Below are 461,373 nucleotides of genomic sequence, written 5' to 3' on the forward strand. Positions count from 1 at the left end.
GCGAGGGGAAAGCTGCATCATTGGAGACGGTTGAGGCAATCGCTGCGCGCACCTCCGCCTCTGCTTTGGTCGCACTCCATCCGCGAGGAAAACCAATTCGGACACTGAACAGCGCGGTCGACGGTGCGGTCGATGTCCAGTCGCCCGCGCGCACTTTGCCGACGTTGATGTTGTATGGGTTTTCCTCGTCCGGCATGCTCGGTTCTGGCTCCGCCTGCCAGACGTCAGCCGCCCATTCACGCAAACCCTCCATGAGGCGAACGCCGAGGTCGATGGCGTTGACATGATTGCCTGCCTGCTGCGCGTGGCCTGACGATGCAATCACGGCAACATCAACCCAAAGCACGCCGACGCCGCCGACCATAATTCCGAGATTGGTCGGCTCGAGCAGAACAACTTCTGGCGCGAGCGCTCCGTGTTCAGAAGCGGCTGTCAGGGCGCCGTTACCGGAACATTCTTCCTCGATTACAGCGAGGAATCCAAGGCGCTGAGTGGCGAAGAGTTCTGGTGCGACATCCTTCAACGCCCGCAATGCGAGCCATCCGATGGCGAAACCACACTTCATATCTCCGGCACCTCGGCCATACAGTCGGCCGTTCCGGCGTGTCGGCTCGAAAGGTGGTGTGGTCCAAAGCTCAGGTGATTCGGCAGGAACTACGTCCATGTGGCCGTTGAGCATCACACGAAGCCCACCGGTACCCGGCGTGCGGGCGAGCACCTGATAACGGCCATCGCTCTGCACCTCGGGCGACGGAGTCACGCCGGCCCGCGGGTCAGTGTTTACATCATTCGAAAAAGGTAAGCGTTCGGTCTCAAACCCAAGCGCGGTGAGCTTCTGATCGAATACTTTCAGCGCAGGCTGTTCAGCGCCCACGGTGCTTTTCGCGCGTACCAGCGCCTCAAGGAATGTGAACGCCTCTTCTGCGTGGGCGTCGATAGCTCGGTCTAGTTCGATGTTCATACTCACCTTTGGGTCTATAGTCCAGACCATAAACCATTAATGAGTGTTCAGGCAAGAGTTATTTAGCCAGCGATGACTCTGAACTCAGACGGTGAACCAGTGAATGCGAATGCACCCGTCCGTAGTGCCGTGATGGTCAGGTTCACCCATCCGATGAGAGTTCCGTCCGTCGCCGTCACAACTCGGCAGTGTGCATCCGGGGCGATCGTCGAGGAAATCCTCGCCAACCTGTTCCTGCCTCGCGTACTGTCGGCGGTCGAATCAGCGTCGGTGTCGAGTAGGTCGACACGGTGACAACGTCACCAGCGAACTTTTCGCCGACCGTGATCGTGACCGTGTCACCGGAACGCACACTGCTCTGGTCATAGAGCGGAATAGCACTCTCACCCACGAAACCCTCGGCAACAAGGTAACTGTGGGAACCGAGCTAAGACGCCAACACCGACGTTGGCAGCAACTGTGTGAAGGTCAGCAGCAAGGTTCCACTCGTGGATTGCCGTCCACCTGGATGGCGGCCAGATTTGTTTCGAAGGCAGCTTCGACGAACTGCGCACGAGCGACACCGTTACCGGCCACCACATCGATAACCGCGTCGACGTCAAAGCCACCGTGCGCACCCCCACCGGCGCAATGGAAATCCGTAGCGCAGACTTGCACAACCTCAAAAATGTGGATGTCGACATCCCCCTCGGCACGCTCGTCGTCGTGACCGGAGTCGCCGGCTCCGGCAAGAGTTCACTCATTCACGGTTCAGTTGTGCCACGCGACGGCGTGGTTTCGGTCGAGCAGAGCGCCATCAAAGGCTCCCGCCGCAGCAACCCTGCCACCTACACCGGGCTGCTCGAACCTATTCGCAAAGCGTTCGCGAAAGCCAACGGGGTCAAACCCGCGCTCTTCAGCGCAAACTCTGAAGGCGCCTGCCCCAACTGCAACGGAGCCGGTGTAATCTACACCGACCTCGGCGTCATGGCCAGTGTCTCCACCCTCTGCGAAGTCTGCGAAGGCAAACGCTTTCTGGGCTCCGTGCTCGAGTACAAGCTCGGCGGGCGCGACATCAGCGAAGTTCTCGCCATGTCGGTGGCCGAGGCCGAAACCTTCTTCAGCGAAGGCGACGCACGCACACCCGCGGCTCACACCATCCTGAACCGTCTCGTGGATGTCGGACTCGGCTACCTGCGCCTTGGCCAACCACTACCCACGCTCTCAGGGGGCGAGCGTCAGCGTCTCAAACTCGCCACGCAGATGGCTGACAAAGGCGACGTGTACGTGCTGGATGAACCAACCACCGGCCTCCATATGGCTGATGTTGAACGGCTTCTGGGCCTTCTCGATCGACTCGTAGACTCCGGAAAGTCGGTGATCGTGGTCGAGCATCATCAGGCAGTGATGGCTCATGCCGACTGGATCATCGATCTTGGTCCCGGCGCCGGTCACCACGGCGGAAGCGTGGTGTTTGAAGGAAAACCTGCAGACCTCATCGCCGCGAAATCGACCCTCACGGGCGAGCACCTCGCTGCGTACGTGACATCCACCTCTTAGACGACCGCTAGGGTCGCAAACAGTAGACGTCGCAGCACACTACGCTAAACCACACCAAGCCATCAGGGAGCCACCGTGACATTCTTCGAATCCATCTCGACTGTGTTTCGCAAGTACGCGGACTTCACCGGGCATGCGAGCCGGCCCGAGTATTGGTGGTTCGTTCTCTTCTCCTTCATCACCACCGCGATTCTCGGTTCACTCAACCTGACGTCCTCAGACGGAACACTCGCCCTGGGTACGAGCCTCAGCAGTGCGTGGTCGCTGGCCCTGCTACTCCCCCAACTCGCTGTCACCGTGCGACGACTCCGCGACACCGGGCGAGACTGGACCAACATCTTTTGGATTCTCGTTCCTATCGCCGGGGTTATCGTGCTGGTGATCTACCTCAGCCAGCCCGGGCTAATGCACCCACTGGGAACCCAGCCATCCACGCCAAGTAACGGCGATCACCCGAGCGGCACCTAGCTTTCCTTGTGCGAAGCTGATGGCACCACAACAACAGGGCGATGGGCGCGTGCCACACATTCGCTGCTTACCGAGCCCAGAATCAGTCCGGCGAAACCCCCACGTCCGCGAGAGCCGACGACGACCATCAGGGCATGTTTCGAGCTGCTAATCAACTCTGCTGCTGGTTGCGACAGGGCCGCGCGGAGAGTGACCTCGACGGTGGGGTACTTGTCGATGAGACTACGAGTTTCTGCCACCAGATCGCGATGAACCCGTGCCGTCACTTCGTCGAACGACGGCACGTAGCCGTGTTCCTCGGTGAATTGGGGAGGAATGCGGTCGAGGTTCCACGTGCGCACGACCTCGACGGATGCGCCCAGCCTCGCTGCGGTGTTTAGCGCCCACTCGAGTGCGTCATCTGCGTTAGCTGATCCATCGTGTCCGACCACGAGAGGGCGGTCGCGCGCCGACTCGAGGAGCGGGGTCTGACCAGCTTCATCCGACCCCGTCGGGTTGTTGTCGGCAGAGTGGATAACTATGACGGGGCAGCGTGAATGCGCAGCGCACTGCGAACTCACGGAGCCCAAGAGGAGTCCCGTGAAACCGCCATGGCCTCGACTCCCGACAATAAGCACGTCCGCCTCGCGACTCTCATCGAGGAGATTGTTGGCAGCAGACCCTTCCCGAACCGCCGATTCGTACCAGGTGGGGAGAGTATCTCCGAAAACGTCTTTAGACGCTTGTCTGAGTTGAGATTCCGCCTCCTCTTCTGGCGACCATGACACAGGGAGCGGGTTGTAGGTGATGGGGTAGGTCCACGCGGAAACAGCGCGAAGGCGGCCGTGCAGCCCGTGTGCGTATTCCTTTGCGAACTCAAAGGCCGCCAACGAGGAATTCGATCCGTCGACGCCGACAACGATGAGTGGGGTCGTGCGAGCAATACCGTCCATACCCTCAGCATAGAGCGACTGGTGAACGTCGACTAGACCCAAGGTTCCCCCCCCTGACTCGCGCGATTTGGTCCGACAGCATCTGATGCGTTGGTGCGGCTCCAATTACAGGAGGAACCCTGCCAACCCCATTTACGGCGATCACCCACGCAACTAGCTACGCTGAGTACATGCGTGTGTGCCCCTGCCAGTCCGAAGAAAGTTACGACGAATGCTGTGGGCGATTTCACCGTGGCGATGCACTCGCTCCCACCGCTGAACGTCTCATGCGTTCGCGGTACAGCGCCTACTCCGTCGGTGACACGGCATACCTGCTGCAGACGTGGCATCCGTCGACTCGCCCTAGAACGCTCGAACTCGACCCAGAAATGCACTGGTACCGGCTCGACATGGTCGCTCGCACCGGGGGAAGCATGCTCGATACTCGCGGCACAGTCGAATTCCGTGCGCACTATCGCAGTCGCGGCATCGCCGGGCAGCAACACGAAAACAGCAGTTTCATTCGCGAGAATGGCGCGTGGCTCTACGTCGACGCGGTCTAGTAACAAAGCGGTGGCCTAAGAATGAGAACTGAGGAGAACCGGTGAACTACATACTCTCAATCGACCAGGGAACCACAAGCACCCGCGCGATCATCTTCGACCACGACGGAAAAGTTGTTACCTCTGGTCAACTCGAGCACGACCAGATTTTTCCGAAAGCAGGGTGGGTCGAGCACGATGCCACACAAATTTGGAACAATACGCGCGAAGTAATCGGCCAAGCTCTTTCTAAAGCGAACGTTACCCGCCACAGCATCGCCGCCGTAGGAATCACCAACCAGCGCGAAACGGCCATCCTGTGGGATCGGGCTACCGGCGAACCGGTGTACAACGCCATCGTCTGGCAAGACACTCGCACGCAGCCCATCGTCGATCGCTTGGCGCAGGGCGACACAGACCGATTCAAACGCACCACCGGGCTCCCGCTTGCGACCTATTTCTCGGCGTCGAAGATTGTGTGGATGCTCGACAACGTCGCCGGAGTTCGCGAACGTGCCGAAGCGGGTGAACTCGCTTTCGGAACCCCCGACACCTGGGTGTTATGGAACCTCACTGGTGGCTCCGACGGTGGCGTGCATGCCACCGACGTCACGAACGCAAGCCGAACACTCCTCATGGATCTCGAAACCCTCACGTGGAGCGATGAGATCCTCTCTGAACTCAACATTCCGGCGTCGCTCATGCCCGAAATACGCAGTTCGTCGGAGGTTTACGGCACGGTCTCAAGTTCGAGTCTGCTGCGAGAGGTTCCCGTCGCCGGCATTCTCGGCGATCAGCAAGCCGCAACTTTCGGGCAAACCGCGTTCGAGGCTGGCGAATCGAAGAACACGTATGGCACCGGCAATTTCTTGCTCACAAATACGGGTACCGAAATTGTGCACTCCACCAACGGGCTGATCACCACGCTCGCCTATCAACTTGGCGATGACGCGCCGCGCTACGCGATCGAAGGCTCAATCGCGGTCACAGGCTCGCTTGTTCAGTGGTTGCGCGACAATCTGGGCATCATTTCTCGCTCAGAAGAGGTCGAAACCCTCGCAGCATCCGTCGATGACAACGGTGGTGTCTACTTTGTGCCCGCGTTCTCGGGGCTTTTTGCGCCCCATTGGCGACCGGATGCCCGGGGAGCGATTCTTGGACTCACCCGTTTCGCGAACAAAGGCCACATCGCTCGCGCCGCGCTCGAAGCAACCGCATTCCAGACTAGCGACGTCATCGATGCGGCCAATGCGGATGCCGATGTCGCGATGACCGAACTGCGAGTCGATGGTGGCATGGTCGAAAATTCGGCGCTCATGCAATTTCAAGCGGACATCCTGAACTTGCCGGTTGTGCGTCCCGTTGTAGCCGAGACTACAGCTCTCGGTGCCGCCTATGCTGCTGGTCTTGCTGTCGACTACTGGAGTGGACTCGACGAGCTTCGTTCTAACTGGCAGGAGGGCGAACGGTGGGAGCCGAGCATGCCAGATGAGGAACGCCAACGACTATTGCGCAATTGGAAAAAAGCGATCTCGAAGACCCTTGATTGGGTTGATGAAGACACCGAGTAGGGCTGCAGCACCACACCACCAGCGGGCACACGTCGACCGCCGCAGGCGGCACCGGCCATCAGCGGTTAGTTGCTGCGACCCACTCATCTAGCTTGGCACTCGCGCGCCCTGAATCAACAAGGTCCTCTGCACGCTCAAGTTGCTCACGAAGCCGCACCAATAGCGGTCGCTGGCTCTGCTCGGGGTCGTGCGCGAGGCTGAACGAAGCGAGGCCCGCTGCAGCGTTGAGAAGCACAATGTCGCGCGCCGGCGTTTTTTCTCCGGCAAGCACCGACCGAATCACATTCGCGTTGTACTCCGGGTCATGACCCAGCAGTGCCTCAATTGGCGCGCGCGGGATGCCGAGCTCAAGCGGATCAAGGTCGTGCTCTGTCACAAAACCTCGCGACACTTCCCAGACATGGCTGTGACCGGTGGTGGTGAGTTTGTCGATACCGTCGTCTCCGCGGTAGACCAGTGCCGTCGCGCCGCGAGTCTGGAACACTCCAACAAGAAGGCTGACACGCTCACGGCTTCCCACACCGACCGCTGAGGCCTGAGGTCGGGCCGGATTGCAGAGCGGCCCAAGAATATTGAAGAGAGTCGGAATTGCGAGCTCCCGACGAGTGGGGCCCGCATGCGCAAAGCCGGGGTGAAACAGTGCCGCGTACACAAAGGTGATGCCTACTTCACTCAGTACTTCGGCGACACGCTCAGGGGTGAGGTCAAGGTTCAGCCCTAATGCACTGAGAACATCGGATGCTCCGCTCTTGCTGCTCGCAGCACGGTTCCCGTGCTTGATCACCGGCACATCTCCCGCTGCGGCAATTATGGACGCCACAGAGGAGATGTTCAGCACCGCCCCATATGGGTCTCCCCCGGTTCCCACGATGTCGAGAGCCATGGGATCTACCGGTAACGGTAAGGCACTGGCGAGTGCAGCATCCCGAAATCCGACGATCTCATCGACCGTCTCCCCCTTGATTCGGAGTGCAATAAGCATGGCAGCGAGTTGTGCCGAAGTAGCTTGGCCGTTCATCACAGATTTCATTGCCCATTCGGCCTGACTAATCGACAAATCGCTTCCGGAAACGAGCGAACTGAGAATTTGCTGCCAAGTTGGGGTAGATGCCATAAGTGAAATCCTACCGATGCTTGGCGACTGGCCGGAGATTGAAAAACGAACCCCCAGATATCAGCCATAATAGATAAGTGACCACAGCTGCCCTCAATCGCTCGCTCGGAGCCCAGTCTGTCCAACGACCGAACACTGTTGCGGTCGGTACCATCGTCTGGCTCGGAAGCGAGGTGATGTTCTTTGCTGGCCTCTTTGCGATTTACTTCACTCTGAGGTCTACTTCGCCTGCGCTGTGGGCTGAGCAAACCGAAAAACTCAACGTTCCGTTTGCCACGACGATCACGATCATCCTCGTGCTCTCCTCGGTGACCTGCCAGTTTGGTGTCTTTGCTGCTGAGCGGATGCAGGTGCACCGCACAGGCAAGCTCCTCCAGTTTTGGAAGTGGGGCATGACCGAATGGTTCTTCCTCACCTTCGCCATGGGCGCCACCTTCGTCACCGGACAGGTATACGAGTACGCCACGCTGGTCTCGGAGTACGTCAGCCTCTCGAGCGACTCCTACGGTTCGGCGTTCTACATCACCACCGGCTTCCACGGTCTTCACGTTGCGGGTGGACTCATCGCCTTCCTCCTGGTGATCGGGCGTGGATTCGCCGTCAAGAATTTCCGCCATAAAGAAGCGACGACCGCCATCGTCGTTTCTTACTACTGGCACTTCGTCGACGTGGTCTGGATCGGCCTCTTCGTAATCATTTACTTGCTCAAATGAGAAATGGAAAAGCAGCAATGGCAACATCGGCAGTCCGCGCGTCTCGCAGGTCACGATCTGTCGGGCGACGTCATCCTCTTGCGACCGTAGCCCTCCTTCTGGTGGGTCTCGTTGGTACGGGTGGCGCTTACGCGCTCTTCACCTCTAGTGCAACGGCAGAGACCAGCGCCTCAGCGGATGCGCTGGTCGAGGAGGGCGGAAAGCTATTCGCGGCAAACTGTGCCACGTGCCACGGACTCAATCTTGAAGGCACCACACAGGGTCCGACCCTCATCGGTGTTGGAGCAGCGTCTGTCGACTTCCAGGTAGGCACTGGCCGCATGCCTCTGGCCTACTCGGGTCCGCAGGGCGAGAAGAAGCCCGTGCAGTTCACAGAAGAGCAGATTCAGGCGCTGTCCGTCTTCGTCGCATCCAAGGGTCCTGGCCCAGCGATTCCGGCTGACATGTACCTCACGGGCAACGGCGACGTGTCCAATGGCGCTGAGTTGTTCCGCGTCAATTGCGCCATGTGTCACAACGTTGCGGGTGCGGGTGGCGCGCTCACGGAAGGTAAGTACGCTCCCGCTCTTGCTGGAGTGACCCCGAAGCACGCCTATGAGGCAATGCTTACTGGTCCGCAGAACATGCCAGTGTTCAACGACCAAAACCTCTCCCCTGAAGAGAAGGCCGACATCATCACGTACCTCAAGTACCTTGACGAAACGCCGTCTGTGGGTGGATTCACCCTCGGATCGCTCGGCCCCGTTTCTGAGGGATTGTTCATCTGGATCTTCGGCCTCGGTGCGATCGTGGCAATCACGGTCTGGCTCACGGCTAAATCAAACTAGTTAGCGGCCGCTACACAGCGGACGGTTGAAGGGATAAGAATGGCAGACGACCACGGCGATACCGCCAGCAGCACCGCTGCGGGCACGGACGTCGCGCAGAACAGCGCACCTGCACACAGTGCAGGCACCGCTGTCGTCGCAACCGACGAAGTACCCAACCCTGGGTTCCCGCCGTACCGCCCACGCGTGACGGATCTCGATCCCAAGGTTGACAAGCAACAAGAACGTCGCATTTCGGCGCTATTTTTCGTTTCCATCGTCGGAAGCGTGCTTGCCGTTGCCGCCTACATCGCGTTCCCGATTGAACCGGGAAACATGGCCTCCGTGCGCAACAACACGCTGTTCCTCGGCCTCGGGATTACCCTCGGACTCCTCGGTATCGGAATCGGCGCTGTGCACTGGGCCAAGGCCCTTATGGAGGGTCACGACCTTGTTGAGCAGCGCCACGGTACCCGAGGTAGCGAAGAAACTCGCTCCAAGGCGATCGAAGTGTTCACGCTCGGTAATAAAGAGTCCGGCTTCGGCCGTCGCACGCTGCTGCGCAACACGCTCATTGGTGCTCTGGTAGTCACACCTCTTCCTGCAATCGCACTATTCCGCGACCTTGCTCCAGAGGAAGACCCCGTTCCACTTCTCCGGAACACTTTTTGGGAGAAAGGGATGCGCCTCACGCAAGACCCCAGCGGCACCCCGATCAAGGCGTCAGACCTCACAATAGGGTCCGCATTCCAGGTCATCCCTGAGGGACTCAATGACGATGAGCACCGGATCGAAGAAAAGGCAAAGGCAGCCGTAATCCTTGTTCGGCTCAAGCCCGGAGACATGGAAATTTCTGAGGGTCGTGAAGGCTGGAGCTACGACGGAATCGTTGCGTACTCCAAAATCTGCACACACGTTGGATGCCCGGTCGCACTTTACGAGCAGCAGACCCACCACTTGCTGTGCCCGTGCCACCAATCGCAGTTTGACATCACTCGCGAAGCCGCAGTGATCTTCGGACCGGCAGCACGTCCACTTCCCCAATTGCCGATCACGGTCGACTCAGAGGGATACCTCATCGCACAGAGCGACTTTAACGAGCCCGTCGGACCAAGCTTCTGGGAGCGCCCGCTATGACAACCACACCTACACAGGAAGTTCAGCAGAAGTCGCGCGGACAGCGCTTCACTTCAGCTGCAGCGAACTACATCGATGAGCGCACCAGCATCTCTGGCCTCGTCAAAGAGGTAGGCCGCAAAATCTTCCCCGACCACTGGTCGTTTATGCTCGGAGAGGTCGCTCTCTACAGCTTTATCGTGATCCTGCTCTCGGGAACCTTCCTGACGTTCTTCTTCCAGGCATCCATGGTTGAGGTCGAATACGACGGTTCATACGCACCCCTGAAGGGTATTGAGATGTCTGCCGCTATGGCTTCGACACTCGATATCTCCTTCGACATTCGCGGTGGCCTCCTCATGCGACAGGTACACCACTGGGCAGCGCTGCTGTTCGTGGCCGCCATTGGACTTCACATGCTTCGTGTGTACTTTACCGGTGCATTCCGCAAGCCACGAGAAATCAACTGGTTCATCGGATTCGTTCTCTTCATCCTCGCAATGGCCGAAGGTTTCACCGGTTACTCGCTCCCCGATGACCTGCTTTCCGGAAACGGTCTGCGCATCATCGACGGAATGGTCAAGGGAATTCCGGTTATCGGAACCTGGATCTCCTACCTTCTGTTTGGTGGAGAGTTCCCCGGCGTCGACATCGTCAGCCGCTTGTATATTCTGCACATCATGTTGTTGCCGGCGATCATCATCGCGGCAATTGGTGTACACATGCTATTACTCGTAATCAACAAGCACACGCAGTTCGCTGGCCCCGGTCGTACCAACGACAACGTCGTTGGATCCCCCGTGATGCCTGGCTTCGCGGCCAAGGCTGGTGGATTCTTCTTTATCGTGTTCGGGGTAATCACGCTGATCGCGTCAACGTTCTCGATCAACCCGGTCTGGGTTTATGGACCGTACGACCCCTCCCCTGTTTCTGCAGGTACGCAGCCTGACTGGTACATCGGTTTCGCCGACGGAGCACTCCGGCTTGTGCCACCAGGTTGGGAATTCGTATGGCTCGGTCACTTGTGGTCGTTCAACATCATCGCGCCACTAGTCATCCTGGGATTGTTTATCGCGATCGTGGCCTTCTACCCGTTCATTGAAGCGTGGGTTACCGGCGACAAGCGTGAACACCACATTGCCGACCGCCCTCGCAACGCCCCGACGCGTACCGCTATCGGTGCTGCTGGTGTCACCTTCTACGCAGTCCTTTGGGCCGCGGCCAGTTCCGACCTGATAGCAACGCACTTCAAGCTGACTATTGAGGGTGTCATCCACGCCTGCCAGGCGTTACTCATCTTCGGACCGATCATCGCCTACTTCCTCACGAAGCGCATATGTCTGGGTCTGCAGAAGAAGGATCGGGAGATCGCACTGCACGGTTACGAGTCAGGACGAATCGTGCGCCTTCCGCACGGTGAGTACATCGAAGTTCACGAACAGCTCAGCGAGTACGAGCGCTGGAAGCTAGTCAACTACACCGATTACAAGCCGTTGATGATTCGCCCGAATGCTGAGGGAAAAATCTCGACGGGTCAGCGCATCCGAGCATCCGCTTCACGCTGGTTCTTCGAAGACCGCATCGCGCCCGTATCACGGCGTGAAATCGAACAATCACAGGACGAGCACCACTAGCTCTCCCCCGCCTAAACCACAGTGGGCCTTGACAGATAACTTCTGTCAAGGCCCACAGTTGTCTAACAGCGTCTCAACCCTAGAGAGCGACACCCCTTTGGCACCTGAGGGGCGGATGTACAGAACTTCCGGCACCGATGTGAAGGGACTTAGCAGTACCCCTTGCTCGCGTCAGAACGATAAGCGCACGTAAGAGAAGCTGCTAGGAAACAGGGCCTAGAATTCGAACCTGCAGGGCGATGTGAGCGCCTTGGCCGAGTAAGCGGCGTCAGTCGTTAGTCGAAAACGCGCTTGAGAAAATCGGCGGTTGAGCGGTAGCCGATTCGCTCAAAGAAGTCAGCCGATCCGCGGCTCGGAACCGTGAGCTGTCTAACGCCGCGCTCGAGGCACACTGCCTCGACAGCCTCAACAAGTCGTGTTCCGATACCCGAGCTCTGAACTGAACTGTCTACAACGAGCTCTTGTAGCTGCGCAGAGCTTCCATTGGTGTGGAGCAGGTGCGCGATGGTCGCAAAAGCATAGCCAACAACGCCAAAACTAGGCTTCTCGGCGACCAGCAGGAGCGTGGCGGCCTGATCCTCCACAGCGTGCGCAAAACTCGCGTCAAACGCCGCACGGTCCGGCGCATATTCGGTACCTAGCTGCTTGAGGAGTTCGAAGACTGCGCCAGCATCGGCGGCGGTCGCAGACCGTATCTGCATAGATTTAGCGTGCGAAGTATCCGCGGTAGTACTCATACGTCCACCCTACGAGGCTTACGATGAGAATTCCGCCACCAATAAACGCGATCCACGCTCCAACCGCAACACCTAAGAATACGAGTGAGACGGCTGCGGCGAGCACAATGGGCCACCAGCTCCACGGGCTGTAATGTCCTTGCTCAGCATCGCCGTCTTCAATGTTTGCGTCGAGACGGTCCTCTGCGAGTTCACCACCTTGCGCGTCATGAACTTTGCCGAGGTAGAAGGCGATGAGAGCCCACAGCAGTCCGCTGAGAGCAAGTGCAATCGTGCCCGCCCACTCGACACGCTGGTGTGCCTGGTCAATGAGCGACCAACCTGTGTAGAGGGCCGCAACGACGAAGAAGAATACGGTCAGAATCCAGTAGAGCTTTACATTCGCCTTCATGGGCTATTTCACCTTCTCGTCTGCGAGATCATAAACTGGCGCCTCCGGCGCATCTTTGCCTGGACCGATACCAACCGCGATACCTGCCTCGGGATGATTCAGATCGAATGCCGGGGACTCTGAACGAATTCGCGGAATGGAGGTGAAGTTGTGGCGCGGCGGCGGGCAGCTGGTTGCCCACTCGAGTGAGCGACCGTAGCCCCACGGGTCGTCGACGGTAACCTTCGGTGCCCTGCGTGCGGTGATATACACGTTATAGAGGAACGGAATCATCGACACAGCGAGCAAGAATGCTCCGATCGTGGAAACCTGGTTCATCCACGTCACGCCATCCTCTTCGAGGTAGGTGCGGTATCGACGAGGCAGAGCGACAACTCCGGCCCAGTGCTGGATGAGGAACGTGGTGTGGAAACCAATGAACAGCAACCAGAAGTGGATCTTTCCGAGACGCTCGTTGAGCATCTTTCCGGTCCACTTGGGCCACCAGAAGTAGAAGCCACTGAACATCGCAAAGACGACCGTTCCGAAAACTACGTAGTGGAAGTGCGCGACGACAAAGTAGGTGTCAGACACGTGGAAGTCGAGCGGTGGGCTCGCGAGGATTACGCCGGTAAGTCCACCGAAAGTGAAGGTCACGAGGAAGCCGAGTGCCCACAACATGGGTGTCTCAAAGGTAATTGAGCCTCGCCACAGTGTGCCGACCCAGTTGAATATCTTGACGCCGGTGGGCACCGCGATAAGCATCGTCATGAGCGAGAAGAACGGCAGCAATACCGATCCGGTGACATACATGTGGTGAGCCCAGACCGTGACTGAAAGCGCCGCAATCGAGATCGTCGCATAAATCAGGGTCGAGTAACCGAAGATCGGTTTACGGCTGAATACCGGGAAGACTTCTGAGACGATTCCAAAGAACGGAAGGGCAATGATGTATACCTCGGGGTGACCAAAGAACCAGAACAAGTGCTGCCAGAGGATCACCCCACCATTTGCCGGATCGTAAATATGGGCACCAACGACTCGATCTGCACCGAGACCGAAGAGGGCAGCAGCAAGAACCGGGAATGCCATAAGAATGAGCAGCGAAGTAACGAGAGTGTTCCACGTGAAGATTGGCATGCGGAACATCGTCATTCCGGGTGCACGCATTGTAATGATGGTCGTGATGAAGTTCACGGCACCGAGGATCGTTCCGAATCCACTCATCGTCAGGCCGAATACCCACAGGTTTCCGCCGAGCCCGGGAGAGAATGTGGTGCTTGAAAGCGGAGCGTAGGCAAACCAACCGAAAGATGCTGCACCCTGAGGGGTAAGGAACCCGGCGACCGCAATCAGCGAGCCGAAACTGTAAAGCCAGTAGGCGAATGCGTTGAGTCGCGGGAAGGCAACATCAGGCGCTCCGATTTGGAGTGGCATAAGCACGTTCGCGAAGCCAGCGAATAGCGGGGTTGCGAACATCAGCAGCATGATCGTGCCATGCATCGTGAACAACTGGTTGTACTGCTCACCGGTAGCAACAACTGACAAACCCGGTTCAAAAAGCTGAGCGCGAATGACAAGTGCCATCACGCCACCGAGAAGGAAGTAGAAGAAGGAGGTGATCAGGTACATGTACCCGATCGTTTTGTGGTCTGTCGAGGTGACCCAGTTCACCAAGACATTGCCCTTATGTTCGACGCTCATGAGCCCTATTCCTCGTTGCTGCTGCCGTTGCCGGGCAAATTCTGGTTGACGTTGTAGTCAATGCCGAGTTGACCTTCGTAGCCAGCCGCACGCTGACCTTCGATGTAGTCCTCGTACTCGGTTTCGGAGACGACCTTTACAGTGAAGAGCATGAGCGAGTGGTTCTCACCACACAACTCCGCACACTTGCCCTGATAGGTACCTTCCTTCGTCGGAATGAAGTACATGTAGTTGGTCTTGCCGGGGATCATGTCCTTCTTGTACAAGAAGTCAACCACCCAGAAAGAGTGAATCACGTCGCGTGATTCGATCTTGATCTCGACCTTCTTGTCGACAGGGAGGACCAACTGCGGCAAGTCATCAACATTAATTGTGCCATCGGGGTTGAAGTCTGCTTGGACTCCGGGGCTGTAAACATTTTCGTCAATGTAGTTGAAGTCCCACGCCCAACGCTTTCCAATGACCTCGATCGAAACATCGGGGTTTACCTCGACCTTTTCGATCTGCGCTTGGTCTCGAGCGGTGAAGGCGAAGAAGCCGATTACCAGAATCAGAGGCACGATCGTGTAGAAAATCTCGATCGGCATGTTGTAGCGCAATTGAACGGGAAGCCCGGTCTGGCCGCGACGGCGGCGGTAGACAACAGCGGCCCAAATGATGAGGCCCCAGGTGATAGCGCCCACGATCAGAAGCACGATCCACGACGTAACCCACAACCCTATGATGCTGCTCGTGTGGTTGGTCGTGTCAGGACTTCCTGGCAGATAACCCTGAAGCTGATCCTGAGAACAACCGGCCAAGACCAGCATCGTAACCAGAGCGATGGGAATCGCAGCCAATCGAATTCGGCGGTTAGAGCGCACCTGTGACCTCTCGAAGAACACGGACTAATACCTTTCCAGTCTATAGGGAGCCAGACGGTCTCATGATTACCGGCTCGCCCCGTACAAGTGAAAAGGTGCGCCAAATCGGCGCACCCTCTCAAAAAATTACTGTGAAATTAGTTGAAACTGTCACCACAGGCACAACTGCCCTCAGCGTTCGGGTTGTCGATAGTGAAACCCTGCTTCTGGATCGTGTCTTCAAAATCGATGCTCGCACCGTCAAGGTACGGAACACTCATCTTGTCGACAACAACTTCTACGCCATCGCCGAAATCAACACTTACATCGCCGTCAAGAACGCGCTCGTCGAAGTAAAGCTGATAGATCAGCCCCGAGCATCCGCCCGGTTGAACGGCCAGACGTAAGCGCAGGTCATCGCGACCCTCTTGCGACATCAGGCTACGGACCTTGTCCGTGGCAGCCTGAGTCAGTGCAACTCCGTGGGCAGCAGTTTCAACAGCGGTTTCAGTCATGACCCAATTCTACGCCCGACGTTCCAACTTTGCGAGCAGCAGAGCCTCGGTGAGGATGGCACGTTTGAAAACACCGAGATGCAAGGACTCATTCGGGCTATGAGCGCGCGACTCAGGGTCTTCCACTCCCGTCACTAAAATCTGGGCTTCAGGAAAAACCTCGACGAGGTCAGAGATAAAAGGGATCGAACCGCCAATTCCGGTCTCGAGGGGTTCGTTGCCCCACGCCTCATGCATCGCGGTCTTGACAACCTCAACCGCCCAACCGCTGGTATCAACAAGAAATGGGCTGCCGCGGTCAATATCCGAGATTTCGAGGTGCGCCCCAAAAGGAGCATTGGCTTCAAGGTGAGCCTGCAGCGCCGTGAACGCATCGTTAGGGTCCTGACCTGGCGCAATACGCGCGCTGAGCTTGACCGTGATGCTCGGAGCCAGAGTGTTGGATGCGTTCATCACTGTCGGCGCATCGATGCCGGTTATCGTAATGGACGGTTTGTCCCACAGCCTGCCGAGGATGCTGCCGGTGCCCACCGAGGAAACGCCCCCAAGTAAACCTGCTTCATGTCGCAGTTTCTCTTCGCTGTACTCGGGTCTCTGTCCATCGCGACCAGTAAGACCGTCAACGGCAACAGCACCGGTCTCATCGTGCAAAGTCGCAAGGAGCTTGATAGTAGCGAGCATCGCATCCGGCACCGCTCCCCCAAACATGCCTGAATGTGATGCGTGCGCGAGCGTCGACACCGTGAGCTTGAAAGTGACGTTCCCGCGCAGTCCTACAGTCAGTGACGGCGTGTTGATGTCCCAGTTGTCGGAATCCGCAACGACGATCACATCGGCGGCAAGTTTTTCGCGGTTCTCCGTGATGAAGTTGGCAAACGAACGCGAGCCGAATTCTTCTTCGCCCTCAAAGAAGGCCACGAGGCCAAGATCAAAATCGTCGCCGACAATGGCGACGAACGCGCGGATCGCCGCAACGTGAGCCATGATTCCTGCCTTGTCATCAGCGGCACCTCGGCCATACAACCGGTCGCCGCGCACGGTCGGCTCAAAGGGGGGCGAATCCCAATCCGCATCCTGACCGGGAGGCTGCACATCATGATGGGCGTACAGAAGAATCGTTGGCTTGCCATTCTTCGCCTTGCGCGTAGCAAGAAGAGCCGGATGGCCGAGCGTCGTCTCATCAATGGGCGCACGCGCAAGCTCGACAGCGTCAAAAACGCCGATGCTCTCGATCAGGGCCTTAGCTGCCTCTGCGCTGCGCTGCACCTGCCCAGGATCGAAACCATCCCAGGACACCGACGGAATCCGCACCAGGGCCGATAGCTCCGCAATCGTTGCCGGCATTGCCGCGATAATGGCCTCAGAGAGGGAATCGAGTAAAGGATCTGGAGTGTTCGATGCGGACGTCGGCTGCGGCGTGTGAGTCATACGAGTAATCTTAGATTGACATCAACGCAAGGAACTCAGTGGCAACAGCATCTTCGAACAACAGCAACTCGACTCCCGACTCTCCGGGTGACAACGAAAGTGTCACGGGCAAGGGCCGCCCCACCCCCACTCGCAAAGAACGCGAAGCCGCCAATTTGCGCCCACTCGTCTCTGACGACCGCAAGGAAGCCCGTCGTCAAGCCCGTACGAAAATGCAGGCAGAACGAGAACGTGCCCGCGTTGGCATGGCGAACGGTGAAGAGAAGTACTTGCCAGCTAGGGATCGTGGCCCGCAGAAACGATTTGTTCGTGACTACGTAGACGCGCGCTTCAGCGTTGGTGAACTTCTGGTCCCCGCCATGTTCGTAGTTATCATCTTGACTCTTTTCCCTCAGCCAGAGGTGCAGGTCTTTGGACTATTTGCACTGTGGGGCTTCTTCATAGTGGCGACCATCGACGCAGTCCTGCTTGGACTGCGTCTGCGCCGCAAAATTACCGAGAAGTTTGGCGAATCACGCGCTGAGAAGGTGCGCTGGTACGCTGCGATGCGATCGCTTCAGTTACGCATCATGCGACTGCCGAAGCCGCAGGTCAAGCGCAGACAGTACCCCAGCTAGCTCGCGCGCTCGACACACAGTCGTGCGGGTTCCGCTCAGTTACTCAGCCGCCCGCTCGGAGCGAAGAATCGTTGCGAGCCGCCGATTGATCGTCCGTGCCCACAACGGACCGCGGTAGATGAAACCGGTGTATCCCTGAACTAGGGTTGCTCCCTCGCGCAAACGCTCAGCGACATCCTCTGCCGTTTCAACGCCACCGACTGAGATCACACAGAACTCGGCGGGCACAACGGCTCGGATCACTCGCAATAGTTCCAGCGACCGCGCGGCGACCGGTTTTCCCGAGACTCCACCAGCACCCGCAGCCTCGACGATGCCAGGGGCCGTCTTCAATCCCTTTCGCGAGACCGTCGTGTTCGTTGCAATGATGCCGTCAAGCTCCTCGACTGCAAGCCGCGCGATTGACGCAGCCTCGTCATCCGTAACGTCCGGCGCAATTTTGACGAGCACCGGTGTCTCCCCGGCGGCAGATTTCACGGCCATAAGCAGCGGCTTCAGCTTGTCTATCTCCTGAAGCCCGCGAAGCCCCGGCGTATTCGGGGAACTCACGTTGACGACGAGGTAATCAGCGAGCGGCGCAAGCGCGCGAGCGCTCGTGAGGTAGTCGGCGACAGCGTTCTCGACAGCCACAACTCGAGACTTACCAATATTGACGCCAATGACCGGTCGCTGTGCTCGCCGTCGTGCACGCTCAATCACGCTAGACGCTGCGGCAGCACCCGCGTTATTGAACCCCATCCGGTTGATGGCACCGCGATCCGCGACAAGACGAAAGAGTCGCGGTTTGGGGTTTCCTGGCTGCGGGAGGGCGGTAATCGTTCCCACCTCAATATGACTGAAGCCCAGCTGACCCAATCCTTGGATGCCAACGCCAGATTTGTCGAAACCGGCCGCCACTCCAAATGGGGAGTCAAAGCTCAAACCTAGGGTGTCTACTCGAAGCACTGGGTCTGGAGTGCGCTGCAGCAGGCGCCCAATCCCTACTACCGGAAGCACTCGGATCACGGCAAACGCGAGTGAATGAGCAAACTCGGGGTCAAGTCGCTTGAGAACGGTGCGGAAGAAGAAGTCATACATGGGCAGCGGTGCTCTCAGCGGTAGAAGACGGTGTTCAACAACAGGACCTGACTAACTAGTGGTGTCGTGATCCAAACGGAGCTGGCTTATTGCAGCATCAAAGTCGTCGAGTGAATCGAAGGCTTGGTAGACGCTCGCGAAGCGCAAATAGGCAACCTCGTCGAGGTCACGCAATGGCGAAAGAATGGCCAAGCCGATTTCATTTGCGTCAACCTGGGCGGCGCCCGTCGCGCGAATCGCTTCTTCGACCTTCTGTGCGAGCACTGCAAGATCAGTATCGGTGACTGGTCGCCCCTGGCACGCCTTACGCACACCGCTGACGATTTTCTCACGGCTAAACGACTCAACGACGCCGTTGCGCTTGATTACGTTGAGCGAGGCCGTCTCAGTCGTCGAGAATCGTCGCCCACACTCGGGGCACTGACGGCGGCGGCGAATCGAAAGGCCGTCATCGCTTGTGCGGGAATCAACAACCCTGCTATCGGGATGCCTACAAAAAGGGCAATACATAGTGTGTCAAGCGTACCCGGTTAGTTATTGCGGAACCGCGCACTCACCGCCGCGCCATGAGCAGGCAGATCTTCCGCAGAACTGAGGGCAACAATGTGTGGCTCAAGTGCGCGAAGCGCCTCGTGTCCGTAACGGATTACCTGCTGTGGGCGCAAGAACGTGTACGCGCCGAGTCCCGAGGAGAATCGCGACTGACCTCCCGTTGGAAGCACATGGTTCGATCCAGCAAGATAGTCACCAAGGCTAACGGGCGATTGCGCACCGAGGAAAATTGCCCCAGCATTGTCAATCATGTCCATGACGGTGCCGGACTCTTCGGTCTGAATCTCCAGGTGCTCAGGGCCGTAGGCGTTACTCAGCGCCGCAGCGGCCACCATGTCGCTCACCAAGACTATGGCGGACTGTTGGCCGTCGAGGGCGATGCCTGCGCGCTCGGAGTGCAGGGTCAGCGCGAGCTGCGCGGCAAGCTCGATGCGCACGGCATCCGCAAGTTCTTCGGAGTCGGTGACTAAGACCGCAGCAGCAAGTTCATCGTGCTCTGCCTGACTCAGCAAGTCCGCAGCCACCAGTTGAGGATCAGCGTTCGCATCCGCAATAATCAAGATTTCGGTTGGCCCAGCTTCGGAATCTATACCGACCATGCCACGCACCGCACGCTTGGCAGCCGCAACGTAGACGTTTCCCGGGCCCGTAATAATATCAACGGGATCGAGACCCAAATCGGGGATTCCGTAGGCGAAAGCAGCAATGGCGCCTGCACCACCCATCGCGTAAACCTCATCGACCCCCAATAGTCCTGCCGCGCCAAGGATTGTCGGATGCACCGCTCCCCCAAAGTTGCGCTGAGGGGGTGAGGCGAGAGCCACCGAAGAAACGCCAGCGACCTGCGCAGGCACAACGTTCATAATCACGCTCGACGGGTAGACCGCCTTGCCACCCGGAACATAGAGTCCGACTCGGTTGACGGGTTGCCATCGCTGCACGATTTCGGCACCATCGCCGAGTTCAGTCATGATCGGTGGCGGAACTTGGGCCTTGCTCGCGGTGCGAACGCGATCGATGGCAAGTTCGAGCGCGTCGCGCACAGCGGGCTCGAGAGCGCGGGTCGCGCGAGTGATCTCATCAGCGTGGATACGCACTCGATCAGGGCGCACCCGATCTAGCCGCTCAGCTTGGTCGAGCAGAGCCTGCTCTCCGCGCTCGCGGACGTCCTCAATGAGGTTAAACGCCGTAGCAGAAGCGGCGGAAACATCCATTTGAGCACGAGGGATGACACGGGAAAGTTCGGCGCGGCTCAGAGTGGCGGCACGAAGGTCAATTGTATTCAGCGACATAGCTCAACCATGCTAGTTCGTTCTGTGCTCGGAATTCCTGTGCGCCGATTAGGCTTGAGAGAAGACATATGGATAATTCAGCAGCAACAGAAGGAATCGACGCTTTCAGGGGCGCATTCAGGCGCCACGCGGCTGGCGTAGCCGTAGTGACGTCGCTCGCACCCGACGGTCATCCCGTGGGATTCACCGCCACGTCACTCGCGTCGCTCGCGGCCGATCCCCCACTCGCAACTTTCAATATGGCTCAAGTCTCGAGCTCGTGGCCAGCGATTACGGTCGGAAACCGAGTCGCGATCCACATGCTCGGGCCGCGAAGCCGCCATCTCGCCGAACGCATGGCGGCCGATCATAGCCTTCGATTTGTCGGAGACCATTGGCACCCCGATGACACTGGACTGCCCCTGCTCGATGGTGCAACCGCAATCGCAATCGGGCGCATCGTTGAGGTGTATCCGGTGCACAATAACGCGGTCGTTGTAGTGGAAATCGATCACGGCGTTCTGGGCGACGAAGATGAAGCCCTGCTCTACCACGAGCGCACCTACATGCGTCCTCACTCCCTCGATAACTAATCCCTGCGGTCGAATAGCCGGAACCCGGGCTCGCTCATGCCCTGATTGGCCCACCCGGGGATTAGCCCAACCGGGGATCAACCCAGGCAGCCTGGCCCGAGTAGCGTCTTTAGTTCGCCGTAGAGGTCTGCCGACACCTTGACGCGGTAAGGCACTTCGAAAACGCGTGCGACGTCGCCGCGCACGAGACGCAATCGCACCTCGACATCACCGGAGTGACGAATGAGTACATCGCCGAGACCGGTAACCACGTCGGTGGTTGCCCGATGTTCATTGATCGAGACCACAATCGGTCCCGACCCCAAACTGGGCCCCAATTCCGGAGAGAACATGCTGACCGCATGCAAGTTCATGCCGTCATCTCGCGCACTTGCCCGCCCGCGCACCACGACAATAGAGTCATTAATTAGGCCCGGCGCGAACTCTTGATATGTCTTTCCGAGGAACATGACGCTGATTTCGCCGCCAAAATCTTCGACCGTAACAATGCCGTATTGGTTGCCACTGTTGCGGGCTACCCGGTGCTGAACACTGGTGACGAGGCCCGCGATTGAGACGTGTTCACCATCGGAGACCACATCGCCAGACAAAACTTCGGTGATCGTCGCATCCTGATGCTTGGCGAGCTGCAGTTCAAGCCCCGACAGCGGATGGTCGGAAACGTAGAGCCCCAACATCTCGCGCTCGAAGGCGAGCTTGTCGCGCTTCGACCACTCCGGCCGATCGGGAACGCCGTCATCGTCGTCATCAAAGTCGAAGATGCCACCAAACAGGTCGACCTGACCGTTCGCTTCGTTGCGCTTGAGGCTCACGGCCGAGTCGCACGCATCTTCGTGGATTTCGAGAAGCCCGCGACGAGTAGCGCCCAGAGAGTCGAACGCCCCAGATTTGATGAGAGATTCCACAGTGCGCTTATTAGCAACCTGAATGGAGACCTTGCGGAGGTAGTCGTGGAATGACTCGAAGCGGCCCTTTTCGGCGCGAGCACGAACAATTTGCTCCACGACTGAAGCACCAACATTGCGGACGGCGCCGAGGCCAAACCTGATGTCGCCGGCGACAGCCGTAAAGTTCACGGTCGATTCGTTGACATCGGGCGCCAACACCTTGATGCCCATGCGGCGGCACTCGCTCAAGTACATCCCGAGCTTGTCTTTTGAGTCGCCGACACTTGTGAGAAGCGCGGCCATGTACTCGGCCGGGTAATTGGCTTTGAGGTATGCGGTCCAGTAGCTGAGCACGCCGTAACCAGCGCTGTGCGCCTTGTTGAAGGCGTAATCAGCAAACGGCATGAGCGTTTCCCACAGCACCTTGACGGCTTCTTTACTGAAGCCGTTGTCGAGCATGCCCGTTTCGAACCCGATGAACTGCTTGTCGAGCTCTTCTTTCTTCTTCTTGCCCATTGCCCGACGCAAGACGTCGGCTTGACCAAGAGTGAAGCCTGCGACCTTCTGAGCCACTGACATGACTTGCTCTTGATACACAATCAGACCAAAAGTGGTGCCGAGAATTTCTTTTAACGGCTCTTCAAGCTCGGGATGGATCGCATCAATCTCCTCCAAGCCGTTTTTTCGTAGCGCGTACTTAGTGTGGGAGTTCATTCCCATCGGGCCCGGGCGATACAGGGCAATAACGGCAGAGATGTCTTCAAAGTTCGTGGGCTTGAGCTGCTTAAGCAGGGCTCGCATTGGCCCGCCATCGAGCTGGAAAACGCCCAGGGTGTCACCGCGGGCGAGTAAATCGTAGGTCTTCTGGTCGGCATCCAGATCAAGGTCTTCGATGACGAGCGGAGAGCCAGTGTTCGCCTTGATCATCGTCAACGCATCTTCAATGACCGTGAGGTTGCGAAGCCCCAAGAAGTCCATCTTGATCAGACCGAGGCTTTCGAGCGGTGGCTGATCGAACTGAGTGATGATGGCGCCATCGTCTTCACGGCGCATAATGGGCAGCACATCAAGCAATGGCTCGGCGGAAAGCACAACACCGGCCGCGTGCACGCCCCACTGTCGCTTCAGCCCTTCAAGCCCAACTGCGGTTTCGAAGACTTTCGCTGCTTCAGCGTCGGTGTCGAGAATTCCCCGGATATCTGCGGCCTCTTTATACCGCGGCGCATCTTTATTGCGCACATCATTAAGGGAGATATCCTTGCCCATGATGGCTGCGGGCATTGCCTTGGTGAGTTTCTCCCCCACCGAGTAGGGCATGCCAAGCACCCGAGCAGAGTCTTTGAGCGCCTGCTTTGCCTTAATCGTGCCGTACGTGACGATCTGAGCGACGCGGTCGTCGCCGTATTTTTCGGTGACGTAGCGAATAACTTCGCCACGTCGTCGATCGTCAAAGTCGACATCGACGTCGGGCATCGAAACACGTTCGGGGTTCAAAAATCTCTCAAAGATGAGTCCGTGCGCGAGTGGATCGAGCTCGGTGATTCCGACCGCATAGGAGGCCATCGAGCCCGCAGCAGAACCTCGACCAGGACCAACGCGGATGCCCTGCGCCTTCGCCCACTGAATGAAGTCGGCAACAACGAGGAAGTAACCAGGAAACCCCATCTGCTGGATAACGTCGACCTCGTACTTTGCCTGCGCAAGATGCGCTTCAGATGGCGCGTTGTTGAACCGCTTGTTCATTCCACGCGCTACCTCCTTCTCAAACCAGGTCGCCTCCGTCTCCCCTTCGGGAACCGGGAATCGTGGCATGAGGTCGCGGCCCTCAAAACTAACCTCACAACGTTCGGCGATCAGCAGCGTGTTGTCGCATGCTTCAGGATGTTCGCGGAACAAGGAACGCATCTCGGCAGCCGACTTGAGGTAAAACTCGTTCGAGTCGAACTTGAAGCGGTTGGGATCGTCGAGAGTCGAGGCAGATTGCACACACAACAACGCTGCGTGTGCGGTCGCATCGTGGGAGTGCGTGTAGTGCAGGTCATTTGTCGCGAGCAGTGGCATGTCCAGCTCTTTGGCGAGCCTGATGAGATCGAGTAGCGTGCGGCGCTCGATATCGATGCCGTGGTCCATGATTTCGGCAAAGAAGTTCTCTTTGCCGAAGATGTCTTGGAAGTCCGCTGCGGCCTGGCGAGCTTCGTCATACTGACCAAGTCGGAGCTTTGTTTGGACCTCGCCACCCACACACCCGGTCGTGGCGATAATTCCCTTCGAATATTGGCTAAGGAGCTCACGATCCATTCGCGGCTTGAAATAGAAACCCTCGATCGAGGCCTTAGATGACAGGCGAAACAGGTTGTGCATTCCTTCGTTGTCTTGGGACAACAAAGTCATGTGGGTGTACGCACCGCTGCCACCGACATCATCTCGAGTCTGATGACTCCCCCCCCAACGCACACGAGTCTTGTCACCGCGCGCCGTGCCAGGAGTGATGTATGCCTCAGTGCCGATAATTGGCTTGATACCTCGGGCAGTGGCCGACTTCCAGAAGTCATAGGCACCGAACATGTTGCCGTGGTCGGTGATCGCGATCGCCGGCATTCCCTGTTCGACGGCGGCATCGAGCAATGGCCCTACGCGCGCTGCACCATCGAGCATCGAGTACTCGCTGTGAACGTGCAAGTGCACAAACGAGTCGTTATTAGCAGCCACAGTCACTCCGAATTCTTTCGAAATCCAGCCTAAGCCAGCACGCCAAACAGACTCTAACTGACGCGCCCTAGTTGGCGCGAAGCACCTCAAGTGCCGCCTGAAGGTCAGCTGGATATGGTGACTCGAACAGCACATTTTCCCCGGTCGCCGGATGCGCAAACCCTAGCTTGTGGGCGTGCAACCACTGGCGGGTTAGGCCAAGCCTGGCGGAAATCGTCGGGTCGGCGCCGTACATGGTGTCGCCGACACAGGGATGACGCTGTGCCGCCATGTGCACACGGATCTGGTGTGTGCGTCCGGTCTCAAGTTGAACTTCAACAAGCGCAGCAGACGGGAATGCTTCGAGCGTCTCGTAGTGGGTAATGGAGTCTTTGCCCCCGGCGACGACAGCAAACTTCCAGCTTGAGCCCGGATGCCGACCGATCGGAGCGTCGATTGTTCCCGCGAGTGGGTCGGGGTGTCCTTGCACGACCGAGTGGTAGATCTTGTTCACTTCGCGATCGTGGAAAGCACGCTTGAGCTCTCTGTAGGCGAGTTCAGACTTTGCAACCATCATAAGACCGCTCGTGCCCGCATCGAGGCGGTGCACGATTCCTGCGCGCTCGGCGGCGCCAGACGTCGAGATACGGTATCCAGCGCCAGCGAGTGCACCAAGAACAGTCACACCGTCCCAGCCAATCGATGGGTGTGCTGCGACTCCGGCGGGCTTGTCGACGACAACAATGTGATCATCGTCGTAAATAATGCCGAGGCTATCGAGCACGACGGGCACTATCTGCGGTTCAGTCTTGGAAATCCAGGACACCTCAATCCATGTACCAGCGGTGAGGCGATCTGACTTGCCGACTTCGGCACCGTCCATCATTACTCCGCCCGATTCGGCTACCTCTGCGGCAAATGTTCGCGAAAAGCCAAGAAGCTTGGCGAGGGCTGCGTCTACGCGCTGCCCCACAAGCCCTTCCGGAACCGGCAAACTACGGGTTTCCACTACTGCTCCTCGGATGCGTGCTCAATGACGATGTGTTCGTGTTCAACAAAAATTTGGATACCCGGCTGCGGTCAGTTATCTGACTCGAGCGCCAACATAGCAAAAGCCGCCAGCACCGGCGGAGCCGAAGCTCTCACCGACGTGCTGGCGGCCTGCGCAAATAACTATCTGTGCTAATAACTAGCTGCCGGAGAAACCAGTGAAGCTTGCCGGAGGCTGCTGGGCCGATTGGGGCGCAGCAAAATCTTCGGGTGACAAGTGGCCGGTCGGCTGTGCGACAGGAGCGGCGTCCTTTTGCCCTGACTCTTTCGCAGGAGCTCCAGCGGAGACAAGGCTGTCAGAATCTAGTTCATGAAGCTGGCCTTCGATGTAGCTCTTTAGCTTCTCGCGGTATTCGCGTTCGAAGTTCTGCAGCGACTCGATGCGGCTTTCGATCACCTCACGTTCCTGCTCGAGTGAACCGAGCTGAGCACGCTGCTGCGCTTCTGCCTCGGCGACAATCTCAGCGGCGGAAGCCTGACCTTCGGCAATGAGTGCATCGCGTTTCGCGACACCGTCGCGTACGTGCTCTTCATGCAGCCGGCGCGCAAGCTGAAGCAAGTTGTTGGTGCTGCTGCTGGCATCGTCGAGGGCCGACGAGGATGGCTCAGGTGCCGGAGCACTCTCAATCGCCGCAGGGGCGGATGCCGATACTGGCGCGGGCACAGCGGGTTCGCTGCTCGCCGATTGCTGCGATTCGTTCGAACGTGACTCGGCAGCAGTCAAACGCTGGCGAAGCTCGTCGTTCTCCTGATTGAGTCGTCGCAATTCAACAACAACCTCGTCGAGAAAATCATCGACGTCATCTTGGTCGTATCCCTCTCGGAACTTGGTTGATTCGAACCTCTTGTTGACCACATCTTCTGGAGTCAAAGCCATTGCCGCCACCTCTAAAACTTTCTTTCAACGTATACACAACGTTCAACGTTCGTTTCACATCGTAATGACGAAACCTGATTAGTTGCCACATGCTCTCTGATAAGAGTACATCCGCTTCTGCCAGTTCTAAAAGCCCCGCAAAATGGAGGTCAAGATAATGCACGCCAGCATGACGAGCATCCATGACAAATCCAGCGCACCGCTGCCGATGCGAATCATCGGTACAACTTTGCGTACCGCTTTGATCGGGGGGTCCGTGATAGTGAAAGCAATCTCAGACAACACAAGACCGACGCCGCTCGGACGCCACCCTCTAGCAAAGACGACAACGAGATCGAGAATAAACCGAGCCCACATCGCAAGCATAAAAAGATTAATGGCGAATATAGCCACCGTAGCGATAATTGAAACCGGATTCACTCTTCTAGGGTACCGGTCTAAATCACACGCGTTGCGCAGCGTAGTTACTGAGCAACAGGTTTACTGAGCGAAAAACGAAGCGTCGACGTCAGACTCAACCTCGGCCTGGTCCCCACTCACGGCAACGTGTGCTGGTGAAAGCAAGAAGACTTTGCTGGTAACTCGTTCGATCTTGCCGTAGAGACCCTGCGAAAGTCCGCTGGCGAAATCGACCAGTCGACGTGCATCCGGTTCACTCATCTGCGAGAGGTTGATGATCACGGGGATGCCCTCGCGGAAGTTCTCCGCGATGAGCTGGGCGTCCTTGTACTGGCGCGGGTGCACCGTCAAAATCTCGTTCATCTCTGCCTCCGCAGTGCTGGGCGCAGCGCGGCGCAAAGGAGTGACTGGCGCGCGATTTGAGTTCGCTGGTGCGTGTGCTGCCGCAACAGGGGCAACCGGCGCAACCGGCGCCTGATCGTATTCGTAGTCTTCGTCGGCGAGGCCGAGATAGACCATTGTCTTGCGCAGTGGGTTGGCCATGATAATCCTCCGAATGGTGAAGCTTCTGCTTCGAGATTAACCATGGTCAGGTCGTTTTCCCGTGATTGCCGTGCCAATTCGAAGGTGTGTCGCGCCTTCGGCAATCGCTTCGGCGAAGTCGCCTGACATTCCCATCGAGAGTGCACGGGCGTTGGGATGCTGCGCCCCCATGCGCTCAGAAAGCGACCGTAGAGCGACGAACGAAGGCCGCGGGTCTTCGCCCAGTGGCGCAACGCCCATGAGCCCCCTCAGCTCGATTCCGGCAGCACCAGCCACACGATCGACGAAAGCATCAAGTTCGCTGGGAAGCACTCCGCCTCGGCCCGGATCGTCAGTGAGATTCACTTGCACAAAAACGTCGAGTGGAATGGCTACATCATCGTTCGTGAGAGCAGTAATCAGAGAATCGCGGTCAACCGAATGGATCGCTTGGCAGTAGGCGCGAACTTGTCGCGCTTTTTTACTCTGCAACTGCCCGACAAAGTTCCACCGTGCGTCAAGATCAGAAAGCTCAGCAACTTTCGGCTGCGCCTCCTGATGCCGACTTTCACCAAAGTCGCGCACGCCGAGGTCGTACAACTCGCGCACAAGGCTTGCGGGGTGGAACTTAGTGATGACGATCCTCGTGATCGACGACAGGTCGCGCGATGCCGAGCGTGCGGAATCCGCGATCTGTTCATCGACGTCGGCGAGTCGTTGGCCTAACGGTGTCAGGTCAGTCATGACTGCTACTTTAAGAAGTCTGGAACGTCGAGATCGTTGTCGTTCTCGGCGTCATCATCAAAGCTGCGATCGATGGTCGCTGCAGGTACAACACTCGGCTGCGACTTCCAGTCAGTTTCTTTCTCCGTCGGCTTCTGGGCTGCAGCGATGTGCTCTGCAGGGGCCTCGGGCACGACGTAATTAGTACGGCGCCCTTCGGCAGGCTTGGCCGATGGCTCTCCACCATCAAACCCTGCGGCAATTACCGTCACGCGAACTTCGTCTCCGAGAGTGTCGTCGATGACGGCACCGAAGATGATGTTCGCTTCAGGATGCACCGCCTCTTGAACGAGTCGCGCAGCATCGTTGATCTCGAAAATTCCGAGGTTCGATCCGCCCTGGATCGAAAGCAGAACACCGTGTGCGCCATCAATGCTGGCTTCCAGCAGTGGGGATGCCACAGCGAGTTCAGCCGCTTTTATGGCCCGGTCGGCCCCGCGCGAAGAACCGATTCCCATCAGCGCAGAGCCTGCGCCCTGCATCACTGACTTAACATCGGCGAAGTCGAGGTTGATGAGGCCCGGAGTCGTGATGAGGTCGGTAATGCCCTGAACGCCGGCCAACAGCACCTGGTCAGCCGTTGCGAAGGCTTCGAGCATGCTGATGCCGCGATCACTGATCTCGAGAAGGCGGTCGTTCGGAACGACGATGAGGGTATCGACCTCATTCTTGAGGGTGTCGACACCGATCTCCGCCTGCGACGAGCGGCGCTTGCCTTCAAAGCCGAATGGCTTGGTGACAACACCGATCGTGAGCGCACCAATCGACTTAGCAATGCGGGCAACTACTGGGGCGCCACCGGTGCCGGTTCCGCCACCCTCGCCAGCAGTAACGAACACCATGTCGGCGCCCGCAAGTGCTTCTTCAATCTCTTCTGCGTGGTCCTCTGCCGCACGGCGGCCAACCTCAGGGTCAGCGCCTGCACCGAGGCCTCTGGTCAGTTCGCGACCGACGTCAAGCTTGACGTCTGCGTCGCTCATTAGCAGTGCCTGGGCGTCGGTATTGATCGCAATGAACTCGACGCCTCGCAGGCCGAGCTCGATCATTCGGTTGACGGCGTTTACTCCGCCACCACCGATGCCGACTACCTTGATGACTGCGAGGTAGTTCTGGTTTGATGTCACGTTCGGCCTCCACTGGAAACTATCAACCTCGACTTGAGGTTTAAAGTTATGCTCAGTATGTATTTCTTAGTTTGAGAGTATGCGGACAGCGAGCTACACCGATGCACCGCCGACCGCGTGTCGGAAAGTGTTGGGGCAATTAGCGGGAATTGCTGTCTCTAGCCCTGCCCGCTCGACCCCGGGCAGACCACTGCAGACCAACGCAGACCGACGCAGACCGACGCAGACACGCATCGTTCTAACTGGGCCGGAAAATTCCATTGCTGGGCGCCGACACGTCGAATTCGCCCGCTCTGCCAGCATCGGTAATCGAAATCAATGAGGCCAAGAGCACAGCCTTTCGAGCGGAGTCGCTCGCACTCCCCCACACCACTCGCTGGCCGACACCAGACAAGACGAGCGAGACATCATCTTTAGTTGTCGCCGAGGCACTTTGCACTTGAGTCCGCAAATCAGCCGGCAGCGAAAGCAGTACCTCCGTGACAGCGGAGAATGCTGGACTTGAGGTGTCCGCACCCCCGGCGTCGATAACGGGAACGCCCTCAATGCGCTCCGCCGACTCCTGAATCGTGATGCCCGCCGGATCAACCAGTCGAAACACTCCATCAACCTTCACGGAGCCGATCGGTTCACGTTCAACAATATGAACCAACAGGGTGTCTGGCGGAACGATCTCCGTGACGTAGCTGCGGATCAGGGGGAATACCGAAAGGTCCTCGGTGATGGCGTCGAAGTTGAGAAGTGCGAGCGGCGTTCCCTGCTGCGTCTCAACTACCGCCTGAATCTCCGCAGGGTCGATACGGTTCGTGCCATCAACCACGACAGTGCGCAGCGCCAAAATCGGCGAGAAGACAGCGACCGCAATGAGAGCAAGGAGAGATGCCACCACACCGGTCACCGAGAGAAGAGTGAGCTTGCGATTGCGTGCTCGCCGGGTGAAGCGACGCAGCTCAGCCCGTTCCGCGCGCTTTCTCGCTCGCGCAGCCTGACGAAGCTGCTTCTTGGCCAAAGAATCGGGAGTGGGTTCACTCCCACGTAATCGTGATCGCGGCGTGCGTTCACGTTGCGGCTTGTCAACTACTGCCGTCGACTTGACGGGCTTGGTGCCGCCACCGGATGACGTGTCGGCAACAACACCGGAGCGGTGTGATTTCGGTGCAGCACCTCTCGAATTCGCCTGCGGTTGTTCTCCTGCTCCGTGTTTACGTCGCGATTTAGCGCTCAGACCGGTTGACTCGGCAACCGGCTTATCAAAACCCTCAGGCCTCTTCACTCGGCACCTGATCTGCAGCAGCCGGATCAGAAGCACCCAATGATCTGCGGCTTTCCATTGCTGCAATGAGCTGCGGGATGATGCGGTAGACGTCGCCACAACTGAGCGTCATCACAATGTCACCCTCGTTCGCGAGCTCAGCAACACGGTCTGCAGCCAGTTGCCAGTCGGGAACGAAATCGACGCGGGAAGCGTCGGAAAATTGCGACGAAACAAGTTCACCAGTAACGCCAGGAATCGGATCTTCACGGGCACCAAAAACATCGAGCACCACCGTGTGGTCGGCGAGCCGCTCATACACTTCGGCAAACTCGGTGGCCATATCACGGGTACGGCTGAAGAGATGCGGCTGATGCACCGCAATCAGCTTTCCGCTACCGAGCACGCTGCGCGCGCCGCTCAAGGCCGCCTCCACCTCGGTGGGATGGTGAGCGTAATCGTCATAGACGCTTACGCCATCCACAACCGCATGAAGTTCAAAACGCCGCTGGGTTCCGGCGAAAGTTGATACGGCGTCGATCGCAGCGCCAAGCTCAAAGCCGAGCCCGACAAGAACCGCAATTGCTCCTGTGGCATTGACCGCGTTGTGGCGGCCAGGAACCGACAACTGCACGCGCTCTTCGCGGCCATCAATGACAATCGAGAAAGCAACCGGGCCCTCAGAAGTCAACGAATGCATCCGCACCGTAGCATCCTCAGCTTCACCGAACGTGACGATGTTCGTGTGTGTCAACCGGTTCGTGACCCGAATCGCACCAGCGTCATCGCTCGACACCACAACCGCCTCCGAGGCGCCAGACGCGAACGCAACAAAAGCATCATCAAATGCTTCGTGCGAGCCGTAGTGATCCAGATGATCGGCATCGACATTCGTAATCACTGCAATCGCCGTCGAATAGAGCAAGAACGAGCCGTCGGACTCATCAGCCTCAACAACAAAAAGATCGTCAGTCCCCGAACCTGAACTCGTGCCAAGACCCTGGATGACACCGCCGTTAACGAAACTTGGCGATGCACCCAGCTCGCGCAAAGCAGTAATGATCATGCCTGTCGACGTTGTCTTTCCGTGAGCTCCCGCGACAGCCACGAGTCGAGCATCACCGATCAGCCATGCCAGCGCCTGCGAACGGTGCAGCACAGGGATGCCCCTCTGAACGGCTGCAAGATACTCCGGGTTATCGGGCCAGAGAGCTCCCGTGTACACCAATGCATCGGCATCGCCAAGATGGGCAGCATCGTGTCCGATACTGATCGTCGCACCTGCCGCGCGCAGCGAATCGATGTTGGTGTTTGTCGCACGGTCAGATCCTGTGACTGTGATTCCGGCATCGAGGAACAACTGAGCGATTCCGCTCATGCCTGCGCCGCCGATACCCACGAAATGGGCCGACGTCAGCGGTCCAGGTAGCGGCATGGTCAGGTCGGGAAAGATCATGATGTCAATGGTAGATCGCGGCCGAGAGCCCGATCGACGAGCTCGAGCATCCGATCGGTTCCGTCAAGCGAGCCAATGGTCGATGCGCGCGCTGCCATGTCGGCGATAACCGCACGTTTGCGCAGCATCGGCACAAGCTCGCTGCTCACCCATTGACCGGTGAACTGCGCGTCAGAAACCACCACCGCTGCACCAGCATCAACGGCGGTGCGCGTGTTAAATTTTTGCTCACCATTGCCGACGGGATAGGGAACATAAATGGCGGGGATACCGAGCCCAGTGAGTTCAGCAACCGTTGATGTTCCTGCACGAGCGATCGCCAAGTCTGCCGCCGCCAAAGCAAGCTCCATGCGGTTGCAATACTTCACGACGACGTAGCCCGATAGTTGAGGATCCTCGACCACCTCGCGGTACTCGCCCGTGATGTGAAGAACCTGCCAGCCTGCGCCCAAAATACGTGTCACCGAACCCGCAACAGTGTCATTGATGCGCTTTGCTCCCGACGACCCACCGGTCACGAGAAGGGTGGGCTTCTTGGGGTCGAGCCCAAAAAAACCGTCCGCCTCGACGCGAGCGGCAAACCGGTCCAGAGTTTCGATCTCGGCCCGGAGAGGCATCCCGACAACGACGCCACCACGAATGGGCGTGCGGTCAAAGGCTGTACCAACAAATGACGTAAAGAACGACCCCAGACGATTGGCAATTCCTGGACGACTGTTCGCCTCGTGAATCACGAAAGGCACACGTGCCTTGCGCGCGCCAAGATACGCCGGAGCCGCAACATAACCGCCGAAACCGACTACGACATCCACACCGCGGTCGGTGATGAGCTCAGCTACATGGTCGATAGTGTCACGGAGGCGACGCGGAAACTTCAGCGCCGCACGATTGGGGCGCCTCGGAAACGGGAGTTTGTCGATCGTCAGCAGTTCGAAACCACGCTCCGGAACAAGTCGCGCCTCGAGACCTTCTTCAGTGCCGAGCACAAGCACGTGCGACTCTGGCTCTCGCACGCGAATTCGCTCGGCAACAGCAAGCAGGGGGTTCACATGACCGGCTGTTCCGCCGCCAGCAAGCAAATACGTTGTCATTGACGCCCTCGTGCTCGGTTAGCTGCAAGCATGCGCGAGCGATCGGCAGCAGACTGCGTTGGTGGTGCCGCTGGTGTCGTGGTTCGACGCTCAGGCCTGTTTCCCGCTCTCGCAAACGACAACACGATACCGATGGCGAGAAGCGTCGCGATTAGTGCGGAGCCACCCGTCGAGATCAGCGGCAACGGAACCCCGAGAACGGGAAGCACTCCCAACACCACAGCGAAGTTTACGAAGGCTTGGCCGACAGTCCAAACCATAACGCCAGCAGTGGCGATCCGCACAAAGCCGTCGTTCGTTGAGCGGATGATGCGAATGAAGGCGATCGCTAAGACTACGAACAGCAAGAGGACGACGATCGCGCCGATGAGCCCAAGTTCTTCGCCAATAATGGCGAAAATGTAGTCATTGTCAGCGTGGGGAAGCCACCCGCGCTTTGCTACCGAGTTGCCAAGGCCTTTTCCAAAAATGCCGCCTCCAGCCAAAGCCCAATACGCATGGTCGATTTGCCAGCACGAATCTTGATAGTCGAGCTCGGTGCATCCATTGATCCAGACGCCGATGCGAGAACTCCGAGAACTGCTAGTACCCGCAAACAGCAGCGCACCCACTGCCACAGCCAGAACGCCAACCGCGAGAAAACGCAGTCGCACCCCCGCGAAGTACAAGCACGCGAAAACGATGAGGAGCATGATGGATGCTGTGCCCAAGTCGTTTCCAATGAGCACGAAGCCAATGGCAGCGCCGGCTACCGGAGCGACAGGCAGCAGTACATGCCGCCAGTCGGAAAGCAGATCCTGTTTCGTTGACAGGACCACAGCTACCCAGACGATCACTGCGACCTTGACAAACTCAGACGGCTGAGCGGTAAAGGAACCGAAATGGATCCAGTTCTGGTTTCCGCCGTAGCCGTAGCCGATGCCAGGAATGAAAACGAGTAGTTGAAGAACTCCACCTAAGAGCAGTCCTGGCCACGCCCATTTCTTCCAAAAGCCCACGGGCGCGCGCGAAGCAATGAGCATGAGCGGGACACCAATTACGGCAAACATACCCTGTCGCAAGAACCGTCCGAAGAACCCTTGGTCTTCAGCGAAAGATTCCACCGATGACGATGAGAGCACCATTACGAGCCCAAAGATAACCAGGAAAAGTGTGGTGCCTAACAGCAGAAAGAAGTTGCTCGATTGTGCCGAGAATATCCGTTTTACGGGCACGCGCGCAGACACCGGTCCATCAGGCTGAGGAGCGGTAGTTGCGTCGGATTGTGCCTGTGTACCGCCTGCTGCAGAGGGGCGAGCGTAGGCGGCGGCAGCTGCTAGTGCTCGAGCAGCGCGCGAAGGCGCCGTGGGCGAGCTAGGCGCAGACGCCGAACGCTGTGTTCGAGAGGCGGTTGGCGCTTGACGTGCCTGCGACTTGTGCTGTTGCGGAATCGGCGCCGAGCTATTAGGCCGTTGGGGTCGCTGTGGGGACGTCGGAGGTGTCATCGCCGCTCCCTCCTACTCGCTCACGCACGGCGGTCGCGAATTTCTCTCCGCGATCGGCATAACTCTCAAACTGGTCCATGGATGCCGCAGCTGGCGCCAATAAGACCGTGTCGCCTTCGGTCGCGATTCCGTGCGCCATCTCAACGACGCGCGGCATCACATGTTCAGTGTCAGTCGAGTCCACCTCGAAGACCGGAATCTGGGGGGCGTGTCGCTCGAATGCCGAAAGGATTGCCAGTCTGTCGGTGCCGATAACAATGGCGGCTTTGAGTCGTTTGGCGTGCTGTTGGATGAGCGGTGCGACATCCACTCCTTTCAGGAGCCCACCAACGATCCAAACAACCGGGTCTACCGCGGAGAGCGATGCGCTGGCGGCATGGGAGTTTGTGGCCTTGGAGTCGTTGATCCACGACACTCCCCCACGGTGAAGCACGAGCTGGTTGCGGTGCGGATCAACCTCAAAGCTGGCGACGCCGGCACGGAGCGCGTCGACGCTGACTCCAGCTGCTCGAGTGAGGGCGCTCGCGGCAAGAATATTGGCGAGCATGTGCGGCGCTGCAAGGTTTCGCTGGCGAAGCTCATCGAGAGTGAAGAGTTCGACGGCTTCATTGTGGCGATCGTCGTGAAATGCACGCTCGACGAGTAGGTCGCTCACGATACCAAAATCACTGGGTCCCGGAGTGTCGAGCCCAAAACCAATCGCACGACACCCGTCGATAACGTCGGCTTCCTCGACCATCGATTGCGTTGCTAGGACTGCTCGGTTGTAGACCGCGGCAATCTTGGTGTTCGCGTACACGGTCGCTTTGGCCTGGGCGTAGGCGCCTCGAGAGCCATGCCAGTCGAGGTGATCGTCGGCGAGATTGAGGCAGACACTTGCTAGGGGCGAGATCGCACCGGCACCATGTCGCGGCATCCCGTGAAGTTGAAAGCTGGAGAGTTCCACAACAAGAAAATCGAAACCGTCGGGGTAGCGGATTGCATCAAGCACCGGGATGCCGATATTGCCGACGGCACCAGCGCGAAAGCCTGCGGTCGAAAGGATGTGCGCAGTCAGTTGAGCTGTCGTTGTCTTTCCATTGGTGCCGGTGATCGCAATCCATTCGGCAGGTGTGCCTGTCTTGTCGCGCAACCGCCACGCGAGCTCAATCTCTGTCCACATCGCTATACCGGCAGTGCGACACCACTCGAGCAGTAGATGATCGCGGGGATACCCGGGTGAGACGAGCACGACGTCGGGCATATGGGCGCTGAGGGCAGAAACCTGTTCCGGGGCGCTGCCTCCGAGTGCGAGGGTTGCTCCGATGACCTGCGTCATTTCGATGCGGTTGTCGGATGCGGCATCCGCCACGATAAGTACGTCGGCCGTGAGCTCGGTGAGGGTGTCAGCCGCAGAGAATCCGCTTGCGCCCAGCCCAAGCACAGCGACCTTGAGGCCGCCCCATTCGGAGTTCCAACTGGTGAGAGTGTCGAGGTCGCGCACAGCTATTGGTTGATCCATTCGAGGTAGAAGAGCCCGACACCGGCAGCAACAAACATCGCCGCGATCAACCAGAAACGCACGACGACCGTGACTTCTGCCCACCCTTTGAGTTCGAAGTGGTGGTGCAGCGGACTCATCAGGAAGATGCGTTTACCGCCCGTTATTTTGAAGTAGGCGCGCTGCAGGATCACGGATCCGGTAACGATGAGGAACAGACCGCCAATGAGGACGAGCAGAAGTTCGGTGCGGCTCATGATGGCAAGAGCTGCAAGTGCGCCGCCGAGGCCAAGCGAACCAGTGTCTCCCATGAATACGTGGGCGGGCGAGGTGTTCCACCAGAGGAATCCGATAAGCGCTCCGGCTATTGCCGCGGCGATGATCGCAAGATCGAGAGGGTCGCGCACTTCGTAGCACTTGTAGAGCACTTCCCTGTCGATGCTGACGTTGCTGCACGACTGGTTGTTCTGCCAGAAACCGATGACGATGTAGGAGGAAATTGCGAAGATGGCGGATCCTGTGGCGAGACCATCAAGACCATCAGCGACGTTAACACCATTCGACGTGCTCACGATGATGAGTGTCACCCAAATGGCAAACAGGATCGCACCGCTGATGACGCCGAAGGTCGCCAGATCGAGCCAACTGATGTCGCGGACGGCCGAAATCATGGTTGACGCCGGGGTAAGCCCGCCCGGGTCAGGGAAATTGAGTGCAAGCGCCGCGAAACCAGCGGCCACGATGACCTGGCCCGCGATTTTGGACCACCCACCTAGCCCTAAACTGCGCTGCTTACGAGTCTTCAAAAAGTCGTCGAGGAAACCGATCAGGCCCAGCCCGACCATGAGGTAGATGACGAGAAGTCCTGAAAGTGTGACGGTCTCTCCGGCAACCCAATGACCGACGAAGTATCCAGCGGTCGCGCCGATGATGAAGACGATTCCACCCATTGTGGGTGTTCCGCGTTTGGTGTGATGGCTCTCTGGCCCATCATCCCGTATGAACTGTCCCCACTTCAATCGCACAAACAGGCGAATGAAAAGTGGCGTCAACAGAAGAGTGAAAATGAGCGAGAAGCCCGCTGAAATGAGAAGTGCGATCATGCGGTTACCCCCGCAATCCGGTCGCCGAGGTGTCGGAGGCCGGCAGAGTTCGACGATTTCACCAACACAACATCGCCCTCTCGCAGTTCCTCACGCAGCAAAGCGTATGCCTCTTCGACGTTATCTACGAGCACCGACTCTCCATCCCACGAACCCTCAAGTCCGGCTGCATTGTGGATGTGACGGGCTGCATGACCAACAACAATCAGTTTTTGCACGTTCAGTCGCACTATGAGTCGGCCAATGCGATCGTGCTCTTCGTTGGCGTAGTCGCCCAGTTCCGCGATCTCGCCAAGCACAGCAACCGAACGGTTTTCGGGGCCAACAACCTGCACAAGCGTCTTCAGCGCAGCAGCCATCGAGTCAGGGCTCGCGTTGTAGGCGTCGTTAATGACCGTCACACCGCCGGGGCCCGCGAGCAGTTCCATACGCCATCGTTCGGCTCTTTCGACGGACTCCAGGGCAGCGACTGACCGGTGCGGGTCGATCCCCAGAGCGCGCGCAGCGGTGATCGCGGCGAGGGCATTTGTCACGTGATGTTCGCCCAAGATCCGCAATTGCACCGGGATCACTTCGCCGCCGACATGCAGGCTGAACGCGGTTCCCCGCGCGGTCGCTTCAACCTCGTCGGCCCACACATCCGCGCTGGAATCAAGGCCGAAGGAGCTGACAGCGGCGGCGGTCTGCTGCCCCATTGCCTTCACTCGGCTGTCGTCATAGTTGAGTACGGCGGTCGCCTGAGACGGCAAAGCGGTCACCATTTCAGATTTCGCGCGCGCAGTCGCCGCAGCGTCGCCAAATTTGCCAATGTGAGCGAGGCCAACCATGAGCACAATGCCGACGTCGGGCATCACAATCGACTGCAATCGGGTGATGTCACCGACACCGTCAGCACCCATTTCTACGACAAGATACCTAGTCTCCTCTGTCACGCCGAGCATCGTGATGGGTGCCCCGACGTCGTTGTTGAATGACCCCTGTGGAGCGACCGTCTCGCCGTCGAGTTCGAGGATGCTCCGCAACATATTTTTCGTCGTTGTTTTGCCATTCGAGCCCGTGACGGCAACAACTTTGAGGTCTCCGCGGTCCCTTACTTTGGCGACGACAGCGCGAGCGAGTGCCTGGAGCGCGTGCACTCCATCGCCCACGATGATCTGCGCAACATCGATATCGAGAGGGTGTTCAGCAATCACCAGAGCGGCGCCATTTTCCACAGCACTGTGCGCGAAAAGGTGGCCATCGGTCAGTTCACCCCGAAGAGCGAAGAAAATTGATCCGGCTGTATTTAGCCGGGAATCAGTCTGCACAGCAACCCCCGGTAAACGACGTTGACCCATCGTCTCGTCAATAAGTGTCCCGCCGACGGCGGTGGCAATCTCGGCGATACTCAGTTCGATCACGTGGTGTGCTCCAGGTTGGGTGAACGCAGCGAAAAATCACCAGCGCAGTGGCAGATCCGGTCCCGACGATCCTGACGGAGAAACACGGTAGGTGGTAAGCGTCTGGGCCATGATGTCTCGGAAAGTCGAGGCAATCGCGCCCGAATAAATGCTATCGGGGATACCTGCGGTTGCGATCACCACGTACTCAGGATTATCTGCTGGTGCGATGCCTGCGTAAGAAATAACTACTTTACGGCCATACCCGCCGTCCTCGGCCACTTGTGCAGTTCCGCTCTTGACGGCAACGCGATATCCAGGGATTTGAAGATTGGGTGCCGAGCCGCTTGAACTGTAAACCATCTCCATCATCTGCAGCGTCTGCTCGGATGCTTCTTTCGAAACAACTCGGGTGCCTTCGGTGGATGGAGTGTCAGTGACGCTGCCGTCAGGCCAATAACAGCCCTCAACGAGCGTCGCCGGCAGCCGAACGCCGTCGTTTCCCAGCGCCTGATATGCACTGGCCATCTGGATCGACGTCGTGCTGAGGCCCTGACCGAACTGCACCGCATAGTTGGTGCGTGCATCCCACTCGCTGGCTTCGTAGAGCTTGCCACTTGACTCACCGTTAAAGTCGATGCCGGTCTTTTCGCCGAGCCCAAAGGCCTGCAAATAGTCGTGTCGAGCGGATGCTTTCAGGAGGTCGGTGTACTGGGCGATTGCAGTGTTGGATGACTCCACGAGGGCACCTGCGAGGGTCAGTCGCTGGTCTTCGTGGTAGAACGAATCGCTGATCACACCGCCACCGTTAGCAAGCTCGAGCGCGTATGGCGACACGACCTGCGTGCGCTGGTTGGCGCTGCCTGAATCGATCAGTGATGCCGCGGTCAGCGCTTTCACGGTCGAGCCGGGCTCGTATGGGGTGCTAAAGGCCCGGGAACCAAGGTCGCTGACGTCAGAAAGATTGACATTGTTCGGGTCGACTGTTGGCCAGTCACTGACGGCAAGGAGGTGTCCGTCACTCACGCGCATGACTACCCCGGTCGCCCACGTGGCTCCCAGCGCCTCCGCAGTCTGCGCCATGCGCTGCTGCACATAGAACTGAAGGTCGCGGTCAATCGTGAGCTTGAGAGTACCGCCGTCCTTTTGCTGAAGAATGTCAACGGAACTACCTGGCAGAGCAACACCATCTTCACCGCGGGCATAACTCGCTTCGCCGTCCTGACTTGCCAAGCACTCGTCGTGAGTCAGTTCGAGGCCTGCCTGTGGGCCGTCGGTGCCGATGAAGCCCACAAGGTTGCCGGCGATTTCCCCATTGGGGTAGCTGCGCTCTGGCCGCAATTCGTAGTAAAGCCACGCAATGTCGAGCTTGGCAACGGCTTGATACTGCTCAAGGGTGATGCCCTGTGCTAAGTATTCGAAGTCTGACTCGGGATTCTCCAGAATCATGGTCAGAAGCGCCGTGGGGTCACCCCCGATGACAGCGGTGATCTTCGTGAGGTCTTCCAACACGACGACGGATGCATCCTTACGGAGCAGAGTTACGCGCGGCGATATGATGATATCGAAACGCTCAACGCTATCGGCGAGGACCGCTCCCCTCGTGTCAACGATGTCACCGCGAGTGCCATGCGTCACGCGAGTCAGAGTGCGCTTCGTGTCGGCTTCCGCCGTGAGGGCGTCAGCTTGAACAACTTGCAAGTCAATAAGTCGCACGACGAATACCGCGGTCAACGCCAGAACCGTAAACACAACGAAGGCGACCCTGGCACGTGTTGAGCGCGGCGTCATCAGTTCTCCCCTAGGTCAATCAGTACAATCATCGCGTCACTGGTGCGGGAATTGCGTTATTCGCTGCCTCTGGCGCGGCGGTCAACGGCGCGGCGCTCGATGGGGTTTCTGCGGAGGCCACGGTCGTGGCTGCGGCTGCGGCAGCCGTCGCTTTCGCGGCCTTTGCCGCTGCAGCGGTCTCTGCGCTGACCAACGGCATACCGGTCAGAAGCGTGTTTCCCACAAGCCCACACGTTCCGCCACAGCCGGTCGGATCCGCGCTGCCCGGAAGGCGAAAGACAGCGCCGTCAGCTAGGTTGAGCGAAAAGGGGGTGGCGTTGGGAACCATTCCGAAGCCAGCCGCCTGAGCCGCAAGATTCTGCGACGACGACTGGAGCGCCAGTGACTCAAGCAGGTTCTGCTCCGTGCGGTTCAAGAGCTTCTGCTGATCCTGCAGCGAATCGATCTGGTACGCGCCCTGCGTCACCACGATGCTGAGCAAGAGTTGCGCGGCGAGGATCACAAACATGCTGGCGACTGTGACTACCGCGTAGAGCGCCCGAGGGCGGGCCTTGCGCTGTGCGCGCGTCGTGACGATCTCGATGTGAGATGGGCGCTGTCGAGGGCTCTGCGGTGGCTGTGGCTGCGCATAAGCGAGGTTAGTGCTCATGAGATGACTCGCATTCGTTCAATTGCTCGCAGACGCACGGGCTTGGCTCGGGGATTGGTTCGCTGTTCTTCATCACTGGCCTGCTCGGAACCACGAACAAGTAGTTTGAGTTCCGGCCTGTGCTCGGGAAGCTCTACAGGCAGGCCGGCAGGTGCAGTGGAACGCGACCGACGCTGAAGTTCGCGCTTGACGATGCGATCTTCAAGCGATTGGTAGGCCAAAACGACCATTCGTCCGCCGAGGGCGAGCGAATTGATCGCCGCAGGAATTGCGCGCTCCAGCGCTGAAAGCTCTTGGTTGACCTCAATACGCAGGGCTTGGAACACTCGCTTTGCAGGATGCCCGGCCCGTTGCGCCGCCGCGGGGGTCGCCGCGATGATCAGCTCCACCAGTTGCGCCGAAGTAGTCAGAGGCTGTTGCTCACGAAACTGCACAATTCGACTGGCAAATCGCGGAGCCAACTTCTCGTCGCCGTAGGCATAAAAGATGCGACGAAGTTCGAGTTCGCTGTAGGTGGCGAGGATGTGCTCGGCAGTGACCGGAGTCGAGGCATCCATTCGCATGTCTAGCGGAGCGTCTTGTGAATAGGAGAAGCCGCGCTCAACACGGTCGAGTTGGAGCGATGAGACGCCAAGGTCGAAAAAGACCCCTTGGACGGCCTTGAATCCCAGCGAAGCGAGTGCCTTCGGAATCTCGTCGTAGACAGCATGAACAAAGTGCGTGCGGCTAGCGAAAGGCTCAAGCCGACGTCGAGCGATAGCAAGAGCGTCCTCGTCTCTATCAATCCCCACCAGTATGAGGTGAGGGAATCGCTGGAGGAATGCCTCCGCGTGGCCGGCCATACCGAGCGTGCCGTCAACGAGCACGGCTCCGGGAGCGTCGAGTGCTGGCGCAAGCAGTTCAATTGAACGCTCAAGGAGCACTGGGGTGTGGATGGTGTTGTCAGCCATGGTGTTGTGGGCTAGTTCTCGGATGCTGATCCCCATCCGATGCGACCTGATATCGGGGAAGAAAATCAGGGCGTTCGGCTGGGAGTCAGCGTCTAAGAGCTAGAAGAGTCCCGGAATCACCTCCTCAGTGGTGTTGACGAAGTCGGCCTCGGTGGCCTCGTAGTAGTTGTTCCAGGCCTCGGTGTCCCAGATTTCAGCACGGTTGCCCGCACCGATGACGGTGAGGTCGCGACCCAAGCCGGCGTACTCGCGTAACCCGGCAGGAATCGTGACCCGGTGTTGCTTGTCGGGCGTCTCTTGGTTTGCGCCAGAAAGAAACAGACGCAAAAAGTCGCGGCCCTGCTTGCTGGTTACGGGCGCTTTACGGATTGCTTCGTGCATCACCTCAAACTCGCGTTGGCTGAAGACATAAAGGCAACGCTCTTGGCCACGAGTAACGACGACGCCGGAAGCGAGTTCTTCACGGAACTTCGCGGGAAGGATGATGCGGCCCTTGTCGTCGAGCTTGGGGGCATAGGTGCCTAGAAACACGGCGCCCTCCCCTCATTCTCCGGCCCGGATTTAGGTAGTCTCCACTTTACTCCACTTTCAACCACATACCTAAGGTTATAGGGCAACAATATCGAAAAATGTCAGACAAAGCCGCTAAACATAAGGGCAGAATAGGTGGAGGGAAATCGAGCAGTTTCCCTACATCATCGCCAGTTGACCCCATTCAGGACACAAAAAAAGGACCAGCCCGAAGGCTGGTCCTTGAAAGTGGAGGGTGTGGGTCTTATTCGCGGCCGCCCTGGCGGCGATCCCAGCGGTCATTAATGGTGTCCATAAATGATGCTCCGCGCTTAGACGAGCGACGCGAAGATGTAGAAGGCACAGCTGTCTCGGCGTCAGAAGCCGAAAGTCGCGACGGTGCTACGAACAACAACACGCCCACGAACATCACGACGAAGCCAAGCACGCCAATGAGAGGCTGCTGGATGATGACGCCGGTGAGCAACGCGATTATTCCGGCGACTCCAACGAGAACGCCGATCACCATCATTCGATAATTGGGCTTGCCTCTGCGCGGGCTGACAGCGCTGACGAAATCAGCATCGTTTTGATAGAGACTGCGCTCCATCTCATCGAGGGCCCGCTGCTCTTGCTCCGAAAGCGGCATTCCGTTCCCCTCTCTTTGGGATCCACGGCTAGGCCTCCATAGTACGCCCCGTTTCAGTCGCTAGGCTAGACGAGTGCCTGAGAGTAACCAGTTAGTTGACCTTGTCCAGCTGAGAATAGATGAGTTCCTCGCCGAAAAGCGTGCGGAGCTCAACAGGATCGCGCCGGAACTAACGGCTCTCACCGACGTAGGCAGCTCACTTCTCTCGGGAGGTAAGCGTTTCCGTGCGCTGTTCTGCTACTGGGGCTGGCAGTCCGTGGCGGGCATTCCCTCCGACGAGAACCCCTTAGATGACGAAGCGGTGTCGCAAGAACTCCCCGGTGTGCTCATGTCCGCATCCGCCCTTGAGCTCTTCCACGCGGCAGCGCTCGTGCACGACGACATCATGGATCGATCGGACACGCGCCGAGGTGCGCCTGCAGCACATCGCCGTTTTGAACAGATGCACGCTGATGGCGGATGGGCCGGTAGCGCGGAAGCCTATGGTCAATCGTCGGCCCTGCTACTCGGCGATCTCCTTCTTGGCTGGAGCGATGAACTCCTGGGGCGTGGGCTTGCGCTGCTTCCCCGCCCCTCGGCTCTCGCCGCGCGTAAAGAATTTATGACAATGCGTACCGAAGTCATGGCGGGCCAGTTTCTCGACATTCACGACGAGAGCGCTTGGGCCAGCTACCCAGAATCTGAAGCATTAGAGCGCGCGCAGCGCGTCCTTATCTACAAGTCTGCGAAGTACAGCGTCGAAGCACCTCTTGCCGTCGGAGCTAGCTTGGGCGCCGGCAGTGGCGAACAGATCGCCTCGTTGCGTGCCTTTGGGCTCCCCCTCGGCGTCGCTTTTCAGCTTCGCGACGACGTTCTGGGAGTGTTTGGAGATCCCGTGGTAACCGGCAAGCCTGCCGGTGATGATCTGCGGGAGGGTAAGCGCACGGCAATAATTGCGATCGCCCGCCAAAAACTTTCAACTAGTGCAAATGCAATCTTGGATGAGCTCCTCGGAGACCCCGATCTCACTACGGACCAAGTGAACATGATCCGCTCTACCCTGCAAGATTCGGGAGCTGTCGATCAGATTGAGAAAGCCATCGAACGTAATCTTGATCGTGCGTGCGAAGCTATCGAACATGCCAACCTAGCGCCTACGGCTCGAGCACAATTGCTCGCACTGGCTACCGCAGCAACAACTCGAACGTCATAGCCGAATGCGCAGCTTAAAAGCCGAGCGCCTGAGCTACGCGGCGAACTTCTGCTTTTCTTCCCGCCCGTAGGGCTTCGACAGGTGATACGCCCAAACTTGGCTCGTTGTGAAGAAGCCAATTCATGGATTCTTCTGAGCTGAAGCCTGCGTCACCCAGAACGATCACTGTTCCTTTAAGCTCGCGCAGGGGTGCATCGTCGACGATGAACACATCTGGGACGTGCCACACTCCGTCGATTTTGCGCGCGAGTAACGCGCCCTCTTCGATAAGACGGCGAACTTGGCTGACCTTCAGTCCGAGCTGCTCGGTGAGATCAGGAATTGTGAGCCAGTTAATGGTGGGTGATTCAGTCACCCCTTAAGAGTGCCACGCCCGACGGGCAAAACCTGACAGTTCGCATGGCATACGCAGAATATTCACGAGTGAACTCAAGTAACACCAGTCACATTAGTAACACCTGCCACAATGGTTGACACTAGATCGCTTCTGTGACAAGTTTGAGCCGTGATCTAGGTGATCGCACACACCTTCTCGGGGCCGGGAGCAGGAAAAAAACTATGACACATTTCACTTTGAATGACAGCGACAGTGTCGCTAACTCAGTTTTCGCTGGGCTCGTTCCAGCAGCTGTTGACAATGGCGAGCGCACACGTCGCCTCGCCCAACAACGAGCACGAGTCAACCGCAGCCTCATGAACACGGTTCCCGTGATCCTTGTTGGTTCACTCGCAGCCGCAACCTTCACCCTCACAGGGCCCGTCGAGCCAGTCAATGCCAAGACGCCGAACGACCCTCGCCTCTCAACCGAACGCGCGAACAAGCCAACGACAGCGACCAAAGCGGCCATGAGCGAGGCCGCCGCCACAGTGATCAGTCCCGCACCGACGGCGTATACCGTGGTGGAGGGGGACACTGTCAGCGACATTTCATCTCGCTACGGACTGTCAACGGCATCCGTACTGGCACTCAACGGCCTGAGCTGGTCATCAATGATTTTTCCGGGCCAAGAGCTCACGCTGACTAAGGGCTCAGTTGCGCCCCTTCCGAGTGTGAGCCAGATCAGGACCACTAACGGCCAGTACACAATTGTCGCGGGCGACACCATCAGCGGAATCGCAGCAAAGTTCGGTATCTCGACGATTTCGGTGATGTCCGCAAACGGCCTCGGCTGGTCAAGCATCATCTACCCGGGTCAATCGATTCTCATTCCCGGGAACCTCAGCGCGCCGGGTGAAGAAACCCAGGAATACGACTTCACAACAGACGACGAATATAGCGATGCTCCGGATGTTGCCACCGGCGCTGAGGACAACTCAGGCGATAGCATCTCCGGGTCCGAAACTGAGAGTTCATCCCCGGCACCAGAAGCGCCAGAAGCAGAAGTCGAGCCGGAAAAAGTTGCACCGGCACCGGTTACGCCTGCACCAGCTCCGGCACCAGCACCAGTGCCCGTTTCGGGGAGCAGCTATCTCGTAGTTTCAGGCGACACGATCTCGGCGATCGCAAAGCGCCTCGGAATCTCCACTCAGGCCCTGCTCGACGCTAATGGCCTGAGCCAGTCAAGCGTCATCTACATCGGAGACAAGCTCACGATTCCCTCGTCGAGCTCCGCCCCCGCGAGCACCGGTGGAAGTGTCACCTACCTGACAGCAGAAATGCGCGCCAACGCCCAAGTCATCATCCAAGTCGGCCGCGACCTTGGTGTATCTGATTACGGAATCACGATCGCGCTTGCGACCGCCATGCAGGAATCGAGCTTGCGCAACCTCAATTGGGGCGACCTCGACTCGGTTGGACTCTTCCAGCAGCGTCCGAGTTCCGGCTGGGGCACGGTGGCTCAGCTCACAACACCATCGCATGCAGCGCTCCTCTTCTATGGCGGCCCAAGCAACCCCAACAAGGGCGTCACTCGCGGACTGCTCGACATTTCAGGTTGGAAGAATATGAGCCTGACCCGCGCTGCCCAAGCGGTGCAAATTTCCGCCTACCCGGATGCGTACGCAAAGTGGGAGACATCCGCGCGTTCATGGCTGCAAGAACTCAGCTAACCCGTCGATTAGCCGTGTCTAGCGGCACTCTCCACGCCGAAAACTTTAGACTCTCAGGGTGAGTGCGAACATTACAGATCCGATGATTGGCCGTCTTCTCGACGGTCGATATCAGATCCGTTCTCGGATCGCGCGTGGCGGTATGGCCACCGTGTACCTTGCAACCGATCTTCGGCTTGAGCGCAAGGTCGCTATCAAGGTCATGCACGGTCATCTTGCCGACGACAGCAAGTTCAAAGAACGCTTCGTTCAAGAAGCCCGCTCGTCCGCACGCTTGGCACATCCCAACGTCGTCAATGTCTTTGACCAGGGACAAGACAGCGACATGGCATACCTCGTCATGGAGTACCTGCCCGGGATTACCCTGCGCGACCTCCTTCTTGAGCACCGCATCCTCACCACCGAACAAACGCTCGACATTATGGAGGCAGTACTCGCCGGGCTCGCTGCAGCTCACAAAGCAGGAATCGTTCACCGCGACCTGAAGCCAGAGAATGTGCTGCTCGCAGACGACGGACGCATCAAAATCGGCGACTTTGGACTGGCACGCGCCGCCAGTGCAAACACCGCGACTGGGGCAGCACTACTGGGCACAATCGCCTACCTCTCCCCCGAACTCGTCACTCGAGGTGTCGCCGACACCCGAAGCGATATCTACGCCGTCGGAATCATGATGTACGAAATGCTCGTCGGCGAGCAACCCTTCAAGGGTGAACAGCCCATGCAAATCGCCTACCAACACGCGAACGATGCTGTTCCGAGCCCCAGCTCCGCCAACCATCTCGTGCCGGCAGAACTCGACGACCTCGTGCTGTGGGCAACGGCCCGCGAACCGGATGATCGTCCGAACGATGCGCGAGTGCTGCTCGACCAGCTCTACCAAACGCATAGCTCGCTCATGACCGCGCTGCCACCAACGGCATCCACTGCGGTGCAACGAACGATGGTGTTGCCCAGTGCGCCAGCCGCCGAATCACTGGGTTCCACCGCTGAAACTCAAATTTTTGGTGCCGAACTGCAGCAAGTAGCACCGCCGGCTCCTACGCAAGTGTCAGAGAACACAACAACCTTGTCGACACGGGCGACCAAACGGAAGTCACGTGGCTGGTGGCTGCTCGTGCTGATTGTGTTGCTGGTAGGAGGGGCGGCCGGTGCCGGTTGGTACTTCGGCGCCGGTCCAGGGGCACAAGTAACGATTCCCGAGAGCATCCAGAGCGCAACGCCAGAGGACGCTAAGGCAATTCTTGAGGACTTAGGCCTCGTAGTTAGCGATGAGTTGGGGGAAACGTTCGACCCGGTAGTCGCCACCGATTTGGTCGCGAACTCGACACCCGAAGTCGGTTCGGCAGTTCCGAACGGCTCGCCAGTCACACTTCTCATCTCCAAAGGGCCGCAACCGCTCGCCGTACCCGCGTTCTCCGGGATGACGGAGCAAGAAGCGCGCGACGCCATCGAAGCTGCGCCCTTCACGCTAATGGAACCCATCATCAAACAATTCAACGGAGAGATCGCCGCTGGACTCGTCATCGACGTGCTCGGCGCCGACGAGACCTCGATCATTGGCGCAGAGACCTACGGTGAGCTGCAAAACGTCTTCCTTATCATCTCCGCGGGTCCCCTGCCCAACGTTGCATGCGTGACAGTCGACGAAGCATCACAAATCCTTGCCGGTGTTGGACTCGAGTCACAGCGCGGCGTAGAAGTCTTCAATGATTGCGAAGAAGGCACGGTAGTGGGAATCGACCCCGAACCTGATGCCGACGGAAATGCGCGTATTTTTCGCGAAGGCGACACCGCGACGCTGATTATCTCCCGCGGCCCCGACCTAGTTCAGATGCCAGACGTGATCGGCGACAACATTGCGGCCGCAAAGCGTGAACTCGAAGACGCAGGGTTCGTTGTTACCGTCGACACAGCGATTCAGCAGATCTTTTGGAGCTTCCCACCCGCGCAGGTCACCGATCAAGACCCCGCCGGCGGCGAGATGATCAAGCGCGGCTCCGACGTCACAATTTACGGTTAGCTCACGAGACTCACGCATTGCTGAGCGTCACACTGCGAGAAACACAAACGCTCGCTAGCGGGACTCCACTCCCCATCCGGAGAAAGGCCTGCTAGCGAGCGTTGTTACTACTAGAAGCTGTATCGCCTAGAACGCGCGAAGTTCCTCGGCAACGAGGAACGCCAGTTCGAGCGACTGCATGTGGTTGAGTCTCGGGTCACACAGCGACTCATAACGAGTTGCCAGGGTGGCCTCATCAATCTGCTCTGAACCACCCAAGCACTCCGTGACATCGTCGCCGGTGAGTTCGATGTGGATTCCACCAGGGTACGTTCCCGCAGCGCTGTGCGCCTCGAAGAAGCCCTTTACTTCGTCGACAACGTCATCAAAACGACGAGTCTTGTAGCCGGTAGGCGTGGTGAGGCCGTTGCCGTGCATCGGGTCGGTAACCCACAGCGGCGTAGCATCCATTTCCTTGATGGCCTCAAGCAGCGGGGGCAGCGCATCGCGCACCTTGCCAGCACCCATGCGGGTGATGAACGTCAGGCGACCGGGTTCACGCTCAGGATCAAGCTTGTCGATAAGTTGCTTCATCGTCTCGGGAGTCGTCGACGGCCCAAGCTTCACACCAAGGGGATTGCGCACACGAGAGAAGTAATCAATGTGGGCACCGTCTAAGTCGCGCGTGCGTTCGCCAATCCACAAGAAGTGCGCGCTCGTGTTGTACGGCGTTCCCGTGCGTGAATCGATGCGCGTCATCGGGCGCTCATAGTCCATCAGCAAGCCTTCATGGCTCGAGTAGAACTCGGTGCGCTTGAGCTCATCAAAGTCCGCTCCGGCAGCCTCCATGAAGCGCACCGCCTTATCGATCTCCTTGGCGAGACTCTCGTATTGGCGGTTGGCGGGATTCGCTGCAAAGCCCTTGTTCCACGAGTGCACTTGACGGAGATCCGCGAAACCACCCTGAGTAAACGCACGAATAAGATTCAGCGTGGATGCCGCGGTGTGGTAACCCTCAACGAGACGAGCAGGGTCAGCCGTGCGCGATTCGGGTGTGAAATCAAAACCGTTGACAATGTCACCGCGGTACGCCGGAAGAGTCACATCTCCTCGGGTTTCGAAATCGCTTGAGCGAGGCTTCGCAAACTGGCCGGCCATGCGTCCCATCTTGACGATCGGCTTCGAAGCACCATAGGTAAGGACGACCGCCATCTGCAGAATCGTCTTGACACGGTCGCTAATCTTCTGGGCAGTCGCTCCCGCAAACGTCTCCGCACAGTCCCCGCCCTGAAGTAAGAATGCTTCGCCCTGAGCAGCACGCGCCAAACGTTCACGCAGGCGATCAACTTCACCCGCGAATACAAGCGGAGGCAACGACGCGATCTTGCTCGACGCTTCGCCGACAGCATCGGCATCCGGCCACGAAGGCTGCTGCTTAATAGGGAGAGTGCGCCAGTTGTCTAGACCAGCAATCACGGCTGGATCAGCGAGCACGACTTTTTCTGACGGGTCGACCACAGAGAGATTCCTTTATACATTTACTGCGAAAATGGCTGGGCTTGTGACCCACTATGAGCCTACCGGCACAACAGTGCCGCTCATGTCGTAGCTAGCGACGGGCAGGAGTCGCGCGTTCCTTGACCGACGTTGCATAGACATCCACGTATTCCTGACCACTGATGCGGTTCAGTTCGTACATGATTTCGTCGGTGATCGACCGCAAAATGAAGCGGTCGCCCTCCATGCCCTCAAAACGACTGAAGTCGAGAGGTTCGCCGAAGACAATTCCGATGCGGCCCATACGAGGAATCTTGGTGCCAATTGGCATGACCTTTTCGGTATCAATCATCGCAACCGGAACTACGGGAACGTGCCCCTCTAAGATCATGCGAGCGACACCCGTGCGGCCGCGATACATCTTTCCGTCGGGGCTTCTCGTTCCCTCGGGGTAGATTCCGAGCACCTCACCCCGAGCAAGAACCGCGAGCCCGGTGTTTAGCGATGCTTCGGAGGCCTTGCCGCCGGAGCGGTCGATCGGCAGCATCCCCGTGCCATTGAAGAAGGCCCGCGACAGCCAACCGCGGATGCCGCGACCGGTAAAATAGTCGCTCTTAGCGAGGAAGAAAATGCGGCGATCCATCACGAGGGGTAAGAACACAGAATCAATGAACGACAGATGATTGCTGGCGAGAATTACGCCACCTTTGCGTGGCAGGTTCTCAAGGCCTGATACCCAGGGGCGGAAAACAGTTTTGAGAATAGGGCCGGCGACCAGATTCTTCATAAACCAATAGAACATGGTGCCTCTTTCTCCTGCTCGCGGAAGCTTCTACTCTACCGCGCACCAAAACGTACCCCACAAACGGGTGCAAACTTTCCCCCACGCCAATGCGCAGATGGCTAGGTGTGAGAGACCTAGCTAGAGTGGAGTTGCCCACCTTACCGGTGCCAAAGGAGTTGCCGTGAAACAGTTTGATGTACCAGCCCTCGTTGAGGCTGACCCGGAAGCGAACGTAACCGATCTCCTGATAGATCGCGTCGCGGCTACGCCAAATAATGCTTTGTTCTCACTCCCTACAGCCGATGGCGGCTGGAGCGATGTCACCTCATCCGAGTTCCTAGCCCGGGTGAAGGCCGTCGCCAAAGGGCTTGTCGCTGCAGGTATTCAGCCTGGCGACAAGATCGGACTCATGTGCAAGACGCGCTATGAGTGGACTCTTATCGACTTTGCGACGTGGTTTGCTGGCGCGGTGCTCGTTCCCATCTATGAGACCAGCTCGCCATCACAGATCCAATGGAATCTTGCCGACTCTGGGGCGGTCGCCATCATCACTGAAACGCCCGATCACTTCGCGCGCTTCGATGAAATTCGCGCTGATGTTCCCCACGTGACCCAGGTGTGGCAAATTGATCTCGGTGATGTAGACAAGCTCGCAGCTTCTGGCTCCGATGTCACCGATGAAGAAATTGAGCGGCGCCGCAACCTGGCGAAAGGTGCCGATCTTGCCACTCTGATTTATACGTCAGGAACTACCGGCAGGCCGAAGGGGTGCGTCCTCACGCACTCCAATTTTGTGGAGCTCTGCCGCAACTCGCAGAAGGCTATTCCCGAGGTGGTCAACCCGGATTCGAGCACGCTGCTGTTCATCACAACCGCGCACGTTTTCGCACGCTTCATCTCGGTGCTGTGCGTCCACGGTGGAGTCAAAGTTGGACATCAGCCCGATACGAAGCTGTTGCTGCCGTCGATGGCGTCATTCAAACCAACGTTCCTCTTGGCTGTGCCGCGTGTGTTTGAGAAGGTGTACAACTCCTCTGAGCAGAAGGCTGAAGCTGGCGGAAAGGGCAAGATTTTCCGTAAGGCAGCTGCTGTCGCAATCGCACATTCGAAGGCCCTGGATGCCGGACACGTGCCCCTCGGCCTCAAGGTTCAGTTCGCAATCTTCGACCGACTCGTGCTCTCGAAGATTCGCACCGCTCTGGGCGGCCGCGTTAAGTACGCCGTCTCAGGTTCGGCGCCGCTCGGACTCCGCCTAGGACATTTCTACCGCAGTCTGGGGCTCACCATTCTCGAAGGCTACGGCCTCACAGAAACCACCGCCCCAATCTCGGTGAACAGGCCATCCAACTTCAAAATTGGTAAGGTCGGTCCCCCACTGCCCGGCGTCTCTGTTCGCATTGCTGAAGACGGCGAAATTCAGGCCAAGGGCGTCTGCGTATTCGATGGCTATTGGAACAACCAAGACGCTACCGACGATGTGTTCGACGGCGAATGGTTCAAGACCGGAGACATCGGCAAGTTTGATGAAGACGGCTACCTCGAAATCACGGGCCGAAAGAAGGAGATCATCGTTACTGCCGGCGGCAAGAATGTTGCCCCCGCTGCTCTCGAAGATCCCATTCGCGCTAACCCGATCATTGGTCAGGTTGTTGTCGTCGGCGAACAGCGTCCGTTCATTTCGGCGCTCATCACCCTCGACGAAGAGATGCTGCCTGTCTGGCTCAACAATAACGGCCTCGATGCAACCTGGAGCTTGGATCAGGCTGCCAAGCACCCGGCGGTGCTCGCCGAAGTGCAGCGTGCGATTGACGTCGGGAATGCAAAAGTTTCGCGAGCAGAATCGATCCGCAAGTTCCACATTCTCGATGCGGATCTCACTGAAGCCAGCGGTCACCTGACACCAAAGTTGACCATCAAACGAAATGTGATTCTGGTGGACTTCGCCGACGTCATCGAGTCGCTGTACTCAAACTCTCCGTCGACGGAGGGTATTTCGCTCAAGTAGTAGACGCTGAGGAGCGATCCTCCGATACAAGGAACCCCCGCAACGTGCGAACACGGCGGGGGTTCCTTGACTCGACAGAAGTAGCGCGGTCTAGTACCAGGTCGCTTTGCGAATGGCGCGCATCGCTTCGCGCTTAGTTTCTGGGTCAAGGCCCTCAATGTAGAGATGCCCATCGAGGTGGTCGGTTTCATGCTGAAGCGCCTGCGCCATTACCCCTTCGCCACTGAGCTCCACGGGACTTCCGTCAAGATCGACACCCGTGACGCGCGCGAAAGGGTACCGCCGACGCAGGAAGTAGAAGCCAGGAACTGAGAGGCAGCCCTCATCCACCAATTCTGGTTCGCCTGAGACCTCAGCAAGTACGGGGTTGATGATGTAGCCGATTTCGCCGTCTATGTTGTAGCTGAATGCCCGCAGGCCCACGCCAATCTGGTTGGCGGCTAAGCCGGCGCGGCCAGGGATTTGAACATTCTCGATCAAGTCACCGATGAGCAGCGCGGCATGCGGGTCACCAACAACAATGGGATCGCATGCGGAACGAAGGACCGGATCGCCAAAGAGGCGAATCTCACGGACAGCCATAGGTTCAGTTAGTCCGAACCTCAGGAAGACCATCCATGACAACGGCAGCGAGCTCAAGCGCAGCATTCTTGGTGAGCTTATTCAGGTCGCGGTAGTGCACCACCGAGCCTGTCGCGAGGCTGGGGTCATACGGCACACGAACGATCTCTCGCACGCGCGACTTGAAGTGCGCCTCGATTTCCTCGAGCTTGACCAAGTTAGTTCCCTGAGTCGCAGTGTTAAGCGCGACCACGGCGTTCTTGACGAGGTCAGCGTGACCATTCGACTCAAGCCACGTGAGCGTTTCGGATGCCAAACGCGCTTCGTCGACGCTGCCACCCGAAACGATGACAATCGAATCGGCTCGCTGAAGTGTCGCCCGCATCACCGAGTGCACAATGCCCGTGCCGCAGTCGGTAATCGCAACTGAATAGAAGCGCTCAGCCATGTCGGCGACGACGTTGTAGTCGCCCTCATCGAATGCTTCTGAGACATGAGGATCCGTGTCTGAGGCGAGAACATCCAGTCGAGTCTCGTCACGGGACACAACAGTCTGGAACTCGCTGAACGTGTGAAGCGATTCTGAGCGCATCACGACATCCCGCACCGTCGCACGGGTTTGCTTGTCGATACGTTCAGCCAACGTTCCGCGGTCGGGGTTGGCGTCAATAGCAATGATTCGGTCTTCGCGAGTGTCAGCCAACGCCATTCCCAACAGGGCAGTGATCGTCGTCTTGCCAACACCACCTTTGCGCGTGAGCACGGGAACGAATCGCGTGCCTCCCGTGAAGGTCTTTGTGATGCGGGTTTCAAGAGCCTTGCGCTCGCGAACGTAGTACGAGTCGCCCAAGTTGACTAGGTGGAACGTCACCGCATAAACAAGCTCCTGCAAGAAACCTTCTGGTGCTGGGCGACGACTCTTCTTGCTCTGGTTGATGAGCCGTTCAGCGGTGAGCATCGTTGCGCTCTCTGGCGCAGGGCGAACTTCGGTGCGCTGACGGCCACGACGGGTCGTTGCATGATCTACCGGGGGAAGATCGGGGATAACCGCGGGCTCATGGGCGGCTTCGGCGGGCATCGTCGCCACCGACGAGGGAACGAAAGAGATCGAGGTGGTCGCCATTGACGCTGGGTCGACATGATGTGCGTTCACCGCAACATCATCAATCGCGACAGCGGCCTCATGCTCGGGAGTCTCCCGAACCTGTGTTGGCAACGACAGCGTAAAGGTCAGACTCTCCGTGCTCGGTGTCTCTTCGACAGTCGAGTCTTTCGAGTCGTAATCGGCCGACGAACTTTTGTCGTCAGCGGACGACTGCACGTCGGGTTCATTGCGCTTAGTAGCCACTTGTTGATCCCTTTCAGAAAGCAAACACACCACTTTACCGCGTAAAGGAGCTAAACATGACAGCCCGATTAAGGACGGTCACGTTCACAGCGTACAAAACTAGCGCTAGCTAGGCTCGATTTCGATCAGAAGATCACCGGCATCCACCTGCTGGGTCTTCGGGATAGCGAGTCGCTTAACGGTGCCAGCAACTGATGCAGTGATTGCTGCTTCCATCTTCATCGCCTCGATCGATGCCACCGGTTGGCCCGCTTCGACCTTCGCGCCTTGCTCGACCTGCAGCGTCACAACACCAGAGAACGGTGCCGCCACGTGACCCGGTTTCGTCGAATCGGCCTTTTCGGCAGACGTCGAATCAACCTTGATGCTGAGGTCACGCACAAAAACGGGCCGCAATTGGCCATTGAGAGTGGCCATGACCGTGCGCATGCCTTTCTCATCAGCTTCACCGATCGCTTCGAGCCCGACGAAGAGTTGAACGCCCTTATCGATCTCCACGACGTGCTCGTTGCCCTGCTGCAAACCATAAAGATAGTCGGTGGTGGCTAACGTCGACAGGTCACCGTAGGCCTCGCGAGCCTTCTCAAAGATTTGCGTCGGACCAGCAAAGAGAAGCCTGTTGAGTGCAGAACGGCGTTCGTTTGGTTCACCGTCGAGAGCAGCCTGATCGTCTTCGCTGACCTCCTCAACGCCAATCTTGACATTACGGCCCTTGAGAACCTTCGAGCGGAATGGTTCCGGCCAGCCCCCCGGCAGTTCGCCCAACTCCCCCGCCATGAAACCAATTACCGAATCCGGGATGTCGTATTTGTCTGGATTCTCTTCAAAGTCAGCGGGGTCGGCGTTCGCTGCAGCCAGAGAGAGTGCGAGATCCCCAACGACCTTGGATGACGGAGTGACCTTGGGCGGACGACCGAGCATCTTGTTGGCCGCAGCGTAGAGGTTCTCGATGGTTTCGAAGTGATCCGCGAGACCCAAAGCGATCGCCTGCTGCCGAAGGTTCGACAACTGGCCGCCCGGGATCTCGTGGTGGTACACCCGGCCTGTCGGCCCGGTCAACCCAGACTCGAAGGGTGCGTACGCGTGGCGGACGGCCTCCCAATAGGGTTCGAGATCGGAAACCGCGTCGAGCGAGATTCCGGTGTCACGTGCAGTGTGGGCAAGCGACGCGATGAGAGCCGACATGGATGGTTGGCTTGTCGTTCCTGCCATTGGAGCGCTGGCGACATCCACAGCGTCTGCACCGGCACGCGAGGCGGCGAGCAGTGTCGCCAATTGTCCACCCGCAGTGTCGTGCGTATGCACGTGCACAGGGGCATCAAATCGCTCACGGAGAGCCGAAACCAGGGTTTCTGCTGCCTCAGCACGCAAGAGCCCCGCCATATCCTTGATGGCCAGCACATGGGCGCCGCTCTCCATGATTTGGTCGGCAAGCTTGAGGTAGTAGTCGAGCGTGTACAGATCTTCGCTTGGATCGAGCAAATCACCCGTGTAGCAGAGCCCAACTTCGGCAATGGCAGTCCCCGTGTTGAGAACAGCGTCAATGGCCGGGCGCATCTGCGAAACATCATTGAGCGCATCGAAAATGCGGAAGATATCGACGCCCGTATTCACAGCCTCACGTACGAAGGCATCCGTGACCTCAGTCGGGTACGGCGTGTAGCCGACCGTGTTGCGCCCACGAAGAAGCATCTGGATGGCGACATTGGGCAGAGCCTCCCGCATTGATGCGAGTCGTTCCCAGGGGTCTTCAGCCAAGAAGCGCAATGCAACGTCATATGTCGCCCCACCCCACGCCTCGACCGATAGCAACTGAGGCGTCAACCGTGCGACGTGGGGCATCACGGCAACGAGATCTCGCGTGCGCACGCGAGTGGCGAGGAGCGACTGATGGGCGTCGCGGAACGTCGTCTCGGTAACCGCAAGGGCCTTCTGCTCACGCAGAGCCGAGGCGAAACCGGCAGGGCCGAGCTCGAGCAGTCGCTGTCGCGAACCCGCCGGTGCCTCAATCGTCAAGTCGACCGCGGGAAGCTTGAGCTGTGGGTTAATGATGCCTGCGCCGTCACCGTTCGGCTGGTTGACCGTAACCTCAGCCAGCCAGGTGAGGATCTTCGTGCCGCGATCCTTAGACCGGTGCGAGTTCACCAGCCACGGTCGTTCATCGATGAATGAGGTACTTAAGTCACCGGCGATGAACTCGGGGTCGTCGAGCACGCCCTGAAGGAACGGGATGTTCGTGGTGACGCCACGGAGGCGGAACTCCGCGAGTCCACGGCGTGCGCGACGCACAGCCGACGCAAAGTCACGGCCGCGGCAGGTCATCTTCACGAGCATGGAGTCGAAGTGCGGAGAAATCTGTGAACCAGCAGAAACCGTTCCACCATCCAAACGGATGCCAGCGCCGCCAGGCGAGCGGTAGGTCGTGATTTTTCCGGTGTCAGGCCGGAACCCACTAGCGGGGTCTTCGGTCGTGATGCGGCACTGCAGGGCTGCTCCGCGCAGCGTGAGCTCGTCTTGACGCAAGCCCAACTCTTCGAGTGATTCACCGAAAGCGATTCGCATTTGCGACTGCACGAGGTCGACGTCGGTGACCTCTTCCGTGACCGTGTGCTCAACCTGGATACGCGGGTTCATCTCGATGAAGACGTGCTCGCCCTTGCGCTCCCCTACGGTATCAAGCAAGAACTCGACTGTGCCCGCGTTGACGTAGTCGATGGACTTAGCAAACGCGATAGCGTCCCGGTACATCGCCTGGCGGGTGCCTTCATCGAGGTTCGGCGCTGGAGCAATCTCGACAACCTTTTGATGCCGGCGCTGAACGGAACAGTCACGCTCAAACAAGTGAATGGTGTTGCCCTGCGAGTCAGCAAGAATCTGCACCTCGATGTGCCGCGGGCGCACAACGGCCTGCTCAAGGAACATCGTCGGGTCGCCGAAAGCACTTTCCGCCTCACGCATGGCAGCTACGAGAGCGTCACGGAGGTCTTCTTTCTTCTCGACGCGACGCATTCCACGACCACCACCGCCGGCAACGGCCTTGGCAAAGATCGGGAAACCGATGTCGTCGGCACCAGCGAGAAGCTCATCGAGGTCTGTGCTTGCCGGTGTCGACTTGAGAACGGGAACTCCCGCAGCAATCGCATGTTCTTTCGCGGTGACCTTATTGCCGGCCATCTCGAGCACCTTCGTGGGAGGACCGATGAAGGCGATTCCGGCAGCCGCCGCCGCGTGAGCAAGCTCGGGATTCTCAGATAGGAAACCGTAGCCGGGGTAAATTGCGTCCGCGCCCGACTCCTTAGCTACCCGAATAATTTCCGAAACATCGAGGTAGGCGCGAACAGGATGCCCTTCCTCCCCAATCTGGTACGCCTCGTCGGCTTTGAGCCGATGAACCGAGTTTCGATCCTCGTACGGAAAAACGGCAACAGTTCGTGCTCCAAGCTCCACCGCGGCACGCATTGCGCGGATCGCGATCTCACCTCGGTTAGCAACGAGAATCTTCTTGAACATTCGGTCCTTCCTGACAAAAAAGAAGCCTAGAGTCATTGAACTCTGGCAGTTTCCTCAAGGGTGCGCAAAAGTTGGTGCAGTTTTAGGTTTCTTAACAGTAGTGAAGGTATCGTCGTTACTCGTGCACGTACTTAGCGTTAGCTCTCTCAAGGGGGGCGTAGGAAAGACGACTGTGACGCTTGGGCTCGCTTCGGCAGCTTTTGCTCGCGGTCTTCGAACCCTCGTTGTCGACCTTGATCCCCAGTCCGATGTGTCGACCGGCATGGACATCGATGTCACCGGTCACCTTAATGTTGCCGACGTGCTTGCTTCTCCCAAGGAGAAGATCGTGCGCGCAGCAATCGCCCCCAGCGGGTGGACCAAGGGGCGCCCCGGAAAGATAGACGTGCTGATCGGCTCACCATCGGCCATCAACTTTGATGGTCCGCACCCCAGCATCCGCGATATTTGGAAGCTCGAAGAAGCTCTCGCAAACGTCGAAGCTGACTACGACCTCGTACTTATCGACTGCGCACCATCGCTCAACGCGCTCACGCGCACTGCTTGGGCTGCGAGCGATCGGGTGTCTATCGTTACCGAGCCTGGACTCTTTTCTGTGGCAGCAGCGGATCGTGCACTTCGGGCCATCGAAGAAATTCGCCGCGGGCTCTCCCCTCGCCTTCAGCCTCTCGGCATCATTGTGAACCGTTTGCGTTCGCAGTCGCTCGAGCACCAGTTCCGCATTAAGGAACTGCGCGACATGTTCGGACCGCTCGTGCTTTCACCGCAACTGCCCGAGCGCACATCTCTGCAGCAAGCACAGGGAGCAGCGAAGCCGCTCCACGTGTGGCCTGGCGAGAGTGCTCAGGAAATGGCGCGCTATTTCGACCAGCTTCTCGACCGCGTAATGCGCGCGGCGAGAATGGGCGAATACAACAACTAGAGCGGTCGCCACGAGAAAATAACCCCAAGCGCCCGGCGGTCGTCGTTGGCGCGTTGGTCGTCGTTGAAGCGTGCCTGCGTGCGAGTCGTATTCGCGCTTAGGAAGCATGGGATGCGCGGCGCTTGGCCAGCTCATCCATGGGGTCTTCACCCTTAACCGTGTCGAGTTCGATGAGGCTTGTTTCGACCTCACGAAGCACTTTGCCTACGGCGATGCCAAATACGCCTTGGCCGCGGCTGACGAGGTCGATGACTTCATCGTTTGAGGTGCACAGGTAAACGCTGGCACCATCGCTCATGAGGGTGGTCTGTGCAAGATCGTGGATGCCGGATTCACGCAGCTGATTCACTGCAACACGAATCTGCTGCAGGGAAATACCGGTGTCGAGGAGTCGCTTGACGAGTTTGAGCACGAGGATGTCGCGGAACCCGTACAGGCGTTGCGAGCCGGACCCTGCGGCGCCCCGAACCGTGGGTTCTACTAGCTCGGTGCGGGCCCAATAGTCGAGTTGTCGGTAGCTGATTCCTGCGGCGCGAGCGGCGACGGCCCCACGGTAGCCTGCGGAGTCATCGAGGTCTGGCATCCCGTCAGTAAAGAGGAGGCCAAGATCGTAGCGTGATGTTTCGCTACGGTTCAATTCACTCATGGCATTGCCCCTCTAGGTTCTGATTCGGCTGGCACGATAAGCAAGCAACCTTCATGTTGAAGTTGACGCTTAGTGTTTCGTGTTACCCCACGGTAGTCACGCCCACCACGTCGATCAACGACATTCGCAAAAACTCGGCGGCGTGTCGTAGTCAGTCGGGAAAAACTGTGCCAACTTCACCCAATCGTAGTCAGCCGAGGCCAAAAAACGATCAACAGATTGACCGTACTACGAATCGAGTCGGCTGAGGGCAGATCGGATAATACTGCTGCGAACAATCTCTAACTGACCAGCAATCTCGCGTGCCATCTCCGCAGCTCGGGCACGACTCGACGCATCCTTGCGACGCGCAACCGGCATCAGTGCACTCTCAATCAGCCCAAGCTCCCGCTCAGCGGCCGCACGAAAACCACGCAAGTGCCGAGGCTCGATACCGCTGCGCTGAAGCTCCACGAGCGATTTGAGTACCGCTAGAGAATCTTCACCAAAAACATCGGATGCCACAATTAGCGACGACGAAATAGCATCGCTCAACAGCATGGGGCTAGCGCCTGCTTCTCGAATCACATCGTCACGCGTGAGTTTGCGCTCCGCAGACAACATGGAGGCAGCCGCGATGGCGCCACCAGGCAGCTCAGGGGTGCGCCCGGCATCCATTTCTTCAAGATAACCACGGATTACCTTGAGCGGCAGATAGTGGTCGCGCTGCATCGAGAGTACAAAGCGCAGTCTCTCCATATCTGCGGAGGAAAACTTGCGATACCCCGACGCTGTTCTCTCGGGCGCTACAAGCTTGCGCTCTTCAAGAAACCGAAGCTTAGATGGCGTGAGGTCGGGAAACTCAGGACTGAGTTTGGCGAGAACTTGCCCAATGCTCAAGAGCACCGGTGCTGGAGTTTGACGCGCTTGACGCGCAACCCCAGCCACTAATTACCAGCCGCCGAGGGAAGATCGCGACGTGACGCATAGAAGGTGAGCTTGTACTTGCCCACTTGGACCTCGGCACGGTCACGAAGGACCGCCGTCGACTCAATGCGGTCGCCAGCGAGATAGGTTCCGTTGAGCGAACCCAAGTCCTTAACCTCGAACGCGGTGCCCTGACGCAAAAACTCAACATGGCGACGCGACACAGTCACGTCATCGAGAAAGATATCCGCCTCAGGGTGACGACCCACCGTGGTGATGTCAGCATCCAAAAGAAAGCGCGCTCCAACATTTGGCCCGCGGCGCACAATTAACAACGCAGAACCTGACGGCAGCGCGGTAATCGCAGACTGCTCGTCGGCCGATACATCCACACCCATCGCTGCAACCTGAGCCGCAAACTCGTGGCTATAGGTTGCCGTGGTGTCGGTGCGCTCGACAGCAGGCTGCGCGGACGTCTCGTTAGCCGACTGTACGTCGGCGCCGTGACCATTATTCATTGACTCAACCATCGCAAACCTCCCTGACTGACCAGCGTATCGGATCGGAGCACTCCTCAACCCCTCGCGATACGAGAAATTCGGACGGATTGTGCGACGTAAATGAAGCCAGCCCACCAATACAAGAACGCACCCCACAGTGCGAAGGCCCAACCGATCGGATCAGTGACCCACTCGATGTCGGGGAACGCCTGCCCGAGCATCAAAATCGGAAGCGCATAGAAGAGCGCCGCTGTGGCCACTTTGCCCAGATGATGTACCGGGAGCGGCCCGAAACCATAATTGGCCGAAATGATTCCCAAGACCACGAGCATGATGTCGCGCGCAACAATCGCAAAGAACAGCCACCACGGAATAACGTCTCGTGCCGCCAACCCAATCAGCGCAGCAAAGATGAAAAGACGATCGGCGGCGGGATCAAGCAACTGCCCCAACCTAGTGATCTGATTGAAACGACGTGCGATGACTCCGTCAAGAAAGTCGCTAAGGCTGGAGACTACAAGCACGATGAGGGCAAGGGCATCCTGTGCCGTCAGAATGAAATAGAGAAACAGGGGCACGAGGGCGAGTCTGATGAAACTCAGCACATTGGGCACAGTCCACACACGATTACTGACGTCGGGTGAACCGCTGAATGCCACCCTCCGAGTGTAGCGAGAGTTTGGGCGAAATGCCGCTATCGCAGTGCGAAGTTGACGGGCATCAGGCGTAGCCTTAAGCGCATGTCCTGCATCCGCTTTAACACTCCGGCGCAGCGGTCCCAACTTCGGGCAATGGCCCCCTCGATGATCACCGCCGAGGAGGCAGCTGAGTCGCACCCCGCGCCAGAAGTTACCGCAACGAAGATCGCGCGGCTTCGGCTTCTCGCCAGCGACGTAAATCCCAAGATTCGCGAGAGCGCGGCCAGCAATCACAACACGCCAGTTGACGTATTTGAGGTCTTGGCGAAAGACTCCGACGACGGCGTACGAGCCTGTGTCGCTCGCAACGAGCACGCACCATGCGATGTGCTGCGGATGCTCGCGCACGATCCCTCGGAGACAGTGCGCGGTTTTTTAGCCACCAACTTCTTTGTTCCAGACAATGCCATGAGTACACTCGCTGCCGACGAAAGCGCCACCGTGCAACGTCTTGTGCGTTGGAAGCACGAACTCGCTAGCGCCTGATGGCCGCCGGGACGGTTCGCGTAGATAGTTGGCTGTGGGCGGTGCGCGTTTTCAAGACACGGTCGCAGGCCACTGCGGCGTGCCGAGCCGGACACGTCAAGATCGGTGGCGCAAGCGTGAAGGCAGCACAGGCAGTTAAAATCGGCGATCAGGTGCGGGTTCGCATCTCAGGTTTCGATCGCATCCTCGTCGTGAAGCAAACCATCGTGAAGCGCGTCTCTGCGATAACCGCAGCAGAGAGTTTCATCGATGAGACTCCCCCACCGCCCTCGAAGGAAGAGATAGCGTTGGCACCCCGGCGCGACCGTGGTGCCGGCCGCCCCACAAAACGCGAACGACGCGAACTTGAGAAACTCCGTGGCCGCGATGAACTGGACTCGCGACCACGCGACGACTAACTCGGTTTGCTAGCTGCCCCCTCGAGCCAGAGAATGTCTGAGTCGTCACGGTGAACACCTGTCGTGCCGACACGCTTTGCATCGGCCGTCTCTCCCCTCTACGACTCGTCCAGGATCTGCTGCATCTGGCCCAGAGCCAAACGCATTCCGTCTTCCATACCCATCTTGGCCATTTCTTCGAGCTGCTCGGCTGACTCGAATCCAGAAACGATCGTTACGCGGGTGCCCGCCGCAATAGGCTCAAAGATGATGTTGGCAGTCGTAACTCCGAGGTCACCTGACGGCTCACCCTGATCGTCGGCAAAGCCGTCTTCGATTATGAGCTCACGCGGGGCTGTGATTGAGACGAAGCGCCACCAGCCGTGCATCCGCTCACCATCAGGACCTTGCATGTAATAGTGGGCCCGACCTTCAGGTTCAAACCCAAATCGCACGAAGGTCGCCGGCCATTCCGGAGGCCCCCACCAACGCTCGAGTTTCCTGGGATCGCTGACGAGTTGCCAGGCTCGCTCAATGGAGGCTGACAGCTCGGCCGTTGTCGTGAGAGTTAGTGCCTTGACATCGGTTTGGGTCGTGACGTTCATTACTTCACCGCTCCTTTACTCATCGTTGAGCACATCACCCATGCGTAGTGCTCGTTGCTTCCACACCTCTTCAAAGTGCGAAAGAAGTTCTTGGATGCGATGGATTGATCTCGGGTCGCCGCTCACAATTTGCTCGCGACCGCTGCGTTCCTTGGAGACAAGACCCGAAGACTGAAGCACAGCAACATGCTTTTGCACAGCAGCGAAGCTCATGTCATAGCGTTCGGCCAAGCGCGAAACCGAAATGCCTTCGTGCATCACTCGAGTAATGATGTCGCGACGCGTGGCATCAGCGAGGGCACGAAACATCGCGTCCACATCCGCATCCGCATCCGCATCCGCATCCGTCAACTCATATACAACCATTTGGTTGTATATTATTCCCGTTGGAATGAGAAGACAAGGGCCAACCGAGAAAAATTCGACCTACGCGGCTAAAGCTTTCGAATGGTGAGAATCTGTTCTGCCCGCCCGAACGGGCCATCGGTGTCGTGCAGAACCGTCGAAGTAAGGCCAACACCATCCGTACCGAAGTTGACGGCGTTTTCTAAGCCAAGCCATTCCCCGGTCGGAACGCGATACAGGTGGATCTGGAGGTCGACATTCGGGAACGCGTAGCCGCCCTCACCAGGCTTGACCCGCGTAGCTATTCCATTGCTCGTATCGACCAAGCCTGCTAGCCGCGCAAAGTCACTTACCGGTTCGCTCGTGAGCAATGGATAGGGGGTGCGCAACCAGGCCCGGCCGCTACCCGCAGCATGGTCAGGTAGCGGACATACTTCGATCGAACGAATGTACCCACCGGGCCACTCGGCAAGACTCAGCGGCTCAGCGGCATGGCCACGGTCGGGCATCCGTGAGTCAACAATGCCGTGGACTTCGGTCGTATCGGATGTTTGCAGTCGCCACGCGGTGGCCCGCACTGCTACACGGCCCCCCGCGATCAACTCGGCTTGCACCAACTCAATCGTGCGACCGGGTCGAACCATCGAAGGGACGATCTCAAACTCACCGTCTGGGATCAACCCAAGAATCTCGTAGCTGATCCGAGCGATACGCAGTCCGGACCGCGCTTCGAATGACTCCAAGACATGAGCCATGATGCCGGCGACCGGCGCCATATGTTGCTCGTGCGGATTCCATGCACCCTGTGCGTGGATCGTCGACTCAAAGTGGCTGTCATCGTGCCGCACGTAATACGACTGCGCTATAGGTGTCACAGCACCAGCCTAGCCAGCTAGTGCGAGCGCAGCTTATCGATCAAGTCACCCTTGTTGAGAGGCGAGTAGCCGTGGAGATCGAGTTCACGCGCGCGAGCTTTCAACTCCTTCACTGTCCACTCTTCGTACGGCCCTGATTCGCCACCTCGTTTGCCTATTTCCGAGCGCCCCTCATTGGCAGCAGCGTTTGAGATGCGCGCCGCTTTTTCTTTCGAGGCACCGTCGTCGCGCAACTCTTCATAGAGTTCGGGATCCTTGAGTCGTGAATTCTTGTCGCCAGGCATAGCTCAAAACTCCTTAATGGCCGCGCTGACCACACGGCCTTTTCGTGCGCCCAGACTAATCTGGAGTGAAGCGTTTGCGAAACAGCGCTCATTAGAACAGCATCGGCTGGGGCATCGCCCGCGCGGCCAGTTCGGGCGGCAACTCTTCGGCGATCAATGAGCGCTCACCGTTAGTGTCACCGGTACGAAGCTGCGCTCGCGAACCTACGATGCCCGTCGCTGGGTCGAGCACCGTTCGCTCTAAACCGTATCGACGGATGATCGGCCGCAGTTTTGCCGCAAGCCACTGCCTGTACTCCTTAGGCGCGTACGTTCCCCGCGCGTACATGGAGTGATATCGCTGAACTAATTCTGGATGAGCAGTCTCTAGCCACTGGAAATACCACTCCTTGGTGCCGGGCTTCAAGTGCAACGCTGAGTAGGTAATCGAAGTGCCACCAGCAGCCTTCACCCGGGCAACAGCACGTTCAAGATGATCCCGGGTGTCGGTGAGAAACGGCAAAATGGGCATCAGGAACACCGCGCAATCGAGACCAGCCTCGCGCACCGCCGTGACCGTCGCCAACCGCGCTTTCGCCGTTAGCGTGCCTGGCTCGACCGACTGCTGCAGCTCGTCATCGTAGATCGCGATCGACAGGCCTATATCGACCGGCACGTGTTCGCTCGCCTCGGCAAGCAGCGCAAGATCTCGCCGCAGCAGCGTTCCCTTGGTGAGGATGGAGAGCGGCGTGCCGGAGCCTGCAAGTGCGGCGATGATCCCGGGCATCAACCGATAGCGACCCTCTGCACGTTGATAGGGATCGGTATTGGTGCCCAAAGCGACCGGATGCCGGCCCCAGCCCGGTTTGCTGAGCTCCTTTGCAAGCACCTCAGCCACGTTGACTTTGACGATGATCTGAGTATCGAAGTCTTTGCCTGCGTCAAGATCAAGAAACTCGTGCGTTGGGCGGGCGAAACAATACGTGCACTGGTGGAGGCATCCGCGCATCGGGTTGATGGTCCACCCGAATGGCATATCGCTGGCGGTCGGAACCCTATTGAGAGCACTCTTTGCGAGCACTTCGTAGAAGGTTACGCCCTCGAAGTCTGGGGTGCGTACGGTGCGGACAAGATTATTGAGGCGTGCGAGCCCCGGCAGCGCGTTGGGCACTTCGCTACTGACCTGCTGTCCACTCCACCGCATAACCGAATTCGAACATATCTTCGAATGTTGCGCAAGCGGGCACGCTGGTCAGACGCTATCTCGTGAAAGCGCGCGCGAGCCTTCGGTGGCGAGAAAGGAATTGTGGGTCGCCAAACCCACGGCTGTACCGCGATGCGCCTCCGGCATCGCTGTCGACGCTGATATCGTCATAGTCGTGTTTTCTAAAGTGACTGTCCCGACAACTCTCCAGACGCGTGATGGGGAGATGATTCTTCGGTATTCAGAACTGGGCGACATCGACACCATCCTCCAACTATTGGCGGATGACCCTGTCAGCGCCCTTCGCGGTGACACCGCGCGCCCCGAAGACCGTCCCGCTTATGAGAAGGCTTTTCACGCCATCGCGACTACCCCGGCAAACGCTCTGCTCGTTGTGGTTGCCCCATCGGGTGATGTCGTCGCAACTATGCAGCTGACCGCCATCCCGGGAATGGCCCGACGCGGTTCGCACCGACTTCAAGTCGAAGCCGTACGTGTTGCCGCAAGCCAACGCTCCGCGGGCATCGGCGGCGCCATGATGCGCTGGGTCATCGAAACCGCAGCGCCCGCGCTTGGTGCCTCCCTCATCCAGCTCACCTCTGATGAAGCGCGCACCGACGCCCATCGCTTCTACAAAAAGCTCGGCTTCGAGGCTTCGCACATCGGGTTCAAATACACCATCAAGCTATGACAGGCGTCCCGCTCGTCGAGGCGGGTCGGCGGTATCGTGCGCCCGCGTGCTCGGCAGGCAATCGATCTCCCCTCCCGTGCAACTTATTGCGCAACGTGCCTTCCACATATTCCTGTGGGTAGAGCCCCCGCTTACGCAGCACGGGGATGACATGGTCAACAACGTCTTCGAAGGTGCCGGGAGTAATCGCGTAGGCAAGGTTGAACCCATCAACATCGGTTTCTTCGACCCAGTCTTGCAATTCATCCGCGATTTCTTCGCCCGATCCGATAATGAAGGGGCCTAATCCCCCAATTGCGCCGAGCCGGGCGATGTCGCGAACCTTCCACTCACTCCCGTCGTCGTTTGCCTGCTGAAAATTGGCGACAGTCGACTGGATGGCATTGCTCTTGACGTTGCCGATGGGTTCATCGAGGTCGTACTGCGAGAGATCGATTCCCATCCAGCCAGACATAAACACGAGCGCACCTTCCTCACTGGCGTAGCTCAGGTAGTCGGCATATTTCGCGTGAGCCTTCTCTGACGTCGCGTCGGTGATGATTGTCAGCAGGGTGTAAATGCGCGCGGAGTAGCGGTCGCGGCCTGCCGCTTCGAGGGCGTCCCGAATCTGCGCCACCGTCGCTTTAAGGCCCGCTTTCGTTGGCGAGGCAACAAAGATCGCTTCGGCGTTTCCGGCGGCGAACTGGATGCCGCGGGGTGAAGCACCCGCTTGGTAAATCACAGGAGTTCGCTGCGTCGACGGTTCTGACAAATGGATGCCGGGAACCGTGAAGTGTGTGCCCCGATGGTCGATGTCATGAACTTTGCTTGGATCAGTGAACACGCCCGATTCGCGGTCACGAATCACCGCGTCGTCTTCCCAGGACCCCTCCCACAGTTTGTAGAGCACTTCGAGGTACTCGTCGGCGTGATCGTAGCGGTCATCGTGCTCCCGTTGGTCGTCGTTTCCCATGTTTCGGGCCGCGGACGGGAGATATCCGGTGACCACATTCCACCCGACTCGACCCTTTGTGAGGTGATCGAGCGTCGACATACGACGGGCAAAGGGGTACGGATGCTCGTACGCCGTGCCGGCGGTAATTCCGAAGCCCAAGTGCTCGGTCACGTGAGCCATGGCGGAGACCAGCAGCAGTGGATCGTTGACGGGAACTTGCGCTCCGTGACGGATGGCCGCCTCGTTCGACCCCGCATAGACGTCGTACGTGCCGAGCACATCGGCGATGAAGATGCCGTCGAAAGTGCCACGCTCGAGCAGTTGGGCGAGTTCGGTCCAGTAGTCGAGGTCTTTGTAGCGCCACGATTGGTCGTCGGGGTGGCGCCACATTCCGGAGGACTGATGAGCGACGCAGTTCATGTCGAAGGCGTTGAAACGGATTTGTCTAGGCATGCCACCATCGTGGGCCGGAAGGTCAACTGGCGCACACTTCAGCGAAACAATTGACGAAATACAGAGACATAAATCGACACATTCTCGCTGCATCTGGCATTGCCGCGCACGCTTGACTGCATCCCCCTATCTATCGGATGGACGAATGCAGACAACAGAGCAACAACATGCACCCGCACGCAACGACGAGGAAAACTCGCCGGGACCCATCGCGCTGTCAGGCGAAGTTAGCGTCGATGATTTTGCGCGGGTATTTCGCCAACACCCCGGAGGTGTTTCCGTGATAACAGCGGACTCCCCCGCTGGACCTGTTGCGCTCACCGCTACCTCAGTTGTTTCCGTGAGCGCCGTGCCACCATTACTTGCCTTTTCGATTAGTCATCGCGCGTCAACGGCAGAAAGCATCCGAAGTGCACGCTCGTACGTTGTGCACTTTCTCGGCAGAGATCAACTCGAAATCGCCCAGCTGTGCGCGACCAGCGGAGTTGATCGCTTTGCCGACAGACAATTGTGGGCGAGACTTCCCACCGGAGAGCCGTACTTTCCGAGCGCACCAGCATGGGTCGTGGGAACCCGGATCAATCAGCTCGACGCTGAGGCTGCCTCACTCATTCTGGTGCGGGCGACTGAATCGCATGTCGATTCCGACCCAGATAGCGTCCAACCCCTCGTCTACCACAATCGCGGTTGGCACCATTTAGGTCGGCACTCTCGTGTGGAATAGGCTGCGGTCGCCAGCGATTGCTGGGCATCAGTGGCAACTCCGATTCAGCGAGACTGTCCCTGTTGCTGCCTCGGTGAAGTCTCCCCGCTGGGGCGTGGACTAATGCGGAGGATACGGCTCAGGTGGAGCTATTGCGGCGTCCGCTGATAAAGCGCAACAGCCACACAATGACCGCGACGACCAGCAAAACGATGCCAACCCAGAGCAGCCATTGAACCGCCTGCACGAAACCCCCAAAGAAGATAAGGATGATCGCGATGATACCGATAACGACAACTAATCCTGTCATGTCAATCACATTCCGTTCGTTTAGTGCAACCTAAGGAACAGCGCCAAGGTTGCCCGTGATGGTTGATTTTGTCCCAGCAAGAGTTAGTTGGTATTCGCTAAATTGGGCCGTTACCTCTCCGGCGACCTAGCGACGGCGCTGGCAACTGACGCAACCAGTCGTGAAGCGTCGCAGTCATCTCAGCGGCAATGCGGCGCTCGATCGGGTCATTGACAGCGGAGACCGGCTTTGCTCTCGAATCGCCGTCGTCAAGCACGAGCAGTTCGGTCGGGAACGTCCGGGTCATAGTCATGACGACTCGCCCGAGACGCCAATCAACGAGGCCATGTCAATTGGCTGAGTGTCCCCAAATTCGCCGCTGTCGCGCGTCTCGGAATCGAGACCCTCTCGTGGAACATCGCCGTTGGCGTTGGCGAGAAAGTCGACTGATTGATCGCGCATTTTGTCCCCTTCGCTGTGAATAAATCACTGCCGGGGACTGGGGCAGAAACATTGACTACCGCTCCATTCGGCCACAGAATGGCGGTTCTGTCAAATAGGGAGCGGACAGACGAACTCTCACTCGCTTACGAGCGGGCATGCCGGTTGTGATCGCTCGCACAGTACAGTGGTGGTTAGCTTTATGAATTTCTTGGTGGCCTGCGATCTAGAACCTCGTTGCTCGTCAGGGTTTTTCCGACAATTTGGGCGGTGCGATCGTGAGAGTTCTTGTCAGCGTTTCGGCCTCCGCAGTCGCTGTCCGGGTCGCCTCGTGTGGATGAGCTACAGGGTTCTGAGCCTGGACGGCCATTAGCGCCGGGAGCAGGTGGCGCTAATAGCGATCTATGTTCCCGATTTGTCGATTTGCTTCCCATCACTGGCGCGTCGATTTCCGTTTTAGACGAGGCAGGTAACCAGTCGACGATCTGCGCCAGCGATGACACTGCTGCGCAGCTGGAAGCGATGCAATTTGAGTTGGGCGAAGGGCCTCATTGGGAAGCTCTCCGCACTCGGCGTCCCGTCTTGGTGCCAGATCTGCGCTCAGCGGGGCATTCTGAGTGGCCGATTTTTAGTGAGGCCGTACTGGAGACAGGAGCCGGTGCACTGTTTTCGTTGCCATTGTCGTTGGGAGCTGTCACGATCGGCCTAGTCGATTTGTATTGCTCGGTTCCGGGCAATTTAAGTACGAGCGACCTATCGGCCGCGCTGAACCTTGCCGGTAGCGTCACGCTTCCGGCCGCACGAATGGCAGTCCAGTCAGCAGGCCACGAAAAGACTTCTGAGTCAACAGGTGAGGCTCCTGAACTTCGGCGGGACGTACATCAGGCCACCGGAATGATCCTTGTGCAAATGAACGTGAGTGCAACGGAAGCATTCCTTCTCCTGAAAGCACACGCGTTCTCTAGCGGCCGCACTGTGCTGGAGGTTGCTCAGGACGTGGTTGCCCGCCGACTTGATTTCGGTACGGCGGCAGAATGATGCCGATATCATCATTTACAACATGTGGGAGGCAGCAATGAGTGAAACGTCAAGGGAAGGCAGGATCAGTGCGGCGTTCGTCAAACTTGCCGACACGTTGATAGCTGATTACGACGTCGTTGATTTGTTGGATACTCTGCTGCTGGAGTGCACCGAGATCCTCGACACCGACGCTGGCGGGCTAATGCTTGTCGACGCGGTGGGTAGCCTGCAAGTTGTCGCCTCCACCAGTGAGCGGGCCGACTTCGTAGAATTGATGCAGCTGAATGCCGGAGCTGGCCCGTGCATTCAATGTTTCACGACCGGTAAAGCGGTCGTTGTTGCGGACATCGATGAGTCCGGTACTCAGTGGCCCAAATTTCGCACTGCAGCATTGCAGCGAGGGTTTCGTTCCGTGCTCGCAACGCCCATGAGGTTACGTGGAGAAGTGCTCGGCACTATGAATCTCTTCAGCACGCACAGTGGCGCGATGAATCCACGCGACGCGGCAGTCGCGCAGGCACTGACAGATGTTGCCACGATAGGTATTCTGCAAGAGCGACACATTCGAGAAACCGGCATAGTCTCTCAACAACTTCAGCGTGCATTGAACAGCCGAATATTGATCGAGCAAGCCAAAGGCGTTCTCTCGCAGACTGCCTCGATTGATATGGATGAGGCGTTTGCCTTGCTGCGCACTTATGCGCGAAGCCGCAACCTCAGCCTGCACGCGGTCGCCGAAGGAGTTACCGACCGCAGCCTCAACATCGGGACCAACGAGCACCCCGGCGGCGTTACCCTCATCATGGCGGACTCCCCGAAAGCCCCATAGTGCGCTACTAGCAGCGTCAATTAGCTCTACATCGGATCAGTGTCGCTCGTTCACAAGTGAGTCATGCGCGGTCGGCCGCTTCAGCGGTTTCCTCGCCGCCCCAACTTTCAACGAGTGTGATTCGACCGCGCGAGTCACGAATCGCGAGCACGAGCGCAATGATCGCGGTGGCGATTCCGATTACTCCTAGGGGATTCGCGATCCCGATAGCGATGCCCAGCGCGGGCTCTGTGGGACCACTGATGATTGTCTGCAACCCACGCGGTGTTGAATCGGGGATTGTGAGTCCCAACAAGAATCCACAGACCCCTGATGCGATGAGAAGTGCCTGCGTCATGGCGCGAGTTTCGAACCCACGACGTGCTGTGTGTCGAACCGCTAGCCCCGTGAGCACCAGCAAAACGGCAAAGATTATCCCCAGGGTTGCTGCGTAAGCGATCGTGAGTTCGCCACCAATGCCAAAGAGATGTCGGCCGAACGAGATCCACCCAGCCACTGCGATGCCAGCAACGATCACCACAACACCGGTACGACCTGACCGCGAGACCCCAGGCGTTGCGCGAACTCGAATTGCGCTGTACGTCATCATGCTCCCCCGTCACCGTGCTCGCCACAATCGTAGCGATGCGAGGGCGCATATGGTTTCTCAATCGCGCGGCGTGTACTGCTAGCGTGAGCCAAAGAAGCCTCATACGCGAACTCGATGGGTCTGTGGGGTAGCAAAATCATGCACAAAGGAGAGCACGTGACGGGGTCAACAGAGGGTCGTGTGGCGGTCTACATCGACTTCGACAACATTGTCATTTCGCGGTACAACCAGAAGCATGGCCACGGTCAGTTTCAGAAGGACAAAGCCCGTACGCACAGCGCAGGTCGGGCCGTCACAAGTTCGGTGAGCGCCAAACTGATCGAAGCTGAGGTGGATGTCGAAGCGATCCTCGACTTCGCATCATCCTTTGGAACGGTGGCACTCAGTCGCGCCTACGCCGACTGGTCGGTGCCCGTTAACTCGGGTTACCAGAAGCAACTCATCAACCGCGCGGTGGAACTGGTTCAACTCTTTCCGTTAACCGCCCAAATGAAGAATGGCGCCGACATCCGGCTCGCGGTGGACGTGATGGAAGACCTGTTTCGGTTGCCCGAGCTCACCCACGTCGTTATTGTCGCCGGGGACTCCGATTACGTGGCACTCGCACAGCGCGCGAAAACGCTTGGCCGTTTTGTGGTCGGTGTAGGAGTCGCTGGCGGAACGAGCCAGGCGCTCACCTCGTCATGCGACAAATTTGCCGACTATGACTCCTTGCCGGGGGTTGAGTTTGGCAGCAACACGATCCCGAGCTTTGGTGCTGATGCTGCGGGTGTAGTCACCCCTGCCGAAAAACAATCCGCAGCGATAGCCACGACCGAGGCCGTTGGGACCGCGACAGGGGCCCGGGTTACCTCATCGAACAAGCTGAATCTGACGACCAAAGTGACCAAAAAGATGGTCGCTACCCCAGCCAAATCTCCGGTTTCCGAACCACCATCCGTGAAGATCAGCCCACTCAAGCTTCTGGTACGAGCGCTGCGACTCGTGCAACAAAAGGAAGACTCTGACTGGCTGAACAGTTCAGCTGTCAAGACTCAGATGCTCAGAATTGATCCATCATTCGATGAGTCGTCACTGAAGTTCAAGACCTTTAGCGACTTCGTTAGGTCGCTAAATTCGAACGTCGAAATGCGCGAGGAGGAGGGCATCCGGCAGCTGAGGCTCCGGCCGAACGCCTCAAACCCGAAATAGGGAGCGCTGCAGCCGCAACAAGATACTCGGAACACCAAACCGAGACTGGACCGGCGAGTGGCAGAGCTACGGGAGCAACTGCTCCGCCAAGAGTTCGAGTGCCCGCACGCGCGCTGGCGAAGTGTTTGACGCATCCGCATCGTGTGCCGAGAGGCCTGGCGTGACCATGACCTCGTCAACACCGAATCGGGATGCCAGCGAGCGAATGCGCGCCGCGGCCGCAACTGGCTCATCGATCACCCAACGCTCGGCCATGGCATCCACCATGTCTTGTTGTGCGGGGGCGATTTCGGCTGCCGCGGCCTGCTCGATGGTCGCGAGTGGCCCCAGCGGCATTCCGCTGCGAAGACGCGCCATTTGCTGCAACTGTGGCAATGCGGCTGCGTAGGCCTCGTCGGCTGTCGCCGCAACGGAAACGTTGAGGGTGAGGAAGGTGCGGGGTTCTTTGAGAAGGTCTGAGGCCACAAAGTTGTCGCGGTACAGCCCCAAGATGCGTTCTGTTCCTTCACCCGAGAAATGGTGGGCAAACACGTAGGGCATGCCTTGTGCCGCAGCAAGACGCGCCGAATAGTCACTAGAACCGAGCAACCAGAGCTCTGCAACCGAGGCGGCGTTGGGGGTCGCCGTAAGTTCGTAGATCTGCCCTGATTGCAGCTGAAGCGCTGCACCCTCCGGATGCATGAGGCTGCGAATGTCGGCCACATTGCGCGGGAAGGCATCGACATCACTTGTCGTCCCCGTCATCCGCAAGTAGGAAGTAATCACGGGGTCGCTGCCCGGAGCGCGCCCAATGCCCAAGTCGATTCGCCCCGGGAACGCAGCCTCGAGAATCGCAAACTGTTCTGCAACCACTAGGGGCGCGTGGTTGGGGAGCATCACTCCCCCAGAGCCGACACGGATGCGCGGGGTTTGGGCCGCCAAGATTCCGATGAGTACAGCGGGGTTGGTGGAGGCCACCGCCTTCATGTTGTGGTGCTCGGCAACCCAATAGCGTGAGAATCCGAGTTCATCGGCACGCTGTGCGAGGGCCGTGGTTGCCGCAATCGCATCGGCGGAGGTCTGGTTGCTGCGAACAGGAATCAGGTCGAGAACAGAAAGGCGAAGTGGTGTAGTCATCACTCATATTCAACCGCCGTGCCATCAGGATATTCCTGAATGGCTGCGTCATACCGGTCAGTCGCGCGCACAACTACCTGCGGATAGCTAGGGTGTCCATTATGAGGATTTCCGAGCTGAGCCGCGAGACTGGTGCACCTGTGGCCACGATCAAGTACTACCTGCGCGAAGGTCTTCTGTCTGCCGGTGAGCGCTCGGCCCCTAATCAGGCAACCTACGGCGAGGAACATGTGCGCCGCGTCCACATGATCCGTGCTCTAACGGATGTCGGCGGCCTTTCGGTGGCAGATACCAAGAGTGTCATCGACGCGATTGAATCTGATCTGCCCGTGACCCGTGCATTTGAGATTGCGCAGAGCACTGTATCTGAGCACGTCAACCCCGAGACACTGGATGCTGACGCTCTCGAAACGGTCGACTCGGCAATCTCGGGCTGGGGTTGCGAAGCCGACGACCCCGGTCGGCTCGCAGCAGCTCGCGTTGTGATGAATTTTCGCAAGGCTGGCCAAGGAACCCACCCAGGATGGCTAGCGCGGTATGCCGAAGCAGCCCAGCTTGTTGCCGAAGCTGACCTTGACCTCGTAGAGAGTCGCACGGGTCTCGCGGCCCAAGCGGAGACCATCGTGGTGGGAACAGTGCTGGGTGATGCCCTCTTCGCCGCTCTTCGACGGAGCGCTCAAGCTGCGTCGACGATACGACGATATGGGGATCCCTCCCGCGAATAGGCGGTCGCAGGGTAGGTGTGTCCCGGCTGGCTGCTCGCCGTTGAGCCGTTGGCTCCGGGCCGCTGGCCGCTCAATCTTGCACAAAAGGTTTACGGATAGCCCAACTATCCGATAGTGTTGCTATCGACCAAGGGAGCAGCCATGACCACCACTCGAAACACTGAATCGCAGCCACGATCGACTCCTAGCGCAGCCGCTGACTTTCCTTGCCCACCCACGCTCGACCGCATCGGTCTGGGCCTCGAGCGCGCAATACTCCATCGCCCGCTGCTCTGGCTCGCGATTGCCATGAGCGTGCTCGGGGTTGGGGCAATAATCGGGCTGATCGTTGATCCTCAAGAGACTCTGGGCGCGCCCCTCTGGGCAAAACCGCTGAAGTTCGCACTCTCCATCGCCCTGTACTCCCTGACGCTCTCCTGGCTCATCGGAATGCTCACTCGGCATGCCCGGCTCGCATGGTGGCTTGGCACCGTCAGCGCCGTATTTCTCGCAGTGGAGATGGTGATCATCACTGGCGCCGCAGCCCTCGGCACAACAAGCCACTTCAACGTCGCCACACCAGCAACAACAACCCTGTGGTCGGTGATGGCAATCTCAATCGTCATCGTGTGGTCGGCTGCAATGGTGGTCGCCGGGCTGGTCTGGCGCTATCGAATCCCTGACCCCGGCCGGGCCCTCGCCATCAAGTCTGGGCTGATCGTGGGCGTCATCGGTATGGGGCTCGCATTTCTCATGACTTCTCCCACCGCCCAGCAACTCAGCAACTTTCAGGGCATCGCTGGAGCGCACACCGTCGGGATGCCTGATGGCGGCGAAGGCCTGCCGCTGCTCGGGTGGAGCACGGTCGCCGGCGACCTCCGAATTCCCCACTTCGTTGGAATGCACGCTCTGCAATTGCTGCCGCTAGCCGCGCTCACGCTTGAGCTTTGTGCACGCTGGGTGCGCCCCCTTCGGCTTCCCCCAGTGCGACGTCGGGTTGTCGCCGTGCTCGTGAGCTTGTATATCGCAATCACCGCGCTGCTGACGGTGCAAGCGCTGCTGGGTCAGTCAATTGTGAAACCGGATGTCCCCATTGCGGTAACCGCTGGCGGCCTCTTTCTCGCGGCGACGGCGGCTATTGCTGTGATTCTCAATCGCCGACCGAGATCACTCACACCATCGTCTGAAGTGCAGGCTGAAATGCCCGCTGACGAGACCGCTCCGACTCACTAGCCCGTGCCCGTTCATTAGGGCCTGTGCCCGTTCAATAGACTGGGGCAATGCGCGCTACTGAGCGGTCTTCAACCGGCCCCAACGAGATTCACGGGCCATCACCACGCCCCCACAAAGCTGTGCGCAAGCGTCGAATTCTGCGCTTTTCGGTTATCTCATTGGCTTCGCTGATCGTATTGGCGGCCGTGGGCATTCTTGTGTGGGCCAACGTTGGGGTCATGCAAGCCGAGACTGGCCCGCTCGATAAGGTGCGCACCAACCCCGCGGTGTCGCTGCATGAGACCCCTGAATCGTTCATCCTCTCCCCCACCGCTGGGGCTTCAGGCGTGGGATTGGTGTTCATTCCGGGCGCGAAGGTCAGTGCAGATGCCTACCTCTACAAGCTTTCCGGAGCCGTGGTTGAGTCGGGGCTCACCGTGGTGGTGACCAAACCAGTCCTCAATTTGGCGTTCTTCGATCAACGCCCGCTGACGACGTTCACGAATGCTGCCCTGGATGTCGACAGCTGGTTCGTCGGCGGTCATTCGCTCGGTGGGGTGCGTGCCTGCCAGTACGCGGCCCAACCCGACGTGAGCGGCCTAATTCTGTTTGGAAGCTATTGCGCGAACGATCTTGCGGATGTCGACACTCGCGTCTTGAGTTTGAGCGGCAGCACAGACCAGCTCAGCACCCCCGAAAAGATCATGGATGCCGCCCATCTGTTGCCGACATCCACCACCTTCTTTCCCATCGACGGCGCCAATCACGCTCGTTTCGGCGACTACGGTCTGCAGGCCGGCGATGGGGTTGCGACTCTTGACAGTTCTGTCGTCCGTGATGTGATCACGGCAGAAGTGGACAGTTTTCTTCGCAACAGTTAGCGCTGCGGCGAGACGGAGCGGCGACTACGCGAGAATCGGGATGGTGCCTGTCGCTGCATAGCCAGCGGACTGCGGCAGTGGCTCTCCGAGGACCTCTGACGATGATTGCGCATCGCTCGACTCCGCATCGGATGCTTCGGAGTGCATCGAGATGATCGGGATCGACTCGGTGAGCGCAATCAGGCCATCAGTGATGGTGGCAATAGGGTCAGCATCCGTGCTCGAGAAAATGGAAAACGATCGGCCCTCGTCGGGAAGTCTGCGCCCGCGCCGAATAACCACGATGGTGGCTGCGGCTAGCGGAACAGCGATGATGCTGGGGGCTCCGACCCACAATGATTCGCTCAGCAGCCCGTAGGTGCCCCACACGGAATAGCCGAAGACGAGCAACCACTGGGTGGTTTCTGAAATTCCCGCAAGACGCACGGCGTCATTGCGGCTTTGCCAGGTGATTCTTGCCTGTGGAACCCACATCAAGAAAGAGAATGCGGTGCCCACGAATCCAAGTGCGTTGATAGCAATATCGGTGATGTCCATGCCGAGTGATCTGTTCTTTCTGACGGCCCAAGGAAGAACTCCTGATTGGGCGCAAATTGCTGGGCATCCACGCGATGTCTCGGCAATTCTAAGCATAAAAGGTGTTGCGCGCCAGAGACACTTTTACCCCCATTTCAGGCAACAGTCATAGTCGTCCGATAGCGTGCGGAGTACCTCGTTTTTCGAACTTGCGAGCGCGGCGATGCGCGGCCTAAGTGCACGTTGCCAACCATCGATACGGAGGAATGTATGCGTGCAATTATGTTCACAGATTGGAAGACTTTTCCCACACTTGAGGAGGCTGAGAAGCCGACGCCAGGCCCCGGAGAGGTGCTTCTCAAGGTAGCCGGTGCCGGAGCTTGTCACTCTGATGTTGCTGTCTTCCACGACATGGATGGATCCACGGCTCCGCCCCAGCTCGTACCCCCATTCATCCTCGGGCACGAGAACTCTGGATGGGTCGAAGAAGTAGGCCCAGGAGTCACCGGCATCAAGACCGGCGCTGCCTACTTGGTTTATGGCCCCATCGGCTGCGGCCACTGCCCCGCGTGTTCGCGCGGCCAAGACACCTACTGCCAGAATGTCGCAGAGATGCCATACCTCGCTTCAGGGCTGGGACGCAATGGCGGAATGGCCGAGTACATGACGGTTCCTGCCCGCAATCTGGTACCCCTAGAGGATGCCGATCCGATCGCGGCCGCGCCACTGTCAGACGCCGGTCTCACGCCGTACCACGCCATCAAGCTGGCGCTGCCGAAGCTTCAGGGGGGCGGCAAAACGGCACTCGTGATTGGGCTGGGTGGTCTCGGACAGCTTGCCGTGCAAATCTTGACGGCGATCACCGGTGCAACCGTCATCGCCACCGACATGAAACCTGAGGCAATGAAACGTGCTTCAGAATTCGGCGCGGTCACGGTCCCCTCGGGAGACGATCAAGTCGCTGCCATTCGGGAATTAACGGCGGGGCGTGGTGTGGATGCCGTCTTCGACTTTGTCGGGATCACCAACACCATCGAACTCGCCATGAAAACAGCAGCGGTTCGCGGTCGAGTGACCGTCGTCGGAATCGCGGGCGGAGCCTACGAATGGGGCTTCTACACTGCGCCCTACGAAGCCGAACTCTTGAGCACGTACTGGGGAACTCTCGAAGAACTCCACGAAGTGGTCGCGCTGTATCGGGCAGGAAAAATCACGCCTGACATTGAAATCTTCGACATCGACGACGCTCTGAGCGCCTATAAGAAGCTGGAGGCTGGAGAAATCGCCGGTCGTGCAGTCGTGGCACCCAACGGCCGCGGCTAATTCACCGTCACGCTGATCTCCACGCCCAGTCAGCCACTTCGGGCATGTCTTCCCCATGTTCGCGAGTGTATTGCTTGGCGTGTAGTCGGGTGTCTTGCATCTCTTGCCACAATGCGGCGTGCCGCGACGTCAGTCCAGGAACGCGCTCCAGCACGTCGATGACGAGGTGATACCGGTCGAGGTCGTTCATCATCACCATGTCGAATGGCGTGGTGGTGGTTCCCTCGTCTTTGTAGCCGCGCACGTGCAAATTGGCGTGCCCCGCGCGCTTGTAGGTGAGGCGATGGATCAGCCACGGGTACCCGTGATGCGCAAAGATCACTGGCTTATCGGTTGTGAAGAGTGCATCGTATTCGGCGTCACTGAGGCCGTGCGGATGCTCAGATTCGCTGTGCAGCCGCATCAGGTCGATGACGTTGACCACTCGCACCCGCAGCTCAGGGATCCGTTCCCGCAAGATCTGCGCGGCGGCGAGAGTTTCTAGGGTCGGAACGTCGCCGGCACAGGCGAGTACGACATCCGGTTCTTGGCCAATAACTTCGGTGCCTGCCCAGTCGAATAGTCCAATTCCTCGCGTGCAGTGTTCAATAGCAGCGGGCATGTCGAGCCAGTTATTTTCGGGGTGCTTGCCGGCGACGACGACGTTTATTTTGTTCACCGAGCGGAGGCAGTGATCATAGGTCGAGAGCAGCGTATTGGCGTCACACGGCAGGTACACCCGAACGACATCGGGTTTCTTGTTTATGACGAGATCAAGAAATCCGGGGTCTTGGTGAGACGCACCGTTGTGGTCTTGACGCCACACATGCGAGCTGAGGAGGTAGTTCAGCGACGAGACTTGCCGACGCCACGGGATTGAGTTCGCGCCTTCCAGCCATTTGGCGTGCTGGTTGAACATCGAGTCGACGATGTGGATGAAGGCTTCGTAGGAGTTGAATACGCCGTGTCGACCGGTGAGCAAATAGCCCTCTAACCAGCCTTGGCACTGGTGTTCGCTCAGCATTTCCATCACGCGCCCCGCACGAGCAAGGTGATTGTCTGCATCGATGGGAAGATACTCGGCATCCCACTGCTTGTTCGTCACATCGAATACGGCGCTCAGTCGATTGGATGCCGTCACATCGGCACCAAAAATTCTGAAATTGTCAGGGTTGTCACGGATCACGTCGCGCAACCATTCGCCGAGTATGTCGGTTGCGGAGCTCGTGGTTTCGCCGGGGCGGGGAACATCGACGGCGTAGTCACGAAAGTCGGGCAGCCGGAGTGGCGCACGCAGCAGTCCCCCGTTGGTGACAGGGTTGGCGCTCATCCTACGGTCGCCTTCGGGCGCAAGAGCTGTCGCGATTTCGCGCGGTGCACCGTTCTCGTCGAAGAGTTCTTCTGGACGGTAGGAGGCCATCCAGTCATTGAGCTGCTGCAGGTGCTCCTCGGTGTCGCGCACACTGGCCAGCGGCACTTGGTGAGAGCGCCAATTGTTTTCGACCGGGTGGCCGTCGACCACTTGGGGGCCCGTCCACCCCTTGGGCGTGCGCAAGATCAGCATCGGCCAGGCAGGTCGACCCTTGAGGGTGCCGTCGGCGGCTGCAGCCTTGATCTGCGCAATGTGGTCGATGATGTCGTCAAGGGTTGACGCCATCCGCTCGTGTACGTCACGAGGGTCCTCACTATCGAACCCACCAGATACGACATAGGGCGTGTGCCCGTAGCCGCGCATGAGGTCGCAGAGTTCCTCTTCGGGGATGCGTGCCAGCACGGTCGGGTTCGCGATCTTGTACCCATTGAGATGCAGGATCGGCAGAACCACGCCGTCGCGTTCGGGGTCGATGAACTTATTCGAGTGCCAACTTGTGGCTAAGGGACCGGTCTCCGCTTCGCCGTCACCTACTACTGCTGCGACAAGAAGGTTGGGATTATCGAACGCCGCGCCATAGGCGTGCGAGAGGGCATACCCGAGCTCGCCGCCCTCATGGATTGAGCCGGGTGTTTCTGGCGCTGCGTGGCTAGGGATGCCACCGGGGAACGAGAATTGCCGAAACAGTTTGCGGATGCCATTCGCACTCTTGTCGATGTCTGCATACGTTTCGCTGTAGGTGCCGTCAAGGTACGCGCTCGCGACAACAGCCGGTCCACCGTGACCAGGGCCCGCTACGAAGATCGTGTCAGTGTCGCGTTCGCGAATGATCCGATTGAGGTGTGCCCACACAAAGTTCAGTCCCGGAGCTGTGCCCCAGTGCCCCAGAAGCCGGGGCTTGGTGTGCTCTCGTCGTAGTGGTTCCCGCAGTAGAGGATTATCGAGCAGATAGATCTGGCCAACGGCAAGATAGTTGGCGGCCCGCCACCACGCATCCAACTGATCGAGAGTTTCGGGCAAAATTTCGGTCGTTCGGGGGCCGCACCACGGTGAACGCTGTGAAGGTTTCGGAAAGGTCACGAAATTTCTCTTCTCTGATTGCGATGAATTGTGCTGGGTAAACCGTTCAATTGAGTCGCGCCCATCACGGAGCTTGTTCGCACAGTGTATGAGCATTCTTCCTCGAGCGGCTGAACGCGGTGAATCACCGGGTATGCCGTTGCCACCGCTGACCGATGCGCGGGATACCCTCGGACTATGGGTTCGCGAAGCACACGAAGTGAGGGCGCTTTAGCTTCGTGGAACGACGAACGCGGTTTCGGTTTTGTGACTCTCGAGAATGGCGAACGAATCTTCGCGCACATCTCGGCGTTCCCTCCGCGCGATGCTCGACCCACGCTAGGCGAGCGTGTCAGTTTCGCTGTGGAACACACGAGTGACGGCAAGGTACGAGCCCGTAGCATCCGCTATTTATCGCCGTCTGGACGCGCTGTGAGCGCCAGCCCGGGCAAACCCGGCACCATGAGTTACGTCGTATTAGGGACGTTCGTTGTGGCCATTGTCGTCGTTACTGCGATGAGTGCGGTGCCTCTCTGGGTTGCCGTCGTCTATCTTGTGGCGAGCATCGTCAGCTATATCGCCTACGCGATTGATAAAAATGCTGCCCAAACACGTCAGTGGCGGGTCAGCGAAAGTGCCCTCCTTGGTCTCGGGTTGCTCGGCGGATGGCCGGGTTCCATTGTTGCCCAACAGCGCCTTCGCCATAAAACGCAGAAGGCCAGTTTTCGCCAAGCATTCTGGGGCACTGTGGTGCTTAACGTCTTGGTACTCGCGATCATGACAACCCCTTTGGGGGCACGAGTGCTCGAGCTTGCGCGACTGCTCTTGTCGACGAACACCACCTAGAAGCAGAACCTTTGCTCGGCTCGCTGACCTTTGACGCCTCGCACGATCGTGCGAAAGTCTTCGTTCGTGCTCACGACAGAGAGAGAAAGAGCTTCTCGATCTCGTCGGGCTGGGGTGATCCTTCGGCGCCCGGGTTCGCAAGGCACTCTTTCATCGCCCCGGAGATGACGAGGAATCCGGCGCGGTCGAGCGCTTTTGATACAGCGGAGAGCTGATGGATGACGTCCGCGCACCCTGCACCGCTTTCTACAGTGGTGATGAGCGCCCCGAGTTGCCCTTGCGCGCGACGCAACCGGTTGACTATCTTCTTGTGCGCTTCGGTGTCGTTGGTCGGCAACGTCAGTGGAACCTCGGAGGCCATTGGTGTCTCTTTTCTCTGGCGTAAGTTGACAGTCGGGATACCCCATGGGGTATAGTATTGAGCATACCCCCTAGGGTATTGATTCGTACAGCCCACCGAGAGAAAGTAGAACTATGTGCAGAGCAACCACGTGCCGCGTGTGCAACAAAACAACGTGGACTGGATGTGGTGACCACATCCAAACCGTCAAGCGCACGGTCCCCGCTTCTCAGTGGTGCAACGGCAAACACTCTCAAGCAGAAATTGATGCTTCTCGCGGAGCACAGAGCGGCTTCTTCGCTCGCCTATTCGGTCGTTAGGAGACCAGCATGTGTGCACAAGTCACTTGCCAGAACTGCGGTAAGCCCACCTGGGCTGGCTGCGGAGAACATATCGAGGATGCCCTCGCAAACGTCGCCGAAAGCGACCGTTGCCACTGCTAACTCGCTACCACCACTAATCCACCGCCCAGGCGCAGCCCCCAACCAACGGAGTAATAATGCTTCTCGAACGTATCTATGATACCGATCTTGCCCAGGCCAGCTATTTCATTGGGTGCCAGGCCAAAGGCGAAGCGATTGTCGTTGACCCCCGTCGCGACCTCGACGTCTACCTCGACATTGCCGCCAAGAATGGAATGACCATTACCGCGGTAACCGAAACGCACATTCATGCCGACTATCTTTCGGGTACTCGCGAGCTTGCCGCGCGCACAGGTGCGACGATTCTCGTATCCGACGAAGGCGGCCCAGATTGGACGTACGGAAGTGCGTTCGACGGTGCAGTGCGAATGAAAGACAAGCACACCATCACCCTCGGGAACATTACGCTCCAAGCCATCCACACTCCGGGGCACACTCCCGAACACCTCTCCTTTCTCGTTACTGACGGCGCACAAGCAGACGCCCCTGGCTTCATGCTTTCGGGAGACTTCGTGTTCGTGGGCGATCTCGGGCGCCCCGACCTCCTTGACGAAGCAGCCGGGGGAATCGATACCCGCTTCGGTGGAGCGAAAGATATCTTTGCGAGCCTGCGTGATCGGTTCCTTACCCTGCCTGACTATGTACAGGTACTTCCCGCTCACGGTGCAGGAAGCGCCTGCGGAAAAGCACTCGGCGCCATCCCCACGACAACGGTGGGCTATGAACGCGCGTTTGCGTGGTGGAGCCACTATCTTGCCGACAACGATGAGCAGGGGTTTATCGATGAACTGCTCAACGGCCAACCGGATGCGCATGCCTACTTTGCTCGGATGAAGATCCAGAACCGACAGGGCCCTCACGTGATGGGCACCGTCACTGGACTGCGCGAATATACGACCGCGGAAGTAGCGTCGGTCCTTGACGATGACAGCGCCATCCTCATCGACACCCGTCACAACAGCGAAGTGCACCTCGGCACCGTCGCACGGTCACTCAACGTTCCCGGTCCCGAGAAAGCGGCCAGCTACGGCGCCTGGGTTTACAACCCTGAAACTGAGACGCGACCCATCATCCTCTTGGCAGCGACCATTACCGAAGCTGAGGAGTTGCGTGACCACCTCGTGCGAGTCGGAATCGACTCGGTGACAGGTTTCGTCTCCACACTTGACGGTCTCGACCTTGTCACGCCCATGCTGGTATCCCCCACCGAGTTGGAATCGGTCGACCGGGCTCTACTCTTGGACGTTCGCAATAGGACTGAGTTTGCTGAAGGTCACATTCCCGGGGCTAAACAGCTCAGCGGTGGTCGCGTGATGTGGGCACTCGACCAACTTCCCCATGAGGGAACCATCGTGACTTACTGCCAAAGTGGAGTACGTAACAGCGTCGCAGCAAGTGCCCTCCGACGCGAAGGATATGACGTCGCCGAACTCGATGGCTCCTACCTCGGCTGGGTCGCAATGCCCGGCGCCGTACCCGAGGTGTAGCAACCACCAATGGAACCTAACCTGGTGATCGCGCTGCTTCTTGCAGTCCTCGTGGGCGTGTCCCTAGGACTGCTCGGCGGGGGCGGATCCATTCTGACCGTGCCAATTTTGACCTACCTAGTAGGAATGGATCCGCAACAGGCGATCGCCGCCTCCCTCTTTGTTGTCGGTGTCACCAGTGCAGTGAGCGTCTTCACGCACTCGCGTGCAGGCCGCGTTCGTTGGAAGACGGGTCTGATCTTTGGTGCCGCAGGAATGGCCGGCGCGTTCGCTGGCGGAACAGTGGGTGGCTTCATTCCTGGCACCATCTTGATGGTTCTCTTCGCTGCCATGATGATTGCCACCGCGACAGCCATGATCCGTGGTCGCAAGAAAGTTGCGGCAGGGCATGACTCCGAACCCACAGCACTCCCCGTCGCTCGCATCGTCCTTGACGGTTTCCTAGTGGGCATCGCGGCAGGACTCGTCGGCGCCGGAGGCGGGTTCCTCATCGTTCCCGCGCTCACCCTACTCGGCGGCCTTCCTGTGGCCGTCGCGGTGGGCACCTCACTTCTGGTAATCGCGATGCAATCGTCTGCAGGTTTGGTCGCACACCTGTTCACGGTGGCACTACCGTGGCCGACAATTCTTGCCTTCACCGGGATCGCGGTCGCTGGCTCCTTCGTTGGGGTTGCACTGGCTGGCCGCATTCCAGAAACCGCGCTCCGCCGGGGGTTCGGAATCTTTGTACTGGCAGTCGGCGCATTAGTACTCACGCTAGAGCTCCCGCAGCTGATACCCCTCGTGACCGGTGCCTGACAGTTGTCGTCCACCACCACCACCACCACCATTCAGCGGCCACGTGTCCAGAGGATAGAGGATTCACTCATGACACACCCCGCACCAAACCACACCGTGGGAACCATCGTCGAGGGCTATGCCATTCCGGTTGTAAACGAGCGCGCTGTTCGAGTCGCTGCGGGCATCCTGTTTGTTGGCGGAGCAATCTCCTTCGCGTTCGCAATCGCTGAAGGTTCGACGGCGCCGCTTCGCCCATTCGGGATCCTGTTCATCATCGATATGCTGCTCCGCGTCACGGCTGGTGACCGCTGGTCGCCGACCCTCGCGCTGGGTCGCTTGATTGTCAGTAAGCAGCAGCCCACGTGGGTCGGTGCCCCTCAGAAGGTTTTCGCGTGGTGGCTCGGATATGGGCTCGCCCTCGTGTCCTGTGCCGGAATGGGCGCCCTCGGAGCACCCCTAGGGGTCACCCTCGCGCTCTGCGGTCTGTGCCTCACCCTGCTCTTCTTGGAGTCCGCTTTCGGCATTTGCGTCGGTTGTGCACTTCAACGCCTTCTCGCTAAAACCCCACCACAGTACTGCCCCGGCGACACCTGCCGGGTTTCCGAATAACCCCACACCTCACAAGGAGAAAAATGTTCCGACCTCTCACCGCTCTCGCAGCCTCCCTCATCATCTTGGCTTCGGTCGCCGGATGCTCAGCTCCCACTGAGACCGTCGAGCTGAGCGCCGACACCATCATCATTGACGTGCGCACGCCAGGTGAATTCGCGGCTGGTCACCTTGATGGTGCCAACCTTCTCGACCTCAACGGCGGCCAGTTTGCCCAGACGCTCCCCACGCTCGATCCCGAAGCTGAGTACGCCGTCTACTGCAAATCGGGCAACCGCTCAGGACAAGCTGTCGCGATGATGAATGATGCAGGTTTTACCAGCGTCATCGATCTTGGCTCGATTGACAACGCCACCCAGGTCACTCAGATCGAGGTTGTGCGCTAGCAGAACCCGTTCATTCGCCACAGCCAACGGGACTTTGTGCCGAGGGGAGCAATCGTCGTGTGCCTTGGCTACGAACTACCCGTGTGAACACGACACCGGACTCCAGCACGTTCTACAGCGCAGGAAACCCCCACGACCCTGCGACCAGAGGGTTCTCGCGCATCGTCGTTCCCACACGCTTGGGCGATGTCGTCGTGCACGTGAACCCCAACGGCGCCGCTCACTTCGAGACTGCGACCCTGCTGCTCCACGGAGCGGCAGGGTCGTGGACTACCTGGCTGCCACTCATCCGCGCCGCCCACACCGCCGACGAACCGCTGCAGAATGTGGTTGCCCTGGACCTCCCCGGCTGGGGTGAGAGCGGAAGCCTCGCCAAGAGCGCCACCGTCGAAGACATGGTGGATACCGTCGCACACGTCGCCAGAACGCTCGGCTTTGCCGACTGGCACACCATCGGCCACTCGTTGGGCGCACACCTCGCACTCACGCTTGCGGCGAGGTATCCCGAACGCACGCTCAGCGTGACCGCCATCTCTGCTACCGGGCCTACCGCGCTGGCTGTACTGCGGCATCCGATTCGCAACTTCGGAGCCCTGCCGCTGCTGGCGGGAATGTTGGGTGCCATGCGGCTCCTGGCAGCGCTTGGGCGTGCTGGCGACACACTGATTCGCACGCTTCACCGCCTGCGCCTTCTCGGCCACCTCAGCTCTCCCCTGTTCACCAGCCGAAGCACGCTTGACGATTCCGTCATTGACTCACTAGCCGCAGAGATCCGTCCGCTCGCTTTTGTTCGTGCATCCGCGGCCGCCGCCCGCTACGACGAACAAGCATGGTCGAGCATCCGCTGCCCGGTCACGCTGATTCGTGGTGAGCGTGACGTATTCGTGAGTGTGCGCGATGATCTCTGGTTCGCCAACGAGCTCCCGCACGCCAGACAACAATCGACTGAACACGCTGGGCATTTTGCGCACATCGAAACTGCTGGCCTTCAGCCTCCCAGCGCGCATCCCTTGCCCAGATCTTCCGAGAGGTCATCTAATTAATACCACTACTGCTCGCCGCCATTCCCCCAGCTTCGCCCAGTCTGTCTCGCTCGTCGCTGAACGCGAGATCACGGCGCGACTCCGCTCTAAAAGCTTCCTCATCACTACCGGCATCCTTCTGCTGCTTGTGCTCGGTGGGGTCATTGCGGGCGGCATCATGTCGAATACCTCCTCGACCACACCGGTGGCTGTCGTCAGTTCGGTGTCATCAGAACTGTCGAATGCCACCGGGCTGTCGGTCACCGGCCAAGCCGAGCTCCTCTCTCTGCTTGGTGCACCGCTGCTCTGGTTCGTGGGGTTCTACATCATCGGCTTCATCCTGCTCGCTGCACTCTTCGCGGCGGTGGGCGCGATGGTTTCCCGCCAAGAAGATCTGGGATCAGCGATGACCCCGGTGACGATGCTCATCATGTTGCCGTACTTCGCCATCATCTTCCTTAATGACAACCCTGTCGCACTCGCGGTGATGTCCTACATCCCGTTCTCGGCTCCCGTCGGGATGCCGATGCGGCTGTTCCTCGGTACCGCTGCCTGGTGGGAGCCACTCATCTCGCTCGTACTGCTGGTCGTGACCGCGGGGCTGGCCGTTCTGTTGGGCGCACGCATCTACAACAACTCGCGGCTCAAAGTCGGCACCCGAGTGAGTTGGGCTCAGGCCATCAAGGGCTAGTACATCGCTGAGTCGCTCAGCGGCGTTGACACTGCACCGGCGGTGTCAACGCCGCTTTGGCGCCTAGTCTTCTGTCGTGGGCTGCGGTGGCAGCTTGCGCACCTTTGAGCGGCGACGACGCCGCGCGGGAATCATGGAGCGCATCTCTTCAAGCTTGCCAAAACAGAGCAGTCGGTCGTTGGCTTCGAGCACGGTACGCCGGCCAGGATTGGGCACAACGCTAGAGCCACGGTGCAAGGTGAGCACGGTGATGTCTTTCTCACCGAGACCCGATTCGCCAAGTTGCTTGCCCACAAATTCCGCATCGCTGTGAACAACAATTTCGGCGACGCCATACCCGGTCGACACGCTGAGGCGCTGGCGAACATCGATCTCGGGAAATGCGACCTGGTTGGCGATGTAGTCAATGATCGCGCCCGCAACATCCAGTCCCGTCGCCCGCTCAATGCCTTCAAGACCTGGTGAGGAGTTGACCTCCATCACGAGGGGGCCATCTTTGCCCTCAAGCATGTCAACCCCCGCGACGCGCAGGCCCATGATTTGGGCGGCACGCACCGCGGCCCGGGTGTATTCAGGCGTGAGCTCGACCGCTTCGACATTCCCCCCGCGGTGCACGTTCGATCGGAACTCGTCCCCCACTGCCACTCGTCGCATCGCAGCGACCACACGGTCGCCAACAACGAGGGCGCGGATGTCACGACCCTTACTCTCCGAGATGAAACTCTGGATGAGCACATTCTGTTTTGTCGAATGCAATGTCTCAATGATTGCCTTGGCAACCTGTGTATCCGGAGCCAGAATCACACCGATGCCTTGGGTACCCTCGAGCAGCTTGATTACGACGGGTGCACCGCCGACGCGCTCGATGGCCATCTCGACATCCGCCCGGTTGTGCACAAACGTCGTCGCGGGCATGGCAATGTCGTGACGAGAAAGAATTTGCGTGGCACGCAACTTGTCGCGCGAATTCGTGATGCCGCTTGAGGTGTTCGGCGTGTAGACATCCATTTGTTCAAACTGGCGAACAACAGCCGTGCCGAAGTAGGTGATGGAGTTGCCGACACGGGGCAGGATGGCATCGTAATCTGAGAGCAACTTGCCGCGATATTGCAGGTCGGGTTCGTCCCCGGTCAGGTCAATCGCGAAGCGCAAAGTGTTCAACACTTTCACGTCGTGCCCCCGCTGCTGCGCGGCCGCTCGCAGCCGTTGAGTGGAGTAGGCCTGCGGGGCACGCGAGAGGATAGCGAGTTTCATCAGACGACCTGCCAAGATAAGGGGGTGATAGAACCTACCCATTCAAACACTATTGTCGGCTGGCGTGAGTGGGTTTCCCTCCCCGGTATTGGTGTGCCGTGGATCAAGGCCAAGATCGACAGCGGCGCGCACAGTTCTGCTCTTCATGCGGATCACATCGAAGAGTTTGTGGGCGACGACGGCAACGAGTGGGTTCGTTTTCATCTAAAACCGTGGCAGAATTCCGATGCAGATGCGGCAATTGTCGAGTGCGCGATACACGATCGTCGTGCCGTGCGAAGTTCGTCAGGTCATCGCGAAGACCGCATCGCCGTGCTCATTGACGTTGAGCTGGGTGGTCACACCGTCGCCGCCGAAACCACTCTCACTAACCGCGATGAGATGGGGTTTCGGATGCTCGTCGGCCGCGAAGTTCTCAGCCAAGGGTTCCTGGTGGATTCCGACAAGTCGTTCCTCGGCGGGCGCGCACCGCGCGACATTCGGCGGCGCAATCAGGGGCGCGGCTGACGATCCTCGGTTGATCCTGAAACTCTACTGGTTGCGCTCTCAGAAGCACTGGTTATTGTGAAGATATGAGCATCGATATTCCGTCTTCAGAAGACTTCACCGAGCTGTCTCAGCAACGTAACGCGGGCAGCGTTTCCCTCTATGTGGCATCCGGAGCTGCAGGCGATCGTCCCCCTATCGCCCGCGATACGGAGGCCGCACGCTTGGCGCTACGTTCCGCCGCCACCGAAGCACTTGCCGAACTCGACACGATCGGCCTCGACAAGGCGGAACGTGACGCCATCAGTGAATCGCTGGACTCGCTTGATGGCGATCGCAACTTGTGGAGCACTCCTGCCCGCACAATCGCAGTTTTTGCCTCCCCGAAGTTCACCCGCGCTTTTGGGCTGAGAAATGAACTTCCCTCACACAGCGCCGTGGGTGGCCGGTTTGACCTCGGGCCGCTCCTGCGGGCAACCACGTTCGGGCACAGCGGCTACGTGTTGGCAATCACTGAAGGAGACGTGCGGCTGCTCTTCCTCAGCTCGGATGCGTCGAGCGAGCTGATCGAGCTTCCTACCCTTCCTGATGATGTCGCTCTGACGCTTGAAACGACAGAAACCGATGGCAGGTTTGACCGCCGCCGCGCAGACGGTGCCCTCGGGCCCAAGATCGAACAGCGCCGGTACTGTTCTGTTGTGCAAGAGGCCGTTCTCGACGTCATTGGCAAGTCTGGCCTACCCCTTATTCTGTCGGCCGCTTCAGACTTGGAGCCCGCCTACCGGGAGGCGAACAGTTATCGAGGTCTGCTAGAGCACGGCATCGATGCGAACCCCAGCTCACTGTCATTGGCGGAGTTGGAGAAGCGTGGCCGCGCCGTTCTGGAGCAACACTCAGAGGGCGAACTTGCGTCCTGGCGGGAAAGCTTCGGCACCAAACGGGCCAATGGTCTTGCTAGTTCCCAGTTGAGTGATGTCGCCCACGCGGCAACCGCCGGACTCGTTGATACGCTACTGTTCGATCTCGCCTCCACTGAAGAGGGAAGCATTGACGAGGGCGGTGTGCTCACCATTGCGCATGAACCTGGCCCCACCACGTATGGGCTTGTCGACGAGGTTGCGGTTCGTGTTCTGCGCGCCGGCGGCACTGTGAAGGCGGTGCGTCGGGAGGATCTCCCTGATGACAAGCCGGTAGCCGCTACGTTCCGCGGTAAGCCTTAGTCGGTTCCAGCTGTTCGTGATTGCGGGATGCGGGGTGCCGGGTGCCGGGCATCCGCTTAGGGAGCTTTCGGGTTTGCAGCCCTGCCCTCGGTACTCAGCAACACGACGACCGCATCGTCGGTGATGCCGAGTTCTGCCCGGCGATCGGGGTCGATGAGCACTGCTCGGGCACCCGCCAGAGTTGAGGCTCCGCACGGCCCAGAGTCGACACCGTGGCTCGCGAGATCGTGTACCGCTGCGAGTGCCTCCGAATCGGTAACAGTAACGGATGCGTCGAGCCCCGCCAGCAGGATCGGCCACGCAAGTTCTGAGACGGTGCCGCAGTTCAGGCCTGTCATCACGGTGTCGGCGGTAGAGACGGGCGTGATTCGACCGGCACGCAGCGAGGTCGTTACGGAGGACGCTGTGTCGGGTTCAACGGAGAGCACTGATGGCGTGTGTTCTGTGGAGCGGTAGTGCCTGAGAGCTGCTTGAGCGAACGATCCGACCCCGGAGGGGACGACGATAAGGTCGAGACGCTCGATCCCAGCACTGCGCAGTTGTTCGTCAATTTCGGCGAACAAGGTGTCATAGCCATCGACGACCCACTGAGGGATCTCCTCATACCCCCTCCACGAGGAGTCTTGGATCAGCACCGCGTCGCCAACGGTGGCGTTTCTGGCGTACTTAACAACATCGTCGTAGGGCACACTAAGTTCAATCAGCGTCGCGCCTTCCGAACGAATCGCATCCATCGCGGCCCGAGATACCTCTGCGGGCACATAGATAGTGGCGGGCAGCCCAAGCAAGTTCGCGACGTGGGCCACGGCCCGGCCATGATTACCGTCTGTCGCCGCAGCAAGCGACAGCGCAGAGTCAGCGCCGAGGCGTTTGCGAAGCTCGTCGAGCGAGTAGGCAACGCCAGGAGCACCCAACCGGGCTGACAGCGCGCGGGAGATCGCGTAGGAGGCACCCAGAATCTTAAACGCCGGCAAACCGAGACGCTGCGATTCGTCCTTAACGAAAACTGCCCCGACCTTCAGTATTGCTGCCGCTTCCGGCAGCGGAGTAAGGGGCGTCGGAGCGTAGCCGGGCAGGGAGTTGTGAAACTCGCGCATGTCTAAACGCACGGGCTCGGTGCGCCATGAGCGCGCGGCCGGGTTCGAGTACCAGCCTGCTGTGCTGTCAGATGTTGAGGTGACCATGGGGCGAGCCTAGATCCTCTGGCCGCGCGGAGATAGTGTCACCCTCTCCTGTTGCCGGGTGGGCTATGCCGGGTGGGCTATGCCGCGGTACGGCTCACCTTCACCACGACATCGTGAACAATCTCAACGCCCTCTGCGCTCGTCACGTGTCGCGAGCGTGGCTCGGCGATCTCAATCCGCAGCATCTCGTCCTTGATCACATCGAGCACATCATCTGCGCTGTACATCAACTCAGCCAGGTGCGCCCGGTTGTGGGAACCTTCATCGGTATCGGAGGCGTCATGGCCGACGATGAGCAGAGTCCCCCGGGGTGCGACAGCGGCCGCAAGAGACCGAAACAGGGTAGCGATGATCGGTTTAGAGAGATGCATAAACTGCACCGAAACTAGGTCGAAAGACCGAGGCTCTGGGGCCCACATGGTCACGTCGTGCTGCTGCCAGTCGATTCGGGCCGCCGCGGCCGGATCGACGCATTCTGCATGAGCGCGCGCTTTGTCGAGAGCGTTCGTAGCGATATCGACACCAGTGACCTGCCATCCCTGTTGTGCAAGCCACAAGGCATCCGCCCCTTCGCCACACCCAATGTCGAGGGCGCGACCCGGCGTCAGCCCGGTGGCCTCAGTGACAAGCACGGGATTCGGGTTGCCGCTCCACGAGAGACTCTTGGCCGCGTAACGATCTTCCCAAAACTCTCGGTCGGCGCGATTCTCATCGTTGCCCATCAGCGCTTCTTCCCGTATTTGCGACGGCCGTCAACGCGCGCTATGACCGTGTTCCCTCTGCTGTCGATGACCGAGTTCACCAGCCGCTGGTACCCGGGCCACCCTTAAACGGCCCGACGAGCTGAGATGTCATCCATCCACCGTAGAAGTCCCCTGCTTGGGAGGTCACGAGTTCCCCGTCGACTTCGCACGAGTCCATCTGGCCGGGGTAGAGCGCAACGCGCGTGCCCAACTCTTCAAAGCCACGGGTCGGCGCCGGGTAGGTCCACCCGGCACGAGCAGCGACCACTCCCCCGGCGACAACATCAAAATAGTGCGCCTGTCCCTTGAACTCGCAGAAGCTGGTGCCCGACACAGGCACAAGCACACCGGCCGGGAACGCAGCTATCGGTAGGTAATAGACGGGCGGATGGCTCGTCTCCAGAACACGCACGGCATCCGTGGTGTCGGCGATCACCTGCCCCCCGAGCTTCACGACTACGCGTTCGTTCCGCGGCTCTACCCGGGGCGGACGTGGGTAGTCCCACACCGATTCTTGCCCTGCCTTCGGTGTGATCGGGGTGGGGCGTCGCAGGGAACGAGGAAAACCGGGTTCGGGAGTCATGCTCCCATAGTGCAACGACCCGCTGGGATGCCGCTGCAAATACTGGCTCAAGGATTTGTTCTCGCAGCCCAATTTTGATGCCAGCGTGACGGCGAAGCGCGCTCATCACCCTGCCCTGTGACGACGCAACCGCTATATGTGCGCGTTGAAGGTATGCTTCGGTCAACTCCCTACGTCAAAGTTCGAAGTAGGGTGCCCAGAGCAGTCATGCTCTCAACCGAACATTGTTCAGAGGCGGGGGCTTCGTGCGTGTAAGCGGGAATCTCGCAAAGCGTGTTGTGCCGGGTGCGTTTCTCCTAACCACGGTTCTCGTCGCTGGGATAGTGATTGCCCCTGTCTCGTCACCCCAGGCCGCGGCAGCGCCCCCTCCCACTTCCGGTTCGCTGATCGTCAACGAAAGCTTCACCGGAGCGACGCTGACAGACACCGCTTGGACCGGTCTCGAGGCTGCCTGCCTCACGGGTGCCCCCTCAGGGTCGCCTCCGAGCACAACAGTCAACGACTGCAGCTCTTCACAGAGCGGTCCTATACCAACCCTCGGCGCAACCCCCGGATATCTGCAGCTAACCGACACCACGACAAGGACAAACGGGACGCTTCTGTACAACCGCTCGATTCCAGCATCAGCGGGGATCTCGGTGGTGTTCGAGCAATACCAGTACGGCGGCGGCGGTGCGGACGGCATCGGTTTCTTCATCGTCGATGGGGCAACCAACCTGACCCAGGGAGGCGGTACCGGCGGCAGCCTTGGCTACTCGCAGCGCTACACCACAGCGGGCATCCGCGGAGGCTATATCGGCGTTGGTTTAGATACTTTTGGCAACTTTTACGCCGACGGAGAGGGGAAAGGCGCAAACTGTCCGGTCGGGCAACGCTCACCCAGCACCGCCTCCGGTTCGGTAGGCGCCAATGTCGTGACTCTGCGTGGCCCCGGCAACGGCACGAACGGGTACTGCTACCAAGCATCAACAACCGACCCTGCGAGCGACCCAAACAAACCGACCTCGACGTTGCCCGGGAACCTGCGCGCGCCAACTGGTACAACCGATCCAGCGCTCGCCAAACGGCTCATCAATGTTCAAATCACACCGGCGCCGAGCCCTCGCGTGATCGTGCAGATTGATTTTGGAACCGGTAATGGCTGGCAGGAAGTGCTAAATCATCCGGCGCCCGCGAATACCCCCAACACCTACAAGTTCGGTTTTGCTGGTGCTACCGGTGGGGTAACTGACGTGCACTTGCTGCGCAATGTGGTTGTCCGAACCATCCAGCCACTGGCCAACCTGAACATCACGAAGCAGATTGACCGTAGAGGAGCGTCACTGCCCGCTGTCATCACCGCGGGCACCCAGATCCCGTACCAATATGTCGTTACCAATGTTGGGCTCGTGCCAGTGGACACTCTGACAGTGGCCGACAACAAGATTGCTACCGTGAGCTGCGATGCCACGACCCTGCCTCCAGCGCCCGCTCCCACTGCATCAACAGTGTGCCATGGCACCTATACCGTGACTCCGTCAGATGTCGTCGCTGGATTGGTCACTAATACCGTACAAGCGACAGGTTTGGACCCAAGCAACGCAACGATCACCTCTAACGTCGACACGATAACTGTGCAGTTGGTATCACGACTCACACTCACCAAGGCAGTCACAACTGCAGCCCCGTATGTCGTAGGACAACAGGTCGATTACAGCTACACGGTGACAAACACTGGCGGATCCACCGTGTCCAATATCGCGGTCACAGACAATCGCGCTGCCGGCGGCAAAGTGACCTGCGACGCAACGAATCTTGACCCGGGTCAGACCGCAAACTGTGCGCTGACGACAACGGTACTGGCCAGCTTCCTCTCGGCTGCCGGAAGTCTGCTCAACACAGCGTCAGCCGCAGGGGTAACAACGCTCGGCCAGTCGGTCACCTCCAACCAAGCACAGGCAAGTATCCAAGTCGGAACCGACGTTAGGGTGACCAAGACCGTTACCAACGCCTCCCCGCAGGTTGGCCAACAGGTGACCTTCACGGTCACCGGAACCAATATTGGGCCCGCTGTTGCGACCAGCGTTGTGATCAACGATTTGCTTCCCACCGGGCTCGGGTTGGTGTCCGCGACCGCATCCACAGGCGCCTACGACTCCGCGACCGGCAACTGGACAATCCCTAGCCTGGCGGTCGCCTCGCCGCCGGCCACCCTTACCGTGGTAGCAACTGTGGACACCGCCAGAGTACTCACTAATGCGGCGACACTCGTCACACTGCAACAGCCCGATACAAATCCGGCCAACAACACCGCATCAGTGAGCCTCAACCCCGTAGTTGCTACGACGGATATCGCCGTGAACATCTTCGTCGACTCGCCATCAATTCGCGTCGGGAAAACAGCCAACTTCACCATTTCGGCCACCAACAATGGCCCCCAACCAGCGACCAACGTGACGATCGCGAACACGCTGCCGAGCCGACTCCAACTCATTTCAACTTCTGGGGCCTACAACGCAACCAGCGGAATCTGGACTGTGGGCAACCTCGCTGTGGGACAAACGGTTTCAGTGAACTTAGAGGTGCGAGCTACCGACGTGGGCTCGTTCCAGAACACTGCCGGGCTGGCCACCGTTTCACCGCAGGATGTCAACCAGTCCAACGACGTTGATCGTGCAATCCTCACCGTCACTGCGTCGATCGCCGACCTGCAGATCGTAAAATCTATTCTGTCTGGCACCGAGGGCGTGGTCGTTGGAGACTTCGTAACGTACGTCGCCACGGTCACGAACGCGGGTCCGGACGTCGTACCCGACGCTTTTGCCTCGGAAACTCAAATCGATGGTCTCGCGTTCCAGACCCAAGACATAACATCGACTAACCCATCGCAGGGCACAGTAGATTCGACCGGTCTGACGTGGAATATTGGCTCCTTGGCACCCGGAGAATCCGCAACCTTCACAGTGCGCGCTCAGGTGCTGACTGTCGGAACTAAGCTCAGCGTATCGACCGTCAGCTCAGCCACTGTTGACGACCCTGATCAGAGTAACAATACCGACATCGCCTCCTTCAGCACCGGACCGGCTGTGCTTGACCTCAGCCTCACGAAGACTCGGCTTGGGCCTGCAGAGGTGAATGTGGGGCAGTCGGTGAGCTTCACCATCGACGTGACGAACGATGGTCCCGCCGCCGCGACCGACGTAGCGATCATCGATCAGCTGCCCGCGGGCCTCACCTACGACTCGTCGGTACCGAGCGCTGGAAGCTTTGATTCGCAAACGGGCATCTGGTCGCTCGCCAATCTACCGAGCGGCGGCACCGAGACACTCACAGTGACAGCGACGGCAGTGCAACCGGGCACGATCACCAACACCGCATCGATTCAGTCGCTCAACGAATCCGACACCGATCAGGAGAATAATTCCGCTAGCGCCTCGGTCGACGTAGTAGTTCGTGCAGACCTTGCCATAGGCAAGTCGGTGTCACCAGCGCTCGCCCAGCCCGGCGAGACTGTGACGTACACCGTCACCGTCAGCAACAATGGGCCCAACACAGCCGAAAATGTGCAAGCAGTCGATCCGATCAAGATCGAGGCGACGGTCACGGGCAGCACAATTACCCAAGGCTCTTTCGACGCGGCAGCCCGCGTCTGGGACATAGGAACGCTGACATCCGGACAGACCGCAACACTGACCCTGAGCGTGCAGATCACCCGCACTGGAACGTTCCTGAATACTGTTGTGATCTCGCAGAGCAGCATCCCCGACCCCAATCTCGCCAATAATCAAGCCCAAGCGACGATCGAGATACCCGCCGCCGACCTGAGTGTCGATGCCTCTGTTGACGATAATTCTCCTCGCGTTGGTCAACAGGTAACTCTCACGATTTCGGCTAGCAATCTCGGCCCAGAGTCAACGACATCAGCCGTCGTGACGAGTCTTCTCCCGGCAGGTCTTAACTACATCACCAGCATCACATCAACGGGTAGCTACGACGAGGCGACAGGCATTTGGACTATCGGCACCCTCGACGTCAACGCCCCAGCCGAGACTTTGACTATCACCGCCACGTTCACTGCGACTGTTTCGCTAGTGAACCTGGCTCGGATAAGCTCCACGTTCCCCTTCGACCCTGACCAGACCAACAACAGCGCTTCAGTCATTTTTGCGGCAGCGGGTGATGGCAATCTGCCAGGCGGTATGCTCTCCTCAACCGGATTCTCGGCACTCCCACCGTTGATCGCCGCCACATTCCTGCTTGCGCTCGGTGGTGTGACGCTACTAATCAGCCGTCGCCGCCGCCGCTGATGAATCTGGATTGACAGCACACGTTTAGACGGTCGCACTGAACCAGTGCGGGCTCGATGCTCCCCTCCTGCAACTACCCGCTGTGATGCCGCTGCAAATTCACGCGGGAATCGGCTCAGCGGGCACGTCGGTCAGGTACTTACGCGGGTACGCTCCGGTGCGCACCGGGGATGACACGCGTTGTGCGATAGGTGTCGACGGCAATCACACTGCCAAGGATGACAAGTGAAAGGGCCATGGAGGCGAGCACGTCGCTGGTCCAGTGGTAGCCGAGATAGAGGCGGCTCAGGGCTGTGGCGACTACCAGCAACGTGGCCACTGTGTACGAAACCGCAGCCATGCGGGGGTTGTTGCGCCGCGAGAACACCAAGAAAGTCACGATGAGGAAGAAATCGGCCACACCAAGAACATGACCGGACGGGAATGAGAATGTCATATCGGGGCCATACAGCATGAGGTCCACGGGTGGCCGACTTCGACCAACAACACGGGTGATGATCTGCACGATGATCACCCCGGTGAGAATTCCTGTTGCCAAGAGAAACGGCCGCCATGAATGCTCAGCCCGGACGCCCCAGGTCACGGTCACCGCCAACACGATGATGGGAAGTGCAATGGGTCCGAAAATCTCCGTAACGACCACCATGATCACAGTCAGGGTCTCCGTCTGACCATCCTCAAGCCACGCTTGGATCGCGGTATCCATTGTGGTCAGGAGCTCGGGTTGAAGCACCGACCACCACAGGGTCAGCAGGCTCACAAGCCCGAGGAAGATGAGCGAGCCCGCGACCACATACAGCTTCATTTGTGTCGCGGCTGGCACAATTCGTTCGTCTACAAAGAGTCTCGTATAGAGCCGGGAATGCCGCGAGGTGCTCGATGGTGATGTAGGACTGTTCACGCTCATGTTTAGGCTCCGGCGACCCGCTTGCGTTCCTTCTTCAGGTCATACTCTGGTCGCGGCCAGTCCAACTCCATCTCGCGCAGTTTCGTGATCACAATCTGCTGCACCGCCAGTCGGGCATACCACTTATGGTCGGCAGGAATGACGTACCAGGGCGCGTGATTTGTGGATGTTCGTTCGAGCGCGATTTGGTAGGCCTCCTGCAGCGCCCGCCACCGTTCGCGGTCGTCGACGTCGCTCGGGTTGTACTTCCATAACTTCGAGTTGCGGTGGAGCCGGGCAACCAATCGTTTCTTTTGTTGTTTCTCGCTGATCTGAAGCATCACTTTGATGACGACGATTCCGTTATCGATTGCCGTCTGCTCAAAGGTGTTGATTCTGCCGTACCGTCCTTCGATCGTCTTGGGGTCGGCGAGGTTTTGTACCCGGGCGGCGAGAACGTCCTCATAGTGGGATCGATCGAAGACGCTGACCATTCCTGGTTCCGGGAGGCGTTTGCGCACTCGCCACAGGAACCCGTGACGCTTCTCTTCGTCCGTGGGGGCTGCGAAGCCGTGCACTACTACGCCGGAAGCATTCATACCGGCGAGGGCATGCTTAACGATCCCTCCTTTGCCAGAGCTATCCATCCCCTGCAACACGATCAGCAACGACGCTGTTCCTCCGACCGTGCTGTCGGCAAACAATTTGCCCTGCAACTTACCGAGTGTGCGGCGGTTCTTGCGCAGCATTGCCGTGCCCGACTTTTTCGAGGCCGTGATTCCGGGCGTCGCCGTCGGGTCGACGTCGGCGAGCTGGAACACCGAATCCACCCGAAGAATCTCGCTTGGTTCTTCTGACCACACAGTTTTCGACATAGGTGATGGTATCTCGTAGGGCTGCTCGCATACACTGAGCCTCATGAATGATGCCTCAGTGTCGGGCGCGGCCCGCAGCGCTAAGAACAGCACGCCACTTCGTGGTCTGGCCCGTCTGGGCTTTGCCGTCAACGGCCTCGTACATATTCTCATCGGTTCGTTGGCGATCAGCATCACGATCGGTGCTGGAGGGGGCTCGGCAGATCAGTCCGGCGCGTTTGGTCAGCTGGCGTCAACCCCGGGCGGTGTTTTCCTGCTGTGGACTGTAGTCGTCGGCATGTTCGCTCTCGGTTTATGGCTACTCATTTCGGCTTTTCTTATGCACGGCGGCGATTCCAAAAACAAGTGGAAGCGACGCGCCGCTGAACTCGCGAAGGCGGTGACCTATATTGCGGTCGGAGCCTCGGCGGTGCCCTTCGCGCTCGGCAGCGGATCGAATTCGTCGAGCAGCGCCAGCAGTGCCAGTGCGACGCTATTGTCGTCCCCTGGCGGTGTCTTCGTGTTGATTCTCGCCGGTGTTGTCGTTCTCGGCGTCGGAGCGTATTTCGTGTACAAAGGCGTGACCCAGAAGTTTACCGAAGATATTTCGCTGCCCGCCGAGCCGATGCGGAAGTTCGTGCTCGCCCTCGGCGTTGCGGGGTATGTCGCGAAAGGAATCGCGATCGGTGTTGTAGGAATTCTTCTTATTGCCGCCGCGGTCACTCACGACTCAAGCAAGTCCACCGGCCTTGATGGGGCGCTGAAGAATCTTGCGAGCCTGCCCTACGGCATGGTCATCCTGACTGTGATCGGAGTCGGCTTCATCGCCTACGGACTATATTGCTTCGTCCGGGCCTGGCGCGCGCGACTCTGATTCTCGCTGGCCTCGCGCGATCCGCCCACCCCGGATGCGACGCTCTCCGTCAATTTTTGCGGCTAACGGTGCCGCCACAACAACGGCGACACCGACTCCGAGTAGCAACGCACCGACAGTGTCACTCAACCAGTGCGCTCCCAAGTAGGTGCGGCTGAGCATCATCATCACGGTATAGACGGCACCGGCAATCCATACCCATAGCCGCGGGAACAGTATCGACAGAATGAGGGCCATAGCTGCCGCGTTAGCGACATGGCCCGAGGGGAAAGAGCCGAAGTCCACGTTCACGAGGATGGTGTCGGGCCGCGCCCGACTGAAGAGGTGTTTGAGAAGCTGGACGGTGCCGCCAGTGAGCGCGGTGGCGATCAGAAAGTAGAGCGCGGCCCACGGTCGCTTTATCAGCAGCAACGCAATGATGATTGCGCCGGGAATGATAAAGCTGGCGACCGCTCCTGCGCCCAGATAGTTCAGCACGAGCGCCAAGTTTTGCCAGATCGGCGAACGATTCTCGCCCAGTACTGCCATCCACAACGTATCGATGGTGAGTGGCATGCCCTTATCGCGCACAACGATCAGTGCGCCCAATGCGAACACCAGCCCCAACGCGACGAATCCGCTCACCAGCGGCCACACTCGACGGACGCGTTGGGCACGGTCGGTGGCGGCAATTTCTGGATGCTTGTTCACCATGACGCAATGCTAGAACTTTCTGAGGGCGAAGCGTAAACACACAGAGCCCCTGCCTTCTTCACCCGCTAGAGTCAATTCACCGTCGGAACCGGTCGACTGAACTCGATGGCATACGCACTGACAGATGACGGATGATGGATGATGTCGAGAAAGAGTCGGGTGGACTGATGACTGCAAAGACCGGAGAGAAGACCTTGCCTGAGCTGACCGCGGCCGTGATCTACAACCCCATCAAGGTTGACCTTGAAGCGATCAAATCGGTGGTCGCGGCAGAAGAAGCCGCCGCCGGCTGGAAACTAACCCAGTACTTTCCCACCAGCAAGGAAGACCCCGGGCAGGGTGCGGCGCGCAAAGCTTTGGATTCGGGTGCAGATCTGGTCATCGTCGCTGGCGGCGACGGAACAGTGCGGGCGGTAGCCGAAATCGTGCACGACAGTGATGCGGCCCTGGCCCTGATGCCGTCCGGAACGGGCAATCTCTTCGCCCGTAACCTCGACCTTGCTTTGGATGATATCGAGAGTTCCGCCCATACCGCGTTCACCGGCGTAGACAAGCTCCTCGACATTGGACTCATCGAGATTCGCGACGAAAAGGAAAAACTGACGAAGCACGCTTTTGTGGTGATGGCGGGTCTTGGACTTGACGCGAAAATGTTGGTCAATACTGACGACGAGCTCAAGAAGAAGATTGGGTGGTTGGCCTATGTTGGTGCCATTGCGAAGTCGCTCGCCGATAAGAGCGAGCTTCGGGTGAGATACCGACTTGACTCCGGTCGTGCTCGTGCCGCTCGCCCGCACACGATCATCATCGGAAACTGTGGCTCCCTCACGGCCAACGTTCTTCTCCTTCCCGACGCTTCCCCTGATGATGGATTATTTGATGTCGCGGTCATGCGCCCTAAAGGTGTTATCGGCTGGCTGCAAATCATGGGGAAAGTCTTCTGGGAAAATGGCGTTCTTCGCCGCATCAAGGGAGGCGAAGCGCTCACTACCAAAAACGTTCGCGCTTTGAACTATGTGAAAGCGAAGCAGATAACTATGCGTCTGAATACGGCTGAAGAGATTGAGCTCGACGGTGACAGTTTCGGGAAGGCCATCGCACTCAAAGCCCGCATCAAGCCAGACGGACTGCGGATACGTGTGCCCCCGCCCAATCCGCAGTCGGAGTCCGAGTATCCCGGCAACTCAAACGGAAGTTAGCCAGGGTCTTCGATCGCTTCAGGCTGTTCGACTCGGAAGCTCAGCGCAGCAAGAATGCGGGCGAGATCCATTGCGATGGCGTCCGCTCCGCCGATCGACGTCGCCGGAGCGGAGTCTCTTCTTTCGGCCAGTTCTTTCATCAGGGACGCCACAGCTGCCGTCGCTGACGAGTGAGTCGCGCGTTGCGCCGCGTCGGAGTCCCAATCCCGGAGTAGTGCCGACACCGCGTCAATGGCCACGCTCAGCGATGGACGCAACTCCGGTCTGAGCTCGATGTCGATCGACGTGCCCCACACTGCCCCAGCAAGGACATCAGTGAGATCTCGAACGTGAAAGGTGACCGCTTCGAGGGCAGCCAAATCGTCGTAATCTGCTCCTAGGTCTCTGCGATGGAGGCGAGCTCGAGGATTGGCTTTGCGGCTGTCATCGGCGTCGAGCACCGCTGCGCGCACTTCGCGGGAGACGCTGACCAGCGCATCTTTGCGGGATGCCCATCCATCTAGTTCCGGCGGCCAGCTCTCGGCGAGGGCTTTAGCCACCTCAGAGAGATGATCGGCTAGCACGACGCGATAGTTCGACAGCTGCCGTCCTACGGCGTCTAGGCTGAGCGCAGGAAAAATTAGTATATTGACCAGCAGCCCGACCACAATTCCTAGGCTGACTTGTTCGAGATATCCGATAGAATACGCGTCTGCGTCGGGGCCACCGATGATGAGTACGAAAAGCACCGTAACCGGGATGTACTCGCGGTTACCGCCAAACCATCCGGTGGAAGCGATCAGAGCGCCAACGCCAACAGCGATCGACATTGTTGCCACATTTGGCTGGCTGAAGACAATCACCGCCCCGGCGAGCACAATGGCGACGACGAGACTGCCCAGGGTTTGCAGCGCATTCTTCATCGACCCCATGAGTGTCGGGTACATGCTGACGATGGCGCCAAGCGGAGCGTAGTAGGGGTAGTTGTCGGCCACCCCCGGCAGGTACGGTGCGATAGTCCAAGCGAGACCAACGGCGATGGCCGCTTTGGTCGCATGCAAGATGCGTGCCCGGGTAATTTGCGACTTTATCCGCCACGCCCTCTTATTGACTGGCTCGAACGTGATGTCCCTCAGTGGTTTTCTATTCACGCTCGCGCCATGACCTGTTCCCCACCGGGCGCAGGTTCTGGATGTTCGATTCTTACCCGGTCGGGACGAAAACCGTGTTCGATACCCCAGAGCACGGCATTGGTTCTGCTGTTAGCGCCGATGCTTCGATAACAGTTTCGGATGTAAGTCTTGATCGAATTGATAGAGAGGTGGGTTCGCTCGGCAATCTCTGCATTAGAGAATCCTTGCGTGATCAGCGCCAAAACCTCTGCTTCGCGCTCGGTGAGCCCCTCTTCGCGGCCCGGCCAGTCGCCTGCGCTCACCGTCAGTTTGCCTGTGCCGCCAATGTGGATCCGCTCGCCGCCAGCGTGAATTGACTCCAAGGCGGCTACAAGCTTCGACGCCGAGAGCCCTTTAGAGAGGTACCCTCCGGCCCCGTCAGCAAGCGCCGCTTGTACGTGTGCGGGATCGAGGTTCCACGAATAGACAACCACCGTCTCGACCAGCGTGTTAGCGGCAAGTTCCTGAACCGCAGCGCGATCACCTCGAGTGGCAGCGAAGGTATCATACAGGGCGATATCCACGTGCTCGCCGACCCGCTTATTCAGGTCGAGCTCGACTACGTTCATCCGGCTCTGATAGGAGCGCAACATTCCTACCACCCCGCGAGCGACGACCTCGTAATCATTAACCAGCGCGATTCGAAGTGAGTTCATTTCTCCATAATATTGTGCCCTTCCGCCCCTTTTCCTCAAATTTCACCCCTAAGGGTGAGGCACGCAAAGAAAGTTCACAATAATCTCGGCTTGTGAGCATGGTTACTGGGCTCTGCACATTGAGAACTAGCACCAGTCGATAACCCTCCCTCAGAAGAAAAGGAGCTCACTTATGAGTGCATCAGACAAGATCGAAAACTCGGCGGAAGACCTGCAGGGCAAAGCCAAAGAGGCCGCAGGAAAAGCCACCGGCAACGAGGAACTCGAAGCCGAAGGTAAAACCGATCAAGCCAAGGCCGACCTGAAGAAGGCCGCCGAAAACGTTAAAGACGCGGTCAAGGAATAGTCCTTTACCCCATTAGCAACAACCCCCACAAACTCATCTCGAAAGGCATATCCCTATGAACACTCTATTAATCGTCGTTGCGGTCATCGCAGTTATCCTTCTGATCACCGGCGGACTCATCCAGTCGCTCAACTTCCTCCTCTGGGTTGGCGTTGTGTTGGCCATCCTCGCCGTCATCGCCTTCTTGATTCGCAAGCTGACCGGCAACCGCGCGTAACTGCCGTACCACCGGAATAGCAACAGTTCGCTAGCAATTCACCACATGCTGGCGCTGGAAGCGGGGGTTATCCAAGGACCAGGAACCCTCGCTTCTCACCCGTACCCACACCTCCGAATCACAACAACTCCCCCAACCCGGTCACCCGGTCAGGAGAAATGAGCTGAGATGACTGTCGACCAAAACGGCGGCAACGCACTTGGGGTGAGACCCGGCAACGTTGACCTCCCCCCAAGCGACCGGATGCCGGTTCCTGTTGCAGCGCGCACCCACACCAACCGCGCCTCCGGTGACACCCCCATCGCAGAATGGCTTGAGAGCGTGTCCGCGCAGCCCGATAATCAGCAGCCCGACAGGCCTCACCGCCAATACCGCCGAGCAACTCACAACTGATCCTGACGATCGCTCTGACGCGGTAAACCCTCGCCGCGACGAGGAGTTCTCGCAGACTATGTCTGCATCGATTGAAGCTACACTTCCCGAGTCGCGACGTACACCGTGTTGGATGACACCCCACCGGTGAGAGCATTGTCGAAGTCGACAGTGTGTGCGACAGCGTTCGCGAAGACGTGCCCCAGGCGTTCCATAAATTCGTCGTCGGTGGGGTCATCCGACCACAGCGCGAATACTCCTCCCTCTGAGAGGTGAGCACGCACCCGCCCCAATCCGGCAACGGTATAGAGGTCGGCATGGCTGGGGTCGAGTTGGTGTCGCGGCGAGTGGTCGACATCCAGCAGAATCGCGTCGGACTGTTTCGTCGGTTCGGCGCGCATGACAGCAAAGAAATCGGCGTGCGTGAGCGTGGTGCGGCCATCTCCGGTCAGCCCAGCAGATACCGGCAACAATCCACGTTGGTGCCAGTCGATCACGGCAGGCAGCGCGTCGATTACTTCGAGCGAGGCGACACGGGGATCGGCAAGGGCGGCAACGGCGGTGTATCCGAGCCCGAGGCCTCCGACAACAACTCGCAGATTGTCACCGCTGACCGCGGCCAGTCCGAGATCGGAAAGCGCAATCTCTGCAACGGTGAATAGGCTCGACATGAGGTACTCGTCGCCCAACTTCACCTCGTACACGTCAACGCCGAGCGTCGGTTCGAGGCGTCGGCGCAGGTTCAGCTCCCCCATCGGAGTCTCTTGCCAATCGAGCTCTTCAAACCGGGAATTGATCATAAGTTGAGCCTAACGGAGGCGTTGCCAACGAAAAGGGCACTGGTTTCTTCGCGGTGGTGCACTAGTCATCTGCGGTTATCGCACCGAACTGTGTGGTGACCGCGTAACGGTGTCCGCGAATCCGGCTTTGACGCAATTCGATCGGCGCGCCAGCATGAATCCCGAGACGGTTGACGCTCAGAATCGGTTCACCCGGATCGCACGCGAGGTAGTGAATATCCAATGCGCTAGCAACATCCGCTCGCAGTTCCTCTCGCCCACCGTCGAGGGTGATGCCGCAGCGCTCACGAAGTTCTTTGTAGAGCGCGGTATTGGAGAAATCGACCTCGGCAAGCGGTTCGACGAGTTCGTTCGGTAACCACAGCTCGTCCCATCCGAGTGGCGCAGTATTGGCGTACCGGATTCTGACCAAATGGAAGAGCGGGGTTGTTGGGGAGCGATCGAGGAGCGCAGACACACGGGGGTTTGTGGTGACGATCTGCTTCAGGACAGTGCTCCGTTGGATCATCCCGGCGGCGTGAACGGAAGCGAACAGACTGTGCAGCGGACCAAAGAGGAGCCCGTCTCCTGACTCCACAACGCGCTGGCGGCGCCCGCGTTCTGCTGTGATCGCACCCTTGTCTCTCAACGGCCGCAGCGCATTGCGCACCGTTCCCCGGCTCACTCCATAGGTCTGAGCCAGTTCCAATTCCCCCGGAAAACCGTGGCTGAATTCGCCTCTAGCTAACCGCTCCCCCAGATCCACAGAAATCGTTTTCCACAACGGTGCGGCTCCGTTGTTGCTGCGGGTCGAGGACTCGTTCATGTTCACTCTCCGTCTCCCCACAGCAAATGTATGTACATTTTAACTTGTATTGTTACCTTCCACGAGACGAGCCAATGTCATCGCAACGCAGAACAAGCACATCGACCCTTCGATCTTGGAAAGGATATGCCCTTGCGGCGGCTGGCTTGTTAATAGTCGCGGTAGTCGTTGGGGTCGGAGTCACAGCTCAACAGAATGGGGACGCAACTCCGGGTGGGCCCGCAGACGCTAACGAGAACCCGGCTGACGCCAGCGAAGGGTCCGAGCTTGATATGTCTCGGCGGATTGACGGAGATCCGCTGGCCCTCGGGGCGGTCGACGCACCGGTCGTTCTTGTTGAGTACGCCGATTTTAGGTGCCCATTTTGCGGAGTTTACGCTCGCGATACTATGCCGCAACTCATCCAAGAATACGTGGATGCCGGAGTAGTGCGAATGGAGTGGCGCGACCTACCAGTCTTCGGTGACGAGTCGGTCGCCGCCGCAGTCGCTGCGCGTGCGGCCGGAGAACAAGGTCTGTTCTGGGAGTTCGGCGAAGTTGTATTCGCTGACGCCCCCGAGCGCGGCCACGTCGCATTGCCGCGAGAACGCTTGATCGAAATTGCCAAGCAAATTGGGGTGCCCGACATGGCCGTATTCGAAGCGGATCTGACGGATCCCGAACTACTGAGGCGTGTGGAGGCAGATCTTGCGGAGGCACGTTCCCTCGGAGCCACGGGCACACCAACGTTTCTTGTCAACGACACTCCCCTGAGTGGAGCGCAACCCATCTCAGCATTCCGTGAGGCGATTGACACCGAGCTCGAACAAGCTAGGAACTGATGGATATCGGCTACGCCGGAGCATTTTTCGGCGGCATCCTCTCCCTACTGAGCCCGTGTTCGATCATGCTTCTCCCGGCGTTCTTCGCCTACGCGTTCAGCTCCCCCACGCGGTTGCTGGCCCGTACGGGCATCTTCTACCTCGGCTTGATCGCGACTCTGGTTCCGATTGGGGCCTTAGCCGGGTCCTTCGGGGCACTATTCACACAGGATCGTGAAGCGTTCGTGGCTGTCGCATCCTCCGCGATCATTGCCCTCGGTCTGGTTCAGCTTTCCGGAATCCGGTTGCCCAGCTTTTCTCGCGGCAGCAGCGCGGAAGGAACATCGAAGGTCTCAGTGTTTCTCCTCGGTGCCGTTTACGGTGTGGCGGGAGTGTGCGCTGGTCCCATTCTCGGGTCGGTCCTCACAATCGCTGCTATCGGCGGTGACGCCCTCTACGGCGGGATCATGCTCGCCATCTATGCTCTGGGCATGGTCGTTCCGCTGGTAGTGCTCGCTCTCGTGTGGGATCGCGCCAAAGTCGGTCAGCGTAAGTGGATGCGGCCACGTTCCTTGCACATCGGGCGGTGGCAGAACTCGTGGCTGATGATCATCTCTGGTGCACTTTCTGTGGGCATTGGGGTTCTCCTGTTGGTGACGGAGGGAACCGCGGGGCTCGGCGGGGTTCTTACTATTTCGGACCAGTTCGCTGCTGAGAGCTGGGCGCTCAACATATCGTCAGGCGTCTCCAACGTGGTTTTCAGCGTTATCGCTGTGCTCGCGATTGTGGTCGTCGTTACGGTTTTCGCCATCCGATCCAGACAGGGGCGGCGACCTACTCTTGCGCCGGAGAAGGAACGGATCCTGTGAGGACGTTTCAGCTCTGGCACAAACCCTCGGCATCTGGATGCTCGACGAAAGGAAATCGATGAACCGTCGTATAGCAACACTGAGCAACAATTTGCGCGGGTGGCCGGTGCGGCGGTGGTTGGTCGCGGCGGGCACCGCGTTGTTGACCTATCTGGTTGTCGCGGTCCCGACCGATCTCATCGACACCCCGGTGTTCTCGCGGGAGGTTCCTCCAACATGGTGGGCGCAGCCCGCACTCATCATCACTGCAGTGCTCGCCGGGTTGCTCACGGCCACCTACGTGTCACGGCCCGAAAACGGCCAGAGCAGACAGAGCACCGTGCGGCTTGGAGGGGCAGGGGCGATCGTGTCCTTCTTCGCCGTCGGTTGCCCTGTATGCAACAAACTTGTCCTGATCGCTCTGGGCACCAGTGGCGCCCTGCAATTCTTCGAACCCATCCAACCGTATCTGGCTGCCGCATCCATCGCTCTCTTGGTCTGGGCGCTCACCCGTCGACTGACCAGCGAAGAGGCCTGTCCCGTCACCAGTGTGAATGTCACGGAAGGCGCCGATCTCGCTCTCCCCAGATAGCGGGAACCTAGCTAGCGGAACCTGACCCCCTACTGAACTTGACCATCTAAGCGGCCATCTGTGGAGCAGGGATGTGAGCGCTGGTCTCGTGTCAACAAGGACGCCAGGCACTGCGTTTTTGGCTACTCATGGTAGAAAATGTGCTGCCCAGGGGTAGGCGGTGGCTGAAATTTCTATTATGCTTCCACGCAATCTGCATCATTCTGAAACATTCATTTCAAGGAGATCATCGTGGATCATCGCTATTTGCCACCCCTAGTGGGCTTAGTCACCGTCATGCTTGTCGCATCAAGCGTCCCTGCTGCAGCATCGCCCACCACCACAACATGGAAGAACAAAATCCGCCCTACCGCTGTCCTCATTGGCGGAAATCTGGCCGAGAACGCGGATATCCTCTCCGCCATTGTGGCGAAGGCTGATCCAGATGGCTCTGGCCCGGCCAAGGCCAGAATCGCGATCGTGACAGCAGCATCCACGGGTGCAAGCACCCCAGAGGATGCAGCTAATGACGAACTCAACAATGCAGCCGCGAATGGAATCTACTATTCGTCACTGTTCCAACGCTTCGGTGCCGAGACCTACGCGGTGCCGATCGATGGAGCCGTCGACTACCCCGGGGATGAGTACACGCCCGACCGGGCGAATGATCCAGCAGTAGCTGCGGCGGTGCGCGAGAGCACTGGTGTCTTCTTCGGCGGTGGCGACCAGATGCGGTATGTGCGCACTCTCCAAAACTGCGAGGATGCCGCGCGAGAGGCATTCACCAACTGCACCGACACGCCCGTTCTCAGCGCACTCCGCGAGGTAGCCGATCGAGGGGTGGTCTCCGGAGTCAGTGCGGGACTCACGATCCTGCAGGGGGCAGACATGATCACGGGCGGTGAACCCTACGAGGGATGGCGGGACGGCGCTACCGCGGGGTACCTCGACGATGCCTCCGAGCTCGGCTACCTTCCATCTGGGGGCTTCGGCTTCATTAACTCCGTGATGCTGGACAGCCATTTCGCGACGTGGGGGCGGCAGGGGCGTGCGGTGAAGCTCGCCCTCGAGACGGGACACAGGCTCGTACTCGGTGTCGACGAGACAACCGCCGTCGTCGTGGACCGTCGTACTCAGCACGCGACGGTGATCGGCGTCAATGGGGCATCTCTGCTCGACCTCCGGTTCGCCCGAGCGAATGACGCAGGTGTCTCTGGCGTGCGGTGGAGCTACCTGACAGCGGGAGATACTCTCAATCTCCGCGCCGGCCTCACTCGGCGCGCGCCAGGATCGACGGCCGTTTCGACGACTGCGGCCGCTGTGGCACCCGTCGAGGATGTTTGGGATTCAATCGAGGGCGATGGTAGCGAGTACACGCTTCGCGATCTCGGTCGCTCGGTCGTGAGCGCAACGAGCCGCGAAGGCACCGGGAACAGTCTGGAGACCGAACCGCAGTTCACCACGTCTCTGCGCGGCGATCGGTTCACCCAGGCGTGGACCACCCCAGCGGGAGTGATCTCGTTCTCGAACGTGAAGCTCGCAATCCAGTCGAGCGAGTAGCTCGGTCCGGAACAACGGCCGCATCTATTCGGGTGCGGCCGTTGTCGTTACAATTTGTTGAAATACTGGCAATTAAGAAACGTTTGTTACATACTGATCGTGACGAGTCGCTCAACGAAGAGCGGCCAAAGGAAGGGCATCCCATGGCACTACATTCCCAGCACACTCGCCGCGCTCTCGTGGGCGCGGCCATCCTTGCAACCACCGCACTCTTCACTACAGGGTGCAGTCCGGCCTCCGAACCCGGAGATTCAGCAGCCAAGCCCGTCGAGGTAGCGGGTGTCACAATCAGCGTCGACGATGCTGCACGCGCGGCTCTACCGCAGAAATACATTGACGCTGGTTCCCTGAAGGTAGCCACCGATGTGCCGTACGCACCCTTCGAAATGTTCGAAAGCGAAGGATCTGACGTCATCACCGGCGTGGACTACGACCTCGGTCAGGCAATCGGCGCAAAGCTCGGCATCAACTTCGATTTCGAACAGCAGAAGTTCGACGGCATCATCCCGGCGCTGCAAGCCGGCAAAGTCCAGGTCGCGATCTCGGCAATGACCTCGAGCGTCGACCGGATGGACGTACTCACTTTCGTCGACTACTCCGCATCCGGAACCGGAATCCTCGTAGAAAAAGGTAATCCCGCCAGCATAGAAACCTACCTAGATCTGTGCGGGCAGAAGCTCGCAGTCCAGTCCGGAGCCAGTCAGATTGACCTCGTCGCCGTGTGGCAAGACGAATGCGCTGCCGCAGGAAAGGGTGCGATCGCACTGTCGGAGTACCCCAAAGACTCCGACGCGCAGCTCGCGATCACCAGCGGCAAAGTCATTGCGAGCGTACTGACGAAGCCATCGGCCGGCTTCGTCGCAAAGACGGCCAATGACGGCAACACCTTTGAGGTCATCGAAGACCCGAAGGCACCGACCGGCTACGACTCGACACTCAACGGAATTGGTGTGCTGAACGCCGACGCGGATCTCGCCGATGCCATCCAGCTGGCCCTTCAGTCCCTGATGGATGACGGCACTTACATGACCATCCTCGAGGCATACGGTGTTGAAGGCATCGCAATCGACGCGGCAACCATCAATGCCGCCAAGTCCTAGGAACTCGATCCACTCTCATTGGAAGTGACCATGACTGCAACGCAGCAGCCCGTCGCAACACCGCCCGCGGGATCACATCCCGCGGGCGGGTCGCGCCCAACTCCCACCCAAGCCGTTCCCCTGCGGCATCCGGGCCGCTGGGTGGCGGCCATCATCGTCGCGCTCTTCACCACGAGTCTGCTCGTCTCGATCGCGCAAAACCCGAACCTCGACTGGCCGACCGTCGGAGAGTACCTCTTCGCTCCGCTCACCCTCAGCGGCCTCGCCACCACCCTCTACCTCACCGTGGCAGCCATGGTGATCGGCCTGAGCGGCGGCATCGTCGTTGCTGTGATGAGGCTCTCGCCGAACCCTGTGCTGCAGGTCGTCAGCGGCCTTTTCGTCTGGGTTTTCCGTGGAACACCCGTGCTTCTGCAGCTAATCTTCTGGGGCTTTATCGGAGCCTTCGTGCCCAAGCTCGTGATCGGCATCCCCTTCACGAGTATCGAATTCTGGTCGGTGTCCACTTCGGACATCATCCCCGCAACGGTGGCCGCGCTGCTTGCCCTCGGACTCAATGAGATGGCATACGCCTCGGAAATCGTGCGCGCCGGCATCCAGTCGGTCGACCTGGGACAAACCGAAGCCGCACACTCCCTAGGCATGTCGCCGGCCAAAACACTGCGGCGAATTGTGCTCCCGCAGGCGATGCGAGTCATCGTGCCCCCGATGGGCAACGAGGTCATCACCATGCTGAAGACCACCGCGCTCGTGTCAGTAATCGCCGGTCACGACCTCATGTCCAACCTGCAAGCCGCCTATGCCCAGAACTACAAAATCATCCCACTGCTGGTCGTCGCTGCCATCTGGTACCTCGTGCTCACCAGCGTTCTCAACGTGCCGCAAATGTGGCTCGAACGCCGCTACGGCCGCGGAGTCGCGGGGCGCCGTGTCGGCGTGGCGGGATGGTTCCTACGCCTTCGGAAGAACGGAACGAAATGACAAACCCCATGGTCGAAGCGATCGACGTGCACAAGCGCTTCGGATCACTCGAAGTACTGAAAGGCATCAACCTCACGGTTGAACAGGGCCAAGTTGCGTGCCTTCTCGGGCCGAGTGGGTCGGGCAAGTCCACCTTCCTTCGGTGCATCAATCACCTAGAGAAAATCGACGCCGGAACGATCCGGGTTGCTGGCGACACCGTCGGCTACGCCGAGCGCGGTGGCCGCCTGCACGAGCTCCGCGAAACCGAGGTCGCTGCGCAGCGACGACGTGTCGGGATGGTGTTCCAACGCTTCAACCTGTTTCCTCATATGACCGCTCTGGAAAATGTCGCTGAGGCCCCGGTGCAGGTGCTCGGCCGATCGAAGTCCGACACCCGCCGTCGCGCGCTTGAGCTGCTCGATGAAGTCGGTCTCTCGGATAAGGCCGACGTGTATCCATCTGCTCTGTCTGGCGGTCAGCAGCAACGCGTCGCGATAGCTCGCGCGCTGGCGATGGAACCCGAACTGATGCTGTTCGATGAACCGACGTCAGCATTGGATCCGGAACTTGTCGGCGAAGTTCTCGATGTGATGCGTAGGCTGGCCGAATCCGGGATGACGATGATCGTGGTCACCCACGAGATCGGCTTCGCCCGCGAAGTGGGAGATGTCGCCGTGTTTATGGACGAAGGTGTCATCGTCGAAACTGGTGACCCTCAAACGGTCCTTGTCGATCCTAGTGAAGAGCGCACCCGATCCTTCCTCTCCAAGGTGCTCTAACGATGACGGAATCCATCATCGCTGTGCCGACCGCCGAGATTCTTCTCAGTTCTGCACGCTCACTCGACCACGCCTTCCGCCACGACCTCGCCGCGCTTGTCGCGATCGATTCTGGCTCCCAGCACGCTGCTGGCGTCGAAGCAGTCGCCGTCTGGTGCACCGAACGTCTCGCTCAGGAGGGCTTCTCCGTGTCGGCTCACGAGACGGAGCCGGTCGGCGGACAAGCCTACGGCCCCGTGATCATCGCCCGACGAACAGGCACGGGCACGAACCGCGTCCTTCTCTTTGCCCACATGGACACAGTCTTCGACCAGGGAGAATCGGCGAAACGCCCCTATAGCGAGCATGCCGGACGCGCGTATGGTCCCGGTGTCAGCGATGACAAGGGTGGCATCGCGGCCGCGTTCGCCGCTGCGAGGGTGTTAGCCGACTCGGGTTGGGATGGTTTTGGGGAACTCGTCATCGCTCTAACCCCCGACGAAGAGGTGGGCTCACCCGCAAGTCGGGCCATTCTGGCGCAACTTGCCTCGACGAGCGATGTCGCTTTCTGCATGGAATGCGCGCGCGAGAATGGGGACATTGTGGGGTCGCGCAAGGGAGTCGCCGATGTGCACATCGACGTGCGGGGCCGCACTGCGCATTCGGGAGTGGAACCAGAGCGAGGGGTCAATGCGGCTGTGGAAGCGGCGCACCTTCTCCTCGAATTGCAGGCGCTGTCGGGATCAGCCCCAGGCCTTTCAGTTAACGTTGGCACCATTGCCGCCGGGAGCAGGGTGAACATTGTCCCTGGTTCAGCGCAATTGACCGTTGAGGTGCGCGCCGAGCGCATTACTGATCTGGTCGGGGTCCTCGATGCCATTGACGAGCGCGCACGAACGCCACACGTCTCGGGCGCGGTAATCACCGCGAAACGGCTGGATGTCTGCCCTCCCTTAGAAATCGATTCGACACGCGATCTCGCACGCATCGCAACCAGACTTGCCGCCGACCTGGGCGTGAACCTTCAGGTTGCGGCGACCGGTGGAGTATCCGACGCGAACTTTGTCGCGGCGACCGGAGTCTCAACCCTCGACGGTTTGGGCCCCATCGGAGGAGGAGACCACACCGACGACGAGTGGATTGACCTGACCACGGTCCCCCAGCGCGTCGCCCTGCTTTCAGCGCTCATCGTCGAGGTCTCGCGCTACGATGATGAGAGTTCGAGAGGGGCACGATGACGTCAGAAGAACACGTGTCTGTCACTGAGAGGATCCGCCGCGGAATGGGTGATTGCACCCCCGCTGAACGTAAAGTTGCCCGGGTTCTGCTCGCCTCTTCTCCGTCGGCAGGGTTCGAGACTGTTGCCAAACTCGCCGCTCGTGCTGGCGTAAGTGGTCCGACGGTGGTGCGGTTCGCCGTTCGATTCGGCTTCACCGGTTTTCCGGAATTCCAGCAGGCGCTGCGGGATGACCTCGACCAACGTTCCGCGTCACCCATGGCGATCTACGACCGCGACCTGTCGGCGTCCGGCGCGAGAAGTGCGGAGGAAACGAGCGTTCTCGACCGAGCAGCCGAGACAACCACTCGTGCCATCGCCGGGACCTTCGCTGAGGTCGCTCCTCACGATTTCGAAGCCGGTGTCGCCGCTATCGCTGGCGCTCGTGGTCAGGTGTGGCTGGCCGGTGGCCGCTTCGGTGGCCTCTTCGCACGGTATCTGGCGCAGCATCTTCAAATGCTGCGGGCGGGCGTCACCCTCCTTCCGGAGGAACCCAGCGCGCGCGCCGCGGCCATGACCGGCATCGGTCGCGCCGACGTCCTTGTCCTGTTTGACTACCGCCGCTATGAGGAGGGAACGCGTGCACTGGCGACTCGGGCCGCGAAGCGTCACACGCCCGTCGTACTTTTCACCGATTCGTGGCTCTCGCCGATAGCGTTAGATGCGACGGTGGTGCTCGCCAGCCAAACCGATTCGCCTTCCCCGTTTGACGCAATGAGCCCCGTTTTGGCTCTCGTCGAAGCGGTGATTGCCGGATGCCTCGAATCGTTGGGCGACCCCGCGACCGAACGAATGCGCCGGACGGAAGCGACTGCCGACGAACTGGGTCTCTACTAGGAGCACGATTCTGGGGAGAACCTGCCGTCTGCGGCGACGGCGGGAATCCGAGCACCGTCGAGGGTATTGGCATAGATTGGAGCAGCGGATGTCCCTTGGCTGCCCTCGTACCTTCACCCGTTCTCACCGACAGGATCCCACTGTGAACGATACGTCTAACTCAGTCGACTTCTCCCTGGTGCAAGACCCACCTCCGGAGATCTCCGAGGAGGATGCCGCGGCTTTCGCCGACACACTCTTTGGCATTGACGCCACGGCTCGTTCGCTCGGCAGCCATCAGGACCGTAATTTCCTTCTGAACGGCTCGCATGAGCGCGCTCTCCTGAAAATCTCCAACCCCGCCACCACAAAGATCGAGCTCGAGGCACAATCGCTCGCCGCCGCCCACCTCGCCGCACGGGAGCCCAGCATCCGGGTGCCGCTCACTCGCACCGGGCGCGATGGCGCACGCGTGCAGGAGTTCACGGCCAACGGCCAGAAACTCCACGCCCGTGTGCTCGATTTCCTCAACGGCGCACCGCTATCTGGCGGGCGCTACCTGTCCCCCCGCGCTGTGCGCGCGATCGGTGCTCTTGCAGCTCGCGTCGCCGTCGCTTTCGCGGACTTCGATGCTCCCAATATTGAGCGCTCAAATCAGTGGGATCTTCGGCAAGCTCCGGGAGTGTTAGACGCGCTCCTTCCTCACGTCGGCGACGAAGTACTTCGTGCGCGCCTGCGCGAGGCGGGCGACAACGCTTGGGCACAGGTGTCTTCCTTGTCCGCTGACCTTCCGGTGCAAACAATCCATGGTGACCTCACCGACGACAATGTTGTTTCCAACGACAGCCTGACGAGCATCCCCGACGGAATAATTGACTTCGGTGATGTCAACCGCAGCTGGGCTGTCGGCGAGATCGCCATCACGGTCTCCTCGCTTTTGCACCATGACGGGGCCACGTTGCCATCCGTGCTCCGCGCCGTTGCGGCCTACCACTCGGTCCGCCCGCTATCGCTGGCCGAAGCCGAAGCGCTCTGGCCCCTCGTCGTGCTCCGCGGCGCGATACTCGTCGCGAGCGGCCACCACGTGCAAACTACAGACCCCGACAATGAGTACGCAAGCGAGAATTTGCTGCACGAGCTGCGCATCTTTGAGCAGGCCACCTCGGTGCCGCTGGACGTCGCAAACGAACTCGTTCGCATTTCGCTTGGATTCGAGGCCCGTCACGCCAGCCTGCCGTCGGGGGGAATGCTGATCCCAACGCTGAATACGAGCGATGTGACCGTGCTCGATTTCTCCGCGACGAGTGCTGCGCTCGACAGCGGGCGCTGGCTCGACAATGACGCTGAAGCGGAGATCGCCGCTGAGGCCCTCAACGCTGGTGTGTCCGCCGCGCTTACCCGCTTCGCCGAGCCCCGGCTCACGCGCGCGCGTATTCCGATCGATCCAGATCCCTTGAACACTCCGCTCGGCATCGAGCTCACGCTGGCGAAGCCGCACGAAGTGACCGCTCCCTGGCAGGGCCTCGTCACGCACAGTGCTGACGGTATTGAGTTTCGCGGCAACGGCGTGCTTCTCAGGCTCGAGGGTGCCGAAGCTCTTGTCCCGACCGACTCAGAGGTGCACGCTGGCGCACCAATCGCCCGCGCCCAGCACCAGCTCTGTGTGCGAGCATCGCTCGGCGATGACAAGGTGCCCTGGATGGTCAGCCCCGAACTCACGGCCGCTTGGCGCGCTCTCGCCTGCGATCCAACATCCCTCGTGCTTGGCCACACACTTCCGAGTACGGACCGCGATTCGGCGGCTCTTATTGTTCGCCGACGCGGCACCGTCGCCGACGCACAGGAGTTCTACTACGACGAGCCTCCGATGATGGTGCGTGGGTGGAAGGAGTACCTCGTCGACGCCGATGCCCGGGTGTACCTAGACGTGCTCAATAACGTCACTTCGATCGGACACGCCCACCCGCGCCTCGTCGACGCCATCACCCGGCAGTGGAGCCTGCTGAACACCAATTCCCGCTTCAACTATCCAGCGGTCGTCGACTTCTCCGAGCGGTTGAGCGCGCTGCTCCCCGAGCCTCTCAGCTCAGTCTTTCTCGTCAATAGTGGCTCGGAGGCTGTCGACCTCGCGTTACGCATTGCCCAGGCATGGAAAAGTCGCAGCGACGTGCTCGCTGTGCGCGAGGCGTACCACGGCTGGACGTACCTTTCGGATGCCGTATCCACCTCGATCGCTGATAACCCCGGCGCCCTCAGTACGCGGCCAGACTGGGTGCATACCGTCGACGCACCAAACACCTACCGAGGCAAGCACCGCGGCACGGAGTCCACCCGTTACGCCGACGAAGCTGTGGCCGAGGTCGAGCGTCTGGCCGCCGCTGGAACCCCCGTCGGCGCCTTCATTGCGGAGACTTTCTACGGCAACGCCGGTGGCATCGCCTTGCCCGACGGGTACCTCAATGCCGTCTATAGCGCGGTGCGCAAATATGGCGGTCTCGCGGTCGCCGACGAGGTGCAAGTCGGCTACGGCCGCTTGGGCGAGTGGTTCTGGGGCTTCGAACAGCAGGGGGTCGTGCCTGATATCGTCGCGGTCGCCAAGGCGATGGGCAATGGGCATCCGCTCGGCGCGGTGATCACAACACCGGAAATAGCGGCTCACTACCGCTCGCAGGGCTACTTCTTCTCCTCAGCAGGCGGCAGCCCAGTGTCGAGTGTTGTTGGCCTCACCGTGCTCGATGTCATTCGCGACGAAAAGTTGCAGGAAAATGCGGTTGAAACCGGGAGCTATCTCAAGGAACGACTCGCCTCGCTTGGCGAGCGTCACACGATTGTCGGAACGGTGCACGGCAGCGGCTTCTATCTCGGTCTCGAATTCGTGCGAGACCGAGTAACACTAGAACCAGCTACCGAGGAAACTAACGCTATTTGCGAACGCCTGCGTGAGGTGGGTGTCATCGTTCAACCCACGTCGGACTATCAGTGCGTGCTCAAGATCAAACCGCCGATGTGTCTCACCCGGGCGAGTGCCGACGCTTTCGTCGACGCTCTCGATCGGGTGCTGACGACCGGGTGGTGACCCCGGCCAACGAGAGCGAGACATCACCGATTCGCGCAAACGGCTAGATTGAGGAATCGTCCGGTTGTGCAGGATCGGCCGTCGCTGTAGCGGCTCCCGTTGACTGCGCCGTCTGCGGCGAGTTCTGGCTGCGGCGGTTGGGTTGTGGTTTTTGGCGCGCGTACTCGCCACCCCGTCGACCGCCGTGGGGTCGCCCGTGGTCGGCATATTCTTCACGGAAGAACCCGATTCGCCACTGCCCCATCTCCATCCGCGCACCTGTACGAAGCACTCTCGAGCCGGGTTCTTGGCCTGGCAGCGGCTGCGACCCTCCCCCGACCTCACCCAGCGAGTGCAGCACATATTCGTCGTCGGAATCGTGGCGAATTTCGGCGTGAAAAGGTTCCAATCCGGGGAGTTGCAGATCTGCCGATGGTGACGAACCAATGGTGGTTATCCCCGGCAGTAGTGCAAACTCGCGCGGCATTTGACCGTTCCAGTTCTCGGAACCCACCACGAAGATGAGCCGAGGCCGACCTGCCCCAGATTCATAGTGCGTTGTGGTGATCTTCCGGCGAATCAGACGGTCAAAGGTGGGCACGAGGGGAAACAGGGTTCCGGGCGGTAGCCTAACCGCAGAACTTTTCGTGGTTGCGGCGCTGCGGCGTCGAAGCAGCGGAGCCAACGCGTTCCGGCTGCCGAGCCCAATATGAGAGGAACCGGTGAGGAGACGCTGGGCGACGGATGCCCGCACAGCACCAAGCCGCACAATCACACCGTCGGGGCCAGAGAGGGAAACGCTGAGACCACGCTCCGCTAATGCTGCGGCGATACCGCGAAGATCTTTGAGCTTCACCGTTCTCGACTGCACGAACAGTTCGGGCTTACTGGAATACACGTCAATGTCGAGGCCGCTGGCGGATATGGTGCCCGCCATCTGCTCCGACTCGACTGCCGCACTGTCAGATGACGCGTGCGAGCTATCGATCGGTTCTTCGAGGGAGAATGCCAGATCGATGTCAAGCCGCGTGGTGGCGCTCATCGCTACGGGGCGAGCGGCTCGGTGCCGGAACCCTCGCTGGTGGTGATTTTCAGGGTTCCGTTCAACTTCCACGTGGCGCGAGGGGCATCCGGGCCAACATCACGAGGAACTTCGACCATCATGTCGATGAAGCTGTAGTTGATAACAGCACTCTTGCCGGTGAGATATGACCACATCTCCTTACCGAGATCGGTCCAGTCCTTGATGTTGTGTGCGTCGGGGCCAGCTGCATTCGAAGCGGCCGTGGGGTTCTCAACGTCAGACATGATTGCTTCCTTTTCGCTTGCTTTCAGGAATCCGGCAGCCATCATCTTTGAGTCCGCCCACTGTATGGCAACGATATCTGAGGCCGTCTCTTCGCGGTAGCAACTTTCGAGAGATGTAGGGGATTCTCAGCGGGCCTTCGGCACGGATCGTCCACACCCCGCTGATGTCATACGTCCCTACGATGATGGAGTGGGAGGGCGAAATGAGCAACAACCCTGATCGAAGCTAACATCGAAACCATGGCAAGAAGCGGGGAACGGACCTGGCTCAAGTCGATTGGTATCGACCCCGGCTTTTGGAGCTATCCCTGACCGAGAGCCGGCCTCATGGTGTTGTGGAAAGAGCTACTCAATTCGGGTTTCAGTAATTCGCTCACGCTTCGGCACCGTCACAGGAATCAGCTGGCGGGCCGTCACAACAACAAAAATGATCAGCAGCACGAACGAGGTTCCGTCGGCCGCGATATAGAAGTAGTGCCAGAGCGAGCCTGCAGTCTCCTGCCCGGCAAGTAGGGCATCCGTTCGCGCATTAAGCGGTGGGCGAATGACCAGCACCTGGGTCAACAGCACCACCCACAGCCCGCTCAGGAGCCCCCACTGCAGTCTCGACGCCCACGGACGGATCATCGCCGCCGTCAGAATGGCGAGCAGCACCAGCGCAGTCGTATTCATCGCAAAGAACACCAGGCGACCGATGCCGAGCCCCAATTCGAGCGTGATCCCCGGTGCCTGAAATTTCAGCGGGGTCTCCAAAAAGGAAATACCGATGATCAATCCCAACCAGATTGCCGGGACCACAAGGCGGAGTGTGAGGCTCGTGCGTTGCATACTTCCAACCTATCGGAGTCACCTCCGCCTGCCATCCGCGGTGTTCTTGGGTGAGCGCTAGATGGTCGCGTGAAACCTCAGCGATACGATGGGGGTGAAGTTTTGCTTGGAGCGCAGCTTCGTTAACCGAGTTGGGACGCGTGGGAAGGAAAACCGGATGTGGTCTAGCGCGACGCGACATATCGTGAGCGTTGTCAAGCATCCGAGAGACGCGACAAATGACTGAGCCTCCGACACCCACCACTAAACGTCAGGCCAACGCAACCCAGAAGCTGGGGACTGCTGAGCTCCTCGCACGGCGACTTGATACACCGATGGGTTTGCTGGGCGTCATCTTCCTCTTTGTGGTGCTCGGTCAGGTTCTGACCACCGAGCCCAGCTTGGCGCTTGTCCTCTCAATCCTCGGGTGGATTTTTTGGGCAATCTTCGTCGGGGAGTTCCTTCTGCGCGCCTACATCGCCGACTTCGGCCGCGAATTTTGGAAGAAGAATTGGTGGCAGATCGTTTTCCTCCTTGTTCCCTTCCTACGGTTTTTCCGCGCATTGCAGTCACTTCGTCTGGTTCGCGTGGCCCGGTTTGCCCGTTTCGGAGGCATAGTCTCCGCTGGCGTGCGGGGCTCAAGGTCTGCGGGGCGACTTCTCACGAACCGTATCGGTGTGCTGATTGCCGTGACGGCAGTTGTCATTCTCGCATCCAGCCAACTGCTGTACGTCACAGGCTCACACGAAAGCTACGCCGATGCGCTGTTCGAGGCGGCCATGGCCACCATCACCGGCACCGGACTCACCCCAACGGATACGTTCTCGAAGATCGTGCAAGTACTACTTGCTGTGTACTCGGTGGCGGTTTTCGCCACCCTCGCCGGATCACTCGGCGCTTTCTTTCTTCGCAAGGAGGAGCCCACTGCAGGGAACGCCGAAAAAACGCCGGATGCGGATACCGGAGTACCTGTTCGCTAGAGACGGCGACCCCGGCGTTCCGAAAGAAGCTCCCACCGGCAATGTTTCCCCATGCGGAATCACCCCCTCGTTGGCGGGACATCCGCCGGAAAGTCGCTGCACCTTGCTTGACTGAAGTCAACGAGACGAGCCTGCATCTCCCAGTACGGGGTCGCGCCCGGCACCTGTGTGCCGTCGCGCAGGGCGGTGACGCTGTTGACGGCCGCATCCACTGCTGCTCGATAGGGCAGCGAGCCAGAGGTTGTCGATCCGAGCGTTGACGAACACGTTGGGGCTGCGTCGCTTGACGGCCATCACCTTCGCAGCGAAAGCCGTTGAATCAATAAGGCGACCATCCTCAATGTCCGCCGTGACGTGCACCGGCAGTCGACACAGCTGCGCGAGCAACGCAACGGTTGCCGCCTTAGTAGCACCGCCACCATCGGGAATACCCGCACTGCCCGCAACGCCAAAGCTGGTGGTTCCGATAGCAGGCAAGCCCGCGGTCGCGAAGGCCAAGGCTGAACCAACATCCCACGCATTCGGCAGCAAGAGGGGCGCATCGCCGTAGTGCAGATCCCGAAAAGTCGCCATCGTCGTTCCCATCCCGCGCTAACCGAATGTGTGGATGCCGCCCAGCGTACTCCCGTGCCGTACACGGGCAAATACCCCTAAAACTAGGCGCGATTGCGGAACGTAGCGCAAGGAACGACACTCTGGGATAACGAGCACCCTCTTTCTTGCCGCCGGTCTTGAACCGTGCCACCTCGCACTGGGGCCATTTCGTAACGGCCCCCCGGGATTCTCGATGTTACGTTCGGGAAGCACTCAGATAAGCACGATGATCACATTAGGGATTTCACATGGCACGTACGGGAAGCTTCACATTCGATGGAGGTGCTGGTTCCTATTTCGGCACCGCAATCCTTGGCGCCCTCATCACAATATTTACGCTAGGAATCTGCTATCCATTCAGCTTGGTGCTCACGGAGCGTTGGCGAGCCAAGCATTCCTTTATCGAGGGCAAGCAGATGGTATTTACGGGAACCGGGCTCGGCCTTTTCGGCCTCTGGATCAAGTGGTTCTTTCTCACCATAATCACGATCGGCATCTACGGCTTCTGGGTAGCACCCCGAATCACTAAATGGAAGTGGGAGCACACCAGCTTCGTCGTCTAGACGGGGTTCCTACTTGAGAGAGTTCGCACCCACGTGGCAGTCCGCAGCGCCCTCGGGTGGCTGCTGTTCTGACCTAAGGTCGAGTCATGATCGATGCGAACCCGTGGATCGCGACCGGTGTAGCACTTGTGCTACTTGCCGCGATCGCGACCATAGGCCTCAGTGCTGCCCGAGTCCGTCAGCCGCGCTCAGCACTTCTGGCGCTGGGCCGGGCAGTGCTGCAACTGGCAGCGCTGAGTCTCATCCTGACGGGAATTCTTCAAGACCCGCTCTGGGTCGGGATCGGGCTCACCGTCATGTTCGTCGCGGCTGTCATTACCGCAACGCGGCGCAGTACGGGTGGACTTCGCAATGGCAAAGCGCTCGCGGTGGCGATGGTGGTGGGGCCGATCACAGTCATGGCGATCGTTTTCGCCACTGGCGCTGTCGAGTTCTCTCCGCGCTACGTCCTCGCTATCGGCGGAATCGTGATCGGCAACACGATGACCATCGCAATCCTCATTCAGCGGGTCTTCACCACCTCGGTTCGGGATCATTGGGATGAGGTCGAAGGGTGGTTGGCTCTCGGCGCCACGCCGCGCCAGTCCACTCGTGAGCTGGGCCGATCGGCAATCTACACGGCACTACTCCCGTCAATCGATCAAACAAAAACGACAGGTATCGTCGTGCTGCCTGGCGCCTTCGTAGGGGCCATCTTCGGCGGTGCCTCGCCACTGGAGGCTGGACGATTCCAGATCGTCGTGCTGGCTTGTATCCTCGCTGCGGGGGTGCTCACCGCCGTGATTCTGGTCAGGATCACGAGCGCAATCTCAGTACGGCCAACCGAGCAGTGAGGCGGGTGCGTTGCTTGTCGCGCCGCAGCCATTCGCCACTAGCGCCGAAGTTCGGACTCCGCGGTGCTGACGCGCGCGCTGCTACCGCGGCGTCCGTGAGCGCTTCAGCGCGAGCATTGCTGAGCGGTCGAACCCGAAGGTGCGTCGTGCAACGAATCCTCCGATGGTTGTTCCGGCAGCGAGGCCTAAGCCGGTTGCTAGTGCCATAACCATTGCGGGCAGAGCTTCGTTGACGCCGAATTCGGAATCCATGAGGGCGTAGATGCCTCGATACAGTGCGAGTCCGGGGAGGAGGGCGATGATGCCGACCATGTTTGTGGCGCCTTCTGGCACTTTCAGCCAGCGGTAAAGAAGGTAGCTGATGACGCCGGCAGCCGTGCCGGCAATAGCGGGGGCTAGCCCTGGCGAGTCCGCCGATGGCAGCACTACCCAGTACACGGCGAACACGAGGCTTGCCCCGATTGCCATGATCGGTAGCAGACGCAGCCGCACGTAGGAGGCGAGGGCGAAGCCGACGGCGATGATCGCCGACCCGACCATCCCAGAAATAAGGCTTCGGCTTTCACCGAGAGAGTCGCCCACTGCTACCGGGATTCCGAGGCGCAGGGAAATGCTCAGCACGATCGAGATGCCGACCGCAAGCCCGAGGGTCATCATGATGACCTCCAATCCGCGGGCAGTTGCCGTGACGTAGTAGCCGCCGATCGCGTCACTGGCTGCGGCGGTGAGCCCGACACCGGAAAGAAGCATGATGATGCCGGAGATCACAATGACGGTCGGACTATTCGATCCGGGGATCTCGATGCCGACTGAGCGAAGCCAGAACATGAAAACAGCGATCGCAGTGGTCACCGCTGCGGCAGCCATCTGAGCAAAGAACGCGGGAACCGACCAGCGCTCTAGGCGACGAGTCATGATGTCGGAAATGGCCGCGGATGCTGCCGCGACGAGCACCAGCACAAAGCTCGCGCCGAAGATCACCACGACACCTGCCGCGAGAATAGCTTTGCCCGCGGTCACCACCCAGCGGCGGTACGGGTGGGGCGTTGTCAGAATTACGCCAAGCTGCTCGCGTGTCTCATCGACATCTCCGGGACCATCCGGGCCCGTGATTTTGTCGATGAGCCAGTACACATTCTGGAGCCGCGTGTAGTCGATGGTGCGCACTTTCACGATACGCATGATTGACATGGGGTCTTCGTTCATCCCCCGATGCACCGAGACGGTGAGCGAGGTGAAGGTGATGTCGACGTGCATTCCGCTGACGCCATATGCCGTACTGATGCGAAGCACTGTGGCAACAACATCCGCTGCGGATGCTCCTGTAGCCAGCATGGCTTCGCCGGCCCGCAAGCACAGATCGATGACCGAGCGCGCGTGTCGCTGGGATAGCTGCTGCTCACTTCCCGGGATTGACAGGAGCTGAGTGGGAGCATTGGTTGAACGCAGGGCTCCCCCAGCCATAGTGATGAGGGATCGACCCATCCGTTGTCCCAAAGCCCGTACACGGTAGTTGATGCCTTTACTCACCCCTATAGGTTACGGGCACGAGGGCGGCCGTCTAAACTACTACCCACGACGGCACGCATGACAAGACAACGACATGAAAATGAGTACGTAATGACCCGACTGCACCCCGTCATACGCAGCGTCGCTGACGCCTTCCGCGGCACACTTATCGGCTTCGCCGAGATTGTGCCCGGAGTCAGTGGCGGCACTATCGCACTACTAGTCGGCGTCTACGACACACTGATCGATGGTGCCGGGCACCTCGCGCGCGGAGTCGCCCTCACAATCGGCGACGGCATCCGGGGCCGCGGGCTCTCACGCGCAGCCGCCCACTTTCGTTCGGTGCGCTGGAACGTCGTATTACCCATCGGCATCGGCATGCTTCTGGCGATCGTCGTGGGAGCTGCTGTGCTCGCTCCACTGCTCGAGGAATACCCGACGGGCACCCGCGCAGTCTCCGCAGGCCTCATTGCCGCCTCGCTCATCGTGCCAGCGCGCATGGTGGGCGGCCGGTGGACGCTGCGAGAAATACTGGTCGGGCTCCTTGCGGCCGCCCTTACTTTTGCTCTCACTGGCTTGCCGCGCGCAGGCGAGGCCGAACCGACGCTGCTCCTTGTGGCGGTCGCGGCAGCCTTCGCGATCTGCGCGCTCGTGCTGCCCGGAGTTTCGGGGTCGTACGTCTTACTGATCGTCGGCATGTACGCACCGACCCTCGCGGCCGTCAACGACCGCAACTTCGCATACCTCGGCACCTTCATCCTCGGCGCTATCGTCGGCTTGGGTCTCTTCGTCTCGGCGCTGCAATGGCTGCTGAAGAACCGCCGCCGCATCACCCTCGTCATCATGACGGGTCTCATGCTCGGCTCACTTCGCGCGTTGTGGCCTTGGCAGACCGAGTCGGGCGCAATACTGTCGCCTGACGACGACCTAGGGCTTGTGCTTTTGCTCGTTATCGTGGGCGCCGGCGTCGTGCTGGGCATTATGGTCGCAGAGGCTGCCCTAATGAAGCGACGGATGCTTTCCCCCGAGATTGTTGCCGACCCAGACCCGCACGACCCTGAGCCTGCGCCTGACGCGCCTGCGTCTGGTGTTTCCGCATCTGACGGTTCTGCGCCGTCAGATGCGGGTTCGATCGATTCCCGGGAGTAAATCCTGACGCGTGCCGAGCGTCTGCCGGGTTTACTCCGAATTAGCGAAATACCCCGCATCGCGGCGGCCGCCGGCCTCCGTCGACGGGGCCGCGCGGACTGGCGTAAACTAAGTCTCTTGATTAACGAGCCAGTCTGGCTCTCTCGACGGAGGTTCCGTGGCCGGAAATGCCAACACCCGCTTCGATAACGTTTCACTGCTTTCTGTGGCGAGTACATTACCCAGCCGGGTGACGACGTCAGCCGACATCGAAACGCGCCTCGCGGCGGCATTCTCGCGTCTTGATCTGCCCACTGGGCTCCTTCAGCGGGTAGCTGGTGTGCTGGAACGTCGCAATTGGGGTCCCGGGGAATCATCCGATGACGCCACCGTGTCGGCAGGACAACGCGCCTTGGCTGAGGCGGGAGTCGATTCGTCCGAGGTGGGGCTTCTCATTAACACCTCCGTCAGCCGAAAGCACTTGGAGCCATCCGTAGCCGTGCGCTTGCATCATGGGCTCGGCCTGCCCAGTTCTGCCGTCAACTTCGATGTCGCGAATGCGTGTCTCGGCTTCGTGAGTGGCATGAACCTTGCGGCGAGCATGATCGAATCGGGCCAAATCAGGTACGCGATCGTCGTCAATGGCGAAGACGCCGACGAGCTGCAGGTCAATACGATTGACCGATTGCTGAAGCAGGACTCCGATCGTGACGGGTTCATGAGTGAATTCGCGTCGCTCACGCTCGGCTCCGGGTCGGCCGCTGCAGTCCTTGGGCGCACCGACGAACATCCCACCGGGCATCCGATCCTCGGTGGGGTCAGCCGGGCTGCGACACAGTTCCATGACCTCTGCGTCGGCAGCGTCGACGGCATGTTCACCGACGCGAAGGCACTCTTGAAGGGTGGCCTCGATCTCGTCGTCTCGGCGTGGAAAGAGGCATCCACGGAATGGGATTGGTCGTCGATGGATATGTATGTCACCCACCAGGTCTCGTCCGTGCACACGAACGCCATCATCAAGGCGGCGAAACTAGACCGCCGGCGCGTGCCGACGACGTACCCCCAATTCGGCAATGTCGGGCCCGCATCGATTCCGATCACCCTCGTCGAAGCACAGGAGACGCTCAACAAGGGCGACCGGGTTCTGCTCATGGGCGTGGGCTCCGGTCTCAACACCGCGATGATGGAACTCGCGTGGTGACGATCATGAGAGTGGTCGTGTCGTGACGGGACGGGCCTCTCGTCCCCCGCTCGACCTGCCCGGACTCGATCAGCGCTTCAGTCGCATCACCGCTGTTCCCGGTGGCGGTGCGGATGAGGGTCTGCTCCGCGAATGGCACTACCTCGACACAGGCGACGAACTGGATCGCCTCGGCGTACCCATCTTGGGCACGATCCTTGCCGTCCACGGCAACCCGACGTGGTCGTACCACTGGCGAAAGCTGATTGCGCAATCGGTGCAGGCCGCCGAATCCGGGTCGCCAGCCTGGCGTATCGTCGCAGTTGACCAGCTCGATATGGGCTACTCGGCGCGCACCGCTATGCATCGTCCACTCGCGCAGCGCGTCGCCGACCTCGCGGCGTTCACCGACGCACTCCCCCTTACTGGTCCCGTTATCTCGCTCGGTCACGACTGGGGCGGCGTCGTGTCGCTCGGCTGGGCTGTCGATCACCCGTCGCAGCTCGCCGGAGTCATGCTGTTGAACACGGCCGTGCATCATGAGACGGGCAAGCCGATCCCCGCACCGCTGCGGCTGGCCAGAGCTCGAGGGATGCTTGCAGCATCCACCGTTCGCACCACCGCGTTCCTCGAGACAACGCTGGCGCTCACATCGGCCCCGCTCGACGCGGCAGTCAAGGATGCTTACCGCGCGCCCTACCGCACAGCGTCCCGTCGCCAAGGAATCGGCGGCTTCGTTGCCGACATTCCCGTCGACGCAAACCACGAAAGCTTCAGCGAACTCGAGCGCATCGCCACGGGTGTTGCCCAGCTCGACCTTCCAGCGCTTATGTTGTGGGGTCCGCGCGATCCGATCTTCGGCGACCGTTACCTCGACGACCTCATCGACCGGCTTCCCCAAGCCGATGTGCACCGGTTCGAAGGCGCAGGACACCTCGTTGCCGAGGACGCCCCCTATGCCGATGCGGTGCTGGCATGGCTCGGTGACAACGTCGATCACCTTTCGACTTCTGCCTCGACCTTGCCACGCACATCGGGCGTGAAGGCCTCCTCAGAGCCGGAAGATCCGCCCTTCCGGCCGCTCTGGCACCGGCTCGACGAGCGCCGCGATGACACCGCAACCGCCGTCATCGACATGTCGACGCGGGGACGAAGCGGCCCCCAACAGGTGAGCTGGCGACAACTCGCCGACCGAGTGAGCCAGATCGCCGCCGGCCTCTCCCACATTGGCGTACGAAAAGGTCAGCGGGTTTCCTTGCTGATCCCGCCCGGGCCGACCCTGACCGCCGTGGTCTATGCCTGCCTGCGAATCGGCGCTGTCATCGTCGTCGCGGATGCCGGCTTGGGAGTTAAGGGGCTCACCCGTGCGGTGCGCGGATCGTGGCCCGACTTCGTCATCGGTGAAGCGCCCGGCCTCATCGCCGCGCGCACGCTGGGCTGGCCCGGAGTGCGCATCTCCACCGCACGACTACCGAAGGTCTCCGCCGCAGCTCTCGGGGTCTCCTGCAGCCTCAAAGACCTCATCGCGATCGGCGCTGGCACGCTCGTCCCGACGCCACCACGGTCAGAGGATGAGGCCGCCATCCTCTTCACCTCGGGGTCGACCGGTCCTGCCAAGGGTGTCGTGTACCGGCACGGTCAACTCTCCGCCCTCCGCGACGTACTCGCGAGTCACTTCGAAGTGACCGCCGACACCGGACTCGTAACAGGGTTCGCGCCCTTCGCACTGCTGGGTCCTGCGCTCGGCACGCGATCAGTGACACCCGAGATGGATGTTTCCTCTCCCCGCACTCTCACTGCCCATGCTGTCGCGGCCGCGGTGGAGGCATCCGGAGCCAGCATGGTGTTCCTCTCACCCGCCGCAATTCTCAACGTCGTCGCAACCGCGGGCGATCTCACGCCACACGACCGCACCGAGCTCGAGCGCGTGCGCACTTTCCTCTCCACCGGTGCACCCATCGGTGCGGAACTGCTCGCATCCGCCGCCACGATCATGCCCAACGCGACCCCGCACTCGCCCTACGGCATGACCGAATGCCTCCTCGTGACTGACATCACGCTCGACGGGATTCGCTCCGCCGCCGGTGACGCCAATACGGGCGTTTGCGTGGGAATGCCGATCGGCTCGAACCTTCTGCGCATCAGCGCGCTCGATGCGGAGGGTTCCGCGACCGGTGCCCCGAGTTCTGAGCCCGGCGTTCTCGGCGAGATCATCGTCTCGTCGCCACACCTGAAAGACCACTACGACCGGTTGTGGCTCACCGATCGTGCCGCTGTTCGTGAGACCGAGATCGACACGGATGCAGCGGCTGCAAGCGACACAAGGGATGCGACGCAAGCGCGCTGGCATCGCACCGGCGACGTCGGCCACCTCGACCACCTCGGCCGCTTATGGGTCGAAGGCCGACTGCCACACGTCATTGTGACGGCGACGGGTCCGATCGCGCCTGTCGGTGCGGAGCAGGAGGTGGAGGGTGTCTCGGCCGTGCGCCGTGCCGCCGTCGTCGGCGTCGGCCCGCACCGGCTGCGGCAGGCCGTCGCGATCGTCGAAACGATCCCGCCGACCAGCCGACCCGGGCTCGCAAGTCCGGAGCTAACGACGGCCGTGCGGGCGAGCACAACGCTGCCGCTCGTCGCCGTGCTCGCCGTGCCCGAGCTTCCGACCGACATCCGCCACAACTCCAAGATCGACCGATCACGGTTATCCGAATGGGCCGAGCGTCTCCTCGCCGGCGGGAAGCCGACCGCACCGTGATCGTGCTCGTCACCGGAGCTTCCGGTTTCCTCGGTGGTGCCGTCGCCGCCGAGCTGATCGTCGCCGGGCATGAGGTGCGCACTCTGCAACGACGACCGTCCGGAGTGGATGGCGCCACCGACATCCTCGGCTCGATCACCGATCCGGATCACATCGCGCGCGCGATTGATGGCGTGGAGGGCGTCATCCACCTCGCGGCGAAGGTGTCACTCGCCGGCGACGCGCGTGATTTCCACACTGTCAACGTGGAAGGGACGCGGTCAGTGCTCTCCGCAGCCGAGACTGCGGGCGTATCCCGCCTGGTGCATGTATCGTCGCCGTCGGTCGCACACGCCGGCTCCGCGCTGGCAGGGGTCGGCGCCGAACCGGCATCGCCTGAGCAGGCACGCGGCGAATATGCGCGTACCAAGGCGCAGGCGGAGTTGCTTGCGCTCGCCCGCGATTCCGCCGCGATGCGCGTCATCGCCATCCGTCCACACATCGTCTGGGGTCCGGGTGACACCCAGCTCGTTGGCCGAATCGTCGACCGAGCTCGCCGCGGACGTCTCCCCCTGCTCAATGGTGGCACCGCACTCATCGATACGACCTACATCGACAACGCAGCATCCGGAATCGTCGCAGCGCTGCACCGCGCCGACGTCGCGCACGGCAAAGCCTACGTTCTGACAAATGGTGAGCCGCGCCCGGTCGGCGACATACTGGCGGCCATCTGCCTCGCTGCCGGTGTGCGGCCTCCGCGATGGAGCATCCCCGCCGCACTCGGGCGCACCGTGGGCACGGTGATCGAGCGGATATGGGCCGTGCGTCCTGGGGCCGACGAGCCTCCCATGACGCGCTTTCTTGCCGAGCAGCTCTCCACGGCGCACTGGTTCGATCAACGTGACATACGCCTAGCGTTGGATTGGTCGCCCGCGGTGAGCCTCGACGAGGGGCTACGCCGACTCGGGGCAAGCTACTGGGCACAACCATGACTCGGATCTGATGCGCGAACAGTGACACTCGCAGCGGCCTACCACTAATGAATCCTTCACCAGCGGTGGTGGTGATTGCTGGCTCCGGTCATCCCGCGCCAGCAGCCAAGGCCGCGGCGGTCATTCTCGCCTGGCCCATACACCGGCTGCCGAGGCGGCCATGCTCGGAGTGTTGAGGCGGTACGCGTTGGAGGTCGACACGCTGGCGAGCTGTGCAACGACCCTCACACTCATCGCGGTGCCCACTCACGAGCGCGGCTTCGAGATATCGCGACGCACTCGCAAGGCAGTGCTGGTATCCAACCTCAGTGGCACCGGATCGACCGTCGGATCCGCCTCGATTACGGCCACAGTCCAGCTGCGGGCGACCACTGCCGACATCCCTCCCCAACTCGTTCTCAGAACATGCTTTCGGGATCCCTCATAACTACCCTAGACGCCATCAAAAACACCTCAATCGAAAAGTGTGGTTGCGACCCCTTGAAACCATGACCGCCCAACTGAAGAAGCCACAACCGACGTCATCCTAGCTGCGTAAATTCCCGCTAGGCTCAAGCACTTTGGTATTCCGTCGCCCGGCTCAGGCGTTAATGATGACCTTGAGCGCCTTCGTCTCCGCAGCCCGCCCGAACACGTCGTAGGCCTCAAGGATGTCCTCGAGCGCGAAGGTGTGGCTGATGAAGTTCTCGGCCACGATTTTCTTCTGCGCAACGAGCTTGAGCAGGATTCCGAGGGTGTTCGTGTTGACCAGGCCCATGCTGATGTTAATGTTCGAGATCCAGAGGTCCTGCAGCGGGAGATCGACGCTCTTGCCGTGCACCCCCATATTGGCGACATGTCCGGCGGGTCGAACGATGTCGAGGCACATCGCGAAGGTCTGCGGTATTCCGACTGCCTCAATTGCGACGTCGACTCCGAGCCCGTCCGTGAGTGCGATCACCTGCTCCTTCCAGTCCGCGTCGCTGGAAACGATGGTGTCGGTCGCGCCGAATTTTCTGGCCTGCTCGACGCGGTTGGCGTCTAAGTCGATGGCGATAACGCGGGAAGGGCCGTAAAGTCCGGCGGTTGCGATGGCTGCGAGGCCGACGGGGCCGACCCCGACAACCGCGACGACGTCGCCGGCCTTGACGTGGCCGTACTGGATGCCGATCTCGTGGCCCGTCGGAAGGATGTCCGAGAGCACGGTTCCCTGCTGCGGGGTCACCCCGGGCGGCAGCAGATACAGCGAGGTTTCGGCGAACGGCACCCGCACGAACTCTGCCTGGGTTCCGTCGATGAGGTGTCCGAAGATCCAGCCGATGCCGGATGCGCCCTCGTCGGCGAGGCAGTGCGAGTAGACCCCCTTCTTGCAGAAGTCGCAATGCCCACAGGCCGAGACACAGGAGATGATCACCTGGTCGCCCACTTTGAGGCTCGAAACGGCACTGCCGACCTCGGTGATGGTGCCGACTCCCTCGTGTCCGAGGATGCGCCCCACCTCGACGGCCGGAACATCCCCCTTGAGAATGTGCAGATCGGTGCCACAAATGGTGGTTGTGTCGATCTTCACGATGACGTCGGTCGCAGTGATAATAGTGGGCTCTGGAACCTCTTTCCACTCCTTGAGCCCCGGGCCCTGATAGACGAGTGCCTTCATGATCTTCCTCTCCTGAGTGTGACGCATCCTCGAAATTTCGAAGATACCCTTCTTCCATGGTAACGCGGACTCGTTCTTAGCTACTGGCTGAGTTGTGGTCGCGAGAGGTCCGTGGTCGCTCAGGCTCGTGACACTGGCCTGCTGCGGGGAGCCGCTAAACCCCAGGATGTCCTGTGGTGGCAGGTGCTCGGATGGCATGACGATGGGGTGACTCCGATCCCGGCTTGGTTTCCTGAAGAGATGGACCTTGCTGGTCGGGAGAATCTCGACGATGACCGTGTTGCGCGCTACGACGCCAAAATAGATGCGCATGCGGCGGCGGAGGTCGAGGTGCTCATCGCTTACGGCTTGATGAGCAGTTCGGTCATCGCAGAGTTCGGTGCGGGTACGGGTACGGGCCAGTTCACGCTTGAAGCTGCGCATGTCTGCGCTCGAGTGATCGCGGTGGACGTGTCGCCGCCGATACTGCGGCACCTCCAGCGGAAGGTGACCGACCGTGGACTCGCCAACGTTGATCTTGTTCGAGCTGGCTTCCTGAGTTATGTGCACGCCGGTAATCCGATCGGTTTCGTCGGCTACTTCGCCCGGGCGGTGTGCTGCGTGTGTGGGATGTTGTTTACGACTTCCTGCCGTCAGAGGCGGAGATGCGCATTGAGGAGCGGTGCGCTCTGGGCTGCGACAGTGTTGATGGACAGTGGAGCCGCGCGGAGTTCGAGGAACATATACGAGATGAGCACTTGCCCCCCTCCCCTCTTTGCCAGTCTCGTTGTGAGTCGGTTCACGATCAGGGAGGGCGAGGCGACGATGTCGATTAGCGTAGGGTGCTCTCGACCGGGGACTGATCCCGCGCGAGGGTAGTGCTGTGACTATTCCTCCGGCCTATCGCCCCAACCCGTCGCGGCAGCAGCCGTGCCCCGCGAGCGGCTGCCGAAGGTCGTGCGCGCCGACTCCGGGCTCGTGAAATGGAGGATGGATGTCGCAGCCGTCTAACCCGAGTCTCGCCAGGCCGGACACGTTCAGCAGCCGACGATGACTGCCATCACAGCGCGCGTCGACAGCTGGTTATGGGCCGTCAGGGTGTTCAAAACCAGCTCTGCCGCAACTGCAGCCACGCGTTCCGGCCACATCCGCGTTAACGGTGACCGCGCGAAAGCCGCCCAGCAGGTGAAAGCTGGAGAGGCGGTGAGGGTGAGAATCGCGGGCTTTGATCGCATCCTGATGGTGCGCGAGATCATCTCGAAACGGGTCGGAGCTGTGGTCCGCTGTTGAGGCCTACACCGATACCAGCCCTCCCCTGCCAGCGCCCGAAGCGGTGGCCATGCTCCCCCGCCGCGACCGGGGTGCAGGTCAACCCACTGAGCGCGGGCGTCGCGATATGGAGAAGCTACGGGGCCGGATACCTGACGAGCTCAACTGACCTCCCAGCAATCCGGGTTATCGTCGGATAATGGGTAGAATTTCAGACTCCTGGCGATCGCACCTTCTGACGACATTCTCCGGCGATAGTTCTGGGCGCCCTCAATGGGTCAGTCGTATCGAACAGGGTGACGACGTCGGTTTCTTCGGCCCGGATTCTGCGTCCTGGGCGGTGCACGGTGGTATGGGAACGCTCGTTGCCGGAATCAGGGCACTGCTCATGCAGACGCTTCATCCAGGAGCGATGGCTGGCGTTCACGACTGGTCGAGGTATAAGGAAGATCCGCTTGGGCGGCTCTCCGGCACCATCCAGTGGCTTATCACGGTCACGTTCGCCGGCACCGAGCAGGCGAGACTCGAGTCATCCCGCGTCGGCAAGTACCACAACAGAGTCGCGGGAACCTACATAGACGCGCAGGGTGTCGATCGCCCGTACACCGCAGGCGACCAGGAGCTGCTTTCTTGGGTGCACGCCGTCTTCACCGACGCTTTCCTCGGCTGCCACGAGCTGTGGGGGCCGCCTATTCCGGGCGGTGCCGACCAGTACGTGAGTGAGTGGGCGGTGGCCGGCGAACTCGTTGGGGTGCAACATCCGCCACGGTCCCGCGCTGAGTTGAAAGCACAGATCGACGGGTTCCGACCCGTGCTCAAAAGCGACGATCGCGTTCTCGAAGCCGTGCGATTCATTCGGAATCCTCCCCTTCGCCGCTCGATGCTGCCCGCGTACAGGGTGCTGTTCGCGGGAGCTGTCGCGTCGTTGCCCGAAGAACACCGCAAACTGCTCGGCCTTCGTCGATCGCGACTTCCCGTGATCTGGGCGACGGGCGTCGTGCTGCGTTCTGTCGGACGAATTCTTGGCAGGTCATCCACGAGCGAAGATGCGGCCCGCGCGCGACTCGCCCGCATCGAGCGTGAAACGGCATTCGGTCTGAACCACGGGGCACAGGCATGACCGGACACCGCTGGCGGGGTACTCTCGGGGAACGAGCCATTCGGCTCACAGGAGGATAACGTCATGGCCGATAAATCACCGAAGAAAGCCACAGCCAAGACTGTAGCCAGCAAGTCTCTCAAAGAGAAGCGGGCTGACAAGAAAGATAAGGCCGCTAACAAGCGCAAGGACTAACCTCGGTCAGTGGCGCGGGGCATGCTCGAATCATTGTTCACACGATCATTCCCCGTACCTACTGAGGCGCATCTAGCGATTCGATGATGCGTACGACGGTCTGGGATCTGCGTTCGCGCTCTACTCCGAGGTGGACGTAGAACCAAATCTACGCTGTTCAGCCGCGACGCCGACTGGACGAATGCCTATACGATGATTTCGCCGAACCGGCAAATCCCAATCATTCTTCCCATCACACAGGCACCGCTGCGAACCTGGCGGGGCACCGACTCGCTCCCACACACCTGCCCATGAATGAGGAAAACCCTCCCGGATTGCCCGGGAGGGTTTTTTGTCCTTAGGTTCTTAGAACAGTATCTAGAAGAACCCCTCTGTCGGGCTGACGGTGTTCTGGTGCAGGACATAGGAATAGGGTGTCGCAAGACATCGGAATACCCTGTCGCAGGTCATAGGCATACGCTCAGGCTGAGGCATGAGCAAACAGCGCCTCGTCGATCACCGCCGTTCTTGCCGGTCAATCCCAGTCCAATGTCGCCCGCCGCTACGGCGTTTCGCAAGGGTGGATCTCGAAACTGATGACCCGCTGGCGCCTCGAGGGAGAGGCGGCATTCGAGCCGCGATCCCGCCGCCCTCAGACCAGCCCCACTGCAACACCAGCGGCAGTGATCGAGCTCGTGATCGCCCTGCGACAACGGCTCGACAACGCTGGTTTGGATGCCGGTGCTGACACCATCGGCTGGCACCTTTTTCACACCCACCAGATCACCCTGAACCGTGCCACCATCCACCGCATCCTGACCCGGCACGGACTCGTCGAGGCAGAACCGAAGAAGCGTCCGAAGAGTTCCTACCTCCACTTCGCGGCCGATCAACCCAACGAGTGTTGGCAGTCAGACTTCACCCACTACCGCCTCAGCACCCCTTATGGGCAACCTGGCGCAGATACCGAGATCATCACCTGGCTCGACGACCACTCCCGCTACGCACTACACCTCTCAGCACACGCCCGCATCACTGCCGTGATCGTGCTGCGGAGCTTCACCCAGACCGCTCATCGGCACGGTTATCCGGCGTCAACGCTGACCGACAACGGAATGGTTTACACCGTGCGCCTCGCCGGCGGCAAGAACAGTGGCGGCCGCACGAGCCTAGAAACCGAACTCTTCCGCCTCGGGATCACGCAAAAGAATGGTTCACCCCATCACCCGCAAACTCAGGGCAAAGTCGAACGCTTCCAACAAACACTCAAGAAATGGCTTCGAGCGCAACCGTGCCAACCCACCACGATCACCGAGTTGCAACTGCTGCTGGACGAGTTCGCAGACGAATACAACCAGCGTTGCCCACACCGCTCGCTAGAGCACCGAGCAACACCATTCACGGCCTACACAACCAGCATCAAAGCCACACCCAGCAGCACCCCACGCGATGATTCCCACAACCGCGTCCGCCACGACCGCATCGACAAATCTGGCACCGTCAGCCTTCGCGTTGCCGGCCACCTGCGTCACATCGGCATCGGCCGAACCCACGCCGGAACCCACGTCACACTGCTCATCCAAGAACTCGACGTCACCGTCATCAACGCCGCCACCGGAGAGATCCTGCGGGAGCTCACAATCGACCTCAACCGCGACTACCAAGCCGCCGGCACAAAAAAATAGTCCGAACCCACAAACCGTGGGTTCGAACTATTCCGATGTCTTGCGACATCACATTGTCGGGCTGACAGTGTTCTGGTGCAGGACATAGGAATAGGGTGTCGCAAGACATCGGAATACCCTGTCGCAGGTCATAGGCATACGCTCAGGCTGAGGCATGAGCAAACAGCGCCTCGTCGATCACCGCCGTTCTTGCCGGTCAATCCCAGTCCAATGTCGCCCGCCGCTACGGCGTTTCGCAAGGGTGGATCTCGAAACTGATGACCCGCTGGCGCCTCGAGGGAGAGGCGGCATTCGAGCCGCGATCCCGCCGCCCTCAGACCAGCCCCACTGCAACACCAGCGGCAGTGATCGAGCTCGTGATCGCCCTGCGACAACGGCTCGACAACGCTGGTTTGGATGCCGGTGCTGACACCATCGGCTGGCACCTTTTTCACACCCACCAGATCACCCTGAACCGTGCCACCATCCACCGCATCCTGACCCGGCACGGACTCGTCGAGGCAGAACCGAAGAAGCGTCCGAAGAGTTCCTACCTCCACTTCGCGGCCGATCAACCCAACGAGTGTTGGCAGTCAGACTTCACCCACTACCGCCTCAGCACCCCTTATGGGCAACCTGGCGCAGATACCGAGATCATCACCTGGCTCGACGACCACTCCCGCTACGCACTACACCTCTCAGCACACGCCCGCATCACTGCCGTGATCGTGCTGCGGAGCTTCACCCAGACCGCTCATCGGCACGGTTATCCGGCGTCAACGCTGACCGACAACGGAATGGTTTACACCGTGCGCCTCGCCGGCGGCAAGAACAGTGGCGGCCGCACGAGCCTAGAAACCGAACTCTTCCGCCTCGGGATCACGCAAAAGAATGGTTCACCCCATCACCCGCAAACTCAGGGCAAAGTCGAACGCTTCCAACAAACACTCAAGAAATGGCTTCGAGCGCAACCGTGCCAACCCACCACGATCACCGAGTTGCAACTGCTGCTGGACGAGTTCGCAGACGAATACAACCAGCGTTGCCCACACCGCTCGCTAGAGCACCGAGCAACACCATTCACGGCCTACACAACCAGCATCAAAGCCACACCCAGCAGCACCCCACGCGATGATTCCCACAACCGCGTCCGCCACGACCGCATCGACAAATCTGGCACCGTCAGCCTTCGCGTTGCCGGCCACCTGCGTCACATCGGCATCGGCCGAACCCACGCCGGAACCCACGTCACACTGCTCATCCAAGAACTCGACGTCACCGTCATCAACGCCGCCACCGGAGAGATCCTGCGGGAGCTCACAATCGACCTCAACCGCGACTACCAAGCCGCCGGCACAAAAAAATAGTCCGAACCCACAAACCGTGGGTTCGAACTATTCCGATGTCTTGCGACATCACATTGTCGGGCTGACAGGATTTGAACCTGCGACCCCCTGACCCCCAGTCAGGTGCGCTACCAAGCTGCGCTACAGCCCGCGACATTGATTTTCAGTTATTTGGGCCGACCGGAGAGTGGTAAACCCACTTGACCCCCAGTCAAGTGCACTACCAAGCTGCGCCACAGCCCGTGACAACTCAAATAGCTTACCGTGGAATCTGAGTACTCGCGTTCACATTGAGACCCCGAATGGAAGCGGACGCCAGTTCAGGTCAAAGCGACACCAAACGCAGCAGCGAAGAACTCGCGTTCATGCTCCGTCGACGCCACGAAACCCGTTATCATCGCCTCCCGAACCTGCGGAGTAGCGTCTGCCGCGAGCGCCCCCTCAATCGTGATGGCCTGCTCCCTAGCATCCGTGAACTCCTGATCGGCATAAGCCGTCAACTGATTCGCGTCGGGGTGCTCGGCTTGCACCAATGCGCGCAGGCGCGAACCTACGTCATGGTACGCCCAGAAGCACGGCAGCAGGGCCGCCACAAGCACCGCATAGTCACCACGCGCTGGTGTGGCGGGCAAGCGATTGAGGTGCGACGTCGTTGTCGCACTGGGTTGTGCTCCAAAGAGTTCACCGTCGGCCGTGCGGGACGTTAGAGGGTGAGGTCCGCGTGGGTTCAGCGATCCCGAGACTTCTGAGTGTTTGGAGATCTAGGAGTCCTACTCGATCGCGTGGGGTTGCGGATTCAAACAGGTAGGTGTCGCGTATCTGTCAACCGCGCATGGCTTCCCACGCCTGGTAGGCGATCCAAAATGCGGATAGATCAGATGATTTCGTGACCGTGGAGCCGGTTTCCGCCTCGATGCGGTTCAGTCGGTAGGACAAGGTTTGCCGATGGATGCCCAGCTCATTGGCGGTATCGTTCCACCTCCGGTCGTTCCGTAGATAGGCGAAGAGGGTCTCGCGGAGACGATTCGCTCCGCTAGCGGTCTCGGCTAGCGGCCCGAGTACCCCCGTGATGATCTCGGCGGCTTCCCGGTTCGACCTCGCGAGCACGGAGATGGTGGTGCCCTCGAATTCGGTCCAAGCACGGTCACTATGCTGTGCCGCAGCAAGGACCTTCGCCGCTTCCTCGGCGGCGATGCGGACGTCATGAAGGTCGGTAAACACCGATGACGCTCCGAACCGCACATTGCTTCCCTCAATCAGTTTCCGAATCTCCGGTACGAGGTCGATCGGGATCAGGGCGAGGTTGCTCGTCCGACCTGCTCCCACAACGATTGGAAGCTCGCGCAGTGCTACAGCACGGGCAACGCGATCACCGTCCGCGACGGCGAACGCGGCGATCTGAAACCCGGTGGACACGCTGTGCGGGGCGAGCAACTCATCGAATTCGGGCGGCTGCGCACCGTTGAGAAGAGACAGCATGACGCGCGCGGCGATCTCAGCGCGGCGATCGGCGGCGTTGAGGATGTGCTCGATCGTCACTTCGAGCACTTTCATGACGTGCACGAGCAAGAAGCTATCCAGCTCCTCACCTGGGTGCTCGGAGATGATGAGTGTCGCCGCGTGGGCACCGCGTAGTGGGTAATCCCGGTTTATCAGATCCACGTGAGCACGACTGAGGTCGGCAGCAAGAATGGGCAGGCCGGTGATCGGATCCTCCACTCGGATTCCGATTCCGAGCAGCGCCACGAGATCGTGGACGAGGCCCTCAGCATCCTCATTGGCGTTTGCTGCAAGATGGTAGAGCTTGCTCAGCTTGAGTACCTGGAGGGTCTGCGATGAGGTGTTCGCCGCCGCGACATGTCGCGCAACGACGGCGTAGGGCGTCTGCGCACCAGCGAGCAGGACCGGGAAGCCGCGGAGGTTCGCCTCTCGTAACATTTCATCCGAGATCGGAGGTGCGGTTTCTTCGTGATCCCCGATCATCAGGCCCGCAAGGCCCGCCTCATCGAGTCGTCTCAGAAAGGCGACTTGATCCGCGGGCGCCGCAGGAACGCAGAGCCCCACCGTCATGAGCAATTCGTGTGGACCTAGCCACTGATCGGGGTTTTTCATTTCGCAACTGTGCGCCCAGAGCACATCCCGGGCCAACCCGGAGCCTCCAGCGAGTACCCGTACATCAAGGCTCGTCGTTGACACGATGTCATCGACCCTCAATGTCTTCGACTGTGCGGCCATGGCCTGCATCATAGTATGAGATCCGTTTACAAATCGGACTGTCGAACGATTCAGTTCAAATTACGAGTGAGCGAACCTAGCCGGAACGGCACGTGCGAGCGTGGACGATTCAATGAACGCTGGTGACGTCATTGAAAAGCAGGCTAGGCCACCAACTGCTGTGATCAGAATCAAGTTCTTCGGCATTGACTGGCCAGCCGGTGTCGATGCTCCATCAGACTGGGTTTTGCGCGAAGATCGGCTCGGCGCAGCCGTGGCTGCATCCATTCTGCCGGGCCCGGCGCCTCTCACGGGCGATCATTTGATTCTCAATTCATGTACTCAAGTATCAAGATAGAGACGAAAACTAAACTATCGTCCAGTTCCTCTTAGCGTGCCGCTCGCCCATACTGGGCTGTCAGAGAGTCCGCCGGACTCGGTTTACACAAGGAGGTGCGAACCCGTGAGCACAAATAACTCACCCACGCAGACTGGCATTCTCGCCAGCGTTGAAACCCGATCCATCGACTACGTGCCCCAAGGCGAGCGCAGAGGCCGCCTGTTCGACCAATCGACCGTCTGGTTTGCCGGAAGCGCGCAGCTACTCACCATAGCGACGGGCGCAATAGGAATCGGGCTCGGGCTCAACCTCGCTTGGACTCTCATTGGGCTCGCTCTCGGCACGATCCTCGGGACGATCCCGGTGTCGGCCCATGCAACGCAGGGGCCGCACCTCGGACTCCCACAGATGGTCCAGTCGCGCCCGCAGTTCGGACGATACGGAGCGCTCTTCATCTGGGCGATGGCGATTGTCGTCTACTGGGGCTACGTCGTGCTCGGTGGCAACCTGGTAGGCGTAACAGCCGAGGGACTTGGCTGGGGAAGCGCGCCCCTGTGGGCCATTGTGGTCTGCCTTGTGGCTATCATCCTCGCGATCTTCGGCTACCACTGGCTGCACGCCGCGCAGCGCTACATCAGCTACGCGCTCGTGGCGGTAATCCTCATATACGTAATCGGACTGAGTGTCCTCGGACAGATCCCGGCGGAGTTTTTCAACCTCATGGGCACTTTCCAGGTGGGACCGTTTCTCGCCGTGGTTACCGCTGCCGCAGCATACCAACTGACCTGGGCGTTCTTCGTGTCGGATTACTCGCGCTACATGCCGTACGACACTAAGCGGAGCACGATCGTTGCCACCACCTCAGGGGGACTTTTCCTAGGGCTCTTCTCATTCATGGCCATCGGTGCCGTAGCCGCGTCGCTGTTGCCGTCGCTGTTGGAATCGTCGCCGGAACTGTCGGGACGCCTTGAAGGAGACGCGACAGGCTTCGCTGTGGGCCTTGTGGAGACGGGCAAGCTGGTATTCCCCGGCCTTGGTGAGCTCGTCCTCATCGCCGGTGGGCTCGGCCTGATCGGACTCATGGCGATGTGCGTCTACGGCGGCTCGCTCACGCTCATAACCGCGCTTGACAGCATTCGCCCGGTGCGCCCCACACGCCGGATTCGGGTAATCACGATCCTCATTGTGGGTCTGACAGGCGCTGTCGCCGCGGCGCTCGTACCAACCGACTACCTCTATAACAACCTGTACACCGTGCTCATCGTACTCGCCTACCTTATGGGCCCATGGACCGCTGTGAATCTGACGGATTTTTTCTTCGTGCGGCGCGGACACTACTCGGTGACGGAGATGTTTCGGCGCGGCGGTATGTACGGTTTGTGGAGCTGGAGGGGGATCGTCGCCTATGTTGCGGCGGTCATCGCTATGAGCCCGTTCATGTACATCCCTGGGCTGTACGAGGGTCCGATTGCAGAGGCACTCGGCGGGGTCGACATCGCGTTCTTCGTCGGAATCCCGGTCGGCGGCGTACTTTACTGGCTGTTCTGCCGGAATCTCGACCTCGCCGCGGAGCTCGACACGATCGCTGAGGCTGACAAAGGCATCGACGCGATCGCGCGTCCTGTCGAGTAAGGAACGACATGTCTACTGGCACCGATACTCCCGTTTCGTTCGGACCGTCTTCCGAGGCGGCTGAGCTCCTTGCACGGGTATCCGATTGTCTGCTCGGCCCGCGAGGGCTCGGTCCGGCGGCGGGCGCCCACCGGCAGCTTGTCCTCGATCCGGCGACGCTTCGGGAACTTGGCAGCTTCACCGATCCGACCGAGGAACAGGTCGAGGAGGTGGTCGCCGCGGCCGAGGTCGCGCAGCGTGTGTGGAATGCGTGCACTCCGCTCGTGCGAGCGGAAATGTTGCACGAGGTTGCCTCTAAGATTCGCACGCACACCCGTCTCGTCGCTGAGATCCTCACGCTCGAGACAGGCAAGCCGTTCAAGGAGTCGGCAGATGAAATGAGCTGGTCTGCGTCAGCGATCGATTACTACGCCGAAGTCGGGCGACACTCGATCGGCACCATCCATGGAACGGCAACCCCTGGCCAGACCCATTTCACGATTAAGGAGGCAATGGGCACGGTGGTCATCATCCTGCCCGCAAATTTTCCTTTCCTATTGCTGGTCTGGTCTGCTGCTGCGGCACTTGCCGCAGGCAACTCGGTCATCGTGAAGCCATCGGAGAATGCAAGCCTCTGCACGCTCGCCTTCGTCGAGCTCTTCCAGGAGCTCGGCGAAGGCCTTGTGCAGTGCGTGCCGGGAGGCGCCGAAGCCGCCAAGCAGCTCGTTGGTCATCCGAACTCACATATGGTGGCGTTCACGGGTAGCGTCCCTACCGGGCGGGCAGTAGCCCGCACCTGTGCCGACATGTTCAAGCCGCACCTCATCGAGGCGTCCGGAAGCGATGCGTTCATCGTGATGCCTTCGGCGCCGGTTGAAGTCGCCGCTCGTGCCGCAACGTTCGCCGCGTTCCTCAATGCCGGGCAGGTGTGCACCTCGGCGGAGAAGATTCTCGTGCACGAGGACGTCTACGACGATTTCCTCACCGCGTTCGTTCGAAACGTCGAACAGCTGAGGCTTGGCCACGGACTTGACCGTGTGGACATCGGAGCGATGGAGAATGCCCGCGAACGCGAACGCGTCGAGGGTCTTCTTGAGCGCGCCGTCGAGCAGGGTGCGCGTATCGTGACCGGCGGGTCGCGCCCCGCGCTTGATGGTGAACTCGCCGACGGCTACTTCTTCACACCGACCGTCATCGAGGGCTGCACTCCGGAGTTCGATCTGTACTCGCAAGAGGTGTTCGGCCCAGTGGCGCCGGTCTACAAGGTGTCGAGCTTCGACGAGGCGCTGACGATTGCCAATGGAACGCAGTTCGGACTCGGGGCGACACTGTATTCGCGAGACATAGTTGAGATTGACCGCGCTCAGCGCGAGATCGTTTCCGGCATGGTGTGGGTTAACGCGCCGTTGCTCGACAACGATGCGGGGCCGTTTGGTGGACGGAAGCTTTCCGGCATCGGCCGTCAGCTGGGTGCTGAAGGTCTTGACGCCTTCCGCCACACCAAGCTCGTCATGATAGACCCGAATATGTCAGAGCAGGACTTCTGGTGGTTTCCGTACTCTGACGAGGAAGCATGGTAGATCACGTCACTGCTCATATTAGAGAACAAAGTCAGAACTCGATTTCTATTTCAATAGCAACGTCCTGCGGGGTCCGCGCGCGCACTCTCGACAGATCGTTCGACAATTCGTTCCGCAAACGGAACAGTGAGGACATGAACTGATGACGACGCTGGGTGCGGGCTTCCGCAATGGAGGTGTGTCTTACTGGGTGGAGAGCGAGGGCCGTCCCGAGCGGCGACTCCCGCTCTCCGGATCCCGGGAGGCGGATGTCGCGATCGTCGGCGCAGGGCTCACCGGGTTGTGGACCGCGTACTACCTGAAGCGCGCGCGTCCCGAACTCGAGATCGTGATCGTCGAGAAGGATTTCGCAGGGTTCGGTGCATCCGGCCGTAACGGCGGATGGATGAGCGCTAAACCGGCCGGTCTGTTTCGGCACTACGCGCGTGCAGCAGGAGCACCCGCGGCGATTGCACTGCAACAGGAGATGTTCAGCGCCGTCGAAGAGTCGGTGCGCGTTGCGACCGCGGAAGGCTTCGGCGACGGCATCGTCCACGACGGACTGCTGCATGTCGCTACGAGCAACGCCCAATTGACTAGGATGCGCTCCTCGCTCGCAGTCCTGCGCCAGGAGGGCTGGGCCGGCGATCACCTGGTCGAGCTAGGGCCCGCGGAATTCGCCGAGCGGATCACTGTGGCTGGCGCGCGCGGGGGATATTGGACACCGCATTGCGCGCGCGTTCATCCGGCCCGCTACACCTTCGCCCTTGCGCAAGTCGTCGAAGAATCTGGAGTGACGATCTACGAGGACACCGCTGCGACAGCAATCGGGCCACACACCGTTCGGACGACCCGTGGAGACATCCGTGCGAAGCACATCGTCCAAGCCATGGAAGGGTACACCTGTGGGCTCGACGGGCAGCGTCGCCGCCTGCTGCCGATGAACAGCAGCATGGTTGTGACCGAGCCACTCACCGACTCCGAACTCGAGTCGATCGGATGGCGCGGGGGCGAACTTCTCGGCGATATGGCTCATAACTTCTCCTACCTCCAGCGCACCGCCGACGGACGGATCGCACTCGGTGGCCGCGGCGTTCCCTACAACTTCGGGTCGAGCTTCGACCGAGACGGCCGAACTTCACAGAAGGCGGTTGGACAACTCGGAGTACGCCTCCTCGAACTCTTCCCTGGCCTCACCGAGACGAAACTGCACCACACTTGGTCGGGCGTGCTCGGCGTGCCCCGCGACTGGACCGCGGGCGTGACCTACGATCCCAGCACCGGCATTGCGTTCGCCGGCGGCTATGTCGGTCACGGACTCGCGGGCACGAACCTCGCGGCGCGTACGGTGCGTGATCTGCTGCTCGGAGAGAGCACCCCGCTTACTAGTCTGCCGTGGGTAGGTCATCGCTCTCGAAACTGGGAGTTCGAACCGCTCCGCTGGTTAGGGGCAGCGACCCTATACACCGCCTACCGCTTCGCGGACCGGCGAGAATATGCGTCAGGGCGAGCGACGACCCATCCGGCAGCCCGTTTCGCAACCGTCATCAGCGGGCGTCGTTGAGAGCATCGATCACGAGCACTTCCTCGCGTGCGGCATTCGTGCCCACTACACCACTCGAGGCTACCAGCCCGAGTAGCGGGTTGCAGCTAAACGCACGCTGGCGGCATCCCAAAACCACAGCGAATCTATAGGGCAGTGACCCGCAGCCACCAGCGAAGGGAGCAGTTCGCCTGCGAGATGTGAACAAATTGGAAGGGGCGCTTGGCGCATCAGGTATGCTGCCGAACCACCGTTTGCATGGGGCCGGAACTGGTGAGGCCACGGAGAGGAGACGAACGCAAATGGATCGCGCGGGGCATGTCGTGACACTACAGTGGCCGACGAAATGGTTGCCGAGTTGCCGGTAGCCCTCCGGGCGCATAGGACTCGCGACATCGCGCCAAATCGTTAACATCACCGATGAAAAGACTCGACGGGGCTCGAAGATCCGACCCGGTGAACTGCGACGACGGAGTGCCCTGTCGCCGTTCTGAACGGTTAATGACCGGTTACGGCCGCAAAGTGTTCAAAATTAAACCGTTGCTAGCGGATTGCCCCCACATAATATCCGTACTCACCCACATACCCCCATACGAACGTCAGCAGATTCGAAATCAAAGGGATGGCGAGAGACCGAAGGGACCCACAAACACGGCGATGCAAAAACTGAGTCTCTAGAAGGGGTCTGGGCTTCCGCACTCAGCCCGATAATCGCCTCCGGGCCAATGAACGCTCGCACCGAGGCAGACGGCAGGTCACCCTACCCGACCTGGTCTTCACGATAGCGGGATGGCTCGGCCACGTGTTCGCCTCCAGCGGAAGCGATTGTGGACTATTTCACCGCCGGATGTCGTTGGCTTCGGTAACAATAAAGATGACGCAAGATCTGTGCGCCCTTCTCAAACCCGGCTGCTGCTTCGTCCTACCGCTTTAGACACGACAGGATTCTCATGACCAGTACGGCGCCGATTACCGGCAGCATCCCGCTTCTCGCGGGGCGAGCAGGCGGGTCCGAGACTGCAGTCGACAACAGCGGTCGCAACCGCCTCGTCATTTCGCTCATGCTCGCGGCTACGTTTGTGGTGTTCCTCAACGAAACCTCCCTCGTGGTCGCCATCCCCCGCATCATGGCCGACCTGCGGATAGAGCCGAGCACCGCCCAATGGCTGTCGACCTCCTTCATGCTGACGATGGCGGTGGTGATTCCGATCACCGGATTCCTCATCCAACGCTTCTCAACCCGCAGCATCTACATCGCCGCAATGTCCCTCTTCACCACCGGTACCCTGCTGGGCGCTGTAGCTCCCACCTTCTTCGTACTAATTGTTGGACGTGTGATCCAAGCCTCCGGCACCGCCATGATGCTTCCCCTCCTCATGACAACAGTGATGACACTCGTGCCGCCGGCAACTCGGGGCAAGACGATGGGCAATGTATCCATCGTCATGTCGATGGCACCCGCCGTTGGGCCCACCGTTGCCGGACTAGTCCTAGCGGTCTTCGACTGGCGCTGGGTCTTCATCGTCATGATACCCATCTCCGTCATCGCACTCGTGCTCGGAATCACCAAAGTCACCAACGTCACTGACCCCCGCAAAGTCTCGATCGACGTGCTCTCCGTCATCCTCTCCGCCATCGCATTCTCCGGCCTCATCTACGGGCTCTCCAGCCTCGGAGAATCCGCCAGCGGCGAAGTGCTCATCGCCCCCGCCATCCCCATCACGGCCGGCGCCATCAGCCTTGCACTGTTCATCATTCGTCAGCTCAAACTCCAGAAGACTGACCGTGCACTACTCGACCTGCGCACCTTCGCTGCCCCCGGCTTCGCCATCTCCATTAGCCTCATGATGGTCATGATGGCGGCACTCTTCGGCACCATCATCCTGCTGCCCATGTTCACGCAAAATGTTCTCGGACTCGAACCCATCCAGAGCGGACGCCTCGTACTCCCCGGCAGCCTCATCATGGGGCTCCTCGGGCCCATCGTCGGGCGCCTCTACGACAAAGTCGGACCACGCCCCCTCATGATCCCGGGCGCAATTCTCGTGAGCGCAGCGCTCTGGAGCTTCACCATGCTCACCGAAAGCAGCCCACCCTTCATGGTCGTCGCCATCCACATCCCCATGAGCATCGGCCTCGCGTTCATGTTCACCCCCCTCTTCACCTCCGCCTTGGGATCCCTCAAACCCCACCTGTACTCCCACGGCAGCGCCACCATCGGCACCGTGCAACAACTCGCCGGAGCCGCCGGAACAGCACTGTTCATCGCCCTCCTGACCGTTCAGTCAGTCGCACTAGCCTCAGATGGCGCCACCGACACCGTCGCCCTCGCCGGAGGAGTACGCCTCGCCTTCATGGCCGGCGGAATCATCTCCCTCTTCGCCGTCGTCGCAACCTTCTTCGTCAAGCGCCCTGACTCCGAACTGACACCCGCGAACGCACCCGCAGGCCACTAGCCCACAAACAACCTGCAACCCGCCTAACCCACGCAACGCAAAAAGGCGAGTCACCCTCGAAAGAGGGTGACTCGCCGTTGGCCATTTCACAAACTACTTGCGCTTACGCTTCTCACGCACCCGCATGTTGACCTGAATCGGCGTGCCATCGAAGCCGAAAATCTCACGCAACCGACGCGTAATAAAACGGCGGTACTGCGGGTCCAAGAACCCGGTCGTGAACAGCACAAACGTGGGCGGACGGCTTGACGCCTGAGTACCAAACAGGATGCGCGGCTGCTTGCCACCACGCAGCGGGTGAGGGTGCTCCTGCGTGAGTTCCGCCAGAAGCGCGTTGAACTTACCCGTCGGAACGCGGGTATCCCACGATTCCAACGCCAACTCCAACGCCGGAACCAGCTTCTCCATGTGGCGGCCAGTCTTGGCCGAAATATTCACGCGAGGAGCCCACGCAACATGCGACAGATCCTTATCGATTTCACGTTCAAGCAGGTCACGACGTTCGTCATCGAGAAGATCCCACTTATTGAAAGCCAGAACGAGCGCACGGCCCGATTCCAACACGAGGTCAACAATCTTCAAGTCCTGAACGCTCAGCGGCTGACTCACATCGAAGATGACAACAGCGACTTCAGCCTTCTCCAACGCTGCACTCGTGCGCAGGGTTGCGTAGAAGTCTGCACCCTGAGCCAAAGCGACACGACGACGGATACCCGCAGTGTCAACGAAGCGCCAAAACTTTCCGCCAAGCTCAATCTGCTCATCAACCGGGTCACGAGTCGTGCCCGCAAGCTCGTTGACAACAACACGCTCTTCACCAGCAGTCTTGTTGAGCAGGCTTGACTTGCCGACGTTCGGGCGGCCAAGAATAGCAACGCGCCGAGGCCCGCCCACTTCTTCTTTCGCAACAGTCGAAATCTCCGGAAGAACCGTGAGCACATGGTCAAGCAGATCAGCAACACCACGGCCGTGCACGGCGGAGGCAGGCCAGGGCTGACCGAGTCCGAGGCTCCAGAGTGCTGCCGCATCCGACTCCTGGTGAACATCGTCAACCTTGTTGGCCACCAGAATCACAGGCTTCTTGGTGGCACGCAACATGCGCACGACATGCTCATCGGTTGAAGTGGGGCCGACCGTGGCATCCACCACAAACAGCACAGCGTCGGCAAGATCGATAGCGATCTCCGCTTGAGCGGCAACCGATGCGTCAATGCCCTTAGCGTCGGGCTCCCAACCGCCAGTGTCAACGATTGTGAAGTGGCGGTTGTTCCACTCGGCCTTGTAGTTCACACGGTCGCGAGTGACACCGGGAGTGTCCTCAACAACAGCCTCACGACGCCCGATGATTCGGTTAACAAGTGCAGACTTGCCCACGTTCGGGCGGCCAACAATCGCCAGCACCGGCAGGGCGGGAAGGTAGTAGATCGCATCAGGGTCTTCGCTCGCCGAGTCGAGAACATCGAGGTCCTCATCGTCGAGCTCGTAGTCACTGAGGCCGGCGCGCAAAGCAGAAGTGCGCTGCGCGGCTTCGTCCTCGTTCATGCCAGAAAGTCGTTCGACGAGCGCCGGATTCAGTTCGGGAAAGTCGTCTTCGGCGGGCGAATGATCGGCCATGGGTAGTCCTTTGGTTACATGCTGGAGCGAACGAAACTCGCGACGGCCGTCACGGTTTGATCGAAGTCAAGATTGGTGGAGTCAATTGTGATGACTCCTTCTGCGGCGTTCATGAAGTCCACGACTTTGGAGTCCTGCGCATCTCGATAACTGAGTTGTTGCGCCGTTGTCGCGCTCGACTCTCCGGAGAGTTCGGCCGCACGTCTTCCCATTCTAGCTTCTTCACTGGCTGTAAGCAGAATTCGCGACTGAGCGTCCGGGGCAACCACCGTGGTGATGTCTCGCCCTTCGACCACAATGCCCGGTTTTTGGCTGCCAGCAATGATGCTGCGGAAGAGCTCAACCATGAATTCGCGCACCTCAGGAATGCGCGCAATATTCGACACAACACCCGTGATGCGAGGTTCGCGGATGTCGTCGGTCACGATCTCCGAACCAACCTTCACAAAGTAGTTGTCGGGATCAATCCCGATCGTGTACTCGAAGCGTGGGAGGGTCTCGATCACATCGACGGGGCCGAGAGTGTCAACACCGCGGTCGAGGCAGTGCAGGGCCAACCCGCGGTAGGCGGCACCCGTATCGAGGTAGTCAAAGCCGAGCTCACGAGCGGTCGCTTTCGACACACTCGATTTTCCGCTGCCGGCCGGGCCATCAACGGCCACAACAACAAACGACGGGTTCTTGTTCACGCGAAAGTCTCCGCAATCTTCCAACCACGAGCCTCAAGCTCGCTAATAAGTAGGGCCTCTTTTTCGGGCAACACCGAGATTTCGGCCAAACCGAATTGGGCACCCGGTGAGTGCTCAAGCCTCAAGTCTTCCATGTTCACCTGCGCTTCGCCGATTTCGGTAAGCAGTCGTGCCAACTCCCCCGGCTTGTCATCCACCATCACAACGAGCTGGCTGAAGTGCTTACTCGTGCCATGCTTACCGGGGATGCGAGCGACGCCCGTGTTGCCTCCGGCCAGCAGCTCGGCGATCGCGCGGCGTGCACCGGGAGCATCCGGTGTCTCAAGCGCATCGATCGCAACTCCAAGCTCGGCCTGAAGCTCACGCAAAATGTGGGCAACCGGCCCCGAGTTTGCCCCCAAAATCTGCACCCACAGTTCAGGCGCGCTCGACGCGATACGGGTGGTGTCACGCAGTCCTTGACCGGCAAGGGCAACAGCGGCTTCGGATGCTCCCGCCAACCGGTGCGCGAGCAAACTCGCCACCACCTGCGGAACGTGCGAAATCAGAGCCACCGCGTTGTCGTGCTCTGAGGCGGACATCGCAACCGGAATCGCGCCCAACTCGATCACGACATCCTCAACCGCACGGCGGCGGAACGGTTCTCCCCGGCCCACGACCCACGGCCGACCAATGAACAAATCAGCGCGAGCGGCGCTAGCGCCACCACGTTCGCGTCCGGCAAGAGGATGTGACCCGACGTAGCGATCGAGATCGACGCCCGCCGCGATCAGCTCATCGAGCACTCCCACCTTCACACTCGCGACATCCGTCACCGTTGCTCGGGGCCAGGCCGCCAGTTCGCGCGCAACAACCTCTGCCGTCACATCGGGCGGGACCGCAACGATCACCAGCGTTGGTGCATCATCGGGCTGCGGTGCACGACCGGCACCGTAATCAATGGCGAGATTCAGCGTGCTGCGCGAAGCATCATGCACAATCACATCGACGCCCTTAGCACGCAGGCCCAGACCGATGCTCGCACCGAGCAAGCCGGCGCCAACGATGCGCACCTGCCCGGTTATACGGCCCAGATTCACGACTGCACTTCCGCGTTGCGGGCGATTGTCAAAACAGCACCGAGCTCCGCCTTCGTGAGGTCACGCGTGCGGCCCACCGGCAGGCTTCCGAGATTGAGGGGGCCAAACTGGCGACGCACGAGGTCGATCACCGGGTGACCTACGGCATCCAACATCCGACGCACAATGTGGTTGCGGCCCGAATGCAGGGTGACCTCCACCATTGTTTCGTTGCCGGATGCTCGGCCCAACGCCCGCGCTTTGTCGGCGACAATCGGCCCATCGTCGAGCTCGATGCCCTTCGTGAGCTTCGCAATCGTTTGGGCGCTCACAACGCCCTCAACTTTGGCAATGTACGTCTTCGAAACGCCGAAGGAGGGATGAGCGAGAATGTGCGCCAGCTCGCCGTCATTCGTCAAAATGAGGAGGCCCGAGGTGTTGGCGTCGAGACGGCCCACGTTGAAGAGGCGCTCGTCATACTCGCGAGTGAACTCACGCAGATCGGGGCGACCACTCTCATCGGCCATAGAACTCACCACGCCGACGGGCTTGTTGAGCATCACATACTGTTTGGTGGTGTCGAGCTGAATTGCGGTGCCATCAACGGTCACACGATCCGTCGGCAGCACGCGGCGGCCCGCCGCGTCCACCACCTCACCGTTGACCGAAACGCGGCCCTGGTAGATCAAGTCCTCACACACTCGCCGCGAGGCGACGCCAGCGGCGGCCATCACTTTCTGCAGGCGTTCACCTTCGGGATTGCTGGGGCTCTCGCCATTAGCGTTGTTCATCAAAACCGTCCGAACCATCAGATAATAGCGGCGAGATTAGGGGTAGCTCGGCGATGGAGTTGATCCCCAATTGCACGAGCATGAGCTCCGTCGTTTCGTAATGGATGGCGCCCGTCTCGTTATCGGTAAACGCCTCCGTAATAAGTCCCCGACCCAGCAGCGTGCGCACAACAGAATCAACGTTCACGGCGCGCACCGCAGCAACGGCTCCCCTGCTAATCGGTTGCTTGTACGCAATCACGGCCAAAGTTTCGAGCGCAGCCTGACTCAAGCGTGACGGGTTTTGCGTGTACACAAAGTCGCGCACGGCAGCGTCATAGTCGGCGCGCACGTAAATGCGCCAGCCACCTCCCACTTCGCGCAGCTCAAAACCACGACGCGGGCCGTCGCGTTCGCCATCAAAGTCGGCTCGCAATGCGCTGATCGTCTTGCGAATCTCCGCAACGGGCGCACTGAGCGCGGTCGCGAGACTCACTAGGCTTTGGGGCTCGTCGGCCACCATGAAGATCGCTTCGAGCCCGCGGGCGAGATCGACTGCGGGGCCGGCCTCAAGGTCTTCACGGTGAGCGTTGTCGATCGCAGTGTCGTCAATGTGAACGTCGTCGATTGCCGTGTCGGTCATTGCAGTGTCAGTTTCCATAATCAGCTCCCAGATTAGCGAGGCTATCGTCTGACCAGTGGTGCGCGGTCCAGCGCACGGTCAGTTCGCCGAGCGGCTCGATCTGTTCGAATGCCACATTGGAGCCGCGATACAGCTCCAGCACGGCCAAGAATCGCGCAACGATCACGCCCTTCAGTTCCGCGCCAGCAATCAGCTGCCGGAACGTGTGCGGCTCCCCCGAGCGCAACAGTGCAACAACATATGCTGCCTGCTCGCGGATGCTGATGAGCGGTGCGTGCAAATGGTCGAGACCCACGCTCGGAATTTCTCGCGGTGTGAACGCGAGTGTTGCGAGGGCCGCAAAATCGTCGAGGCTGAGCGTCCACACGAGTTCGGGAGTTTGCGTGCGGAACTTCTCCTCAAGCCGAACGGATCGCACCGTGCGCGTTGATTCCGTATCGAAGTGGCCCGAGAACCAGTCACTTGCCTGCTTAAACGCGCGGTACTGCAACAAACGGGCGAAGAGCAGGTCGCGTGCTTCGAGCAGGGCCACATCTTCGGCATCCACGAGTTCGCCCTGAGGCAAGAGTCCCGCAACTTTGAGGTCGAGGAGGGTCGCGGCAACCACCAGAAACTCGCTGGCCTGGTCGAGCTCATCGATTCCGTCGCCGCTAGCGTCGCCGCTCGATTCGAAGTCGCGCAGGTAGGCGATGAACTCATCGGTTATTCGCGAGAGTGACACTTCGGTGATGTCGAGTTCGTGCTTCGAGATCAGCGAAAGCAACAGGTCGAATGGCCCGTTGAAGTTGCTGAGTGAGACCGAGAAACCCGGGGCGGGCGACGCGGACTCTTCCACGTCGCTAGGCGACGGCGCCACGGGCGATCAGCTCTCGCGCCACTTGGCGGTAGGAGTGCGCCGCAGAGTGGTCGGGGGCAAACGTCGTGATGGGGGCCCCGGCAACGCTCGCGTCGGGGAATTTCACGGTGCGACCGATCACGGTCTCCAAGACGTCGTCACCAAAGTTTTCGACAACGCGCTCAAGAACCTCGCGCGAGTGCAACGTGCGCGCATCAAACATGGTGGCCAGGATGCCGTCGAGCTTGATGGCGGGGTTCAGTCGATCCTGAACTTTCTCGATGGTCTCAACGAGCAGTGCAACACCGCGCAGCGCAAAGAATTCGCACTCCAGCGGAATCAGCACACCATGAGCCGCCGTCAACGCGTTCACCGTCAAGAGGCCCAATGAGGGCTGGCAGTCGATCAAGATCACGTCGTACTGGTCGCTGACCTTGCGCAGTACGCGCGCCAGAATTGTTTCGCGCGCAACCTCATTGACGAGGTGCACTTCCGCGGCCGACAGGTCAATGTTGGCCGGGATTACATCGAGCCCGGGAATGTTCGTGTGCACGATCGCTTCTGCCGGATTCTTAATGGTGCCGAGAAGCAGGTCATAGATTGTGGGCACGTCGTGAGTGGGCACACCCAAACCGGCAGAAAGGGCTCCCTGAGGGTCAAAATCGATAGCGAGCACACGACGGCCATACTCGGCAAACGATGCGCCCAGATTGATCGTAGTGGTGGTCTTACCGACGCCACCCTTTTGGTTGCACAGCGAAATGATGCGTGCAGGCCCGTGGCCCGTGAGCGGAGGTGGCTCGGGAAATATGGTGAGCGGCCGGCCGGTTGGGCCCATTGCCGGAACATCCAACCCTGCCAGCGTCGATTCGCTCTCACGCTGTTTCGTCATGGCAAAAGTTTACTTCGCGCATCCGCCCCAGCTTGCGCTCCCACGCGCGGACACAGCAGGGTCACCTCTACCAAAGGTTGAGGGTTTGGATGCACGACACGCGGGCTCGCGAGCATCCGCGCCGCACGGCATACTCCCGGTGCTGCCGGCTTACCGGGCTCGCGGATGCGCTGTCGTGTACATATCGCGCAGAGTATCGGCCGTCACCATTGTGTAAATCTGCGTTGTTGCCACCGAAGAGTGGCCCAGTAGCTCTTGCACGACTCGAACGTCGGCCCCGCCCGACAGCAGGTGGGTGGCAAACGAGTGCCGAAAGGTGTGCGGAGAAATATCGACCCCCAAGTGCACCCTGTCAGCGGCGGCTTGGATGATCAGCCACACGTTTTGGCGCGACAACCGAGCTCCGCGCGCCCCCATGAACAGCGCCGGCGTAGAAGGCCCCTTCACCGAGAGCGCCGGACGAGCCCGCACCAGATACTTCTGAATCGCATCTTGCGCGAAACTGCCCACCGGAACGATGCGCTGCTTATTACCCTTGCCCAGCAAACGCACGATGTCCCCATCAATCATGTCGTCGACGTTGAGGGACACCACCTCAGAGACGCGTGCACCCGTCGCGTAAAGCAGTTCGAGCAACGCGGTATTCCGCAGGGAGAGCACGTCATCTCCGTCAAAAGCGGAGAGCACCGTCGTCATCTGCTCAATCGTGATCGCTTTCGGCAACCGCATCGATTGTTTCGGAATCGCCACCGCATGCGCAACATCAACGGTCGCCAGCGATTCATCCACAAAGAACGTGTGCAGACCGCGCACGGTCGACAGCATTCGAGCGACCGACGATGCCGCGAGTGGACGCCCCACATCAGCACGCAAGCGGTGCGCAAAAGCTGTCACATCATCCGCGGTAATCGCGTCGGGCGTCGAAATATTGTGTTCGCCCAGAAACCCGAGATAGGACTCGAGATCTCGGCGGTAGGCCGCCAACGTGTTCGCAGACAGCCCACGTTCAATAGCCAAATGACGGAGGTAACGCTCAGAGGCGACCGCGATCGCATTGCCCGCCCCGGCTCGTGTCGACTCACTCATCTGGCTCGGCTGCTCGCGCTGGTTACTGGTCGTAGTTTCGTGGATGCCGCGGCCACGGCTCATCGGCATCGCCGAGCGTGTTCCAGCCTCGGTCGCGCCCGAGATGGGCCGCAAGCAGTCCCACACACAGGATCGAGTTTTGGACACGACGGTCCAGTACTGCTTCGACGGCGTCTTCCAGCGGAACCCACCGCATTTCGATGCCAGCTTCTTCCGCAGAGCGGTCGAAAGTGTCGCCTGTGATGCTCACGCCGCGTGCCAAGTAGATGCGCACCGCTTCGTTGCTTCCCCCTGGCGAGGTCAACATTTCGCTGAGCACATTCCACGACTCGGCCTGCAAATCGGTCTCTTCGGCGAATTCTCGCTGCGCAGCACGCAGCGGTGACTCGTTAACGACGTCGAGCAGGCCGGCAGGCAATTCCCAGTCACGCAGGCGCACCGGATGCCGGTATTGCTTGATGAGGAGAACCCGGTCACGCTCATCGATCGCCAGCACCGCAACGGCACCCGTGTGATTCACGAACTCCCGGGTGATCGCTGAGCCATCGAGGTCAAAACTTTCACGGTCAACATTCCACACGTGACCGGCGAACACCGTTTCCGTGTTCAGCAGTCGTGGCGTGACACGATCGTCACTGAGTTCGTTATGCATCGTCCTGCTCAGTCACCTCAAAGAGGCGACTGGACTTCTGACGTTCGAGCGCTGCCGCAACAAGCCCACGGAACAGCGGGTGTGCACGGTTCGGGCGCGACAGCAATTCGGGGTGCGCCTGAGTTCCCACGTAGAACGGGTGAACGTCGCGGGGCAGCTCAACGAATTCGACGAGGGTGCGGTCGGGTGAGATTCCCGAGAACGTGAGTCCGGCATCCGCAATCTTCTGGCGGTATTCGTTGTTCACTTCGTAACGGTGACGGTGACGCTCGGCGGCGGTCGGGGCGCCGTAGATTTCTTCGACAATCGATCCGGGTTCGAGGTTGGCATTGTAGAGACCGAGGCGCATGGTTCCGCCGAGGTCTCCCCCGGCAAGGATGTCGACCTGCTCAGCCATTGTCGCGATGACGGGGAACTTGCTGTCGGGATCGAACTCGGTGGAGGATGCGCCCTCGAGGCCCGCCATGTCGCGAGCGTATTCGATGACCATGCACTGCAAACCGAGGCAGATACCGAGGGCCGGGATGCCGTTCTCGCGCACGAACTTGAGGGCGCCGAGCTTGCCCTCAATGCCGCGCACGCCGAATCCACCCGGAACAATGATGCCGTCGAGATCAGAGAGATGCTTGGCAGCACCTTCAGGCGTTTCGCATTCGTCGGAGGCAACCCAGCGGATGTTGACCTTCGCGTTGTTGGCGAATCCACCGGCCCGAAGGGCTTCGGTGACCGAAAGGTAGGCGTCAGGAAGGTCGATGTATTTGCCGACGAGACCGATCGTCGTTTCGTGCTTAGGGTTGTGCACTGCTTCGAGAACTTCGCTCCAGCCATCCCAATTCACCGACTTAGCTTCGAGGCCGAGCTGGTTGATGATGTAGGCGTCGAGTCCCTGGCTGTGCAGCATTTCGGGGATGTCGTAGATGCTCGACGCGTCGGTGGCGTTAACGACGGCATCCTCTTCGACGTCACACATCAGCGCGATTTTGCGCTTGTTGGATTCGGAGACGGGGCGGTCGCTGCGCAGCACCAGCGCGTCGGGCTGGATGCCGATCGAGCGCAGTGCAGCAACGGAGTGCTGGGTGGGCTTGGTCTTTTGTTCCCCGGATGCTGCCATGAAGGGCACGAGCGAGACGTGCACGAAGAACACATTTTTGCGGCCTAGTTCGTGGCGAACCTGGCGAGCCGATTCGATGAAGGGCAGGCTTTCGATGTCGCCGACGGTTCCCCCGATTTCGGTGATGATCACGTCGGGCTGCGGGTTGTCATCGTTGAAAGGCCCTGCGGCCTGCAGGCGCATACGGCGCTTAATCTCATCGGTGATGTGCGGGATGACTTGCACGGTGTCGCCGAGGTATTCGCCGCGGCGTTCTTTGGCGATCACTTCAGAGTAGATCTGGCCGGTGGTGACGTTGGCCGCCTGGTTGAGCTTGATGTCGAGGAAGCGCTCGTAGTGTCCGATATCGAGGTCGGTTTCGGCACCATCGTCGGTGACGAAGACTTCACCGTGTTGGAAGGGGTTCATGGTTCCGGGATCCACATTCAGATAGGGATCCAGCTTCTGCATGACGACGCGGAGCCCGCGTGCTGTCAGCAGGTTTCCGAGACTCGCCGCCGTGAGGCCTTTGCCGAGAGAAGAGACGACTCCTCCGGTGACGAAGATGTGCTTTGTTACGACCGCGTTTTTATTGTCCACCACGGGGTTCTATCGTATCCGACGACAGACGTTTATGTCGCGGGGTCGGGGCGTTTCGTTATCGGCTTAACAGCATCATGCCGCCGTGCGGCGAGAACCTGCCGCCGTATTTATCGGTTGGCGTGCTCGAGTTCGTGCGCGGTGTGGATGAGTTCACGCGCGTGGGCAAGTCCCGATTCGGAGTCGGGAAGGCCCGAGAGCAGTCGCGCCATTTCGGCGATGCGCGCTTCCCCTTCAAGCTTGTGGACGCTGGATGCCGTCACTGAGCCGTCGTCGCCTTTGATGACACTGAGATGGTTGTCGGCAAACGCGGCAACCTGGGCCAGGTGAGTGACCACGATCACTTGGGCGGTGCGGCTGAGCTGAGCTAACCGTTTGCCAATTTCGATGGCGGCGGCTCCCCCAACTCCGGCATCAACTTCATCGAAGATGAAGGTGGGCACGGGGTCATTGCCGGCAATGACAACTTCGATGGCAAGCATGACCCGCGAGAGCTCGCCACCGGATGCACCCTTTCCGAGTGGGCGCGGCGGTGCTCCGGGGTGTGGACGCAGCAGAATTGACACTTCGTCTTTGCCATTGAATGAGTAGTCGCTGCGGTCTTCGACGGTCACGACGATTTCGGCGTTAGCCATGGCCAGTTGGGCGAGCTCGCTGGTCACGTCGGCGGAGAGCCGTTGGGCACTGCTCGTGCGCACATCGCTCACCTGGGCTGCGAGGGCGATGAGCTCGGCCTGATCTGCTTCTACCTGTGCGCGCAGGGTATCGATGCGCGTGGAGTCGTTGTCGAGCTCGAGCAAACGTTGGCTGCCGGTGTCGAGCAGGTCAATAACATCGTCGAGGCTGTGACCGTGTTTGCGCACGAGGGCCGCAAGTTGGCTGCGGCGTTCTTCTACTTGTTCAAGTTCGCGGCTGCCATCACTGTCGAGGCTGGCGAGGTAGCCAGAGAGGTCGGTGGCGATTTCGCCGAGGGTGATGGATGCTGCCGCCAACGCTTCGGCAATGGAAGCGAGTTGAGCGTCGTGCTCAGCAACCCGCTCAAGCCCGCGGTGGGCCGAGGCAAGCTGGGCAACCACATCGGAGCTGTCGTCTGCCGCATCCGCCGATAACACCGCGTGGGCACCTTCTGCCGCGAGGCGCAGCCCTTCAAGGTTCGCGAGTCGATCGGCGCGTTCCATCAGCTCAACGTCTTCGCCACGGCGAACGTCAGCCGCCTCGATCTCTTCGATAGCGACGCGGAGCTCTTCGGCTTCACGACTGCGCAGATCACCTTCGGCGACGAGAACGTCAAGTTCACCCTGGGCCGACTGCCACCGGCGGAAGACAGTGTGGTACTGCCCGAGCACGGTGGCGAGTTCGATTCCCGCGAAGCGGTCAAGTGCGTTGCGTTGTGCTGTCGACGATTTGAGTCGTATTTGGTCGGATTGCCCGTGTACGACAACCAGTTGATCGCCGAGTTCGGTGAGCACGCCGACTGGTGCGCTTCGACCACCGACAACGGCGCGACTGCGGCCTTCACGCGACACGGTGCGCACGAGCAGGAGTTCGCCGTCATCAAGATCGCCACCGGCATCTCGCACGCGTTCGGCAACGGCTGACTGCGGGTCGATTACCCAGCGACCTTCGACGGATGCTTGATCACTGTCTGCGCGGATCGCGGCAGCATCGGCGCGCTCCCCCAGCAGTAGTCCGAGGGCGGTAACCACCATTGTTTTGCCGGCACCGGTTTCGCCAGTGAGCGCCGTAAAGCCGGGTCCAAGCGGAAGGCGTGCCGACGCGATCACTCCGAGATCGCGAATGGAGATCTCTTCGATCACGAGCGGGGTCCCTCTTCCGAAGTTGGTCCACGCCATCCGTACACAGGCAGGTTGAACTTCTTGACGAGTCGATCAGTGAATGGCCCCTGCGCAAGCCGGGCGAGGCGCACGGGCACCGGTGATCGCCGCACGATCACTCGGGCACCGCGGGGCAAATCGTGTGCGCGTCGTCCGTCGCACCACAGCACACCGATTCCCATATTGCGGTCCATCACTTCAACGGCAAGCGCGGAGTCTGGTCCGACGACGATGGGGCGGGCGAATAGTGCGTGGGCGCTGAGAGGAACAAGCAAGATGGCGTCTAGGCTCGGCCACACGATGGGGCCACCCGCCGAGAACGCGTAGGCGGTAGAGCCGGTGGGGGTTGACATGACGACACCATCGCACCCAAAGGATGAGAGGGGGCGGCCGTCGACCTCAATCACCACTTCGAGCATCCGCTCACGGCTCGCTTTTTCGACTGTGGCTTCGTTGAGCGCCCACGTTTCGTAGACGACCTCGGAGTTGACTTTCACTCGCACGGACAGCGTCATGCGCTCTTCAACGAGATAATCGCGGGCTAGTGCGCGTTCGACGGTAGAGGTGAGTTCTTCGCGTTCGCTCTCGGCCAGAAACCCGACGTGGCCGAGGTTCACCCCCAACAGAGGCGCACTGCATCCACGAGTCAGTTCTGCCGCGCGAAGGATCGTTCCATCCCCACCCAGCACTATGACGAGTTCGAGCTCCCCCGTCTCAACCTCATTCCCGAGGCGAGAAACGGGAGCCAAATCTGGCTCAGCCTGAAGAATTGTGTCGTAGCTGTCGGGCGCCAGTACGGGAGTGAGCCCATCACGGATGAGCTGTCGGCACACCGCAATGGCTGCCGTCAACGACTCAGCGCGACCAGTGTGCGCAATAACGAGGATGTGACGATCAGAAGCGTGAGAGTTCTCGGACTGCACCGTGCCCCTCTCATTCGCAGTGATGGTTAGTAGTGATGATAGAAACCTGCGTTAACCATTCTGTCGGATTCCCGCCGCCAAGTACGCCCTGCAAGTGATTCTGGGGATTTTATGGTGGAAGTCGTGAGGTCGCACTCAGCGCCCCTGATACCTCTAGGGGTATCGTGGGGCCAAACGTGACTACATGCGTGACTACATGCGTGATTACATGAAAGGAACGAGATCTGATGATGTGGGGCTACGGAAATATGGGATGGGCCTGGGGATACGGGCTGCTGGCACTAGCAGGCGTCGCCTTGCTCATCTATGTCATTGTTCGTTTAGCGTCGAACAGGTCCGGGAGCGACAACACACGATCTGCTTCGCGGCCCGCCGGCTCCTCCACTGCGAAACGAATCCTCGAGGAGCGTTTCGCGCGTGGGGAGCTCACCGCGGAACAGTACCGTGAACAGTTGCGGGTCCTCGACGAATCCCCATAATGCCCACGTTCAGTCGCCGTAACGCCCTGATCCTCGGAGGTGTCGGAATTACGGGTACGGCTGTGGGCGCAACCGGATTCTTCGTCAATCAACGCCTTTCGTCCCGCTCGTCGCAGGCAACAACATCCGGAAATTCCCTCATCGAGCCCACCGAGCTACAAAGCGTCGATGGCGCCCTCGCCGTTTCCCTCGAGTCATCTCCCCAGCAGGTGAGTATCGCCGGCCGTAACGTGCAAGCGCTGAGTTACAACGGCGGCGTGCCCGGCCCTACGTTGCGCGTTCGACCGGGAGACACCCTCAGCGTGAGCCTTCGAAATGGCCTGAAAGACCCCAGCAACCTCCATGTCCACGGCCTCCACGTGTCGCCCGAGGGCACAAGCGACAACGTGTTCGTCACCGTCGAAGCGGGCGACTCCTTCGATTACCAGTACGAACTGCCCGCCGATCACCCTCCGGGCGTTTATTGGTATCACCCACACCACCACGGATTCGTCGCCGACCAAGTGTTCAGCGGCCTGTATGGCGCCATCATCGTCGAAGACCCCGATGCCATCCCTGTAGAGCGGGAGCGCGTGCTCGTCATCTCCGACATCACTTTCGATTCCGCCGGAAATATTCCCCCGGCGACGCCAATGGACACGATGTCTGGACGTGAGGGAGAGCTCGTCCTCGTCAACGGACAACTCACCCCCGGAATGGATGCCCGCCCCGGCGAACGAGAACGATGGCGCATCGTCAATGCGTGCGTATCCCGCTACCTGCGACTGCGCCTCGATGGTCAGCAGTTGACCCTCCTCGGTATCGACTCCGGGCGTTTCGAATCCGCGCATGAGATTGACGAGGTCGTACTAGCGCCAGGCAACCGAGCAGATCTCGTCGTCACCGGAAGTGCTGGTAACGCCACGCTGAGCGCCCTCCCCTACGACCGCGGATCAGCCGGCGGAATGATGATGGGAAGCCGCAACTCTCGTAGCGCCGACGAAATCGTGCTGGCCACATTCACCGTGGCGGGTGACACCGTTGCCCCAGTCGCCGCGATACCCATGCAAGCGGTTCAACGCGACCTCCGCAGCGCTACCGTAACCGCCCGGCGCGAACTGGTCTTCGCAATGGGAATGGGAATGGGCGGTGGCATGATGTCCCCCACAATCAACGGTCGCGCATTCGATGCCAGCCGAATCGATACGACCGTGCAATTCGGCAGCGTGGAGGAATGGCTGCTGACAAATACCAGCACCCTCGATCATCCGCTCCACCTCCACGTGTGGCCGATGCAGATCGTCGAACAGGATGGGCGCCCCGTCGACACCATGATGTGGCAGGACGTCGTGAACATTCCTGCCCGCAGCACCACGCGCGTGCGGATCGCGTTTGACGACTTCAGCGGAAAAACCGTGTACCACTGCCACATTCTCGACCACGAAGACAACGGGATGATGGGAATCATCAACGCAAACTGACAATAAGGAGAAACGCATGAACTATGCACACACAATCACCATTTCATTGCCCCACGAGGAAGCAGTCTCTAGGGTGAAGCAAGAACTCGCAAATCAAGGGTTTGGCGTTCTTTCGGAAATCGACATCCATGCCACTTTCGAAGCGAAGCTTGGCGTCGAAAGCGCACAGACGCTCGGCGACTACGTGATCTTGGGCGCGTGCAACCCGCTCCTCGCTGAACAGGCACTCGCTGCGGACCCCGACATGGGATTGCTGCTGCCGTGCAACGTGGTCATCCGACGAAGCCCGTCGGCACACACCACCACGGTTCAAGCCATCAACCCGCAAACGATGGTGCAGCTGAGCGAAGCACCGGAAATCCAGAACGTTGCAGACCACGCCGATGAACGTCTTCTCGCCGCGCTGGCCGCTCTCGAAGGAGAGAAAGCTGCAAATAGCTAGAGGTTCTCAGGATCTGGGGCTTCTCAGCAGCTAAGGGTTCTCAGGAACTAAGCGATAGCGGAGACGCGGCCTCGCCACTCTGTCGGGTTGCTACCCGATCGTGCGCTCAACCAGACCAGATACTCACGGTTTCCGGCATTCCCGGCGATTGGTGAGGAGATGACGCCTGCCGTGCCGAGCCCCACATCCCACGCCGCCCAAAGCACACCCATAATTGCTTCGTCCCGCAGCGCCGCTCCGTGCACGATTCCTTCGCGAATATTGGTGCGGCCCACCTCAAACTGTGGCTTCACGAGCACAACGTAGTCTGCGGCATCCCCGACCGACGCGTGAAGGGCCGGCAGTACGGTGCGCAGCGAGATGAACGACAGATCAGAAACCACGAGCGTGGGAGTCTCGGATGTCCCACTCAGCTCAGCAAGCGACGCGGCGGTGAGATAACGAGCGTTCTCGCGCTCAACCACGCGCACTCGATCATCTGAGCGGATCAGGTCAACGAGTTGACCGTGCCCCACATCAAGCGCGATTACTTCACGGGCGCCGCGTTCGAGCAACACTTGCGTGAAGCCTCCCGTGGACGCGCCTACATCGAGGGCGAGCCTCCCGCTGGCGTCAATACCAAAGGAATCGAGAGCGGCGACGAGTTTGTGGGCGGCCCGACTCACATAGTGATCGGTCTCGGCAACCATGATCGCCTGCGTTTCCGTCACTGGCGTCGACGCTTTCGGCACCGCAACCCCCTCGACCGTCACAAGGTTGTCAGCGATGAGCTTCGCGGCGTGCGTGCGTGATCGTGCAAGACCACGTGCCGCCAACGCAGCATCGAGGCGCATGTTAGCCATGGCGCGGGAACGAGTCCCTACCCTCAAGCTGCTGCTGCAGTTCGTCATGAATCTGCGTGAAGGCGGCCGCTCTCGACTCAAGCGGCTGATCCTCGATCAGGCTTAGTCGTGACATCAGTCCGTCGACGGGTGATTCATCGCTCATACTCACGAATATAGCTCCGCGGGCACCTCAAGGGCGTAGATGGTGCTCCCTGAGTTCCAAATTGCTGCGGATCCTGCCCGCAATCGGTCGATGGATGTTCCGGCCGACGTTACCGTTAATCGCTGCGCTTCGAGGCGCACTGTCGCCGTTCCCACTGTCGTCACCACGGCGGCGCCGTCTCGCGTGACCACGGTCTCGGGATATGGCTCATGCAGCCCCCGCAGGTCGTCGACGATCATCGTCGGACGCTGTTCCGGGACTGCTGCGAGCACTTGCTTTGCTTGGTCGATGCCCGTGAGCACGAGCAGTGAGGGAATGCCGGCTTTGTTCGCGCCCAGAATATCGGTGTCGAGGCGGTCGCCAATCATCAACGCTTCGCGCGACGCATAGCGGGTGAATGCTTCTTCGAAGATGGCGACTTCTGGCTTTCCGGCCACGATCGGCAGTCGACCAATCGCAGTGTGCACCGCAGAGACGAGTGTGCCGTTTCCGGGCGCTGTTCCGCGTGCTTGGGGAATTGTCCAGTCAGTGTTTGTTGCGATCCACGGGATGCCGGCGTCGCCACCTTTGAGGGCAAACGCAGCTTCGGCAAGGTGCACCCACGCCACGTCAGGGGCAAAGCCCTGCACGACTGCGGCCGGTGAATCTTCTGCCGAGCGTGTGACGACGAATCCGGACTTCTCGATTTCGCTCGTGAGCCCATCTCCCCCAACGACCATCACCGTCGATCCTGCAGGAACAAGCTCGCGAAGCAACGCCATGGCTGCCTGTGGCGACGTCACAACATCGTTCGGTTCCACGTGCAGCCCGAGCTCGCTCAGATGAGTGGCGACGGATGCGTCGGTGCGCGAAGCATTATTGGTGATGTAGGCAACCTGTGCACCCTCAATCGCGTTGATGCTGTCGACGGCATACTCGATCGCATCCTGCCCCCGATAGACAACGCCATCGAGGTCTGCCAGAACCAGCGTGATGCCAGTCAGGGGTGTCCTAATCGACACGCTCCCCGCTTTCGCCTTCGTTCCCGTCCGCTTCGTCAGTGCTGCCCACAGGCCCATCGGCATTCTCAATTTCTGTTGTGCCTACCGCATCAGCATCAGCATCATTCTCAATCGACACTGCCGCGCCATCGAACGATGACTCATCGAACTCAAGCTCTTCTTCAATGATCTCTATGGTGGCGTCGCCATCATCGTCAAGCGCATCGGCTGCGATATCGGCGCGCTCAAACCAGGTCGCTGCTTCTTCTGCGCGGCCGAGTTCTTCGAGCACGGTGCCATAGGCGCCAAAGAGTGCGGGGCTGTAGCTGAACGCTTTCGTGGGGTCGAGCTGCGGAATCTGCAGCTCAACGAGTGCTTCTTCGGCCTGACCAAGGTCAAGTCGTGCACCAGACATGGCGATCGCAAGTTCGACCTGCACGGGAGTTGACAGGGTGCTGCGGCGCACAGAGCGACCTAGTTCAAGCGCACGCTCGGGGCGCTCGAGGCCACGTTCGCTATCAACCATCATGGGCAGTTGGTCGTCGCGACCAGAGATGCGTCGGTAGGTGCGCAGTTCGCGCAGTGCAAGTGCGTAGTCCTCAGTGGCATAGGCGGTGATAGCGAGTGTTTCGCGCACAACACCGATACGACCGGCACGACGTGCGGCCGAGATCGCATGTTGGTGGGCAAGCTCTGGATCGCTTTCGATCAGCTGCGAGACCATCACGAGGTGCAGTGCGACGCCGTCAGCATTTTCTTTGCTCAGAGTTTTGAGCTCATTGAGTGCAATACGGTCAAGCATCTTCGGAGTGATGCCCTCGGGGATCTCCGGTGCCTGATGAAAGGCACGGACTGAGCGGATGCCGAAGGGGTCGCGATCTTCTTCTGGCTCGCGTTCGCTGGCGTTGAAGTCTCCGCGTGCGGGCGCACCGCCTTTGGTCCACAAGCGTTTCTCGGGGGGCCCGTCGCTGCGACCGGCCCCGCGATCGGGTCGTCCTCCGCGTTCCGGGCGACCGGAGCCGTCGTTGCGCTGGGCACGAGCTGGGCGATCGCTGCCCTCGGGGCGCCCTGATCGGTCGCTGCGGTCAGGTCGAGCTGAGCGGTCTGGGCGGCCATCGTTCGAACGCTGCGGCCGGCTATCGCGGTCACCTGAGCGCTGCGGCCGGCTATCGCGGTCACCTGAAGAGTCCCGTCGAGGAGCTCGGTCGTCACGACCGGCGTTATCGCGACGGGGTGCACGGTCGTCACGACCGGCGTTATCGCGACGGGGTGCACGGTCGTCACGACCGGCGTTATCGCGACGGGGTGCACGGTCGTCACGACCGGCGTTATCGCGACGCGGTGCACGGTCGTCTCCGCCGTTGGACCCGTATCTAGGCTTGCGGTCGTCGCCGGATGGCGCGCCATCGCGGGGTGGTCGGCGGTCGTCGCTGTCGGGCTTGGCCCGCCAGGGTCGGTCGGAGCCGGATGCTGGCTTGCCGCGAGCTGGGCCACCCGCAGCGTTGTCGCGGCGTGGCCTTCCATCGCTTGGCCGTCCCTCACCTGGGCGCCCACCGGTGGGTCGACCACCAGATCGTGGCGCGCCAGAGCGGTTTCCGTGGGGTCGGCTATCGCGACGTCCATCATTACCTGACGAATCACTCACTCGTTGCTCCTGAATTTTTGTGGGGACTTAACGCAAAATGGCCACCCGCTGTGTCTATTAAACACAGTGGTGGCCATTTCACAATTGAAGTCCGGCGGTGTCCTACTCTCCCACAAGGTCCCCCTTGCAGTACCATCGGCGCAGAGAGTCTTAGCTTCCGGGTTCGGAATGTAACCGGGCGTTTCCCTCTCGCTATGGCCGCCGAAACACTATTGATTTATGTATCAGTCTGGGCCAGAAACATACCCGGACACTCATCGTGAGGATGGGTGCCTGGCTGTGTTAGCTGGGCGCAGTTCCCGACCGTAAATCGGGAACCACAAAGTGGACGCGAGAATTCTTCTCATTCACCATTCGAAGTCCTAAGACTTCCAGTGAGGTGGGGTGTTATCAATTTATCGACTTATTAGTACTGGTCAGCTTCACAGGTCGTTAGTCCCTGCTTCCACATCCAGCCTATCAACGCAGTAGTCTAGCTGCGAGTCTCTCGGCCTAAGCCATGGAAATCTCATCTTGAAGCTGGCTTCCCGCTTAGATGCTTTCAGCGGTTATCCATTCCGAACGTAGCTAATCAGCGGTGCTCCTGGCGGAACAACTGACACACCAGAGGTTCGTCCATCCCGGTCCTCTCGTACTAGGGATAGATCTTCTCAAATTTCCTGCGCGCGCAGAGGATAGGGACCGAACTGTCTCACGACGTTCTAAACCCAGCTCGCGTACCGCTTTAATGGGCGAACAGCCCAACCCTTGGGACCTACTCCAGCCCCAGGATGCGACGAGCCGACATCGAGGTGCCAAACCATGCCGTCGATATGGACTCTTGGGCAAGATCAGCCTGTTATCCCCGAGGTACCTTTTATCCGTTGAGCGACAGCGCTTCCACAAGCCACTGCCGGATCACTAGTCCCGACTTTCGTCCCTGCTCGACTTGTCAGTCTCACAGTCAAGCTCCCTTGTGCACTTACACTCGACACCTGATTACCAACCAGGTTGAGGGAACCTTTGGGCGCCTCCGTTACTTTTTGGGAGGCAACCGCCCCAGTTAAACTACCCACCATGCACTGTCCCTGAACCGGATCACGGTTCGAAGTTAGATATCCAATTTGACCAGAGTGGTATTTCAACAATGACTCCACCTGAACTAGCGTCCAAGCTTCACAGTCTCCCACCTATCCTACACAGGCCAAACCGAACACCAATACAAAGCTATAGTAAAGGTCACGGGGTCTTTCCGTCCTTCTGCGCGTAACGAGCATCTTTACTCGTAGTGCAATTTCGCCGAGTTCGCGGTTGAGACAGCTGGGAAGTCGTTACGCCATTCGTGCAGGTCGGAACTTACCCGACAAGGAATTTCGCTACCTTAGGATGGTTATAGTTACCACCGCCGTTTACTGGGGCTTAAATTCACAGCTTCGCCTTACAGCTAACCGTTCCTCTTAACCTTCCAGCACCGGGCAGGCGTCAGTCCGTATACATCGTCTTGCGACTTAGCACGGACCTGTGTTTTTAGTAAACAGTCGCTTCCCACTGGTCTCTGCGGCCCTGCAGCGCTCCCGGAGCAAGTCCGTTCACGCCTTAGGCCCCCCTTCTCCCGAAGTTACGGGGGCATTTTGCCGAGTTCCTTAACCACGATTCTCTCGATCTCCTTGGTATTCTCTACCTGATCACCTGAGTCGGTTTGGGGTACGGGTAACTTGAACCTCGCGTCGATGCTTTTCTTGGCAGCATAGGATCACTGATTTCGTCTTGACGACTACCCATCGGGTCTCAGGCTTAATGAACGACGGATTTGCCTATCGTTCGCCCTACATCCTTAGACCGGGACAACCATCGCCCGGCTCAGCTACCTTCCTGCGTCACACCTGTTAATACGCTAACCGCACCAGAATAGGGTCGTACGCTAGGCCCCACGCCTCACCCCGAAGGGATCGGTCTAGGGGATTCAGATACTTAGCATTACTGGATTAGTTTGGGCGGTTCTTCGTCAGTACGGGAATATCAACCCGTTGTCCATCGACTACGCCTGTCGGCCTCGCCTTAGGTCCCGACTTACCCAGGGCGGATTAGCCTGGCCCTGGAACCCTTGATCATTCGGAGGACGGGTTTCTCGCCCGTCTTTCGCTACTCATGCCTGCATTCTCACTCGTGTGGCGTCCACGGCTGGTTTACACCGCCGCTTCACTCGCCACACGACGCTCTCCTACCACTCCGTACGGCTGAACCACGAAGGCTTACCTAAAATACGAAATCTACAACTTCGGTGGTGTGCTTGAGCCCCGTTACATTGTCGGCGCGGAATCACTTGACCAGTGAGCTATTACGCACTCTTTCAAGGGTGGCTGCTTCTAAGCCAACCTCCTGGTTGTCTGTGCAACTCCACATCCTTTCCCACTTAGCACACGCTTGGGGACCTTAGTTGGTAGTCTGGGCTGTTACCCTCTCGACGATGAAGCTTATCCCCCACCGTCTCACTGCTGCGCTCTCACTTACCGGCATTCGGAGTTTGGCTAACGTCAGTAACCTTTTAGGGCCCATCAGCTATCCAGTAGCTCTACCTCCGGCAAGAAACACGCAACGCTGCACCTAAATGCATTTCGGAGAGAACCAGCTATCACGAAGTTTGATTGGCCTTTCACCCCTATCCACAGCTCATCCCCTCCATTTTCAACTGAAGTGGGTTCGGTCCTCCACGCGCTCTTACACGCGCTTCAACCTGGCCATGGATAGATCACTTCGCTTCGGGTCTAGAACCAGCGACTAAAACGCCCTATTAAGACTCGCTTTCGCTACGGCTGCCCCACACGGGTTAACCTCGCCACTGATCACTAACTCGCAGGCTCATTCTTCAAAAGGCACGCTGTCACCCCTACTAAGGAGGCTCCAACGGTTTGTAAGCAAACGGTTTCAGGTACTATTTCACTCCCCTCCCGGGGTACTTTTCACCTTTCCCTCACGGTACTTGTCCGCTATCGGTCATCTGGAAGTATTTAGGCTTATCAGGTGGTCCTGACAGATTCACACGGGATTTCTCGGGCCCCGTGCTACTTGGGATACTCTTCGAACCATTGACACATTTCGACTACGGGGCTGGCACCCGCTATGGCGTGGCTTTCAATCCACTTCGTCTATATATCGTTGTAATTCTTGCTGTACGGCAGTAACAGCCAAAAAGTCCCACTACCCCGACCATGCAACGCCTGCCGGCTATCACACATGATCGGTTTGGCCTCTTCCGGTTTCGCTCGCCACTACTAACGGAATCACGGTTGTTTTCTCTTCCTGTGGGTACTGAGATGTTTCACTTCCCCACGTTCCCTCTACCCGCCCTATATATTCAGGCGGGAGTCACTGAGTCGTCTTACAACGCCCAGCGGGGTTTCCCCATTCGGAAATCCTCGGATCACAGCTCTATTATCAGCTCCCCGAGGCTTATCGCAGATTTATACGTCCTTCTTCGGCTCCAGATGCCAAGGCATCCACCGTTTGCTCTTAGAAAATTGATTATCACATGAGTATAAGAATCGATCGCAACACCAAAGTGTTGAGATTGACCAATGAACTCCCACAACCGAAGTTGCGAAAAGTTATTGTTATTTATGTGATCCGACCTTTCGGTCGAATCTAAGATGCTCGCGTCCACTGTGTAGTTCTCAAAATACGGGCGGTATCCTCCACCACCCCCGACACGTCGGAGATGACACCAGGATCCATCAGACCCAGACACCCTTTCGAGTGTCTCAAGTCCTAAGGTACGAAACCGAATCTTTCAATCCGGGCCCGGTCCCTCAGGACCCAACAACGTGCACAGACCAGCACCACCATCTCCCCTCGTTCCTACCAACAACGTTGGTGTACTGAAGAGAAAACAGATCCTCTGATCACAATGTCAATGTTCCACCCATGAGCGCCGTCCATCCCGAACAGGATGGTACGACTTGGCAAGTAACTCCATGGACTCGCGAACTGTAAACAGGAACGCTCCCCCACGGCTTGCACATGCTCCTTAGAAAGGAGGTGATCCAGCCGCACCTTCCGGTACGGCTACCTTGTTACGACTTAGTCCTAATCACCAATCCCACCTTCGACAGCTCCTCCCCTTGCGGGTTAGGCCACTGGCTTCGGGTGTTACCGACTTTCATGACTTGACGGGCGGTGTGTACAAGGCCCGGGAACGTATTCACCGCAGCGTTGCTGATCTGCGATTACTAGCGACTCCGACTTCATGAGGTCGAGTTGCAGACCTCAATCCGAACTGAGACCGACTTTTTGGGATTCGCTCCACCTTGCGGTATTGCAGCCCTTTGTATCGGCCATTGTAGCATGCGTGAAGCCCAAGACATAAGGGGCATGATGATTTGACGTCATCCCCACCTTCCTCCGAGTTGACCCCGGCAGTCTCCTTTGAGTTCCCACCATTACGTGCTGGCAACAAAGAACGAGGGTTGCGCTCGTTGCGGGACTTAACCCAACATCTCACGACACGAGCTGACGACAACCATGCACCACCTGTTTACGAGTGTCCAAAGAGTGAACTATTTCTAGCCCGTTCTCGTATATGTCAAGTCTTGGTAAGGTTCTTCGCGTTGCATCGAATTAATCCGCATGCTCCGCCGCTTGTGCGGGCCCCCGTCAATTCCTTTGAGTTTTAGCCTTGCGGCCGTACTCCCCAGGCGGGGAACTTAATGCGTTAGCTGCGACACAGAAACCGTGGAATGGTCCCTACATCTAGTTCCCAACGTTTACGGCATGGACTACCAGGGTATCTAATCCTGTTCGCTCCCCATGCTTTCGCTCCTCAGCGTCAGTTACGGCCCAGAGATCTGCCTTCGCCATCGGTGTTCCTCCTGATATCTGCGCATTCCACCGCTACACCAGGAATTCCAATCTCCCCTACCGCACTCTAGTCTGCCCGTACCCACTGCAGGCTGGAGGTTGAGCCTCCAGTTTTCACAGCAGACGCGACAAACCGCCTACGAGCTCTTTACGCCCAATAATTCCGGATAACGCTTGCACCCTACGTATTACCGCGGCTGCTGGCACGTAGTTAGCCGGTGCTTTTTCTGCAGGTACCGTCACTTTCGCTTCTTCCCTACTAAAAGAGGTTTACAACCCGAAGGCCGTCGTCCCTCACGCGGCGTTGCTGCATCAGGCTTTCGCCCATTGTGCAATATTCCCCACTGCTGCCTCCCGTAGGAGTCTGGACCGTGTCTCAGTTCCAGTGTGGCCGGTCACCCTCTCAGGCCGGCTACCCGTCGTAGGCTTGGTGAGCTATTACCTCACCAACTACCTGATAGGCCGCGAGTCCATCCTTGACCGAAATTCTTTCCAACTCCTAGCCATGCGGCTGAAGCTCGTATCCAGTATTAGACGTCGTTTCCAACGCTTATTCCAGAGTCAAGGGCAGGTTACTCACGTGTTACTCACCCGTTCGCCACTAATCCACCAGAGCAAGCTCCAGCTTCATCGTTCGACTTGCATGTGTTAAGCACGCCGCCAGCGTTCATCCTGAGCCAGGATCAAACTCTCCATAAATGTTTGATAGCAACCACAGACCAAAGCCTGCAGAAGCACATCTTGTGCAAAGACTGACCGGAATAGGTCAGAACCTTGCAAGTTTGAAACTGACAGAACAAATCAATACTGACTTGCTTTGTTGTTTATATCTTTTCCAAAGGAATCCGCTGCACCCTCACAACCAACCCGAAATAGGTTGATCACAAAAAGCACAGTCGGGTTTTTGGCATTTGACATTGTGCACGCTGTTGAGTTCTCAAGGATCGGACGCTCCTGACCTCCACCGAAAACGGCTTCACCCCAGGGCAACAAAACCTGTGTAAGCGCCCCCCGCAAAACTGCAGAAGGCAACCTGTCTAACTTACCAGCTTCACCATACTTGTCAAATCCGCCACCGTGAACCACACGGCACACAACAACAGACCAACACACGCATGAAGCGGGATGTCATCCAAAGGCCCGACACCGAAACTCACAAGAGGAATTCCGCTACCCGACCGGACTAAAACTATAACAGATTTAGAGGATGCTGGCCCCCACTTGAGGCCGGAAACCTAGCAGCAGAACTGCCCGGGTTATCCGCACCTTTGGGGTGACAAGAAAGAACTTTACGTGCACAATCCCCCACCCACCAAACCCTCCCCCATCCCGGGCGTGTCGCACCCCAACACCCACCAAAAGACAGGAGAGTAGCCCAACGTTGAGGTGAAAGTTGAGACTCGAAACAGCGAAGCGCCACTAGTCAGCGTCGCAGGCTCTAGCGACACCGAAACCTCATCACGAGCATCGGCATCGAAGAACTACGCTGCGAGATCACCACCGCCCACGATCCAGTTGTCGCCGTCACCAGCTGCCTCGCGAACCGCTGGCAGAGCATCCGCCACACGCCCCGGAAGGAGCAAAAGGTGGCTGATCATCGCTGGCTACCGCGAACAACCAGTCGAGTGGCTCGGCTTCATCAGCAATCCAACTACGAGGTGACGAAGATTCCCGCGAGAGTCTTTTTGCCCCGACGGAGCACCGCCACGTTTCCTGGCAAGAGGTCACTGCCAACGGTCGCCTTGTCATCCGCTACCGCAACGTTGTTGAGGTACACGCCACCCTGCGAGATCGCCCGACGGGCTTCGCTGGCGCTAGCAACCAACCCGGTGTCGACCAGCAGCTGCACTATCGTCGAATCGGTCGGCACCTCAACGTGCGAAAGCTCACGCAACGCGGCGGCAAGCGTGAGCTCATCGAGCGCGCTCAACTCCCCCTGACCAAAGAGCGCCGCCGACGCAGCAATAGCGGCCTCGGTCGCTACACGCCCATGCACTAGCGAGGTCACCTCGAACGCGAGAGTCTTCTGAGCTTCACGCTTGAACGGCGCATCGGCTACGGCAGTCTCGAGTTCGGTAATGCGCTCCCGCGAGAAGAACGTGAAGATCTTCAAGCGCTGCACAACATCGGCATCGTCGGTATTGAGCCAAAACTGGTAGAACGCGTACGGGCTCGTCATCGCGTCATCCAGCCAGACCGCGTTGCCCTCGCTCTTGCCGAACTTTGTGCCATCCGAGTTCGTGATCAGCGGAGTGCCGATCGCGTGAACGCTCACCCCTTCAGCCTTATGAATGAGATCCGTGCCGCTCGTCAGGTTGCCCCACTGGTCGCTGCCACCGGTCTGCAACACACAGTCGTAGCTGCGGTAGAGCTCGAGGTAATCCATTCCCTGCATCACCTGGTAACTGAACTCGGTGTAGCTAATGCCGGCGTCGCTGTTGAGACGCGCGCTGACGGCATCCTTTTTCAGCATCGTGCCGACACGGAAGTATTTGCCGACATCCCTCAAGAAATCGATGGCGCTCATCGGCGAGGTCCAGTCGAGGTTATTGACCATGCGCACAGCATTGTCACCCTCGGTGCTCAAAAACTTAGACACTTGGGCTTGCAGGTAACTGACCCACTCGGCAACAGTCTCGTTGTCATTGAGGGTGCGCTCCGCTGTGGGCCGGGGATCTCCGATGAGTCCGGTTGCTCCCCCAACAAGCCCTAACGGTTTGTGGCCGGCAAGTTGGAGGCGACGCAGCAACAGGAGTTGCACGAGGTTTCCGAGATGCAGACTCGGTGCCGTGGGGTCGAATCCGCAATAGTAGGTGATCGGTTCACCAGCGAGAAGTTCTGTGAGAGCATCCGCGTCGGTGGAAACGTGCACAAGTCCGCGCCAGGTGAGTTCATCCCACAAGCTCTCGAAGGAGCTGTCGTTACTTTGGCTGCTGAGTGATTCTGATGCTGTCGCTGACACGTCTTCAACCGTAGTGGAGGTTATGAGTGTTGATGACGAGCAGCCGCAGCAACGCTGGGAGACTGATTCTGTGAAATCAGTGGTGTGGGCCTGATATTCCGGAATCAATGCTGTAGCCTTTAGCCATGTTTGTGATTACCGCCGACCAACGAAACAGCAGACGCAGCACGGATGCCGTGGCCGAAGCTTTGACCCTGCTCAACGAGGAGAGGCGCGATGACCTCGCCCTTGCCGCCGAACGCACCGCCGGCGACGAAGTGCAAATGCTCCTGAACTCAGCACACGCCGCCCTTGAGATTGCTCTCGAACTAACCCGAACAGGCCAGTGGAGTGTTGGCATCGGAATCGGCAACGTACCCACCCCGTACGGCGCAACCGTACGGGCGACCAGTGGCCCAGCATTCATCGCCGCCCGCACCGCTATCGAGAGGGCAAAGAAAAGCCCAGCCAAGTGCTCTGTCGAATCGGACCCGTCGAGCGAACTCGCCCGCGACATCGACCCGCTTCTGGAACTGCTCATCCTGATGCGAAACCGTCGAACCGACAACGGCTGGCAACTCTACGACCTACTCGACACCGGAATCACCCAAGCAGACGCCGCCGAAAAGTTGGGCATCTCGCCCCAATCAGCAAGCCAACGCGCGCTCGTCGCCGGGCTCCGCACAGAAGAAGACGCAGTGGTGGCACTTGCCAACCTTCTCGACAGAGCACACAGTGACATAAACAACAGCAGCGCAGACAACGCTGCTGTCGACAAAGAAACTTCGCGCGACGCAGAGGAAGGTAGATCATGATCGGTTGGTGGATCGCGGTACTAGTTCTCACGATCGGTGCGATCGGTGCCGCCATGATCGCGGCGCGCACAGAAAAATACTGGCTCGCAACGGTCTCATTGGTGCCCGTTGCCGTTGCGCTCATCCTCGGCTCGACAGGAAACCCCCTCCCCGGAAACATGTCAGGCCTCGTCGTGCTGATGAGCGCTGCGCTCGTCGCGCTAGCCACAATCGCCGGCAGCCCACTCGTGGCACTCGCGCTCTCACTCGCTTCCTATCCGGCCCCGCGCGGAGAACACGGCGGAATCCTCGTGGCCGACGGTGACTCCCCCCTGCCCAAGCGTGAAGTACTGCGCGGCGGAACAACAATCGGCTACCTCGAGCGGTTCGCATTCATTGGATCGCTCATGGTCGGGCAACCCGGCGCTATCGCCGTCATCGTTGCGATCAAAGGCCTTGGCCGTTTCTCCGAACTCGAAAACGCTGCCGCCCGCGAACGATTCATCATCGGCACCCTCGTGAGTTTGGTGTGGGCCGGGCTCTGCACCGCCGCACTCCTCGTCGGGCGCTAGAACTCCACTTCGGGTGCTAAAGCTGTTCGTTGCGCGCCAGTTACTCGACTTCGGGTGGGCGCGGCTTCTCCACCCATGTCACTAGCACCACCGACACGATGATGAGCAACAGCCAAGAACCGAGCTTGGCGATAGACACCAGCTCCCAACCATCTGATTGGTTGGGATAAACCCACGCGTTCGACCAGGTCGCCACATTCTCGGCAACCCAAATGAACAAGGCCACCAACACAAACGACACCAGGATGGGCATCCGGAACCTTGCCCTCGACACCCGCACATGCATCACGGTGCGCCAATAAATCACAGCGACCGCGGCAAACAGGAACCAGCGTGCATCCACGATGAAGTGGTGGCTGAAAAAGTTGACGTAGATGAGGGCCGCCAAGATTGCCGTGATCCAGCGCCGCGGATAGCGGTCGAAACGCAACTCGAACAAACGGAAAACCCGCACCATGTACGAACCCACCGCGGCATACATGAACCCGCTATACAGCGGCACTCCGAAGACATGAAGAATGCCCTCGCCCTCATAGGTCCACGAGCCCACGTCGGTCTTGAAAATCTCCATCACCGTACCCACAACGTGGAACAGAATGATCACCCGCAACTCGCGCAGAGTCTCCAGCTTGAAGACCACCATGAGCACCTGGATCGTCAGCGCCGCCAGCACCAAAAAATCGTTGCGCGCCAGCGTCGCCGAATCCGGATACCAGAGCCTAGTAAGTACGAGCACCGCCAACAGCGCCCCACCGAACACGCACGCCCACGCCTGCTTGAGCACAAACACCGTGAACTCGATTGCCCACGCGCGCGCTCGACTTTGGTTCGGACTGGTTTGCCGATCGAGCGTGCGATGAGCCCACTCATCAATTCGCTGCTCCAGCGAAGTAAACCGGGCCATCAGCGGCGCTTGCGCTTCACGGCCGGCCGGTACGGGGACACGCTCGGCTCCCCCGGAATCCAAAAACGCCACGGATACGAATTGCTGCCACCATCGCCAGAAACACCCGTGCGTGGCCCAGCGCTGAACAGCGCCCGCGAGTGAGACAGTTCCAGGCGCACGCGACCCGACTCCAGGTTGTCGCCGGCGTCATCCAGTCGAATACCAAGAGCGACCGCCAGCCGTGCCGGACCCTGCGCAAGATCGGCCGGCTTTCGCGAGGTCGTGCGACGTTCGCGGGCAAGATCGGCTCCTTCGACAACCTCCCCCGCGCGCAACAGAATTCCCGATGCAACGCCCTCGGGCATGCACACCACGTTGGCGCAGGTGTGCATGCCATAGGTGAAGTAGGTGTACAGACGACCGGGCGGGCCGTACATTACCGCGTTCCGTTTTCCCAGTCCACGAAAGGCATGCGAGCCAGGATCACCGTCGCCCATATAGGCCTCAACCTCGGTAAGCCGAACAGCAACATCACCCACGCGCACAACCGCACCCAGCAGTAACGGGGCAACCTCAGTTGCCGGGCGACTGAGCAACTCGAACACGTCTAGTTAAGAACCTGAGGGTCGATTGCTGCTGCGAGCACGCGCACACGCTCAGTCAACTCGGCACGCTGCTCAGCAACACGCACCGGTGCTGTTCCGCCAACGCCCGCGCGGCTGGAGACCGAGCCCGCGACAGTGAGCACGGCACGCACATCACCGGTGAGCTGTGGTGAAATCGCTGCGTAGTCGGCATCGCTTGGTTCGTGAAGCTCCAGCGAGTTCTCTTCGCAGAAACGCACCAGAGAACCACTGATCTCGTGAGCCTCACGGAATGGCACGTGCTGACGCACAAGCCAATCAGCAACATCCGTGGCCAGCGAGAACCCCTGCGGGGCAAGTTCAGCCATCCGCTCGGTATTGAAGCGCAGGGTGGCAATCATTCCGGTAAACGCCGGCAACAACACTTCGAGCGTCTCAACAGAATCGAACACCGGCTCTTTGTCTTCCTGCAGGTCACGGTTGTAGGCGAGGGGAAGCGCCTTGAGCGTGGCGAGGAGGCCCGTCAGGTTGCCGATCAGTCGCCCTGCCTTACCGCGGGCAAGCTCAGCAATGTCGGGGTTCTTCTTCTGCGGCATGATAGATGAACCCGTGGAGTATGCGTCATCCAACTGCACAAAATCGAACTCACGCGTGTTCCACAGAATGATCTCTTCGCTCAACCGCGAGATGTCGATGCCGAGCTGGGCCGTGATGAATGCGAACTCAGCGACAACATCCCGGCTTGCGGTGGCATCAATCGAATTCTCGGTTGGCCGAGCAAGCCCCAACTCTCGAGCGACCAGTGCGGGGTCCAGCCCCAGGGTGCTGCCAGCGAGAGCACCCGAACCATACGGCGACGTGGATGCTCGGACCTTCCAGTCTCGCAACCGCTCCAACGTGCGCACCAGAGGCCACGCGTGGGCGAGCAAGTGATGCGCGAGCAGTACCGGCTGAGCATGCTGGAGGTGGGTGCGCCCCGGCATAATTGCCGTTTCGTGCTTCTCCGCCTGCGCGACAAGAGCATCGATCAAGTCGACGACCATCTTCGCAATGGCGCCTGCATGGTCAAGCAGATAGAGCCGAACAAGAGTGGCGATCTGATCGTTGCGGCTGCGGCCGGCACGGAGTTTGCCTCCGACGTCGGCGCCAGCGCGCTCGATCAGTCCACGCTCAAGAGCGGCATGAACGTCTTCCTCGGACTCGAGGGAGGTGAAGGTACCATCGGCGACCGCTTCGCTCAGCGACTGCAGAGCATCCACCATCGTGTCAAGCTCAGTATCGTTGAGATACCCCGCGGCCGCGAGCGCCTTGGCGTGCGCTCGCGAACCGGCGAGATCGTACTGCGCAAGCTGCCAATCGAAGTGGGTTGATTTGCTCAACCGGGCAAGCTCTGGCGAGGGGCCGCTTGCGAAGCGGGCTCCCCAGAGTTGTCCGGCACCTGTTTCGGCAGCGTGCGCCATGATTAGCCCTGCTTCGCGTCGCGGCGTGCCGAGATCTTGCTTGGCAGTGACCAGAGTTCGATGAAGCCCTTGGCGAGTGACTGGTCGAAAGTGTCGCCGGTGTCGTAGGTGGCGAGGCTGAAGTCGTAGAGGCTGTGCTCTGACTTGCGACCGGTGGGCACTGCACGTCCACCGTGGAGCGTCATGCGAATCTCTCCGCTGACGTAGCGCTGGGTGTCGTCAACGAAGGCGTCGAGGGAGCGTTTGAGGCCTGAGTACCAGAGTCCGTCGTAAACTAGGTTCGACCATTCTGATTCGACACCACGCTTGTAACGACCAAGATCGCGCTCAAGCGTGAGCGATTCGAGCTCTTCGTGGGCCGCAATTAGAGCGATCGCACCGGGAGCTTCATAAACTTCACGGCTCTTGATGCCAATGAGTCTGTCTTCGACCATGTCGATACGACCAACGCCGTGTTTACCGGCGACGGAATTCATGTGCTCGACGATCGCGAGCGCCGACATCGACACACCATCGATTGCGACGGGGATGCCGGCTTCGAAGGTGATCGTCACTTCGTCAGCGGGAAGGCCAGCCTCAGGGTCGGAGGTGTACTCATAGAGGTCCTCGATCGGCGCATTCCACGGGTCCTCGAGGAATCCCGTCTCCACTGCACGGCCCCACACGTTCTTGTCGATCGAGTACGGGCTCGCCGCCGACTGGCGGATCGGAAGGTTGTGCTCTTCCGCATAGATAATCGCCTTGTCACGAGTGAGGGCGAGGTCACGCACGGGCGCAATGCTCGTGAGCTCCGGGGCGAGTGCTGCAACAGCGGCCTCGAAACGCACCTGGTCATTTCCCTTACCCGTGCAACCGTGGGCAACGCTGTCAGCGCCTAGCGCCTTTGCGGTAAGCGCAAGGTGGCGCGAGATCAGCGGTCGGCTGAGTGCCGACACGAGAGGGTAACGCTTCTGGTAGAGCGCGTTGGTCTTGAGCGCTGGCATCAGGAAGTCATCAGCGAACTCGTCTTTAGCATCAACGACGATCGATTCGACAGCACCGCAATCGAGAGCGCGCTGGCGGATGTCATCCATGTTTTCGCCACCCTGGCCGACGTCAATCGCCAAAGCGACAACCTCTTTGCCCGTGGCATCCTTCAGCCAACCAATACCTACGGAGGTATCGAGTCCGCCTGAGTAGGCGAGTACAACGCGTTCTGACATATGAATTACTCCTTGACGTCGTGAATCAGTTTAGGGAACTACACCGGCGGCCTGACACCGCCGAAAACTATGCGGCCTGGTCGAGCAACCAGACCATGAGAGCCTTCTGCGCATGCAGACGGTTTTCCGCCTCATCCCAGATGACACTCTGCGGACCATCGATCACCTCAGCCTCAACCTCATAACCTCGGTCGGCGGGCAAGCAGTGCATGAAGATCGCATCTGGCTTGGCGAGTGCCATCATTGCGGCATCCACCTTGTAGGCGCCGAGGGATTCAACACGCGCAGCCTTCTCACCCTCTTTGCCCATTGACACCCACGTGTCAGTAACAACAACGTCGGCGCCGGTTGCCGCTTCGGCAGGGTCAGTGAGAATCGAAATCGAACCACCCGTGGATGCTGCAATCTTTTCGGCATCGGCCACGACATCCGCCAGCGGCAGATAATCTGCGGGGCAGGCAATGCGCACGTGCATTCCTGCAGTGGCTCCCGCCAAGAGGTATGAGTGCACCATGTTGTCGGCGCCATCGCCAAGGAACGCGACCGTGAGCCCGGAGAGCTCACCCTTGTGTTCACGAATCGTCAACAGATCGGCGAGTAACTGGCAGGGGTGGAACTCATCACTCAGAGCATTAATCACAGGAACCTGGGTTCCGTGCGCCATTTCGATGAGACCCTCCTGGCCGTAGGTGCGCCAGACAATCGCGGCAACCTGTCGCTCTAGCACCCGTGCGGTGTCTGAGGCAGTCTCTTTTCCCCCCAGCTGGCTGTTGGCCGTCGAGATGATGAGGGGAGTGCCGCCCAAATCTGCGATCCCCACCGCGAACGACACGCGAGTGCGGGTCGACGACTTATCGAAAATCACGGCAACAGTCTGGGGCCCAGCAAGAGGCTTACGGCCCCAACGGTCGCTCTTGATCTGCTCAGCGAGATCCAAGATCTCCCTCTGCTCAAGCGGGCTGAGGTCATCATCGCGAAGAAAATGCCGGGTCATGATGCCTCCGTAGGTGCTGGGCTAGCGACAGCAGTGAGCACTGCGCTAAACGTTTCGATGAATTCGGCGATCTCTTCGTCGCCGATGATAAGTGGTGGTGCAAGTCGAATCGTCGACTCGTTGGGTGCGTTCACAATGAGCCCATGCTCGAGCGCCAACTCCACAATCTGGGCCGCTACCGGCTCCGCTAGACCGATACCGATCAGCAGGCCACGCCCACGCAATTCGGTGATGAGCGGCGAATCGATTCGCGCCAATTCGCTGCGGATTTCAGCCCCACGCTGTGCTGCGTTTGCCACCAAGCTATCGGCTTCGATCTGCGAGAGCACCGCGTTCGAGACGGCGCAGACGAGCGGGTTTCCGCCAAACGTGGTTCCGTGTTGGCCGGGCTGCAGAAGAGTGGATGCCGCACCAAAAGTTACGAGAGCACCGATGGGTACTCCCCCGCCCATGCCCTTCGCGAGGGTGATCGCATCAGGGACAATGCCGCTCTCCTGGAACGCGAACCAGTTGCCCGTGCGTCCAGCCCCAGTCTGAATTTCGTCAAGGATCAACAGGGTGCCGTGCTGAGTGGTGAGTTCACGGGCAGCCTCGAGATACCCGGCAGGCAGCTCGCGCACCCCCGCCTCCCCCTTGATGGGTTCAACAATGAGAGCTGCGACATCCGGTCCAATCGCTGCGGTAAGCGCCTCGATCGTTGAGTCAATGTGTTCGACATTGGGAAGCAGAGGCTCGAACGGTTCGCGAAGCGCAGGCTTTCCCGTAATCGAGAGCGCTCCGAGCGAACGGCCGTGGAAGGAATCCTGGAGCGAGAGGATGCGCGGACGCCCCGTGCGGCGAGCCAGTTTTATGGCGGCTTCTATCGCTTCAGTGCCGGAGTTCGCAAAGAACACGCGCCCCGCATCGCCGGCGCCCGTGATGCGGAGCAGGCGTTCGGCAAGCGCGAGTTGCGGTTCGGTGGCAAAGAAGTTGGAGACGTGCAACAGATGTGCCTGACTCGTGAGCGCGCCAACCACTGCAGGGTGATTGTGCCCGAGCGAATTGACCGCGATACCGGCCAAGAAGTCGAGGTAACGCTTGCCGTCAGAATCGAACACCGTGCAGCCTTCACCGCGCACAAGTTCAACCTTGGGCACACCAAAGGTGTTCATCATGCGGTGGGCGTAGTCGTCTTTCCACGTCATGCGGGTACCACCTCGGTGCCGATTCCATCTTTCGTAAATACTTCGAGCAGGATCGAGTGCGGCGCACGGCCATCAATGATCGCTGCCTTCGGAACCCCAGCATCCACCGCAGCGAGACAGGCTGTCATTTTAGGGATCATCCCCGACTCAAGGCGTGGCAGAAGTTCACGCAGTTCAGCGGTGTTAATGATCGAGACCAAAGATTCCCGGTTCGGCCAATCGCTGTACAGACCAGAAACATCCGTCAGAATCACGAGCTTTGCGGCATCGAGCGCAATCGCCAGCGCCGCAGCAGCAGAATCCGCATTGACGTTAAGCAAACCAGAGCCGTCATCTTTGATATCTCCGCCATCTTGGGCAAGCGTCGAGACCACAGGGATGCGGTCAGCCGCCAACACGTGGAGCACACGCTGAGGATCAACCTCTGTCACATTGCCAACAAGACCGAGGTCGATACGCTCGCCCTCGATCTCCTTGATCATGCGCTCACCGGTAAACAGCGAATGCTCGTGCCCGGCAATTCCATTGGCCAGATCGCCGTGCTCGTTAATGAGATCAACCAGTTCGGCGCCGACCTGATCGGTGAGCACATCACGCACAACATCGATCGACTCTTCAGTGGTTACGCGGTAGCCGGCACGGAACTCCGACTCAATACCGCGAATCATCAATTCCTTCGTGATCTGAGGCCCGCCACCGTGAACAATCACCGGGCGGACACCAGCAAGACGTAGATAAACCATGTCCTGCACGAAAGCACGCTTGAGCTCGTCGTTGATCATGGCGTTGCCACCAAATTTGACCACGATGATGCGGTTACGGAAACGCTTTAGCCACGGCAGCGCCTCGATCAGCACCCCCGCCTTCGTCATTGCCTGCTCGTGAGCGGGGCCGTGTGTATACGCCGGCATCAGCTTGAGTACGCGCTATTCTCATGCACATACTCGTGCGTGAGATCGTTGGTCAAAATAGTGGCCTCGGCATCGCCGGTCGCAAGATCGATGAGAACGTGAACAGAGCGTCCGGTGAGATCTACCTCCTCGCGCGAACGGTCGGGGGCTCCCGCGTGGCAGACGCGCACACCGTTCATCGACACATCAACCGCGTAAGGGTCGAAAGCGGCATCCGTGGTTCCGATCGCGGCCAGCACGCGGCCCCAATTGGGATCATTGCCAAAGATGGCAGCCTTGAAGAGGTTGTTGCGGGCAACAGAACGACCAACCACAACAGCCTCGTCTTCGCTGAGCGCCCCAACAACCTCGATATGGATCTCATGGCTCGACCCCTCAGCATCAGCCTGCAGCTGCTCAGCGAGATCTGAGCACACCTTCGTGAGAAGTGCGGCGAACTCTTCGCTTTCGGGAGTCACGCCCGAAGCACCCGACGCCATCAGGCTTACCTGATCGTTCGTCGACATACAGCCATCGGAATCGAGACGGTCGAAGCTCACTCGAGTCGCTTCGCGCAATGCGCGGTCGAGCTCGGCGGAGGCGACAGCGGCGTCAGTGGTGATGACCACGAGCATTGTCGCAAGGCCGGGCGCGAGCATCCCTGCACCCTTTGCCATGCCGCCAATGGTGTAGCCGGTGCCGGAAACGACGGTGGTCTTGGGCTTACTGTCGGTCGTCATGATCGCGCGAGAAGCGTCTTCGCCGCCGTCCGCGGTGAGAGCCGCAGCTGCTGCAGTCATTCCGGCGAGCACCCTGGCTTGCGGCAACGGCTCGCCGATGAGTCCGGTCGAGCAGACGAGGATGTCGCCGGCCGACGTGCCCAGCAACTCAGCGACCTGCTCCGCGGTGGCATGCGTCACCTGGAAACCTTGGGGCCCAGTGAAACAGTTGGCACCGCCAGAGTTCAACGCGACTGCAGAAACAATGCCATCGGCGATGACCTGCTTCGACCAGATGATCGGATGGGCCTGCGCGCGGTTGCTCGTAAACACGGCAGCGGCATCGAAACGCGGCCCGCGATTGACGACCAGAGCAACATCGAGACCACCACTCGCCTTGAGCCCGGCCTCAACTCCTGAAGCCTCGAATCCTGCGGCTGCTGTGACACTCATGGTGCAACTCCGTCCAGCGCGAGGCCGAGGGTTTCGTCGAGCCCCAACGCAATATTTGTCGATTGAATGGCGGCCCCTGCGGTGCCCTTAACAAGATTGTCGATCGCGCTAATCACGACTACGCGGCGCGCTGCTTCATCAATAGCGAGCCCAATAAGTGCCGTGTTCGCGCCAAGGGTGTCAGCGGTGCGCGGGAAAGCGCCCTCCGGAAGCACATGAACGAATGGTTCATCGGCGTAGGCAGACTCCCATGCGTCCCGTACCTGAGCAGCGGTGACACCCTCCGCAAGCTTCGCCGTTGACGTAGCCAGGATGCCACGCGACATCGGAACAAGCACCGGAGTGAATGAAACACTCACAGCGCCAGCACCGGCGACCTTCAAATTCTGAACTATCTCCGGCGTGTGGCGGTGGGTACCACCAACAGCATATGCCGAAGCGGAACCCAACATTTCACTCGCGAGCAGATTCGTTTTCAGGCTCTTACCGGCGCCAGACGGGCCAACAGCAAGCACCGCCACAATGTCTTCGGCGCCAATCAGCGAAGAACGGATGCCCGGAGCAAGCGCCAGGGTGATCGCCGTGACATTACAACCAGGCACGGCAATACGCTTCGAACTGGCGAGCACTTGCCTTTGAGTGCCACCAGTGGAGTGCAGAAGTTCGGGCATCCCATAATCCCAGGCACCGAAGTAGTCGCCGCCGTAAAAGGCGGCCCAATCCTCTTCAGACGTGAGTCGGTGATCGGCCCCGCAATCAACCACGAGAGTGTCGGGACTGAGCTCGGCCGTGAGCGCCCCCGACTTGCCATGCGGAAGCGCAAAGAAAACAACGTCGTGGCCAGCAAGAACCGAAGGCTCGGTTGGCTGGAGTTCAAGGTGCGCGAGTGAGCGCAAGTGCGGCTGCACATCAACGAGGCGCTGACCAGCATTGCTAAACGCAGTCACCGTAGTGACATCGAACTCGGGGTGGGTGGAAAGCAGGCGGAGAAGCTCGCCACCGGCATAACCGCTGGCACCGGCCACTGCGACCGAAATTGACATGGAATTACCTTCGAGGTGGGTTCGGAAACGAAAACACTTGCGGCGGCGATTCAGACACAACCTGGTGGGTCATGGCGAAACTCCGCCTATCGTCGCTCGTCAGCCCCGCGGAGAACCGGCGAAGACGGCGCAACAAAGCTCAGCGAAAGTCGCTGGCTGCAAGCGCGGAAGTCGGTCACATTCCTAGAATAGTCCCCACACACCGTGGCAGGCTAATCGCCCCCCACGACTTGGCGTAACTACTCGCGCAGTTCAGCACCAACACGTTCAGCGGCAAGGGTAACAGCAGCATTCTTTGCCTCAGTCGCTTCAGCCTGGGTGAGCGTGCGGTCGACCGCTCGGAAGCGCAGCGCGAAGGTCAGTGATTTGCGCGCCTCAGGGATTCCAGCGCCGCGATAGTCATCAACCAGTCGAACACTCTCCAAGAGGTCGCCGGCACCCTCCGTGATGATCGCAAGAAGCTCTCCGGCCTGAACGGAAGCGGAAACAACCAGCGACACATCCTGGGTCGCTACGGGAAACGACACGATGGGTATTGCGGCCACGTCCTCAACGGCGCTCTGAATGAGCACGCTCAGATCGAGTTCCACCACAGCCACGACGCGAGGCAGATCGAGCTCAAGCGCCAGCGCTGGCAACAGCTCCCCGGCATAACCAACAACCTGGTCGCCAACGCGGAGCTCAGCGGTGCGCCCCGGGTGAAACGCCTGGTGGCTCCCCGTCACAACATCGATTTCGACCAACATGGTAGCCGCTAACTGCTGCACAGTTGCCAGAGCGTCACCCAAACCACGAGCCACTGCCTGTTGCCCTGGCTGGCGGGTGACCGAGTCTCCAACGAACAGCGCAGCAACATGCCACGGCTGCGCAGGCACGCTCAAATGCAATTCAGTTAGCGCAGCCTCGCTAGGTAGCTCATCGCCCACGGGGAGATCGCCACTGCCGTAGGCGCGACCTGCCTCCGGCAAGAACACGGTTCCGACTTCGAAGAGTGCGAGATCCGTTAGTCCGCGCGACACGTTGCGGTGAGCGATCGCGGCAAGACCCGGCAGCAACGAACGACGCATGGATGCCGCATCCGGGTCCAAAGCGTTCGCGAGCGCAATTGCGGCCACTCCTCCCGCCTGAGGAGAACCGAAAAGATCATTCGATGCTTTCGAGATGAAGGGGTAGGCCAGCACTTCAGTGAGACCTGAGGAGGCCAAACTGCTCGATACCGTGCGGCGCAAGCGTTGAGCCCGAGTCAACCCACGGCCCGGAGGGGCAACGGGGAGCACTGACGGGATACGGTCGTAGCCCACGATTCGGGCGACTTCTTCGGCGAGCGTAGTTTTCTCGTCGAGGTCGGGACGCCAGCTCGGCGGAGTGACTCGCCATCCGGTTTTGGTAACCTCAACGGTCGTGCCGATCGCCGTCAGCGAATCGGTGATCTCGTCAGACGAGTAGTGCACCCCGATGAGACCTTCAACATACGTTTCGGGAAGCTCGATCGGCTCCGGGCTATGCGCGGCAGGGACATCGCTGCCGAGTGAATCGATGGTTCCGTTCCCCAGCTCTACAAGCAGTTCGACAACGCGCGCCGCCGCCGCCGGAGCCACGAGTGGGTCTACTCCGCGTTCGTAGCGCCGCGATGCCTCGCTGCCGAGTTTGTGGCGACGGGCACTTCGCGCCACCGAAATCGGCTCAAAGTTTGCAGCCTCAATGAGAACGTTTGTTGACGCCTTAGTGATCTCGGTGCTCGCACCGCCCATCACTCCGGCCAACCCAATCGGACCAGAGTCATCCGTGATCAGCAGGTCTTCGGGGTTCAGCGTGCGCGACTTGTCATCGAGCGTGGTGAGGGTCTCCCCCGCCTGCGCACGACGCACTGTGAGCCCACCAGCTACACGATCGAGATCGTAGGCGTGAATGGGCTGCCCGAGTTCGAGCATGACGTAGTTGGTGATGTCGACCGTCAGCGAGATTGTGCGGATGCCGGCAAGCGCCAACCGACTGATCATCCACGATGGCGTCGGCTTGGTGACATCCACGTTCCGAACGACGCGCGTAGTGAAAGCTCGCACTCCGGCGCGGCCACGAATGGGCGCATCGTCGTTGATGACGACGGAGTAACCACTGGCCTCGGTGATCGTCGGTGCGTCGGCGGGGTCGGTAAACCTCGCACCGGTCGAGAGGGCGAACTCGCGAGCGATTCCCCGAATAGACATCGCGTAGCCGCGGTCTGGTGTGACGTTAATTTCTACCGCGAAGTCGTCAAGACCGAGAAGTTCGATCGCGTTGGTGCCGATCTCGGGGTCGAGACCGAGGGTTGCGAGCACCAAAATACCGTCATGTTCGTCGCCAAGACCCAGTTCGCGGGTCGACGCAATCATTCCGTCAGAGACGTGGCCGTAAGTCTTGCGTGCGGCAATAGGGAAGGGACCGGGGAGCACAGAACCGGGCAGCGTGACAACGACCTTGTCACCGACAGCGAAGTTGTGGGCTCCACAGACGATGCCTCGCGGCTCGGCTTCGCCGACATCCACCTGGCACCAGTTAATGGTCTTGCCATTGGTCTGCGGCTCACCAACAAATTCGACAACCTGACCGACGACTACCGGGCCTGAAACCTCGAAATTGTGAACATCTTCTTCTTCGAAGCCGACCTTTACGAGGGCCGCGTGAACCTGTTCGTGCGTAATGTCTGCCGGGATCTCTACGAATTCCCGCAACCAACTCATGGGAACTTTCATCAGACCACCATTCCGAACTGCTGGGAGAAGCGAATATCGCCCTCGACCATGTCTCGCATGTCATTCATGTCATTGCGGAACTGAAGCGTGCGCTCAATTCCCATGCCGAAGGCGAAGCCTTGGTACTCTTCCGGATCGATTCCGGCGGCACGCAGCACGTTCGGGTTGACCATTCCGCAGCCTCCCCACTCAACCCAGCGTGCGCCGCCCTTGGCGTTGGGCTGCCACACATCCATTTCGGCGCTGGGTTCGGTGAAGGGAAAGTAGTTGGGGCGCAGACGGATCTGAGCGCCCTCGCCGAACATTGCGCGCGCGAGGTGCTCAAGCGTGCCACGCAGATGAGCCATCGTGAGGCCCTTGTCAATCGCGATGCCTTCGAGCTGGTGGAACACGGGAGTGTGGGTCGCATCGAGCTCATCGGTGCGAAAAACGCGACCGGGCGCCACTACGTAGACGGGCAACGGACGCTCAAGCAGTGAACGAATTTGCACCGGGCTCGTGTGAGTGCGCAGCAGCAAGTGCGACTCAACCGGATCGATGAAGAACGTATCTTGCATTGCGCGGGCCGGGTGATCTTCATCGAAATTGAGTGCGTCGAAGTTGAACCACTCATTCTCGAGCTCTGGCCCTTCAGCGACTTCCCACCCCATACCGACGAAAAGGTCACTCATGTGCTCCATGAGCAAGCTGAGCGGATGGCGCGCACCCTTCACGAAGCGAGTCGCGACGGCCGTGACATCCACAGCTTCGGCCGCAAGTTTGGCCTCTTCTTCAGCGACAGCCAGCTCAGCTTCGCGTGCACCAAATGCACCGTTGACGCGACCGCGAGCACCGCCGATGAGTTTGCCTGAGGCAGCTCGGTCGGCAGGGGGAACGTTCTTCATCTCGGCGTTGAGCGCAGCCAATGGCGATGCTTCGCCAAGGTGGGCGGCACGCACCGCTCTAAGGTCGGCCATAGTCGCAGCCGAGTCGATAGCAGCTAGCGCTGCTTCGACGGCTGCGGTTACCGCTGGTTCTGTGATCGGGGTTGGTTCAGACACAAGACCCGAGTTTAGCTGAACCCGCCACCGCTATTAGCGCCGTAGCCGGATCGCCCACGCGGCATCGTGATAGCGCGGGTGCCCTCAGCTCCGGGCACCTTGGGGTTGTCAGGAGTGACCTTGCCGAGCTTCGGTCCGCTGCGTTTCGCCGCGTAGCGAGCGATGTACGACAATGTCACGTTCATCACCAAGTAGATGACGAAGCCAACGGCAAACAGAGTGAACAGGTAGCGGCTACCGTAGAAATTCTGAAGGTTCTTGATTGTTCGCGCCAGCTCTGGGTACGCCACAACGTAGGCCAACGACGTGTCTTTGAGGAGCACGACGAGCTGCGCGAGGATAATCGGCAGCATTTGGCGGAATGCCTGAGGAAACTCGATGATGAAGCGGGTTTGTAGTGAGGTGAGGCCGACGGAGAGCCCTCCTTCACGTTGCCCTTTGGGAAGCGAGTTGATGCCTGCTCGCAACGCTTCGCCAATTATCGCGCCGTTATAGACAGCGAGTCCGAGCACGCCAGCCCAGTAGCTACCTGTTGAAAAGAGTAGGAAGACGAACAGGATCATCAGCAGCAGTGGCATTCCGCGGAAGAACTCTAGGAGCACTGAGGTCGGAATTCTCACCCACTTGGATGCTGCAGTGCGGCCGAAAGAGAACAGGATTCCCACCAGGATCGCCAGTACCGCTGCGACGCCTGCCATTCGCAGCGTCTCCACAACTGCTCCACCAAAGGCACCCCACACTTGTGGGTCACTGAGAATGTCGGTGCGAGATGGGTCAAACATACCGGGCTGCTCAGCGCCGTTCGCGTTCACGCGAGGCGCAGCGAGTATGAAGAATACCCACGTCAGCCCGGCCAGAATTGCGACTGCACCAATAACCGAGGCGATAGCCGAGTTGCGCCGGGTCTTGGGACCGGGGGCATCGTATAGAACGCTCATGCTCATCGCAGCACCATGACTCTCTTCTCGATCGCTCCAGCTATCAGGCCGAGCGGGACAGTAATGGCAAGGTAAAGAGCAGCCGCGTATACCAGCGTCAATACCACGACGTCGCCATTATCGCGTGCTGCCGCATACGTCGCCTTGAAGAGCTCGTCGACAAAGAAGATGCCCGCGACCGAAGTGTTCTTCGTAAGAGCGATAAAAACGTTGATGAGTGGGGGAACAACCATTCGGCTTGCCTGGGGCATAATCACGAGACCAACGGTCTGGGTGAAACCCATCCCGATACTGCGCGCGGCTTCAGCCTGTCCGACTGGAACACCGTTGAACCCTGAACGCACTGCCTCAGCGACGAAAGGCGAAGTGTAGAGAGTGAGACCCAGTACCGCGAGCAGGAAATAGTCGAGGTTGACTCCCAAAATCGGAAGCACATAAGCGCAGAAAAATAGCACTAAAAGAAGTGGAATGTTACGCAGGATCTCGGTATATACGGTCGCGAAAACCCGCAGCGAAGGAACGGGCGAAATTCTCATAGCCGCGATGAGCACGCCCAAAATGAATGCACCAACACCAGAAATAGCCAGAAGGGCAAGCGTCAGAAGGAAGCCCTGCATGTAAAGCGGCGTGATGCTAACAAGGGCATCAATCGCGTTAGAGATCGCATCCATACAGAGTCTCCTGAAAAGTTATGGGTGATGACGTGGCAGGTGCTCGCTCGCGCATCGAGCGCGAGCGAGCACCAAGCACACTAACTACTCTTAGTAACGGTCCACAGCGGGCGGAGCTGGGAGCTTCAGGACGGCGCCTGCCGTTGCTTCCCAAGCCGCGTCCCACGAGCCGTCTTCATACGAGGCTTCGAGCACGTCGTTGATGTGGCTGCGGAATGCGTCATCACCCTTTTCGAGACCAATACCATAAGGCTCTTCGGTGAACGGGTTGCTGAGAACCTCGAACTCACCAGCATTCTGGTCGGCGAGTCCAGCCAAGATCACGTTGTCTGTGGTGACAGCGATCACGTTGCCGCTGCGCAGCGGCTCGAGGCAGTTGGAGTAGGTGTCGGTGGTGATGAGGTCGACGTTGTACTCAGCGATGTTCGCCTCTGACGTTGAACCAGCAACACTGCAGACTGCCTTGCCTTCGAGATCCTCGGGGCCAGTGATGCCCTCTGGATTGCCTGCGAGTACCAAGATGTCCTGGCCAGCGTTATAGTACGGACCAGCGAACGAGATTACTTCTTTGCGCTTGTCGTTGATTGTGTACGTAGCGATAACGATATCAACGGTGCCGTTCTCGATGAACGTCTCACGGTTGGCGGAGACCGTTTCTACCCACTCGATGTTGTCTTCGCTGATGCCGAGCGATGCCGCAATTATCTTGCCGATCTCAACATCAAAGCCGACGGGCTCGCCCGACGGTCCTTGGAGGCCGAACAGGGGCTGGTCGAACTTCGTGCCAATAGTGATAGTGCCTGCATCAGCAAGGTCAGCCATCGTGGTTCCGGCTTCGAACTCAGGAACTACAACATCAACGTCTGGTTCCGCGGTGCCATTGTCTGCTGCACACGCGCTGAGACCGAGAAGGCCGACAAGCGCGATAGCAGAGATCGATAGGCCTTTTTTGAGCCTCATATTGTTCTCCTTATGCTGTGGGGAAATTACCCGCTGCTTTAGTGGGTAAGAATTTTTGAGAGGAAGTCTTGTGCTCTCGGAGACTGGGGATTTGTGAAGAACTGCTCAGGCTCAGCCTCTTCAACTATTTCGCCATCCGCCATGAAAAGAACGCGGTCGGCAGCCTTGCGTGCGAAGCCCATTTCGTGACTGACAACCAGCATGGTCATGCCGTCTTTTGCCAACTGAACCATGACATCCAGAACCTCATTGATCATCTCGGGGTCAAGCGCCGACGTGGGCTCGTCAAGGAGAATAATCTTGGGGTCCATCGCGAGCGACCGCGCAATAGCGACACGCTGCTGCTGACCGCCAGAAAGCTGAGCCGGCATCTTGGATGCCTGATTGCCGATACCTACCCGATCGAGAAGCTCCATCGCGTGCTTGTCGGCTTCGGCTTTGGAGACCTTGCGTACGCGGCGAGGACCCAGCGTGACGTTCTCAAGGATCGTCTTGTGCGCGAAGAGGTTAAACGACTGGAAGACCATGCCGACGTCTGCGCGGAGTTTGGCAAGTCCAGCGCCCTCCTCGGGCAGAACCTTGCCATCGATCGTGATGGTGCCATTATCAATCGTTTCTAGGCGATTAATTGCACGACACAGCGTGGACTTTCCCGACCCACTTGGCCCGATCACCACCACCACCTCACCACGACCAATCGTGGTTGAAATGTCTTTGAGCACGTGCAGCTCACCGAAATGTTTGTTGACATGGTCAATTACGACCAGAGGTTCACCGCTCTGTGCTGGCATCTTTCAAGACAACCACACCCGCGCAAGTAGGGTCAAACGGCACGCCTAGATGTGACCCGCTCGTGACCCAGATCAGCTACTGCGTTGCGCGAATGCACTCTCATAGAGGCATACGGAGGCAGCGGTCGCCAAGTTCATCGACTCCGCATGACCATAAATCGGCACCGAGATGACCCAGTCGGCAAGCGCATAGTGCTCGTCGGTGAGTCCCCGAGCCTCATTGCCAAACAACCAGGCGGTCGGATGATCGAGCACTCCCTCATTGCGGGCAGCTAACAGATCACCGCCCTTGATGTCTGCAGCGATCACACGAAGGTCGGCGCCCTTAACTCGTTCAAGAACAGCCTCGAGCTCAACGCCGACGGCGACAGGCAGGTGAAAAAGCGAACCCGTTGTGGCGCGAACAACCTTGGGGTTATAGAGATCGACGCTTCGACCGGTGAGAATCACACCGTCAGCACCAGCAGCATCCGCCGCACGAATGATTGTTCCCGCGTTACCAGGATCTCGGACCTCTTCAAGGATCGCGATGAGCTTAGGGCCGCCCGATAGTAAATCCTTTACCGATGTCGGGAACTGTCGGCAGACCGCGATAACACCCTGCGGCGTGACAGTGTCGGCCATCGTCTCGATCACTTGCTCGGTGACGAACTCGACCTCTATCCCTGCCTCCTCAGCCGCGCGGGCGAGGTCGGTGTGGCGCTCAAGCGCGGTCGGAGTCGCGTAAAGCTCAACAAGGAGCTCCGGCCGAAAAGTAAGGGCTTCGGAGACTGATTGGGGGCCTTCCAACAGGAAAAGCCCAGTCTCCGACCGGGCGCTCTTCTTCTCAAGTTTGGCCACTGCTCGTACACGTGGTGAGCGCGGGTTATCAATCACATTATTAACCCTAAACTCAGCCGGCACACATACGAGAAACGGCACGCTGTGCTGACCAAATTGGACAGTACAGCGTGCCGTTGCACGAGGTGTGGTGCGACTACTTATGCAGCCGAACGAGGTGCTGACGTGTCAGCAGGAAGTGCACCCTTAGCGGTTGCAACCAGCGAGGCGAACGTTGCGGGCTCGGTGACGGCGAGGTCAGCGAGGATACGACGGTCAACCTGCACACCAGCCAAGTTCAAGCCCTGGATGAGACGGTTATACGTGAGGCCATTTGCCCGCGATGCAGCGTTGATGCGCTGGATCCACAGACGACGGAATTCACCCTTGCGGGCACGACGGTCGCGGTACGCGTAGACGAGCGAGTGAGTTACCTGCTCTTTGGCCTTGCGGTAGAGACGCGAACGCTGTCCGCGGTAACCCTTGGCGCGCTCGAGAATAACCCGACGCTTCTTGTGAGCGTTTACCGCTCTCTTAACTCTTGCCATGATGTATTTCCTAAACCCTTTACTTACCGAGAAGCTTCTTGATGACCTTGGCGTCCTGCGGTGCAAGAACCTGATCCTGGTTGAGCGAGCGCTTGCGCTTTCCGCTCTTAACCTCGAGGTTGTGTCGCATACCCGCCTGCTGCTTCATGACCTTGCCGCTGCCGGTGATCTTGAAACGCTTCTTGGTGCCTGAGTGCGTCTTCTGCTTAGGCATCTTTCTCCTCTTTCTCTGGAACTTCTGCCTCACGAGGCTTCTTGTTAGCAACCTTGCGGGCCTCGGCTTCAGCCTTCGCTGTTGCCTTGGTCTTGTGTGGGCCAATAATCATGACCATGTTTCGACCGTCAATGGTCGGCGTGGATTCAATCGAACCAAACTCCGACACATCTTCGGCAAACTTTTGCAACAAACGCACGCCCTGATCGGGGCGAGACTGCTCGCGGCCACGGAACAAGATCATCGCTTTGACCTTGTCGCCGCTGGCGAGGAAACCCTCGGCACGCTTGCGCTTGGTTTCGTAATCGTGTGTGTCGATCTTCAGACGGAAACGAACCTCTTTGAGGATCGTGTTCGTCTGGTTTCGACGAGCTTCTTTCGCCTTCTGCGCCTCTTCGTACTTGAACTTGCCGTAATCCATGATCTTGGCAACGGGAGGCTTGGAGCTGGGAGCAACCTCGACCAAATCTAGATCTGCCTCTTGGGCGAGCTTGAGGGCGACGTCAATAGAGACGACACCGACTTGTTCACCGCCGGGTCCGACAAGACGGACCTCAGGAACTCGGATTCGGTCGTTGGTACGGGGATCGCTGATGCGTGTTCTCCTTACAGTTCGTGGTGCATTTTGGCACGCGGAGCGTTTCACAAAATACAGATCGGCGGATGCCGTGGCACGAAAGAGGATCGTCATGCAGCAGAACACTGCAACACCCTTTAAAGCTGTAGAGCGAGCATCCGGAACAATTAGCACGACCAGACGACTGATCACACGCACTGAACCGCAAACGAACTCTGCGGGGTGCAACTACCCGGTAACCTTGTATGCGGTTGACAGGTGGGAGAATCTCCACTTTCGTATCCGGGGCAAGCCCCGGGCCTGCATAAGGATAGCAGAGCGAACCCCAATTAGCGAAGGACATCATGAGCGAGCCCACCAACGACGACTTTTCCGAACTTCGCGACATCTCCGAAGTTCCTGCAGTGGAGGTCATCAACACGGTTGCCGTGCACATGTTGAGCGCCACCGCCGTAAAACTTGGACTCTCCGAAGGCCCGCACGCCGAGTCAGAGAAAGACCTCGATGAAGCACGCAAACTCATCAACGTCTTGGCGGGTTTTGTGACCGCGGCCGCTCCAGAGATCGGCAATCACCACGCTCGACCGCTGAGAGACGGACTGCGCTCACTTCAACTCGCGTTCCGGGAAGCGTCGACGTTCCCCGACGCGCCCGGACAAGGCCCGGGCGAGAAATGGACCGGTCCGGTCAACTAGCGGCGAAGTATTCAGGAGAGCCAGTGCTTTCGGGCGTACTGGCGACAGTGCTGAAGTCAACCCTTCTGTCCACCCAGACAAGCGAGTCGAGGTTAGTTGGCGCCGGCCGCTGGGGCACGAACCACTTGCACTGCCAGCGAATCGACTGACTGCGCGATAAGTTCGGATGTCGCCCAACGTTCGCGCATCCGGTCCATTGTCGAGTCGAGAGCTTCGCGATCGAGTCCGGGCCGCATGGCAATCTGAACGACTAGCTCGGGGCCCTGCAATCTTGCCCCGGGATCTCCCGGCAGAAGTTGCACCTCGGCGACGTCGTTCTCGTCTGCAGCCGAGGCGGCGAATTCGTCACGCACGTCCACCCGCAAATAGCTGGGCGTCCAGTCAATCGATTGAGCGATAGACCACAATGCCGGTCGCCGGATGACGAACTCACTGTCGCTGAGCGGGTCAATAATCACTAGGTCAGTTTTTTCGCTCGCAGCGGCAAGGGCAACGCGGGTTCCCGCTGCAGGCACTGGCCGGGCTTGGGGGTTCCAGTTGCTCATCGCGTCGACGGAACTGAACACCGGCAGAACGGCGCGACCATCGGGGCCGGTAACGGTCACGATCGACAGTTCTTGGGTCTTATCGGAGGTAAGACCCGCGTCGGTGGTTGTGGTCTCCCCCGCTTTCGCGAGCAGTGGGATGAGGAGGCGAGACTCCCGAACGATATCGACGACATCGGCCTCTGTTGCCTCACTCTGATGAAACCGAATAATAACGTCTAAGAGCTTGGGCGGGGCACTGCCGTCGTCATCGGACGCCGAATTCGGTTCAAACGAGCGGCCCTCCCATGGAGTGCCGGCAGAGTCTGTCAGATTCTTCTCAGTTGCCACTGCAGAATCCTCCAATTCAGAAATCTAATTACTGTGACGAAACGTCGAGCGCCTCAGCGAGTGTGAATGCTTTTGCGTAGAGAGCCTTGCCGACAATGGCGCCTTCCAATCCCAAAGGAACGAGCTCGCGCAGCTCGATGAGGTCATCGAGACTCGCAACTCCGCCCGAAGCAATAACGGGGCGTTGGGTGCGATCCATCACCTGGCGAAGCAATTCGACGTTGGGTCCCTGAAGCGTGCCGTCTTTCGTGACGTCCGTGACGACGTAGCGGCAGCATCCAGCAGCCTCAAGTCGCTCGAGAACAGTCCAGAGGTCGCCACCCTCTTGGGTCCAACCGCGAGCCGCTAACGTAGTGCCGCGCACATCGAGGCCAACAGCGATCGCCTCACCATATTCAGCGATAACGTGTGCTGCCCACTCGGGGTTTTCGAGTGCGGCGGTGCCCAGGTTGATGCGCTTGGCGCCCGTGGCGAGGGCAGCTTTAAGCGATTCGTCGTCGCGGATGCCGCCAGAAAGTTCGATGTTTACACGCTTGGGCGTCGACTTGATGACCTTTTTGATCATCGCTTGATTGTTGCCGCGCCCGAAGGCTGCATCGAGGTCCACAAGATGGATCCACTCGGCACCCTGATCGACCCAATCATGGGCCGCAGCACATGGGTCACCGTAGCTCTTTTCGGTTCCGGCTTCACCCTGCGTGAGTCGCACGGCCTTGCCGTCAGCAACATCAACGGCAGGCAAAAGTGTGAGGCTGGGGGTTTTATTGAACTCGCTCATAGATTTACTCTCTGAAGACCTGATCGCGGAACGCCGCGCACAAGCATCCGATACTAGTGCACGTAGAAGCGCCGCAAAATCACAACGACGTCAACCAGTTACGGAGTAGGTGAATTCCCGCTTCACCCGACTTCTCGGGATGAAACTGAGTAGCCGTCAACGGCCCGTTTTCGATGGCGGCAAGGAAGCGCCCACCGTGCTCGGACCACGTCAGTTTCGGCTGCGGAAATGGGGGCTGAACGTCAAGCGTCCACTGCTGTGCAGCATACGAGTGCACGAAGTAAAACCGCTCATCGCGGATCGAATCAAACAGCGACGTGTCATCGGGAGTTTCGACAGTATTCCAGCCCATGTGAGGCAAAACTGGCGCCGGTAACTTTTCTACAACACCGGGCCACTCATTGAGACCCCGCGTCTGAACGCCATGCTCATCGCCTGAAGAAAACAACACCTGCATACCAACACAGATCCCCATCACCGGGCGGCTGCCCGTGAGCCGTTTTTCGATGATCGCACCGCCGCGAACAGACTCGAGCGCCGACATGACAGCAGCGAACGCACCCACACCGGGAACAAGGAGACCGTCTGCGGCTTCAGCAACAGAACGATCGGCACTGAGCCGAACATTTGCTCCCGCAGCCTCTAAAGCCTTAGCAGCCGAATGGACGTTGCCGGAACCGTAGTCGAGGATCACGACCGAGGGAGCTACCACTACAGCGCACCCTTGGTCGAAGGTATTCCTGTGACCCGAGCGTCAGGCTCGACTGCACTCCGCATTGCTCTAGCAAAGGCTTTAAACTCCGCCTCAGCAATGTGGTGCGGGTCGCGACCGCCCAAAACAGTGATGTGCACGGTGATGCCCGCGTTGAAACTGATTGCCTCAAAGACGTGGCGAACCATAGACCCCGTGAAGTGTCCACCAATCAGGTGCAACTCAAACCCGGAAGGCTCGCCGGAGTGCACGAGGTACGGACGACCAGAAACATCAACAACGGCACGAACGAGTGCCTCGTCGAGGGGGACGAGTGCGTCGCCGTAGCGCGAGATGCCAGCTTTGTCGCCCAGCGCTTGCTTAATAGCGAGGCCCAAAGCGATGCCAATGTCTTCTACCGTGTGGTGCACATCAATGTGAGTGTCCCCCGTCGCCTTCACCGTGAGGTCAATTAGGGAGTGCTTCGAGAACGCCGTCAGCATGTGGTCGTAGAAGGGCACGCTCGTCTCGATGGATGACGTGCCAGTGCCGTCGAGATTGATCGAAAGCTCGATAGTCGACTCGCTGGTCTCGCGAGTAATCGTCGCGGTGCGGTGTGAAGTCATTACTCAACTCTACCGAGCGCTTGGAGATCAGCCATCGCATCCAAGAAGGCGCTGGTTTCTGCTTCAGTGCCGGCAGTGACCCGTAGGTGGTTCGGGATGCCAACGTCGCGGATCAGAATATCTTGGATGAGGAGCTTGTGAAAGAGCGCCTGAGGGTCAGCAACGTTGCCAAACAGCACAAAATTCGACTCGCTCGGCACCGGGGTGAACCCCAAAGCGGCGAGCCCGACACTCATGCGATCACGCTGGGTTTTTATTTCGTCAACCATGGCAAGCATTTCGGGCGCGTGCGAGAGGGCGGCGACCGCGGCGGCCTGGGTCAGAGCAGAGAGGTGGTACGGGAGGCGAACGAGGCGGAGAGCATCGGCGATTGCCGGATCAGCGGCGAGATAACCAACTCGCGCACCGGCAAAGGCGAACGCTTTACTCATGGTGCGCGAGATGATCAGTCGCGGCCGGCCCTCGAGCAGAGTGAGCGCAGATTCGCGGTCGGAGAATTCTGCATACGCTTCGTCGACCAACACGATGCCAACAGTGGCGTCATAAGCAGCAGCTACCGTCGCGTTGCTTACCGGGGTGCCCGTGGGGTTGTTCGGCGAACAGAGGAATACGACGTCAGGATTGTGCGCGGCAATTGCCGCGACTACGGTCTCGGGTGTGATGTCGTAGTCGACATCCCTAGCGGCAGTAACCCATTCCGTTCCCGTGCCGGACGCGATGATGGAGTGCATTGAATAGGTCGGTGGGAAGCCAAGCACACGTCGACCTGGCCCGCCAAAGGCTTGGAGCGTTTGTTGGAGGACTTCGTTCGAACCGTTGGCGGCCCAAATGTTCTCAGCGGTGAGTCCGTGGCCGAGGTAGCTAGCAAGTGCCTCGCGAAGCTCGGTGAACTCACGGTCGGGGTAGCGATTCGCGGTCATCACGGCCTTAGCCAACGCCATCACGATGTCGGTTGCGACAGCTTCAGGAATGGGATGCGTGTTCTCGTTGACATTGAGCTGGATGCTCACCGGGTCGGTTGGCGCACCGTAGGGCTTGAGCCCCCGAAGGTCATCACGGATGGGGAGATCTGAAAGCGAAGTCACTCCACAATGCTAGAGGCAGACGGCGTGATCGATGCACGGGAGTCGGGAGATGCCGCGTGCCCGCTCGCGTCTCGACTCTTATGGGTGGCCCGTGCTGTTACTGCGAAAAGCGTGAGGGAATCGCGAGCTCTTGGCCGGCATACACGTCTGCCGAGGGCAACTGGTTGAGTTCAATCAACTGAGCGACAACCTCGCGGGGATCGTGACCCGGCGCATTCTGCTCAGCAATGGCCCAGAGTGACTGCCCCGCAGCGACATCAACATAGTCGAACGCGGTGCCGTTCGACTCCAGCGTTGCAGCCGCATCTCCACCGTTGAGCGAAAACACGAGCGCGGCGATAACCAGCGGCGTGGCCGCGAGCGTCATAAGAACAACGCGGCCACGCGTGGTGAGGCGAAGACGCGGTGCGGACTGCCGAGCACGGTTTACCGCGTTGGGTGCAATCACTGCAGTTGACATCATTCTCTCCTCTAGGGGTTCTCGCACCCGACTCTCGGCCGGGAGGGCCGGGTGCGAAGCTGTGTTCCGAACATACATTCGAATTGTTCGAATTTCAAGTACATCTTCGAACGAGCCACCGACATTGCTTCGCGACACTCGAACAAATGTTTGTTTTTAGCCTGTCCTGAGGATACAGTTTCGAATGAGCCACTGACATTGGAATGGTTCGTGGCAGAAATCGAGGAATCGTGACTGACTTAACTGCACCCAACGGCGACCCTGCAGAGCGTGGAACCCGGCGGCGCACCAGCCTGAGCGCGAAACAACTCGCGATCCTCGAAATGATTCAACGTGCCGTTGCTACTCAGGGGTACCCGCCGAGCATGCGGGAGATTGGGGATGCGGTCGGCCTCTCCTCTCTCTCGAGCGTCACCCACCAGCTGAACCAGCTTGAGCTCAGCGGCTACGTGCGCCGTGACCCCAACCGTCCGCGAGCGATCGAGGTTCTTATCGACGTGCCGAGCGCCATCGACGAATCCAGCACGATCGGCCCATCAATGGGCGATGCTGCGATGGTTCCGCTCGTCGGGCGCATCGCTGCTGGTATCCCCATCACTGCCGAACAGCACGTCGAAGAAGTTTTTCCCCTGCCTCGACAGCTCGTCGGCAAGGGTGACCTCTTCATGCTTAAAGTCGTCGGAGATTCGATGATTGATGCGGCCATCTGTGACGGCGACTGGGTGGTGGTTCGTCAACAGCAGACCGCCGAGAACGGCGACATTGTTGCAGCCATGCTCGACGACGAAGCAACCGTCAAGGTGTTCCGCCAACGAGACGGCCACACCTGGCTGCTCCCCCGCAACTCCAACTTTGAACCGATTCTCGGCGACTACGCCCAAGTGCTCGGCAAAGTTGTAACGGTTCTGCGCGCTCTCTAAACCGCGTCTGTCACGAACTCGGTAAGTTCCGGCAACCTCGCCGGATGAACGAGCGCGCTGACCAGAGTGCCATCCTCGCGATAGTCAGTCGAGAGCACACGTCCCTGCACGTGCAGTCGCGAAATAATTTCACCGCGGTCATAGGGAACGAGCAAGGTGACCTCGACCTCAGGCGCTGGCAAGAGCTCCGCAATACGCACGTTGAGTTCGTCAATGCCCTCACCCGAGCGGGCAGAAACAAAAATTCCCGTCGGCTCGAGACCACGAATCAACAAGCGCTGGTCGTCATCCGCAAGATCGCTTTTATTGAACACAACAATCTCAGGGATATCCCGGGCGCCCAGTTCGCCAATCACATCGCGCACCGTAGCAAGCTGAGCGCCCGGATCTGGATGCGACGCATCAACAACGTGCACAATGACATCCGACTGCCCAATCTCCTCAAGAGTTGAACGGAAAGCCTCAACAAGTTGGTGCGGCAGATTGCGCACAAAACCAACAGTGTCGCTGAGCGTAAACAGTCGACCGTCTGCTGTCTCGGAACGCCGCACAGTGGCATCGAGGGTCGCGAACAGCGCGTTTTCGACGAGCACACCAGCACGGGTCAACCGGTTCAACAGACTCGACTTGCCCGCGTTCGTATAGCCGGCAATGGCCACGCTTGGCACCTCGAAACGATCACGGTTCGCACGCTTCGCCTCACGGGCGGGGGCGAATCCCTTGATCTGCTTGCGGAGGCGCGCCATGCGCGTATGAATACGGCGACGATCGAGTTCAATCTTGGTCTCACCGGGGCCACGACTACCCATTCCGGCACCCGCACCACCCACCTGACCACCAGCTTGGCGAGACATCGACTCACCCCAACCACGCAAGCGAGGAAGCAAGTATTCAAGCTGCGCGAGCTCAACCTGGGCTTTGCCCTCGCGACTTGTTGCGTGCTGACTGAAGATGTCGAGGATTACCGCGGTGCGGTCAATCACCTTTACTCCCACGACGTCTTCAAGTGCGCGTCGCTGGCTAGGAGCGAGCTCCGTATCGGCAATCACCGTGTCAGCACCCGTTGCCGCCACCACGTCACGCAGTTCGATCGCTTTTCCCTTACCGAAGTATGTGCTCGGGTCTGGGTGTGAACGGCTCTGCAAGAGGCCATCAAGCACCACTGCGCCTGCAGTCTCCGCGAGAGCGGACAGCTCACGAAGTGAATTCTCCGCATCGCGCAGGGTGCCCTGACCATAAATTCCGATGAGAACAACGTTCTCAATCCGCAACTGGCGGTATTCGACCTCGGTGACGTCATCAAGCTCCGTCGAGAGCCCTCGAACACGCTTGAGCGCGTGGCGATCGTCGCGATCAAACTGGTCGCCATCGCGATCTGACTCATAGTGAGCATCCGATTGCAGCGCTTGCGCGCCGGATGCACCCGAACCGAAACGCGTTACCGCGGCATGGTCGGAGCCTTCGCTGGCGAGCACGCGGTCGACGGAACGATCGGCGTCGTTGCCGTCGGAGGCCTCGATACTGGAATCTGTTGTAATTCGCGTCATTGGGTTAACCCTACTTCTCTAGTATTCGGTAAGTTCTGTGCATGGCTAACGAGCATTACTTCTCGTCAACACCCGAGAGTGATCTCAAGTTGCGGACGATTCACGCGACCATTGCTGGGGTCGAGCGCGAACTTGTCACGTCAAATGGGATCTTCAGCCCTATGCGCATCGACGCGGGAACCCAAGTTCTTTTGTCGAACGTGCCAGCGCCTCCTCCGGGAGGAAACTTGCTTGATCTCGGGTGCGGTTGGGGTCCGATGGCGCTCACCCTTGCCCTCGAATCACCTCATGCAACGGTGTGGGCGGTGGACGTCAACGAGCGCGCACTGGATCTGGTGCGCGCAAACGCCAAGAAATTGTCCATACCCAACATTAACGCGGTTCTGCCCGCAGATGTTCCCGACGACATAACATTTATGTCTATTTGGTCGAATCCGCCGATCCGCGTCGGCAAGGACGAACTCCACAACATTCTGGAAACGTGGCTTCCCCGACTCGAACTGGATGCGGATGCGTGGCTCGTTGTGCAACGCAATCTAGGATCTGATTCATTGCACAGGTGGATGGAATCGACGTTCCCCAAAGAATTCACCTTTACGCGCGCCGCTACCCACAAGGGCTACCGTGTGCTGAGAGCGCGCCACCGTGCTCTCAGCGAGAGAGCTAGCAGGGAACTAGACAAAGGGTCTTAGGCGAGTTCGAGGCTGCCGGTGTAGACGAGCTCGGCTGGCCCGCTGAGCGAGACGTGTTCGCCATCTTCGGTCGGGAACATGCGCACCACGACGGTTCCTCCCGGCACCGTAACTCGCCACTGGTGGGGCGCTTGGGGGCCTGCGTAGTGACGAATAGCGAGCGCTGCCGCGACCGCTCCGGTGCCACACGACTGAGTTTCGCCGCTTCCGCGCTCGTGAACTCGCATACGGATTGAGCCAACACCATCTTTGATCAACGGCTCGGCGGGGACGACGAACTCCACGTTCGCACCGTTTTCTGGTGGCGGATCGATGATGGGAATGTAGTTGAGGTCTACCTGGTCAAGTTCAGCTTCTTCGGCGAGAGCCACGACCACGTGCGGGTTGCCCACGTTGATACCGAGACCTGGACGAGGGACGTCAAGCTCTTTCGCGCGCACCAGCGGCTCGCCCCCGTCGAGCGACCAACGGCCCATGTCTGCCTGATAGCCGGCCAGGTTTCGCTGCACGTCACGCACCCCGCTGCGCGTGCCAATCGGCAGCGTATCGCCCGGCTCAAAGTCAACAAGGCCGTTCTCGGCAAGATAGTGAGCAAACACGCGGATGCCGTTGCCACACATTTCTGCGAAGCTGCCGTCGGCATTGCGGTAGTCCATGTACCACTCGGCATCAGCGTCTTCGGCAAGTGCCGCCGCTCCCACGTCAATATTGGTGGAGCGGACTGCGCGAATGATTCCATCCGCTCCCACACCAAATCGGCGATCGCAGATAGCCGCAACCTGTTGCGGCGTGAGGTCTAGCTCGCCGTCGGGATCAGCGAACAGCACGAAATCGTTGCCGGTTCCTTGACCTTTAGTGAAGTTGAGTGTCGCCATGCTGACCATTCTCCCTTATCGCTATTGCCAGAGCGTGCCGCACGCGATTTGGGTCGTCGTACTGAAGCCAATGACACTGTTCGTAGCGCTTGAACCAGCCCACCTGCCGACGCGCGTAACGGCGAGTGAGAGCTGCTGTTTGTTCGATTGCTTCCGCCTGAGTGAGCGCGCCATCCAACTGTTTGATTGCTTGGGCGTATCCGATTGCTCGGGCGGCGGTGACGCCGAGGCCTTGCGGTCGCAGCCCACGAACCTCATCGAGCAGCCCAGAATCCCACATCTGTTGCACACGTGTGTTCAGCCGAGGTACGAGCTCATCGCGCGGCGCTGCAACTCCCACGATGTGTGCTGGAGTCCACAGCTTCTTCTCTGCCGAAAGGCCTGCCCCAAAGGGCTTGCCGGTAATTTCAATGACCTCAAGCGCGCGCACAATTCGTCGCCCGTTGCTGGCCCCGATCGACTGCGCTGCCTCGGCATCCAACTCGCGTAGTCGGTGAAACAAGATGCCAACGCCCAGGGCATCGAGCTCTGATTCGAGTCGCGCTCTTACCTGCGGATCGCGCGCCGGGAACTGAAAGTCGTGGATGACGCTCGACACGTAGAGGCCAGAGCCGCCGACCAAAATCGGGACCTTCCCGGCGCGCTGAATCTCGCGGATGATCTGCCGCGCATCCGCTTGATACTGGGCGACGCTAGCCTCATCGGTGGGGTCAAGAGCATCGAGCAGGTGGTGCGGGATGCCACGGCGCTCGTTGAGGGGAAGCTTGGCTGTGCCGATATCCATTCCACGGTAAAGCTGCATAGCATCAGCGTTGATGATCTCTGCTGGGGTTCCCTGCTGGGCTAGCGCATCGGCGAGGTCGAGGGAGAGCTCAGACTTGCCTGTGCCTGTTGCGCCGACGATGACAAAGGGTTGGTGCGCGGCAGCGCTGTTCTCGCCTGCTGCGGTGAACTCGGCCGCGCCGTCAGGCTCAGCGGAGGGAGTCTGTGGGGTCATAGATCGGCGTCGTAGAGACTCGGACTGTCGGAAGCCCCAGAGAGACGCGCGGGCCAGCATCGCCCGTGGCTACCCCAGTGGGAACACCACAGGATTCGGCGTCGGCGCGATCCCACGCATCTCCTGCGCTGGTTCGGCGGATGTCGAGAGTGCCGCCGGTAGGGGTATCGGCAATGAGGTGGAATGCCGCAGCTTCCGTGACCGTGAGCGTCACAACATCACCGGGGCGTGGCGTGGCGCTACCGTCGGGAACGTTGAAGTGCACGAGGCGGGAGTCTTCGGCACGACCCGAGAGCCTGGCAGTTTCTGCCTGTTTGCGGCCCTCGCTGGCGGTAACCATTACGTGAACAGTGCGCCCAATTTGTTTATCGTTCTCTTCGCGTGAAATGCGGTCTTGGAGCGCTGCCAGTCGTTCGTAACGCTCTTGAACGATCGCTTTGGGGATCTGGTCTGCCATTGTCGCGGCTGGCGTGCCTTCGCGGATGGAGTACTGGAACGTGTAGGCCGACGCGAAGCGCGCTTCTTCGACTACTCGCAAGGTTTCGGCGAAGTCTTCTTCGGTCTCCCCTGGGAAGCCGACAATGATGTCGGTGGTGATTGCGGCGTGTGGCATTTGTGCTCGAACGCGCTCGAGAATGCCGAGGAACTTTGTTGACCGGTAGCTGCGTCGCATCGCTTTGAGGATTCGGTCAGAACCCGACTGTAGGGGCATGTGCAGTTGGGGCATCACGTTGGGTGTCTCTGCCATGGCATCGATGACGTCATCGGTGAAGGCGGCGGGATGTGGGCTGGTAAAGCGCACTCGTTCGAGTCCGTCGATTGTTCCTGTCGCGCGGAGAAGTTTGCTGAAGGCTTGGCGATCGCCGAACTCAACGCCGTAGGAGTTGACGTTTTGCCCCAGCAGGGTCACTTCGATGGCACCGTCGTCGACAATCGCCTGCACTTCAGCGAGGATGTCGCCGGGGCGTCGGTCTTTCTCTTTGCCTCGAAGGGCAGGCACGATGCAGAACGTGCAGGTGTTGTTGCAGCCCACTGAGATCGATACCCACGCACTGTGGGTTGATTCTCGTCTGGTGGGCAATGTCGACGGGAATACGTCGAGGGATTCAAGAATCTCTAGTTGGGCTTCTTCGTTGTGGCGTGCACGTTCGAGAAGTGCCGGCAGAGACCCCATGTTGTGGGTTCCAAAGACAACGTCGACCCAGGGTGCTTTTTCGAGGATGACGTTTTTGTCTTTTTGCGCAAGGCACCCGCCGACGGCAATTTGCATGCCGTCGTGTTCCTTTTTGACGCTGGCGAGCATGCCGAGATTGCCGTAGAGCTTGTTGTCGGCGTTTTCACGGACTGCGCAGGTATTGATCACGACGACGTCGGCGGGACCTGCGGTCGCTCGGATATAGCCGGCGGCCTCGAGGGAGCCGCTGAGCCGTTCGGAGTCGTGAACATTCATCTGACACCCATAGGTGCGCACTTCGTAGCTGCGCGGGGTGGCCAGTTTTTCGTCAATCATGTCTTCCACCTTAAGCCTCCGTGGCGACTCAGTTTGACGCTCTGCTAACGAAAGATGGGGCCACCGGAAGATTCGCCCGAGCGTGGAGCGAGAGCTGCGGTCACTGCTGCTGAGACGATGGAGCCTGAGTAGCCCTTGCGCATGAGGAAGCCGCTGAGTCGGCGCTTCGCAGTGACGCTATCGAGCGAGCGGAGCTGAGGCGCACGTTTGAGTGCGATTTCGTTGGCTCGCTCCTGCTCTTCGTCACGCTCAACGTCTAAGACAGCCGAGATGTGCTCTTGGTCGATCTTACGGCGTCTCAACTCGGCGCTGATAGCCGAAGCTCCCAGCCCTTTTCGCTCGCGCAGGGTCCGCGTGAGAGTTTCGGCGAGAGCCGCATCGTCGAGTAGACCGGAGCCTTCGAGCCGCTCTACTTCGCCCTCGATTTCATCTGCTTCGAACTCGCGCGTGCCCAGAAACTGCGTCATCTCATAAGACGACATGCCGCGTCGGGCGAGCGCCCGCATACTGACCCGGCTAACCTCCGAAAATCCATCGCGCGCTTGTCGTCTCGCCGCCTTCGACTGGCCTTGTGCCGGCTTCGTTTGCGCCGGCTTCGCCTGCAGAGGCAACTCTTCGACAGAGTCGGCTCGGTCAGGCTGCTCGTGATCGGGCCGTTGGCTGAAACCAGCCAGAGTCGGGAGTGCACGAACGGGTGCGAGCACCTCAGGATCAGCGGGCGCCTCGGTTGCGTCTGCAGCGCTGAAGCCGCGGGGGCCAGCCGCAGTTGATTCCTCCGACGACGTCGCGGTCGTCTCGGTGTGTTTGGTACCAGAGCGGTCACCGAACAGGTTGATGACCGGTGCGATGTGTTCGCCGTCGGAGGATGTCATGGCTGAACCTACTGGCCTACGGCCGTTTTGAGCGGCTCACTTGCTTTATCAACTACCGGTAGCACGGGCCCGTCGGCCTTGGCACTAGCTTTAGCGGCCTTTTCAGCTTTCTCGGCCTTCACCGCGGCATCGGCAATCGCCTTTGCCTCGCTAGCATTGGCTGCTTTGGCTTCTGCACCCACGCCAAGCTTGCGCATGATTTTTTGCTCAATCTCTAATGCGATCGCTGGGTTTTGGATCAGGAATGCACGAGACTTTTCCTTACCCTGGCCGAGCTGATCACCGTCATAGGTGTACCACGCGCCCGATTTGCGCACGATTTCGTGATCCACACCGAAGTCGATGAGGCTGCCTTCGCGAGAGATTCCAATTCCATAGAGGATGTCGAACTCTGCCTGCTTGAATGGCGGGGCCATCTTGTTTTTGACGACCTTGACTCGCGTGCGGTTACCCACGGCGTCCGTGCCATCTTTCAGCGTTTCAATACGGCGAATATCGAGTCGAACGGAGGCGTAGAACTTGAGCGCCTTACCGCCGGCGGTGGTCTCAGGGCTTCCGAAAAAGACACCGATCTTTTCACGCAACTGGTTGACGAAGATCATGGTTGTGTTGGTCTGGCTGAGGCCACCGGTGAGCTTGCGCAGCGCCTGCGACATAAGTCGAGCTTGGAGACCGACGTGGGAGTCACCCATCTCACCTTCGATTTCTGCACGAGGAACAAGGGCCGCAACCGAGTCGATCACGATGAGGTCAATGGACCCGCTTCGTACCAACATGTCGGCAATTTCAAGCGCTTGCTCGCCAGTGTCGGGCTGAGAGACCAAGAGCGCATCGATGTCAACGCCCAGCTTTGCCGCGTATTCAGGATCGAGCGCGTGCTCTGCATCGATGAACGCGGCGATTCCACCATTGCGTTGCGCATTTGCGATTGCATGCAACGTAAGCGTTGTCTTACCAGAAGACTCCGGACCGTAGATCTCTACGATTCGGCCCCGGGGAAGCCCGCCTATACCCAGCGCGACATCGAGAGCGATCGAGCCGGTGGGGATTACCTCGACCGGAGCGCGTTCGTCGCTGCCAAGGCGCATGACTGAGCCTTTACCGAACTGGCGGTCGATTTGAGCGAGAGCGGTCTCGAGGGACTTCTCGCGGTCTGCTGCTGATGGCATTACATCTTCTCCATTGGTCGTAGGTTGCTGCCCATAGGCTGTCGCGATTCGTGTGGACCGATGATGCAAGGTCCGCAACCTCCCGACAAAGGCTGTGTTGCTGAATGCCACGTTACGTCGCCGCTCTGACATTTCAGAAAAGTGACGTGCCGTGTGCGTCCAAAAGTTGTATTCGATTGGGTGTTAGGGAGGAGACTAACAATGTCGAACAGATGTTCGAACACGCCACGCGGGCAGAACTACGATTTCTTAGGTTCGCGTTGCCCGACGCCGTAGCGGCGGTCCGACGGGACATCCATCGCGTCACACAGCGCCGTCCAGACTTGGCGCGCGGGAACCCCGCGAGAAAGCGCCTGAGCGGCAGTGATACCACCAACCGAGCCCAACACTTGATCATTGACGAGCACTCGACCATACGGTTCACCAAACTCATCGGCGACCGCCGTCCAAAACTCGCTCACTCTCATGCAACCACCCTATGCTCGCCCACCTTAAGCAGCGAATGCCCCGCTCCCAACGGAGCGAGGCATTCGACGTGCACTATTTAGCGCGAAATCAAGTTCGAATCGAACTCAGCAACGAGCTCATCGGGCAGAGTATCGGGGATCGTCGTTGCGCCTTCGATGATGGCGAGACGATCGCCAACCTCACGCATGATTACGGAGATCGGTGTATCGAGAGCTTCAGCAACCGAAGCAAGAATTTCTGAGCTGGCCTCTTTTTGGCCACGCTCTACCTCACTGAGGTATCCGAGGGCAACACTCGCTTTGCTTGCGACCTGACGAAGGGTGCGTCCCTTTTGCAGGCGCACGTCGCGGAGAACGTCACCGATTTCCTGACGGACTAGAACCATTGGACACTCCCTCTCTGACTGTGTAGCGCGACCAGATCATTCTGGATAGTCAAGTCTACAGTCACTATCTGTTCAGAACTCTAACCCTTCCAAACTGGAGAGGTCTTGTGAGTTCGCTAACTGTAACCCAGCCGAAACGTGCATTATTCCCGCCGCACCCTGCAATCTGGCACCAGTTCTGGACATAGACCGAACGGGTAGTTAGTTATCGGCGGTGAGGTGCCCATAAAGGCACTCCAGCGCAGCCTGAACGGTCTGCTGGCGCACCGCATCGCGATTCCCCGTGAACTCGAAATCGCGAGTCTCTACAAAGTTGTTTGCAGCAAAGCCGATGAACACGGTGCCCGGCGTTTTGCCCTCGTGAGACTCAGGGCCAGCAACTCCCGTAGTGGCCAAACCGTAGGTTGCCTGCTGGTCACCGACCCCGAGCACCTCACGCACACCTGTCGCCATGTGAGCTGCGACATCCGGATGCACGGTGCCATGGATCGCCAACAAGCTTGCATCAACACCAAGAACTTGATTTTTGATGGCCGCGTTGTAGGCGACGACCGCGCCGTTGAGCACAGCTGATGCTCCAGGAACGTGAACGATAGACGCCGAAAGCAGACCACCGGTCAGTGACTCTGCCAGGGCGAGGGTTTGTCGTTGTTCGGTGAGAATCGCCACGATCTTTGTGGCGAGTTCTTCAGTAGTCACTAGTGAGGGGTCACGCTCCTGAATTGGTTTTGCGGGTGTGGCGCCATGCCTGCCACAGGTATTCGATGCCCGTGTACACGGTCAGAACGACAGCGATCGCCATGACAGACCAGTTGAGCCACAAGACCCACGGACCGAGAACGGTAAACAACGGAACCAAGAAAAGAGAGATCGCGACCGCTTGTAGGACCGTCTTAAGCTTGCCGCCGCGCGAGGCAGGGACAACGACGCGAGAAAGCACGGCGAAACGGTAGATCGTTATCCCGAACTCGCGCACCAAGATCACAATCGTGATCCACCAGGGGAGCTCACCGAGGACCGAGAGAGCGACGAGCGCTCCGCCCGTCAGAACTTTGTCAGCGATCGGATCCAAGATGATTCCGACGTTTGTGATGAGGTTACGGCCACGAGCCAAGTGACCATCGACAGTGTCAGTCACGATTGCGAAAATGAAGAGCGCTGCAGCGAGATAGCGGATGAGGCTCATCTGGCCGTCATCGAGCAGCAAGAGCCAGATGAAGAGAGGTGCGAGAAAGATTCGCACCACCGTGATGATATTGGCGACGTTTGCATTCGATGCCGGAGTTTCTCCGTCGCGAATCATTCGTCCGCGCATCGAACTAGTCCGTTCAGGCGGACCAGACTGCGAAACTGGTTGGTCGCTCACGCGATTACTCCCGATCGGTCAGGTTCCAAGCGTCCTCATCTGAGCCGCCTTCTACTTCATCGTATCCGCTGAGCGACTCTTTCACAGCGTCGATTGGTCCCGGCTCGTCTTCGCCGCGCAATCGGGCTAGAACGGCGGGTAGCTGTTCGGCGGTCACGAGCACGTCGCGGGCCTTAGAGCCTTCGGACGGCCCGACGATCTCGCGCGACTCCAGAAGGTCCATGAGTCGGCCTGCTTTAGCGAACCCGACGCGAAGTTTGCGCTGCAGCATGGAGGTCGACCCAAACTGGGTGCTGACAATAAGTTCAGCAGCCGCCAGCAGCACCTCAAGGTCATCCCCGATGTCGGCGTCGATGTGCTTCTTTTCGGCGACAACCGCAACATCGTTGCGGTATTCGGGCCGCGCTTGAGCAATTACATGTTGCACGATCTCGGCAACTTCGCTCTCTGGGACCCACGCACCCTGCACGCGGATCGCCTTCGAGGCACCCATCGGCAAGAAGAGCGCATCGCCCTGACCAATAAGCTTGTCAGCGCCGGGCTGATCGAGAATCACTCGAGAGTCGGTCATGCTCGACACCGCAAATGCCAGTCGGGAAGGCACGTTGGCCTTGATCAAACCGGTCACCACGTCAACGCTGGGGCGTTGGGTTGCCAACACCAGATGGATACCGGATGCTCGTGCCAACTGAGTAATTCGAACGATGGAGTCTTCGACATCTCGGGGTGCAACCATCATCAGGTCTGCCAACTCGTCAACGACGATGAGCAGATACGGATACGGCTTCAGCGTGCGCTGGCTACCTTCAGGCAGCTTAATCTCGTCGGCAACTACCGCGCGGTTGAAGTCGTCAATGTGGCGGTAGCCGAAACTTGCCAAATCGTCGTACCTCATGTCCATCTCTTTCACGACCCAGGCCAGTGCTTCGGCCGCTTTCTTGGGGTTGGTGATGATGGGGGTGATGAGGTGGGGAACTCCCGCATAAATCGAGAGCTCAACGCGCTTGGGGTCAATGAGCACCATGCGAACTTCCGCTGGCTTAGCGCGCATCAGAATTGAAGTGATCATCGAGTTGACGAAACTCGACTTTCCCGAACCGGTGGAACCGGCCACCAGCAAGTGGGGCATCTTGGCCAGATTCGCAACGACGAACCCTCCCTCGACGTCTTTTCCTAAGCCGATCGTCATGGGGTGTTCGCTTTTAGTGCTGGCGCTTGAGCGCAGAACATCGCCAAGCGACACGATCTCGCGATCCTTATTCGGAATCTCGACACCGATGGCACTCTTGCCCGGGATAGGAGACAGAATGTTGACTTCGTTGCTGGCAACCGCGTAGCTGATGTTCCGGGCAAGCGCGGTGACGCGCTCAACCTTCACGCCCGGGCCGAGCTCGAGTTCATAACGTGTGACTGACGGACCGCGGCTGAAGCCGGTGACGGTTGCGTCAACACTGAACTGTTTGAGAACTTCAGTGATCGACGCGACAACCTCATCGTTGGCGGCGGAACGCGACTTGGGTGGTGTTCCTGCAGACAACAGTGATGCGGTGGGCAGTTGGTAGACAGCCTGCGAAGCTTGGGGGCTGGTTTCGTGGGGCCCATCGAATTCGCCAGCGGTACCCTTCTCACTTGCTTTGGTGGTGAAGCCGGGGAGCACTCGGGGGCCGTCGTCGCGCATCTCTGTCGCGGGGGCATCCACTTCGCCGGTGTTGTAGTTCTTGACCGCTTCTTCGGCCTTGAGAAGATCTTCGAGTAGCTCGACGCCGAATTGCTCTTCTTTTTTGGTGAGGTCTTTCGCCGCGGGAGGCGGGGTGGGATTGACGACCTCAGTGGCCTGATCGCGGGAGATAACCGGGCTGTCGAATGCTTTGTCTTCGCTGTTCTCAGACTTATTGCGTCGCCACCAGGGTAGCGAGGATGTGTCGTTATCGCCCCCAAGGCCGATATCTGTCAATGATCCGAACTGAACAGAGTCGTTCTTGCCTGCACTTGCCTGAGCCTTGGTCGCAGCGCGCTCCTCATCGCTCTGCAGCTGCGCACCAAAGAGATATGCGTAAAGCTCGCGGAGACGCGATGGGAGGCGATTCGGCGGCGTCTTGGTAATGATGAATAGTGAGAGCACCAGAAGCAGCACGATCACCGGCACCGCAAGCAGAGTAGTGCCTAGCCAAATGAGTGGATTGGCCATGAGCCACCCGAACACTCCCCCAGCACGCGCAATTGTTTCTGCGCCCTCTGACGGGTGCGGTTGACCGCTGAACACGTGACACAGGGCAGCAACGGTGACAATGAGAATGCTGAGGCCGATGCCAATGCGACCGTTGTCGTGAACGCTAGACGGATGCCGGAACATCCAAATCGCCAACAGCAGCAGAATCACGGGCAGCGCGAAGGCGACTCGACCGACGAGCCCACCAAAGGTGTACGCATCGAGCGCGATGGCGACGGAATCGGTGGGGTTGAACCACTCGACTACCGCACCAATGATCGCAAGAACAAAAAAGAGAAACGGTACGCCGTCGCGACGTTCATCTTTCGTGAGCTCTTCGCGACCAAAAACGCGGAACGCACCGCCAACCATGTGCGCGAGACCCAGCCACATCTTGGTGAGGGGTCCGTCTGGTTCGACCGGAGCTTGCTTGCCTCGCGGCAGTCTTTTGGTTGCTTGAGTCTTATTCGGAGTGTTTCTGGCGCGCGGTTTCGACGCACCCGAGCGCGAGGTCGACGATGTACGCGTAGCCATAATTCAAAGCTACCTGTGGCCTCCGTCAGAGTGCCGCAGCGACACTCAGCGCCGACCGCTGTGGTTGAAACGAGCGGAGTTCAGATCGCCGGCGCTAATAGCGGATCGCATCGATGACCTTAACCTTGACAGCCACGAGAGCAGGCATGAGTCCGGCGAGCACCCCCACCGCTGCAGATGCCCCGAGCGCAATCAGTGCTGCCTCAAGCGGGAACGGAGGCAGGTCCTGCACTCCCGGGGCGATGAGATCCTGAACTGCGGGGTTCTGAACGATCACGATGGCGAGGGCGACGCCGATTACGCCGGCAGCAATTGTCGCGACAACGCTCTCCATCATCACCGCGAAGAACACGCGACCCGCGGTGGCCCCAAAGGCGCGACGAACACCTATTTCCCTGACCCGATACTTCACGGTCACCAGCGAAATGTTGACGAGCCCTAACGCTCCTAGCAGGAGGATTAGTGCGGCGATTCCGCCAATCACCCACTGCAACGGTTCGATCGGGTTCACTCCACCCCATGCCAGATAGTCGTTGCGGTTGATGTTCGTCTCCACGCCGTCGCCAAAATGTGCCCGCATATCGCGATCAATCAGTTCGAGCAGTTGATCAGACTGCTCTTCCGGCACCCAGAGCTCGTAGCTCACATCGCCCTCATTGGCCGTCAACTCGCCCACGAGATCTCGATACGGTTGGTCAAGCATGGACATCGTCAGTCCAGACTCGTAGGCCTCAGGTGCGAGGACCCCAACGACCACGGCGGTCGTTACATTCGCCGCGCTGAGTTCAATCGTCGGGTGGGTACGCAGATCGGGTCGCCCAAGCTGGTCGTAAAAGCCGTCGTTAATCACTACCGCCGGAGCAAGCCGCCGCCCATCGGCTTCGGTCAGCCAGCGACCAACGGCCACATCCACGCGGTGCATGACACCGAATTTGGGATCGACTCCCAGGACCGCCGTGAACTGGGTGCCGTTCGACAGCTGAGCTGTTACGCTGCCGCGACGGATCGCAGTGGAGTGGCTTACCTGGTAGCGCTCGACGAGCGTATCCATGAGTTCAACGAACTGGGCCGGCTCAATTTGTTCCTGGGTCGTGGCGGAGAAGGGTGGATATGCCATCAGCGTGGCCGGGCGACCACTGGACTTCTCATATTGTTCAGTCTGAGCTTGGCCGAACACCGCTCCCGCCCCGACAACAGTCGCGAGCGCACACACGGCAACTCCAATGCCGATAAGGCTGAGGAGCACCCGCGTGCGATTGATACGAACTTCATCCCAGGCCTCGACAACTGAACCAACGACACTGCTCAGTAGAGAACCACGCGGCTCACGAGCAGGGTTGGCGAGTTCAGCGGTGGGGCGTACGACGAGACTGCCGGCACCCGAAGGCGGTTCGGGGTCGGGAGCCTCAGCGTCATTCGAGGCTGGCCCAGCGTCCGTTGACTCGACAGGTTTCGTGCGACGCCACCTCACAGTGCAGCCTCCGGTAGCGAAGTCGCAAGCATCCGACGCACGTCGATAGTCGACAGCACACCGTTGTCGAGACGGTAATGCCTGCGAGCAAGAGCCGCGACATTCGGATCGTGGGTGATCGTGATGAGAGCTGCACCCGACTGCTCAGCCACATCATCCAACAACGCCATTACGGTCGCGCCGGTCTCCACATCCAGCGCACCCGTGGGCTCGTCAGCAAGAATCAATCGCGGACTGCGCACGAGTGCACGTGCGATCGCCACCCTCTGCTGCTCTCCACCGGAGAGCTTGTCGGGCAGTGATGCCATCCGCTCACCGAGTCCCACACGTTCGAGCATCTCGGTTGCCAGTGCGCGGCGGCGCCAAAACTGATGGCCCGAAGCATAGAGCAGCGGTGTCATCACGTTTTCGAGCGCGGTGCGCCCCGCTAGCAGATTGAACTGCTGAAAAATGAAGCCAACATCCCGGCCACGCTTACGGTCGCGTTTGCCACCAGAAAGCTTCTCTAGCGGCGCCCCATCAAAGATGATCCGCCCGGTCGTAGGATTGTCGATCAGACCGAGCAAATTGAGCAGTGTCGACTTTCCCGAACCAGACCGCCCCACAATGCTGATGTGGTCACCCACCTCCACATCGAGGTCAATCCCTTTGAGGATGTCGAGCCGGCTAAAATCGGGAAGCTCCACCGATCGGGTCACTGCTTCGAGCGACAGCAGTGGCATCAGTAGCACACCACTTCGTCGCCATCTTTGTAACAGTTTTCGGGCAGGTTCTCGTCATCGACGGCCCCGGCCCCCGGAACGAACTGCAAGATGGTGTCACCAACTTCGAGCCCAGATATCACTTCTACGGTGATTCCGTCGTTGAGGCCAAGCACAACTTCGCGAAGCTCTGTCGTGCCATCAGGGAGCACTAAATAAACGTTTCCCGTTACCGCACTGCCCTCGACCGCGGTGATCGGCACGACCATGACATCCTCCGCGATTCCTCCCGCAATCGTGATCTGGGCTGTCAGCCCGGGAAAGACCACAACATCACTAGGGACAACACACGAAACGGTCGGACCAGCTCCCGCCTCCGCGCCGGACTCCCCTGTCGTCGCGAACGTGATGCTCAGTCCCGTGCACGTGAACGGCGCTGGCCCGCCATTGATGGCGACGCTCGCTTCTTTCGGCCGGTCAACAAGCCGATAGAGCTGCTCAGAAGGGACCGTTCCGCTCACGGTGTACGACGGCGGCGAGACAGTGCCTACGGGCGATCCGACCTGAAAGGACTCGCCAACAAGCGTCGTGAAGCCACTCAGCGTTCCAGCGGCAGGCGCAACGACAACTTTCCACTGTGTGCCCTGCGTGCCGTCCGGATTGATCACTTCAGCACGAAGCTTCAGGATCTCTTGGCCCTTTGCTACTGACTGGCCTGCCGAGACAGCGACTTCTCGCACTTCCCCAGAGAGAGTTGCCGGAATCGGGATGCTCGCGGCGGCCGCAACGCTGCCACTCAGCTCAACATCGTTTGTGATCGTTCCCGTCACTACCTCGTAGTGCTGCTCTTCGATCGCGACCGTGGGAAACTCCAGATCATCAGCCCTGAGCGCATCACCAAAGAACGCGAACTTCACGAGCGCCACCGCAATGACTGCGAAGATGATCATCCAGATGATGGGAAAGACCCACCTGCGCGCAACGCCCACTCGACACCTCGAATTCAGAAAACGGCACGGCAGATGCAGCCGAGTAATATTCACATCAGATCACCGAAAAGGGCAAAACACAAGCCCAACGTTTCCCGATTCCGAAGCGTCAGCAGAAACTAAACCTCGATAACGACAGGAACGATCATGGGACGGCGACGGTGCTGGGTGTTGACCCACCGACCGACCGTGCGACGAACGACCTGAGCGAAAGCATGACTATCGCGGGTGCCATTCTCCGCAGCATCCATGAGCGCTTTCACCACCTGAGGCAGAACGGCGTCGAAGACGTCCTCATCTTCAGCAAAACCACGCGACTGAATCTCAGGGCCAACAATGACCTTGCCCGTTTGAGCATCCACCGCAACGAAAATGGAGATGAAGCCCTCCTCGGCGAGGATTCGACGATCCTTGAGGTCGGCATCCGTAATTTCACCCACGCTCGAACCATCAACATAGACGAAGCCCAAATCAAGCTGACCAACCACTGACGCCTGACCATCCTTGAGGTCGATCACGGTCCCGTCTTCCGCAATGATCGTGTTTTCGGCCGGAACGCCCGACTGAATAGCAAGATTCGCGTTCGCCACCAAATGGCGGTACTCACCGTGAACCGGGAGCACATTCTTGGGGCGCAAAATGTTGTAACAGTAGAGCAGCTCTCCCGCGGCAGCGTGGCCAGAAACGTGCACCTTGGCATTCGCCTTGTGCACAACATTGGCACCCAGCTTCGTGAGGCCATTAATCACGCGGTACACAGCGTTCTCGTTGCCCGGGATCAAACTCGACGCGAGAATAACCGTGTCACCCTTGCCGACCTCGATCTGGTGTTCCATATTGGCCATGCGTGCCAGAACAGCCATCGGCTCACCCTGGCTACCGGTCGACATGTACACGAGTTGATTGTCCGGGTAGTTGACGGCCTTCTTCGCATCAAGCAGAACACCATCGGGCACCTTGAGGAATCCGAGATCGGCCGCGATGCCCATGTTGCGGACCATCGACCTCCCCATCAAAACAACTTTGCGGTTGTTGGCGACTGCGGCATCCAGAACTTGCTGAACCCGATGCACGTGGCTCGAGAAGCTAGCAACAATGACACGGCGCGGAGCCTTAGCGATTACCGCCTCGAGCACCGGCCCGATATCACGTTCGTTCGGCGTGAAACCCGGAACATCGGCGTTAGTGGAGTCTGCTAAAAACAGATCAACGCCCGCCTCCCCCAACCGTGCGAATGCGCGAAGATCAGTGATGCGATCGTCAAGCGGGAGCTGGTCCATCTTGAAATCGCCAGTATGGAGCACTACACCAGCGCTCGTCGTAATCGCCACGGCGAGCGCATCCGGAATCGAATGGTTCACAGCCACAAACTCAAGGTCAAAGGGACCGATTTTTTCTTTCTGGCCCTCCGTCACATTGAGCGTGTACGGCTTGATGCGGTGCTCTTTGAGCTTCGCCTCGATGAGTGCGAGCGTGAGAGTCGAACCAATCAGCGGAATATCTTGACGCAAACGCAGCAGATACGGAACAGCACCGATGTGGTCCTCGTGGCCGTGCGTGAGGACAATGCCGAGGATGTCGTCAAGCCGATCACGAATCGAGCTGAAATCCGGAAGGATGAGGTCAACACCGGGCTGGTGTTCCTCAGGGAACAGCACACCACAGTCGACAATCAAGATCTTGCCGTCGATCTCAAACGTGGTCATGTTTCGGCCGATTTCGCCGAGCCCGCCAACCGGCGTTACACGAAGAGTTCCCTGCTCAAGAGCGGGAGGGTCATATACGGAAACTGGCATTGAAGCACCTTGCAGTTAGATGTGTGGGGCCGTTAGCCCCCGTGCGAAAAATGTGGGCCTTGCCCCAGCCAGAGCCTACCCCTCATGGGCGAAGCTAGCGGGTTGCTCCAGCAATCTTAGGAAGTGCGCCTCCAGCTGCCGCGTTGCGGTCTGGGCGAAAATTCTTGAGATCGAGACCCTCGATGCCGGTGACCAAAGCCAACTCGTCTTCGATCTGGGCTGCCTCTGACTCTTCAGGGCCGACAAGAGGTAAACGCACCCGCGGGCTCGAAATGCGACCGAGGCCGTGAAGGATGTACTTGGCTGCCACAGTGCCAGGCACGTGCGTCATCGCTGCACGCACGAGCGGCTCAAGCGCTTGATGTGCTGCAGTAGCAGTCGCCAAATCGCCAGCGTTAACCGCATCGACAATCACGCGGTACGGGCCAGGGGCGATATTGGCTGTGACACCGATGAGCCCCGTGGCGCCAATCGACAAATGCGGCAAAACGTTGGCGTCATCGCCAGAGAAGTACATCAAGTCAGTCTGATTGAGCACGCGGCTCACCTCACTGAAATCGCCCTTGGCATCTTTGACCGCAAGGATGTTGGGGTGCTTCGCCGCACGAAGAATCGTTTCGTACTGGATCGGTACCCCAGTGCGCCCGGGAATGTCATAAAGGATTACCGGGAGGTCGGTAGCATCCGCAATCATGCGGAAGTGCGTGAGTACGCCGGCCTGAGTGGGCTTGTTGTAGTACGGCGTGACGATCATCACACCGTCAGCACCCGCTTTCTCGCTTGCCTTATACAGCTCGATTGCGTGAGCGGTCTCGTTGGAGCCGCCACCGGTGATGACCTTGGCGCGTCCCGCAGAAACCGACTTGGCGACCTCAACGAGTTTGATCTTCTCCGGGTCAGTGAGCGTGCTGGTCTCGCCGGTGGTGCCGGTAACGACGACACCATCGGCGCCGGCGCTGATCACATCATCAATGTGCTTCTCGACATCACCCCAATTGACTTCACCGTCAGCGGTGAACGGTGTGATGAGCGCGACGAGTACTTGACCGAAAGGATTATCTGTAGACACCCCTCTAGGTTAGCGCTGCTGAGACGCGTCGGTCTCGTAGCGCAAAAAACGGTAATGAAGTCCGCTGGATGAGGTGTGCCAGCCCTCGAGGGGATCGCTCGCTGCGAGCATCCATTGTTCGCCTCGCTCCGGCGCGTGAGTATCTCCATCAAAGTGCTCACGGATCTCGGTGACCTCGAGGCGCTGAGCACAAACGAGTGCCTGTGAATAGATTTCTGCACCGCCAATGACCCAGATAGTCTCGTCGGGTTTGTCGGATGCCGTAGCCAGCTGAATTGCGGCATCAACGCTGTGTGCGACTTGGGCCCCCTCGGCGCCCCACTTCGTTTGGCGGGTCACAACGATATTGCGGCGCCCCGGCAATGGCCGGAATCGTTGAGGGAGCGATTCCCACGTTTTGCGCCCCATGATGACGGGGTTGCCGCGCGTGAGAGCGGCGAAGTGGGAAAGATCTTCCGGCAGATGCCACGGCATCGTGCCCTCGTTGCCAATGATGCCGCCCTCCGATTGAGCCCAGATCACGCCAACAGGCGCGATCACACGGCAACCGGCGCTTTAATCGCGGGGTGGTGTTCGTAGCCAATGATCTCGAAATCTTCGAATGCGTAGTCGAAGATGCTGGCCGGTTTCGTCGAGATCGCAAGGTGCGGCGGGGCGAAGGGCTCCCGGGTGAGCTGTTCGGTGACCTGCTCAACGTGGTTGTCGTAGATGTGACAGTCGCCACCGGTCCATACAAAGTCTCCGACCTCTAGCCCGGTCTGCTCGGCAACCAGGTGAGTGAGCAGGGCATAACTCGCAATGTTGAACGGAACACCAAGAAAGAGGTCGGCGCTGCGCTGATAAAGCTGGCACGAGAGTTTGCCATCAGCAACATAGAACTGGAAGAACGCGTGGCAGGGAGCGAGCGCCATCTTCGGGATGTCGGCCGGATTCCATGCCGAAACAATCAGTCGACGCGAGTCGGGGTTGGTCTTGATCTGCTCGATGACTTCAGCAACTTGGTCGATCTGCTCACCAGACGGCGTGGGCCATGTACGCCACTGCACACCGTAGACCGGGCCCAGCTCTCCCGCTTCGTCGGCCCACTCATTCCAAATCGTGACGCCGTTGTCGCGCAACCAGGAAACATTGCTTTCCCCGCGCAAGAACCACAACAGTTCATAGGCGATCGACTTGAAGTGCACGCGCTTCGTCGTGATGAGAGGGAACCCCTCGGCTAGGTTAAATCGCAATTGGCGACCAAACACACTGCGTGTTCCGGTGCCCGTGCGGTCACTCTTGTGCACACCGTTCGCGAGCGTGTCGCGCAACAGGTCTTCGTAAGGGGTTGCGATCGTAGAAGCCATCGAGTCGATAGTACTTGCTGCGCGCAGGTTCACACGGGTTTCTCATGCACGTCGCTCAGCCACCGCATAGTGTTGAACACGACGAAAGGAACGGCTATGCCTGTTACGAGCGAAGCAACAACCCTCTGGTTTGGTGACCTGTTCAGCGGCAACGGAACGACATCGCTTGACTCCTCTGATGCCGCAGAATTCCCAGTGAACTGGGCAGCGCGATCAGAGGGCCAAAAATCAACGACCAACCCCGAAGAACTACTCGGCGCGGCTCACTCGGCATGTTTCGCCATGGCGTTCTCGAACGGTCTCGCCAGCAACGGAACACCGGCCGAAAGCCTGCAAGTTACCGCAGCAGTCACCTTTGACCCTGCCGAAGGAATCACGGGAAGTCACCTGCTCGTCAGCGCCAAAGTCGCCGACCTGAGCGATGAGGTATTTCAGCGACTGGCACAGGAAGCCAAAGAAGGCTGCCCCGTTTCACGTGCCCTCACCGGTATCCCCATCACCCTTGAAGCAAGCTTGGCCTAGTAGTGACTGGGTCATCAGCCACCCGGGTGCTTGTCGCCGGCGCGTCCGGCTATATTGGCACCGAACTCGTCTCCCAGCTCGAGACAGCAGGTTTCGATGTCCTGCGCCTCGTGCGCCGCTCACCACAGACCGACACCGAGTTTCAGTGGGACCCGCAGTCGGGGACTATCGATGATCGAGCCATCGAGCGTGCGGATGCTGTCATCAATCTGGCCGGCGCTAGCACAGGGAAATTGCCGTGGACGCCCGGGTACAAGCGGGAGATTCTGCGTTCACGAGTGGATGGCACCCGCACTATCGCCGAGGCAATTCGGCGCGCCAGCACTCCCCCCGATGTCTTTCTCAATGGTTCAGCGGTCGGCTACTTCGGCAGCCGCCCTGGTGAGGTGCTGACGGACGAGTCCGCGAAAGGGACAGGCTTCCTCAGCGACGTTGTTGAGGCGTGGGAGAAGGCTGCCCGCCTCACTCCGTCGCACACCCGCCTCGTCATGTTTCGCACAGGAATCGTCGTGGGCAAAGGCGGCGCATTCACTCCGCTCAACCTGCTCACCCGCTTCGGGCTGGGCAGTCGACTCGGCAGCGGCGACCAATACTGGCCCTGGATTAGCCTCCACGACGAAGCTGCCGCCATCATTCACCTAATGCGCAGCGACTTCTCTGGTGTCGTCTCCCTCGTTGGGCCGGCCCCGGCGACGGCAAAGACGGTGACGACGACCCTCGCGCGGACAATGCAGAAACCACACTGGCTGGTGGTGCCGAGCTTTGCCATAAGGATGCTTGGCGACGCAGGCGAAGACCTCATCCTGGTTGATGAGAATGTTCAGCCTCGCACTCTGCTCAACACGGGCTTTAGTTTCACGCACACCACAATCGAGCAGGCAATCAAAGAGTTCATCGACTAGCTGTTCCCCCTCGAGAGATCAGTCGCGACAGCGAGAACTCGCCTAAGCAGCCTTCTTGTCAGCGCTACGCGAGAGCGCGATGGCGTGACGAGTAGCCCAACGGGCCCGACGTCGATCGCCACTCGTGTCATAAGCGAGCCCGAGGCGCAACCACGCCCGCCAGGAATCGGGGCTGGCTTCGGCCTCGTCCCGGTAACGCCCAAATGCGCGGTCTGCCGCTTCTGGCTCGGCTCGCCCGCTCGGCCGACGTTCAGTGATTTCCTCGGGCAAAGCGCCCTCCTCCCGGAGGGTGTTGAGCAACCGCTCTGCCCGGAAGATGAAAGCCAGCTCGGCTGCGAGCGCCCAGAAACCAATCAATGGGAGTATGAGCAACGCCCACCCCATCACCTGCGCGACAATTTCCCCAGTTCCGATCAAAATGAACGAATAATTGATCACAAACACCAGGTAGAGTCCCAGAAGGCCCACCATGACAAGAGCCGCTATGCGTGTTTTCATTGTGACTCCTCGCTGCCGCTGGGTGAGAGGTTGATGAGCTGGTCGAGCCCGACCGTCACGCCCCGTGCGCCAACGACCGCGCGCAGACCGAGCAGGATTCCGGCCTCATAGGAATCCTGCGACATCGTGCGATGGTCGATCGTGAGCACCTCGCCTGGCCCGCCGAAAATGACCTGTTGGTGCGCCACGACTCCCGACATTCGCAGACTATGCACGGGGATACCCGCAACTTGCTCGCCGCGGGCACGCTGGTCATGGTGAGGCGCTGCTACTGGACCGCGGTCGGTGCGGGCATCGGCCATGAGCTCAGCCGTGCGAACTGCGGTTCCCGACGGCGAATCAACCTTGCCTGCGTGGTGGCTTTCGATAATTTCGATCGAGTCAAAATACCGGGCAGCAGTAGCCGCGAATGAGGTGGCTAGGGCCGAGCCGAGCGAAAAGTTGGGGATGAAGATGACACCGACGTCGGGGTGCTCGGTGAGCGAAGAATTCACCGCCTGAACACGATCTTCGCTCCAGCCAGAGGTACCAACCAGCACGCTCTTGCCATGAGAAATGGCGAACTCGACAACAGACGGCGAGACGCTTGGTTCGGTGACATCCACGACTACATCTGCCTCAAGCATTTCACTGAGGTCTGACCGCGAATTGAGCGTGGCCACGAGTGAAAAGTCGTCTGAGGCATCGACCACGCCACGGATGAACGTTCCCATGCGACCGGTTGCGCCGACTACCGCTACTTTCGTTGTCATTACCCAAATCTACCAATGCTGAGCGACTCCGCTGACTACTCCAACTCACAGCCGCGAGTACTGTGGTGCTGTGCCACAGTTTCGCCCCGTCCCCGTCACGGATGCTCTCGCCCACGAACTTCTCACTGAGTACTTCAGCTACCGAGCCGAGACATTCCCCACACCCTCGGGCTACGTCACAACGTTTCCGACGGCAGAACAATTCGAACCGCCCCGCGGAGTGTTCGTTCTTGTCGAAGAGTCAGGCAGCGCGCTCGGGTGTGGTGGAATCCGCCAGCGTGATGCTGGTCAGTTCGAGGTGAAGCACCTCTGGGTGCGACCCGCAGGTCGTGGTGCCGGGCTCGGACGACAGCTGCTCACGGAACTCGAGCGTCGTGCCCGCCAGTGGCATGCTACAGAACTGGTGCTCGACACTAACGAAAGCTTGGCCGCGGCTGGAGGCCTCTACCGGTCGAGCGGGTTCGAATCAGTGGAGCCCTATAACGACAACCCGAACGCGACAACTTGGTATCGCAAAGAACTCCGCTAATCGCGCTCTGCTGTGCTGTCGGCAGCATCAATTCGCGTGGAGAGTTCGCGCGGTGAATTCGCGCTGCTCTAGTACGGCTGTTCTTCGGGCAGACCCGTACGGAGTTCTGCCGGCAGGTGCCCAAGATCGTTGTGAGCGACAAGCACTGGAGGCTTGGCGCTGCGCACCCGGATGATTGAGAGGCCGCAATTGGCTTGATTGAGCCCAAGCCAGCGCCACTGATCGCCACCGAGCACCTCGCGAACAAACCACGCAATCACAAAATTGTGAGTGATGAGCAGGTCGTGGCGATCCTCACGCACCGGCCGGAGAAACTCGGTGACGGCGTCTTCCATTTGTGCTTGACCCGCATCGATCTCTTCGGGAGTCACCGACCCAAAAAAGTGGTCGAACGCTGAAGGCATGTCGGGAGTTGGGCCGCTCGGGATGCAGTCCATGAGCAACGTTGTGGGCTGCGACTCAAGAGCAGGCATTCGTTCAGTCATGATCGCTGCGGTTTCGGCGGCGCGCTGAAGTGGAGAGTGAAAGGCGCGAGTGAACGGAACACCACCGAGGCGTTCAGAGATTGCCATCGCCTGACGTGTTCCCTTGCCCGAGAGCGGGCCGTCGGGCAGTCCATGTTCTGCGTCTTGCTGTTCGCCGTGACGAACGAGGTACAGGTAGTGAGCCATCACCATTCCTTTGTTGATCTAACTCTGGGCAACGCTGCCGAGAGTAAGTCCGGAGAACATCTCTTCAGTTACCGCACCCACTGCCGCAATCGACAGGGGGCGTGAGGAGAGTTCGTGAGCAAGTTCTTGGATGCCGTCGGCCGTGACCGCTGAGATCCGTGCGATCGATGTGTCGAGGTCGACAAACTCGCCAAGCGTGAGTTCGCTGCGACCGAGTCGCGACATGCGCGAATCGGAGTCTTCGAGCGCAAGAGCTGAGGCCCCTCGCAGTTGCCCGATCGCCCGGCTGATTTCTTCGTCCGTGACAGCAGCATGGCCGAGTTTCGTGAACTCTTCGAGCATGAGTTCGGCAACCTGCGCAGACTTCGCGGGCGAGCATCCGGCATAAATGCCAAAGATTCCTGCATCGGAGTAGCTGGGCGCGAAGGAGTACACCGAGTAGGCCAGCCCACGCTTTTCGCGCACTTCTTGAAACAGCCGCGATGACATACCACTGCCCAAGATCGAGTTGAGCACGGTAAGGGTTGCGCGACGCTCATCGGTAGCGGAAAGCCCTTCGACGCCAGCAATGATATTCGCCTGCTCGATGGGTCGAGGAGTCACCTGAAGTCGCTGACCCGGCTCGGAGGCTTGCGCTGCAGCGCTATCTCGACGCGCAACCGGTGTCGCCTCATGCGACAGGTCCCATCCCGCAGCGATAAGACACGAGGAAACTAAGGCGACGACCATATTGTGGTCGACAGCGCCAGCCACTGTAATCACGAGATCTTGAGGCCGGTAGTTTCCACGGTAGTGCTTCACTACGGAATCTCGCGAAATTGCGTTGATCGTTTCAGGGCTACCGCCAATCGGCCGGCCAAGCGGATGCTCGCCAAAGACGGCCTCGAAGAAGCGCTCACTCGCGACATCGGTCGGGTCGTCATCGGCCATGGCGAGTTCTTCGAGAATCACTCCACGCTCATTCGCGAACTCTGTGGCATCGATCAGGCTCGAGGCGAGCATGTCGCCGATCACTTCGATCGCCATGGGCAGGTCGATGTCTTGCACCTTGGCGTAATAGCAGGTGTATTCCTTGGCGGTCATCGCGTTGTGCTCGCCACCCACCGCATCGAAACTGACCGCGATGTCTAGCGCAGTGCGCGACGGAGTTCCCTTGAACAGCAGGTGCTCCAAGAAATGAGTGGCACCGAAGGTTCCTGGCAGCTCGTCTCGCGAGCCAGCCGCAACCCAGTAGCCCACCGTTGCGCTGCGCGCACCCGGAACTTGTTCGCTAAGAATGCGCACACCGCTCGGCAAAACGGTTCTGCGAACGAGACTGTCGCCGGTTGCGGTGAACGACAGTTCGGGAAGGTCAAGAGGAAGATTCACTGCGTCGATCATCCCTATCAGCCTACGTCATTCTGACCGTTCACCCCGTCTCGCAGAAACTTAGTTAAAGCCATGCCCCCCATACTGGGGGAAATTAAAGAGGACAGACAGACTTGTCTGTATGTCCTCTTGTGCTACTGTTTTTTCAGGCACCCGAAGCCGACAACCGGTCACTTGGATTCGAATCAAGTGACGTTCATAACCACACAACCCGGACCCGAACCGGGTTGTGTCCTAAAACCGCATCGCGCGAACCCGAATCGAACGATGCACTAAGCGGGGAACGTTCCTGATCCGAATCTCCCCCGGACGGAGTGCGCTGTGATGGTATTTGAGACACCAGAGACCGCACAGCGCGCTCCGGCCAAGGGCCGCATTCTAGAAACGGCTAACGAACTTTTCTACCAAAACGGCATCCTGAACGTCGGAGTAGACCGCATCATTGCGCAGTCGAGCGTGACGAAGGCAACCTTCTACAAGCACTACCGCTCAAAAGACAACTTGATTATTGAGTACGTCAAGAGCCGCAGAGCAGCAGTAGAGACCCACGTGCGATCAGTCATCGAAGGCGCAGCTTCCCCTCACGACGCCGTCCTCGGGCTGCTCGAGGGCGTCGCCGCCGAGCTCACGAAGCACGATTTTCGTGGATGCCCATTCCTCAATGTTGTCGCCGAATTTCCCGACCCCAAGCATCCCGTGCGTGTATTGATTGCCGAACACCGCGATTGGTACAACGAAGCCCTCTACGAATTGATGCGCAGCGCACATCATCCTTTCCCTGGTGACGCCGCCGACGAACTCATGCTCGCCAAAGATGGCGCCCTCGCGGGAGGCTACGCCGGTGACACGATTGCTGCGGGAGCGGCAATGGCTAGAGTAGTCAAGCGCGTGCTCGCCGAATCCGTCAGCGCTTAGTCAGCCAGCGCCGAATCCGTCAGCATTGAGCCCGTCAGCATTGATTTCGTCAGTATTGATTTCGTCAGCATTAAGCGGTCACAACTGGCCGCGCGGTGGCTAATAGGCCGACGACCGATCCAACTCTGCTGACTGATGCCGGGTCAATTGCACGCGCGCGGCCGCCAGCAACTCCGGCACCTGAGTTGCTGTGCTAGCGCTCACCACTGGCGCAACCACTCCTGGCTTATTGAGCAGCCACGCCAGGGCTATGGTAGCCGGGCTCGCATCGTGCTCATGAGCAACCTCATCCAGCGCATTCAGCACCTTGATGCCGCGACGACGTAGGTACTGCGCGGCCTCCTGCCCGCGGGAATTGAGCGCCAGGTCGGAACGTTGCCGATACTTTCCACTCAAGAATCCGCTCGCGAGCGCGAACCGGGGCATAATGCCCAAACCTTGGATCGTTGCAACATGGGCAAGCCCAATCTCGAACTCTTGACGGTGCAGCAGGTTGTAATGCGACTGGATTGCGACCATCGGGGCTACTCCCATTTGACCGCACGCAATGCGCGCCTGAATGAGACGATTTCCTGTGTGATCTGAGCCGCCGAAGTAGCGCACCTTGCCTTCACCGATTAGCTCATCGACCGCCAACAACGTCTCATCGAAGTCGACGCTCTCGTCATCGACGTGCAGGTACAACAGATCAATGTGTGACGTTCCCAATCGGGTCAACGATGCAGTGACCGAACGCTTGATCGCTTCAGCATGCATGCCAGGGTTTTCGCGACTCTTACCCACCTTGGTGGCAACAACCATGTCATCGCGATTGCGGCGCGCGCGCATCCATTCACCGATCATGAGCTCACTTCGACCGGATGCGTAAGAATCGGCCGTGTCGATAAAGTTGCCTCCACCCTCGGCGAAGGCATCGAGAATAGCCGTCGTCGCCTGCTCATCAGCGGTCCAACCAAAAATGTTTCCACTCAGTGCAAGGGGGTAGACGCGAAGGTCAGAGGAGCCGATCACTCGAGTGTTGAAATGAGGCTCAGAGCGTGCTCGCGCGCTAGCGGAACCCGGCAGTGATCGAGTCGGGTGTACCTGCGTCATTTGGGCCTCCCACAAGGCTTTTGGCAAGGATAAAACGAGGGCGACCCGAAAACGTGCAGCATAGCGCGATCGTTACTACTCCGTGTCGAAAACCGTCTTATCGGGGCGCTGCGACGACATCCAGGGCCGCAGCGGTGTTGCTTCGGTGTCGCTTCGGGCGCATCCTCGCAATAATGGCAACAGCACAGTGTCAACCTTCGAGAGGACTGCGATCGTGAATAACCCGAACTGGGAGCTTCCAGACGTGCCATCATTCGACCTTGAGAGCCCCGATTTTGAGGCCGGCGGCACGCTGCCGCAATGGGCCCGCTCAGGGATAGCTAACGCTGGCGGGGAAGACCGCTCCCCCACCCTGCACTGGCAGGGCTTCCCCTCGGGCACGAAGAGTTTCGTACTCACCGTGTTTGACCCTGATGCGCCCACAAGCAGCGGATGGTGGCACTGGGCAGTGTTTAACATTCCAGCCTCGATCGAGTCACTGCCCCAGAATGCCGGTAGTGCCGACGCGCAGCTACTCCCCAACGGAGCAATCACTCTGCCCAACGACCTCCGACTCGAGTCGTTTCAGGGGGCCGCCCCTCCTGCCGGCCACGGTGAGCACCGCTACGTCTTTACACTAAGCGCGCTGAACACCGAACTCCTCGACATTCCGGCAGGAAGCACCCCAGCGATGCTGGGATTTGTCATGCGCGACCACGTCGTGGCGAGAGCCCAGCTGACGGGACTGTCGAGTACCGAGCACGACGCAACTCGCTAGAGGGCGCGCCGCACCCCGCTGAGGGACTACGGGACTATAGCGAGAGCGAGAGCCGCTGGGTTAGCTGTTCTGGGTTAGCTGTTCTGGGTTAGCTGTTCTGGGTTAGCTGTTCTGGGTTAGCTGTTCTGGGTTAGCTGTTCTGGGTTAGCTGTTCTGGGTTAGCTGTTCTGGGTTAGCTGTTCTGGGTTAGCTGTACTGGGCTAGCTATTCTGGCGAAAGTAGTGCGGTACGCGTTCGTAGCCACGGCTGCGCATTTTCGCGACAACCACGCTGACGACCACGACGACCACGACGATGCCGAGAGCCACCCACAGATACCACGCGGTCTCAAGCCACACGAGCATGTCGCTCATGAACGCATCAAGGGGTGTAGTGATTCGGGTCACAGTCCCACCGTATCGCTCCAATGCGCTCAGATCCCCACCCTTTGTTAGGGGAGACAGGGGTGACTACCCCTGATTGAGGGATGAAATCGTGTGCTCTGCGTGGTTAACGGAACAGCGCCCACCCTCAAAGAGGATGGGCGCTGATCGTTACTTCGGCTTCGGTGCGTCGAATCTAGCTTTCCTCAGCGGGAATCGCTGCTTCTGCATCAGACTCATCAGTCACCGGTGCGAGCGAAAGCTTTCCGCGGTCATCGATCTTGGTAATTTCAACCTGAATCTTCTGGCCGACAGCGAGCACGTCTTCGACGTTCTCAACACGCTTGCCACCGGCGAGTTTACGAACTTCAGAGATGTGCAGCAGTCCGTCCTTGCCCGGGGTGAGCGAAACGAATGCGCCGAAGGTCGCGATCTTGACGACCGTACCTAGGAAACGTTCGCCGACCTCAGGGTTGAGCGGATTCGCGATGGCATTAACCGCCGCGCGTGCAGCCTCGGCCGAGGGGCCATCGACGGCACCGATGTAGACGGTTCCGTCATCCTCAATCGAGATGTCCGCTCCGGTGTCATCCTGGATCTGGTTGATGTTCTTGCCCTTTGGACCGATCAGCTCACCGATCTTGTCAATCGGGATCTGAACCGAGATCACGCGAGGAGCCGTAGGAGCCATCTCGTCGGGAGCATCGATTGCAGCGTTGAGAACTGACAGGATCGCGGTGCGCGCTTCCTTAGCCTGCTTGAGCGCGCCGTCGAGAACCGACGAAGGCAATCCAGCGAGCTTGGTGTCGAGCTGAATGGCGGTGACAAACTCGCTTGTGCCGGCAACCTTGAAGTCCATGTCGCCTAGTGCGTCTTCAGCACCGAGGATGTCAGTGAGTGCCGCGTAGCGCGTTACGCCATCGACCTCATCCGAAATCAGGCCCATGGCGATACCGGCAACGGGTGCGCGTAGCGGCACACCAGCATTGAGCAGCGACAAGGTAGAGGCACACACTGAACCCATCGAGGTTGAACCGTTGGAACCGAGTGCCTCGGAAACCTGGCGAATCGCGTAAGGGAACTCTTCACGGGGAGGAAGCACTGGTGCGATGGCGCGCTCTGCGAGGAAACCGTGACCGATTTCACGACGCTTGGGGCTACCAACACGACCAGTCTCGCCGGTGGAGTATGGCGGGAAGTTGTAGTGGTGCATGTAGCGCTTCTTGGTCACTGGTGCCAGTGAGTCAATCTGCTGCTCCATCTTGAGCATGTTCAGTGTGGTGACACCCAAGATCTGGGTCTCGCCGCGCTGGAAGATTGCCGAACCGTGAACGCGAGGAATGACCTCAACCTCGGCATCAAGCGCACGAATGTCGCTCAAGCCACGGCCGTCGATACGGATTCCCTCGGTCAGAACGCGCTGGCGCATGACCTTCTTGCTGACAGCCTTGTATGCACCGCCAATCATGCCAAGAACATCTGCGCCGAGCTCGTCAGCGTCGACCTTCGACTGAACTTCAGCCTTGACGCGAGCCTTGAGCTCGTCGTCAGCGGTCTGACGCTCGATCTTGTCAGCGATCTTGTAGACATCGCGAAGCTCTGCCTCGGCCAGCTCGGACACGGCGTTGTATGCCTGGTCGGAGTACGGCGGGAAGAGCGGGAACTCGGCAACAGGCTTTGCCGCCTTGTTGGCAACCTCGAGCTGAGCCTTCACAAGCTGCTTGAGGAACGGCTTGGATGCTTCGAGGCCCTGAGCAACAACAGCCTCGTCGGGCTTGGTTGCACCAGCCTTGATGAGCTCCCAGCTGTTCTCGGTAGCTTCTGCCTCAACCATCATGATGGCGATGTCTTCTTCGCCCTTGTCGTTGGTAACCATGCGGCCAGCAACGGTGAGGTCGAAGACAGCGTCAGCAAGCTGGCTGTGCTTCGGGAAGGCAACCCACTGGTCGCCGATCAATGCGAGGCGGATGCCGGCAACGGGACCGTAGAACGGAAGACCCGAGATCTGGGTGCTGAGCGAAGCAGCGTTGATCGACAGTGCATCGTAGAACTCGTCAGGAGCGATGCTCAGAACGGTGATGACGATCTGAACTTCGTTGCGGAGTCCCTCAACGAAGGTCGGGCGCATCGGACGGTCAATGAGACGACAGACAAGAATCGCTTCCGTCGAGGGGCGACCCTCGCGACGGAAGAAGCTGCCGGGGATCTTGCCTGCAGCGTATGAACGCTCTTCGACATCCACGGTAAGGGGGAAGAAGTCGAAGCCTTCACGCGGGTGCTTACCCGCGCTGGTGGCGCTCAAGATCATTGTTTCTTCGTCGAGGTACGCGGCTACGGCACCCTGTGCCTGCTGAGCGAGTCGACCGGTTTCGAAGCGCACGGTGCGCTTGCCGAACTTACCGTTATCGAGAACGGCTTCGGCGAATGTGATTTCTGGACCCTCCATGCGGGGGTTTCTCCTTTGTTTTACGTCGCGCACCCGTGTGGTGTGCGACTCGTCAAGGAGCAGGAGCGGGCAGAAGGACGCGATGGTTCGTGCGCATGCCTAGAGTGGCGGCGCACGTCTGGCCAACAGTAGAAAGCCTCCGAACGACTCGGAAAATTACCACCGGTGACCAGCTTCTTGCCAGCCTGCTCCGGTGTTGCCCCACAACTACGTGGACAACGCTCACAATCGTACCATTAGGCACCATCCGACCCCAGAAAGCGACCGTAACGACACGCTCAGGCTGCCAGTCGTTTACGCTTGAGGGTATGGAACCCACAGAATCAACACCCTCTGCGAGCGAAGATAACAAGCGCAGGTTCCGCGAGGCGCTTGATCGTAAGCAGAATAAGGAAACAGCTCGCCCGGGACACTTGGACGCCGAATCGGCAATTCAGGGAACCCAAGACCGCGCTGACCACAAACGCGACTTCCGCCGCAAGACCGGATAAACGAGCTCAACAACCGCTGGCGCCCGAGCAGCACGGGCAGGGTTACTAGACCGCTCGGGCATCGGCGGCCGCGAGGGCGGCAAGAGCTGCGTCACGCTTGGAGACGAGAGATGCGTGGGTGGGAGCATCCGGAACTTCGGCCGGTCTGTTGGTAGCGAACTCCTTGCGGAGCACGGGCACCACTTCTTCGCCCAGAAGGTCGAGCTGCTCGAGCACGGTCTTGAGCGGCAGTCCGGCGTGATCCATGAGGAAAAGTTGGCGCTGGTAGTCACCGAAGTGTTCACGCATTCCTGCGTACTTATCGATGACCTCTTGCGGGCTACCAACCGCGAGTGGGGTCTGGTCAGTGAAGTCTTCCATCGACGGGCCGTGACCGTAGACGGGGGCGTTGTCGAAGTAGGGTCGGAACTCGGCCTTCGCTGCCTGCGAGTTGCTGCGCATGAATGCTTGGCCACCGAGCCCCACAATGGCCTGTGCTGCCGTGCCGTGACCGTAGTGCTCGAAGCGCTGACGGTAGTAGCTGACGAGACGCATGTAGTGCTCTTTGGGCCAGAAAATGTTGTTCGCGAAGAAGCCATCACCGTAAAAGGCTGCCTGTTCAGCGATCTCTGGGCTGCGGATCGAACCGTGCCACACGAAGGGAGGCACGCCATCCAGCGGGCGCGGCGTCGACTGGAAACCCTGAAGGGGCGTGCGGAACTTGCCCTCCCAGTTCACAAACTCTTCACGCCACAACTTGTGCAGCAGCGAGTAATTTTCGATTGCAAGCGGGATGCCGTCACGAATGTCTTTGCCGAACCACGGGTACACCGGCCCGGTGTTGCCTCGACCCATCATGAGGTCGGCCCGACCATCAGACAGATGCTGAAGCATTGCGTAGTCTTCAGCAATCTTCACAGGATCGTTGGTGGTGATGAGCGTCGTGCTTGTAGAGAGTATGAGCCTCTCGGTTTGTGCAGCAATATAGGCGAGGGTCGTCGTGGGGCTGGAGGAGACGAACGGCGGGTTGTGGTGCTCGCCAAGGGCGAACACATCGAGTCCGACTTCTTCCGCCTTTTTGGCAATCGTGACGATGGCATTGATGCGCTCACCTTCGGTGGGGGTGCTGCCATCGGTGGGGTCAGTGGTGACGTCGCTAACGGTGAAAATTCCGAACTGCATTAGTGCTCCGGTCTCCCAAAATGTGGCTGGATCAATTAGTTATCTCGTTCAACCAGACTGTTCCCCGATAATTCCGCCCCCATACCGCCAATTGGCGGTATGGGGGCTGTGAGCCGTACAGTGGTGCCGCACCCACGAAAGGTGGCAGCCACTTATGCCCAGAGACATCGCGTCACTCGCCAACCCTGGCAGCGACAGCGTTGTGCAGTCGCTACTGGATGCTGCACGAACTTCTGCTGAGCGTCAGACTGCTACACAATCCCTCGGGCTCACTCCCAGCACCCGTTACCGAGTGATTGCGCAGCCCGCGAACTCCGCTGGCCCCGTGCACATCCCGTCGGCAGTGATGTCCACGGTTGCGGGGCCTGTACTCGCCGAGGTCGTGCTTAATACGGATGCCGTGGCGGCACCGCGAGCGGGAGTCGGAATCGCTGCCGCACCCGCCGAACTTGTGCGTTCTTGGCAATCCGCACTCATCGCCCTGCGGTTGACTTCCGATAGTGAACCCGTGTTGCACGCAGATGACCTGGGTTCGCTTTTGCTGCTTGCGGAAATCAGCCCAGCGGGCGCCCCCGAAAACTGCGACCTGCAGGCGGTTGGGGTTGTCATTCGAGAATCACCGCGCATCATTGCCATGCTCGACACTCTTGCCGCGAGCGATAGTCTGCGCGCCGCAGCGACCACACTTGGATTTCACCACTCCACCGTGCAGTCACGGGCAGAAGAACTGAGCGGCAAGCTCGGTTTCGATGTGCGCACGACTCGCGGCCGCACGAGGCTCTCCGTCGCGCTCGCCCTGTACCGGCTCGAGACGGTGCGCTTCGACTGACGCCGACGCTCGCGAAGCAGGGATGTGAGCGCTCGACTAGGCCTCGTTAGAGAGCTGACCACGCACGATTGAGTCGCCCGAGTGCGCAGGGTCGCCGTCGAACTGTTCTTCGGAGATGTCGACAAGATCGTAGCTATCGATGTCGAGGCCATCGGGCACCGTGAACTGACCTGACGTGCCCTCGACGATTCCGAGGCTCACGAGAGCCGTGGCATCCGAGGTAATGAGCCACACTTCGCGGTAGCCGCCAGCAGTCGCGGGTGCATCGAAGTTCACATCAATCACTCGCGTACCGTCTGGCCGTCGCTCGAGCCTGGCCTCACCCGTTGAATCCGCCCAATTAGGGAAAGCATCGAGCGTTGCACTCGCAAGAATCGTCGGCTGATCGGCGGGCTGGAACGTTAGCCAGATCGCTGATCCTGCTGCCGCAACCAGCGCGAGCGACGCTGCCGCAGCAAGCGCAGCAACCCATGGACGCCGGCGTTTGTCGAGCGAATGCACAGTAGCGCCCTCGGTGACGGGATTGGCCTCAGCTGGTGGCGCCTCAGCTGATTCACAATCAGGCTCACTCAACGCACGCTCAGCGCGCTTCTCAGCTAATACATCCACGCGCTCGTCGACAACTGTTGAAGTGGATAGTTTTTGCGGCAGCGTCGGCGCTTCGGGGCTCAGAGAAAGCTCGTCACTGATTCGCTCCCAAACTCGCGATGGCGGATCGAGCAGCTCGCCGGCATCAAACGTCGCGCGACCGACCACCGCGGCGCGAGACAATACTTCGATTTCACGACGGCATTGCTCACATTCGCTGATGTGTTCGCTGTCTACGGGGAGGGCGACCTGCTCGCCAAGAGCAAGCAGCGCAAGGACCTCAGGATCAACGTGTCGCATAGGTCTCCTCCAATCGTGTTCGCATCCGTTGCAAACTGCGCCGGATATGGCTCTTGACCGTGCCCAAAGGTAGTTCGAGGCGGTCGGCTATTTGGTTGTGTGTGAGATCGTCGAAGAATGCCAATCGCATTATTGCTTGAGCATCCGGCTCAAGCCTGGCGATTTCGTCGGCCACCATCAGCGTGTCAGCCAAATCGAAGTCTTGCACAATTGGCTCGCCCCTCGACGTTGTCGCGGCCAGCTCTTCTTGAAGGCGACGCACTCGCGCGCGGGCTTCGTGCGTGTCGGCGATCTTGTTCTTAGTGATCCCCACAAGCCAGGCGGAGAGGGTTGAGCGTTCCGGCTTGTAGCCTGCTCGACCGGTCCAGGCCGAAACGAAAACTTTTTGGGTGACGTCTTCGGCATCTCCACGGTCGCCGAGAGATCGAACGGCGAGAGTGAACACAAGTGATGACCAGCGACGGTAAATGTCTGCGAGCGCCGATTCCTCACCCGCAACGAAGGCGAGCGTCATGCGCGCTTCGTTAGCGAGGTCCTTGTCGGTCATGATTCTCCGGTTGATGGTTGTCACAGTGGATTCGCAATCGCAACAACATTGTCAGAGTAGTTCTGCACATTCTTATCGAACTGTCCACCACAGGTGAGTAAAACAATTCGTGGGGCGCCATCTCGATCAAAGACCTGATCGAGCGGAAGTTGCTTCTTTTGGATGTTCTGAACCGACTCTAGGCGATAGCGGTGATCCACGCCGTCCTCGGTAGTGACAATAATCTCAGCGTCTGCGGGCATCTCTTTGAGATACGCAAACGGGCCCAAGCCTTGGTCAAAAGAATCAACGTGGGCGGTGATCACGGTTGACCCGGTTTCGCTACTGGGCGACGGACCATAGCGGTACCAGCCTGCCACCCGGATGTTCTCGGGGATCTGCATGAGACCGTCAGCCTCAACGCCGACCGGGGTGATCTGGATGTCGATCGAGACCGAGGGAATCTGGATGCGTACCGGGGCGGAAACTTGCTCTACCGGCGCGATTTCACTCGACTGCCGAGGCACATCGACCACCGCGGTAGGAAGCGGAGTCGGTGCCGGGTCGGGAGCGATGGGTTGAGCTGCTGTAGTTGTGCAACCTGCAAGGAGAAGCGCCATGGCCGCGAGGGCTAGGATTCTCGCGGCCATGACGTTCTCCTTGATGGGGTGTGTGATTGTGTGGTGAGTTATTTAGTTGTGACTACTTGGATGCGCGGGCTGCGGTGAGGCGAGTCGCTGCGAATCCTGCGAGAGCAAGAAGCGCTGCGAGGGCGCCGAGGCCACCGATGAGCGCACCGTTGTTGTTGTCAGCGGCGAGACCAGCGGTCCCCGCATCTACTCCACCGGGGTTCGAGTGGAGACCGTCAATGGTCTGTACTGCGAGCTGGAGGTTGTCGTCAGCGAGGCTGCCCCAGGCGTAAACGATGGTGTTGACACCTTCAGCGATGGTGACGTCTGCCGGGCCGATAACTGGGTCTGTGGTTCCGGTTGCTGCGACCGCGGCTGAGATGGTTCCGACGGGGAGATTTGCCTTTACCTCGTCAGGGTTGCTGAGGTTCTCGAATGCTACAGCGCCGTTTGCGAGCACATCAACGGCGGGAGCCGCTGCAGTGTGACGAACGGTGAGCTTGCCCTGACCGGCAGGGATCGCGCTCAGGTCGTTGGTGAACAGCGACGCGGTTGGCGCTCCATCAGCGTCGAGGTGAGCGACGGCCGTGTAGCTCATGTTGGCGTCGAGCGTCAGGTCGATGGGCCCGATTGCAGGGGCAGAGTCGTCCATGGCATCCGATGCCGTGATGGCTACCGTGTAAGTGTCGGCCGGAAGGTCGAGGGGGCCAGCGAGGTCACCGGGCTCGAAGTCATCGAGAGTCAACTCACCGTTGACGTAGACGTCTACGGTGAGTCCGGGGACTGCATGCAGAACGTACAGGTCGGCGCTGGTGTCTGAGATTGCACTTGCGGGGATTGCAACGCCTACTGCGGCGATCGCTCCGGCGGCTACACCGGCAATAAGTTTGTTTCGCACTGTTCTTGTCCTCTCATGGATCGGGCGTAATTCGCCTGACATGGAGTACTTCTGGCTGAACACCCATTTTGGATGCAGAACGGTGAAAAAAGTTTTGAATTACTTCTCTGGGAGTGTGGTTGCCGCATCGATTCGACGGTTTGGTCGACTTCGCTGCGTGCGCCACCCGAGCCAGACCATAACGATGGCACCCACGATGAGCGCCCAGAATGCGGAGCCAATTCCGATGACCGTGATGCCAGAGCTGGCGACCAAAAACGTTGCAATCGCAGCGATCCGATGCTCGGGAGCTTCGAGTGCGCTCCGTACTGACGCGATTAGCGCACCCATCACCGCGAGACCGGCGATTGCCACAACCACGACGGGCGGCGCAATCGTCACGAGAGCTGTGGCAAGCCCGGCGCCGAGACCGATAACGACATAGGTGGCTCCTGCAGAGACGGACGCGATCCATCGTTTACTACTGTCGTCGTGAGCTTCCTCACTTGCCGTCAGCGCGGCGGTGATTGCTGCCAGATTGAGTGCATGACCGCCAAAGAAAGCACTCGCCGCCGATGCTGCGCCGGTAACGGTGAGTGCTGGCCCGGCGGGAACCGCAAAACCGTACGTGCGCATCACAGTAAAACCTGGAACGTTTTGACCCGCCATCGTCACAATGAATAAAGGAATCCCCAGACTCACAATCACGATCGGATCAAAGGTCGGCATCACAAAGGTCAGTTGCGGCACGATTGTCGATCCCGGAAACGGGGTGCCGCCCGACGTCACAGCGATCGCGACCACTGCAGCAACTAGTGCGCCGGGAACCGCCCAGCGCGGCGCGACCTTCAACAAAATCAGCCAGGTAACAACCATCGGAAGCCCCAGCCACGGGTACTCAACGGCTGCAGTGATTGGTGCGAGACAGATCGTAAACAGGATGCCCGCCAACATCGCACTGGCAATGGGCTGTGGGATGTTGGTAATGAGCCGACCCAGCGCTGGTACGAGGCCGCACACCACAATCAACACCGCACAGACAATGAACGCACCCACAGCTGCACGGAATTCGATGTCGCCCTGAGCCGCCACTATCAGCAAAGCAGCTCCAGGAGTGGACCATGCAACAGTAATCGGCATGCGATAGCGCCACGCCAAACCGATGGTTACAAGACCCATCAGAACAGTGAGGATGAGGAGACCGGATGCCGCCTGGGCATCGCTCGCGCCGACCGCTTGGAGCCCAGCAACCACGAGTGTGAACGACGACGCAAAGCCGGCAATGCCTGCGATCAGTCCGGTAGAAAGAAGCTGGAAAATGGCTGTCGTCGCTTTCTCTTCACGGCCCGTATCGGCTCATACTATCGCCGCTTCCGACTGCCACCACAGCACTCAACCAGTGGTTCTTACAGCTCGAGAACGATCTTTCCGCGCGAATGACCCTCCATGAGCTTCGCGTAAGCAGCGGAGACCTCTTCGATCGGAAATACCGCCTCAATCGGAACCTGCACCGTTCCCGCAGCGACCAGCGCGGAGAGCGCGGCCAGATCGTCGGCAGTGGCACCAGCAGCGCCCACACCCGTGGTGCCGTACTCATCGACAGCGGCATAGTCGGCGATCGTGTTAATGCGGTCAGCCGGAGCGCCGAGCGCAAGCGCAGCATCCACTGTTTCGCGCCCGTTATTGTCGAGCGCTGCGGTCACGCCTTCAGGGCTTATCTCGAGAATTCGCTCAACCATGCCCTCGCCGTAGGCCACCGGGTGGATGCCAAGAGACCGCAAAAATTCATGATTCGATTCACTGGCGGAGCCAATTACTTTTGCGCCCTTCAGCTTGGCAAGCTGCGCGGCGATCACGCCAACACCGCCGGCTGCGGCGCTGACAAGCACGGTATCCGCTGATGTAAGAGAAATGCTTTCGACGCTCGCCCAGGCAGTGCGTCCGACGATATCGAGGGCACCTGCCTGCTCCCAACTGAGGGCCGCAGGTTTGCGGACCAGCTTAGCTGCGGGAACAACAACGTAGTCGGCTTGAGCGCTGAAACCTTTGCCACCGAGCACTTCGTCTCCGACCGACCACCCGGTGACGCCATCACCGAGTTCGTCAACAACACCAGCGAAGTCATTGCCGTTGCCGCTAGGAAACGACACGCTCTGAGGAGTCGAAGTGGCGGCGCCGCGAAAAACTTTGGCGTCAAAAGGGTTGATGCCGGCAAACTTCACCCGCACTCGCACTTCGCCAGCACCCGCATGGGGTTCAGGAACTTCGGAAATTGTGAGCACTTCGGGCCCACCGAGCTGAGAGTACGTAACGCGACGAAACATATACCGAGCCTAATGGGTGCGTCGTTCTTGCACATAAGCGTGCCTTAACTGGAAGAATGGAAACAACGTACACCGATTAACCGCACCGGTTGGGACTATTATGACCTCGTCTAACAGCACTAATTTCAGAACCAGCTCGGCGGAAGACGTTCTGCCACGACTGCTGCGCGCACACCGCGGGGACCTCATGGCCGTCGCTGTGATCGGACTAGTCTTGGGCGTCATCGGGGTGCTGTTCCCTGGAGCGACACTGCTGACGGTGGCGGTGCTCTTCGGCATCTACCTCATTGCCTCTGGCATGTACCGCTTCATGGCCGCGTTCGTCGCCAACGACCTCGACTCCCCGATGCGCTGGGTTACCGGTGTACTCGGACTTCTCATCGTGGTTGCCGGCATCCTGTGCCTCGCAAACCCTTTCAACGCCCTTGGCGCTCTGGCCTTCGTCATCGGAGCCGGATGGATTCTCGAAGGACTCATCGACCTCATCGGAGGTGTTCGGGGAACCATTCACCCTCGCTGGTTCGGTTGGCTCAGCGGAATCGTTGCGATTGCCGCCGGAGTAGCTATGTTCGTGCTTCCCGCCGCTGGCCTCTTTTCGCTTGTGGCGATTGGCGCCATCCTGATGATCGCCGTGAGCGTCACCACGCTGCTGACACTCCCCCGCCGCGTCAAAAAGAACTCGGCAGCGGCGCCCACCGGATAAAACACCCGACCGCACGGGAACGTGCCGGGCCCGTTCTACTCTCGCAACAACAAAGGCCGCCATCGCGAAGCGATGGCGGCCTTTGGCAAGTGTGACGAATCGACTAGCGACGCAGTCCCAGCTTCTCGATCAGCGTGCGGTAACGCGTGATGTCGATGTTCTGGAGGTAACCCAGCAGACGACGACGCTGACCAACAAGAAGAAGCAGTCCACGACGTGAGTGGTGGTCGTGCTTGTGCATCTTGAGGTGCTCCGTGAGGTCGAAGATGCGACGAGTCATCATCGCGATCTGGACCTCGGGGGATCCCGTGTCACCTGGGTGAGTTGCGTATTCTTCGATGATCGCCTTCTTGATACTTGCTTCAAGTGCCATAAGGTAATCCCCTCTCTAGTCGTTGCGCGGTGCCCATAGCTGAATGCGTGAGCTCTCTTTATCCGCGGCCGTTAGACGGCAACCTTGAGATTCTAGCAGAATAGGGCGCCACGCAGGACTACAGCTAGGACCACGGCCAGAACTACAATCACAGCTAACCGGAGAACACTCCAGCGATCGCGGGAGCTACAAGCACCAGCACGGTGACTGTAGCCGCGATCGCAGCCGTGCCGCCCGCAACAACCCACAAGCGGTATCGCTGGCGCGCAGCATCCACTTCCGTACGAAGTCGTTCGAAACGCGCGGTGAGCCGCACGCTCGCACTTCCAGCGGCCGGTTGCCCGTGCCACGATTCGAGCCGACCAGCAACAGCAACAAGCGCATTCACTTCCGCCGCCGAGTACACGGTTGGTTCATAAAGAAGCCACCGCACAAGTTCACCGAGCTGGAGAACCGGAACAGGCGCGCGCATACGGCCGTAGATGACGCCCGAGGCTCCGACAAATACGACAAGCGGACGCACCGTTATCGATGCAGCTCCGAGGTTTGCCAAGGCCGCCGTCATCCGCTCTGCACCAACCATCGCATCGCGAACATAGGCAACTCGGCGCCCATTCACCATAACCATTCGCCCGGCTGTCACGATTCGTGAGTGCGCGTGCAATCTGCCGCACACCAAGAAAGCTCCCGATGGCCCCAGCACGAGATGATCAGCTGAGACGTGATCGTTGGCGCTGAGCGTCGAGTGGGCCACCATCCAATCGGGGCCGAGAGCCGAGAGCGCAACGGCAGTCTCCAACTCGCCGAGGGCTGCGGAATAGAACTCACCGGCCGATGCAGAAAGCGGGTTTACGCCAAAAATTCGTGCCAACCGTCCGTGCGGCTCATGCACAGCCTGTTCCCGCAGGCAAGCGGCCATGGCCGAGCCAAAACCGGATTCTGACCCGGTGCCAGCTCCCGAGACCGTTTCGGCACTCTCAACACGCTCACTACCACTCACTAAATTCCCCCACCTGCCTCACGCAGAGATTATCTCGGTTTCTCGGTTCCCCCAACTCGTCACTGTGAATCTCAGAGCGGTTTAGGGTTATGGAGTGAACGTTGCCCCGCTGCTCGACCTGCTGCTCATTGCGCTGCTGCTCGGGTACGTGGCGTACGGCATCATCGTGGGACTCACGAGAAGCGCATTCGTCATCGGCGGAATCGTCGCTGGTGTCGTTGCAGCAGTACTTGTAGCACCGGCGATATCAAGCGCTATTCCGTCACCACAGGCTCGCGCGATAGTCACGATCGGCGCGGTGATCGGCCTCATCGCAATTGGCCACGCGATTGGCCACGCGATCGCCAAAGCCCTTCGCGAAGAGTTCGAAACCAGCAGACTTCGGGTCATCGATCGCGCCGCCGGCGGCATTGTCATCGGTGTGATCGCCGCACTCGTAGTGTCGACCGTGAGTTTCAGCGTCGCGCAGCTCGGTTCCCCGCTACTCTCACGAACAATTGCCGGTTCCGCCGTCGTCCGCACGATTCAGGATTTAACACCCCACGAAGTTGAAGCGCGAATCGCGCAATTGCGAACCGTGCTCACCGATACGAGTGCACCGTTCTTTACCGCCGAATTAGGTATCGCAAACGCCACGATTCCGACGATCGACACCGATAGTGCGGTGCTCGCAGCGGCAGCCGAATCCGTCGTGCGGATTACTGGCAACGCCTACGCCTGCGGGCAAGCCCAAACCGGAACAGGGTTTGTCGTGACGGACGAACGAGTTGTGACCAACGCGCACGTCGTTGCCGGCACCAAACGCCCCGTCATCGAAGCGCCCAACGGGCAAGTGCTCACCGGAACGATCGTTTACTTCGATCCCCGCACCGATCTCGCCGTGATCGCCGTCCCCGGACTCACCCCCGGCCCATTGCCGATGGGAATTACTGCGCGTCCCGGCACCAGCACCGCAATCGAGGGCTACCCCTACGGCGGCCCCATCACGGTGGATCCGGCCTTGGTGCAACACGTCGGCATCACTAATAGCCCCAATATTTACGGATCAGGTGGCTCGCCCCGCGAGGTATACACTCTCGCGGGACAAGTGAATCCAGGAAACTCCGGAGGCCCCCTGCTCACTCTTGACGGCAACGTCGTCGGAGCGGTCTTTGCCCGCAGCGCCGACCAAGAAAATGTGGGCTATGCCATGACTCTTACTGAGCTTCAGCCGGTAGTCGACGAAGCCCCCGCGCTCACAGGCACGGTGTCCAGCGGGGCGTGCATTCCCGGCTAATCGTCTTGCTCAAACATGAGGGTCTCAAAGGACCCCGGATCGCTCGGGCACGCATCGACTGAAGCTTCGCCGAGCGTGGTAAAGGCAAACCACGACCATTCATCACCCAGCTTCTTGGCAACGTTGCGAGGCACAACAAAGCGAACAACAGCACCGTCGACCTCGGCATCATCGGCGTTCATTCGGTCGCCTCTCTCGCGGTCAAACTCATAGGAAGTGACGCTCTCAATGTCACCATCGTTAAACTCGACAGAGAACTGATAGGCGCGTTCGTCGTCTACCGGTTCAGCATAGATACCAAGTTGTGCTGCTCCGTCAGGAACACCGGAAGTGAGAGTGAATGTGACCATCAGGTCGTCGCGATCAGACAGCGCAACGGAAACTTCATCGATATCGAGCGCGTCAGTCTCTGCCGTGAAGTCAACGCAACGCGCGCCTGACGATTCTCCGGTCGGTGCGACGGCTGACGATTCTGGTGCAACACCATCCGCGCCCTCCGCAGTCGGCGTGGTGCTCGGGGCGGGCGGTTGTGACGTACCAGTGGGTGCCGTCGCTGCCGCCAAGGTAATCACGATCGTCACGATGACAGAGAAAACCAGCACCGCGACAACAGCCACGACTACCGGAACCACGGCGACACGACGCTGAACGGGGTCTAACGGAGGGTCAGAAGTCACCGTGACACGGTAGCAGTCTCGCGCAGCGCGCGATCATCTGGATTCTGAAGAATTTTCGTTATTCAATTTTCGGTGCAGTGCACTACGAGCGCGCTGGCGAGCCGCAGCAACGCTCAGCGTAATCACAACACCAATGGCTGCACCAAGAGAATTCGAGAGAATGTCGCGCACATCAGAGACTCTCGACGGAATGAACTGCTGAACCCACTCGATACCCGCCGTAAGCACAATAGCCAGACCCAACGCAAGCCACCACTGACGCTTGCCGACAAGCAAGACAAAGAACAAACCGAGAGGCACAAAAAGCGCGATGTTTGCCACAAACTCGAGGTCATTGAATGTCAGCCACTGTGTCGCAGAGAAGCGATCAAGGAAAAGCGCGAGCTGCCAGAGCGGCCCATCGCGCTGGTCTGGTGCCTGAGGGCTCAACGTCAACCAGGCCACGACGGCCAAATACCCGAACGTGGCAGCGCTCAAATAGGGGTGACGCCGAAACATCCATCAATCGTGCCTCATCGAACCAGAGAAAATGCTCGATTCAGGAGAAAATTAGGACGAACCCATAACAACAGACGTCAAGATCGACACCAAAACCCACACCGAGAGAAAAGTGGCAATCAACGCAGCGACAACCCACAGGAACCGCCGCACTGTCGCAGAACGCACCTCGTGATGGATGCGCACGAAAGCCCGCGTCAGATGTCGCGCCTTGTAGGCGGCCGGCTGGGGATGCGGCCACGTGCCATTCGCCTCGGCCGCGCCAGAGATCTCTGCGACATCCACCCCAGAGAGCACTGCTGGAGCAGAAAGTAGCCATTGCTCAAGCTGCATCGACGTGAGCACGTGAACGTCGACGGGGGCCTGCACCGTGGTGACCTTGGTTGGCTCGACCACAACAAGCACCGCGGTGACGGGTACGGGAACGCCAAGAGCGCCACTCAAGGCAGTCGAGACGAGAGAGGCTGCCTCTCGCGCATCACGGAGGCCGCCGGTGAAGTTCTTGGCGACGATTAGCTCATCACTATTGATTGCGACCTCATCACCCTGGCAATTGACAACCACAAACGCGAAAACTCCAGCGCGCCCAACAGCAAAGTGATCAAGCGCGGAGGCACCGAGCGGTACGCCGTGGAGCACATCCCAACTGTGGCCGAGGTGATCAAGGATCGACCCAACGAGGAGTTCACCGACTGCGCCACGGTAGTGAGCTTTTCCGTCATCGGTGAGCGGTGACACACCAAAAATTCGCGCCAGTCGTCCTCGCGGCGCACGATGCGATTGCGCTTCGATCACGGCGGCCATCGCTGACTGTCCAGCAATTCGGCCGCGAAGATCATTACTCTGCGACACGCAGATCCTCCCGCTCTCACATGCACCAAAATGCATGCAGACATACGTTGGGCCGGAGGCTCCCCCGCCTCCGGCCCGACTCGTGGCGAAGAATCGCTCCCGAGTGAAGGTCCCTCCCCCGAGGAACAACTTCTAGATCTATAGTGCCTAACCTGAGAATTTCATGAAACCCCCACTTTTGGGCCTACCCGAGTGGGGGGGGTGAACTCTCTGAAGGACTCTTATTTCGGTTCGGGAATACCTTCTGGCAGTCCCTCCGAAGCGAGGATGCTGAGTCGCTGTGTTGGACGTGTCATCGCAACATAGAGTGCGGCCGCTCCGCGCGCGATCTCATCAACGATGCGCTGTGGCTCAACCACAATCACCGAGTCAAACTCCAGACCCTTCGATTCGCGCGGTGTGAGCACCGCGATCGGTCTATCAAGACCAGCAGCCCCTTCTCCTACGTCATGAGGAAGCTCGCGCTTGAGCGCATCCACAATGTCGGCCGTCAACGACTCGCTAACGATGACCGCGATCGTACCGTCAGTTGAGATGGCACGATCAGCGAGCACCGCCTCGACAACACTCGACTCACGGTTCTCTGCGGATACGGTGGTGACGGAAACCGGCCACGGGCTCTCACGCACCGCGCGCGATGGTGTGATTGACACCCGGTGCGCCAGCGCCACCGCCTCAGCTACGGCAACAATCTGCGACGGTGTGCGGTAATTCACGGTGAGTTCTTCTAACCGCCACGCACTCCCGACGTGTGCCGCGAGCGCAGTATCCCACCGAGTGGCCGCCGCGGCAGCACTCGCTTGCGCGACATCGCCGACAATCGTGAACGACTTCAGCGGGTTACGGCGCGCGAGGAGTCGCCACTGCATGGGGGAAAGCTCTTGTGCCTCATCCACGACGATGTGTCCGTACGCCCACGAGCGATCAGCGGCGGCAATGTCAGCTGTTGTGGCTCGCTCTGCTGTCACGTCAAATCCGTCGGCAAGAGTTTCGGCATCGATCATCCCCTCAACGCCCATGTTCTGGATGGCAGCGGCCGCGTTTTCGAGGTCTCGCTTGCGTTGCTGAGAACGTTCATGCTCGGCAGCGGTATGTGCGACATCCACTTCGCCCAGCCACTCTGCTGCTTCATCGAGCAACGCTACGTCACTGATCGTGAATGCTGCATCGCGTTCGCGCAGCAGCAGTTGCCTCTCCTCGGGCGTCCAGCGCGGCGTGAGACTGCGCAGCCACGTCGGCCGAGCGTAGAGGTCATTGAGGAGCTTCTGCGGCGAGAGTGGCATCCACGCGGTGTTGAGCGCGACCTTGACATCGTGCGCGGTGCGAAGATCTTCCCGCAACCATTTCTGATCAGAATCATCGATCGTATTGCCGTGCGACCGGAGCTGATCGGCAAGCATACGGCTCAGAGCAGAAATAGCCGCCTTGTTGAAGGTAACCCTCGCAAGATTGTGTGGCTTGTGAGAATCCCACGCTTTCTGCATTGCCCCGCGAATCAGTCCGGCCGGAACATCAAGAATCTCTCCATTGATCTCCACGCGCTGGGTTTCGGTAGGCACCACCTGGCGAGAACGCACCGCTCGACGGATGAGAGCGGCCATTTCTAGAGAACCCTTCAGGCTCGCGACGGCATCGACATCTTCGCGCCGAGCATCCACTCCAGGGAACAACTGCCCAAGACTCGCCAACACCACACCGGTCTCCCCCAGCGAGGGCAAAACAGCTTCGATGTAACGCAAGAACGACCGTGACGGCCCGACAATCAGCACACCGGATGTCGAGAGCCGTTCACGGTGCGAATACAGCAGGTAGGCAGCACGATGCAGCGCAACCGCCGTCTTGCCAGTACCCGGACCACCCTGAACTACGAGGGCGCCACTGAGCTCGGATCGAATAATAGCGTCTTGCTCGGCCTGAATGGTCGCCACAATGTCGCCCATGCGACCCGTGCGCTCAGCGGTGAGGCTCGCCATGAGGGCCGCTTCACCCTGGAGCGATGCCACATCACTTTCAAGGATTTCAGAATCAAAGATCTCATCGTCGATGCGCACAATGTCACGCCCGCTGCTTTGCAAGTGGCGCCTGGCGCGTGCACCGAGCGGGGTTGCCGCGGTTGCTTGATAGAACGCTCGCGCTTGCGGAACCCGCCAGTCGAGCAAAAGTGGCAGTTGGTCATCATCCCGGAGACCAATCCGCCCGATGTAGCGCAGCACTCGCTCGCTGCCGTCGTCATCCGGTTCCAGTTCGAGCCGCCCAAATGCGAGTCGCTCATCAATTTCACGCAATTGACCGACACGGTCTTCATAAATTCGGGCGAATGCGTCGCGCTCGGAACGGTTCTGATGCGTTCCTCCAGGCGCGCTCCTGCGCACTGCCTCAAGCTGCTGTTGCGCCGCATCTCGAAGCGAATCGAGTCGGCGATAAAGTCCGTGGACGTAGTCCCGTTCTCGTGCAAGCTCACTCGATGACATCCGGGATCCTCTCCAAATTGCGACCTTCAATGTTACGCCGTTTTTGACTATTGATTCACCGATTTGCTCTTGCGCTTAGCGAAACTCAGTGGCACTCTAAATAAACCAACTCATCGCTCACCAGAGTCGCAGGCAGTGCCGCACCGGTGAGCGATGAGTCTTGATACGGGCCAGCCACCCAATACAAGCGGTGGCTACGCAATGTAAGTGGTGGCGACGCAATACGATGGGCGCATGCTTCGCTCTATCGACTACTCCGGGCTGATCTATCCTGTTGCCCCTCATGATGTCTCCGAGTTCAGAGCCACTCGGCGTGATCACTTCGGTTACTCCCAGCTGAGGCTCACGGCCAAAGTAGTGATTGTCGTGATCGTCGTGACAATCTTCGCAATGGTCGCCGGTGGGCCTCTCCTAGCAGTGTTCGGCAGCGCTCTCCGCTCCGCGTTCATGGACGGCGCTGTTCTCGCGGCGCTTCCCATTCTCCTTTTTGCACTCGCCTTCGTCGCAATAGCCGGTGGAGCGGTCGTTGCCGGAGTGCGTGCCTGGCGCCGCAACGGCGGACCCTGGCAGCGGTTCTACCGGATGAACAAATTTGCTGACGACAACGATCTCAGCTTCGTGCCTCTCGATACGACGATTAGCTATCCAGGCCTCATCTTCAACGAGGGCGGAAACCGCTCGATCAGAAACCGCTTTCGCAGCAGAGCGGGCCGTACTCTCGACTACGGCAACTACAGCTACACCACCGGCTCGGGCAAGAATCGTCAAACCCACAACTGGGGTTTTATGGCACTAGAGCTCGACCGCGCGCTCCCCCACATGGTGCTGGATGCACGCTCAAACAACCAACTATTTGGTGTCAGTAACCTTCCCAAGTCGTTCGCTCGGGATCAAGTGTTGAAGCTCGAGGGTGATTTCAACTCGCATTTCACTCTGTATTCCCCTCGGCAGTATGAACGTGATGCACTCTACGTTTTCACCCCAGACCTCATGGCACTTCTCATTGATCACGCCGCGGTCTACGACGTAGAGGTCGTCGACACCTGGCTACTTGTCTACTCACCTAAAGAATTCGACCTGGTAGACCCTGCCCAGCACCGCAGACTGCTCGGCATCGCCGACACCGTCGGTGCGAAGACTCTCCGCCAGTCCCGAAACTACGCAGACGAACGCATTGGTGATTTCAGCGTCAACCTTGTTGCACCACAGGGGCAGCGGCTCAAGAGCGGAGCCTCAATCGCCGCCGTGGCCATGATCGGAATCGTGCTCACATTCTGGGCCGTTCCGTTCCTGTTCCGCCTGTTCTCATAGCCGCTGGCTTGCAGTAACAAGTTCGTGCGGGACCTACTGGGGCGGATGGTGCGAGCCCGTGAGTGCGTGGCGCGCCTCAACAACGGCGCCCAATAGCACCGCCTCGTCGGTAGTCGCGCTGATTCGGTCTCGACCCGTAATGATGCGCTGGCGAGCGAACGCGAGACGAGTCGCATCCTGAATGTAGGTCTTCATTTCGGCGCGCTTGTTGTGTTGATTCGCCCAGGTGAGGGCCTGCCGACGACCGCGCCCGGTAGCAAGCACGGCGACCTCATCACGGTTGAACCAGCCAACGCTTGCGTATTCCGTGAGCCGATCGAATGTCAGTCTTTCTTCTTGCTTGCGCAAATAGAGGACGATCACGATGGCCACCACAAAGAGCGGGAATTGAACGATCGCGTAGTAGCCGAAGAAGTCATTGACGAAGAACAGCGCACCATTCCACAGCGCATGCAGTCCGATCGCGAGGGCAAAGCCCACCGCAAAGATTCCGACACCGCCGGCAGAGCGCGAGGATCGTGCCGCGAACCCTAGCGCGATGCCGGTGCAGGCAGTAAACATCACGTGGGCAAACGGTGACATGAGTCCGCGGACGAGGAACATCTGAAAGATTCCGGAGCCACTACCGTCGAGGGTCACAAGTTCCGTTCCGAAATACAAAATGTTCTCAGTAAACGCGAACCCTCCGGCGATCCAGGCGGCATAGACCAATCCATCAATCGGGCCATCGAAATGGCGGCGAGCAACCCAGAAGATCACGAGAATGCCGAGCGCCTTGCCTGCCTCTTCAACAATCGGGGCCTGGATAGCCGCGGCGAAGAAGTCGTAGGCCGGTCCAGGGCCGCCAAGAGCCGCGATAACGTTGTCAATTTCAGCGCCAACGATGAGCGCAAGAAGAACAGCAACGCCGGCTCCCCAGAGGAACGCGAAGACCACGGCCAAGCGTGGTTCGGGCTCCCACCGGTCAATCCAGCGCACCGTAAGGAAGACAACCGCGAGAGGCACGACGGCTAATACGCCGCCGAGTGCAAAGGCATCAGTGCCGATTCCTGAAATCACATAGACAACAACGAAGAGCAAGACAAACGAAAGCGCGATAACTCCCAAGATTCCGAGCACAAGAAGGCCGGCTCCGTGACGTCGCGGCGGACCAATCGGCAACAGATTGTGCTGAGCTTCGCTGGCGATTTCCTTGGGAGCCGCTGCTAGCTGCTGGGCGGCCCTACCTGCGGATGCCGTGAAATCTGGAATCGCAGATGGTGAATCGCGCGCGGTCATGTCAACGACCCTAGCGTGCGCGCGACACCTCGGCCGCAGGGCTATTGCGACTCTTGCTGCTCCCTGAGGATGCTCAACGCACGAGCCACACGATCACCGAGGCCCGCTACCCGCTTCTTCGAGGACTTTTCCGCTTCGACGATGAGACCGATCAGCTCGCGACGATAGACGTCCTGCGTTGAGCGAACAGCAGTGCGAAGGGCCAATGACGCGCGGGCCGCGACGATTCCCCCAGAAATACTGATGGCGACAGTAAATAGCGCGACAACGAGCACCCACGGTCGCGAAGTGTCGGTGACTAGGTCAACGACTGCCGCAATGGCTACGGCGATCGAAATAGCGGGAGCGATCAATCGTTGTGGCGTTCGCACGACCAGTTGCAGTGCTGAAGGAATCGTTGTGGCATCCGATGGCTTACGATCTTTCGACGCGGCATCGATTGCGCTTACGCGAGCGTGGAACTCGTCGACCTGGTCTTGATGAAGGCGCACACCAGCCAGCTCGATCAGTTCATCACGGACGAGCCGATAGCTGTCGGCTGGCGGGCGCACAACGACAACGGTGATGGTTGACGCTATCGCGACGATGATGACTACCGTACTGAGAGTGATCAGCACTGCTGCGGGAATCTGGGTGGGGTTGGCAAAAAACATCCTTGTGCCCCAATCCACACCCACCGCGGTGATGACAAGCGCTAGGCCCGCAACGGGGACTACCCAGGCGACGGGATGCGCACGCACGCGGGTGCGTACACCGCGCGCTAGCCGGAGGTGATCGAAGCGCGCTGTCGCATAGTCGGCAACTTGCGTTGAGAACGCGACGAGCCAGAGTGCAGCGAGGAAGGTGAGTACTGTCCACGAAGATTCCACGGTGCGACTGTAGTCGCTCCTGGCGCGTTCCGTGAGATTGCGCTAGCAGTACTCGGTCAGAAAACCCGGCGAAGTGATGTCTGATTTCCGCTGGTCAGGCCTGGTCGAAAGTGGCACCCTTGAGTCATGTCCACCATCACGCTGAGCTTCGATGAGCAATACCGGGCGCTGTGCTCGCGCGACGCCCGCTTCGACGGGCAGTTCATCGCCGGCGTTCACTCCACCGGGATTTACTGCCGACCCAGCTGCCCTGCCGTCCCACCCAAACCACGCAACGTGCGGTTCTATCGCACTGCGGCAGCCGCGCACGAAGCGGGACTTCGCGCCTGCAAACGGTGCCAGCCCGACGCTGTGCCCGGCTCCCCCGACTGGAACCTCAACGACGATCTTGCGTCCCGAGCGATGCGCCTCATCGGAGATGGAATCGTCGAACGCGAAGGAGTGTCGGGGCTTTCCTCACGACTTGGATACACCAGCCGTCACCTCACCAGGGTGCTCTCGGCAGAACTCGGCGCCGGCCCCCTCGCCCTTGCCCGAGCTCACCGGGCCCAAGCAGCGCGCACCCTGTTGAGTGCAACGGACTTGACAATCTCAGACGTCGCTTTTGCTGCCGGTTTCTCAAGCATCCGACAGTTCAATGACACCATCCAAGCCGTGTACGAAACCACGCCAACTCAACTACGCACCCTCGCTCGACGGAGCACATCAGTGCATCCGCAGCGCGCGCAAGAACAACCATCAACGCTGACCCTGCGACTGCCCACTCGCACACCTTTCGATGGTGCTGGACTCATGACGTTCTTCGCTAACCATGCTGTCGACGGCATCGAGACAGCGACCGAGAACAGCCTTGAGCGAGCCCTGCGCCTGCCGGGAGGAGTCGCGGCCGTGCGAATGCAACTGCTCGACCAAGGCATCGTCTGCACAGCACAACTCGCAACAATTTCGGATGTCGCACCGCTCGTTTCTCGAGTGCGCCGCCTCTTCGACCTCGACGCCGATTCGCACGCAATCGATCGGGCTCTGAGCTCCGACCCAGCGTTGGCTACGCCCATCGCGCGGACACCGGGAATCAGGCTGCCGGGAAGCGTTGATACCGAGGAGACCCTGTTCCGCACCCTAATTGGACAACAAATTTCGGTGGCGGCCGCACGCACTGTCCACGCCCGAGTTGCGCGGGAACTCGGCAGCGACGGACTGTTTCCTACCTCCACACAATTGGCAGAGTCAGGGGCTGACGTTCTCCGTGGGCCTCGCACTCGTGTCGCCAGCATTATTGCGGTCGCCGAGGCACTCGCATCGGGCGATCTCACCCTCGATATCTCAACTCCGGTCGACGAATTCACCGCCAAGTTGATCGCTATGCCGGGAATTGGCCCGTGGACAGCCGGCTACATGGCGATGCGCGTGCTGGGCAATCCCGACATCATGCTCAGCAGCGACCTTGTTGTCCGCCAGGGTGCAGCCGAGTTACGCCTTCCCTCTACCGCATCAGCACTCACCCAGTATTCCAACCGGTGGGCGCCGTGGCGCAGCTATGCCTGCATGCACTTGTGGCGTTCGCGGCCCGCGCAGGTAGAGCGAAAGACCACCTCACCGTAGGCTGGACTCATGAACGTCAGACTCTTCACACTCGGACTCGGAATAGCCATCGGATACGTCATTGGCGCGCGCGCGGGCCGCGAACGCTATGACCAGATGAAGGGAAAGGCTACGGAGCTCTGGGAGAGCCCTCGTGTGACCAAAGCGCGCATAAGCGTCGAAGACTATGCACGAACTCAGGGCCCGATTCTGCTCGATAGGGCTGAGGCCGTGGCAAAGGCAACGCCAGGATTCGTCACTAGCACCGCCAAGGATGTTGCCGAGACGGCGCGCGAGGTTGCCGAATCAGCCAGAAGTAGTGCTAAAGAATTCGCGCAGACAGCCAAAGTGTCTGCCAAGGATCTCGCAGAAAACGCTAAGGGCTCGGCGAAAGACCTCGCAGACCGGGCATCCACATCGGCGCGGGATGTTGTTGGTCGCGTGACGCACACGGCGAGCGACGTGCGCGACAACGCCACCAAGTCCGCTGCTGAACTACGCGAGCGTGGCGAAAACGCGATCGATCGTGCGTTTACTACTGCAGGCAAAGCACGCGACGAAGCTCTCGCGCCTCTGGATGACGAAGATGACGGGCCAGCGCCCGACGTCATCGCCTCACAGAAGTAACCCTCGGGGCCGCGCGCTACTTTTCCTCGGTCAACCAGGGAAGAGTAATCGCCGCAGTCATAGGCGAAACTCCGCTGAGTCGTTCCGGGGTAAGAACACGAGCGACGTCTTCTTCCTTCATAAGCCCAGTAGACACGACGAGCTGCGCGATGGACGCGTTTGTCGTGAGTGCGGTATGTGCAAGCGTGGCCGCCGCGGCGTAGCCAATGTATGGCGTGAGCGCGGTGACGACGCCGACACTCGACTCAACCTGAGCCGCGAGTCGTGCCTCGTTCGCCGTGATACCAACGATGCAGTTTTCGCGCAGCGTTCGGCAGGCGTTTGTCATCCACTCCAACGACTGAAGGAGCGAGTGCGCGATAACCGGCTCGAAGGCATTGAGCTGCAACTGGCCGCCTTCCGCAGCAGCAGTCACCGTGGCATCCGCACCGATCACGCTGAAGGCAACCTGGTTGACGACCTCGGGGATGACCGGATTCACCTTGCCCGGCATGATTGACGATCCTGCCTGCTTGGCGGGGAGGTTGATCTCGCCGAATCCTGCCTGCGGCCCACTCGAGAGCAAGCGGAGGTCGTTGCAAATCTTGGAAAGCTTGACAGCGGAACGCTTAAGCACGCCGCTCAGCGTCATGAAAACTCCCACGTCGCTGGTGGCTTCAATAAGGTCGAATGCGGTTTGCATTTCGATGCCGGTGGCATCCGTGAGGTGGCGACGAACCGCCTCTGCATAGCGAGAATCAGCGGTGATACCCGTGCCGATTGCGGTCGCGCCCATGTTGATCTCACTCATGAAGGGAAGAACCGCAGTCAGTCTGGCGTGATCCTCTTCGAGCGTGTGCGAGAAGCCGGAGAACTCTTGGCCTAAGGTCATCGGAACGGCATCCTGCATTTGTGTGCGCCCGATTTTGAGAATACTGACGAATTCGCGTCCCTTGACTGCGAAAGAATCCGACAGTAGTTGGTGTTCGGCGAGCAGACGGTGAACGCCAAAGACCATCGCGAGCTTGATCGCAGTCGGGTAGACATCGTTGGTGCTCTGGCTCCGGTTGACGTCGTCAATGGGATGAAGAAACGAGTACTCGCCCTTCTCATGTCCCAAAATCTCGAGGGCCCGATTCGCGATAACTTCGTTCGCGTTCATGTTGGTCGACGTGCCTGCGCCACCCTGAATAACGCCGACGCAGAACTCTGCGTGCAAAGCGCCATCGAGGATCTCTTGGCACGCGGCATCGATCGCGTGCGCTTTCTTGGATTCGATTACCCCCAGCTCGGCGTTCGCGCGAGCGGCAGCCTGCTTGATATGAGCCAGTGCGAGAACTAAATCGGGGTAGACGGAGATCGCCCGCCGCGTAATCGGAAAGTTCTGCATCGCACGAAGCGTGTGCACTCCCCAATAGGCGTCTGCGGGAATCTCAAGGGAGCCGAGCGAGTCTGATTCGATGCGGGTAGCGGTGTTGTGCGAAGAGGCGTTGCTCAACTGTTGGTTCTCATCTCCGTTGACGGTTGGCACGACGAAATCTGCGTGTCACTCACGCCCTCAGTCTACGCTTCACGACACTGGGGTGCCGACGGTGATCAGTGGTCAGAAAACCAGTTCTTAACGGAGCGCTAATTCTTGATCGCGTCGCGCAGCAGAGCGGAGAGCGCCTGCAACTGTACGTTCGCCTCAGCGACTACTGCTTCGTCCGAACCGTCGAGTGCTCGTGCCGCGAGACCGGCCTTGCTGTCGATGAGTTCGGCGATACGCGCGTCAATGGTGTGCGCGGCGATGATGCGCCATGCGGTGACAGGAAGCTCTTGACCGATGCGGTGCACGCGGTCGATCGCTTGAGTCTGTTCCGCGTTCGTCCAGCTCAGTTCTGCCAGAACCACGTTGGATGCTGCCTGCAGGTTTAATCCGACGCCTGCTGCGGTGAGCGACGCGACTACTACCGCGACCTCGGGGTCATCAGCAAACGAGTCGATCGCGTGCTGACGCGCTTTGGAGCTCTGGTCTCCGCGAATGGAAACAGATTTGAGGCCAACCTTGGCGAAGTGGGCTTCGGCGGTGTCCATTACGTCAATGTGCTTGGCAAAGAAGACGACCTTGCCCACGGACCGAGCCAGTTGCGCGGTGTAATCGGCGGCGAGCATTGCTTTTGCTTGACCGATGCGGCGCACCATGGTGAAGACGTTCTCTCCCGTGGTTGCGCTCTTGGACTCTTCGAGCTCGGCATGTGCGACCACACGAATGAGGTCTTCAACGGCCACATCTGGTTTGAGGTTGCGCACACGAGTAAACCGATCAACCAGTCGTGCGGTGAGGGCTTGCTCCGCGGCTCGAATAGAGCGGCCAAGATCATCGTCAAGCTCGACCGGGATATCGGCGATGCGACGAGCAGGAATGTCTGCTGCGACATCCACCTTTTTGCGGCGCACGATGCCCATGTCGATAACTGCGCGTCTGGCTTCAGAGAAGAAGCCAGGGTCGGCGGGAGTCAGGTCGAACTCTTCGAGCTTTGCCATGAGTGGCGCGAGTGGCTTGGTGCCGTCGATCCAGCCGAGGAACTGCCAAATTGCGCGGAAGTCTTCAATCGAGTTGATGAGCGGGGTTCCGGTGAGCGCCATCATGAGCGCTTTGGGATACGTCGCGCGAATGCTGCGCGACAGGCTCAGCACGTGCTTTGATCGTTCAGATTTCAGGTTTTTAATGAAGTGGGCTTCGTCAACGACCATGCCCTTGAACCCGAAGCGGCCGAGCCACCCGACATGGCGGTCGAGCACTTCATAGTTGACGATGACGACGTCGCTGAATGCATCAACAGTGTCGCCGTCGCCATGAACGACCGTCGCGCTGCGACCGGGTGTCCACAGTTCCACTTCGCGCTCCCAGTTGGTCTTGACAACGTTAGGAACTACGACAAGCAGTGGGTAGGAGTTTGAGGCTTCCGCCGCCATCAACGCCTGAGCAGTCTTGCCAAGCCCGGGCTCGTCGGCCAACAGGAAGGTGCGGTGACCCTGTTTAACAACTTCGATAAATCGCGCCTGGTGGCGCATGAGGTCAAGGCTTCCGCGTGTGCGCAGCGATGCCGCTTCTGGCAGATCCATGGTGGCCGCGCCGCCACCAGAGCCGTGCTCGAACGCACGAAATAGCGGGTCAATGAGTTCCCAATTAGCAAGACGATTCCCGTGCTCGGGCTTAGCGGCCGCGGCGGTGAAATCGGGCGCCAAGAATGGGTTTGCCATCTGCATCTGACGAACAGACGCTGGCACGACCTGCTTGTCGACTTGCTTGTCGACAGGCTTTGGTTCGGCCGAAATGATCAGCTCTTCTGGGCTCAGCTTGACGCCGGCGGCCAGCAGAAGATCGCGGCGCAGCGCTTTCGCTGCGGGAGTGATCGGGGCTGCTTCTCCCAGCATCGACAGCAAACTGGTGTCGCGGGCAGCGGTCTTTGCGAGGATGCCCGCGAGACCATCGAGTCGCTTCTGTTCGTTGGCTCGTTCAGAGTCCGACAGCGTTGGGTCAATCTTTACTCTGGCGCGCTCTTCACGCAGCAAGAGTGCGGCAACCTGAAAGCGGGCACGGTTGGTCGGCTTGAGCGGGCCCTTCTGCACGGCTGTTTCTACCTCGCGAGCGGCGCGAGCGAGTACCGGGATTACCCCTGTGTCGTCACCGGGTCGCGCGCGTCGACGTTGAGCGCCCGCTTGTCGCTGGCCCGAATTTTTGGGTCGCTTGTTGCGCTGCGAGGGATCGGTCTGTGACGAGTTGGTCAATTATTCTCCTGGCGCTAGGCAAAGGGCTCAGTCACATGGATCGAAGGCTCGTAGACGTTGCCACGAATGGAACCTCAACTGAGTGACAACATCCACTTGAGTGAGCCAGACCCAACTGCGGTGCGATTGGTGGTCTCAAGGGATGCGTCCCTAGTCTACGCAGAAATGTGCGATAGTGCGCTACTTGAGCGAACTAACCTCGACTTGCGGAATCCGTGACCCGGACCATGACACCGATAGCAATGAATATGAGCGCTGCGGTGTAGTGCAATCCCGCGAACAATTGGGTATCAGCGATCTCAATCGGAAACACCGGATTCCAGAGAATCGCGATCGGAACCAAGCCGATCGCCCACCACCATTGGCGCGCCTGAACAACGAGCACTACACAGATAAGCGCCAGAATGCTCACGACGTAGCGAACCACGGTGAAAATCTCGGTTTCGATGATTGCTGCGCCAACGAGAAGCACGAGTACAGCGATTATGGCCGCCGGCAGAACAACTCGGCGAGGTCGATCAGGATACGTTGCACTCACTAGACCCAATATACCGGTCGCCGCGATGCGAACGAGCGCTAGACGCCGCCTCCACCGCCACCGCCACCGCCACCGCCGGAAGAACCGCCTCCGCCCGAACCCCCGCTCGAGCTGCTGGACGCGCTGCCCGTGTATGAGCTCGCAATGGTGCCAGAAAAACTCGAAATGCTGGACGCAAAGATCGCAGCGTTAAAGGCGCCAGAACCCGTGTACCAGTCGGGTGAGCGCTCGGTGTAGTACCGACCCAGTTCCTGAGACCATTCTTTCTCCAGCCCAAACAGAACGGCGTAGGGCAAGAGCTTCTCGTAGATTTTGAGCACGTCACGATCACCTGTGGATTCGTTTCGTTCGCGCAGCGCCCCCTCGGGGCTCTGCAACATCCTCAGTCGGTCAGCTTCGGCCAGCCGGATGTACAGCTCAAGCCCCTCAAGGTGATCACGGGCTTCGGCGCCGCGGGCGGTCACCGGCGTACGGAACAGCAACACAAGGGTTGCGACTCCTGAGGCGATTGCGAATCCGATCAGCACAAACGGGACAGCGGATCCATAAGCACCGTCGATCAGAATAATCCCCAAGAGAATTGATACGGCGACACCAATCGCCGAAACAACGATAGGCAGATAGCTGCTTGCCGATACTTTGCGCCGGAACCCCGCAGCAACGAGCCCTGAGTTTTCGCGTTCGACAATCTTGTACAGCCTCCGGCTAAGCTTCTGGTTGGGCTTGGCCAGATCGCGCACTGATCCGTGCTGGAGTGATTTACCAAACAGTGCGCGCAGGATCTCAAGTTCCGCTCCGCTGACGCCCGTCGGGTCGACTAGCTCGAGACGATAGTCGGTGTGCGAGGAGAAGACTCCGCGTGACTCTGACTCGAGAATTCGCAGCTTCCTGTTCACCGCAAAGTCGAGAATCTGCGCAGCAATCGCCTTATTGCGCTTGCCAAGAAGAAGGGCAGCAGTCACTATCGGAATGTCGCGGGGAGCGGCATATTCCGCGATGATTGTTGGTCGCCCCGCGGCATCGGCAAGTTTTGTTCGCCGTGTGCGGAACGCCCACACTAGCGCCGCCAGCGCCCCGAGCGCACCCACAATCTGCAGATAGCCGGAACCGGATGCGAAATAGGAGCTATCGCGAGCAGTAAATGTTCCGGGCTCGAAGCCGAAGACAACAGTGACATTCTGACCCGAACCCAGAGAGCTTTGCGTCGCAACGAACTGATTCGAATCAACAGAGCCTATCTCGCAGACTTCTTGGGACCCCTCGTAGCCCCAATAACAGCGCGGTTCTGCAGTGAGTGCATCCGCAAGCCCCTCCCCCAGGTGAATAGTCGCGGTCACCGTTCCAAAGGGCTGAGCCCACCCGGTGCCGTTCGTGTCCCAGTACCATTCGTCGGCATCGGTATTCGAAAAGTACCGCGTGACGTCTGACTGCTCATAGCTGAAAACGTAGGTCTGAGCCCCACTAACAAACGAGTCCGAGGCACTGGTGACGAGAGTGAAGCCGCCATCGTTCTCGACCTCGAAAGGACGTGGTTCTCCAGTCTCATCGGTCACTGAGATGTTCGACACCTCTACGGGTGCACTCTGGTAATAGTCAGGTATTGCGCGTCGCATCCCTCGGTTTTGATCGGCAGGGAACACCGCAACAAATGTTTCGACCGTGCGGAGCGTTGACCGGCCTGCACTGTCGCGATCGAGGAAGAAGTCAGCGTCGTAGCGGTCGAACTCGAAGTCATCAACTCCGGTCTGCACGATGCCGAGCGAGGAATGTGGGTGCGCACCCGCTGCAGTCGCCGTCGAAGATGCGGGTACCGTGTCGGCTGCTGCCGCGGTCGGCATCGCAATCGCCACAATTCCCAGAACAATTGCGCCAATGAGAATGCCACGGTGTCGCGCGTCTCGCGTGCTGCGAGTCGGCCACAGTTGTGCCACAGTATTCCTTCCCAAGAATCTCGGCCCCCGAGCGGGGGAAATCCATGCTCCGCTCTCGATAGAGTCGACGTATGAAGAGTGCCTTGGCTATCGAACACCTGCAAGAGCTCGTGCGAATCCCCACAGTTTCACGAGAAGCCGTCGATACTACCGAGTGGAACGAGTTCACCCGCTTCGCCTTGGCGCTCCGCAAACTCTATCCGTTGTGCCACAGCCGGCTCGAGCGTGAAACAGTTCTTGACTACTCGTTGGTGTTCCGTTGGCGCGGCCGGGCATCCACCGAACCCTCTGTGCTGCTGGCGCACTATGACGTTGTGGCGGCACCCTCCGAGGGGTGGAAACGCCCGCCCTTTGCTGCCGAGCTAAGCGGAAAAGGTGAAGAACAGCTCATTTGGGGCCGGGGAACCCTCGACAACAAAGGCTCCGTTGTCGCCATCTTTGAAGCGGTTGAATCCCAGTTGGAAGCCGGGCTTGTGCCCGCTCAGGACATTTATTTGTGTTTCGGACACGACGAAGAAACTCACGGCACCGGCGCGTCCGCGATCGTCGATTTACTCGAACAGCGGGGAGTGAAACCTGTCCTCGTGCTTGATGAGGGTGGCGCAATCGTTGACGACGTCTTTGATCAGGTAGAGGCGCCCATGGCCGTTGTTGGCGTCGCCGAAAAAGGTACAGCGTCGCTGCGTCTCATCGTCGATCAGTCGGGCGGCCACGCATCAACACCGCCTCGGATGACTGCTTCGGTCCGACTCGCGCGGGCGATTATTAGACTCAACTCGAGCCCATTCCCCGCACACCTGACCCCGACGGGCTCCGATCTGCTGCGAATTTTGGGCCATCACGTAAAGGGATTCACGGGGTTCCTGCTGCGGAATGTGTCCTGGACTCGCCCCATACTTGTGCCTATCTTGGTACGCAAAAGCGATGAGCTTGCGGCAATGCTTCGCACGACGCAGGCGGTGACGATGCTCGAAGGCGGTCACGCCGTGAACGCACTGCCCGAACGGGTGAGCGCAATCATCAATGTTCGAATCGCCGTGAACTCCACTCTCGAAGCCACTCTCAAGCATGTGACCCACGCCATTAACGACAAGCGAGTCAGAATTATTGTGGAATCCCCCGGCGAACCCTCACCGATCTCGCCCACCACCGGTCTTTCGTGGGAACTACTGCGTTCGACCATCGAAAAGAGCTTCCCAGGAACAATTGTGACCCCGTACGTACAAAACGGCGCTACAGACAGTCGCCATTTCACTCGCATCAGTCGCGGCGTATACCGTTTCACGCCGTTCGCGATGGCGCGTGAAGTACGAGACACACTTCATGCTCGAAACGAACGGATGCTCGTCAGTAGCTACCTCGACGGCATCGATTTTTACCGAGCGCTCATCGCCTCGCTCTAGCCTGTCGCGCGGACCCTGCTCGCGAAGGGACGGTTATCGGTTCCGGTGAACTCCTGTGCAATCCACTGCCCTAATTCGGCGGGGCGATCAGTGACAATTCCATCGACTCCCAGCGAAACGGCATCCGACCACGTTTCAGAGTCGTTGAGCGTGTAGATGAGGATGCCGAGACCGGCATCATGCACTAGCTGAACGAGCTCTGGGTTGTGCGTGATTGCTTTCTTGCTTGTCACAAGTGCTACCGCCCCTGCAGCGGCTGCGAGCGCACTGGGATCGCCAATAATGTCTCGCACAATGAGCATTCCCGGCAGCTCTGGACTCACCCGCTGCAGTGATTGGAGGGTCATGATGTCGAAGCTGGCGATGATGACGTGATCGGTGACACCGTGACGCGCAATCAGGTCGGCAATGAGCGTGACCTGTGAGTCGGTCCAGGAACCTTTGAGCTCGAGGATTGCGTTCTTTGTTGACCACCGCAACAGGTTGAGAAACTCTTCGAGTGTCGGAACGCGGGCACCAACGAATTCCTCCCCGAACCATGAGCCCGCATCGAGTGTGGCGAGTTCTTCGTAGCTGTAGTTCCAGACCGGTCCTGACCCGTTGGTCGTGCGGTCAACCGTCCAGTCGTGCATGAGCACAGGAACACCGTCTGCGGTGAGCTGCACATCAGTTTCTACGTAGTCCGCGGCGCTATTGAGGGCATTCCCGAGAGCTTCGAGGGTGTTTTCTGGGGCACCCATTTTGTCGCCACGATGACCTGCAACGAAGGCGGCTTCGCCGGGCGACCGGAGCGATGAGAATGTTCCGGCGGCGTGAACGCGGCTGACATTGGCATTGAGCACGAGCGCGAGCGTGAGTGCAGTGACGATTGCCGCTGCGAGGGCAGCCCTGCGTGCGCGATGGTCTCGATACGTCGGTACTGGGTTCCGCGATGTCGCCATTGACTCGCCATCCTTTGTCGGGTTGCCGCACGTTCACGGTGCCCCCACTATAGCGAGCCTGTTATCAATCCGTTACCTAGAGTGCAGATTCTTTTGCGCGTGTCTCGATAGCGTCCCGCAGCGGGATCGACGGCACCGCGCCGTGGCTCTCTACCGAAATGGATGCCGCGGCGACCGCGAAACGCAGAGCGTCGTCTTCCCGCATCCCCTCAACCACACCTGCAGCAAATGCGCCACAAAAGGTGTCACCGGCCCCCGTGGCGTCGACCGCAGTTACCCGATGCGCAGGCACCACGACCTCATCGGCTCCGACGCGGTGCAACGACGCACCCTGAGACCCCAAGGTCACAATCACCATCGGGACAAGCGCAAGCAGTCTCTGGCCCAAACCGTCGAGCTCGGGAGCTAGACCATTGTCGCGGGCAAGCTCCGCGGCTTCATGCTCGTTGACAATCAGCACGTCAAGGGTGTCGAGCAACGCCTGCGGCAACTCGTCGATAGGAGCAGCGTTGAGGATCACCCGAGTGCCAACCGCCTGGGCTATGCGCGCTGCCTCCACAACCGTGTCGAGCGGGATCTCCAATTGCATCACTAGGGCAGAGGCAGCACTGATTACTGCGGCATCCGCGCTCGTGAGAGCTGTTAAATCGCTATTGGCACCCGGCTCAACGATGATCGTGTTCTCACCCGTGCCATCGACAGCGATCAGGGCCGTGCCGGTGGGCTTGGCTGAGGTGCGCAGTTGACTCACCCCAATGGAATCTTTGCTCAGTCCAGCCCGCACCATCTCACCAAAGGAATCAGTCCCCACGGCGCCAATGAACGTGGTCTCGGCGCCAGCGCGAGCAGCCGCCACAGCTTGATTCTGGCCCTTGCCGCCCAGAGCCGTGCTCAGTCCGTGCGAAAGTACGGTCTCTCCCGGGGAAGGGATGCGCTCCACACGGAAGACCTGATCAATGTTTGCACTGCCGACAACGACGATTCCTGACATTAGTCAAAAGTATCGTAATCTGACCGTTCGCGGAGCACTGTCAGTCTGCTTCGCTCGTTTCCGCCGTCGCGACGATCCGGTTGACCATACCGCTGAAAATTACGCCGTGGAACGGAAGAATGGCCAGCCAATAGAGTCGACCACCCAAACCACTGGGGAAAAACACTGCGCGCTGTCGATACAACGAACCGCCATCGCCGGCAGCCTTAACAGTCAACTCCAACCAGGCTCTACCCGGCAGTTTCATCTCCGCCCGCAAACGAAGAGAGTGTCCCCGCTCGATGCTTTCTACCCGCCAAAAGTCAAGCGCGTCACCGGTGTTGAGGGTGCTCGGATGCCGCCGGCCACGTCGCAGACCAACCCCACCAACAAGTTTGTCAGCCCAGCCACGCAGGGCCCACGCCAGCGGGAACGAATACCATCCGTTGTCGCCACCAATCCCCTCCACAACCGACCACAGTGCCTCCGGGGATGCAGGAGTATGCTGTTCACGCAGGTCGGTATAGACAGTATGGCCGGTCCACTCCGGGTCGCTCGGGATCGGGTCACTTGGGGCACCCGCTACGGTGGCATCCTGCCAACTCGTCTCCACTTCGCCGTCACGCTCCTTGACGAGCGCCAGCCGCACAGAGGCGCGATAGCCCGTGAGGCCGCCCTCCGGCACCGGGATGAAATCAGAAACGGAATCGTCGCGCACAACGCAGTCAAACTGCAGCGACTCAATGATGGGCACCGCGAGGAGCCGTGGGATGGGAGTCACCAGGTTAACCCACTGCGAAGCGAGCCAGGGGGTCAGCACAGGCAGAGACGCGATGGGGCGCTGGTGGAGACCAGCCTCGACGGCATAACCGTTCATCATCTGACCGTAGCGCAGCACATCCGGTCCACCGATATCGAAACTGCGATTCAGGTCCTTGTCTAGCTCAAGCGCCGAAACCAAGTAGTACAAGACGTCGCGAACGGCGATCGGCTGAATAAAGTTGCGCACCCATTTCGGCGCGGGCATATAAGGCAACACCTCGGTGAGATGGCGGATCATCTCAAATGAGGCCGAGCCTGAGCCGATTACTACGCCAGCATTGAAGGCGATCGTTGGCACCCCAGAGTTCAGCAGGATGCGACCGACTTCAGCGCGACTGCGCAAGTGACGGCTGAGCTCCGTGATGTCGCCCTCGGGATGGAGGCCACCCAGGTAGACGATGCGGGACACCCCGGCGCCCTTGGCCGCTTCGGCAACATTGGTTGCCGAGAGCAGTTCGGTCTTCTCAAAGTCGCCTTTAGCGCCCATAGCGTGGACGAGGTAGTACACCGCATCGATATCGGCAACCGCGTCGATGAGCGTCGCCGCGTCCGTGAGATCACCAACGACAGTTTCGACATCGTCGCGCCACGGAACGTCGCGGAGTTTGCGAGGGTTACGCACGAGCACACGCACAGTATGCCCAGCATCGATTAGCCGAGGTACGAGTCGACCACCCAGATATCCGGTTGCTCCGGTTACAAGAACGCGCATGTCAGAACCCTAAGCATCGCAACTGGGAAGCAGCGCACAGCGGCAACGAATTCTGCCGAAACAGTAGTTACTGTCGAGTTCGCCGACGCCAGAACACGAACCGACCGACACCACCCAGCAGCACTATTCCACCGAACACAGCCCAAACCGCCCCGGCTTGTTCGGGTTTGCTGCCATACACACTCGACTGCAACTCGGTGGGTGACATTGTCGATGGAAGCTGTGAGCCTGCGCCCTCTGCCCTGCCAGCGGATGCGCTGGGCATGGGTGAGTTCGTCGCGGCCGGGATGCCCGCCTTCGATGGTTCTGCCTTAGGTGCCGGCGCGGGAGGTGGGGCTGGAGCAGCGGCTGGAGCGGGAGCCGGGGCAGGAGCCGCTGCAGGCGGCGGAGCGGGTGCCGGGGCGGGAGCCGCTGGCCCCGAGCTTCCGGCATACCTGGCAAAAACCTGCACGCCCCACGTTGTTCCACCACTTTCGAAGAACGCGATGCCAACGTCGGTAAACGACCCAAGAATGTTTGCCCGGTGACCAGACGATGACATCCAGCCATCGTGCATTGCCTGGGCTGTGGGGTAACCCTGCGCAACATTCTCGCCCGCTTGGTTCCAGCCACCCGGTATTTGACTCGAGTAACTGGGGTTGTGCGACATTGTATTGTTTGCGGCCATCTGTTGGGCCCAATTGAGCGCGACAGCATCCATCGCAGAGTTGCGGGTGAGCCCAGGCAGACCGTTGTCCCACCGGGCCTGGTTCACCAAGTTATGAATTGTGTCGGCTGGGGCCGCACTGACCGGAGTAGCGACAGCAACAGGCAGCACGACGACAGCAATCAGTAGCGCGAAGAGCGCGCTACTGATGCGCGGGATGGTGCGGCGTGAAAAGAACATTATCAAGCAAGTATCCGCAGATTTTCGCGTTGAGCAAACTCCACGCCGCACCTTTCGCTTAAATCAGAGACTTGGTGTGCCACACCGTCTTGGTCTCGGTCCATTGAACGATGCGTTCAATGGACGGTGCGGGAACACCGCCAACGGGACCAGAAACGCGCTTGAGGGTGTCTGCCGCGGAGATCTGCAGGTCGACCCATTCGAGCTGTTCAGCCCCGGCGAGGTCAAGGCCGTTGACGTCAGCGTGGCTCGCAAGCCAGGGCACGATCTCGGCCGGCGAACCGGTGAGGATGTTGACGACACCACCGGGAACGTCGCTCGTGGCGAGAACCTCCGAGAGGCTGATCGCGCTGAGCGGTGCACCCTGGTGAGCAACAACTACAACAGTGTTACCGCTGACGAGCGCCGGAGCGATGACGCTCACGAGGCCCAGCAGCGATGATGACTCCTGAGGCGCAACGATCGCGATGACACCGCTCGGCTCCGGCGTCGAGAGGTTGAAGTACGGGCCAGAGACTGGGTTGCCATTTCCAGCGACCTGCACATATTTGTCTGCCCAGCCCGCGTACCAGACCCAGGCATCAATGGCGGTGTCGAGTTGCGCTGTCGCCGCCGCCTTCGAGAGCGACTCGGTAGCCATGAGCTCATCGATGAACTGCTCACGACGGCCCTCCAGCAGTTCGGCGATGCGGTACAGCACCTGGCCGCGGTTGTAGCCGGTGGCGCCCGACCAACCACCGAAGGCTGCCCGTGCCGCGACAACGGCATCCCGAGCATCCTTGCGGCTCGCTAGAGCAGCGTTTGCGAGGAAGGCGCCCTTCGTGGTTGCCACCTCATACGTGCGGCCGCTCTCGCTGCGCGGGAACTTGCCACCGATGTAGAGCTTGTAGGTCTTAGAAACCGTGAGACGGGTCATTTCTTGCCACCTTTCGTGACGGCGGGTGCGGCCCAGCCAGCGGATTCCAAGTAAGCGGCCAGTCCGTGACGGCCACCCTCGCGGCCGTAGCCACTCTCCTTGTAGCCACCGAACGGCGACGCAGGATCGAAACGGTTGAAAGTGTTGGCCCAGATCACGCCGGCACGCAGCTTGTCAGCCACGGCGAGAATGCGCGAGCCCTTGTCGCTCCAGATGCCCGCTGAGAGCCCGTAGGGTGTGTTGTTGGCCTTGGCGATGGCTTCTGCCGGAGTGCGGAAGGTCAGCACACTCAGCACGGGGCCAAAGACCTCTTCGCGAGCAATACGGCTCGAGGTCGACACGTTCGTGAAGATCGTTGGTGCGAACCAGAATCCGGTCTCGGGCATGTCACATTTAGCGGTCCAGCGCTCGGCACCCTCGGCCTCGCCGATATTACTGAGTTCATGGATGCGATCGAGCTGAGCCTTAGAGTTGATCGCCCCAATGTCGGTGTTCTTGTCGAGCGGGTCACCCATTCGCAGGGTGGAGAGCCGCGCCTTGAGCCGGTCGACGACCTCGTCGTGAATGTTTTCCTGCACCAAAAGACGCGAACCGGCACAGCAGACGTGACCCTGATTGAAGAAAATGCCGTCGACGATTCCCTCAATGGCCTGATCGATAGGTGCATCGTCAAAGACGATATTCGCAGCCTTTCCACCGAGTTCCAGCGTGACTTTCTTGCCTGTTCCGGCAACCGACTTAGCGATCGCACGGCCAACTCCGGTCGAACCGGTGAAGGCAACCTTGTTGACGTCGGGGTGGTTCACGAGCGCCTGCCCTGTGTCGCCTGCGCCAGTGATGATGTTGACGACGCCCTTGGGCAGGTCAGCCTGCTGCAAGATTTCGGCAAAAATCATCGCGCTCAACGGAGTGGTCTCGGCCGGCTTGATCACAACAGTGTTGCCCGCCGCGAGCGCCGGAGCGATCTTCCATGCCAGCATGAGGAGCGGGAAATTCCACGGGATCACCTGAGCGGCAACGCCCAGCGACCGCGGATTCGGACCAAGGCCGGCGTAGTCGAGTTTGTCGGCCCATCCGGCGTAGTAGAAGAACCACGCAGCAACGAGAGGGATGTCGACGTCGCGGCTTTCCTTGATCGGCTTGCCATTGTCGAGGCTCTCTGCCACGGCAAGCTCGCGAGCGCGCTCTTGGACGAGGCGCGCAATGCGGAACAGGTACTTGCCGCGATCTGCACCGGAAAGCTTTGACCAGGTGCGGTCGTATGCCCGGCGTGCGGCAACCACTGCGGTATCCACGTCGGCGCTATTCGCATTAGAGATTGAGGCGATCTTCTTCTCGGTTGCCGGTGAAATCGTGGTGAACGCATCTCCACGCCCGTCAACAAATTCGCCATCGATGAAGAGGCCGTAGTGCTTCTTTAGGTGAAGAATCGAGGTTGATTCGGGAGCGGGCGCGTAGTCGAGAAAACTCGGTGCCTTCACGCTCAGGGCAGTGTCTTTTTCAGTCATGGGGTGCCTTAATCGATCGTGACGTAGTCGGGGCCGGAGTAGTGGCCGGTGGTGAGCTTCTGACGCTGCATGAGAACGTCATTGAGGAGACTGGATGCCCCGAAACGGAACAGGTGCGGCTGCAGCCACTCCTCACCAACTGTTTCGGCAACAGTCACCAGATACTTGATCGCATCCTTCGAGCTGCGAATGCCGCCGGCTGGCTTCACGCCGATCTTCTCGCCGGTGAGTAGGTGCCAGTCGCGCACAACCTCAAGCATCAACAGGGTTACCGGCAGGGTGGCTGCCGGTGACACCTTTCCGGTGGAGGTCTTGATGAAGTCTCCCCCGGCCAGAATTGCCAACCACGATGCTTTGCGCACGTTGTCGTAGGTGTTCAGTTCGCCGGTCTCAAGAATCACCTTGAGGTGGGTGTAGGTGCCGTTTTCGCGGCGGCACGCCTCTTTCACCGCGACGATTTGGTCGAAGACGACACCATACCGGCCGGAAAGGAATGCGCCACGGTCGATGACCATGTCGATTTCGTCAGCGCCGTTGGCGACGGCCTCTTTCGTGTCGGCAATCTTGATGGGCAGTGACGCGCGCCCGCTCGGGAACGCCGTCGCCACAGCGGCAATGTTGATTCCGTTGTCTGAACCGTTCGACCAGGCTGATCCCAACGCATCTGCCGTGTACGGAACCATGTCACCGTAAACGCAGACAGCAGCAACCTGTGGGGTGCTGGCATCCGAGGGGTCGGGCAGCATGGCCTTGGCCGCCAGCGAACGTACCTTGCCAGGAGTGTCAGCGCCTTCAAGGGTGGTGAGGTCAATGAGCCTGATGATGGTGTCGAGAGCCCATGCCTTTGAGGTGGTCTTGATCGAGCGTGTGCCCAACCCTGCGGCACGCTGCTCAAGCCCGACCGCGTCGACGCCCGAGAGGCCCTCAAGGTGAAGCTTGAGAGATTTCTCGGTGAGATCTGCTCCGATGAGATTGACCGCGCGCTCAGCAGGAGCGAGCGCGATGGCCGATTCGATTGTCATGTGGTTTCCTCCAGAAGTGCGTGTGCTGTGGCCTCATCGGTAACGATGACGGAACACAACCCACTCGTAACGACGGCGCGCGCGACGTCATGCTTAGCGTCGCCTGCGACGACAAAAATTGCGTGCCCTGCTGCACGAAGCTCGTCAAGACCGAGCCCGACGGTACGTTCATCCAGAGCAGAATCGACAATCGCGCCATTGCGATCGATATAGCGCCCGACAACATCGCCCACCGCGCCCTTGGCCACAAGAGCGTCAACATCACCCTCGGTCAAATAGCCGCTATCGACGTGAACCGAACTCGCCCCGGCAACACCAGCGCTATACAAATAGGCGGATGCCGAAGCGCCGAGGGCACGAACGCTAGCAACCGTGCGGTCACGCTCAATCGCGCGCTTCGTTTCGACCTGCTCAAGAATTGCGGGGATCGGCAGTAGCGTTGCCTGACCGTGCCCCTTCTGGGCAATCGTTACCGCAGTCTGTGCTGCGGTGCCCTGCTTGCTATTGAGACTCACCCCACCATTGATCTGCACAACCTGCACCCCAACGGTCCAGCCGGGTGCGAGCAGGCGTGCAACCTCATCGAGCGTGCGGCCCCAGCTCACACCGAGAGTGCGAGGAACGGGTCGGACTGCGGCGAGGTAGTCGGCAGCAGCTTGGGCGACGCGAGGGTTGATCTCTTCGCTCTCGGTGGGAAGCGGAACGACGACTGCATCTTTGAGACCGAAACGGTCTCGGAGCTGACGTTCGACATCTAATCGCCTGGCGCGAGGGTGCACGATCTCGATTCGCACAATTCCGACTTCGCGGGCGCGCGTGAGGAGTCGACCCACTTTCCACCGGGTGATACCGAGGAGCGCGCCGACTTCATCTTGAGTCTTGTTCTCTTCGTAGTACAGCTCGGCAACGCGCACGGCCAAGAGTTCGGTTGATTCGTCCACTGCTGCCTCCTACCTCAACGATAGAGCTACCGCACTCGCTGCACAACATATGCAGCAGCATCTGCTCAGATGAGCAGACGCGCACGACTAGTGACGCGCACTTGCGCAGCCAACACCCTCAACCTGAAAATCACACGAACGAAACCCTTTGCACGGAGAGCACCCCCGCAACCCAATAAGGTGGATCCCGTGACCACCACCACATCAAATCTTTATGCCCTCGCCATCGACATCGGCGGAACCAAAGTTGAGGCCGCGCTCGTTGACCCAAACGGTGTTGTTTTCGCGTCAAGTCGCTTCCGCGCCCCCACTGGCCGCTCCTCCTCGAGCGAACAACTCGCGGAGAGCGTGCGCACCGTTATTCGCCAGTCAGCCGCAGCGTTGCCGGATGGGGCGAAACTACTCGGCGTCGGCATCGGCAGTGCCGGCCCCATCTCTGTTTCTCGCGGCGAAGTCTCTCCACTGAATCTGCCCGCGTGGCGTGATTACGGCGTGCGGGCTCTCGTCGAGGACGAACTGCCGGGACTCACTGTCGCGCTGCGCGGCGACGGCAACTGCATCGCGCTCGCGGAGCACTGGATCGGTGCAGCTCAGGGAGTGAAGTATTTCATGGGGATGGTTGTTTCGACCGGTGTCGGCGGCGGGCTCATCCTCGACAACCGGCTCATCGATGGCCCGACCGGAAACGGTGGCCACTTCGGTCATGTTGAAGTCGGCGGAGAAGATGTCGCCTGTGGCTGCGGCGGAACAGGCTGCGTCGAAGCCGTCGCTTCCGGACCGAAAACAGTCGAATGGGCGCAAGCTCACGGCTGGTCCGGAACCACGGGAGAAGAACTGGCAGCAGACTATGCCGCCGGAAACGACATCGCCGTGAAAGCTGTGCGGCGCTCGGCTCGTGCTGTCGGGCACGGAATCGCGTCCGCAACAGCGCTCGTAGACCTTGAACTCGTCGCTATTGGCGGCGGCTTCTCTCACGTCTCCGATGACTACATCAACCTCGTGGCCGAAGCCATCACCGATCGAGTGCCCTTCCCCTTTATTACGAAGGTTCGCGTAGTGGCATCCGCTCTTTCCAGCGACGGCCCGCTGATCGGAGCTGCTGCCCTAGTGCACCACCCTGAACGACTGAGCAACTCAGCCCTCGCGAACTAGTTAGTTTTCGAACTCGGCGGTGGAAATCTCCAGTTCATCTTCAACGAAGCTTGGACGGCTGAGCATGACGGCACTCACGAGTGCCAGAAGGCTCGTGAAGAGCAGAAACATCAATGGCCAGACCCATCCGCCCGTCAGCTCTCGCACGAGCGCGACGGCGAAAGGACCGAGTGCTGCAACCGAGTATGCGACGCTCTGAACAAATCCACTGAGAGCGGCTGAACCTTCGTGGCTACGTGTTCGCAGATTGATGAGCACAAGGCACAGCGGGAACAGAATCGTCCCTATGCCGGCGAGTGCCACCCAGAGCCACGTGACAGCCGTTGGAGCAAATGCCAGCCCTAGGTAACCGAACGCACCAGCCAACACTCCCGCGAACATCACGAGTCCTATATTGGAAATTCGACTGGCAAGGACGGGACTCAGAATGCCCAGCGGGATACCGATGAGGCCAAAGAGCGACAGCATAGCTCCGGCTTCAATGGGGGTAAAGCGAGCCGATTCGACGAGGATCTCCGGAAGCCACGCAAAGAAAGAATAGAAGCCGATCGACGAGACGCCAAAAGCGAGCGTAATCGCCCAGGCTGTCTTCGAACGCGCCATCGACCACACCGAGATGCTGCTCGAGATGGGCAGCAGGGCTTCGTCGTTCGCTGCGGTGCGACGCGCATGACGCGCTCGCACCCAGAGCACCAACCAGGGAATAAGTGCAGTGAGCGCCAGCAGAGCCCATACCGCAACCGACACACGCCATCCAGCCGCCGCCGCTATCGGCGCCGCAAAAAAGGCGGGGATCGCAGCACCCAGCGAGATGAGCATCACATACCCGCCGGTAACCGTGCCCAAGCGATCAGGGAAGTACTTCTTCACGGCAGGAGGGAGGAGTACGTTGCCGATTCCCATTCCAACCAACGCAATGATGCTGCCGAGCGCCAGTATGACGTAGTTGTCGCTGACAGCACGCAGGCTTGATCCAGCGACCATTGCCGCCGCGGCAATCAGTAAGCTCGCGTCAAGACCGCGAGCTCGAGCAATAGCCGGCGCAGTGATGCCGGCAAGGGCAAAGGCGATCGGAGGCAGCATCCCGAGCACTCCGAGCCCGAGGCTACTTATCGGAATATCGTTCTCGATTACTCCAAGAATGGGAGAAATTGCCGCAACCGCGGTGCGCACATTGAGGGCGATAAGGAGGATGCCCAAGAGTGCGAGGGTTCGCCCTCTCCAGAGAGTGCGCGTGCTTGTAGTCATTCGAACAAGTCTAGGTGCCGCTCAACCCTCACGACGCTACTTCTGGGGCATCACTTTCGCCGGCACACCCAAGATCTCTCTTACTGCCAGTTCATCGAGACACATCTGCTCGACAAGGGCATCGATTGTTGAAAACTTGACCATTCCGCGAACGTACTCAACGAACTCTATTTCGACGCGCTTGCCGTAGATGTCGAAATCTTGGTCGAGAGCGTGAGCTTCGACCTGCTTTTCGGCCACCCCCTGGAAGGTGGGATTGTTGCCAATCGAGACAGCCGCCGCAAATGGCGTTCCGTCGATTACTAGCCACGCGGCGTACACACCGTCCGCAGGAATAAATCCTTCAGAGTTCGGCTCGAGGTTTGCCGTCGGGTATCCCAGCTCTCGACCGCGCTGCTGCCCGAGCACCACGATGCCACGCACAGCATGAAGCGCGGTAAGAATTCGGCCAGCCTCAGCAACGTGCCCGTCAGTCAGCAACTCTCGCACGAAGGTCGACGAAATACGACGGCCACCCTCGAGTTCAATGTCATCAACAACGACGACGTCAAAACCGTGGCTCTCGCCCAGCGAACGCAGCAGTTTGACGTCGCCAGCGCCCTTCGCGCCAAACCGAAAGTCAGCACCAACAAGAATGACGTGAGTCTCCAACGCGCCAGCCAGGACTGTTGTGACAAAATCTTCAGCGCTGACATCGCTCAACGCTCGGTCAAAAGTGAGCATGAGAGTTGCATCAACGCCGGTAGACCCTAGCCGCTCCAGCTTCTGCTGCTTGCTCAGCAGCGGTTGCGGGCAGGCCTCAGGGTTCAACAAGCTCATCGGGTTGCGATCGAAAGTCACCACGACCGAACGCAACCCCCGTTCGGCAGCAATCTGCTGAAGTTGCGCAAGCACCGCACGGTGGCCACCGTGCACGCCATCGAACTTGCCGATCGTCACAGCAACGGGACCAAAGTCCTCCGGCACGGCGTCGACTGATTCGAACAAATCCATGTCAGCGATTCTCCTGAGAATTGCGCACCCGATACAGCCAGAGCAAACCGAGAATTGGAAGCACGAGAGGCACGAACAGGTAGCCTGCCCCGAACGATGACCACACCGTGTCGGAGGGGAACAGAACAGCATCAACAAGGCTCAGCGTGCCAATCGTCAGTACACCGACGAGCTCGAAAATGATCGCCACTACGGCGACCCTAAACCAGAGCGCACCGGTGCGGACGAGAGCGACCGTTGCCACAATGTAAACAACGCCTGCGAGCCCCGACAGCAGATAGGCGACCGGTGCTTCATCGAACTTCGTCGCGATCTGAAAGAGTGACCGAGCGGTAGCACCCAGTGCCATCACCGCGTACACGGCGATCAGCACACGGCCAATCCCCGTTGAGGTAGAAGAATCCTTGCTAGTCATCGCATCAACTTTAGGCGCTCTGGGCTAGGCCAACTGCACAAACCAGATTTGACTCATCCGATACACCATCACCGCGATTGACAGGCAAGCCACCCCCAGTACAACACTGCTCCAGCGATTGCGTTCGATGAGCCCCCACATGACCGCTGCGGGCGGAATCAGGATGGCCGACACCAGATAAATCCAAAACTCTAAGCCACTACCGGTCGCGACATTGCCAAACGCTGGCGCAATAATTGCCATCACCAGTTGGACCACAAGCAAAGCCTCAACGAGCAGGGTGGCTCCTAGCGTGTAGTCGTTCGGTTTCACCCCCGCAAAGCCAACAACTATCGCCGCCGTTCCAGCAAGCACCGCAATGACAATCTGTGCCCACACAAACCACTCAACCATCGCTCGGCTCACCTTCCTGCGAGACTGCTACCGCATCTGCGGGAAAATTAGACAGGATGCGAGTGCGCCCGTCGACGACTTCGGCGAGGCCAATGAGGCGACCAGAAGGGTTAACAACCGCAATGGGGCCCGTGCCCACATCGCCAAGCGGAATCTGCCTACCTCGCGACAATTCGAACGATAGCTGGTCATCGAGTTCAACGCTTTCGAATAGCGTGCCTGCGACCTGTGCCGGAGCAATGAGGCACGCCTCAAGGTCATCGCCGAGCGTGCTAGCTGTCTCGACGGTGAACGGGCCGACCTTGGTGCGGCGCAATACCGTAAGGTGGCCGCCAACTCCCAACGCGTCACCCACGTCGCGGGCAAGAGCCCGGATGTAGGTACCCGAGGAACAATCCACGCGAACCTTGACGTCGATGAACTCGTTTCGCTCAATCTCGAGCACGTCGAATGCTGACACCGTCACGGCACGCTCTGCGAGCACTACCTCCTCGCCCGAACGAGCCAGGGTGTACGCCCGCTTGCCATCGACTTTGATGGCGCTGACGGAGCTTGGGCGCTGCATGATGGGGCCCGTGAACTTCGCTACCGCCGCGGAGATCGCATCATCCGTTATTGCGGCAAGGGCGGCAGCAGCAGCAGGGGTCGAAAGTTCACCCTCGGCATCATCGGTGTTTGATGACGCACCCAGCCGAATCGTGGCCGTGTACTGCTTGTCGAGACCAACCAGATAGGTCAGAAGCCGGGTCGCGTTGTTCGCACCCAGCACGAGGAGGCCTGTCGCCATCGGGTCAAGGGTTCCCGCATGGCCAATTTTGCGGGTGCCAACGGATGCCCGAGCCCGGGCGATCACGCCGTGACTGGTGATTCCTTGTGGTTTATCAATGAACAGGATTCCGCTGGCAGGGTTACGCGGGGGCTTAGCCATGACCGCACCTCCCCACACCGGCGGCCTCGGATGGGCAGCGCAACAACATTAGCCAATTCTCTCGCACCTCGCCGACGTATCGACACCGCCGGCTACTCCCCAGAGGATTGTCCCACGGTGCCCGTAGACTTCGGCTATGCGAATCGGCATCATTGGGGCGGGTGCCGTTGGCGGCGCCATTGCGTCGTTGCTTGCCCGCGCCGGCAACGATGTTGAAGTGACCGCCCGCGGAGCGCACCTTCATGCCATCCGCTCATCGGGCCTCATTCTGACCGGCGCGTGGGGCGAAAGCACATCGCAGGTATTGGCTGGCGCGACTCTCACTCGGGTCAACGAGCTTGTGGTCGTGGCAACGAAAGCGCACGACGCTGAAGCCGCGCTTCGCGACAACATCAAGTACCTCCGCAACGTGCCGGTCGTCATTTTTCAGAACGGGCTCGACTCGTTGGAGAATGCGATACACGCGTCGCCGCGGTCGGATGTGATCGGTGGCCTCGCAACCTTCGCATCATCGTTTCTTTCCCCAGGCAAGATCCACGTCACGGCTGCAGGCCCCAGCTACCTCGGTGTTTCCGGGGACAACGATGTTCCTGCCCGCTACGCTGCCCACATCCTCAATGAGGTAATGCCCACTTTCGCGGTGCCCAACTTTCGCGGCGCTCAGTGGACCAAGCTCATCATCAATCAGGTCAACGCTCTCCCCGCAATAACCGGGCGGAGTGTGCAGTCGGTAGTTCGAGATTCCGGACTCCGACGCGTGATGACGGCGAGTATGCGTGAGACGGTGCGGATCGCTCTTGCCGAAGGCATCCACTGTGAAACACTGCAGGGTCTCAGCCATCGCCGTCTGCGGCTTTTCGCTCGACTGCCACTGTGGCTCGGCGAACTACTCCCCCGCCTCATGGCGAACCGTATGGGTCGCACTCCCAACCCTGGATCTACCTTGCAAAGCATTCGACGCGGACAACTCAGCGAAGTGGATGCCCTCAACGGTGCCGTGGTTCGCTCAGCGGCCACGCTTAACCGCAGCGCGAAGGTGAATGCGCTCATGGTCGAACTCGTGCACGCAGTCGAATCGAGTGGCACATTCTTCACCCCTGACGACGTCGTCGCCCGTTACGCGGCGCTCTCGCGTGACGCCTGAAACATCGGCCGCTGAGCTGCATACACTTTCTCGTCTGATTCGAGAGTGGTTCGGCCAGCACGGCCGCGACCTTCCTTGGCGACACGATGACTTTGGGGCTTGGGGCATTCTTGTCAGCGAAATCATGTTGCAACAGACTCCCGTGGTGCGGGTGATCCCTCGGCTCGAGCAATGGCTCGAACGATGGCCAACGCCGGAAGCCCTCGCCTCGGCTTCGCCCGGAGATGCTGTGCGGGCATGGGAACGTCTCGGCTACCCGCGCCGCGCACTCAATCTGCATGCCGCCGCAACCATGATCACTGAGAACCACGGCGGTATCGTGCCTGAGGACCTGGCCTCACTGTTAGCCCTGCCAGGAGTTGGGGATTACACCGCTCGCGCGGTCGCCGCTTTTGCTTACGGGCACCGGCATCCGGTAGTCGACACCAATGTGCGGAGAGTAATCGCTCGCACCGTGCTCGGGCAGGGGGAGGCTGGTCCGCCGTCAACACAGCGAGATCTCTCGTCGATGGAACAACTGCTCCCCACTAACGATGCAGCGGCTCGCGCCACTAATGCGGCGGTCATGGAGCTGGGGGCAATCGTCTGCACCGCCAGAAAGCCGTTGTGTGACGACTGCCCGGTGAGGCAGCTCTGCCAGTGGCGAGCAACGGGATACCCCGCCTATGAGGGAAAACGACAAGCTACACAGAAGCGATTCGAAGGTTCGGACCGTCAAGTGCGCGGTCTAATCCTCGCCGAATTACGCGCAAGCGATGTGCCAGTTACGGCTGCCGAGATAGCTCAGGTTTGGCCCGATGACGAACAACGTGATCGAGCCCTCGCCGGACTACTGATCGACGGACTGCTCGTGCACGACGGCTCTGATTACGAGTTGCCGCCGTCGTCCTTACTTTCGTAAACCGCATCGTCGTCCGAGTCGTCGTCATTAGCATCGTCATCAAAACCGGCCGCGTCTTCTTCGGCAGCGAAATCACGGGGCTTGACGTACGGGTCTTCGTCGCCAGCGTAGGTTGCGTTTTGCTTCAACGAACCGATTGATGCGTCACGCAGGTGCGCTTCTGTAAGGAGCGACTCGATCAGCGCAGCGTTCTCGGGAATGCCGTCGGGGATGAACTCGATTGACGGGGTGAGTCGTGCTGTGAGGTTCTTGCCGACTTCGCGACGGACTAGCCCAGTAGCCGACTTGAGGGCCGCCGCGCTGTCGATACGTTCCTCGTCTGTGCCGTAAACGGTGAAGAATATTGAGGCGTGCTGCAGGTCGCCGGTCACCCGGACGTCGGTGATGGTGACGAATCCTAGGCGCGGGTCTCTGATGCCGCGCTCCAGAGTTTTCGCAACGATTACCTTGATGCGGTCCGCCATTTTTGCGGCACGAGCTGCGTCAACCATCTTTACTCCTTCTTACTATTCGCTGCCGTGATGTTACCCGCGGCGTTGACATTGACCCCGTCCTAGAAGCGGAGCTTCGCAAGCTTCTTGAACGGGGTCAATGTCATAAACCAAACGGCTAAACCCGCGGCTTTTCCTTCATTTCAATTGTTTCGATCTCGTCACCGATTTGGATGTCGTTGAACTTGCCAAGGCCAATACCGGCTTCAAAGTCGGTACGGACCTCAGTGACGTCATCCTTGAAGCGACGCAGCGAGTCGATCGCCAGGTTGTCGCCAACGACGACACCATCGCGGATAACTCGAGCCTTGGCGTTTCGCGTGATCGTTCCCGATCGCACGATGACACCAGCGATGTTTCCGACCTTGGAGGAACGGAAGATCTCGCGGATCTCTGCAAAACCAGACTGGACTTCTTCGAACTCAGGCTTGAGCATGCCCTTGAGTGAGTTCTCGACGTCTTCGAGTGCCGCGTAGATAACCGAATAGAAACGAACGTCGACACCTTCGCGGGTGGCACGCTCGCGGGCTTTCGGATCGGGGCGAACGTTGAATCCGATGATGATCGCGTTGTCGACCGTAGCGAGGTTGATGTCGCTCTCGGTAACAGCACCAACACCGCGGTGGATGATGCGCAGCTGAACGGAGTCATCAACATCAATCTTGAGCAGCGACTCTTCGAGGGCTTCAACAGCACCCGAAACGTCACCCTTGATGATGAGGTTGAGCGATTCGACCTTGCCATCTTCGAGGGCCTTAGTGAAGTCCTCAAGGCTGATGCGCTTACGGCTACGGGCCAGCAGGGCGTTACGTTCTGCAGCTTCACGCTTCTCAGCGATCTGACGTGCCATACGGTCATCGTCGGTGACAAGGAACACGTCGCCGGCCTTGGGAACCGAGGTCAAACCAAGCACAGCAACGGGACGCGAAGGCTCAGCCTTGGTGACCGAATCGCCATTCTCATCGAACATCGCACGAACGCGACCGTAGGCGGTACCCGCAACGATCGGATCTCCGACCGACAGCGTTCCCGACTGGATGAGCACGGTTGCCACAGCACCGCGACCCTTGTCGAGCTTGGCTTCAATCGCGACACCACGAGCATCCTTGTTGGGGTTTGCGCGCAGGTCGAGCCCAGCATCCGCTGTCAGAAGCACAGCATCAAGAAGCTCGGTGATACCGACGTTGTTGAGTGCCGATACATCCATGAACATGGTGTCTCCACCGTATTCTTCAGCTACGAGACCGAATTCGGTGAGCTGCTGGCGAACCTTGGCCGGGTTTGCTCCCTCTTTATCGATCTTGTTGATCGCGACAACGATCGGAACGTTGGCTGCCTGAGCGTGGTTGAGTGCTTCAACCGTCTGCGGCATGATTCCGTCGTCGGCAGCAACCACCAGGATTGCGACGTCGGTGACCTGCGCACCACGAGCACGCATAGCCGTGAACGCCTCGTGGCCCGGGGTGTCAATAAAGGTGATCGGACGTTCGATGCCGTCATGCTCTTTGACAACCTGGTAGGCACCAATGTGCTGCGTGATGCCACCAGCTTCGCCAGCAACAACGTTGGCGTTACGGATCGAGTCAAGCAGCTTGGTCTTACCGTGGTCGACGTGACCCATGACGGTGACAACGGGAGGGCGAACAATGAGTTCGTCATCCGACTCGTCCTCGAGCTCTTGATCGAGATCCATATCGAAGCCGAGCAAGAGTTCGCGATCCTCTTCTTCGGGCGAGACCATTTCGATCTTGAAGCCGAGTTCATCGCCCAAAATGCCGAAGGTTGCCTCATCAAGAGACTCCGTTGCCGTCGCCATCTGGCCCAAGTGGAACAGTACGGTGACGAGGTTTCCGGGGCTCGTGTCTATCTTGTCGGCAAAGTCGGTGATCGATGCGCCACGGCGAAGGCGGATAACTTCGTTGCCATCGCCACGAGGAACGCTGACGCCACCAAGCGACGGAGCTTCTCTCAGTTCGAACTCTGCCCGCTTCGCCCGCTTCGACTTGCGTGCCTTGCTCTTGCCGCCACCGCGACCGAAGGCACCAGCGGTACCTCCACCGGGGCCGCGACCGCGACCGCCACCGGGCGGACGGTTAGGACCAAAGTTGTTTCCCGGTGCTCCGCCTGGGCGCGCAGCCCCACCAGCTCCACCGGGGCGCTGACCGCCGCCAGCACCGGGACCGCCTGGGCGCTGACCGAAGCCGCCCGGACGTGCACCCTGGCCGGGGCCACCGGGACGCGGAGCGCCAAGACGTGGCGTTCCGGGGCGAGGTGCACCAGGACGCGGGGCTCCGGGGCGAGGTGCGCCGGGGCGGGGGATGCCGCTGCCAGCACTGCCCCCGCCACCAGCACGCTGCGAGCCTTGGTTGGATGCGTATGGATTGTTTCCGGGGCGAGCGCCACCGCGTTGCATTCCTTGATTGGATGCGAACGGGTTGTTGCCCGGACGGGGTGAACCCGGCCGGGGAATTGCCGACGGGCTCGGCGCCGCAGGCGTGTTGCCCTCGGGCTTCGCGCTAGCTTCGGCGGATGCTTTCTCTGCGGCCAAAGCTTTCTCTGCTGCCAACGCCTGAGCCTGACGCTCAGCGACAGTCAACGGTGCGGGAGCCGCACCCTCTTCTGGTTCGTGAGCCTGCTCAGACGTTGGAACAGCAGCCGGAGCTTCTTCAGCAACCACTGCAGGGGTCGGGGCACTGGGTGTCGGGGTCTTGGGTTTCGGCGCAGCTTTCGGCGAAGCCTTGGGAGCAGCCTTAGGCTTCTCCGGCTCTGCCGGTGCTTGTGCAGCGTCTGCCTCTAGGGCAGCTTTCAGCCGTCGTGCAACGGGTGGTTCAATGCTTGACGAAGGGCCTTTAACGAATTCGCCCATTTCTTTGAGCTTCGCTAGTGCAGCCTTGCTATCGACGCCTGCTTCGGCGGCGACTTCGTGTACGCGTGGTTTGGCAGCCACATTTCTCCTGTCTGGGTCTGCGCCCAGACAGGGGCAGACCGCTAATTACGGACGGAACTCATTTCGAGCCGCTCATTAGTTGTCCATAGGTCAATCAGCCTGTTCGTTAGGGGGCACCGGTTGATGCCCCGCCTCATATTCAGCTAACACTGAAAGAAGTGCTCCGGTATTTAGCGGTGAATTCACCATCAGTGCACGCTCAAAAGCTCTGCGTTTGACTGCAGACTCACAACACGTGGTACTGGGGTGAAGCCACGCACCGCGACCCGGAAGTGCGGCCGAATGGTCGGCCACAACCGCACCGTGAGATGCGATAACCCTCAGTAACGAGGATCTGCTGCCGCTTGCACGACAGCCAATACACGTTCTTACTGCGTCCATGATACCCCTACTCTCCAATCGTGCACTCCCCCGCGCCCAGTTTTGGCGCATAAGCAGCACTCGGGAGCCGCGCGCCACCGCTGGCGACTCCGCCTTATGGCGAACGAAGTCACGAGCGGTCGTGCGACTACTCGCCGTCGAGAATTGAGTCGGGCTGGATGTCTATGCGTGCGCCAGTCAGCTTGGCTGCCAGGCGAGCATTTTGCCCCTCTTTTCCGATCGCCAGCGAAAGCTGGTAGTCGGGAACGAGAGCACGCACTGCTTTCGTCGCCTCATCAATGACGAAGGAGCTCGAGACTTTGGCTGGGGAAAGCGCATTAGCGACAAACACTGCAAGATTCTCTGAGTAGTCAACAATGTCGATTTTCTCGTTGTTGAGCTCCGCCGTTACCGCACGGACGCGCTGGCCAAGCTCACCAATGCACGATCCCTTGGCGTTGATTCCTGCTTCTGTGGCGCGCACAGCCATCTTTGTGCGGTGGCCGGCCTCGCGAGCCACTGACGTGATCTCGACGAGTCCGCTGGCGATCTCAGGAACTTCGAGCGCAAAGAGTTTGCGCACGAGCGAAGGATGGGTGCGACTGACAGTGATCTGAGGACCCTTGTCGCCCTTGTTCACCGCAGTGACGTAGACACGAAGTCGCGAGCCGTGGGTGTATTCCTCGCTCGGAACCTGCTCCTCCGGAGGCATAATCGCCTCGACGGTGCCCAGATCAATGTGGATCATGCGCGGGTTGGGACCCTGCTGGATCACGCCGGCAACGATGTCTCCTTCGCGACCTTTGAATTCGCCGAGAACCTTGTCGTCGCCGATGTCGCGAAGACGTTGGTTGATGACTTGCTTCGCTGCGAAAGCCGCAATGCGACCGAAATCACCGGGGCTGTCTTCAGCCTCACCGACAATTGCGCCGTCATCGTCGTATTCAGGAACCCACACACTGACGTGGCCGGTCTTGCGATCGAGCACGACGCGAGCCGTCGGCGCAATCTCTGCAGCCTTACCTTCGGGAGCCTCAACGTGCTTGAGATAGGCACTCATGATTGCCTGCTCAATGATCTGCACCAGTTCTTCGAACGGTATCTCTCGCTCGCGCTCCATCATGCGCAGCACGCTCAAGTCGATATCCATTGAGGGCCTCCGATATTCATTTAGGGGTGATAAACCGGAGCCTCACTGGCTCCGAATAGGCTAGTTTAGCCGCCTTAACCGAGCAGTGCTGCACCAACCTCAGCGATGCTGGTGCTGGTTCGCTCATTCGTGACGCGATCCCAGACCTCGACCATTCCGTTGGCAGCATCGCGGCCGACAATCACTATCTTGGGCACGCCAAGCAACTCAGCATCGCCAAACTTTACGCCAGGTGAGACCTTGGGTCGGTCGTCGAAGAGCACGTCGAGTCCCGCACTTTCGAGCGAGGAAACCAAGCTCTCGGCTGTTTCGAAAACGACGGGGTCTTTACCTGCCGCCACAATGTGCACGTCAAACGGGCTGATGTTCTTGGGCCACAATAGGCCCTTGCCATCGTTGGTGGTCTCCGCAATCGCCGCCATGAGACGCGTGACACCGATGCCGTATGAGCCCATCGTCACGGTGACGAGCTTGCCGTTCTCATCAAGCACCTTGAGTCCAAGAACCTCGGCATATTTGCGACCGAGCTGGAAGACGTGACCAATCTCCATTCCCCGAGCGGTCTCAATTGGGCCGCTGCCGTCAGGAGCGGGGTCACCCGCGCGAACATCCGAGATCTCGACGGTGCCGTCATTAATGAAGTCGCGACCGGCCACGAGACCAAGAACATGCTTTTCATGGATGTTGGCTCCGGTGATCCACTGCGTGCCGTCAACGACACGAGGGTCAAGCACGAATCGAACACCGGTTGACGACTTCTCACCGATAACGGCGCCCTCGGGCGACCACGGTCCGATGTAGCCCTTCACGAAGCCGGGATTTCCCTCACGCTTCGCAAGGGCAGCGAAGTCTTCCGGTGTTGCCGCTTCGACCTCTGCCGGCGCGAAGGCAACTTCGGCACGCTTGAGGTCAACGTCGCGGTCGCCAGGTAAGCCCACGACAACAAGCTCGCGGGATCCATCGAGGGAACTCAGAGCCAGCACAACGTTCTTGAGAGTGTCAGCTGCGGTCCACGGACGATCCGCGCGAGGCTGCTTCTCGTTTGCCAAGGCGACGAGCGTCTCAATCGTCGGCGTATTAGGCGAATCGAAAATCAGCGGCTCAGGCAGCCCCTCAATCGGCTGCGCCTCAGGCGGAGTCGTGCGATAGGCCTCGACGTTCGCGGCATACCCTCCCGCTGAACGAACGAACGTGTCTTCACCGATCGGGGTGGGGTGCAAAAACTCTTCGCTCTTCGAGCCACCCATGGCGCCCGCATCCGCGGCAACCACGACGTACTCCAAGCCCAAGCGGGTGAAGATTCGCTCATACGCGTCACGGTGCTGCTGATACGAAACGTCGAGTCCGGCATCCGTGTAGTCGAAGGAGTAGGAGTCTTTCATCGAGAACTCACGACCCCGCAGCAGGCCAGCGCGTGGGCGCGCCTCGTCTCGGTACTTGTCCTGAATCTGGTAGAGCGCCAGCGGCAGGTCTTTGTAGCTCGAGTAGAGATCCTTCACGAGCAGCGTGAAGACCTCTTCGTGAGTTGGGGCCAGCAAGTAATCAACATCTCTGCGGTCCTTCAGCCGAAAGATTCCATCACCGTACTCCGACCAACGGCCCGTCAATTCATAGGGTTCGCGCGGCAAAAGCGCCGGAAAGAGCACCTCTTGCGCACCAAACGCTTCGAGCTCCTCACGAATGATCGCCTCAATCTTGCGGCGAACCTTGAGACCGAGCGGTAACCAGGCAAACACCCCTGGTGCCTGACGGCGGATGTAGCCAGCACGCACCAAAAGACGGTGGCTGGCTACCTCAGCATCGACGGGATCTTCGCGGAGCGTGCGGACAAAGAGTTGAGAGAGACGTGTAGACACGCCTCAATGTTAGTGCGGCTATGGCGTGAGTACTTGCGGGCTGCCGATCTCCCCCGCGGGCATCTCCGCAGCAATCCGGTTCGCCTCTTCGATGAGGGTGGCAACGATCTCTGATTCGGGAACGGTCTTAATGACTTCACCCTTGACAAAGATCTGCCCCTTGCCGTTACCGCTGGCAACACCGAGGTCAGCTTCACGAGCCTCACCCGGACCGTTCACGACACAGCCCATGACGGCAACACGCAGCGGAACGGTCATGCCTTCAAGACCCTCAGTGACATCGTTGGCCAGCTTGTAGACATCAACCTGCGCGCGACCACAGCTGGGGCACGAGACGATTTCAAGCTTGCGCTCACGCAGGTTGAGCGACTGGAGAATCTGCAGCCCTACCTTGACCTCAAGAGCAGGAGGTGCCGAAAGCGAGACACGAATTGTGTCTCCAATTCCCTCACCCAGAAGGATGCCAAATGCTGTAGCGCTTTTGATAGTGCCCTGAAACTCGGGGCCAGCTTCGGTGACGCCCAAGTGCAGAGGCCAGTCCCCGCGCTCAGCGAGCATCCGATAAGCCTTGACCATCACTATGGGGTCATTGTGCTTGACCGAAATCTTGAAATCATGGAAGTCGTGCTCTTCGAAAAGGCCCGCCTCCCAGACAGCACTCTCGACGAGTGCTTCTGCAGTGGCCTTGCCGTACTTCTGAAGAATGCTTGGCTCAAGTGAACCGGCGTTGACACCGATTCGCAGGCTCACGCCGGCATCCTTCGCAGCTTTCGCGATATCGCCAACCTTGTCATCAAACTTGCGGATGTTGCCCGGGTTTACGCGAACAGCGCCCACCCCGGCATCAATCGCCGAGAACACGTAGCGCGGCTGAAAGTGAATGTCGGCAATAACGGGAATCTGGCTCTTCTTCGCGATGATGTGCAAGACATCCGCGTCGTCCTGATGAGGAACCGCGACTCGAACAATGTCACAGCCCGAGGCGGTAAGTTCGGCGATCTGCTGAAGAGTTCCGTCGATATTCGTGGTCTGCGTTGTAGTCATTGACTGCACGCTGACTTGCGAATCGCTGCCGATTCCTACCGAACCGACCTTGATCTGGCGGGTCTTGCGACGAGGAGCGAGGACTTCGGGAACTTTCGGCATTCCAAGATTGATTGCTGGCACTATTCCAGTCTAGAGCCGACTCCTGAACAACAGCGGAACGCTAGTCAACGGCGAGGTGCGCGCCGAGCACCTCAAGGAACTCTGCCGGACGTTCAAGATGCGCCGAATGTCCACACTCTTCCCACGCGAGTTCGGTATAGCTGCCGCCGTTCGCGGCATACTTATCAAAAACGGCTCGGGTCTGCTCGATCATCGGCTGCGGTGGGGCAACCTCGGCACCTGGCCACCCGGGGATAACGCCCAATTGCCCCAAGAAGTTGAGATCAAAACCTGACGCATCCGAGACGATGGCGTCGTTGATGCCGCGAACCCACAGCACGGGAGGTTTGCTCGCCAATTCAGCTATTCCGCTGACGTTGAAGTGGTCGGGCGTCATGGTGTTGAGCACGCCGCGGCCGCCAGGTCCGAAGCCTGGCCACGCATCCACCGCAACAGAGTCGCCAGGGTAATTGTCTTCGCCCGTTGCCGTCGTGAGCATCGATTCGACCCACAGATCTTCATGCTCGCTGTGAGCTTCCGGATGTGCCACGTAGGCCGTGCGAAATACCATCCGCGCGGATGCCGGAGAGTCGTCGCTCGTGTTTCCCGCAGTCAATTGGGCAATAAACTCAGGGTTCGCTCCCCCGCCACCGGTGCCGGGGCACTCCGCGGCAAGGAGCTCGCCAGTCGCTCCCTTTGTGCCACCAAACCCGAATGGCGAGACAGGCGAAACGAAGGTTGCCGTGGAAACGCGCTCAGCGTGATCGAGCATGAACTGCATCACCACGCCACCGCCCATGCTCCATCCGACAAAGTTTGCGCGCTCCACTCCGAGCGAATCAAGAACTGAAGCCACGTCGTCAGAAAAATCGCGAACGCCACGCGTGGCATCCACTGGCAAGGTTTCGCTTTCACCAAAGCCTCGAAGGTCAATTGCCAAGGCCCGCACTCCGCTGTTGAGGCCGAGCATCGTCGGCTGCCAGAACAGTGAAGAAGAGACGTTGCCGTGAACGAAGACGACGGTGGATGTTGCGGAGTCTGCTGGCCGTTCGAGCACTGACGCGACGAGTCGCGGAGTCGTGACGCTGTGCTGAACGATGCCGTCGAGAAGAGTAGCCATGGGGTGTCCTTTTAGTTGGTAAAACTGCGGGGAGTACGGGTATTCAGGAAATCTATGCCGAAATAAGGTCTACGGTCAGCTCGGGCTCAGTTGCCGCCCGAACGGTTGCTTCGTCAACGCCGGGGGCGAGCTCGCGCACAACGAGCCCACCGAGTGTGACGTCGATTACCGCGAGATCGGTGATGATGCGGTGAACAACACCGCGACCGGTGAGCGGCAGCGAGCACTCGTTAACGATCTTGGGAGTGCCGTCCTTGGCGACATGCTCCATGAGTACGATGACGCGAGCCGCACCGTGCACCAGATCCATCGCGCCGCCTGGCCCCTTGACCATCTTGCCGGGGATCATCCAGTTGGCAAGATCGCCGGCGACGGAAACCTGCATTGCGCCCAAAATGGCCGCGTCTATCTTGCCGCCGCGAATCATCCCGAAACTCATCGCAGAATCGAAGAAGGCCGTGCCCGGAAGGGTCGTGACGGTCTCTTTGCCCGCATTAATCAGGTCAGGGTCGACGTTCTCTTCTGTGGGATACGGCCCAACCCCCAGAATGCCATTCTCCGACTGCAGTACAACCGTGCGGCCCTCTGGCACATAGTTGGGTACGAGCGTCGGCAACCCAATGCCCAAGTTCACATACGAACCATCAGCCAACTCGAGCGCGGCACGAGCCGCCATCTCTTCGCGTGTCAAAGCCATTACGCCACCCCCTGCCGCACAGTGCGACGTTCGATTCTCTTCTCGACATCGGAACCCACCTCGATCACTCGCGAAACGTAGACGCCCGGCAAATGCACGGCATCCGGCTCAATTTCGCCAGGCTCGACAAGTTCTTCGACCTGAGCCACGCAGATGCGACCGGCCATAGCGGCGAGCGGCGAGAAGTTGCGCGCTGACTTAGCAAAAACAAGATTGCCGTGACGATCACCCTTGAGTGCGTGCACGAGCGAGAAATCTGTAGTGATCGACTCTTCGAGCACGAACTCTTTCGCAGCTCCCTTGACCTCGAAAGTGCGAACCTCTTTCTGAGGCGACGCAATCGCGATGCCACCCGCACCGTCGTAACGACGAGGCAGACCGCCCTCAGCAACCTGAGTTCCCACCCCCGTCTGAGTAAAGAATGCGGCAATCCCCGAACCGCCAGCGCGAAGTTTTTCAGCGAGCGTGCCCTGTGGCGTCAACTCAACCTCAAGCTCGCCGGTCAAGAACTGGCGCTCAAACTCCTTGTTCTCCCCAACATACGACGACGTCATCTTGCGGATGCGGCGAGCGCCAAGCAGCACGCCCAAGCCCCAGTCATCGACACCACAGTTGTTGCTCACGATGCTCAAATCGTCGGAGCCTAACTCCAGCAGCGCCTGGATCAGAACCATCGGATTACCGCAGAGGCCGAAACCTCCCACCGCAAGAGATGCCCCGTTCGGAATATCGGCGACAGCCTCTGCCGCCGACCCCACTGTCTTATCAATACTCACGCTCGGACCTCCCGGGGTTGACTCGTCAAAATTTCATTCATGACGCCCGCAACACGATCTGCACCACGCGGTGTCAAAGTAATTGTGTAGTGGTTGACGTCAACCGCCTCATGAAAAATCACATTCGGAAGTTCGGAACGCCAGTGGTCACGCTGTTCCGGAGAATACAACGCGGGCACCTGATTGAGAAGACCCCGAGGTGCCCGAATGAAATGTACCGGAACCGTCAGCCCTCGAAGAGCGCCAAGATAATGCTCATCCCCACTCAGCTGGAGGGCATCGAAACTCACCGCGGCGATATTACTCGCCGGATGCAGACTGGGCTCGGAGCCGACTAGATCGTAATCCACATAGTCACGCACAGCACTCGTAAACTCCTGAGCAAACGCCGGATGCTTTTCCCAAAAATTTTGATAACTCGCACGATCAACAAACGTCATCGACAGTCGCTCAGCAGCGGGCCCCAAAATCACCTGGGGAAGCTCCTCAACCGAAGTTCCCTCCGGCGCAGGAATGGGCAAACCGCCGTCAATGAGGATCAACGCGGACACACGCTCCGGATACTGCGCCGCCAAGCTCGCAGCGACGAAACCACCCATCGAATGCCCAACCACGAGCGCCGACGCCGTATCTGTCGCCGCCAACAGCGCGTTCATGTCTGCGGCGTGCTGCGGCATCCCGAACGGCGCCGGAAGGTCCCGGCTTGCACCGCGCCCTCGCAGATCGGGAGCGATGACCCGATACTCAGGCAAGGCGGCCGCGATAAGCGGCCACGACATGTGCGACGCCGTGATGCCGTGAATGAGCAGGATGGTGCCCTGAGGCTTCGAATCTGGCTCCCAGATCGCGGCCGTGAGTTCGCCACCCTCGACGGGGCACCGGATAGTTCGATAGTGCTGAGTCATCGCGCGCTCCAGCCGCCATCCATCGTGTATGAGGCGCCCGTAACCATTCCGGCGGTGTTGCCGGCAAGCCACAAGACAAGATCAGCAACTTCCTCGGGTTCAAGCAATCGTTTGATGGCGCTCTCTGTCAGCATCACCTTCTCCACAACTTCAGATTCCGGGATGCCGTGCACTTTCGCTTGATCGGCGATCTGCTTCTCGACCAACGGGGTGCGCACATACCCGGGGTTCACGCAGTTGCTCGTGACGCCGTGAGCTCCACCCTCCAGCGCCGTAACCTTGGAGAAACCTTCCAGCGCGTGCTTCGCAGCAACATAAGCCGATTTGTACGGTGACGCCCGCAATCCGTGCACAGAGCTGATGTTGATGATGCGACCGAACTCACGCTCGTACATTCGAGGCAAAGCGGCCCGCACGAGCAGGAACGGTGCCTCAATCATGAGATCGAGGATGCGGCTGAACATTGCTGGCTCAAAGCTCTCAATCGGACTCACGTGCTGAATGCCGGCATTGTTGACGAGAATGTCGATGTCGAGGCTGAGGTCTGCAAGGGCAGCCGTCTCGGTGAGGTCAACCTGCCAGGCGTCGCCGCCGATCCGGTTCGCTTGGGCGGTAGCTGCGTCGCCGTTGAGATCGGCAACGATCACGTGTGCCCCCGCGTTCGCAAGCGACACGGTACACGCGGCACCAATCCCGCTGGCACCACCGGTTACGAGGGCCCTGCGTCCCGAAAGATCGGTCATTTCTCGACTCCTGAACTGCTCGACTCCGGCACAGCCAGAGCACGGCGAATAAATGTGATCATGTGATCGAGAACATCATCGGGAACTCGTGAGGTTCCACTTGCGGTCGGATCGGCATCATTGCCTGCAGACGGTGAGTCGCCCCACAACACCCACCGCATCCCAATCATTTCGCCAATCCCCATGAGCGCCCACGCTGCGACAGTCGGATCAATATCGCCAACCTCACCCAGCAACTGTGCTTCTTTGAGCCCCTCGATGTAGCCATCGACAATGCGCGAATAGTGCAGCCGCAGTGATTTGGGTGACACGAATTCGGCCTCACGAACCACTCGGTAGAGCGCCGGGTGCTCGGCCGTGAATTCAAAGAACGCACGAAAACCTGCACGCTCCGATTCGATCCGATTGGATGCCGCACCCGAGGCTTCGCTCAGTGCTCGACGAACGCGGCGGTTGAGATCCTCAACGAGTTCTTCAAAAATCTCAAGCTTGCTCGCGAAATAGAGATAAAACGTGCCCTGACCAACACCCGCTTCTTCTGTGATGCGCACGACGGACGCATCGGTATAGCCGTAGCGCGCGAAGACGGTTTCGGCTGCCTCAATCAGCTTCGTCTTGGTGCGGGTGCCGCGAGCGGTGAGTGGTGTGTTCATGAACTGATCCGTCCTGCTTGTGCGGACTCTGATGTCCATTGGCCGAGCAGCACACGACGGCGCGCCTTGTCACTGGATGAGCGCGGGATCGACTCCACGAACATCACACGCTTGGGTACCTTGAATTTCGCCAGGGAAGCACGAGCAAAATCGAGCAGGTCGGTCTCGTCGGTTGACGCGCCCGAACGCACTACAACCCAGGCCACGGCAACTTCGCCCCATTGCTCGTCTGGCACCCCAACGACAGCGACATCGGCAACGGCGGGATGACCGAACAGCACACCCTCAATTTCGGCAGGAGCGACCGACTCTCCCCCGGTGATGAAAATGTCTTTGATGCGATCAAGCACGCGGTAGTAGCCTTCGGCATCCCTGCTCACTAAGTCACCCGTGGCAAGCCAGCCATCGCGAAGCGCGAGTGCGGTTGCTTCGGGTGCACGAAAGTAGCCGCTGAAAACACCGGGGCCGCGCACAAGCAGCTCACCCTGTCCCGCGCCCTCAATGCGTTCCCCCGTAACCGAGTCAGCAATGTCGACGTCGACGTGCGGATACGGTTTTCCCGCAGAACCGATGCGAACCCGTGCTTCTTCATCGGGAAGACACAACACGTTGGGGGCGGCTTCGGTGAGTCCATAGCCCTGCGTGAGCGCAACGCCCCGGCTGTGCCACACCCGCAGAAGCGGTTCGGGCATGGGGGCGCCACCAACAATCGCGTGCGCGAGACTCGAGAGGTCACTGAGCGCAAACCGCGGATGCTGCGACAAGATCAGGTAGTTGGCTGGCACGCCCATCATGGTCGTGATGCGGCGATCGGCGATGAGTTGAAGGACACGTGCAGGGTCGAAGGTGCGCTCAAGCACGACCGTGGCCCCCATCCACCAGGCCAGCAGCGGCTGAATATTCCAGCCCCCCACGTGGTACTGAGGCATAACCGCGAGCACCGTATCGGCACTCGTAATCTCAGCGGTGCGCGATAGCGAGAGGTTAGTCCAGAAGCAATTGGAGTGACTCAGGATGGCACCCTTTGCGTGGTCAAGAGTTCCCGAAGTGAAAACAATAAGGAGTGCATCGTCGTCGCGCACTGCTCGCCGCACGGGCGGCGTCGCGTCGTTTCGCAGCGGGGCAACAATGTCGCGCTCGATACCGTGCGTTCCGAGAATGCCGCGGGCTATGGGGGCGATCAGTCGATCCTCCGCGAGACTGGCGAGAGTCGCAAATTCGTCTTCCACCAACAACAGCGCTGGATCTGCCTGTTCGAGCTGTTGTGCGATCTCCCGCGGAGAGAGGCGCCACGAGAGCGGCACAAGCACGAGACCCGCCTTAGCACAGGCGAAGAACACCACAACGTGGTCAGAACTGTTTCCCGTAATCGTGGCGATGCGATCGCCAACACCGTAGCCGCCATCGAGAAAAGCCTCGGCGAGTGCAGTGGCTCGATCATCCAGTTGGCGGTAGGTCAACACCACGCCGCGGTCGTCGACGGCAACACGCTCAGGAGTGGCGATGGCGCGGTCAGAGGTCCACCGCCCTAACGTGTGTAGCCCATCAGGCTGACTCATTCCGCCTCCTCAAGCTGCTTGCGAGCAGCCGGCGAGACACTAGTGCCTGTTCCTAGGCGCTGTGCTGCACCGGCAATTCCTCCGGGAAGGAACAACACCACAAGGATAAACAGCGTGCCGAGAATAAAGAGTGGTTCTGAGAGAGGAATCCGCAAAACTGCCGGAAGTCCGGCGATCGCCTCGGAGCCTGCGAGCGCTGTAAGCCGCTGATCGAGCAGCGTGTAAACGATTCCGCCGACGATCGCACCCCACCGGGAACCGACACCTCCGAGCACCACAATCACCAAGATCGTGAGGGTAAAGTCTGCTGAGGTTGCCCGTGGAGTTGTTCCACTCTGCAGCAGCAGATGAACCATTCCGACAAGCGATGCCAGCACTGACGCGATGACGAACGCCATCAGCTTTACGCCGAATGGGCGCAAACCGAGCACGCGCACTCGCAACTCATTCTCGCGAGTTGCCGTCACCGCATGGCCCGCGCGGGAGTTCTCAAACCAGGCAACAATGACGAATACAATCACCAACAGCGCAAGAGCGAGCCAGTAGAGATTACGGGTGTTGATCACACCGATGAAGAAGTCGGGAATGTGCTCGGTATCGAGACGCAATCCTTCCTCTCCCCCCGTGACGGAGGGGTTGCGCCGCACGAGCACATTCCCTGCCTGGGCGAACGCCAGGGTGACCATCGCAAACGAGATTCCGGTGACTCGCAAGCTCAGTGCGCCAAGGAGATACGCGGCGGCAATGACGACCGCAAGTGTGAGCCCTAGCGCCGGAATCAGGGTGAGCTCGGTCTGCTGGAGCACAATCCCCAGTCCGTAGGCTCCGAGCGCAAAGTAGAGGGCGTGACCGAAGGAGAGCATCCCTGCAGTGCCAAACAGCAGATGGTAGCTGAGAGCGAGCGAAGCGAACAACAACGCTAATGCGAGCAGTTGCAGGGTCCCCGGCGTGTAGGTGGCCCCCGGCAGCACCCCGGGAATCGAAATATTCAGCAGAGGCAGGACCGCGGCAAACACCACGAAGGCACCACCCACGATCCACCACGTGCGTTGGCTGAGGTTCGTGAGCGACTTCATGCTTTCTTCCCCAAAATTCCGGTCGGGCGGACCAACAGCACGATGGCAAGCAGCAGAACAACCATCAGGTCACCCGTGCCGCCGAGAAAATAGTTGGCAAACTGCTGCAGGATCGCGACCACTACCGAAGCAATCGCCGCGCCCGCGAGTGAACCCAAGCCACCGATCACCGTGACAATGAACGCGAAGATCAGCAGGGATCCGCCCAATTGTGGTGAGACATAACCGAAATAGTGCGAGGCGAGAACCCCACCGAGGCCGGCCGCAGCACCACCGATAGCGAAAACAACGGTGAAGGCCTTACGCACATCAATACCCAAGGCGGTGACCATTGAACGGTTCTCGACACCGGCCCGAATGACCAAACCGAAGCGGGTGTACCGCAAGAATGCGACGATTCCGAGCAGCACGAGCACGGCAGCCCCGATGAGCAAGAAGCGATCGTTGGGAACTCGTGCCCCCAAAATTTCTGTCGTCTGTGACAGCCACGGCGGTGCCGTGACATAGATCGCGTCGGTGCCCCAGATGCCCTCAAACAGGGCGACCGTCGCGAGCGCCAGACCAACAGTCACGAGCACTTGCTCGATGTGCCGGTTGTACAAGCGTCTAATGAGCAAAAACTCGGTCGCGGCCGCAACGAGTGCGCCCACCACCATTCCGAGAAGCAGAGAGGCGATCAGCGTGCCCCAGCTTTCGCCGCCCATCCGCCTCGCCAACTCCCACCCCGCAAAAGCGCCGAGCGTGAGGAAGGATCCGTGGGCAAAATTCAGCACACCCATGAGGCCATAGATCAGTGAAAGACCGGATGCCACGAGGAAGTACAGCGCACCAAGCCCCAGACCCGTAATCAACAGGAGAATTATGGTGCTCATGCGACCCCTAGCAATTCTTTAGTCAACGCTTCATTGCCGAGCAGTTCCTCGGCGCTGCCGTCGTACACGACGCGTCCGCCTTCAAGCACGATGGCTTTCTGGGCGAGCCTCCGAACGACCTGAAGATTCTGTTCAACAAGCAGCACTGGCACTGTTTGAGCTGCCCGTTCAAGCGCGCGAGCCACATCCATCACAATCAGCGGGGCAAGTCCCTTAGTGGGCTCATCAACGAGCAGAACGCGGTTGTCGTTAACGAGGGCGCGAGCCAGTGACACCATCTGCTGTTGTCCCCCAGATAGCGTGCCCGCGAGTTGCCCGGCCCTAGCGGTGAGGTCAGGAAAAAGTTCAGCGATCAGTTCGCGATTCGGCGATGAATCTCGCTCCGCGAGTCGCAGATTCTCGGCCACCGTGAGCGAAGCGAAAACTTCGCGATCCTCGGGCACATACCCGACACCGCGCTGAACGATTCGATGAGTGGGTTCGCGATCGATTCGGTCACCGGCGAGGGTCACTTCGCCCGAGCGTTCAATGAGCCCCATGATTGCCCGGAGCGTGCTCGTCTTGCCAACACCATTGCGTCCCAGCAGAGCGGTCACTCCCACCGGGAGCATCTCAAAGCTCACCGACTCAACAACCTGCTGGCCCTCAATGCTTGCGTTGAGATCCTTGACCGTCAGGATGGATTCCGTGACGGCTGCTGCCGTCGGTGTACTGTCGATCGATTCGGTCATAGTGGTGCCCCCAAATAAGCCTTCTGCACCGCTTCGTCTGCCATCACGGCCTCCGGGGTGTCACACGCGAGCAACTGACCGTGGTGCATAACCGCAACGCGGTCAACCAAGCCAAGAACAACATCCATGTGGTGTTCCACCATGAGCACGGTGCGCCCCGACTTATGAACCTGACGGATTACCTCGCTAAGCCCGGCAACGTCACCAGAAGCGACCCCGGCCATCGGCTCATCGAGCAAAATCACGCTCGGATCGGTTGCGAGCAGCATCGCGATTTCGAGTTTGCGTTTGTCACCGTGCGAGAGCACACCCGCGAGCGTCTCGCTGTGGTGGCCCAATCCAACTTCATCGAGTCCCGCCCGGGCAATCGTTGTTGCCGCATCGTTCGGCCGCGGAAAGCGCAGCACCGAAGTGGCACCGCCCAGTTTCACTTGAGCTGCCAGTCGCACGTTCTCCACGGCGCTGAGCGCCGGGAACAGACTGGATGTTTGAAAAGTTCTGCCGAGCCCAGCCCGGGCTCGCGCATCAATGGTCTGATTCGTGACGCTACGCCCCTCAAGAGTGACGGTTCCGCTAGTGGGTGTCATCACCCCGGAGATGAGGTTGAATAGCGTGGTCTTTCCGGCCCCATTGGGGCCGATCACGCCGAGCATCTCGCCCTGGGAAACCGAGAGTGACACATCATCGATGATGACGGCACCGCCGATTGTGAGGGCAAGGTGCTCGACCGTGAGCACGGGCTGGTTCGACATAGCTTCTGAGCTACTTACTCTGCGATGGGCGGGGTTACGGTGTCAGCGTCAACTGCCGTGACCAGCTCAGGCGTCCATGAGTTACCATCAGCGACAAGCGTTACCTGGAACATCGGCTGGATCATTGCGTGGTCTTCAGCACGAACCGTGATCGATCCCTTGACGGAGTCGAAAGTCCATCCCTCAAGAGCGGCGATCATTGCGTCGACATCGTCGCCACCTTCGCGCACGGCCTGAACAACCATCTGAGCGGCAACGAATCCGTCAGGCGAGAAGAGGTCTGCCTGCTTGCCCTCAGCTTCGAGGAAGCTGACCATGGCCGTGTTGGCATCGTTGTCAGTTGCACCACCGAAGTAGTGGTTGAGGAAGCTAATCTTGTCACTCGCGGGGCCATAGGCACCGTAAGTCGAGACGTCGCCAAGACCGGTTGCTACCGGAACGCTATCGAACACGCCCTGCTGGCTGAGCGCTTCCCACATCGCTCCGGAGGTTGCTCCAGCCCACGCAACGAACACGAGGTCAGGCTGGGCGTCAACGATCTGCTGCGCGAACGGGGTGAACTCTGTTGCGTCTTCGGGAACGAGCAAACTCGTCACGTCAGCGCCTTGGCCGCCGAGCACGGCAGTTGCCGCAGCAACGTTGCCTTGACCGAATGCGGTGTCCTGGGCGAACACGAGAACCGACTTGCCTGCAGGATCACCGATGAAGGTACCTGCGGTGGCAACGTCTTGGTAGCTCTGACGCCCCGACCGGAACGTGTAGCTGTTGACGCCGGTAATGGCATCAGCGGCGGCGGGGCCTGAAATGTAGAGCACCTTGTTCTGCTCAGCCTGTTCGGCCAATGCCAAGGCGATTCCGGATGACACGGTGCCGATGATGATCTTCTTACCTTGACCGATTACATCCTTGGCCGCGGTAACGGCCTTGTCTGCGTCTCCGGCGTCATCAGTGATCTCAATGTTGAGTTCGCGGCCGTCGACGGTGCCTGTGCCGTCGGTGGCGTAGTCGAGACCGGCGTCGAAGCCAGCGAGGTAGGCCTCGCCGTAGGCCGCGAGGGGGCCGGTTTGTGAAGTGATGATCGAAATGTCGACCGGAGCGAGTTCATCGCCACCCGATCCGGTGTCAACGCTGGGGGCACAGCCCGCCAGTGTGAGTGCAACCGTCGCAATTAACGCCGGAGCGAGGTACTTTTTACTGACCCGCATGATGGGACCTTTCCTGCTGCCTTAGGAGGATTGTGATCTGAACCTGAGACCCGGTTCAGGTTTCATGTAGCCTATGGTTGCACAACCTCGCTGTCAACAACGGCACATAAACAAAGGAGTTTGCACAGTGGCCAACACCCCTGCACCCAACGATGTAGTAATCCTTTCCGCGACTCGCACCCCACAAGGGAAACTGCGCGGACAACTAGGTTCCCTTACCGCCGTCGAGCTCGGCGCTGTCGCACTTCGCGCCGCCGTCGAACGCTCCGGAGTTGATGTCGACAACATCGATCAGGTGATCTTCGGACAAGTGATTCAAGCCGGTGCCGGCCAGAACCCCGCACGACAGACCGCCATCGCAGCAGGACTCGCCTGGAAGACCCCCGCCGTCACGGTCAACAAAGTCTGTCTCTCGGGACTTGCCGCCATCGTGGATGCTGCGCGCCTCATCCGCCTCGGCGAAGCCGACGTTGTTGCTGCCGGTGGTCAAGAATCAATGACTAATGCCCCACACGTGCTCCCCGGGTCACGCACGGGCTGGGCCTATGGCACTGTCTCCGCGCTCGACTCCGCTGCCCATGATGCGCTCACCGACGCGTTTGATGCTGAGTCGATGGGTGCGAGCACCGAACGCCACAACGGCCGCCTCACCATCGGCCGCACCGAGCAGGACGAAATAGCCGCCGCTTCGCATCAGCGTGCCGCCGCCGCGATTGAGGCAGGCATTTTCACTGACGAGATCGCTCCTGTCACGATCCCACAGCGCAAGGGCGACGACCTCGTTATCGACACCGATGAGGGCGTTCGCGCCACCACTACAGTCGAGACTCTGGCCGGCCTGCGCCCTGCTTTCGACCCGGAAGGGACCATCACCGCCGGCAACTCGTCGCCCTTGAGCGATGGAGCTTCCGCCGTGATTTTGGCCAGCCGCTCATGGGCTGAAGAACACGGTCTCACCTGGCTGGCAGTGCTCGACCGGTCGGGTCATGTCGCCGGCCCCGACAACTCCCTGCACTCTCAGCCCGCACGCGCAATCGCTGCGGCACTCAAGAACGCCGGGTGGACGGCGGAAGACCTCGACTTCGCGGAAATCAACGAAGCATTTGCGGCAGTGAGCCTGCGCTCAACCGCCGAACTCGGGCTCAGCCACGACATCGTCAATATTCACGGTGGTGCAATTGCGATCGGACATCCCGTCGGGGCATCCGGGGCACGACTCGTCGTGCACGCAGCTCACGAACTCGCTCGCCGTGGCTCAGGTCGCGCCGCTGTGGCACTCTGTGGTGGTGGCGGTCAGGGTGACGCGCTGCTGCTAACTCGCTAGCGTTGCGCCGGTTGTCGACGTCTGGCTGCCGGTGAGGTTGCCGTTGCGGTTGCGGTTCGATCCCTCGGGCTCGGGCTGCAACCGCTGCTCTTAGAAGATCGAGATCGGCTTCACAATGTCTGCATAGATGAGTATCGCGCTCATGGCCCCGAGCAGCACCACGACGACGAGAGTCAATGGGATGATCTTCGCTGTGTCCACTGGGCCAGGGTCGGGCCTGCCGAAAAGCTTCGCAAAGAACCGACGAATACCCTCATAAAGCGCTCCCGCGACGTGCCCGCCATCCAGCGGCATCAGCGGAACAAGGTTGAAAACAAACAGGGCGACGTTAAGCGAGCCAATCAAGCCTACGAGTGACGCCACGCGGCTTGCAACCGGAGTGGACTCAAGACTAGTGATTTCACCGGCGATACGGCCGACACCAACAACACTGATCGGACCATTAGGGTCGCGCTCGTCAGGGCCAAATGCCGCATTCACGACGTCGATCATGCGCTGCGGAAGATTCAGAATGACGTGGGTTACGGCGACGACGTTCTCGCCCACCGCGGGCAACACAGCGGTCGCTGGCTGGCGCACGATCTCAGACGCCGCACCGATTCCTAAGAATCCGTAGTTCTCGGTCTGGGCGACACCATCGGCATCCTCAACGATCTGACCCCGGTCATCGTAAACGTAACGTTCCGTGAGAAGTGGCTCTGCGACGAGCGTCACTTCGGCTCCGTCGCGTTCAACGACAATTGTGAGTTCTTTGCCTGCTGCAGCACGGATGTAGTCCGTGGCTTCAGCCCAGGAGGCCACAGGGTTACCGTCCATCGCAACGAATCGGTCGCCCGGGAGTAGCCCTGCGGCAAAGCCTGGTGCTTCAGGGTCAGTGCTCTCGCACGTCTGGCGCTCGGAGGTCGCTGCGAGAACACACTCGGAGACGCTACCAATCGTGGTGGAAGTTTGAGCCACGCCGAATCCCATGAACAAGATCGCGAACATGACTACTGCAATCAGTAAGTTCATGACGGGGCCGCCAAGCATGATGACAACGCGCTTGAGCACCGGAAGTTTGTAGAAAGCACGCGATTCGTCGACATCGACGAGCGTGTCAGCACTCGCCGTGCGGGCATCCTGAACCAGCGCTTGGAACATGCCGGTCGTGGCAGTACGACCTTTGTCGTTTGCCTTACCGGGAGGATACATTCCTGCCATCGCGATATAGCCACCAAGTGGGATTGCCTTAACCCCATATTCGGTCTCACCACGCTTGCGGGAGAAGATAGTCGGACCAAAGCCAATCATGTACTGACTAACCCGCACCCCGAAGAGCTTTGCCGGCAGCAGATGACCGATTTCGTGCAGGCCAATCGACACGGCAAGACCCACAACGACAACGAGGATGCCGAGGATGTACAAGAGCACGTTTTCCACTCGCTAAGAATAGCCACGCGCACCGACGCCGACCTGTGCCAGCGCTGTGGAAGCGTCGGAACTACCCCGCACTGGGGGTGTGACTAGGGCGCCTAGCGACGCGTCGCTACAACCGAATCTGCCTCGCGCCGAGCCCACTCTTCAGCATCCCGAAGCGCATCGAGGCTCAATTCTCTTGCCTCGTGACTCTGCACAACCTGCTCTACAACATCCAAAATATCGAGGTAGCCGATAGCACCCGCATGGAACGCCAGCACCGCTTGCTCGTTGGCGGCGTTGAATACTGCAGGATACGTGAGACCGGCAACACCCACCGCTTTCGCCATCTCAACAGCAGGAAAAACCTCGCTGTCGAGCGGCTCAAAGTTCCACGTGCTTGCGGTAGTCCAATCCAGCGGAACGCCCACTCCAGCCACTCGGCGAGGCCAATCCAGCGCGAGAGAAATCGGCAAGCGCATATTGGGCGGGCTGGCCTGAGCAATAGTGGATCCATCAACGAACTCGACCATGGAATGCACGATCGATTGCGGATGCACTGTGACCGCAATGCGGTCATAGGGGATCCCGAACAGCACATGTGCCTCAATGACCTCGAGACCCTTATTGACGAGAGTTGAGGAATTCGTCGTGATCACCAGACCCATGTCCCAGGTGGGATGTGCGAGAGCTTCTTGGGGCGTGACATCGCGCAGCGAGTCGCGGGTGCGACCTCGGAACGGGCCGCCAGAGGCCGTCAACACCAAGCGGCGCACCTCAGAGTGCTCCCCCGACCTGAGCGCCTGCGCGATCGCCGAATGCTCGGAATCTACCGGAACAATTTGTCCAGGCTGTGCCCGTGACATCACCAAATCGCCGCCGACGATCAGGCTCTCTTTGTTAGCCAACGCCAACACCGCGCCCGAATCGAGCGCCGCAAGCGTAGGACCGAGCCCTACCGAACCCGTGATGCCGTTGACGACAACGTCAGCCGCGACATCCCGAACCAACTGAGCTGCTTGCTCAGCACCAAACGCGATGTGCTCGACGCCGAAACGTGCGGCCTGCTCTTCAACAAGCGCGCGATTCGAGCCAGCGGCCAATCCCACAACGCGAAACTGATCACGATTCGCGTCAATGACCTCAAGCGCCTGCGTGCCGATTGAGCCGGTCGAGCCGAGCAAAATTATCTTGCGCATTCCGCTACCTTAGCGAGACTGACAGAGGCAGCGCGCGCGACGAGCGGACGCTAACCGATGCCGAGAATGTCGACAACAAACACGATCGTGTCTGTGCCGCTGATCTTTGCACCCTCGTTGCCTGCTTCGCCGTAACCCTCGCTCGGCGGGAGGACAGCGATAATTTGAGAACCAACCTTTTGGCCCTCAAGCGCAGTCTTGAAACCGGGGACGACCTGACCGGTGTTGAACGTCGATGGAGTTCCTCGAGCCCAGCTCTCGTCAAAGATCTCGCCCGTAGTCCAGTTCATACCTACATAGTGAACCGTGACGTCAGAATTTTCTTCGACGGTAGCCCCGTCGCCCTGCTTGAGCACGGCAACCGCTAACTCCGACGGCGGGTCGGTCGAAGGGGTCGTGATAGTCGGGCGACCATCCTCGTCTAGCTCAACGGTCGGGAAACCATCTTCCGCCGGCTGGTCTTTACCATCGGCGCGAGGAAGTGCAGGATCTGCAGGAGGATCAACCGACACAACATCGGCAACAAAAACGATGTCGTCGTCTGCGGCAACGCCGAGCTGCTCGCGAGCTGCGTCATCCGCGAAAGACTCCTCGGGCGGAATCACTCCGACAACGCGCGCGCCGGCAGTCGAGCACTGAATTGTCTTAACGATGCCCACAAGGAACTGCTCGGCATCAACGGGTAGCGGAGCAAGTCCGGCCTCGTCATAGGACGTAGCGGAAAGTTCTTTACCCGTGGCACCGCTGTACAACGTGAAGTGCACGTTTGCGATAGCGCCTTCAACGGCAACCACGTCGCCGTCACCCTCGATCGCCACTGAACGCTCAGTCTCAGCAACGTCGGTGGGGAAATCAATTGTCACTGTCGGTTTGCTTCCGAAGTCGCCGCTGGCCTCAACACCTGTCGAAGCAGAGCCCGCTGCTGTCGGTACGCAATCAGCTGACTGCTGAGCCGTCGTCGATTCGGTGGGGGCACAGGCGGCAAGAGATGCCACAAGACCGAGGGTCATCAAGAACGGAATCGCTTTACGCACAGGAACCTTTCACAGCAAAAACAAAGACCACTCATCCTCCCCTACCGTCGCTGTGTGTAGCGTGTGGAACCGCCGCTGGGTTCACTATCACCACAATGGCTGCCCGGGCGGGACCTAATCCTCAACGATGACGCGCGGCTGGTGAAGCACCGGAAAATTGACGGATGACGCGATGAAGCACTTCTGACTGGCCTCGGCGTGTGCATCCATGGCTTCGTCGACGCTACCTGCTGCGATCGTCACGATGGGCCGCAGGGTGACTGAGGTGAAGTGCCCACCCCCGTTGTCGGTCTGCTTCATGGTGCCAGACACCTCGTCGTGGTAGGCGGTGACGATAATTCCGCGACTGACTGCGACGTGCAGGTAGCTCAACATGTGGCACTGGCTGAGGGCGGCGATGAGTAGTTCCTCAGGGTTCCAGCGGTCAGCGGAACCATGGAAGACTCGCGCACTCGAACCATCAATGCCGTGTTTTCCCACAGCGGTGATCTCGTTGTGACGGGAGTACCCGCGATATTCGCGTGTGCCCTCGCCAAGGTTTCCCGTCCATTCGAGTCGCACTTCAAAGTTGTGGTCGATGTTCATCAGAATCTCCCTCGCCAGCATCCAGCTCAACGCCCGTGACTGCAGCGCACTCTCGCACTGCCGATCGAGATTCCACCGTAGCGCTCCAGCGTGTGATCTGCCGACTGAACTTCCTGGTGGGGCGGCCATCGCAGCACCGGGCTGAGATACCGCTAGCGTGGGATGGTGAATGCAACCCGCTCAAGCCCTGCCAACGTCCTTACCGTCGACGACACCGTGCAACTAGCCGTTCTGGAGCGGTCAGGGATGATCGAATCCCGCCACCTCGGAGCTGCCGTAGTACTCGCTCCCGACGGCAGAGAACTGCGAAGACTCGGCAACCCCGACGCGCTAATTTACCCGCGTTCCACTCTCAAACCCATGCAGGCAATAACCGTACTTCGATCGGGGGTGACGCTTACCGAGGAACAACTCGTACTCGCCAGCGCTAGCCACACCGGCAGTCAGCGCCACCAAGATGTTGTCGCATCAGCACTCGCCGCCTACGGACTCAGCGTCGACGATTTACGATGCCCACCAGACTGGCCCGCGGATTCGGATGCGCGACGCGCAGCTGACGCTCCAACCCGCCTCGCGATGAACTGTTCAGGCAAGCACGCGAGCTTTCTCGCGGCATGCGTTGTCAATGGCTGGCCACGCGAAAGCTACCTCGAGCACGATCATCCACTGCAGGCCCGAATCCGCGACACGGTCGTTGAGTTCACGGGTACCGAGTTGGCGCATGAAGGAACTGACGGATGCGGTGCGCCAGTATTCGCCATGAGTCTCACCTCGCTAGCCACGGCAATCCAGCGCGTGGCCATGGCCACGGCGGAGAGCGACCCGCACGCACACGCGCTTGTTAGCGCCATCCGGGCACAGGCGTGGGGACTCGACATGCCACAGGTTGCTGAAGCGATGGATACCTTGGGGATTATCGCCAAGCGCGGCGCGGAGGGGGTTCTGATTGCGGCAGCCCCTGATGGCACCACAACGACGCTAAAAGTTCTTGATGGTTCGATCCGCCCACTCTTGCCTGTCGGATTGTCGCTTCTCGCTGAAGTTGGAGCAATCGATAAGGACGCTGCCGCCGCCGTTATTGCAGTGACAACGGAAAAAGTACTTGGCCGCGGTTTACCTGTCGGTGAACTGCGCTTTCAGCTCTCCTAAAACTGCTCCGCGCTAGCGACGTGGGGCTAGCGCGTGGGCTTAACGCGAACTATCCCTTGCCGGTAATGCGGCGGAATTCTGCGTTAAACGCTTGGTCGTCCGTTGTGGTGAGCGTTCGGAAGATGCTGGCACGTGACATTGCTGAGGCGTTCGGGAACGTGAACTGGTTTTCGGCCAGCTTCGGGTAGTTCTCAATTGCGTATTCAAGCGTTCCATCGACGGGGCTTACGCACCGAATCCAGTCCACAACTTCTGCGGCATTTGCGGGCTCATAGTAGAAGTTCATGAGCTTCTCAGCGTTGGTCTTGTGCTGAGCACCGGCAGGAATCACGAGAGAATCGGTGAAGAACGTTCCGCGCGAACCCGGGAGCAAGAACTTGTACTTCTCGTAGCCTGCTTTCGCGTTGAGCACGGCGATATCTCCGGCACGAGCGAACCCTGCAATAGCTTCACCCGACTTGAACGTGTCGATGTAGTCACTGCCCATGACGCCAAGAATGTGCTTTGAGGCGAGGTGTTGCTCGAGCACCGCACTCGCTTTCTTGAACTCGTCGATTCCCCAACCATCTTGGGAAATATCAACACCCTGCGAGAGCAAAAGCATGCCCATCGTGTGACGCATCTCGGCAAGCACAACGACTTTTCCTTTGAGATCGTCTCGCCATAGCTGCTCAACGGCTGACAGGCCTTCAGGATATTCTTCTGTGTTCCAGGCGAGCCCGATAAAACCGCTCTGCCACGGCAATGAGTAGTCGCGGTTGGGATCGAAATCTGGTTGGGCCAGCGACGAGTTCAGGTTCACCTTGTTCGGGATGTTTTCTGAGTTGAGTTTCTGGGCGTACCCGAACCTGATAAGGCGGGCAGCCATCCAGTCACTGACGACGATGACGTCTGCCCCCGTGGGCTTGGCGAGCGCGAGCTGGTCTTTCATCGTCAAGTAGAACCCGACATTGTCTTTCACAACAGCGCGGTATTCAACGCTGATGCCTGACTGCTTCGTGAACTCCTTAAGCGTCGGAGAGTGACCGCTGAGGTCTTCGTCGAGGTACGACGGCCAGCTCGCCCACACCAGCGAGCTGTCACTTTCAGAAATATCAATAGCACTCGAATCACCCGGTGCAGCACATGCTGCAAGAGCTAGCGCAGTTGCGCCAAGCCCCGCTCCCTGCAATAGCCGCCTGCGGCTGAGTTGAGATTGCTTCGCCTGCAGCGCTAGCTGCTGGATCGATGGATCCTGCGGAAGTGGTCTCGTCACGTTTTCTCCTTCGCCCCCACCAATTACCCCGATGGTAGTGAGCGCAGTTTGGGTAGTTGTAGCCCCAGTTAGGAGGGGCTTTGTGGGCGCGTGGTAATAATTCCATGTTTTGCGCTGAAAATCGCGCCATAATTGTGCCCAATTCGGGTACCGCGCCGTTACGCTCTGGACTATGAAGATTGCTGTTCCCACCGAAATCAAAAATAACGAGTTCCGCGTCGCGATTACCCCAGCAGGGGTGCACGACTTAGTTGCACACGGTCACGAGGTTCTCGTTCAGTCGGGCGCTGGCCTTGGCTCGTCCATTACCGATGAGCAATATGTTGTGGCAGGTGCGACGCTAGCTCCGGATGCTGCGAGCACGTGGGCTGCAGCCGATGTGCTCGTGAAAGTTAAGGAGCCCGTGGCTTCGGAGTACCAGTACTTCCGTGAAGATCTCGTACTTTTCACCTACTTACACCTTGCTGCGGAAGAAGAACTTACTCGCGCTCTGCTCGACGCCAAGGTCACTTCGATCGCCTATGAGACTGTTCAGCTCCCATCGCGCGCGTTGCCGTTGTTGGCTCCGATGAGCGAAGTCGCTGGTCGTTTGTCCGCAATTGTGGGGGCAAATGTGATGCTCAAGCCCAATGGTGGTCCAGGGATGCTGGTTCCTGGTGTTCCTGGAACGCACCCTGCGGAGGTCGTGGTTCTTGGTGGCGGTGTCGCTGGAACGAGTGCTATTTCTGTCGCGGTCGGGCTCGGTGCCCAGGTGACGGTGCTCGACACGAACATTCAGCGTCTGCGTGAACTGGATGCTCTGTATGCCGGTCGCATCAAGACGATTGCGTCGAATGGTTTTGAGATTGAGCGGGCGCTTGTGACCGCCGATCTGGTGATCGGTTCCGTTTTGATTCCTGGAGCGAAGGCCCCCAAGCTAGTGAGCAATGAGCTAGTTTCGCGAATGAAGCCGGGGAGTGTTCTCGTTGATATCGCGGTGGATCAGGGCGGCTGTTTCGCAGACTCTCGCCCAACAACGCACGCCGATCCCACGTTTACTGTTCACGGTTCTGTGTTCTACTGCGTAGCTAATATGCCAGGCGCGGTACCCCACACGTCAACATATGCCTTGACTAACGCGACGATGCCGTACCTACGTGCTATTGCAAACCTGGGCTGGCGTGCAGCGCTTGCCGCTGATTCTGCACTGGCCTTGGGCTTGAACACTTTTGGTGGTTCCGCGGTGAATGCACAGGTTGCCGAAGCTCACGGACTCGTCCAGGCCCGCCTTGAGGATGCACTGCGCTAACGGTCGACGCAGTTCACGAAAGTGGTTGATGTGTAGTTCCTACGAGGGTAGTCGCACTCGGTCTGCGCCGCCGTCGATCAGCCTCCAGTAGTGCCCGGAGCCTGTGCTGAGCGGCGGCGGCAGTTCGCGCGTTCGCGCGACTTGGCGATAGTCGCTGAGGGTGCAGCCGTCTAGGAGAACTGTGGCATGTGCTCTTAGCAGTGCGAGAGCCCCCCAGCGGGACTGCCATTCATCAATCGATCCAACGAGGGCAACCGGTCGATCTGAGTCGGCGATGAGGAGTTCGCGCTCGGTTCCCTGTGCCCCTTCGAGGGTGCGCACGTGCCAGCCTGCAGTGGTAAGCGCGGCGACCGTCGCCCCCAGCCGGCTACTTCCAATCACAAGATTCTCGGCGGACGGCAGTGTCTCTGCAGCAGCGGGAACCGGATCGGGTGGATAGGTCCCACTCAGCGCTATCTGCACTCGTGCACCTTTCCATAGCCCACCCCCGACTGGCAGCGCGGAGGCATAGTCAGCGGATACTCCCCCCGAGAGCACGAAATCTTGTCTGCTGCCGAATCGAAGTCTCAGCGTGTTCGGAATCAGCTGGGCTACTGATTGCAGGGCCGGAGTAATGCGCTGAGCACTCGCGACTACCCAAATGTGGTGCGCCGGGCCTTCGCGCAGCAGTCGCGCGAGCCTGTCGAGCGCTGCAACACGGTAGTCATCGTCGAAGCGCGATATTGCCACATCGAGATCGTCAATTGCCAGCAGTGTTGGAAGGTTGTGGAGCTGCGGGAACTCGGGGCCATCGAGCCGAGCATGCAATTCTGCGAGAGTGTCCCAGAATCCGGCGGGTTCGAGGCCGCCCACTACGACCCGGAAGCCGGCCGCCGAGCCGCTGACGGGCTTCCTGGCGGCCTCGAGGTGAACTTTCGGGACAGGGTGCGCCGACGCTGGTGCAGAGATCGCAGCAGCGAATGTTGCGATCGCTACACTCTTTCCGCTGCCGGGCGCGCCCAGCATGAGCACGCTCCCCTCACTGGTCGGAGTCCACTCTGCTATACCGTGCCTTTGTTCGTGGGGCAGATCCGTGAGTCCGAAGGCCACCACTGCACCGCGCTCTGGATTCGAATTGCATGCAGCTCTGAGCGCATTCGACTCAGCTGAAGCACTCGATGCGCTTGGTACCGTGCTCCTTCGAAGCGTATCGTGAAGCTCCGTGACAACGGCGAGCGGGATAGTGTCGGCGAGAGGTTCGCACCAGGGTCGTCGCGGGCTCGATGGGGTCGGCCATCGCCGTGCGACCGTGATGACGTCACGAGGTGTGGCGAGAGCGAACTGCACCAGCTCGGCGGAAGACGAGCCATGAGCAACCCACGCTCGACCTTTTGCGCCCGCAGTTAGCTCGGCGGCGCGATCGCTACCGATTACCGCAGAGCTGTCGGCGCCATTGTTGACGCGCAATGAGATTCGGAGGTCAGCATTTGCGAGAAGTGCGTCGCGCACAACACCTGAGGGGCGCTGAGTGCACAGGATGAGGTGCACACCGAGAGATCGTCCGCGAGCGGCAATGTCGCTAAATAGCGCGTGAAGCTGGGGGTAGTCGCCCATCATTGCGGCAAACTCATCGACCACGATTACGAGGCGCGGAAGGGACCCGAGTTCAGCGATGTCTCTCACGCCTGCTTGCGCAAGGGCGCGTTCGCGGTGCTGAAGCTCTGCGCGGAGGCTTGCAAACGCCCGGCTGGCTGCAGTCTCATCGAGGTCGGTGATGATCCCGACCGTGTGTGGCAGTTCGGCAAGGTGAGCGAACGCGGAACCCCCCTTGAAATCTACAAGGAGAAACGTGACGTCGACCGGGGACGTTTCAGCCGCCATCGCAAGGACCCACGAGATCAATAGCTCGCTTTTGCCACTTCCCGTTGTTCCGCCGACGATCGCGTGCGGTCCGTGCTCTACAAGATCGAGCACGGTTCGGCCCTTCGCGCCCACTGCTGGTCGGCTGCACAACGAGCGCGCGCGTTTCGACGGTGAATCGGCGACCGCACCGAGTTGCTCGAGAAGCTGGCGGAACTCGACCACATCAGGAACTGCCCCATCACTGATCGCTAGCCCGTCCCGCGCGGCGATCTCGTGCGCCGCGAGCGCCCAGACCAGAGCCTGTTCTCGGCCGAGAAATGATGGATCAAATTCGCGTCGCTGATGCTTGTCAGGGTGACTGACGACGGCAATCATGTCACCGCTGACACGAATGACGATTCGATGCCCGCTAGGCACTTCTCGTTCGTTCGAAACAACACTGATCGATGCGCTCGGTGCATCCGTGCCCAACTCACCCCAGTGCACGCTAGCGCGCTCATGAGACCAACTTTCCGCATCCGCTCCACCATCAGAACGCAAAACCCGATGAGGCAGACAAGAACCCCATCGTTCAGCGCTCAACCTGCCGCGGAACCTCACCCAACTGGTCGTGGGGGAAAGAGTGCGAGCCAGTTGAATCGCCAACGCCCGCGCCAACGACAGCGCGATTGGCTCATTGCCAAAAATTGCGATCCCCAGTCGAGCATTAACCGCGATCGGAGCACCCTCCAGTCTGGCCGCATGATCGGCAAGCCGCTGATAGTGCTCATCAGTTGATGCGTCTACACGGTCATGAGCCCCGGTTCGCTCAAGCGAAAGACTACTGCGAACGCTGCCGTAGCCGAGGTGCACGGGTAGCACGTCGCGGGGCTCTCTCATCCACCGGGCCGAATCAGTAAGCACGTCTCGCACCAAGGAAATTGCTGGCGGCGTGCGTTCTGCGAGGTCGCAACTCTCTCGACGATGATGGGCATCAATCGCTGACTGCGTCGTCGAAACGTCCCGCGAGAAACGCGCTTGCTCTGCTCGCAACTTCTTGCGTGCCGTCACGCGCGAATCAATATAACTTCCTGTCGCCGCCAGCGGCCCCAAGGCAGCAAAGATCAGCGCGAACGTCGAACCTGTAATCAACCAGATCGCCAATGACGCGACGATCGGCACTGTTGCTGCCACGACCGGAAATCGAAATGGCGGGGCTGGCTGCGGCGCAGACGGCAAAGTGATTCGGGGATCATTGGCGCGGGATTCGGTCACATGCCTACTCCACCAGCACATGGCATCCTGCCACGGCACTCACCCACAGCCGTGGAGAGACTGCCCTCGCTGATTGCTGTGAGGGAGGCTTCGTCGGAAAGCTAACTCACAATGAAGAACTGTTCGCCAATCTCAACACGCGTGCCCCGCATTACCCGGTAGCGTTTGCCTGGCTCGCAACGCTTTGGCTCTCCTCCAGGCTCTCGAACAACACTTCCATTGCCTGAATACCGGTCGCTGATCCAGAATGCGCCCGCCATCTGACCAAACTCGAGATGAGTTTTTGATACAGATTTACTCGGATCAGTAATCGGGACCACGATGTCGAACTTCTCGGAGGGTTCCGGTGTCGGATTGCGCCCAACAAGCCCGGTGCCCGTCACGATCACACTGTCGCCGGTGCTGAACTGCAGCACAAATCGCGTTCCCGAGATACTGCGTTCCACGATCCGGGTGTCTTCTACGTCTTCCTCATCTGACGCAACCGACGCGAGCGGAGTAGGCGGCGCAATCGGCAACTCAACGCGGTGATGAAACATCGGTGGTGGCGCAAGAACCGAGCTGCCAAGAGCCGCTGCAGCCCCATCGTTAGCTGCGGAACTCTGAACACCTTCAGGCTCAGACTGCCCCTCACCATCACCGGGGTGGGGAACCGCACTGAGAGGCTCAAAGCTAGTCTTAACGGAATCAACCTTCACAACCGCGTCGTCGACGGCACTCGGAATTCGCGCGCCAGCCTCATAGTCGTCGTGTGTGACGTTCTCATCGCGTGAGAGCTCATCAGCGAGTGGCGCCAGCGCGGAGTCTGGCTCGAGCTCAGCATTGTGCGCCTGAGGAGGTTCTTCATGGGGCGCAGATTCTTCAGCATGCGCCACTTCTTCCGGCAACACAGCGACTCCTGCCGGCTCGTCAAATACTTCTTGGGTCTGCTGACTGTTGGACTCTGGCCCTGACTCTAACTTTGGCCCTGATTTTAACTCTGGCCCTGACTCCAACTTTGGCTCTGCCGTTTCCGTGACCGTGCTCGCACGCACGGTAGGTGTTCCCCACGGAAACGGGTCGAGCGCAGGCGCGCTAGTCGATCGGGATGTGGGCCCAACTCCGTGCTTAACAAATCCGCAAGAACCACAGAAAATATCGGACTCCGACAGAGACTCACCACACTGGGCGCACACAGCCTCGGACGAAGCCAATCTGGCCGACGCCGACTGCATTGCGGTGTGATCATTCGCACGAGTGCCCTCGACAGCGGGACCGACATTCGAATCGGGACCACCATTGCTTCCCGTCATTGCGTCGCGCGGCTGCGTTTCGAAAGCCTCGGATATCCGTGGTGCCGTGCCACTAATTGATGCCACATCAGACGCCGAGTCAACAGACTCCCTCGGTGGCGCTGGCTGCTCGCTCACACGCTCAGAGGCCACTGGAGCGAATCCAGATGCTCGTAGTCGGTCTGCTGTTGTGAAGACTGGCTCATCACCGAGTGGGCGCACGGGCCTGACCGGAGAACGATTCTGAGCCGGCGCAACAGCTTCCGGGCGCCCAACCTTGCTCAAATCGGGCTCAAATGGAGAACGTGGCAATGGAGAAGGCTCAACGAGCGGTTCAGGCTCAAAGAGAGCCTCAGGCTCAGCCTCAGGCATAACTTCAAACTCTGCGCTGTCGAGCGAAGCTACGTCCAGGTTGTGCGCTTCGTCTTCATCCGTTGTTTGCGATTCGTCGTTACTAGTATCACTGTTATCGTCGCGGCTGCCAGCGGAAATCTCGACCGAGTCATCCATGGTGATGGCGGTGTGCTCGTCGGCGGCGAGTTCACCGCCGTGACGCTCTACAGAAACGTCAGTGCCTCTCGTGTCCGACGCGGAATCACCCTCAACTGACAGGGAAAGATCCGACTCATCTGCCGGTGTGGGCCACGCGATCTCCTGCGGATTTGGCGCAGGCAGGTCGCGCCAGCGTGTTTCCGGCGCCGGGGCAGCATTCGAAACTCCACCAGAATCCGCAGCTGCTACCGCATCAGAGCTACCAGCGAGACTGTCAACGGCCCGAGGCTCCAGCGCGGCAGCGTCCGCTGGCTCCGCGGAATGAGCAGACCCTTCGGTCTCGCCGGAAATCTGCGCAAGAGCCAACGGATCGCCGAGCTGCAGAGCAGGGATAGCTGCCGCGTGTGCGTGTCCAGCGTTATGCCGACCTTGTGCATCTGACCGTGACGTTTCGTTCACTTCGTCACGCACAGCAACTCTGGCCGAGCTCGAATCCTCGTCCGCAATTACGGCAATATCATCCTGGACGTGAAGTGCAGTTGTTGTCGCGCGAACGGTATCACCGGATGAGGCTGCCGCCGAGCTGACTGCGTCAGTCGTTTCGTTCGTGAGATGGCGTGGTGCGGTTAGCGATTCCACCGCCTGAGCCTTCTTCGCGGCTCGTTTCGACCGCGCAGATTTCGACCGTTTGGGCGCTGCATCAGCACTCCGGCGGGCGCGGCGGGACATGGCGGGCCGCCCACACTCGGCGCAGTAAACAGCATCGGCGGGCAGTTGCGTCGCGCAAAAAGAACAAATCACGGGTAGTCCTCTATCGCTTAAACAGACTTGTGACACTATAACCACCGAGCGATCGCAGCGATATTTTGGTCCTGAACCGCGCCCAGCGCGACAGTCCAGTGTGGAGCTGATTTTCGAGATCGGTAACGTTCGTCCAGAACGCCTCTACCTCGTCTGACTTCGGATCAGCTCCGGAGAAAATTGCGCGGTCCGCATGCACTGCGAGATCATGTGCCGCGGGTTCTTGTACAACCGCAGCAACCTCCGTTCGGGTTCCTGACAGTGGCGGCGAGTAGCCGTGGTCAAGTAGCGAGTCCTCAAATTCTTGCCAACCGCCGCTGATCTGCTCCACGGTGGAGTTGGCACGCCGACGCAGTAGTCGACGTCGCACTTTCGCGGCAATAATTAACAAGAACGGCGCGGCAAGCACGAGAATCACGAGCAGGGTCCAGCCGACGGTTCGCAGAGCAGCAAGAATCGCTTGGAGTACGGGGTCGAGACCAGGCTGAAGTGCTTGCTCGCTGTCCGGGTTTGACTGTCGATTGAGCGTGTCTGACTCGATCTCGGGCGGTTGCACGATGGTTTGTGGGCGCGCAACCTGTGCGGTGTCGTTCGGATCCTCATCCGGAATTTCCCGCAGCGGCGGATTCGGGTCAAGAGTCACCCACCCGTACTGTGCCGTATTGACTTCAATCCAGGCAGTGACATCACTGCCACGAATTTGTTGGTCTGACGTCACAAATCCGAGAACAACGCGGCTGGGAAAACCGAGCTCGTTCGCCATAATGGATGCTGCTACGGCGTATTGCTCTCCGTCGCCAATCATCCGTGGCTCGGTAAAGAGCTCAGCAATACGATCCGCTGAGTGACCGGATCTGCTTGGCGGCTCATCTACCCCCACACCATGGCTGATGTAGCCGTCGGCGGCGAGTCCTCTGAGCATTGCGGCAAGACGCTCCCCCGGTTCCGTCACACCGCGCACATACTGGTCCAGTTTTTCGGTGAGCTCATCAGGGGATACACCGATGGGAGGAACTTCGGCTGTTCCTGGCATGAGCGACGAAATTTCGTCGGCACCAGGTTGAACAGGAAGCACACCCTCGAAGGTGTAGCTGTCGCCGCTTTGTAGTCGTTCCGTCACAGCAGCCGTGCCCGATACTTTGTTGTAGTAGAACGAGTCGTTGAGTTCTGATGCTCGGGATCCCTCGAAGTCCACTTCTTCAAACAGCCCAACTGTTGGTACCCACACACCCGTGTAGTTCGCGATCGTGATACTCATCGCGACGGGGCTGCCATCAACGTCTGACTGGTCGAAACGAGACGGAACACGAGCGAATGATCCGGATGCGTTAGTAACACGACCGCTGCCTACCGCGTAGACGACACCGTCGTAACTGTCGAGAGTTGCAAGCCTGACGCTCGTTCCTAGCGGAACACCGGAAACCTCGAACAGTACGGAGTTCGCCGTTGCTGGTTGCCAGTAGCGCCGAAACCCGGAGAGGGGACTCACATAATCTCGCGGATCAAACGGCTCAACTATGGAAGTGCGCAGAACAGAGCGGTCGTTCTTCGGCGGAAGTGCGTTTGCCATACTGACAGCCGCGCTTGCAGCAATCGAGAGAATAATGATCGCGCTAATGACCGTGCGGGCTCCAGCAAACCCAAATTCACGCTTGCGTCGAGCCATGCCCGGCGTGTCGGTTGCCGCCTCGAGGGCGTTGACTGTGTCACGGCGGCGGCGCCAGCGAAGCCATACCAGCGTCAGCGCAATAGCAACCAGAAGGGTGATCGCAAGGGTCACCGGCCGATCAGGGTAGGTAGGGCCAAACGCTACTGCGACGAGGAACACGATAACCGGGGGAATCACCGCGAGCTCCGCTGACTTTGTGCGGAAAGCAATGCTCAGGGAGGCGACCGTGGCACCTAGTACGAGCACTAAGGCGGGCACGAGGAGAGCCTGATAGCTGCCAACAGGTAAGGAAATGGTGAGAAGTTGCTTCCATCCCAACGCGACGCCAAAAACGAGATCGAGAAGTCCAGCCAGTGTGGGGAGGACCGAATACTGGGTTTCTGAAGGAACGGCAATCGGCACTCCGATCACGAGAAAGGCAATGAACGTGGCGAGAGTCGTGGTCACGAACGACCACTTTCGCCACAGCGCAACAAGAGCCACCACAGTTCCGGCAATCACGCTCACCGTAACGAGAGTGATCAGCGCCGGGCTTCGATAGATCGGCCACAGTGCTGCGGATGCGAGCGAGATTGCGAGCCAGAGCAGTGCCGTGGTGACAACCACGAATGTGCGGGAGACGGTGCGAGTCATCCTGCCGCCGATCGCGCGAGCGCCCGCTTGAGGTCCTCAAGGTAGCCGATTGTCAGCACACTCAGTCCGGCAACTCGGCGCAAGCCGGGGACTGTTTCTGGGTCGCAGACGATTGCAACCACTTCCACATTTGCGGCAAACTTTGTCGACGCTGCACGCAGCTGTTGAGAGGTCACAGTGGAACCGCAAATGAGGAACGCGACCGACACTCCATTGGTCTGTTCGGAGGTGACGCGCGCCACGTCGACGAGGCGCAGTGCGGTTTCTGCACTCTGCACTCGTGTGAGGTCGTCGAGCAGCCGCATCCCGGTCAAGGTCGATAGTGCTCGCACAGCAAAGATCTTGCGCTTGGCGAATTGCGGAGTTTGCTCACTCGCTACGACTGTCACGGTGCGAGCATCCCTAATAGCTTGGGCACCGAGCGACCCAGCAACGCTAACGGCCATCTCAAATTCGTATTCGCTCGCGTAGTCTGCGGTAGCCAAGCTCAAGGCGATCACTAAGTGACTGCGGCGCGTTTCTTCGAACTGACGCACCATATACCGACCGGTGCGTGCGGTTGTTTTCCAATGGATGTTTCGGCGTTCATCGCCTGGCAGATACTCGCGCAGCGCGTGAAACGAGATGTCGTTATTTGTGAGATCTTTCGTCGGGTTTCCCTCAAGGTCCCGGATCAGACCGGTGCTGACGCTCGGGATGCTGATGGTGCGTGGGTGCACGAATACTTCTGCAGATTCTGTCCACACCAGTTCGCGGCGCACGAGACCAACCGGGTCGGCCCGCACGGTGCGTACTGGCCCAACGCGGATCACCCCGCGACGATGGCTCGGGATGGGGAATTCATGGGTGGCAGAACCGCCCGGCCGGATGCTCGGTAGCACTGCCTCGGCAAACGTTGCAGCAACCGGGATTTCGGCCACGACTCCCAGGCTGCGTCGCCGACCACCGTTGACGCCGCGCACTTCGCCACTCGCCGGTTCGCCTACGACGACGCGCCGCCGCTCAACGTGAAGACTGATCGCCAACTGGCTGCGACCAAAAAGGTAGATTGCGGCCATTAGCGCGACCGCGATACAGGCGTAGCCAACGACAACCAGTTCAAGCCACGCAAGCGAGTATCCGGCGATTAGGGTGGTGGGGATCAGAGCCAGCACGACCCACCCAAGGGGTGTCACGACTGACGTGATCCGCGTGACGTAGCGCGAGACTGCGCTGCGCGCGACGACAACAAAGCGCACAATGGTGACGATGAGGTCTGCAAGAAATCCGGTGCGGTAGCCAACGATCCGCGTTCGGGCGTTATCGAGGCCGCGGACGCTCGTCGGAAACTCTGCGTCTGAGCGCGCTCGTTCGCCGCTCGGGTCTAGGTGTTCCGCTGCGGGTTGTCGAGGTGGCTCGCGTTTAGCCGGGCGCTTCAGAAGCGAACTCACACGGCTTGCCGTTCCGTGGGTGGAGGATTCTCGATCAGAATCTGGGCGATAACGCTCGATGCAGTCACACCGTCAAACTCAGCTTCAGCATCGATCACCAGTCGGTGTGCGAGCACTGGCTCGGCAAGGGCCTTCACATCGTCAGGCACTACGTAGTGTCGACCGTTGGATGCTGCCAAGGTTTTGGCGGCGCGCATAAGGGCAAGAGCTCCACGAACACTTACTCCTAGTCGAACCTCAGTCGCGCTCCGGGTTGCTTCGACCAGGCGACTCACGTAGTCCTTGATCGTGGGATCCACGTGAACGGTGCGAGCAAGCTGTGCCATCTCTACAACGAGTTCCGCACTGACGACCGAGTCAATCTTGACCGAGTGCGCCGCGACGCCCGCACCATCAAGAATGCGCAGTGTGGATGCGCGATCCGGGTAGCCGATGGATGCTTTCATAAGAAAGCGGTCTAGCTGTGCTTCGGGCAGGCGATAGGTTCCAGCTTGCTCGATGGGATTCTGCGTGGCGATCACCATGAAAGGTGCGCCAACAGGATGGGAGATGCCGTCGACGGTGACTTGCCCTTCTTCCATTACTTCGAGCAATGCGGCTTGGGTTTTGGGGCTCGCGCGGTTGATCTCATCGGCGAGCACAATGTTGGCAAAAATCGGTCCGGGATGAAACTCAAACTCGTTATCTCGCTGGTCATAGATGCTCACGCCGGTGATGTCACCCGGAAGCAAGTCAGGCGTGAACTGAATGCGGTTGGTCGTTCCTGAGACGCTTTGCGCAATAGCGCGAGCGAATGACGTCTTTCCCGTTCCGGGGTAGTCCTCAAGCAAAAGATGGCCTTCGCTCAGCAGCGCAGTGAACCCGAGGCGCACGACGAACGTTTTTCCGAGCAGTATTTGCTCGACATTGGTGACGAGCCTGTTGAAGCTTTCGGCGAACCATGCGGCTTCATCGGGAGTCATGGTCATAGCGAACCTCTAGTCATAATCGAATCCGTTGTACGTTCTGTCGTAAGTTTGCCCGCCGTTGGCGATCACACGTACAACGAGGGTCGGGGTGTCCGTAAGGGCGGCGTCGGCATGACAGCTACCGCCCGGCGTACTGGCGTCAGCTATTTGCCACGGGCCAAGAGCCGTCGCGCCTCCACAGCGGTAGTTCACTGCCTCGTAGGTTCCTGTGGGCCAGTCGAGCCACTCAAAGGTTCCGCTCTGGTTGAGGAGGTCGCCGTCTGTAGTAAACGTCAGGGTGCCTACGGATGGGTTCACGGGAACTCCCAGCGCGAACGGTGCTGACCAGCTGGGTTGGCAGATGGGGCCGGAACCATAGCTTCGGCAGGCACGCACCTCGACCGAAATGTACTTTCCGTATTGTTGGCCGCCATCTGCGGTCAGAAACGAGCCAAGCGCAACAGGACCGAAAATTGTTCCGGGAACACTGCCACCACTCAACCGGTAGTAGAGGGTGTAGTCGCTGGTGAGCGGTTCACTGCCCATCATCCCGCCGTTGACCGTGAAGTCGAATCGGTTGCCATTCGGCACGGGTCCGGCGGTGTTGAGCGCGGTGACGACAGCTGGCGGGGTGTGTGCGATTACCGTTGGCGAAGCGGTGCACCCTTGACCATTGTTAGCGAAGACGAGCATCGTGTAGGTGCGGTTCGGCGACAAGCCCGAGAATGTCGTCGATGTTCCGCTTCCCACCGCTGATAGCGCCGCACCATGCCTTGTGATCGAACCGTTGGCGGCGCAGGTAGGAGCGGTGCCGGTGTATGCGGCGGCGGTGTACTCGGTGACTGGTCGGCCATTCTCGTTGAATGCTCCCACCCACGTAAGCGCGACGGTGCTGTCGTTGACAACACTCGCTACCGGTGCGGTGAGCGCGATCGGCGGGCCAGCAGGAATCGCGCTGCGGGGCTCGCTGGTATTCCAGACCGAAAGCGCGGTGTATGCAGCGTTGCGGGGGCTCACCGTGTAGGCAACCGCGACGCCGTTGTCGAGCACCCACGTGGATGGGGTTTCCCAGGTGCAGGTGGAGCTATCGCACTGAGTCAGCCCAAGCGAGGTCTCAAAACCGCCAACGACAACGCGATAGCGGTCTACGGGCGAACCACCGGTTGGCGTCGGCACTGCGTTCCAGGTGAGTCGCAGTCCGTGGTCGAGGGGGGCTGCGCTGAGCGCGGTCGGCGCAACCGGGATGATGTCGGACCAGACCGCATCGGCCAACGTTACGGCGTCAGACTCCCCGATTGCGTTGATCGCAACGACTGTCACTTTGACTGCGTTGCTTGGCCCGTTTCCCGTCGTTGCGATTGCACATGTGGTGCCTGCGCACTCGGTCGTATTCACGACGACAGCGCCCGCTTTTGTTGTTACCCGGTACGAGCTAATTGCAGAGTTGTTCGCCGGCCCTGCGTTCCAGCGCATCATGATGGTTTTGTCTCCAAAGCCGCTCGGGCCGAGGTTCGACACCGGGTCGGGTCGATCCTGAACGGAAACGACGACGGTTCCCCAGACGTAACGACTCGCGTCATTGGTTGCATCCGCGACGCGATACTGAAGATTCACGTCACCCGGCACTGCCCCGGCCGAGACTGTGACGGTCAGCGTGCTGTTGTCATTACTGGGAACGATGGAGAGTCCAGCGGGGATTGTGCCTCCACCGAGTCCACGAATGTCGACTACGCGAAGCGGTGCACCCGGGAATGGGTTAGTCGAGGCATCGTTGGCGAGAACATCGACGACGGTTGTCTGCCCGCGCTTCGCGATCGCGAGATCCGCAGCGGGGCTTGCAAGTGGTCGCGTGGAGGGAACCACGTTTAGTTCGATTCGGCCTGATTTGCCTTCGGAGAGATCATCACGCACCCCGAGTGAGAGTGAAGTTCGGGTTCCCTTCACCGCGTTGGTGTTGGCCCGAAGAGTCAACGCCGTGCCATCGAGCGAGTACGTGAAACCTTCTGGCAGCGGGCTGAGCACTGAGTACGCGAGCTCATCGAGGTCATCAGGGTACGGGTAGTTGGTCAGCTTGAGGAGATCGATCTCTTTCTCCTGGCCGGGCTCAAAGTCGATCACCGCACCGCCGAACACGGGTGCTTGGTTGTCACGCGGAAGCACATCGATCGACAGCACAAGAATTGCCGTGCGCCCGTCGGGGTCTGTCGCCGACGTACCATCTGTTACTTCAAACGAAATGGATGCCGGCCCGAAATACTTTTCGGCAGACGTGTAAACCAACGTGTCTTCGTCACGCACGAGGTCAGCACCATCACTGTGCGTAGCCAGTACAGTGCTTGAGTCCGTTAGGCGAACCGGCTTATCTCCGACAGCGATGATGTAGTCGTTGAGGTCGATAACAAGAGTGCTCTCGCTATTGACAGTGAGTTTCTGCGCACGGCGATCGATCTGCGGCAATGCATCGTTGTAGCCGGGCACTCTGATAAAGGCGTAGCTGAATGCAGTGGGGTCGACCGGGTTCGTTACACGGAACGGGATGATCTGCCCCACATCCTCGACCGACACTTCGATCTTTTTGTCTGCGGTCACACGCGCAACGTCTCCGAACCCGGTATAGATCGCCAAGGAGAGCGTGCGCGGGTCACCGTCGGCGAAGAACACGTCGGCAAGAACATCGACGGTTACTCGGTTGCGATCGAGTACGTCTGAGAGAGTCAGCACGCTGTCCGTCACCACCGGGTACGCAGGCTTGGCGTCAGGGTCTACGGTTACGCGGATAAAGTTCTGGCTCGAGCCACCGGTTTCGTTTTCGATCACATAGATGATTCCGTAATCACCGGGGACGGCTGGCGGCGTCACGTTGACCACATCGCCATCGATTTCTGCGAGGGTAGTCGGATCGTTGGGTTCAACGGAAACAACGGACAGTGGGCTTCCGTCAGGGTCAGAGTCATTGGCAAGCACCTGCACTGACACCGTGATTCCCGGCTTCACGGTCACTTCGTCGATGATCGCAACCGGGTTTCGAGCACCATCAATTCGAGGGCTGATCCCAATGTTGATTTCACCGTTCGCTCGCGCACCCAGAGAATCAATCAGCGTGTAGCTAAAGGTGTCTGTTCCGGCCGAGTACTCTCCAGCCTGATACACGAAGGTGTTGGAGTCGACGTCAACGACAGCGCCCTTGCCAGGGTTGGTCGCTTGACCAAGAAGTTGTACCGAGTCACCATCCGGGTCTGCTGACGTCAAGGGGATTTGCACCCGCACGGTGTCGCCGGCAAGCACACGAGCGGTCACTGTCGGCGGTACCGGTGGGTTGTTACTTGCAGGATCGAGCTCGCGCACCGCAATGCGCACGATCGCGGTCGCTGACTGACCATCGGGACCTGCGACTTGATATGCCGCGGTGAAGTTACCCGTGCGGTCAGGCGCGAGATAGCGCAGCACCTCGCCCGAGGCAAACAATAGTCCCGAGTCTTCTGGCAGATCCTGTGCCAGCTGGGGAACGAGCGTCAGTTCAAGACCATCGGGGTGCTCGTCGTTCTGAAGCACGCGGATGTCGACAGCTTGCCCGACGCGGACCGTCACCGAGTCATCGTTCGCGATCGGCGCCTGCAGCCGGGACGGAGCCGGAATTTCGACAACAGTGATCACGCCGACCGCATCCGCAAGTCCATTGCTGATTCGGTAGTTGAAGCTCACAGGACCGTCATCGAGCGGAGCTTCGAGGCTCACTCGAACGAGTCGCTGCTCCAAGATTTCGGCACGAACTCCGGACCCTTGGCGCAAGTTCATGATTTCAGTAACGAGCAGAACGCCGCCGGCCGGATCGACGTCAGTGCCGGCGACATCGATTCGTTCGTTCTGAAGTGTCTGCACAAAGATCGTCTTGGGCACCGTGATCGGCGACGTGTTTGCATCTGGCGGCGCAACGACATCAATGCGCACGATTGCCGTGTGGGTCAGGTTGCCATCCGTTACGACGTATTCGAGGTTGTGGCTGCGAATCTCGTCACTCGTGAATCGGAATGTTCCTGTCTCATAGCTCGGCAAGACCTGTGCGCCGGTCTTGGCGGGAACGCTATTGAGGCGGATGTTTCCGTTGCCGCCGCGAACATGGTCCAGTGGCGAGACAGTGACTTCCTTGCCCGCATAGGCGAGCACAACGAAGGGATCAGCCTCGATCGGCACCTCCCCGGGAGGTTTGACCGAAACGGAGATGCTTCCCGAGCTTTCGCTCTCACCATCGGAGACCACGAGGGTGACAATCTTGAGCTCGCCACCGGCACCGGAATCCGAGAAGACGACGTCGCCGCCTGGCTTGTAGCTCACGGCATCTGGTGCCGCGACCGATGCGTTCGTCAAGTAGAAAGGGTCGCCGTCTGGGTCAACCCAGTCACCGAGAATCTGATCGGTGACGCGGCCACTCGTTTGCACAGTAAATTTTGTGGCGCGCATTTGCTGCGGTGGTGAGTTCTCTGACTCGGCACGAATCTCAACGACGACGTTCGCCGTTGCCGTACCTCCGCGGCCATCGCTCACCGTGTAGCCGAAGGTGACCTGACCACTCGCTCCCGGCTCGAGAGTGATTTGGATCTGCTGACGCTCATTGATGCGGTCGATTCGGCCGAAACTGGCATTGATTGTCGGCAAGGCTTCGACAACAAGAACGTCGCCGTTCGCGTCGTAGTCATTCAAGAGCACCGGCAGCACCGTTGAGCGGCCTGAACGTGCCCCGAACACATCGTCGACGGCGACCGGCGGTTGTTGCACTTTGTCGACCTCTGGTTCAAGATCGAGAAGATTCTGTTCGACTTCTGGTTTTTCTTCGTCAGTGGTGATGAGTTGGTTCCAGTTGTCAATAAGTTCACCGTCACCCTGCACCGCCCACGTGCGGCCAGTGAGCCGGTCATTGAGCACAGCTCGCGTGCCATTCACAGAATACGAAAGCTGCGCATTGGCTTCCATTTCGGCCAATCGAAGCATCACCCCATCACCAGCATCGGCCGGACACCGTCGCCAGTTCTCACCGCTCGTCCATGCGGCAAACTCGCAATCACCAATTCGCAGCGGAGGTGCTGCCAGGCCGGATTGGCCGGTCGCGAGCCCAACCGCCGCGGCACCGTTTAGGGGAACGCTCAGCACGCCAGCGCTATATCCGATCAGTACGCGCTCTCCCCCGGCAGAGGGGATCTGAAGCACTGGATTGTTGCCGCCATCGATGAGGCCGGTGAGGTCAACAGTTCTTCCCTCTATATGCAGCAGTTGAGCATCCGCGTCGAGGATTGCCCACTGGCCGGCAACCGAGGTGATGCTGAGTTCAGCGGTGGTGTCGAGATCGAGCGTGACGCTGGACTCAGCGGTGTCCGAGATTGCGGCGTTCACTCGGAACAACTGACTAGTTGATGGGGAGAACGCGAACAACAGCCCGTTTTCGTCGACGCTCACAATCGCGTCGGCACCCAGGCTCAGCGATGCAGCCGACTCAGCATCGAAGTTGAGGAAATCGTCGTAGGAGCGGATCCACACCTCGCCAGTGCCGTGCTCGAGCACAACAACATTGTCGGCGGCGAAGTAGATCTCTGGTTGGTTCGGTGGCAGCGCGACACTTTCGGCGACCTCCGAAAGCGCAGGATCGACAACGTCGATCGCGCTTTCAGCCCGATCGAAGAGCAAGACGTTTTCGCCGTGCTGGACAACTTCAAGGTCAGCACTCTGGGCGTTCACCACGGAATTTATTTCGAGGACCTCAGTGCTCGCACGACCGATCGCCTGCTGCTGGTTGTTGGCCACCCACACTGCGCCATCGGCAAGGTCGACCCGCTGCGCGGTGTACCCCGTCGACACAACCGCGGCCGTCGCTATCATTGCGACGATCGCGGAGATACTCACCACGCCAACAACAGTTGATCGTCGCGCGCCGCGCCATCCCTTAGCCACAGCCACAACCACAACCACAACCAGAGTTAGCTGTCGTCATGGCAACACCGCACACTTCTGAGCGCTCGACGGCCCTGATTTGCCGTCGCGGGTCACTGTGACGGAAATGCACACGTTCTCGCCTGATTCAGCGTCGACAACGAAACTGGGCTCACGCTGCTGCACTGGCGCTTGCCCGTCGGTCGTCGTGATTTGGTAGGAGTCGCCCGCTTCAATTCCCGGGTCCGCCCACGAAAACTCAACCACATCGCCAGACACTGTGGCACTAATGTCGCTGACCGTTGGGATATCGCTCGACCGCGACTGCAGCTGAGTGAACGTCACGGTCGCACCCAGAACCACGATAAGTGCGGCAACAACTATGCCCGCCCAGGCGACGGCTTGCATACCGCTGCCCCGAGGAATCGAATTCGAACCCGTCTTTCTGCGTGACATCTTGTCGTCGACAGCCTCGCTATCGAATGCACCAAAGCTCTCGTCGATCGCAGCCGGACGTCGACGTTTGCGGCGCTGTGCGGAAGACACGGGCAGTGCTTGGCCCGGCCGCACCCGCGTGCGATCTTCAAGTTCAGCAACTGTAGCAAGCGCCCAGTCATCCATCGCCACTTCGATGGGGGTCTGTGACAGCCCAAGTTCGGACTCAACAGACTGGAGTTCGTGCACCAGCTCTAAGACGCTGCCTTGACGAGCTTCGGGCTTGCGCGACATCGCACGATTCAGCGCGCGCTCTAGGCTTTCGGGCACATCACTCCGGCCCGTAGGCCGAGGCTTTGCACGGTTAATGCGCGAAATGAGATCCGTGGACTTGTTTGACTCCCCCGGCACCTCAAACGGTGACCGGCCGGCGAGAAGCGAATAGACTGTCGCAGCGTATGACCACAGCTCAGATTCAATCGTGCCCGCTGTCTCATCCATCAAGACTTCGGGCGCTGACCACGGGATTGACATGCCGACCGCTTCGAGATTCTCGGACTCGCTGAGCGTCGCCGCAATACCAAAATCAGAAAGTACCGGATGCCCATAAGCGGTCGTCAAGATGTTCGACGGCTTGATATCACGGTGCAGCACGCCAGCGCGATGGGCAGTCTCAATTGCACTGCCAATCTTGATCGCAATTCGCAGCACCTCGGGAACAGGCAGTCGCTCCGCACGATACCGCTGACTCAGTGTTGACGAGCACAGTTCCATCACCAAGTAGGGCCGTCCATCAGACGAAACGCTTGCCTGATACACCGTAAGGATCGATGGATGAGCACTAAGCTGCGCCATCAGATTCGCCTCAGCCTGAAACATCTGGCGAACCTGATCGTTGACGACCTCGCTCAACATGACCTTGACAGCAACCTGTCGTCGCGGCATATTTTGTTCGTAGAGGAATACGTCAGCGAAGCCGCCAGAACCGAGAACGTGAACGTGCGAAAAACCCGGGAGCGCAGGGGGATCTGAGGGCAGTCTTCGAGCCACAGCACACCCCTAACATGTCGACGAGTTCGACCATTCTAAGTGAGCAATTAGCCCAATATCCCGATTCTGCCCCTTGTTTGGGGTCAGAAGGTCAGTCCCCAGTATGGAGGACCGACCGCTTAGTCCACTGTAGGTACTTCTAACACATCCACGATGATTGCCGTGATGTTGTCGCGACCGCCACTATCGAGCGCAGACTCGAGCAAGCTCGATATCGTCTCTTCGGTCGGGCGACGTTCGGCAAGTTGCCTCGAGAGTTCATCCTCCGGAACCTCGCGTGTGAGCCCATCGGAGCAGATCAACAGACGCTGGCCGCGGCGGATTGGCACCATCCAAAAATCTGGTGACGGTGCCGCATTGAATCCGATGGCTCGCGTGATGATGTTTGCATCAGGATGATCGTCTGCCTCGTCACGGGAAAGGACTCCCGCATCCACCATGTCTTGAACGACAGAGTGGTCGCGGGTGATCTGGGTGAGGGTATCGTCTTCGAACGAATAGACCCGGCTGTCTCCGACGTTGAATACCGCGAAGCATGCTGATTCGTGGTGTTCTGTGACTACGGCACCGGTGACAGTAGTTCCGACTCCCAATTCGCTGTCTTGAGCAATCAGGCCGATATAGTCTGTCGCTCTCTCTAGCGCGCGTTCAACCGCTCGGGCGGGTAAGAAGTCTCCCGTGATGGCATCGTCAAGTCGTTCGACAACGGCGGCGCTTGCAAGATCACCCGCAGAGTGGCCGCCCATACCGTCTGCAACGGCAAACATCGGCGATCGAGCGACATAGCTGTCCTCATTTGCGGTGCGCCGATAGCCGGTATGCGTGCCCGCTGCCCACGCAAGCGTGAACTTCTGATCTTTTCGCCCTGGCAGTGCGATGGTGTGGCCCGAGTTGTTGCCGCCGATTTCGGTCACGGCTACCTTCCTGCGCGATTTACTCCGGACGCTGCCGTGGCAGAATCCGAATAATGTTTCCGTCTCCAATATCCACTAGCGTGCCTGCAGATACGACTACCGACTCACCCTGCCGAAGTTTTCGCGCAGCATTGCCCGGTACTTGAACGGCAGAGCCATTTGTAGATCGGAGATCTGTCACGATAACCGAAGAACCCAGTTGCCGCACTTCAACATGGGTTTCAGACACTTCACGGTTCGGAGATCTGACCGCAATGAGTCTTGGCCCTACGCCCCGAACGATACGAGGAGGACGGGGATCGCGCCCGAAGACACAGGGGTGATCTAAATTGTGCGCGCCAGCGGCACCATCCAATTGCACACGGTAGTAGAGCGCTGATGCTTCGAGAGAATTCTCAGTGGGTGCGCGCGAGGCGCTCACCTGCTGGGCCGTGACCTGCGAAGGCATGCGGGGAGAAAGCTGGACGGAGGTCTGGTCGGGAACCGCCCCAAGCGCGCCACCACTGGCGGATCCGACAACGGGCCGCAGCGCGACGGGCCGTTTCCGGGACGCGAGAATGATTGTGTCATCAAGGTCGGGCTCAGTCGGCATCGCTATGGGGCGTTCGCCCGCGGTGATCGTGTCGTCGAAGTCTTGCCTCACGCCGCAAGTTTAGGCACGCTTGCCGATTTCTCGTGGGAACACGTCACGCTTGTCCGATAAAACTCATCACGTGCTTGATCCGCGTGTAGTCCTCAAAGCCGTAGCTCGAGAGGTCTTTTCCGTAGCCGGAATGCTTGAAACCGCCGTGCGGCATTTCGGCAACAATCGGAATATGGGTGTTGATCCACACGCATCCGAAGTCCAGGTATTTGGCGAATCGCATGGCGCGTGCATGGTCTCGTGTCCACACGCTTGAGGCGAGCCCATAGTTCACATCGTTGGCCCACTCGAGGGCCTGGTTCTCGTCCGCGAATTTCTGCACCGTGATGACCGGGCCAAAGATTTCGTTCTGGACTGCATCATCGTTCTGACGCAGCCCCGAGACGATGGTCGCCTCGTAGAAGTAACCCTTCTGGCCTTGACGCTGGCCGCCGAGTTCTACGCGTGCATGCGAGGGCAGTTCGTCAACGACTCGCGAGACCTGGGCGAGCTGATTGACGTTATTCACCGCACCGAAGTAGACGTCTTCGTCGGGAGCACCGGTCTTCGCGTTTTCCCGAGTCCAGTTCACGAGTTCGGTTACGAACTGATCGTGCACGTCCTCGTGAACAATAACGCGTGTCGCCGCGGTGCAGTCCTGACCGGCGTTGAAATAGCCTGCCGCGCCAATTCCGGCGACGGCAGCGCTGAGGTCCGCATCCGCGAAAACCACTACGGGAGCCTTGCCTCCCAGCTCCAAGTGAACCCGTTTGAGGTCGACGGATGCCGCTTTCGCAACTTCCATACCGGCCCGAACCGAGCCCGTGATTGAGACCATTTGCGGCGTTTTATGATCGACCATGAGCCCACCGGTCGTGCGGTCGCCCGTGAGCACATTGAAGACACCGGCGGGAAGGAACTCGGCAGCGATCTCCGCGAAGAGAAGCGTCGCCGACGGGGTTGTATCGCTCGGCTTGAGCACCGTTGTGTTGCCAGCGGCAATCGCCGGTGCCACCTTCCAGACCGCCATGTTGAGCGGGTAGTTCCACGGCGCAACCTGACCGATGACACCAATCGGCTCACGACGAATCGACGAGGTGTGGTCTTTCATGTACTCGCCTGAGGCCATTCCTGACAGATGACGGGCTTCTCCGGCAAAGAAGCGGATCTGATCTACAGACAACGAAATCTCGTCGGCTACCAAATTCGCTCGAGGCTTGCCGGTGTCTCGTGACTCCAGATCAGCAAATTCTTCTGCGCGAGCTTCCATTGCATCAGCAATCCGGAAGAGAGCGAGTTGTCGTTCTGATGGGGTGGTCTCACCCCACGTCTCAAACGCCGCCGCAGCAGCGCCATACGCATCGTCAACGTCGACGGCGGAGGAAACCGGTGAGGTTGCATAGCTGTCCTCGGTTGCGGGATTGACCACATCGAAGCCGTTCTCGGTGCGGGCGGCAACGTATTCGCCGTTGATGAAGTTTCGAATCTCAGTAGTGCTCATTCCACCAAGATACATACCATGCGATCAGGAATCCACTGTTAAACTGATGATTTCCGCCGTGAACTGGCGATTTTGATACGGAATCACTTGCAGAAGACGCTTTCAACTGACAAAATCGACCCATGAGCACACTATCGCGCAGTTCCGCACCGAAACCTGTGCAACTAGACGGAGTCTCAAAAGCGATCATTGACCAGCTACAAAATGATGGTCGCCGTTCTTACGCCGAAATTGGCAAGGCTATCGGCCTCAGCGAAGCGGCCGTTCGCCAGCGCGTGCAAAAGCTTACGGACTCAGGCGTCATGCAGATCGTGGCCGTAACCGACCCCATGCAACTGGGCTTCTTTCGGCAAGCGATGATCGGCATCCAAGTGTCGGGAGACACCACAGCGGTTGCCGAACAAATCGGCAAACTCCCGGCAGTCGACTACCTCGTACTCACCGCCGGGAGCTTCGACCTGCTCGTTGAAGTGGTGTGTGAAAACGACGATGATCTTATCGATCTTCTCAACCGCGACATCCGCGGCATCCAGGGCGTGCATTCAACGGAAACCTTTGTTTATTTGCGCCTGCACAAGCAGTTCTACAACTGGGGCACCCGCTAAGCGGTGCCCTTAAACCTCACTCAAGAAAGCGTTTGCCATGTCAGAGTTCGACGAAGCAGATTTGCAACAAAAAGCAAAAGACCACCTCTGGATGCACTTCTCGCGCCAGTCGGTGATGGAGGACGGCCACGGCGTGCCCATTATCGTGCGCGGCGAAGGCCACCACATCTATGACAGCAAGGGCAATAAGTACTTCGATGGCCTGAGTGGACTTTTCGTGGTCAACGTAGGTCACGGCAGGAAGCGCATCGCTGAGGTTGCGGCCAAACAGGCCGAAGAGCTCGCATTCTTCCCACTGTGGTCATATGCGCATCCGAAGGCCATTGAATTAGCGGATCGTCTGGCAGGCTACGCTCCCGGTGATCTCAACCGGGTGTTCTTTTCGACCGGTGGCGGTGAGGCCGTTGAGACGGCGTTCAAACTGGCCAAGCAGTACTGGAAGCTGCAGGGGCGCCACACCAAGCACAAGGTAATTTCTCGTGCCGTCGCGTATCACGGAACCCCTCAGGGCGCCCTTGCAATCACGGGCATCCCTGGCATGAAGGAAATGTTTGAGCCTTTGGTTCCCGGTGGTTTCCGAGTCCCCAATACCAATTATTACCGCGCAGAGGAAATGGGCTTTCACGGTACGGAAGAAGAGTTCGGGCTGTGGGCAGCTAACCGTATCGAAGAGATGATTCTCTTCGAGGGCCCCGAGACAGTGGCTGCGGTTTTCCTTGAGCCGGTGCAGAACTCGGGTGGCTGCTTCCCGCCCCCGCCCGGATACTTTCAGCGTGTGCGGGAGATTTGCGACGAGTACGACGTGCTGCTCGTCAGCGATGAAGTTATTTGCGCCTTTGGCCGCATCGGCCACATGTTTGCTTGTGATGCCTATGACTACATTCCCGACATGATCACGTGTGCAAAAGGCATGACGAGCGGATATTCGCCGATCGGTGCGACTATCGTTTCTGACCGTGTCTATGAGCCCTTCAAGCACGGCGCAACGACGTTCTATCACGGGTACACCTTCGGCGGGCATCCGGTATCTGCCGCCGTTGCTCTCGAGAACCTCAACATCTTTGAGGAAGAGAAGATCAACGAGCATGTTCGTGAGAACTCGCCCAAGTTCCGGGCAGCCCTCGAAAAGCTGCTTGATCTGCCGATCGTTGGCGATGTGCGGGGCGACGGCTACTTCTTCGGTATTGAACTTGTGAAAGATAAAGCGACCAAGCAGACCTTCAACGACGATGAGTCAGAGCGACTGCTGCGGGGCTTCCTATCCAAGGCGCTTTTTGATGCGGGACTGTATTGTCGCGCTGATGATCGGGGCGATCCTGTGATTCAACTGGCACCGCCGCTAACAATCGGTCCGGCTGAGTTTGACGAGATAGAATCTATTTTGCGTTCGGTGCTAACCGAAGCATGGAGCCGTCTCTAGAACCTAGGCAGGTTCGTCCTCTCTTACCCTGCGGCTCAGATAGAGTTGTTTTCGTGAGCAATGAGGATAATTCGCCGGTTGCGTGGGAACGCGATCAGCGGTCCCCTATGACTGTGTCGCGCGCATTTGCGATCGCGCTTGCGCTGCTGCTCAACGTTGCCATTATCTTCAGCGGAGTGTGGGCGTTAACCAACCAGCAGCGCATCGCCGACCAAATAGCTGTGTGGCAATTCGAGCCTTCCGCAAACGTTGAAGAATACGTCACTGGATCCGGGATGTCCGATGAGGGCAAGTTCTTGTTCTATGCCAGTCAGCCCACGATTCAGGCGAACCCCACCTTCAACAGCACGTGTTCCAATATCGAAAAGAACTTTGGCGTGCTTGGCTGCTATTTCCCCAGCAACAAGTCGATCTACCTTTTCGACGTTACGGATGATCGTCTCGCCGGCCTCGAGGAGGTCGTCGCTGCGCACGAAATGTTGCACGCGGCGTGGGACCGCACCTCTGCTTCGGAGCGAGCGCGTCTGGCTCCGCTGCTTGAAGCAGAAGCAGCACGAATGAAGGACGATCCAGAGTTCTCGACAACGCTGGAATTCTATGCGAAGACTGAGCCCGGTGAGCGCGCAAACGAACTGCATTCGATCATCGGAACCGAATTCGCAGAACTCGCGCCTGAGCTCGAAAAGCACTACACAGAATATTTCACCGACCGTGCCGCAGTCGTTGCCCTACACAAGAAGTCCAACGCCGTGTTCACCGCTCAGCAAGACGCCAGCACGAAGCTCGTCGAGCAACTAGATTCACTGCGCACGAGCATCGATAACGACTACGAGTCGTACAACTCGGGCTACGACAGCCTCAATAGTGATATCGATAGCTTCAACGCCCGCGCCGACAACGGCGATTTCAGGTCGGTCGAGCAATTCAATAACGAGCGCACCTCCCTCATCGACCGTCAGAACTCGCTAAACGACTTGTATGACGCCATCGAGGCAAATGTGGCAACCTACGATGACATGGTGACACAGCTCGAAGCGCTCAACGCCACCATCAGCGAGCTCAATAAGAGCATTAATATTGAACCGCGCACCGACGAGAGCCTTTAGCACTCTTCCTCACCATGTGCCCCGTGAAGTCGCGCTGAAGCCATGTCCGAAAACAGCCAGCGCCACATCTGGAGTCAGGATTACGCTCGAATCATGCAATCAGGCAACACGCTCCACACCGAGTCCCCCTATCTGCGCCGTCTGCGCTCTCCAATCGGTCGAATCGAGCTGACCAGCGACGGTAAGCACCTGACTGGCCTCGCCATCGAAAACACCGGCACACTGCCACGTGAAGGCGAAGAGGAGCGCTCATGCGTAGTGCTCGATGACGCTGTTCGACAACTCACCGAATACTTTGCGGGAGAACGTCGAACATTCGAGCTGCCGCTTTCTGTGGCTGGCACCGCGTTCCAGCGCTCCGTGTGGCACGAGCTCAACCAACTGCCGTTCGGCTTGGCGGTATCGTACGCAGATATCGGCCGAGCCACGGGTCGTCCCAGTGCGGGACGAGCGGTGGGCGGCGCTGTCGGCGCAAACCCTATCCCGATCATTGTGCCGTGCCACCGAGTGCTCGCCTCCAACCAGCGCATCACCGGATACAGCGGTGGTCAGGGCATAGCTACCAAGGTGTGGCTCCTTGAGCACGAAGGAATCGCTCACCGATGAGCGATCGTGCGTCGATTCTCTTTGGTCCAGATGGCCGCGGCCGCTGTGGCTGGGTTGGTGACGATGAGCTCTATCGCAAGTATCACGACGAGGAGTGGGGCTCTCCCCTTCGCGGCGACCGCAAACTGTTCGAGAAGATAATGCTCGAGGCGTTTCAGGCTGGTCTTTCGTGGATCACGATCCTCCGCCGGCGCGAAGGGCTTCGCGATGCTTTCAACCAGTTTGATCCGGCCCAGATTGCCAACTACACCGATCGAGACATGGCACGCCTGCTCAGCGATCCCCGCATCATCCGCAACCGGCTCAAAGTGTCAGCGGCAATCACGAACGCACAAGCAACCCTAGAGCTCACGCGCGAGGCACCGGGCGCCCTCGACTCGCTGCTCTGGCAGTTCGCTCCCCCAACTCGCTCGAAGCGATTGACTTCGCTTACTGATGTTCCCCCGGTGACCACGGAGTCGACGGCAATGAGCACAGCGCTCAAGAGTCATGGATTCCGATTCGTTGGCCCCACAACGATGTATGCCCTCATGCAATCTGCCGGCATGGTCGACGACCATATCGAAGGATGTTGGCGCGTGGCTTAGCTGTCAGCGTTCGGCACTACGAGATCGAGCTCCCCTGGTGCACCGCGCTCGAGCCGGAAGCCTGCGCCCCGCGCCCACGCCATCAAGGACTCGACGGTTGAGTGTTCGATTCCCGCGTTGATGAGGGCGCGCGAAAAAAGGCCTTTGGACTTCTTGTTGAAATGGCTCAGAGCGACGCGCTTACCATCGGGTCCCTCATTGACCACTCGAAGATAGATGCTGTTCGGTGACGCCGCACCCAACTGTGCATAGGCCTCAGAGCGAAGATCTAGCTGCAAACCCTCGACCGAGGCTAAGGCATCGGTGACCGACTCCCGCCAGTGGGACTTAAGCGTTAGTTTCGGTAGCCGTGAATTGTGCGAAAGTCGGTAGGCTGGAATCTGGTCGCCTGCCCGCACCGGCCCGAAGAGCGCCGAGTGCACAACCAGAGTCTTGTGGGCAAATGAACGTTCCGCTGGGTTCATGCTTGGCGCATCGAGTCCATCGAAGAGAACGCCCGTATAGCGCTCCAGCGCAGGCATTACTGGTGCACACTCGAAGGTGCGGTTTCGCTCCACCTCGAACTGCTGTTTGACGCTGAGACCGAGAGCACGCCGTGCGGCTTCGGGATCACTCGTGAGCTGTGTCAGCCGAGTAGCAACGATCCTTCGATGCTCGGTCAGCGCAGGAAAAGACAGTCGGGACCAGTCGAGCGTTGAACCCTGGTCTCCCCCGTCACGCTTTGTCTCAGAGGGCGGAAGGAGAACGATCACGCGTCAAGAAAGGCGATGGCACGTTCGACGTTGACTCCTATCGCACCCGCAGAGTCGAGGGTGATGCGCGCTACAGCGCCACTTGCCCCAGTCCACGGAGAGTATTCGTCAAGGTTATGCTCAACAGCGTTGCGAGCGACCGCACCAGATCGCTCTCGCTTCGCTGCGCGCTCCACCAGCCGAGTCTTGTGCTCGTCGCGATCGGAGCACACGACTTCGATAAACCGCACCCCTGAACCTGTGCGTTCGGCAAGGTTAACCCACTGTTCGCGGGCGGGATCCACAGCGTTCACGGCATCGATGATGATGTCCCGATCCTGCGTGAGCACCGTCTCGGCAAGGGTTTCTGCCACCAAATAAGCGGCTAGGCCAGTCGGTTGTTCGCCGCTGATTCCTGCTTTCAGAATCGCCGTCTCGATCTGATCAACCGACAATACGGTGATTTTTCGTCGAGCACCGACAATCTCTGCGAGGGTGGACTTTCCTGCGCCCGGTAACCCGGCCATTGCAATTAGCATGAGACGAAAACTAGACCAACTCTGCGGAACTCGCCACGACTGTTACCGTGTTGTTCTCCACCGAGAGGAATCCGTTGTCTGCGTTTGCGGTGATGTTAGATCCATCTGCGGCAGTGACACGAACCTCACCTTTCGCCAGAATCGCGAGAAGCGGTTCGTGGCCGGGCAAAATTCCGATCTCACCCTCAGTGGTGCGCGCAATGAGCTGGCTCGCCTCTCCCGACCAGAGTTCCTGGTCGGCAGAGACGACGCTCACCTTGAGAACGGCCATTACTGAGCGTTCTCCTTTTGAATCTTTGCCCACTGCTCTTCGACATCGTTGATTCCACCGACGTTGAAGAACGCCTGCTCCGCAACGTGGTCGAACTCGCCCTTGACTATCGCGTCGAACGACTCGATGGTCTCCTTAAGCGGAACGGTCGAACCCTCAACACCGGTGAACTTCTTCGCCATGTAGGTGTTCTGCGAGAGGAACTGCTGGATGCGGCGCGCACGCGAAACGGTGATCTTGTCTTCTTCAGAGAGCTCGTCAACACCGAGGATCGCAATGATCTCCTGGAGTTCCTTGTTCTTCTGGAGGATCTGCTTCACGCTCGTAGCCACGCGGTAGTGGTCGGCACCTAGGTAGCGAGGGTCGAGGATACGGCTGGTCGAGGTGAGCGGGTCAACGGCCGGGTAGAGACCCTTCGACGCAATTTCACGGCTGAGCTCAGTCGTGGCGTCGAGGTGGGCGAAGGTGGTCGCCGGAGCCGGGTCGGTGTAGTCGTCAGCAGGAACGTAAATTGCCTGAAGCGACGTAATCGAGTGACCACGCGTCGAGGTGATGCGCTCCTGAAGGATACCCATCTCGTCGGCGAGGTTGGGCTGGTACCCCACGGCCGAAGGCATACGGCCTAGAAGGGTCGACACTTCAGAACCGGCCTGAGTGAAGCGGAAGATATTGTCGATGAACAACAGCACGTCCTGCTTCTGAACGTCACGGAAGTACTCAGCCATGGTGAGGGCCGAGAGCGCAACGCGAAGACGCGTTCCTGGCGGCTCATCCATCTGGCCGAAGACTAGAGCCGTTTTGTCGAAGACGCCTGCTTCATCCATTTCAGCGATGAGGTCGTTACCCTCACGGGTACGCTCGCCAACACCGGCGAATACAGAAACTCCACCGTGGTCTTGAGCCACACGCTGGATCATTTCTTGAATCAGAACGGTCTTACCAACACCGGCACCACCGAACAGTCCAATCTTTCCACCCTGCACATAGGGGGTGAGGAGGTCGATGACCTTGATGCCGGTTTCGAAGAGTTCAGTCTTCGACTCAAGCTGGTCGAATGCCGGGGGCTTGCGGTGGATGGGCCAGCGCTCGGTGATCTCAACGGTTTCACCGTTGACCTTGCCGTCTTCATCCGCGTTGAGGATGTCACCGGTTACGTTGAACACCTTTCCCTTGGTGACGTCACCTACGGGAACCGTGATCTGCTCGCCAGTGTCGCGAACTTCTTGGCCACGAACGAGTCCGTCTGTGGGCTTGAGCGCGATGGCACGAACTACATCGTCGCCGAGGTGCTGTGCGACCTCGAGTGTAATCTCAGTGGTCTCGCCCCCGATGGTGACGTTGGTCTTGAGCGCGTTGTAGATTCCGGGGATCGAATCGTGCGGGAACTCGACGTCCACAACGGGACCGATTACGCGCGAGATACGACCAATACCGGCAACTGTTGCTGCAGCTTTGTTGGCTGGTGCCTTCTTGGCTGGCGCCTTCTTGGCTGGTGTTTTCTTGGCTGGGGCCTTCTTGGCCGGGGCTTTTTCAGTCATGGCTTCCCTATCTATGGTTCTTACTTAGCCGAGCTGAGGGCGTCCGCGCCGCCCACGATCTCGGAAATCTGCTGGGTGATCTCAGACTGGCGCGCGTTGTTTGCCAAGCGCGTGTAGTCGTTGATGAGCTTGTCTGCGTTGTCGCTTGCAGACTTCATTGCCTTCTGCGTCGCAGCGTGCTTTGCAGCAGCAGACTGAAGCATGGCGTTGAAGATGCGGCTCTCGATGTACACAGGCAGCAAAGCGTCGAGCACCTTGTCTACCTCTGGTTCGAATTCGTAGAGGGGAAGCACGTCATTTTTGTCGGGTGCTTCAACGCCCTCAACGATCTCCAACGGGAGAAGACGAACAACCTCGGGAACCTGTAGCAGCATGCTCACTAAGCGGTTGTAGACGATATGAATCTCGTCTACTCCGCCTTCGCTTGCCGGCTGCAAGAACTTGCTTACGACGGCGTCGCCGATTTCTTTCGCAATTTCGAAAGCGGGCGAATCTGTTCCGCCGGTCCAAATTTGCTCAGCATCACGCTTGCGGAAGGCAAAGTACCCGGCGGCCTTTCGACCAACGAGGTAGTAGATGACCTCCTTGCCTTCGCCTTCAAGCCGAGCTGCAAGTTCGCCAGCTTCGCGCAGAACGTTCGTGTTGAACGCGCCTGCGAGACCGCGGTCGCTCGAGAAGATGACAACCGCTGCGCGGTCGATCGTCTCTGGTTCCGTTGTCAGCACGTGATCGACGTTCGAGAAAGTCGCCACCGCCGAGACGGCGCGCGTGACCGCACGTGAGTACGGCCCCGATGCAGCAACCCGCTGTTTCGCCTTTTGAATGCGCGACGCGGAGATCAGCTCCATCGCGCGTGTGATCTTCTTGGTCGTCTTGGCAGAACTAATCTTCTGCCGGTAGACCCGAAGTTGCGCTCCCATGGCTTTCTAACTTTCTATGTCGTGTTGGTCGATGATCACTGGTTCGATGATTACTGGTGCGAAGCTCAGCGCTTCTGCTTGACGATCTGCTCTTGAGCGATGTCTTCTTCAGCGATCTCTTCGAACTGCTCGGATCCTACGGAGTTGAGAGACTTGCCCTCACCCGTCTGGAAGCCCAGCTTGAACTCGTCGACTGCGGCATCCATGTCCGCGATCAGCTGGTCATCGAGGGCGTTCTTCTCGCGGAGGGTGTCGAGTACCTTGGTGTTGCGTGCGAGGTAGTCGTGCAATTCACTTTCGAAACGAAGAATGTCTTCGACGGGAACCTCATCGAGCTTTCCGTTGGTGCCAGCCCAGATCGAAACGACCTGGTTCTCGACGGGGAATGGCGAATATTGCGGCTGGCGCAGCAACTCGGTGAGGCGCGCGCCTCGGGCAAGCTGGCGACGGCTGGTGGGGTCAAGGTCGGATGCGAACATCGCGAAGGCCTCGAGTGAGCGGTACTGAGCAAGCTCAAGCTTCAGTGTTCCCGAAACCTTCTTGATCGACTTCACCTGAGCATCTCCACCAACACGCGAGACCGAAATACCCACGTCTACGGCGGGGCGCTGGTTGGCGTTGAACAGGTCGGACTGCAGGAAGATCTGGCCGTCGGTGATCGAGATCACGTTGGTCGGGATGTAGGCCGCAACATCGTTTGCCTTGGTCTCGATGATGGGAAGACCCGTCATCGAACCGGCACCGAGCTCATCGGAGAGCTTTGCACAACGCTCGAGTAGGCGAGAGTGCAGGTAGAACACGTCACCGGGGTATGCCTCACGCCCTGGCGGACGGCGAAGCAGCAGTGATACTGCACGGTAGGCCTCAGCCTGCTTGGAGAGGTCATCGAAAATGATGAGTACGTGCTTGCCGCCGTACATCCAGTGCTGGCCGATGGCCGAACCGGTGTAGGGAGCAAGGTACTTGAAGCCGGCGGGGTCGGATGCGGGAGCGGCCACGATGGTGGTGTACTCCATGGCGCCGGCTTCTTCGAGCGCGCCCTTTACAGCGGCAATCGTCGAACCCTTTTGGCCAATAGCGACATAGATGCAGCGAACCTGCTTGTTCTCGTCGCCCGAGTCCCAGTTGTCTTTCTGGTTGATGATGGTGTCGATCGCGATGGCCGTTTTACCGGTCTGGCGGTCACCAATGATCAGCTGGCGCTGTCCGCGGCCGATCGGGATCATGGCATCGATTGCCTTGATTCCGGTCTGCATGGGCTCGTGCACACTCTTTCGGTCCATTACGCCGGGAGCCTGAAGCTCAAGCGCACGGCGAGTTTCAGCCTTGATCTCTCCGAGGCCATCAATGGGGGCACCCAGCGGGTCAACGACGCGACCCAGGAATGCGTCTCCGACGGGGGCAGAAAGAACTTCGCCGGTGCGAGTAACTTCCATGCCCTCAACGATGCCGGCGAACTCGCCGAGGATTACAACACCGATCTCGTCTTCGTCAAGGTTCTGGGCGAGGCCCAGGGTACCGTCAGCGAAACGAATGAGTTCGTTGGCCATTACGCCGGGGAGGCCGTCAACGTGCGCGATGCCGTCTGCGGCGTCGACGACGGTTCCGGTCTCGGTTGTCGCTGCCTTGCCAGGCTCGTAGGCCTTGACGAAGTCTTTGAGCGCGTCGCGGATCTCGTCCGGACTGATGCTGAGTTCTGCCATTGTGTTTTCCTATTCCGTGGAAAGGTCTGCTAACTCGCTAGCCCGCGAGTTGGATCCTGAGGTCGTTGAGCTTGGTGGAGACGCTGCCGTCGATGACTTCGTCACCGATCTGAACGCGTACCCCACCGATGAGCGAGGGGTCAATACGGACGTTGAGCTTGAGCTCACGTTCGTAGTTCTTGGTAAGGCCGGTCCGCAATCGTTCGAGCTGTGCAGCCGTGAGCGGCGCGGCAGTGGTAATCGTCGCGACTGATTGACTTGATTGGTCGGCAACGATATCTGCGGCGGTAGAGATCAGTTCACCGATGCGGCGGCCACGCGGCTGTTGAACGAGCTGGTCGATAATGACGAGGGCCTGTTCTGACGCTTTGCCTGTGAGCAGTTCGTGAATCAGTGCGGACTTCGACTCGGCAGAACCAAGTTTGCTGCCAACGGCGAGTTCGAGTTCAGAGTCTGATGAAACCGTCGTTCCGAAAGCGAACAACTGGTCGTCGATGGAAAGCTTCGCCGGAGCCGACTGAGCGATCAGACGAATTCCGATCTCTTCGATCCCCGCAAGCAAATCGTCAGCGTTCGACCAGCGAGCACTCACGATGGCGGAAAGTACGGTGCGCGCTGAGGCGCTCAGCGACGAGAAAACCGAACCGACTATTGCGGTCTTGTCTTTCGCCGCGGCAGCAGGATCGGCCAAAGCGGAACGCAACTGGGCTGAACTGCCCACAACGCGTCCTGCTTCGAACAGCTCTGCGCCAGTGGCCAGAGAGTTCTTGGCAGTGACCGATGCCACAGCATCTTTCGCTGCGACAAGCGCTTCTCTCGTAGCTGATCCCATTACTTCTTTGCCTTTGCCTTCTCTGAAGCTTCAAGGTCAGCCAAGAACTGGTCGACGAGCGCGGACGACTTCTTGTCGTCAGTCAGGCTTTGCCCAATAACGCCCGACGCAAGATCGATAGCCAGTGAGCCAACCTCGGTGCGAAGCGATACGAGAGCGGCCTGACGTTCTGCCTCGATCGTGGCTTGTGCGTTCGCAGTGATGCGTGCAGCCTCTACCGTTGCCTGCTCTTTGAGCTCGTTGATAATCGCGGTTCCTTCGAGACGTGCCTGTTCGCGAATCTTCGCGGCCTCGGCACGGCCTTCAGCGAGCTGCGTCTTGTAGTGCTCAAGTGCTTCAGCAGCTTCAGCCTGAGCGATCTCAGCCTTCTTGATGCCACCCTCGATGGCGTCGGCGCGACCATCCAGCGTCTTCGTCAAAGCCGGAAGGAACTTCTTCCAGAAGAAGAACAAGATGATAGCGAAGCAAACCGCTGACCAAATAATGTCGTAGCTTGCAGGAAGGAGCGGATTAATTACTTCGCCCTCTGCAGCAGCCAAGAGTGCGCTTTGCATCCCAGCCTCCTCAGTCAGTTAGTGGTTACGGGAATGGGATGAATGCAACAGCGATCGCGATGAACGCGAGCGCCTCGGTGAATGCAATACCCAGGAACATGAGGCCCGTAAGACGGCCCTGAAGTTCTGGCTGGCGCGCAACCGACTCAACAGTCTTACCAACAACGATTCCTACACCGATAGCGGGTCCGATGGTTGCAACACCGAATGCGAGGGGTGCAATGTTTCCAGTCACTTCTGCGACGTTCATTTGTGTTTCCTTCCGTGATTTTCTAATCCAGGCGAGCGCCGGGATCGGTCTAGTGCTCTTCGACCAGCGCGAGCTGGATGTATACGGCGGTCAGGAATGTGAAGACATAGGCCTGAAGTACCGCAACAAGGAGTTCGAAGATCGTGAAGATAAAGCCAAAGGCGAGGGTGCCAATGCTGAAGAGACCAAAGAGGCCACCAGCAGTGAACAAGAAGAACTGCGTTGCAGAGAAGCAGAGCACGAGCAACATGTGGCCCGCGATCATGTTCATGAGGAGTCGAAGCGCAAGAGTTACGGGGCGAAGGATGAACGTGGAAACGAACTCAATCGGCGTAACGATGAGGTACAACGGCCACGGAACGCCTGCCGGGAACAGCGAAGCCTTGAAGAAGTTCATTCCCTGCTTCTTGATGCCCGCGTAGATGAATACAACGTAGGCAACAACGGCCAGTACTAGAGGAACTCCAATTACTGCGGTACCAGCGATGTTGAGCCCGGGGACGATGCCGGTGATATTCATCGCGATAACCATGAAAAACATGGTTGCGAGCAGCGGCATGAATCGCTTGCCCTCTTCTTTGCCGAGCGCTCCGTCAGCGATGTTTGACTGAACGAAACCAACAGCCATTTCGAGCAGGCTCTGCCCGCGGCCCGGGATCATCCTCATGCGACGGGTACCAAGCCAGAACAGCAGGATCAGTACGGCGACCGCAATAAAGCGAACCATCATGATTCGGTTGATCTCGAATGGAGTATCTACGAAGAGGAATCCTGGTGGGACGAACTCGCTAAGCGAAGGACCGGTGAAACCCCCGTCGCCGGATCCGTCATCGGTGGCAAAGGGCGCTAAAAGGTTGAGAGCGTGGTATAACAGCGCTGGCTCCAGAATCGGGGCGTGCAAACACGCGGCGATGAAAGTGGGGGTCTAACGGGTGAAACTCTATCAAGAGATTTACGCTCACGACGAATCTGCAAGCGAATCCGACCAATTTAGTTTGACGCCGAGCTATCTTCGCCGGGTAGCTGGACTCCGGGAACATAGCTTTCGCGAGCGCGCACAAAAGCGAGCACGTCGACGACGAGGCTACCGATCACAGCCGCGAGGATGGAGAAGAAGAACACCAGCGGCTCCAGGAATGGTTGCCCGCGCAGAATAACCAAGATCGCGATGAAGACGACAAACTTGAGCAACCAGACGCCGAGCACAATTCCGAAGAACAGGGTGCTCGAAGGATCCCCTTTCGTTGCACGAGAGGCGAGCACAATGCTGCCAGCGGTGAACCCCATGAACAGCGCCGTGAGACCGGCGCCGATAAGCGCGCTCACCAGTCCGGCGTCGCCCGCAACGAGGAACCCGATAAATGACCCCACCAGCGCAATGGCCACCGTCAGGATGGCACCGTAGGCGAGAGCGCGGCCAAGGATGGCGGAAGACTTCATACGGTGGGTTCCTTTGTGAGGGGCGTTGGTGAGGTGTCGGTGGATGCGGCATCCAAACCGTCGTAGCGTGCATCGTCAGTGGGTGTTTCGAGCGCTTCAGCGCGACGCTGAGCTGCCGCCTCGCGAGCTTTGCGTCGGCTGAGCGGAGCCAGCGTGATCGCAGCACAGCCGGCAAGCCCGACAACGAACATGAGAGCCGCCCAGCGCCACGGCACAAACGTGAATGCCAAAACCCCGACAGACGCAACAAAAGTCCACGCATACAGAATGAGCACCGCGTGCAAGTGGGAGTGCCCCATGTCGAGCAGGCGGTGATGAAGGTGCTTGCGGTCAGCGCTGAAAGGCGACTTGCCGGCACGAAGGCGCCGAATCATCGCGAGCCCGAAATCGAGCAGCGGGATAACGAGCACCGCCACGGGCAGCAGGATGGGGATGAAGGCCGGGAGAAAATCAAGCGTGAACTTGTCGGGCTGGGCCAGGTAGCCGGCATCCACTTGACCGGTCACTGAAATTGCGGATGCTGCCATGAGAAGCCCAACCAGCAGTGCTCCCGCGTCTCCCATAAACATCTTCGCCGGGTGGAAGTTGATCGGCAGGAAGCCGACGCACGCGCCGATAAGGATCGCTGTCGTCAGTGACGCCAAGTTGAAGTACTCGGTCTGGGCTTGCAACTGCAGGAGGTAGGCGTAGACAAAAAAGACACTGTTGGCGATCACCGCGACGCCAGCGACGAGGCCGTCGAGGCCATCAATGAAGTTGACCGCATTCATCACCAGCACGACGGCGAAGATTGTGATGATGAGCGAGACGTAAGGCGACACGATGGTCTGTCCGCCAATGGGCAACGTCGACAGCTGAACGCCCTGCCACGCCAGCACGCCAGCCGCGATAATTTGGCCCGCCAGCTTGGTGAGCCAGTCGAGATCCCAAATGTCGTCCGCAACACCGATCACGACGATGATGAGTGCCGCCCCCAGCAAACCGAGGACTTTACCCGGCTCGTTGAAGATGAGAGAAAAGTTACTGAGGCTTGACGCCACCGCGAACGCCACAAGGATGCCAAAGAACATGGCGACTCCACCCAGCCGAGGCGTGGGTCGTGTGTGTACATCTCGCTGGCGAACCTGCGGGTAGAGCCGGTATTTGAGACTCAACTTGAGCACCAGCAGAGCCAGCGCGTACGTGACGATCGCCGCAATACTCGCGATAAGGAAATAGAAAATTATTCGCATCGATCGGCCCCGATCAATTCACGGATGGCGTCGGCCGAGATGACGCCCTCCCGCACGATGCGCATTTTTCCGCCCTCAACGAGCAAACCTGTGGCATCGACGATGGTTGAGGCTAGCTCCCCGCTCTCACCGTCATCGAGGTACACCGACACCGAATCGCCCAACATTTCTTGGGCCTTCGCCGCAGAACGCGCCGCCGGAAGGCCAGTGCTGTTGGCACTCGAGACCGCAAGCGGCCCCGTCTCAGACAGAAGTTCCAAAGCGATACGGTTCGACGGCATCCGCAATGCGACAGTGCCGTGGGTCTCCCCCAGATCCCAACTCAGCGAAGGCTGCGCGGGCAAAATGATCGTGAGGCCGCCAGGCCAGAACTCGGCGACCAAAGTGCGCACCTCATCGGGCACTGTTGCCGCAAGGGCATCAAGAGTCGGGATGCCGGGAATCAGCACAGGCGGAGGTGACTGGCGCGTTCGCCCTTTGGCATCGATGAGCTTCTGTACAGCCTCGGGCTGGAAAGCATCGGCAGCAACCCCGTAGACCGTGTCGGTCGGGATCACGACGAGGTCGCCGCGGCCAATAGCCACGCGTGCGAGCCGCATCCCGGTAAGAAGCTGAGCGTCGTCTGCGCAATCGTAAAGGTCATCCATGTCCCCAACATGGTACCGGTCGAAACAGTGAAAGACTGAGCACGACTAACAGATAGTGATGGCCAACGATGACGCTGCTTTTCATCTTTGATATGGATGACGTGCTCTATGAGTACGACTGGCGTGCCCGAATGGCCGCAATGAGCGAGCTGACCGGGCTGAGCTTTCTCGAACTGCGCCGCCTCTGGTGGCATGACGACGGCGAATTCGGTGCCGAGGCTGGGCTGTATCCGACCGGTGACGACTACCTCGCCGCGTTCGAGAAGGCGATTGGACAGTCGGTGGATGTTGCCCGCTGGGTAGAGACCAGAGCCGCCGCAATGACGGTGTGGCCCGATTCCCTCGCAGCGGCACAACGCGCTGCCAATCTCGGTCAGGTGACGCTGCTCACCAACAATGGCGCACTTCTTGGTGAGCATTTGCCGACGCTCGCGCCAGAGCTTGTTGAGATTTTCGGGGACCACTTGCGCACCTCAAGCCACTACAAAGCCCGCAAACCCGACCCCGCGGTGTACGAGCGCACGCTTGAGGCCTACGGAGTCGAACCGCAGAATGCATTCTTTGTCGACGACATGCAAGAAAACGTGGAGTCAGCTCAGCGACTCGGGATCACCGGCCACCAGTTTGTTGATTGTGCCGGCCTACACCGGGCGATCGAAGAATTTGCTGAGTCACGCGGGTAACATCGCGGACAAAAGTTAGAGCAGCGCTGTCGTTGCTCGGTCACGACCGAGAAGATCTTTGTGGTGGGCTACCGCGTTCCAGCCGTCCGCTGTGAGCAGCGCGGCAATTGCCGAAGCCTGCTCTTCGCCATGCTCGAGCACAAGAGTGCCGCCTTGGTGAAGCAGACGCTGGGCAGTCGAGGATACGCGACGGACGACATCCAACCCATCTTCTCCGCCGTAGAGCGCCAGAGCGGGGTCGTGAAGCTGAACCTCGAGGTCGCGCGGGATCGCGGCAGCAGGGATGTATGGCGGGTTGGAGATGACGACGTCGACCGTGCCATTGAGCTCGGTGAATGCTTCGTCGAGGTCAGCGTTCACGAGTGTGGCGTTGACGGATCCATAGCGGCGAAAGTTCTCGCTCGTGTACGGCATCGCGTCCGGCGACAGCTCGACGGCGTAGATGCGCGACCGAGGAACCTCCGTGGCCATCGACAGCGCGATCGCACCGCTTCCCGTGCCGAGATCCACACCAATCGGCTCCGGGGTCGCGCTCGCGTTCAAGGCGTCGATCGCGAACTGCACTACGGTCTCTGTCTCTGGACGCGGCACAAAGACGCCTGGCCCTACACTCAGCTCCAAGTTACGGAACGGCGCACTACCGGTGATGTGCTGCAGTGGCTCGCGAGCAGCGCGGCGCCCGAAGAGTTCTCGTGCGTGCGCTTCGAGTTCAGCCGGAACAACTGCACCGGTGACGGCGCGCACGCGAAGTTCACCCCGACTCAGCTCAAGAGCATGAGCGACAAGGATTTCGGCGTCAACCGCCGGACTGGGTACTCCCCCGGCACTCAACAGCTCAGTGCCGCTGCCAATAAGGTCAGCGACACTGATGTTGTACTCGGCAGTCACTGCGTCGCTCAGGAGTCGTTTCCGATCAACGCCAAGCGCGCCTCTTCATCGGCAATGATGCACGATTGGATGACAGGCTCGAGAGCACCACTGATCGCCTGATCGAGGTTGTAGGCCTTGTATCCCGTGCGGTGATCGGCAATACGATTTTCGGGGAAGTTGTAGGTGCGGATGCGCTCGGAACGATCCATCGTGCGGATTTGGCTCTTACGGTATTCGCTTGCCTCGGCATCCGCTTCTTCTTGGTAGCGGGCAAGGATGCGCGCACGCAGCACCCGCATACCAGCTTCGCGGTTTTGCAGTTGCGATTTCTCGTTCTGCATGGCCACGACAATGCCAGTCGGAAGGTGAGTAATGCGAACAGCAGAGTCAGTAGTGTTCACCGACTGGCCACCAGGCCCCGACGAGCGGTAAACGTCGATCTTGAGATCGTTCTGGCTGATCTCAACCTCTTCAGGCTCATCGACCTCAGGGAATACGAGCACCCCAGCAGCGGACGTGTGGATGCGGCCTTGAGACTCAGTGGCGGGCACCCGCTGAACGCGGTGCACTCCACCCTCGTACTTCAAGTGAGCCCAGACGCCCTCAGCCGGATCACTAGACGAACCCTTGATGGCCAACTGCACATCTTTGATTCCGCCAAGGTCGCTCGAGGTCTGCTCGATTATCTCGGTCTTCCACTTTTTAGACTCGGCATAGTGCAAATACATGCGCAGCAGGTCGCCAGCGAAGAGAGCCGATTCGGCCCCACCCTCACCCATTTTGATTTCCATGATGACGTCACGGGAATCGTTGGGGTCACGCGGAATCAGAATGCGGCGAAGCTTCTCTTGAACAGCTTCGAGCTTCTCGGTGAGGCCCGGAATCTCGGCAGCGAACGACTCATCTTCGTCAGCCATTTCAGTGGCTGCCGCTAAGTCATCGGTCAGCTGACGCCACTCGCGGTAGGACGCAACAATGCGCGACAACTCGGCGTAGCGTCGGTTGACTTTTCTTGAGCGGACCGGGTCAGAGTGGAGCTCGGGGTCAGCCAGCTGACCCTCGAGCTCCTCATGCTCGGTCAGCAGCGACTGTACTGACTCGAACATTGTTAGTCCTCTTTTTTGCCGTTGGTGGAAGGAAGCGACTTCTGGATCTGCATGAGGAACTCAACGTTCGAGTTCGTCTCCTTCAGTTTACCCAGCACGATTTCGAGTGCAGCCTGCTGGTCGAGACCAGCCAGCGCACGACGCAAATTCCAGGTGACCTTCACTTCGTCAGCACCGAGAAGCATCTCTTCGCGACGGGTTCCGGAGGCATTGATATCAACCGCAGGGAAGATGCGCTTGTCGGCGAGCTGGCGCGACAGACGCAGTTCCATATTGCCGGTGCCCTTGAACTCTTCGAAGATAACTTCATCCATCTTCGAACCGGTCTCGACGAGTGCAGTAGCGATGATGGTAAGTGAGCCACCCTCTTCAACGTTGCGTGCTGCACCAAAGAAACGCTTCGGTGGGTAGAGCGCAGACGCGTCAACGCCGCCAGAGAGAACGCGACCGGATGCCGGGGCAGTTTGGTTGTAGGCACGGCCAAGGCGAGTGATCGAGTCGAGCAGCACGACAACGTCGTGGCCAAGCTCAACGAGGCGCTTGGCGCGCTCAATCGCAAGCTCTGCAACCGTGGTGTGGTCTTCAGCCGGGCGGTCGAAGGTGGAAGCGATAACTTCACCCTTGACGGTGCGCTGCATGTCGGTGACTTCTTCGGGGCGCTCGTCAACAAGAACAACCATGAGGTGAACCTCGGGGTTGTTCTTGGAGATTGCGTTCGCGATTGACTGCAAGACCTGCGTCTTGCCTGCCTTGGGGGGCGAAACGATCAGACCGCGCTGACCCTTACCGATGGGAGCTGCAAGGTCGATGATGCGAGTCGAGAGCATCGACGGCTCAGTTTCGAGACGCAGACGCTCCTGCGGGTAGAGCGGAGTGAGCTTGCCAAATTCAACGCGGTTCGCCGCCTCTTCAACGGGCAAGCCGTTGATCGAGTCGATTCGCACAATCGCGTTGTACTTCTGGCGGCCCTGGTTGTTGTCGCCCTCGCGCGGTTGGCGGATAGCGCCAACAACAGCGTCACCCTTACGCAGGTTGTACTTCTTGACCTGGCCGAGCGAAACGTACACATCGCTGTTACCCGGCAAGTAGCCAGTAGTGCGGACAAATGCGTAGTTGTCGAGAACGTCAAGGATGCCGGCAACCGGAATCAGTACGTCATCTTCGGTGATCTCGGGCTCGTAGTCGTCGCCCATGTTGCCGCGGCCGCGCTTGCGGTCACGGTAACGGCCGCGGCCTCCGCGCTCGGAATCAGCGTCTCCGCCGCGCGAGTCATCGTTGCTGCCGTTGTTGCTGCCGCGGTTATCGCGGGGTTCGCGGTTCTCGCGAGGTTCATTGCCGCCACCGCTGTTGTTCTGGCGGCGATTGTTGTTCTGACGACCTGAGCCATCACTGTTCTGGCTGTTGCGGTTGCGATTACGGTTGCGATTGCGGCCGGAACCGGACTCACCGTCGGAGCTGTTGTCGCCATCGTTGTCGTTGTCGAAATCGGAATCCGAAGATCCGCGGCCTGAGTTGTTGCCCTTGTCGCTCTTGTCGCCACTGTTGTCGGCGTTATTGTCGCGCTTGTTGGCGTTGTTGTCGCGCTTGTCGCGACCAGAGTTACGAGCACTACCGGCATCGCCAGTAGTCTCCGCGTTGCCACTCTTGTCGGCGTTGCCGTTCTTGCTAGCGTCACTCTGCGAGTTGCCCGACTTGGTCTCGTGTGAAGCGTCAGCCTTGGCATCATCGTTCGGAGCCTCGGCGGTTTCTGCGGCGCGGCTCGAGCTGCGGCGGTTGCGCTTAGGTGCTGCCTCAGCAGCGGGAGCATCGGCTGATGCTGTCGAGTCGGCCGAAGCGTTCGAGCCTGCTGCGGCATCCGACTCGCTTGCTGCGGGTGCAGCGTCGACCTTCTTCTTGCGAGAAGCCGTCTTAGGCTTTTGCGTCGTGGAATCTGTCGACGGTGCGACATCTGTTGCGCCTGCCGTTGCAGATGGAGCGGAGTCGTTCTTCGGTGAAGCCTCCTTCGCAACCTGTGGGGCGCCAGCAGGAGCCTCGGCGCCCGCGATAGCGGCACCATCGGCACTCGTGACACGGCGCGATGCGCGCTTACGTGCCGGAGCTACCTGAGTCTCAGTTGTTGCGGGTACTGATGCGGATGTTTCGGTGTTGCTGTTCTTCTCGTTGATTGCTTCCACGAGATCTCCTTTACGAAGTTTTGATGCACCGGTGATGCCACGTTCGGCTGCCATTGCTTGAAGCTCGGGCAGTCGCAACGCGCTCAGGGCGGTACGGGAATCCACGCTAGATGCGTGGTTATTGACGTCAGTCACTACTTGGGGTTCCTTTCCCCAACCACGCATAAAAGCCGTGGTGGAGAGCTAGCCGCTCACCGGTGTCTACGCGGATGCGCAGGAATCTAATTCGGGGATGCGACGGGTGAAGTGCAACCGGGATGCTACGACTACGCCGTAGCTTCTACCTGGTGCTCGTTCACTGTAGCACCTTTGAAGTCCACAGCTAAGAGGAGGCACTCCCAAGGCGTGGCGGCGTGTTCTTGAACAAGCGCCATGGCCTCAAGGCGTTTAGCCGGATCATCTGCGAGCACAAGAACTGAAGGCCCAGCGCCCGAGACGACTGCGGCGTGGCCGTGTGAGCGCAGCATCCGAATCAGTTCTGTGGTTTGCGGCATTGCGGCTGCGCGGTAGTCCTGGTGCAGGCGGTCGCCCGTGGCTTCGAGTAGCAGTTCGGGGCTCTGGGCGAGCGCCGCGATGAGGAGCGCTGCCCGCGAGACGTTGTAGACCGCGTCAGCGTAGGGCACCATTTCGGGTTGCAGGCTGCGGGCGTGCGCTGTGGAGACTTGGAAGTCGGGAACGCACACCAGGGGAGAGACTCCACGGTGCACGATCAGCTTTTTCGCTTGCGGCCCGGCCTCAGTGCTCCACGCGATCGTGAGACCGCCCAAAAGGGCTGGCGCGACGTTGTCGGGGTGCCCCTCTAACTCGGTGGCGAGCACGAGGAGGGTTGCGGCATCCATCTCGACGATTCCCTCAAGCAACCCTTTGGCCGCCATGACTCCCGAGACAATCGCTGCCGCCGACGAGCCAAGCCCAGCCCCGTGCGGAATCACATTGTTGGCCTGCACATGAAGCGCAGGCAGCTGCTGATGGAAGTGCGTAAAGCAGTGCTGAATCGCCTGAATTACCAGGTTAGATTCGTCGGTTGCAACGATTCCTGCACCGACCCCCGTGACGTCGATCGTGACGCCCGCGCCTTCCACCGCAGAAACGATGAGCTCGTCATAGTGCGAGAGAGCCAACCCAAGCGTGTCGAAGCCAGGCCCAAGGTTTGCGGAGGTCGCCGGCACGCGCACAACGACGCTGCGACCGACCAGCGAGGTCATGCCTTGGCCAACCCCAACACGCTGGCAACCTCTGCAGTATCGACAGGAACAATTTTCGGTGTGATGTCGTCGCCGCTGGCCGTCTTGAGCGCCCACTGCGGGTCTTTCAAGCCGTGCCCGGTAACCGTGAGCACGACCGTTGATCCGCGCGGAATCTGGCCGGCTTCGGCGCGTTCCAACAGACCAGCAACACTGATTGCGGATGCCGGCTCCACAAAGATGCCGACCTCGGCCGACAGAATGCGCTGAGCTTCAAGAATCTTGGCATCACTGATAGCACCGAAGTAGCCGTCAGAAACCTTGTGCGCTTCGGTAGCGAGATGCCACGACGCCGGGTTGCCGATACGGATGGCGCTGGCGATGGTTTCGGGGTGCTTCACGACCTCGCCGCGCACGATCGGTGCGCTGCCCTCGGCCTGGAAGCCGAACATGCGGGGCAGCTTGGTCGTGGCCGAGCGTGCGAGTTCTTCACTGTAGCCACGGAAGTATGCGGTGTAGTTTCCTGCATTGCCCACGGGCACGATGTGGAAGTCTGGCGCGTCACCCAAGACCTCAACGACCTCGAATGCCGCCGTCTTCTGGCCCTCGATGCGGTCGGGGTTGACCGAGTTCACGAGGTGCACGGGGTAGTTGTCAGCGAGATCCCGAGCGATGTCGAGGCAGTCATCGAAGTTGCCCTGCACCTGAATGAGCTCACCATTGTGGGCGATGGCCTGGCTGAGCTTGCCCATCGCGATCTTTCCCTCGGGAACGAGAACAGCAGCCGTAATCCCGGCGTGGGCTGCGTAGGCCGCCGCCGAAGCAGAAGTGTTACCGGTAGACGCACAGATAACCGCCTTGGCGCCATGCTCGACAGCTTTGGAGATTGCCATCGTCATGCCGCGGTCCTTAAACGAACCGGTCGGGTTCATTCCCTCAAACTTGACCCAGACATTGGCACCGGTGCGCTGAGACAGGGCACCGGCGGGAATCAACGGTGTTCCGCCCTCCCCCAGGGTGATGATGGGAGTGGCATCCGTGATGTTCAGACGGTCTGCATACTCGCGAAGAACGCCTCGCCACTGCCGATTCCTAATTTCGCTACCCACTGGTTACAGCCCCTCAACTCTCAAAACGGACACAACTTCACGCACAACCGCATTCTCGGCCAGCGCGGCCACCGTAGCGGCAAGCGACTCATCTGTTGCCTCATGCGTCACAGTAATGAGGGTAGCGCTTGGCACACCCTCCGTTACTGCGCCGACGGTCTGGCTGACCGCCTCCACCGAGACCTGGTGATCGCTAAAGACTGCGGCGATGGTCGCGAGCACTCCTGGCTCATCCACAACCGTCAACGTGATCTGGTAGCGCGTCATTACGCTCGAGATCGGCAAAATGCGAAGGTTGGCGTGAGTCGACTCCGCAACACCCGGCCCGCCGATGACATGGCGACGCGCAGCGGACACCACATCGCCAAGAACTGCGGATGCCGTCTCGAGCCCCCCAGCGCCTGCACCATAGAACATGAGGCTTCCTGCAGCCTCGGCCTCAACGAATACTGCATTGTTGGCACCGTGCACCGCCGCGAGGGGGTGAGTCAGCGGAACCAACGCAGGGTGTACACGTGTGCTGACGCCATCGATGCCGCTCGCCGCATCCACGACTCGCTCGCAAATTGCGAGAAGTTTGACGACATAGCCAGCCTTGCGCGCGGCGACAACCTGCTCTGCCGTGATGCTCGTGATTCCCTCACGGTGCACAGTGTCGAGTGGCACGCGAGTGTGGAACGCCAAGCTCGACAGGAGCGAGGCCTTCTGTGCTGCGTCATAGCCTTCGATGTCGGCGGTGGGGTCGGCTTCAGCGTACCCGAGGCGGGTTGCCTCAGCGAGGGCATCGTCGAAACTATCTCCCGTGGCATCCATGCGGTCAAGAATGTAGTTGGTGGTGCCGTTGACGATTCCAAGGATGCGCTGCACTCGGTCGCCAGCAAGGCTGTCGCGAAGCGGGCGAATGATCGGGATTGCTCCCGCAACTGCCGCTTCGTAGTAGAGTTGTGCGCCAACCTGTGCCGCTTCTTCAAAGAGTTCAGCACCGTGGTGGGCCAGCAGCGCCTTGTTTGCCGTGATCACGTCGGCGCCGGAATGCAGCGCTTTGAGGATCCAGGTGCGAGCGGGCTCAAGCCCACCGATGAGTTCGATGACGATGTCTGCACCGACGATAAGCGACTCTGCGTCGGTCGTCAGCAGGTCTTTCGGGATGTCGGTATCGCGCGGTGCGTCGAGGTCGCGCACAGCGACGCCAACGACTTCGAGCCCAGCACCGGCACGCGCTGCAAGCTCATCAGCGTGCTCAAGCAGCAGTGCGGTGACCTGTGATCCGACGCTACCTCCGCCTAAAACTGCGACACGAAGGTTGCGGTATTCGATCATTTATAGTCTCCCGATGGTGTGATTCCCGCGTCGCGGCTGAGTAGGTCGTCTTCGGTTTCGCCACGCACAATGATGTGGGCTCTTCCTTCACGTACGGCGACGACTGGCGGCCGCGCGAGATAGTTGTAATTGTTGGACATCGCCCAACCGTAGGCGCCCGTTGCCGGCACAGCGATCACATCGCCGGCCTCAACGTCCCCGGGCAAATACTCGGCACGAACGACAATATCGCCGGCCTCGCAGTGTTTGCCTGCAATACGCACGAGCGCCGGGTCTGCCTGCGAAATCCGGTTGGCGATGCGGGCAGAATAGTCAGCCCCATACAGTGCCGTGCGCAGGTTGTCGCTCATGCCGCCATCGACGCTGACATACTTGCGCACGGCCTCGCCGTCGACGAGGACATCTTTGATGGTTCCCGCCGTGTACAGGGTGGTCGTCGACGGGCCGATAATGGAGCGGCCAGGCTCGATAGCAATCAGCGGAACCTCAATGCCGAGGCGGGTGCACTCCGCTTCAACAATCGACGCAAGCGATGCGGCAAGCGCGGCAACCGGCAGAGCCTCATCAGCTGAGGTGTACGCGATACCGAAACCGCCGCCCAAATTCAGCTCAGGCACTGGGGCCTCAGCCGACAGACGCGCGTGCAACTCAAGCAACCGTCTCGCCGCCTCAGCGAAACCCGCAGTGTCAAAAATTTGCGACCCAATATGCGAATGGATGCCCACAAAATCCAACGAAGAATGGGAGCGAATCTGCGCCACCACAGCTTCAGCCTCCGCCAGCGGAATACCAAACTTCTGATCTTCGCGCGCCGTCGCAAGATACTCATGGGTTGATGCGTGAACCCCGCTATTGATGCGCAACCGCACCCGCTGGGTTCGACCGTGCCGTGACGCGGCTTCAGCAACCCGACCGATTTCGACGACACTGTCGATAACGATGGGGCCGATGCCCGCGCGCACGGCACGGTCGATCTCGGAAAGACTCTTGTTGTTGCCGTGAAATCCCAGCCGTGACGCATCAACGCCGGCTGCGAGCGCAACCGCCATCTCGCCTGCTGACGCCACATCAATGTTGAGGCCGGCGGCCGTCATCCAGCGGGCAACTTCGGTGCAGAGGAACGCTTTGCCCGCGTAGTACACCTTCACGCTGGAGCCGATGCGAGCAAACTCACTCTCGAACGTGCTTTTGATTTCGGTGGCGCGAGCAATCGCATCCGCCTCATCGATCACGTAAACGGGCGTGCCAAAGTCGCGCACGAGCGCGGTGGTGGTGACGCCTGCAATCTCCAATTCGCCGGTTTCTGTGCGCACCGCATTGTGCGACCACACGGTCGATGGCAAAGAGTTTGCCTCAGCGGGAGCGTCAAGCCACTCGGGCGCCAGCGGGTTCGCGAACACAGTCGCACCTCACAGAGATGTAGACGAAAAACGGCGGATTGTGTCCGCACGGGCGTTGGGGATGCTGACCACTCTAACGGCAGTCGCGGCTAGCGCTGAATCGAGTTACTACTCAGAGCACTCGCCATATTGTTGCCACTGGTCGCCGCCAAGCGCGATGTCGTCTGCGCTGAGCTCGATGACCAGGTCTGAGCCCTCAACCGCGACCGAATCGATCGTTAACGCAGCGGGCATCGACGATGCGACGCAGAACTTTTGCGAATTGAGCAAGTCGCCGGCCAGGCCAGAAACTAGTGCGTTGTTGCGTAAGTCGGCGACCGAAATCTTTTGATCACCGAGGACGACGGATTGCGGTTCGAAAGCAACCGAATCTCCGGCGGCCACCGGCAAAAGATCCAGTGCCACCGGAATACGAATGAACAGAAGCTGGAAGATCGTTGACACACGAATGGCCGAGTCTTTCAGCTCGATTGAGTCAAGTTCGAGCCCACTCAATGTGCCCGCGAGCTTGTTAATTTCGTCGCTCGGAATAGAGACCTCCATCGAGAAGGTTTTCAGAGGAACTGACGCAAGCAGCGGCACCTCAGTAGCGACGACATGAGCGGATGCTTCGAGCCCGTTTACCTCAACACGATCGAGGTCCACCGTGACTACATCGATTCCGCCGGTGAGTGCTTGAAGCACCAGCGAGCCCGAACCGAGGTCTACGGCGACACCGTCCGCCGAATCGACGCCGAGTGAGGTTGCGATTTCATCGCGCACGAGCGTCTCAGCAGCGGCACGACCGACAGTCTCGACAAGAACTACACCGACAATCAGGATGACCGCAAACATTCCGCCGGCAATCCACCAGCCCCTACGCCCGGGGCGTCGCTTATCGCTCGAGCGCTGGGCCTTCGGCTCAGTGTCGAGAACGAGCTTGACCGTGGGCTGTTCGTCGTTAGCCACGAAACCTACATCCGCTCCGGGGCGCTGACCCCGAGCATCCAAAGACTATTGCGCAGCACCTGACCCACAGCGTCGTTGACCCAGAGGCGCGTGCGGTGCACATCCGATACCTCTTCATCGTTGAGCGGGGTGACACGACACTGGTCGTACCAACGGTGGTAGCTGCCGGCGAGTTCTTCCGCATAACGGGCAATCCGGTGCGGTTCGCGCAATTCGGCTGCTTGCGCGACAATACGGGGGAACTCGGCGAGCACACCCAACAGGATACTTTCGGTTTCGTTCGTCAGCAGCGAGGCATCGAAGACACCGCGATCCACACCAGACTCCCCCGCATTGCGGGCAACGCTGTGCGTTCGCGCGTGGGCGTACTGCACATAGAAGACGGGGTTATCGTTCGTGCGCTTCTGCAGCACTTCGGGGTCGAGGGTGAGCGGCGAGTCAGCGGGGTAGCGTCCGAGCGAGTAGCGCAGCGCATCCGTTCCGAGCCAGTCGCGCAGGTCGTTGAGTTCGATGATGTTGCCCGCTCGCTTCGACAGTCGGGCACCGTTAATGCTCACCAGTTGACCGATCAACACCTCAATGTCTTTGGCGGGATCGTCACCGGCAGCACCGGCAAGCGCCTTCAGTCGGTGTACGTAGCCGTGGTGGTCAGCACCAAGCAGATAAATCTTGTGGGCAAAGCCACGATCACCCTTGCTCAAGTAGTAGGCGGCGTCGGCCGCGAAATACGTGTAGATGCCATTACCGCGCTTGATGACACGGTCTTTATCGTCGCCAAAATCGGTCGTCGTGACCCACACCGCATCATCGATATCGGCGACGTGCCCTTGAGCGCGCAATCGCTCAACAGCCTCATCGATCGCGCTCTTGCCGTCATCATTCGTGGCATGAAGGGAACGCTCGCTGAACCACACATCGAAGTGCACGTTGAAGTCGGCAAGAGATTTCTTGATCTCGCCCAACTGGAGTTCGTAACCACGCTCACGGGCAACAGCGATTGCGGCATCATGGTCGAGTTCAAGCAGTTCAGGATTCGACGCAAGAACACCCCTGGCGAGCTCAGCGATGTAATCGCCAGGGTAACCATTCTCCGGAGTCGGTTCGCCCTTCGCCGCAGCCAAAATCGAGGCGGCAAAGTTGCCCATCTGATTGCCGGCATCATTAATGTAGAACTCACTGACAAGCTCAGCACCCGCACTTTTCAGAACGCGCGCCAGCGAATCACCTAGCGCAGCCCAGCGAGTGTGGCCAATATGCAACGGGCCTGTCGGGTTTGCCGAAACGAACTCCAAGTTAATGGTCTGACCCGCGAGCGAATCGTTGCGACCGTATGCCTCACCCTCCTCGACGATCGTCTTCGCAAGTGCACCAGCGGCAGCGGCATCCAGCGTTATGTTAATGAAGCCGGGGCCCGCAACATCTACCGCGGCGATGCCGTCAATGATGCGAACCTGCTCGGCAATTTCGGTGGCCAGCTCGCGCGGGTTTGCGCCCAGCGGCTTCGCCAGCTTCATAGCGATATTGGATGCCCAATCACCGTGATCGCGATTGCGGGGTCGCTCTAACACCAGATCGTTCACGGTCAGGCCCAGATCGGGCGTGCCGCGGTCAGCCGCAATGCGGATGACAACAGAAAGCAGGGTGGCAGAAAGATCGGCAGGATTCACAGCATCAAGCGTACTGTGCGGTCGCTGAAGTTCTGTTCGGGATGGGGCGGCCCTGCTCAGGATAGGCGGCACGGTTCGCAACTTCGCCGGGTCACTGCACGTCTTTGCCGGTGCAGGTCGCGAGAATAGGACTATGGCTCTTCCACTTCGCGTTCTTCCTGCAGTTATCGCACTCAGCGCATCCGCTCTTCTGCTGACCGCGTGTGTACCCGCAGAGCCCGACCCGACGGGGCCGAACCCAACGCGCACGATTGACCCATCGAGCACTCCCTTTGCTACCCCAGAGCCCACGAGTTCCGCAACGAGCGACCCCCAGGCGACTGCCGTTGATGTGGCCTGCACTGACCTGATCACGCCGCAAGCAATGTATGACTTCAACCCCAACTTCTTGCTGCTGAACAGCTTCACCCCGGCTTCGGGCTCACCTGCTGCGACCGCTCTTGCCTCGAAGGGTGTTGCTTGCCGTTGGGAAAACTCCACGAGCGGGGTAACGATCGACGTGTCGGTTGCTAAGCCAGCGCCGAACACGCTCGATGGGCTCAAGTCGACTGCGGGCAGCTCTGCGGATAGTTTTGACGGCTACTTTGCCGTGGCGGGCGGAACCGGCACTGCGCAGGTATTTAGCGGTGCCTACTGGGCAACCCTCAGTTCGAAGGCATTCTTCGAAGCCGGAGATGCTGTCGATCTGGTCGCAGACGTGCGCTCAGCCCTCAAGTGACGAGTCGCTCGCGGCTCCGCAGAATCGAGCTCTTCGTCAATCAGGGAAGCTGTACCGGCGAACGATGGTCGTCGTTCGGAAGCACATCGGCCGTCGCAGTGATCACAAGATTCTGCAAGAAGAGGTCGGCCCAGTGGTTGGTGAGGAACGCAACATCTGCGGCATCCCGACCCGTCGCAATGCGCACGAGCGACTGGCGCGGGGCGAGCCCCGTAGAATCAACAATCCACCAGGCCCCCTCTACGTATGCCTCAGCAACCGCGTGAAAATCCATCGGGCTGAGCCCTGGCGCATACACCGAGGCGTAGCGAGCTGGCACGTCTTTTGCCCGGAGCATGGCAATCGTCAGGTGGGCATAATCGCGGCACACACCTCGTCGCGTTAACAGCGAGTGTGCCGCTCCATCAGTGGCCATAGAAACACCCGGGGTGTAGCGAATATTCTGCGAGACCCAGTCGCGCACTGATTGCAGCAACTCGTGGCCGATTTGGGCCGGAAACAGCGAGCGAGCGGTAGGAGTGAGAACGTCAGACTCGCAATAGCGGCTCGGACGCAAATATTCGACCCGGTCAATGGCGCTTAGCGGCGCAGGTTCGGGCGTTGCCTCGACGGTAGCGGCATAGTCCACAACAAGTCGCCCCGGGCCCGCAATGAGCGTGTGCAGCCGGGTTCCGCGCGCATCAACCAACTCGGTTGGGTGCTGGGGTGCGTCATCCAACACGAAATCAAGGGACTCGGATGCTGTGGGCCACGAGGCCGCGACAGCAATGCTGAAGACCATTTCGGTGCGACCGCGAAGGTCAAGTTCTTGGTGGGACGAAACGGTACGCAACATGCCTCGATACTGTCATGGGAAGCTGACACCGACATCAGAACAGCGTGCTAATTGTTGGGGCGATTGCTTGCTAAGCTAGCCTCCTTGCCTTCGTAGCTCAGGGGATAGAGCGCCGGTTTCCGGTACCGTAGGTCGGGGGTTCGATTCCCTCCGGGGGCACTGTTATTTCGGGCCCGGCAGCAGATACAGACTCTCTGCCGGCGAAGTTTTTCTCGGCATCCCCCCGCGTCTATTCCTCGACCACAATTCCTAGGTGGTTAGCGAGGAGAGGGGCCAGTCCAGCGAGTTGATACGAGTTGATGGTGGTGCCTTCAAGGTGTGCGACACCGGAGAGCTGGCGTAGCGCTAGCGATCGAAGATCGACGTTAGTGAGAACAGAGCGCGTGAGATCGAGGGTGTTGATCTGGGTGTTCTCGAACCAGACACGGTTTATAGTGGCTGTGCCGAGATCAAGCTCATCGATGCGGCAGTCGTCGAAGACAACATCCTGAAGGTGTGCCCCTCGCAAGTTGAGGTAGCCGACGCGGCAATGGGTGAAACGGACAGATTTTTACATTGACTCATAAAATTCGGCAGAGCCCAGCCGAGATCCTTCAACGTTGACGTCACGAAAATCGAGCGAGGAGCGCCGAAGATTGGCGCAGTGAGCCGGCAGAACCGAGTTTCGACGAGAGGTGCAGCCGTCAAAGTTTTTTTAGCCATGCAATCAGTTGCTTCCTGAAGTGTTAATTAGGTTGAGGTTTCGACGCTAGCCCAGACTCCTGATGCTCCCTCCCACTATTATTTGGGGATGTGGCAACCAGCGAAGCAGCACGAAAAACCCGGTCTGGACCACGAGGAACAGACCCTCCGCGACGGCGATTTGGTTTTCCGTGCAATGCGGTCCTCCGGCCCGCCAAGCACCGGGCGACCTCCGTTCGTCTTGATTCATGGGATCGGCATGTCGCATCGTTACCTCACGCGCCTTCATAACGTGCTCTCGGAGATGGACGAGGTTTACTCCATTGACTTGCCCGGATTCGGCGGTCTCCCGAAACCAGCTAAATCTCTGGGGGTCCCGGAGATGGCACGAGCCCTCGGGCGGGTATTGGACCGGCTCGGAATCGAGCAGGCTGTCCTGGTTGGACACTCCATGGGCACCCAGTGGGTCGTCGAGCTCGCCGCACAGCGACCAGAGCTCGCGACGCACGTCGCCGCTGTCGGCCCCGTTGTTGACGATACTCACCGCTCGATTTTCACCCAAACAGTCGCCCTCGGTGTTGATGCGCTCGGCGAGCCGACGAGCGCCAACCTGCTGGCATTCACCGACTTCCTTCGCTGCGGTCCATCGTGGTTCCTTACTCAAGCAGGACAGATGGTCGCTTACCCGATCGAGGACCGCGTTCCGGGACTCCTGATGCCCCTCCTGCTCCTGCGGGGTGGACGTGACCGCGTTGCCGGGATGGACTGGTGCCGGCGACTTCGAGGTGACGCACGCTCAGTCACGCTCGTGACAGTCCCCGGCCATCAACACTTTGTCCAACGCACCGCGCCCAGGGCAGTTGCATCCGCCCTCCATGCCTTCACGCGCAAGGATGCTCCGCCCGCCAGCTGAAGCATGGATGACCGGGAACACCGCAGCACCGTCACGCTGATGAACGCGAGTTGCCCACCATTTCGCCACGCTGCTTAGTGCGCGTCGATCGAATGCAGCTCCAAAAACTCGTAAAGTTCGCGGTCGTCAACGCCGGGGAAAGTTCCTGACGGCAGCGGCGACAGGATGTGGGCGTGCAGCTTGGCGCTCGACCATGCATTGCCCGACCACCGGTCGCGCAAAACATCTTCGGGCTTGCGGCAGCACGTCTCATCGGGGCACGTGGACGCTCGACGGTTGTCGGTCGCGCGCCCGCGGAACCATTTGGAGTGCGAGAAAGGCACGCCGATGGTGATGGAGAACTCTTCGGCATCCGTGGTTCCCGTCTGGGTGGATTCGAAGAAGCTGCCCTCGGGGGTGTCGGTGTACTGGTAGAACTCCGTGGTGCGGTTGGTGCGCGTGAATGCGGTTCGAGCGCTCCAATTGCGGCACACAAACTGCCCCTCGGCTGAGCCAGTAACATCCACCGGCAAACGCAGGCCATCATTTTCGTACGCCTTGTAGACAGCGCCGTCGTCACCCACACGCAAAAAATGGGTCTCAAGGTCAAGGTGCGAGGTCGCAAGGTTAGTGAAGCGTAACGCTGCCGCCTCGTGGGTGACACCAAACGCATCCCGAAAGTCTTCAACCGCAATATTGCGCTGCGTTTTGGCGTCGCTCAAGAACTCAACCGACTGCTTCAATGGCATCAGGACGGCCGCCGCGAAGTAGTTAATCTCCAGACGCTGATGCAAAAACTCGGCGTAGCTGGTGGGTTCGGTGTGCCCGAGAACACGATGTGCCATCGCCTGAAGGGCCATCGACCGCAAGCCGTGTCCACCAGGAATCGATGCAGGCGGCAAGTAGATGCGCCCGTGCTTGAGGTCGGTAACCGAACGCGCCGAATGCGGCAGATCGTGCACATGCACCAGCTCGAAGCCCAAGGACTCTGCCATCAAACTCACGGCGCGGTGGGTGAGCGCCCCGGTGGTGTGGTTGCCGGCGAGAGTCAACTTTTCGGCTTCTCGTTCGAGATCGGGTAGGTAGTTATCGAGGGTGCGCATCTGCTGACGCAATTCGGTATTGGCTCGACGAGCTTCTTCAGGCGTCGCGATCGCCTGGCGCGAACGCGTAGCGAGTTCATGATGCAACCCAACTATCGCTTCAAGGGTCTCGTCAGGGATCCCCTTCGACGGGCGAATCTTGGGCAAGCCGAGCGCTGCATAGATCGTGCTGCGTTGCACCCGATCCAACTCAATCTCTAGTGCCGCACGTTTAGTGGGCGGGGCTTCGTCGAGCAGATCAGCCAATTGGATGTCCGTGGCCGAAGCAATCGCCGAAAGCAAGGTCAGTCGAGGCTCACGACGTCCGTTTTCCATCAGCGAAAGCTGACTGCCAGCAACCCCCACGCGATCTCCCAGTTGGTCGAGAGTGAATCCCGCCGTCGTGCGGAAGTGCCGGATGCGTTGTCCCAAAGTCACAAGATCATTCACAGGTTCACTATAACTAAAGAACGCAGATTCTTTTCACACTAATCTCGAGCAACGTACAGAAAAGTGCGTGATCATCGAATAAGAACAGTTTTTTCAGCACCACAGAAACCAGCGGAAGGTAGAAATGAGCATCGCCGAGATGACAAAGACCCACTTCTCCGCACCCGACGGAACCCACCCCAGCGTCATCGCTTGGGTGGAAGAGATCGCCACCCTTACACAGCCCGATGAGGTTGTCTGGTGCACCGGCAGCGCCGAAGAAGCCGACCAGATTGCCGACCTCATGGTCGAAGCCGGAACGCTCACGCGCCTCAACGATGAGTACCGCCCTCACAGCTTCCTCGCTCGCAGTGATCCCAGTGATGTCGCTCGCGTCGAATCACGCACCTTCATCTGTTCCGCCAATGAGAGCGATGCCGGCCCTTCCAACAACTGGGCTGCTCCCGCAGAAATGCGCACCACTCTCGACGGACTCTTCGCAGGCAGCATGCGCGGTCGCCGGATGTTCGTCGTTCCGTTCTCGATGGGCCCGCTCGGTTCTCCACTCGCCAAAATTGGGGTTCAAGTCACCGACTCCCCCTACGTCGTCTTGAGCATGGGCATCATGACGCGCATGGGAACCGCCGTTCTCGAATCGATTGATGACTCCACTGAATGGGTGCGCGCCATCCACAGCGTTGGGGCCCCACTCGCTGCCAACGACACCGATGTGCCGTGGCCATGCAACCAGACCAAATACATCAGCCATTTCCCGGAAACTCGCGAAATCTGGTCGTTTGGTTCTGCCTACGGCGGAAACGCGATTCTCGCCAAAAAGTCGTTCGCTCTTCGTATCGCCTCGGTGATTGCTCGTGACGAAGGATGGCTCGCTGAGCACATGCTTCTGCTCAAACTCACCAACCCGCGCGGTCGTGTCTTCCACATTGCGGCAGCGTTCCCCAGCGCGTGTGGCAAAACGAATCTCGCGATGATCAAGCCCACCATTCCCGGGTGGAAAGCCGAGACGATTGGTGACGACATCGCGTGGCTCGGCAAGGGAGCTGATGGGCGACTCCGCGCCATCAACCCCGAAGCAGGCTTCTTCGGCGTAGCCCCAGGAACCGGCTACAGCACCAACGAGACCGCAATGGACACCATCTGGGGCCACACGGTCTTCACCAATGTCGCGCTCAAAGACAACGGCGACGTGTGGTGGGAAGGTATGACAGATGAGGCTCCTGAGCACCTCATCGACTGGCAGGGAAACGACTGGTCGCCAGAATCTGGCAGCCCGTCGTCACACGCCAACTCACGTTTTACTGTGGCAGCAGCACAATGCCCCACCATCGCAGATGACTGGGAGTCACCACAGGGCGTCGTCATTGACGCAATAATCTTCGGCGGTCGCCGCGCGACCAACGTGCCGCTAGTGGTGGAGGCACGAGATTGGGAGCATGGCGTCTACCTGGGCGCCACTATCTCATCTGAGCGGACGGCGGCTGCCGAAGGCACCATTGGCGAACTACGGCGTGACCCGTTTGCCATGATGCCTTTCTGCGGATACAACATGGCCGATCACTGGGCACACTGGCTCTCCGTCGGTCAAGATCTGCGCACCTCGGGCACAGTTCCTCGCATCTTCCAGGTGAACTGGTTCCGCAAGGGCCCCGATGGATCCTTTCTCTGGCCCGGCTTTGGTGAGAACTCGCGCGTTCTTGAATGGATTCTTGAGCGGGTTGACGGCAAAGTCGCTGCCCGGGACAGTGCCCTCGGATTGCTCCCCCGCGACGGGGAACTCAACATCGACGGCCTTGAGCTCAGCGATGAGACCATGCAGCAGCTGTTCGCGATCGACACCGACTCGTGGAAAGCAGAAGCGGCATCCACTGAGGAATTTTTCGCCACGTTCGACGGGCGCGTTCCGGCAGCGGTAACCCGCCAACTTGAGCACCTCAAAGTGCGCCTCAACGCCTAACCAACGAAACCGCCTCGCCGTTCGTCTTTACTAGTGTGACCACAATTGCGCTAACTGTGGGCCATTCCTCGGCCACAATAGAGACAACGGCGAGGAGGGGCTCAGTGGCTGAGACCGAAAACACCCCTGCCCGCTGGGAAGACGTGGTCACGCAACTCGTTGCTGAGCGAGGCGAAGCCTTGACGCGCTATGCATACCTGATCTCCGGCAACCGTGAAGACGCCTCCGACCTTGTACATGACGCACTCGTCAAGACCTTCGGTCGGCTACGAAACGGGTTTACTATCGCGAGCGCGGAAGCGTATGTACGAAAGGCGATCCTCAATACCTACCTCGACCGCGGGCGACGCATCAGCCGCTGGCGCAAAATCGCCCACCTCGCTGTTGAACCCGAGATGCTGCAATCACCGGATGCCGACACCGAAATCCGGCTCGATCTGCAGTCTCAACTGATGAAGCTGCGACCGCGCGAACGTGCCTGCTTGGTTCTGCGATACTACGAAGACCTCAAAGTGGATGACATCGCCGATACACTGCAGATCAGCTCTGGAGCGGTGAAACGCTACTTGAGTGATGCTCTAGCCCGAATGGCGGTGGGACTCGATCGCACCGAGCCACACGACCTCGGGGGCGACCATGGTTGACGAATCCGACATCCGCTCTCACCTAGTTGACGCGGAAACTCCAGCGATTGCGATCAACACTGACGCGATAATTTCACGCAGCAAGGCTCGACGTCGGCCACGTCAGCTTGCCGTGGGTGCGGTGAGCGTTCTTGCGGCGGCATCCCTCGTTTTCGCCGGAGTGAACACGTTCCCACGCACCGGCGATCTCACTACAGCGGGCAGCATGGCAGACGAATCGAGCACTCGTATGGACAGCGATGCGGGCGCAGACAATGCTGAGTCGTACCTCGCACCAGATGCCGTCATGGACAGGGAAACCTGCGGGGCGATCATCCCCAGCCAGGCGGCGTCACCCTATGGCCTTGCTCTTGAGCTTGACCTTCCTGGCCCGGTGACGGCATCCGGTAGCGCCTTCGGAACAGTTCGACTCACGAACACATCGGATGTCGCAGTAACGGGAACGACAGCGTCGGTGCCCGACGTGAATCTGACCCGAGACTCGGTCTCGATTTCGCATAGCCCCGACGCTCAGATTTTGTCGGTCATCCCTGTCAACCTCCAGCCCGGCCAGAGCATCGAATTTGCCGTTTCGCTTGCAATCTACGACTGCACGACCATCGACACCGGCGGCATGGTCGAGCCCGGCATCTACACGGCAAGCACGTCGCTTGCCTTCGTTCCGTCAGACCCCGAGATCGGCGAGGCTGCCGGAGTGCGCAGCTCACCGTCGACCATTGTTCTGCAGTAACGACAGCTCGCTTCGCTAGACTCCTCGTGTCACTTTCGTCGACGAAGGAGCATCCGTGAAGGCTCGACTGGTCACCGTATGTGCGATCGCTGCGGCATTCGCTGTGATGACCGCGACCCCGGCGCTTGCCGATGATCCCGTGCGGCTTGACGGGCAGTACGTTGCCGACACAACGGGCGTTCTTGGCGGCAGCGCAGTCGAGGTCGACGCGGCACTCAACTCGCTTTATGAGCGGGCCGGCATCCAGCTGTTCGTCGTATACGTCGACGCGTTCACGAACCCCGAGTCCCCGATTGATTGGGCGGATACCACGGCTGAGGCTAATGGGCTCGGCACCGACGATCTTCTGCTTGCTGTGGCGGTTGGCCAGCGGCAGTACGCGCTGTCGGTTGCTCCCGACGCTTCGGTGTCGGATGCGCAGCTGGATGCCGCGGAGAGCGCCATCGAGGCAGAACTGCGCAACGATAACTGGGCCCAGGCTGCCATCGCGGGCGCAGATTCGCTTGGTGCTGCTTCGACATCGTCGGGCGGCGGTCTGCCTCTGCTACCGATTCTCGGAGGTGCTGCACTGCTCGGTGTGGGTGTCTACGCCATTTATCGAGTGCGGCGTCGCAGTCGCACGGGAGACAGTGGAGAGCCAGCGGAAAGCGTTTCGCAGGAGGAACTTGACCGTCGCGCCGGTAGCGCGCTCGTGGAACTGGATGATGCCCTCAAGACGAGCGAGCAGGAACTGAGTTTCGCTGTTGCCCAGTTCGGCAGCGCGGCAACGGCCGACTTTGAGGCGTCACTTGCGGAGGCCAACACCACGGTTGCGCAGGCATTTCGCCTCCGACAGAAGCTCGACGATAGCGAGCCAGAATCTGCAGAGCAGAAGCGCACGATGACGATGGAGATCATCCAGTTGTGCAAGCACGCTGATGAGTTGTTGGATGCTCAGGCCGAAGCCTTCGACCAGCTGCGGCAGCTCGAAACTAATGCCCCCGCAGCCCTCGCCGAGACCACGGCGTTGATCGCAACTGCGAGCGAGAGAGCCCCCGTGGCGGAGAGCGCCCTGAGCGCTTTGACCACTCGCTATGCTCCGTCTGCGCTCAATTCGGTGTCGGAGAATGGTGAGCGCGCTCGCGCCCTGCTCTCGGCCGCAGCGGAGTCGTCAACGACCGCGAGTACAGCGATCGCGGCCCAGAAGCCCGGCGACGCAGCAGTCGCCATACGCACGGCACAAGCACAACTCGGCCAATCGATTCAGCTCATGGATGCCGTGGATTCGCTCACAACCCAGCTGCAGTCGGCCGAAGGCAAGCTTGCTGCCGCAATCGCTGACACCGCGGGCGACATTGCCGCCGCGCGCGCGCTGCCCCGCGACGACACCACTGGATCGTTGCAGCCGCAGATCGTGGCTGCCGAATCGGCTCTCGCCGCGGCGCAGGCGAACGTGAGCGATCCGATCGCGAGCTTGAGCGCTCTCGGCGCTGCGAATGCTGCCCTCGAGACGGTCTTTATTGGGGTGCGTGATCAGCAGGCTGCAGTCGCGCAAGCGGCAACACAGTTGACTGCGGCTCTTGCCGGAGCACAGTCACGGATCACCACGACGGCGCAGTTCATTACGACTCGTCGCGGCGGTGTTGGTTCCGAAGCGCGAACGAGAATTAGCGAAGCAGACCGCCAGCTGAAGCAGGCGCTCGCCCTGCAGACATCCGATCCGGTTACGGCCCTGACACATGCACGACAGGCCGATCAACTGGCCGCTACCGCATTCGAGCTCGCCCAGCGCGATGTCTCGCAGTTCTCGGTCGGCGGCGCTGCCGGTTCGGGAATGGGTGGACTGGGCGGCCTCGGTGGTTTCGGGGGCACCGGTGGTGGCTCTGGTGGAGATCTGCTCGGCGGATTGATCGGTGGCCTCATTGGGAGCAGTCTGGGTTCGCGATCGTCTCGGTCTGGCCAAAGCTCCTCGTGGGGCGGCGGCTCGTGGGGCGGTGGCTCGGGATCGCGCAGTTCTCGCTCTGGCGGAAGTTCTGGTCGCAGTGGTGGTGGCCGCAGTCGCGGCGGTAGATTCTAAGTACGGTTTGCTCGAGAAAATTTACGAAAGGCATGTCGCATGGCAAAGCAGTCGATCCTCGGACGCATCTCACAACTTCTGAAGGCGAACATCAACTCGATTCTCGACCAGGCTGAGGATCCGCAATTGATGCTCGACCAGCTTGTACGTGATTACACCAGTTCCATTGCGGATGCGGAGAGCGCTGTTGCTCAAACTATCGGCAATTTGCGGCTCATGGAGCAGGATCACACCGAAGACAGGAACGCGGCAGCCGACTGGGGCCGCAAAGCTTTGGCGGCCAGCAACAAGGCCGACGAGCTGCGCGCGGCAGGCAACTCTGCCGACGCCGATAAGTTCGACAACCTCGCGAAAATCGCGATCGGTCGTCAGGTCTCCTCGGAGAACGAAGCTCGCGCCGCAGCACCCACGATTGCCTCGCAGACCAAGGTTGTCGACCAGCTCAAGAGCGGTCTCGATGGCATGCGGGCAAAACTCAGCGAACTCACCGCGAAGCGCGACGAACTCGTTGCGCGCTCAAAGACTGTCGAAGCTCAGACTCAAGTTCACGATGCTCTCAAGTCAATCGACCTCCTCGATCCCACGAGCGACCTCAGTCGCTTCGGAGACAAGATTCGGCGCGAAGAGGCGAAGGTTCTTGGGCAGCAGGAGTTGGCGGCATCCAGCCTTGACGCACAGTTTGAGGGTCTCGAAGACTTGGGCAAGCAGGGCGAAGTTGAGGCACGCTTGGCGGCACTCAAGTCGGGCGGCACGAAGGCCGTTACGGCAGGCGAGTAGTTCGCGCGCGGAATCCAAAGAATGACAATCAACTACGTCGTCGTTCCACAGTGGCAAGGTTCCGGGTCTTCCCGAGCAATGCAACTCGTGGATGGTGCCGAGGCGATTCGGGGCGACCTTCCCTCCGCGTCGACTCGCACGGTAGACGTCCCGCTTGAAGCGGGTGACCACCAAGGGACCGGCGTGCACCGGTTGAGCTCGCTGCTTCTCGTAAGGGAGCGAACTCGTCACACCTACGCGGCTGACCCTGCCATCCATGTGACGATCGGCGGAGATTGCGGCGTTGAACTGGCTGCCATTGAGCATGTCAGCCCCAGCGCGCCTGCAGTGGTCTGGATTGACGCGCACCCCGACCTGCACACGCCAGAATCGAGCGCGTCTGGTGCGTTTAACGGGATGGTGCTGCGCACCCTGCTCGGTGAGGGCCCTGCGGTGCTCGTGCCCGAGCATGCACTCACTGCAGATCATCTGATTCTCGCGGGCGTGCGCTCAGCCGATCCCGAAGAAGATGCCTACATTCAGGATGCTGGCATCCGCTCAATCGGCGTGATCGAATTCTCTGCCGACGCGCTCCTCGAAGCAATCGCCGCAACAGGCGCAGACTCCGTCTACTTGCACATCGACCTCGATGTGCTCGACCCCGCCGACTTTGCGGGGCTCGGATCGCCAGTACCGTTCGGGATTTCGCCCACACTTCTCGCAGAAACGATCCGGGCGGTGGTTGCGAAATACCCTCTCGCTGGGGCCGGAATCACCGAGTTTGCTCCGGCATCCATCACCCAGGCAGCGGATGATCTGCCTACCATTTTGAGGTTGATCGGCGCCATTACCTCGGCACGGTGATGCACTGATCGTTCAGAATCTGGCGACGCGTCAGCGCTTGCGCCGTAGTCTGGGAACATGACTGACACCAGCACAAGTTCCGCAAAGATTACGCTCGAACGGGACGGTCACGTTCTGCTCATCGGTCTGAATAGGGTCGACAAACGTAACGCCGCCGACCTCGAACTGCTTTCGCAGCTTGCTCTTGCCTACGGCGAGCTTGAGCGTGATCCCGAGCTACGCGCTGGTTTCGTTTTCGCGCACGGTGACCACTTCACTGGCGGCCTTGACTTGGCCGACATCGGGCCGCGAATCGGCGCCGATGGGCTCGATATGGTGCCCGAGGGCGGAATCAACCCCTGGCAAGTCTCGGGCCAAAAACTCTCCAAGCCCGTCGTGATCGCCGTTCAGGGAACCTGTCTTACTCTCGGAATTGAGCTCATCTTGGCCAGCGATATCGCTATCGCCGCCGATTCGAGTGTCTTCGGCCAGGTAGAAGTGTCTCGCGGCATCTTGCCCTTCGGGGGAGCAACAATTCGGTTCCCGCGTCAAGTGGGCTGGTCGAACGCGATGCGGTGGATCCTCACCGGCGATAGCTTCGATGCCGCCGAGGCTCACCGCATCGGACTCGTCCAAGAGGTGGTGCCGCATGGCGAACAGTATGCCCGGGGACTTGAGCTCGCCCAGCGCGTAGCCGCCCAAGCGCCACTCGCCGTGCAAGCCGCACTCAAGAATGCCAACATTGCGGTTCGCGATGGCGACGCCGCAGCAGAGGTTGCTCTGCAGCCGGAGCTCGTCGCGCTCGCGCAGAGTGAAGATTCCCGAATCGGAATGCAAGCATTCATGACTCGCACGACCGCATCCTTCATCGGAAAGTAGGGGAACCATGGCTGACAATACGTGGGATGTCATCGTTATCGGCGCTGGCGCTGTGGGCGAGAACGCTGCAGACCGGGCAGTGCAAGGCGGACTGAGCGTCGTTCTGGTTGAGAGCGAGCTCGTTGGCGGCGAGTGCTCCTATTGGGCGTGTATGCCCTCGAAGGCGCTTATCCGCAGCGGGCTCGTACTGCGGGCAGCCGAACGCGTCGGCGGCGCAGCACAGGCCGTCACTGGCGGTATTGATGTTGCCGCACTATTGGCCCGGCGTAACAGTTTCACCAACAACTGGGATGACGCTGGCCAGGTTCGTTGGGTTGAGAAAGCAGGCATCGACCTGCGCCGTGGCCACGCGCGCCTCGACGGCCCCAAACGAGTCACCGTCACTGATGACAATGGCGAGATAACCACGTTGACTGCCAACCATGCTGTGGTCGTCGCCACCGGATCTGACCCTAAGCTGCCTAACATTTCTGGGCTCGTCGATGCACAACCGTGGACACCGCGCGAAGCAACCTCGGTCGAAGAAGTTCCCGAGTCACTTGCCATTATCGGTGGCGGAGTGGTCGGCGTCGAAATGGCGACCGCTTATCGCGACCTCGGTGCCGAAGTGATCCTCTTCGCCCGCAGTGGACTGCTCAACGGTCAAGAGGACTTTGCCGGCGACATGGTTGCGAAAGCGCTCCGAGAGCGCGGCGTCACCATCGTCAAGGCCTCCCCTACGCGCATCAAGCGCACCGCCCACGGGGTCGACATCGATACAGAGACGGAGAGTTTTGCGGCATCCGAAATTTTGGTGGCGACAGGTCGCACCGCTCGCACCAACGACATTGGTCTTCAGAGCGTTGGGCTGACCGCTGGAGACTGGCTCTCGGTTGACGACACGATGCTGGTGTACGACACCGACTGGCTCTACGCCGTTGGCGACGTCAACCACCGCGCACTGCTTACCCACCAGGGCAAGTATCAGGCGCGCGCTGCCGGTGATGTGATTGTCGCCCGCGCGAAGGGTGCACCAGTGGATGACGCCCCGTGGGGCGCGCATGTTGCCACTGCAGACCACGGCGCTGTTCCGCAAGTCACCTTTAGCGACCCCGAAGTTGCGTCGGTGGGCATCATGTCCGAGGATGCCGAGAAGCAGGGCATCGATGTTCAGGTCGTTGACTACAACCTCGGTTGGGTTGCCGGCGCAAGCCTGCAGGCCGACAATTATGAAGGTCAGGCGCGACTCGTTGTCGACCGCGAGCGTCAAGTCATTGTTGGTGCAACCTTTGTCGGTCAGGATGTTGCCGAGCTGCTGCATTCAGCAACGATTGCGATTGTCGGTGAGGTTCCGATCGCACGCCTCTGGCACGCGGTTCCCTCGTACCCCACGATCAGTGAAGTATGGCTGCGACTGCTTGAAGCTATCGGGCGGCCCTAGCCACGCCAGCGGCAGCGGCAGGTGGCAGCAATGGCCGGCAGCAGCCGAGCGATTAAGAGACGGTGAGCAGGCCCACAACATGAACGTTGAGACGACGTGAACACTTCGAGAGGCGCACGGTTGGGGCGCGCGCTCGCCAACGCTGAGCATAATCCGCGGGCACAGCGCGTATTGCTGCACCCGGCACTGACGCGACCCGGTTATTGGTTCGCTACGGCATCCGGCCTGCTGTGGGGTGCGCTGCTGAGCGGGGGCCGGGTGCGCTCACGTGGAGGCGTGTTAGTCGCGTCGCCACTGCCTAAGTGGGCGTTTGGCCGCGGCGGCACGACGATTGGCGCTGTCTTTCTGACGGGCGACAATGCGAGTGACTCTGTGCTCGAACATGAGGCTGTGCATCGTGCACAGTGGCGACGCTACGGGTTGTGGTTTATTCCGCTGTATTTGCTCGCCGGGCAAGACCCGCTGGCCAATCGCTTCGAGATCGAAGCGGGGCTTGAGTTGGGCGGGTACGTTGGGGGCCGGTAGGCGCGCTCACCGCGCACAGCGCGCACAGCACGCACAGCACGCACAGCACGCACAGCACGCTCACCGAAAAACTAGTTGGAGCTGAGCAGTCGCGCGGGGCCCTGATGGGCAACCCAGGCATAAACGGTACTTTCACCGAAGGCGCTGACAGGGAGCATTTCGCTCAACCACGCATCTACGGAACGCGTGACGCTTTGGCCGCGTTCTCGCAGCAACCAGCAGACACCGAAACGGCCGGGAGCCGCAAGCTGCTGAATCTGGTCTGCGCTGTCGACCTCAATGAACACTTGGCCGCGTGAACGGGCTGGGAGGCTCGAGAGTATCAGAGATATCGTGTCGATCGAAGTCTCGTCTCCCGCGAGCAGCACGCGGTCAGCCGACTGGGGATTCCAGGCGATCTGCGGGGTGAAGAGTTCGGGAAACATTGACTCCAGTATAGGCATGCCTTACCTAAATTGAGCACCTCTCTGGGCGTACTCCAAGCACCGAATTCTCTTGCTTCACTCGGCGGAAACGCTGCCAGCCGTCCTACGCCCGAAATGCTGCCGGATGCCGCGAGCTCCACTGCAAGCGTCGCTCAAGTTGCGCGCCAATTGCCAGCAGCACGTCTTCACGCCCTGGCCGCCCGATCAGCTGCACCCCCATTGGTAGTCCTTCGGCGGTTTCATGCACCGGGAGGCTGATCGCGGGTAGGCCCGAAACGTTTACGAAACTCGTCCACGGGGTGTATTGCACTTGCCTGGCAAAATTCTCGAAGGCATCCTCGGCGTGGAACCAGCCGAGCGGGCGCGGCGTCATCGCCATGGCCGGGGTCAGCACGGCATCGTAGGAGGAGAACTGGCGGATGACGCTGCGCTCGAACCGCGAGAGCGTTGCGATAGCGACGCCGACGTCGCGGGCGCTCATCCGGCGTCCACTCTCGATGAGCCATTTCGTGAGGGGTTCCACGAGCTCGAGTTGTTCGCCGTCGAGGGGGATTCCGGCGGCTCCCGCTTGCCACAGCACTGTGAAGGCTTCGGCGTATTCGGGTGAGGCTGTTAGTGCGAGGTCTTCGGTGCCATGGCCGAGCTGGTCGAGCTCGGTGCGGGCCAGGGTGAGGGCATCCTGCGCTTCGGGTGAAACGCTGATCTCGTAGGCGTCATCCCAGGGCGAGGTCGTCATGACGCCGATGGTGAAGGTGCCTTCTCCTCGGATTGCCGCGTTGAGGAACGCGCCGCCGTCCCAGGTGGGTGGCGCGACCGAGTAGGGGGAGGGGCCCGCGAGCGCGTCAAGGAGGAGCGCAGCATCTGCGACCGTGCGGGCGAGGGGCCCAGCGACCGGTAACTGCCCAAGGCTGCCGAAACCGCTGCCCGAAGGCACGCGACCACGAGAAGGCTTGAGGCCGACAAGGCCGGTGGCTGCGGCGGGAATGCGAATCGAGCCACCACCGTCCGAGCCGGGCGCGAAGGGCAAGAGTCCCGCCGACACTGCAACGGCGGCTCCCCCGCTACTGCCGCCAGCCCCCAGAGTCGTGTTCCACGGGTTACGCGCCGCGGCATCGGAGAGAGGCTCTGTGTAGGCAGGCAATCCAAACTCGGGCGTGGCGGTCTTGCCGAGGCTGATCGCCCCGGCGGCATCCAGCACCTCGACGATTTCGTCGGAGACTTCGGGCACGAAGTCGGCGAAGGCGCGCGATCCATAGGCGGTGCGCACTCCGGCGCGGGCCCACAAGTCTTTCTCGCCCGAGGCCAAGCCCCAGAGAGTGGATGCCCGGCTGCCCAGCGTCTCGAGTTCCGCTGCCCGCTCGCGTGCGGCATCCGGGGTCACAACGGTGAAGGCCCCGAGCTCAGGGTTCAGCCGCTCGATGCGGTCGAGGTAGTGGGCGACGAGTTCGCTCGGGGTCAGCTCCCCCGTGCGCAAGAGGTGAAGTTGTTCGTTCGCGGTGAGGTGATGAAGTTCTGACACGAGTTCAGCCTAAAGAACTTGACAAAACCCCGCCATGCTGGTTGGTTGGTTGCATGACCAACTAACCCACTAACCAAGCACTCAAGCAACCGCAAGAAAGGAGGTACAGATGGATGACTCACGCTCGATCTTCGCGCAGGTCGCCGAGAACATCGAAAACGACATCATCTCCGGCGCTCTTTCTGAAGAGGGCCAGGTCCCCTCGACGAACGAGTTCGCAGCCTTCTATCGCATCAACCCCGCGACCGCCCTCAAAGGTGTGAACGTGCTCGTCGATGCAGGAATTCTCTACAAGAAACGAGGTATCGGAATGTTTGTCGCCACCGGCGCTCAAGAAAAACTTAAAGGTGCACGCCGCGACAAGTTCAGCAGCGAGTACGTGCGTCCGCTCTTAGACGAAGCAGAAAAGCTTGGCATCGACTCCACCCAACTTGCCCAGATGATCGCCAAGGAGGCGAAAAACTCATGACATCAACCATCGAGGTACACAACCTCACGAAACGATTTGGGAAAGTCGTCGCCGTCAACGACGTGACTTTCTCCGTTGCAGAAAACAAAATCTATGGCCTGCTCGGCCGCAATGGCGCCGGCAAGACCACACTCATGCAGTTGCTCACCGGCCAAGAATTTGCCAGTGAAGGCACGATCTCACTGTTTGGGCAGGCACCGGTGGAAAATGCCAAGGTGCTGCAAAACACGTGCTTCATCAAAGAGAGTCAGCGCTACCCCGAAGACTTCCGCCCCAAAGACGTATTTAAGACTGCGCCGTGGTTCTTCGCAAACTGGGATCAGGAGTTCGCCGAGCGACTCATCGCCGACTTCCGACTCCCGCTCGACCGCCGCATCAAGAAGCTCTCGCGCGGCCAACTATCCTCCATCGGCGTCATCGTGGGTCTCGCCTCGCGCGCACCGCTCACCTTCTTCGATGAGCCCTACCTGGGGTTGGATGCCGTGGCTCGCCACATCTTCTACGACCGTCTGCTTGAGGACTACGCCAACCATCCGCGCACGGTCGTACTCTCCACCCACCTCATTGACGAGGTCAGCAACCTTCTCGAACACGTACTCGTTATCGATGACGGCAAGCTCCTCATCAACGAGGATGCTGAAACTCTGCGCAATCGTGCCACCACCATCGTCGGCATGAGGACCGCTGTTGACGCGTTTGTCAGCAACCGAAAAGTGCTGCACCGCGATGGCATTGGCGGGCTCAGCTCGGTAACCGTTGCCGGGCTCAACGAGAGCGAGCGCCGCGACGCGAAAGCCGCCGGGCTGGAACTGTCACCGGTCTCGCTGCAGCAGCTCATCATCCAACTCACCAGCAACGAGACCAAGGAATTCGAGGCCAGCGCATGACAACCACAACTTCGGCGCTCGCACATGCGGCGAGCCCCCTGAAACGAATCACGAATGTCACACGACTTCACTTCGCTAACCCGTGGACGACTCTGGGATTGCCGTGGATCATCCTCGGAGTTATCTTTCTCGGCTCGCTGACAATCTGGTGGCTCATCTACTCTGCCCTCCCGCCGACCGATCGAGAAAATGCCCTACAGGGCACGGAATTTGGGGGTTCAAGCACCTTCATCTTCATCTACATGATGGTGGTGGCAATTCAGGCGATCAGTATCACCTTCCCCTTTGCTCTCGGCTACGGGGTGACTCGTCGGGACTACTACCTAGGCAGCTCACTGGCCTTCGTTGTCCTCGCTGTGGTGTACACCACGGGGCTCACGATTCTGGCCGCGATTGAAAAGGCAACCAACGGTTGGGGTATGGGCGCATCACTGTTTGCACCGATCTTCTTCGGTGATTCCGCACTCGAACGCATCTATGTGGAGTTTGTGCTGTTCCTGTTCTTCCTGTTCTTCGGCGCAGCAATAGCGGCGGTCTGGGTGCGTTGGAAGGCCAACGGAGTTGTCGTGTTCTTTATCGTGGTCGGGGCCTTACTGGTGGGCCTGGTCGCACTCGCGACCTTCACTGACTCGTGGTTCGCAGTCGGCGATACCCTCGTTAGCCTCGGCGTCCTAGGGGTGGCAAGTTGGAGTCTCGTGATCACCGCGATCAGTGCGATCTCCGGATTCTTCCTGCTGCGAGGGGCAACCCCGAGAAACGCGGCGTAAAGCCTCGTTCGACACCGCGAACGCAACCACACGACACACGGATGCCCGGCTATCGCTCTGCGGAGGCCGGGCATCCAGTCGTTCACTCTGGCATCACTCTGGAGCCGGTGTCGGCGCTCGCCCGACCGGGTCGACAGCTACGCTTCGAGCGACTTCTGCAGGAGATAGGTGCCGACCCAGCGATCGAATTTGAAACCGACGTGCTTCAGGTGCCCGATCGATTCGAAGCCCAGTTTGTGGTGAAGGTGCACGGAGGCGTCAGCACCGTCATCCGAGATCACCGCAATCAGTTCGCGGATACCCGCAGCGCGGCCGCGCTGAAAGAGCTCCTCCATGAGCGCACCCCCAAGCCCGCGACCGGTTGCGGCGGGCGACAGGTAGATCGAACTTTCGACGGTGTGCTGGTAGGCGGCTTTGGGGCGCCACGAGAACATCGCCGCATAGCCAACCGCTCGGTCGTCGTGATCGACGGCCACCACGAACGGCAAGCCCGCCGATTGCACGGTGGTGCGCTTAAGCTCCATGGTTTCGGCAGTCACCGCGCCGACATCGAAGGTGACCACGGTGTTCAGCACAAAGTGGCCGTAGATTTCGGCGAGCGCGTCAGCATCAGCGGCTGTGGCATCTCTCAACTGGAATGCGATGGGACTCTCCCGACGTGATGGTGACTAAGAAGACTATTTTAGGGGTCGATGCGCCAGTCAATTGCCGCCGCACCTTGCGCCTCAAGCGCAGCGTTAGCCCGGCTGAACGGCTTCGAACCGAAGAAGCCACGACTGGCCGACAACGGGCTCGGGTGTGGACTCACGATCACTGGTGTGTCGCCAAGCAACGGGGCGATGGATGCCGCATCCTTTCCCCACAGCATGGCAACAAGTGGTTGCGGCCTCTCTGCGAGCGCCTGAATCGCGTGAGCGGTCACCTCTTCCCACCCGTGACGACGGTGGGAGCCAGCCTCCCCTGCCCGCACCGTCAGCACGCGGTTGAGCAAAAGCACCCCCTGACGCTGCCAGGCGCTGAGGTCACCGTGGGCAACAGGCGGGATGCCAAGGTCGGCGTTCAGTTCTTTGTAGATGTTGCTGAGGCTGCGCGGCAGTGGTCGCACGTTTCGGTCGGCCGAGAACGCTAACCCCACCGCATGGCCGGGCGTGGGGTACGGGTCTTGGCCGACAATCAGCACACGCACTTCGTCGAACCGCGTCTGGAAGGCGCGCAGCACAGCCTCCGGCTCAGGCAGCCATGGTCGCCCCGCCGCGGTTTCGCGGTCGAGAAACTCGCCAACAGCATCCAACTCTGCGGCCACTGGCTGCAACACGTGAGTCCACCCGGGGTCGACACTGCAGAAATCCATGTCACTACGCTAGCTTCCGCCCCGGCTACCGATAGCATCCGTTCATGTCACTGCTGCGCGGAAAATCCGGAGCCATCACGTTTGGCCTCATCGGTTATCTCTTCTTTGTCGAGCTGGTGAGCGGAATCATTCAGGGGTACTACATCCCGCTGATTCCCGATCTGGTGCAACACTTGGGCATCCGCGATGCCGACTTCAACTGGTTTGAGGCCGCGCAACTGCTGTTGAGCGCGATTGTGGTTCCGATTTTGGCGAAGCTTGGTGACATGCACGGCCACAAGCGCATCCTGCTCGTCTCAACTGTGTTCACGGCGGGCGCGACCTGGTGGCTGGCGTTTACGGGTGACTTCACAAGTTTTCTGATCGCTTGGGCGCTGCAGGGGTTTTACGTTGTGTGGCTGCCGCTCGAAGTGGCGCTTATTTTTGACCGCGGACGCGTCACCGGTACCGGGGCATCGCAAACCCGTCGGGCTGCAGGCTTCCTTGTCGTCGCTCTCGAGGCCGGCGCCATCATGGGAGCTCTTGGTGGCGGCCGCATCTTCAAGGCATTCGGCGAGAACGTGCAGCAGACCCTCATGATTCCAGCAATTGCGGTGACCATTGTCTTCTTCGTGATCCTGTTTGGTGTTCCCGAGTCGAAGCCGCTGCCGGGTCGTTCTCTCGACTTCTGGGGCTTCGTGTTACTCACGATGGGGCTACTTCTCATCACCTCGGGGCTGACGTTCTTGCGCATCAACGGGCCAGGAGCGTTGTGGGTGTACCTGCTGATGCTCGCCGGTGTTGCGACGTTCATCCCGTGGGGCCGCTACGAACTGCGCCAAAAAGACCCCGCCATCGATCTTCGGATGCTGCGAGACCCCAGCATGTGGCCCATCCAACTCACCGCGGGGCTCGTCGGTATCAGCCTCCTCGGTGCCCAAGCGCCGCTCGCCACCTTCGCGGGAACCGACCCCATAAACGGCTACGGACTCGGTATGGAGTCAGATGAGATTTCGTACATCATCGGTGCCTACCTGATTTCAATGATCGTGGGTGCGCTGCTCTTCCCTGTGCTCTCGAAGTGGAAGAGTCCGCGCGTGGCGCTCATCGTTGCCACGTTCTTCGTGGCCACGGGATATCTGTTGTTCTTGCCCAACCACGACACCGTGCTGAGCGTGTTCCTCAACATGAGCATCGCGGGACTCGGTTCGGGGGCGCTTGTTGGCGCACTTCCGGCTGCTGCTGCGGCTGCCGCACCACGGGGTCAGACCGGGATTGCCACTGCACTCACGAATACCACGAAGACAATCGGTGGTTCGTTCGCATCCGCCGTCTTCGCCATCGTGCTCGTCGCGGGTGCCGCATCCGCGGTCACCGAGACGGCCTCAAGCCTGCTCGGCTACCTGACTGTATTTGCGATTTGCGGCGGTGGTGCGCTCGTCGCGGCCGTGCTGCTCTTTCTTGTGCCGAAGCTCGCGTTCGCCGATGTTGTCGATGACATCGACGAGCTCATGCCTGCGATTAACGCAGATGATGATGCTGAGGATGTCTCCGCCGCGGACGCCACAACTTCGGTAACCCCCGGCAAAGACCACGCTTAGCGAGGCTTCAGTTCACCCCTGATCATCTTGTGGGGTGCTGCTTGCGCGACAGGCTTGATCGTGACGAGGTCGAGGTTCACGTGGGCGGGCAGCTCGATCGAGTGCACGATGGCCTCCGCAACATCCTCGGCTACGAGGGGGTCGGGCACGTTGTCGTAGACCGAGTCTGCTTTCGCTGCGTCGCCGGCGAAACGCACGAGCGCGAACTCTTCGGTCTTCACCATTCCGGGCGCGACCTCGATCACTCGGATCGGCTCCCCCGCGAGCTCCAACCGCAGCACAGCGGTGAGCGCGTGCTCGGCGAACTTGGCGGCGTTGTACCCGCCACCGCCTTCGTAGGCTACATGGCCGGCAATCGAGGTGACCATCAGGATGCTCGCGCTCTCGCCTGCAACGATTCCCTCGCGCAGCAGAGGCAGAAGCGCACTGGTTACTCGCTTGGTGCCCACAACGTTGACGTCAAACATGCGGCTCCAGTCATCCGGGTCGCTGTCTTCGACACTGGCAAGACCGAGCGCACCACCCGCATTATTAACGAGCGCGTGGATAGGACCGAGCGCGCGCAGGTAGTCGGCGAGCGCGTCTACTTCAGACTGACGCGTAACATCGGCAACAAAAGTGTCAACACCCGTCGCCGCCGCGAGCGCCGCGAGACGCTCCTCCCGTCGCGCAACGGCAACCACCTGCCAGCCGTGCTGCGCGAACCGCCGTGCGGTCGCCTCGCCAATTCCTGAACTTGCGCCTGTGACTACTACTCGCCGATTCACCATTCCTCCAAAGTACCGGTATTACACTTCAACGAATGACCGGAGTCTCTCTCACGCCGCCTCTGGCTGCCCACGCCCCCAAAGTGCGGATGCCGCACTGGGATAACGCGCGCTTTCTTGCCGTCACGCTAGTGGTGATCGGCCATGGCATCCAGCGACTCACCTACGACTCGAACAATGCTCTCGCGCTGTACCTCTTCATTTACGCGTTCCACATGCCTGCGTTTGCCATCATCAGCGGCTACTTTTCGAAGCCCGGGCCACCGTCAGCCAAGCAAATGCGCCGGGTTCTGACGGATATTCTGTTGCCGTATTTCATCATGGAAGCGATTTGGGCTCTCGTGAAATTCTTCGCCGAAGGCGAGACCAACCTCAACCCGTCGAAACCGAGTTGGACCCTCTGGTTCCTGCTCGCTCTCGGAATTTTCCGCCTAATCCTTCCGTACCTTGCTCAGCTTCGCTGGCCACTAGTCTGGGCCGTCATTGGCTCGATCGGGGTCGGCTATTTCGACAACATCGATAGCACGTTCTCCCTCTCGCGGGCCATTGGCATCCTTCCCTTCTTTGTTCTCGGCTGGAAGCTGCGCGAGTGGGGAACGGTCGAACGCTGGCAGACCGCCAAACATTCCGTCTGGCTATTTCGAGGCCTCGCCGTAGCGGCGTTTGCGGGCTGGAGCATGATCATCCTGAGCAACATCGAACTCTGGCGCACCATTGATTTGCGCTTCTGGTTCTTCTACGACGACTCCTACCAGGGCCTCGGTGAAAGCCAGTGGTTTGCTGGCGGCGTGCGACTGGCACTCATCGTGCTCGCCGTCATCCTCAGCGCCGCTTTCTTCATACTGGTGCCGCGCCGCCACACCTGGATTACGGATGCTGGCCAAGCCACCATGTACGTCTACCTACTGCACAGCTTCGTTCTCTATCCCCTCCGCGAAAGCGGACTGCTGCAGGATGAACGGACCTCCGCGATGTGGCTTCTCAGCCTCGTGCTCGCATCCGTCGGGGTGGCACTGGTTTTGTCGACCCCGATCGTGAAAACGATCTTCCACTACATCATTGAGCCCAAACCACGCTGGCTTTTTGCACCGCAGCCCGACGACTCCTCGAAGAAGGAGAAGAAGGCCAATCAGTCAGAGAAGGCCAAGGAGCGTTGAGTTACGACATATTTCGTGGCTGATTGACCGACGCGCATGCCCTGCTTAGGCTCACAGTGTGGCGGACATCCCGACCCACCAATAGACACGAGGAGGCCGCTGTGAGCGACTGGAACTTTGAAACCAAGCAGATCCACTCGGGCGCGCAGCCTGACCCCACCACCAACTCGCGGGCAACCCCGATCTACAAGACCACGGCGTACGTGTTCAAGGATGCAGATCACGCCAAAAACCTCTTTGCGCTCGCTGAATTCGGCAACATCTACACCCGCATCCAAAACCCCACCCAGGATGTCGTCGAGCAGCGGGTAGCCGCCCTCGAAGGCGGAACCGCAGCACTGTTACTCGCTTCCGGCCAGTCTGCGACAACGTTCGCTGTGCTCAACATTGCGCAGGCTGGCGACCACATCGTGTCGTCGTCGTCGGTCTATGGCGGAACCTACAACCTTTTCAAGTACACGCTCGCAAAGCTCGGCATCGAAACCACGTTTGTGGAGAACCAGGATGACGCCGCCGAGTGGGCTGCAGCGGTACGACCCAACACCAAGCTGTTGTTTGCGGAAACCATCGGTAACCCCCGAATCAACGTGCTCGACATTGAGCTTGTTGCCGATGTTGCCCACGCAAACGGCGTTCCGCTGATCGTCGACAACACGATCGCGACTCCGTACCTCATCCGCCCGTTCGAGCACGGCGCCGACATCATTGTTCACTCCGCAACCAAGTTCTTGGGTGGACACGGCACGGTACTCGGCGGCGTAATCGTTGATGGCGGCAAGTTCGAGTGGTCGAAAAACGTCGAGAAGTTCCCCGGCCTCACCGAGCCCGACCCCTCCTACCACGGTGCGAGCTACACCGGCGTACTCGGCGATGCCATCGCGTACATCATCAAGGCACGCGTTCAATTGCTGCGCGACTTGGGGTCGGCCATTTCCCCCGACAGCGCATTCTCGCTCATTCAGGGCATCGAAACACTCAGCCTGCGCATCGAGCGTCACGTTCAGAATGCGCAAGACGTTGCCGAGTGGCTCGATAACCACGACGACGTTGACGTTGTGTACTACGCCGGGCTCCCCACGAGCCCCTGGTATGCCAACGCCAATAAGTACGCCCCCAAGGGTGTCGGTGGAGTTCTCTCCTTCGAGCTCAAGGGCGGCGTCGATGCTGGTCGTTCATTCGTGAACGGTGTTTCGCTGTTCAGCCACGTCGCCAACATCGGTGACGTGCGAAGCCTCATCATCCACCCCGCATCGACAACCCACTCACAGCTCTCCCCCGAGCAGCAGTTGACCGCCGGAGTCACACCAGGGCTAGTGCGTCTCTCGGTGGGCTTAGAAAACATTGAGGACATCAAGGCTGACCTGCAGGCTGGTTTCGATGCGGCACGCGCAAAGACCGCTGAGGTTCGCGCTCGCACCTAAAAGTGTTGACAGCGTAATAATTTCGTACCGCACGCCATTGTTGGCGATACTTGAGAGACATGGACTGGCAAACACCCGAAGACACTGTTCCTTCGGCATTTATCACCGACGCAAACGTGCGTTCGCTCCTCGGCAAGCCCCCGGCAACGGGGGCTTGGCGCGAGGGCGATCCCGTCGGTCAACGCCAGTTCATCACCGTCACTGACCTTGCGCTGGAGTTCAGCGGCCGACTTCCCTCGGCGCGCATCGCCTACGAGACGCACGGCACTCTTAACGACGACGCATCCAACGCAATCCTCGTGGCACATGCCCTCACGGGTGACAGCCACATTGTGGGCAATCCTGGCAACGGACATTCAACGGCCGGATGGTGGAACGACCTAGTCGGACCGGGTAAAGCTATCGACACCAACCGCTGGTTCGTCGTTGCCCCCAACATCTTGGGCGGCTGTCAGGGCAGCACCGGTCCGGCGTCTCACGCCCCCGATGGAGCGGAGTTTGGTGCCCGCTTCCCGTTCATCACCATTCGCGACCAAGTCGCCGCTCAGGTTGCTCTGAGCGATGCCTTAGGCGTCGACCGTTGGGCGGCCGTGATCGGCGGTTCGATGGGGGGGATGCACGCCATCGAGTGGGCGGTCGGGCATCCTGATCGGCTCGAGAAAGTCGCAATTCTTGCCGCGCCCCCCGTGTCTACAGCAGACCAGATTGGGCACAACTCGGTACAAGTCGAGTCAATCCGCACCGACCCAGCCTTTGCGGATGGCGCATACTACGACGCAGCCGACGGCGATGGCCCACACCGGGGCCTCGCTCTGGCGCGACGACTCGCACTCCTCAACTACCGTTCCTCAGACGAATTGAATGAGCGCTTTGCCCGCACGTGGCAGAGCGAGGTCAGCCCGTGGGGTCGCGGTGGGCGGTATGCGGTCGAAAGTTACCTCGATTTTCACGGCAACAAGTTTGCCCGCCGTTTCGACGCCAACAGTTACATCACGCTGGTCGAGGCAATGAGTTCGCACGATGTGGCCCGCGGTCGCGGAACGCTTCAGCACGCTCTTGCCCGAGCAACAATGCCAGCACTCGTCCTCGGTATCGACAGCGACCGCCTCTTCCCGGTCTCCGGCCAAGAGATCATTGCCGAGCACCTCCCGGGCAACATTGATGGCGCACAGCCGCACATCATCCACTCTCCTTTTGGGCATGACGGGTTCTTGATCGAAGCCGCACTCGTGAGCCCACAGCTCGAACGACTACTCAACCTCTAGGGCGGCTGGGAATCGCAGCACGCATAGCGTGTTGGTCGTGAAATAACGACCGCTCACGCAAAATGGCGGTGCGTCACCCCCGTCAGAGGGGCGAAATGTGCAAGCATTGCCACCGATGGACGTCATTGCGAAAGAACGGGATCGCCTACTGCAGCGCACTGCGCGCGTAGCGAGCCTGAGTTTTTTGACCGTTTCTGTCATCTGCTTGAGCCTTCCCGGTGCCGTCCAAACCATGACGCTACTATTGTGCCTTCCGCTGTATCTGATCATTGCTGTCCTGCAGTTTCAGATGGGCAAAAACCGGTCACTCGGCTGGGTGGTGCCGGCGTTTGTGGCAGGCATCGTCGCAATCTTGCTGATCGCGGGAACTCCTGGCGGCCCAAGCCAAGCTGGTCTCTCTGCCGCGGCTCAACTGGCATCGGCGTCGCTGGCCTGCCTCGCGATTGTATTGACAACGACACGCCTTCGTCGGCTTGTGCTCCTGGCAAGTTTCGTCGCTGTGGCAGGCACCACGGTCCTCGCTTTGGAGCCATTTCAGAAGCCCATCCCCACCCTCGCACTATTGACTTTTGGCTGGGTCCTCGCGGCGCTCATCGGATTCTGGATCAGTTCTGGCGTGCCTCAAGCAGTCCGGCGCATTGCCAGCATCGGTCGCGCCCACCGCGCGGAACGACAAGCAAGCGAGACTGAAGCACAACGCCGTCAGGGTGCCCGCCTTCTGCACGACACCGTATTAGCAACCCTCACACTGCTTGCGCACTCCGGTGTGGGAGTTTCTGCGGATGCCATGCGCCAGCAGGCAGGCGACGATGCGCGGCTACTTCGTCAGTTGCGCCTCGGCGCCACTCCCACCCCGCAAGCATCCGGAGACTACAACCTCAGCACTCCCGTGAGCGAGACAGTGCTCGGCACGACCCTCGAGTCCGTTAAACAGCGCTTTGGCCGCATGGGGCTCGAGGTGAGCTGGCATGGCACTGGTCAAGTACTTCTACCCAGTGATGTGCTCGATGCGTTCCTGTTGGCTCTTGCTGAGTGCCTAGAAAATGTCCGCCGCCATTCGGGTGTCACTGACGCTCATGTCACCATCACCGAAGACGACACCACCGTGCGCGCAATGATCACAGACTCTGGTGTCGGTTTCGTGCTCGACGACGTTGATTCGGCCAGTCTCGGATTCAAGGAGTCGGTAGTCGCTCGGCTCAAAGAAGTTGGCGGGCAGGCGCGACTGTTCTCCACCCCCGGCTCAGGCACGACTGTTGTCTTGGAGGTTCCGCGATGACCTACGCTCCCCCCGAAGAAAACACTCTGGGCGTCATCATCGGCGGCAAGCCGCGCCACGCTAAAAGTGCAACCGTCCGACGACTCGCTGGCGATGACACCCCACGATTAACGAGTCTCGGAACCGGTTTCGTGGGCGTCGGCGCTGCCGTCCTCGTGAGTCTGCGCGCCCTCTATGGGCTCGTGTGGCTCGTCGCACAGTGGGATCAGTATCCGAACCCAATTCCGGCAGCCGTAGCCTGGATCATCCTTGTTGTCGTGATTGTGGGAACGATCACCGCAGTCCAAGTCATGAGCGGCCAATTGCCCCACTGGATGTTCGCGCTTTTCCTCACCGGGCTCGCCTCGGTGGTGGCGCTCGACGTCTATGCCATTTGGCCGCTCCACGACATTGGTGGATACGCCACCTCGGCAATCGCAGCGGGCATGACGCTCCTTCTCGTCCTCACGGTTCGCCCTAGCAGCGACATCATCGTCGCGGTGTCGGTAATCGGTGTTGCACTCGCCGTCGTAATCGTTGTGAACGTGCCACTCACGCAATACACCCTTGCGCCCCAAATCACGGCTGTCTCCTTTGCGGTGCTTCCGACAGTGATCGGGCTCGTACTCATTAGCAACTTCCGCCGTCTTGTGCAGGTCGAACTCGATCGCGTTCTCGTGCAGAGCACACTTAGCGCGCCACGTTTCGCGGTCGGGATGATGGCATCCGAAGAGCTTGCTCGCCTCGACCTGGCCGCAGAAAAGTTGCTCGACTCCGTAGCAAACGGGTCGACCACGCTTCCGCTCTCCCCCAAGATCGCTTCAACTGCGGCGTCACTGGCAACTGAACTGCGCCTGCACCTGATCGAGGGGCGCCGTGAGACGTGGCTTTACCATGCGATTACCGAATCAGACCTGCTCGGTAAGTCCGTAACCCTGACAGACAAGGGCAGCCTTGCGGGGCTACTCGACCCCGTTCAACGTGACGGACTCTTGTCGACCGCATGGCTGTTCGTGGCAGACACTGCGAAGCGTGGCGCGAAGAATTCCGTACACATCACCATTGCGCCATCGACAACCGTTATGGCCCCCGGCTTCGAAGACAAAGTGGCAATCGGAATCAGCGTGACATCGACCGGGGTCATCCGAAACCGGATCGACGCATCCACGTGGCAAGCCATCGCTAAGGTAGGGAGCTACACCGATTCCACAGAAAATTCCAGTGTGAGACTCGACATTGAATGCCTTGTCGATAACCCTGCCGACCAATAATTTCGTAAGATGAGACGATCGACTAGAGGAATTCATTGTGACTGAACCAACAAAGCGCATCCGACTCGCAATCGTAGACGATCACCGAATGCTGCTCGGCGCTCTCACCGAGTGGATCCGAAAGGCCGCAGCAGACATCGATATGGTCGTTGCCGTGCCCACCTGGCCCGAGCTCACGATCCACCCCGAGTTTCCGGTCGACGTCGTTCTCCTCGACCTCGACCTCAAAGACAACATCCCAGTGTCCCTCAAGATCAACACGCTCAAGTCGATGAACGTGCGCGTTGTGCTCATGAGCACCTACTCCGAGCCCAACGTGGTACGCGAAGCTCTTGCCGCTGGCGCGCTCGGTTACCTCGTCAAGAGCGAAGATGCCGACATGATCGTCGAAGCAATTCGCGCAGCATCCCAGGGTGAATCATTTGTTTCGGCTGAACTAGACCTCGCACTCAACGCGGAAGAAATCGGCGGAGCCCCCAAGCTCAGCGCGCAAGAACGCCGCGTCATGGCGCTCTATGGCGGCGGTGAACCCGTCAAGTCTGTCGCGTACCAACTCAGCATCTCTGAAGAGACCGCGAAGAGCTACCTCAAGCGTATTCGCGAGAAGTACCGCGTTGCGGGCTTCGATGTAGGAACAAAGGTTGCACTACGCAAGCGCGCTCTCGAAGATGGAATCCTCATCGAGACCGACACCATGCACCACCTGTAGAGGCTAACTTTCCCAGCCCGCAATAGCCTGTTCGAGGCGCTCAACCTTGCCTGACATCTCACCAGTGTGACCGGGGCGGATGTCGGCCTTCAGCACGAGCGAAACGCGCGAACCGAATGCACCAACGGCTTCCGTCGCTGCTTTCACGACGGCGAAGACGTCATCCCAGTCACCCTCGATTGTGGTGAACATTGAGTCGGTCTGGTTCGGCAGCCCTGAATCGCGAACTACCTTCACCGCCGCAGCCACGGCGTTGTGAACTGAGTCTGTGCCGTCGGGGCCACCACTGGGTGCTACTGAGAATGCGACGATCATGCTGACTCCTTTGTTGTTGGACTAACCGAGGGTGAAGAAGATTCTGTAGAGCGGCGCACAGAAACAGAAGTCCGCGCTGTGCCGCTCGGCGCGAGCCTGACCAGCCCCACAATCGCCCACCCTAACAAAACGAAGAGCAGTAGATTCCTGACGCTCACCAGCGTAATCATCGCGGGATTCGACGCCAAAAGCAGGTGATACAGGTACGGATAGACAGCGTGCGTGAGCGTCGCGATTACGAGCGTGAGCACTGCCGGAACGCGGAAGTTCACGGCACCCTGAGCGCTGTGGCTTAGCAACCCAAGGACAACCGGAACCGCAAGCCAGGAGATGAACTGGGGCGAACCCACCTTGTTGACGACGATGAGAGCAGAAACAAGCGCGAGGCTCAGCACCGAGAGAACGCTCGATGCCGCAACTCCCGCCCGAGCCGCGCGCATACCGAAAATCGCAATCACAACAACGGTGAGTGCAAGCAGCGGCGTAACGACCGCAGCCGCCACACCAACCCCTGCGCCTGCGATCTGAAAAGTCAGGATGGTGGTGTCGTAGTAAATGAAGGTGTCGGGAACGGCAGCAACGATCTGCCAGAGCCAGATTCCCGCAACAGGAGACTCAATCTGGATACCCCGCCCTGTCTGCTGAGTGATGAAGCTGAACACATTCCACTCAGCCCCCGCAAGCAGCGCAAAGACCACAACCGTCGCGCTCGCTACCGCAGCAGCTATTGCAAACTTCCCGCGATCGCGCACCGCAATAAGCGCCGCAAGCACGAGGGCCGCTGGCCACACTTTGACCCAGGTCGCACAGGCCAGCACAATTCCAGCAGTCGTCGGGTGTGCCCGCAGCAGCCTCACCCCAATAATCGCAAGCGCCACAGTGATCGCGTCAATGCGGGCCAACGCGATAGGGCCGAGGGCGAGCAGAAATGCTGCCCACCACCATCCGGCGCGTACTCCCAAGCGTGACGTCCCCCACCGGGTGAGGAAGCCCAGCGCGACAACATTGACGACCATCACGATTGACAGCCAAGCCGCCGCGATGTGTTCGACACCGAACGTGACAGATGCCAGTATCGGCACCAGCGCCAACAAGGGATACACCCAGGGCATATCGACGCCGACTACGACGCCGGAGGCATACGCCTGTTCAGCCCACTCCGCGTACACGATGGTGACATCACCCAGTGGCAAGCCGGGTGCCCAGAGATTCAGCAGGCCAAGAACAAGGTGCACGACAACAAACGTCAGCCAGAGCGCAATCGCGCCGACCGTTCGTGAGGTTGTCACGTCACGTCAACGATTGTGGCGTCGCCGCCGACGAGCCCAGCAATTACTGGGGGCACGTTGGCGCACAGATCGAGAATGGTGAGCGGCCCCCCAGCGCTCGCCCGATGAGCGGCCACGCCATGAACGTAGGATGCCGTGGCTGCGAGCCCCACGAGCAAGCTGGGGTCGGCGAGCACCCTGTCGCTGTGCGTCGCGACGAGGGAACCGAGGATCCCGCCGAGCACATCGCCGGCACCGGCAGTGGCGAGCCACGCTGGTGCAGCCTCCACCACTACGGTCGTGACACCGTCGGTCACGTAGGTAGTATGCCCCTTGAGCAGCACCGTGATTCCCCAGCGTTGTGCGGCCTCGATCGCCCACTTCTGGGGTTCGGCAGCGATGCGTTCGACCGGCTCATCAAGAAGTCGAGCGAGCTCGCGGTAGTGCGGGGTGATCACAACCGGGCCCGATACATGTGTTGCCACATCGAGCGCACCCCCGTCGATCACAAGCGGCACGGTTTGGCGCAGCGCTTCGGCGATCCTCTCCTCGGCAGCAGCTTCACGATTCGCAAAGTCCATGCCCGAGCCGATGAGCCAAGCCTGCACTTGCCCGGCAGACATCACTGCTTCTGGTCTGCGCTGCAAGATCAGGTCTTGTGCGCGCTCTGGGCCAAGATACCGAACCATGCCAACACCGGTACGTAGCGCCGCTTCAACGCCCAGAACTGCCGCACCGGGGTACTCGGCTGAGCCTGTGATCACACCGAGAACGCCCCTGGTGTATTTGTCATCGCTACGCTTCGGCAGTGCGATGTGACGCGCGGCATCGGCAGCGCTCCACCTCGCATCAGTCCCCATAGACAACAACGTTAGTTGACTGGAGTGCTAGCGACGCCGAGTAGCGTCTTGAACTTCACCGACGAGCACTTCGATGATGTCCTCGAGGAAGAGCACACCCGTGGTTTCGTTGCTTGCATCAAAGCTGCGAGCAACGTGCACTCCCGATCGGCGCATTGTCGCTAACGCGTCTTCCAGGTCGGTTTCGTCGTGCATCGAGATCAGCTGACGAATTCGTTTCGGCGGAACCGGTTCGCCGAATTCACTTTCGTCGAGATCGATCACGTCCTTCAAATGCAAATAACCGGTCGGTTCACCTGCGTCGTTGAGCAGAATGTAGCGAGAGAAGCCGTGCTGAGCTACCGCCTTCTCGAGATCGGCAGGTGCGGCATCCTCAGGCAGCGTCACGAGCCCCGACATCGGGATGGCGACATCCCGAACCTTCTTTGAGGTGAACTCAAACGCGCCAGTGAGCGTGCCGCCGGAATCCGTCAGCACCCCCTCGCGAGTGGACTGCGCCACGATAGTCGCGACCTGATCAAGCGTGAATACACTGTTAGCTTCGTTCTTCGGCTCAACCTTGAAGAGTCGAAGAATGCCGTTCGCGGTCGCGTTGAGAGCCACGATGATGGGGCGGAATACCGTAGCAATAAACACCAGGGGCGGAGCCAGCAGCAGCACAGCGCGGTCGGGAACCGAGAACGACAGGTTCTTCGGAACCATCTCACCCAACACCACATGCAAGAACGAGACGATGATGAGCGCCAAGATGAAAGCGATGGTGCCAATGAGTTCTTCACTCAGCCCGGTAAGGGCAAGCGGAACCTCCAGAAGATGATGGATTGCCGGCTCGGACACGTTCAAGATCAGCAGAGACGCGATCGTGATTCCTAGTTGGCAGGCGGCCAACATAAGAGTCGCGTGCTCCATGGCCCACAATGCCGTTTTGGCCGCACGTGAACCAGCTTCAGCCCGCGGTTCAATCTGTGATCGGCGGGCAGAAATGACCGCAAACTCGGCACCGACGAAGAACGCGTTGACGAGCAACAGTATGAAGAGCCACACAATTCCCCAGACGTCCATTAGCTCACCACCTCTGCATCACGAGTGCTGACAAGAGGATCGGGGGTAAACCTCACGCGGTCGATTCTTCGACCTTCCAATCGTTCGATTCGGAACACTCCGCCGGCAGCCGCGATGGTGTCCCCGGTGCGCGGCACACGACCGAGCTCGCTCATGAGCCAGCCAGCGACAGTCTCGAAAGGACCTTCTTCTGGCACCTCAACACCGGTGCGCTCCAAGAGCTCATCGGGCCGCAAAATCGCGGGAAAAGTGAACCAGTCCCGAGAACGCACAACATCGGCCTTAGAGCGGTCATGCTCGTCGGAGACCTCACCGACGAGCTCTTCTACGAGATCCTCGAGAGTGGCAACACCAGCAGTTCCGCCATACTCATCAACCACAATCGCCATTTGGTAGCCGCGGCCGCGCAATTCGGCGAGCAGTGCATCCAAACGCATAGTTTCAGGTACCTGAAGCGCTTCGGTCTGAATCGCTGAGACGGGCACATCGGCCCGCTTTTTGTGGGGAACAGCAACGGCCTGCTTAACGTGAACGAGACCCACGACGTCGTCGATGCTGTCATCGATCACAGGGAAGCGAGAAAACCCGGTGCGCTTAGCCAGCTCAATAACGTCTTGTGCACTATCGGTGCGGTCAATGCTGTCAACCCGCGGCCGCGGTGTCATGACGTCTTGCGCCGTGTGATCGGCGAAAGCGAGCGTGCGCGCCAGCAGTGTTGCGGTGTCGTTATCGAGGCTGCCCTGACGTGCGGATCGTCGCACCAGCGACGTGAGCTCTTCTGCGGTGCGAGCACCCGAAAGCTCCTCTTTCGGTTCGATACCCATCCCGCGCAGGATGGCGTTAGCCGTATTGTTCAACAGGCTCACCGCCGGCTTGAACACAGTCGAAAAAAGGATCTGGAACGGCACAACAAACTTCGCCGTAGCTTTCGGCAATGCGAGTGCAAAGTTCTTCGGAACAAGCTCACCGATGATCATCGACAGCAGGGTCGCAAAGGTGATCGCCAGAATCGTGGCAATCACACTCACTGCCGGCCCAGGCAACACTGCACCTAAAGGAATCGAGAGCCAGGTGCTGAATGCCGGCTCGAGAGTGTAACCAGCAAGCAACGTTGTCAGCGTGATGCCGAGCTGCGCGCTAGAGAGATGCGTCGAGGTGTGCTTCAGCGCAGAAATAACGGGGGTGAGTCGCTTCTCCCCGCGCTCGTGACGAGCTTCAAGCTCGGACCGATCGAGGTTAACAAGCGCAAACTCAGAGGCAACAAAGAACCCGGTGCCGATGGTGAGAGCGAGGCCAGTGGCAAGTAGCAGCCACTCATTCATGAGAAGTCACCCCCTGATGCGGGAGTGAGAGAGAAAGGGCGAAAGAAAGGTGGTGATCGCGCGAGGTTCGGCCCCGGCGACAACTAGAGGGAGGGTCGTCCATTATGGGCTCGAGTATAGGCCAAATTCCTGCGTATCTGCTGCTGAGCTACCAACTCACGGGCAACGCTTTGCCCTCTTCGTACCCTGCTGCCGACTGGATTCCTACGAGCGCCCGCTCGTGGAACTCGCCAAGGTTCGCCGCTCCCGCGTACGTGAACGAGCTTCGTACTCCCGCGGTAATCATGTCTACCAAATCGTCAATCGACGGTCGTGCTGGATCGAGGTAGATCTTCGAGCCAGAAATTCCTTCCGCAAATAGCTCTTTTCTGGCCAATTCATAGGGGTCAAGTCCACCGAAACGGGCGCGAACTGCCTTCGTGGATGCCATGCCCCAACTGGTCTTGTACAGCGCACCATTATCGTCATGACGCAGCTCGCCCGGCGCTTCGATTGTGCCAGCAAACCATGAACCGACCATAACGGATGCCGCACCCGCGGCGAGCGCCAACGCAACGTCTCGCGGGTAACGCACTCCGCCGTCAGCCCACACGTGAGCTCCAAGTTCGCGCGCGGTCGCCGCCGTCTCAAGTACCGCCGAGAACTGCGGACGCCCCACAGCGGTCATCATGCGGGTCGTGCACATCGCACCGGGGCCGACACCGACCTTGATGATGGTTGCGCCGGCAGCAACCAGATCGCGGACGGCCGCTGCCGTCACCACGTTTCCGGCCGCAATAGCCACTCCAAGATTGAGCGCAGCGACCTTCTCCACCGCCGTCACCATCCCCTGTTGATGACCGTGGGCCGTATCAAGAACGATGGTGCTCGCTCCGGCCGCCACGAGTGCGCGAGCGCGGGATTCAACGTCCCCATTGATCCCGAGCGCAGCAGCCACCGCCAGCGTGCCCTCGCTGTCGAGAGCGGGCGCGTAAAGCGTCGAACGCAGAGCACTCTTGACACTCGTCGAGCCAATAACTGTGTCGCCGTCCGTCACCGGCGCAAAATTGATTCCACGCTCAATCAGCAAATCAAAGAGCTCGCGCGCTGAACCGAACTCCGAACGGTCGATCGCGTGAGTCTCGCGTCGCGCCAGATCGCCGAGGGCAGCCCCCGGCATTGCTTCGCCCAAACGTTCGGCATCGACAACACCAACGAGGGCGCCATTGTCGAGGAGTACCACTCCGTGACCGGTGAGCGGCGGAACCTGAAGTAGTGCATGCTCAACCGAATCGCGGGGGCTCAGAAACACAGCCGAATCGCAATCAACCGGCTGTGAGCGCACCCAAGCGATTGCGGCATCCATGTCTTCACGGTTGAGATCTTGTGGCAGAACGCCGAGACCACCACGCCGTGCCAGACTGGCCGCGAGGCGTGGCCCCGTAACCGAGCTCATATTGGATGCTACGAGCGGAATAGTCGCCGGAGTGCCGTCTCCGGGGATTAGCGATACTGCCATTCGGCTGCCGACCGTTGAGTGGCTAGGAACTAAAAACACGTCTGAGTAGGTCAGGTCGTGTCGCGGCGAAGTCTCGTAGAAATCCATAGTGGCCAGCGTAATCGCCTCCCAATGGGAACATTCTTGATAATTGCAGCAAAAAAGCGTGATCCGCGCGCCCGACGGCCAGCAGACGCACAACAAAGCGATTAAGATTGGATGCGATGTCCGGCGTGCAGAATGTGCGTCACTTTTTCCCACACCAGAACTGAAAGTAGGCGGTTTGACGTGTCAGGCCAAGTAACCGGAATCGCACCAGAAGGTGAATCCTCGGGCGAGTTCGGGGCCAACGAATGGTTGGTCGACGAGATGTACGAAAAGTACCTCGAAGACAAGAATCTTGTAGATGAAGCGTGGTGGCCGTTCCTTGAGAACTACCAGCCCGCAGTAGATCCCACCCCGGCAGCTTCCACAGCTAAGGCTGAGGCTCCTGTCGAGGGGAAGCCAGAAACACCTACTGCGGCAGAGCAGCCGCCCGCGGACCCGAAGTCAGCAGATGCGCCAGCGCCGACAGACAAGCCCGTGTCAGCAGACAAGCCCGCGCCGACAGAAAAACCTGCGCCGACAGAAAAGCCGTTCGTCGACGAGCCCAACCCGAGCACAGGCAGCCAGCCCGTCGCGCGCACCACCTCGGTCGAACCCAAGCCGCAACCAATTCCGGCAGAAGCGCCCGCCACCGCGCCAATTGACACGACTCAGGCCCCCGCCGCGCCGAAGCCCCAAGCTGAGAACAGTGTTGCTCCTCTTCGTGGCGCAGCCAAAAGCCTTGCAGCGAACATGGACTCGAGCCTCACGGTTCCGACCGCTACAAGCGTTCGTACCATTCCTGCCAAGCTCATGATTGACAACCGCATTGTCATCAACAACCATCTCAAGCGTGCGCGCGGCGGCAAGGTGTCGTTCACGCACCTCATCGCGTGGGCGATCATCCAGACTCTCAAAGAGTTCCCCAGCCAGAATGTCTACTACGACGAGCCCGAGGGTAAGCCTTCAGTCGTCACTCCCGCACATATCAACTTGGGAATTGCCATAGACATGCCCAAGCCCGATGGCACCCGTTCACTCGTGGTGCCCGGCATTAAACAGGCCGAAACGATGGGTTTCGGTGAGTTCCTTGTTGCCTATGAAGACGTTGTGTCACGCGCTCGCGCCAACCAGCTCACGGCCACCGACTATCAGGGCAACACGATTTCGCTGACTAACCCGGGTGGAATCGGCACCGAGCACTCCGTTCCTCGCCTCATGCGTGGCTCGGGCACGATTGTCGGAGCCGGCGCACTGGAGTATCCGGCGGAGTTCCGGGGCGCAAGCGTTCGCACGGTCACCGAGCTCGGCATCGGAAAGACGGTGACGCTCACGAGCACCTATGACCACCGCGTTATCCAGGGTGCCGGTTCGGGCGAGTTCCTCAAGAAGATCAACGAACGCCTCACCGGTGAGCACCACTTCTATGAAGACATCTTCGCCGCACTGCGCATCCCCTATGACCCGATCCACTGGGCCAACGACATCAGCGTCGACCTTGCCGACAACGTCAACAAGACCTCGCGCGTTCAGGAACTGATCAACTCCTTCCGGGTTCGCGGCCACCTCATGGCCGACACCGATCCGCTGGAATACCGCCAGCGTTCACACCCCGACCTCGACATCTCGAGCCACGGTCTCACGTTCTGGGATCTCGACCGCGAATTCGTTACCGGTGGCTTTGGTGGTAAGCGTCAGGCACTGCTGCGCGAGATCCTCGGAATGCTCCGCGACGCCTACTGCCGCACTGTGGGCATCGAGTACATGCACATTCAAGACCCAGAACAGCGTCGCTGGATTCAGGATCACGTCGAGAAGCCGTACTCGAAGCCAGGCCACGATGAGCAAATGCGCATCCTTGGCAAGCTCAACGAGGCCGAAGCTTTCGAAACTTTCCTGCAGACCAAATACGTCGGTCAGAAGCGCTTCAGCCTTGAAGGTGGAGAGTCAACGATCGCCCTATTGGATGCCGTTATTCAGAAAGCCGCCGAAGCCAACCTCGAAGAGGTAGCAATCGGCATGGCACACCGCGGTCGCCTGAGTGTTCTCACGAATATCGCCGGAAAGACCTACGGTCAAATTTTCCGCGAGTTCGAAGGAACTCAAGACCCGCGCACGGTTCAAGGTTCGGGTGACGTGAAGTACCACCTCGGCACCGAGGGCACTTTCACCGCTGCCGATGGCCGACAGATTCCTGTCTACTTGGCGGCAAACCCTTCACACCTTGAGGCCGTCGATGGCGTACTTGAGGGCATTGTTCGCGCTAAGCAGGATCGACGCCCGATTGGCTCCTACGCGGTTCTCCCTGTGATGGTTCACGGTGATGCCGCAATGGCAGGCCAAGGCATCGTGGTTGAAATCTTGCAGATGTCGCAACTGCGCGCGTATCGCACCGGCGGAACCATCCACGTAAACATCAATAATCAGGTGGGGTTCACGACCCCTCCCGGTGAGGCTCGCACGTCGCAGTACTCAAGTGATGTTGCCAAGACAGTTCAGGCTCCGATCTTCCACGTCAACGGTGATGATCCCGAGGCTGTGGTTCGGGTGTCTGAACTCGCTTTTGCGTACCGCCAGAAATTCCACCGCGATGTTGTTATCGATCTGATTTGTTACCGCCGTCGTGGTCACAACGAGGGCGACGATCCTTCGATGACGCAGCCTCTGATGTACAACCTCATCGAAGCCAAGCGTTCCGTTCGCACCCTGTACACGGAGGGTCTCGTCGGTCGCGGCGATATCACTCAGGAAGAGTACGAGGCCAGTCACCAGGACTTCCAGGACCGTCTCGAGCGCGCATTCGCTGAAACGCATGCGGCCCAGACAGGTTCGATGCCCATCCTCACCCAGGATGGCAATGGGGTTTCCGACCTTGAGCGTCCGGGCTCGCAGCGCGACGATGCGATCGGTGAACCCATGACGACAGGAATCGACGAGAGCATTGTTCAGCTCATCGGTGATGCACATGGCAACCCGCCCGCTAACTTCACGGTGCACAACAAGCTGCAGGCGCTACTGCGCAAGCGTGTCGATATGAGCCGCAAGGGCGCCATCGACTGGGCATTCGCCGAACTGTTGGCGATCGGTTCAGTGCTACTCGAAGGCACACCGGTGCGCATGGCGGGTCAGGATGCTCGCCGCGGCACTTTTGTGCAGCGTCACGCTGTGCTGCATGATCGCGAGAATGGTCAAGAGTGGCTGCCCCTCCAGAACCTCTCTGAAAACCAGTCACGCTTCTGGATCTATGACTCGCTTCTCAGCGAATATGCTGCCGTGGGATTCGAGTACGGCTATTCCGTGGAACGCGCCGATGCTCTCGTCATGTGGGAGGCTCAGTTCGGTGACTTCGCCAATGGCGCTCAGGTCGTTATTGACGAGTTCATTTCTAGCGCCGAGCAAAAGTGGTCGCAACGGTCAAGCGTTGTCATGCTGTTGCCGCACGGTTACGAAGGGCAGGGGCCTGACCACTCGTCTGCACGAATCGAGCGCTACTTGCAGTTGTGTGCCGAGAACAACATGATCGTTGCTCGCCCCTCAACTCCGGCCTCGTACTTCCACTTGCTGCGTCGTCAGGCATATTCGAGACCGCGCCGACCCCTCATCGTGTTCACGCCAAAGGCGATGCTGCGATTGCGCGGGGCAACCAGTGATGTCGCTGACTTCACGAGCGGCCGATTCGAGCCGGTGCTGGATGATGTCCGTCTCGAAGACAGGTCGGGTGTTACTCGTGTAATTGTCACGTCGGGAAAGACCTACTACGACATCGTCGCCGAGCTCGACAAGCGTGAGATCACTCACATTGCTGTCGTGCGCATGGAGCAGTTCTACCCGCTGCCCGTTACCGACATGACCGAGGTGCTCGCTCAGTACCCGAACGCCGATGTCGTGTGGACTCAGGATGAGCCCGAGAATCAGGGTGCATGGCCATTCATTAGCTTGGAACTGGCTCGTCACCTGAGGTCGGGCGAAATCAAGCTTGCGTCGCGGCCGGCTGCTGCGTCACCAGCAACGGGTTCGTCGAAGCGCAGCGTGCTTGAGCAGGCCGAGTTGATCGACCATGCCATTACACAGCCCTAGTTTCGCAAAACCGCGTTAACGACGAAAGCGGGCGTCCTCCTCGGAGGATGCCCGCTTTCGCTTTTGCATGGGTCTCTCGTTCGTATCGTGTCGCGATTTCGCACTGTGCTAGACACAGCGACGCACTAAGAACTGGTGAAAGTTAGGCGCCTGCCAGCTTCGACAGGATCGCGCTGCGGAGTTCTTCTGGCGCAGTTTCGCGACACGCCTGCTTGACCTTGAGCTTCAGCGCGAGCGCAACGAGATGTTCGCTCGTGCACGACTCGCAGTTATCGAGGTGATCTGAGACGTCCTGAAAGTCTGCTTCGTTGAGCTCGCGGTCGAGGTACTCCTCGAGCTCAGCTTTCGCTTTTTCACAACCACAATCGGTCATTTCTTGCTCCTTGATGGTGCTGGCGTGCCAGGGGTGCGATCACGCGCATAGTCGGCAAGCAGTTCGCGCAACATCCGACGGCCACGGTGCAGTCGGCTCATTACGGTCCCCACGGGGGTTTTCATGATTTCGGCGATCTCTTGATAGGAGAAGCCTTCAACGTCGGCAAAATAGACGGCGAGTCGAAAGTCTTCGGGGATCGACTGAAGTGCGTCTTTTACTGCACTGTCGGGTAGGTGATCGATCGCTTCCGCTTCAGCTGAACGCGTGGAGACCGACTGAGTTATCGACTCTGCGCCGCCCAGCTGCCAATCTTCGAGTTCATCGATCGTTCCTTGGTAAGGATTGCGCTGATTCTTGCGATAGATGTTGATGAACGTGTTTGTCTGGATACGGTACAGCCACGCCTTGAGGTTCGTACCCTGCTGAAACTGCCCAAACGCTTGAAACGCTTTGACAAACGTTTCTTGTACAAGGTCTGCAGCATCGCTGGGGTTGCGCGTCATACGCATTGCGGCACCAAAGAGTTGGTCCATAAAGGGCAGTGCTTGCTCTTCGAACAGCCGTCGCTTGTCATCTGCGGCGGCGTCAGTGGCGCTGTGCTCAACTCTGTCGGTAGTCATCAGCAACAATTCTAGTTCGCTGATCACGGCATCCGGCTGAGTGCTCAGTAGTGCAGTCATGCTGGTGCCTCCTCCGTGCTGTCTCAAACGCCGATACTCTTAGTAACTAATGTTCGTATCCAAGTATTCCAACCCAGAGTTCAGCCCGTACGATGACGACTCGGTGCCCGAGACTATGGTGCCCGGAAATTGGCCCGCACCGACGGTGACTCACGCCCTGTCGGCATCGTTGAGCCTTCCTGGCAGCAAGAGCTTGACTAACCGTGAGCTCGTTTTGGCAGCTCTGGCAGACGGCCCGTCCCGCCTGCATGCCCCCCTGCACTCGCGAGACAGCGCACTCATGATCCAGGCATTGCGCGCTCTCGGCGTGGCAATCGACGAGATCCCCACGGGCAACGTTTTTGGCCCTGACCTTGCGGTCACCCCAGCCGAGCTCGAGGGTGGCAGTTCGATCGATTGCGGCCTCGCCGGAACAGTGATGCGGTTCTTGCCTCCCGTGGCTGCTCTCGCTCTTGGGCCGATTGCGTTCGATGGGGATGATGCGGCACGCCGTCGACCGATGCGCACGACCATTGACTCGCTCCGTGCCCTTGGGGTGGATGTTTCCGACGATGGTCGCGGAACGCTCCCTTTCAGCCTCTACGGCATGGGTTCAGTCGCGGGTGGAGAGATCAGTATCGATGCTTCGGCGTCGAGTCAGTTTGTTTCAGGCTTGCTCTTGGCTGCAGCCCGTTTTGATAACGGCCTCACTCTGCGTCACACCGGCGAGAAATTGCCGAGCATGCCCCACATCGAGATGACAATTGCGTGCTTGGCTGCGCGTGGTGTCATCGTCGAGAGCCCTGAGCCTGGCGTGTGGATTGTGCCCGCTGGTCCGATTCGTGCGATCGATGTTTCCCTTGAGCCCGACCTCTCGAACGCTGCCCCGTTCTTGGCGGCCGCTGTTGTCGCTGGCGGAACCGTCACCATTGAGGGGTGGCCAGCATCCACAACTCAAGTGGGCGCAGACCTCGAACAGCTCTTGCCCCTGTTTGGTGCAACGGCCACGCGAGCCGATGGTGCGCTCACGATTGATGGCGGCGCGGGCGTGATCGGCGGCGACAGCTATCCCGGAATCGAACTCGATCTGAGCACCGGCGGCGAACTCGCACCAGCGATCGTTGCTTTGGCAGCACTGGCATCGTCCCCGAGCACTATCACCGGCATCGGTCATCTCCGCGGACACGAAACCGACCGTCTTGCCGCGCTCAGCGCAGAAATCAATGCACTCGGTGGAGCCGTGACTGAACTCGACGACGGCCTGCACATTGAGCCCCGGACACTCCACGGCGGGGTGTGGCACAGCTACGAGGATCACCGGATGTCTACCGCCGGTGCAATCATTGGCCTCGCCGTTGACGGCATAGAGATCGAAGGCATCGATGCGACAGCCAAGACTCTCCCCCAGTTCCCAGCGCTGTGGGCGACGCTCGTTGGTGATGCCCCGCTGACCACCACCACTCTCGGGCTGCTGTAACAATGAGTTGGCTTAGTCCAGACGACGAAGACGACGACCGCAAATATAGCGAGTACGACGAGAGTTCGGTGCGCATGCGTCCGAATCCCAAAGCCAACAAGCCACGCAGCAAAATTCGCCCCGAGCACGCAGACGCCATCGAGGGTCGAGTCTTCAGCGTCGACCGCGGCCGATACGGGGTGTGGGTCGATGAAGGAACTGCAGACGAGCGACAGATTATCGCCGCACGTGCACGCGAACTCGGGCGCAACCAGCAGGGCAAAGTGTCGGTCGTCACCGGAGACTGGGTCGACCTCGTCGGTGACACAAGCGGAACTGAAGGAACTCTCGCGCGCATCGTTCGCATCCGCGAGCGCGCAACGCTCCTCCGCCGTAGTGCCGACGACACGGATGCCGTGGAACGCATCATCGTCGCCAACGCCGACCAGATGCTGATTGTTGTTGCCGCTGCCGACCCTGAGCCACGACCGCGACTTGTCGACCGCTATTTGGTTGCGGCGTACGATGCCGGAATTGATCCCATCCTGTGCATCACTAAAACCGACCTGGCCGATCCCGGCCCGTTCCTCGAAAACTTTACCGGGCTCGAATTTCGGGTCATTGCGAGCCGGTCAGATGAGGTGCCGCTCGATGAGCTTCGCGCAGTTTTGGAAGGGCACACCACGGTAGCGGTTGGCCATTCGGGTGTCGGAAAGTCGACACTTGTCAATGCCCTAGTTCCGGATGCGAATCGCGCAGTGGGCCACGTTAACGCGGTTACCGGTCGCGGACGCCACACATCATCGTCGACGATCTCGTACAGGGTCGGTTCTGGCTGGGTTGTGGATACTCCCGGAGTTCGATCATTTGGTCTTGGCCACATCGATCCCAGCAAAATCTTGTCGTCGTTCACTGATTTGGCAGTGCTTGCCGAGGAGTGTCCGCGCGGCTGCACCCACCTTCCGGATGCTCCCGACTGCGCGATCTCCGAAGCAGTAGCGGCTGGGGCGCTCGGGGATGTTGGTCGGCTGCGATTGGATTCGTTTCAGCGGCTCATCACCACGCTGGGTTCCACTAGCGTGTAGGTGTGACCGAATACTCTCTGGCTGACGACCTTTCTCTTGCTCTCGCGCTGGCGGGAGATGCAGACCTCATCTCGCTTGATCGTTTCACCGCGCTCGATCTTGAAGTGACAACCAAGCCAGACCGCACCCCCGTGACGGATGCGGACAAGGCTGTCGAGCGAAGCATCCGTGCCGGCATTGCTGGTGCGCGTCCGGGCGACTCGATTTTCGGCGAAGAGTATGGCGAGGCTGGCGACTCGAATCGCCAGTGGATTATCGACCCTATCGACGGCACCTCCAACTTTCTCCGCGGTGTACCTATCTGGGGCACACTCATTTCGCTCGTGATTGATGGCGTTCCCCAGGTGGGAGTCGTGAGCTCGCCTGCGCTCGGCAAGCGCTGGTGGGCGGCAACCGGTCACGGTGCGTTCGCTCAGGCACACGGCGGTGAACCCGAACAGCTTTCGGTGAGCAAGGTTGCTTCCCTTGATGCCGCATCCATCAGCTACAACAGCTTGTCTGGCTGGGACGGCGCTGGTCGACTTGATGCGGTCGTTGCGCTCACTCGTGCAACGTGGCGGTCACGGGCGATTGGCGACATGTGGGCCTACATGTTGCTTGCCGAAGGCTCTCTGGATGTCGTGGGCGAGTTTGATCTGCAGCCCTACGATATCGCCGCATTAATTCCGATCGTCCTCGAAGCTGGCGGAAAGTTCACGTCAGTTAGTGGTGAGCCCGGCCCGTGGCACGGTAGTGCTCTCGCGACTAACGGCACCCTTCACGACGAGGTTCTGAGTTTCTTGCGCTCGCATTAGCGTTGTCCCGCCGCTGCCGCCGGTAATTTTCTCAAATTCACTAAGCTTGCACCGTACGAAGCGTGACACCTCGACACGAAAGTGACCTTCTTCCATGACGACAGAGAAAATCTGGCGCCGGACGCTTGCGGTCTCAACGGTGGCCGTGGCAACGGTAGCCCTCAGTGGCTGCAGCATCCTCAATCAAGTGACAAACGGCATTTCGGATGCAGTAGACCCTGGGCCTGGCACCACTCAAGATGTTTTCAGTCTCACCGTTGGCGATTGTGAAGCTGCCAGCCCCGCCGAAGGTGAAGTTTCTGAGACCACGGTAATCGACTGCGCCGAGCCTCATCAGGGCGAGATCTACGCTGCGTCCTATTTGCCCGAAGGAGACTTCCCCGGGGGTGCCGCAATCGAAGCTCAGGCTGACAACGATTGCTACACCGAGTTCGAGTCGTTCGTTGGCGCTTATGTCTCAGACTCAATGTACGACTTCTCCTGGTACTACCCCACTGAGCAAAGTTGGGCAGATGGCGATCGCGAGATCCTCTGCATCGCCTATAGCCCTGACGGAGAGGACATTATTGGATCGCTCGCGGGAGTGGCCAAATAGAACATTTTTGCCGCACGAGAAACACTGGGCGTGCTTCGGATACAGGGTGGTAGCCACGATGAAGATCGAATTTGCGGGTTCAGAAAATCACACGCTTGCGGCGCAGCTTGAGCTGCCCGAGGGTACGCCTGCCGCGTTCGCGCTATTTGCCCACTGCTTCACGTGCTCAAAGGATTCCTTCGCCGCATCCCGCATCTCCAAAGCACTGGTTGATTATGGGATAGCGGTATTGCGATTCGACTTCACCGGTCTTGGGGGATCAGATGGTGATTTCGCCAACACAAACTTCAGCTCGAACATTGACGATGTCGTTGCCGCGACAGAGTTCTTGCGCGACAACTATCGTTCCCCCACCTTGCTTATCGGGCATTCGCTCGGCGGTGCCGCTGTCGTTGCTGCCGCCCACCGTGTTCCCTCCGCACAAGCAGTCGTCACGATCGGCAGCCCCAGCGACCCAGCACACGTCGCGAACCTCTTTGCGGGTGCCAGCGACGAGATCGCGAACACGGGTGAAGCGACGGTGCAGCTGGGTGGGCAAGAGTTCCGGATTCGTCAGCAGCTGCTCAAAGACATCGCTGCTCAACCACAAGCCGCTCGGCTGAGAGATTTGGATGCCGCACTTCTCGTCGTCCACTCCCCTGTCGATCAGACGGTCGGCATCGACAACGCCCGCGAGATCTTCGACGCCGCCAGGCATCCCAAATCCTTTGTTGCGCTAGACGGAGCAGACCACCTCTTGAGTAATCGTGATGATGCTGCCTTCGCCGCGAGCATCATTGCTGCTTGGGCTGCGCGGTATGCGTTCGACGGCACCCCCGTCGAGAAACAAGTCGAGACACCAGTCGAGACACCAGACGAGACACCAGACGAGGTGCCGGCTAAAAACTCAGCCCAGACACTAGCAACGGCAACAACAGCGACGACAAGGACGAGGGCGACGACGGGCGCTTCACTTACGAGCGACGGCACGCTGGTCGTCGTAACGGAGAGCGGCCCCGCCCGATACGAGCAACGGGTGTTCGCTTCGGGGCATGAGTTCATCTCCGATGAACCGGCTCCGCACAGCGATAACCATGGCCCCGCACCCTACGATTTCGTTCTCGCGGGGCTCGGCAGCTGCACCTCGATCACAATCAGGATGTATGCCGACCGCAAGAAAATTCCCCTAAAGGGCGTAAGTGTGCGGCTGACTCGCGAACGAATCGACGCCGCCGAGTGCAGCCACTGCACCTCCACCGAGGGCATGGTTGAGCACATTTCTCGGGAGCTCACTTTCGACGGAGATCTCAGTGATCAACAGCGTGAAGCGCTTCTCGTGATCGCCGATAAATGCCCTGTGCATCGAACCTTGGAGGGCGAGATTTCGATCTCGACAAGCATCACGGGCGTCAGCGTGTAGCCGTGGCGACATCCGCCCGTTAGAGTTATTAGGCAAGCCTAACTTTTCGAGTGAAATGAGCTGGCGCCACCGCCAAATGCCTATGACTATTGAACGCGACACCATCAAACACCCTCTCGTCGTCCGACATGTCAGTGTGAGCGCGGTGAGTCACCCCACACCGAATATCGCGCGGATCACTCTGAGCGGTGATGAGCTCGAGGGGTTTGTCAGCAGTGGGCCCGCCGACCACGTCAAGGCCTTTTTTCCCGATCCTGCTACCGGCGAAATCGCTGCTCCTGTCATGACCGAATCCGGCATCAGCAAGCCCAAGGGTCGTGTCGTCATTTCTCGTGACTACACCCCCCTCGGTTTCCGCAGTGCCGATGGCCACCACGAACTCGACATTGATTTTGTTGTTCACGGTGATGACGGCCCCGCATCCGCCTGGGCTGGCAGAGCAGCTGTCGGCGATTCGCTGGTTATTGCTGGCCCACGCGGTTCACGCCTGCTGCCTTCCGGCGCAACCCACGTGATTCTGGTCGCCGATGAAACCGCACTTCCCGCCAGCTCACGGTGGATCGATATGCTCCCCACCTCAGTGCACGTCACCGCACTGTTCGATGTGTCCGACGAGAGTGTTGAAAGCTACTTCAGCGACGAGCACAAGGCACGCATGTCGGCGGAGTGGTTCTACCGCCGCGACGGACTCGGTCAGCTGGATGCTGCACTGCGGGCACTCGGCGAGATCGGCGAATCGACCTTTGTCTTCCTCGCCGGGGAGGCTACAACCCTAGTTCCCCTGCGTCGCTACCTTCGCCGTGAGCTGGGTCTGCCTAAGCAGCAGGTGACGGCCGACGGGTACTGGCGTCGCGGCGTCACGAATGCCGACCACCACGAGCCGCTCGATCCCACAGATCCTGAGGATTAGCAGCGCGAACGCTCGCGCTTACCCTGCCTGCACATCCGCTCAACTCCCCCTCAGCATCCGCCCACTAGTCCGCCGTGGTTCGCGACCGAAAGTGTATGCTGAGGGCACAAGTGAACAGCCGTCATACCGCTGCGGGAGAGCCCTTCCGATCGTTGGTTGGCGCCGTAGGAGCAAACCCTCTCCGGGAATCTCTCAGGCACCAGTACCGCAGTGGCTAGGCAACTCTGAAAAGTAGTCGGCCCTGTCCGACTCGCCGACGGGGCAACGCAACGCCACAAGCGTGCGGAAACTCTCAGGCCCAATACAGAGCGGAGAGGACTCAACGACGCCCGCACGACGATGTGTGGTGAAGAAATGGAGTCACCGTGCCAGTACGCAACCTGACGCCCAGAACTGAAGTACCGACGCCCTCCCTAGAAGAGGTGCCGCTCAGCAGCTTCGACCTGTTCACCGTCGGCATCGGCCCCTCCAGCTCTCACACGGTCGGCCCGATGCGCGCGGCTGCATCATTCGCTGCAGATCTTGCCGAACACCGGATGCTCGATTCTGTCGCCTCGCTCAGCGTGCGACTCTATGGCTCTCTTGCCGCTACGGGCGCAGGTCACGGCACCATGAGTGCTGTGCTCATCGGGTTGGAGGGAAAGCTTCCCGACCAGGTTCTTCCCGCGGAGATGGAAACGATCCTTGAGCGCATCGAGAGCTCAGGGATGCTTCAGCTTGCTGGTAGCCGGCAAGTTCCGTTCACCGAGGGCGCGATTGCGCTGCATCCGCTCACGGTGCTTGACGGGCATCCGAATGGCATGCGTTTCGCGGCATACGATGCCGACGGTGGCGCTGTGCTCGAGGCAACGTACTTCTCGATCGGTGGCGGATTCATCTACCGGGAGGGTGACAACCGTGACGGCAGCTCGTCCACCGACGCCGCCACAGCCGCCGATCCCCTACCGTTCCGCACTGCCGCACAGTTGCTTGCTCACTGCCGAGCCGAGGGCCTCAGCTTCAGCGGCGTGATGCTGCGCAACGAACTCGCGCGTCGCACGAAGGATGAAGTGACCGCTGGTCTCCTGCATATCCGCGATGTCATGGACGAATGCAAGAACAGCAGTCTCGAGCGCACTGGCAATCTTCCCGGGACCCTCAATGTGCGTCGGCGCGCACCCGACTGGCACGCACGCTTGCGCCGCGAAGATCCCGACCGTGATCCAGCCTTCTGGCAGGAGTGGGTGAATCTGGTTGCTCTCGCAGTCAACGAGGAGAATGCGTCGGGTGGCCGCGTCGTCACAGCGCCGACCAACGGCGCTGCTGGCATCATCCCCGCCGTCCTTTTCTACGCAACGCACTATGCGCCCGGGATGAAGGATGCCGATCAGGCAACGAGGGATGACGCCACAGTGCGTTTCTTGCTCGCCAGTGCCGCTGTCGGAGTGCTCTATAAGCGCATGGCGTCGATCTCTGGAGCCGAGGTCGGATGCCAGGGTGAGGTCGGTTCAGCATCGTCAATGGCTGCGGCCGGGCTAGCCGAAATCTTAGGCGGAACACCCGAGCAGGTAGAGAACGCAGCAGAAATCGCGATGGAGCACAATCTCGGCCTCACGTGCGATCCGATCGGGGGTCTCGTGCAGATTCCGTGCATCGAACGGAACGCGATCGCTGCGGCCAAAGCAATCAATGCGGCGAAAATGGCGCTGTGGGGTGATGGAACTCACCGGGTTTCCCTTGATGAAGTCATCATCACGATGGCCGAAACCGGTAAAGACATGAGCTCACGCTACAAAGAAACGTCAATGGGCGGGCTCGCCGTCAACGTCGTGGAGTGCTAACGAGCTGCTCGGACATACCGCAACAGGAGCGTTCCATCAGCACCGCTGAGAGCCTGCGCAAGTGCCATGTCTTGCGGCGTCGCTTCGGCAGCATCCACGATCCGTCGCGCTGAACCACCTTCTAACCGAGGGCTAAGGGTCAAACAGAGCTCGTCGACGACTCCCTCAGCGATCATCGTTGCGAACAGGGTCGGCCCACCTTCGCTGTGAAGCTGCGGATACCCTCGCTCGGCCAGCGCGTGTTTCAACTCGACGGTGTCGACGGAGGTATCGCCGGCAATTATTATCTCGGCCACCTTCTCCACCCGCGCGCGAGCCTGCTCCGAGGCACTTTCAGTAGTGATGATGAAGGGCCGCGTCGCGTAACTGGCGAGGTCGTTCGGTTCCAGTCGCAGTGACGCACTCACGACAGCGAATGGTGGCTGCGCAGACAGACCATTGGCTGTTCGCCACGCCACAGCCTCGTCGTCGAGAGCGAGATTTCGGTAACCCTCTTGGCGCACCGTGCCAGCACCAACAACAATCACATCCGCGAGCCTGCGCAACAGCGCGAAAACACGGCCATCGGCGTCTGTGCCGAGTCCTCCCGATGTTCCCTCGTGAGTTGCTGCACCATCAATGCTGGAAATGAAGTTGGCGCGCAACCAGGGCACCGAACGATCCGCCACAGAGTAGCTGGCTAGCAGCTGTTCGTCTGTGAGAGAAGCGCCCGCCATCAGCGTGTGGATCTCGGATGCGTTTACCATGGGGAACTACCTTTCGTTGGCATCTGACATGTTGTGCTTCAGAATTGCGGGCTCACGCAACCTCAAGATGGCCTCAACCATGCGCACTGCCGCCACGCTCTCTGCCACTTCATGTACTCGGACCACCCGGGCGCCATTCAGCACACAGGCCACAGCAGCCGCGAGCGAGCCTTCCAGCCGCTGGGACTTGGGTTTGTCGAGCACCTCTCCGATGAAGTCCTTATTCGAGAGCGCAACTAGCGTAGGCAGCCCCAAAGCGGCGATGACATCGAGCCGCCGTGTGAGCTCAAGACTGTGCAGGGTGTTCTTATTGAGATCGTGCCCGGGATCGACAAACAATCGATCGTCGGGGATCCCTGCAGCACGCGCTACCTCCACTTTTGCCGCAAGAAAATCCCGCACTTCGGCGGCGACATCGTTATATTGAGGGCGAGCGAACTGGGTGCGCGGTTGGGCTCGCGAGTGAACAAGCACAAGGGAGGCTTCGCTCTCCGCAACGAGCGCAGCGAGGTCGGGGTCACTCAGCCCTGTTGTGTCATTGATGACGGTCGCGCCCGCCTCGATGCTTCGACGAGCTACTTCCGCATGAAATGTATCTACCGAAATCACCACGTCGGACTTTTCGCGTAGAGCACGCACCACCGGGACCACGCGCGCAGCTTCGTCGTCTACGCTCAAGGGTTCTCCTGGGGCGAAGGGCACTCCTCCGATGTCGACCCAATCCGCACCCTGCGCGACAGCACGTAGTGCCGCGGCCACGGCATCCTCCAACGCGAAATTTGCGCCACTGTCATAAAAGGAGTCTGGCGTGCGATTAACGATGGCCATGACGGCAACCTGACGATCAAAGTCGAAGGTGCGATCACCAATCGTTCGGTGCGGATTTCGGAGCGGAGGGAGCGCAAAACTCATGCTTCCTATCATGGGCGACGTTGCTGAAAAACGCATAGCAATGCTGCGCAGACATCTGCTCGTCTGTGAAGTGGACGTACGTCTCGTTCGCCCAGAGGTCTCTAGCTGAGAAGTAGCAGCGTGCCAGCAATTGCGGATGCCGCCGCGAGCAGCAGCGCGATCGCCAGCAGAATCGCGTGCACGCGGTAGAACGCGGTCGGTTTACCCGCGGTGTCACGGGCTCGTGGGTCTGCGCTTACGCGCTTGAAGAATCGTGGCCATGCCACAACGTTGAAGAGCGCACTGAGAAAGAGGACGATTGCGGCAAACAGCTCCATGATGTTCTCAGCCTACGCCGCCCGCGCGATCATCTCGCTGCGAGACAATGAGCGGGTGCTCGAATTTACACTAGGCGGAGGTGTGGGTGCTTGGGCTGAGGCCGAAATTGACATCAGACGCTCGCGCTTTATCGGTCGACTCGTGCGGGTCGAGTCGGAGCATGATGCCCGCGACGTAATCGAGTCCGCACGCCAGCGACACGGCGATGCTCGACACCACTGTTCTGCTTTTGTACTCGGTTCCGGCACCCAGCCGGATCAGGTTCGACGTTCCCATGATGATGGCGAACCGTCGGGCACTGCGGGCCGCCCTATCCTCGATGTGCTGAACGGTCGACATCTCATTGATTGTGTTGCCGTTGTGACGCGCTACTTTGGTGGCACACTTCTGGGCGCGGGCGGACTCGTTCGCGCCTACTCGGATGCCACAACCGCCGCTGTCGAGCAAGCCACCGTCGCGCCGGGCCTAGTTCTGCGTCAGCGCCGGCAGCTCTTTCGTCTGCCACTACCCCACGCTGATGCGGGTCGCATAGAAGCGGAGCTCAGGCAGCGTGGCGTCGTAGTTCGCGGCACTGAGTACGACGACGTAGCGGTGATGACGCTTACTACTGCGCTGAACGGAGAGCGGGCGCTGGCTGCGCTGGTTGCGGGCGTTACTGCCGGTGCGCGGATGCTCGAGCCCGCCGGGATCGAGTGGGTGGATGCACCGCCTCCTACCCCCTAGTTTCTCTGGCGCACCGGGGCGGACGAACGGTTCCCGTTGGTTAACGCAAAATAACCACACTCAGTACTCTTCAGCACTGGGTGTGGCTATTTCACAATTGAAGTCCGGCGGTGTCCTACTCTCCCACAAGGTCCCCCTTGCAGTACCATCGGCGCAGAGAGTCTTAGCTTCCGGGTTCGGAATGTAACCGGGCGTTTCCCTCTCGCTATGGCCGCCGAAACACTATTGATTTATGTATCAGTCTGGGCCAGAAACATACCCGGACACTCATCGTGAGGATGGGTGCCTGGCTGTGTTAGCTGGGCGCAGTTCCCGACCGTAAATCGGGAACCACAAAGTGGACGCGAGAATTCTTCTCATTCACCAGTCGAAGTCCTAAGACTTCCAGTGAGGTGGGGTGTTATCAATTTATCGACTTATTAGTACTGGTCAGCTTCACAGGTCGTTAGTCCCTGCTTCCACATCCAGCCTATCAACGCAGTAGTCTAGCTGCGAGTCTCTCGGCCTAAGCCATGGAAATCTCATCTTGAAGCTGGCTTCCCGCTTAGATGCTTTCAGCGGTTATCCATTCCGAACGTAGCTAATCAGCGGTGCTCCTGGCGGAACAACTGACACACCAGAGGTTCGTCCATCCCGGTCCTCTCGTACTAGGGATAGATCTTCTCAAATTTCCTGCGCGCGCAGAGGATAGGGACCGAACTGTCTCACGACGTTCTAAACCCAGCTCGCGTACCGCTTTAATGGGCGAACAGCCCAACCCTTGGGACCTACTCCAGCCCCAGGATGCGACGAGCCGACATCGAGGTGCCAAACCATGCCGTCGATATGGACTCTTGGGCAAGATCAGCCTGTTATCCCCGAGGTACCTTTTATCCGTTGAGCGACAGCGCTTCCACAAGCCACTGCCGGATCACTAGTCCCGACTTTCGTCCCTGCTCGACTTGTCAGTCTCACAGTCAAGCTCCCTTGTGCACTTACACTCGACACCTGATTACCAACCAGGTTGAGGGAACCTTTGGGCGCCTCCGTTACTTTTTGGGAGGCAACCGCCCCAGTTAAACTACCCACCATGCACTGTCCCTGAACCGGATCACGGTTCGAAGTTAGATATCCAATTTGACCAGAGTGGTATTTCAACAATGACTCCACCTGAACTAGCGTCCAAGCTTCACAGTCTCCCACCTATCCTACACAGGCCAAACCGAACACCAATACAAAGCTATAGTAAAGGTCACGGGGTCTTTCCGTCCTTCTGCGCGTAACGAGCATCTTTACTCGTAGTGCAATTTCGCCGAGTTCGCGGTTGAGACAGCTGGGAAGTCGTTACGCCATTCGTGCAGGTCGGAACTTACCCGACAAGGAATTTCGCTACCTTAGGATGGTTATAGTTACCACCGCCGTTTACTGGGGCTTAAATTCACAGCTTCGCCTTACAGCTAACCGTTCCTCTTAACCTTCCAGCACCGGGCAGGCGTCAGTCCGTATACATCGTCTTGCGACTTAGCACGGACCTGTGTTTTTAGTAAACAGTCGCTTCCCACTGGTCTCTGCGGCCCTGCAGCGCTCCCGGAGCAAGTCCGTTCACGCCTTAGGCCCCCCTTCTCCCGAAGTTACGGGGGCATTTTGCCGAGTTCCTTAACCACGATTCTCTCGATCTCCTTGGTATTCTCTACCTGATCACCTGAGTCGGTTTGGGGTACGGGTAACTTGAACCTCGCGTCGATGCTTTTCTTGGCAGCATAGGATCACTGATTTCGTCTTGACGACTACCCATCGGGTCTCAGGCTTAATGAACGACGGATTTGCCTATCGTTCGCCCTACATCCTTAGACCGGGACAACCATCGCCCGGCTCAGCTACCTTCCTGCGTCACACCTGTTAATACGCTAACCGCACCAGAATAGGGTCGTACGCTAGGCCCCACGCCTCACCCCGAAGGGATCGGTCTAGGGGATTCAGATACTTAGCATTACTGGATTAGTTTGGGCGGTTCTTCGTCAGTACGGGAATATCAACCCGTTGTCCATCGACTACGCCTGTCGGCCTCGCCTTAGGTCCCGACTTACCCAGGGCGGATTAGCCTGGCCCTGGAACCCTTGATCATTCGGAGGACGGGTTTCTCGCCCGTCTTTCGCTACTCATGCCTGCATTCTCACTCGTGTGGCGTCCACGGCTGGTTTACACCGCCGCTTCACTCGCCACACGACGCTCTCCTACCACTCCGTACGGCTGAACCACGAAGGCTTACCTAAAATACGAAATCTACAACTTCGGTGGTGTGCTTGAGCCCCGTTACATTGTCGGCGCGGAATCACTTGACCAGTGAGCTATTACGCACTCTTTCAAGGGTGGCTGCTTCTAAGCCAACCTCCTGGTTGTCTGTGCAACTCCACATCCTTTCCCACTTAGCACACGCTTGGGGACCTTAGTTGGTAGTCTGGGCTGTTACCCTCTCGACGATGAAGCTTATCCCCCACCGTCTCACTGCTGCGCTCTCACTTACCGGCATTCGGAGTTTGGCTAACGTCAGTAACCTTTTAGGGCCCATCAGCTATCCAGTAGCTCTACCTCCGGCAAGAAACACGCAACGCTGCACCTAAATGCATTTCGGAGAGAACCAGCTATCACGAAGTTTGATTGGCCTTTCACCCCTATCCACAGCTCATCCCCTCCATTTTCAACTGAAGTGGGTTCGGTCCTCCACGCGCTCTTACACGCGCTTCAACCTGGCCATGGATAGATCACTTCGCTTCGGGTCTAGAACCAGCGACTAAAACGCCCTATTAAGACTCGCTTTCGCTACGGCTGCCCCACACGGGTTAACCTCGCCACTGATCACTAACTCGCAGGCTCATTCTTCAAAAGGCACGCTGTCACCCCTACTAAGGAGGCTCCAACGGTTTGTAAGCAAACGGTTTCAGGTACTATTTCACTCCCCTCCCGGGGTACTTTTCACCTTTCCCTCACGGTACTTGTCCGCTATCGGTCATCTGGAAGTATTTAGGCTTATCAGGTGGTCCTGACAGATTCACACGGGATTTCTCGGGCCCCGTGCTACTTGGGATACTCTTCGAACCATTGACACATTTCGACTACGGGGCTGGCACCCGCTATGGCGTGGCTTTCAATCCACTTCGTCTATATATCGTTGTAATTCTTGCTGTACGGCAGTAACAGCCAAAAAGTCCCACTACCCCGACCATGCAACGCCTGCCGGCTATCACACATGATCGGTTTGGCCTCTTCCGGTTTCGCTCGCCACTACTAACGGAATCACGGTTGTTTTCTCTTCCTGTGGGTACTGAGATGTTTCACTTCCCCACGTTCCCTCTACCCGCCCTATATATTCAGGCGGGAGTCACTGAGTCGTCTTACAACGCCCAGCGGGGTTTCCCCATTCGGAAATCCTCGGATCACAGCTCTATTATCAGCTCCCCGAGGCTTATCGCAGATTTATACGTCCTTCTTCGGCTCCAGATGCCAAGGCATCCACCGTTTGCTCTTAGAAAATTGATTATCACATGAGTATAAGAATCGATCGCAACACCAAAGTGTTGAGATTGACCAATGAACTCCCACAACCGAAGTTGCGAAAAGTTATTGTTATTTATGTGATCCGACCTTTCGGTCGAATCTAAGATGCTCGCGTCCACTGTGTAGTTCTCAAAATACGGGCGGTATCCTCCACCACCCCCGACACGTCGGAGATGACACCAGGATCCATCAGACCCAGACACCCTTTCGAGTGTCTCAAGTCCTAAGGTACGAAACCGAATCTTTCAATCCGGGCCCGGTCCCTCAGGACCCAACAACGTGCACAGACCAGCACCACCATCTCCCCTCGTTCCTACCAACAACGTTGGTGTACTGAAGAGAAAACAGATCCTCTGATCACAATGTCAATGTTCCACCCATGAGCGCCGTCCATCCCGAACAGGATGGTACGACTTGGCAAGTAACTCCATGGACTCGCGAACTGTAAACAGGAACGCTCCCCCACGGCTTGCACATGCTCCTTAGAAAGGAGGTGATCCAGCCGCACCTTCCGGTACGGCTACCTTGTTACGACTTAGTCCTAATCACCAATCCCACCTTCGACAGCTCCTCCCCTTGCGGGTTAGGCCACTGGCTTCGGGTGTTACCGACTTTCATGACTTGACGGGCGGTGTGTACAAGGCCCGGGAACGTATTCACCGCAGCGTTGCTGATCTGCGATTACTAGCGACTCCGACTTCATGAGGTCGAGTTGCAGACCTCAATCCGAACTGAGACCGACTTTTTGGGATTCGCTCCACCTTGCGGTATTGCAGCCCTTTGTATCGGCCATTGTAGCATGCGTGAAGCCCAAGACATAAGGGGCATGATGATTTGACGTCATCCCCACCTTCCTCCGAGTTGACCCCGGCAGTCTCCTTTGAGTTCCCACCATTACGTGCTGGCAACAAAGAACGAGGGTTGCGCTCGTTGCGGGACTTAACCCAACATCTCACGACACGAGCTGACGACAACCATGCACCACCTGTTTACGAGTGTCCAAAGAGTGAACTATTTCTAGCCCGTTCTCGTATATGTCAAGTCTTGGTAAGGTTCTTCGCGTTGCATCGAATTAATCCGCATGCTCCGCCGCTTGTGCGGGCCCCCGTCAATTCCTTTGAGTTTTAGCCTTGCGGCCGTACTCCCCAGGCGGGGAACTTAATGCGTTAGCTGCGACACAGAAACCGTGGAATGGTCCCTACATCTAGTTCCCAACGTTTACGGCATGGACTACCAGGGTATCTAATCCTGTTCGCTCCCCATGCTTTCGCTCCTCAGCGTCAGTTACGGCCCAGAGATCTGCCTTCGCCATCGGTGTTCCTCCTGATATCTGCGCATTCCACCGCTACACCAGGAATTCCAATCTCCCCTACCGCACTCTAGTCTGCCCGTACCCACTGCAGGCTGGAGGTTGAGCCTCCAGTTTTCACAGCAGACGCGACAAACCGCCTACGAGCTCTTTACGCCCAATAATTCCGGATAACGCTTGCACCCTACGTATTACCGCGGCTGCTGGCACGTAGTTAGCCGGTGCTTTTTCTGCAGGTACCGTCACTTTCGCTTCTTCCCTACTAAAAGAGGTTTACAACCCGAAGGCCGTCGTCCCTCACGCGGCGTTGCTGCATCAGGCTTTCGCCCATTGTGCAATATTCCCCACTGCTGCCTCCCGTAGGAGTCTGGACCGTGTCTCAGTTCCAGTGTGGCCGGTCACCCTCTCAGGCCGGCTACCCGTCGTAGGCTTGGTGAGCTATTACCTCACCAACTACCTGATAGGCCGCGAGTCCATCCTTGACCGAAATTCTTTCCAACTCCTAGCCATGCGGCTGAAGCTCGTATCCAGTATTAGACGTCGTTTCCAACGCTTATTCCAGAGTCAAGGGCAGGTTACTCACGTGTTACTCACCCGTTCGCCACTAATCCACCAGAGCAAGCTCCAGCTTCATCGTTCGACTTGCATGTGTTAAGCACGCCGCCAGCGTTCATCCTGAGCCAGGATCAAACTCTCCATAAATGTTTGATAGCAACCACAGACCAAAGCCTGCAGAAGCACATCTTGTGCAAAGACTGACCGGAATAGGTCAGAACCTTGCAAGTTTGAAACTGACAGAACAAATCAATACTGACTTGCTTTGTTGTTTATATCTTTTCCAAAGGAATCCGCTGCACCCTCACAACCAACCCGAAATAGGTTGATCACAAAAAGCACAGTCGGGTTTTTGGCATTTGACATTGTGCACGCTGTTGAGTTCTCAAGGATCGGACGCTCCTGACCTCCACCGAAAACGGCTTCACCCCAGGGCAACAAAACCTGTGTAAGCGCCCCCCGCAAAACTGCAGAAGGCAACCTGTCTAACTTACCAGCTTCACCATACTTGTCAAATCCGCCACCGTGAACCACACGGCACACAACAACAGACCAACACACGCATGAAGCGGGATGTCATCCAAAGGCCCGACACCGAAACTCACAAGAGGAATTCCGCTACCCGACCGGACTAAAACTATAACAGATTTAGAGGATGCTGGCCCCCACTTGAGGCCGGAAACCTAGCAGCAGAACTGCCCGGGTTATCCGCACCTTTGGGGTGACAAGAAAGAACTTTACGTGCACAATCCCCCACCCACCAAACCCTCCCCCATCCCGGGCGTGTCGCACCCCAACACCCACCAAAAGACAGGAGAGTACGCGATCGGAGACCGAATGAGAATGCTTCATTACGGTGCCACCACGACAGCCGAATAGGTCGAGCTGCGAGAAGATAGCTCTATGCCCAGTTTCACTACCCGCGCAGCGCGCCTCGACGATGCCGAAGAACTCGCGGCCGTGCACACTCAGTCGTGGAAAGAGACCTACACCGGACTGTTTCCAGAACAAGCGTGGAGCGAAGAATCACGGCTTCGGCGCGAGACGATGTGGAACGAGCTACTGACCGACAGCAACACCACTACGGTCGTTGCAGAGATTAACTCCCGCATCATCGGAATTGCCCACGCTCAACACAATCGCGACGAAGCCGCTCTGCCCAGCAAAGAGCTCGCGATGATCTACGTGCTGACGGAAGCGCACGGCACCGGCGCAGGCCAGGCACTCATCGACTCCGCGCTCGGCGGAGCCGCTGCAAGCGTGTGGGTGCTCGAGCAGAACCCCCGGGCGCGCTCCTTCTATGCCAGAAACCGCTTCATGTACGACGGCACAGTTCGAGCGATGGACTTCGATCCGGGCATCCGCGAACTTCGACTCGTTCGCACCTAAGCAACCGACACTGACGCTGACACTGACACCATGAAAACTGACGACGCTGAGTCGGACGCAACCAGCGCTTGGCGCCTAGTTGCGCAGGTTGGACGCGATAAAATAATAGTCATACAATTCAAAGTGGTCACAGACTGAGAAGCTTCAATCGACGCTATACCGCTGCCCGGACACGAGGAACTGCAATGACTTGGATGGTAACCGGCGGTGCCGGCTATATAGGTGCGCATGTAGTCCGTGCGCTAATTGATGCTCAGATGGACGCCGTCATCATCGATGACCTTTCGAGCGGATTCGAGCGCTTTGTGCCCGAGGGTGTGCCCTTCGTGCACGCAGACATCCTCGACAAAGAAGCGCTCATCCATGCGATGACCACTCACGGAGTCACCGGCGTCATTCACGTCGCCGGCTTCAAGTACGCGGGTGTCTCAGTCCAGCGTCCGCTCCACACGTACACGCAGAATGTCACCGCCACAATTTGTCTGCTTGAGGCTATGCAGGAGTGCACGATCGACCAGGTTGTGTTCTCCTCGAGCGCAGCAGTCTACGGAACCCCCAATGTGGACCTCGTCACCGAGAACACTGCGAAAGAACCGTTGTCACCATATGGAGAATCAAAGCTGATCGGCGAATGGTTACTGCGCAATCAAGCCGTAGCCACCGGCCTGCGCCATACCTCGCTGCGCTACTTCAACGTCGTTGGCTCCGGCGATCCCGCCGTCTTTGACACCAGCCCGCACAACCTCTTCCCGCTCGTGTTCGAAGCGCTCGTCGCCGGACAGACGCCGCGGATCAACGGAACCGACTACCCCACTGCCGACGGCACCAATGTGCGCGACTACGTGCACGTCGCGGACATTGCCGCCGCCCACGTTGCAGCGGCCCGCCGTCTTGAATCGCACGACGCGATCGAGCCCGCCTACAACCTCGGCAGCGGAGACGGGCTATCTGTGGCCGAGATCATGACGACCGTTGCGAAGGTGACCGAAATCGCCTTCACGCCAGAGCTAGCGGACCGCCGTGCCGGTGACCCGCCCCGGATCGTCGCCAACGGCGATCTCGCGGCGCGCGATCTCGACTGGAAGATGCGTCACACCGCAGAAGAAATGGTTCGCAGCGCGTGGGAGGCACGACTCTATGCAGAAAAAGACAGCGCCGGTAAAATCAGCGCCCACAAGGGTAGCGCGGGAAAAGGAATTGCAGAATGACCGCAAAGATCACTAAGCACTCCACCACGCTCGCGGATGGTCGAGAGCTAATTTACTTCGACGACGCCGACACAACACTCGGTGACAAACGTTCCGTTGACAGTAGGGTTCTTGACCCTCGGCCAGCCACGGCGAGCATGAGACAAGACATCATGACGGGGGAATGGGTGTCGATCGCGGCCGCCCGCCAGAACCGGGTCTTCCTCCCACCCGCCGATCAAGACCCGCTCGCACCGCAAACTCCCCAGAATCCCTCTGAAGTTCCTGCACTGTACGACGTCGCAGTCTTCGAAAACCGTTCGCCGTCGTTCGGGCCTGCGCTAGCCGGGAGTGACAACAGCCCGACCGGTCTCGACGATCTCGCAAATCTCGGCCTCGGCCGCATCCGCAGCTCAATTGGTCGCTGTGAGGTCGTGTGCTTCAGCCCCGATCACGAAGGATCGTTCGGCACCCAGACTGTCAGTCGCGCTCGCACCGTAATCGAAGCGTGGGCCAACCGGACTGAAGCGCTCTCCGCGTTGGACGGCGTGCAACAGGTGTTCCCGTTTGAAAACCGCGGAGAAGCCATCGGCGTGACTCTGCACCACCCCCATGGACAGATCTACTCCTATCCATACATCACCCCCAAAACGCAGCGGACACTCGATTCGATCGAGCGCACCAGCCCCGACATGTTCCAGCGCATCCTTGACTTCGAACGCGCAGGAGACCGCGTTGTGCTGAGCGGAGAACACTGGACCGCCTTTGTGCCGTTCGCCGCTCGCTGGCCCATCGAAGTGCACATGTTGCCCCATCGTCAGATCCCCGACTTCGCGGCCACCTCAGATGAGGAGCGTGACGAACTCGCCTCGCTCTATTTGACGCTGCTTCGCGGCATCGATGCGATCTACGACTCCCCCACGCCATACATCGCTGCCTGGCATCAGGCTCCCGTGAACCGCGCGCGCGAAACATACCGGCTCCACCTCCAACTGACGTCGCCTCGACGTGCCGCAGACAAACTGAAGTACCTCGCCGGATCTGAATCGGCGATGGGCGCGTGGATCGGCGACGTTACACCCGAAGCCGCCGCCGAAAACATCCGAAAGGCAATTGAACGAGCATGAGCGACACCCTGCACCAGCTAAGCGAACGCTTCATGAGCCTTACCGGTAGCAAGCCGGATGGCGTGTGGTCGGCACCAGGCCGCGTCAACCTCATCGGCGAGCATACTGACTACAACGAAGGCTTCGTGCTTCCGTTCGCCATCGATCGCCGAACACGAGCCGCTGTCGGGCTCCGCGCCGACGGCGTGATTCGAGTCACCAGCACATTCGACAACACCTCGGTTGAGCTTCCGCTGTCTGGGCTCGACGCTGCGCGTTCCGCGGGAGAGATCGTGGGATGGAGTGCGTATCCGCTCGGCGTTGCGTGGGCACTCGGACAGCACGGCGCAGATCTGACCACTCTCCCGGGCGCCGACATCATCATCGATTCGACCGTACCTGTCGGGGCAGGCCTGTCATCGTCAGCAGCAATCGAGAGCTCAGTGGCTCTGGCTCTCAACGACCTCTGGAGCCTCGGATTCTCACGCGAACAACTGGCGAAGGCTGGGCAGCTCGCCGAAAACGACGTCGTCGGTGCGCCCACCGGAATCATGGATCAGTCCGCATCCCTGCTCGGCGCGACAGATTCGGCCGTGTTCTTGGACTGCCGCTCGCTCGACGTCACGGTTATTCCACTCGGACTGGCTCACGCAGAGCTGAGCATCCTCGTGATGGACACGCGCGTATCGCACTCGCATGCAACAGGCGGCTACGCAGAGCGGCGTGCGTCGTGCGAAGCCGGAGCTTCCGCGATGGGAGTTTCGTCGTTGCGTGACGTGAGTGTTTCCGATCTCGACCGCGCACGCGAACTGCTCGATGACGTGACGTTCCGCCGCATCCGCCACGTCGTCACCGAGAATCAGCGCGTACTGGACACGGTTCGAACTCTGAACGAAGATGGACCACTCGCCATCGGTGCCCTACTAGACGCATCCCACGTTTCATTGCGAGACGACTTCGAGATATCCATCCCGGAACTCGATCTTGCTGTGGAGACTGCCCGAGCACACGGCGCAATCGGCGCTCGCATGACGGGCGGAGGATTCGGCGGAGCAGCGATCGCTCTTGTCCCCCACGCTCGTGTACCCGACGTTGAATCCGCCGTTAGGGACGCCTTCGCAGCGAAGGGGTTCACCGAACCAGTTACCTTCACTGTCACGCCGTCGACGGGCGCCGAGCGGAATGACATCGACGGCTCCCGAGACTAAAGTTAGGCGTCGTGTTTTCGATGTCCCAGTAAGAACATCACGAAAGACATGCGCGCGAAACGCCACGCCTGAATGAAGACATTGTGGCGGGCGCGTCTTTCTCGTTCACTCGCCACCCATGGCTCATGGTTGACAACAACATCGGTTTTCATAGTGTGATCTTTCGTTTATGGGCTACTCGGGCACAACCCACCAGAACGGGTATCCATGCATCTTGTACATAAACGCGCTGTGCAAAATGCGTTTTGCCCAGTGCCCACCCAGCCCAATTTCTGCGGTGGTCTCTTTGATATTGCGGCCGGTTTCCGGATATCGAGTCCAGTCCGGAATGATTGGCGACATCACCATCGCTACCGCAGATCCTTCGAAAGCTCCGGTGCCAGCTGAGGCCACGCAAGCAGCGGCAAGATGACTCATGGGCGCGCCGTGTGTCGGCGTTGGGTTGTTGGTGCGGATCATGTCGACGATTGAGAATGCCACGGCCTTAGCGATAGCCCCGGAGGGCTGTCCCGTACGGGGTGGGGCCGGCGCAATCACGACTCCATCGGGAGTCTTGTGAGGCTTCGAGATGGCGTGCGGAGGCGCGAAAGCTATCCCTGCGGCAAACATATTCGAGTAGGCCGGAGATTGGTAAGTCTTCGGCCAGTCTGCGGCCTTCCACTCCTCGTAGGGCTTTGCCGTGTAGTCGGCGTCGACTTTCATGAAACCGCTCGGGGCAAATACCGTTGCAGTGATGTCACGGCCGCCGCGATCAAGAACCGCAAAAGGTACCCCGCGAAACGGCGGCAATAGCATTGAGAAATCAAAATGCAGGCTCTGTGGCGATCCGTCAACCTGCACGTATTCGATGGTGTCGGCACTGATGTTGGTTGCCGCTGCACCAAGAATTGCCCGAATACCCCGTTCGGCGAAAAGCGTGCCAGCGAGGGCTCCGCCGCTCATGAAGGAACCTTTGTTTTTGATGATCATGCCACCAACGCCGAAGTCACCGAGTTCCATCTCGTTCGTGAAAAATACGATGTCGGCGTTGTCTCGAACTCCGTGTCGGCGTAGCTCGTGTTCAACATTCAGTACATATTCGAACGCAGCACCTTCACACGTGCAAGTACCGTGCCCTGTGCCGATCACAAAAGTGAGCTTCTCACCCTTGTTAAGCCGAGCGATGCTCGCAGTCAATTCGCGGGCAGCTTCAACCGCGTGCTCTGGAGTGCACACTGAGACTGTATGGCCGTCTTCTGGGCCGAGGCCCGGCGTGGCAGCAAAGTTCAGTGCGGGGCCAGTGGCATTGATGAGGTAGTCGTAAGAAATTCGAGCAGTGCGACCGGCGGCACCGGCGGCAGTGTATTCAATCTCAATCTGCGGCGTTGAGTCGTTGGCATCGCCGTCAGGCAAGATTGTGGTGGCTTTGGCTTGGTGGAACTCGATGTTCTTCTTGCGATAAACCGGTTCTAGAGGGAATACAACCTTGCTCGCCGCCATGCGGTCAACGCCTACCCAAATATTTGAGGGAATCCAGTTCCACTTCGAATTCGGGCTAACCACCACGACATCGTGCGCTTTACCCAGCTTCCGCTTTAGGTGCAGCGCCGCTGTGTGCCCCGCGACTCCAGCTCCCATAACGACTACTCGTGCCATGCCGGGCCTCTATCTCTCTCCTATGAAGATGCCGATGTTCGCACTTTATACCCCAGGGGGTATAAACCACAAGCGAGATAGCGTGATCTGTTCTCCGCCCGGGCAGCACAAAAATAGGCCTGGCGAGACCGGCGATGCAGTGCCCTCAATCCAACAACCTTGCTGGTCCGGTGAGTGCAGGCAGCGAGAACTCACAACGCGACAACGACCGATGGTGGAGATGGGGGGAATTGAACCCCCGTCCACTGCTGTAATTCCATGCCTTCTACGGGTGTAGCTTGTGCAGACGTTCTACTCGGCTCTGACCTTTGCCACAAGCACCTAGGTCAACAAGCCCAGCCAGAGTGCAAGTCCCACGTAGCCCTCAGGCGTAACTACGCAGCAATCTCTCTAAATTGCGCCAGGATCCGGGTAGAGAGCATTCCCGATCTGACGGACTTCTTTAGTGCGCTCGCTTAGGCAGCGAGGGCGAAGTCAGTGCGCTTTGAATTGGCACTTATAGTTTGCAGTCATCGTTAACGAGATAAGGCTGCATTCTCGACCCGCTTCTCATCGTTTTGCAGGCAATGTCGAAACCGATCATCCCCCTGTGAAGGTCGTTGTCGCGCTGTGGAGTTATCAAATCTGCTTAAAGAACAGGCAGCCCTCAATCATAGTTCAGATCCGGGCTACTAGCCAGCCCCGGATCACGTACACGCTGCCAGCGAACTTGGGCTTTCATACAGCGACGCCACAGTAGATTCGAAGGATGAGCGAAACAACTGAAGCACTGCCCACCAAGATCACGATGTACGGTGCAGATTGGTGCCGCGACTGCCGTCGCTCCGAAGCACTCCTCGACTCGATCAACATCGAGTGGACCAAAGTAGACGTCGAGAAAGATCCCACCGCAGCCGACCGTGCACACGCCATCAGCGGACGCCTCAACATCCCTGTTGTGCACTTCACCGACGGAACATTCCAGGTGGAGCCCAGCGACAAAGAGCTCACAGCAAAGATTAAAGAACTCGGCGCAATCTAAGGACACTCCCTCGCCACTAAGTGTGGTCCAGCGCGAGCCAAAACAGGGGCGTGCGCGAGCTGGGCTCGGCTACTCCCCCATGTTCTTGCGCGCGGCTATCGCACGATCCGACTCACGTTTGTCTTGGCGCTCACGCAGGGTCTGACGCTTGTCATACTCACGCTTACCCTTAGCGACCGCGAGCTCAACCTTGGCTCGACCATCCAAGAAATAGATCGACAGTGGAACGAGCGTGTACCCGCCCTGTTTGATCTTGTTGTGAATCTTCAAGATTTGCTCTTTATGCAGCAGCATCTTGCGCTTACGACGCGGAGGGTGGTTGTTCCACGAACCCTGAAAGAACTCAGGAATGTGCACGGCATCTAACCAAGCTTCTGCATGGTCGTCGATGTAGCCGTAGCCATCGATCAAACTCGCACGGCCCAACCGCAGAGATTTGACCTCAGTGCCCGACAGCACAAGACCAGCCTCAAAGGTGTCTTCGATGCTGTAGTCATGGCGCGCCTTACGGTTGCTTGCAACAACCTTCCGGTCACCTTCCTTGGGCATGATTCACTTCTCTCTCAAATACGGTTGATGCAGCAATGCTACGGCGGATGCCGACAGTGCAGCAGACCAGTTTAGCGCGAGAGGGGCGCGCGGCCTACACCTTCAAATATCGGCTAATCGCGACACCTGCAGAAATCGCGGCGAGACCCGCACCCGACACGATCAGGATAGGTACAACGAGCAGTGCGTCATCCATTCCCAGCAGGCTGGTGTTGAGCGGCAAAGTCGATGCCAAATAGCCCCGCACGAAGAACTGAACAATCGCAACAATCGCTCCCCCGGCCAACACAGAACCAATGAGGGAAGCAAACACTCCCTCGAGGATGAACGGCGTTTGAATAAATCGGTTCGACGCACCGACCAGTCGCATGATGCCCAGCTCTCGACGACGGGAGAAAGCGCTAAGACGGATGGTCGTGGCAATGAGCAAGACTGCGGCCACCAACATGAGCCCCGCAACCCCAATGGCCGTGAAACTTGCGGCGTTCAAGATCGAAAAGATCGGTTCAAGATAGGCACGCTGATCTTGCACACTCTCCACGCCCGCTAGCCCAGACAGGCTCTCGATCAGAACGTCAGCCTGCTCCGGATCGACAAGGTTAACCCGGAAGCTCTCGTTCAACGTCTCTGGAGTGATGATGCCAGCGAAGGTGGTGTCGGCGAACTGCTCGGTGAAGTTCGCGTACGCCTGCGCGTGAGTCTCGAACTGAACCCCATTGATGTACGGCGCGAGCGTTGCCGAATCCAGTTGTTGCTGAACCGCATCAATCTGGTCTTCAGTCGCTTCTGCGAGAGTGCAATTGCCCGTCGTGTCGATATCGGTACACATGTAGACCGCTACCTGCGCACGGTCATACCAGTACCCCTTCATTTGCCCAATCTGCATCTGTAGCAAAATCGAGGCCCCCACGAAAGTGAGCGAAATGAACGTCACCAGAACGACAGAGACCACCATCGAGAGGTTGCGGCGCAGCCCACTTCCCACCTCGCCAAGAATCAACCCGAGCCTCATGCGTCGAGCCCCTCGCCGCGTGAAGGCTGCGCAGCACCGGTCGGCACTGGGCCACCGGGTCTGCTGGCGGCCGGATGCGGGATCCGCTCCTGAGTCGGAACCGTCTGCGTTTGGTAGCCACCCTGACGCTCATCGCGCACAATCTGGCCACCAATGAGCTCAATGACGCGACGCTTCATCTGATCCACAATTCCCGCATCGTGGGTAGCCATAAGAACCGTGGTGCCGCCCAGGTTGATCCGTTCGAGCAAAGTCATAATGCCCGCAGAGGTGGCAGGGTCAAGGTTTCCTGTTGGCTCATCCGCAAGCATGATCGCTGGTTTGTTCACCACGGCACGCGCAATAGCTACGCGCTGCTGCTCACCACCGGAAAGTTCATGGGGAAAACGACTCGACTTGCCGGCAAGGCCCACCATCTTGAGAGCATCCGGAACCGCCTCCTGGATGTACCCACGGCTCTTGCCAATCACCTGCAGGCTGAACGCCACATTGTCGAAGACAGTCTTATTCGGCAGCAGACGGAAGTCCTGAAAAACCACGCCGAGATTGCGGCGGAAATACGGTACCTTGCGGCTCGACAGAGTGTTCAGGTGCTGACCCAGCACGTAAATCGACCCCTTAGTCGGGTTCTCCTCTTTAAGGATCAACCGCAAAAAGCTTGACTTTCCCGAACCAGAAGCGCCCACCAGGAAGACGAACTCGCCCTTAAGGATCTCAAGATCAACCGAGTTCAGTGCCGGTCTAGTGGTGCCCGGATAAGACTTCGAAACAGCATCAAAACGAATCATTTGAAGTCAGCCTAAGTACGCACGCTTCGGAACGTGGCAACGACGCACCGCGCGTCGAGACTCACAGGGTGGCCAAGTCAGATCACACGGCTGCGCCATCGGCGCCGCTGGATCAGCGCTGCCGGGTCACTCGATGGTGCGCTTGCGCCACTTAATGCCGGCCGAGATGAAACCGTCAAGGTCACCGTCGAACACGTTCGAGGGATTGTTTACCTCAAATTCGGTGCGCAAGTCTTTCACCATTTGGTAGGGAGCCAACACGTAGCTGCGCATTTGGTCACCCCAACTCGCGGTGATCACGCCCGCGATCTCCTTCTTCGTTGCTGCTTCCTGCTCGCGCTGCAACAACAATAAGCGAGATTGAAGCACGCGCATCGCAGCAGCACGGTTCTGGATCTGGCTCTTCTCGTTCTGACAGCTCACCACGATGCCTGTCGGCAAGTGAGTAATGCGAACGGCCGAGTCGGTAGTGTTCACCGACTGACCACCGGGACCGGAAGAGCGGAAGACATCGACCCGGATGTCGTTTTCGGGAACTTCGACAACATCCGTCGTCTCAATGAGAGGAACAACTTCGACCGCCGCGAAACTGGTCTGGCGTTTGCCTGCAGAGTTGAAGGGGCTCATGCGCACCAAACGGTGGGTGCCAGCTTCAACGCTGAGAGTCCCGAACGCGAAGGGTGCATCGACCTCGAAAGTCGCCGACTTGATACCCGCCTCCTCGGCGTAGCTCGTGTCAAGAACCCGAGTTGGGTAGGAGTGCTGTTCCGCGTAGCGGAGGTACATGCGCAAGAGCATTTCGGCAAAATCGGCGGCATCCACGCCACCCGCTCCGGCGCGGATGGTGATGACGGCGGGTCTTTGATCAAACTCACCATTGAGGAGGGTCTGAACCTCGAGGTCGCCCAACATCTTGGTGATCCGGGCGAGCTCGGTTCGAGCCTCCGCTGCCGCCTGGGCGTCACTCTCTTCGTTCGCCAACTGAACCATAATTTCAAGGTCATCGAGCCTGTGCGAAATTGAAGTGATCTTGGCGAGCTCTGCCTGACGATGGCTGAGGTCGCTTGTGACCTTTTGAGCCTTATCGGTGTCGTCCCACAGATCAGGGGCGCCCGCCAGTTCGCTCAGCTCGGCAATCTCGGCGGTGAGTCGATCGGTGTCGACCACCTGTCGAATGTCGGCAAAAGTGGAGCGCAGGGCTGCGATGTCGTCAGAAAAGTCCAGTTCATCCATGTCATCCACCAGACTACCCGCGAAGCTCAGACCGCACTGTTGGGTGTGCGCATTCTGCGGGCCTGCGTTGCCGTAGATGCGTGCGGTCACGACATACGATGGACGACGATGAGCACAACAGAACACTCCTTTAGCTGGCGCTCGATCGGGCTGCCCGTTCTCTTGCCGACGCTGCTGTTCTCCATTGGTGAAGGCGCGATTATCCCGTTGATTCCCATCGCGGCAGACAATCTTGGCGCAACACTGGCGATCGCTGGGCTCGTCGCGGCACTGCTGACCATCGGTGAACTTTTCGGCAACATTCCGAGTGGATGGCTTGTCTCCCGCATCGGCGAACGCCCAGCCATGATCGGCGCAAGTGCACTCTCGATCGTCGGAGTAGTGATCTGCATTCTCGCCCCGAACCCCGTTGCCCTCGGATTCGGTGTTCTGCTCATCGGTCTCGCGACTGCCGTCTTTGCGCTCGCCCGTCACGCCTTCCTCACAAGCTTTGTGCCCACCGCCTATCGCGCCCGAGCTCTCTCCACTCTGGGCGGAACCTTTCGACTCGGCACGTTCATCGGCCCGTTCATCTCGGCGGTCATCATCCACTTGACCGGTGCCGCGATTATGGCCTTCTGGATTCACGTTGTCGCGTGTGTGGCAGCCGCGCTCGTGCTGCTACTTCTGCCTGATCCCGCAACCACCTTCGGTGCTGTGCACACCTCGCGCGTAAACGATCGCACACTGCGGGACGGCGAAGCGCTCGTCTCTCAACAGTCTGACCGCCTTTTTGCGACGATTCGCCGCAACCGGGCGGTGCTTTCACGGCTCGGTCTTGGCGCCGCAACCATCGGCGCTATGCGCGCAAGCAGGCAAGTCATCTTGCCGCTATGGGCCGTCAGCATCAGTCTGGCAGATGCCAACACCGCCATCATCATTGGCATTGCGGGCGCCGTCGACTTTGCCCTGTTCTATACCGGAGGTCAGATCATGGACCGCTTCGGGAGGCTGTGGACAGCAGTGCCGTCCTTGGTCGGTCTCGGAATGGGCCACATCGTGCTCTCGCTGACCCACGATGTGAGCGCCAATATCGCCTGGTTTATCTTCGCGGCGATGTTCCTCGCGCTCGCAAACGGACTCGGCAGCGGCATCCTGATGACACTCGGCGCAGACCTTGCTCCCCCAAGCAATCCGGCACCATTCCTCGGCGCTTGGCGATTCACCGGCGGCGTAGGCCAAGCCGCATCGCCCCTGATGATTGCCGGGATCACCGCAGTGGCTTCGCTCTCACTCGCAGCAGGAGCTGTGGGTGTGCTCGGCCTCATCGGCGCCGGCGTTATGGTGCGATACGTGCCTCGCTACATTCAGAAACCGCAGAAATGATCCCCACGACCAACGTAATCGCGTTCGTGCTCGTCGCGCTGCCGATCATCCTGATCCCCGGGCCCAGTGTGCTATTTCTCATCGGCCGGTCGCTGTCACTAGGCAAGCTGGGTGGGATTATCAGTTCCCTTGGCAACGCCACCGGCGGTGTAGTGCTCGTGTTTGGTGTCGCGTTCGGTGTCGGAACCATCATCGCGCAATCCGTGATCGCATTCACCGTAGTGAAGTACTTGGGTGCCGCCTACCTCATCTACTTGGGCGTGCAGGCAATTCGCCAGCGCAATGCGCATGCCACAGCGGATGCTGGCGTGCCGAAAACGCGCTCACGGTGGCGGATCTTTGGCCAAGGCTTCATTGTCGGAATCACGAATCCCAAAGCGACCGTGTTTTTCGTTGCCGTCTTGCCACAATTCGTGAGTTTCGGCGCCGCGAGTGTGCAACTTCAGTTGCTGGCGCTGGGCATGATCTTCATGGCCATAGCAGTGGTCACAGATACTTCCTGGGCGTTGGCGGCAGGGTTTGCCCGCGATTGGTTCGCAAGCTCACCCCACCGCATCACCAACCTGTCAGCGGTCGGCGGCGTTGCCCTCATCGGGCTCGGCATTGGTTCTCTATTTATCCCTCACGCTAAGCAATAGCGGCGACCGCGTCCGCGATCGGCGTCGAACCATCCATGAACTCGATGGTGTGACCTATCGTGTTATCGCTGTCGATGACTTCGGCGAGAACCTGGGCCACATTGTCGCGGGATGCCTGCTCCGCGGTTGCTGCGTCACCAACATCGATCATCCCGGATGCTCGTTCGCTCGACAGTGGGCCCGGGCCCACGATTGTGTAGTGCAGCGGGCCTTTGCGGAGGTGGTCGTCGGCTGCGGCCTTTGATTCGGCGTAGGCGAAGAAATCGTTGTCTTCTGGTACACCATGGTCGAGGCTGGCTCCCTTGTAGGACAGCATGATGTAGCGGTCGACGCCTGCGTGAGCTGCGGCATCCATTGTGCGAATTGCAGCGTCGCGGTCGACGGCGTAGGTTCTCTCCATGCTTGCCCCACCGGCACCGGCAGCGAACACAATGGTGTCGTTCCCTGTGAAGATTTCGGATAGCTCTTCGGCGCTGAGCGCTTCGATATCCGCGAGGACAGGCATTGCGCCGGTGGCGCTGATGTCGGCTTCTTGGTCAGAGTTGCGAATCAGGGAGTGCACGTGGTGTCCCCTTCCACTGAGTAGCTCCGCGAGGCTCAGAGCAATCTTGCCGTGGCCGCCGACGATAACGATTCGTTTCATGGCTGTCTCCTTTTGCGTGGGTTGCGCACTTAGCTGACGTGCAGAGACCACGCTACGAACTGAAGCTCCCTGTTTGCTGCACGAATGTTTGCTGTATGCAGCTAGGGCGCGGACTGGGTGCGGGCGTGATCCCGGTTCGGGTCAGTTAGATTGCCACCCTTCTCTGCGCGGCCCAGCTAGGAGAATACGGATCGCGCCGTCGCTGTCACGTCGATACGGATACCCTCAGGCACCAGTAGCGACACGAACGGTGGTTTCCAATACGAGGAAAGAGACACGGTGGAGCTTGCCGCATCGGTAGTAGTGGCCTCTACTATCTGGAGGTCGATAAATCCATCGCCCTGACTCGCCGCGACATAGTCGGCGACAGATAAGGCGACTTTGACTGCAGTGAGCTGTGGCCGGTACCCACTGGTAGTCAATTCGACGTCATCGAGATCGTACGACTCGGCACCTACGAGGGCGGCGCCATCCGCGAGGGTAAAGAGACGTTTGCGTTCAAGGTAGAGCGAAGTAGCGGCCACCACCAAAAAGATGAGCACGAGTGAAAGGAACGCGTAGAAGATCGTGAGCAGGAGAGCGGACCCTTGCTCGTCGCAGAGAGCGAGGCTGCGGTCGCGCTGGTCGCTGGGTTCTCTCGGCGTGGTCGGATCAGTGGACGTTTTCTGCTTCATCGGGAACCCCTGAACTGTGACACCTGTTGGGTCACGGTGGCATCGAGAGGAATCTGCAGGGGGAAGTTTCCGGTGAGCACCGGAGGTGCAAGAGGCAAGTTGACGACCACGGCAACACTCACGGTGACGTACCCGCGACGGGTGAGACAGTTGGCCGGATCGGGAGTACAGGCGATCACTACGGAGGAATCCGAGGCATCTATGCCGTAGTTGTTGAGAGCGAACTCGATTGCCTGCCCGGCCGAGTCTTCTGCTTCGGCTACGGTTTCCGCCTGCACAAATACCCGGGCAGCTTGCCGCGCAGCGCCTTCGGCCGCCAAAGCACCACCTTGGATTACTGACATTGTGAGCACGAGATACACGAGCGGGATCAGCATGACCATGCCGACCGTGATGAATTCGAGGGACGATGATCCCTGCTGCTCCCGCAGTCGGCAACGAAGATGCGTGGCGATATTTTTCGCGGCCGAGGCGCTAGCGAACCTGCTCGATCGGCGCATGCGCAGACACCTCCAAACCGTCCTCGATTCCGATCAGCCCCAACAGTGGCAGGGGCGTGCGAACGGTGACGATGACCGAAGGATGCCCAAGATGGCTCGTCGCGCTCGCCGACACATCAGCGGCGTACCCCGGCGAAAGCGCGGTCGAGATGAGATCACGGGTGCGGGTGGCGCCATCGCTCAACGAGGTGTCAGCAAGGGAAGCGAAGCGGGCGCCTTCTGCCGCTGCGTCCAACACTGTGTTTCGGATGTGGAGTGCTAGCCCCAACTGGATGACGCTGAGTGTGAGGACCGTCAGTAGTGCAGAGACAAGCACGAACTCGACGACGGCGGAACCGGACTCGTCTGCGCGAAGTCGCACACCCATCGAGCGAGAACTCCGGTGAGCGAATTGCCGAAGGCCCAACGCAGACCGGTCAGCACGACGAGGCGTGCGCACTAGAAACCTGTGACGCGATCAATCGCCTGCTCAAAAACCGAGCTGAGTGCTGGTCCTGCGAGACCCCAGATAATGATCACGAGGCCCGCCGTCATCAACGTAATCAGCACCCAGCCCGGCACGTCTCCTCGCTCTGAGCTAAGCGTTCGGGTGCCTCGGGTAAGCCCGCTCTTCAGAGTCAATTGAGATGATTTCACTCTGCAATCATCGAGCGGTTCACAAACGTGCGTGCAGCTTTTCCACAGCCAGCGAGATCAGGTGCCCCGAGGCGCGGCATCCGCCCAGTAATGACTAATCCTTCGATGAGTCTCGCTTGCCCTTAGTCTCCTGCTCTGACTGCAACCTCTCCACCTCGTCTTCAACGATTGCGTCAGCCTGCGCAATATTGTCGGGCGAGGGCAATTTGGTGTCGGCAAGGATCGCGTCTTCTGTGCCCTGCGAGATTCCCCCGCCAGTTTGCGCGGCCTTCTTTCGTAGACGGTCAAGTGCGGCGCGAAGCGGGTGGACGGGTTCGCGAAGAAGTGGCTCCTCGACTTCGAGCCCATAAAAGTCACCGATCTGATCGACGAACTGAGCACGTCGCGCTCGGTCATAAGCGCGTCGCTCGCGGCTGAACGCCGTCACTGTGGCCGCGCACATCATGAGCATCACCACACTAAAAGGCAAGGCGGAGAGAATCGCTGCGGTTTGCAGCGTCTGCAGCCCGCCCGTCACCAGCAGTGCGATAGCCAAGAACGAGGCCAGTAGCGCGAAGAAGATGCGGATGCGCTTGGGGGGCTCTGCTGAGCCACCGGTGGCGATCATCGACATCACGAGCGCCCCCGAATCTGCGGAGGTGACAAAGAAGATACCGATCAGCAAGATGGCCCCGAACGTGAGAGCGGTGCCTGCCGGCAAATCGGCAAGCAGATCAAACAGAGCAGAATCAGCATCCACTGATCCGTCTGCGGCAATGAGGCCACCCTGGCCATAAAGCTCCCGGTAGATGGCGTTTCCGCCGAGCACACTGAACCAGAGGAACGTGAGAACCGTGGGGACAAGCATCACGCCGCCGACAAACTCGCGCACAGTACGGCCCTTGGAAACACGCGCAATGAACACACCGACGAACGGTGCCCACGACATCCACCAGCCCCAGTAGAAGGTGGTCCAGCTGGCCTGCCACTGCTCGCCCGCGTCGCCAGCATAGGCGCTGACAGTGAAGCTGAGACCGATGAAGTTCTGCAGGTAGTTACCCATCGACTGCACGAACTCGCGGAATAGGAACGCTGTCGGACCAACAATCAGCAGAAACACCAGGAGCACCGCAGCGAGCAAGAGGTTGGTTGTGGAGAGCCATTTCATGCCGCGGCCGATACCCGAAACGAGAGACAGGATGGTGAACGCAACGATAACGACGATTACCACAATCTGAGTGGTGAGGTTTGACTCGGCGACACCGTTCTTTTCGAGGCCAGCGGAGATCTGAAGAACGCCGAGGCCGAGCGATGTGGCAACACCGAAAACGGTACCGACGAGAGCTATGACGTCGATGAGGTTGCCCCAGCCGCCATGAACCCGCTTGCCGAGCAGCGGCTCGAGCGTCCAGCGGATGGAAATGGGTCGACCGCGACGATGGATTGCGTAGGCGAGTGCGAGCCCGACAACCACGTAAATAGCCCACGCGTGCACGCCCCAGTGCAGGAACGTTTGGCTCATCGCCTGCTGCGCAAGTTCAATCTCGTTACCCGTGACGCCTGGGCGAGGGTTCGCAAAGTGACTGAGCGGCTCGGCAACCCCGTAGAAGACGAGGCCGATGCCCATGCCGGCAGCGAAAAGGAAGGAGATCCACGAGATCATCGAGAACTCGGGCTTGTCATCATCCTTGCCTAGCTTGATGTCACCGAAACGGCTGAAACCAAGCCACAGCGCGAACGCGACAAAGAACGCAGCAATCAACACGTAGTACCAACTGAACGAGTTGACGACGCTTGACTGCAGAGTGTCGAACACAGTATTGGCCATCGTTGGCGCGATCATCGAGAACGCCGTAATCGCAATGACCAGACCGGCGGCTGGCCAGAACACCCAGGGTGCCAATAAGCGTGTTGCTTTAGGTCTCTCCGGCGCTCCGGGTTCTGAAGGGAGGGTCGATTCTGCGGTCATTGCGTCTCCGATCGCCTGAGTACGACGCTCTTTAGAGTACGACCGTTCGGTGCAGACAGGAAGCTTTATGCCCAACCTCTGCACGGTGGACTGGGTTTTCGGTGCGGATAGGCTCAACCGAGCAGTTCTCTGCCACCTACTTCTCTGACTCGAAGCGGTATCCCAGTTGCCAGCGAGCACTATCGATGGTGTCAAGGATGGCGATCGTCTCAGCCAGCGAGTGGATAGGCGACTCAGTCAAGCTTTGGTCGACGTAACCAGCGAGTGCTGTGGCCTGATAGCTGAGCCCGCGATGGCCGACAATGCCAGACTCGTCGGCCCAGTGAATCGACTCTCCGTCGAAACTTGGCTTCGAGAGGGTGAAACCGCTGGGAGTGAAAAATGGCCCGCCAATCTGGAGCAGTGCATTCTCACCGGCGATCGATGCCGTAGTGGGTGTGCGAACGCGCAGGCTCGTGTTGAGCTGCGCCTGGGCTCCACTGGCATAGCTGCACGTCAGTAGCGATTGAGCGTCAACGCCGGTGTCGATGAGCGAGCCAACATTGTGGATGGCCGTGGGTGTGCCCAGAATTTGTGAGGCAAACGCGATGGGGTAGATGCCGAGATCAAGCAGGGCACCTCCCCCGCTGTCGAGTGCACGCACGCGGTGACCGACGGGCATATTTTGACCGTGGTCGGCAGTGACGAGCTTGATGTCGCCAAGAACACCGTCGGCAAGTAGCTGGGCTATCACGGAGGTTTGCGGAAGGTAGCGTGTCCACATTGCTTCCATTGCGAAAGTACCCGCAGCACGTGCGGCAGCGACGATCTCACGGGCTTCGGCACCGTTCATGGCGAAGGGCTTCTCTACGAGGATGTGTTTGCCTGCGGCGACAGCCTGCAGTGCGAGGTCGCGGTGAACGTGTTGCTGGGCGGCGATGTAGACGACGTCGATGTCGGGGCTAGCAAGGAGTTCGGCATAGTCGCTGTAAGCGTCGGCGATGCCCCACGTTCTGGCGAAGTTTTGGGCGCGGTCAAGGCTGCGGGATGCCACGGCGACGAGTTTTTGGTTTGTGTGGGCTTGCACTGCTTCGGCGAAGGTCGCGGCGATTCCTCCCGGAGCGAGAATGCCCCAGCGCAGTGCCGGCACGGAATCCGCGGCGGGAACGATCGGGGCCGGGAACGTGGTGGGAAACAAAGGAATCCTTGTCGTTGTGCGTGCTACCTGCGACGCCGCAGGCCTCGACCAGTCTAGGACCGGAGCCGCACTCTAGAACCCGACCTGCAGTACGAAGATTCCGGGGAAGATCGCGAAAGCGATCGTGATCGGCAAGATAAGGAACACCAGCGGGAAGAGCATCGCCACTTCTTTTTTGCCTGCGAGTTCGAGCAGTTCGCGCTTGGACTCTTCACGAGCATCCTGAGCCTGGGCCTGCAACACCTCCGACAGCGGTGAGCCCCGGTCGAGTGCGCCCAAGATTTGATCAACACAGCGCGCAAAGGGCGGCAGCTCGAGCTCGCGCGACAGCACGCCGAGGGTTTCTCCGAACGGGAGCCCCGTGTTTACGGCTGCGACTACGCGAGCGAGTTCTCGAGAAAGCTCGCCGCCACTGACCTGTGAAATCCGGCGCACCGCATCCAAGATTCCTTCGCCGGCAGACAGGCTCAGGGCCAAGAACTCGAGCACGACGGGAAGCTCTGCCGTGAGTCGTCGGATTCGGCCCTTTGCCGAGCGCTGCAAAAGGTAGTCGCGGGCCGTAATGCCCAGCACGCCGCCGACTATCGCGAGCACCAGCTGTGCAATGAGGGGAACCTGTTGCGCGTTCGCGATTGTGACGTCGAACACAACCCCGAGCATCGCGCCCCCCAGCATCGCGAGCAGTTGCTGCGAGCGATACGCTTCAACACCCATCTCAGACCCAGCCTGGCGCAACCGACGTGCAATCTGGTCTCCGCCACCAGCAACCGACGCCAAGGTGCTGCGCAACCATTGTGCGGCCGGCACGAACAGCACCCCGAGCACAGGAAGCGGCCCGACCGAACGCGGTGCAACATGCTCGCGGGCTCCCGCCGAAACGTCGATCACGTAGGGTGCAACACGGTTGGCAAGAGTGGGCCGACTCAGCCGTGGAATGAGACTAAGAATCGACCACAACCCCAGCCCACCGGCAATTCCCGCAACGACTGCCCACGCAAGAGAGTCGCTCATGCAAACCACCTCGGCTGCTCAGGAAAGCGGCCAATACCCGCCATGATCCGATACGCAATAACGGAAAGCGCAAGGCCGGCAACGATGAGCGCGATACCGCCGGTTGAGTTGTACGCAAGTGCTGCCTCAGGCCGTGTAGTGAGCAAGAACAGCACCACCCACGGAGCCGCCAAACCCAGGCGAGCCGCGTTCATGACCCACGACTGGCGAGCCTCGATTTCTGAACGAATCGCCGCCTCTTGGCGGAGGTAGATGCTGAGGCTGCGCAGGATGTTTGTGAGTTCACTGCCGCCGACCTCCCTCGACATCCGCAGAGTTTCAAGGATGCGGTCGGCGACGGGATCGGCTAGCGCTACCTTCAGTTCGTCTACCGAAATCGAGAAGTTGCCCGTCGCGCGATACCGCTGGGAAAAGGCCACAAACGCACTGCGGGTTACTGCGGGACCAGTATGAGCGAGAGTCATGAGGCTGTCGGGAAGGGCGAGCCCCGAGCGCACGGCCGACACCAGCTGGTCAACCACGTCTGGCCACACAACCCGGGTCGCGCGACGGCGCACTCGCGCACGCCAGCTGATCGCGAGCATCGGAGCCAGGAGCGCGGTCGCCGCCGCACACACCACGACCGCAAGAACCGAAGTAAGAACGAAGGTGAGTGCCCCGACAGCGATAGCGAGAACGAGTGCGACCAACACGACAACCATGGGACTTGTTGTCGGCAACCCCGCCTGCACGAGTCGTTCCCGCAGCCGCAGAGACCAGGCAGATCGACCTCGCACGCGTCGTTCGCGTCGTTCCGGCCACAGGAATGTCGCAGCGATCAGCACTGTTCCCACCGCGAGCGCGATGCCCAACAGAAGACTCATGCGACAGCCGTCAACAGCAGCGAAACCGGGTCGACTCCGGCAGCACGGAACTTGGAGAGTCGCGCAGGAACGACGCCGGTCTGGATGAGGGTGCCCTGCACTGTTCGGAAAAGAGCCGAACTCTCGACAGCCCCATCACTGACCTCCCCGCTGAGTGACGCGATCTCGACGACCCGCCTCGTGCCGTTAGCCGTCAGCTCACAGTGCACGACAACATCCACTGAACTCGCAACTGTGGGCACCACAAAGGCTGAATCGATATTGCGGCCGGCGAGCAGGGGCAGGGTGCAGAGCTTCACCAGCGCTTCGCGTGCACTGTTGGCGTGGATGCTCGACATCCCGGGAAGTCCACTGTTAAGGGCGATCAGCAGGTCGAGCGATTCGGCGTCGCGCACTTCGCCGACCACGAGCCTGTCGGGGCGCATCCGCAGTGCCTCCTTAATCAGTCTGCGCAAGCTGATCTCGCCCGTGCCCTCAAGGCTGGGTTGGCGACACTGCATGCCGACGCTGTCGTGGCTGGGTACACTCAGCTCGAACGTCTCCTCAACGGTGACCACCCGCTCATTGGGTCTGCCCGCAGCGAGCAAGGCGTTGAGCATCGTGGTTTTGCCACTTTGGGTTGCGCCAGACACCACAATGTTCTGGCCAGACAGCACACACAATCGTAAGTAGTCGGCGGCATGCTGGGTGAGGCTGCCGAGTTCGACGAGACGATCGAGGTCGCGAATGCGCTGACTGAATTTGCGAACGTTCACCGCCCAGTGCTTGCGGGTGACATCCGGAATCACCACATGCAGTCGCGAACCATCGGGCAAGGAGGCATCAACGAATGGAGAGCTCAGATCTACGCGACGACCGGAAGTTTGCAGCATCCGCTCCACCAGATCACGCACTTGGGAATCAGTGAGGCGGATGCCCGTGAACTCAGGCACACCGTTGCGGGCAACAAAAACGTGCTCGGGTCCGTTGATCCAGAGTTCCTCAACGGTGTCATCGTCAAAGAACGGTTGGAGCGGACCGTACCCGGTCAGCGCGGCAACCACCTCGCGGGCTGCTTGCGCTTCATCTGCGAGCAGCGGCACCGAACCACCGAGCGCCCGCTCGCTATAGCGCCGCACCTCATCCCGAACATAGCGAGACGCAAGTTCGCTGTCTCGCGAAAGGTCGACGCCATCGCGGCGAACCCGCTGGCGAACCTGATCAGCAATGGTCACCACGGCGTTAGACATGCTCACATTGTGGTGAGTGGGCGCCCAACCGTTCGCCCGTTGTCCACAGGATCCGTTGTCGGGGGCGGCTCGCCAGACCCCCTAGTGCTGGTATGATGGTTTTATCAAGTCACCAAGTGAGTGGTTAGGAGCACCGCAATGGTCGTTCTCGATGAGCGCAGGCCGCTCTATGAGATCAAGGCGAATCTCTTCAAAGGGCTCGCGCATCCGCACCGCATCCGCGTGCTCGAAATTTTGTCGAGCAATGACGAAGCATCGGTGTCAGACATGCTCGCCGAAACAGGACTTGAAGCATCCCACCTCTCGCAGCACCTCTCAGTACTGCGGCGCTATGGGCTCGTCGTCTCCGAACGGCGTGCGAGCGTCGTGTACTACCGACTCGCACTCCCGCAGATTGCCGAACTGCTGCGCGTTGCCCGCGTACTTCTCGGCGAGATTCTCACCGAGCAGCACGCCCAACTGGCGTCAGTCGAGTCCCTGCCCGTGATCCCCGACGCCCGATGAACGCGTCAAAGAAGTCACTGAAGTCGCTGCGGTCACTGAGGTCGCTGCTTCCCAGTCGGCAGGACTACCGCGGACTTCGCACAAGTTGGCGCGGCGATGTGCTGGCCGGCATCACCGTCGGCATCGTCGCGCTGCCGCTCGCCCTCGCCTTCGGAGTCAGTTCCGGCACGGGTGCCGAAGCAGGCCTGATCACCGCCATCGTCGCCGGAATCGTCGCCGCCGTCTTCGGCGGATCCAACGTGCAAGTCTCGGGCCCCACCGGCGCCATGGTCGTGGTTCTTGCCCCCATCGTTGCCAGTCAAGGCATCGAAGCTGTCGCGATTGTTACCGTGCTCGCGGGCATCATCGTCGTCATCGCCGGCGTGCTGAGACTCGGCCGCACCGTCAGCTACATCCCCTGGCCTGTCATCGAAGGCTTCACCGTTGGCATTGGCATCATCATTTTCCTGCAGCAACTGCCCTCCGCTCTGGGAACCGAAGGCACCGAGCACCCCACCAACGCAATATTCGCCGCGGGCGCCTTTATCACCGCCGCGCAGTGGCCTGCTGCCCTGCTGCCACTCGGGGTCGTCGCCGCCGTAATCGCCATCATGTTGCTGCTCTCGCGCATCAGCGGACGCCTCCCCGCCTCTTTCATCGCCATCGCGATCGCGACGATTGTCGCGCAAGCACTCTCGCTGCCACTGGCGACGATCGGTGAACTTCCCGCCTCGTTGCCCGCACCCACCGTGCCCTCGTTCAGCTTTGACCTCACAACCCTGATCGGTCCAGCCTTCGCCGTCGCCGCGCTCGCGTCAATCGAATCGCTCCTCTCCGCCCGGGTCGCCTCCAGCATGTCTGACACCGGGCCCTACAACGCCGATCGCGAACTCGTGGGTCAGGGCCTGGCATCCATTGCGTCCAGCTTCTTTGGGGGGATGCCGGCCACCGGTGCCATTGCCCGCACCGCCGTGAATGTGCGCTCTGGCGGTCGAACGCGCCTCTCAGCGGTCGTGCACGCTCTCGCGCTGCTCATCGTCGTCTATCTCGCCGCGCAAGTCGTCGCGGTCATCCCGTTGGCTGCACTCTCGGGCGTTCTGATGGCCACCGCCGCCCGCATGGTGTCCCCCACCCTGATCAAGCAAATGCTGCGCACCGGACGATCCGAAGCCGCCGTGTTTGTCATCACCGGGGTGATCACGGTCAGCTTTGACCTCATCATCGCTGTTGGCATCGGCATCGCCGCCGCCGCGTTCTTCGCCCTCCGAGCTCTCAGCAAGGCCAGCGGCGTTCACCGTGAAGAACTACCCGGCTCCCCCGAACCCGGCGACGAACGCATCGCTCTGTTCCGCATCGACGGCTCACTATTCTTTGGTGCAGCAGAACGACTCATCGACCGCATCAACGACCACGAGGGCATCGAAGTGGTGATCGTGCGCCTCTCACAACTACACCTCATAGACGCCACCGGTGCTCACACCCTCACCGAACTCATCACCGCCCTCGAGAAACGCGGCGTAACCGTCATCATCAAGGGCATCCGCCCCGAACATCTGGATGTGCTGAAACGGCTAGGAGTGATCAGCTCGCTTCGACATCCCAACCATCTGTTTGCCGAACTCGAGCCCGCGATCGAACACGCCCGCTCGCACATTCGGCGGTCGACGCTCGCGGACGAGGCAGCAACGGACTGAATCAGTCGGCGGCACGCTGCCTGAGCGTCTCCTGACTCAGTATCGCCCACGTCAATTAAGCGGGGGCGTCACCTTCGTTTTCGCGACTTCAGAAACCCACAGCCCGCTGTCTTTCACAATGCGTTCTTGGGTGTCGTAGTCGACGCGCACAATGCCGAAGCGCTTCGAATATCCAAAGCCCCACTCAAAGTTGTCGAGCAGCGACCACACAAGGTAGCCACGCAGATCGACTCCCCGCTCGATAGCACGGTGTGCTGCGGTGAAGTGCCGGTTGAGATAGTCAACCCGCTCCGGATCGTGCACCCGACCATCCGTCACGTCGTCTTCGAACGCAGCACCATTTTCGGTGATCATTAGCGGCAGTTCGGGGAAGCGTTCGTGCAGGTCGACCAGCAACTCTTCGAGACCGTCGGGTGCGATGTTCCAGTCCATCGCCGTGTAAGGGCCGGGCTGCTCGAGGAACTCGACGTCACGGCTGCCGGGCCACGGTGATCCGCCCATGTCTTTGTGCCCATCGTTGTTTTTGCGCACCGTTAGGCCATCCCACATTTTCACTGTGACCGTGGAGTAGTAGTTGACCCCCAGGAAGTCGAGGGGCTGGTGGATGCTCGCCAGATCGTCCTCGCGAACGAATGACCAATCCGTCACATCACTCGTGTCAGCGATGAGGTCATCGTCGTAGCGACCCAATAGCATCGGGCTTGTGAAGGCACGATTGGCGAGTGCGTCAATTCGGCGCTTCGCTTCAGCGTCATCACCCCGAATGACGTGGAAATTGAGTGTGGCCGACACTTCAGGGTCATTGCTCGCCGCCTCCCGCAGTCGCGGAACCGCCAAGCCGTGCGCCAGATTGAGGTGGTGCACAGCGGCGAGCGCATCGGCACCGTCGGTGCGGCCAGGAGCATGCGCGCCCGAACCGTAGCCGAGATACGCCGAACACCAGGGTTCGTTGAGGGTCGTCCACGTGTGTACGCGGTCGCCAAGCGCAGTGGCAGCAAGTTCGGCGTAGTCTGCGAACCGCAGCGCAGTGTCGCGCACAGGCCAACCACCCGCATCCTCAAGCTCTTGAGGCAAATCCCAGTGATACAGGGTGGCGATGGGGCGGATGCCGCGGCTCAACAAACCGTCAACGAGGCGCGAGTAGAACGACACCCCCTCCGGGTTTACCTCACCTTGGCCACCGGGCTGAAGGCGCGGCCAAGAAATCGAGAAGCGGTAGGCATCGAGGCCAAGCTGGGCCATGAGATCGAGGTCAGACTCGAAGCGGTAATAATGATCGTCAGCGACATCGCCGGTGTCACCATTCCAGGTTTTGCCCGGGGTGTGACTGAAGGTGTCCCAAATCGACTCGCTGCGGCCACCATCACGCGCGGCACCCTCCACCTGATAGGCGGCCGTCGCCGAGCCCACAATGAAGTTGGGCGCAAAAACGAGGCCACTGTCGCGGTAGTCAGAACTCATGAAGCAACCCTAAAGCTTCTGACTCGTCACCCGACCACAAGACGACTATTCAGCCGATTCGCGAGCGCTCAGCAGCTGACGGAGTAACGCTTCAAGTTCACCGCGTTGCGCGAGCCCGAGCGATGCGAGCAGTCTTTCTTCGTTCTCGACGTGAGCGAGCAGCGCGCGATTCACTACCTCGAGGCCCGCGTCGGTGAGCGCGACTCTCACGGTTCGACGATTCTCGGGATCGACCTCGCGCGAGATGAGTTCTTTGGCGACCAGACGGTCAAGCCGGTTGGTGATGGCGCCCGAAGTAACCATTGAGCTGCTGGCTAAGGCACCAGCGGTGAGTCCCCGCGCGCCGGCATCCGACCTCAGTAGTGTCGCGAGGATATCGAACTCCCCCGCCTGCAGGCCGTGCCCTTCGAAGACATCGAGCTGGGCTCGCTCGAGCAGTCGGGTTACTCGCGAGAGTCTCCCGAGGATGCCCATCGCCGAGACATCGAGTTCGGGGCGCACGGCACCCCACTGGGCCATGATGCGGTCGACACTGTCAGTCATGACACCTCTCAACGGTCAATTGTTTGACGTTTACCGTACAACACTCTAGATTGTTTAACATTAAACTATTTAACATTGTACATTGAGGGAAAATGAGACAACTCCGCGACACGCTGCTCACCGGACTGGCACCGCTGACCTGGGGCACAACCTACATTGTGACTACCGAACTACTGCCTGCCGGGCATCCGCTGTTCGCGTCGCTTGTTCGCGCACTCCCCGCCGGCCTTATCGCTCTCGCCATCGCCCGACAGCTGCCGAGCGGGGCATGCTGGTGGAAGTCCGCAGTCCTCGGCGTGCTCAACATTGGCGCGTTCTTTCCACTGCTCTTCATCGCCGCCTACCACCTCGCCGGAACCTCTTCGATGGCTCTCGGCGTAGTGCTCGCCAAGCGCTGGGGAAAACCGCCTCAGGTTTCCGCTGTAGGATATGCGGGCTGGCTTCTCACCGCTGGTGGACTGTTTTTGCTGCCGATCGCTCTCCTTGCTGAAGGCATTCCGTCTGCCATCGGCGGCCCAGCGCTACTCGGTTATGCGTGGCTCGGAATTGTGGGCGGCCTCGTTGCCTACACGCTGTGGTTTCGCGGCATCCGAATACTCCCGATTGGTTCAGTCGCCGTCTTGGGGTTGGTATCGCCGCTGGCAGCGGCAGCACTCGGAGCGATCGTTCTCGGGCAAACGTTCGGTGCGGTCCAGAGTGTCGGTTTCGTGCTCGCGATGACCGCAATCGTTGGGGGCCAAATCACCGCTGGACGCCGGAAAAATTGGTCCAAGAATCGCTAAGTGGTCCACAACCACCACACGTTTTGGGGGGACAGACAGAACGTTCTGCATAGTGTTTATACGGGCGATTATGACCGACACCCAAACGGGGGGCTATTACCCTGCAACGGGGGCTTGCATGCTTCAGTGAGATAGAAGCATAGGCACAACTCCTGGGGGGAGGTATCAGATGTCAGAACACGTGATCCTGTTCGCAGGGCCGATGGGCGCGGGTAAGACGACCGCCATCCGTGCCCTCAGCGAGATTGAAGTTGTCAGCACGGAGGCTGCGAACAGCGACCGCGCCGCAGCCGACAAGGCGACCACGACTGTTGCTCTCGACTATGGCGAGATCAGTGTTAATGATGCCGAAAAAGTTCGTCTCTATGGCATCCCCGGCCAACGACGTTTCGACTTCATGTGGTCGATCCTTGCCGAACGGGCTGAGGGCGTACTGCTCTTAGTGAACGCGGATGCCGAAAACCCTGTCGAGATCGCAATCGACTACGTCAAAGAGTTCTACGCCCTCTATGAGCGCGGCGGAATCGTCATCGGTCTCACTCGTGCCGATCTGGTTCCCGAGTCGCTGATCGAGGAATACGCGAATGCTCTGGCTGACGAAATGCCTGACGTTCTGATCCCCGTATTCACGGTGGATGCCCGCTCCAACGCCGACATGACCGTACTCCTTATGACCCTGGTTGCGAATGTTGAGCTTAAGCAGGCCGTCGCCGCCAACCCTGGGCTGACATCAGGGGGGGCACGATGACTATCGCAACCCACCTCAACAAGAAGTACATCTCCCGCGGAGAACTCGCTCTCAGCGGCCTCAAAGACCTTGCTCCCTCACTGAGCTACGCGACCATCCTCACCGAAGACGGCTTCAGCGTGGTCAGTGTTGACGGTAGCGAACTCGACAGCAATCGATTCGCGAGCATGGCCAGTTCGACTCAGGCCCTCGCCGATGCTGTTGCACGGGAGCTCAAACTCGGAGACAACGAGTTTGTGATCGTCGCGGCCGAACAGGGCCACGTCGTACAGGTACGAGTTGAAGGCCACCCACTAGTACTCGCTGCCCTCTTCACCGACAACGAGACAATCGGCAAATCACTTTCTGCCGCACGCCGAACCGCACGACGGCTCAACGTTTTTCTCTCCGCCCGCTAAGGTCCCACATTTTTACCCGCATCACCCGAAAAACCCGCATCACCCGAACGCCCGAATACCCGCATCACCCGAAAACCCGAAGCATCACCAGGAAATACGAACAGCGAACGACCAATTGCCTAACCCGCAGGCCGTCCTCTGAATCGAGGATTTTTACCCGCAAGCATCACCGCGGTGCACCCTCGGCACCGCACACCAATTCACGCAGGAGGCGTGAAGATGACTACCTACTCAACCAACATTCCCGCCGGCTGGTACCCCGACCCGCTTGGCCTGCCCCAACTACGATGGTGGGACAATCACACGTGGACCGATCAGATCTCTGGGGCGCGCGCTCCGCTTGTGCACCAACTCGTTGATTTTGCTGATCCTGCTGAGGAAGCGCGCTACGGCACGCTGAACGCTAGCGCCGAGCCCGAGACGCCGCCAACGAATGTACCCACTCCCCCCGAGACCGCTGTCGCCAGTTCGCTGCGCCAACTTGAAGCGCCGTTGCCCGAGGATGCGGTCGAATCTGCGCACCTGAGTGACCCTACGGCCGGATACCGCAGCAGCATCGACGACGACAGTGATCTCACTATTGCCGCCTCTGAATGGGCGCAGGTTGCCGAGGCCATCAAGATTGCGTCAAGCAACAAGCAGCCGACCGTGTTGGCCATCACCTCATCCAGTTTTCCCATGCTCATCATTGACGTGTTCGAGCGTTCCTACTGGTGGAAGGCTGAAATTACAGACTTCCCACCTAGTCCCGCGAGCATCTGCATCCGCAGCCATATTCGCGACGCCGTGATCATGCCAACCGGCGCAGGCCAAGACCTGAGTGCACTGTTGTGGATGATCGGCCTCAACGGCTACGCACACTCTCCTGCGCCCTGGCTCACCGACGGTGCGCGCTACCGTCTGCGCCGCTGGCCTAACATCACTAACCTGCCGCACGACGCCGACCAGCTGCGGATGACATCGATCCTGAGCCACGCACCGCTATCGGCGAAGGAACTCGCCGCAATCGCCGAAACCGAACCTCGTTCGGCACACGCTCTCGTTGCTGCGCTCAGTCTCATGAACATCTTGCGTGTGCTTCCGGGAGCTAGCGACGATGAGATCGGCGCACCGACACCCACACCAGCACCTCGTGGCTTTTTTGCGCGACTGCGTGGGCGTCACAGCAGGTAGCGGCCGTTGGCAGAGCCTCTGCGCCAACTAACCCGTGATCCGATTGACTTGACTTCTATCTCTATATAGCTAGATTAGGGGAATGGAACCCCTCTCTCGCGTAACCGCCGCCACTCTCGATGTGCTCGGAGCACTCACCGCAGCGCCTCAGCCGCTCTGGGGGTTGCGGGTTGTCAAGAGCACCAGGCGGCCAGCGGGAAGTGTCTACCCGATTCTCGAACGCCTCGAACGCCTCGGCTGGGTCACCTCAGAATGGGAAGATGATCCCGAGAGAACGGGCCCTCGCCGCCGACTCTACGAACTGACATCGGATGGCACTGCGGCAGCATCGACACTCCTCACAGCGCAGCGGTCCCCTACCGGTAACAACTCATCCGCTCATGCGTTTTCTGCCGTTCAGGCGTTCGAGGCCACCGCGTGAATCTCGCTCAGCGCGCGGTCGGGGCAATCGCCTGCACGATACCCACGGCAGCTCGCGCGCGTTACAGGGAAGAATGGCTCGCCGATCTTGATGGAGTCGACGAACTCAACATGTCTGAGGCATCGATCGTGTGGGGAGCCGCCGCTACCGCAGTCACGATTGACCGGGATGCCCCAGAAGTCAGCGGAATCACTCTGCACGCCGCGGCTGCTCGCCGTGCACGATGGGCAGTGGCTGCCTTCATCAGCGCCGGCATCCTCGGCACGGGCCTGGTCTTTTGGGGAGGTTACGGAGTTCAGAGCGCAACGACCAGTCTGGGCACGGCGCTCCTGGGCGCAGCGGGACTCACGGTGAAGCTCGCCGCCATCATCTTTGTGGTACTGGGACTGCTCGCTACAGTTCGTGCTCTCCTGACTCAGCGCGCCGGGTCGCGTCGATCCGACTCCGCCGCCATGTCCACGTCAGGTCTACGACCGTCGTCACTCGTGCTCTGGCTGATGATCGCCGCCGTGCTCACGATCGGAGCGCTCATGGTCATACCTTTCCTTGTGTTTGCCATGGCAGTGTTGGCAACTCCGGTGGTGCTGGTGATCGCTGCCGGAAGCAATCCCCCCGTACGAGATCGAGTTCTTGCGCGTATGGCTACTCGACTGGCCATCGGCCTCGGCACTGTCGCGGTTACGCTTGCAACGGTTGCCGTGGGCACCCTCCACATCGTGGTGTGGAACCCGATTGCCGCGATGCCTGGGCTCGACCTCGACGCAATCTATGGCCAGATGGCCGCAGCAGGCGAGTCCCCCTCAGCGATACTCATTTGGCTATGGGCAGCATTCTGGACATTCACCGCTGTCGCTTTCGGTGTCGCCTGCCTCGTTCCCCAGATCGGAGCCAGGATGTCGGCACGCACCCTAGCAACAGCCGGGTTGACCGTCGTTGGACTCACTCTCGCATTTCACTGGGTCGCCGGATTCAATATGGGAATGTCTCTTGCTGACACTTTTGCGATTTCCGGTGGAGACGCGGCCATTTCTGGCCCCGCGCTGTCGATCCTTGGCCAGTTATGCCTCGTGACGATCGTCTGGCTCGCACTACTTCCCCGACGCACGAACGCGGGCCGCCTGCCTGAGCAGACGACCCGCGTCGTGACACACTAACCGGCCCGTGGGGGCCGAGTCGCTTTAGCTGTGAACCGCTGCGAGGGTGCGACGGTCGTCGAGCAGCTGTGGCCAGAGCTTGCGGCGGTCGCGCACAACGAAACCACGCGCAATGAAACGGTCTTTGCCATCAAAGCGCGGGGTGTACATTGAGCGACCGTGCATGGCGCGCAGATTGTCGAGCATGAGCAGGTCACCCGGCTGCAAAACGTGGGCATCGCGGTGCTCGATGTAGGTTTCAACAACCTTGCCGAGCAGACGCTGCGCTTCAGCGGTGATGCCGTGCATGAGGTCCTGATCAACAAGAATGTACGGGTCATCTTCTGGACCGGTCAGGATCGGGAACGGACCACGGACGTCATCCGGGCGCGGAATGTACGGCTGGAACGACTCATCGATCGTGGTGGCCCATAGTGGCTGGCGCAGCTTGGCGACGTCTTCAGCAGACATGTGCTGCACGAGCTTGCGACCCGAGAACGCATACGTCTTGGCGTTCTCATCGCCACGAAGCGCGCCGAGAATGACGTAGTCAGGCTTGAATACCGAGAAGCACTGCTCGGTGTGAGCTTCAAGCTCAACCTTCGAACCCTGCGACTGCTGAGTCACGGCAAGCTTCGGGTTGGGGACCATGTCTTGGATGAGGTGGCCGTTTCCCTCAGCTTCGTAAGCAACCATGCTCCCGAGCAGGTGAGCCAGCATACCCATTTCCTTGGCGAACACGGTGCCGGCACCGAGACCGCTCTTGTTGTTGAGCGGGGTATCTGTGAGGTCTTCATCGACATACAGACCACGCACAACCATAATTCCGGCCTCAGAACCGACCTCAGCGAAATTCAGAACAGCGGCACGGACCTCTTCAGGCAAACTAAACGCTGCCGCGAGCGCCTGTCGACCGAAGTCATCCGGGTTTTCGTTGGGGTGAGCAGTAATGCGCTCAGCAGCAGTACGAATCGCTTCGGCCGTAGCCGAGTCGAGAGTGAAAAGGCTCGATTGGAGCTCGTGAACGGTAATGTCGCTCTCCTTGCTTCGTGCGACGCGCAAGCTGTGGCTCAATTGGCTCTGGGAAGGCGCGATCGCGGACATCGTCTCCATAGGGAAGACACTTCATAAATTACACCCTCTAGCCCCAAAAGTAAGGGCATCCGCAGCGAATCAAAGGGTGTGCACAGCAAAAACGAAGTGATGCCTTAAGTGCAACCTGTTGCCTGCTTCTCGCGCTAAGATTATTCGGCCAGCGGGAGTGGTGAAATTGGTATACACGCAGGATTTAGGTTCCTGTGCTTTCGAGCGTGCGGGTTCAAGTCCCGCCTTCCGCACAAAACGCAGCGCAGCGCAGATCGAGTACGTTAGCCCACGGGCGCGAATCGTCGCTCACGAGCACCGAGGGGTGGAATGTCGGTCGAAATCAACTCGAATCGCTCAGCTTCGGTCATTGCTGATGCGATTCGCGAGGAAATCCTTAACGACTCGTTCAGCCAGGGCTCACCACTGCGCGAGGTTAGCCTTGCTGCGCGCTTCGGTGTCTCTCGAAGAACTATCCGCGAAGCGCTGTTAGCACTTACCGCTGATGGTCTCGTAACTCATCGGCACAATCAGGGTGCGTCGGTACGAAAGTATGAACGCCAGGATGTTCGAGACCTTTACCGAGTTCGCCGTCTTCTTGAGTCGGAGGCTGCGCGTTGCGTCTCAACCGTAAGCTCAACGCTGCTCGAACGCATCGATGATGCCTGTAACGCCATGGAAACGGCTTCAGAACACGGGTTCACGTCGGTTGAACTCGCAAAGGCAGACGCCGCTTTCCATGGAACCGTGATCGCGCTTCTTGAGAGCCCCCGATTCAGCGAGTTCTATTCTTCGATCGCGCAACAAGTGGTGCGAGTGATCACTATTGCTCAGGAGACGGATGTCGCTCTTCAACGTGATGTCACAACTATCGTCGCTGAGCACCGCGCTATCCGCGATGCGCTCATGCACCGTGATGGCTGGGAAGCGCAACGTTTGATCACCGAACACATCGACCGCCACGAGCAGAACCTGATCGTCGGTCTCGACGCGCACTAGTCATCGTTCGCTATTGGCTCAACCATCGGTGGAGGGCGTATTTTGGGTGCCTCTAATTCAGTATTTCAGGGCCTAGAGTCAATTTGGTCTTCAATTTATGCAAAATCAGACGCTTAGTTTAATTTTTGGTGATCAATGCGGTACAGTCGTGGGCGGGCCACGGCCTGAACTTGACGCATTTCACTCAACGACGAGGAGAACCCAATGTCCATGAAGCCACGCCCCTCAACGCTGACCGCGGTCGCCGCGGTCGCCGCAGCAGCACTATTCCTCACCGGATGTTCAGCTACCGAAGTGGGGAGCCAAGACGTTCCGGCAAGTGACCGACCCACGGCAGCCCTGAACACCGACATTCAAGCGATGCTGCCAGAACGCATCATGGAGTCTGGCGTGATCACCGTCGGCACCGAGGCGTACTACCCGCCCTACGAGTCTTTCGCAGACGACGACGCCACCATCATCGGCCTTGACCCCGACCTCCTTCACGCGGTGGGCGATGTGCTCGGAGTGGAGATCAAGCTCGAGAATATGGCGTTTGATGGACTCCTGCCGGCCCTTGACGCAAAGCGCCTCGACATTGTGAGCGCTGCCTTGACGATCAACGCGGATCGGGTTGAGAAGTATGACTTCGTCACGTACTTCAACACACCTCAGGGCATCACTGTCCCCGCCGATAACCCCAAGGGGATCACAACACGAGACGATCTTTGCGGGCTCAACGTCGCAGTGCTCGACGCATCACATCAACTTTCGCTTCTCGAAGCTATGAATGACGACCTCTGCTCCGACAACCAGATGACGGTCACTGCATTTACCTCTGACGCGGATGCACTGCAGCAGCTCCAGTCGGGACGGGCCGATGCCAGCCTCTCTCAGTACCCTGTCGCGGCGTACAGCGCTGCGAACTTCGGCAATGGCAATATCTTCACTGCCATCAGCGATCCCTCGTTCGGGCCATCACTGCTCGGCGAAGTATTCCGCAAGGACGACACACAATTGCGCGATGCTGTGCAGGCTGCCATAAATGACCTCATTGACTCCGGGGTTTATGAAGAGGTTCTCGACGCGAACGACCTTGCCGTAGGCGCTATTACACAAGCAGAAATCAACGAGATCCCGTAGCCCGCGATGAGTACCCGCAACTCTCGGATAGAAGACCTAGAGAAAGCCGCGCACGGAACTGGCGCCATCCACTCTGTGCCCGTACGCCATCCTGGTCAGGCAATCGCTGGCGCCTTACTGGTTCTCGCCCTCGGAGCATTGATCTGGTCTATCGTCACGAACGACAACATCAGGTGGGCGATCGTTTTCGAGAATCTTACCGGTGAAACCATTCTGCGCGGCCTCGGCACGACACTGCTGCTTACCGCAATTGCGATGCTGATCGGTCTCACCCTTGGTGTGCTACTTGCCATTGCACGACTGTCTAAGAACCGAGTAATGCAAGCGGTGTCGGCAGGGTACATCTGGTTGTTCCGCGGAACACCATTGCTTGTGCAGCTCTTACTGTGGTTCAACCTGGCACTGTTCTTTCCACGAATCGGCATCGCGGATTTCTCAATCGATACCAACGTGATCATCACTGCCTTTGGCGCAGCGATTCTTGGACTAGGCCTCAACGAGGGTGCCTATATGGCCGAGATCGTGCGGGGCGGCATCCAATCAGTGAACAAGGGTCAGATCGAAGCTGCTGCAGCGCTGGGCATGCGGCAGCGTCACGTGACGTGGCGCATCGTACTTCCGCAAGCCATGCGCGTCATCATTCCCCCCATCGGAAACAACCTCATCACCATGCTGAAAATGACCTCGCTGGTCAGCGTCATCGCCGTGCCTGATCTCCTGAATCGAGCACAAGCGATTAGCGCGAAGAACTTCTACGTGTTCGAGATGCTGATCGTGGCAACAATTTGGTACTTGGTGATGACAACAATTTTCACCATTCTCCAGATGCAACTTGAGAAGCGCTTCGACCGAGGCTTCAGCACTAGCAGCCCAAGGGTGGGAAAGCGACTAGCAAAAAATCTGCGCCCCGGCCGCGTATCTAATACCGAGCTATTGCAAACGGTGCAGGAAAAGAGCAAAGAATGAGCAATGAGTTTTCGCCTCAAACGAACTCCGACGTGCCGATGGTGGTCGCAAAGAACATCCATAAGTCTTTCGGCCACAACGAGGTTCTCAAGGGCATTGACATGGAAGTGCCTCGTGGCAGCGTCGTGTCTTTGCTCGGTGCGAGTGGCAGCGGAAAGTCAACCTTTCTGCGGTGCATCAACAGCCTAGAGAAGATCGATGGTGGCCGCATTTGGATCGATGGCGAGCTAGTCGGCTACAAAGAGAAGAACGGCAAACTGCACGATATGACGGAGGCGGAGATCACGCGGCAGCGTATTCGCACCGGCATGGTTTTTCAGCAGTTCAATCTCTTTGCGCATATGACCGTACTTGAGAACATCATCGAGGCGCCGATGAAGGTTCTCGGCCGGCCGCGCAAACAGGCGATTGAGCGCGCACGTGAACTGCTCGAACGAGTTGGGCTCTCCTCCCATCACGCTCACTACCCCATGCAGCTCTCCGGCGGACAACAACAGCGTGTCGCTATCGCCCGCGCTCTTGCCATGGATCCTGAGATCATGCTGTTCGATGAGCCGACGAGTGCACTCGACCCCGAGCTTGTCGGCGAAGTTCTCGACGTCATGCGCGGTCTCGCAGACAGCGGAATGACCATGATCGTTGTGACACATGAGATCGGTTTCGCGCGCGAGGTCTGCGATCAAGTCGCGTTCTTGCATGCGGGACAAGTAGTGGAGCAAGGACGACCAGAAGACGTGATCAGCAATCCGCAGCACGAACGTACTCGGTCGTTCTTGTCCAAAGTGCTGTAGTTCGCCACTCCGCCACGCTCAACTTCGAGAACTTTTGGCCGCTCGACGGCCCGAATGAAAGGATTCCTGTGTCTGCGACCACTCCCCTGGTGCTCTTTTCAGACTTCACCGATCTTGATCCCGCACCTGCTAAACAACTACTCCACAACCACGGAATCACTTCCGAGCTGATGCGAGTCGATTCTTCGGGGCAGATCGATGAATCACAGCGTCACGCGATCGGCATCGTCGTGGGCTTTTCAGACATCAGTGCTCAGATGATCGACCAGTTGCCGCAACTCGGAATCATCGCTGCAACGAGCAATGGCACCGACATGATCGATGTCACACATGCGACAGCGCGCGGAATCTGGGTGACCAATGTTGGTCATGCTGCTACCGAAGAGGTTGCCGCGCACGCACTCATGCTCACGCTTGTTGCATTGCGGGAGTACCCCGCGATGGTGCAGACAGTAAGAAATGGCGGCTGGACAGACGACCTCGCCGTGGTTCCGCGTCGCATCAGCAGTCTCACTCTCGGCCTCATTGGCTACGGAAGGATCGGCGCAGAGTTTGCCCGGATAGCGGCGCCGCTGTTCGGTCGCGTCATTGCTTTCGATCCGTTCCGTGCCCCAACTGACGGTGTCGCCGAGCCTGCAAGCCTCGAAACAGTAATCACCGAATCGGATGTGGTATCGCTTCACCTTCCGCTCACTGCGGACACGCGCGACCTCATCGGTGCCGATGAAATCACCAGCATGCGTGACAATGCCGTGCTCATCAATGTTTCCCGCGGTGAACTAGTCGACCTCGACGCCTGCATCCGGGCTCTCGACAGCGAAAAACTCGCGAGCGTTGGCTTCGACGTGCTGGATGGCGAACCGCCCGCGGCTGATCATCGGCTCCGCAACCATCCGCGCGCTGTGGTGACCCCCCACGCAGCCTTCCTCTCAGATGAGGCACTAAGGCACTACGAGACCGACCCTGCCAGCTACATCACTGAGTGGTATTCGAGTGGTTCACCGACAGCCTGCGTTGTTGGCCGCCCGGCCACCGCCACACCTCCCCTCTAACAACTGCCCTCCGCACACCTCTGGGCCGCAGTCAACGAAAACTGAGATACATCATGAATCCAACGAACTCATCCGACGACAATGCCCAGAGCGCGACGGGAAAAAATGAGCGCATCGGTGGCGACCTTGTCCTCGAGACAATTCAGGCGCTCGGTGGGCGACATGTGGTCGGATTGCCCGGCCAACATGCACTGGGACTCTTCGACGCTATCCGCCGAAGCGATCTGCACTACCTGAGTTCACGCGTCGAGAACAACGCCGGATTCATGGCTGACGGCCTCGCACGCGCAACCGGCACCGTAGCTCCGCTGTTCTTGTCTGCTGGCCCCGGCGCGCTGACCTCGCTCGCCGCCCTTCAAGAAGCAGCAGCCTCGTCGATTCCTGTTCTTGCGGTCGCCGCCCAAATCCCGGTCCGCGGCCTTGGTGGCGGACGACACGGATACCTCCACGAGTTGCCGGACCAGGCTGCATCATTCAAGGGTGTCGTGAAAGACACGTTCACTGTTCGGCATGTCTCCCAGATCGTGCCAGCCGTAATCGAGGCCTGGCAACACGCCCTTGACGCCCCAGCCGGACCGGTGCTCTTGGAATTGCCGCAAGATGTGCTGCTCGAACGCATCGACGAGGATCTATTCCCCGTTCCCACTCCGATGCTGGTTCACGGCAAAACTCCCCGCATTTCGCAACCACTTATCGAGCGCGCAGCCGAGATCCTTGCCTCGGCCGCACGGCCCGTTATCTACGCCGGTGGTGGTGTTCGTGCCGCCGCGGCCACGACTGAGTTGCTCCAACTTGCCGAAAGACTTGCCGCTCCGGTCGCAACGACATTCGGCGGCAAGGAGGTGTTCCCCTGGGAGCACCCGCTCAGCCTGCAATCGTGGGCAGAAGACTTGCATACGACCGAGTTTTTGGAGGACGCCGACGTGCTCTTGGTGGTCGGCAGCGGTCTCGGCGAACTATCAAGCAACTACTTCACGCTTGACCCACGAGGAACAGTCATCCACATCGATGCCGACCTGGGGCAGCTAACAGCCAATTACCGAGGTATGGGAATTCACGCAGACGCACGCGATGCACTGAGCGGTATCCTCGCTGCCCTGCCGGAAGGCGACGCTAGCGAGGAAAAGTTCGCTTTAAGCGCCGCGCGTGCCGCAGAAGTCCGAGACAAGGTGGCGGCGCGCCTCGCAGCTCAGCCGCTTGAGAAGGAAATGAAGTTGATTGCCGAACTTCGTGCTGCTGTACCTGCGCACACGGACACGTTCTGGGACATGACTGTTCTCGCCTACTGGGCTTGGTCGGCGTGGAACCCTCAGCAGGGGATTTCTGCTTCGGCACAGGGCTCAGGCGGTCTCGGCTACGGGCTTCCCGCAGCAATCGGATCCGCGCTTGCCGCCCACACCGACGGCGGGAGTTCGAAGCTCGCCGTGAGCGGTGACGGCGGCTCGTTGTATGGCATCGCGGAGCTCGCCACACTCGCGCAGCACAACCTAGATGTCACCTGGCTCATCATCGACGACGGCGGCTACGGAATCCTGCGAGAGTACATGGTCGCCGAGTTCGGAGCGGCGACCGCAACCGAGCTCACTCGCCCTGACTACGTGGCACTCGCGAAGTCCTTCGGAATCTCAGCGCGGAAAGTGTCCATCGAAGATGCGCCGGCGGCGGTAGCCGAGGGACTAGCTGCTGGCGGCCCTCAGCTAGTGCTCGTCGAAACAAAGCTCGAGCTCTTTGCCCCGACTCACCTGGACCGTCCAGCAGCGCACGAGAAGTAAAGGCCTGCAGTTACCGCGCCTCCGCGCACTCCACAGAGGTCGAAACGGAGACCAAGGCGCACGGTAAGCGTGGTGCAGTGTGTGCCGACTACAAACAGTTGAGGAATCCGGGGGTAATCCCCACAGCGGCGACCCGACAACACGCGATACTGTATCTCCTAGTTCATTGCTAACGTCGCCGACTACGCGCACCTAGCCGACGATTCTGGAGATCCCTTTGGTAGGCACCGCTCTGATTCCCTGGCTTGACCCCAACAACCTCATCGAGGGCTTCGGAGCGTTTGCGCTGCTCGGGGTCGCGTTCATTGTGTTCGCCGAGACAGGACTGCTCGTTGGCTTCCTCTTGCCCGGCGATACGCTGCTCATTATCACCGGCGTGCTGACGTTCACTGGCGTCATCGGCTTTGATATTTGGTGGGTGTGTTTGGCCATCAGCGTTGCAGCATTCTTGGGTGGCGAGGTCGGCTACCTGATTGGGCACAAATTGGGCCCGAAAGTTTTCGAACGAAAAGAGACCGGGTTGTTTAGCGTCGAGAACGTTAAACGCACCAATGCCTTCTTCGGCCGCTTCGGCGGTCTCGCAGTAATCTTGGCCCGCTTCGTTCCCGTCGTGCGAACCTTCGCACCGGTAGCAGCAGGCGTCGGCCATATGGACTACCGCAAATACTCCCTTTACAACGCCATCGGCGCACTCATCTGGGGTTCCGGCCTCACCTACGCCGGATTCCTGCTCGGCTACATTCCGCCGCTGCGTGACTTCATCGTCAACTACATCGACATCATCCTGCTCGCCGCCGTCACCATCTCGGTGCTACCGACTGCCTACCACTACTTTCGCTCGTCGTACAAAGCGAAGAAGGCACGTGACGCCGGTCGCGCCGCTGCACTCGATGACGATGAAGCAGAAAAGCTTGCACTTCACCCCAAGGACTTCGATCAGAAGCTCGACGACTAGGCGGAGTTCCTATGGATGTTGCGGTCCGCTAGCTATTTGGCTTCACGCTTGCGGATTGCGTCCATGCCCTGCTGGGCGCCGCGACGCACCTCAATGTCTTCGTCTTTGACAAGGGACGACATCGCTTCGATCTCTTCTGAGGTTCCGACGGTGCCAAGGGCACGCGCTGCTGCCGCACGAACACGCGGAGTTTCATCCGTGAGGAGCGCCACAAGCTGTTCGCGAGCGTCGAGTCGACGAGTAGCAACAACACGGGTTGCCATCTCTCGCACACGCCACGCCTGATTGCTGAGTGCCGCGCGTACGGCATCCGCAGCACTGTCATCCCAGGCGTGCAGCAGTGCGCGGGTTCCCCACAGTTCGGGCCAGTACAACACGGGCGCACCGTCGAGGATGCCCTGAGCGTGTTCGCCTCCGACGATCAATAGGAACTCTTTGCCCTCGTTGTTGCCCTCAATGAGAGAGACCGCGCGCTCGACAATGACGGCTTCGCCATGTCGTTCGCTCGCTGCCGCAATGCGGGCCGCGATAGGGAGTTCAAGATTTACTGCGTGGGGATCATCATGTTCAGACACGCCTCAACCCTACGTTGTTGTTCTCCTGCACGAGAACGACAAGCGCCTACTTCGTGTCGCCGAGCAATCGCGCGCGCACAATGGGCATGATCGCGGTGAACGCTTGCGCACGATGGCTAAGAGCGTCTTTTTGTTCCGATGTCATCTCCGCCGACGTGATGCTTCCACCATCTGGCCAAAAAATGGGGTCATAACCAAAACCGTGGGCACCGCTACGTTCGGTCGCAACACGACCTGGCCACAGCGCGAGCTCAACGAACTCGTGACGCTCAACGTTGCTATCAGCGCCTGCAGCAGCGGCACCATCGACGGGCACCACGAACGCCGCAGCACACGCAAACTGCGCAGCACGATCATCCACACCCTCAAGGTTCGTCAGTAGCAGCTCAACGTTGTCGCTGTCATTGCGGGTGCCCGCATAGCGAGCCGAATGGATGCCGGGGGCACCACCCAGCGCATCAACGCAAATTCCAGAGTCGTCGGCAAGCGCAGGCAACCCACTATGGATGGCTGCTGCCCGCGCCTTGATCAGTGCATTCGCCTCAAAAGTGTCGCCGTCCTCTACGGGCTCAGGTCCGTCGTAGGCGACGAGTTCGATACCGTCGAGGGCTGGGCCCAAGATGCGGCGCAGCTCAAGAACTTTGTGGGCATTGTGGGTGGCGAGGACGACGTGCATTATTTTGCGTCGGATCCTGCGGCACCTTCAGCAAGCGATGCGACCTGCATCGAGGTGAGGTCAACTGCCCCCTCAAGGGCGAGGTCGAGAAGGGAGTCGAGTTCGCGGCGGTCGAATGGTGCACCTTCGGCGGTTCCCTGAACTTCTACGAAGAGGCCGCGCCCGGTGACAACAACATTCATATCGGTTTCGGCACGCACGTCTTCGACGTAGGCGAGGTCGAGCATGGGCTCACCATCGATGATTCCGACGCTCACGGCGGCGAGTGAGTCGAACAGGGCTTTGGAGTTCTTGCCGATGAATTTCTTTTCGCGACCCCACTCGATGGCGTCCGCGAGCGCAACGTAAGCGCCGGTGATGGCCGCCGTGCGGGTTCCTCCGTCGGCCTGGAGCACGTCACAGTCGATGACGATGGTGTTCTCGCCGAGAGCTTTCATGTCGACAACGGCACGGAGGCTGCGGCCGATGAGGCGCGAGATCTCGTGGGTGCGCCCGCCGACCTTACCCTTGACGGCTTCGCGGTCCATGCGGCTGTTCGTGCTGCGCGGCAGCATCGAGTACTCGGCCGTGACCCAGCCTTTGCCTTTGCCAGTCATCCAGCGCGGCACGCCATTGGTGAAGGATGCCGTGCACAGTACCTTCGTCTTACCGAAGGAAATGAGGGCTGACCCTTCTGCCTGGTCGCTCCAACCGCGCTCAATCGTGACCTTGCGCAGTTCGTTGTTTTCGCGACCATCGTGACGTGTCATGTCTCTTCTCTCTATCGGTGAATTCTGGCGAGCGGGATAGTTGGCTAGGGGGTATCTGGCTAATAGAACTTCTGGCTAGCTGGGCAGCGTCGGCAAGCTAATTGCACCAGTCTCGAAGGTTTCAACTCGCACAATGTTGGGCCCCATGAATCGGGAAGCCAAACGCGTGAAGCCTTCCTTGTCTGGGCCTGTGGCCTCGAAGGTATGTTCGGCCGGTTCGGTCGAATCGCGCAACAGGTTGTGTGCCACCAAAGTGCTGTAGACGTCGTAGGCGGTTGCTTCAGCGCTGGAGACGAGCGTAACGTCGCGGCCCATCACATACTGAATCGCCGCAGAAATGTGCGGGTAGTGGGTGCAGCCGAGCACAAGCGTGTCAATCTCGGCGGCCTTCAGTGGTGCCAAATACTCTTCCGCGACCGCAAGAACTTCGGGCCCGGTCGTGATGCCGGCCTCCACAAATTCAACGAATCGTGGGCACGCCTGGGTGAACAATTCGATATCGGATGCTGCGGCGAAGGCATCCACATAGGCACGCGACTTGATGGTGCCCTCGGTGCCGATCACTCCGACGCGACGATTGCGGGTCTGGCTCACTGCCGCCCTCGTAGCGGGCTGGATCACTTCAACCACTTCGATACCGTACGCCTCGGTGTAACGCTCACGGGCATCCCGCAGCATCGCTGCGGAGGCAGTGTTGCACGCAATGACGAGCAGTTTGACGCCATCGTCGACGAGACGATCCATCACTTCGAGGGCATAGCGCCGAACATCCGCAATCGGTTTGGGTCCATAGGGCGAGTGGAGGGTATCGCCAACATAAACGATCGACTCGTGAGGCAATTGGTCGATGATGGCGCGGGCGACGGTGAGGCCGCCGACTCCGGAGTCGAAAACGCCAATGGGTGCATCAGTCACGCCATCAATCGTAGTGGTGGATGCGCAGGGAGACCCTGACCGCCTTCAGGGTCTGTCGCGTACGCTGATCAGGTGAGTACAGCTCTACTAACTGACCAATACGAGCTCACCATGCTCGACGCCGCCATCGGCAGTGGCCGCCATGAACGCCCCTGCGTGTTTGAGGCGTTTGCCCGCCGGCTTCCCGACAGCCGCCGCTATGGCGTTGTTGCCGGCACCGGGCGGTTGCTTGAACTGGTTGAACAGTTCCGTTTCGGCGACGACGAACTCTCCTTTTTGCAGCAGAACAAGATAGTTCACCCGAACACCATCGATTGGCTCGCCAACTACCGCTTCACCGGCAATATCACCGGCTACCGCGAAGGTGACGCCTACTTCCCCGGTTCCCCCGTGCTCATCGTGGAGGGATCGTTCGCCGAGGCTGTGCTGCTCGAAACCCTTGCGCTGAGTGTGCTGAACTATGACTCGGCTGTCGCCTCCGCTGCTGCGCGCATGGTGTCTGCTGCCGACGCACGGCCCATCGCTGAGATGGGATCACGTCGCACCGGAGAACGTTCTGCTGTGGCATCCGCCCGCGCCGCCTATATTGCTGGCTTCAGCGCAACCAGCAACCTCGAAGCCGGCCGCAGTTGGGGGGTGCCAACGATGGGCACCGCTGCTCACTCGTTCACTCTGCTGCACGATTCAGAAGAAGAAGCGTTTCAGGCGCAAGTTGACGCCTTCGGGCCCTCGACGACACTGCTCGTCGACACCTATGACGTAGAGAAAGCTGTCGATCTTGCAGTGAAGGTTGCCGGCACTGAACTCGGTGCGGTGCGCATCGACTCTGGCGACCTTGCCGCTCAGGTCGCGGCGGTTCGCGCGCAGCTGGATTCGCTCGGGGCAACCAACACCCGCATCACTGTTACCAACGATCTCGATGAGTACGCCATCGCAGCGCTGCGATCTGCCCCCGTTGACTCTTACGGTGTCGGAACCTCAGTAGTGACCGGTTCCGGTCATCCGGCTGCGGGCATGGTCTACAAACTCGTGGCCCACCACAACGATGCCGGTGAATGGGTGTCGGTTGCGAAGAAGTCGACGGCAAAGGCCACCGTCGGCGGGCACAAGGCAGCGGTAAGAACACTTGAGGGTGGTCGTGCCGTGACCGAGCTGATCTACCAGACCTCCGAAGGTCGGCCCGATGTTGAGGGCCGCGATCTCATCGTCGACCTCATGACAAAGGGAACTGCGGATGCCCGCTGGCTTGGTCATGACGGAACGTGCGCCGCACGCGACCACCGAGAGCAGGCTTTGGCAGAGCTGCCGCAGAATGCGTTCCGGCTGTCGCGCGGTGAACCCGTCGTACCGACCGTCTACTACTAGGCGCTAGTACTAGGCGCTAGCCCTTGAGCTTCTCATAAACTTCTTTGCACGTGGGGCAGACGGGAAACTTCTCGGGATCGCGACCTGGCGTCCACAGTTTTCCGCACAGAGCACGGATTGGTTTTCCGGAGAGCGCCGATTCCATAATTTTGTTCTTCGGCGCGTAGTGAGAGAAACGTTCGTGGTCGCCCTCTTCAACCTGCTCCTGATTGAGCAGTTCTTCAAGTTCGCGGTCGAGAGTGTCAGTTCCGCCGCCAGTGTGATCGGTGTCAGCCATACGTCAATTCTACTTCGCGTTGGCCGGTTTAGTTCTGGGTTGACAGGGCAAGCAATTCTGGACCGCGACGGACCATGATGCGTCCGCCCCAGTACACACCGATGACCAGCACTATCAAACCGAGAGGCACCCCAACGAGGAACGCAGCCCAGTTCGGGTCTAGCGCCTCGAAAGGGTTGAAGAACACGACGGCAAGCACGGGCGCTGCAAATAATAGCGACAGCGCGAACGTGAATGACTGCACAGTTGCCGCGTTGGAAATCAGTGACTGAGGCTGAATAAACGCTCCGTGGCCTGGCAGCGGCGCAGCGTAGGGGAATGCTGCCGAACTGATGCTCGACACTCCTAATCCCGCAAAGAGCAAGCACAGGCTGAGCCCGATCAAACCGGGCAATGCCTCAGAGTTGCCCACGATGATGACGGTGATGATGCTGCCGACGATCCCGAGAGGGATTCCGACAAGGAGACCGGGAACGATTCGACCCCAACGATCATCGGCGCCGTGCGTGTGGGCGGAGACATGGGTCCAGAGTGCGGTGTTGTCGTGTGCGACGTCATTGTGCGCGCTCCAGCCGAGGAACAGGCACATGACGGGAACAGGAATCCACGCAATTATGCCGGCACCGATTCCCCCAACGAGGAGTGCTGCGACCATTCCGATGGGGATGATCGGGATCGCCGCTAAGGCGACGAAGTAGCGGGCGTCGCGTGCCCAATAGCTGAGACTGCGGGCCGCAATTGCGCCGAGTGGTGTGGACGGCATCAGGCGGAACCACCCCAAACCGGAGCGGTAGGTTTCGACAGCGCTGCGCTCGGGCCGGGAGAGCACGAAGCCGAGCATGGCGTACCAGATGGCGGCAAGCACGACGAGGAATCCGAAAGCAATCGCGAGCTTGGCTGCGGCTTCACTCGCACTGCCGGCAGCGCTAGCGGCCGGTGCACTGAATGCGACTCCCAGCGGCGTCCATTCGAGCACCGCCGCACTTCTCCGAAGTACGGGAAGCACTTGCGACTGGTAGTCAGAAAGTGCCAAGAGCACGGCGATCGGCAGTAATGCGATAACGAGCGCGATGGCAACGAAGCCGAAACTTTCGCGCAGTCGGCGAGTGCTCAAGTACCGTGCAGCAATCAGGCTTGCGAGCCGTGAACCAATAACTGCGGTGGCGATCACGATGAGGCCAGATAGCACCGCGACGATGGCGGATGTTGCGGCTCCCGACCAGGCGACAATCTGAGCTACCGCAAGGCCGACAAGCATGAGCGTGGGAATGCTGATGGCGCCGGCAAGTAGTAACAGCAGCGCGAGGCGGAGCCGAGTGAGCGGCAGGTAGGAGAATCTGCGTGGGTCGAGTGCGTCATCCGCATTCCACCCGAGGGGCATGAAGAGGAATCCAATCAGCACCATTGAGCCGAAAACTACGAGAGTGCTGCCAGCGATTTCCGGTGTGGTGTCGCGCAGATTCGCGACCGCAATGATCGCGATGACCGCGAGGACAAGGCTGTAGAGCAACACCAAGGCCATGCTTGATGCCACGAGTGGCCCTCGACGGAACGTGTTCGCGAGGAGGGTCAGTTTCAGTCGGAGAAACTGTTCAACCACTCAAGCCCTCCCCCGCTGGAGTTCTTGCCCGTCAACTGCACAAAGCGGTCTTCGAGCGACATCCCGTTTCGAACGTCATCAATTGTTCCATCGGCGAGCAGGCTGCCTTCGACGATCACGGCAACATGGCTGCAGACTCGCTGTACCAGCTCCATGCGGTGGCTGGAGAGCAACACTGTTCCACCGGCATCCACATATTGCTTCAGGATGCGGGTAACCGTGGTAGCCGAGACGGGGTCGACCGATTCGAAGGGTTCGTCAAGAACCAACAGTCGTGGCGAATGGATCATTGCAGCGGCGAGCGCCACCTTCTTGAGCATGCCAGAGGAGTAGTCGCTGACGAGGCGACCCATCACGTCGTCGAGTCCGAACGCTGTCGCCAAATCTGCCGAGCGCTTTCTCACTTCAGCCGCTTTGAGCCCGCGAAGCACGCCCGAATAGTAGAGGAGTTGCGAACCGGTGAGGCGGTCGAAGATGCGCAGGCGATCGGGCAGCACACCGATGGAGCGTTTAGCGATCTCGGGCGAATCCCACACGTCAATGCCATTGATGGTGGCGGTTCCGGAATCGGGTCGCAAGAGCCCGGTAATCATTGACAGGGTGGTCGTTTTTCCGGCACCGTTGGGGCCGACGATGCCGTAGAAGACTCCGGCACGAACGTTCAAGTCGATGTCATTGACCGCAACCGTGTCGCCAAAGCCCTTCGAAAGCCCGCGAACTTTCAAAACAATATCGGTGGATGTCGCCTCACGAGCGTGAGAGACCGTCGACTGCACTGCAACCACACCAGCGCTCTCACGCTCGCGCTGCGGCTGCGGCTCCGGCGCGACCGGTGTCTTGTCCTTGGGCTTCCGCTTCGGCGCTGCACGGGGTGTGGAATCGACAAGCGCGGCGGTGTGGGCCGATGAGTCCTCTGTGGGCTCCGCATCGATCCCCCTAGCCTCGTGACGCTCTGAGTCGGGAGCTGTTTCTGCGACCACCTCAGCATCGTGCTTTACCGGGTTCTCAACACTCTTCGGTCCAGAGTCGAGCTCTACGGCGGGAGCTGATGCGGCGAACTGTGAGGCAAGAGCGCGTAAGCGAGCGAGGCCTGCGAGCGCGCCATCCGGCTTCTCGATGGGTTCCGGGCTCTCCGATTCAGGTGCCTGACGTTCGGGTGTCTGAAGTGCGGGTGTCTGAAGTTCTGGTGTCTGAAGTTCAGGGCTCTTAGCTTCAGCTGCATCTGCCACGATTGCGGCTGGCTCAGACTCCGGCGTCGCCGCCTCTGCATTCGCTGTCTGTGTGGTCGTTGCCCGCTTTTTGGCCGCGACCCGAGTAGCTGTCGTCCTCGGAGTCGTTGGCTTGGCCGACGATGGCTTGGCCGACGTTGGCTTCGCGCCGGTTGCCCTCGAACGTGCACTGTTTGCCGCTGCGGACCGCGGGACGGTGCTCTTTGCCACCGGCGTTGCGGGGGCGGTGGGTTTCTTGGCTGCCACCTTGCGAGGAGCAGAGGATGCTGGCTTCGCGTCGCCCGGCTTTGCTTGAGCACCGCGTGCAGCGGCGGGCTTGCGGGTGCTCGTTGCGGGCTTCGTTACCGGCGTTTTAACAGTCTTCTTGCCCTCGTCGGGTGTCTGGGCATTTTCCACTGTCCAAACCTACCAATCAGATGCCGGGAGCATGAGCGAGTATCACAAATACACAACAACCCCGAAATATCTATGGAGTTCTCGGCAAGCACAGCTAGCCTGACTATCGCACAAAGGTGTGTCGATTTTACCAATCCCGGGTGAACAGCAGATTAACTACACAATCTCGTCCCCGGATCCCAGAACCACTGAGGAGACCACCATGACTACACAGGTCGTAATTCTAGCTGCCGGCATGGGCAGTCGTTTGGGCCGTTCGCTTCCGAAGCCGCTTACTGAGCTCAACGATGGCCGCACGATCATGAAGCAGCAGTTTGACAACATCCACCACGCATTCGGCAACAACGTAAAGGTCACGATCGTTGTTGGCTACAAGCTTGAACACATCATCGAAGCTTTCCCTGAAGCATCGTTCGTTTACAACGAGCAGTACGACCAGACCAATACCTCCAAGAGCCTGATGCGGGCACTGCAGGCATCCACTCCCGGTGGAGTGCTCTGGATGAACGGCGATGTCGTCTTCGACCCGACCGCACTTGAGCGCGCAGCACTGATGGTTGCGCGCGACCAGTCATTCGTCAGCGTCAACACCGCCAAGGTTTCTGACGAAGAAGTCAAGTACACAACCGACGCAGAAGGTTTCATCAAGGAACTCTCGAAGACCGTCAAGGGCGGCCTCGGCGAAGCGGTTGGCATCAACTACATCTCGCGCGACGCAAAGGCGACGCTGGTCCGCCACCTCAAGAGGGTTGGCGACCAGGACTACTTCGAGCGCGGCATTGAGCTCGCCATCGACGAAGATCGCCTACTCATCGAGCCCATCGACATTTCTGATCTCTACGCGATCGAGGTCGACTTCGCTGAAGACCTTGAGCGGGCAAACCTCTTCGTTTAGGTCACATCCGCTGCGGCTTCACACGTCGCGCACCGAAGAATCTCTCACCTCACAGCGCTGCTGTGCCAGAGTTAGGGTTTCGCCCGCCTACTATAGGGGCGTGGCGTACACAGCACTTGGCCGACCGGCATGGTCTCCCATCACCCGATACCGCCGCATTCTCTGGTTGCTCACTGTCCGCGACCTGCGCGTGCGGTACTCCACCTCAGCCCTCGGCTACGTGTGGTCCATTCTTGACCCTCTTGTGATGGCCGGCATCTACTGGTTTGTCTTTACCCAAGTCTTTGATCGCACTGTAGGCGAGCAGCCCTACATCGTGTTCCTCCTCACCGCACTGTTGCCGTGGATGTGGTTCAACGGTGCAGTTTCGGATGCCACCCGTGCCTACCTGCGTGAAGCCAAGCTGATCAGGTCTACCAAAATTCCGCGCACCATCTGGGTTGCGCGACTCGTACTCTCGAAAGGGATCGAGTTCATCGCCAGCCTGCCCGTGCTCGCCTTCTTCGCGATAATCACCGGAGCGGTACTGCACTGGGAAGCCATATATTTCCTGCTAGGCGTTCTGCTTCAGGCGATCCTCACCGTGGGCGTCGGGCTCATTGTTGCGCCCCTCGTTGTGTTCTTCCGTGACCTCGAACGGGCCACCAAACTTGCCCTACGTTTTCTCTTCTACGCTTCCCCCATCATTTATGGGATCCCCGATCTGCAGAAGCTCGGGCTTGACGGTCTTGCCGCATTCAACCCGCTCGCCGGTATCTTCTCGCTCTACCGGGCAGCATTCTTTCCCGACCAACTTGACTGGTATGCCGTACTCATTGGGGCACTCATGAGCTGCATTCTGGTGGCCGTCGGAATCCTCGTCTTCGTGCGCACCGAGCGTGCTGTGCTGAAGGAGATCTAGTGAACGACACAACCGTAATCCAGGTGCGGGATGCGGGCATCCGGTTTCGACTCAATCGGCGATCACGTCGCAGCTTCAAAGATCTGTTCGCGGGCCGCAAGCGTCGCGCTCGTGCCAACGAATTCTGGGCGTTGCGCAACGTCAGCTTCGATGTCACTGCTGGCGAAGCGATCGGTGTTGTCGGCCGCAATGGTCAGGGTAAGTCAACCCTGCTGAAGCTGGTCGCCGAAGTGATGCTCGCCGATGAAGGAACCGTGCAGGTGGGTCAGGGCGTTGCCCCGCTCATCGAAATTACCGGTGGCTTTGTCGAGGATCTGAGCGTGCGCGACAACGTATACCTCACCGCTGGCCTGCACGGAATGACAAAGCGAGAGATCAACGAGCGCTTCGACGAGATCATCAGCTTTGCTGAGATCGAGCGATTCATCGATACCCCTTACAAACACCTCTCGAGCGGCATGAAGGTGCGTATTGCCTTCGCCGTGATCTCACGCCTCGAAGAGCCCATTATTTTGGTTGATGAGGTACTTGCGGTGGGCGACAAACCGTTCCGTGAGAAGTGTTACCGACGAATTGAAGAACTCCTTATGGGCGGGCGCACCCTGTTCTTTGTCTCCCACAATGAACGCGACCTGCGTCGCTTCTGCAGCCGCGGGCTTTACCTCGACAAGGGTGAACTTGTGCTCGATGGCCCCATCGGCGATGTACTGGCCCGCTACAACGCTGATTACGGTTCCTGAACGGCTGCCGAATTTTCGGGGTGCCGTCAGAGCGCTCCGGTACGGTTTACCCCATGGCATCAAGCGAAGTAAGCACGTCGAACCCCATGGTTGCGCGCGGCATTGACCGTGTGCTCACCGTGCAACGACCGGTTGTGCTCGCCCACATTCGAAGCATCCGCAAAGGAAAGCCTCACGCGACGCCGAATGAAATCATTGCGATCTTGGAGCGCCGCTACCTCGCAGCCGTAACGACCGGCGGTGCCCTAGTAGGTGCGAGTGCGGCCATCCCCGCGGTGGGTACCGGCGCATCGCTCGCGTTGTCGAGCGTCGAAACTGCCGGCTTTCTGGAAGCCAGTGCGCTCTTCGCCCAGTCCGTTACTGAAGTCCACGGAATTGTCGTCGACGACCCTGACCGAGCACGCGCCCTCGTGATGACGATGGTGCTGGGCACCGCCGGCAGTGATCTTGTTAAGCAGCTCGCCGCGCAAGCCACCGGCTCCGGTGGTGCCCGTTCCGCCTACTGGGGCGAAACCCTCGCCAAAGGCGTACCCACCGCCCTTATGGGGCCGCTCGCAGACCGCATCAAACACACCTTTCTGAAAAAGTTTGCTGCCGCTCAGGGCACCAATATCGTCGGACGCTTGATGCCCTTCGGCATCGGTGCCGTGATTGGTGGAGGCGGTAACCACATCCTGGGGCGACAGATCATCCGCACCTCGCGTCAAGGTTTCGGGCCTGCGCCGACCACACTGCCAGCGTGGCTTGAGCCGGTGCTCGTCGTCAAGACAGCCAAGGAACCCAAGGAACCGAAGGAACCGAAGAAGCCGAAAGTGTCGAAGCCGCCGAAGGAACGCGGCGAACGCACAGCACCCAACGGTCGCAAGCGGATGCCACAACTGCCTAAGCTGCCTCAGTTGCGCAAACGCCCCTAAGTCACCTACTCGGCAGCAGGTGACTCGTCGTCGTCATCCTCAAAAGGGTCACCTTCACTGCCACGGCGATCACCGATATGAATTTGTGCGTGCCTGTGCCACGACGCGATCAACGATTCAATGGCATCATGAAACCGCGTTGTCGCTGAACCCTGGCTCGTATCACCAAAATGGCGCTCCGCCCAATAACCCAAACGCTCCTGCGCTTCAGCATCGAACTGCACACGACTGACGATCGACAGAATGTCACCAGCTTGGTCAGCGCGCAACCACTCGCACGATCCCAGGTAGCCTGCCTCATCGATATCTGCCAGAGGCGACACCGGTCGAGCAACGATCAGCGGTTTACCCGTCGCGAGCCGGTCATAGACCATGGCCGAAACGTCGGTGATGGCAACATCCGCCGCCACCAACTGCCAGCCCAGCTCATTACCGTCATCATAAATGTGTTGAACTGACGGATCCGTTTCGTTGGCTTCAGCAATCGCCGCAATGATCGCAGTGTTCGCGCGCTTGTATTCGTCGTCGACAACACCACTTCGCGGGTGCGGACGGTAGATCAGACGGTGCTTGTCGCTGGCCAGAACTGCGTTCGCCAATGCCTCACCGTGGGTGGCGATTGAGCCGTAGGCTGCAGCCTCCCGGTCGCCCTCCCACGTCGGGGCGTAGAGAACCACAGTGCGGTCGTCTGGCGTGTACGGCAATTCTCCCGCAAAGTGGTCGGCTTGCGGACGCCCGATCGGGATGGCGCGCTTCGCGAGATCAAAGTCCCAGAGCTTGTGGCTCAACCGGTCGAGGGCCGCTTCGCCAGCGACAAAACTATAGTCATAGGCCTTGAACTGGTTCGTGGTCATGTACATTTTGTCGCTCTCACCATGGTTGATGAAAACGTGCCACATGCGACCGTAACGGAACATCTGAAAGTTTTTGGAGTTTTGATTGACGTAAAACACGATCTTGAGCGGCTGCTCTGACACAAAGTGCTCAAGCTCTGACACCCGACGCAAGTACACCGTGGGAACCGGGGCCTCATCCCACAGCGCCAACACTGAACTGGGCGACCGAGCGATGATGCTCACGGGAAAACGCTTCGACAACTCCGCAAGCGGCGCATACCACTGGCGGATTTGGTACAGATTGACTTTGGTGTCCGCAAAGTAGACGGCGATACTGACTGACCCGGGCGTTGGCAGCGGATGCTGGCCCACGAGGCTTGCGACGCGACGCCGATTGCGGCGCGAACGCAGCATTGTGCGCACCACTTTTCGTGCGGTTGTGAAATCTTTCAGTAACGCCATGGTCTCAATCAGATCGGTGGAGGGCCGGTGCAACGC

At 59.5% G+C, this 461,373-nt stretch carries 429 protein-coding genes, 3 tRNA genes, 6 rRNA genes, 1 other RNA gene, 3 pseudogenes and 1 riboswitch (1 of these 443 running past the window's edge); of the genes and pseudogenes, 158 read left to right on the forward strand and 284 right to left on the reverse strand.

Annotated features, from left to right (window positions below; all coding sequences use genetic code 11):
* Both AADH44_RS07015 and AADH44_RS07020 read right to left on the reverse strand, forming a co-directional pair.
* Nucleotides 1-961, reverse strand: the 5' portion of a protein-coding gene (locus tag AADH44_RS07015; RefSeq protein WP_341951988.1) for a M20/M25/M40 family metallo-hydrolase. Its footprint begins 314 nt before the window's first position; the window shows 961 of its 1,275 coding nt (coding positions 1-961); the start codon lies at nt 959-961; its stop codon lies off the left edge, out of view.
* 175 nt (nt 962-1,136) lie between these two features.
* Nucleotides 1,137-1,352: a hypothetical protein gene (locus AADH44_RS07020; protein ID WP_341951989.1), complete on the reverse strand. Its 216-nt coding sequence runs from the start codon at nt 1,350-1,352 to the stop codon at nt 1,137-1,139.
* Between the two features lie 119 nt (nt 1,353-1,471).
* On the opposite strand from AADH44_RS07020, the pseudogene AADH44_RS07025 reads away from it, so the two are divergent.
* Nucleotides 1,472-2,500: pseudogene (locus AADH44_RS07025) on the forward strand (ATP-binding cassette domain-containing protein); the annotation flags it as partial.
* 75 nt (nt 2,501-2,575) lie between these two features.
* The gene (locus AADH44_RS07030; protein WP_341951990.1) at nt 2,576-2,968 is read left to right on the forward strand and encodes a DUF805 domain-containing protein; all 393 of its coding nucleotides are present in this window, start codon (nt 2,576-2,578) and stop codon (nt 2,966-2,968) included.
* Here AADH44_RS07030 and AADH44_RS07035 read toward each other — a convergent pair.
* Complete coding sequence (locus AADH44_RS07035) at nt 2,965-3,900, reverse strand: universal stress protein (protein WP_341951991.1); 936 nt, start codon at nt 3,898-3,900, stop codon at nt 2,965-2,967. The two genes, AADH44_RS07030 and AADH44_RS07035, sit on opposite strands and share 4 nt — an antisense overlap.
* 170 nt (nt 3,901-4,070) lie before the next feature.
* Here AADH44_RS07035 and AADH44_RS07040 point away from each other — a divergent pair, with 170 nt between their 5' ends.
* Nucleotides 4,071-4,442, forward strand: a complete 372-nt coding sequence (locus tag AADH44_RS07040) for a YchJ family metal-binding protein (RefSeq protein ID WP_341951992.1) — start codon at nt 4,071-4,073, stop codon at nt 4,440-4,442.
* Nucleotides 4,443-4,483: 41 nt separating this feature from the next.
* Nucleotides 4,484-5,992 (forward strand): glycerol kinase GlpK, encoded by a 1,509-nt coding sequence (gene glpK, locus AADH44_RS07045; protein WP_341951993.1) that lies wholly within the window; start codon nt 4,484-4,486, stop codon nt 5,990-5,992.
* 58 nt (nt 5,993-6,050) lie between these two features.
* On the opposite strand, the gene trpD is transcribed toward glpK, so the two are convergent.
* Nucleotides 6,051-7,106 (reverse strand): anthranilate phosphoribosyltransferase, encoded by a 1,056-nt coding sequence (gene trpD, locus AADH44_RS07050; RefSeq protein ID WP_341951994.1) that lies wholly within the window; start codon nt 7,104-7,106, stop codon nt 6,051-6,053.
* 77 nt (nt 7,107-7,183) lie between these two features.
* On the opposite strand from trpD, the gene AADH44_RS07055 reads away from it, so the two are divergent.
* The 4 genes from AADH44_RS07055 to AADH44_RS07070 are packed head-to-tail and all read left to right on the forward strand — an operon-like array spanning nt 7,184 to nt 11,375.
* Entirely contained in the window at nt 7,184-7,819 is a 636-nt protein-coding gene (locus tag AADH44_RS07055; RefSeq protein ID WP_341951995.1) for a heme-copper oxidase subunit III, read from the forward strand.
* Nucleotides 7,820-7,836: 17 nt separating this feature from the next.
* Entirely contained in the window at nt 7,837-8,646 is an 810-nt protein-coding gene (locus AADH44_RS07060; protein ID WP_341951996.1) for a cytochrome c, read from the forward strand.
* A gap of 39 nt (nt 8,647-8,685) precedes the next feature.
* Nucleotides 8,686-9,762, forward strand: a complete 1,077-nt coding sequence (locus AADH44_RS07065; RefSeq protein ID WP_341951997.1) for a Rieske 2Fe-2S domain-containing protein — start codon at nt 8,686-8,688, stop codon at nt 9,760-9,762.
* Nucleotides 9,759-11,375 carry a ubiquinol-cytochrome c reductase cytochrome b subunit gene (locus tag AADH44_RS07070; RefSeq protein WP_341951998.1) on the forward strand — a complete coding sequence of 539 codons (1,617 nt, stop codon included), beginning with the start codon at nt 9,759-9,761 and terminating at the stop codon, nt 11,373-11,375. Before AADH44_RS07065 ends, AADH44_RS07070 begins: the two co-directional genes overlap by 4 nt.
* A gap of 275 nt (nt 11,376-11,650) precedes the next feature.
* On the opposite strand, the gene AADH44_RS07075 is transcribed toward AADH44_RS07070, so the two are convergent.
* The 6 genes from AADH44_RS07075 to AADH44_RS07100 all read right to left on the reverse strand — a co-directional run bounded on the left by AADH44_RS07075 (nt 11,651) and on the right by AADH44_RS07100 (nt 16,971).
* The gene (locus tag AADH44_RS07075; protein WP_341951999.1) at nt 11,651-12,076 is read right to left on the reverse strand and encodes a GNAT family N-acetyltransferase; all 426 of its coding nucleotides are present in this window, start codon (nt 12,074-12,076) and stop codon (nt 11,651-11,653) included.
* A gap of 4 nt (nt 12,077-12,080) precedes the next feature.
* Entirely contained in the window at nt 12,081-12,503 is a 423-nt protein-coding gene (locus tag AADH44_RS07080; RefSeq protein ID WP_341952000.1) for a cytochrome c oxidase subunit 4, read from the reverse strand.
* A 3-nt stretch (nt 12,504-12,506) separates the two neighbouring features.
* Nucleotides 12,507-14,186 (reverse strand): cytochrome c oxidase subunit I, encoded by a 1,680-nt coding sequence (ctaD, locus tag AADH44_RS07085; RefSeq protein ID WP_341952001.1) that lies wholly within the window; start codon nt 14,184-14,186, stop codon nt 12,507-12,509.
* Nucleotides 14,187-14,191: 5 nt separating this feature from the next.
* Nucleotides 14,192-15,070 (reverse strand): cytochrome c oxidase subunit II, encoded by an 879-nt coding sequence (gene coxB / locus AADH44_RS07090; RefSeq protein ID WP_341952002.1) that lies wholly within the window; start codon nt 15,068-15,070, stop codon nt 14,192-14,194.
* A gap of 116 nt (nt 15,071-15,186) precedes the next feature.
* The gene (locus tag AADH44_RS07095) at nt 15,187-15,543 is read right to left on the reverse strand and encodes an iron-sulfur cluster assembly accessory protein (RefSeq protein WP_341952003.1); all 357 of its coding nucleotides are present in this window, start codon (nt 15,541-15,543) and stop codon (nt 15,187-15,189) included.
* Nucleotides 15,544-15,552: 9 nt separating this feature from the next.
* Nucleotides 15,553-16,971: a dipeptidase gene (locus AADH44_RS07100; RefSeq protein WP_341952004.1), complete on the reverse strand. Its 1,419-nt coding sequence runs from the start codon at nt 16,969-16,971 to the stop codon at nt 15,553-15,555.
* 38 nt (nt 16,972-17,009) lie between these two features.
* Between AADH44_RS07100 and AADH44_RS07105 the strand changes: the two genes are divergently transcribed.
* A complete protein-coding gene (locus tag AADH44_RS07105; RefSeq protein WP_341952005.1) occupies nt 17,010-17,588 on the forward strand; it encodes a DUF3043 domain-containing protein in 579 nt (192 codons plus the stop codon).
* A 39-nt stretch (nt 17,589-17,627) separates the two neighbouring features.
* Here AADH44_RS07105 and AADH44_RS07110 read toward each other — a convergent pair whose 3' ends face one another.
* The 3 genes from AADH44_RS07110 to hisD are packed head-to-tail and all read right to left on the reverse strand — an operon-like array spanning nt 17,628 to nt 20,509.
* Entirely contained in the window at nt 17,628-18,665 is a 1,038-nt protein-coding gene (locus AADH44_RS07110; protein WP_341952006.1) for a quinone-dependent dihydroorotate dehydrogenase, read from the reverse strand.
* A 51-nt stretch (nt 18,666-18,716) separates the two neighbouring features.
* Nucleotides 18,717-19,175 (reverse strand): transcriptional regulator NrdR, encoded by a 459-nt coding sequence (gene nrdR / locus AADH44_RS07115; protein WP_341952007.1) that lies wholly within the window; start codon nt 19,173-19,175, stop codon nt 18,717-18,719.
* A gap of 20 nt (nt 19,176-19,195) precedes the next feature.
* On the reverse strand, nt 19,196-20,509 hold the full coding sequence (gene hisD, locus AADH44_RS07120) for a histidinol dehydrogenase (protein WP_341952008.1): 1,314 nt from the start codon (nt 20,507-20,509) through the stop codon (nt 19,196-19,198).
* Between the two features lie 68 nt (nt 20,510-20,577).
* On the opposite strand from hisD, the gene AADH44_RS07125 reads away from it, so the two are divergent.
* A complete protein-coding gene (locus AADH44_RS07125; protein WP_341952009.1) occupies nt 20,578-21,081 on the forward strand; it encodes a flavin reductase family protein in 504 nt (167 codons plus the stop codon).
* Between the two features lie 77 nt (nt 21,082-21,158).
* Here the strand turns inward: AADH44_RS07125 and dnaE are convergent, their stop codons facing one another.
* The 19 genes from dnaE to AADH44_RS07220 all read right to left on the reverse strand — a co-directional run bounded on the left by dnaE (nt 21,159) and on the right by AADH44_RS07220 (nt 43,205).
* Entirely contained in the window at nt 21,159-24,677 is a 3,519-nt protein-coding gene (dnaE, locus tag AADH44_RS07130) for a DNA polymerase III subunit alpha (protein WP_341952010.1), read from the reverse strand.
* A gap of 67 nt (nt 24,678-24,744) precedes the next feature.
* Nucleotides 24,745-25,665: an RluA family pseudouridine synthase gene (locus tag AADH44_RS07135; RefSeq protein ID WP_341952011.1), complete on the reverse strand. Its 921-nt coding sequence runs from the start codon at nt 25,663-25,665 to the stop codon at nt 24,745-24,747.
* A 180-nt stretch (nt 25,666-25,845) separates the two neighbouring features.
* A complete protein-coding gene (locus AADH44_RS07140; protein ID WP_341952012.1) occupies nt 25,846-26,583 on the reverse strand; it encodes a DivIVA domain-containing protein in 738 nt (245 codons plus the stop codon).
* 126 nt (nt 26,584-26,709) lie between these two features.
* Nucleotides 26,710-27,003 (reverse strand): YggT family protein, encoded by a 294-nt coding sequence (locus AADH44_RS07145; protein ID WP_341952013.1) that lies wholly within the window; start codon nt 27,001-27,003, stop codon nt 26,710-26,712.
* Nucleotides 27,004-27,063: 60 nt separating this feature from the next.
* Entirely contained in the window at nt 27,064-27,525 is a 462-nt protein-coding gene (sepF, locus tag AADH44_RS07150; protein ID WP_341952014.1) for a cell division protein SepF, read from the reverse strand.
* Nucleotides 27,526-27,561: 36 nt separating this feature from the next.
* Nucleotides 27,562-28,248, reverse strand: a complete 687-nt coding sequence (locus AADH44_RS07155) for a YggS family pyridoxal phosphate-dependent enzyme (RefSeq protein WP_341952015.1) — start codon at nt 28,246-28,248, stop codon at nt 27,562-27,564.
* Nucleotides 28,249-28,253: 5 nt separating this feature from the next.
* Entirely contained in the window at nt 28,254-29,411 is a 1,158-nt protein-coding gene (gene ftsZ / locus AADH44_RS07160) for a cell division protein FtsZ (RefSeq protein WP_341952016.1), read from the reverse strand.
* Nucleotides 29,412-29,649: 238 nt separating this feature from the next.
* Entirely contained in the window at nt 29,650-30,684 is a 1,035-nt protein-coding gene (locus AADH44_RS07165) for an FtsQ-type POTRA domain-containing protein (RefSeq protein WP_341952017.1), read from the reverse strand.
* On the reverse strand, nt 30,671-32,119 hold the full coding sequence (gene murC / locus AADH44_RS07170; RefSeq protein WP_341952018.1) for a UDP-N-acetylmuramate--L-alanine ligase: 1,449 nt from the start codon (nt 32,117-32,119) through the stop codon (nt 30,671-30,673). Before murC ends, AADH44_RS07165 begins: the two co-directional genes overlap by 14 nt.
* A complete protein-coding gene (locus AADH44_RS07175; RefSeq protein ID WP_341952019.1) occupies nt 32,116-33,210 on the reverse strand; it encodes a glycosyltransferase in 1,095 nt (364 codons plus the stop codon). Before AADH44_RS07175 ends, murC begins: the two co-directional genes overlap by 4 nt.
* The gene (gene ftsW, locus AADH44_RS07180; protein WP_341952020.1) at nt 33,207-34,424 is read right to left on the reverse strand and encodes a putative lipid II flippase FtsW; all 1,218 of its coding nucleotides are present in this window, start codon (nt 34,422-34,424) and stop codon (nt 33,207-33,209) included. Before ftsW ends, AADH44_RS07175 begins: the two co-directional genes overlap by 4 nt.
* 229 nt (nt 34,425-34,653) lie before the next feature.
* Nucleotides 34,654-36,195, reverse strand: coding sequence for a UDP-N-acetylmuramoyl-L-alanine--D-glutamate ligase (murD, locus tag AADH44_RS07185; RefSeq protein ID WP_341952021.1), 1,542 nt, complete (start codon nt 36,193-36,195; stop codon nt 34,654-34,656).
* Nucleotides 36,180-37,277, reverse strand: coding sequence for a phospho-N-acetylmuramoyl-pentapeptide-transferase (gene mraY / locus AADH44_RS07190; RefSeq protein WP_341952022.1), 1,098 nt, complete (start codon nt 37,275-37,277; stop codon nt 36,180-36,182). Before mraY ends, murD begins: the two co-directional genes overlap by 16 nt.
* On the reverse strand, nt 37,274-38,677 hold the full coding sequence (gene murF / locus AADH44_RS07195; RefSeq protein WP_341952023.1) for a UDP-N-acetylmuramoyl-tripeptide--D-alanyl-D-alanine ligase: 1,404 nt from the start codon (nt 38,675-38,677) through the stop codon (nt 37,274-37,276). Before murF ends, mraY begins: the two co-directional genes overlap by 4 nt.
* Nucleotides 38,678-38,713: 36 nt before the next feature.
* Entirely contained in the window at nt 38,714-40,447 is a 1,734-nt protein-coding gene (locus tag AADH44_RS07200) for a penicillin-binding protein 2 (RefSeq protein ID WP_341952024.1), read from the reverse strand.
* Nucleotides 40,448-40,475: 28 nt separating this feature from the next.
* A complete protein-coding gene (locus AADH44_RS07205) occupies nt 40,476-41,096 on the reverse strand; it encodes a hypothetical protein (RefSeq protein ID WP_341952025.1) in 621 nt (206 codons plus the stop codon).
* Nucleotides 41,093-42,046: a 16S rRNA (cytosine(1402)-N(4))-methyltransferase RsmH gene (gene rsmH, locus AADH44_RS07210; protein ID WP_341954945.1), complete on the reverse strand. Its 954-nt coding sequence runs from the start codon at nt 42,044-42,046 to the stop codon at nt 41,093-41,095. The genes AADH44_RS07205 and rsmH overlap by 4 nt, the downstream gene beginning before the upstream one ends.
* A gap of 99 nt (nt 42,047-42,145) precedes the next feature.
* Complete coding sequence (mraZ, locus tag AADH44_RS07215) at nt 42,146-42,577, reverse strand: division/cell wall cluster transcriptional repressor MraZ (RefSeq protein WP_129071303.1); 432 nt, start codon at nt 42,575-42,577, stop codon at nt 42,146-42,148.
* A 244-nt stretch (nt 42,578-42,821) separates the two neighbouring features.
* Nucleotides 42,822-43,205, reverse strand: a complete 384-nt coding sequence (locus tag AADH44_RS07220) for a DUF3040 domain-containing protein (RefSeq protein WP_341952026.1) — start codon at nt 43,203-43,205, stop codon at nt 42,822-42,824.
* 73 nt (nt 43,206-43,278) lie between these two features.
* Here AADH44_RS07220 and AADH44_RS07225 point away from each other — a divergent pair, with 73 nt between their 5' ends.
* The gene (locus AADH44_RS07225) at nt 43,279-44,397 is read left to right on the forward strand and encodes a polyprenyl synthetase family protein (RefSeq protein WP_341952027.1); all 1,119 of its coding nucleotides are present in this window, start codon (nt 43,279-43,281) and stop codon (nt 44,395-44,397) included.
* 13 nt (nt 44,398-44,410) lie between these two features.
* On the opposite strand, the gene AADH44_RS07230 is transcribed toward AADH44_RS07225, so the two are convergent.
* Nucleotides 44,411-44,752, reverse strand: a complete 342-nt coding sequence (locus tag AADH44_RS07230) for an Rv2175c family DNA-binding protein (protein ID WP_341952028.1) — start codon at nt 44,750-44,752, stop codon at nt 44,411-44,413.
* A gap of 203 nt (nt 44,753-44,955) precedes the next feature.
* On the opposite strand from AADH44_RS07230, the gene AADH44_RS07235 reads away from it, so the two are divergent.
* Both AADH44_RS07235 and pknB read left to right on the forward strand, forming a co-directional pair.
* Nucleotides 44,956-46,446, forward strand: coding sequence for a LysM peptidoglycan-binding domain-containing protein (locus AADH44_RS07235; RefSeq protein WP_341952029.1), 1,491 nt, complete (start codon nt 44,956-44,958; stop codon nt 46,444-46,446).
* A gap of 58 nt (nt 46,447-46,504) precedes the next feature.
* On the forward strand, nt 46,505-48,469 hold the full coding sequence (pknB, locus tag AADH44_RS07240; RefSeq protein ID WP_341952030.1) for a Stk1 family PASTA domain-containing Ser/Thr kinase: 1,965 nt from the start codon (nt 46,505-46,507) through the stop codon (nt 48,467-48,469).
* A gap of 126 nt (nt 48,470-48,595) precedes the next feature.
* On the opposite strand, the gene AADH44_RS07245 is transcribed toward pknB, so the two are convergent.
* Both AADH44_RS07245 and AADH44_RS07250 read right to left on the reverse strand, forming a co-directional pair.
* Complete coding sequence (locus tag AADH44_RS07245; protein ID WP_341952031.1) at nt 48,596-49,966, reverse strand: 3-deoxy-7-phosphoheptulonate synthase class II; 1,371 nt, start codon at nt 49,964-49,966, stop codon at nt 48,596-48,598.
* Nucleotides 49,967-50,057: 91 nt separating this feature from the next.
* A complete protein-coding gene (locus AADH44_RS07250; RefSeq protein WP_009772064.1) occupies nt 50,058-50,747 on the reverse strand; it encodes a lysophospholipid acyltransferase family protein in 690 nt (229 codons plus the stop codon).
* Nucleotides 50,748-50,910: 163 nt separating this feature from the next.
* On the opposite strand from AADH44_RS07250, the gene AADH44_RS07255 reads away from it, so the two are divergent.
* A complete protein-coding gene (locus tag AADH44_RS07255; protein ID WP_341952033.1) occupies nt 50,911-52,734 on the forward strand; it encodes a long-chain fatty acid--CoA ligase in 1,824 nt (607 codons plus the stop codon).
* Nucleotides 52,735-52,824: 90 nt separating this feature from the next.
* Here AADH44_RS07255 and AADH44_RS07260 read toward each other — a convergent pair whose 3' ends face one another.
* From AADH44_RS07260 to AADH44_RS07270, 3 genes are all read right to left on the reverse strand, one after another.
* The gene (locus tag AADH44_RS07260; RefSeq protein ID WP_341952034.1) at nt 52,825-53,316 is read right to left on the reverse strand and encodes a peptide deformylase; all 492 of its coding nucleotides are present in this window, start codon (nt 53,314-53,316) and stop codon (nt 52,825-52,827) included.
* Between the two features lie 4 nt (nt 53,317-53,320).
* Complete coding sequence (locus AADH44_RS07265; protein WP_341952036.1) at nt 53,321-54,643, reverse strand: MinD/ParA family protein; 1,323 nt, start codon at nt 54,641-54,643, stop codon at nt 53,321-53,323.
* 105 nt (nt 54,644-54,748) lie between these two features.
* Entirely contained in the window at nt 54,749-58,153 is a 3,405-nt protein-coding gene (locus tag AADH44_RS07270; protein ID WP_341952038.1) for a pyruvate carboxylase, read from the reverse strand.
* Between the two features lie 121 nt (nt 58,154-58,274).
* On the opposite strand from AADH44_RS07270, the gene AADH44_RS07275 reads away from it, so the two are divergent.
* Nucleotides 58,275-59,075, forward strand: coding sequence for a ParA family protein (locus AADH44_RS07275; protein WP_341952039.1), 801 nt, complete (start codon nt 58,275-58,277; stop codon nt 59,073-59,075).
* 97 nt (nt 59,076-59,172) lie between these two features.
* Here AADH44_RS07275 and AADH44_RS07280 read toward each other — a convergent pair whose 3' ends face one another.
* The 4 genes from AADH44_RS07280 to AADH44_RS07295 form a co-directional block, all read right to left on the reverse strand.
* Nucleotides 59,173-59,721, reverse strand: coding sequence for a MerR family transcriptional regulator (locus AADH44_RS07280; RefSeq protein ID WP_341952040.1), 549 nt, complete (start codon nt 59,719-59,721; stop codon nt 59,173-59,175).
* 228 nt (nt 59,722-59,949) lie between these two features.
* Nucleotides 59,950-60,648: a MerR family transcriptional regulator gene (locus tag AADH44_RS07285; RefSeq protein ID WP_341952042.1), complete on the reverse strand. Its 699-nt coding sequence runs from the start codon at nt 60,646-60,648 to the stop codon at nt 59,950-59,952.
* Nucleotides 60,648-61,157, reverse strand: coding sequence for an FHA domain-containing protein (locus AADH44_RS07290; protein ID WP_341952043.1), 510 nt, complete (start codon nt 61,155-61,157; stop codon nt 60,648-60,650). Before AADH44_RS07290 ends, AADH44_RS07285 begins: the two co-directional genes overlap by 1 nt.
* 44 nt (nt 61,158-61,201) lie before the next feature.
* On the reverse strand, nt 61,202-61,786 hold the full coding sequence (locus AADH44_RS07295) for a CDP-alcohol phosphatidyltransferase family protein (protein ID WP_341952045.1): 585 nt from the start codon (nt 61,784-61,786) through the stop codon (nt 61,202-61,204).
* An 81-nt stretch (nt 61,787-61,867) separates the two neighbouring features.
* Between AADH44_RS07295 and AADH44_RS07300 the strand changes: the two genes are divergently transcribed.
* Both AADH44_RS07300 and AADH44_RS07305 read left to right on the forward strand, forming a co-directional pair.
* Nucleotides 61,868-62,311 (forward strand): hypothetical protein, encoded by a 444-nt coding sequence (locus AADH44_RS07300; RefSeq protein WP_341952046.1) that lies wholly within the window; start codon nt 61,868-61,870, stop codon nt 62,309-62,311.
* Nucleotides 62,311-62,709 carry an RNA-binding S4 domain-containing protein gene (locus AADH44_RS07305; RefSeq protein ID WP_341952048.1) on the forward strand — a complete coding sequence of 133 codons (399 nt, stop codon included), beginning with the start codon at nt 62,311-62,313 and terminating at the stop codon, nt 62,707-62,709. The genes AADH44_RS07300 and AADH44_RS07305 overlap by 1 nt, the downstream gene beginning before the upstream one ends.
* Nucleotides 62,710-62,807: 98 nt before the next feature.
* On the opposite strand, the gene AADH44_RS07310 is transcribed toward AADH44_RS07305, so the two are convergent.
* The 5 genes from AADH44_RS07310 to AADH44_RS07330 all read right to left on the reverse strand — a co-directional run bounded on the left by AADH44_RS07310 (nt 62,808) and on the right by AADH44_RS07330 (nt 65,980).
* Nucleotides 62,808-63,293 carry an SRPBCC domain-containing protein gene (locus tag AADH44_RS07310; RefSeq protein ID WP_341952049.1) on the reverse strand — a complete coding sequence of 162 codons (486 nt, stop codon included), beginning with the start codon at nt 63,291-63,293 and terminating at the stop codon, nt 62,808-62,810.
* A gap of 15 nt (nt 63,294-63,308) precedes the next feature.
* Entirely contained in the window at nt 63,309-63,659 is a 351-nt protein-coding gene (locus AADH44_RS07315) for a metalloregulator ArsR/SmtB family transcription factor (RefSeq protein ID WP_341952051.1), read from the reverse strand.
* Between the two features lie 68 nt (nt 63,660-63,727).
* Complete coding sequence (locus AADH44_RS07320; RefSeq protein ID WP_341952052.1) at nt 63,728-64,513, reverse strand: thioesterase family protein; 786 nt, start codon at nt 64,511-64,513, stop codon at nt 63,728-63,730.
* A 17-nt stretch (nt 64,514-64,530) separates the two neighbouring features.
* Nucleotides 64,531-64,797, reverse strand: coding sequence for a Rho termination factor (locus tag AADH44_RS07325; RefSeq protein ID WP_341952054.1), 267 nt, complete (start codon nt 64,795-64,797; stop codon nt 64,531-64,533).
* A gap of 91 nt (nt 64,798-64,888) precedes the next feature.
* A complete protein-coding gene (locus AADH44_RS07330) occupies nt 64,889-65,980 on the reverse strand; it encodes an Rv2578c family radical SAM protein (RefSeq protein ID WP_341952055.1) in 1,092 nt (363 codons plus the stop codon).
* Nucleotides 65,981-66,206: 226 nt separating this feature from the next.
* On the opposite strand from AADH44_RS07330, the gene AADH44_RS07335 reads away from it, so the two are divergent.
* Complete coding sequence (locus AADH44_RS07335) at nt 66,207-66,671, forward strand: GNAT family N-acetyltransferase (protein WP_341952057.1); 465 nt, start codon at nt 66,207-66,209, stop codon at nt 66,669-66,671.
* On the opposite strand, the gene AADH44_RS07340 is transcribed toward AADH44_RS07335, so the two are convergent.
* The gene (locus tag AADH44_RS07340; protein WP_341952059.1) at nt 66,661-68,058 is read right to left on the reverse strand and encodes an LLM class flavin-dependent oxidoreductase; all 1,398 of its coding nucleotides are present in this window, start codon (nt 68,056-68,058) and stop codon (nt 66,661-66,663) included. The two genes, AADH44_RS07335 and AADH44_RS07340, sit on opposite strands and share 11 nt — an antisense overlap.
* Before the next feature lie 145 nt (nt 68,059-68,203).
* Between AADH44_RS07340 and AADH44_RS07345 the strand changes: the two genes are divergently transcribed.
* Nucleotides 68,204-68,782: a flavin reductase family protein gene (locus AADH44_RS07345; protein ID WP_341952061.1), complete on the forward strand. Its 579-nt coding sequence runs from the start codon at nt 68,204-68,206 to the stop codon at nt 68,780-68,782.
* A gap of 118 nt (nt 68,783-68,900) precedes the next feature.
* Here the strand turns inward: AADH44_RS07345 and AADH44_RS07350 are convergent, their stop codons facing one another.
* From AADH44_RS07350 to AADH44_RS07360, 3 genes are all read right to left on the reverse strand, one after another.
* Nucleotides 68,901-69,071 carry a hypothetical protein gene (locus AADH44_RS07350; RefSeq protein WP_341952063.1) on the reverse strand — a complete coding sequence of 57 codons (171 nt, stop codon included), beginning with the start codon at nt 69,069-69,071 and terminating at the stop codon, nt 68,901-68,903.
* Between the two features lie 97 nt (nt 69,072-69,168).
* On the reverse strand, nt 69,169-69,363 hold the full coding sequence (locus AADH44_RS07355) for a hypothetical protein (RefSeq protein ID WP_341952064.1): 195 nt from the start codon (nt 69,361-69,363) through the stop codon (nt 69,169-69,171).
* Nucleotides 69,360-69,512 (reverse strand): hypothetical protein, encoded by a 153-nt coding sequence (locus AADH44_RS07360; RefSeq protein ID WP_341952065.1) that lies wholly within the window; start codon nt 69,510-69,512, stop codon nt 69,360-69,362. Before AADH44_RS07360 ends, AADH44_RS07355 begins: the two co-directional genes overlap by 4 nt.
* 312 nt (nt 69,513-69,824) lie before the next feature.
* On the opposite strand from AADH44_RS07360, the gene AADH44_RS07365 reads away from it, so the two are divergent.
* The gene (locus AADH44_RS07365; RefSeq protein WP_341952066.1) at nt 69,825-70,529 is read left to right on the forward strand and encodes a GAF and ANTAR domain-containing protein; all 705 of its coding nucleotides are present in this window, start codon (nt 69,825-69,827) and stop codon (nt 70,527-70,529) included.
* A 37-nt stretch (nt 70,530-70,566) separates the two neighbouring features.
* Nucleotides 70,567-71,340 (forward strand): GAF and ANTAR domain-containing protein, encoded by a 774-nt coding sequence (locus tag AADH44_RS07370; protein ID WP_341952067.1) that lies wholly within the window; start codon nt 70,567-70,569, stop codon nt 71,338-71,340.
* Nucleotides 71,341-71,401: 61 nt separating this feature from the next.
* Here AADH44_RS07370 and AADH44_RS07375 read toward each other — a convergent pair whose 3' ends face one another.
* A complete protein-coding gene (locus tag AADH44_RS07375) occupies nt 71,402-71,926 on the reverse strand; it encodes a hypothetical protein (RefSeq protein WP_341952068.1) in 525 nt (174 codons plus the stop codon).
* Between the two features lie 159 nt (nt 71,927-72,085).
* Between AADH44_RS07375 and AADH44_RS07380 the strand changes: the two genes are divergently transcribed.
* Nucleotides 72,086-73,120: an NYN domain-containing protein gene (locus AADH44_RS07380; protein WP_341952069.1), complete on the forward strand. Its 1,035-nt coding sequence runs from the start codon at nt 72,086-72,088 to the stop codon at nt 73,118-73,120.
* A 66-nt stretch (nt 73,121-73,186) separates the two neighbouring features.
* On the opposite strand, the gene AADH44_RS07385 is transcribed toward AADH44_RS07380, so the two are convergent.
* A complete protein-coding gene (locus AADH44_RS07385; protein ID WP_341952071.1) occupies nt 73,187-74,236 on the reverse strand; it encodes an LLM class flavin-dependent oxidoreductase in 1,050 nt (349 codons plus the stop codon).
* Between the two features lie 101 nt (nt 74,237-74,337).
* On the opposite strand from AADH44_RS07385, the gene AADH44_RS07390 reads away from it, so the two are divergent.
* The 3 genes from AADH44_RS07390 to AADH44_RS07400 all read left to right on the forward strand — a co-directional run bounded on the left by AADH44_RS07390 (nt 74,338) and on the right by AADH44_RS07400 (nt 77,033).
* Entirely contained in the window at nt 74,338-74,961 is a 624-nt protein-coding gene (locus tag AADH44_RS07390) for a MerR family transcriptional regulator (protein ID WP_341952072.1), read from the forward strand.
* 141 nt (nt 74,962-75,102) lie between these two features.
* Nucleotides 75,103-76,173 carry a hypothetical protein gene (locus AADH44_RS07395; protein WP_341952073.1) on the forward strand — a complete coding sequence of 357 codons (1,071 nt, stop codon included), beginning with the start codon at nt 75,103-75,105 and terminating at the stop codon, nt 76,171-76,173.
* Between the two features lie 47 nt (nt 76,174-76,220).
* Nucleotides 76,221-77,033 (forward strand): alpha/beta hydrolase, encoded by an 813-nt coding sequence (locus AADH44_RS07400; protein ID WP_341952074.1) that lies wholly within the window; start codon nt 76,221-76,223, stop codon nt 77,031-77,033.
* A 24-nt stretch (nt 77,034-77,057) separates the two neighbouring features.
* Here the strand turns inward: AADH44_RS07400 and AADH44_RS07405 are convergent, their stop codons facing one another.
* The gene (locus tag AADH44_RS07405) at nt 77,058-77,570 is read right to left on the reverse strand and encodes a hypothetical protein (RefSeq protein ID WP_341952075.1); all 513 of its coding nucleotides are present in this window, start codon (nt 77,568-77,570) and stop codon (nt 77,058-77,060) included.
* 249 nt (nt 77,571-77,819) lie between these two features.
* Between AADH44_RS07405 and AADH44_RS07410 the strand changes: the two genes are divergently transcribed.
* Nucleotides 77,820-78,872 (forward strand): NAD(P)-dependent alcohol dehydrogenase, encoded by a 1,053-nt coding sequence (locus AADH44_RS07410; protein ID WP_341952076.1) that lies wholly within the window; start codon nt 77,820-77,822, stop codon nt 78,870-78,872.
* A gap of 7 nt (nt 78,873-78,879) precedes the next feature.
* On the opposite strand, the gene AADH44_RS07415 is transcribed toward AADH44_RS07410, so the two are convergent.
* Nucleotides 78,880-81,243 carry a phosphoketolase family protein gene (locus tag AADH44_RS07415; protein ID WP_341954947.1) on the reverse strand — a complete coding sequence of 788 codons (2,364 nt, stop codon included), beginning with the start codon at nt 81,241-81,243 and terminating at the stop codon, nt 78,880-78,882.
* A gap of 237 nt (nt 81,244-81,480) precedes the next feature.
* Between AADH44_RS07415 and AADH44_RS07420 the strand changes: the two genes are divergently transcribed.
* Complete coding sequence (locus AADH44_RS07420; RefSeq protein WP_341952077.1) at nt 81,481-82,128, forward strand: DUF1294 domain-containing protein; 648 nt, start codon at nt 81,481-81,483, stop codon at nt 82,126-82,128.
* A gap of 70 nt (nt 82,129-82,198) precedes the next feature.
* Here AADH44_RS07420 and AADH44_RS07425 read toward each other — a convergent pair whose 3' ends face one another.
* On the reverse strand, nt 82,199-82,489 hold the full coding sequence (locus AADH44_RS07425; protein WP_341952078.1) for a metal-sensitive transcriptional regulator: 291 nt from the start codon (nt 82,487-82,489) through the stop codon (nt 82,199-82,201).
* A 478-nt stretch (nt 82,490-82,967) separates the two neighbouring features.
* Between AADH44_RS07425 and AADH44_RS07430 the strand changes: the two genes are divergently transcribed.
* From AADH44_RS07430 to AADH44_RS07455, 6 genes are all read left to right on the forward strand, one after another.
* Nucleotides 82,968-84,377 (forward strand): MBL fold metallo-hydrolase, encoded by a 1,410-nt coding sequence (locus AADH44_RS07430; protein WP_341952079.1) that lies wholly within the window; start codon nt 82,968-82,970, stop codon nt 84,375-84,377.
* Nucleotides 84,378-84,386: 9 nt separating this feature from the next.
* Nucleotides 84,387-85,175 (forward strand): sulfite exporter TauE/SafE family protein, encoded by a 789-nt coding sequence (locus tag AADH44_RS07435; RefSeq protein WP_341952080.1) that lies wholly within the window; start codon nt 84,387-84,389, stop codon nt 85,173-85,175.
* A 69-nt stretch (nt 85,176-85,244) separates the two neighbouring features.
* A complete protein-coding gene (locus tag AADH44_RS07440; protein ID WP_341952081.1) occupies nt 85,245-85,766 on the forward strand; it encodes a DUF4395 domain-containing protein in 522 nt (173 codons plus the stop codon).
* A gap of 23 nt (nt 85,767-85,789) precedes the next feature.
* Complete coding sequence (locus AADH44_RS07445; protein ID WP_341952082.1) at nt 85,790-86,152, forward strand: rhodanese-like domain-containing protein; 363 nt, start codon at nt 85,790-85,792, stop codon at nt 86,150-86,152.
* 83 nt (nt 86,153-86,235) lie between these two features.
* Complete coding sequence (locus AADH44_RS07450) at nt 86,236-87,195, forward strand: alpha/beta hydrolase (RefSeq protein ID WP_341952083.1); 960 nt, start codon at nt 86,236-86,238, stop codon at nt 87,193-87,195.
* On the forward strand, nt 87,116-87,865 hold the full coding sequence (locus AADH44_RS07455; protein WP_341952084.1) for an ABC transporter permease: 750 nt from the start codon (nt 87,116-87,118) through the stop codon (nt 87,863-87,865). Before AADH44_RS07450 ends, AADH44_RS07455 begins: the two co-directional genes overlap by 80 nt.
* A 63-nt stretch (nt 87,866-87,928) precedes the next feature.
* Here AADH44_RS07455 and AADH44_RS07460 read toward each other — a convergent pair whose 3' ends face one another.
* The gene (locus AADH44_RS07460) at nt 87,929-89,119 is read right to left on the reverse strand and encodes a RimK family alpha-L-glutamate ligase (RefSeq protein ID WP_341952085.1); all 1,191 of its coding nucleotides are present in this window, start codon (nt 89,117-89,119) and stop codon (nt 87,929-87,931) included.
* Between the two features lie 24 nt (nt 89,120-89,143).
* Here AADH44_RS07460 and AADH44_RS07465 point away from each other — a divergent pair, with 24 nt between their 5' ends.
* Nucleotides 89,144-89,626 carry a RimK/LysX family protein gene (locus tag AADH44_RS07465; protein WP_341952086.1) on the forward strand — a complete coding sequence of 161 codons (483 nt, stop codon included), beginning with the start codon at nt 89,144-89,146 and terminating at the stop codon, nt 89,624-89,626.
* Nucleotides 89,627-89,691: 65 nt separating this feature from the next.
* Nucleotides 89,692-90,825: a hypothetical protein gene (locus AADH44_RS07470; protein WP_341952087.1), complete on the forward strand. Its 1,134-nt coding sequence runs from the start codon at nt 89,692-89,694 to the stop codon at nt 90,823-90,825.
* A gap of 56 nt (nt 90,826-90,881) precedes the next feature.
* Here the strand turns inward: AADH44_RS07470 and AADH44_RS07475 are convergent, their stop codons facing one another.
* The 3 genes from AADH44_RS07475 to AADH44_RS07485 all read right to left on the reverse strand — a co-directional run bounded on the left by AADH44_RS07475 (nt 90,882) and on the right by AADH44_RS07485 (nt 93,335).
* A complete protein-coding gene (locus AADH44_RS07475) occupies nt 90,882-92,009 on the reverse strand; it encodes a diaminopropionate ammonia-lyase (RefSeq protein WP_341952088.1) in 1,128 nt (375 codons plus the stop codon).
* Nucleotides 92,010-92,086: 77 nt separating this feature from the next.
* The gene (locus tag AADH44_RS07480; RefSeq protein WP_341952089.1) at nt 92,087-92,731 is read right to left on the reverse strand and encodes a class I SAM-dependent methyltransferase; all 645 of its coding nucleotides are present in this window, start codon (nt 92,729-92,731) and stop codon (nt 92,087-92,089) included.
* A gap of 76 nt (nt 92,732-92,807) precedes the next feature.
* A complete protein-coding gene (locus AADH44_RS07485) occupies nt 92,808-93,335 on the reverse strand; it encodes a DUF427 domain-containing protein (protein ID WP_341952090.1) in 528 nt (175 codons plus the stop codon).
* 245 nt (nt 93,336-93,580) lie between these two features.
* On the opposite strand from AADH44_RS07485, the gene AADH44_RS07490 reads away from it, so the two are divergent.
* Nucleotides 93,581-97,621 (forward strand): CARDB domain-containing protein, encoded by a 4,041-nt coding sequence (locus AADH44_RS07490; protein WP_341952091.1) that lies wholly within the window; start codon nt 93,581-93,583, stop codon nt 97,619-97,621.
* 139 nt (nt 97,622-97,760) lie between these two features.
* On the opposite strand, the gene AADH44_RS07495 is transcribed toward AADH44_RS07490, so the two are convergent.
* Nucleotides 97,761-98,528, reverse strand: a complete 768-nt coding sequence (locus tag AADH44_RS07495; RefSeq protein ID WP_341952092.1) for a phosphatase PAP2 family protein — start codon at nt 98,526-98,528, stop codon at nt 97,761-97,763.
* Nucleotides 98,529-98,530: 2 nt separating this feature from the next.
* Nucleotides 98,531-99,382, reverse strand: a complete 852-nt coding sequence (locus AADH44_RS07500; protein WP_341952093.1) for a PPK2 family polyphosphate kinase — start codon at nt 99,380-99,382, stop codon at nt 98,531-98,533.
* 43 nt (nt 99,383-99,425) lie between these two features.
* Here AADH44_RS07500 and AADH44_RS07505 point away from each other — a divergent pair, with 43 nt between their 5' ends.
* Nucleotides 99,426-100,235 carry a DUF1206 domain-containing protein gene (locus AADH44_RS07505; RefSeq protein ID WP_341952094.1) on the forward strand — a complete coding sequence of 270 codons (810 nt, stop codon included), beginning with the start codon at nt 99,426-99,428 and terminating at the stop codon, nt 100,233-100,235.
* Here the strand turns inward: AADH44_RS07505 and AADH44_RS07510 are convergent.
* Nucleotides 100,197-100,928 (reverse strand): phosphatase PAP2 family protein, encoded by a 732-nt coding sequence (locus tag AADH44_RS07510; RefSeq protein ID WP_341952095.1) that lies wholly within the window; start codon nt 100,926-100,928, stop codon nt 100,197-100,199. The two genes, AADH44_RS07505 and AADH44_RS07510, sit on opposite strands and share 39 nt — an antisense overlap.
* A 131-nt stretch (nt 100,929-101,059) precedes the next feature.
* Here AADH44_RS07510 and AADH44_RS07515 point away from each other — a divergent pair, with 131 nt between their 5' ends.
* On the forward strand, nt 101,060-102,127 hold the full coding sequence (locus AADH44_RS07515) for a diacylglycerol kinase family protein (protein WP_341952096.1): 1,068 nt from the start codon (nt 101,060-101,062) through the stop codon (nt 102,125-102,127).
* On the opposite strand, the gene AADH44_RS07520 is transcribed toward AADH44_RS07515, so the two are convergent.
* Nucleotides 102,124-103,257, reverse strand: a complete 1,134-nt coding sequence (locus tag AADH44_RS07520; RefSeq protein ID WP_341952098.1) for an aromatic acid exporter family protein — start codon at nt 103,255-103,257, stop codon at nt 102,124-102,126. The two genes, AADH44_RS07515 and AADH44_RS07520, sit on opposite strands and share 4 nt — an antisense overlap.
* Entirely contained in the window at nt 103,254-103,934 is a 681-nt protein-coding gene (locus AADH44_RS07525) for a response regulator transcription factor (RefSeq protein WP_341952100.1), read from the reverse strand. The genes AADH44_RS07520 and AADH44_RS07525 overlap by 4 nt, the downstream gene beginning before the upstream one ends.
* A gap of 172 nt (nt 103,935-104,106) precedes the next feature.
* Between AADH44_RS07525 and AADH44_RS07530 the strand changes: the two genes are divergently transcribed.
* The 3 genes from AADH44_RS07530 to AADH44_RS07540 all read left to right on the forward strand — a co-directional run bounded on the left by AADH44_RS07530 (nt 104,107) and on the right by AADH44_RS07540 (nt 104,890).
* Nucleotides 104,107-104,280: a CsbD family protein gene (locus AADH44_RS07530; protein WP_341952101.1), complete on the forward strand. Its 174-nt coding sequence runs from the start codon at nt 104,107-104,109 to the stop codon at nt 104,278-104,280.
* 55 nt (nt 104,281-104,335) lie between these two features.
* Nucleotides 104,336-104,497, forward strand: a complete 162-nt coding sequence (locus tag AADH44_RS07535; RefSeq protein ID WP_341952103.1) for a hypothetical protein — start codon at nt 104,336-104,338, stop codon at nt 104,495-104,497.
* Between the two features lie 168 nt (nt 104,498-104,665).
* Nucleotides 104,666-104,890 carry a hypothetical protein gene (locus AADH44_RS07540; protein ID WP_341952105.1) on the forward strand — a complete coding sequence of 75 codons (225 nt, stop codon included), beginning with the start codon at nt 104,666-104,668 and terminating at the stop codon, nt 104,888-104,890.
* Nucleotides 104,891-104,967: 77 nt separating this feature from the next.
* Here the strand turns inward: AADH44_RS07540 and AADH44_RS07545 are convergent, their stop codons facing one another.
* Both AADH44_RS07545 and AADH44_RS07550 read right to left on the reverse strand, forming a co-directional pair.
* The gene (locus AADH44_RS07545) at nt 104,968-105,669 is read right to left on the reverse strand and encodes a spermidine synthase (protein ID WP_341952107.1); all 702 of its coding nucleotides are present in this window, start codon (nt 105,667-105,669) and stop codon (nt 104,968-104,970) included.
* A gap of 61 nt (nt 105,670-105,730) precedes the next feature.
* The gene (locus AADH44_RS07550) at nt 105,731-106,474 is read right to left on the reverse strand and encodes a GntR family transcriptional regulator (RefSeq protein WP_341952109.1); all 744 of its coding nucleotides are present in this window, start codon (nt 106,472-106,474) and stop codon (nt 105,731-105,733) included.
* 272 nt (nt 106,475-106,746) lie between these two features.
* Here AADH44_RS07550 and AADH44_RS07555 point away from each other — a divergent pair, with 272 nt between their 5' ends.
* The 10 genes from AADH44_RS07555 (at nt 106,747) to AADH44_RS07600 (ending at nt 118,242) form a co-directional block, all read left to right on the forward strand.
* Nucleotides 106,747-107,295, forward strand: a complete 549-nt coding sequence (locus AADH44_RS07555; protein WP_341952111.1) for a DsbA family protein — start codon at nt 106,747-106,749, stop codon at nt 107,293-107,295.
* On the forward strand, nt 107,295-108,143 hold the full coding sequence (locus AADH44_RS07560; RefSeq protein WP_341952112.1) for a cytochrome c biogenesis CcdA family protein: 849 nt from the start codon (nt 107,295-107,297) through the stop codon (nt 108,141-108,143). Before AADH44_RS07555 ends, AADH44_RS07560 begins: the two co-directional genes overlap by 1 nt.
* Before the next feature lie 58 nt (nt 108,144-108,201).
* Nucleotides 108,202-108,714: a hypothetical protein gene (locus AADH44_RS07565; protein ID WP_341952114.1), complete on the forward strand. Its 513-nt coding sequence runs from the start codon at nt 108,202-108,204 to the stop codon at nt 108,712-108,714.
* A 231-nt stretch (nt 108,715-108,945) separates the two neighbouring features.
* Complete coding sequence (locus tag AADH44_RS07570; RefSeq protein WP_341952116.1) at nt 108,946-110,253, forward strand: cyanophycinase; 1,308 nt, start codon at nt 108,946-108,948, stop codon at nt 110,251-110,253.
* A gap of 143 nt (nt 110,254-110,396) precedes the next feature.
* Complete coding sequence (locus tag AADH44_RS07575; protein WP_341952118.1) at nt 110,397-111,353, forward strand: ABC transporter substrate-binding protein; 957 nt, start codon at nt 110,397-110,399, stop codon at nt 111,351-111,353.
* Nucleotides 111,354-111,383: 30 nt separating this feature from the next.
* Nucleotides 111,384-112,334 carry an amino acid ABC transporter permease gene (locus AADH44_RS07580; RefSeq protein ID WP_341952120.1) on the forward strand — a complete coding sequence of 317 codons (951 nt, stop codon included), beginning with the start codon at nt 111,384-111,386 and terminating at the stop codon, nt 112,332-112,334.
* Nucleotides 112,331-113,095: an amino acid ABC transporter ATP-binding protein gene (locus AADH44_RS07585; RefSeq protein ID WP_341952122.1), complete on the forward strand. Its 765-nt coding sequence runs from the start codon at nt 112,331-112,333 to the stop codon at nt 113,093-113,095. Before AADH44_RS07580 ends, AADH44_RS07585 begins: the two co-directional genes overlap by 4 nt.
* 2 nt (nt 113,096-113,097) lie before the next feature.
* Nucleotides 113,098-114,312 (forward strand): M20/M25/M40 family metallo-hydrolase, encoded by a 1,215-nt coding sequence (locus tag AADH44_RS07590; protein ID WP_341952124.1) that lies wholly within the window; start codon nt 113,098-113,100, stop codon nt 114,310-114,312.
* Nucleotides 114,309-115,187: a MurR/RpiR family transcriptional regulator gene (locus AADH44_RS07595; protein ID WP_341952126.1), complete on the forward strand. Its 879-nt coding sequence runs from the start codon at nt 114,309-114,311 to the stop codon at nt 115,185-115,187. The genes AADH44_RS07590 and AADH44_RS07595 overlap by 4 nt, the downstream gene beginning before the upstream one ends.
* 142 nt (nt 115,188-115,329) lie before the next feature.
* Complete coding sequence (locus tag AADH44_RS07600) at nt 115,330-118,242, forward strand: aminotransferase (protein ID WP_341952128.1); 2,913 nt, start codon at nt 115,330-115,332, stop codon at nt 118,240-118,242.
* Between the two features lie 43 nt (nt 118,243-118,285).
* On the opposite strand, the gene AADH44_RS07605 is transcribed toward AADH44_RS07600, so the two are convergent.
* From AADH44_RS07605 to AADH44_RS07615, 3 genes are all read right to left on the reverse strand, one after another.
* Nucleotides 118,286-119,263, reverse strand: coding sequence for an FHA domain-containing protein (locus AADH44_RS07605; protein WP_341952130.1), 978 nt, complete (start codon nt 119,261-119,263; stop codon nt 118,286-118,288).
* 2 nt (nt 119,264-119,265) lie between these two features.
* On the reverse strand, nt 119,266-119,529 hold the full coding sequence (locus AADH44_RS07610) for a hypothetical protein (protein ID WP_341952131.1): 264 nt from the start codon (nt 119,527-119,529) through the stop codon (nt 119,266-119,268).
* A 345-nt stretch (nt 119,530-119,874) separates the two neighbouring features.
* Nucleotides 119,875-120,357 (reverse strand): hypothetical protein, encoded by a 483-nt coding sequence (locus tag AADH44_RS07615; protein ID WP_341952132.1) that lies wholly within the window; start codon nt 120,355-120,357, stop codon nt 119,875-119,877.
* 218 nt (nt 120,358-120,575) lie between these two features.
* On the opposite strand from AADH44_RS07615, the gene AADH44_RS07620 reads away from it, so the two are divergent.
* On the forward strand, nt 120,576-121,316 hold the full coding sequence (locus AADH44_RS07620; protein WP_341952133.1) for a hypothetical protein: 741 nt from the start codon (nt 120,576-120,578) through the stop codon (nt 121,314-121,316).
* Nucleotides 121,317-121,433: 117 nt separating this feature from the next.
* Here AADH44_RS07620 and AADH44_RS07625 read toward each other — a convergent pair whose 3' ends face one another.
* The gene (locus AADH44_RS07625; RefSeq protein ID WP_341952134.1) at nt 121,434-121,889 is read right to left on the reverse strand and encodes an isocitrate lyase/phosphoenolpyruvate mutase family protein; all 456 of its coding nucleotides are present in this window, start codon (nt 121,887-121,889) and stop codon (nt 121,434-121,436) included.
* A gap of 269 nt (nt 121,890-122,158) precedes the next feature.
* On the opposite strand from AADH44_RS07625, the gene AADH44_RS07630 reads away from it, so the two are divergent.
* Together AADH44_RS07630 and AADH44_RS07635 are read left to right on the forward strand one after the other, a co-directional pair.
* Entirely contained in the window at nt 122,159-122,473 is a 315-nt protein-coding gene (locus tag AADH44_RS07630; RefSeq protein WP_341952135.1) for a DUF898 family protein, read from the forward strand.
* 86 nt (nt 122,474-122,559) lie between these two features.
* Nucleotides 122,560-123,306: an ABC transporter permease gene (locus AADH44_RS07635; RefSeq protein WP_341952136.1), complete on the forward strand. Its 747-nt coding sequence runs from the start codon at nt 122,560-122,562 to the stop codon at nt 123,304-123,306.
* Between the two features lie 81 nt (nt 123,307-123,387).
* Here the strand turns inward: AADH44_RS07635 and AADH44_RS07640 are convergent, their stop codons facing one another.
* Nucleotides 123,388-124,836: a threonine/serine exporter family protein gene (locus AADH44_RS07640; protein ID WP_341952137.1), complete on the reverse strand. Its 1,449-nt coding sequence runs from the start codon at nt 124,834-124,836 to the stop codon at nt 123,388-123,390.
* A 90-nt stretch (nt 124,837-124,926) separates the two neighbouring features.
* Here AADH44_RS07640 and AADH44_RS07645 point away from each other — a divergent pair, with 90 nt between their 5' ends.
* The 4 genes from AADH44_RS07645 (at nt 124,927) to AADH44_RS07660 (ending at nt 130,849) form a co-directional block, all read left to right on the forward strand.
* Nucleotides 124,927-125,964 carry a DUF368 domain-containing protein gene (locus tag AADH44_RS07645; protein ID WP_341952138.1) on the forward strand — a complete coding sequence of 346 codons (1,038 nt, stop codon included), beginning with the start codon at nt 124,927-124,929 and terminating at the stop codon, nt 125,962-125,964.
* A gap of 157 nt (nt 125,965-126,121) precedes the next feature.
* On the forward strand, nt 126,122-127,144 hold the full coding sequence (locus AADH44_RS07650) for a 3-oxoacyl-ACP synthase III (protein ID WP_341952139.1): 1,023 nt from the start codon (nt 126,122-126,124) through the stop codon (nt 127,142-127,144).
* 22 nt (nt 127,145-127,166) lie between these two features.
* A complete protein-coding gene (locus tag AADH44_RS07655; RefSeq protein ID WP_341952140.1) occupies nt 127,167-129,878 on the forward strand; it encodes an alpha/beta fold hydrolase in 2,712 nt (903 codons plus the stop codon).
* Nucleotides 129,875-130,849 (forward strand): NAD-dependent epimerase/dehydratase family protein, encoded by a 975-nt coding sequence (locus AADH44_RS07660; protein ID WP_341954948.1) that lies wholly within the window; start codon nt 129,875-129,877, stop codon nt 130,847-130,849. The genes AADH44_RS07655 and AADH44_RS07660 overlap by 4 nt, the downstream gene beginning before the upstream one ends.
* A 580-nt stretch (nt 130,850-131,429) precedes the next feature.
* Here the strand turns inward: AADH44_RS07660 and AADH44_RS07665 are convergent.
* On the reverse strand, nt 131,430-132,485 hold the full coding sequence (locus tag AADH44_RS07665) for a zinc-dependent alcohol dehydrogenase family protein (protein ID WP_341954950.1): 1,056 nt from the start codon (nt 132,483-132,485) through the stop codon (nt 131,430-131,432).
* A gap of 1,029 nt (nt 132,486-133,514) precedes the next feature.
* Here AADH44_RS07665 and AADH44_RS07670 point away from each other — a divergent pair.
* From AADH44_RS07670 to AADH44_RS07685, 4 genes and pseudogenes are all read left to right on the forward strand, one after another.
* Nucleotides 133,515-133,902: pseudogene (locus AADH44_RS07670) on the forward strand (S4 domain-containing protein).
* A gap of 30 nt (nt 133,903-133,932) precedes the next feature.
* The gene (locus AADH44_RS07675; RefSeq protein ID WP_341952141.1) at nt 133,933-134,853 is read left to right on the forward strand and encodes an oxygenase MpaB family protein; all 921 of its coding nucleotides are present in this window, start codon (nt 133,933-133,935) and stop codon (nt 134,851-134,853) included.
* A 668-nt stretch (nt 134,854-135,521) separates the two neighbouring features.
* Nucleotides 135,522-136,691 (forward strand): IS481 family transposase, encoded by a 1,170-nt coding sequence (locus AADH44_RS07680; protein WP_341954951.1) that lies wholly within the window; start codon nt 135,522-135,524, stop codon nt 136,689-136,691.
* 176 nt (nt 136,692-136,867) lie between these two features.
* Nucleotides 136,868-138,037, forward strand: a complete 1,170-nt coding sequence (locus AADH44_RS07685; protein WP_341954951.1) for an IS481 family transposase — start codon at nt 136,868-136,870, stop codon at nt 138,035-138,037.
* A gap of 56 nt (nt 138,038-138,093) precedes the next feature.
* Here the strand turns inward: AADH44_RS07685 and AADH44_RS07690 are convergent.
* From AADH44_RS07690 to AADH44_RS07700, 3 genes are all read right to left on the reverse strand, one after another.
* Nucleotides 138,094-138,167 (reverse strand) — tRNA-Pro (locus AADH44_RS07690).
* A 169-nt stretch (nt 138,168-138,336) separates the two neighbouring features.
* Nucleotides 138,337-138,777 (reverse strand): hypothetical protein, encoded by a 441-nt coding sequence (locus tag AADH44_RS07695; RefSeq protein WP_341954952.1) that lies wholly within the window; start codon nt 138,775-138,777, stop codon nt 138,337-138,339.
* A 61-nt stretch (nt 138,778-138,838) separates the two neighbouring features.
* Nucleotides 138,839-140,251 carry a PucR family transcriptional regulator ligand-binding domain-containing protein gene (locus AADH44_RS07700; protein WP_341952142.1) on the reverse strand — a complete coding sequence of 471 codons (1,413 nt, stop codon included), beginning with the start codon at nt 140,249-140,251 and terminating at the stop codon, nt 138,839-138,841.
* Between the two features lie 442 nt (nt 140,252-140,693).
* Between AADH44_RS07700 and AADH44_RS07705 the strand changes: the two genes are divergently transcribed.
* The 4 genes from AADH44_RS07705 (at nt 140,694) to AADH44_RS07720 (ending at nt 147,739) form a co-directional block, all read left to right on the forward strand.
* Complete coding sequence (locus tag AADH44_RS07705) at nt 140,694-142,202, forward strand: cytosine permease (RefSeq protein ID WP_341952143.1); 1,509 nt, start codon at nt 140,694-140,696, stop codon at nt 142,200-142,202.
* 8 nt (nt 142,203-142,210) lie between these two features.
* A complete protein-coding gene (locus AADH44_RS07710) occupies nt 142,211-143,761 on the forward strand; it encodes an aldehyde dehydrogenase family protein (protein WP_341952144.1) in 1,551 nt (516 codons plus the stop codon).
* A 142-nt stretch (nt 143,762-143,903) separates the two neighbouring features.
* Nucleotides 143,904-145,304 (forward strand): FAD-binding oxidoreductase, encoded by a 1,401-nt coding sequence (locus AADH44_RS07715; RefSeq protein WP_341952145.1) that lies wholly within the window; start codon nt 143,904-143,906, stop codon nt 145,302-145,304.
* Between the two features lie 929 nt (nt 145,305-146,233).
* Nucleotides 146,234-147,739, forward strand: a complete 1,506-nt coding sequence (locus tag AADH44_RS07720) for a DHA2 family efflux MFS transporter permease subunit (RefSeq protein WP_341952146.1) — start codon at nt 146,234-146,236, stop codon at nt 147,737-147,739.
* A gap of 93 nt (nt 147,740-147,832) precedes the next feature.
* Here the strand turns inward: AADH44_RS07720 and der are convergent, their stop codons facing one another.
* The 12 genes from der to AADH44_RS07780 form a co-directional block, all read right to left on the reverse strand.
* Nucleotides 147,833-149,353, reverse strand: a complete 1,521-nt coding sequence (gene der, locus AADH44_RS07725) for a ribosome biogenesis GTPase Der (RefSeq protein ID WP_341952147.1) — start codon at nt 149,351-149,353, stop codon at nt 147,833-147,835.
* A 14-nt stretch (nt 149,354-149,367) separates the two neighbouring features.
* Complete coding sequence (cmk, locus tag AADH44_RS07730; RefSeq protein ID WP_341952148.1) at nt 149,368-150,042, reverse strand: (d)CMP kinase; 675 nt, start codon at nt 150,040-150,042, stop codon at nt 149,368-149,370.
* A complete protein-coding gene (locus tag AADH44_RS07735) occupies nt 150,039-151,121 on the reverse strand; it encodes a prephenate dehydrogenase (RefSeq protein ID WP_341952149.1) in 1,083 nt (360 codons plus the stop codon). Before AADH44_RS07735 ends, cmk begins: the two co-directional genes overlap by 4 nt.
* Entirely contained in the window at nt 151,118-151,891 is a 774-nt protein-coding gene (locus AADH44_RS07740; RefSeq protein WP_341952150.1) for a pseudouridine synthase, read from the reverse strand. The genes AADH44_RS07735 and AADH44_RS07740 overlap by 4 nt, the downstream gene beginning before the upstream one ends.
* Complete coding sequence (locus tag AADH44_RS07745; protein WP_341952152.1) at nt 151,878-152,531, reverse strand: SMC-Scp complex subunit ScpB; 654 nt, start codon at nt 152,529-152,531, stop codon at nt 151,878-151,880. Before AADH44_RS07745 ends, AADH44_RS07740 begins: the two co-directional genes overlap by 14 nt.
* Nucleotides 152,521-153,369, reverse strand: a complete 849-nt coding sequence (locus AADH44_RS07750) for a ScpA family protein (protein ID WP_341952154.1) — start codon at nt 153,367-153,369, stop codon at nt 152,521-152,523. Before AADH44_RS07750 ends, AADH44_RS07745 begins: the two co-directional genes overlap by 11 nt.
* Nucleotides 153,353-154,240, reverse strand: a complete 888-nt coding sequence (locus AADH44_RS07755; RefSeq protein WP_341952156.1) for a ParA family protein — start codon at nt 154,238-154,240, stop codon at nt 153,353-153,355. The genes AADH44_RS07750 and AADH44_RS07755 overlap by 17 nt, the downstream gene beginning before the upstream one ends.
* A gap of 150 nt (nt 154,241-154,390) precedes the next feature.
* Nucleotides 154,391-155,326, reverse strand: coding sequence for a site-specific tyrosine recombinase XerD (locus AADH44_RS07760; RefSeq protein ID WP_341954955.1), 936 nt, complete (start codon nt 155,324-155,326; stop codon nt 154,391-154,393).
* Between the two features lie 22 nt (nt 155,327-155,348).
* Nucleotides 155,349-155,978: an NUDIX hydrolase gene (locus AADH44_RS07765; protein WP_341952158.1), complete on the reverse strand. Its 630-nt coding sequence runs from the start codon at nt 155,976-155,978 to the stop codon at nt 155,349-155,351.
* Entirely contained in the window at nt 155,971-157,671 is a 1,701-nt protein-coding gene (locus tag AADH44_RS07770; protein ID WP_341952160.1) for a CTP synthase, read from the reverse strand. The genes AADH44_RS07765 and AADH44_RS07770 overlap by 8 nt, the downstream gene beginning before the upstream one ends.
* 107 nt (nt 157,672-157,778) lie before the next feature.
* Complete coding sequence (recN, locus tag AADH44_RS07775; RefSeq protein WP_341952162.1) at nt 157,779-159,485, reverse strand: DNA repair protein RecN; 1,707 nt, start codon at nt 159,483-159,485, stop codon at nt 157,779-157,781.
* Entirely contained in the window at nt 159,482-160,426 is a 945-nt protein-coding gene (locus AADH44_RS07780) for an NAD kinase (protein ID WP_341952164.1), read from the reverse strand. Before AADH44_RS07780 ends, recN begins: the two co-directional genes overlap by 4 nt.
* A gap of 227 nt (nt 160,427-160,653) precedes the next feature.
* Here AADH44_RS07780 and AADH44_RS07785 point away from each other — a divergent pair, with 227 nt between their 5' ends.
* Genes AADH44_RS07785 through AADH44_RS07795 form a run of 3 tightly spaced genes read left to right on the forward strand, consistent with a single transcriptional unit; the run spans nt 160,654 to nt 162,807 of the window.
* Complete coding sequence (locus tag AADH44_RS07785) at nt 160,654-160,905, forward strand: SHOCT domain-containing protein (protein ID WP_341952165.1); 252 nt, start codon at nt 160,654-160,656, stop codon at nt 160,903-160,905.
* Complete coding sequence (locus AADH44_RS07790; protein ID WP_341952167.1) at nt 160,905-162,365, forward strand: multicopper oxidase family protein; 1,461 nt, start codon at nt 160,905-160,907, stop codon at nt 162,363-162,365. The genes AADH44_RS07785 and AADH44_RS07790 overlap by 1 nt, the downstream gene beginning before the upstream one ends.
* A 16-nt stretch (nt 162,366-162,381) precedes the next feature.
* The gene (locus AADH44_RS07795) at nt 162,382-162,807 is read left to right on the forward strand and encodes a DUF302 domain-containing protein (protein WP_341952169.1); all 426 of its coding nucleotides are present in this window, start codon (nt 162,382-162,384) and stop codon (nt 162,805-162,807) included.
* Nucleotides 162,808-162,854: 47 nt separating this feature from the next.
* Here the strand turns inward: AADH44_RS07795 and AADH44_RS07800 are convergent, their stop codons facing one another.
* The 9 genes from AADH44_RS07800 to tyrS all read right to left on the reverse strand — a co-directional run bounded on the left by AADH44_RS07800 (nt 162,855) and on the right by tyrS (nt 174,214).
* The gene (locus tag AADH44_RS07800) at nt 162,855-163,649 is read right to left on the reverse strand and encodes a TlyA family RNA methyltransferase (protein WP_341952171.1); all 795 of its coding nucleotides are present in this window, start codon (nt 163,647-163,649) and stop codon (nt 162,855-162,857) included.
* A complete protein-coding gene (locus tag AADH44_RS07805; protein WP_341952173.1) occupies nt 163,642-163,794 on the reverse strand; it encodes a hypothetical protein in 153 nt (50 codons plus the stop codon). Before AADH44_RS07805 ends, AADH44_RS07800 begins: the two co-directional genes overlap by 8 nt.
* A 2-nt stretch (nt 163,795-163,796) precedes the next feature.
* Complete coding sequence (locus tag AADH44_RS07810; RefSeq protein WP_341952174.1) at nt 163,797-164,795, reverse strand: HAD-IIA family hydrolase; 999 nt, start codon at nt 164,793-164,795, stop codon at nt 163,797-163,799.
* The gene (locus AADH44_RS07815; protein WP_341952175.1) at nt 164,785-165,576 is read right to left on the reverse strand and encodes a hypothetical protein; all 792 of its coding nucleotides are present in this window, start codon (nt 165,574-165,576) and stop codon (nt 164,785-164,787) included. Before AADH44_RS07815 ends, AADH44_RS07810 begins: the two co-directional genes overlap by 11 nt.
* Nucleotides 165,537-166,415, reverse strand: a complete 879-nt coding sequence (locus tag AADH44_RS07820; RefSeq protein ID WP_341952176.1) for a hypothetical protein — start codon at nt 166,413-166,415, stop codon at nt 165,537-165,539. The genes AADH44_RS07815 and AADH44_RS07820 overlap by 40 nt, the downstream gene beginning before the upstream one ends.
* 93 nt (nt 166,416-166,508) lie before the next feature.
* A 5S ribosomal RNA gene (gene rrf, locus AADH44_RS07825) occupies nt 166,509-166,625 on the reverse strand.
* 180 nt (nt 166,626-166,805) lie between these two features.
* A 23S ribosomal RNA gene (locus AADH44_RS07830) occupies nt 166,806-169,922 on the reverse strand.
* A 504-nt stretch (nt 169,923-170,426) separates the two neighbouring features.
* A 16S ribosomal RNA gene (locus tag AADH44_RS07835) occupies nt 170,427-171,951 on the reverse strand.
* Together the 16S, 23S and 5S rRNA genes form the textbook arrangement of a ribosomal RNA operon.
* A gap of 952 nt (nt 171,952-172,903) precedes the next feature.
* A complete protein-coding gene (gene tyrS / locus AADH44_RS07840) occupies nt 172,904-174,214 on the reverse strand; it encodes a tyrosine--tRNA ligase (RefSeq protein WP_341952177.1) in 1,311 nt (436 codons plus the stop codon).
* A gap of 125 nt (nt 174,215-174,339) precedes the next feature.
* Here tyrS and AADH44_RS07845 point away from each other — a divergent pair, with 125 nt between their 5' ends.
* Both AADH44_RS07845 and AADH44_RS07850 read left to right on the forward strand, forming a co-directional pair.
* Nucleotides 174,340-175,008, forward strand: a complete 669-nt coding sequence (locus AADH44_RS07845) for a DNA-binding protein (RefSeq protein WP_341952178.1) — start codon at nt 174,340-174,342, stop codon at nt 175,006-175,008.
* Nucleotides 175,005-175,559 carry a hypothetical protein gene (locus AADH44_RS07850; protein WP_341952180.1) on the forward strand — a complete coding sequence of 185 codons (555 nt, stop codon included), beginning with the start codon at nt 175,005-175,007 and terminating at the stop codon, nt 175,557-175,559. Before AADH44_RS07845 ends, AADH44_RS07850 begins: the two co-directional genes overlap by 4 nt.
* A gap of 40 nt (nt 175,560-175,599) precedes the next feature.
* Here the strand turns inward: AADH44_RS07850 and AADH44_RS07855 are convergent, their stop codons facing one another.
* From AADH44_RS07855 to infC, 19 genes are all read right to left on the reverse strand, one after another.
* On the reverse strand, nt 175,600-176,463 hold the full coding sequence (locus AADH44_RS07855; RefSeq protein WP_341952182.1) for a DUF817 domain-containing protein: 864 nt from the start codon (nt 176,461-176,463) through the stop codon (nt 175,600-175,602).
* Nucleotides 176,463-177,050: a DNA-3-methyladenine glycosylase gene (locus AADH44_RS07860; RefSeq protein WP_341952184.1), complete on the reverse strand. Its 588-nt coding sequence runs from the start codon at nt 177,048-177,050 to the stop codon at nt 176,463-176,465. The genes AADH44_RS07855 and AADH44_RS07860 overlap by 1 nt, the downstream gene beginning before the upstream one ends.
* 2 nt (nt 177,051-177,052) lie before the next feature.
* The gene (argH, locus tag AADH44_RS07865; RefSeq protein ID WP_341952185.1) at nt 177,053-178,489 is read right to left on the reverse strand and encodes an argininosuccinate lyase; all 1,437 of its coding nucleotides are present in this window, start codon (nt 178,487-178,489) and stop codon (nt 177,053-177,055) included.
* 2 nt (nt 178,490-178,491) lie between these two features.
* Entirely contained in the window at nt 178,492-179,691 is a 1,200-nt protein-coding gene (locus tag AADH44_RS07870; protein WP_341952186.1) for an argininosuccinate synthase, read from the reverse strand.
* A gap of 67 nt (nt 179,692-179,758) precedes the next feature.
* Complete coding sequence (gene argF, locus AADH44_RS07875; RefSeq protein WP_341952187.1) at nt 179,759-180,685, reverse strand: ornithine carbamoyltransferase; 927 nt, start codon at nt 180,683-180,685, stop codon at nt 179,759-179,761.
* On the reverse strand, nt 180,682-181,869 hold the full coding sequence (locus AADH44_RS07880) for an acetylornithine transaminase (RefSeq protein ID WP_341952188.1): 1,188 nt from the start codon (nt 181,867-181,869) through the stop codon (nt 180,682-180,684). The genes argF and AADH44_RS07880 overlap by 4 nt, the downstream gene beginning before the upstream one ends.
* Complete coding sequence (argB, locus tag AADH44_RS07885; protein ID WP_341952189.1) at nt 181,866-182,780, reverse strand: acetylglutamate kinase; 915 nt, start codon at nt 182,778-182,780, stop codon at nt 181,866-181,868. Before argB ends, AADH44_RS07880 begins: the two co-directional genes overlap by 4 nt.
* Nucleotides 182,780-183,931 (reverse strand): bifunctional glutamate N-acetyltransferase/amino-acid acetyltransferase ArgJ, encoded by a 1,152-nt coding sequence (argJ, locus tag AADH44_RS07890; protein ID WP_341952190.1) that lies wholly within the window; start codon nt 183,929-183,931, stop codon nt 182,780-182,782. Before argJ ends, argB begins: the two co-directional genes overlap by 1 nt.
* Entirely contained in the window at nt 183,928-184,974 is a 1,047-nt protein-coding gene (argC, locus tag AADH44_RS07895; RefSeq protein WP_341952191.1) for an N-acetyl-gamma-glutamyl-phosphate reductase, read from the reverse strand. Before argC ends, argJ begins: the two co-directional genes overlap by 4 nt.
* 239 nt (nt 184,975-185,213) lie before the next feature.
* Nucleotides 185,214-187,706, reverse strand: coding sequence for a phenylalanine--tRNA ligase subunit beta (pheT, locus tag AADH44_RS07900; RefSeq protein ID WP_341952192.1), 2,493 nt, complete (start codon nt 187,704-187,706; stop codon nt 185,214-185,216).
* A complete protein-coding gene (pheS, locus tag AADH44_RS07905) occupies nt 187,706-188,746 on the reverse strand; it encodes a phenylalanine--tRNA ligase subunit alpha (RefSeq protein ID WP_341952193.1) in 1,041 nt (346 codons plus the stop codon). Before pheS ends, pheT begins: the two co-directional genes overlap by 1 nt.
* A gap of 11 nt (nt 188,747-188,757) precedes the next feature.
* Entirely contained in the window at nt 188,758-189,690 is a 933-nt protein-coding gene (locus AADH44_RS07910) for an amino acid ABC transporter permease (RefSeq protein ID WP_341952194.1), read from the reverse strand.
* The gene (locus AADH44_RS07915) at nt 189,687-190,355 is read right to left on the reverse strand and encodes an amino acid ABC transporter permease (protein WP_341952195.1); all 669 of its coding nucleotides are present in this window, start codon (nt 190,353-190,355) and stop codon (nt 189,687-189,689) included. The genes AADH44_RS07910 and AADH44_RS07915 overlap by 4 nt, the downstream gene beginning before the upstream one ends.
* A 90-nt stretch (nt 190,356-190,445) precedes the next feature.
* Entirely contained in the window at nt 190,446-191,315 is an 870-nt protein-coding gene (locus AADH44_RS07920; RefSeq protein WP_341952196.1) for a glutamate ABC transporter substrate-binding protein, read from the reverse strand.
* A gap of 38 nt (nt 191,316-191,353) precedes the next feature.
* On the reverse strand, nt 191,354-192,082 hold the full coding sequence (locus tag AADH44_RS07925) for an amino acid ABC transporter ATP-binding protein (RefSeq protein ID WP_341954957.1): 729 nt from the start codon (nt 192,080-192,082) through the stop codon (nt 191,354-191,356).
* 96 nt (nt 192,083-192,178) lie between these two features.
* The gene (locus AADH44_RS07930; RefSeq protein WP_341952197.1) at nt 192,179-192,982 is read right to left on the reverse strand and encodes an RNA methyltransferase; all 804 of its coding nucleotides are present in this window, start codon (nt 192,980-192,982) and stop codon (nt 192,179-192,181) included.
* Between the two features lie 104 nt (nt 192,983-193,086).
* On the reverse strand, nt 193,087-193,473 hold the full coding sequence (gene rplT / locus AADH44_RS07935; protein ID WP_341952199.1) for a 50S ribosomal protein L20: 387 nt from the start codon (nt 193,471-193,473) through the stop codon (nt 193,087-193,089).
* A 19-nt stretch (nt 193,474-193,492) separates the two neighbouring features.
* The gene (rpmI, locus tag AADH44_RS07940; protein ID WP_341952200.1) at nt 193,493-193,687 is read right to left on the reverse strand and encodes a 50S ribosomal protein L35; all 195 of its coding nucleotides are present in this window, start codon (nt 193,685-193,687) and stop codon (nt 193,493-193,495) included.
* Nucleotides 193,680-194,282 carry a translation initiation factor IF-3 gene (gene infC / locus AADH44_RS07945; protein ID WP_341954959.1) on the reverse strand — a complete coding sequence of 201 codons (603 nt, stop codon included), beginning with the start codon at nt 194,280-194,282 and terminating at the stop codon, nt 193,680-193,682. Before infC ends, rpmI begins: the two co-directional genes overlap by 8 nt.
* A 326-nt stretch (nt 194,283-194,608) precedes the next feature.
* Here infC and AADH44_RS07950 point away from each other — a divergent pair, with 326 nt between their 5' ends.
* On the forward strand, nt 194,609-194,959 hold the full coding sequence (locus AADH44_RS07950) for a DUF1844 domain-containing protein (RefSeq protein ID WP_341952201.1): 351 nt from the start codon (nt 194,609-194,611) through the stop codon (nt 194,957-194,959).
* Nucleotides 194,960-195,051: 92 nt separating this feature from the next.
* On the opposite strand, the gene AADH44_RS07955 is transcribed toward AADH44_RS07950, so the two are convergent.
* The 6 genes from AADH44_RS07955 to AADH44_RS07980 all read right to left on the reverse strand — a co-directional run bounded on the left by AADH44_RS07955 (nt 195,052) and on the right by AADH44_RS07980 (nt 199,474).
* Nucleotides 195,052-195,834, reverse strand: coding sequence for an SseB family protein (locus tag AADH44_RS07955; protein ID WP_341952202.1), 783 nt, complete (start codon nt 195,832-195,834; stop codon nt 195,052-195,054).
* A 28-nt stretch (nt 195,835-195,862) separates the two neighbouring features.
* Nucleotides 195,863-196,612 (reverse strand): bifunctional 1-(5-phosphoribosyl)-5-((5-phosphoribosylamino)methylideneamino)imidazole-4-carboxamide isomerase/phosphoribosylanthranilate isomerase PriA, encoded by a 750-nt coding sequence (gene priA / locus AADH44_RS07960; protein ID WP_341952203.1) that lies wholly within the window; start codon nt 196,610-196,612, stop codon nt 195,863-195,865.
* A 79-nt stretch (nt 196,613-196,691) separates the two neighbouring features.
* A complete protein-coding gene (gene hisH / locus AADH44_RS07965; protein WP_341952204.1) occupies nt 196,692-197,324 on the reverse strand; it encodes an imidazole glycerol phosphate synthase subunit HisH in 633 nt (210 codons plus the stop codon).
* The gene (gene hisB, locus AADH44_RS07970) at nt 197,324-197,929 is read right to left on the reverse strand and encodes an imidazoleglycerol-phosphate dehydratase HisB (protein WP_341952205.1); all 606 of its coding nucleotides are present in this window, start codon (nt 197,927-197,929) and stop codon (nt 197,324-197,326) included. The genes hisH and hisB overlap by 1 nt, the downstream gene beginning before the upstream one ends.
* Nucleotides 197,929-199,014 (reverse strand): histidinol-phosphate transaminase, encoded by a 1,086-nt coding sequence (locus tag AADH44_RS07975; protein WP_341952206.1) that lies wholly within the window; start codon nt 199,012-199,014, stop codon nt 197,929-197,931. Before AADH44_RS07975 ends, hisB begins: the two co-directional genes overlap by 1 nt.
* Nucleotides 199,015-199,111: 97 nt before the next feature.
* Nucleotides 199,112-199,474 carry a LysM peptidoglycan-binding domain-containing protein gene (locus AADH44_RS07980; protein ID WP_341952207.1) on the reverse strand — a complete coding sequence of 121 codons (363 nt, stop codon included), beginning with the start codon at nt 199,472-199,474 and terminating at the stop codon, nt 199,112-199,114.
* Between the two features lie 230 nt (nt 199,475-199,704).
* Between AADH44_RS07980 and lexA the strand changes: the two genes are divergently transcribed.
* Nucleotides 199,705-200,394, forward strand: coding sequence for a transcriptional repressor LexA (lexA, locus tag AADH44_RS07985; protein WP_341952208.1), 690 nt, complete (start codon nt 199,705-199,707; stop codon nt 200,392-200,394).
* Here the strand turns inward: lexA and hflX are convergent.
* Nucleotides 200,391-201,941 (reverse strand): GTPase HflX, encoded by a 1,551-nt coding sequence (gene hflX / locus AADH44_RS07990; RefSeq protein ID WP_341952209.1) that lies wholly within the window; start codon nt 201,939-201,941, stop codon nt 200,391-200,393. The genes lexA and hflX overlap by 4 nt on opposite strands.
* Before the next feature lie 41 nt (nt 201,942-201,982).
* Between hflX and AADH44_RS07995 the strand changes: the two genes are divergently transcribed.
* Nucleotides 201,983-202,633: a methyltransferase gene (locus tag AADH44_RS07995; protein WP_341952210.1), complete on the forward strand. Its 651-nt coding sequence runs from the start codon at nt 201,983-201,985 to the stop codon at nt 202,631-202,633.
* Here AADH44_RS07995 and dapF read toward each other — a convergent pair.
* From dapF to AADH44_RS08080, 17 genes are all read right to left on the reverse strand, one after another.
* The gene (dapF, locus tag AADH44_RS08000; protein ID WP_341952211.1) at nt 202,630-203,508 is read right to left on the reverse strand and encodes a diaminopimelate epimerase; all 879 of its coding nucleotides are present in this window, start codon (nt 203,506-203,508) and stop codon (nt 202,630-202,632) included. The genes AADH44_RS07995 and dapF overlap by 4 nt on opposite strands.
* The gene (gene miaA / locus AADH44_RS08005; RefSeq protein WP_341952212.1) at nt 203,486-204,505 is read right to left on the reverse strand and encodes a tRNA (adenosine(37)-N6)-dimethylallyltransferase MiaA; all 1,020 of its coding nucleotides are present in this window, start codon (nt 204,503-204,505) and stop codon (nt 203,486-203,488) included. The genes dapF and miaA overlap by 23 nt, the downstream gene beginning before the upstream one ends.
* A complete protein-coding gene (miaB, locus tag AADH44_RS08010) occupies nt 204,480-206,015 on the reverse strand; it encodes a tRNA (N6-isopentenyl adenosine(37)-C2)-methylthiotransferase MiaB (RefSeq protein WP_341952213.1) in 1,536 nt (511 codons plus the stop codon). Before miaB ends, miaA begins: the two co-directional genes overlap by 26 nt.
* 44 nt (nt 206,016-206,059) lie before the next feature.
* The gene (locus tag AADH44_RS08015; protein WP_341952214.1) at nt 206,060-206,887 is read right to left on the reverse strand and encodes a regulatory protein RecX; all 828 of its coding nucleotides are present in this window, start codon (nt 206,885-206,887) and stop codon (nt 206,060-206,062) included.
* 8 nt (nt 206,888-206,895) lie between these two features.
* Nucleotides 206,896-208,056, reverse strand: a complete 1,161-nt coding sequence (gene recA / locus AADH44_RS08020) for a recombinase RecA (RefSeq protein ID WP_341952215.1) — start codon at nt 208,054-208,056, stop codon at nt 206,896-206,898.
* A 239-nt stretch (nt 208,057-208,295) separates the two neighbouring features.
* Nucleotides 208,296-208,523 carry a DUF3046 domain-containing protein gene (locus AADH44_RS08025; protein ID WP_341952216.1) on the reverse strand — a complete coding sequence of 76 codons (228 nt, stop codon included), beginning with the start codon at nt 208,521-208,523 and terminating at the stop codon, nt 208,296-208,298.
* 77 nt (nt 208,524-208,600) lie between these two features.
* Nucleotides 208,601-208,909 (reverse strand): helix-turn-helix transcriptional regulator, encoded by a 309-nt coding sequence (locus AADH44_RS08030; RefSeq protein WP_021808548.1) that lies wholly within the window; start codon nt 208,907-208,909, stop codon nt 208,601-208,603.
* 201 nt (nt 208,910-209,110) lie between these two features.
* Nucleotides 209,111-209,608, reverse strand: coding sequence for a CinA family protein (locus AADH44_RS08035; protein WP_341952217.1), 498 nt, complete (start codon nt 209,606-209,608; stop codon nt 209,111-209,113).
* A 10-nt stretch (nt 209,609-209,618) separates the two neighbouring features.
* Nucleotides 209,619-210,275, reverse strand: coding sequence for a CDP-diacylglycerol--glycerol-3-phosphate 3-phosphatidyltransferase (gene pgsA / locus AADH44_RS08040; protein ID WP_341952218.1), 657 nt, complete (start codon nt 210,273-210,275; stop codon nt 209,619-209,621).
* 4 nt (nt 210,276-210,279) lie between these two features.
* Nucleotides 210,280-212,877: a DNA translocase FtsK gene (locus AADH44_RS08045; RefSeq protein WP_341954961.1), complete on the reverse strand. Its 2,598-nt coding sequence runs from the start codon at nt 212,875-212,877 to the stop codon at nt 210,280-210,282.
* A gap of 235 nt (nt 212,878-213,112) precedes the next feature.
* Nucleotides 213,113-214,489 (reverse strand): ABC transporter permease, encoded by a 1,377-nt coding sequence (locus tag AADH44_RS08050; protein WP_341952220.1) that lies wholly within the window; start codon nt 214,487-214,489, stop codon nt 213,113-213,115.
* Complete coding sequence (locus AADH44_RS08055; protein WP_341952222.1) at nt 214,486-215,211, reverse strand: ABC transporter ATP-binding protein; 726 nt, start codon at nt 215,209-215,211, stop codon at nt 214,486-214,488. The genes AADH44_RS08050 and AADH44_RS08055 overlap by 4 nt, the downstream gene beginning before the upstream one ends.
* Nucleotides 215,211-216,179, reverse strand: a complete 969-nt coding sequence (locus tag AADH44_RS08060; RefSeq protein ID WP_341952223.1) for a hypothetical protein — start codon at nt 216,177-216,179, stop codon at nt 215,211-215,213. The genes AADH44_RS08055 and AADH44_RS08060 overlap by 1 nt, the downstream gene beginning before the upstream one ends.
* Before the next feature lie 119 nt (nt 216,180-216,298).
* Nucleotides 216,299-217,975, reverse strand: a complete 1,677-nt coding sequence (locus tag AADH44_RS08065) for a ribonuclease J (RefSeq protein ID WP_341952224.1) — start codon at nt 217,973-217,975, stop codon at nt 216,299-216,301.
* 94 nt (nt 217,976-218,069) lie between these two features.
* On the reverse strand, nt 218,070-219,044 hold the full coding sequence (gene dapA, locus AADH44_RS08070) for a 4-hydroxy-tetrahydrodipicolinate synthase (protein ID WP_341952225.1): 975 nt from the start codon (nt 219,042-219,044) through the stop codon (nt 218,070-218,072).
* Between the two features lie 9 nt (nt 219,045-219,053).
* A complete protein-coding gene (locus tag AADH44_RS08075) occupies nt 219,054-219,584 on the reverse strand; it encodes a dihydrofolate reductase (protein WP_341952226.1) in 531 nt (176 codons plus the stop codon).
* Nucleotides 219,581-220,390, reverse strand: a complete 810-nt coding sequence (locus AADH44_RS08080) for a thymidylate synthase (RefSeq protein ID WP_341952227.1) — start codon at nt 220,388-220,390, stop codon at nt 219,581-219,583. Before AADH44_RS08080 ends, AADH44_RS08075 begins: the two co-directional genes overlap by 4 nt.
* Nucleotides 220,391-220,486: 96 nt before the next feature.
* Between AADH44_RS08080 and AADH44_RS08085 the strand changes: the two genes are divergently transcribed.
* Both AADH44_RS08085 and AADH44_RS08090 read left to right on the forward strand, forming a co-directional pair.
* Complete coding sequence (locus AADH44_RS08085; RefSeq protein ID WP_341952228.1) at nt 220,487-220,912, forward strand: OsmC family peroxiredoxin; 426 nt, start codon at nt 220,487-220,489, stop codon at nt 220,910-220,912.
* Nucleotides 220,913-220,914: 2 nt separating this feature from the next.
* Nucleotides 220,915-221,814 carry a TIGR01777 family oxidoreductase gene (locus AADH44_RS08090; protein ID WP_341952229.1) on the forward strand — a complete coding sequence of 300 codons (900 nt, stop codon included), beginning with the start codon at nt 220,915-220,917 and terminating at the stop codon, nt 221,812-221,814.
* A gap of 42 nt (nt 221,815-221,856) precedes the next feature.
* On the opposite strand, the gene AADH44_RS08095 is transcribed toward AADH44_RS08090, so the two are convergent.
* Together AADH44_RS08095 and dapB are read right to left on the reverse strand one after the other, a co-directional pair.
* On the reverse strand, nt 221,857-222,312 hold the full coding sequence (locus AADH44_RS08095; RefSeq protein ID WP_341952231.1) for a hypothetical protein: 456 nt from the start codon (nt 222,310-222,312) through the stop codon (nt 221,857-221,859).
* On the reverse strand, nt 222,309-223,064 hold the full coding sequence (dapB, locus tag AADH44_RS08100) for a 4-hydroxy-tetrahydrodipicolinate reductase (protein WP_341952232.1): 756 nt from the start codon (nt 223,062-223,064) through the stop codon (nt 222,309-222,311). Before dapB ends, AADH44_RS08095 begins: the two co-directional genes overlap by 4 nt.
* Nucleotides 223,065-223,134: 70 nt before the next feature.
* Here dapB and AADH44_RS08105 point away from each other — a divergent pair, with 70 nt between their 5' ends.
* Entirely contained in the window at nt 223,135-223,593 is a 459-nt protein-coding gene (locus AADH44_RS08105; RefSeq protein ID WP_341952234.1) for a GNAT family N-acetyltransferase, read from the forward strand.
* 68 nt (nt 223,594-223,661) lie between these two features.
* Here AADH44_RS08105 and AADH44_RS08110 read toward each other — a convergent pair whose 3' ends face one another.
* Nucleotides 223,662-224,264 carry a histidine phosphatase family protein gene (locus tag AADH44_RS08110; protein ID WP_341952235.1) on the reverse strand — a complete coding sequence of 201 codons (603 nt, stop codon included), beginning with the start codon at nt 224,262-224,264 and terminating at the stop codon, nt 223,662-223,664.
* A gap of 18 nt (nt 224,265-224,282) precedes the next feature.
* Nucleotides 224,283-225,644: a pitrilysin family protein gene (locus AADH44_RS08115; protein WP_341952236.1), complete on the reverse strand. Its 1,362-nt coding sequence runs from the start codon at nt 225,642-225,644 to the stop codon at nt 224,283-224,285.
* A gap of 312 nt (nt 225,645-225,956) precedes the next feature.
* Between AADH44_RS08115 and AADH44_RS08120 the strand changes: the two genes are divergently transcribed.
* Complete coding sequence (locus AADH44_RS08120) at nt 225,957-226,547, forward strand: TetR/AcrR family transcriptional regulator (protein WP_341954962.1); 591 nt, start codon at nt 225,957-225,959, stop codon at nt 226,545-226,547.
* 99 nt (nt 226,548-226,646) lie between these two features.
* Here the strand turns inward: AADH44_RS08120 and AADH44_RS08125 are convergent, their stop codons facing one another.
* Nucleotides 226,647-227,639, reverse strand: a complete 993-nt coding sequence (locus AADH44_RS08125) for an aldo/keto reductase (protein WP_341952238.1) — start codon at nt 227,637-227,639, stop codon at nt 226,647-226,649.
* A gap of 211 nt (nt 227,640-227,850) precedes the next feature.
* Here AADH44_RS08125 and AADH44_RS08130 point away from each other — a divergent pair, with 211 nt between their 5' ends.
* Nucleotides 227,851-228,396 carry a YbhB/YbcL family Raf kinase inhibitor-like protein gene (locus AADH44_RS08130; RefSeq protein ID WP_341954965.1) on the forward strand — a complete coding sequence of 182 codons (546 nt, stop codon included), beginning with the start codon at nt 227,851-227,853 and terminating at the stop codon, nt 228,394-228,396.
* A gap of 200 nt (nt 228,397-228,596) precedes the next feature.
* On the opposite strand, the gene AADH44_RS08135 is transcribed toward AADH44_RS08130, so the two are convergent.
* The gene (locus tag AADH44_RS08135) at nt 228,597-228,782 is read right to left on the reverse strand and encodes a hypothetical protein (protein ID WP_341952240.1); all 186 of its coding nucleotides are present in this window, start codon (nt 228,780-228,782) and stop codon (nt 228,597-228,599) included.
* A gap of 172 nt (nt 228,783-228,954) precedes the next feature.
* A complete protein-coding gene (locus AADH44_RS08140; RefSeq protein WP_341952242.1) occupies nt 228,955-231,204 on the reverse strand; it encodes a polyribonucleotide nucleotidyltransferase in 2,250 nt (749 codons plus the stop codon).
* Nucleotides 231,205-231,512: 308 nt separating this feature from the next.
* On the opposite strand from AADH44_RS08140, the gene AADH44_RS08145 reads away from it, so the two are divergent.
* Nucleotides 231,513-231,695: a DUF5302 domain-containing protein gene (locus AADH44_RS08145; RefSeq protein ID WP_341952244.1), complete on the forward strand. Its 183-nt coding sequence runs from the start codon at nt 231,513-231,515 to the stop codon at nt 231,693-231,695.
* A 45-nt stretch (nt 231,696-231,740) separates the two neighbouring features.
* On the opposite strand, the gene AADH44_RS08150 is transcribed toward AADH44_RS08145, so the two are convergent.
* Nucleotides 231,741-232,856 carry an LLM class flavin-dependent oxidoreductase gene (locus AADH44_RS08150; RefSeq protein ID WP_341952245.1) on the reverse strand — a complete coding sequence of 372 codons (1,116 nt, stop codon included), beginning with the start codon at nt 232,854-232,856 and terminating at the stop codon, nt 231,741-231,743.
* Nucleotides 232,857-233,010: 154 nt separating this feature from the next.
* On the opposite strand from AADH44_RS08150, the gene AADH44_RS08155 reads away from it, so the two are divergent.
* Nucleotides 233,011-233,685, forward strand: coding sequence for a helix-turn-helix domain-containing protein (locus AADH44_RS08155; protein ID WP_341952247.1), 675 nt, complete (start codon nt 233,011-233,013; stop codon nt 233,683-233,685).
* Between the two features lie 36 nt (nt 233,686-233,721).
* On the opposite strand, the gene AADH44_RS08160 is transcribed toward AADH44_RS08155, so the two are convergent.
* The 6 genes from AADH44_RS08160 to AADH44_RS08185 form a co-directional block, all read right to left on the reverse strand.
* Nucleotides 233,722-234,573 (reverse strand): anti-sigma factor, encoded by an 852-nt coding sequence (locus AADH44_RS08160; protein WP_341952248.1) that lies wholly within the window; start codon nt 234,571-234,573, stop codon nt 233,722-233,724.
* Nucleotides 234,560-235,120 (reverse strand): sigma-70 family RNA polymerase sigma factor, encoded by a 561-nt coding sequence (locus AADH44_RS08165; RefSeq protein ID WP_341952249.1) that lies wholly within the window; start codon nt 235,118-235,120, stop codon nt 234,560-234,562. The genes AADH44_RS08160 and AADH44_RS08165 overlap by 14 nt, the downstream gene beginning before the upstream one ends.
* Nucleotides 235,121-235,140: 20 nt before the next feature.
* Nucleotides 235,141-235,749 carry a class F sortase gene (locus AADH44_RS08170; protein WP_341952251.1) on the reverse strand — a complete coding sequence of 203 codons (609 nt, stop codon included), beginning with the start codon at nt 235,747-235,749 and terminating at the stop codon, nt 235,141-235,143.
* A 52-nt stretch (nt 235,750-235,801) separates the two neighbouring features.
* On the reverse strand, nt 235,802-236,626 hold the full coding sequence (locus AADH44_RS08175; protein ID WP_341952252.1) for a DUF4397 domain-containing protein: 825 nt from the start codon (nt 236,624-236,626) through the stop codon (nt 235,802-235,804).
* A 99-nt stretch (nt 236,627-236,725) separates the two neighbouring features.
* Nucleotides 236,726-237,925 (reverse strand): benzoate/H(+) symporter BenE family transporter, encoded by a 1,200-nt coding sequence (locus AADH44_RS08180; protein WP_341954966.1) that lies wholly within the window; start codon nt 237,923-237,925, stop codon nt 236,726-236,728.
* Nucleotides 237,926-238,011: 86 nt separating this feature from the next.
* Nucleotides 238,012-238,929 (reverse strand): NADP-dependent oxidoreductase, encoded by a 918-nt coding sequence (locus AADH44_RS08185; RefSeq protein WP_341952254.1) that lies wholly within the window; start codon nt 238,927-238,929, stop codon nt 238,012-238,014.
* A 187-nt stretch (nt 238,930-239,116) separates the two neighbouring features.
* On the opposite strand from AADH44_RS08185, the gene AADH44_RS08190 reads away from it, so the two are divergent.
* Nucleotides 239,117-239,632, forward strand: coding sequence for a DUF308 domain-containing protein (locus tag AADH44_RS08190; RefSeq protein ID WP_341952256.1), 516 nt, complete (start codon nt 239,117-239,119; stop codon nt 239,630-239,632).
* A gap of 103 nt (nt 239,633-239,735) precedes the next feature.
* Here AADH44_RS08190 and rpsO read toward each other — a convergent pair whose 3' ends face one another.
* Both rpsO and AADH44_RS08200 read right to left on the reverse strand, forming a co-directional pair.
* Entirely contained in the window at nt 239,736-240,005 is a 270-nt protein-coding gene (gene rpsO / locus AADH44_RS08195) for a 30S ribosomal protein S15 (protein ID WP_341952257.1), read from the reverse strand.
* A gap of 154 nt (nt 240,006-240,159) precedes the next feature.
* Nucleotides 240,160-241,005, reverse strand: a complete 846-nt coding sequence (locus AADH44_RS08200) for a hypothetical protein (protein WP_341952259.1) — start codon at nt 241,003-241,005, stop codon at nt 240,160-240,162.
* Between the two features lie 94 nt (nt 241,006-241,099).
* Here AADH44_RS08200 and AADH44_RS08205 point away from each other — a divergent pair, with 94 nt between their 5' ends.
* Nucleotides 241,100-242,281, forward strand: coding sequence for a MarP family serine protease (locus AADH44_RS08205; protein ID WP_341952260.1), 1,182 nt, complete (start codon nt 241,100-241,102; stop codon nt 242,279-242,281).
* On the opposite strand, the gene AADH44_RS08210 is transcribed toward AADH44_RS08205, so the two are convergent.
* From AADH44_RS08210 to AADH44_RS08225, 4 genes are all read right to left on the reverse strand, one after another.
* Complete coding sequence (locus AADH44_RS08210; protein ID WP_341952261.1) at nt 242,278-242,958, reverse strand: hypothetical protein; 681 nt, start codon at nt 242,956-242,958, stop codon at nt 242,278-242,280. The two genes, AADH44_RS08205 and AADH44_RS08210, sit on opposite strands and share 4 nt — an antisense overlap.
* A gap of 33 nt (nt 242,959-242,991) precedes the next feature.
* Complete coding sequence (locus AADH44_RS08215; protein WP_341952262.1) at nt 242,992-243,456, reverse strand: VanZ family protein; 465 nt, start codon at nt 243,454-243,456, stop codon at nt 242,992-242,994.
* 51 nt (nt 243,457-243,507) lie between these two features.
* Nucleotides 243,508-244,308 carry an NERD domain-containing protein gene (locus AADH44_RS08220; RefSeq protein ID WP_341952264.1) on the reverse strand — a complete coding sequence of 267 codons (801 nt, stop codon included), beginning with the start codon at nt 244,306-244,308 and terminating at the stop codon, nt 243,508-243,510.
* A gap of 221 nt (nt 244,309-244,529) precedes the next feature.
* Nucleotides 244,530-246,779 (reverse strand): UvrD-helicase domain-containing protein, encoded by a 2,250-nt coding sequence (locus tag AADH44_RS08225; RefSeq protein ID WP_341952266.1) that lies wholly within the window; start codon nt 246,777-246,779, stop codon nt 244,530-244,532.
* Between the two features lie 234 nt (nt 246,780-247,013).
* Between AADH44_RS08225 and AADH44_RS08230 the strand changes: the two genes are divergently transcribed.
* Complete coding sequence (locus AADH44_RS08230; protein WP_341952267.1) at nt 247,014-248,090, forward strand: hypothetical protein; 1,077 nt, start codon at nt 247,014-247,016, stop codon at nt 248,088-248,090.
* Nucleotides 248,091-248,123: 33 nt separating this feature from the next.
* Here the strand turns inward: AADH44_RS08230 and AADH44_RS08235 are convergent, their stop codons facing one another.
* Together AADH44_RS08235 and AADH44_RS08240 are read right to left on the reverse strand one after the other, a co-directional pair.
* Entirely contained in the window at nt 248,124-249,368 is a 1,245-nt protein-coding gene (locus AADH44_RS08235; RefSeq protein WP_341952268.1) for a PrsW family intramembrane metalloprotease, read from the reverse strand.
* Nucleotides 249,369-249,409: 41 nt separating this feature from the next.
* A complete protein-coding gene (locus AADH44_RS08240; RefSeq protein ID WP_341952269.1) occupies nt 249,410-250,237 on the reverse strand; it encodes a hypothetical protein in 828 nt (275 codons plus the stop codon).
* 126 nt (nt 250,238-250,363) lie between these two features.
* On the opposite strand from AADH44_RS08240, the gene AADH44_RS08245 reads away from it, so the two are divergent.
* Together AADH44_RS08245 and AADH44_RS08250 are read left to right on the forward strand one after the other, a co-directional pair.
* Nucleotides 250,364-251,839, forward strand: a complete 1,476-nt coding sequence (locus tag AADH44_RS08245; protein WP_341952270.1) for an AlkA N-terminal domain-containing protein — start codon at nt 250,364-250,366, stop codon at nt 251,837-251,839.
* Between the two features lie 9 nt (nt 251,840-251,848).
* Nucleotides 251,849-252,445, forward strand: coding sequence for a protoporphyrinogen oxidase (locus AADH44_RS08250; protein WP_341952271.1), 597 nt, complete (start codon nt 251,849-251,851; stop codon nt 252,443-252,445).
* A gap of 16 nt (nt 252,446-252,461) precedes the next feature.
* Here AADH44_RS08250 and AADH44_RS08255 read toward each other — a convergent pair whose 3' ends face one another.
* The 4 genes from AADH44_RS08255 to AADH44_RS08270 form a co-directional block, all read right to left on the reverse strand.
* Nucleotides 252,462-253,922, reverse strand: coding sequence for an aspartate ammonia-lyase (locus tag AADH44_RS08255; protein ID WP_341954967.1), 1,461 nt, complete (start codon nt 253,920-253,922; stop codon nt 252,462-252,464).
* A gap of 131 nt (nt 253,923-254,053) precedes the next feature.
* Nucleotides 254,054-256,198, reverse strand: a complete 2,145-nt coding sequence (locus tag AADH44_RS08260; RefSeq protein WP_341952273.1) for a DEAD/DEAH box helicase — start codon at nt 256,196-256,198, stop codon at nt 254,054-254,056.
* A 193-nt stretch (nt 256,199-256,391) separates the two neighbouring features.
* Nucleotides 256,392-256,736 carry a DUF6804 family protein gene (locus AADH44_RS08265; RefSeq protein ID WP_341952274.1) on the reverse strand — a complete coding sequence of 115 codons (345 nt, stop codon included), beginning with the start codon at nt 256,734-256,736 and terminating at the stop codon, nt 256,392-256,394.
* A gap of 38 nt (nt 256,737-256,774) precedes the next feature.
* A complete protein-coding gene (locus tag AADH44_RS08270; RefSeq protein ID WP_341952275.1) occupies nt 256,775-258,667 on the reverse strand; it encodes a DUF2207 domain-containing protein in 1,893 nt (630 codons plus the stop codon).
* A 71-nt stretch (nt 258,668-258,738) separates the two neighbouring features.
* On the opposite strand from AADH44_RS08270, the gene AADH44_RS08275 reads away from it, so the two are divergent.
* Complete coding sequence (locus tag AADH44_RS08275) at nt 258,739-260,070, forward strand: M20/M25/M40 family metallo-hydrolase (RefSeq protein ID WP_341952276.1); 1,332 nt, start codon at nt 258,739-258,741, stop codon at nt 260,068-260,070.
* Here the strand turns inward: AADH44_RS08275 and AADH44_RS08280 are convergent.
* From AADH44_RS08280 to AADH44_RS08315, 8 genes are all read right to left on the reverse strand, one after another.
* The gene (locus AADH44_RS08280) at nt 260,067-261,011 is read right to left on the reverse strand and encodes a glycerophosphodiester phosphodiesterase family protein (protein WP_341952278.1); all 945 of its coding nucleotides are present in this window, start codon (nt 261,009-261,011) and stop codon (nt 260,067-260,069) included. The two genes, AADH44_RS08275 and AADH44_RS08280, sit on opposite strands and share 4 nt — an antisense overlap.
* Before the next feature lie 76 nt (nt 261,012-261,087).
* Nucleotides 261,088-262,002: a ribokinase gene (locus AADH44_RS08285; RefSeq protein WP_341952280.1), complete on the reverse strand. Its 915-nt coding sequence runs from the start codon at nt 262,000-262,002 to the stop codon at nt 261,088-261,090.
* Between the two features lie 40 nt (nt 262,003-262,042).
* Nucleotides 262,043-263,515 carry an SDR family oxidoreductase gene (locus AADH44_RS08290; protein WP_341952282.1) on the reverse strand — a complete coding sequence of 491 codons (1,473 nt, stop codon included), beginning with the start codon at nt 263,513-263,515 and terminating at the stop codon, nt 262,043-262,045.
* 67 nt (nt 263,516-263,582) lie between these two features.
* The gene (locus AADH44_RS08295; RefSeq protein WP_341952284.1) at nt 263,583-264,401 is read right to left on the reverse strand and encodes a CAP domain-containing protein; all 819 of its coding nucleotides are present in this window, start codon (nt 264,399-264,401) and stop codon (nt 263,583-263,585) included.
* Nucleotides 264,402-264,459: 58 nt separating this feature from the next.
* Nucleotides 264,460-265,317 (reverse strand): aldehyde dehydrogenase family protein, encoded by an 858-nt coding sequence (locus AADH44_RS08300; RefSeq protein ID WP_341952285.1) that lies wholly within the window; start codon nt 265,315-265,317, stop codon nt 264,460-264,462.
* Nucleotides 265,314-266,825, reverse strand: a complete 1,512-nt coding sequence (locus AADH44_RS08305; protein ID WP_341952287.1) for an aldehyde dehydrogenase family protein — start codon at nt 266,823-266,825, stop codon at nt 265,314-265,316. Before AADH44_RS08305 ends, AADH44_RS08300 begins: the two co-directional genes overlap by 4 nt.
* A gap of 8 nt (nt 266,826-266,833) precedes the next feature.
* Entirely contained in the window at nt 266,834-267,847 is a 1,014-nt protein-coding gene (gene deoC / locus AADH44_RS08310; protein WP_341952288.1) for a deoxyribose-phosphate aldolase, read from the reverse strand.
* On the reverse strand, nt 267,844-268,788 hold the full coding sequence (locus AADH44_RS08315; protein WP_341952289.1) for a sugar-binding transcriptional regulator: 945 nt from the start codon (nt 268,786-268,788) through the stop codon (nt 267,844-267,846). Before AADH44_RS08315 ends, deoC begins: the two co-directional genes overlap by 4 nt.
* Nucleotides 268,789-268,977: 189 nt before the next feature.
* On the opposite strand from AADH44_RS08315, the gene AADH44_RS08320 reads away from it, so the two are divergent.
* On the forward strand, nt 268,978-269,940 hold the full coding sequence (locus AADH44_RS08320; protein WP_341952290.1) for an ROK family protein: 963 nt from the start codon (nt 268,978-268,980) through the stop codon (nt 269,938-269,940).
* Here AADH44_RS08320 and AADH44_RS08325 read toward each other — a convergent pair whose 3' ends face one another.
* From AADH44_RS08325 to truB, 5 genes are read right to left on the reverse strand one after another with little or no spacing between them, the layout of a single operon-like run.
* The gene (locus tag AADH44_RS08325; RefSeq protein WP_341952291.1) at nt 269,941-271,188 is read right to left on the reverse strand and encodes an MFS transporter; all 1,248 of its coding nucleotides are present in this window, start codon (nt 271,186-271,188) and stop codon (nt 269,941-269,943) included. It lies immediately after the preceding gene.
* A gap of 36 nt (nt 271,189-271,224) precedes the next feature.
* Nucleotides 271,225-272,181 carry a bifunctional riboflavin kinase/FAD synthetase gene (locus AADH44_RS08330; protein WP_341952292.1) on the reverse strand — a complete coding sequence of 319 codons (957 nt, stop codon included), beginning with the start codon at nt 272,179-272,181 and terminating at the stop codon, nt 271,225-271,227.
* Nucleotide 272,182: 1 nt separating this feature from the next.
* The gene (locus tag AADH44_RS08335; protein WP_341952293.1) at nt 272,183-272,596 is read right to left on the reverse strand and encodes a hypothetical protein; all 414 of its coding nucleotides are present in this window, start codon (nt 272,594-272,596) and stop codon (nt 272,183-272,185) included.
* A 24-nt stretch (nt 272,597-272,620) separates the two neighbouring features.
* Nucleotides 272,621-272,989, reverse strand: a complete 369-nt coding sequence (locus AADH44_RS08340) for a hypothetical protein (protein WP_341952294.1) — start codon at nt 272,987-272,989, stop codon at nt 272,621-272,623.
* Nucleotides 272,982-273,917, reverse strand: a complete 936-nt coding sequence (gene truB / locus AADH44_RS08345; protein ID WP_341952296.1) for a tRNA pseudouridine(55) synthase TruB — start codon at nt 273,915-273,917, stop codon at nt 272,982-272,984. Before truB ends, AADH44_RS08340 begins: the two co-directional genes overlap by 8 nt.
* Nucleotides 273,918-274,053: 136 nt before the next feature.
* Here truB and AADH44_RS08350 point away from each other — a divergent pair, with 136 nt between their 5' ends.
* Both AADH44_RS08350 and AADH44_RS08355 read left to right on the forward strand, forming a co-directional pair.
* Nucleotides 274,054-275,061, forward strand: a complete 1,008-nt coding sequence (locus tag AADH44_RS08350) for a 2-dehydropantoate 2-reductase (protein ID WP_341952297.1) — start codon at nt 274,054-274,056, stop codon at nt 275,059-275,061.
* Nucleotides 275,051-275,962 (forward strand): A/G-specific adenine glycosylase, encoded by a 912-nt coding sequence (locus tag AADH44_RS08355; RefSeq protein WP_341952298.1) that lies wholly within the window; start codon nt 275,051-275,053, stop codon nt 275,960-275,962. Before AADH44_RS08350 ends, AADH44_RS08355 begins: the two co-directional genes overlap by 11 nt.
* Here the strand turns inward: AADH44_RS08355 and rbfA are convergent.
* From rbfA to AADH44_RS08445, 18 genes are all read right to left on the reverse strand, one after another.
* Entirely contained in the window at nt 275,929-276,453 is a 525-nt protein-coding gene (gene rbfA, locus AADH44_RS08360) for a 30S ribosome-binding factor RbfA (RefSeq protein ID WP_341952299.1), read from the reverse strand. The genes AADH44_RS08355 and rbfA overlap by 34 nt on opposite strands.
* Before the next feature lie 118 nt (nt 276,454-276,571).
* Nucleotides 276,572-279,400, reverse strand: coding sequence for a translation initiation factor IF-2 (gene infB, locus AADH44_RS08365; protein ID WP_341952300.1), 2,829 nt, complete (start codon nt 279,398-279,400; stop codon nt 276,572-276,574).
* Nucleotides 279,401-279,490: 90 nt separating this feature from the next.
* Nucleotides 279,491-279,832, reverse strand: a complete 342-nt coding sequence (locus AADH44_RS08370) for a YlxR family protein (RefSeq protein WP_341954969.1) — start codon at nt 279,830-279,832, stop codon at nt 279,491-279,493.
* Nucleotides 279,833-279,908: 76 nt separating this feature from the next.
* On the reverse strand, nt 279,909-280,910 hold the full coding sequence (gene nusA, locus AADH44_RS08375; RefSeq protein ID WP_341952301.1) for a transcription termination factor NusA: 1,002 nt from the start codon (nt 280,908-280,910) through the stop codon (nt 279,909-279,911).
* Between the two features lie 74 nt (nt 280,911-280,984).
* Nucleotides 280,985-282,766: a proline--tRNA ligase gene (locus AADH44_RS08380; RefSeq protein WP_341952302.1), complete on the reverse strand. Its 1,782-nt coding sequence runs from the start codon at nt 282,764-282,766 to the stop codon at nt 280,985-280,987.
* An 18-nt stretch (nt 282,767-282,784) separates the two neighbouring features.
* A complete protein-coding gene (gene ispG, locus AADH44_RS08385) occupies nt 282,785-283,933 on the reverse strand; it encodes a flavodoxin-dependent (E)-4-hydroxy-3-methylbut-2-enyl-diphosphate synthase (RefSeq protein ID WP_341952303.1) in 1,149 nt (382 codons plus the stop codon).
* 40 nt (nt 283,934-283,973) lie between these two features.
* Nucleotides 283,974-285,032, reverse strand: a complete 1,059-nt coding sequence (locus AADH44_RS08390) for an alpha/beta hydrolase (protein WP_341952305.1) — start codon at nt 285,030-285,032, stop codon at nt 283,974-283,976.
* Nucleotides 285,033-285,084: 52 nt separating this feature from the next.
* Nucleotides 285,085-285,729, reverse strand: a complete 645-nt coding sequence (locus tag AADH44_RS08395) for a CoA transferase subunit B (protein WP_341952306.1) — start codon at nt 285,727-285,729, stop codon at nt 285,085-285,087.
* Complete coding sequence (locus AADH44_RS08400) at nt 285,729-286,505, reverse strand: CoA transferase subunit A (protein ID WP_341952308.1); 777 nt, start codon at nt 286,503-286,505, stop codon at nt 285,729-285,731. Before AADH44_RS08400 ends, AADH44_RS08395 begins: the two co-directional genes overlap by 1 nt.
* On the reverse strand, nt 286,502-287,410 hold the full coding sequence (locus AADH44_RS08405) for an alpha/beta hydrolase (RefSeq protein ID WP_341952309.1): 909 nt from the start codon (nt 287,408-287,410) through the stop codon (nt 286,502-286,504). The genes AADH44_RS08400 and AADH44_RS08405 overlap by 4 nt, the downstream gene beginning before the upstream one ends.
* Nucleotides 287,407-288,153, reverse strand: a complete 747-nt coding sequence (locus AADH44_RS08410) for a 3-hydroxybutyrate dehydrogenase (protein ID WP_341952311.1) — start codon at nt 288,151-288,153, stop codon at nt 287,407-287,409. Before AADH44_RS08410 ends, AADH44_RS08405 begins: the two co-directional genes overlap by 4 nt.
* A complete protein-coding gene (locus AADH44_RS08415; protein WP_341952313.1) occupies nt 288,150-288,806 on the reverse strand; it encodes a TetR/AcrR family transcriptional regulator in 657 nt (218 codons plus the stop codon). The genes AADH44_RS08410 and AADH44_RS08415 overlap by 4 nt, the downstream gene beginning before the upstream one ends.
* Nucleotides 288,803-290,365: an AMP-binding protein gene (locus tag AADH44_RS08420; RefSeq protein WP_341952314.1), complete on the reverse strand. Its 1,563-nt coding sequence runs from the start codon at nt 290,363-290,365 to the stop codon at nt 288,803-288,805. The genes AADH44_RS08415 and AADH44_RS08420 overlap by 4 nt, the downstream gene beginning before the upstream one ends.
* A complete protein-coding gene (locus AADH44_RS08425) occupies nt 290,362-291,441 on the reverse strand; it encodes a branched-chain amino acid ABC transporter permease (protein ID WP_341952316.1) in 1,080 nt (359 codons plus the stop codon). The genes AADH44_RS08420 and AADH44_RS08425 overlap by 4 nt, the downstream gene beginning before the upstream one ends.
* Complete coding sequence (locus tag AADH44_RS08430) at nt 291,438-292,313, reverse strand: branched-chain amino acid ABC transporter permease (RefSeq protein WP_341952318.1); 876 nt, start codon at nt 292,311-292,313, stop codon at nt 291,438-291,440. The genes AADH44_RS08425 and AADH44_RS08430 overlap by 4 nt, the downstream gene beginning before the upstream one ends.
* Complete coding sequence (locus AADH44_RS08435) at nt 292,310-293,044, reverse strand: ABC transporter ATP-binding protein (protein WP_341952319.1); 735 nt, start codon at nt 293,042-293,044, stop codon at nt 292,310-292,312. Before AADH44_RS08435 ends, AADH44_RS08430 begins: the two co-directional genes overlap by 4 nt.
* Nucleotides 293,041-293,796: an ABC transporter ATP-binding protein gene (locus AADH44_RS08440; RefSeq protein ID WP_341952321.1), complete on the reverse strand. Its 756-nt coding sequence runs from the start codon at nt 293,794-293,796 to the stop codon at nt 293,041-293,043. The genes AADH44_RS08435 and AADH44_RS08440 overlap by 4 nt, the downstream gene beginning before the upstream one ends.
* Before the next feature lie 14 nt (nt 293,797-293,810).
* A complete protein-coding gene (locus AADH44_RS08445) occupies nt 293,811-295,001 on the reverse strand; it encodes a substrate-binding domain-containing protein (protein WP_341952322.1) in 1,191 nt (396 codons plus the stop codon).
* Nucleotides 295,002-295,128: 127 nt separating this feature from the next.
* Here AADH44_RS08445 and AADH44_RS08450 point away from each other — a divergent pair, with 127 nt between their 5' ends.
* Nucleotides 295,129-296,325 carry an acetyl-CoA C-acetyltransferase gene (locus tag AADH44_RS08450; protein WP_341952323.1) on the forward strand — a complete coding sequence of 399 codons (1,197 nt, stop codon included), beginning with the start codon at nt 295,129-295,131 and terminating at the stop codon, nt 296,323-296,325.
* Nucleotides 296,326-296,415: 90 nt separating this feature from the next.
* Here AADH44_RS08450 and AADH44_RS08455 read toward each other — a convergent pair whose 3' ends face one another.
* The 4 genes from AADH44_RS08455 to AADH44_RS08470 form a co-directional block, all read right to left on the reverse strand.
* On the reverse strand, nt 296,416-297,744 hold the full coding sequence (locus tag AADH44_RS08455) for a site-2 protease family protein (RefSeq protein ID WP_341952324.1): 1,329 nt from the start codon (nt 297,742-297,744) through the stop codon (nt 296,416-296,418).
* 92 nt (nt 297,745-297,836) lie between these two features.
* Nucleotides 297,837-298,919 (reverse strand): 1-deoxy-D-xylulose-5-phosphate reductoisomerase, encoded by a 1,083-nt coding sequence (locus AADH44_RS08460; protein WP_341952326.1) that lies wholly within the window; start codon nt 298,917-298,919, stop codon nt 297,837-297,839.
* A 50-nt stretch (nt 298,920-298,969) separates the two neighbouring features.
* The gene (locus tag AADH44_RS08465; protein WP_341952327.1) at nt 298,970-299,953 is read right to left on the reverse strand and encodes an FKBP-type peptidyl-prolyl cis-trans isomerase; all 984 of its coding nucleotides are present in this window, start codon (nt 299,951-299,953) and stop codon (nt 298,970-298,972) included.
* Nucleotides 299,954-300,067: 114 nt separating this feature from the next.
* Nucleotides 300,068-300,538 (reverse strand): OsmC family protein, encoded by a 471-nt coding sequence (locus AADH44_RS08470; protein ID WP_341952328.1) that lies wholly within the window; start codon nt 300,536-300,538, stop codon nt 300,068-300,070.
* A gap of 165 nt (nt 300,539-300,703) precedes the next feature.
* On the opposite strand from AADH44_RS08470, the gene AADH44_RS08475 reads away from it, so the two are divergent.
* A complete protein-coding gene (locus AADH44_RS08475; RefSeq protein WP_341952329.1) occupies nt 300,704-301,687 on the forward strand; it encodes an asparaginase in 984 nt (327 codons plus the stop codon).
* A gap of 49 nt (nt 301,688-301,736) precedes the next feature.
* Here AADH44_RS08475 and AADH44_RS08480 read toward each other — a convergent pair whose 3' ends face one another.
* Nucleotides 301,737-302,942 (reverse strand): spermidine/putrescine ABC transporter substrate-binding protein, encoded by a 1,206-nt coding sequence (locus AADH44_RS08480; protein WP_341952331.1) that lies wholly within the window; start codon nt 302,940-302,942, stop codon nt 301,737-301,739.
* 172 nt (nt 302,943-303,114) lie between these two features.
* On the opposite strand from AADH44_RS08480, the gene ald reads away from it, so the two are divergent.
* A complete protein-coding gene (gene ald, locus AADH44_RS08485; RefSeq protein WP_341952332.1) occupies nt 303,115-304,230 on the forward strand; it encodes an alanine dehydrogenase in 1,116 nt (371 codons plus the stop codon).
* Nucleotides 304,231-304,269: 39 nt separating this feature from the next.
* Here the strand turns inward: ald and AADH44_RS08490 are convergent, their stop codons facing one another.
* The 10 genes from AADH44_RS08490 to AADH44_RS08535 all read right to left on the reverse strand — a co-directional run bounded on the left by AADH44_RS08490 (nt 304,270) and on the right by AADH44_RS08535 (nt 325,010).
* Nucleotides 304,270-307,326: an FtsK/SpoIIIE domain-containing protein gene (locus tag AADH44_RS08490; protein WP_341952333.1), complete on the reverse strand. Its 3,057-nt coding sequence runs from the start codon at nt 307,324-307,326 to the stop codon at nt 304,270-304,272.
* Nucleotides 307,327-307,427: 101 nt separating this feature from the next.
* Complete coding sequence (locus tag AADH44_RS08495) at nt 307,428-309,728, reverse strand: FHA domain-containing protein (RefSeq protein ID WP_341952335.1); 2,301 nt, start codon at nt 309,726-309,728, stop codon at nt 307,428-307,430.
* A gap of 172 nt (nt 309,729-309,900) precedes the next feature.
* Complete coding sequence (locus AADH44_RS08500) at nt 309,901-312,192, reverse strand: transglutaminase-like domain-containing protein (protein ID WP_341952336.1); 2,292 nt, start codon at nt 312,190-312,192, stop codon at nt 309,901-309,903.
* Entirely contained in the window at nt 312,189-313,622 is a 1,434-nt protein-coding gene (locus AADH44_RS08505) for a DUF58 domain-containing protein (protein ID WP_341952337.1), read from the reverse strand. Before AADH44_RS08505 ends, AADH44_RS08500 begins: the two co-directional genes overlap by 4 nt.
* Nucleotides 313,619-314,590, reverse strand: coding sequence for a MoxR family ATPase (locus AADH44_RS08510; RefSeq protein WP_341952338.1), 972 nt, complete (start codon nt 314,588-314,590; stop codon nt 313,619-313,621). Before AADH44_RS08510 ends, AADH44_RS08505 begins: the two co-directional genes overlap by 4 nt.
* A gap of 9 nt (nt 314,591-314,599) precedes the next feature.
* Complete coding sequence (locus AADH44_RS08515; RefSeq protein WP_341952339.1) at nt 314,600-320,464, reverse strand: tandem-95 repeat protein; 5,865 nt, start codon at nt 320,462-320,464, stop codon at nt 314,600-314,602.
* Between the two features lie 81 nt (nt 320,465-320,545).
* Nucleotides 320,546-321,973, reverse strand: coding sequence for a serine/threonine-protein kinase (locus AADH44_RS08520; RefSeq protein WP_341952340.1), 1,428 nt, complete (start codon nt 321,971-321,973; stop codon nt 320,546-320,548).
* 119 nt (nt 321,974-322,092) lie between these two features.
* Complete coding sequence (locus AADH44_RS08525; protein ID WP_341952341.1) at nt 322,093-322,887, reverse strand: protein phosphatase 2C domain-containing protein; 795 nt, start codon at nt 322,885-322,887, stop codon at nt 322,093-322,095.
* A 19-nt stretch (nt 322,888-322,906) separates the two neighbouring features.
* Nucleotides 322,907-323,530, reverse strand: a complete 624-nt coding sequence (locus AADH44_RS08530) for an FHA domain-containing protein (RefSeq protein ID WP_341952342.1) — start codon at nt 323,528-323,530, stop codon at nt 322,907-322,909.
* A 43-nt stretch (nt 323,531-323,573) separates the two neighbouring features.
* Complete coding sequence (locus AADH44_RS08535) at nt 323,574-325,010, reverse strand: gamma-aminobutyraldehyde dehydrogenase (protein ID WP_341952343.1); 1,437 nt, start codon at nt 325,008-325,010, stop codon at nt 323,574-323,576.
* Nucleotides 325,011-325,132: 122 nt separating this feature from the next.
* Here AADH44_RS08535 and AADH44_RS08540 point away from each other — a divergent pair, with 122 nt between their 5' ends.
* The 5 genes from AADH44_RS08540 to AADH44_RS08560 are packed head-to-tail and all read left to right on the forward strand — an operon-like array spanning nt 325,133 to nt 329,334.
* Complete coding sequence (locus AADH44_RS08540; protein ID WP_341952344.1) at nt 325,133-325,615, forward strand: Lrp/AsnC family transcriptional regulator; 483 nt, start codon at nt 325,133-325,135, stop codon at nt 325,613-325,615.
* Nucleotides 325,616-325,652: 37 nt separating this feature from the next.
* Nucleotides 325,653-327,035, forward strand: coding sequence for an aspartate aminotransferase family protein (locus AADH44_RS08545; RefSeq protein ID WP_341952345.1), 1,383 nt, complete (start codon nt 325,653-325,655; stop codon nt 327,033-327,035).
* 53 nt (nt 327,036-327,088) lie between these two features.
* Nucleotides 327,089-328,141, forward strand: a complete 1,053-nt coding sequence (locus AADH44_RS08550) for a hypothetical protein (protein WP_341952347.1) — start codon at nt 327,089-327,091, stop codon at nt 328,139-328,141.
* Between the two features lie 42 nt (nt 328,142-328,183).
* A complete protein-coding gene (locus AADH44_RS08555; RefSeq protein ID WP_341952349.1) occupies nt 328,184-328,747 on the forward strand; it encodes a methylated-DNA--[protein]-cysteine S-methyltransferase in 564 nt (187 codons plus the stop codon).
* Nucleotides 328,744-329,334: a DNA-3-methyladenine glycosylase I gene (locus tag AADH44_RS08560; RefSeq protein WP_341952351.1), complete on the forward strand. Its 591-nt coding sequence runs from the start codon at nt 328,744-328,746 to the stop codon at nt 329,332-329,334. The genes AADH44_RS08555 and AADH44_RS08560 overlap by 4 nt, the downstream gene beginning before the upstream one ends.
* On the opposite strand, the gene AADH44_RS08565 is transcribed toward AADH44_RS08560, so the two are convergent.
* The 13 genes from AADH44_RS08565 to AADH44_RS08625 form a co-directional block, all read right to left on the reverse strand.
* Nucleotides 329,331-330,086, reverse strand: a complete 756-nt coding sequence (locus AADH44_RS08565) for a peroxide stress protein YaaA (RefSeq protein WP_341952353.1) — start codon at nt 330,084-330,086, stop codon at nt 329,331-329,333. The genes AADH44_RS08560 and AADH44_RS08565 overlap by 4 nt on opposite strands.
* A complete protein-coding gene (locus tag AADH44_RS08570) occupies nt 330,083-330,592 on the reverse strand; it encodes an ATP-binding protein (RefSeq protein ID WP_341952355.1) in 510 nt (169 codons plus the stop codon). Before AADH44_RS08570 ends, AADH44_RS08565 begins: the two co-directional genes overlap by 4 nt.
* Nucleotides 330,593-330,614: 22 nt before the next feature.
* Nucleotides 330,615-330,875: a F0F1 ATP synthase subunit epsilon gene (locus AADH44_RS08575; RefSeq protein ID WP_341952356.1), complete on the reverse strand. Its 261-nt coding sequence runs from the start codon at nt 330,873-330,875 to the stop codon at nt 330,615-330,617.
* The gene (gene atpD, locus AADH44_RS08580) at nt 330,875-332,413 is read right to left on the reverse strand and encodes a F0F1 ATP synthase subunit beta (protein ID WP_341952357.1); all 1,539 of its coding nucleotides are present in this window, start codon (nt 332,411-332,413) and stop codon (nt 330,875-330,877) included. Before atpD ends, AADH44_RS08575 begins: the two co-directional genes overlap by 1 nt.
* Nucleotides 332,414-332,433: 20 nt before the next feature.
* Entirely contained in the window at nt 332,434-333,333 is a 900-nt protein-coding gene (locus tag AADH44_RS08585) for a F0F1 ATP synthase subunit gamma (protein ID WP_341952359.1), read from the reverse strand.
* Between the two features lie 65 nt (nt 333,334-333,398).
* A complete protein-coding gene (gene atpA / locus AADH44_RS08590; RefSeq protein ID WP_341952361.1) occupies nt 333,399-335,036 on the reverse strand; it encodes a F0F1 ATP synthase subunit alpha in 1,638 nt (545 codons plus the stop codon).
* Nucleotides 335,037-335,073: 37 nt separating this feature from the next.
* Nucleotides 335,074-335,868 carry a F0F1 ATP synthase subunit delta gene (locus tag AADH44_RS08595; protein WP_341952362.1) on the reverse strand — a complete coding sequence of 265 codons (795 nt, stop codon included), beginning with the start codon at nt 335,866-335,868 and terminating at the stop codon, nt 335,074-335,076.
* Nucleotides 335,868-336,422: a F0F1 ATP synthase subunit B gene (locus tag AADH44_RS08600; RefSeq protein ID WP_341952363.1), complete on the reverse strand. Its 555-nt coding sequence runs from the start codon at nt 336,420-336,422 to the stop codon at nt 335,868-335,870. Before AADH44_RS08600 ends, AADH44_RS08595 begins: the two co-directional genes overlap by 1 nt.
* 25 nt (nt 336,423-336,447) lie before the next feature.
* On the reverse strand, nt 336,448-336,672 hold the full coding sequence (gene atpE, locus AADH44_RS08605; protein WP_341952364.1) for an ATP synthase F0 subunit C: 225 nt from the start codon (nt 336,670-336,672) through the stop codon (nt 336,448-336,450).
* A gap of 49 nt (nt 336,673-336,721) precedes the next feature.
* Entirely contained in the window at nt 336,722-337,546 is an 825-nt protein-coding gene (gene atpB / locus AADH44_RS08610) for a F0F1 ATP synthase subunit A (RefSeq protein WP_341954971.1), read from the reverse strand.
* Nucleotides 337,547-337,662: 116 nt separating this feature from the next.
* A complete protein-coding gene (locus AADH44_RS08615) occupies nt 337,663-338,112 on the reverse strand; it encodes a hypothetical protein (RefSeq protein ID WP_341952365.1) in 450 nt (149 codons plus the stop codon).
* Complete coding sequence (locus tag AADH44_RS08620) at nt 338,109-339,344, reverse strand: MraY family glycosyltransferase (protein ID WP_341952367.1); 1,236 nt, start codon at nt 339,342-339,344, stop codon at nt 338,109-338,111. Before AADH44_RS08620 ends, AADH44_RS08615 begins: the two co-directional genes overlap by 4 nt.
* Nucleotides 339,335-339,991, reverse strand: a complete 657-nt coding sequence (locus AADH44_RS08625) for an L-threonylcarbamoyladenylate synthase (protein WP_341952368.1) — start codon at nt 339,989-339,991, stop codon at nt 339,335-339,337. Before AADH44_RS08625 ends, AADH44_RS08620 begins: the two co-directional genes overlap by 10 nt.
* A 68-nt stretch (nt 339,992-340,059) precedes the next feature.
* Here AADH44_RS08625 and AADH44_RS08630 point away from each other — a divergent pair, with 68 nt between their 5' ends.
* Complete coding sequence (locus AADH44_RS08630) at nt 340,060-340,674, forward strand: HAD-IA family hydrolase (RefSeq protein WP_341952369.1); 615 nt, start codon at nt 340,060-340,062, stop codon at nt 340,672-340,674.
* A gap of 15 nt (nt 340,675-340,689) precedes the next feature.
* On the opposite strand, the gene prmC is transcribed toward AADH44_RS08630, so the two are convergent.
* The 9 genes from prmC to argS all read right to left on the reverse strand — a co-directional run bounded on the left by prmC (nt 340,690) and on the right by argS (nt 352,452).
* Nucleotides 340,690-341,562 carry a peptide chain release factor N(5)-glutamine methyltransferase gene (gene prmC, locus AADH44_RS08635; protein ID WP_341952370.1) on the reverse strand — a complete coding sequence of 291 codons (873 nt, stop codon included), beginning with the start codon at nt 341,560-341,562 and terminating at the stop codon, nt 340,690-340,692.
* An 8-nt stretch (nt 341,563-341,570) separates the two neighbouring features.
* Entirely contained in the window at nt 341,571-342,650 is a 1,080-nt protein-coding gene (prfA, locus tag AADH44_RS08640) for a peptide chain release factor 1 (RefSeq protein WP_341952372.1), read from the reverse strand.
* A gap of 2 nt (nt 342,651-342,652) precedes the next feature.
* Nucleotides 342,653-344,959, reverse strand: coding sequence for a transcription termination factor Rho (rho, locus tag AADH44_RS08645; protein ID WP_341952373.1), 2,307 nt, complete (start codon nt 344,957-344,959; stop codon nt 342,653-342,655).
* Nucleotides 344,960-345,090: 131 nt separating this feature from the next.
* On the reverse strand, nt 345,091-346,029 hold the full coding sequence (gene thrB, locus AADH44_RS08650) for a homoserine kinase (protein WP_341952374.1): 939 nt from the start codon (nt 346,027-346,029) through the stop codon (nt 345,091-345,093).
* Nucleotides 346,026-347,117 carry a threonine synthase gene (gene thrC, locus AADH44_RS08655; RefSeq protein ID WP_341952375.1) on the reverse strand — a complete coding sequence of 364 codons (1,092 nt, stop codon included), beginning with the start codon at nt 347,115-347,117 and terminating at the stop codon, nt 346,026-346,028. Before thrC ends, thrB begins: the two co-directional genes overlap by 4 nt.
* Nucleotides 347,118-347,120: 3 nt before the next feature.
* Entirely contained in the window at nt 347,121-348,437 is a 1,317-nt protein-coding gene (locus AADH44_RS08660; RefSeq protein ID WP_341952377.1) for a homoserine dehydrogenase, read from the reverse strand.
* Nucleotides 348,434-349,837: a diaminopimelate decarboxylase gene (lysA, locus tag AADH44_RS08665; protein WP_341952378.1), complete on the reverse strand. Its 1,404-nt coding sequence runs from the start codon at nt 349,835-349,837 to the stop codon at nt 348,434-348,436. The genes AADH44_RS08660 and lysA overlap by 4 nt, the downstream gene beginning before the upstream one ends.
* A gap of 108 nt (nt 349,838-349,945) precedes the next feature.
* Nucleotides 349,946-350,785 (reverse strand): DUF2993 domain-containing protein, encoded by an 840-nt coding sequence (locus AADH44_RS08670; RefSeq protein WP_341952379.1) that lies wholly within the window; start codon nt 350,783-350,785, stop codon nt 349,946-349,948.
* 5 nt (nt 350,786-350,790) lie between these two features.
* Nucleotides 350,791-352,452: an arginine--tRNA ligase gene (argS, locus tag AADH44_RS08675; protein WP_341952380.1), complete on the reverse strand. Its 1,662-nt coding sequence runs from the start codon at nt 352,450-352,452 to the stop codon at nt 350,791-350,793.
* A 133-nt stretch (nt 352,453-352,585) separates the two neighbouring features.
* On the opposite strand from argS, the gene AADH44_RS08680 reads away from it, so the two are divergent.
* The gene (locus AADH44_RS08680; protein WP_341952382.1) at nt 352,586-353,170 is read left to right on the forward strand and encodes an arginyl-tRNA synthetase; all 585 of its coding nucleotides are present in this window, start codon (nt 352,586-352,588) and stop codon (nt 353,168-353,170) included.
* 40 nt (nt 353,171-353,210) lie between these two features.
* Here the strand turns inward: AADH44_RS08680 and AADH44_RS08685 are convergent, their stop codons facing one another.
* Nucleotides 353,211-354,005 (reverse strand): transglutaminase family protein, encoded by a 795-nt coding sequence (locus AADH44_RS08685; protein WP_341952384.1) that lies wholly within the window; start codon nt 354,003-354,005, stop codon nt 353,211-353,213.
* Between the two features lie 86 nt (nt 354,006-354,091).
* On the opposite strand from AADH44_RS08685, the gene AADH44_RS08690 reads away from it, so the two are divergent.
* Nucleotides 354,092-354,164: transfer RNA gene (locus AADH44_RS08690), tRNA-Arg, on the forward strand.
* Between the two features lie 70 nt (nt 354,165-354,234).
* Here AADH44_RS08690 and AADH44_RS08695 read toward each other — a convergent pair.
* A complete protein-coding gene (locus AADH44_RS08695; protein WP_341952386.1) occupies nt 354,235-354,513 on the reverse strand; it encodes a hypothetical protein in 279 nt (92 codons plus the stop codon).
* A 369-nt stretch (nt 354,514-354,882) separates the two neighbouring features.
* Between AADH44_RS08695 and AADH44_RS08700 the strand changes: the two genes are divergently transcribed.
* Nucleotides 354,883-355,599 (forward strand): alpha/beta hydrolase, encoded by a 717-nt coding sequence (locus AADH44_RS08700; RefSeq protein WP_341954972.1) that lies wholly within the window; start codon nt 354,883-354,885, stop codon nt 355,597-355,599.
* Between the two features lie 74 nt (nt 355,600-355,673).
* On the opposite strand, the gene AADH44_RS08705 is transcribed toward AADH44_RS08700, so the two are convergent.
* Nucleotides 355,674-357,110 (reverse strand): helix-turn-helix domain-containing protein, encoded by a 1,437-nt coding sequence (locus tag AADH44_RS08705; RefSeq protein ID WP_341952388.1) that lies wholly within the window; start codon nt 357,108-357,110, stop codon nt 355,674-355,676.
* Between the two features lie 124 nt (nt 357,111-357,234).
* On the opposite strand from AADH44_RS08705, the gene AADH44_RS08710 reads away from it, so the two are divergent.
* The 9 genes from AADH44_RS08710 to AADH44_RS08750 all read left to right on the forward strand — a co-directional run bounded on the left by AADH44_RS08710 (nt 357,235) and on the right by AADH44_RS08750 (nt 366,917).
* Complete coding sequence (locus tag AADH44_RS08710) at nt 357,235-359,064, forward strand: phosphoenolpyruvate carboxykinase (GTP) (protein WP_341952390.1); 1,830 nt, start codon at nt 357,235-357,237, stop codon at nt 359,062-359,064.
* Between the two features lie 104 nt (nt 359,065-359,168).
* Nucleotides 359,169-359,708, forward strand: a complete 540-nt coding sequence (locus tag AADH44_RS08715) for a sigma-70 family RNA polymerase sigma factor (protein ID WP_341952391.1) — start codon at nt 359,169-359,171, stop codon at nt 359,706-359,708.
* Complete coding sequence (locus AADH44_RS08720) at nt 359,701-360,438, forward strand: hypothetical protein (protein ID WP_341952393.1); 738 nt, start codon at nt 359,701-359,703, stop codon at nt 360,436-360,438. Before AADH44_RS08715 ends, AADH44_RS08720 begins: the two co-directional genes overlap by 8 nt.
* Before the next feature lie 55 nt (nt 360,439-360,493).
* Nucleotides 360,494-362,494: a TPM domain-containing protein gene (locus AADH44_RS08725; protein WP_341952395.1), complete on the forward strand. Its 2,001-nt coding sequence runs from the start codon at nt 360,494-360,496 to the stop codon at nt 362,492-362,494.
* Between the two features lie 39 nt (nt 362,495-362,533).
* Nucleotides 362,534-363,271 carry a PspA/IM30 family protein gene (locus AADH44_RS08730; RefSeq protein WP_341952396.1) on the forward strand — a complete coding sequence of 246 codons (738 nt, stop codon included), beginning with the start codon at nt 362,534-362,536 and terminating at the stop codon, nt 363,269-363,271.
* A 21-nt stretch (nt 363,272-363,292) separates the two neighbouring features.
* Complete coding sequence (locus AADH44_RS08735; protein WP_341952398.1) at nt 363,293-364,114, forward strand: arginase family protein; 822 nt, start codon at nt 363,293-363,295, stop codon at nt 364,112-364,114.
* A 57-nt stretch (nt 364,115-364,171) separates the two neighbouring features.
* Nucleotides 364,172-364,972: a crotonase/enoyl-CoA hydratase family protein gene (locus tag AADH44_RS08740; RefSeq protein ID WP_341952399.1), complete on the forward strand. Its 801-nt coding sequence runs from the start codon at nt 364,172-364,174 to the stop codon at nt 364,970-364,972.
* 7 nt (nt 364,973-364,979) lie between these two features.
* The gene (locus AADH44_RS08745; RefSeq protein WP_341952400.1) at nt 364,980-366,392 is read left to right on the forward strand and encodes an NAD(P)/FAD-dependent oxidoreductase; all 1,413 of its coding nucleotides are present in this window, start codon (nt 364,980-364,982) and stop codon (nt 366,390-366,392) included.
* 96 nt (nt 366,393-366,488) lie between these two features.
* Nucleotides 366,489-366,917, forward strand: coding sequence for a hypothetical protein (locus tag AADH44_RS08750; protein ID WP_341952401.1), 429 nt, complete (start codon nt 366,489-366,491; stop codon nt 366,915-366,917).
* 71 nt (nt 366,918-366,988) lie between these two features.
* Here the strand turns inward: AADH44_RS08750 and AADH44_RS08755 are convergent, their stop codons facing one another.
* Nucleotides 366,989-367,342 (reverse strand): SIP domain-containing protein, encoded by a 354-nt coding sequence (locus tag AADH44_RS08755; protein ID WP_341952403.1) that lies wholly within the window; start codon nt 367,340-367,342, stop codon nt 366,989-366,991.
* A gap of 103 nt (nt 367,343-367,445) precedes the next feature.
* Nucleotides 367,446-368,861: an amidase gene (locus tag AADH44_RS08760; RefSeq protein WP_341952405.1), complete on the reverse strand. Its 1,416-nt coding sequence runs from the start codon at nt 368,859-368,861 to the stop codon at nt 367,446-367,448.
* 109 nt (nt 368,862-368,970) lie between these two features.
* Here AADH44_RS08760 and AADH44_RS08765 point away from each other — a divergent pair, with 109 nt between their 5' ends.
* From AADH44_RS08765 to AADH44_RS08775, 3 genes are read left to right on the forward strand one after another with little or no spacing between them, the layout of a single operon-like run.
* A complete protein-coding gene (locus tag AADH44_RS08765; RefSeq protein ID WP_341952407.1) occupies nt 368,971-369,330 on the forward strand; it encodes a GntR family transcriptional regulator in 360 nt (119 codons plus the stop codon).
* Nucleotides 369,327-370,217 carry an ABC transporter ATP-binding protein gene (locus AADH44_RS08770; protein WP_341952408.1) on the forward strand — a complete coding sequence of 297 codons (891 nt, stop codon included), beginning with the start codon at nt 369,327-369,329 and terminating at the stop codon, nt 370,215-370,217. Before AADH44_RS08765 ends, AADH44_RS08770 begins: the two co-directional genes overlap by 4 nt.
* The gene (locus tag AADH44_RS08775) at nt 370,214-370,984 is read left to right on the forward strand and encodes an ABC transporter permease (protein WP_341952409.1); all 771 of its coding nucleotides are present in this window, start codon (nt 370,214-370,216) and stop codon (nt 370,982-370,984) included. Before AADH44_RS08770 ends, AADH44_RS08775 begins: the two co-directional genes overlap by 4 nt.
* Nucleotides 370,985-371,121: 137 nt before the next feature.
* Here AADH44_RS08775 and AADH44_RS08780 read toward each other — a convergent pair whose 3' ends face one another.
* Both AADH44_RS08780 and AADH44_RS08785 read right to left on the reverse strand, forming a co-directional pair.
* Complete coding sequence (locus AADH44_RS08780; protein WP_341952410.1) at nt 371,122-371,616, reverse strand: N-acetyltransferase family protein; 495 nt, start codon at nt 371,614-371,616, stop codon at nt 371,122-371,124.
* Between the two features lie 50 nt (nt 371,617-371,666).
* Nucleotides 371,667-372,335, reverse strand: a complete 669-nt coding sequence (locus tag AADH44_RS08785) for a uracil-DNA glycosylase (RefSeq protein WP_341952411.1) — start codon at nt 372,333-372,335, stop codon at nt 371,667-371,669.
* 44 nt (nt 372,336-372,379) lie between these two features.
* Between AADH44_RS08785 and AADH44_RS08790 the strand changes: the two are divergent.
* Nucleotides 372,380-373,915 (forward strand): annotated as a pseudogene (locus AADH44_RS08790) (MFS transporter); the annotation flags it as partial.
* Here AADH44_RS08790 and AADH44_RS08795 read toward each other — a convergent pair.
* Complete coding sequence (locus AADH44_RS08795) at nt 373,912-374,685, reverse strand: SDR family NAD(P)-dependent oxidoreductase (RefSeq protein WP_341952413.1); 774 nt, start codon at nt 374,683-374,685, stop codon at nt 373,912-373,914. The pseudogene AADH44_RS08790 and the gene AADH44_RS08795 sit on opposite strands and share 4 nt — an antisense overlap.
* A gap of 32 nt (nt 374,686-374,717) precedes the next feature.
* Between AADH44_RS08795 and AADH44_RS08800 the strand changes: the two genes are divergently transcribed.
* The 6 genes from AADH44_RS08800 to AADH44_RS08825 all read left to right on the forward strand — a co-directional run bounded on the left by AADH44_RS08800 (nt 374,718) and on the right by AADH44_RS08825 (nt 381,763).
* On the forward strand, nt 374,718-375,839 hold the full coding sequence (locus tag AADH44_RS08800) for an acyltransferase family protein (RefSeq protein ID WP_341952414.1): 1,122 nt from the start codon (nt 374,718-374,720) through the stop codon (nt 375,837-375,839).
* Nucleotides 375,840-375,895: 56 nt separating this feature from the next.
* Nucleotides 375,896-377,260 carry a bifunctional o-acetylhomoserine/o-acetylserine sulfhydrylase gene (locus tag AADH44_RS08805; RefSeq protein ID WP_341952415.1) on the forward strand — a complete coding sequence of 455 codons (1,365 nt, stop codon included), beginning with the start codon at nt 375,896-375,898 and terminating at the stop codon, nt 377,258-377,260.
* Nucleotides 377,261-377,319: 59 nt separating this feature from the next.
* On the forward strand, nt 377,320-378,525 hold the full coding sequence (locus AADH44_RS08810) for a homoserine O-acetyltransferase (protein ID WP_341952416.1): 1,206 nt from the start codon (nt 377,320-377,322) through the stop codon (nt 378,523-378,525).
* A 97-nt stretch (nt 378,526-378,622) separates the two neighbouring features.
* Nucleotides 378,623-379,804 carry an ATP-binding protein gene (locus AADH44_RS08815; protein ID WP_341952417.1) on the forward strand — a complete coding sequence of 394 codons (1,182 nt, stop codon included), beginning with the start codon at nt 378,623-378,625 and terminating at the stop codon, nt 379,802-379,804.
* Nucleotides 379,801-381,054 carry a hypothetical protein gene (locus AADH44_RS08820; RefSeq protein ID WP_341952418.1) on the forward strand — a complete coding sequence of 418 codons (1,254 nt, stop codon included), beginning with the start codon at nt 379,801-379,803 and terminating at the stop codon, nt 381,052-381,054. Before AADH44_RS08815 ends, AADH44_RS08820 begins: the two co-directional genes overlap by 4 nt.
* A 37-nt stretch (nt 381,055-381,091) precedes the next feature.
* On the forward strand, nt 381,092-381,763 hold the full coding sequence (locus tag AADH44_RS08825) for a response regulator transcription factor (RefSeq protein ID WP_341952419.1): 672 nt from the start codon (nt 381,092-381,094) through the stop codon (nt 381,761-381,763).
* Between the two features lie 3 nt (nt 381,764-381,766).
* On the opposite strand, the gene AADH44_RS08830 is transcribed toward AADH44_RS08825, so the two are convergent.
* The 6 genes from AADH44_RS08830 to AADH44_RS08855 form a co-directional block, all read right to left on the reverse strand.
* Nucleotides 381,767-382,078 (reverse strand): thiamine-binding protein, encoded by a 312-nt coding sequence (locus AADH44_RS08830; RefSeq protein ID WP_341952420.1) that lies wholly within the window; start codon nt 382,076-382,078, stop codon nt 381,767-381,769.
* Complete coding sequence (locus AADH44_RS08835; RefSeq protein WP_341952421.1) at nt 382,075-383,367, reverse strand: glycosyltransferase 87 family protein; 1,293 nt, start codon at nt 383,365-383,367, stop codon at nt 382,075-382,077. The genes AADH44_RS08830 and AADH44_RS08835 overlap by 4 nt, the downstream gene beginning before the upstream one ends.
* Nucleotides 383,364-384,206, reverse strand: a complete 843-nt coding sequence (locus AADH44_RS08840; RefSeq protein ID WP_341952422.1) for an ADP/ATP-dependent (S)-NAD(P)H-hydrate dehydratase — start codon at nt 384,204-384,206, stop codon at nt 383,364-383,366. The genes AADH44_RS08835 and AADH44_RS08840 overlap by 4 nt, the downstream gene beginning before the upstream one ends.
* Before the next feature lie 27 nt (nt 384,207-384,233).
* Nucleotides 384,234-385,268, reverse strand: a complete 1,035-nt coding sequence (locus AADH44_RS08845) for a hemolysin family protein (RefSeq protein ID WP_341952423.1) — start codon at nt 385,266-385,268, stop codon at nt 384,234-384,236.
* Nucleotides 385,268-386,590 (reverse strand): hemolysin family protein, encoded by a 1,323-nt coding sequence (locus AADH44_RS08850; RefSeq protein WP_341952424.1) that lies wholly within the window; start codon nt 386,588-386,590, stop codon nt 385,268-385,270. Before AADH44_RS08850 ends, AADH44_RS08845 begins: the two co-directional genes overlap by 1 nt.
* Before the next feature lie 148 nt (nt 386,591-386,738).
* Nucleotides 386,739-388,175 (reverse strand): GuaB1 family IMP dehydrogenase-related protein, encoded by a 1,437-nt coding sequence (locus tag AADH44_RS08855; protein WP_341952425.1) that lies wholly within the window; start codon nt 388,173-388,175, stop codon nt 386,739-386,741.
* A 180-nt stretch (nt 388,176-388,355) separates the two neighbouring features.
* Between AADH44_RS08855 and AADH44_RS08860 the strand changes: the two genes are divergently transcribed.
* Complete coding sequence (locus tag AADH44_RS08860; protein ID WP_341952426.1) at nt 388,356-392,228, forward strand: multifunctional oxoglutarate decarboxylase/oxoglutarate dehydrogenase thiamine pyrophosphate-binding subunit/dihydrolipoyllysine-residue succinyltransferase subunit; 3,873 nt, start codon at nt 388,356-388,358, stop codon at nt 392,226-392,228.
* A gap of 142 nt (nt 392,229-392,370) precedes the next feature.
* Here the strand turns inward: AADH44_RS08860 and AADH44_RS08865 are convergent, their stop codons facing one another.
* Together AADH44_RS08865 and AADH44_RS08870 are read right to left on the reverse strand one after the other, a co-directional pair.
* Nucleotides 392,371-392,601, reverse strand: a complete 231-nt coding sequence (locus tag AADH44_RS08865) for a zf-HC2 domain-containing protein (protein WP_341952427.1) — start codon at nt 392,599-392,601, stop codon at nt 392,371-392,373.
* Nucleotides 392,598-393,284: a sigma-70 family RNA polymerase sigma factor gene (locus tag AADH44_RS08870; protein ID WP_341952428.1), complete on the reverse strand. Its 687-nt coding sequence runs from the start codon at nt 393,282-393,284 to the stop codon at nt 392,598-392,600. The genes AADH44_RS08865 and AADH44_RS08870 overlap by 4 nt, the downstream gene beginning before the upstream one ends.
* Nucleotides 393,285-393,333: 49 nt before the next feature.
* On the opposite strand from AADH44_RS08870, the gene aroA reads away from it, so the two are divergent.
* The 7 genes from aroA to AADH44_RS08905 all read left to right on the forward strand — a co-directional run bounded on the left by aroA (nt 393,334) and on the right by AADH44_RS08905 (nt 401,322).
* Nucleotides 393,334-394,740: a 3-phosphoshikimate 1-carboxyvinyltransferase gene (aroA, locus tag AADH44_RS08875; RefSeq protein WP_341952429.1), complete on the forward strand. Its 1,407-nt coding sequence runs from the start codon at nt 393,334-393,336 to the stop codon at nt 394,738-394,740.
* 2 nt (nt 394,741-394,742) lie between these two features.
* Nucleotides 394,743-395,804, forward strand: a complete 1,062-nt coding sequence (rsgA, locus tag AADH44_RS08880; protein WP_341952430.1) for a ribosome small subunit-dependent GTPase A — start codon at nt 394,743-394,745, stop codon at nt 395,802-395,804.
* 2 nt (nt 395,805-395,806) lie between these two features.
* Nucleotides 395,807-396,598 (forward strand): inositol monophosphatase family protein, encoded by a 792-nt coding sequence (locus AADH44_RS08885; RefSeq protein WP_341952431.1) that lies wholly within the window; start codon nt 395,807-395,809, stop codon nt 396,596-396,598.
* Nucleotides 396,599-396,692: 94 nt separating this feature from the next.
* Nucleotides 396,693-397,193: a septum formation family protein gene (locus tag AADH44_RS08890; RefSeq protein ID WP_341952432.1), complete on the forward strand. Its 501-nt coding sequence runs from the start codon at nt 396,693-396,695 to the stop codon at nt 397,191-397,193.
* A gap of 58 nt (nt 397,194-397,251) precedes the next feature.
* Nucleotides 397,252-398,592 carry a bifunctional alpha/beta hydrolase/OsmC family protein gene (locus tag AADH44_RS08895; protein ID WP_341952434.1) on the forward strand — a complete coding sequence of 447 codons (1,341 nt, stop codon included), beginning with the start codon at nt 397,252-397,254 and terminating at the stop codon, nt 398,590-398,592.
* Nucleotides 398,593-398,674: 82 nt separating this feature from the next.
* Nucleotides 398,675-399,502 carry a siderophore-interacting protein gene (locus AADH44_RS08900; RefSeq protein WP_341952435.1) on the forward strand — a complete coding sequence of 276 codons (828 nt, stop codon included), beginning with the start codon at nt 398,675-398,677 and terminating at the stop codon, nt 399,500-399,502.
* Between the two features lie 122 nt (nt 399,503-399,624).
* Nucleotides 399,625-399,720, forward strand: a riboswitch (glycine riboswitch).
* 204 nt (nt 399,721-399,924) lie between these two features.
* Nucleotides 399,925-401,322 (forward strand): L-serine ammonia-lyase, encoded by a 1,398-nt coding sequence (locus AADH44_RS08905; RefSeq protein WP_341954973.1) that lies wholly within the window; start codon nt 399,925-399,927, stop codon nt 401,320-401,322.
* Here the strand turns inward: AADH44_RS08905 and AADH44_RS08910 are convergent.
* The 3 genes from AADH44_RS08910 to AADH44_RS08920 form a co-directional block, all read right to left on the reverse strand.
* Complete coding sequence (locus tag AADH44_RS08910) at nt 401,319-402,068, reverse strand: pyrimidine reductase family protein (protein ID WP_341952436.1); 750 nt, start codon at nt 402,066-402,068, stop codon at nt 401,319-401,321. The genes AADH44_RS08905 and AADH44_RS08910 overlap by 4 nt on opposite strands.
* 6 nt (nt 402,069-402,074) lie before the next feature.
* Nucleotides 402,075-402,980: a dihydropteroate synthase gene (folP, locus tag AADH44_RS08915; protein WP_341952437.1), complete on the reverse strand. Its 906-nt coding sequence runs from the start codon at nt 402,978-402,980 to the stop codon at nt 402,075-402,077.
* Between the two features lie 101 nt (nt 402,981-403,081).
* Nucleotides 403,082-403,297, reverse strand: a complete 216-nt coding sequence (locus AADH44_RS08920) for a hypothetical protein (RefSeq protein ID WP_341952439.1) — start codon at nt 403,295-403,297, stop codon at nt 403,082-403,084.
* Between AADH44_RS08920 and AADH44_RS08925 the strand changes: the two genes are divergently transcribed.
* A complete protein-coding gene (locus tag AADH44_RS08925; protein WP_341952441.1) occupies nt 403,296-404,021 on the forward strand; it encodes a YigZ family protein in 726 nt (241 codons plus the stop codon). The genes AADH44_RS08920 and AADH44_RS08925 overlap by 2 nt on opposite strands.
* A gap of 102 nt (nt 404,022-404,123) precedes the next feature.
* Here the strand turns inward: AADH44_RS08925 and rrf (AADH44_RS08930) are convergent.
* From rrf (AADH44_RS08930) to AADH44_RS08940, 3 genes are all read right to left on the reverse strand, one after another.
* Nucleotides 404,124-404,240, reverse strand: a 5S ribosomal RNA gene (gene rrf, locus AADH44_RS08930).
* A 180-nt stretch (nt 404,241-404,420) separates the two neighbouring features.
* A 23S ribosomal RNA gene (locus AADH44_RS08935) occupies nt 404,421-407,537 on the reverse strand.
* 504 nt (nt 407,538-408,041) lie between these two features.
* Nucleotides 408,042-409,566, reverse strand: a 16S ribosomal RNA gene (locus tag AADH44_RS08940).
* Between the two features lie 756 nt (nt 409,567-410,322).
* On the opposite strand from AADH44_RS08940, the gene AADH44_RS08945 reads away from it, so the two are divergent.
* The 4 genes from AADH44_RS08945 (at nt 410,323) to galK (ending at nt 414,309) form a co-directional block, all read left to right on the forward strand.
* Complete coding sequence (locus AADH44_RS08945; RefSeq protein ID WP_341952443.1) at nt 410,323-410,808, forward strand: GNAT family N-acetyltransferase; 486 nt, start codon at nt 410,323-410,325, stop codon at nt 410,806-410,808.
* A gap of 185 nt (nt 410,809-410,993) precedes the next feature.
* A complete protein-coding gene (gene galE / locus AADH44_RS08950) occupies nt 410,994-412,016 on the forward strand; it encodes a UDP-glucose 4-epimerase GalE (RefSeq protein ID WP_341952445.1) in 1,023 nt (340 codons plus the stop codon).
* Nucleotides 412,013-413,122 (forward strand): galactose-1-phosphate uridylyltransferase, encoded by a 1,110-nt coding sequence (galT, locus tag AADH44_RS08955; RefSeq protein ID WP_341952446.1) that lies wholly within the window; start codon nt 412,013-412,015, stop codon nt 413,120-413,122. Before galE ends, galT begins: the two co-directional genes overlap by 4 nt.
* Nucleotides 413,119-414,309 carry a galactokinase gene (gene galK / locus AADH44_RS08960; protein ID WP_341952448.1) on the forward strand — a complete coding sequence of 397 codons (1,191 nt, stop codon included), beginning with the start codon at nt 413,119-413,121 and terminating at the stop codon, nt 414,307-414,309. Before galT ends, galK begins: the two co-directional genes overlap by 4 nt.
* A gap of 2 nt (nt 414,310-414,311) precedes the next feature.
* Here galK and AADH44_RS08965 read toward each other — a convergent pair whose 3' ends face one another.
* The 3 genes from AADH44_RS08965 to ssrA all read right to left on the reverse strand — a co-directional run bounded on the left by AADH44_RS08965 (nt 414,312) and on the right by ssrA (nt 416,531).
* Nucleotides 414,312-414,461, reverse strand: coding sequence for a hypothetical protein (locus tag AADH44_RS08965; protein WP_341952450.1), 150 nt, complete (start codon nt 414,459-414,461; stop codon nt 414,312-414,314).
* A 22-nt stretch (nt 414,462-414,483) separates the two neighbouring features.
* Entirely contained in the window at nt 414,484-415,944 is a 1,461-nt protein-coding gene (locus tag AADH44_RS08970; RefSeq protein WP_341952452.1) for an FAD-dependent oxidoreductase, read from the reverse strand.
* Nucleotides 415,945-416,156: 212 nt separating this feature from the next.
* Nucleotides 416,157-416,531, reverse strand: a transfer-messenger RNA (tmRNA) gene (gene ssrA, locus AADH44_RS08975).
* Nucleotides 416,532-416,692: 161 nt separating this feature from the next.
* On the opposite strand from ssrA, the gene AADH44_RS08980 reads away from it, so the two are divergent.
* Complete coding sequence (locus AADH44_RS08980) at nt 416,693-416,965, forward strand: glutaredoxin domain-containing protein (protein WP_341952453.1); 273 nt, start codon at nt 416,693-416,695, stop codon at nt 416,963-416,965.
* Between the two features lie 69 nt (nt 416,966-417,034).
* Here the strand turns inward: AADH44_RS08980 and smpB are convergent, their stop codons facing one another.
* The 4 genes from smpB to prfB form a co-directional block, all read right to left on the reverse strand.
* On the reverse strand, nt 417,035-417,514 hold the full coding sequence (smpB, locus tag AADH44_RS08985; protein ID WP_341952455.1) for an SsrA-binding protein SmpB: 480 nt from the start codon (nt 417,512-417,514) through the stop codon (nt 417,035-417,037).
* A gap of 94 nt (nt 417,515-417,608) precedes the next feature.
* Entirely contained in the window at nt 417,609-418,526 is a 918-nt protein-coding gene (ftsX, locus tag AADH44_RS08990) for a permease-like cell division protein FtsX (RefSeq protein ID WP_341952457.1), read from the reverse strand.
* Nucleotides 418,523-419,314 (reverse strand): cell division ATP-binding protein FtsE, encoded by a 792-nt coding sequence (gene ftsE, locus AADH44_RS08995; protein ID WP_341952459.1) that lies wholly within the window; start codon nt 419,312-419,314, stop codon nt 418,523-418,525. The genes ftsX and ftsE overlap by 4 nt, the downstream gene beginning before the upstream one ends.
* A gap of 126 nt (nt 419,315-419,440) precedes the next feature.
* Nucleotides 419,441-420,547 carry a peptide chain release factor 2 gene (gene prfB / locus AADH44_RS09000; protein ID WP_341954975.1) on the reverse strand — a complete coding sequence of 369 codons (1,107 nt, stop codon included), beginning with the start codon at nt 420,545-420,547 and terminating at the stop codon, nt 419,441-419,443.
* A 108-nt stretch (nt 420,548-420,655) separates the two neighbouring features.
* On the opposite strand from prfB, the gene AADH44_RS09005 reads away from it, so the two are divergent.
* Nucleotides 420,656-421,912 carry an MFS transporter gene (locus AADH44_RS09005; protein ID WP_341952460.1) on the forward strand — a complete coding sequence of 419 codons (1,257 nt, stop codon included), beginning with the start codon at nt 420,656-420,658 and terminating at the stop codon, nt 421,910-421,912.
* Nucleotides 421,909-422,550 carry a LysE family translocator gene (locus AADH44_RS09010; protein ID WP_341952462.1) on the forward strand — a complete coding sequence of 214 codons (642 nt, stop codon included), beginning with the start codon at nt 421,909-421,911 and terminating at the stop codon, nt 422,548-422,550. Before AADH44_RS09005 ends, AADH44_RS09010 begins: the two co-directional genes overlap by 4 nt.
* Here the strand turns inward: AADH44_RS09010 and AADH44_RS09015 are convergent.
* From AADH44_RS09015 to AADH44_RS09060, 10 genes are all read right to left on the reverse strand, one after another.
* Entirely contained in the window at nt 422,540-423,193 is a 654-nt protein-coding gene (locus AADH44_RS09015; RefSeq protein WP_341952464.1) for an SDR family oxidoreductase, read from the reverse strand. The genes AADH44_RS09010 and AADH44_RS09015 overlap by 11 nt on opposite strands.
* 176 nt (nt 423,194-423,369) lie before the next feature.
* Nucleotides 423,370-423,867, reverse strand: coding sequence for a Tad domain-containing protein (locus tag AADH44_RS09020; RefSeq protein ID WP_341952465.1), 498 nt, complete (start codon nt 423,865-423,867; stop codon nt 423,370-423,372).
* Nucleotides 423,864-424,367 carry a hypothetical protein gene (locus AADH44_RS09025; protein ID WP_341952466.1) on the reverse strand — a complete coding sequence of 168 codons (504 nt, stop codon included), beginning with the start codon at nt 424,365-424,367 and terminating at the stop codon, nt 423,864-423,866. The genes AADH44_RS09020 and AADH44_RS09025 overlap by 4 nt, the downstream gene beginning before the upstream one ends.
* Nucleotides 424,342-424,734 (reverse strand): TadE family protein, encoded by a 393-nt coding sequence (locus tag AADH44_RS09030; RefSeq protein ID WP_341952468.1) that lies wholly within the window; start codon nt 424,732-424,734, stop codon nt 424,342-424,344. The genes AADH44_RS09025 and AADH44_RS09030 overlap by 26 nt, the downstream gene beginning before the upstream one ends.
* Nucleotides 424,735-424,805: 71 nt before the next feature.
* The gene (locus tag AADH44_RS09035; RefSeq protein ID WP_341954977.1) at nt 424,806-424,988 is read right to left on the reverse strand and encodes a hypothetical protein; all 183 of its coding nucleotides are present in this window, start codon (nt 424,986-424,988) and stop codon (nt 424,806-424,808) included.
* A 109-nt stretch (nt 424,989-425,097) separates the two neighbouring features.
* Nucleotides 425,098-426,951, reverse strand: a complete 1,854-nt coding sequence (locus tag AADH44_RS09040; RefSeq protein WP_341952469.1) for a BCCT family transporter — start codon at nt 426,949-426,951, stop codon at nt 425,098-425,100.
* Nucleotides 426,952-427,087: 136 nt separating this feature from the next.
* A complete protein-coding gene (locus AADH44_RS09045) occupies nt 427,088-428,128 on the reverse strand; it encodes a Gfo/Idh/MocA family oxidoreductase (protein WP_341952470.1) in 1,041 nt (346 codons plus the stop codon).
* A 72-nt stretch (nt 428,129-428,200) separates the two neighbouring features.
* Nucleotides 428,201-429,139: a type II secretion system F family protein gene (locus AADH44_RS09050; protein WP_341952472.1), complete on the reverse strand. Its 939-nt coding sequence runs from the start codon at nt 429,137-429,139 to the stop codon at nt 428,201-428,203.
* On the reverse strand, nt 429,136-430,002 hold the full coding sequence (locus tag AADH44_RS09055; protein WP_341952474.1) for a type II secretion system F family protein: 867 nt from the start codon (nt 430,000-430,002) through the stop codon (nt 429,136-429,138). Before AADH44_RS09055 ends, AADH44_RS09050 begins: the two co-directional genes overlap by 4 nt.
* Nucleotides 429,999-431,231, reverse strand: a complete 1,233-nt coding sequence (locus AADH44_RS09060; RefSeq protein ID WP_341952476.1) for an ATPase, T2SS/T4P/T4SS family — start codon at nt 431,229-431,231, stop codon at nt 429,999-430,001. Before AADH44_RS09060 ends, AADH44_RS09055 begins: the two co-directional genes overlap by 4 nt.
* Before the next feature lie 138 nt (nt 431,232-431,369).
* Here AADH44_RS09060 and AADH44_RS09065 point away from each other — a divergent pair, with 138 nt between their 5' ends.
* Nucleotides 431,370-431,735 carry a metalloregulator ArsR/SmtB family transcription factor gene (locus AADH44_RS09065; RefSeq protein ID WP_341952477.1) on the forward strand — a complete coding sequence of 122 codons (366 nt, stop codon included), beginning with the start codon at nt 431,370-431,372 and terminating at the stop codon, nt 431,733-431,735.
* Nucleotides 431,732-433,408: a SulP family inorganic anion transporter gene (locus AADH44_RS09070; RefSeq protein WP_341952478.1), complete on the forward strand. Its 1,677-nt coding sequence runs from the start codon at nt 431,732-431,734 to the stop codon at nt 433,406-433,408. Before AADH44_RS09065 ends, AADH44_RS09070 begins: the two co-directional genes overlap by 4 nt.
* A 51-nt stretch (nt 433,409-433,459) precedes the next feature.
* On the opposite strand, the gene AADH44_RS09075 is transcribed toward AADH44_RS09070, so the two are convergent.
* Nucleotides 433,460-434,869, reverse strand: a complete 1,410-nt coding sequence (locus AADH44_RS09075; protein WP_341952479.1) for a GH1 family beta-glucosidase — start codon at nt 434,867-434,869, stop codon at nt 433,460-433,462.
* 45 nt (nt 434,870-434,914) lie between these two features.
* Nucleotides 434,915-435,412 (reverse strand): MarR family transcriptional regulator, encoded by a 498-nt coding sequence (locus AADH44_RS09080; RefSeq protein WP_341952480.1) that lies wholly within the window; start codon nt 435,410-435,412, stop codon nt 434,915-434,917.
* A 92-nt stretch (nt 435,413-435,504) separates the two neighbouring features.
* Here AADH44_RS09080 and AADH44_RS09085 point away from each other — a divergent pair, with 92 nt between their 5' ends.
* The 6 genes from AADH44_RS09085 (at nt 435,505) to AADH44_RS09110 (ending at nt 440,088) form a co-directional block, all read left to right on the forward strand.
* Nucleotides 435,505-436,194 carry an EamA family transporter gene (locus tag AADH44_RS09085; protein WP_341952481.1) on the forward strand — a complete coding sequence of 230 codons (690 nt, stop codon included), beginning with the start codon at nt 435,505-435,507 and terminating at the stop codon, nt 436,192-436,194.
* A 169-nt stretch (nt 436,195-436,363) separates the two neighbouring features.
* Nucleotides 436,364-436,942: an ATP/GTP-binding protein gene (locus AADH44_RS09090; RefSeq protein ID WP_341952482.1), complete on the forward strand. Its 579-nt coding sequence runs from the start codon at nt 436,364-436,366 to the stop codon at nt 436,940-436,942.
* The gene (locus AADH44_RS09095) at nt 436,939-437,340 is read left to right on the forward strand and encodes a roadblock/LC7 domain-containing protein (protein WP_341952483.1); all 402 of its coding nucleotides are present in this window, start codon (nt 436,939-436,941) and stop codon (nt 437,338-437,340) included. The genes AADH44_RS09090 and AADH44_RS09095 overlap by 4 nt, the downstream gene beginning before the upstream one ends.
* 219 nt (nt 437,341-437,559) lie before the next feature.
* The gene (locus AADH44_RS09100; protein ID WP_341952484.1) at nt 437,560-438,513 is read left to right on the forward strand and encodes a DUF2510 domain-containing protein; all 954 of its coding nucleotides are present in this window, start codon (nt 437,560-437,562) and stop codon (nt 438,511-438,513) included.
* Nucleotides 438,514-438,595: 82 nt separating this feature from the next.
* Nucleotides 438,596-438,934: a PadR family transcriptional regulator gene (locus AADH44_RS09105; protein WP_341952485.1), complete on the forward strand. Its 339-nt coding sequence runs from the start codon at nt 438,596-438,598 to the stop codon at nt 438,932-438,934.
* Complete coding sequence (locus AADH44_RS09110) at nt 438,931-440,088, forward strand: hypothetical protein (RefSeq protein WP_341952486.1); 1,158 nt, start codon at nt 438,931-438,933, stop codon at nt 440,086-440,088. Before AADH44_RS09105 ends, AADH44_RS09110 begins: the two co-directional genes overlap by 4 nt.
* 24 nt (nt 440,089-440,112) lie before the next feature.
* Here the strand turns inward: AADH44_RS09110 and AADH44_RS09115 are convergent, their stop codons facing one another.
* The gene (locus AADH44_RS09115) at nt 440,113-441,180 is read right to left on the reverse strand and encodes a TauD/TfdA family dioxygenase (protein WP_341952487.1); all 1,068 of its coding nucleotides are present in this window, start codon (nt 441,178-441,180) and stop codon (nt 440,113-440,115) included.
* 142 nt (nt 441,181-441,322) lie between these two features.
* Between AADH44_RS09115 and AADH44_RS09120 the strand changes: the two genes are divergently transcribed.
* From AADH44_RS09120 to AADH44_RS09155, 8 genes are all read left to right on the forward strand, one after another.
* Nucleotides 441,323-441,404 (forward strand) — tRNA-Leu (locus tag AADH44_RS09120).
* 76 nt (nt 441,405-441,480) lie between these two features.
* Nucleotides 441,481-442,149 carry a GntR family transcriptional regulator gene (locus tag AADH44_RS09125; RefSeq protein WP_341952488.1) on the forward strand — a complete coding sequence of 223 codons (669 nt, stop codon included), beginning with the start codon at nt 441,481-441,483 and terminating at the stop codon, nt 442,147-442,149.
* Nucleotides 442,150-442,353: 204 nt separating this feature from the next.
* Nucleotides 442,354-443,271, forward strand: a complete 918-nt coding sequence (locus tag AADH44_RS09130; RefSeq protein ID WP_341952489.1) for an ABC transporter substrate-binding protein — start codon at nt 442,354-442,356, stop codon at nt 443,269-443,271.
* 6 nt (nt 443,272-443,277) lie between these two features.
* Nucleotides 443,278-444,237 (forward strand): amino acid ABC transporter permease, encoded by a 960-nt coding sequence (locus tag AADH44_RS09135; protein ID WP_341952490.1) that lies wholly within the window; start codon nt 443,278-443,280, stop codon nt 444,235-444,237.
* Nucleotides 444,234-445,028: an amino acid ABC transporter ATP-binding protein gene (locus AADH44_RS09140; protein WP_341952491.1), complete on the forward strand. Its 795-nt coding sequence runs from the start codon at nt 444,234-444,236 to the stop codon at nt 445,026-445,028. The genes AADH44_RS09135 and AADH44_RS09140 overlap by 4 nt, the downstream gene beginning before the upstream one ends.
* 68 nt (nt 445,029-445,096) lie before the next feature.
* On the forward strand, nt 445,097-446,080 hold the full coding sequence (locus tag AADH44_RS09145; RefSeq protein WP_341952492.1) for a C-terminal binding protein: 984 nt from the start codon (nt 445,097-445,099) through the stop codon (nt 446,078-446,080).
* Between the two features lie 53 nt (nt 446,081-446,133).
* The gene (locus AADH44_RS09150) at nt 446,134-447,852 is read left to right on the forward strand and encodes a thiamine pyrophosphate-binding protein (RefSeq protein ID WP_341952493.1); all 1,719 of its coding nucleotides are present in this window, start codon (nt 446,134-446,136) and stop codon (nt 447,850-447,852) included.
* 217 nt (nt 447,853-448,069) lie between these two features.
* The gene (locus AADH44_RS09155) at nt 448,070-448,807 is read left to right on the forward strand and encodes a VTT domain-containing protein (protein ID WP_341952494.1); all 738 of its coding nucleotides are present in this window, start codon (nt 448,070-448,072) and stop codon (nt 448,805-448,807) included.
* 32 nt (nt 448,808-448,839) lie between these two features.
* Here AADH44_RS09155 and AADH44_RS09160 read toward each other — a convergent pair whose 3' ends face one another.
* The 4 genes from AADH44_RS09160 to murI all read right to left on the reverse strand — a co-directional run bounded on the left by AADH44_RS09160 (nt 448,840) and on the right by murI (nt 451,722).
* A complete protein-coding gene (locus AADH44_RS09160) occupies nt 448,840-449,382 on the reverse strand; it encodes a HEAT repeat domain-containing protein (RefSeq protein ID WP_341952495.1) in 543 nt (180 codons plus the stop codon).
* Nucleotides 449,383-449,428: 46 nt separating this feature from the next.
* Entirely contained in the window at nt 449,429-450,058 is a 630-nt protein-coding gene (gene rdgB, locus AADH44_RS09165) for an RdgB/HAM1 family non-canonical purine NTP pyrophosphatase (RefSeq protein ID WP_341952496.1), read from the reverse strand.
* On the reverse strand, nt 450,058-450,807 hold the full coding sequence (gene rph, locus AADH44_RS09170; RefSeq protein WP_341952498.1) for a ribonuclease PH: 750 nt from the start codon (nt 450,805-450,807) through the stop codon (nt 450,058-450,060). The genes rdgB and rph overlap by 1 nt, the downstream gene beginning before the upstream one ends.
* A gap of 75 nt (nt 450,808-450,882) precedes the next feature.
* Nucleotides 450,883-451,722, reverse strand: coding sequence for a glutamate racemase (murI, locus tag AADH44_RS09175; RefSeq protein WP_341952499.1), 840 nt, complete (start codon nt 451,720-451,722; stop codon nt 450,883-450,885).
* 72 nt (nt 451,723-451,794) lie between these two features.
* Here murI and AADH44_RS09180 point away from each other — a divergent pair, with 72 nt between their 5' ends.
* The gene (locus AADH44_RS09180) at nt 451,795-453,087 is read left to right on the forward strand and encodes a nicotinate phosphoribosyltransferase (RefSeq protein ID WP_341952500.1); all 1,293 of its coding nucleotides are present in this window, start codon (nt 451,795-451,797) and stop codon (nt 453,085-453,087) included.
* 16 nt (nt 453,088-453,103) lie between these two features.
* Here the strand turns inward: AADH44_RS09180 and AADH44_RS09185 are convergent, their stop codons facing one another.
* The 3 genes from AADH44_RS09185 to AADH44_RS09195 are packed head-to-tail and all read right to left on the reverse strand — an operon-like array spanning nt 453,104 to nt 456,589.
* Entirely contained in the window at nt 453,104-453,364 is a 261-nt protein-coding gene (locus tag AADH44_RS09185) for a DUF3039 domain-containing protein (protein WP_009771671.1), read from the reverse strand.
* Nucleotides 453,365-453,392: 28 nt separating this feature from the next.
* A complete protein-coding gene (locus AADH44_RS09190; protein WP_341952501.1) occupies nt 453,393-454,964 on the reverse strand; it encodes a hypothetical protein in 1,572 nt (523 codons plus the stop codon).
* A complete protein-coding gene (locus AADH44_RS09195; protein WP_341952502.1) occupies nt 454,940-456,589 on the reverse strand; it encodes an ATP-binding cassette domain-containing protein in 1,650 nt (549 codons plus the stop codon). Before AADH44_RS09195 ends, AADH44_RS09190 begins: the two co-directional genes overlap by 25 nt.
* A 202-nt stretch (nt 456,590-456,791) precedes the next feature.
* Here AADH44_RS09195 and AADH44_RS09200 point away from each other — a divergent pair, with 202 nt between their 5' ends.
* The 4 genes from AADH44_RS09200 to AADH44_RS09215 all read left to right on the forward strand — a co-directional run bounded on the left by AADH44_RS09200 (nt 456,792) and on the right by AADH44_RS09215 (nt 460,039).
* Nucleotides 456,792-457,484 carry a phosphocholine cytidylyltransferase family protein gene (locus AADH44_RS09200; RefSeq protein ID WP_341952503.1) on the forward strand — a complete coding sequence of 231 codons (693 nt, stop codon included), beginning with the start codon at nt 456,792-456,794 and terminating at the stop codon, nt 457,482-457,484.
* 100 nt (nt 457,485-457,584) lie between these two features.
* Nucleotides 457,585-458,385, forward strand: a complete 801-nt coding sequence (locus AADH44_RS09205) for an ABC transporter permease (RefSeq protein WP_341952504.1) — start codon at nt 457,585-457,587, stop codon at nt 458,383-458,385.
* Nucleotides 458,385-459,125, forward strand: coding sequence for an ABC transporter ATP-binding protein (locus AADH44_RS09210; RefSeq protein ID WP_341952505.1), 741 nt, complete (start codon nt 458,385-458,387; stop codon nt 459,123-459,125). Before AADH44_RS09205 ends, AADH44_RS09210 begins: the two co-directional genes overlap by 1 nt.
* A gap of 53 nt (nt 459,126-459,178) precedes the next feature.
* Nucleotides 459,179-460,039, forward strand: coding sequence for a hypothetical protein (locus AADH44_RS09215; protein WP_341952506.1), 861 nt, complete (start codon nt 459,179-459,181; stop codon nt 460,037-460,039).
* 5 nt (nt 460,040-460,044) lie between these two features.
* On the opposite strand, the gene AADH44_RS09220 is transcribed toward AADH44_RS09215, so the two are convergent.
* Nucleotides 460,045-461,337: a CDP-glycerol glycerophosphotransferase family protein gene (locus tag AADH44_RS09220; RefSeq protein ID WP_341952507.1), complete on the reverse strand. Its 1,293-nt coding sequence runs from the start codon at nt 461,335-461,337 to the stop codon at nt 460,045-460,047.
* Nucleotides 461,338-461,373 lie beyond the last annotated feature (36 nt).

Source organism: Salinibacterium sp. TMP30 (genome assembly GCF_038397785.1).
Lineage (GTDB): Bacteria > Actinomycetota > Actinomycetes > Actinomycetales > Microbacteriaceae > Rhodoglobus.

Bases quoted from the DNA above. Each gene is read 5' to 3' on its own strand.
- AADH44_RS09015 (WP_341952464.1), bottom strand. From the start codon at position 423,193: ATGAAACGAATCGTTATCGTCGGCGGCCACGGCAAGATTGCTCTGAGC.
- AADH44_RS09055 (WP_341952474.1), bottom strand. From the start codon at position 430,002: ATGAGTCTTCTGTTGGGCATCGCGCTCGCGGTGGGAACAGTGCTGATC.
- AADH44_RS07610 (WP_341952131.1), bottom strand. From the start codon at position 119,529: ATGTCTGACGTTGAGAACCCCACGGCCGCTTCGAATGCAGCTGGCCCC.
- AADH44_RS08025 (WP_341952216.1), bottom strand. From the start codon at position 208,523: ATGAGAGTGAGCGAGTTTTGGACGGCGGTCGCCGATGAGTTTGGTGAA.
- AADH44_RS07575 (WP_341952118.1), top strand. From the start codon at position 110,397: ATGGCACTACATTCCCAGCACACTCGCCGCGCTCTCGTGGGCGCGGCC.
- AADH44_RS08300 (WP_341952285.1), bottom strand. From the start codon at position 265,317: ATGACCCGTCTCACGGTTTCTAAGACCTACAAGCTCTACATCGGTGGC.
- AADH44_RS09065 (WP_341952477.1), top strand. From the start codon at position 431,370: ATGGTCGTTCTCGATGAGCGCAGGCCGCTCTATGAGATCAAGGCGAAT.
- AADH44_RS08430 (WP_341952318.1), bottom strand. From the start codon at position 292,313: ATGAGCACCATAATTCTCCTGTTGATTACGGGTCTGGGGCTTGGTGCG.
- AADH44_RS09150 (WP_341952493.1), top strand. From the start codon at position 446,134: ATGAATCCAACGAACTCATCCGACGACAATGCCCAGAGCGCGACGGGA.
- AADH44_RS07075 (WP_341951999.1), bottom strand. From the start codon at position 12,076: ATGCAGATACGGTCTGCGACCGCCGCCGATGCTGGCGCAGTCTTCGAA.
- AADH44_RS08735 (WP_341952398.1), top strand. From the start codon at position 363,293: ATGACAATCAACTACGTCGTCGTTCCACAGTGGCAAGGTTCCGGGTCT.
- AADH44_RS08600 (WP_341952363.1), bottom strand. From the start codon at position 336,422: ATGCAAAGCGCACTCTTGGCTGCTGCAGAGGGCGAAGTAATTAATCCG.
- AADH44_RS09215 (WP_341952506.1), top strand. From the start codon at position 459,179: ATGGCATCAAGCGAAGTAAGCACGTCGAACCCCATGGTTGCGCGCGGC.
- AADH44_RS08275 (WP_341952276.1), top strand. From the start codon at position 258,739: ATGAAGAGTGCCTTGGCTATCGAACACCTGCAAGAGCTCGTGCGAATC.
- AADH44_RS07340 (WP_341952059.1), bottom strand. From the start codon at position 68,058: ATGCCTAGACAAATCCGTTTCAACGCCTTCGACATGAACTGCGTCGCT.
- AADH44_RS07125 (WP_341952009.1), top strand. From the start codon at position 20,578: ATGGATAATTCAGCAGCAACAGAAGGAATCGACGCTTTCAGGGGCGCA.
- AADH44_RS07250 (WP_009772064.1), bottom strand. From the start codon at position 50,747: ATGTTCTATTGGTTTATGAAGAATCTGGTCGCCGGCCCTATTCTCAAA.
- AADH44_RS07175 (WP_341952019.1), bottom strand. From the start codon at position 33,210: ATGACAACGTATTTGCTTGCTGGCGGCGGAACAGCCGGTCATGTGAAC.
- AADH44_RS07405 (WP_341952075.1), bottom strand. From the start codon at position 77,570: ATGGACATCACCGATATTGCTATCAACGCACTTGGATTCGTGGGCACC.
- AADH44_RS09100 (WP_341952484.1), top strand. From the start codon at position 437,560: ATGACTACCTACTCAACCAACATTCCCGCCGGCTGGTACCCCGACCCG.
- AADH44_RS08470 (WP_341952328.1), bottom strand. From the start codon at position 300,538: ATGAACATCGACCACAACTTTGAAGTGCGACTCGAATGGACGGGAAAC.
- AADH44_RS08830 (WP_341952420.1), bottom strand. From the start codon at position 382,078: ATGATCGTCGCATTCTCAGTAGCACCCAGTGGTGGCCCCGACGGCACA.
- AADH44_RS08845 (WP_341952423.1), bottom strand. From the start codon at position 385,268: ATGGACGTCTGGGGAATTGTGTGGCTCTTCATACTGTTGCTCGTCAAC.
- AADH44_RS07675 (WP_341952141.1), top strand. From the start codon at position 133,933: ATGGGTAGAATTTCAGACTCCTGGCGATCGCACCTTCTGACGACATTC.
- pheT (WP_341952192.1), bottom strand. From the start codon at position 187,706: ATGAAAGTTCCCATGAGTTGGTTGCGGGAATTCGTAGAGATCCCGGCA.
- AADH44_RS09050 (WP_341952472.1), bottom strand. From the start codon at position 429,139: ATGAGCGACTCTCTTGCGTGGGCAGTCGTTGCGGGAATTGCCGGTGGG.
- AADH44_RS08410 (WP_341952311.1), bottom strand. From the start codon at position 288,153: ATGACCGATCTTTCGGGACGCAGGGCCCTCGTAACCGGTGGTGCCAGC.
- AADH44_RS07390 (WP_341952072.1), top strand. From the start codon at position 74,338: ATGAGGATTTCCGAGCTGAGCCGCGAGACTGGTGCACCTGTGGCCACG.
- AADH44_RS07585 (WP_341952122.1), top strand. From the start codon at position 112,331: ATGACAAACCCCATGGTCGAAGCGATCGACGTGCACAAGCGCTTCGGA.
- AADH44_RS08185 (WP_341952254.1), bottom strand. From the start codon at position 238,929: ATGTTTCGTCGCGTTACGTACTCTCAGCTCGGTGGGCCCGAAGTGCTC.
- AADH44_RS08870 (WP_341952428.1), bottom strand. From the start codon at position 393,284: ATGACTGCACTACTGAGCACTCAGCCGGATGCCGTGATCAGCGAACTA.
- AADH44_RS07805 (WP_341952173.1), bottom strand. From the start codon at position 163,794: ATGAGCGATGAATCACCCGTCGACGGACTGATGTCACGACTAAGCCTG.
- AADH44_RS08305 (WP_341952287.1), bottom strand. From the start codon at position 266,825: ATGACTGAAAAAGACACTGCCCTGAGCGTGAAGGCACCGAGTTTTCTC.
- argC (WP_341952191.1), bottom strand. From the start codon at position 184,974: ATGTCAATTTCGGTCGCAGTGGCCGGTGCCAGCGGTTATGCCGGTGGC.
- AADH44_RS08595 (WP_341952362.1), bottom strand. From the start codon at position 335,868: ATGGGATCAGCTACGAGAGAAGCGCTTGTCGCAGCGAAAGATGCTGTG.
- AADH44_RS07400 (WP_341952074.1), top strand. From the start codon at position 76,221: ATGCGCGCTACTGAGCGGTCTTCAACCGGCCCCAACGAGATTCACGGG.
- rsgA (WP_341952430.1), top strand. From the start codon at position 394,743: ATGAGTTGGCTTAGTCCAGACGACGAAGACGACGACCGCAAATATAGC.
- AADH44_RS08440 (WP_341952321.1), bottom strand. From the start codon at position 293,796: ATGTCGAACCAGCCCGTGCTCACGGTCGAGCACCTTGCCCTCACAATC.
- AADH44_RS07475 (WP_341952088.1), bottom strand. From the start codon at position 92,009: ATGGTCACCTCAACATCTGACAGCACAGCAGGCTGGTACTCGAACCCG.
- AADH44_RS07550 (WP_341952109.1), bottom strand. From the start codon at position 106,474: ATGAACGAGTCCTCGACCCGCAGCAACAACGGAGCCGCACCGTTGTGG.
- AADH44_RS07345 (WP_341952061.1), top strand. From the start codon at position 68,204: ATGCAGACAACAGAGCAACAACATGCACCCGCACGCAACGACGAGGAA.
- AADH44_RS07385 (WP_341952071.1), bottom strand. From the start codon at position 74,236: ATGACTACACCACTTCGCCTTTCTGTTCTCGACCTGATTCCTGTTCGC.
- AADH44_RS07260 (WP_341952034.1), bottom strand. From the start codon at position 53,316: ATGGCTGTCCGTGAGATTCGCCTCTTTGGCGATCCGGTCCTTCGTTCC.
- AADH44_RS08390 (WP_341952305.1), bottom strand. From the start codon at position 285,032: ATGGCTACTCTTCTCGACGGCATCGTTCAGCACAGCGTCACGACTCCG.
- AADH44_RS08290 (WP_341952282.1), bottom strand. From the start codon at position 263,515: ATGCGCGTTCTTGTAACCGGAGCAACCGGATATCTGGGTGGTCGACTC.
- AADH44_RS08395 (WP_341952306.1), bottom strand. From the start codon at position 285,729: ATGGCTTTGACACGCGAAGAGATGGCGGCTCGTGCCGCGCTCGAGTTG.
- AADH44_RS07500 (WP_341952093.1), bottom strand. From the start codon at position 99,382: ATGTCGAAAACTGTGTGGTCAGAAGAACCAAGCGAGATTCTTCGGGTG.
- AADH44_RS08720 (WP_341952393.1), top strand. From the start codon at position 359,701: ATGGTTGACGAATCCGACATCCGCTCTCACCTAGTTGACGCGGAAACT.
- AADH44_RS08325 (WP_341952291.1), bottom strand. From the start codon at position 271,188: ATGACTACAAGCACGCGCACTCTCTGGAGAGGGCGAACCCTCGCACTC.
- AADH44_RS07370 (WP_341952067.1), top strand. From the start codon at position 70,567: ATGAGTGAAACGTCAAGGGAAGGCAGGATCAGTGCGGCGTTCGTCAAA.
- AADH44_RS07950 (WP_341952201.1), top strand. From the start codon at position 194,609: ATGAGCGAGCCCACCAACGACGACTTTTCCGAACTTCGCGACATCTCC.
- AADH44_RS08245 (WP_341952270.1), top strand. From the start codon at position 250,364: ATGTCCACCATCACGCTGAGCTTCGATGAGCAATACCGGGCGCTGTGC.
- AADH44_RS07870 (WP_341952186.1), bottom strand. From the start codon at position 179,691: ATGTCAGAACGCGTTGTACTCGCCTACTCAGGCGGACTCGATACCTCC.
- dapB (WP_341952232.1), bottom strand. From the start codon at position 223,064: ATGACAACGAAAGTAGCGGTAGTCGGCGCAACCGGTCGCATGGGAACG.
- AADH44_RS08625 (WP_341952368.1), bottom strand. From the start codon at position 339,991: ATGGATGACCTTTACGATTGCGCAGACGACGCTCAGCTTCTTACCGGG.
- AADH44_RS07305 (WP_341952048.1), top strand. From the start codon at position 62,311: ATGGCCGCCGGGACGGTTCGCGTAGATAGTTGGCTGTGGGCGGTGCGC.
- AADH44_RS07470 (WP_341952087.1), top strand. From the start codon at position 89,692: ATGAGCATCGATATTCCGTCTTCAGAAGACTTCACCGAGCTGTCTCAG.
- AADH44_RS08740 (WP_341952399.1), top strand. From the start codon at position 364,172: ATGACTGACACCAGCACAAGTTCCGCAAAGATTACGCTCGAACGGGAC.
- AADH44_RS08540 (WP_341952344.1), top strand. From the start codon at position 325,133: ATGAGCACACTATCGCGCAGTTCCGCACCGAAACCTGTGCAACTAGAC.
- AADH44_RS07920 (WP_341952196.1), bottom strand. From the start codon at position 191,315: ATGAGGCTCAAAAAAGGCCTATCGATCTCTGCTATCGCGCTTGTCGGC.
- AADH44_RS07040 (WP_341951992.1), top strand. From the start codon at position 4,071: ATGCGTGTGTGCCCCTGCCAGTCCGAAGAAAGTTACGACGAATGCTGT.
- AADH44_RS07310 (WP_341952049.1), bottom strand. From the start codon at position 63,293: ATGAACGTCACGACCCAAACCGATGTCAAGGCACTAACTCTCACGACA.
- AADH44_RS07850 (WP_341952180.1), top strand. From the start codon at position 175,005: ATGATCGGTTGGTGGATCGCGGTACTAGTTCTCACGATCGGTGCGATC.
- AADH44_RS07560 (WP_341952112.1), top strand. From the start codon at position 107,295: ATGGATATCGGCTACGCCGGAGCATTTTTCGGCGGCATCCTCTCCCTA.
- AADH44_RS08980 (WP_341952453.1), top strand. From the start codon at position 416,693: ATGAGCGAAACAACTGAAGCACTGCCCACCAAGATCACGATGTACGGT.
- AADH44_RS07910 (WP_341952194.1), bottom strand. From the start codon at position 189,690: ATGAGCATGAGCGTTCTATACGATGCCCCCGGTCCCAAGACCCGGCGC.
- AADH44_RS07525 (WP_341952100.1), bottom strand. From the start codon at position 103,934: ATGAACTCACTTCGAATCGCGCTGGTTAATGATTACGAGGTCGTCGCT.
- argB (WP_341952189.1), bottom strand. From the start codon at position 182,780: ATGCCGGCGTATACACACGGCCCCGCTCACGAGCAGGCAATGACGAAG.
- AADH44_RS07445 (WP_341952082.1), top strand. From the start codon at position 85,790: ATGTTCCGACCTCTCACCGCTCTCGCAGCCTCCCTCATCATCTTGGCT.
- AADH44_RS08285 (WP_341952280.1), bottom strand. From the start codon at position 262,002: ATGTCAGGAATCGTCGTTGTCGGCAGTGCAAACATTGATCAGGTCTTC.
- AADH44_RS09135 (WP_341952490.1), top strand. From the start codon at position 443,278: ATGAGTACCCGCAACTCTCGGATAGAAGACCTAGAGAAAGCCGCGCAC.
- AADH44_RS07430 (WP_341952079.1), top strand. From the start codon at position 82,968: ATGCTTCTCGAACGTATCTATGATACCGATCTTGCCCAGGCCAGCTAT.
- AADH44_RS08160 (WP_341952248.1), bottom strand. From the start codon at position 234,573: ATGCGACACGTTGATCCTGAGGTCCTTGCGCTGCTTGCTCTTGGCGAG.
- AADH44_RS08855 (WP_341952425.1), bottom strand. From the start codon at position 388,175: ATGGATTTCTACGAGACTTCGCCGCGACACGACCTGACCTACTCAGAC.
- AADH44_RS07440 (WP_341952081.1), top strand. From the start codon at position 85,245: ATGACACACCCCGCACCAAACCACACCGTGGGAACCATCGTCGAGGGC.
- AADH44_RS07620 (WP_341952133.1), top strand. From the start codon at position 120,576: ATGACTGAGCCTCCGACACCCACCACTAAACGTCAGGCCAACGCAACC.
- AADH44_RS09095 (WP_341952483.1), top strand. From the start codon at position 436,939: ATGACTATCGCAACCCACCTCAACAAGAAGTACATCTCCCGCGGAGAA.
- thrB (WP_341952374.1), bottom strand. From the start codon at position 346,029: ATGACCTCGCTGGTCGGTCGCAGCGTCGTTGTGCGCGTGCCGGCGACC.
- AADH44_RS08055 (WP_341952222.1), bottom strand. From the start codon at position 215,211: ATGCCACTGCTGTCGCTCGAAGCAGTGACCCGATCGGTGGAGCTTCCC.
- AADH44_RS07710 (WP_341952144.1), top strand. From the start codon at position 142,211: ATGTCTACTGGCACCGATACTCCCGTTTCGTTCGGACCGTCTTCCGAG.
- AADH44_RS07595 (WP_341952126.1), top strand. From the start codon at position 114,309: ATGACGTCAGAAGAACACGTGTCTGTCACTGAGAGGATCCGCCGCGGA.
- AADH44_RS08405 (WP_341952309.1), bottom strand. From the start codon at position 287,410: ATGACTCAGCACTATCGAACTATCCGGTGCCCCGTCGAGGGTGGCGAA.
- AADH44_RS09185 (WP_009771671.1), bottom strand. From the start codon at position 453,364: ATGGCTGACACCGATCACACTGGCGGCGGAACTGACACTCTCGACCGC.
- AADH44_RS08425 (WP_341952316.1), bottom strand. From the start codon at position 291,441: ATGAAGTCGCTCACGAACCTCAGCCAACGCACGTGGTGGATCGTGGGT.
- AADH44_RS07290 (WP_341952043.1), bottom strand. From the start codon at position 61,157: ATGGTTGAGTCAATGAATAATGGTCACGGCGCCGACGTACAGTCGGCT.
- AADH44_RS08620 (WP_341952367.1), bottom strand. From the start codon at position 339,344: ATGCGAATAATTTTCTATTTCCTTATCGCGAGTATTGCGGCGATCGTC.
- AADH44_RS07855 (WP_341952182.1), bottom strand. From the start codon at position 176,463: ATGGCCCGGTTTACTTCGCTGGAGCAGCGAATTGATGAGTGGGCTCAT.
- AADH44_RS07915 (WP_341952195.1), bottom strand. From the start codon at position 190,355: ATGGATGCGATCTCTAACGCGATTGATGCCCTTGTTAGCATCACGCCG.
- AADH44_RS08155 (WP_341952247.1), top strand. From the start codon at position 233,011: ATGCCCAGAGACATCGCGTCACTCGCCAACCCTGGCAGCGACAGCGTT.
- AADH44_RS08970 (WP_341952452.1), bottom strand. From the start codon at position 415,944: ATGGCACGAGTAGTCGTTATGGGAGCTGGAGTCGCGGGGCACACAGCG.
- AADH44_RS08800 (WP_341952414.1), top strand. From the start codon at position 374,718: ATGACCGGAGTCTCTCTCACGCCGCCTCTGGCTGCCCACGCCCCCAAA.
- truB (WP_341952296.1), bottom strand. From the start codon at position 273,917: ATGGCTAAGCCCCCGCGTAACCCTGCCAGCGGAATCCTGTTCATTGAT.
- AADH44_RS07460 (WP_341952085.1), bottom strand. From the start codon at position 89,119: ATGAAACTCGCTATCCTCTCGCGTGCCCCGCAGGCCTACTCCACTCAA.
- AADH44_RS07555 (WP_341952111.1), top strand. From the start codon at position 106,747: ATGTCTCGGCGGATTGACGGAGATCCGCTGGCCCTCGGGGCGGTCGAC.
- AADH44_RS08900 (WP_341952435.1), top strand. From the start codon at position 398,675: ATGACTATTGAACGCGACACCATCAAACACCCTCTCGTCGTCCGACAT.
- AADH44_RS07510 (WP_341952095.1), bottom strand. From the start codon at position 100,928: ATGGTGAACAAGCATCCAGAAATTGCCGCCACCGACCGTGCCCAACGC.
- AADH44_RS07065 (WP_341951997.1), top strand. From the start codon at position 8,686: ATGGCAGACGACCACGGCGATACCGCCAGCAGCACCGCTGCGGGCACG.
- AADH44_RS07360 (WP_341952065.1), bottom strand. From the start codon at position 69,512: ATGCGCGATCAATCAGTCGACTTTCTCGCCAACGCCAACGGCGATGTT.
- AADH44_RS07220 (WP_341952026.1), bottom strand. From the start codon at position 43,205: ATGCCGCTTTCGGAGCAAGAGCAGCGGGCCCTCGATGAGATGGAGCGC.
- AADH44_RS08015 (WP_341952214.1), bottom strand. From the start codon at position 206,887: ATGACATCCTCCGACGGCGAACACATCGCACCGGTCATCAACCTGTTC.
- AADH44_RS09030 (WP_341952468.1), bottom strand. From the start codon at position 424,734: ATGGGTGTGCGACTTCGCGCAGACGAGTCCGGTTCCGCCGTCGTCGAG.
- AADH44_RS08685 (WP_341952384.1), bottom strand. From the start codon at position 354,005: ATGTTGCGTACCGTTTCGTCCCACCAAGAACTTGACCTTCGCGGTCGC.
- AADH44_RS09010 (WP_341952462.1), top strand. From the start codon at position 421,909: ATGATCCCCACGACCAACGTAATCGCGTTCGTGCTCGTCGCGCTGCCG.
- hisD (WP_341952008.1), bottom strand. From the start codon at position 20,509: ATGTCGCTGAATACAATTGACCTTCGTGCCGCCACTCTGAGCCGCGCC.
- AADH44_RS08140 (WP_341952242.1), bottom strand. From the start codon at position 231,204: ATGGAGGGTCCAGAAATCACATTCGCCGAAGCCGTTCTCGATAACGGT.
- murC (WP_341952018.1), bottom strand. From the start codon at position 32,119: ATGATCTTTCCCGACCTGACCATGCCGCTACCTGGACCGCTGACGTCG.
- AADH44_RS08165 (WP_341952249.1), bottom strand. From the start codon at position 235,120: ATGACCGACAAGGACCTCGCTAACGAAGCGCGCATGACGCTCGCCTTC.
- AADH44_RS07355 (WP_341952064.1), bottom strand. From the start codon at position 69,363: ATGACTATGACCCGGACGTTCCCGACCGAACTGCTCGTGCTTGACGAC.
- AADH44_RS09200 (WP_341952503.1), top strand. From the start codon at position 456,792: ATGACTACACAGGTCGTAATTCTAGCTGCCGGCATGGGCAGTCGTTTG.
- AADH44_RS08510 (WP_341952338.1), bottom strand. From the start codon at position 314,590: ATGACCATGACTCCCGATGAAGCCGCATGGTTCGCCGAAAGCTTCAAC.
- AADH44_RS08710 (WP_341952390.1), top strand. From the start codon at position 357,235: ATGAGCATCGCCGAGATGACAAAGACCCACTTCTCCGCACCCGACGGA.
- AADH44_RS07110 (WP_341952006.1), bottom strand. From the start codon at position 18,665: ATGTATGACTTCTTCTTCCGCACCGTTCTCAAGCGACTTGACCCCGAG.
- rpmI (WP_341952200.1), bottom strand. From the start codon at position 193,687: ATGCCTAAGCAGAAGACGCACTCAGGCACCAAGAAGCGTTTCAAGATC.
- AADH44_RS07480 (WP_341952089.1), bottom strand. From the start codon at position 92,731: ATGGGCAACGATGAGAATCGCGCCGACCGAGAGTTTTGGGAAGATCGT.
- AADH44_RS08420 (WP_341952314.1), bottom strand. From the start codon at position 290,365: ATGAGTCAGCCTGATGGGCTACACACGTTAGGGCGGTGGACCTCTGAC.
- AADH44_RS08350 (WP_341952297.1), top strand. From the start codon at position 274,054: ATGCGAATCGGCATCATTGGGGCGGGTGCCGTTGGCGGCGCCATTGCG.
- AADH44_RS08585 (WP_341952359.1), bottom strand. From the start codon at position 333,333: ATGGGAGCGCAACTTCGGGTCTACCGGCAGAAGATTAGTTCTGCCAAG.
- argH (WP_341952185.1), bottom strand. From the start codon at position 178,489: ATGGCGCACGCTGCCGAAACAGGTGCCGGACAACTCTGGGGAGCCCGC.
- AADH44_RS08770 (WP_341952408.1), top strand. From the start codon at position 369,327: ATGACATCAACCATCGAGGTACACAACCTCACGAAACGATTTGGGAAA.
- AADH44_RS08435 (WP_341952319.1), bottom strand. From the start codon at position 293,044: ATGACCGAATCGATCGACAGTACACCGACGGCAGCAGCCGTCACGGAA.
- ctaD (WP_341952001.1), bottom strand. From the start codon at position 14,186: ATGAGCGTCGAACATAAGGGCAATGTCTTGGTGAACTGGGTCACCTCG.
- AADH44_RS07425 (WP_341952078.1), bottom strand. From the start codon at position 82,489: ATGGCCTCCGAGGTTCCACTGACGTTGCCGACCAACGACACCGAAGCG.
- AADH44_RS08095 (WP_341952231.1), bottom strand. From the start codon at position 222,312: ATGAAAACACGCATAGCGGCTCTTGTCATGGTGGGCCTTCTGGGACTC.
- AADH44_RS07325 (WP_341952054.1), bottom strand. From the start codon at position 64,797: ATGCCTGGCGACAAGAATTCACGACTCAAGGATCCCGAACTCTATGAA.
- AADH44_RS07100 (WP_341952004.1), bottom strand. From the start codon at position 16,971: ATGACTCACACGCCGCAGCCGACGTCCGCATCGAACACTCCAGATCCT.
- AADH44_RS08795 (WP_341952413.1), bottom strand. From the start codon at position 374,685: ATGGTGAATCGGCGAGTAGTAGTCACAGGCGCAAGTTCAGGAATTGGC.
- prfB (WP_341954975.1), bottom strand. From the start codon at position 420,547: ATGGATGAACTGGACTTTTCTGACGACATCGCAGCCCTGCGCTCCACT.
- AADH44_RS07880 (WP_341952188.1), bottom strand. From the start codon at position 181,869: ATGACGTGGAAAGACGACTACGCCCACCGCATGATGAACACCTTTGGT.
- AADH44_RS08920 (WP_341952439.1), bottom strand. From the start codon at position 403,297: ATGGAGCTGTTTGCCGCAATCGTCCTCTTTCTCAGTGCGCTCTTCAAC.
- AADH44_RS08120 (WP_341954962.1), top strand. From the start codon at position 225,957: ATGGTATTTGAGACACCAGAGACCGCACAGCGCGCTCCGGCCAAGGGC.
- argJ (WP_341952190.1), bottom strand. From the start codon at position 183,931: ATGAGTGTCACAGCAGCCGCAGGATTCGAGGCTTCAGGAGTTGAGGCC.
- AADH44_RS08030 (WP_021808548.1), bottom strand. From the start codon at position 208,909: ATGGTTCTAGTCCGTCAGGAAATCGGTGACGTTCTCCGCGACGTGCGC.
- AADH44_RS07420 (WP_341952077.1), top strand. From the start codon at position 81,481: ATGGGTTCGCGAAGCACACGAAGTGAGGGCGCTTTAGCTTCGTGGAAC.
- miaA (WP_341952212.1), bottom strand. From the start codon at position 204,505: ATGACCCCACAGACTCCCTCCGCTGAGCCTGACGGCGCGGCCGAGTTC.
- rph (WP_341952498.1), bottom strand. From the start codon at position 450,807: ATGACACGTCACGATGGTCGCGAAAACAACGAACTGCGCAAGGTCACG.
- AADH44_RS08925 (WP_341952441.1), top strand. From the start codon at position 403,296: ATGATGTTCTCAGCCTACGCCGCCCGCGCGATCATCTCGCTGCGAGAC.
- AADH44_RS09220 (WP_341952507.1), bottom strand. From the start codon at position 461,337: ATGGCGTTACTGAAAGATTTCACAACCGCACGAAAAGTGGTGCGCACA.
- AADH44_RS08125 (WP_341952238.1), bottom strand. From the start codon at position 227,639: ATGACGCAGGTACACCCGACTCGATCACTGCCGGGTTCCGCTAGCGCG.
- priA (WP_341952203.1), bottom strand. From the start codon at position 196,612: ATGAGCGAGTTCAATAAAACCCCCAGCCTCACACTTTTGCCTGCCGTT.
- AADH44_RS08775 (WP_341952409.1), top strand. From the start codon at position 370,214: ATGACAACCACAACTTCGGCGCTCGCACATGCGGCGAGCCCCCTGAAA.
- AADH44_RS07060 (WP_341951996.1), top strand. From the start codon at position 7,837: ATGGCAACATCGGCAGTCCGCGCGTCTCGCAGGTCACGATCTGTCGGG.
- galK (WP_341952448.1), top strand. From the start codon at position 413,119: ATGAGCGACACCCTGCACCAGCTAAGCGAACGCTTCATGAGCCTTACC.
- AADH44_RS07565 (WP_341952114.1), top strand. From the start codon at position 108,202: ATGAACCGTCGTATAGCAACACTGAGCAACAATTTGCGCGGGTGGCCG.
- ald (WP_341952332.1), top strand. From the start codon at position 303,115: ATGAAGATTGCTGTTCCCACCGAAATCAAAAATAACGAGTTCCGCGTC.
- AADH44_RS07280 (WP_341952040.1), bottom strand. From the start codon at position 59,721: ATGAGTGAATTGAACCGTAGCGAAACATCACGCTACGATCTTGGCCTC.
- AADH44_RS07035 (WP_341951991.1), bottom strand. From the start codon at position 3,900: ATGGACGGTATTGCTCGCACGACCCCACTCATCGTTGTCGGCGTCGAC.
- mraY (WP_341952022.1), bottom strand. From the start codon at position 37,277: ATGATCGCACTTCTCATTTCAGCGGGCTTCTCGCTCATTTTCACTCTT.
- AADH44_RS07790 (WP_341952167.1), top strand. From the start codon at position 160,905: ATGCCCACGTTCAGTCGCCGTAACGCCCTGATCCTCGGAGGTGTCGGA.
- AADH44_RS07765 (WP_341952158.1), bottom strand. From the start codon at position 155,978: ATGCATAACGAACTCAGTGACGATCGTGTCACGCCACGACTGCTGAAC.
- AADH44_RS07335 (WP_341952057.1), top strand. From the start codon at position 66,207: ATGATTCTTCGGTATTCAGAACTGGGCGACATCGACACCATCCTCCAA.
- AADH44_RS07995 (WP_341952210.1), top strand. From the start codon at position 201,983: ATGGCTAACGAGCATTACTTCTCGTCAACACCCGAGAGTGATCTCAAG.
- hisB (WP_341952205.1), bottom strand. From the start codon at position 197,929: ATGACTTCACACCGCACCGCGACGATTACTCGCGAGACCAGCGAGTCG.
- galE (WP_341952445.1), top strand. From the start codon at position 410,994: ATGACTTGGATGGTAACCGGCGGTGCCGGCTATATAGGTGCGCATGTA.
- AADH44_RS07515 (WP_341952096.1), top strand. From the start codon at position 101,060: ATGATGGATGATGTCGAGAAAGAGTCGGGTGGACTGATGACTGCAAAG.
- smpB (WP_341952455.1), bottom strand. From the start codon at position 417,514: ATGCCCAAGGAAGGTGACCGGAAGGTTGTTGCAAGCAACCGTAAGGCG.
- AADH44_RS08415 (WP_341952313.1), bottom strand. From the start codon at position 288,806: ATGAACACACCACTCACCGCTCGCGGCACCCGCACCAAGACGAAGCTG.
- der (WP_341952147.1), bottom strand. From the start codon at position 149,353: ATGGCCGATCATTCGCCCGCCGAAGACGACTTTCCCGAACTGAATCCG.
- AADH44_RS07580 (WP_341952120.1), top strand. From the start codon at position 111,384: ATGACTGCAACGCAGCAGCCCGTCGCAACACCGCCCGCGGGATCACAT.
- AADH44_RS07540 (WP_341952105.1), top strand. From the start codon at position 104,666: ATGACTGTCGACCAAAACGGCGGCAACGCACTTGGGGTGAGACCCGGC.
- AADH44_RS07200 (WP_341952024.1), bottom strand. From the start codon at position 40,447: ATGACGCCGCGCTCAACACGTGCCAGGGTCGCCTTCGTTGTGTTTACG.
- recA (WP_341952215.1), bottom strand. From the start codon at position 208,056: ATGCCATCAGCAGCAGACCGCGAGAAGTCCCTCGAGACCGCTCTCGCT.
- trpD (WP_341951994.1), bottom strand. From the start codon at position 7,106: ATGGCATCTACCCCAACTTGGCAGCAAATTCTCAGTTCGCTCGTTTCC.
- AADH44_RS08810 (WP_341952416.1), top strand. From the start codon at position 377,320: ATGGACTGGCAAACACCCGAAGACACTGTTCCTTCGGCATTTATCACC.
- argF (WP_341952187.1), bottom strand. From the start codon at position 180,685: ATGACCCGGCATTTTCTTCGCGATGATGACCTCAGCCCGCTTGAGCAG.
- AADH44_RS07235 (WP_341952029.1), top strand. From the start codon at position 44,956: ATGACACATTTCACTTTGAATGACAGCGACAGTGTCGCTAACTCAGTT.
- AADH44_RS08850 (WP_341952424.1), bottom strand. From the start codon at position 386,590: ATGAATGAGTGGCTGCTACTTGCCACTGGCCTCGCTCTCACCATCGGC.
- AADH44_RS07155 (WP_341952015.1), bottom strand. From the start codon at position 28,248: ATGACTGACCTGACACCGTTAGGCCAACGACTCGCCGACGTCGATGAA.
- AADH44_RS07140 (WP_341952012.1), bottom strand. From the start codon at position 26,583: ATGGCTTTGACTCCAGAAGATGTGGTCAACAAGAGGTTCGAATCAACC.
- AADH44_RS09090 (WP_341952482.1), top strand. From the start codon at position 436,364: ATGTCAGAACACGTGATCCTGTTCGCAGGGCCGATGGGCGCGGGTAAG.
- AADH44_RS08150 (WP_341952245.1), bottom strand. From the start codon at position 232,856: ATGCAGTTCGGAATTTTCACCGTTAGCGACGTCACCACTGACCCCACC.
- AADH44_RS08910 (WP_341952436.1), bottom strand. From the start codon at position 402,068: ATGGTAAACGCATCCGAGATCCACACGCTGATGGCGGGCGCTTCTCTC.
- AADH44_RS08225 (WP_341952266.1), bottom strand. From the start codon at position 246,779: ATGTCATCGAGTGAGCTTGCACGAGAACGGGACTACGTCCACGGACTT.
- AADH44_RS08895 (WP_341952434.1), top strand. From the start codon at position 397,252: ATGAAGATCGAATTTGCGGGTTCAGAAAATCACACGCTTGCGGCGCAG.
- AADH44_RS08820 (WP_341952418.1), top strand. From the start codon at position 379,801: ATGACCTACGCTCCCCCCGAAGAAAACACTCTGGGCGTCATCATCGGC.
- miaB (WP_341952213.1), bottom strand. From the start codon at position 206,015: ATGATTGACGAAAAACTGGCCACCCCGCGCAGCTACGAAGTGCGCACC.
- AADH44_RS07635 (WP_341952136.1), top strand. From the start codon at position 122,560: ATGATCGATGCGAACCCGTGGATCGCGACCGGTGTAGCACTTGTGCTA.
- AADH44_RS07485 (WP_341952090.1), bottom strand. From the start codon at position 93,335: ATGACTCCCGAACCCGGTTTTCCTCGTTCCCTGCGACGCCCCACCCCG.
- AADH44_RS07625 (WP_341952134.1), bottom strand. From the start codon at position 121,889: ATGGCGACTTTTCGGGATCTGCACTACGGCGATGCGCCCCTCTTGCTG.
- galT (WP_341952446.1), top strand. From the start codon at position 412,013: ATGACCGCAAAGATCACTAAGCACTCCACCACGCTCGCGGATGGTCGA.
- aroA (WP_341952429.1), top strand. From the start codon at position 393,334: ATGTTCGTATCCAAGTATTCCAACCCAGAGTTCAGCCCGTACGATGAC.
- AADH44_RS07300 (WP_341952046.1), top strand. From the start codon at position 61,868: ATGTCCTGCATCCGCTTTAACACTCCGGCGCAGCGGTCCCAACTTCGG.
- AADH44_RS07530 (WP_341952101.1), top strand. From the start codon at position 104,107: ATGAGTGCATCAGACAAGATCGAAAACTCGGCGGAAGACCTGCAGGGC.
- AADH44_RS08840 (WP_341952422.1), bottom strand. From the start codon at position 384,206: ATGGGGACTGATGCGAGGTGGAGCGCTGCCGATGCCGCGCGTCACATC.
- AADH44_RS08785 (WP_341952411.1), bottom strand. From the start codon at position 372,335: ATGGATTTCTGCAGTGTCGACCCCGGGTGGACTCACGTGTTGCAGCCA.
- ftsX (WP_341952457.1), bottom strand. From the start codon at position 418,526: ATGAGGCTCGGGTTGATTCTTGGCGAGGTGGGAAGTGGGCTGCGCCGC.
- nrdR (WP_341952007.1), bottom strand. From the start codon at position 19,175: ATGTATTGCCCTTTTTGTAGGCATCCCGATAGCAGGGTTGTTGATTCC.
- ftsE (WP_341952459.1), bottom strand. From the start codon at position 419,314: ATGATTCGTTTTGATGCTGTTTCGAAGTCTTATCCGGGCACCACTAGA.
- dapF (WP_341952211.1), bottom strand. From the start codon at position 203,508: ATGGCGACACTCAACTTCACTAAAGGTCAAGGAACCGGCAACGATTTC.
- atpA (WP_341952361.1), bottom strand. From the start codon at position 335,036: ATGGCAGAACTCAGCATCAGTCCGGACGAGATCCGCGACGCGCTCAAA.
- AADH44_RS08575 (WP_341952356.1), bottom strand. From the start codon at position 330,875: ATGGCCGTTCTCAAGGTGAGCGTCGTCTCTGCCGACCAGGAACTCTGG.
- AADH44_RS08145 (WP_341952244.1), top strand. From the start codon at position 231,513: ATGGAACCCACAGAATCAACACCCTCTGCGAGCGAAGATAACAAGCGC.
- AADH44_RS07715 (WP_341952145.1), top strand. From the start codon at position 143,904: ATGACGACGCTGGGTGCGGGCTTCCGCAATGGAGGTGTGTCTTACTGG.
- AADH44_RS07720 (WP_341952146.1), top strand. From the start codon at position 146,234: ATGACCAGTACGGCGCCGATTACCGGCAGCATCCCGCTTCTCGCGGGG.
- AADH44_RS08215 (WP_341952262.1), bottom strand. From the start codon at position 243,456: ATGTTTCGGCGTCACCCCTATTTGAGCGCTGCCACGTTCGGGTATTTG.
- AADH44_RS07410 (WP_341952076.1), top strand. From the start codon at position 77,820: ATGCGTGCAATTATGTTCACAGATTGGAAGACTTTTCCCACACTTGAG.
- AADH44_RS08085 (WP_341952228.1), top strand. From the start codon at position 220,487: ATGCCTGTTACGAGCGAAGCAACAACCCTCTGGTTTGGTGACCTGTTC.
- murD (WP_341952021.1), bottom strand. From the start codon at position 36,195: ATGGATCAACCAATAGCTGTGCGCGACCTCGACACTCTCACCAGTTGG.
- deoC (WP_341952288.1), bottom strand. From the start codon at position 267,847: ATGACAATCGAATCGGCCATCGCGCTCGCTCCTGCTGAGCGCGCGGTC.
- rbfA (WP_341952299.1), bottom strand. From the start codon at position 276,453: ATGGTTGACGCAGCTCGTGCCGCAAAAATGGCGGACCGCATCAAGGTA.
- AADH44_RS08890 (WP_341952432.1), top strand. From the start codon at position 396,693: ATGACGACAGAGAAAATCTGGCGCCGGACGCTTGCGGTCTCAACGGTG.
- AADH44_RS08460 (WP_341952326.1), bottom strand. From the start codon at position 298,919: ATGCGCAAGATAATTTTGCTCGGCTCGACCGGCTCAATCGGCACGCAG.
- AADH44_RS07095 (WP_341952003.1), bottom strand. From the start codon at position 15,543: ATGACTGAAACCGCTGTTGAAACTGCTGCCCACGGAGTTGCACTGACT.
- AADH44_RS07605 (WP_341952130.1), bottom strand. From the start codon at position 119,263: ATGAGCGCCACCACGCGGCTTGACATCGATCTGGCATTCTCCCTCGAA.
- AADH44_RS08615 (WP_341952365.1), bottom strand. From the start codon at position 338,112: ATGAAGTCTTCCGCCATCCTTGGCCGCGCTCTCGCCTACGGTGCCATC.
- AADH44_RS07740 (WP_341952150.1), bottom strand. From the start codon at position 151,891: ATGAACAACGCTAATGGCGAGAGCCCCAGCAATCCCGAAGGTGAACGC.
- AADH44_RS08660 (WP_341952377.1), bottom strand. From the start codon at position 348,437: ATGATCGAATACCGCAACCTTCGTGTCGCAGTTTTAGGCGGAGGTAGC.
- AADH44_RS08190 (WP_341952256.1), top strand. From the start codon at position 239,117: ATGGCCGTCGCTGTGATCGGACTAGTCTTGGGCGTCATCGGGGTGCTG.
- AADH44_RS09130 (WP_341952489.1), top strand. From the start codon at position 442,354: ATGTCCATGAAGCCACGCCCCTCAACGCTGACCGCGGTCGCCGCGGTC.
- rplT (WP_341952199.1), bottom strand. From the start codon at position 193,473: ATGGCAAGAGTTAAGAGAGCGGTAAACGCTCACAAGAAGCGTCGGGTT.
- AADH44_RS09080 (WP_341952480.1), bottom strand. From the start codon at position 435,412: ATGACTGACAGTGTCGACCGCATCATGGCCCAGTGGGGTGCCGTGCGC.
- AADH44_RS07080 (WP_341952000.1), bottom strand. From the start codon at position 12,503: ATGAAGGCGAATGTAAAGCTCTACTGGATTCTGACCGTATTCTTCTTC.
- hflX (WP_341952209.1), bottom strand. From the start codon at position 201,941: ATGACGCGAATTACAACAGATTCCAGTATCGAGGCCTCCGACGGCAAC.
- AADH44_RS07395 (WP_341952073.1), top strand. From the start codon at position 75,103: ATGACCACCACTCGAAACACTGAATCGCAGCCACGATCGACTCCTAGC.
- AADH44_RS09075 (WP_341952479.1), bottom strand. From the start codon at position 434,869: ATGAGTTCTGACTACCGCGACAGTGGCCTCGTTTTTGCGCCCAACTTC.
- AADH44_RS07785 (WP_341952165.1), top strand. From the start codon at position 160,654: ATGATGTGGGGCTACGGAAATATGGGATGGGCCTGGGGATACGGGCTG.
- AADH44_RS08700 (WP_341954972.1), top strand. From the start codon at position 354,883: ATGCGGTCCTCCGGCCCGCCAAGCACCGGGCGACCTCCGTTCGTCTTG.
- AADH44_RS07315 (WP_341952051.1), bottom strand. From the start codon at position 63,659: ATGGTTGTATATGAGTTGACGGATGCGGATGCGGATGCGGATGCGGAT.
- AADH44_RS07760 (WP_341954955.1), bottom strand. From the start codon at position 155,326: ATGAGTGAGTCGACACGAGCCGGGGCGGGCAATGCGATCGCGGTCGCC.
- AADH44_RS08340 (WP_341952294.1), bottom strand. From the start codon at position 272,989: ATGGTTGAGTGGTTTGTGTGGGCACAGATTGTCATTGCGGTGCTTGCT.
- AADH44_RS07665 (WP_341954950.1), bottom strand. From the start codon at position 132,485: ATGAAGGCACTCGTCTATCAGGGCCCGGGGCTCAAGGAGTGGAAAGAG.
- AADH44_RS07495 (WP_341952092.1), bottom strand. From the start codon at position 98,528: ATGAGCGTGAACAGTCCTACATCACCATCGAGCACCTCGCGGCATTCC.
- AADH44_RS08765 (WP_341952407.1), top strand. From the start codon at position 368,971: ATGGATGACTCACGCTCGATCTTCGCGCAGGTCGCCGAGAACATCGAA.
- AADH44_RS08555 (WP_341952349.1), top strand. From the start codon at position 328,184: ATGTCCGAAAACAGCCAGCGCCACATCTGGAGTCAGGATTACGCTCGA.
- nusA (WP_341952301.1), bottom strand. From the start codon at position 280,910: ATGGATATCGACTTGAGCGTGCTGCGCATGATGGAGCGCGAGCGAGAG.
- AADH44_RS07845 (WP_341952178.1), top strand. From the start codon at position 174,340: ATGTTTGTGATTACCGCCGACCAACGAAACAGCAGACGCAGCACGGAT.
- AADH44_RS08330 (WP_341952292.1), bottom strand. From the start codon at position 272,181: ATGGATTTGTTCGAATCAGTCGACGCCGTGCCGGAGGACTTTGGTCCC.
- AADH44_RS07980 (WP_341952207.1), bottom strand. From the start codon at position 199,474: ATGTCAACTGCAGTGATTGCACCCAACGCGGTAAACCGTGCTCGGCAG.
- AADH44_RS07745 (WP_341952152.1), bottom strand. From the start codon at position 152,531: ATGGAAACTGACACTGCAATGACCGACACGGCAATCGACGACGTTCAC.
- atpD (WP_341952357.1), bottom strand. From the start codon at position 332,413: ATGACTGAAAAAGCCCCGGCCAAGAAGGCCCCAGCCAAGAAAACACCA.
- AADH44_RS08570 (WP_341952355.1), bottom strand. From the start codon at position 330,592: ATGGCCGGGTTACCGGGCGCAGGAAAGTCCACCCTCGCAGAGATTGTC.
- AADH44_RS07330 (WP_341952055.1), bottom strand. From the start codon at position 65,980: ATGCGGTGGAGTGGACAGCAGGTCAGTAGCGAAGTGCCCAACGCGCTG.
- AADH44_RS07270 (WP_341952038.1), bottom strand. From the start codon at position 58,153: ATGTTCAAGAAGATTCTCGTTGCTAACCGAGGTGAGATCGCGATCCGC.
- AADH44_RS08335 (WP_341952293.1), bottom strand. From the start codon at position 272,596: ATGACTAGCAAGGATTCTTCTACCTCAACGGGGATTGGCCGTGTGCTG.
- AADH44_RS08755 (WP_341952403.1), bottom strand. From the start codon at position 367,342: ATGTTTCCCGAACTCTTCACCCCGCAGATCGCCTGGAATCCCCAGTCG.
- rpsO (WP_341952257.1), bottom strand. From the start codon at position 240,005: ATGGCACTTGAAGCAAGTATCAAGAAGGCGATCATCGAAGAATACGCA.
- AADH44_RS07375 (WP_341952068.1), bottom strand. From the start codon at position 71,926: ATGACGTACAGCGCAATTCGAGTTCGCGCAACGCCTGGGGTCTCGCGG.
- AADH44_RS07800 (WP_341952171.1), bottom strand. From the start codon at position 163,649: ATGGCTAACATGCGCCTCGATGCTGCGTTGGCGGCACGTGGTCTTGCA.
- AADH44_RS08560 (WP_341952351.1), top strand. From the start codon at position 328,744: ATGAGCGATCGTGCGTCGATTCTCTTTGGTCCAGATGGCCGCGGCCGC.
- sepF (WP_341952014.1), bottom strand. From the start codon at position 27,525: ATGGCCAACCCACTGCGCAAGACAATGGTCTATCTCGGCCTCGCCGAC.
- AADH44_RS08110 (WP_341952235.1), bottom strand. From the start codon at position 224,264: ATGGCTCACTACCTGTACCTCGTTCGTCACGGCGAACAGCAAGACGCA.
- AADH44_RS08065 (WP_341952224.1), bottom strand. From the start codon at position 217,975: ATGCCAGTTTCCGTATATGACCCTCCCGCTCTTGAGCAGGGAACTCTT.
- AADH44_RS07505 (WP_341952094.1), top strand. From the start codon at position 99,426: ATGAATGATGCCTCAGTGTCGGGCGCGGCCCGCAGCGCTAAGAACAGC.
- AADH44_RS07205 (WP_341952025.1), bottom strand. From the start codon at position 41,096: ATGAGCACTAACCTCGCTTATGCGCAGCCACAGCCACCGCAGAGCCCT.
- AADH44_RS07435 (WP_341952080.1), top strand. From the start codon at position 84,387: ATGGAACCTAACCTGGTGATCGCGCTGCTTCTTGCAGTCCTCGTGGGC.
- AADH44_RS08230 (WP_341952267.1), top strand. From the start codon at position 247,014: ATGCTTCGCTCTATCGACTACTCCGGGCTGATCTATCCTGTTGCCCCT.
- AADH44_RS08235 (WP_341952268.1), bottom strand. From the start codon at position 249,368: ATGACCGCGCGCGATTCACCATCTGCGATTCCAGATTTCACGGCATCC.
- AADH44_RS08745 (WP_341952400.1), top strand. From the start codon at position 364,980: ATGGCTGACAATACGTGGGATGTCATCGTTATCGGCGCTGGCGCTGTG.
- AADH44_RS09040 (WP_341952469.1), bottom strand. From the start codon at position 426,951: ATGACCGCAGAATCGACCCTCCCTTCAGAACCCGGAGCGCCGGAGAGA.
- AADH44_RS09070 (WP_341952478.1), top strand. From the start codon at position 431,732: ATGAACGCGTCAAAGAAGTCACTGAAGTCGCTGCGGTCACTGAGGTCG.
- AADH44_RS09060 (WP_341952476.1), bottom strand. From the start codon at position 431,231: ATGTCTAACGCCGTGGTGACCATTGCTGATCAGGTTCGCCAGCGGGTT.
- AADH44_RS08535 (WP_341952343.1), bottom strand. From the start codon at position 325,010: ATGAGCACTACTGAGATTCGAAACTTCATCAACGGCGAATACGTTGCC.
- AADH44_RS09105 (WP_341952485.1), top strand. From the start codon at position 438,596: ATGGAACCCCTCTCTCGCGTAACCGCCGCCACTCTCGATGTGCTCGGA.
- AADH44_RS08280 (WP_341952278.1), bottom strand. From the start codon at position 261,011: ATGGCGACATCGCGGAACCCAGTACCGACGTATCGAGACCATCGCGCA.
- rdgB (WP_341952496.1), bottom strand. From the start codon at position 450,058: ATGCACGTCGTCCTCGCCACCCACAATGCCCACAAAGTTCTTGAGCTG.
- AADH44_RS08250 (WP_341952271.1), top strand. From the start codon at position 251,849: ATGAACGTCAGACTCTTCACACTCGGACTCGGAATAGCCATCGGATAC.
- AADH44_RS08680 (WP_341952382.1), top strand. From the start codon at position 352,586: ATGGCTCTTCCACTTCGCGTTCTTCCTGCAGTTATCGCACTCAGCGCA.
- AADH44_RS07615 (WP_341952132.1), bottom strand. From the start codon at position 120,357: ATGCAACGCACGAGCCTCACACTCCGCCTTGTGGTCCCGGCAATCTGG.
- AADH44_RS09085 (WP_341952481.1), top strand. From the start codon at position 435,505: ATGAGACAACTCCGCGACACGCTGCTCACCGGACTGGCACCGCTGACC.
- AADH44_RS07645 (WP_341952138.1), top strand. From the start codon at position 124,927: ATGACCCGACTGCACCCCGTCATACGCAGCGTCGCTGACGCCTTCCGC.
- AADH44_RS08945 (WP_341952443.1), top strand. From the start codon at position 410,323: ATGCCCAGTTTCACTACCCGCGCAGCGCGCCTCGACGATGCCGAAGAA.
- AADH44_RS08115 (WP_341952236.1), bottom strand. From the start codon at position 225,644: ATGATCGACGCAGTGAATCTTCCTCTTGACCTTCCCGAACTGTCGTTC.
- folP (WP_341952437.1), bottom strand. From the start codon at position 402,980: ATGAGTTTTGCGCTCCCTCCGCTCCGAAATCCGCACCGAACGATTGGT.
- AADH44_RS09020 (WP_341952465.1), bottom strand. From the start codon at position 423,867: ATGAAGCAGAAAACGTCCACTGATCCGACCACGCCGAGAGAACCCAGC.
- AADH44_RS09125 (WP_341952488.1), top strand. From the start codon at position 441,481: ATGTCGGTCGAAATCAACTCGAATCGCTCAGCTTCGGTCATTGCTGAT.
- rsmH (WP_341954945.1), bottom strand. From the start codon at position 42,046: ATGGCTGACAACACCATCCACACCCCAGTGCTCCTTGAGCGTTCAATT.
- AADH44_RS07545 (WP_341952107.1), bottom strand. From the start codon at position 105,669: ATGATCAATTCCCGGTTTGAAGAGCTCGATTGGCAAGAGACTCCGATG.
- AADH44_RS08965 (WP_341952450.1), bottom strand. From the start codon at position 414,461: ATGAAAACCGATGTTGTTGTCAACCATGAGCCATGGGTGGCGAGTGAA.
- AADH44_RS08730 (WP_341952396.1), top strand. From the start codon at position 362,534: ATGGCAAAGCAGTCGATCCTCGGACGCATCTCACAACTTCTGAAGGCG.
- AADH44_RS09140 (WP_341952491.1), top strand. From the start codon at position 444,234: ATGAGCAATGAGTTTTCGCCTCAAACGAACTCCGACGTGCCGATGGTG.
- AADH44_RS08170 (WP_341952251.1), bottom strand. From the start codon at position 235,749: ATGGCCGCGAGAATCCTAGCCCTCGCGGCCATGGCGCTTCTCCTTGCA.
- AADH44_RS07630 (WP_341952135.1), top strand. From the start codon at position 122,159: ATGGCACGTACGGGAAGCTTCACATTCGATGGAGGTGCTGGTTCCTAT.
- AADH44_RS08445 (WP_341952322.1), bottom strand. From the start codon at position 295,001: ATGCGGGTCAGTAAAAAGTACCTCGCTCCGGCGTTAATTGCGACGGTT.
- AADH44_RS08370 (WP_341954969.1), bottom strand. From the start codon at position 279,832: ATGCGCCAAAACTGGGCGCGGGGGAGTGCACGATTGGAGAGTAGGGGT.
- AADH44_RS09025 (WP_341952466.1), bottom strand. From the start codon at position 424,367: ATGCGCCGATCGAGCAGGTTCGCTAGCGCCTCGGCCGCGAAAAATATC.
- AADH44_RS07535 (WP_341952103.1), top strand. From the start codon at position 104,336: ATGAACACTCTATTAATCGTCGTTGCGGTCATCGCAGTTATCCTTCTG.
- AADH44_RS09005 (WP_341952460.1), top strand. From the start codon at position 420,656: ATGAGCACAACAGAACACTCCTTTAGCTGGCGCTCGATCGGGCTGCCC.
- AADH44_RS07755 (WP_341952156.1), bottom strand. From the start codon at position 154,240: ATGACGAAACAGCGTGAGAGCGAATCGACGCTGGCAGGGTTGGATGTT.
- AADH44_RS07815 (WP_341952175.1), bottom strand. From the start codon at position 165,576: ATGCTTGACCGTATTGCACTCAATGAGCTCAAAACTCTGAGCAAAGAA.
- AADH44_RS07700 (WP_341952142.1), bottom strand. From the start codon at position 140,251: ATGGCCGCACAGTCGAAGACATTGAGGGTCGATGACATCGTGTCAACG.
- atpE (WP_341952364.1), bottom strand. From the start codon at position 336,672: ATGAACGTCGCAGAAGTGACTGGAAACATTGCACCCCTCGCATTCGGT.
- AADH44_RS07590 (WP_341952124.1), top strand. From the start codon at position 113,098: ATGACGGAATCCATCATCGCTGTGCCGACCGCCGAGATTCTTCTCAGT.
- AADH44_RS08630 (WP_341952369.1), top strand. From the start codon at position 340,060: ATGACGCTGCTTTTCATCTTTGATATGGATGACGTGCTCTATGAGTAC.
- prfA (WP_341952372.1), bottom strand. From the start codon at position 342,650: ATGTTCGAGTCAGTACAGTCGCTGCTGACCGAGCATGAGGAGCTCGAG.
- AADH44_RS08080 (WP_341952227.1), bottom strand. From the start codon at position 220,390: ATGGCTTCTACGATCGCAACCCCTTACGAAGACCTGTTGCGCGACACG.
- AADH44_RS07795 (WP_341952169.1), top strand. From the start codon at position 162,382: ATGAACTATGCACACACAATCACCATTTCATTGCCCCACGAGGAAGCA.
- AADH44_RS07070 (WP_341951998.1), top strand. From the start codon at position 9,759: ATGACAACCACACCTACACAGGAAGTTCAGCAGAAGTCGCGCGGACAG.
- AADH44_RS08295 (WP_341952284.1), bottom strand. From the start codon at position 264,401: ATGTTCTTTTCACGCCGCACCATCCCGCGCATCAGTAGCGCGCTCTTC.
- AADH44_RS09115 (WP_341952487.1), bottom strand. From the start codon at position 441,180: ATGGAGACGATGTCCGCGATCGCGCCTTCCCAGAGCCAATTGAGCCAC.
- AADH44_RS08500 (WP_341952336.1), bottom strand. From the start codon at position 312,192: ATGACTCGCACCGTCTCCCGCACATTCGTGGTTGTCACCACGGCACTG.
- AADH44_RS08865 (WP_341952427.1), bottom strand. From the start codon at position 392,601: ATGACCGATTGTGGTTGTGAAAAAGCGAAAGCTGAGCTCGAGGAGTAC.
- AADH44_RS08545 (WP_341952345.1), top strand. From the start codon at position 325,653: ATGTCAGAGTTCGACGAAGCAGATTTGCAACAAAAAGCAAAAGACCAC.
- AADH44_RS08045 (WP_341954961.1), bottom strand. From the start codon at position 212,877: ATGTGGCTGGGTCTCGCGCACATGGTTGGCGGTGCGTTCCGCGTTTTT.
- AADH44_RS07350 (WP_341952063.1), bottom strand. From the start codon at position 69,071: ATGACAGGATTAGTTGTCGTTATCGGTATCATCGCGATCATCCTTATC.